Origin of the sequence: Lacunisphaera limnophila (assembly GCF_001746835.1) — a bacterium.
Classification (GTDB): Bacteria; Verrucomicrobiota; Verrucomicrobiia; order Opitutales; family Opitutaceae; genus Lacunisphaera; species Lacunisphaera limnophila.
Window position 1 is genome coordinate 1,890,081 of sequence record NZ_CP016094.1, and the last position, 456,728, is coordinate 2,346,808.

Here is a 456,728-nt window from a genome sequence, read left to right on the forward strand (position 1 = left end):
CGCGAAATCGCGGGCCGAAAACTGGAAGGTGCCGGCCCCCACGGGCTGGTTGACGACGACCTCGGCGCGGTGGGTCGCGAAGGAACCACCCGCGACCGCGAGCCGCCCGGCGGGAATTCCCCTTGATGAGTCACGTGTTGGCGCGGTCTCGGTGAGCAGCTGCACGATGCCACCCAAGGCGGCGTTGCCCCAGGCGGTGGCGCCGCCGCCGCGCACGACCTCGGCGCCGGCGAGGGCCTCGCGGGGCACCTTGCTCCACGCCACCCAGCCACCGAAGGGATCGTTGAGGGGCACGCCGTCGAGCAACACGAGCGAGCGGCTGGCGCCGCTGGGTCCCAGCCCGCGCAGCGACACGCCCTGCGCGGTGGGATTGGCGGAGAGGCTGTCGCTACGGCGGAACAGGCTGAAGCCCGGCACGGCGCGCAGCGCCCCATCGGGGGTGGCGGCCGGGCTGGCGCGCAGCTGGTCGCCGGAAAGGAGCGCGACGGAGAACGGCACCTGATCCGGGGCCTCGGCCGTGCGGGCGGCGCTGATGACCACCGTCGGCAGCACGATCGTCTGGGCGGCCAGCGGGAGCCCGCCGGCGAGGGCGAGCAACAGGAGAACGGGCCGGAGCGGGGCGGAAGGCATGCGTGCCGGCAACCTGCCCGGTATCGCGGCCGTGGCAAGTGCGGGCCGGGCCGGACCGGGATGAATAAATAGGCTCGCCTCGGCCCCGGCGTTGCGGGATGGCTGTCGTCCTATGTCCAACTGGGAATACAAGATCATCAGCAGCGGCAAGGGTGGCTTCGCGAGCCCGGCGCTGATGGAGAAATTTCTGAACGACCTCGGGCAGGAAAACTGGGAGATCATCAGCTTCCACCAACCCGCCGACAACGCACTGGCCTTCCACGGCCTCGCGCGCCGCTCCACGCAAAAGGACTGGACGCTGGAGGACGCCGCCAAGGCGGCCGCCCGCGCCGAGGCCGACAAGCTCCGCGCGGAGTTCGAAGCCAAGTTCAAGGCCGGCGCCGGCCAGGCCGCGCCGGAGGAACCGGGCGAGACCTTCCTCGCCGATGAAAAAACCGTCGCCGGCGGTGATCTCCGCCGCCTCCGCGACACCTCGCGCGACGACGACCTCGACGCCCCCGAGGCCGAGGAGGGCGCCGCGCCGAAGGACGAGTGGGACAAGCTCGCCGAGGAAGACGAGCTGCCGACCTTCTTCGATGCCCTGCGCCCGCACATGCGGCGCAACCAGCGCGGCCCCGGCATGAGCGTGGGCCTCGATATGCTCGCCAAGAAATGGTCGCTCGACGAGTCCGACCTCAAGACCGCGCTCGTGGAGTGCGGCCTGCAGATCCCCGCCGACGAGAACGCCAAGCCCGTCTACGCCGAGTACGAGGGCGAACTCTACTGGGTGAACATCAACCGCCGCGGCGAGATCTGGATCAACCTGCGGGACAAGCCGCAGCCCGTCTTCCGCGTCGTTCAGGCCAAGCGCCTGGAAGGCCAGGACGAGCCCGCCGCGCCAGAAGCGGCCGGGATTGAAAATGGGGGCGGGAATTTGCCTCCCGACGGATCAGGCTCCGATAATTTCTCCGGCCAGCAGGCTTTCGTCCCCCGCGAGCAGCGGCCGCAAAACCAGCCGCGGCACGAGCACCCGCAGGAGCCGCGCGGCCCGAAGACCTTCCTCGACAAGATCCGCGGCATGATGCGGCGCAACCGCCGGGGCCACGGCATGTCGGGCAGTTTCCAATACCTCACCAAGGCCCTGAAGACGGACGAGGCCGGTTTGCTGGCGCAGCTGGGCGAACACGGCTTGGCGCTCGTCGAGGGCGGCCAGCCGGTCGAGACCGTCGCCGGCGACTTCACCTACTGGCTCAACAAGAACCAGCGCGGCGAAATCTGGATCAACGCGGAGCTCAAGCGGAAGGACCGTGGCCCGAGGACGGAAAACCCGGTTTCGCCCGGCCCTGATGCGGCGAGCGGCGAACCGCAACCGGCGGGGGCGGTGGAAGCACCGGCTCCTGGCGCCGAGGGCGCGGCCCCCGGGGCTTCGTCCACGGAGACCCCGGCGCAACCGTCACCGGGCGAGACGAACCCGGCGCCCGTTGCGACGCTCCCGCCCGAGAACACCCTCACCGCGGTCCGCCTCCTCATGGAGCCGAAGAAGCGCGGCGAGGGCGTGACCGCCCTCGTGAGCGAACTCGCGACCAAGCTGGAGAAGACTTCCGAGGTCATGGCCACGGTGCTGGCCGCGGCGGGCCTGACGCCGCCGGACTCCCCGAAGGGCAAACCGACCTTCGCCGAGCACGGCGGCGAGCTCTACTGGCTCAACGTGAGCGCCAAGGGCGAGCTGTGGCTCAACGCCAAGCCGGTGGCCGCCACCAAGAAAGCCCGCGGGAAGAAATCCGCGGAATAAGGGGCGCCGTTCACGCCGGCCCGGCCGGCTAGAACGGCGCGATCGTGCCCTGATAGAAGGGCGCGAGCGCGGCGAGCTGGTCGGCGATGAGCCGGTCGGGGCGGCAACGGGGCAGCTTGCTCGCGCTGGAGACCTTGCCCTGCTCGTGCGCCCAGCGCTCAAACAGGCCGGGCATCACGAGACGGATCAAGGGGAGGCCGAGCGCACCGGACGCCCGCCGCTGCGCATAGTCGGGATGGTGGTGGCAGAGCTCGGCGTCGAGTTCGGGGGCCAGCACATTGGCCATCGGGGTGCGCATCGAGTGCGTGCGCAGCTCGATCCACCACTCGTGGACCTGCGCCTTCTGGCCGGCGCCTAGTCGCTGGGCATAGGGCGCGACATGGAACGAGATCGGCGCCCAGCCATTGCGTTGGCAGACGGCCTGCAACGCCGCCAGCAGGTCGCGCTCCGTGAGGCGTTCGCCCTGGGCATTGAGCCGGAAGCCGGTGCGACCGACCACCTGCAGCCGCGGCGGATTGACGGACACGAAGCGCACGATGTCGTGGGTGACGCAGCGGCAAAGCCCGGCCGGCGTGGTGATCACCGGTACATAATCGACTCCGGTCCGGATCCCCTCGAGGGGGACGCAAGGCGTGCCCGTCAGGTCGGGTCCGACCTCGCCGGAGGCGGGCAGGGGCAAGAATTCGAAGAACACACCGGCATCCGCGATCAGCCGCAAGGCGGCCGGACTGGCCTCGTCTTGCGCGGCGAAAACGCCCTCGGCGGAAAGGTAAACCTCGTGCAGCCGCGGCTTGGGTCCCAGGGCGGCGCGCAGCGCCTCGGTGAACAGGCCGGTGGGGGCGCCCGCATGCAGGCAGCACTCAAGGTTGGGCCAGAGGGTGGCGAGCGGCGCGGTGGGTTCGGTGCCGCCGGCGTCCGCCCGCACCTGGTCGGCCAGGGCGCAGAGTCGGTCCGGGGTGCCGGCGACCAGGGTGACATTGAGGGCGCGCATCGCCGCGACCGTGGCGGCGAGCTTGTCGGGCCCGTCGGGCAGCACGGCCACCTCGCCGGGCGGGGAGCGCAAGTTGGCTTCGGCCCAAGCGGAGACACAGAGCGTTAACAAACCGTCGAGGCTGGTGCGGTACCGGCCTTGGTTCTCGGCGACGGCGATGCTGGCGCCGAGGTGCAGGTGCCGGCCGAGGAACACGCGGGTGTGCCCGGCGCGGCGGGCGTAGTGAAACAGGGCATCGCGCAGGCCCAGGCAGAAATGGTCGAGCACCGCCTCGGGCGCGGGCAGAAGGAGGGGCGACGGGCCGGTCGTCCCGGCGGTCTCGACAAACAAGGGGCAGCGTCCCGGCAGGAGCACGTCGGTCTCGCCGGCGGCCATGCGCGTGATGAAGGGCTGGAACCCGCTAAGCGTCCGGAGCGGGACCTGGGCGCAAAACTGCGCGTAAGTCAGGGTGGCGGCCAGCCCGTGGGCGCGGCCGAATTCCGTGCGGGCGGACTGGGCCACGAGCCGCGCGAAGGCCTGGTGCTGGGCACGGAGGTCGTGGTCGCGCCGCTTGAGCCGGCGGGCGAACCCGGCCACGCGCAGACCAGCCCAAAGGGTGACGAGAAAGCGAGGCGCCAGCGTCATGCGTGGCGTGACCATGGACGGCGGCGGGCGGGAGGTCACTGGGATTCTGGGGGCAGGGTGAATTTTCCCGCCGGACCCGGGTGGGGCCGCGCCCGTGGTATTGGATTGCCGGGCGGGCGGTTCGGGTCGAAAACCCGCCTGTGCCATCGCTGCCCCCCGTCATTTTCGAGGATGAGAGCCTCATCGCGTTCGACAAACCGAGCGGGTTGCTCATCGCCCCGGACCGGTGGGACAAGACGCGGGTCAACCTGATGGGGCTGGTGCACGACCAGCTGGGCCACGGGGTGGCCAACGTGCACCGGATCGACGCCGACACGAGCGGCCTGGTGCTTTGCGCCAAGACCAAGCCGGCCCTGGATTTTCTCAGCGGGCAATTCCAATCGAAGACCGTGGCGAAGGTCTATGAGGCGCTCACCGCCGGGCTGCCGGCGCAGGATGAGTTCGAGGTGGACCTCGTGTTGAAGGAGGATGACGCGAAGCCCGGACGGATGTGCGTGGTGAAGAAGCACGGCAAGGCGAGTGTCACGGCGTTCACGGTCCGCGCGCGGTTTCCGCAGCCGGCGGGGCGGCCGGCCTTTGCCCATCTCGAGTGCCGGCCGCAGACCGGCCGCACCCACCAGATCCGCGTGCACCTGGCGGCGACCGGCACGCCGATCCTCAACGATCCTTTCTACGGCAACGAGACCCGGCTGCTGCTCTCCGATCTCAAGCGCGGGTACAAGGGACGCGCCGACGAGCGTCCCCTCATCGCCCGGCTCGCCCTGCATGCTGCGGCGTTGACCTTCACCCACCCGGTCACGCGCGAGAAAATGACCCTGGCCGCCCCGTTGCCGCAGGATTTCGCCGTGGCGTTGAAATATCTCCAGAAGTTTGCCCGGCGCTGACGGCATATTACAGTTGTCCGGCCCCGTCCGAGGGGGTATCACATTCGCCTTCAGCCCGCGATGAATGCCTATCCCGTCCCTTCGCTCAACCCGTGGTTTCCTCCGGCCGCCACCGATGCGCCCGCGCCCCGGCCGCTGCGGGCCATCGGCGTGATCGGCACGGGGCGCACGGCCACGGGGATCGCCCACTGGTGCGCCGTCCGCGGCTTCGGGGTGATTCTGCAGGACAACGAGCCGGCGGCCCTGACGCGCGCGGTTGAGGTGATCCGCGGCCTGTTCCGCGAGATGGAGGCGCGCAACGAGATCACACACGCGGCCGCGCACAAGGCCATGGGCGGGATCGGCATCACGACCGGCCTGGAGGACATGGAATTTTGCGACATGCTGGTCGACACCCTGCTGGAGGATGCGGAGACCAAGCGCACCCGGTTCACTGAGCTGGCGCGGGTCATGCCCCCCGAGAGCATCCTGGCGGCGGGGGCCTCGGTGGCCGGCCTGGAGGAGCTCGTGGCGGTGACGGCCACACCCGAGCGGCTCATCGGCCTGCAGTTTTTTGATCCGGTCCACGAAAGCACGCAGGTGCAGGTGGTCATCGGCTCGCGGACCGCGCGGGCGACGGCGGAAAGCGTGCTCGGCTTCATCGCCGCGCTGGACAAGCGGGCCATGCTCCAGGGCGCCCCGCGCCCCCCGGCTTGAGGCGTCGAGAAATGCATTGCAGTCCGGGACCGATTCCCGGCTAATTTCGACCACACCCGCCCATGGCCCAGGTCGCGACCCTCAACAAAGAACAGAAGCGCCACCTGCTGGTGACGATGCTCGAGAGCCGTCTCGGCGATCTGCGCGAGGAGAGCCTTAACCGTCAGGGCAAGGGGCACTTCCACGTTTCCGGCCGCGGGCATGAAGGCCTGGCCGCCGTGGGCGTGCAGTTGCGGCAGGGCGACTTTGTCGTGCCGTACTACCGTGATCGCGGCATGTGCATGGGGCGGGGGATGACCACCCGGCACCTCGCCCTCGAGTATTTTGCCAAGCGCGATTCCGCCTCCCGCGGCCGGATGATGCCGTCGCACTATTGCTCCCGCGAACTCAACATCGTGAGCGTGCCCACCCCGACCGGCTCCCAGCTGGTGCCGGCGTGCGGTATCGCCTGGGGCCTGCAGCTGGACCAGAAGGACGGCGTGGTGGTGACCTCGATCGGCGATGCCGCGACCCGGCAGGGTGATTTCTACGAGGCCCTCAGCATCGCCCTGGAGCGGAAGCTGCCGGTGCTGCTCATCGTGGAGGACAACGCCTACGGCATCTCGACCCCCACGCACCACACCAATCCGCTGGTGCTGCAGGCGGTGAACCCGGCCCAGTGGCAGGTGGTGGATGGCGCCGACCCGCTCGCGGTGCACGCGGCGACGCAGGAGGCGCTGGCGCGCATCCGCGGGGGCGGCGGACCGGTCTTCCTGTGGGTCAAGGTGGAGCGGCTCTCGAGCCACACGAGCTCCGACGACCACACGCTCTACCGTTCCAAGGAGGCCATCGCCGCGCTGGAGCAGCGTGATCCGATCCGCGCGCTCAAGGCGCGGATGCTGCAGGATGGCGAGCTGACCGAGAAGGAATTTGAGAAGATTGAGGCCGACCTGAAGGAGAAGGTGCGGCTCGACTACGCCGCGGCCGAGAAGGCCGAGAACCCCCGCGCCGACGAGCTGCTGATCGAGTCGGTCGGGCCGCTGCCCGAGGTGACCGCGGAACTCTTTAAGCCCGGCAAGTACCGCATGGGCGACCTGATCAACCGCACGCTGCGCGCCGGGCTCGACGCCGATCCCGCGCGGATGATCTTCGGCGAGGATGTCGAGGATCCCAAGGGCGGTGTCTTCCGGCTCACCCAGAAACTCTCGACGGATTTCCCGGCGCAGGTGTTCAACTCCCCGCTGGCCGAGTCCACCATCATCGGCCTCGCCGGCGGTCTCGCGCTCTACGGCCGGCGCCCGGTCTTCGAGATCCAGTTCATTGATTTCATCTACCCGGGCTTCAACCAGCTGGTCTCCAACCTGGCCAACCTGCGCTGGCGCACGAACGGCGAGTGGAAGGTGCCGGCGGTCTTCTACGCCCCCTACGGCGCCTACCTGCCGGGCGGCTCGCTCTGGCACTCCCAGGCCAACGAGTCGGTCTTTGCGCATTTCCCCGGCATCAACATCATCATCCCGTCCACGCCCGAGGACGCCGCCGGCCTGCTCTGGACCGCGATGCACGCCGAGGACATCACCCTGTTCCTGCTGCCCAAGCACATGCTCTGGGCCGAGCGGGAAACGGCGGTGCCCGTCGCTGCGATCCCCTTCGGCGTGGCCCGCCATTGCACCGAGGGCTCCGCGCTCACGCTCGTGGCCTGGGGCAACACCGTCGAGAAAGCGCACGAGGCGCTCGCCCTGCTGGGGGAGCCGGGAGCCGTCGAGCTCCTCGACCTGCGTTCTGTCGTGCCGTGGGACAAGGCCGCGGTGGAGGAATCCGTCCGCAAGACCGGCCGCCTGGTCATCGTGCAGGAGGACACGGAAAACTGTTCCGTCGGCCAGATGATCATCAGCCACCTCCTGGCCCAGCCCGGGATCTGGGCGGCGCTGAAGGCCCCGCCCGTACTCGTGTCGAAGGGTAACGTGATGATCGGCTACAATCCCATCTACGAGTACGCCGCGCTGCCCGACGGGCCGCGCATCGTCGAGGCCCTGCGCCGCACGCTCGCGATCGACGTGGCCCGCGGCGAGGAACTGGCCGGGCTGGCCGCTGCCGCGCCCCTGGCCGTCGAACCCACGGGCCACGCGGCGGCACCGGCGGCCGACCCCCACGCCCATGCCCCGCAGAGCACGGTGGTGGCCGGCACGAACGACATCATCGTACGGGTGCCGATCATGGGCGAGGGCCTGCGCTCCGCCCGCGTCGTCGCGCTCAACAAGAAGCCCGGCGACCCGGTGAAACACGACGAGGTGCTGTGCGAGCTCGAGACGGACAAAGCCGTCTACCCCGTGGAGGCGTCGTTTGCCGGCACCTTCAAGGCGTGGTCCATCAAGCTCGAGGAAACCGTGCTGATCGGGCAGGCGATCGCGCAGGTCACCGGTGACGCCGCGAGCGTGGCCGGACTGGCGATCGAGGCGCCCGTGACGAAGGCGGCGGCCGCCCCCTCCGCTCCCACCACCCGCGGCGCGGCCGCCGCGGCCCCGGTCGCGCCGGCTCCGGCGTCCCCCCTTATGCAAGGCCAAGTCCGTCCGCCCGCCCTTTCCCCCGCGATCACCAAGCGGCTCGACACGGTCGTGCCCGCCAATCTGCTGATGGACTGCCGCTGGGAGCCGATCCGCCTCGCGCGCGAGGCGGCCAAGGCCAAACACGGCAAGGCTGCGGCCTCGCCGTCGTCGATGATGGCCTGGTGCGTGACGCGCACGATGGAGCTGCACGCCGGTTTCCGTCGCGTGGTGAACAAGGACGGGGTGATCCACGAGCTGGGCGATTTCGACCTCGGCGTCGCCGTGGCGTTGGACGGTGACCGGCTCGGCACCGCGGCCATCACTGCCGCCAATAAACTAGCTTGGGCCGATTTTGTCACCGCATACAACCGAGCGGTCGAGGAGACCCGCGGGGGCAAATTGGTGGAGGTCCAGGCGCCTCTGAACATCAGCAGCCTCGGGGCCTTCGGCGTCGAGAATGCCACGCCGATCGTGGTGCCGCCGGCCATGAGCACGCTCTTCATCGGTTCCGCCCACGAGAAGATGGTGAAGGACGGCGGCATCGTCTACCCGATGGAAGTCGTGACGCTGTCCCTCACGTTTGACCACCGCGTGGTCAACGGCGCGGGGGCCGCCGCGTTCATGATGGAGTTGAAGCGGCAGTTCGAGACCTTCGCACTGCCCGCCTGAGCGCCGGTCCGGCGGCTTGCGGAAGCCCGGGTTTTTGGCATGGTGACGGCACCCCATGAACTCCACGCCTGCCCCCCGTCCCGTTACCCGTCGTCAGTTTCTCGGCCGCGTCTCGGCCGCCAGCGCGCTCGCCTTGGCGCCGCGCTCCTTGTTCGCCCAGGCCGCCGCCGGCCGGAAACTCGGCGTCGCGCTCGTTGGCCTCGGTGGCTACAGCACCGGCCAGCTCGGGCCGGCGCTCCGGCTCACGTCGCATTGTCAGCTGACCGGCGTGGTGACGGGCTCGGTCGAGAAAGGGAAGAAGTGGGCCGCCGACTACGGTTTTCCGGAAACCAGCATCTATGATTACAGCACGATGGCGCGGCTGGCGGACAACCCGGCGATCGACATCGTCTATGTGGTCACCCCCAACGGCCTGCATGCCGAGCACGCGATCGCGGCGGCGCAGGCGGGCAAGCACGTGATCTGCGAGAAGCCGATGGCCAACACCGTGGCGGACTGCGATGCGATCATCGCGGCCTGCCAGAAGGCGGGGGTGCGGCTGGGCATTGGCTACCGGCTGCACTATGATCCCACCCACGCGGAACTGCGCCGGCTCGCGCGCACGCAGGAGTTCGGGCCGTTCCTGAAGATGGACGGCGGCTTCGGTTTCACCATGGGCCGCTCGCAATGGCGGGCGCAGAAAAAATTGGCGGGCGGCGGTCCGCTGATGGATCTCGGCGTCTATGTTCTCCAGGAGGCGCTGATGGCCAGTGGCGAGGTCCCGCCGGTTGCGCTGACGGCGCGCGAGCTGCCGAAACTGCGGCCGGAGTTCTTCGTGGATGTGGAGGAGACGATCGAGTGGACGCTCGAGTTTGCCAACGGCGCCCGGGCCACGGGCTGGACCAGCTACAACGCCAACCGGAACGATTTCCGGGCCGAGGCGAAGGATGGTTGGTATGAGATCAGCTCCGCCTACGGTTACAAGGGGCAGAAGGCCGTGACGAGCCGCGGCCCGGTCACGGTGACGCCGCCGGCCAGCCAGCAGGCCCTGCAGATGGACGCCTTTGCGCGCGACGTACTCGACGGCACGCCCAGTTTGGTCCCGGGCGAGATGGGCCGACGCGACATGGTGATGGTGGAGGCGATCTACGCCTCGGCCGCCGCGGGTGGGAAGCGCGTGGAACTTAAGTTCTGAGCCGTCCTACCCGGGGAGCGGCCAATAAAAAACCGGGCGGAGGAATCCGCCCGGTTGGATGCCGAGGAGACAGGGCTCCGGCTCAGGCGGCCGCACGCCGCCGGCGCCACACCACAAGCCCCAGGGCACCAAGACCGGCAAACATCGCGTAGGTCGAGGGCTCGGGGACAGCGGAGACACGGGTGAGCGTGAAGCTCTCGATGCTCATGGTGTTGCCGGAAACCGCAACATTGAGAGGGGCACCATGGGAGAAGCCCCATTGGCCGTTGCTGTTGACCAAGGTGGCGGCGGAGAAGGCATCCGTGGTCGGATTCCAGGTATAGGTGCCGCGCTCCATGCCGTTTGTGCCGTTGGCGGCATCGGCTACATTCTCGCTCTCCGCATGAAAATAGATGCCGTTGTCGAGAAACACGAGGACCCCCGTGCCGGCAGCGGTCGGTGTCGCGGTATTGCCAAACGCCCAGGCTCCCACGATGGCCGATGAGGTGGGCTGCACGCGGGTGAGCGTGAAGCTATCGATGGTCATGGTGTTGCCGGAAACCGCCACGTTGGGCGGGACACCATGGGATAGTCCCCATTGCCCATTGCTGTTGACCAGGGTGGTGGCGGTGAAGGCGTCCGTGGTGGAGTTCCAAGTATACGTGCCGCGCTCCATGCCGTTTGTGCCGTTGGCGGCATCGGCGACGTTCTCGCTTTCAATATGAAAATACACGCCGTTGTCGAGAAACACGAGGACGCCCGTGCCGGCGGAGGACGGGGTCACGGTATTGCCAAAGGACCATGCTCCAACGATGGCCTGGGCCGAGGCGGAGCAAACGGTCAGCAGCGCGAAGGCGGCCGCCCGGAATAAGGATGCGTGGAATTTCATTAGGGAGGAGATAGTTAAAAAATGGCGCGGTGGATTTTCCGGTCAAGAATCAGCCCGGCTTTTCACTAGGGAAATCCCTGAAATTTACCCAGGGCTCGGCGCCGGTTCGGACTGCTATCCCAAAAACCGTACGCATGGAGGCGTCCGGCCTTGGACATTGGCATAAGGCTTCCGCTCAGACGACGATCTGGCGGCGGCGCCAGGCCGCGAGGCCGAGGGCGCCGAGGCCGGCGAGCATGGCGTAGGTTGACGGCTCGGGGATGGCCTGAATCTGGAAGCTGACGGCGGTGGCGTACGCGGCGAAGCCGAAGGCGCCGGGGATGGTGATCTCATCATCGGTGTCGGCGCGGTGGATGAAGATCAACTCGGCATTGTAAGTCTGGCCGTTGACGAAGGCGTTGGAGGGAATCAGGAAAGAGTTGGTGTCGGCGCCGGGGTTGGACTGTTGGTCGTAGGTGCCGCCGATGCCGGGGGTGAAATCCACATAGAGCTCGACGTTGTCGTAGGGGAACGCATCCCCAAAGGCATTAAAATTCAGGGTGTACGGGGAGGAGGCGTCGACCTGCAGTTTGCCGCCGGACCAGGTGCCGCCGCTGATCCAAGGCGTGCTCGGGAAGAGATCGCCGGAGAGGCTGAGGCTCGTCACCGTGACCGGGCCACCAGCAGTGGCGATGTTCATTGAGAACGCGCCGGTATAGGCGGCGTTGAGCGCGGTGGTATCGGCATAGCCGATAGACTCGAAATTCCGGAAGATACCCACGGAGGGGAGAGACTGGGGGCTGCTCGCGCTACCGGCGTGCGTGAGGGTGTAGGCGCCGCTCAAGCCGGTGCCCTCGACAAAGGCTGAGAACGTGTAGGGATCCGAGATCAGGCTTGGGGCGGACGAGCTCGTTTGCTCGTAATCTTTGGTGTAGGCGAAGCCGTAGCCGTCAATACTCTGGGCCTGAAGGGCGGGAAAGGCCAGCAGCGCGAAGGCGGCGGTCAGGAGGAGGGATGCGCGGAATTTCATGAGTAGGTTGGGAGCGCAACCAGTCAGGCCCACCGGCGTTTTCCGGTCAAGGCCCACCCCTGTCATCCTGCAGGGGAATATCCTAGGCGCGTCGGGCGCGGATCCCGCTCAGAATTCCGCCGTTCCCGGAGTGCGGGCGAAGGGGATCACGTCGCGGATGTTGCCGACGCCGGTCACGAACATGAGCATGCGCTCGAAGCCGAGACCGAAGCCGGCGTGCGGCACGGTGCCGTAACGCCGCAGGTCGAGATACCACCAGTAGGCCTTCTCATCGAGATGGTGCAGGGCCATGCCGGCGCGGAGCTTGTCGAGGCGCTCCTCGCGCTGGCTGCCGCCGATGATCTCGCCGATGCCCGGCACGAGGAGGTCCATCGCGGCCACGGTCTCGCGGCCCTCGGCGCAGCCGTCGGTCTGGCGCATGTAGAACGCCTTGATCGCGCGCGGGTAGTTGTAGACGGTGACCGGGCACTTAAAATGTTCCTCGGTAAGGTAGCGCTCGTGCTCGGCCTGGAGATTAGCGCCCCACGACACGGGATGCTCCCAGACCTTGCCGGATTTTTCCAGGATCTCGACGGCCTCGGTGTAGCTGCAGCGCACGAAGGGTTTTTCGAGCACGAAGTCGAGGCGGGTGAGCAGTTCCTTGTCCACGAACTTGCTGAAGAATTCGAGGTCGGCGGCGCAGTGTTCGCGCACGTCGCGGATGAGGTATTTCACGAAGGCCTCGGCGAGGTCCATGTCACCGAACAAGTCGCAGAACGCGACCTCCGGCTCGATCATCCAGAATTCGGCGGCATGGCGCGAGGTGTTGGAATTCTCCGCGCGGAAGGTCGGGCCGAAGGTGTAGACGTTGCTCAGCGCGCAGGCGAAGATCTCGGCCTCGAGCTGGCCACTGACGGTGAGGAAGGTCTTCTTGGCGAAGAAATCCTGGGTGGCGTCGACACGCTTGTCCTCGCCGCGCGGCGGGTTTTCCAGGTCGAGGGTCGTGACGCGGAACATCTCGCCCGCGCCCTCGGCGTCGCTGGCGGTGATGATGGGGGCGTGGACGTAATGGAAGCCGCGTTCCTGGAAGAACTGGTGGATGGCGTAGGCGAGGCGGCTGCGCACGCGGAAGACGGCGCCGAAGAGGTTTGAACGCGGGCGGAGGTGGGCGATCTCGCGGAGGAACTCCAGCGTGTGGCCCTTCTTCTGGAGCGGGTAGGTGGCGTCGGCCTCGCCAATCACTTTGAAGGTCGTGGCGACGACCTCCCATTTCTGGCCCTGGCCCTTCGATTCGACGAGGCGGCCGACGACCTCGATCGAGGCGCCGGTGTGGGCCTGCGCGACGTGGGGGTAGTCGGGGAGGGTGGCGTCGACGATGACTTGCATGCCCTTGAGGCAGGAGCCGTCGTTGAGCTCAATGAAGGAGAGGGCCTTGGCGTCGCGGCGGGTGCGGACCCAGCCTTGCAGCAGGATCGCGTCGCTCGGGCCGGCGGCGTTGAGGGCGTCTTTGACGAGGGTGCGTTGCATGGGGCGAATATTTTAAGGGACCATTGGCCACAAAAAGCGCGAAAAACGCAAAGGCAGAATCCGGCGCTAAGACGGTCGGCTGCGGCTGAGCCGCGGCCCAGCAGGAGCTGGGCCCTCCGCCAGCTGCTGGGTCAGCGTCTAGCCTGCAATCACCGCTCGATGCCGACGGGGTAGAGCAGGTAGCGGTCGTCTTGGAATTTCGTCCGCTCGTAGAACCACTGCAGGCGGGCCGCCGGATTTTGGGCAAAGGCCGGTTCCGCCGCCAGCTTGGCTTCGAACTCGGCTTTCAGCGCCGGATCGTCGGCGAGCATCTGTTCGGCCAGCGGGGCGATGACGTAGCCTTCGATGTATTCGGTGCGCTGCAGGATCTCGTTGAAGAAGCCCCACGCGAGCAGCGAGTCATGCGCCGCGGGTTCGAGCAGCACGATGGCGAGATCCCCCAGCGGCTGGTCGGTGGGCACGCGGACGGAGCCGGCCGGAAAGGTTTCCGTGCGGGTCTCTCGCCGGACGTCGGTGCGGAGGGTGTAGCGCGTCTCAAACACGTGAAAGCCGCCGGACGGCTGCGGCTTGGCCCCGGTGAGCCGGCACATTTCCAGGCTGACGGTGCGCGCCTCGGTCAGGGTCTCGAACCCGATGCCGTGGAGTTTCAAGCGGGCGATGACTTCCGGCTTGGTCACGGGAACCCAGTAGGCCCGGGGGCGCGCGAGGAAGAGGCCCGCCTTGCTGCCGCGCACCGGCACGCCCGGGAGGAGCTGCGGACGGCCCAGCCAGCGGATCTCCTTCGCGCCCGACGCCGGGGAGACATACTCTTCATACGCGACCCCGAGCACATCCATCGCGGTGGTCGGGTCGGCGTCGGTCCAGTTGACCGGAACCTGTTCCGGCCGGGTTGCGCGGTCGGCGGCGATCGCGGCTTGCAGTTCGGGGCCGTGCTCGCCGAGCGCGCGGAGCGCAGATTCGAGAAACACATAGGTGCCGAGCACGCGCTGGCGGTAGGGCTTGAGTGAGTGGGTCTCGAGCAGCACCGCCGGCAGGTGGCGCAGGTCGCCATACCCCGTGGAGAAACGCGGGGCGCCGTTGCCAATGCTGATGCCCCCGGACGGTTCGCGACCGTTCACCGGCTCGTAGTAGGGGCCGGGGATGTGGCCGCCCTGCACCAGGGCGGTGTCGGTGGCCGGGCGGAACCGGCGGTTGAGCCACGCGGCGATGCCCGGGGAGTAGGCCGGAGCGCCTTCGCCCCAGCCCTCGAAGGCGTAGGTGATATCGTACTGGTGATCGAGGCCGTCGGTGACGTGCAGGTCGAGGTAGAGCGCGGGGTCGGCCGCGCGCAGCAGCCCGATCATCGCCTGCATCTCGGGCGCGTCGGCCTTCATGTAGTCGCGGTTGAGGTTCAGGTTCTGGGCCGTGGTGCGCCAACCCTGGTGGACGGGGCCGCGCTGGTTGGGCCGGTTCCACGCCGAGCGGTGCTCGTGGCCGTCAGCGTTGAAGACGGGGACGAGGACGAAGTTCGCGTGGGCCAGCAGCGTGGCTTTGCCGCCGAACGCGAGGTCCCGCAGCAGCATCAGGCCGGCGTCCTTGCCATCGATCTCGCCGGAGTGGATGCCGGCCTGGGCGAGCAGGGTGGGCCGGCCGTTGGCCGCGAGGGTGGCCACCGTGCTCGCGCCCTCCTGGCTGGCGAGGACGACGTAGAGCGGCCGGCCCGCGGCGGTCCGCCCGAATTCCTGCAGGTGCAGGAGCGGGGTGGCGGCGCAGAGTTTTTGCAGCCACGCGAGGGTCTCGTCGTAGTCCGGCGAGTCGGTGAGTCCGGTGCGCTCGGACGGCGTGATCCACGGATGGTCCGGCGGAGCGATCAGCGCCTCGCTGGCGCCCTGCCACGGGAGGACGGGAGGCAGAAAAGCCTGCGGATCCTCGGCCCGGGTGAGAGGCAGAAGGAGGCAGAGGAGGAGGGCAGGGGCGTTGAGCCGGCAGGGAGACATCCGGGCAGCTTGGAGGACTCTGGTCCGGTGGCAACCGGACAGCGGCCGCAGTAGTGCACCTATTTTGTCGGGACCTGCCCAGATGCCATTTGCATCGGGGCGCAGACAGGCGACGATGGGGTTACCCCTCCCATGCGTACCCCCCTGCGTTGGTGCCTGATCCTCCTTATGTTGTCCCTGCCCTTGGCTGCCGCCGAACCTGCCCCGCTCGGCTCCACCGTCTTCACCTGGGAGAGCCTGGCCGTGCACGCCACCGGGGTCGGCGAGCGCCGGGATGTCGCCCGGAATCCGACGGCGACGATGCAGGAGTTTGAGTGTCACATCAGCACTCTGAACCCCGCCCTCGCGTCGCACCCCCCGCATACGCACCCGCAGGAAGAGATCATCATCCTGCGCGACGGCGAGCTGGACGTGCACATCAACGGCACCCAGACGCGCGTCGGGCCGGGCGCGCTGTTCTTCTTTGCGGCGAACGACCCGCACGCGGTGCAGAATCGCGGGGATAAGCCCGCGACGTATTTCGTCTTCAATTTCTCCAGCGCGACCACGACCCGGCTGCGCGGCCAGGCCCCGCTGCCCGCGGATCCCGGTCGCCTCGGCTCGCGTATTTTTCAGTGGGATGAACTGGTGGCCGTGCCCACCAAGGCCGGGGAGCGGCGCGACGTGATCGATCTGCCCACCGCCACGCTCGCCAACTACGAGTGTCACGTCACGACCATCGGCCCGGGCCTCGCACCCCATGCGCCGCACCGCCATCCCGACGAGGAGGTGTTGCTGCTCAAGGAGGGCCAGCTCGACGTGACGATCAACGGGGTGACCACCCGGGCCACGCCCGGGTCCATCGTGTTCGTCTCCTCGGGGGACGAGCACGGCTGGAAAAATACCGGGGCCACGCCGGCGACGTACTACGTCATGCGGATCCGGACCGAGGCGACGCCGGCCGCGTTGGCGATGAAATGAGAGAGGGGTTGTTTCGCCGCTGAGCGTCTTTGCTTTTTCCGGGTGGCGGCTTGCAGGGGGCGAAGGGGCGGGTAAGGTGGCGGCACCCCCTTCCGGCCCGCCCGCGGGACCGGTTTCACCCCATCGTTATCCCGTTCTCTCTGCCATGAATTCTTCCCGTGTGCTCCTCGCCGCCGCCCTGGCGGCCGTCTGTTTCATCCCCACCCAGGCCGCCATCGGCCTCGGGGCCAAGCCCCCGGCCGGCGCCGACGTCATCCTCGACGGCACCCGCGCCACGCTCGATGAGAAATGGACCTATTGGGAAGGACCACGTTTCGGGTCGGCGCTGCCGATCAAGTGGCGCATCGTGGAGGATCCGGTGGACGGCGGCACGGCCGTGCAGACCCACGATCCGGCCGCGGCCGGCGGCAAGTACGGCGCCGCGGACATCATCACCCGGCGCGAATACCGCGATTTCCGGCTGCATATCGAGTTCCTCGTCATGGGCCCCGGCGGCAACAGCGGCGTCTACCTGCAGAACCGTTATGAGATCCAGATCTGTGACGGGGACAAAACCAAGCACGGCATGGGCGCGGTGATCAACGAGACGGAGTCGCCCTATCATCTGTACAAGGGGCTCGGCCAATGGAACAGCTACGATCTCGTGTTTCGGGCCGCGCGCTTCGAGGGCGGCCGGCGGGTGGAGCCGGCGCGGGTGACGATGTATTTCAACGGGGTGAAGGTGCACCACGAACAGGCGATCAACCAGGTCTGGGGCGGACCCAACTCCGGCCTCGACGGGGGCAATGACGGCGGCAAGGGCATCACCGACGTGCCCGGCCCGCTGAAGCTCCAGGCGGAGGGCCATGACGTGCGCTACCGCAACGCCTGGATCCAGGAATTGGATCTCGGCGCGGGCGGCACGGATTTCGCGGACTGAGCCGCGCCGCCGGCCGCCGGTCTACAGTCGGACCGAAACCGCCGTTGACCCGGCGGCGGACTGTGCATTCGGTCGGGTACCCCATGCGAGCCCCACGCAGCGTGCCATTGCTGGCCATCCTGGCCTTGTTGCCTTGCGTCCGCGCGGCTGAAACCGGCGGCGGGCTGCCGCCCACCCCGAGCCGCGCCTGGGTGCAGGCGCTCTTCGATTCCTGGCGGGCCCCCGTGCCGCCGCGGCACTTGGGCGGCAACCTCTACTATGTCGGGGCCAGCGGGGTGAGTGCCTGGCTCATCACCACGCCCGCGGGGCACATCCTGCTGGACACGGGATTTGAGGACACGGTGCCGATCATCGTGCGCGGGGTGGAGCAACTCGGATTCAAGGTCACGGACATCCGGCTGATCCTGAGCAGCCATGCGCACATCGACCACACGGGTGGGCACGCGCTGATGAAGCGGACCACCGGGGCCGAGGTTGTGGCCAGCGCGGCCGACGCGCGCGTGCTCGAATCGGGCGGGGCGGATGACTTTTTGGTCTGGCCGAAGGACACGCTCCTCTACGCCCCGGTGCCAGTGGACCGGATCATCGCCGACGGGGACACGGTCACGCTCGGCGGCACGACGCTCACGGCCCACCTCACCCCCGGGCACACGCGGGGGGCGACGACCTGGACGATGGAGCTGGCGGACGGCGGCCGCAGTTACCAGGTGGTCTTCTTCAGCAGCGCGTCGATCAACGCCGGCACGCGTCTGCTCGGCAATGCCGCCTACCCGGGGATCGTAGCCGACCTGGAGCAGACGCTGGCCACGCTGAAGGCGCTGCCTTGCGACCTCTACCTCGCGCCGCACGGCGGCCAGTTCGCCATGGCGGACAAGTTCGCCCGGCTCGACCGGGGCGAGGGCGTCGCTGCCCTCGTGGACCCCGCGGGCTGGCGCGAACTCATCGCCGGGGCGGAACGGAGCTTCCGCGATCAGCTCGCCCGCGAACAAGCCCTCGCCCAACCATGAGCACCGCGCCAACCACCCCCGACCGGGACCAGGGCCTCAAGACCCGCGAATACATCGGCTACGCCCTCGGCGACACGGCCTCGAATTTCTTTTTCCAGACCTTCAACATTTTCCTGACCTACTACTACGTCGACGTGTGGGGGATCCCGGCGGCGGTGCTATTGTGGATGATGCCGATCGTGCGGCTCGTGGGCGCGTTGGACGACCCCATCATCGGGCTGATCGCTGACCGCACGCAGTCGCGGTGGGGGAAGTTCCGGCCCTATCTGCTCTTCGGCGCGATCCCTTATGGCATCTGCGGCTACCTCGTGTTCGCCGGGCCCGACCTGGGGTCGCAGGGCAAGGTGGTCTACGCCTATGTCACCTACGCGCTGATGCTGCTGAGCTACTCGGTGATCAACGTGCCCTACTCATCGCTGCTGGGCGTCATCAGCCCGTCGTCGCGCACGCGCACGGTGGCGTCGAGCTTCCGCTTCGTCGGGGCCTTTGGCGGTGCGTTCCTGATCTCCCTGCTGGTCCGGCCGCTCGTGAAGCACCTGGGCGCCGGCAACGAGATGCAGGGCTTCCAGCTGACGATGGCGATCTTCGCGGTGCTGTCGGTGCTCATGTTCTGGACGACGTTCGCCACGACCAAGGAGCGGGTGACGCCGCCGCCCTCGCAGAAGACGAACGTCCGCGAGGAGCTGCGCGAGCTGTTCCGCAACTGGCCCTGGGTCACGCTGCTCATCGCCTCGGTCTTTTCCACGACCTTTGTCGCCCTGCGCTCGGGCAGCACGCTGTTCTATTTCAAGTATGTCGCCGGCGACGACGGCGCCCCGATCCTGTTCGGGCAGTTCGACCGCAGCACGGTATTTCTCGCCTCAGGCGCACTGGCGCAGGTGGCGGGCACGGCGATGCTGGGCGTCCTCGCCCGCCGCGTGGACAAGAAGTACGCGGCGACCGTCCTGAGTGCGATCACGGGGCTCTGCTTCCTGGCCTTCTTTTTTCTGCCGCCGGACCGTTTTGGCCTGCTGCTGGCCCTCAATGCGCTCGGTTATCTGTGCATGGGGCCGACCTCCGCGCTGACTTGGGCCCTGTACGGGGACGTGGCCGACTACGGGGAGTGGAAGTACGGCCGGCGCTCGACCGGACTGGTCTACTCGGCCTCGCTCTTCTCGATCAAGACCGGGATCATGTTCGGCGGCTACCTGCTGCCGCTCTTCCTCGACCGCTTCGGCTTCGTGCGCAACGCGACCCAGACGGCCACGGCGATCCTCGGCATCACCCTGGCGTTCTCCATCGTGCCGGGTGTCTTCGCCCTCCTGAAGGCCGTAGCGCTGTGGGTCTACCCGCTGGACCAGCGGCGCGTGGACGAGATTGAAAGCGAGCTGGCCGCCCGCCGGGCGGCGCCGGCCGCGCCGGCGGCCTGACCTGCCGCGCGGCGAGGTGTGCCCGGGGTGGGACTCGAACCCACACTCCTTTGCAGGCCACGGATTTTAAGTCCGATGCGTATACCAATTCCGCCACCCGGGCGAGGTTTGGGATTGCCGAAACAGGATTGCGGAATGAAGTGGGCCCCGTGGCAAGAGTCTTCCCCATGCCGTCATCACGGTCGCGCCCGGTCGCGGCGGTCCGTTTGCACGCATGAAGATCGGTTTCCTGGGCGGCAGTTTTGACCCGGTCCATTTCGGCCACCTGATCGCGGCGCAGGATGTCTATGAACAGTTCAAATTCGACCGGCTGTTCCTGGTGCCGGCGGCACAGGCGCCCTTGAAGCCGAATGACGTGCAGTCCTCCGTGGAGGACCGGCTGGCCATGCTGCAGGCCGCCTGCGAGTGGGACCGGCGCTTTGAGATCGCGGACTACGAGCTGCGCAAGGGCGGCGTGAGCTACACCATCGACTCCGTGCGGCATTTCCGGGCCCAGTTTCCCGACGACGAGCTGCATTGGGTCATCGGCGGCGACCAGCTGCCCCTTTTGCACAAGTGGAAGGAGATCGAGGAGCTGGCGCGGGAGGTGAAGTTCATCTTCCTCGAGCGGCCGCGTCATCCGGACAAGCCGCACGTCGACATCCCCGGGCTCCGGCTGCAGCGTTGCGACGGCCACCTGATCGAGATCAGCTCCAGCGAACTGCGCCAGCGCGTCAAAGAGGGGCGCTCCCTGCACTATTTCTGCCCGCAGAAAGTAATCGCCTATATCGAAAGCCGGCAGCTTTATCGCTGAGACCCGATGAAACCCAAATCCACCCGCAAGCCCGCCACCGCCAAGCCGGCCAAGGTCGTCAAGGCCGCCAAACCGGCCAAAACCGTCAAGACCGTCAAGGTCGCCAAACCGGCCAAGGCCAAGGTTGCCCGCAAGACGAGCCCGACGCTCGGCCTGTTGAAACTGATCGTGTCGGCCCTGGACGGCAAGAAGGCGGACCACCTGCGCGTGCTGGATGTGAGCGAGCAATCGAGCATCACCGATTTTCTGGTGTTGGCCAACGGCACCTCCGAGCCCCACCTGCGCGCCCTGCGCGTCGAGTTGGAGAAGGTGCTTGATGCCGAGAAAGCGAGGATACTGGGCATGGATGCCACCCAAGGCAGCGGCTGGATCGTCGTGGACGCCTTCGAGGTCATGGTGCATCTTTTTACCCCCGAAAACCGCGATAAGTACCGGATGGAGACCCTTTGGCGAGATGCCACCGAAGTTCCTGTCAGTCAGCTTATAAGCTAATTTTAGGCGCGGCTTTTCCTGCGGGGAGGGTGGGGCCAAAGTAACCTGATACATCAGGCCATCGCGCGAGGGTGATTACATATTTTACTATCCCTTTAAAGAGTTAACCCTTGTCACTCCCGTCCCGGTTTCGTCTGATGCAAACCTCTCGCACATACTGTGCGGGTCTCGTACATAACCAGAATAAATCCATAATATGAATACTCGTTCCACCAAGGGCTTCACCCTCGTCGAAATCATGATCGTCGTGGTCATCATCGGCCTCCTGGCCGCCATGGCCATTCCGGCCTTCCAGAAGGTCCGTCAGTCCTCCCAGGACAAGGCCGTGTTGAACAACGCGCGCCAGCTGTCCGCCGCTGCCGACCAGTACTACCTGGAGAACGGTGTCTCCACGGTCGCTTCGAGCAACCTCGTTGGCTCCGGTGCCTACGTCAAGGCCATCAACACGGTTGCCGGCGAGACCTATCCGGCCGGTTACTCGCAGGGCATCACCATCACGATCCTGTCGGTCGCTGGTGCTCGCACGATCACCTACGCCCCGTAATTCGGGCTGGGTCCAAAACTTCAAGAGCCGTCCCGCAAGGGGCGGCTTTTTTTTGCCCGGATGACGCGGTCTCCGCCACCCCGGAGGCAGAATCGAGCTTTTGTTTTACGCCGGCCCTGTCCATTTTCACCCCGCCCTATGAAAACCCTTCGAGCGTTGATCGCGGACCGGTGGCTGCAGCTGTTCCTCCTCAGCGCCGTGGCGGCCGTCGTCCTGGGTTTTTTCACGCTGAGCGACGAGCTCGCGATGCGCGTCGTGATTTATGGCGGGTACTGGGTGATGCTCGGGTTGGTGGTGCTCTTCGCGCGTAGCCTCTGGCGGCTCGGTCCGCCGGATCCGGCGGCCTGGGTGGCCGCGCCCCGCTGGCCGATCGCCCTGATTCTGGGCTGCGGGACGCTCCTGCTCGTGCATGAAGCCTATGGGTTCAAGATCCTGATGGATGAGGCCATGCTCCTCGGCACCTCGATGAGCATGCATTTTGACAAGATGGCGCTCGTCCCGATGCGGGGCCACGACATCCAGGGGGCGTTCCAGATCATGGGCGGCGAGTTGGACAAGCGGCCGCTACTTCATCCTTTTCTGCTGTCGGTCCTGCACGACCTGACGGGTTACCGGCCGGAAAATGCCTTCGTGCTCAATACCGGTCTGACCTTTGTCCTGCTGACCCTGGCCTATGACGCCGGGCGCCGGATCGCGGGCCGGGCCGCGGGCGCACTGACGGTACTCCTGCTCACCAGCCTGCCGCTCCTCGCGCAAAACGCGACGGGCGGAGGTTTTGAAATTTTGAATCTCGTGATGATCCTGGCGAGCCTGCTGCTGGGCATGCGGGCGTTGGAACAGCGCGACGGCCGGTCGCTGGAGGCGCTCCTGCTGGCCGGCATCCTGCTGGCCAGCACGCGTTATGAATCCGTGCTGTTTCTGCTGCCAGTCGGCCTGGTGATCCTGCGGGTATGGTGGGTCGAGCAGCGTCCGGTGCTGACCCCCGTGCTGGTACTGGGACCGCTCCTGCTGGTGCCTTATGCCCTGCACAACCGGGTTTTCAGCGCCCGCACCACCGCGTGGGAACTGGCGAGCAAGCCGGGTTTTGAGCGCCCCTTTGACCCGGCCTACCTGCCCGACAACCTGGCGCATGCGCTGAATTTTTTCTTCGACGCCAGCGGCGAGCAATCCAACTCCCTGGTGATCGCCGTCCTCGGCTTTCTGGCGGCGCCGTTTTTCGCCCTGTGGGTGTACAAGACCCTGCGTAGTCTGCGCACCGCGGTCCCCGCCCGCGCGGCCCTGGCCGTCTTTTCCCTGGGCTTCGCCGCCCACACGCTCCTGCTCCTCTGTTATTTCTGGGGCAAGTTCGACGACCCCGTGATCCGGCGGCTGAGCCTGCCGCTCAATCTCGGCCTCGTGCTCGCCGTGGTGGGCGCCGCCGCCGGCTTTGGGGCGGGCCCGCGGATCTGGCGGGGACTGGCCCTGCTGACCGGGGTGGGGACCTTCGTTTTTTCCATCCCGGTGATGGCCCGGCATGATTACTCGCTCGATTATTATGTCGGTCGGGAGATGGAGTGGCGGCGAGACTTCATCGCCGCCCATCCGCTGAAGGATTATCTCTTCATCGATAACAACAGCATCATGTGGATCACCCATCTCGTCTCGGCCACGCCCTTCACGCAGGCCCTGCACCGGAAAGACGTCATTCTCTTCAACCAGCGCAACCGGGTCTTCTCGGCCATCTATGTCTTCCAGCGGCTGAGGGTCGACCCTGTCTCGGGCGGGCTGAGTCTGGAGCCCGACGAGGATCTCGGGCCGGACTACCAACTTGAGCCGGTGATCGAGCAACGGTTCACTCCGTTTACCGTGAGTCGCATCAGCCGGGTGGTGGCGATCGCGGACGGCCCGGCCAGCCCGCCGGTCGTGGCCGGCCCCGGGCCCGTCCTCACGGCCGAGGAACGGGAGAAGGTCCGGCAGCAGTATCTCGAGGAGTTCATCAAACAGCTGCCCTGACCATGGAATTCCGCCGAACTGCCCTTGCGGCCTGGCTGAGCCGGCCGGAGTCGCGCCTCGCCGCGCTGGGCTTGAGCGCGGTCGCCGCGGTCTGGTGGGGGTTTGTCGGCGTGGGCGTGCGGCCGGCGGAGCAGTTCCTCATGCGCGGCGGATACCATGTGATGACGCTGACCTTCGGGCTCTGGTTGTTCGCGCTGGCCCGGCTTTGGCGTGAGCGCGGGCCGGAGGCCCTGGCCTGGCCGGTGCGCGAACGGCTTCCCGCCCTCGCCCTGATCGCCGTGTGCTGCACCGTCGCCCTCGTGCACGAGAACTTCCGGAGCAAGATCCTCTACGACGAGTACGTGCTGCAATCCACCGCCTTCAACATGCACTACTTCCGGGATGTCGGCGTGATGGTGCGCGGTTACGACCTCCTCGGGACCTTTGTCTCGTTGGACAACTACCTCGACAAGCGGCCGTACTTTTATCCCTACCTGATCTCCCTGGTGCACGGGCTGTCGGGGTATCGTCCGGCCAACGCGATTGCCGTCAACGTGCTGTTGCTGCCCGTTTGCCTCGGGCTGGCCTACTGGCTGGGTCGCGGCCTGGCCGGCTGGCGCGGGGGCCTGCTTGCGGCGGGTCTCCTCGGCACGCTGCCGCTGCTGGCCCAGAATGCCACCGGGTCCGGGATGGAGCTCACCAACCTCACCATGCTGCTCGCCTGCGTCGTGCTGGCCGGGGCGTGGCTGGAGCGGCCGGACGAGACGCGGCTCACGGCCTTCGTGCTGGCCGGGGTGCTGCTGACGCAATGCCGATATGAGTCCGCGCTCTACGTCGTGGCCGTGGTGGCGGTGGTGCTGGCTGGCTGGTGGCGGGCGCGGCGCTGCGTGGTCGCCTGGCCCGTCGTGGTGGCCCCGCTGCTGCTGATGCCGGTGGCCTGGCACCAGCGGGTGCTGTCGGCCAGTCCCGTGCTGTGGGAGATGAAGGCGGATCAGGTGAGCCGCTTCGGCCTGGAGTACCTCGAGGGGAACCTGCGGGGCGTGATCGGACATCTGTTTTCGTGGAACACGCAGCAGGCCAATTCCCCGCTGCTCTCCGTGCTGGGAATCGCGGCCCTGCTCTGGGTTGCCGCCTGGCTGGTCTGGCGCGGGCTGCGGGGTCCCCGGGCGGTCGCCGCCCGGCACCTGCCCTGGCTGTTGTTCGGTGCCGTGATCTGCGCCAACACCGCGTTGATCCAGTTCTATTTCTGGGGTTCGTTGTCCGATCCCATGGCAGCCCGCTTCGGCCTGCCGTTGTGCGTGCTGCTGGCCTTCGCGGTCGTGTTTCTGGCGCGTTGGCTTGACCGGCGCCTGCCCGCCACGCCCTGGCTGCTGGCGCTGCTGGCGGTGGCGTTTCTCGGCTTCGCGCTGCCGCGGCAGGCGCGCCACCACTATTCGAACTTGGGCAATGACGAGATCGAGTGGGAGCGTCGCTTTGTGGCGGACCGGGCCCCGGTCAGCCGCCTCATCATCACGAACAAGTCCTCGCTCCCCTGGCTGATGGAGCAGACCCCTTCCATCCTGCTGCCGCGTGCGCGAATCCTGGAGGACCGCCTGCGGCTGCACCTGGCCCGGCGGACCTTCGGGGAGATCCTTGTCATGCAGTCGCTGCGACCGACGAACGCCCGCGGCGGCCACCAGCTCGTGCCCGAGGAGGAGCTGCCGCCGGGCTTTGCCCTCGAGTTCATCACGGAGAAGCGCTTCGGCACCAAGATCGCCCGCATCAGCCGGCTGGTCGCCGTGACGAAAGGAGGCGAGGGATGAGCGAAGCGGAGCAAACCTACGATCTGGCCCATCTCGGGGGCAGCGCCGTCAAGTGGCGTGATTCCGCCGCCTTGCGGGCCGTCTATGGCGACATCCTGCGGGGCATGCAGGCCGCCTGCGGGCCGGGCCCGACGCTGGAAATCGGCTCTGGCATCGGGGTGGCGCGCGAGGTGTGTCCCGACTGGGTGCTGAGCGACGTCGTGGCCACGCCCCATGTCAGCCGCGCGGTGTCGGCCTACGAGATTCCGGCGGAGGCCTGGGGCAACATCGTGGCGTTCGACGTGCTCCATCACCTGCGCGAGCCGCTGCGGTTCTTTGCCAGTGCGGCCGACGCGTTGCGGCCCGGCGGCCGCATCGTGCTGACCGAACCGGCCGGCACGCCGGGCGGCTGCCTGTTCTACCGGTTGTTTCATCCCGAGCCCTGTCTGCCGGCGGAGATCATCCCGCCCTACAGCTTTGCCGCGGATGAGGACGGCTTGTTTGCGAACATGGGCATGGCGCATGCGCTTTTCGGCCGGGAGCGGATCCGGTTTGCGCGGATCCTGCAGGACTTCGGCCTGCGGGTGGTGACGGTGCGTTACCGTGATCTGCTGGCCTATCCGGCCACCGGAGGTTTTTCCCGGCCGGCGCTCCTGCCTGCTCCTGTGCTGCGCGGGATGCTCACGCTCGAGTCGGCCTTGCCGCAGGCGATGCTGCGTCTGCTCGCTCTCCGCATGCTCGTGGTGCTGGAGCGTGCTCCGACTAAGTCCGCGTAACGCGGCGCGGGCTCGCGTTCGGAAGGCGCTTCGAATGTCGCGGGAATTTCCGTCGACCTCCCTCAACAGAGGCGGCTGATCGCGGACGCACGAATGACTGGCTGGTCAGGCCACGAGATGCGATGGCTTCCGGCGCAGCAGCAGGCCGACCACACCGAGGCCGAGGAGCGAGAGCAACAAACCGGGCCACAGTCCGCGCGGGTGAAAATCCAACACCACCTCATGCCGCCCGGCGGGGACCGGCACGGCCCGCATCCACCCATTGGCGGGTACGACCGCCACCGGCATGCCGTCGACCCGGGCCACCCAACCGGGATACCAGGGTTCGGCCAGCACCAGCAGGGCGGGGGCGGAGGATTCGGTCGTGAGGGCGAGGTGCTGGTTGCGATACTGATGGATTTGCGCGGAGCCGACCGGTGTGCCTGAAGCCGGGGTCAGCGCGTGGGCCGCGGACTCGATCAAGGCCTGGCGATGATAGTCGTGCCCCGCCGCGATCTGGCGCAGGGCCGCGCGCCAGTCCGCGACCGTCAAGGTCTGATGGGTGAGGTAGGCCCGGGGTCCGGCGGGGTCCGCGAAACGCACATGTCCGGTGGAGGGATCGACGGTGAGGGAGAGGCTGAAGCAGGCCGCCCAGGGGTGCAGCGCCGGGAGCAGCTCGTCGCGGATCTCCGCCCGGTGAAAGGTGGGGAGCGGCTGGCCGGCCAGCAGGTAAAGCGCGTGCCAGGTGCGGGCCAGGGCCGGGTTGTTGAAACCGGTCAGGGTGGAGACTCCGGCCTGGGCGCCGGCGTTGGCGCGCAGCAAGGAACGGGGGAGCGCGGCGCGGGGCCACGCGCCGTCGCGCGGCATGCCTTCGGCGGCCAGATCCTCGCGGATCCGCTGTTCATGGGCCGGGGGTGGCGGCACGGCGTAGAGCCGTCCCTGCCAGCCGAGTCCGCCCACGAGGATCACGCCTTGGAGCGCGAGCAGGCCGCCCAAGGCCGTGCGGGACAGCTGGTGCGTCTCGCGTTGCCGCTGCAGCCACCAGGCCGCGAGCAGGATCAACGGCAGGGCGCTGCCGAGGAAATAGCGGCTGGGGTAGCGCAGCGCGCCGAAGCCGGGCAGCGCGTCAGTGAGCCAGGGCAGCAGCGGGGTGTGGTTGCCCGCCGCGAGTAACAACCCGAGCGCGGCCCCGGCTGCCAGGCCGCGGACGTTGCGCTCGCGCGGCAGGTAGGCGAGGGCGGCGCCGGCGGCGAGAATCACGACGAGGCCGACATGGAAATTGGCCTCCACGTTGGAGGACGAGAGCAGGCCGGGCGGCAGCAGCAGCGCGAGCCAATCCTCCCCCCGGGCACCGTACAACGTGGCGAACAAGGCGTCGTGCGCGGGCCGGTTGCCTTCCTGCAGCAGCTCGAGAAAAGGCAGCAATTGCACGGCCACGAGGGCCGCGGCGAGCACGCCACCCGCGATGCCTGCGAGCAGCAGGCGGCTCCCCTCGCGCCACGAGGTCACGCGGCCGGCGACCACGGCCGCCAGCGGAATGAGTCCGTGCCAGAGAATCTGGGGACTGCCGGCCACGTAACCCAGGGCCAGCCAGAGGGCGAAGTGGGCCACGCTGCGGGGCCCGGGTTCATCCTGCAGGCGCAGAGCGGCGCGCCAAATCCAGGGCAGCAGGCAGAGCACACAAAAAACCTGCAGCTGTCCGGTTTGGAGCCGAGCGAGCACCGCACCCGAGAGGGCGTAACCGAGACCGACGGCCCAGGCCAGGCCAGGACCGAGGCCGCACTGCGCGGCCAAACGCCGGCCGCCCTCGAGGGCGAGGACCAGGTGCAGCCAGACGGTAGCCAAAATTCCGCCCGTCACCCCCAGGGGCAGGACCAGCCAGGTGGCCGGATAAAGCACCGCGGTCTCGACATCCGCGAAAAAGGGGCGCCCGAGGGCGACGTGGGGATTCCACCACGGCCATTCGCCCTGCAGGACCATGGCGCGGAAATCGTGCCGGTAGCACTCGTGCATCAAGTTCGCATCGTACCCGGTGAGGGGACCCGCGGGCAGCAGGCACAACGTGGCGGTGAGACCCGCGGCCACGACGAGGCTGATCAAGGGCAGCTGTTGCCACCGCGTCGTCATGGGAGGGGGCCGGCCGCCGCTTCAATCGCCCGACCCAGGTCGCGGGCCGACCCGTGCAGAACGCGGTCGAGCTCGGCCTGGTCCAGCCGGAAGATGAGGATCGAATAACCGATCATAGCTTCGGGCCGGCGCACGCGCAGGTAGTGACACAAACGAGCGAAACGCAGTTGCTCATACTGATCCCACGCCTGGTTCCATTCCGCGGCGGTCAGATCGTTGATCGGCGCCGCGGCCGGATCCAGTGGTCCGTTCAGGCTCTCGAACACGCCGGCGAGGGCCCGGAATTTCTGGTAGCGTTCTTCCTGGGCGGGCGTCCAGGGCCCGCGGATGCCCATGTAGACGTGCTGCAGCATGGTGGCGCTGATCGCGTAGAGCCCGGGTTCCAGCCGATGCCACGGACGCCGGATCCGAAAGCCGTGGATCATCGGCATTCTCACCGCCTGGATGCCGTAGTAGTCCGGTTCCGCGGTGCCGAAATAGGAGAGATGCAGTCTTTCCTGCGGCCGATGGTTTTCCTCCAGCCAGCGCTTCAGGCCGGGCAGGTCCTGGCCCCAGTCGAGGGAGCTGTCCACGAGGTGGTGGTAACCCTGGGCCGGCCCGCCGACGATCGGACTGAAATAGGCGAGGTAGTGGGGATGCACGGCGCGCAGGTCCGCGACCTGCCAGCCGGCCAGCAGCGCCGCGAGGCCGGTCATCAGCCAACCGCCCGCGCGGTTGCTCCGCCAGGCGCGGACGATCATCCAGCCGATCACCCCCGTGGCGACATACAGCACCGGATACGTGGGCAGGATGTGCCGGTGGCCGATGTTGAGGTGGCTGGCGAGGGAGATGCCCCAGTACGTGGCGAACAACACCAGCAGGGGCAGGACCCGCCGGAGCTGGAACCCGAGCGCGCGGATCCCGCGTTCCCGGGCCCACAGGGCCAGCCCGGCCGCGGCGGCGGTGACCGCGACGAGCAGCGCCGGGGTGGTCTTGTAGAGAAAGGCCTTGGGGAAAAACGAGACCCAGCCGAAGATGCTGTAGTCGCCATCGAGGAACGCCCCGCGGGCCTCGGCGTGCTTCAGCACGAACATCAGCCCGTAGAGGAATCCCTCCGGGAGCAGGCGCCAGTCCCGGCAGAGTGACACCACCGCCGCCTTCAGGCCGCCGAAGGAGAGGACATAGTCCCAGGCCAGGTTGAACTCACCGGCCGGCAGCGCGGGATTGAAGGCGGAGTACCGGAAACCAAAGGCGGCCCAAATGATGAGGAAAGCCGCGAGGCCATGGGTCAGGAGCGAAAAGCCGAACGGCCGCCACCGCAGGCGCGGGGCGGAGCGGGAAACGAGCAGTGCCGCGACGGTCAGCAGGCCGAACAGCGGGGGCAGCAGCACGGCGGAAAACTTGGCCACGCAGGCCAGGCCGAAGGTGACCGCACTCAGCGCGAGCACGCGGCGCCGCGGATCGTGCAGGTGCCACCACCAGGCGGAGACCGCGGCGAGGAGGAAAAAGGCCATCGCCATGTCCGAGGTGGCGAGTCCGCTGTGGGCCAGCAGGGTCGGGCAGGTGGCGCCGAAGACGAGGGCAACCAAAGCCCCGGCCGGACCGAAAAGGTGCCAGGCCCAGTACGGGACCAACAGCAGCACCGCCGCGCCGAACAACGCGTTCATCGCGCGGGCGCCCGTCAGCATCCGGGCGGGATTGTTGCCGGCCCCGAAGAAAAAACGGTGGCCGGTCTGCCAGACATTGGACTCCCTCCAGTTGGGATCCTGCAGATCCGGGTAGGTGGCGCCCATGATCACGGCGGGCAGCGCCTGCCAGCGCTGCGGCAGATTGCCGTTCTCCGGGTGCATCCGATAATCGTTGTAGCGGTTGAAGGTGTAGCCGCCGGTGAGGTGCGCCAGCTCGTCGGCGGTGTTGGACTTGTCCCGCATGGCCCAGGAGGCGAGGACGGCATGCCCGAGTGCGAACAGCAGGGCCGTGCAGATAAGCCAGCGGGGTGGAAGCGGTGGGCGGGAAGGCGGCAAGGGTGAAACCGGATGGATGGAGTGCAGTATGGACACTTTCCCACCCGGCACACAACCTCCCGCTCACGTCACATGAATGCCGAGGAATATGCCAACATGCAGCGGATGGAGGCGACGCACTGGTATTACGCCGGCAAGCGGGAGATCGTCCGCGCCTGGCTCCGGCGGGCCGGCCCGCCCCGGGCGGAGCAGGTGCTGCTCGACTGCGGCGCGGGCACGGGACGTTTCGCCGAGGAAATGGCGGCGTCGTGCCGCGTCCTGGTGCTGGATGACCACGAGGAGGCGCTGCGGCTGTTGCGGGAAAAATTCCGGCCGGAGCAGATCCTCAGCCTCGCGGGGGACCGGGTGCCGTTGCCGGACGGTTCGCTGGATTACGTCACCGCCCTGGATGTGTTGGAGCACACCCCGGACGACCGGGCGGTCGTGGACGGTTTTCACCGGCTGCTCAAGCCGGGTGGGTCGGCGGTGGTCACGGTCCCGGCCAGCATGGCGCTGTGGAGCGACTGGGACGAGGTGTTGCACCACTTCCGGCGTTATTCCCGGCCGCAGCTGCAGGCGCTCTTTCCGCCGGCGCAGTGGGAGATCCTGCACGTGAATTACACGAACGTGACCGTCTATCCGGTGGTCTGGCTGCTGCGCAAATGGCGGCGGTGGTTTCCCGCCGCGGCCGGCGCCGCGCGCGCGGAGGACCGACTGCCGTCGCCGCTGGTCAACCGGTTGTTGCGCTGGCAATTCGTGACGCTGGCCTCGTGGCGCTGGCCGCTGCCGTTTGGCGTGAGCCTGTTGCTGGTGGCGCGTCGGCGCTGAAGCGCGCCGCGGTCAGAACACGGATTCGCTCAGAACCGTGCCGGCCTGGTCCAGGCCGACGAGCACGAGGGAGTAAGGGTGGGAAAGATCCGGCCGCGTGGAGCAGTAGAGGTGCACGCGGTAGAGACCGGCGAGATCGTGAGTGAGCGGCAGCCCGATCAGCGGCCCCAGTGAGCGGCCCTGGCGATCGATCGGTTCGAGGAAGATCCGCGAGGTGGTGGGCGTGTAGGTGGCCTGGACCAGCCACGGGGCGATGACCTCCTGCAGCTGGAAGGAGGCCGGCCGTCCTTGCAGCGCGAGGTTGGTGCGCAGCAGGGTGGAGAATTCGACGGGGGCGGTGGGGTCGTCCGCCACCAGCATCTCCGCCAGCCCAAACGGGGCGGCGTCCGAATCCTTCGGCACGAGGAATTGGAAATGCCCGTAGCGCAGGAGCGGCCGGTAGGCTTTGTCCAGCTGCGGCCGGAGCGGGCCGCGGGACGGCACGCGTTGTTTCAGCAGGTAGTCGTCGAAACCGTCATTGCTGATGATCGCGTTTCGCGGGGTGGCCTGCAGGCGGTCGATGATCCGTTGCTGCGCGGCATCATCCAGCAACCAGAACCAGTGCGTGGCATTTTGCGCCGTGGGGGTGGCGACCCCGCTCCACAGGTTGTAGCTGTACATCCCGGGATAGGAGAACAGCACATCGGCGTGGATCGCGGCGTTCAGGGTCATCAGCCGCAGGGTGAGGCGGGCGTTGTCGCCCGGCCGGATATCCTCGGCCCCGGGCAGGTCGATCGGCTTCGCGTCATGGTAACGCTGCCAGCCGGTTTGCAGCAGCAGACCGAGCTGGCCCAACCCGACCGCGAGGAGCAGGACCCACGCGGAGACCGGCAGGCGCGCCAGACGGCGCGGGGCATATCCGGCGAGCACTGGCCACGAGTCGTTGAGACCCCAGGCAAAGAGGGGCAGGAGCAGGAACGAGCCCCATCCCATCTGGCTGCCGGCGACCGGAAAGGCGTGCAGCACCTGGGGCAGGGCGAGGGTGGTCGCCAGGAAGAGCGCGGCGGAGGCGTTCGCCGACGCGGGGGCGTCGCGGCGCAGCGGAATCAGAAAAACCGGCAGCAGGGGCAGGCTCCACATCAGGAAACGGCTCACCCCCGTGAGGGTGGACCATTGGCCCGCATGCCAGACAAAGCAGGCGACCGCGAGCAGCCGGCCCGCCAGCGCCAACCGGCGGGTGAGCTCGCTCACCCGGCCCTGGCTGCGCAGCTCCAAACCCGCGCGGAAGACCAGGCCACCACCCAGGGCCGCGGCCAGCCAGCCGGCGGCGGGCCAGGTCAGACCGACGAGAAAACTGGCCGGGTGTTGCAACGGGGCGAGCACCACGGCGTGAAACAGTGCGGCCGGCGGCGTCCCACGCAGCGCCATGACGGCGGTCACCGCGGCCACGGTGAGCAGGAAGGCGGTGATGGTCGCGAACCAGAGGCGGACCGGCAGGAGGCCGAGGGCGGAGGGACGTTGCAACCACAGCACCCCGGCGAGCGCGAGGGTCATGTGCACCGCAAACGTCAGGACCCACGGCTCGCCGAGCCGGGACCCCATCAGGCCCCAGGGGACGGCGAGCAGGCCGGCGGTGGCGGCCAGCCGCGCGAGCCGGCGGATCGGCGCCGGCCACGCCGTTAGGAAGAGCAGGCCGCCCCCGGCGCCGGCCAGGAATAAAAGGCCGATATTGATTTTGGTGAGCAGCAGCAGGGCGCCGGTCAGGCCGAGCACCGCCCCGAGCACATGCCACCGGGCTTGGTGCAGGCTGGTCACGGCGACCAGGGTGGCGAGCGCCAGCATGACGGAGATCAGGCCGCCGGGATGGGAGGGCTCGGCACTCATTTGCCAGAGCAGCCCGAAGGTGATGAGGCCGGTCGCGAGCGCGGCCAGCCGCGAACCGCAGAGCCGGCCGGCGATTAAGCCGCCGGCGAGGGCGCAACCCACCCAGTGCAACGCCGTCAGGCCGCGGCCGAAGTCATGGGACAGCGTACTCGCGCCGATCGTCCCGGCCAGCCAATGGTACAGGTAGGGCCAGGGGCCGTATTGGGAAAAAATCTCGGTGTACAGCCGGCCGCCGGCGATGAACTGCTGGTAGGTGATGAGCACATAGCCTTCATCATCGTAGAGCATGAACGTGGTGTTGAGGAGCAGGTAGGCGGCGACGAGGAGCACCGCCCCGAGGGCCGGCCAGAGCAGGCGCCACCACCCCGGCCGGCTCATGGCCGGCCGGCGGACCGCCGCACGATGAAGAGCGGGCGTTGCTTCGCCTCGTCGTAGATCCGACCAAGGTATTCGCCGAGGATGCCGATGCCGATCAGCTGCACGCCCCCGAGGAAAAGCACCAGCGTCACCAGGGTGGTGAAACCGGTTTGGGCGATCTCGATCCCCAGCAGCCGGCGCACGATGAAAAACACGCCGATGGAGAAACCGAGCCCGCTGATGATCATGCCGGTGTAGGTGAGCAGGCGCAGGGGCAGGCGGGAGAAGCTGAAGACGCCGTCGAGGGCGTAGCGCACGAGTTTCGGAAACGTCTGGCCGGGCTCGCCCGCGGCGCGCTCCTGCCGGTCGTAGGTGACGTCACCCGTGGTGAAGCCGACCCAGGTGCGCAGGCCGGGGAAAAAGCGATGGCGTTCCGGCAGCTGGTTCAGGGCGTCCACCGCATCGCGGCTCATGAGCCCGAAGGTGCCGGTGTTGGCCTCCACGGGAAAATCACTCAGCCGGCCGAAGAGTCCGTGAAAGACATCCATGCCGATCCGGCGCAGGCCGGTTTCCTGCCGGGTGCGGCGGACGGCCCGCACGACCTCGGCCCCTTCGCGCCAGCGGGCGACGAGCGCCGGCAGCAGTTCCGGCGGATCCTGCAGGTCGGCATCCATCGTGATGATCGCATCGCCGGTGGCGTGGGCCAGCCCGGCGGCGAGCGCCGCCTGGAAGCCGAAGTTGCGGGTCAATTCCAGCAATTCGAAACGCGGGTCCTTCCCCGCCTGTTGCCGCACGAGCTCGGCCGTGCGGTCGCGGCTGCCATCGTTCACGAGCACGGTGTGCCAGCGGCAGCCGGCATGGCCGTTGAAGACGGCGGTCAGCCGGTCGAACAGTTCCGGCAGGACGGCCTCTTCATTAAATACCGGGATGATGAGGGTAACGGTGGGGCTGGAGGCGTCCGCGCACATGAAAGGATCGGGAAAATGACAAGGGCGCCGGGGATATGCAAGCGAGGGAAACACCCGGTCAGGGGCGCGCCGCGGCGCGCCCGCGCCAGAGGGCCAGGCTGGCGCTGAGGCCGATCAGGGCTCGACCCCAGCTGATCCCGTGGGGCTGGTCGGCCAGAAAAACGAACCCTAGCTCGAGCTTGTCGTGCCAGTTGACCTGGGCCGCAAGCGGCAGCGTGGTCCACAAGGCCGCCACGTCCGCGGCCTGCCCCAACCAGGCCGATTGGAGGGCAAAGTGCAGGCCGATGCCGAAGGTCAGGTCGATCGTGAGTCCGGTACCATAGAGCAGCTGGAGCCCGCGGGGCAGACCACCCGCCTGCGCCGCCAGCCAGGCCAGGCCGAGGAGGACCAGCGGCTGGAGGCTGATGTGGACGAGGCCGAGCCAGTCGGGGTGGGCGTGGGTGACGATGCCCAGCACGACGACCGTCGGCACGGCGATCACGCTGAAGCGGAAGCCCGGCCCGCGGGGCGTGTGCCAGAGCAGCCAGACCAGCGCTAGGCCTCCGGTCACGCCGAAGGCCCACCACAGCCGCAACTGGTAGAGGATGAACCAGCCGTCGCGCCAGCGGCCGGCCGGGCTGCTTTGTTGCAGCAAGGGATGATCCAGCCCCACGAACGAGACCGGGCTGAGGGTGTTCAGCAGGTTGATGCCGGCGCTCAGGAGCCGTGCCCCGGCGCCCTCCTGCGGGGCGAGGGCCACGGCGGTGTTCTGGGTGAAGGTCGTGCCCAGGCCATACTGGGCGAGGGCCCATCCGACCCAGGGCAGAAACACCAGCGCGGACAACAGCACGGCGGCGAGAACTTCCCGCCGCACGCCGGGCCGGAGCAGTTCGGCCCGCCGGGTGGCCAGCCACGCGGCGAGCAACGCGAGAATCCAGGGTCCGGTCGAGTAGTGCGCGAGCATGCCGCCGGCCAGCGCGAGGGCGGCGGCCACCAGCCGGCCGGGTTCGGCGGCGCCGGGGCGCGGACAGAGTTGCCCCCAGGCCAGCAGCACGAAAAAAGCCGCGGGGAGTTTGGTCCACGGGAAGGTCGCATTCTGCACCAGCAGCGGACTGGCCATCAGCACGAGCAGCAAACGCCATGAGGTGCGCCGGTCGTCGTGCCAGGCCTGGGCCAGCACGGCGAGCGGCAGGAAGACGAGACTGCTCAGCAACGTCAGGAAAACCTGGTGGTGATAAAAGGCCCCGCCGCTGCCGCCCAGGAGCACCGCCGACCACACGTTCACCAGGGGCGGACGGGCGGGCAGCGGGTAGACGTTGAGGAAAAGGAAATCCTGCGGCCAGCGGGCGAGGAAGAAATGCGCGCGGTCATAGTGTTCGAACCAGTCGCGTTGCCAGGCCGCGCCCGAGTAGTTGACGACCAGCATCTGCCAACCCAGGCACCAGACCGCGAGCAGCGCCCACTGGCCGGCGAGCCGGCGCACGGCGGCATCGGCCAGCAAGGCGCGGATGGCCTGGGGCCCGGCGAGGGCCAGCGCGGTGCCGAGGGCCGGCGCGAGCCAGAACCACCGCAGCGGGACGCCGGCCGTGTAGAGACCGAAGCCGACCAGCCAGCCGGTCAGCAGCGCGGCGCCCACGGCCAGCGCGAGCCGCTCGGGGGCCGGCCACCGGCGGAGCAAGGTCAGCCACGGCACACCGAGGCCGGTGATCGCCGCGAGAAAGAGCAGGTGGTCGCGGATCAGGAGTCCAAGCACCGGGTCCTCCTTGATGGGTGGGTGTGAGTGAGCGGTTGAAGGGGGATCGCTCCCGCCGCGCTGATCGGCCCGGGCAGGATGCGGTAGAGCACCAGATCATCACTGATCAGGACAATCCTCAGCTGGGACATGGGTTCCCGGAACAACGCGGCTCCGGCCAGGTAGCGGGTGTTGAGTTCACCGCGATAAGACAGCACGTAGGCGAAGCCGGCGGCGAGAAGGTGCCGGGCCTGATCTTGCGGCCCGATCTGAGGGGAAAATAAATCGCCAACGGCCGGACTCCAGGGAGGGGCGCACCGGACGCCGAGATTCTGCAACTGGGTCTGTGGCCCGAAAACGATGACCCCCTCGGTCCCGACCGTGCGGGCAATCGTGCGCAGCACCTCGGGGTCGGGGAATTCGTGGATGGCATTGCCGGCGCGCAGCCACTGGGACGGGGGCACCCGATATGGATTTGCCGGCAACGTCAGGTTCTTCAGCGCGGCGTCCGCCGCCAACAGGCAGAGGGCCAGGGTGACCCCCGCGAGGTGGGTGCGGCCGGGCACCCAGCGGGCGAGCGCCGCGCCGCCGCCGACGGCACAGAGGGCGAACGCGGGGTTGAGCAGGCGCAAGCCATAGAAGTAGCCGCCGGCGGTGTGGCCCAGGGACAGGAGATACAGGCCGAGCATCACGACACAGATGACCAGGGCGGTCCGCAACCGGCGGAAGGCGACCAGCGCGCCCGTGAAACCGGCGAACAGAGCGGTGAACCCGTAGGTGAGGAACACGCGGGGTGCCTCGGGCGGCAGCTGTCGCCAGGAAAAATATTCCTGATAAAGCGCCATGAGCCGGGCATGGGCCTCGTTCTGGGGAAACCAGCCGGCCAGCGCATGGTTGAAGAGCGGGTGGCCGGTGTGCAGCCAGTTGCGCGCATACCATGGCAACACCAGCAGGGCGGCCGTCGCGAAGAAGAGCAGCCGCGCCGAGGGCGAGAGTCTCCGGTGCACCACCAGCAGGAAGCCCAGCAGTGGGAAGACCAATCCGTATTCCCGGGCCAGCGCCCCCAGGGCGGCGCAGACGGCGGCGGCGCAGACGGCGGCACGGGTTTCCTGGGTCCGGTCGCGCGGCAGGTAGAGCAGGAGACCCAGGACGGAAAGCGCCGTCAGCCCGGTTTCCTGTCCCATGCCCGCGGCCCAGGGCGCGAGGGGCATGGTGGCCAGCAGCAACCCGGCGAAGGTGGCCGCCCGCTCGGAAAACTCCCGCCGCGCCAGCGCCCGCGTGGCGGCGAACAACAGCACCACCTGGCAGATCACGAGGGGAGCGGTGGCCACCGGCCGGATGGCCCCCGCGAGCAAATACACCCCGTGATAAAGCGTGGAGACCAGGGGCGCGATGCCATCCGGCCAGCCATAGATCGCGTAGTCGGCCGCGGTGACGGGCGGATAAAAGGCAAGACTGGCCTGGGTCCACATCTGGCGCGCCAGATGATCCCAGCGGAAGAGGGTGTCAGCGCCATGCAACGGCTGCGCCACGGCCCGGTAGGCGACCACGAGAAGCACGGGCAGCAGCGGCAGCCAGCCCAGCGCGCGGTTGAGGCCGGGGGCCGCGCCCGGCTGGGCCGGCGCGGATCCGGCCGCGGGCAGCCGGCGGGCGAGGAGCACGGCGATGGTCACGACCAGACTCCAGCTGGTGAAAAGCACGGGCCGGTTCAAGCCGAGGGACAAGGCATCAGCGGCCAGGACCAGCCCCAGCATCACCGCGCCGCCCCCCGCGAATCCGGCCAGCAGTGGCAGCGGCAGACCGGCGCGCCGGGCGAGCCACCAGCCCGGTCCCACGAGGAGGGCCAGAGCCAGCAATCCAGTGGCGAGGTCGGTGATCATGGCTGGATACCGGCGCTCACCATTGCGCCCTCCCGACGGGAGAACACGTGATAGACGGCGTCAAACTGCAGGTATCCCCGGCCCGGCAGAACGGGCACGGAGTCAACTGAGGGGCGGACGTCGAACGTGCGCACGAGCCGGTAGGTTCGGCCCAGCAAACCCGGGTCGCTCAGTTGCACCGTGCCAACCTGGTCGGGTCGCAACACCAGCCACTGGGGCTCGAGGTGCCGGATGAGCCGGGCATAGCTGGTGTGGCCATCGCGCCAGGCGGTGACGACCTCGGGTGAGGCGAGCCCCGGAAAATCCAGCATCTTCAGTCCCGAAAAATAGCCGATGTAGCCGAGCGGTTCGAGAAAGACGCGGTCACCGGGGGCGGCCTGGTCCCGCAACCAAAGGCCCAACTCGCGGCGGTGATCGTGCTCGATCAGCCGCTGTTGGGTGCGCATCTGCCAGCCGACGGCGACGAGCATCCCGGCCTGGAACACAAAGAGGCTGGCCGCGGTGATCCGGGTGCAGCGCCCGAGCAGGCGCCACGCCGGGGCGGCGGTCGCCGTGTGGCGCCAGGCCAGGTCGAGGAGCCAGGCCCAGCTCACGCAGGCGAGGGCCTGCCAGACCGGGAAATACCAGGGAGAGCGCGGAATCAGCTCGAGGTAGAAACCGCCGAGGAACAGGGCCGCCGAGGCGACACGGCCGCCGGGACGCACGCCAGGCAGGACCCAGGCGAGCGCGGCGGGCACGGCCAGCAGGCGGGCCAGCCAGGGGACGAACGCCGGCCACCCACCCAGATAGTAATACGAGGGCATGAACAGGTCGTGCAACGCGACCTCACCGAACAGCAACCGCCAGGGATAGAACAGCAGGGCGACGACCGGGCTGGACTGAACCTCCAATCCGCTCTTCGCCAGAATGGTATGCGGTACCGGTGAGCCGAAGTAGGCCCATGATCCGATCAGCCAGGGCAGGTAGAACAGGGCCCCGAGCAAGACCGCGCGGGCAAGATAGGTCAGGTCTTCACGCCAGGTGGCATCCTTGCGTTCACGGCCAAAGGTAAACCACGCGACGGTCAGCGCCAGGCAGACAATAAAGCCGTCCGGCCGGGTCCATTGCAGGCCGGCGTAGCCCCCGGCGAGGGCGAGGACCGAACGGCGCTGCAGCAAGGCGCTCCAGGTCAACACGGCGAACAGCACCATCCAGGCGGATTCCATGCCGTTGCCGGAGAAGTCCACGATCTTCGGGTCCAGCACGAGAAACCCGGCGGCGGCAGCCAGGGCCGGGACGCTCAGGTCGGCCCGCCGGCCTTCCTGCACCAGTCGCGCCACCGCGCCGCCCAGCGCCGCAGCGGAGACGAGCCGGAAAAGCCAGAGCGCCTGCGCGGCGGGATCGGCGCCGCCACCGAGCGCGAACAGGGCCGGCAGCAGCGTGCCCAGGGGTGAGGTGAAACTATGCACCCGTTCCCCGGGCTGGAAGACCAGGCCGTCGCCCTGCGCGAGGTGCAGGCTGCTGCGGAAGGTGATGTAGAAATCCTCCCAGACGTGGCCGGTGCCGGCGGCAAAAAGCAGGACCACCAGCGCGGCGGCCCCGGCGGCCAGCAAGGCAAGGGAGAGGGACGGGCGGACGGACATGCCTCGTGGGCGAACTCAGCGAAACAGATTGTATTTCACGATCGCGTAGAGCGCACGGAAGCCGTCGCGCCAGCCGATCTTTTTTCCCTCGGCGTAGGTGCGGCCGTAGTAGCTGATGCCGACCTCGTAGACGCGGCAGCCCTCGAGGCGCGCGACCTTGGCCGTGATCTCGGGCTCGAAGCCGAAGCGGTTCTCCTCGACGGTGATCCTCTGCAGCACGTCGCGGCGGAAGACCTTGTAGCAGGTTTCCATGTCCGTGAGGTTGATGTTCGTCATCATGTTGGAGAACAGCGTGAGGAAGCGGTTGCCCACCATGTGCCAGAAATAGACCACGCGGTGCGCGTCGGCGCCCATGAAACGCGAGCCGAAGACGACGTCGGCCTTCCCGTCGAGGATCGGCTTGAGCAGCTTGGGGTATTCCTGCGGGTCGTATTCGAGGTCGGCGTCCTGCACGATGACGGCGTCGCCGGTGGCGGCGGCGAAACCCGTGCGCAGGGCCGCGCCCTTGCCGCAGTTCATCGGGTGGTAGATGATCTTGGTCACCAGCGGCTCGATCTCGGATTTCAGGATGTCACGCGTGCCGTCGGTCGAGCAGTCGTCCACCACGATGATCTCCTTATTGGCCACGGGGGCGGCGCGCACGGCGTCCACGATCGCGCGGATGGTGGTGCGCTCGTTGTAGCAGGGGATGACGATGGAGAGTTTCATGCGAGAGGCGGGAGCAGCCTAGGCGACGGGGGCCGCGGGGGAAGGATTTTCCCCGGGAGCGGGGCAGCGGGCCAGGGCCAGCAGGTGGAGCGGTCGCACCGCCTCGGTCCCGGTCACGTTCCAGCCCGTGGCTTCCAGGCTCGCGCGTTGCAGCGGGAGATCGAAGACGTGGTGGTGGAGGCAGCGGTTCTCAGCGTTGCGCCGGGAGCGGGCGGCGAATTCCGCCGGCGAGCCGGCCCAGGGATCGCGCCGCAGGTCGTGCTGGGCGAGGATCTCGTCCAGATGGGTGAGGTCGTCCTCACCCGTGCCGCGCGCGTCGTCGTCTTGCAGGTGCGCCAGCGACGTCACGGGGCGGCGGTGATCGAAGGTGTGGGCGCGGTCGGGGAGCAGGAGGACCAGGTGCCCGCCGGGACGGACCACGCGGCGCCACTCGCGGAGGGCGGCGAGGGGATTGGCGACGTGTTCGAGGCAGTGGGAGGAGAGGACAAAATCGTAGCTGGCGTCGGGGATCCCGTGCAGGGCCGTGGCCTCGCGCAGGAATTGGCGGCCGGGGGCCTTGCGGGGATCGAAACCGAAGGCGCCGTCATCGCGCAGTCCGGCCTCCCAGGCGGTCTGCGAGGCGAAGTTCACGTTGTCTACGCGGGCGGCCACCGGATACACCGGCAAAATTTTACCAGCCATAAACACGCGGCTGGGACCGCCGATCTCGAGCCCGACGCGGTCGCGGGTGGCGGCGAGGATGGCGGAGGCCAGCGCGGCGCGGGCGGGCCAGAGGCGGTTGTACACGGCCGAAGTGAGCGTCCGGGCGTCGGCATGCCGGAGCCGGCGGAGAAAGGTGAGGGCACGGGCGGAGGCAGCCACGCCGGGTTTATCGCCGCACGGCCGGCGGCGGGCGAGGTTTTTGTCCGGGGCTGGCGTCGCGGCAGCCTTGGAATCTACTGGCCAGCGGCGACGGGCTTTGGCCTGCTGGGGCCAGCCACTGCACGCATGAATCCCGAGTCTCCAGAGGGTATGGTCACCCCGCCTGCGACCATGAATCCCTACCGTTTTGCCTGGGCGGTGGCGAAGGACCGGTTGCGCTGGGACCTGAGCCGGGAGTCGTGGCGGTCGCGCTCCCGCCTGCGGGCCCTGAAAAACACCCAAAGCGGCAGGAAAGCCGTGATCGTTTGCAACGGACCCAGCCTGTTGAAATCGGATCTCTCGCTCCTCGCCGGGGTGTACACCTTCGGTCTGAACAAGATCAACCTCCTCTTCGAGCAAAGCGACTTTCGTCCTTCCTGCGTGGTGTCGGTCAATCCTCATGTGATCACGCAGAACGCGGCGTTTTATGCCGGCACCGAGCTGCCGCTCTTTCTCGACAGCCAGGCCCGGTACCTGATCCCGGCGCGACCGAATGTCACCTTTGTCCACAGTTCCTTGGAAGCGCGGGTCGTGGCGGATGTGTCGGTCAGCCTGAATCAGGGCTACACCGTCACCTGCGTGGCTATGCAACTGGCGCTGCATCTCGGGTTCGACTCGGTCGCGCTCATCGGCTGCGATCACAACTTCGCCACCAAGGGACCGGCCAATGCCGAGGTACGGGCCGACGGGGCCGACCGGAGCCACTTTGACCCCCGCTATTTCTCCGGCGGGCAGAAATGGAATCTGCCCGACTTGGCGGCCAGCGAGTATTATTATTCCCAGGCCGCCACGCTGTATGGTCGGTTGGGACGCAAACTGTGGAACTGCACGGAAGGCGGGGCGCTGGAACTGCTCCCCCGGTGCAGGCTCGAAAACTTTGTGCGCGGGGACACCGGCGACGGTTCATGAGTCTGCCCACGCTCAGTCTCGTCACGATCACCAAGGACGACCCCGCGGCGCTCGCGCGGACCCTGGCGAGCACCGCCGGTTGGCGGCAGCGGCCGGGCGTCCAGCAGATCGTGGTCTTCGCCGGGGCGGAGCCGGCGGCCTGGCCGGAGGGCGTGTGCGCACTCCGCCAGACCGGCGACGGGATCGCGTCCGCTTTCAACGAAGGCTTGCAGGTAGCCCAGGGCGAGTGGGTTTGGTTCCTCAATGGCGGCGACGCGATCCACGAGGATCTCGCGCCGGAGTGGCTGGAGACGTTGCTGGCCCGAACCCGCGCCGATCTGGTGATCGGGAGTATCCAGGGTGACGGCGATGCCGCTCCGCGGGAACTGACCCCGCTGCGCGAGCAATGGCCGCTGTTGCATTCCTGGCCGCCGCACCCGGCGACCCTGGTGCGGCGCGAGGTGCTGCGGCGCGCCGGCGGGTTTTCCCCGCGTTACCGGGTGTGCATGGACTTTGATCTTTGGCAGCGGTTGCTCGGAGCCGGCGCGCGGGCGGATGTCATCGCGGTGCCGCTGGCGCGTTTCGACCTCGGCGGGCTGAGCAGCCGGCCGGAAAATGCCGGCCTGGTGTTTCGGGAAAACGGTGACGTGCTCTGGCGGCATCAGGGCGCCGTGTGGCGCACGATTGGGCGGGGCGGATGGGGCTTGATGGTTGGCTGGCTGCGCGCGCTGCGCCATCGCTTCCTGTGAGCATGGCCATGAGCGCGCAACGGCCGGACATCACCGTGATCGTGCGGACCTCGGGTCGGTCGCGCTGCTACCTGGACCGGGCGCTCGCGTCGATCCGCGCCCAGACCTGCCGGCCGGCGCAGGTGATCATCTCGGATGATGCGTCTGCCGGGCCGACACCGGACGTGGGTGACCCGGGCATCGTCTGGGTGACGCGACCGCCGGATGAATCGCCCAACCGGTCGAAAGCCCTGAACCGCGGCATCCAGCACGCCGGCACCGCTTGGCTGGCTTTCTTGGACGATGACGATACCTGGCATCCGGAATTTCTGGCCCGCATGCGCACGGCTGTCACCGGACCCACGACAGCGGTTTGCTGCCGCACCCAGGCCCGTTATGAACACGAGGTGGAGGGACGGTTCCAGCCCCTTGGGGAGGAGCCGTTCAATCCCGGTTTGTACGGGATCACCCTGTCCCGCCTGGCTGCGGCGAATCTTTTCACAAACAACGCCGTGCTCTGGCCGCGGGATTTTTTCACGACCCTGGGGGGATACCGCGAGGATCTCACCATGCTGGAGGATTGGGAATTCAACGTGCGGGCGGCGCAGCGTTTTTCCTTGGCCGTCTTGCCCGAGACACTGGCGTATTATCACCAGCGGCCCCGTCAGGACGGAGGGTTGGCCGCCAATTCGGCCAAGACGCAGCACGACCGTGCCCGGGATCAGCTTCTGCAGGAATGGCGCGCCGCTGGCCTGCTGCCGCCGGACCGGGGCTGGCGATGGGTGGCCAACCGCGGTCGCGAGTTGCGCCACCGCTGGGCCCGCTGGCGCTTTACTACGAGGTGGGGTCCGAACGCATGAACCCCGATCATCAGCTTTGCGCGGTGGTCGTGCTCTATCATCCCGAACCCGACGTCGGGGAGAACCTCCGCGCGCTCGTCCGCGAGTGTGGGCGGGTGGTGGTGGCGGACAACGGCTGTCCGGTCGATCTGCGCGACCGGCTCGAGGCGTTGCCGGGAGTGACGTGGCTGCCGATGGACGGCAATGTCGGCGTCGCGACGGCCCTCAACCGCGGACTCGCTTGGGCGCGGTCCCAGGGGCTGGCGTGGGCGCTCACGTTTGACCAGGACAGCCGGCCCGAGCCGGGCATGGTGGCGGCGTTGTGGCGAACGGCGCAGGCGCAGCCCGCGGCGGCCGTGATCTGTCCGCGGGTGCACGAGGCAGGCTCGGTGCCGGCGAACTACCGGTGGGTGAGGCGGCATCCGGTGCTGCCGGGATTGTTCCAGCGCGTGGCGTGCACGGGGCCGGACCTGCCGGAGGTGACCATGGCGGTCACCTCGGGATCCTTGTTTGACCTGGCGGCGTGGGACCAGCTGGGCCGCTTTGACGACGGATTTTTCATCGACTACATCGATACCGACTACTGCCTGCGGGTGATCCGGGCCGGGCGGACGGTGGCGGTGGCGGGCGGCGCGGTGCTGCAACACCGGCTGGGGGCGCGGCAGGCGCGGGTGGTGCTGGGGCGTGATTTTCGCCCGATGAACCATGCGGCGTTCCGGCACTATTACATGGCGCGCAACCGGGTAGCCGTGTGGCGGCGGCATGCCCTCGCGGTGCCGCACTGGGCGGTCTTTGATTTCTGTTTCACGTGGTACAATCTCGCGCGCGTGCTGTGCTTCGAGTCGCAGCGGGGCGCCAAGGTGCAGGCGATCCTGCGGGGCACGTGGCACGGCCTGCAGGGGAGAAGCGGACCGATCGCATGAGCACCGAGTCCGCACCGATCCTCTCGGTCATCATCGTCGCGTATCAGTCGCGCGACGAACTGCCGGCCTGCCTTGGCTCGCTGCCGCAGATGCTGCTCGGCCGGCCGGTCGAGATTTGCGTGGTGAACAACTCGCCGGGCGACGGGGTCGCGGCGTGGATCGCTGGCGCGTTCCCGCGCGTGCGTTGCCTCGAACCGGGCGCGAACCTCGGATTTGGCCGCGCCAACAACGCCGGGTTCCGCGTCACGACCGGCGAGTGCGTGCTGTTCCTCAATCCCGACACCATCAGCAACGAGGCCGCGCTGGTCCACTGTGTCGGTCGCGTGCTAGGCGAGCCGCGGCTCGGGTTGATCTCACCGCGGTTGGTGCAGGCCGACGGCACGATGGATGCGGCCTGCCGGCGCAGCATCCCGACGCTGTGGGATGGATTTTGCCGGGCGAGCGGGCTGGCGGCGGCGTTTCCAGGCACGGCCTGGTGCGCGGGCTACAACCTCACGCACCTGCCGGTGGACGGGACCTATGCGGTCGGCGCCATCAACGGGGCGTTCATGCTGGGCCGGCGCGAGGTGCTGGCAGCCGTGGCCGGTCCGTCCGGTGCCGTCTTTGACGAGAGTTTCTTCATGTATGGCGACGATCTGGACCTGTGCATCCGCGTTGCCCGGGCCGGATTTCAAGTCGTGTACGACGGGCGGGTGTCACTCACGCACCTCAAGGGCCTGAGCGTCGCGAAGGATTACGACCGCATGGCCGCGGCGATTTTCGATGCGAACCGCGATGTCTACCTGAAGCATTTCGGTCGTTCGGCCTATGCGCGCGGGAAGTGGCGCACCGCCTTCGGCCTTTGGAAGCGGCTCGCACTCTGGCGCGCACGGCGGCGGGGCCACCGGGCGGTGCGTCCGGTGTAGGCATACGATTCGGCCCGCGCTCCTCCAAAAGACAGAAGACTACTCGGGGTTCTTCCAGCGAACGAAAGTCAGGGCGAGGATTTGCAGGTCGAGCCAGGGGGACCAGTTCTCGATGTAATAGATGTCGTACTGGATGCGGCGGACGAGGTCGCTCTCGCCGCGCAGGCCGTTGATCTGGGCCCAGCCGGTCATGCCGGGTTTCACGAGGTGGCGCGGCAGGTAGTGGGGAATCACGGCGGACAACTGCGCGACGTGGTGCGGGCGCTCGGGACGCGGGCCGACGAGGCTCATGTCGCCGCAGAGGACGTTCCAGTATTGCGGGAGCTCGTCGAGGTTCCAGCGGCGCATCCACGCACCGATGCGGAGCAGGCGGGGATCATGGCGCGGGGTGCTGACCGCCGCCCCGTCGGAGGCCGCGGCATCGGGTAACATGCTGCGGAGCTTGTAGAGCGTGAACACACGGTGGCCGGCGCCGACGCGCGGCTGGGCGAAGAACACCGGGCCGCCGGGCGACTCGCGCTTGATCAACACCGCCAGCAGCGCGATCACCGGCGCCGAGGCGAGCAGGCCCACGGTGGCGCCGAGCAGGTCGGCGGCGCGCTTGGCCCCGCGGTGGAAGAGCTGGTTGATCGGGAGGGTCCCGACCCCCAGCACGGGCAGCCGGCCGATGGTCTGGAGCCGCAGGCCGTTGAGCAGGATCTGGAACGAGGTGGGGATGACCTTCCACTCGACGTAGGTCCGCTCGCAGGCCTCCACGGCGCGGACCACGATCTCGCGCGGGAGATCGCTGCGGGCGGCGATCAGCACATCGATCTCATGCCGGCGGAGATGGCCCTCGAGGTCGTCGAAGCCGCCCAGCATGGGCCGGGTGGCCTGGTCATCGGGCAGCGCGATGGCGCCGCAATAACGGTAGGGATGGGCGTCCTGCCCGCCGAGTTCATCGGCCAGGGCGCGAGCCTCGTCGTTCCAGCCCAGCACGGCCACGCGCTGGCGCACGCGGTCGCGCCACGGCGAGCGGACCAGGGTCTGGTAGAATAACGTGCGCCATGCCGCCATGAGCAGGATGACGCAGAAGAAACCGATGATGACGAAGAGGCGGGAGATCGGGGGATCGAATTTCAACACCAGCGAGACGCTGAGGTAGGCGAGCAGCCAGAAAGTCGCCCCCTTCACAATGAGGCTGATGCCCTGGAAATTCCGGAGCAGCAGGTGGGGTTCGTAGAGGTTAAGCCAGGCAAAGGCCGCGATCAGGAAGCCCACGCCGAGCAACAGGAGAGGCAGGTAGGTGGCGAAGGAGGCATTGGGCACGTCGAGGCCGAGCGCGCCGAGGGGCGAGGCGTAGCGCAGCCAGTAGGCTAGGGCCAGGCTCGCGAACGCCACCAGGGTGTCGCCCAGGAGCAGGCCGACGGGGAGGATCACCTTGCGCAGCCGGGTGGAGGAGGTGGTCATGGGGCGGGCGGCAGGCGGGTGAGCAGGTTCGCTGCCGGGATCCAGCCTTTGGGGGGAAACAGGGTGGAGGCAAATTCCGAAACCAGGCGATTTTGCTGACGCACGTAGAGGTCGATGAGGATGGGGCCATCGGGATGCAGCGCGAGCACGCCGTAGCCGGGGCGGTTCGCCCGCTCCGTGGCCAGCAGGGCGGGTTCCTCGTCGATCCCGGAGGTGAGGAAATCATGCACGGCCGGCGGTGGGTGCCGGGCCGCCCGCCGGGCGAGAGCGGCGGCCAAACCGGGTTGGCGCGGCGTGAACGGCAGGAAGGCTGCGCCCGGTTCGGGCGCGTGCCAGGCCCGGAGCAGGCGATCCCATGGATCGGGTGCGGCCGCGGCCGGCAAGGGAGAACCGTCGAGCACGGCCGCGAGGGTGCGGACGAAGCGGTCGGTCTCCGGGTTGTAGCCCGCGGCCGGAGGCCGTCCTCCGTGCAGCCACCAGCGCCAGAGGTCGCGGACGTAGGGCGCGGCGGGTTGCCCAGCCGCCAGCTCGTCCAGCATCCGGTTGGCCTCCGCCTCGACCTGCGGGCGCAGCGGGGCGAAAGCAGGCCAGGCCCAGAGCGGGGCAGTGAGGGCGGCCGGGTCGTTGAGCCACTCCAGGGCGAAGGCCCGGATCGCGTCCGCCTCGCGGCCGGCGGCGCGGAGGGCGAGGCCCAGGCCGAAGTAGGCGCCGCGGCGATGTGGGGATTCCTGCAGCGTGGCGCGGAAATGGCGGTTCGCGGCCGCCGCGTCTGCGCGTTCCAGGGCGATCCAACCCAGATTGAAATGGGCGTATTCGGTGAAGATCCCGGCGGCGAGGGAGGCGGTGAGTTCGGTGGCGGCCTGGTCGAGCAGGACGGCGCGCTCGGCCACCCCGGGCGTGGCCCCGTGTTGGCTCAGCAGGAGCCCGGCTGCTTGGTGCCGGTAGTAAGGATCGTGCGGGGCGAGCCGGGCTGCGGAAGCGAGGCGGTCCAGTGCGGGCGCCAGCCGGCCGTTGGCGAGGAGGATCAGCGTCTGGTGGTAGCGATAGCGCCCGGCCAGATCGCGCAGCGTGGGCCAGAGCGGAATGACTCCGGCCAGCAGGACCGCCCCGGCGGCGACCAACCGGAAGGTCGGCCCGCCGCGCGACGATGAGCCGGCGGAACCGCCCGCCAGCAGCAGTGCGGCGTTGACCACGAGCAGCGCGTTCAAGGCGGGGAGATCCAATTGGTGATCGGTCAGGGCGAAGAGACCGTAACCCGCGAGCGCGGCGGCGGCCGCGAGCGCCGGGCTGTCCGGCACGGTCAGCCGCCACAAGCGCGCCCCGCGACGCGCGGCGGCCCAGAGGAGCAAGGCGAGGGCCGTGAGCCCCGGCAGGCCGAGTGTCGCCCAGAGCTGGGCGGGAGTGCTGTGCAATTGGAGGACATTGTCCACGCCTGCCGCCAGGCGGTGACGGAGAGTGGGGTAGACCAGCGGCACCGTGCCGGGTCCCCAGCCAGTGACCGGCCGATCGACGCCCATCAGGCGTCCGGCCTCCAGCATCGCGGATCGCTGGGTGTTGCTCTCGCGGGCGGTTTCGCTCCAGGTGCCGCGGACCGCCAGTTCGCGGAGACGCGGGTTGGCGAGCACGGTGACGAGGAGCACGGCGAGCGCGGCCAGCACCAGCAGTCCCTGCTGGCGGCGGGACCAACCGGCGCGCAGCACCGCCCAAGCGGTGCCCGTCACTGCCACGATCCCGGCGGCCAGGGCCGCGCTGCGGCTGCTGGTGACGAGCAGCACGAGGGTGCCGGTGGCGGCCGCGGCCAGCCACCCCGCGCGCCGCCAGCCGCGCGTGCCCCACGCGGCGTGCAGCAGCCAGGGCAGCAGCAGGAGCATCGCGCCCGCCAGCTGGATGGAGTGGCCGAAAGGAAAATCATTCCGAACCGACCAGGAAAAGGCACCGGGACGCGCGATCCAACCTACGAGACTGACCCCGGTGAGCACCGCGCCGATGCCGGCGAGGGCACGGGTGATCAGGCCGGTCCGTCCGCTGGTTTGGTTTTCCTGGGTGATCCAGTGGTGGAGCCAGAGATAGGCAGCCACACCACCCAAAGTGGGCCAGACGCGGGGCAGGCTGGCACCGGCGTAGGGGCTAAGGCCGGCGGAGACGAGGGCGGTGACCGCCAGCAGAATCAGCCCGGCCAAAAGCCCGCGCTCGGGCCGGCGCCAGTTCGGTTGCGTGGCGAGACCGAGGCCCAGTGCCGCCAGCGGAGCCAGCCAGATGCCTTGCAGCACCAGAATCCAAGGCCAGCTAAACTGCCGCGTCGAGGAGGGGTGGACCAGCGTGAGCGCCACCGTGCCCACCGCCGCCAGCGACATCAAATATACCGGCCAGGTACGAGGGGGCAAGGTGAGGGGCTGGGTCACAGGAGGCGCAGGCTGCGGTCACCATAACGCGGCTCGGCCGGTCCCGGTGCAAGTGCTTATCTGCCCGTGGGCTGACCTTGGGTTGGGTGTCCACCCTTGACGGCCGGGAAGCGGGACCGGCATCGTCGCAGGCATGGTCGAAACCCGTCCCAAGCCCAACCGGGCCCTGCTCCTCAAGCTGGCCGTGGTCGCAGTCGTGGGCGGAGCCGGCCTGCTCCTGCTGGCGCGCGGTTATGATATCAAGGGCGGGATCCAGGAAGTGCTGGCCCTGATCCGCGGGGCGGGCGCAGTCCCGTTTTTCCTGGCCATGGCCTTCCTGCCGGCGGCGGGCATGCCCATGTCGTTTTTCTCGCTCACGGCGGGATCGGTCTTTGCCCCGCAGATCGGCATGCCGGCGGTGATCGCGCTCTCGCTCGCGGCCATCACCTTCAGCATGGCCTTCAGTTATTTCCTGGCCACGCGGCTGCTCCGGCCGGTGCTCGAGGCGCTGCTCGTGCGGCTGGGCTACAAGCTGCCGCAGGTCGACTCCGGGGATGTCACCGACCTCATCATCCTGCTGCGCGTGACGCCCGGGGTCCCGTTTCCGGTGCAGAATTATCTGCTCGGCCTCGCCCGGGTGCCGTTTGGCAAATACCTCCTGGTGTCCTCCCTGATCCAATGGCCGGCGAACACGGCGTTCATCCTGTTTGGTGACGCATTGCTGTCGGGCAAGGGCAAGGTTGCCCTGATCTCGCTCAGTTTGATCCTAGCGCTGATGGCCGCCACGCAGCTCGTGCGGAAGCACTACGGGGCGAAAAAGAAAGCCGGCGGCGCATGAGACCGGACGACATCACCCCGGACGAAGGCGGGCGGGTGCAGACCGTCACGGAGTTCAACCGCCGGGTGAAGGAGCTGTTGAAGGGCGGCCTGCCGCCCTGCTGGGTGCAGGGCGAGGTGTCGAACCTGCGGGTGCAGGCCAGCGGGCATGTGTATTTTTCCCTGAAGGATGCGGGCGCGCAGCTGGGGTGCGTGCTGTTCCGCGGCGACGCGACGCGCCAGAGCGTGAAGTTGCGGGACGGCCTGCAGGTGCTGGCCTACGGGCAGGTGGATGTCTATGAGGCGCGCGGGCAGTACCAGCTCATCACCCGCGCGCTCATCGAGCATGGCGCCGGCCGGCTGCAGCAGGAACTCGAACAGCTCAAGCAGCGGCTCGCGGCCGAGGGTCTTTTCGCCCCCGAGCGAAAAAAACCGCTGCCGCTCCTCCCGCGCACGGTCGGCTTCATCACCTCGCCGACGGGCGCGGCCGTGCAGGATTTCATCCGCATCCTGCAGCGCCGCGGCTGGACCGGCCGGCTGGTGGTGCTGCCCGCGAAGGTGCAGGGCGAGGGCGCGGCGGCCGAGCTGGTCGCCATGCTGCGCACGGCGGAGGCGCTGGGGATCTTTGACCTCCTCGTGATCGGGCGCGGCGGCGGCAGCATCGAGGATCTCTGGGCCTTCAACGAAGAGCCGCTGGTGCGGGCCATCGCGGCCTGCGGCCTGCCGGTCATCTCGGCCGTTGGCCACGAGATCGATTACACGCTCAGCGATTTCGCCGCGGACGTGCGGGCGGAGACACCCAGCGGGGCGGCGGAGCTGATCTCCAGCCGGTATCTCGACTGCGTGGAGCGACTCAGCCGGGCGGGCGAGCGGCTGGACGAGTTGGCGCGCACCCGTTGCGCGCAGGCGCGGCAGCAGCTGGACCACGCACACAGCCGGCTGCGGCTGCTGTCGCCGACCGCGGCCATCGAGCAGAACCACCTCCGGTTGGACGACCTGCGCAACCGGCTGGGTTCCGCGCTGCGGGCCTCGTTGCAGGAGGGCCGGCAGTCGCTGGCCGCGGCCCGGTCGCGGCTGGCGGCGACCTCGCCGGAGAAGCGCGTGCAGCTCGAGTCGCACCGCCTGCTGGCCTTGTGGAAGCGGCTCGAGTCCGCCAGCCCGCAGTCGGTGCTCAAGCGCGGCTATGCCATCGTGCGGGATGAGGCCGGCCGGCCGGTGGCCCGGGCGCAGGGCCTGGCGCCCGGCCAGCCGCTCGTGAACGAGTTCCTCGACGGCAAAGTGCGCGTGCGGGTGGAATAATGGCCGGTTCTGGCTACTCTCATCGCGGTATGAAGACCCGGTCCCTCCTTTTTCTCCTCGTCCTGCTGGCCGGGGTGTTTGTTTCCGCCGCCATGAAACCCAACTCCACTCCCCCCGCCGCCAAGGATGCCCTCGAGTGCGCCCCCGGCGAAATTTCCGCCTGCGGCCTGCCGTCGAATGTCGTCATCGACCTGAGCAAGGCGAAGGTGCAGCGCACCGAGGCGCAATGGCGCGCCCGCCTGACGGCGATGCAATACCGCGTGGCCCGCGAGCAGGGCACCGAGCCGCCCTTTCGCAACGAGTACTGGGATTCCAAGGCGGACGGCGTCTATTTCTGCGTCGGTTGCGACACGCCGCTCTTTGACTCGCGCCACAAGTTCGACTCCGGCACGGGCTGGCCGAGCTTCTGGCAGCCCCTGGAAAAGGCGTTCCTCGGCGAGGAGCGCGACGTGGGCTTCGGCATGATCCGGATCGAGAGCCACTGTGTGAAGTGCGGCAGCCACCTCGGGCATGTGTTTGAAGACGGTCCGCGCCCGACCGGCCTGCGCTACTGCATCAATTCCGCCTCGCTGAAGTTCAAACTGCGGGCCGACTATGACAAGTGGGTCGCGCAGGGTGGCGCGGCGAATTGAGGGCTCGTTGTCAGGGGGAGCGGATTCCGCCCGGCAACCGCGCGCCGCTCAATCGTAGAGCCAGTATTTTTTGCTGTGCAGCTGGTAGACGGCGGCGCGCTCGGACCAGTTTTTCACGAAGGCCGCCACGTCGACCCGCATGCCTTCCTTGCTCAGGGCCTCGTACCACGCGGTGGAACCGACGTGGATCTGGAAGGTGCGCTGCTGGGCGCCGGTGAGGGAGGCGAAGACCTTCAGCGGCGACCATTTCTCGGCCTGCTTGTGCATGTAGAAGGACAACTCGGTCGGCCGCCAGGCGGTCCAGTCGACGACCTCGACGAAGACCCCGGCGAGCGGTTTGCCCTCGGCGTTGCGGGTTTCGCGCTTCACGAGGCGGATGCCGGGAATTTGGAACGCCTCGAGGGCCGCGATGATCTCCTCGGGGGTCTTCTTGGGGTGGCTGATTCCCCGGGTCGGATAATCGGCGCGGTAGCCCGCCGGGAGCGCGACCTGGCGCCACGCGGTCTGCTCGCAGCCGAGGCCGATCATCGCATAACCGATGACGGCGTCATAGCTGGTGATCATCGGCGAAGTCTGGACCCAGGTCAGCTCGGTCTCGGGCCAGCGCATGGCCCGGTGCCAGCCGCGCATGGGCACCACGGTCAGTTTGCCCTTGGCGCGAACGCTGTCCTTCACGTGCAGCACGCGCGGCGCCTGCTGGGCCATGGTGGCGAGTTCGCCCATGGTCAGGCCGTGCACGTAGGGTACGCGGAAGGCGCCGACATCGCTCATCCACTCGGCGTCGAGCGGCGGGCCGTCGACCTTGAGGCCGCCGAGCGGGTTGGGCCGGTCGAGGATGATGACCTCCACGCCGTTCTCGAAGCAGGCCTCCATCGTGTAGCGCATCCAGCTGATGAAGGTGTAGGAGCGCACCCCGATGTCCTGCAGGTCGATGACCACCGCATGGAGGTCCTTGAGCTGTTCCTTGGTCGGGCGCTTGTTTTTGCCGTAGAGGGAGTAGATGGGGAGGCCGGTGGGCGCGTGGATCGCGTCGTCAAAGCGCGTGGCGGATTTCGTCGTGCCATCGAGCCCGTTTTCCGGCGCGAAGAGGCAGACGAGCTTCGATTGGGGCGCGCGGCGCAGGACGTTGATGGTGCTCTCGCCGCGGCGGTTGACCCCGGCGCGGTGGGTGAGGAGGCCGAGGCGCTTCCCCGCGATGGCCTTGAAGCCCTCGGCCTCGAGGACGTCGATGCCGAGCATGACGCGGGGCAGCTTTTCCGGGGGAGGGGCCGGGGTGGGCGCCGGTTCAGGGCGGGCGACCGGGGCCGCGGGTTTCTTCGGCTCGGGTTTCTTGGCGTCGGACGCGCAGCCGGCCAGCAGGGCCAGGGCGGCCAGGGCGGAGACAAGGGACGAAAGCGCGATTGACCGGCGGGTCATTGCTCGAATTTCTGAAAACGCCGGCGCGGCTTGGCGAGGAGATTCGCGTGACGGCGCGGGTCCGGCCAGTCTTTGTGCGACCTGGGCCGGGCGGAGACCGGCCCTACTTGGCGCGCCGGGTGGCCACGGCGGCGGCGAGTTGCTCGAGCACCGGCACGGTGGCGTCGAACGACAGGCAGGCGTCGGTGATGCTCTGGCCGGGCACGAGGGGCTGGCCGGGCACGTACTTCTGGGCGCCGCCGACGAGGGCACTTTCGAGCATCACGCCCATGATGGCGCGCGAGCCGCCGGCGACCTGCGCGGCGACATCGGCGGCGACGGCGGGCTGGTGGTCGTGTTTCTTGCCGCTGTTGCCGTGGCTGCAGTCCACGAGGACGACGGGCCGGGCCTCGGCCTTGCCGAGGAGATCTACGGCCTGACGGATGTGCGGCGCGGAGAAATTCGGCCCGCTGTGGGTGCCGCCGCGCAGCACCAGGTGGCAGTCGGGGTTGCCGGTGGTGGCCAGAATGGCGGGGGCTCCCTCGCGAGTGAGGGATGGGAAACAGTGGGCGTGCCGGGCGGACACGATGGCGTCGACCGCCACCTGCAGGTCGCCGTCCGTGCGATTCTTGAAACCGACGGGCATGGAGAGGCCGGAGGCGAGCTCGCGGTGGATCTGGCTCTCGGTGGTGCGCGCGCCGATGGCGCCCCAGGCGACGAGGTCGGCGTAGTACTGGCCGAGCGTGGTGTCGAGGAACTCGGTGCCGATGGGAAGCCCGGCGGCATTCACGTCCAGCATCAGCTGCCGGGCGAGGCGCAGCCCGGCATTGACCTGAAAGGTGCCGTCGAGGTGCGGGTCGTTGATCAGGCCCTTCCAGCCGACGGTGGTGCGGGGTTTCTCGAAATACACCCGCATGACGACGAGCAGGTCGCGGCTCAGCCGGTCGGCCACGGGTTTCAGTTTCCGCGCGTAGTCCAGGGCGGCGGCGGGGTCGTGGATGGAGCACGGGCCCACGATGGCCACGAGCCGGTCGTCGCGACCCTGCAGAATCGCGCTGACGGCGCGGCGGGCGTCATGCACCGCGGCGGCACCCGCCTCGCTGAGCGGCAGATCCTCCTCAAGGATGGCCGGCGAGAGGAGGGGCCGGGTGGTGCGGATGCGGAGATCGGAAATGGGCTGGCGCATGACGGTCGGGCAGGAAAGCGGAGTGACCGGGAAAAGGCACGCGGGAATTTCAGGTGAAGCCCGCGCTCCGCGCGGGTTCCACCGGTAGGACGGTCACGGACGGAAGTTCGGGCCGATCAGCTCGCGCAGGGTGGCGGCGGTGGCCCAAGGGGCACGGTCGGTGTACTGCTGGAGGAACTCCTCGCCCGCGCCGATCTTCACGCGGTCCGGGGTCCACTCGGGGGAGAGCACGTTGACCAACAGGACGTAGCCAGCGCCGGGATGCAGGCGCAGCGCCTTCCAGCACCCGCCGGGAATGGCGACCACCCGTTGTTGGCCGGCGGCGACATCCGGGCCGAGCGTGACCCGGTCCACCGTGCCCCCGGGGTGGAAGATGAAGTAATCGACCGGCCCACCCTCGAGCAGGATGTGGGTGTCGTCCGAGGCCAGCCAGTGCAGGTAGTTGACCGGGGCTTCCGCCGTGAGCAGGTAATGGATGCGGCTCTGGGCGGCGAGCTGCCGGCCGGCCTGCTCCACGGTCTGGGCGGAGCGGCCAAGCAGGCCGAAGTAGCCCGATTCGCCGGGCAGGTAGTCCAGTTGCAAGGTGGAGATGAGTTCCCGGGCGCGGGGATCGGCCGGGGTGGGCGGCGCGGCCCGGAGAAGCAGGGCGCCAACGAGGAAGAGCAGCAGGATTTTCATCGCGAGGTGTCCCGGCAGCCTGGGCCGAGGGGGAATTGTTGTCGACCCCGGGCTTGGTCCGGGCACGTTCGGGCGCATGGTGACCCTCTGCCAGCACGGTTATGAAGCCCTCCTTGAGCGCGAGCTCGCGGCGGCGGGCCTGGCCGTGAGCGAGAAGGGCCCGGGCTGGGCGCTGGCCGCGGAAGGCGTCGTCGCCGACCTGGCCTTTCCGCAGGTGACCCTGATGGCGCCGCAGGAATTTACGGGCGAGTCGGTCAACGCGCTGGCCCAACGGCTCGCGGATTTTTTCCTGGAGAGCCTGCGGGGTGAGCGCATCGACGCGGCGTGGCCGTGTGTGTTCGCGACCGTGCCGGAGGTCGTCGGGCTGGGCCGGCGCGCGAGTGGCGTGGAGAAGGCGTTTGGCGAGCTGCTGCGCAAGAAACTCAACCGGATCGCCAAGCTCGCGGTGCCGGACCTGCCGCGCGGGGCCGGGAAGACGCGCGGGCTGTTCGTGTTCTTCGCGGATTTTGGCCGGGTCTTCGCGGCGCGCGAGGCCTGGCTCGGGGGGCAGCGGCGCATGGCGGACGACGACGCGGCGCCCTCGCGGTCCTACCTGAAGGTCGAGGAAGCCTATATCGTGCTCGGGCGCGAGCCGCAGCCTGGCGAGACGGTGGTGGACCTGGGGGCGGCACCGGGGGGCTGGAGCTACAGCGCGGCGAAGCGGGGCGCGCGCGTCATCGCGGTGGACAACGGCCCGTTGAAGGGCGGGGCGCTGAACCATCCGTTGATCGAGCACCGGCTGGAGGACGCGTTCAAGTTCACGCCCCCGGAAGGCGGCGGCTATGACTGGCTGTTCTGCGATCTCGTCGAAGAACCGCACCATGTGATGCAAAACATCGTGGCGCCCTGGCTGCAGCACGGGTGGTGCCGGCGGTTCGTGATCAACCTGAAATTCGGCCATGTGGACGCCCTGGCGCTGCTGCGGGAGATCCGCGCGGCGGACTCGGCGCTGGCGCGCCACGGGGTCAACCTGCACATCAGACACCTTTATCATGACCGCGAGGAATTCACCGTGGTCGGCGAGCGGGGCTGAGGTGGACCCCACCGGTGGTGGCCGGGCCGTCCGGGGCCCACAACCCGTGGGTCCGGGCCGGCGCCCGTCGGCAGAAGCCCCGCATATTTTGTTGCGCATCGATTGAACGGCGCGGGCACGGACATGAGTCGGGGTCATAAGTCGGCGGGGATCCGCCGGTGCGTTTGACGGTGGCGGCGCGAGGAACTTGTAGTGGGGGCACTGCGCACCCGCGCCGCCGGAAAAGGCGGCGCCGTTTCGTGCCTCGCTGCCACCCACCGCCATGTCCCCATCCCTGCATCCCAAAGTGCATGCCGCCAACGGCCTGCAAGACTTCATCGCCATCTCCCGCTACGCCCGTTACCTGCCCGAGAAACGCCGCCGCGAAACCTGGTCCGAGGCCGTGCGGCGCGTGCGTGACATGCACCTCGCGCATTATCCGGACCGGCCGCTGGCCTCCGCCATCGCCGGCGCGGTGGCGGCGGGCGAGGTCGAGCCGGGGCAGGTGGCCGCACTCGGCGGGCTGGGCACCCTGCATGAGGCGATCCGTGCGGCCTTCGCCGCGGTGCAGGCGCGCGAGGTCCTGCCGTCGATGCGCTCCCTGCAGTTCGGCGGCGAGGCCATCCTCAGCAAGCACGCGCGCATCTACAACTGCGCCTTCACCTACCTCGACCGGATCGAGGCCTTCCGCGAGGCGTTCTACCTCTTGCTGTGCGGCTGTGGCGTGGGTTTTTCGGTGCAGTTGCGCCATGTGGACCGCCTGCCGGCGCTGGCGCCGCGGCGCGAGGGCAACGTCCCGGTGCGGCACGTGGTCGCGGATACGATCGAGGGCTGGGCGGACGCGCTGCATGTCCTCATGACCAACGCCGTGGCGGGGCACGCCGTGGATTTCGATTACTCGCGCATCCGCCCGGAGGGCGCGCCGCTGCGCACGACCGGCGGCAAGGCGCCGGGTCCCGAGCCGCTCTTTCACACGCTGACGCGCATCGAGCGCATCCTGCGCCGCGCGGCGGGGCGGCGGCTCAAGACCGTCGAGGCCTACGACATCCTGTGCTGGGCCGCCAAGGCCGTGCTCTCGGGCGGCGTGCGCCGCTCGGCGACGATCTGCCTATTCTCGGTGGATGACGCCGACATGGCCGCGGCCAAGACTGGCAACTGGTTCGCCGACCACCCGCAACGCGTGGCGAGCAACAATTCCGCCGTGATCATCCGCCGGACGGCGACCCGCGAGCAGTTCATGTCGCTCTTCGAGGCGCAGAAGCAGTTCGGGGAGCCGGGCTTCTACTTTGTGGAGGATCCCGACTATGGCGCAAATCCCTGTGTGGAGATCGGCCTGCATCCGCGCCTGAAGCTCGATGCCGCCGCCATCGCGCGGTTGCGCGAGCTCGGCCACACGGGTCCGCTGCAGGAGGGCGAGGTGCTCACGGGCGTGCAGTTCTGCAACCTGGCGACAGTCTCGGCCGCGGCGGCGGACAGCCGGCCGGCGTTTCACCGCTTGTGTGCGCTGGCTGCGCTCATCGGCACGCTGCAGGCGGGCTACACGGATTTCCGGTACCTGTCCCCGGTCTCGCAGGTGATCACGGAGCGGGAGGCGCTGCTGGGAGTCTCGCTTTGCGGCATTCTGGACCGGCCCGAGTTGCTGCTGGATCCCGCGGTGCTGCAGGACGGGGCGGCGGTGGTGAAGGGGATCAACGCGCTCTTCGCCCGCGTGCTGGGCATCCGGCCCGCGGCGCGCACGACCTGCGTGAAGCCGGAGGGCACGGCGAGCCTCCTCCTCGGGACCAGCAGCGGGCTGCACCCGCACCATGCCCGGCGGTATTTCCGGCGCGTGCAGGCCAATGTCTACGATCCGGTCTACCGGCATTTCCGCCGGGCGAACCCGCACATGGTCGAGCCGAGCGTGTATGATGTGAACGGCCGCACCGAGGTGATTACGTTCCCCGTCGAGGGCCCGGTCTTTGGCGTGTACCGCGACGAGCTGTCGGCCACCAAGCACCTGCACTACATCCGGCTCGTGCAGGAAAACTGGGTGCAGGCGGGGCGCCGGCACGAGGAACATTCGCCGGGCCTGCATCACAACGTGTCCTGCACGGTCTCGGTGAAACCCGACGAGTGGGCCGCCGTGGCGGAGTACATCTGGACGCACCGGCACAGTTTCACCGGGGTCGCGCTGCTGCAGGACTGCGGCGACAAGGTCTACCAGCAGGCCCCGCGCGAGGGGCTGGCGACGCATGCCGACATCGAGAAATGGAATTCGCTCGGCTATGTGCCGGTGGATTTCACGACCCTCGAGGAATCGGAGGACATCACCGAGTTGAAGCAGGTGGCCGCCTGCGCCGGCGGGGCCTGCGAGCTGGTGTGAGGGGCGGGGATTCCCTTGAACCGCGCCCGGCGGCCCCCCACGCTGCCGGCCGGTTCATGAAAACTCCCTTCGTCCCCAAGCAAAAGGAAATCAACATCTGCGGCTGGCAGGCGGTCTCGACGCTGTTTGCCCGCCACCCGGCGGAGGTGCGACGGTTGTTTTTTGACGCCCCCACGGGGAAGCGCGCGGGGGATCTCTGCCGCCTGCTGGCGCAGCACAAGAAGGTCTACCGACAGGTGGAGCCAGCCGAGCTGGAGAAAGTCGCCGGCACCGTGCACCACGGCGGCATCGTTGCGGTCATTGGCGAGCGCCCGCTCAAGAAGGTCACCCGCGAAGTGCTGGCGGACTGGGCCCGGACGAAGGCCCCGCTACTGCTGCTCGACCGCGTGAGCAACGCGAACAACGTCGGCGCCATCGTGCGCACAGCGGCGTTCTTCGGCGTGCGGGCGGTGATCGTGCCGGACCACCCGGCGCAGGCCCTGCCGGGCGAGGCCGCCCACCGGGTCGCGGAAGGCGGCATGGAGTTTGTCGATTTCTACCGCGTGCCGGCGCTGCCGGAATTCTGCGCGGAGCTGAAGCGGACGCATTTCCTCCTCGGGACGAGCCTGACCGGCAACCAGCTGTCGCCCGCGCAGGTCAAGGAGCGCGGGCTGCCGCGTCCGCCCGCGATCATCCTCGGCAACGAGGAGAAGGGCATCGCCCCCAACGTGGCGACGCAGTGCGACCGCCTGGTGAAGATTCCGGGAGCCGATACGGTCGAGTCGCTCAATGTCTCGGCGGCCGCGGCGGTGCTGTGCTGGGAGTTTGTCGGGGCCATGGCGACCAAGTAGTTCTAGTTGGTATTTAGGCGTGGGCCGCAAAGCATCCGGTCACGCCGGGCGCGGCGGAGCCAGCGAGGTGCTGGTGATTCAGTCCAAATTACCAGCCACCGACCACCAACTACTTCCCCTCGGTCCCGCCCAGCAATTTCCGCCAGCGATCCAGCACCCCGGCCGAGCGGGGTTTGACGATTTCCGGCTGCACGTTGATCTCCGGCACGCCGAGGATGGGTTCAAAGTGCCCGGCCTTCTTGTAGAGGATGACCACATCCTGCATGCCCCAGGCTTCCTCGAGGTAGGCGCGCATGATGATGTCGGGATACCGCTGGAGGGTGCGCATCACCCACTCGGGCGAGGTGAGGGCCAGGCCGTAGTCCTCCTCGGCGTTGCTTTCGAAATAGCGCTGGTAGGCGAAACCGGTGCGGGCGTACTCCTCCAGCAGGGCGGGCTTGTCGATGTTCTCGGCGACGTTGCGCCGGCCGCGGGCGAGCAGGCTGGAGACGGTGCGACCCTGGGTGGTGAAGACGATCACGCCGCACTCCTTGGTCCACTTCACGAGGCAGTCGAGGGTGGCGAGCCACCGGTCGCGGCGCAGGTGGGTCACCAGCGAGCCGACCCAGATCAGGTCAAACTGGGACTGGAAGGGCAGCTGGTGCAGGTCGGGCAGGGAATAAACCGGCTTCGCCCCGAACTGGTTGGCGCAAAAATCCACGCCATCGCGGTCAAGGTCACAGGCCGTGATATCGGCGTACGGGTAATGGGCGCGCAGCCAGCGCAAGACGCGGCCGTGGCCGCAGGGCAGGTCGAGGATATTGGGATAGTGCGGCTTGTCGCAGAGCTCGGAGGAAAAATGGATCAGTTCGAGCGCGCGGCGGCCGAGGTCGAAATATTGCTCGGTCAGGGTGGCGTCCGCCTCCTTGGCCAGCATGCCGTCGCGCGGGGCGAGGGCGCGGTCGACGGCCAGGCGGGAAAAATCGTAGAGGGTTTTCATGCGAGGGGACCGGCGCATCAAGGCGGGCGGGCGGGCGGGCGTCAATCGCGGGCAACCTTGCATCCGCGCGGCGCCCGGCAAGGATGGGGCCATGAACACCCCGATCTGGGATGATCGCGACTGGCGGCCCCTGCCGACGCTCGTCGGGCCGGTACGGGCGGATGTGTGTGTGGTCGGGTTGGGTGCGTCGGGTCTGGCCGCGATCGAGGAGCTCGTGGACCAGGGCGTCGCCGTGGTGGGGGTGGAGGGGCAGGCCGTCGGGGCGGGCGCGGCGGGTCGCAACGGCGGCTTTGTGCTCGCGGGTCTGGCGAAGTTTTTCAACGAGACCGTGGTGCAATGCGGCGAGGCGGCCGCCGGGGCGATCTACCGGCAGACCGCGAGGGAGATCGCGCGGCAGGCCCAGGACATGCCGGCGATCGTGCGCCAGTCGGGCGCGCTGCGCATCGCGGCGGATGCGGCGGAACTGGCCGACTGTGCGCAGCACCTGGCCGCGCTCCGCTACTGTGGTTTTCCCGCCGCCGCTTACACCGGACCCGAGGGCGAGGGTCTGCTGCTGCCGGAGGACGGGGTGACGCAGCCCCTGCACCGCGTGCGGGCGGTGGCGCAGCGGTTGCGCCAGCGGGAGACCCGGCTCTACGAAAATTCGCCCGCCCGCAAGCTGGTGGCGGGGGCGGTCGTGACGGACCAAGGCACGGTGCATTGCGACAGCGTGATCGTGGCCGTCGACGGCCGGCTGGAGCGGATCTTGCCTGAATTGGCCGGGCGGGTGCGCACCGCGCGGCTGCAGATGCTGGCGACGGCCCCCGCGCCGGAGGTACAATTTTCCCGGCCGGTCTATTATCGCCAGGGCTATGAATATTGGCAGCAGCTGCCAGACCGAAGCATTGCGCTGGGCGGGTTCCGCGACCAGGCCGGGGACGAGGAATGGACAGGGGACGACGCCCCGACAGAGCGGGTCCAGGGCTTGCTTGAGAAATTCCTGCGCCAGCACCTCAAGGTGCGTGCGCCGGTCACGCACCGCTGGGCGGCGTCCGTGGGTTACACACCGGACGGCCTGCCGATCCTGGAGGAGGTACGGCCGAAGACCTGGGCCGTGGGCGGCTACAACGGCACGGGCAACATCGCGGGGGTGCTGGGCGCCCGCGCGGCGGCGCGGCTGGTCTGTGGGCAAGGTTCGGAATGGGCGGCCGCGCTGGCGGGGGCACGGGCGCATGCCGGCCGGCGGTAGGCGGGACGGGGCAGCTCCGCCCTAGAGATTTGACAACCGGCGGCCGGACCGTCAGCACTCTGCGCGATGATCTTCACCGCCGGCTTCTTCAGCTTTACGTTTGCGGGCTATTTTGCCCCGCAGAGCCGAGGCGGCGTTTCCCCAAGCAACCCCTGATCACAGGAAAATATTGCCAAGGAGCCGCCCAAACCCAGGGCGGCTTTTTTATTTTAACCACCAAACCCAAGAATATTTCCCGCGGATGACGCGGATAAACGCGGATAAAGAAACCCAATTCTGATGCCGTAGGTGCCTCATCCACGCGGCGTTGATCGACTCCCTCCCCAACCCCTTCCCCCATGATCCTCCCCAAAAACAACCGCCTGACCGAGACCGAAGTCGCCCAGCTCACCGTGATCGTCGGTGAGTTTGGCTGCCGCATCCAGCCGATCGTCGGCGACCTGCGGACCATCTACGCCATCGTCGGCGACGAGCGGCACGAGCTGATGATCAACCGCATTGAGGGCCTGTCGTTCGTGGACCGCGTGGACACGATCCAGTCGCCGCACAAGCTGATGGACATCAAGTCGGACCTCGCCCGCCACCGGGTGAAGGTCGGCGGGGTCACGCTGGGGGAGGAACTGCTCATCATGGCGGGCCACTGCACGATCGACCCGAAGAACCCGAATCTCTTCTACGAGACGGCCCAGGCGGTGAAGGAGGCCGGCGCGCACGCTATCCGCGGCGGCGTGTGGAAGCCGCGCACGAATCCCTACGCCTTCCAGGGCGACAACAAGTCCCTCGACATCCTGATGGAGGGCTCGCGCCGCACCGGCCTGCCGGTGGACACGGAGGTGATGGATGAGGAGCAGCTAAAGCTCGCCCTCGCCGCCGGCGTGCACGTGCTGCAGATCGGGGCGCGCAACGCCCTCAATTACTCGCTGCTCCGGCAGGTGGGCGCCGCCATCGCGGGCAAACCCGTCGCCGTGCTGCTCAAGCGCGGCATGCACACGGGCACGCTCAACGAGTTCATCTCCGCCGCGGAGTACATCGTGAACTTCGGCAACCCCAATGTCATCCTCTGCCCGCGCGGTACGCAGCCGGGGCTCGACGGCTACCGCAACCAGCCGGATGAGTCCATCACCCCCCTGCTCAAGGAGCGGACCTGGGCCCCGGTCGTGGTGGATCCCTCCCATTCCGTCGGCCGGGCCACCTACGTGCCGGCCTGCGCGCTCGCGGCCGTGGCCTACGGGGCGGACGGCCTGTGCATCGAGGCTCATGTCAGCCCCGCCCACGGGCTGGGTGACGACCCGAAGCAGGCGGTCACCCCCGCCGCGCTTGCGGGGTTGATCCGGGAGGCCAAGGCCCTCCATGCTCTGCGTCGCTCCCCCCGTTCCCCCGCCGCCACGTCATGAAAAAGCAACTCGCCCAGGTCCGTGCCCAAATCGACGCCCTCGACCAGAAGGTCGTGCGGATCCTCAACACCCGCCTGAAGTGCGCGCAGCGCATCGGCGAGCTCAAGCGCGGCGCGAAGACCCGCATCTACGTGGCTGAGCGCGAAGCCGACGTCCTGCGCCGGGTCGCCTCGGCCAACACCGGCCCGCTCAAGCCCGCCGCCCTGCAGGCCATCTACCGCGAGATCATGTCCGCGGCGATCTCCCTCGAGAAGCCGCTGTGCGTGGCCTACCTCGGGCCCGAGGCCACCAACACGCATGCCGCCGCGTTGCGCAAGTTCGGCTCCAGCGTGGACTACCGCCCGATGGCGACCATCGCCGACATCTTCACCGCGGTGGAGAAGGGCGAGGCGGACTACGGGGTCGTCCCGGTGGAGAATTCCACCGAGGGCTCCGTGCGCGACTCGCTCGACCTGTTCGTGGAGACGCCGCTGAAGATCGTCGCCGAGCTGCACCAGGAGATCGAGCACACGCTGCTTTCCCGCGAGCCGCTCGCGAAGATCAAGAAGGTCTACTCGAAGGACCAGGCGCTGGCGCAGTGCCGCCGCTGGCTGCAGCGGCACCTGCCGCACGCGCAGCTGGTGGACGTGGACAGCACGGCCTACGGCGTGCAGATCGCGGCGAAGGAGAAGGGCGCCGCCGCCATCGCGCCGCGGCTGGCCGGTGAGCGTTACGGCGTGCCGGTCGCGGCCACGCATATCCAGGACCTGAAGAACAACACCTCACGCTTCGTCTTCCTCGGCCGCGAGGCCTCGGGCTCGGCCGGCAGCGGGCACGACAAGACCAGCCTGCTGGTGTCGTTGCACCACGAGTCCGGGGCGCTCCTGCGCGCGCTGCAGCCCTTCAACCGCCGCAAGCTGAACCTGACGCGCATCGAGTCGCGGCCGAGCAAGCTCAAGCCGTGGGACTACATCTTCTTCCTCGATGTCACCGGCCACTATGACGATCCGGCCATGCAGGCCGCGCTGAAGGAGCTGAGCCGGAAATGCCCGCTGGTGAAATGGCTGGGGAGTTATCCGGTGGCGAAGCGCTGATTCCCGATTGGGCGGGCGTGGGGACTGTAGGGCGATCTCGCCCTACAACAGATCCGACCAAGCCAATAGCGACGGAACCGTCGGCCGCCTCAGGCGCGCCGGCGGCGCGCGGCCAGCAGGAGCAGGCCGCCGCCGAGGGCCAGCAGCGCGTAGGTCGAGGGCTCCGGGATGGCGACGACAGGGGCCACGGAGAGAAAGGTGCCGCCGCGGGCGGACAGGAGGAAATCGCCGGCGCCGCCGGTGTTGGTGAACGTGGTCAGGGCGTTGGGCCCGCTGTTGAGGAAGGCGCCCTCGGTCATCGATCCGGGCACCTGGTAGTACAGCGGGGTCGTGGCCGCCGCGCCGGTGTGGAAACCGGCGACCGCGTTGCCGTGATCCCAGGTGATGGTCTCGTAGTTCAGGAAAATGTCGAAATTGCCGACGCCCGTGTCGGCACGGCTGACCAGGACGAGCTCGAAGGTGTTCGGGCTGGTGCCGTTGGAAAATTCGCCGACCCCGTTCCATTTGACCGCGAAGGCCGCATGGCTGTCCACCAGGCCGGTGCCCCACGTCACGGTGCCGACGGCGGAGGTGTCCACATCGGAGAAAAACGCCGCGATGATGGGCAGGGTGAGGGACTCGTTGGTGGCGTAGGTCGCATCCAGGGGGACCGGCACGTAAACGCCGCTGCCCTCCCCGAAGCTGATGTAGCCGTTGTTGCTGACAAAAGTCTTGGAGTAGGTCGTGCCGCCGAAGTTGATCGAAAAGCCCAGGTCCTCGCCGAGGGGGTTGCCATTGCTTCCGGCGGTGGCCCCCAGGTTCCCGCTGTGGTTGTCATCGTTGGCGTAGAGGCTGCCCGTCTGGACGTAGGACTGGATCACGACCTGGGCGGGCAGGGCGCCGGCGCTCAAGCCGGCAAGCAGGCAAAGAATAGGATATAAACGATGACGTGAGATGAACATGGGCCCGGTGTTCCGCGAAAGGACTAAGCACTAACTGTGCTATCGCCAGTGCAATTCTTGCGCTGACCTCCCGTATTTTGGCTCGGCACCGGGCGATGGTTGGGGTTTATTTGGGTGTGGCCGCCATGAAAATACTTTTCGTCACTCCTGAGGTTGAACCATTTGTGAAAGTCGGCGGGCTGGCCGATATGACCGGGGCGCTGCCAAAGGACCTGGTGCGGCAAGGGCATGACGTCCGGGTGGTTTGCCCCGCCTATGGGTCCGTGCGACGGGTGGGTGACTGGCAGGCGAGGCCGGAGCCATTGGGCGTGGACGTGGGCGGGGCCAGCCAATGGGCGCGGGTGTGGGAGACGGTGCTGCCGGGATCCCGGGTGCCTGCTTATTTTCTCGAGAATCACGATCACTTCGCGCGTCCGGAGGTCTACACGGGCCCCTGGGGGGCGCATGCGGACAACGACCTGCGGTTCGCTTTTTTCTGCCGCGGCGCGCTCGCGCTCTGCCAGCAGCTCGACTGGGTGCCGGATGTCATCCACTGCCATGATTGGACGACCGGCCTGCTGCCGCTGATGTTGAACACGACGCTGCGCGACACGCCGTTGGCGCGCACGGCGACGGTGTTCACGATCCACAATCTCGAGCACCAGGGGTGGTCGCCGGCGCGCGTGGTGGACTTCGCGCGGCTGCCCTGGGGCGAGTTTCACCGGGACGGGCTTGTGTCGAACGGCATGGTGAACCTGATGAAGGTCGGCCTGCTGCACGCGACGAAGATCACCACGGTCAGCCCGACCTACGCCGGGGAGATTCGCACGCCGGACGGCGGGTTCGGGCTGGATGGCGTGCTCAACTTCCGGGCGGCGGATCTGTTGGGCATCCTCAACGGCATCGATGACGAGTCGTGGGACCCCGCGCGCGACCGGTCGCTGCCGGCCCACTACTCGGCCGCCGATCTGGCGGGCAAGGCCGTGTGCAAGGCGCGGCTGCAGCAGCAGCTGGGCCTGGACGTGAAGCCGGGTGTGCCGCTCTTCGGCGTGGTGTCGCGCCTGGCCGCGCAGAAGGGGCTCGACCTGCTGGCGGAGGCGCTGCCGCGCATCCTGGACCGCATGGACGTGCAGTTCGTGCTGCTCGGCAACGGCGAGGCGAAGCTCGAGAACGATTTCCGGTGGGCGGCCGACGCCTACCGCGGGCGGTTTGGGGCGCACCTCGGATTCGACGGCGGGCTGGCACGCCTGATCCAGGCGGGCAGCGATTTCTTCGTGATGCCCAGCCGCTCCGAGCCGTGCGGACTCACGCAGATGTACGCGATGCGTTACGGCACGCCGCCCGTCGTGCGGGCCACGGGCGGATTGGTCGACACCGTGCAAAATTTCGTGGAGGGGCAGCCGGTGGGCACGGGCTTCGTGTTCGGCGATGCGACGGTGGCCGCGCTGACCGACACGATCGGCTGGGCCTGTGCGACGTACTACGACCGCCCCGCCGAGCTGGCCGCACTGCGGCTGCGTGGCATGGCGCAGGATTTTTCGTGGCGGTCCAGCGCCAAGCACTACGTGGACCTGTATCGCTGGGCGGTGGCGGCGCGGGTGGGCGGGTAGACGGTGCCTTGCAGTTGGCGCCCGGCGACCGGGGAACCCCGGCCCCGGGTTACGTCAGCCATTTTTCCATCACGGCATTGGGCAAGTCGACGCCCCGGGTTGGAACGATCTGGTGCCGGACCACCCGGAATCCCTGGCGCAGGAAAAAGGGCTGGGCGGTGACGCTGGCCTGGGTGTGGACGCGCGTCGCGCCGTGATCGCGGAGGGATTTTTCCGCGGCCTGGTAAAGGGTCGTCGCCACTCCACGCCGCCCGTGGGCCGGATCCACAAAAAGCAGATCCAGGTAGCCCTCGACCGTCCACGAGCAGAATCCCGCGAGGACGCCGGCGGATTCCGCCAGCAGCACTTGCTGCCGGGCCAGCCGCTCCCGCCAGCGGGTCAGATCGGGCGAGGGCGGGGACCAGGCGGCTCGCTGCTCCAGCGTGTAGTGCGCGCCAGCCGTCTGATGTACCGCATCGTGGAAGAGCCGGGCCAGCTGCGGCACGTCCGCGGGTTGGTGGGATCGCAAAACTATCGCCGCGCTCATGTCGCGTAGATCTAGTATTTGTCCATCACCTGCCACATGACCCAGCTCAGGCCGAGGCTGAAGATGATGAGGCCGGCGAGGCCGAAGACCACGGTGATGACGTTGATGCCGCTGAGAAACACGCCGCCGAGAATGGCGACATTGCCACCGACGATCAGCAGCCAGAATTCGCGTTTCCGGCGGGATTTCACCGCCTTGATCTCGATTTCGCCCAGGCCGTGCTGCTGGGCGGCCCGGCGGTTCGCCTGCAGGACGGCGTAGACATCGTTCGGGTCATCAGCCTTCGCCGGGCCTACGGCTGACAGGTCCGCCTTGGGGGCGGCTGGCCGGGCCGCGGGATTCGGCCGGGTGCCGGCGGCGATCGCCAGATCCTTGGTCGTGGGCAGCGGCGCCGCGCCCGGCGTGATCACGTTGTCGCGCTTGAACTCGCGCTCCTTGAAGCCGTAGTGCTTGCGGGGAGGATCGAGTTCGTCGGGCACGGCATCAGAAATGAAAAAAGCGCGCCGGAGTCGACGCGCTTTTGTGTCGGGGGCGGAGACCCCGCCCGACAATTTACGGTCTCCCGCCGTCGGACTTGGAGGGATGGACCTTCTCGTCGTAGGTGCGCGCGAGCCAGGCCGGCGGGACGGGGACGATGCAGATGTTCAGGGAACGGTTATCCTCGGAGAGCATGGCCGATTGGATCTGGATGCGGGTGCCGTCGGGGTGGAAGGTCGGGTGGATGTGGTCGGCTGCGGTTTCCTTGTGGCCGGTGGTGAGGAGCATCATTTCATTCGTGCGGCGGTCGATGAGGTAGAGGCTGCGGGCGAAGTCGTCGCCCACGGCCCAGCGGCCGTCGGGCGAGCCGTGGACGTGCCACAGGCCGCTGCCACTCTTGGTCTGGCCTGCGATATAGAAATGGTCCGTGCGGAGATTGATGATGCCCAGGCCGGTCGGGTGGACACGCGTGCCGCTCGGGCCCCAGGCGTCGTCGGTGCCGGGTGCGCGATGGCCCATGAGGGCGATGGCGACCTCGTCGGGCCCGATCACCGCCTCGTGTGTGACCCAATCATAGGGCGCCTCGGGGTAGAGTTTGCGCAGGCCGGTGCCGTCGGCCCGGACGGTCCAGGTGCGTTGCGGGGATTTGCCACCGGTTTCCCAGCAGAAGACGATCTCGCCGGCTTTCCAGGGGTTGGACTGAATGTGGCCGACCTGGAAGGGGACGGCGACGACGGGGGTGACCTCGCCGGTGGCGAGATTCATCTTGGCGACGCCGGACGGGCCGGCGCCCATGTTGCGTGGGCCGAAGGTGGCTTCGATCTTGGTGTCGGCCGGGAGGAGCTTCGTGGCGCCGTCCTTATGCAGACGGAAGTAGGCGAAGTCCTCGTTGGCATCGATGGCGAGTTCGCCGCCGCCGCCAATGTCCAGGGGGATGGTGCCGAAGACCTGTTCATAGGCCGCGGCCGGCTGCATCGTACCGGCGGCGCTGTCGGCGAACACGCGGGCCAGGTCGATCGCCACCACCTGCAGCGGCACGCGCGGGCGCTCGACGCGCGGCTGGCCGGGTTGCGGGGGGCGGGGATAGGCGTCGGGGCTGGTGTGGTTTTCGGGGCGGGTGAAAAAGAGCCGCATCGATTTCTGCGCGACGCAGAGGGCGCCCTGGTAGCCGGTCTCGGTCACCTGCACGATGTCGCCGGTCGTCTCGTGCACGGCCATGGCCTGGCCGCGCACGCGGTTGGAACGGAAGACCACCCATTGGCCGTCGGCGGTCCATTGCGGGTGGGTCGGGTAGATCTTGGAGTCGCCGGCCGGCGTGCTGGTGAGGAAGGTGAGCGGCGTGCCGGTGATGGGGTCGGTCACAATTTTTCGCTCGGACGGGAAGCGGCGGCCGAGCTGGGCCGCGGCCGGGAGGGCCAGGGTTTGCGCGAAGACCAGGGTGACGACGAGAGTGAGGAGGAAGCGGGGACGCATGGGGTTTCGGGGTGAAGGGCGGGGCGGCCGCCGGGAAGGCGGGAAGGCATGGGAAGGTGACCGGGACGCTTATCCCGGATCAGGGGTGACCGAACATGCACCGAAATACCGCCGGCGCGGACGGGAAGTTGGGTTTACAGTCAGATTTCAGGCCGGGCTGGCCGGACGGGGCTCAGGCCCGGGTGCCGCGCTGCTTCAGCCGGTCGAAGCCGACGGCGGCGAGGAGGATCAGGCCGGAGGCGATGTATTGGTAGAACGTGGGCACGTTGAGCAGGTTCATGGCGTTGCGCACGGTGCCCATGATCAGGACGCCGGCGATGACGTAGCTCATCTTGCCGATGCCGCCATTCAGCGACACGCCGCCGAGCACGCAGGCGGAGATGACGTCGAGTTCCAGTCCTTGGGCGACCATGGGCTGGCCGCTGGTCATGCGGGAGGCGAGGACGATGCCGGCCACGGCCGAGAGGAGGCCCTGCAGGGTGAAGATCGTGATGCGAAGGCGGTCGATGCCGATGCCGGCGAGGCGGGCGGCCTCGGCGTTGCCGCCGAGGGCGAGGGTGTTGCGGCCGAAGGTGGTGCGCTCGATCAGGAAGCCGAACAGCGCGAAACACCCCAGGCAGATCCAGACCGGTGTGGGCAGGCCGGCGAAGGCGGAGTTGCCGAGGGTGAAGAATTCCTCGCGCACGACGCCGACGGCGCGGCCGTCGGAGACAAGGTAGCCGAGGCCGCGGACGATCTGCATGGTCGCGAGCGTGGCGATGAGGGCGTTGATGCCGGCCTTGGCGATGAGCACGCCGTTGACCAGGCCGACGAGGGCGCCGGTGCCGAGGCCGGCGGCGAGACCGAGGGCCACGCTGTCGGTGCGGTTGGTGATGACGGCGGTGACGACGCCCACGCAGGCGACAATGGAGCCGACGGAGAGGTCGAAGGCCCCCGCGGCGAGACAGAACAGCATCGTGCAGGCGATGATGCCGATGGTGGAGACGGAGAGGAGCAGGCCCTCCATGTTGGCGGCGGAGCGGAAGCCGGGCACCGCGACGGAGCAGGTGGCGAAGAGCGCGGCGAAGACGACGAGCATACCGGCGCGATCCCAGAAGATCTTAAAGGGGGAGACTTGGTGACTCATGAAAGGGGAGGGGGTTGGCCACGAATAGGCAGGAAGGACATACCTCGGTCAGGAAGCGGCGGGGAGGGCGGCCTTGAGGACGGATTCCTCGGTGGCGGCAGCGCGGGGGAACTCGCCGGCCAGCGCGCCGCCGCGCATCACGAGGATGCGGTCGGCCAGGCCGAGGACCTCGGGGAGCTCGCTCGAGACGAAGAGCACGCCGACCCCGCGCGCCGCGAGTTGCTGCACGAGGGCATAGATCTCGCTCTTGGCCCCCACGTCGATGCCGCGCGTGGGTTCGTCGAGGAGGATGACCTTCACGTCCTCCGAGAGCCAGCGGGCGAGGATGACCTTCTGCTGGTTGCCGCCGGAAAGGTGGACGATGGCGGTTTCCGCCGAGGCGGTCTTCACGCCCAGGGTGGCGATGTGCGTGGCGGCGTTGGTCCGCTCCCAGGCCTGGTTCAGAATGAAGCCGCCGAACGCATGGTGGCGGCGGGCGCTGAGGTTGATGTTCTCGTGGACCGGGCGCACGGGCAGGATGCCGTCCCGCTTGCGGTCTTCGGGGCAGTAGACGAGGCCGGCGGCAATGGCGTCCGCGGGGCGGGCCAGCGCTACCGTTTCGCCGGCGAGCCGGAGCACGCCGCCGGTGCGGGTGGTGGCGCCGTAAACCAGGCGAAGCAACTCGCTGCGGCCGGCCCCGACTAGCCCGAAGAGGCCGACAATCTCCCCTTGTGTCACGCTGAGGCTCACGGGGGCGCTCAGGCCGGGGCCGGTGAAGTCCTGGATCTCCAGCGCCGGCGCGCCCAGCGGACGCGGCGCGTAGTTGAAGACGTTGCCCAGGTCGCGGCCGACCATGAGGCGGATGATGTCATCCACGGCGAGCCCGGCCAGGGTGTCGCAGGTGCGAATGTGGCGGCCGTCGCGCAGCACGGTGACGGCATCGCAGAGGGCGAAGACCTCATCCATGCGGTGCGTGACGTAAAGGACCACGTGGCCGCGGGCCTTGAGGTCGCGGATGACGGCGAAGAGGCGATCGACCTCGCGGGAGGAAAGGCTGCTCGTGGGTTCGTCAAAGGCGATGACGCGGGCGCCGTGCGTGAGGGCCTTGGCGATCTCCACCAGCTGGCGCTGCGCGATGGGCAGGTGGCCGACCGGGGTGTCGGGGTCGATCTCCTCGCCCACCCAGGCGAGGGCGCGGCGGGCGTCGGCCCGGAGCTGCCGGCGGTCGATGAGGCCGCTGCGGGCGGGGAGGTGGCCGAGGAATAGGTTCTCGGCGACGCTCATCCCGGCCACGAGGTGCAGTTCCTGGTAGATGACGGCGACGCCGGCCGCGAGGGCGGCGGCGGTGTCCGGGAAGCGCTGGCGCACCCCGTCAATCACCAGCGCGCCGGTGGTGGGGGTGTAGGCGCCGCTGAGGATCTTGAGCAGGGTGGATTTGCCCGCGCCGTTTTCACCCATGAGGGCGTGGATGCGGCCGCCTTCCGCGGTGAAGGAAACGCCGTCCAGCGCGCGGACGCCGGGGAAGTCTTTGGCGACGGAATCGAAGGAAAGGCAGGTGGCCATGCGGCGAACAGCGGGGTGGGGCGGAGACGGGGGCAGGCGAGCATCCGCGGGGAAGTCGCGGGTGTGAATCCTAATTGCGCGGCCGGGCGGAAAAGCGACTGGTGGGGGCGGGGATGGATTTCCTGTAACCTCGCGGGGCGGGCCGGGTTCTTGAGGGGACTCATGATCTCGCACCTGCGCCTCGCCCTGCGCTCGCTCGCCCGCTCGCGGGGGTTCGCCCTCATCGCCGTGTTCACGCTCGCGGTGGGCATCGGCAGCACCACCGCCATCTTCAGCACGCTCCAGGCGCTGGTGATCGCGCCCTTTTCCTACCCCGCCTCCGACCGGCTCGTCCATGTCTGGTCGGGCGACGGCTGGCCGCTGTCGCCGGCAGACTCGCACGACCTGCGGACGGAATCGGCGAGTTTCACCGCCTTCGGCATCTACCAGCCCCAAAACTTCAACATCGGCCAGGAGAGCAGCGCGCAGTCGGTCTCCGGCGCCGTCGCCACGGCCGACGTGCTGAAGGCCTTCGGTGTGGCCCCGCTGCTCGGGCGCGGGCTCGAGCCGGCCGACGAGGTCCCCGGGGCGCCCTATGTCGTGATCCTCAGCCACGCCCTCTGGCGGCAGCTCCACGGCGACGACCGCACGGTGATCGGCCGCAAGGTGCGCGTGAACGGCGGCGAGGCCGAGATCATCGGCGTGATGCCCGCCGGCTTCGAGTTTGCCAGCCCGTGGATGCGCACCGAGGACTGCCAGCTGTGGGCGCCGCGGCGGATGGACGAGGACGAGAAGAAACAGCGCGACAGCCATTACCTGCTCGGCGTTGCCCGGCTCAAGGAGGGCGTCACGGTCGAGGCGGCGGACGCAGAGATCAAGACGATCGGCCGGCGCCTGACCCAGCTTTACCCGAATTCCAACACCCATAAGGAATTCCTCGTGCGGACGCTACACGACGAGATGACCCGCGAGGTGGCGAAGCAGGTGTGGCTGCTTTTCGGGGCGGTCGTGCTGGTGCTGCTGGTCGCCTGCGGCAATGTGGCCTCGATGCTGCTCGCGCGCAGCGCCCGCCGGCAGGGTGAGTTCGGCGTGCGCGTGGCCCTGGGCGCCTCCCGCGGCGACCTGCTGAAGCTGGCGCTGACGGAGAGCGCCGTGCTTGCGCTGGCCGGCGCCGCGCTCGGCGTGGCCCTGGCCGCGGGCGGGGTCGAGGTGCTGCGGGCCATCGCGCCCGTGAGCGAGGCGCGGCGGGCGGCGATGGCCCTGAACGGCCCCGCGCTCGGTTTCGGCCTGCTGGCCACGGCCCTGACCGCGCTGCTGGCCGGCCTGCCGCCGGCGCTGGCGGCCATGCGCACCTCCGTCGCCGGCGTGCTGCGCGCCGACGCGCGAGGCGCGGTCGGCTCGGCCTCGCGGCACCGCATGCTGCGCGGGTTGGTCATCGCCCAGGTGGCGGTGGCGTTCGTGCTGGCGAACGGCGCCGTGCTGTTCTCCCAGGCCTACCTGAAGATTGTGGCGGAAAACCGGCTGCTGGCCACCGACGCCGTGGTCACGGCGCGCGTGACGCTGAATGGCGATCGCTATGCGGAGGACGCCGAGCGCGTGCGGTTCTGGCAGGCCCTCGTGGAGCGGGTGCGCGCGTTGCCGGGGGTGACGCATGCCGCCGTCACCTCGAAGCTGCCGCTCCAGGGGGGCAGCAACACCAACGCCCTCGTCAACGACCAGACCTACGACCCGACGATCCAGCGGATGCAGGTCGAGCGCTCGTCGGTCACCGAGGACTACTTCGCCGCCATGGGGCTGCGCCTGTTGCGGGGCCGCCTCCTCCAGGCGGAGGACCGCACGGGTGAGATCCGCGGCGTGGTCGTCAACCAGGCCTGCGTGGATCAGGCCTGGCCGGGCAAGGACCCATTGGGTGAGATCATGCGCGCCAACCAGCCCGAGAATCCGTGGTTTGTGGTGCGGGTGGTGGGCGTGGTGGAAAACGTGAAGCAGTGGAGCGCCACCCAGCGGGAGGTGCGGCCCGAGATGTACACGGCCCCGGAGGGCCATTGGGGCCGCTCCGTCCACCTCGTGCTCCGCTCGCCGCTGCCGGCCGGGCAGCTGGCCCCCCTGCTGCGCCGCGAACTGGCCGCGCTCGACGGCGAACTGGCGCTGCGGGACGTGCGCACGATGCGCCAGGTGGTCGAGCGCGCCACCCAGGGGGAGCGCGCGGTGGCGGTTCTGGTGAACTTTTTCATGGCGACGGCGCTGGGCCTCGTTGCGGTCGGGCTCTACGGCACGCTCTCCTACTCGGTGCAGCAGCGCACCCGGGAGATCGGCGTCCGCGTGGCCGTCGGCGCGCTGAAGGGCGACATCGTGAGGCTGGTTTTCACGCAGGGCGGCCGCTGGGTCGTCGTCGGCCTGGCGCTCGGACTCGCCGGCAGCGTGGCGCTTTCATCCGCCTTGCAATCGCTCGTCTACGGGATGGACGGGCTGACGGTCCTGCCGCTGGCGCTTGCGATGCTCGCCGTCGGCGTGGCCGCGCTCCTGGCCTGCTGGTTGCCCGCGCGCCGCGCGGCCATGCTCGACCCGCTCGAGGCGTTGCGGGCGGACTGAGGCAAGGCAGGGACCGGAAACTTCAGACCGGAAACCGGAAAATTATTTGTGGCCGCATCCTCCGGGGCGGTGGTGATTCATTCCTCAGGTTTGAGGTTTCATCTTTCAGGTCTTGGTTTTTGCAGTAGCCTCCAAGCATGGCCGTACACCAGACCACGCTGACGATCCGCACGAAGGGGGCGGGGACTTACGAGTTCACGGACGAAGTGGCGCGGGCCCTGCGGGCGAGCGGGTTGGCGCAAGGGGTGGCGACCGTCTTTTGCCCGCACACCAGCTGCAGCCTCGTGCTGATGGAGAATGCCGATCCCTCGGCCCGGCGCGACCTGGAGGCGTGGCTCGACCGGCTCGTGCCGCCGACGGACCCGCATTTCACGCACACCCTCGAGGGGCCGGACGACATGCCCAGTCACATCAAGATGGCGCTGACCCGCACCAGCGAGACGATCCCCTTTGCCGACGGCGAGTTGCTGCTCGGCACGTGGCAGGGGATCTTCCTGTGGGAGCACCGGCGCGCCGCGCACACGCGGAACATCGTGCTCAGTTTCCTGGGTTGAGGGGACAAGGGCGGGCTTGTCCGGGTCCGGGCCGGGCGCGAAACCAGACCCGTTGGAGGCGGCTCAGGGCGCCGCGACCGGCAGGATTTCCGCCAATGTCAGCTCGAGGGTGATCACCCTTAACGGCCAGCGTGGTTCCTCCACCCGTTGGAGTTGTCCATACACAGTCACGGTTGCGCCCTTGGCCGGGACGGCGTTCGACGTTTTATCGGCGCGGGCTCCGGGGGTGAGCTGCGCCACGACGCGGTACCGGGACAGTTCGCCCTTGTCGTCCGTGAACTCGATCTCGGCCGTCTTCGCGTCGTAGGATTTGACCGTGCCGGTGTAGCGGTAGCGCTGGTCCAGCCAGTTGTCGTGGAGCTTCTGGCGGTTGAGGTTCTTCACGACGCCGTTTTTCGGGGCGTAGCGGCCGGTCGCATCGAAACTGGAGGTGAGCCGTCCCGGATTGTCGGGCACCCACACGGCGCGCAGGAGGGCCGCGGGATCGAGCAGGGGTAAGCCGGAGGCGAGGGCCAGGTTGATCTTGGCTTCGCCGCGGTCCTCCACGGTGACCGCCGCCACCAGCGTGGGGAAATTCGGGGCCGAGAGCCTGATCTTCTTGGGTCCCACCGGGACCTCCGCGAGGGTAAGGGGCGTTTGTCCGATGGCCTTGCCGTCGAGTTGGACCGCCGCGCCGGCGGGGATGGTCTCGATGATCAGTTTGCCGTGGGGCAGGCGGGCGGTCGCGGTGGCTTCCACGTTCTCGGTGATGGTGATGGGGAAGATGAGCGTGGGCCAGGCGGGGTATTCGAGGGTGAGTTTGCTTTCACCGACCGGCAACTCGAGCAGGAGCAGGGGTGTCTGGCCGAGCACGGCCGGGCCGAGTTTGACGGTGGCCCCGCTGGGTTCGGATTCCAGGTGCAGCGCCCCGCTCTTGAAATTCATGACCACCTCGGTGGTGCGGCCGGCGACCACGTCCACCGCCCCAGCCAGCTGAGGCCAGCCCTCGGAGCGGACAACGACGGCGTAATGGCCCGGGGGCAGGCCGGTGAGCTCGCGGTTGACGGGACCGCTGATCCCGGCGGTGGCGGCATCGCCGGTGGCGGTGAGGTGGGTGGCCTCGACGGACGCGTCGGGGCGGTTGGATTGCACGAGGAGCCGGCCGGTGGCCTGGGCCTGGGCGGCGACGGCGGCGGCGCGTTCCGCCTCGGGCGATTTGCCGCAACCGCCGGCCAGCAAGGTGAGGGCGGCCAGGGCGAGCGGAACCAGTCGCCGCCGGCACTCATGTCCCCGTGACGTCGGCACAGGGCGAACCGAGGCGTGGGTCGCCCGTGGAGGCGTCGGGTTGCATGCAGTGGAATCCATGGAGAGTCGGCCCATCGCATTGACGCCGTTGTGCTGCTCCGGGGCAATGGGTTTCTGGTGAAAAACCTATCAAGCCCGGGTGGGGGCGGCGGTGTCCCGGGTGCGCTCCCGCATTGTCTTCTGCGCCGGGATGGCCAGCAAGGAGGCCATGCCCTTGTCGCTTCCGGAATTGTTTCCCGACCAAGACTATCGCTTCCACCTGACGTTGCGGAAGGGGGATCTGGCCGGGTTTTTCCGCCAGCCGGATCCGGTGGTGCTCGCGGAACGTCAGCGCTGGTTCGGGGAGGATCCGGGCCGCTATGTCGTGGGTGAGGCCGACGCGGAGCCGCTGGTGGCGGAGGCCGAGGCGCTGGCGACCGGCTGGGTGGGTGGGGCGGCGACTCCGGCGGGTGACGTGACCCGGCGCCTGGCCCGGCTGGGCGGGCGGTTGGAACCTGATCTCGTGTTGATGGCCCGGGAAGCCGACGGGGTTTTCCGCCTGCGGGCCGGGGCAGTGTGTTTTCCCTCGGCGTGGGTGCCGGCCGAGAAACACGGCCTGACACTCGATGAAATCCATGGCGTGGTGCCGGGGCTCAATCCGGCGCTCGCACCCGCGATCGGCCAGTTTCTCCAGCGGTTGCGGCCCGGCGCGCCGTACGAGCGCGCCAATTGGGGGCTGGCGGCAACGCCGGAACTCAACCTGCATCCGGCGCTCGGCCGGCCGCGGCTCAGCGCGGGCCTGGGGCCCGCGCAGCTTTGGGTGCGCATCGAGGACCAGATCCTCGCGGCGCTGCCGGTGACGGGAGGCATCCTCTTTGGCATCCGCGTGCGGGTGGTGGAGCTGGCGCAGTTGCTCGCCGAGCCGGCGCTGCGCGCGGGCCTGCACCGTGCGCTGGTGACGATGCCGTCGGAGTTGGCGGCCTACAAAGGGCTCGTATCCGTGCGGGACGAACTGATCCGGATGTCCCGGGGCTGATCGGGCGTGGCGCCGCAGGAACCGCGGGCGTGGCAGCAGGCGGGGCAAAGTATTTCATCGCCGACCGTCACGGCGTCCGGCTGACCGCATTCATGGCACGTGGCCGGAGGATCTGGGGGTGAGAGGTCGGACATAAGGGCGGGCCAAGGACGAGCGACCGGTCAAAGCCCTTCGTATTCTGCCGGCACCGCCTGGAGTGGGGAGAAGCCGATGAAGTCGGCGAGCCCGACAGGCGGCCAGATTTCCGGGGCCTGGATCCGGGCGGTGGAGTCGTAGGCGAGAAAATACGTCACCCGGGTGCCGGCCGGGCCGGGTTCGGCGGGCAGCGAGCCGGCGGGGAAATAGTAGGTGCGGGGCTCATCCTTCGTTTCCCAGCCACCCGCGAAAAGGCGGCCCCGATTCCAGGGTTTGCGATGCTGCAAAATGGGGCGCTGCCGGATGAGGACGGCGTCGAGCACCCGGCCGCGGTCGGCGGCCAGGGCGTCCCGCATCTGTTGTTCCCATCCCGCGCGGGGCGCCGCCCAGGTGACGGTGGCGATGCGCTTCTGCCAGTCGGCCACGACCTCGGCGGTGACGGCCGCGGCCGGCCGGGTGCCGCGGATTTCCAGCTCGAGCACATAGCCCCGGGTCGCCGGCTCGGGTTGCACATACAACAGGGTGGCGAGCGCGACCGCCGTGGCGACGGTGGCGAGCAGGACCCATTGCCCGCGGGCGGGCAGGGGCAGAAAACGGAACACGACATACAGCAGCAGGCCGAGCCCGAGTCCGGCCGGGCCGCTGAAGAGGATGCCGACCACCGGTCCAAGGTTGGACTCGGGGATGAAGACCATCGGCCCGAAGAAGCCGGCGGCAAAGCCGGTCACGCCGAGGATGATGATCCAGAGAAATCCCGGTGGTTTGGGCGCGGCGTGATCCAGGTCCACGGGCTGATGTTTCCGGATCAATCCGTGTGATCAAGGCTGATTGTAATCGTGCGAGCTGCCATGGGGCGCCTCGCACGGGCTGGATCTGGCTGGGCCGGATCCCCTCACACTCTGGCCGGCTTAGGGTGGGGAGAAGCCGCGGCGGCGGCGGCGCGGGGCGTGACCGCATGGATTTTCAGGCGGCGGATGCCACCGGGGGTGGGCCATTCGACAATGTCGCCGGTGCGATAGCCGATGAGTGCGGTGCCGACGGGCGTGAGGATGGAGAGCCGGCCCGCGCCGATGTCGGCCTGCTCGGGCAGGGTGAGCTGATATTCCTCGATCTCGCCCGTGTAGAGATCCTCGATTTTCACGTGGGCCCCCAGGCTAACGATGTCTGCGGGCAGGGCGGCGGGATCGATGACCGTGGCGCGGTCGAGTTCGCCGCGGAGCCGGTCGATCGTGGCGGAGCCACCCGACGGAGAGAGCGCACTCACGAGGAGGCGTAGCTGGGTATGATCATTGCGGGTGATATAGAGGGGGGAGAGGGTGGTGGGCATGGGGGAGGAGGGTGGAGGTGATTCGGGTCTGGTTGTTGGTTGCTCGGCGGGTGAACGCGCGCGGGCCCGGGGGATGCGGGAGCATCCGGCGGGCGGGATCGGGCGGTCTGGCGCTGGTCAGGCGCGCGGCGTGATGATCTGCGGGGTGATGACCTGACGCGGCGGGATCTCCACGCGCAGCACGCGCGACGGCGCGCCCGCGCGGGCGGAGAGCACCGGCGAGGCCACGGGCTTGAGGAGGCAGGCGCCGCCTTGGTTCACGATGGTGGTCAGGCCCTCGGCGTGGATCGCGATGTCACCGGTGATGACAAAGAGCAGCTGGTCGTCGGGCGACGGGCTGGCCGGCAGTCTCGTTTCGGTGTCGGGAGCGAGCGTGAGGAGGCTGCAGGTGAAACCGCGTTGCTTGAGCACGGGGCTGATCTGGAGGAGGTCGGAGGGGAGTTCGAGGGTGGTGAGGGAGGAGTTCATGGTGATGAATGGCTGGAGGGTTGGGACACGGCAAAATCCGGACGCGGCTGCGCCCGGGTGGAAAAAGCGAATGCACGCACTCGCGACGGGTGGACGGGCCCGATGGGGCTCTCGCAGGCGGGACGAAACAGCCGGTGCCGGCGGCTCAGCCTGCGAGGCCGGCCGCGCCAGGGAAGATGGCAGGCATCATGTTACCGCGGAGATGGAGATGACGTTTCATTTTTTCGCGGCAGCAGGTGCTTGAGGCACCATTGGCCACAAACGGCGTTTGTCAAATGTGGCGGACCTCACGCGGGAATGTTGGCCCGCGAGATGCGCAGCATCTGGTTCTAAACACTGTCGCCGGCGTCGCCGATACGGATCCATGCGGTCCGCTATGGGCCAGCGAGCTTGCTCGCGCCCTGGGAAGCGCCCGCCAGCTGGCTGCGTAAACCAAGCATTATTCAGTTTCGTTGGTTCAGCGCAGGCGCGGGGCTTGACTGCATCGCTCCGGCTCAGTTGGCCGTCACGTCGGTGACGGCCGCCGGGAGGTGGGCGCTGGCCGCTCGGAGCGTGATCACGCCCGGTTCGCCGGTTGACTGGACGATGACTTGGGCGAGACCGTTGAACGCGGCGCGCTGCCACGGTGGCGCGGCCTGTTGGATGCGGAGGGACAAGGGATGGAACTGCGCCAGGCCCTCGCGGTCGCGCCATTCCGGGTAGACAGGCGATACCAGCCTGAGCTTGTTTCCGGCGGGCTTGAGCTTGCCCCCGGTGTTGGCCAGCTCGACCCGGGAGTGCGCGGGATCCGCGTCGCGGTAGAGGATTTCGCCATTTAACTCGGCCGTTTGCCGCGGTCCGAGCGTGTTCAGGAGCAGGGAATATGTCTCGCCGTCCGCGGGTGGCGGCAGGTCGAATGTCGTCTCGAAAGTCACCTCGCCGGTATTCACCGCGGGATTGGGGGCGGCCCATTCCCCGAGGGTAACGCTGCGACTGGAGCCCACGAATTGATCGGCCTCGAGCGACGAGGGATCTCCATTGCCGACCCCGATGATCCGTCCCGGTCCGCTGATGGTGAAACCGACCAGGTCTCCTGCGGTCGGCACGAGGCGGCCGGCCGCGTCGCGGATTTCGACCGTGACCACGGCAACGTCCCGCCCGTCGGCCTTGATCGCGGGGCGATCGGGAACCAGGACCACGGCGGCGGCGGGGCCGGTCGTCTCGACCTTGGTTGTGAGCGTTTCCTGGCCGGGGCGATACCCCTGGGCCACAAGCATTCCCGGGGCGTAGCGGACCGGCCAGGCGAGGTGGCCATTCGGCTCCATCTTCTTACGGCCGAGGGTTGCCCCGTTGAGGAAGAGTTCCACCTCCTCGCAATTACTGTGGGCGCGCACCTCGATCTCCTGACCCTCGCGGCCGGACCAGTTCCAGTGCGGGAAGATATGCAGGACAGGTTCGTCCGTCCACCACGCCTTCAGGTAGGAGGTGCCGTCCTTGGGGAAGCCACAGGTGTCGAGGATGCCGAACTGCGACGAGACCGCGGGGAAGCCAAAAGGCGTCGGTTCGCCGCGGTAGTCGAAGCCCGTCCAGAAAAACACACCGGCGGCCCACGGCCGCGCCGCGTAGTGCTTCCAGCCCAGTTCCGCGTTGCCGCCGGAGGTACCATCCTCCTGCGGCGCCAGATGGCCGCGGGCCTGGTCGGTGACGTAGATGCCGCGGGTCTGCTGGTTGGTCGTTTCCTCGGTGCCGAGAATGATCTGCCCGGGAAACCCGGTATGCTGCCGGTCGGTGTCGCCCTGCCGGATGTAGTTCACGCCCAGGGCCTGGACGGTGCGGGAGATGCCGCCCCAGCCGCCGCTGATCGCGGCGCTGACCGGGCGGGTGGGATCGAGGCGGTGCGCGAAGTTCTGCATCGGCAAGGTGATACGCGCGCCCTTGATGTTGCCCTCGATGGCCCATTCCTCGTTGCCGATTGACCACATGATGACGCTCGGATGGTTCCGGTCGCGGCGGATCAGGCGCTCAAGCGGGTGGAGGTGCCAGGCGTTGATGCCCATGAGCCGGTTCTCGTCGATCACGAGCAGGCCGAGTCGGTCGCAGGCGTCGAGCAACTCGGGGGTGGGTGGATTGTGCGAGCAGCGATAGGCGTTGCTGCCGAATTCCTTCAGCTTCCGGAGGCGGAACTCCTGCAGAGCATCGGGGATCGCGGCACCGACGCCGGCGTGGTCCTGGTGGTTGTTGGTGCCCTTGAGCTCCACCCGCCGTCCGTTGAGGAAGAAGCCGGCGTTGGGATCGAAGCGAAGTGTGCGGATGCCGAAGGGCGTCTCGTAACGGTCCACGATCTGGTCTGCCCGGCGCAGGGTCGTGACAAGGGTGTGTCGCACGGGAGTTTCAAGCGACCAGAGTTGGGGCGAAGCGACCGCGATCGCGTCGGTGAGGGTCGTGGTTTCGCCCGCCGCGAGTTGCAGTGGGCGGCGGTTGGTTGCGAGCACGCGGCCGTCGGGCGCGACGACCTCCTGTTCCAACGTGCCGCTGGCGGCCTCGTGACCCTCATTGACGACCTGGGTGTCGACGGTGACGGTCGCCTCCGGGCCTGCGACGTCAGTGCGCACGAAGGTGCCTTCACGGGCCACGTGCCACGGCGCGGTCTTGGTCAGCCAGACGTGGCGGTAGATGCCCGCGCCCTCGTAGAACCAGCCCTCCTCGATGGTGGCGTCCGCGCGCACGGCGATGACGTTGTCGCCACCGTAGTTGAGGTATTCGCTGACATCGTAGCTGGTGCCGAGGTAACCGCTGGGTTCCTCGCCGACGAGGAAACCGTTCACAAACACACGGGCATTGCGGTAGATGCCGTCGAACTCGAGCGAGATCCGGCGACCCAGGTCGGAGGCCGCGATGGGAAACGTGCGGCGATACCAACCCACGCTAGTTTCCGGGAAGGCGGCGCCGATCGGCCGGTAGCCGTGGCTGGCCTTGCCGCGGCGGTCGAAGGGCAGTTCGACCGCCCAGTCGTGCGGGAGGTCGATTTGGCGCCAGCCACGGTCGTCAAAGGCTATGCTCGCCGGGCCGTCGCCAAAACCGGTCTTGGCGAGATAGGAAAAGTAGCCCGTGCCATGGCCGAAATCGCGTGCTGGGTCACTGGCGTGGCCGAGGGCGAAACGCCAGCCGGCGTCGAGCCGGATCTTTTCGCGGGGGGGCGCGGCGGGCTCCGCCTGCATTGAGGCCAAGGCCAGGGCGAACAGGAGGCACGTGGCGATGAACAGGCGGTATGGGGCGGGGGACAGGAAGATCATGCAGATAAGGGGAGAGCTTGCATTGTATACCTGCACGACCGGACCAGCTATCTGAAAGACGGGCGAGGAATGCGCGTATCTTGCTTTTTAGTGGAGCATGCGAAGGTACAGGCAGGTGGAGGCGGATACCGTGACCCTCCCTGACGCCAGCGGGCGAGTATTGCATCATCCCTTGACCGGGCGGGGACCCGCGGTAACTTCTGGGAAAGGAATCCATTTATGAACACGCGCAGAAGGTTTCTGACCCAATTGGCGGTGGGAGCGGCGGGGATGACGATGGCGACGCGCTCGTGGGCGTCGGTCATCGTGCCGAAAAAGAAGGACCGGCTTGGCGTGGCACTCGTGGGGCTCGGCTACTACAGCACGGATCTCCTCGCACCGGCCCTGCAGCTCACGACCCAGTGCCGGCTCGCGGGCGTCGTGTCCGGCACGCCGGCGAAGCTGGCGATGTGGCAGCAGCGGCACGGGCTGCCGGAGGCGAATCTCTACAACTACGACAACTTTGACACGATCGCCAACAACACGGACATCGACGTGGTCTACATCGTGTTGCCGCCGTCGATGCACGCGGAGTACACGATCCGCGCCGCGCGGGCGGGGAAGCACGTGTGGTGTGAGAAGCCGATGGCGCCTTCGGTCAAGGAGTGCGAGGCCATGATCAAGGCGTGCCGGGACCATGGGGTGACGCTCGCGATCGGCTACCGGCTGCACCACGAGCCGAACACCCAGCGGATCATGCAATTTCGCCGCGAGCAGAAATATGGGCCGGCGGTCCGCGCCACGGCCGAGGCCGGTTATGTCGACCCGCGGAAGGATCACTGGAAGCAGAAGAAGGCGATGGGCGGCGGCGTGATGGGCGACATGGGCGTCTATCCGCTCAACGCGATCCGGTACGGGGTTGGGCTCGAGCCCATCGCGGTCACGGCGCAGGCCTCGACCACCCGGCCGGAGATCTACACCGAGGTGGAAGAGACCATGGCATTTCAGCTGGAATTTCCGGGCGGAGCCACGGCCGCCGGCGAGGCGAGCTTCGGCAAACGCATGAACCGGCTGCGGGTGGGGAACACGCAGGGTTGGTATGAGCTGTCGCCGTTCCAGAATTACAGCGGCATCAAGGGCACGACCAGCGACGGCGTCGCGCTCGACGCCGTGGTGCCGAACCAGCAGGCGAAGCAGATGGACGACGATGCCGCCGCCATCATGCACGGCACGCCGCTGCTCGCCCCCGGCGAGGAGGGGTTGAAGGACACGATCGTCGTGGAGGCGATCTATCGCGCCGCCTCCTCGGGACAGAAGGAGAAGGTCGGGTAAGGGGAGGGGCGGCCAGCGGCCTCGGTTACAGCTCCAGACGCCGGTCGGGGGAACATAGTCCCGGTTGACAGACTCCAAGGTCGGCATCGTGCTTACGCCTATGAAGCTCAAAACCAATTTTGCCGCGACGCTGGGTTTGTCCGGCCTTTTGTTCCTGCTGATCGCCGGGGTGGCTCGGGCCCAGAACCTGCCGGGGGACGCGGAGCTCATCGTGTCGCCGACGCCGATGCACCTGACGGCCGAGGGCGAGGGCGTGAGCGGGCAGCTGCCCGTCGCCCCGGAAATCTACAACGCCGAGACGACCGGGGATCTGGTCTACGCGATCACGGTCGAGCCGCTGTTTGGGCGGGTCGGTCTGGCCGGCGGCGACCAGGAGGATTTTTTCCTGAACAAGGGCGGGCGGTCCGGCTATTTCGCCTACCAGCCGCGCGAGGATTTCGTGGGGGAGGATTCCTTCACCTACACCGTGCGCAACGAGAGCACCGGCCTGGTTTTCCAAAACAAGGTGGTGATCGAGGTGAAGCCCGCGGCGCCGCTCGTGCTGGACAAGCTGGTGATCACCGCCCCGCGCGAGCGGGCCAACGCCGAGCATGCCGTGGTCCTGCTGACCCGGCCCAACCAGGCCGTGTCCAAGAAGATTCCCAGCCACGAGGATTTCATGCCGCCGGCGGAGCGGGCCAACCTCGTTGCCCCGCAGGTGGCGTATGCCTTGGATGAGGAGGTCCGGCCGCAGCACGGCACGGCCAAGCTGGACCGGGCCAGCGGCCAGCTTACCTATGCGCCCGACCCCGGGTTCATCGGCGAGGACCGCTTCCACTACTACACCTTTGACGAGAACCATCCCCGGCTGGGCGTGGAGAACATCGTGATCGTGACCGTCGAGCCGATCCGCGACCCGAAGCACCTCGTCGCCGACCGCACCAAGAGCCGCGAGGTGGACCTGGTGTTCGTGATCAACAACTCGCCCTCGATGGCGTCGCACCAGGGACGCATCGCCGACAACCTGCGTCGTTTCCGCAAGCTCTTCGACGAGCGCCAGCTCGACTACCGGATCGCGGTGCTGACGACCGACTTTGTCAACGTGGGCGGCAGCCGTCGGGCCGGCGACAAGGGTCCCTTCAAGAAAGTCCGTTCGGTGGAGCTCGACGCCGCGGGCAACCCGGTGCTCGACCGCAAGCAGCGGCCGAAAGCGCTCACCAAGCAGGTGGCGAGCAACGGCGGCCTCGTGACGCTGCCCGTGCTGCCCCAGCCATGGGTGACGCCCACGACGCCCGACGGCGTATTTGCCGAGCTCGTGAAGGTGGGCACCAACGGCTCCAGCAACCGCACGGCTTTTACGGCGGTCTATAACTTCGTTTCGAACTACCAGCACCAGCAGCACGCGTTGCTGCGGCCGGACGCGACCACGATCGTGGTCTACTTCATGGACGAGGAGGAGACGCGCATGGCGGTGTGGAAGGATCTGAAAAACGGGGAGCGCGAGGCCGAGTGGATCGAGAACGGCAAGCTGCCGGAGCTGCTGACGCAGTTCAACAAGCGCAACTCCGGCAAGCGCCAGACCCTCGACAGCTATATCAACTTCTGGGTGCTGCGTCCCTTCATCATCGTGAAGGGCAACAAGCGCGGAAAGATCGAGATGCACGCCGTCGTGTCACCCGGCAACGTGTCGCATCGCCGCGCCGCCGAACTCACGGGTGGCACGGTTCTGAACATTGACAGCGACTTCTCCGGCCCGCTGGCCGCGCTCGGCGACCGCATCGCCGACACCGTGGCCGTGGCACTCGAACCCGTTGGTCCCGGGGCCACGCTCTACAAGAAGAGCCTTCGCGTGCTGGTGGATGGGGTGGAGGTGAAGGCCGATCCGGTGGACGGTTGGGTCTACGACGAGCTGACGCACAGCATCCGCTTCCAAGGCGCGGCCAAGAAGCTGGCCTTTGCCGCGAAGGTGGACGTTAGCTACGAGGAGCATCGCTGAGGGGGCGGGGGAAGATGTCCGCCGGCACGAGGCTTTCTTCGTGCCGGCGCCGCGGCGAACCTGTTTGCTATGGGCCGGGGTTGACTAAAACATGGCGGCAACCCCGCGTTCAGCCCTCTCTCCCCTGTTTTTGCCATGCCTGCTTGTCGCGCTTTGTTTCGTTTGCTCTCGCTCGTTTCCCTGCTGCCGGCCACCGCCGTCTCCTTGCCCGGGGCCCCGGGTCCGCAGAGGACTTTTGAACCCACGTGGTCCTCGTTGCACGCGTACGAGGCGCCCGCATGGTTTCGTGACGCCAAGTTTGGTATCTTCATGCACTGGGGGGTGCAGAGCCTGCCGGCGGCGGCCAATGACGGTTGGTACGCGCGCCACCTGTATCTGCAGGAGGGTGCTCCCTGGGGTAACGCCTACGCCCACCATCTGAAGACCTACGGGCATCCGTCCCAGTTCGGTTTCAAGGATATGATTCCCCTGTGGAAAGCGGAACGTTGGGATCCGGATGCCCTGGTGAAGTTTTATAAGGAAATCGGGGCCCGCTACATCGTGCCGGTGGCGGTGCATCACGACAACTTCGACCTCTATGACTCGAAGTTCCAGCCGTGGAATTCCGTCAACCTCGGGCCCAAGCGCGACATCCTGCGCGGCTGGAAGGACGCGGCGGACCGCCATGGCCTGCGGTTCGGTGCGTCCTCGCACTCGGACCGCTCGTGGGATTGGTTCCATGTCGCGCATGGCGCCGACACCCACGGACCGCTCAAGGGGGTGCCGTATGATGGCAACCTGACCAAGGCCGATGGCACGGGCCGGTGGTGGGAAGGCTTGGATCCCGCCGATCTGTACGGCCCGCCCCACGCCGGCGGCTTTACCAACCCGCCTCACCCCGACGACGCGAAACCGGATCAAGCCTACAAGGACAAGTGGTTCGCCCGCACGCAGCAGCTCATCGATGACTACCAGCCCGATCTCCTCTACTTCGATTCACCGATGCCGCTGGGGGAGCACGGACTGCGCTTGGCTGCCTCGCTCTACAACCGTACCGCGGCTCCCGTGCTCACCATCAAGTCGTGGGGGCCGGGGACGGTGCCGGATGAAGGCGCCGTCGTATTGGACATCGAGAAAGGCCAGAGCGACCGGTTGCGGTACTTCGCGTGGCAGACCGACACCTCGCTGAACAACAACTGGTTCATCGACGAAAAGCCGATGGAACTCACGGACGAGGTGGTCGTGCACAACCTGGTCGATATCGTGAGCAAGAACGGCAACCTGCTGCTCAACGTGGCGCTGCGGGCCGACGGCACCCTGCCGGATGACCAACGTGCGGCCCTGACCAGCGTGGGCACCTGGCTGGCGCAAAACGGCGAGGCAATCTACGGCACGCGTCCGTGGAAGCTTTTCGGCGAGGGCCCCACGATCGTCGCCGGCGGGCACTTCCAGCAACAGACCCAGCCGTTCACGTCGGCCGACATCCGCTTCACGACCAAGGGCGACACGCTCTATGCCATCCTGCTCGGTTGGCCGGCCGACCAGCGCGTGCGGCTCAAGTCGCTGACCGCGGCCCGGCGCATCACTCTCCTCGGCTCCAGCGCGGCGCTCACGTGGGAGAACTCGACGGAGGGCGTGACCGTGCGGCTGCCGGCGGAAGCACCCGGTCGGTTTGCCTACGTCCTGCGCATTGAAGGGCCGGAGTCGCTCTTCGCTTCGACCAACCTCTTGGCCTGGTGCATCGTGCCATACGACAGCCAGAAACGCACCCCGGCCGAGCGCATCGCCATGCTCCAGCGCCTCGGTTTCACGCAGTATGTGTGGGATTGGCGCCCGGAGCACCTGAAGGATCTGCCGGAGGAGATCAAGCGGTCGCGCGCGGCCGGCGTGAACCTGCGGGCCATCTGGCTCTGGATCGACGGGACGCAGGACCAGGTGGGCGCGCTGGGCGCGAGTAACCGCGCCGTGTTCGACGCGGTCGCGCAGGCGCACCTGCCCGTGGAATTCTGGGTGGGATTCCACGACAATTATTTCGCCGGTCTGGATGACGAGGCCCGCCTGCTCAAGGCGCGGGCCATGGTCGCTCACCTGCGGGACCGCGCGGCCGAGACGGGAGGCACGGTGGCGCTCTACAACCACGGCGGCTGGTTTGGCGAACCGGAGAACCAGCTCAAGATTCTGGCGGCAGTCGGCGACGACTCCGTCGGTCTGGTCTACAATTTTCATCACGCGCACGATCAGCTGGATCGTTATGCCGACATTCTGCACCGGCTCGTGCCGCACCTGCGGGCGGTAAACCTGAACGGCATGCGGCCGGAGGGCCCCAAGATCCTGCCGCTTGGCCAGGGCACCCGGGAAGGGGAAATGTTGCGCCAACTGCAGGCCGCCGGCTATGTCGGCCCGCTGGGCATACTGGGCCACGTGGAGGACGTCGATGTCGAAGGCGTCCTGCGGGCGAATCTGGACGGCCTGCGGACCCTGACGAAGCAGCCATAGACGAAGCCCGGCGGGCGAAATCACGCGCGGTTTGGCAGCGCGCCCGGCGCGCAGGCGGCGGTTAGCGGGAAGGCGTGAGCGGCGGGAAACGTTGTCTCACGCAAAGACGCAGAGGGTGAAGCTAGGCCGAGGAACTTTCTCCCTGAGCCTCGGCCTGAAATTTCGCCTCGTCGGTCGACGCGGAGGGCAGGTAAAGCAAAACGCCCGGCGGTGGGCCGGGCGTGGGGGAGGAGGGGTGGGTGCTGGTTCAGCGTGGGAGCTGGCCGCTTGGGGCGGTGGGGCGGGGGCCGAAGCCGGGGCGACCGCCGGGGCTGGGGCGGCGCGGCGGCGGCGCGGCGACGCGGCGGACCGGCACCGGCTCGGGCTCGCGGGCAATGCTGACGGTGAGGGCGCGCCCGTTCAGGTCGGCACCGCTCATGGCGGCGACGGCGGCGTCGGCTTCCTGCCTTGTGCCATACGTGACAAAGGCAAAGCCCTTCGGCGTCGCGGTGGCGTGGTCCATGGCGATGAAGCAGTTGGCGATGGTCCCGAAAGGTGCAAATGCCGCCTGCAGTTGGGCTTCGGTGATCGTGACGGGAAGGTTGGCGATATAGATGCGAGGGTTCATGGTAGGGCGGACGAGGTTGCGCAGTGTCCAAAACAGTCCGTCCCCGACTGTCGGGGCTCAAATCGTCAGGTGAACCAGGTTCAGCCGTTGATCCTACAGTCACTGTGGCGCGACGTATCCAGCTCTACCATTCACGCCTCGCGGCGATTAGCCAGTCTATCGTTGGGTTAGTGAAATACAGGCCGGAGGAGGAAAATTACCCTAGCCACCCAGCCAGACCTCGTCCAGCTGCCCCGCGCGCCGAGAATCGACCAACAACGGGGCCGCCCCCCTCGGTCGATCCCCGGCCGTTCCTCCTACCAAGCGTAATCCAGCCGCAGGCCGATAAGCGGCTCGGCTTCGCTTTCGTCCTCCACGGGAACGCCTCGGCGGTAGTCAAACTCGGAGCCGTCGCTCGACGATGCGGCCGTTACGTTGATGACATCAATAAAGGTTGTGACGTCGATGGGGCCAAAGGAACGCCGATAATCTACGCGAACGTTCAACAAGCCGTAACCGCTGTTGCGACCCACATTGCGCGCCGTGATCTCCTTCGAGTAACGCAGCGGTTGTCCCGGTCCCAGCACGTCGGAGTGAATCACAAAGTCGTCGTAGGGACGGCCGGAAAGATATTTGTAGCGCGCGCCGACCTTCCAGCGGTCGCTGATTTCCCAGGTAAGGCCGAGAGTACCCACATGCTCGCGGCTGAAGTCGGCAACGACGTCACCGCGACCGTCCTTCCGGTCGATCACGGAATCGTTGTACGAGTAGGTTGCGGTGGCGTAGAGGCCTTCGAGAATCGTGCCGTTGACCACGAGGTCGACGCCGTACGATGTGCCGTCACCGATGTTGGAAAACGTGCCGCGGACGCGATCAAGGTTTACCACCAGGTTGTCGAGGTTTTGATAATAGGCTTCCGCCAAAACCGACCAGCGTTTGTTCGGATAATACTGAAAGCCGATACTACCGTGCGTGATTTCCTCGTTCTTAAGTGAGTTTGCGGCGTTGGCGGCCAGTTGCAAAAACCGGGGCGACTGATGAAAGAGCCCGGCGGTGGCAAAGTACCTGATCGTGTCGCCCGGCCGCCAATTGACGCCGAACCGGGGCGACGCGAGGCTTTCGTTGGCAAAGCCGTCCCGTTCGAACCGCAGCCCGGTGCGAACATCCCAATCGCCGCGCTCGAAAACCTGGTCCACGTAGCCGGCATAGCTGGTCTCTTTCCGATTGAGGGCGGAGTTGGTCCTGGCGGGGGTCAGCACAATATAACGCTGACCGGGGTTGGCGCGGAGGTCGTTGCCGTCGTAGATAAATCGATTCCAATCGCCCGCCAAGACCGTGGAGTAGTCCAGGTCAAGTTGCGTGGCGTGAATCCCGGCGCTGAACACGCCCCAGTGATTCACCGTCTTGAAGTCGCTGCGCCAGCCGAGCTCGGTCTCGCCTTCGCCGATGGTAATGATGTTCTCCCGCACGGGAAAACTGGACGCGGGTGATCCCGGCGGCACGAGATCGGGAAAAGCTTCACCCTCCGAGCTGAGCTTGTCGCTTTTGCGGTAGTAAACCTTGTTGGTCCAAACCGCTTCGTCCCCGACCAATGAGCGCAAGGTCAGGCCGTACAGATCACTGTCTTGCTTGAAATCCAGCAGCGCCGCGTCCTCAAAATTGGGCGACGCAAAAACGTGCGTCACGTCGCGAACATAGTCCTCGTGGGTATCAATCAGCAGGATTTCAAACGTGTGGCGCTGGTTGATGGGGATGACCGACTTGACGAGGACGTCCCTTAAGACCGGATCGCCAATGTCCAGTTCTTCGATCGTTTCAAAAAACGCGCCAAAATCCAGTTGTCGGGCAGAAACGAGCACGGTGGAGCCATCCGTGATCCCGGCCGGGCCTTCGTAACCCACTTCAAAGCCCGCCAGGTCAATGCGCACGCTGGCGGAGGGGCTGGGATCGCCCCCGGCGACTTCCAGCTTGAGGAGCGAGGCCGCCCGGCCGCCATATGCGGGACCCCAGCCACCGGGTGAGAACTCTGCTCCGCTGATCACGTTCGGGGCGAAAATCGAGAAACGGCCGCCGCCACCGATATCTTCGTCTTCGCCCAGGGTCGCGTCGAAGTGCACCGCTTTATCAAAGGGAAATTCATCCACGAAAAACAAATTATCCCTCGGGCCGCGGCCGCGGACGCTGAAGCTCGCAAATTCACCGGTGGAGGCCAGGCCGGGCAAACCGTCCAGCGACAGCAGCGGATCGGCGCCACCGCCCACGGCGCCGGTCAATTCCTCCCGATTGCGATAGGTGCTGGAAGCGGAAGCATAGACATCAGCGGGGCGGGCGCGCACCACGACTTTCTCCAGAATCACCGGTTGGCGCAGCAGCTCGAAATCAATCTGGATGTTTTTGCGCGTGATCACGCGGACGCTTGGCTCAGACGAAGAAGCGAACCCGCTTTTGGCGACGTTCACCGCGTAGAGGCCGGGGTCGAGCGCTTCAACGACGATGCGCCCTTGGGCGTCGGTTTCAACGGATCGCGTGGTGTTAGTCTCCCGTTCCGTGATCGTGATCTGCACGTTTGGGAGCGGCCGGTCGGTGACCTCATCTTTTACCAGAATGGTCATCCCACCGGGCGCCTCGGCTGATTGGGCCAGAATCGGCAAACCCATGAGAAGCACCACCAGGGTAAACCATGATTTATTGAATCTCCTGTCGCAAATTTGGAAGTCCATGAGACCAGAGACTACGCGAGCGCGCGTGAATAGGCCGTGAGGCGAACGTTAAAGAAACGCCAAATCACGCCGTCGTCAGCGTCGCCAGCGACAGAGCGGTGAACGGGGAGACCGAATTCCAGTCTGCGGGCCTCGGGTATCGACGATTGCTCAACAAACAGATTGAAATGGTCGCGGGTTCCGACCAGCAAGTTCGGGCATCGCGCGGACGACGGCCCGGTTCGGCCACGTGCGCTTCCCAGGATGATCGACGCCCCCAACAAACCCGTTCTCCTCGTGGAGGACAATTTCGACCTCGCCGGCAATATTCAGGACTACCTCGAGCAACGGGGGTGGAGTGTCGACTATGTGCCCAACGGAGCCCTCGCCCTGCACCGCGTGAGTGAGCAGTCGCACGCGGCGGTGATTTTGGATCTTCGCCTTCCGGTGATCGACGGGTTGGAGGTCTGCCGTCGGTTGCGGCACAGCATCGCGCCCCGGATTCCCGTGCTGATGTTGACCGCCGCGGATTTGCTCGACGACCGACTGACGGGATTCGCGGCCGGGGCGGACGACTACATGGTCAAGCCCTTTGCGTTACCCGAATTGCTCGCGCGATTGCGGGCGCTGGTGCGGCGCAGTTCAGCGCTGTCTCCTTCCCCGGTGATCCGTCTGCACGACCTGGAATTGAATTCTTCGACGCGGGAGGTCCGCCGGGGCGACCGCCGGCTCGTGCTCACCCGCATGGGCTACTCCATCCTAGAATTCCTGATGGCGCGATCCCCGGCCGTCGTCCTCCGCCAGGAATTGGAACATCATCTGTGGGCGGATCACCCGCCCGGGAGCGACGCGTTGCGCACGCACATCGCGACCCTGCGTGCGGCCGTGGATCGGGCGGAGCGCACCGCGCTGCTGCATACGCAACGCGGAGTCGGTTATCAGCTGGCCGTGATCGAGCCTGGGCGCCGACATGAATGACGCGAAAAAACGGCCGCCGGGCCGCCTGGCCTCGCGGATTCGCTGGCTGCTCGTGGGCCTGGCGGTTTTGCAGGCCGCTTTGACCGCGTGGGTGGGATGGATGCTGTTGCTCACCGCCGAAGAGCGCCTCAAGAACCAGTACTATGCGCACCTGCTCGAATACGCGGCGCAGGCCGGGCCGACGGCACCGCTGCCGGCCGGGGTGATCCGCTATACTTCCCGCGAAGCAATCAGCGAGGCGCTGGGACTCGCGGCTCCGCCCACGGAACGCGGTCTGTATCCTGCATTCCGCGACCCCGCGCAGCATCGGACCGAAGTGATGCACGGATTCCTCGATTACATGTACTGGTCGGACTGGGATGAGGAATATGTGATCTGGGTCGACTCGCCGGGGACGGGAGCAGCGGTGACCTGGCTCGTCAGTCCGGTCGACGAGTACTCCGACGCGATTGTCGGCTCGTTTCAAGTCGCGCTCCTGATCGCGGCGCTCGTCGTCATGGTGGTGTCGCTTACCGGAGCTTCGCTGATCGTCCAGTGGGCCTTGAAGCCGATCGTCGCTCTCGCCGAGCGGGTGCAGCAACGAAATCCCGACATCAAGGTCGCCGCGCTTGCCCCGGGACGGGCGGCGCGCGTCAACCCCGACGAAGTGGGTTTTCTCGAGGGAGCGTTGGAAGCCTACGAGGTGCGCCTGCGCGAGTCGTTCGCCCGGGAGCACGATTTCCTGGCGGATTGCAGTCACGAGTTGCGCACGCCGGTGGCCACCCTGAAAGGAGCGGTCGCGTTGCTGCAGACCAGCACGGATGACACGGCGCGGGAACGCTATTTCGGGCGGATCGAACGTTCCGTGCATCGCATGGAACGTTTGATCGAGATCTTTTTGATGGTCGCCCGGGAAGGCCGCCACCGGACGCCGACCCAGCCGGTAGACGCGGCCGGGGTGGTGGCGGAAGTGGTGGATGAAATTCGCGCGCTCTATCCCACGCACCCGCTGCGGATTCAATTCTGTGCCGACCAAGCGGTGACGATCGAGTGCCACCGCGAAGTACTGGCCGTGTTGTGCCACAACCTGATCGGCAACGCCTTCACCCATCTCCCGGGTGGCGAGTTGGGCGTGCGGGTGGATTCGATTGATGGCGAGGTGCGCTTGCGGGTTGAGGACGACGGTCCGGGACTGCCCGAGTTCAGGGATATCGCCGTGACACCGGCGCCGGGGCATGGGCATGGTTTGACACTCGTGGAACGCCTCTGCCGCACCCATGGCTGGCGGCTGACCAAGGTGCCGCGAGAGCAGGGAGGCACCTGCATCGAAGTGATCTTCCCCCGTGCGCACACCTGAGCGGACGTAGTGCGACAGGATTCGGCTACAAACTACAAAGACTGACCGCGTCCGACTGCCTTCTTCGGCACATCCCGCCAGGCGACTCACTCAGCGGTTGTGCGCGACCGCAAGGCACGGCCCAGCTGGAGCTGGGCCCTCCAAAAGAAAAGCGCCGGTCGGGTGACCGGCGCTGAAAATAGCCCAACAACCAACAACGCTTAACCAAGAACCGAGTATCGCTCAGCGATACTCCTCATTCGTGTTCGCGTTGATGATCTTGAAGTTCTCCACGTGGTAGTTCGGGTCGGCCCGGAAGGCCAACTTCACGCCGAAGAGCTTCTCCATGCGGACCAGGAGGTCGGAGTCCTCGGAGCGGAGGCGCTCGAGGATGCCGGGGTGGACGTGGACGCGGAGGCTGTACTCCTTGCCGTCCTTGCGCGCCTGGAGGCGGCGGGCGACGGAGCTGAGGCGGCGCTGGAGCTCGACGGACATCGTCGTGGCGCTCTTCACCGTGCCGCGGCCGTGGCAGTACGGGCAGGGCGTGTACAAGTTGGCGCTCAGGCTCTCCTGCTGGCGCTGGCGCGTCATCTGCATGATGCCGAGCTGCGAGATGGGGAGGATGTGCGTCTTCGCCTTATCCTCGGCCATGAGCTCGACCATCTTGTCGTACACGGCGTTGCGGTGGCGCCGCTCCTTCATGTCGATGTAATCCATGATCACGAGGCCGCCGATGTTGCGGAGCCGGATCTGGCGCGCGATCTCGACCGCGGCCTCCATGTTGACCTGGAAGATGGTGTTCTTCTCGTCGCCCGAGCGGCTCTTGTGGGAGCCGGTGTTGACGTCAATGGAGATGAGGGCCTCGGTCTCGTCGATCACGATCTGGCCGCCGGAGGGCAGGGTGACCTTGCGCTGGAAGGTCTGCTCGATCTGGCGCTCGATGTTGTAGCGCTCGAAGACCGGGATGCTGTCCTTGTAGTAGGCGATCTTGCCGCGGGAGCGGGAGGAGATCTGGGAGACGAACTCCTGGGTGCGCTTGAAGTCGCTCTCGTCGTCGATCAGCACGCGGTCGATGTCCTCAGTAAGGAAGTCGCGGACGGTGCGCTCGACGATGTCGGGTTCCTGGTAGAGGTTGGACGGGGCGCGGTCGTGCTCCATCTTGTACATGATGGTCTCCCACTTCTTGAGCAGGAGGTGCAGGTCGCGGACGAAGTAGCGGGACTTCTTGCCCTCGCCCGCGGTGCGGACGATGACGCCCATGCCCTCGGGGATGGTGAGCTCGTTGATGAGGGTCTTGAGGCGCTTGCGCTCCTGGGGATCCTCGATCTTGCGGGAAATGCCGCAGCCGTCGGAGAACGGGGTGAGGATGAGGTAGCGGCCGGGGAGAGAGAGGTTCGTCGTGGTGCGCGGGCCCTTGGTGCCGATGGGGCCCTTGGTGACCTGGATGACGATCTCGGAGCCGGGGGGGTAGAGGCCGGGGATGTCCTTGACGGTGGGCTCGGCCTTGCGCTCGACGGCGCCCTTCTTCTTGTTCACGCGCACGACCTCGACGGAGGAGTCGGTGGCGGCGGGGAGCATGTCCCAGTAGTGGAGGAAGGCGTTCTTGGCGTAGCCGATGTCGACGAAGGCGGCCTTGAGGCCGGGGTCGAGGTTCTTGACGCGGCCCTTGTAGATGCCGCCGACCATGCGGTCGTCGGATTCGCGCTCGATCTCGAAGCGGTCGAGCTGGCCGTCAACGAGGAGCGCGACGCGCTTCTCGAGGGGCTCGGAGTTGATGACGAGCTCGCGGAAGATGGCCTTTTCCTTGCGGAAAATGCCGAGGATCTTCTGAAGGATGGGCCGCTGGGCGGCGCGTTCCTTGGATTCGGCCTTCAGCTGGCCGGCCGTGAGGGGGTCGACTTGCTGGGCGCGGGGCGGTTGCGTGAGTTCCTCTTCACGTGAGGCGGCGTCCTGGGGGGCGCCGGAGGGGGCTGACTGATCGTTCATGGTGGGGGTGGTCCCTTTGGGTGTTGTCGGCAGGGCACCAGGTGCGGGCATGCGGCGCGCAGGAGATTCCGGCAGAGCGGTCAATATCGCGGGGTGGGCAGCACATGTCAGGTGTCCCTCCGGAAACGATAGACGCTTTGGACCAGTCCTTGCAGCAAGCAGCAGCTGAGCACGAAGGTGCCGCCGTAGCTGATAAATGGAAGCGGTATACCTTTCACCGGCACCAGCCCGATGGTCATGGCGATGTTCACGAACACGTGCACGGCCAGGAGCGCCGTGACGCCCAGCGCCAGTAAGGCGCCGAAGCGGTCGCGGGCGAGGCCGGCGATCCGCAGTCCGTTCCACAACACCACGCCAAACAGACCGACGACGGTGATGCTTCCCAAAAATCCTTTTTCCTCCGCGATGACGGAGAAAATGAAGTCGTTGTGCGCCACGGCGGGCGGCAGGTAGCCGAGCTTGGCCTGAGTGCCCTCGGTCCAGCCCTTGCCGATGAGGCCGCCGGAGCCGACGGAGATGAGCGACTGGCGGCTGTTCCAGCCGATGCCGGTCGGGTCGATCTTGTCGGGCAGGGCGAAGGCGAGGACCCGGTTGCGCTGGTAGTCCCGGAGGGGCAGCCACGAGTGGGACTCGTAGGCGCCGCGGTCGCGGAAGTAGTGCAACTTGTTTTCGTCCATGTAATTGGCGTAGCGCCACACATCGAGCGCGACGATGCCGACCAGCAGGGCAAACACGCCCAAGGCCCCGGCAAAGAAACGCAGCGAGAGGTTGGAGACGAACAACATGGCAAAGACCATCGGAGCAATCACGAGAGCACTGCCGAGGTCGGGTTCCGCAATGATCAACAGCATGGGCAAACCCACGGCAAGGGCCAATTTGATCAGCACCTGCAGGGAGTCGGCGACGGAGCCGAGTTTGGAGCCGGTGAGGAGGGCGGCGGTGATGAAAAGCACCGAAACCTTCGCAAATTCAGAGGGTTGGAAGGCCACGCCGATATCGATCCAGCGCCGGGCGCCCATGCCGTGGGTGGTGCCGATGCCGGGGATGAGGACGAGGACCAGCAGGACGATGCCGGCGAGGTAAACCCAGTGGGCGTAGCGGAGCCAGATCCGGTAATCCAGGAGGGAGGTCGCGAGGTAGAGGATGGACCCCAGGGCGAGGTAGAGGAGTTGTTGCCGCCACTGGGTGCCGTCGCGGGCGAACTGGGCGCTGTAGATGAAGAACACCCCGAACAGGCTGAGCAGGACGATGCAAACCGGGGTGATCCGGTCGAAACGCTCGCGGGTGGTGAGCTTGAAGAAGCTGGCCAGGTCGAGGTTGCGCAGGAATTTCACGGGTGAGGACGGCACTAAAAGGGCGGAAGCCGCCGGTAACAAGTAACAAGGATCAAGGGGCGGGAGATCAGAGGACAGATGGCGGAGAGGCTTAGGCAGTCGTGAGGGCCTCGACGGGTTCCTGCGTGGGGGTGGTGTCGAGGGACGCGGGGGCGGGTTCGGCGGGCGATGGCGCGGCGACGAGGCCGAGCATGATCCAGAAGGGCACCGCGCCCATCGGCCCCTCCAGCACGACGCCGAACGTGGCGCTGACGAGAATGATCCACAGGCCGCACCACAGGCCCCAGTCGAGGCTGGCGCCGTCGCGGCGCAGGGACCGCCAGGTGCGGACGAGCAGGAGGGCGCAGATGGACAGCCAGACGACCAGACCGGCCACGCCGAGGCGACCGAAGACCGTGAGGAAGACGTTGTGCGGGCTGCGGGCGGTGAATTCCTCGGCCGCGCTTTCCGGGTAATATTCCTGGAGGAAGCCGGCCGCCAGGTCGTGGCCGAAGCCGAGGCCGAAGACGGGTCCCTCGCTCCAGGTTTCCTGGAGCACATTCGTCCACCAGACCTTGCGGAAGCGGTTGTTGGCCCCCTTGAAGCTGCTCTCCTCGCTCTCGTAGCGCTTGGCGCCCTGCAGGTCGACGAGCGAGAGCATGCGGTCCTTGGCGCCGGCCAGCTTGCCCTCGGCCCAGCGGTTGTTGCCCAGCGTGGCCAGCGCGAACAAGGCGAGGCACGCGGCCACGGCCAGGGCCGTGAGCCAGGCGGGCAACCACCAGCGTCCCGCGGCCAACAACAGGCCGGCTGCGACGAGGAGGCCGGCCAGCGAGGAACGGTTGTTGCTATTGAGGACGGTCAGCACCAGCAGCGTGGCGACCACCCAGGCCAGCTGCCGCCAGCGACCGCGCGTGCCCAGGAACAGGGTGACGGCGGTGACCGCGATGAAGGTGTAGGCCAGGTCGCCCTTGAAGAAGATGACCGGCGACCCGTGCAACGTCAGCGTATCGTAGAACAGCGCCGGCAACGCGATGGAGAGCGAGAGGGTGACGGGCAGCAGGAGCAGCCCCGCCACCAAGCAGCCGAGCAGCCAGGCGCGGGCCCGCGGGTCGCGGGCGATGTGCACGGTGAGGAAAAAGAACACCGCGTAGTAGACCAGGGCGAAGTCGCGGGCGGCGAGCATCCCGTAGCCGGGGAAATCGAGCACAAAGCGGGCGGTGCCCAGCACCAGCCAGGCGAAGAGCAGGCCGTGCAGAGTGTCGCGTTCGAACGGCAGCCGGCGGGTGAAGGCGCACACGATGAGCCGCCACGCCGTCGCGACCCCGAGAGCGATTTCCGCCGGGAGGAGCGGCAGGCCCGGCACGGGCATCAGTTGCGCGAAGCCGCGGTTGCCGACGAGGTAACCGAACAGCACGAACCCGAGCAGGATGATGTCGAATGACAGCTGCAGGACCCGCGACAGGATCGCGGCGACCGCGAGCACCGCGATCAACCCCGGCCAGAGGTAGTTACCCCCGGCCAGTTCGATGCCGGTCCACGCCGCCAGCGCGGCGGCGGCCAGCATGACGAGGGTTTGGCGTAACCGGGGATCCACCGCGACACCCAAGGCCGCCGCCTCCGGGTTGGCAACGCTGCAGGTGGCGCTTGCCGAGTTTCCCGGCCCCAACATTCTCGCGCCATGCCCGTCGTATCGGTCCTGCTGCCCTACCATCGCGTGACGCCGTTCCTGCGGCCGGCCGTGGAGAGCATCCTGGGGCAGACCCTGCGCGACCTTGAATTGATCTTGGTGGACAACGGCACAGGGGGCGGACGCGACGTGTTGGGTGAGGCCGGCCGGGATCCGCGGGTCCGGCTCATCGCCTTCGACACGAACCGGGGCGGGGCGGCGGCGCTCAATGCCGCCCGCGCGCAGGCCCGCGGTGAGTACTTCGCCCACATGGATTCCGACGACATCGCCCTGCCCACCCGCCTGGAGCGGCAGGTGGCGGTGCTGCGGGCGGAGCCCGGCCTTGGCCTGCTCTCGACCCATGCCCTGGTCATCGACGAAGCCGGCGCGGTGACCGGGTCGCAGTTCACCCTGGCCTCGGAGCGCGAGGAGCGGATTTTCTCCGCCTACTCCCTGCCCATCACGAACCCGACGGTGATGGGCCCGCGGGCCGTCTTCGAGCGGTTCCCGATGCGCGGGGAGTTCCTGGTGTCCGCCGACTACGATTTCTTTGCCCGGGTGATCGAGTCACACCCCTGCCGCTGCCTGCCGGAGCCGTTGCTGCACTACCGGACGCATCCGGGGCAGGTGACCCTGAGCCGGAGAAACCTGATGATCCTCAACGCCTGCCTCATCCGCTTGCTCACTGCGCGCCGGCGGGCGGGCCGGCCCGAGGACTTCGGGGCATTGCTGGACGCGCATCGCGCGTGGCTCGCGGAGCCGCCGCCGGCGGCGATCTGTTACGGGCACTTTGCCGGGCTGGCCCTCGCCGAGAGGTTCGACGTACTCGCGATCTTCCTCGCGCGGCGCCGGGTGGCGGCGGAGCGCCGTTGGTCGGTGCTCGGGGCGGCGACCGGGATGCTGTGCCGCGCCCTCGCCCGGCCGGCGGCCGACCGCGCACGACTGCTCCGGATGTTTTTCACCGGCCCGGTTCGGGCCCACGGCCTCCGGCCGCTCTGACGCCATGCCCGCCGTTTCCGTCATCCTGGTTTTCCACCGCGACATCCGGCACCTGCGTCCGGCCATCGCGAGCATCCTGAACCAGACCCTGCGCGACTTGGAACTGCTGCTGGTGGACAACGGGTGCGGTCTGCCGGCGGAGTCGCTGGGCCCGCTCGCCGCGGATCCGCGCGTGCGCTGGGTGCGGCTGGCGCGGGACGACGGCATCGGCGTGGCGGCGAACGCCGGCGTGGCCGCGGCCCGGGGCGAATTCGTGGCCATCGCCGACTACGACGATCTCTCCCGGCCCAACCGCTTGGAACGGCAGCTCGCGGCGCTGCGGGCGGATCCCGGGCTGGATCTCGTCTCCGCCTTGGCCGACCGGATCGACGGGGACGACCGCCCGATTTCCGGCCGCTGTTTCACGCTGGCTCAGCCGGAAGGCTTCCGGGCCTACGCGCAATACGCGGCGCCGGTGATCCACCCGGTGGCGATGGGCCGGCGGGCTTTGTTTCAGGCGCTGCCGTTCCGACCCCCGTTCCGCTTCACCAGCGAGCTCGATTTCTACGCGCGAGCCGTCGAGTGCGCGCGTCTGGGAGTGCTGCCCGAGGTGCTGCTCGACTACCGTTGGTATCCGGCGCAGACGACGCAGCACTACCACGCGAACATCGAGCAGGCGCGCGCCATGATCAACCTGCTCACGGCGCGACGCCGGGCGGGCCGGCCGGAGCACCTGGCGGAGCTGGCCGCGATGGCGGACGGGTTGACCCCGGCGGAATTCTGCCGGCGCGTGGCCGCGTGCTGCCTCGTCGAGGGCTACCCCGTGCCGGCGGCCTACCTGGCGCGCCGGTCACTCGCCTTGCAGCGCACGCCGGCCGCCGCCGTGGCCGCGGCGGGCCTCGCGGTGCGGGCCTGGCGGGCGGCCCCGCCGGCGGAGCGGTCGCTCACCCGCCGGATGTTCCTGACCGGTCCGGTGCGGGCGCTGGGGCTGGTGCCGGCCTGAACAGCGCCTGACGGGCGAGGGTGCGGGTGAGCAGCCAGGTCACGACCGGCGCAAAGGTCATCCAGCCGGCGAGGACGCCCCGGCCGAGGACCGCTCCCAGTACGCAGCCACCGACCAAGACAAAGGAGGTCGTCAGGTCGACGCGGGCGCAGGCCGATTCCCGCAGACCGGCGAGGAGCGTGGCGTGGTAAATTACGGCCGTGAAGATCGCGATGGTGAAGGCACCGCCGGGCACGATCCAAAAGAGGGCGGGGGCGTAGGCCGGATTGATCAGCGAGCCGACCAGCCAAGGGGCCGCGCCATGCAGGCCGGCGAGCGCCGTGGCGGCCGCGAGCGCGTAGCCGAGAGCCAGCCGATCCGCCTGTCGCGCCAACGGCGCGCCCTCGCCCGCCGCGCGGTCGCCGCGGGCGTAGAGACCGGGCTGGGCGTACTGCATGATCACGGTGCCGAGCATGGAGGTGACCACGCCGGCGGCGCCGCCCATGAGAGTGAAATAACCGGCTTCCGTCTCGCCGTAGAACGACGCGATCAGCCAGCGGTTGACCGCCCCCGTGGTCCAACCGGCCGCGGCGAGGATGATGAACAACGGGCCCTCGTAGACGGCGGTGAGCCCGGGCGGGCCGGCGGGGACCGGGCCGGGCCGCTGCCACTCGGGACGGAGCATCCAGACGCCCGCCGCGGCGAGCACGAGCGCGTGCAGGGTGAAACCCGTCCACAGCAGGGCGAGGCTGCCCCCGAGGGCGGCGTAAAGCAGGGGCGGCCCGAACGAGCGGGTAAGGGAGCCCGCGACCGTCACGGCACAGTCACGCCAGTGCGCCTGCATGGCCTGCAGCGCGGCCTGCGCCATCTGGCCCAGCGAGAGCAGCGAGGCGGCGGCGAACAGCGCTCCGGCCATCACGAGCGTCTCGCCCACCGAGCCGCCGGGCATGAACCAGGAAGCCGCGGCGGTGAGTACCGCCAGCCACGGCAGGCGCCGGGCCCAGGCGGCGGTGACCTCGCGCGCGAGTTGCGGGCGCCGGGGGGATGCGGCCCAGTGCCGGCCGACGAACTTGGCGAGGCCCGCGTGCACGACCCAGGTCCCGATCGGCACGACGCTGAGAAACAGTCCGTAGAGCCCGAGCGTGGCGGGCGGCAGCAGATGGGAGTTCACCCCGATGCTGGCGACGCCGCAGGCGAAGCCGATGCCCTGGGCCAGCAGGATGGGGACGAGACGGAGACGGGAACTGGGGGCCGGGCCGGGCATCGGGCGTAGTGGACGGGATGTTCGCGAATAACGCGCGCGCTGCAAGCCGGGCTTCCCCGGGCCGGGTTTTGGGGCTTCCCCGGGGACGGGCGTTGCGCTTTGGTGTCGGCGTGACGCCCCCTGCGCCGTTGGAGATCCTGCATTACACCGGCTACGACGATGACCGGGGCGGCATTGTCTCCGTGGTGCACGCGTTGGCGTCCGCCGGGAGGTTCGGGTGCGTGCTCGGCATGAATCCCGGGGCGGTGCAACGGCGGATGCCGCCCCTGCGGGCCGAGTTTTTTCCCGCGCTGGCTGGCGAGCTGATCGGGCCGGGCAACGGCTGGCGGGCGCGGGTCACGGCCCGCGCGGTGCAAGCCTGGCTGAGGGCGGATCCCGCGCGGGTCTTTCACGGGCACTCGCGGGCGGGCCTGCTGGTGGCGTTGTGGCTCGACCAGATGGGAGAGCGGCGGGTGGTGGCGAGCGTGCATTGTTACGGCCGGCAGCGCTGGTTCTACCGCTGGGCGGCCCGGCGGCTGGGTGCGCGCCTGCGCTGGCTGAGCCCCGCCATGAAGGATTATTACGGGGTGGGCGACGGAACCTGGGCCGGTTGCGTGCCCGGTTGTGCGGGACCGACCACCCCCGCGCCGCGGGTCGCGCGGGACGAGACCGCGCCCGTGCGCCTGGTCGGGATCGGCGCGTTGGTGCGGTGGAAAAACTGGCATCTCGTGACGGCGGCGCTGGCGTTGTTGCCGGCGCCGGTGCGAGCGCGCCTGCGCTTCACGCACATCGGCGCCGCGGACGGCACGGCGGATGCGGCGGCCTACGCGGCGCAACTGCGGCGGCGCAGTGAGGCGGCGGACCTGCAGGGGCTGGTGGAGTGGCGTGGCGAGCAGCCGTCGTCCGCCGGGGTCCTGGCCGAGGCGGATGTGGTGGTGGTGGCGTCCGACCACGAGCCGTTTTCGGTGGCCATGCTGGAGGCGCTCGGGGCCGAGGTGCCGGTGCTCGCCGCTGATTCGGGCGGGGCCCGCGACCTCATCCGGACCGGTGAAAACGGCTGGTTGTTCGCGAGCGGGGATGCGGCGGCCCTGGCCGGTTGCCTGAGGGCGCTGGTGGAGACCCCGGCCCTGCGGCAGGTGCACCCCCGGCCGGAGGATCTCCGCCGTTTCACCGCGCCGGTGGTGGCGGCGGAGTGGGAAAAAATCTATCGCGAGGTCAGCGGCGCATGAGCGGTGGCGGGCCGGTCCGGCTCCTGCATGTGGCCCCGTGGATCCGCACCACCGGCGGGGTCGAGACCCTGCTGGCGCGGCACGCGCAGGCGGATGCCGCGCTGGGTTTTGACGCCCGGCAGCTCGCGTTGTTCGACCGGACGAGCGGGGCCACGGACGACGCGTATGCGACGCAGGGTTTTTCGTGGCGCAGCACACCGCGCGGGATGCAGGCGGCCATGGCGCGGGCCTGCGCCGCCCGGGCGGGCAGCGTGATCGCGTGGCACAATGCGTGGGGTCTGCCGTGGTTTGCCCCGGCGGATGGTTCGTCGCGACGCATCGCCTGCCTGCAGGACAGCGTGACTCATTTTGGGCCGCTGCTGCCCGGGCTGGCCGGCTGGGTGGACGGCGTGACCTGCCTGAGCGCAGCGGCCGCGCGGTCGATCCGCGCGGGGTTGCCGGAGTTGCCGCCGGAGCGGGTGGCGGTGATGCCGCTACCGATCGCGGCGCCGCCGGGGTTGAGTGCCACCCGGCCTGCCCGGGACGAATGGGTGATCGGTTGCGCCGGCCGGCTGGTGCGGGCGCAGAAACGGTGGGACCGGCTGGTGCCTTTTGTGGCGGAGCTGCGCCGGCTCGGGGTACGCCACCGGCTGGAGATCATCAGCGACGGGCCGTTGCGGCCGTGGTTGGAAAAAAGACTGGGGGCGGATCCGGCGATCCGGTTTCTCGGTTGGCAAACCCGGGACGATTATTGGAAAAGGATGCAGGACTGGGACGCGGCGGTGTCGTTCACCGACCACGAGGGTGGCCCGATCGTGCTGCTGGAGGCGATGGCGGCGGGAGTGATCCCGTTGTATCCGGCGGTCGGGGGCAGCCTCGGGGACGAGTGTGCGCCGCTGGTTGATCCCCGGTGTCTTTATCCCGCCGGCGACGCAGTGGCCGCCGCGCGGGTGCTGGCGGAACTACGCGCCGCGCCGCCGGCGGAGTTGGAGGCGATGCGGTCGCGCGCGCAGGCCGTGGCCCGCACGCACAGCCCGGAGGAGTATGAGCAGGCGTTCGCCCGCCTGGTGCGAGCGGTGACGGCGGGACCGCGGCTGTCGCGTCCGCCGGGCGGTGTCCGCCCGGGGCGGTTGGCCGACTGGTTGCCGCTGGGTTTGCTGACGCGGGTTTGGCCGGCCGCCTTGGGACGCTAGGCCGGTGGGTGGTCGACGGAGGTGAGGGCGGCGTGCAGGGCCTGGAGATGGATCGCGGTCGTATAGTGGGCGAGAAAATGACGCCGCAACGTCCCGGCCGGCGGAGGAGTTTGGGCGAGGGCGCGCACCGCGGCCGTCAAGGCGTCCGGGTCGTCGGGCGCGATGAGCGTGGACTCCGGCGGGAGGGTGTCGGGGATGGCGCGCCAGCGGGACGCGATGACAGGCAGATCGTGGGCCAGCGCCTCGAGCAGCACGAGCGGCTGGCCCTCGGCCGGGTAGCGCGTGGGCAGGCAGAGGGCGTGGCTGGTGTGGAAAAGGGCGGTCTTTTCCGCGCCCTGCACCGGGCCGACGTAGCGGAGGGCTGCGGGGTGTTGCTGGCAGAGTTCCTCGTAGCGGAGGCCGGTGGCGAAGTCCGGAAACGAGCCGGCGGCAACGAGCGTGAAGCGCGGTTGCGCCGCGGGGCGCGGGCGGCGCGGTTGGCGGCGAGCACGGCGGCGGCGCTGGCGAACAGGCCTTTCTCCTCGCTGCACAGGCCGAGGAAGAGGACCTGAAACGGCGGGCCGGCGGGGCGGGGCGCGGGATTTTCCCCGGGGTCCGTGATGCCGTTAGGCACGACGGCGATCTGGCGCGGGGCCAGCGCGGCGGCATCGGCGCGCAGGCTGTCCGCGAGCACGATCGAGAGATCGGCGCGGCCGAGCAGCAGGCGGGTGAGGCCGCGTTCGAGGGCAGTCGCTTCAGTGGCGAGCCAGGGGTCGAGGCCGGACGCGTGCCAGTGCAGCACGAGGCGCTTGAAGAACGGACGGCAGAGGAGCATGACGACCCAGTCGCGCCAGAGGGCGCCGCGTTTGCCCGGGGCCGGTATATAATAGAGCGTGTCGCAGTTCTCGTGAAAGCGGGCAGTGACGGTGCGGAGGCAGGCCGTCAGCAGGGCGAAAACCTTCCCCGGTCGCGCGCGGCCGATGTCGGCGGCGTCGCGGGACAGCCCGAGATTGATGTGATGCACGGCGAGGCCGTGGGCGGGGAGGCCGGTGACCAGGGTCTGCACCATGAGGCTCTGCCCGTGGAGGGGCGGGGGGATTTGGGCGAGGACCAGGAGCTTCATCTTCGGCTTGGAAACGCGGCGGGACACGGGATGATGCGGCCCGATGGTGAGCAATCCAGCCGCAAAAAGCCCCGCATCCCCGCCGGTCCGATGGATCTTCGCGGCGGCGTGCGCGCTGGCCGGGTTCGGGGTTTTCCAGTTTTTCGGCAATGCGAGTCGCGGCTACATCGACACGACGTCACTGTTTTATTGGTGGGGCTACCAGTGGGCCAACGAGGCCTCGGAAGCGGAGCACGGGTGGCTGATCCTGGCGCTGAGCGGGTGGTTGTTGGTGCGCAATCTGCGCGCATGTGACCAGGAACAGGGGACCAGCAACCCGGGCCGCGGCTGGCTGCCGGCGGCGGCGATGCTCGGTGGGCTGGCGGTGCACCTGCTGGGTTATGCGCTGCAGCAGACGCGAATCTCGATCTTTGGGCTCCTGCTGTTTCTCTGGGGAGTACTCGCGCTGGCGGGCGGGCGGCGGTGGGGGCGGGCGGCGGTTTTTCCGGTCGCCTTCATGGTTTTCGCGATTCCGCTCAGCGTGCTCGACACGGTGGGGTTTCAGATGCGGCTGGGGGTCATCGAGGTGGCCTGGCGGCTCGCGCAATTCATCGGCATCGATGTGATCCGCAACGGCACGCAACTCATGTCGCCGGAGGGCGGCTACCAGTACGACGTGGCCGCGGCGTGCAGCGGCATGCGCTCCCTGATGGCGCTGGCGGCGCTGTCACTCCTGCTCGGCTATCTCAATTTCCGGTCCTGGCCGGTGCGGTTGCTGGTGGGCCTGCTCTGTTTTCCCTTCGCCTTTGTCGGCAACGTGGCCCGGATCCTGGCCATCATCGTGATGGCCGAGTGGCAGGGCCAGGCGGCGGGAGTGAAGACCCACGACGTGATGGGCTTCGGGGTTTTTGTCATCGTGCTCGGTCTGGTGCAGGGGACGGTGTGGCTGTTGGAAAGACGCGGCATCGGATCGCCGGAGGCTGGAGTCGGGAGACGGCAGGCAGTGGGCGTGACGGGCGAAGGCCGGCGGACGGTGACAGGGGACGATGCGCCACCGACTGTTCGCGGAACCGGGCTGGTGGCCGGGGTGGTCATCGCCGCCGCATTGGTCGTTGGGTTGGCGGCACATAAGCTCAACACTATCCCGGTGAGCCCGCGCACGGGGATCCGGCTGGCGGCGGACGGGCTCAACCCGGTGGCGCTGCCCGATGCCATCGGCCTCGACTGGGCCGGACAGACGGCGGAAGTCACGGCCGTCGAGCGCGAGTTGCTGCCGCCGGACACCGGTTACTCGCGGAAGAATTACATCTCCCTCCTCGACCGCCGCGTGCAGGTGTTCCTGTCGATCGTGCTGAGCGGGCGTGACCGTTCCTCCATCCACCGGCCGGAGCTGTGCCTGGTCGGGCAGGGGTGGACGATCACCGGGCGGCTGGAGCATGTGTTCCGCCATCCGGATGCGCCGGACCTCCCCGTGCCGGCCACGGTGTTGCGCATCGAGCGGGAGTTCACCACGGCCCGCGGGGAAAAGGTCAAGGTGCCGGCGCTTTTTGCCTACTGGTTCGTGGGGGCCGACAAGGTGGTGGCCACAAACAGCGGTCGGATGGTGCATGCCTCGCTCGGCCGGTTGCGGCACCTCCAGGCACATCGCTGGGCCTATGTGGTGGCCCAGACCCTGGCTCCGGATGGCGAGCCCGCCGCGCTGGCACGGATCCAGGCGGTGCTCGACGGCACCTTGCCGGCGTTCCAGGACCCGGTGCCGGCCGCGGGATTGTAAAACCTGCGCCGTCTGCGGTGTTGCCAAGCCGGTCCCCGGACCTACCGTGGTCCTTCACGTGATGCTGACCGTCATCGCCGCCGCCAAGCAACTGAGCCAGTCTGCCGAAGCCGAAACCGCCCTGTGGGTTTTCGGCCTGGCGGTGGTGGCCGGCCTGGGCGCGGGGTATGGCGCCGTTTGGCTGCTCCTGCGGCAGACCCGCCGGCTCGCCTGTGAGAAGGCCCAGGCGCACCAGGACATGGCCAAACGTGAGGCGGCCGTCTCCGCGCAGGAAATGATCAGCAAGGCCGAGGAGGAGATCCGCAACCGCGAGGCCGAACTCAACCGGGACCTCGACCGCCGCAAGATCGAGATCGAGATGATGCTGCGCGAGATCCGCTCGCACGAGGAGTCGCTCGGCCTGCTCGACTACCAGCTGGAGCAGCGGCAGGAGCGTCTGGCCCGCGAGGCCGGCGCCATCAAGCAGGCGCGTGACGCCATGCGCGACCTCTCGAAGAGCCTGCGCAAGCGGCTCGAGGGCGTCGCCTCGCTCGACGGCGAGGAGATCCGCAAGCAGCTGCGCGAGGAAATCACCTTTGAGTGCCAGGAGGAGCTGAGGGCGCTGCGGAAGGACCTGCTCGAGCGTTCCGAGCAGGACCTCGTCCAGCAGGGCAAACGCATCCTGGTCGCGACCATGCAGCGGCTGGCGAGCAAGCCGAACAACGACATCACCGCCACGATCGTGCAGCTGCCCACGGAGGAAATGAAGGGCCGCATCATCGGCCGCGAGGGCCGCAACATCAAATCCTTCGAGGCCTCCACCGGCACCACGCTGCTCATCGACGAGTCGCCGCAGATGGTGCTGATCTCCTCCTTTGATCCCGTGCGGCGCGAAGTGGCCAAGCTGGCGCTCGAGGCGCTGGTGAAGGACGGCCGCATCCACCCGGCCAGCATCGAGGAGTCCGTGACCCGCGCCCGCACCGAGCTCGACCTGCACATCGCGCAGATCGGCGAGGAGGCCGTGGACCGGCTCAAGATCTCCGGGCTGCACCCCGAGATCATCAAGCTGCTCGGCAAGCTCCGCTTCCGCTTTTCCTACACGCAGAACGTCCTCGACCACTCCATCGAGGTCGCGCAGCTCTGCTCGATGCTGGCCTCCGAGCTGGGGCTCGAGCCCAACCTGGCCAAGCGGGCCGGGTTGCTGCACGACATCGGCAAGTCGATCGAGGGCGAGTACGAGGGCAGCCATGCGCTGATCGGCGCCGACTTCATCCGCCGCTACGGCGAAACGCCCATCGTGATCAACGCGGTCGCCGCCCACCACGAGGAGGTGAAGCCCGAGACGGTTTACTCCGGCCTCGTCATCCTCGCCGACGCCATCTCGGCCTCGCGCCCCGGGGCGCGCGCGGAGTCCATGACCAACTACCTGGAGCGCCTCGGCCGGCTCGAGCGGCTGGCCATGACGCTGCCGGGCGTGCAGCAGGCCTTCGCCATCCAGGCCGGCCGCGAGGTGCGCGTCGTGGTGCAGCCCAGCGTGGTGACCGACGACCAGGCCCACGCCCTGGCCAAGACCCTCAAGCTCAAGATCGAGCAGGAGCTGGACTACCCGAGCACGATCAAGGTCACGGTGATCCGGGAGCAGCGGTACACCGAAACGGCGACCTGAGGAATTAAGAAGGAAGAAGGAAGAATTAAGAAGGTTCTGATTCTTGCCTCCGGGTCATTTCTTAATTCTTACTTCATCCTTCATCCCTTTTTCTTCCATGGCCGACAAAAGCATCCTCGAAACCTTTCCCAATCCCGCGCCGAAGCGCGACTTTCTCATCGAGCACACGCACCACGAGTTCACCTCGCTGTGCCCGATGACCGGGCACCCGGACTTCGCCGACATCACCGTGCGCTACGTGGCGGACAAGACCTGCGTCGAGCTGAAGTCGTTGAAGCTCTATTTCCACGCCTACCGCAACAAGGGCATCTTCTTCGAGGGCGCGACCAACCAGATTTGTGACGACATCGGTGCTGCCCTGAAGCCGCGCAGCCTCACGATCATCGCGAACTGGAAGGCCCGCGGCGGCTTCAGCTCGCGCGTGACCTGCGAGTGGAAGAAGAAGCGTTGAGGAAAACGGGCCGGTTCTAGGGCGGGGTCGGCGAACCCCGCCTTTATTCGATGGCTAGGCCGCGTACGAGGCGGTGTTGCTGCGCCATCTCCGCCAAGCCTCCGTCGGCGACCCCGCCCTACAATCAAGCTTTCAGCAGCGCCAGCGCGGCCGCGTGCAGTTCCGGCGTGGCCGCCGCGACGGTGGAGGCCGCCGGATAGGCGGGGCCGCCGGACCAGTCGGTGATGACGCCGCCGGCGCCGCGGATGACGGGCACGAGGGCGGCCAGATCCCAGGGATTCATGATCGGATCGACGGCCAGGTCGGCCCAGCCGGTGGCGACCAGCAGGTAGGCGTAGGCGTCGCCCCAAGTGCGGCAAAGCCGGGTGGATTGGGCCAGTCGATCAAAGGCGGGGCCGTCCTGATGCTGGGCGGGCGTGAGCCAGTCGCAGGTCAGCAGGGTGGCCTCGGCCAGGCGGGTGGTCGGACGGCAGCGCACGGGGGCGCCGTTGAGGGTCGTGGTCACGCCATCGCCCACCACGAGTTGGCCGAGGATGGGCTGATGGATGCAGCCGAGGACGGGCTGGCCATGGTGGAGCAACCCGATGAGCGTGCCCCAGAGCGGTACACCGGTGATGAAGGATTTGGTGCCGTCGATCGGGTCGAGGACCCAGACCCACTCAGCGTCCGTGTTTTCCGGTCCGAGTTCCTCGCCGAGGATGCCGTGGGTGGGGAACCTGGTCCGGATCAGGCGGCGCATCAGTTCCTCTGCGCCGCGGTCAGCGAGCGTGACGGGAGAGTCGTCCGACTTGAGGTCGACGGCCAGATCGCGCCGTCCGAAAAGCGGCCGGATGAAGTCGCCGCTGGCCCGGGCGAGCTCGAGGGTGAAGGCGCGGTAGGGGGCGAAGTCCATGGAGGATTTGAAACCATGAAACACCCCAAACACACGAAAATATCCCGGCGCGTTTAGAAGTGATTTCGTGGGTTTCGTGTATTTCGTGGAGACCCATGCACTGGGCCGCCACACCGATTCATTTCATCGATTTCGAGGGAAATGCGACCTCGGGTATCCTGGAATACGGGGTGGTGACGCTGCAGGGCGGGGCGATCGCCGACACGCAGACGCGGTTGTGCCGGGCCACCGGGCGCATCGCGGCGGAGGAAACCCAGGTGCACGGGCTGAGCGCGGACGGGCTGGTGACGGAGGCGTATTTCGCGGCCGAGTGGGAGCGCTTCGCCCGGCTGCGGGAGACCGGGCCACTCGCGGCGCATTTCGCGCCGGTGGAGAATTCGCTGCTGCGCAAGGTGTGGCCCTACCCGCGGGAGGTGCCGGATTTCGCGCGCCCGGGGCAAACGGCCACCGAGTGGGGCCCGTGGATCGATACCGGCCGGCTGTACCCGCAGTGCTTCCCGCAGCTCGGCTCCGTGCGGCTGGAGGATCTGGTCCGCCGCAACGGCTTGCAGGTGGAACTGGAGACCGAGGCCCGGCGGTTTTGCCCGCCGGAACGTCGGCGCTACCATGCGGCGCTCTATGATGCCCTGGCCGGGGCGTTGCTCCTGCTGCATTTGCTGCGCCGGCCGGAACTGTCGGCCGCGACGATCCCGTGGTTGCTGCAGATGAGCACGCTCGACGGCGAGAAGCGCGACGCGCTGCAGCAGGGCGACCTGTTCTAGGTTCAGAAAATCGCGGAGCCGCGGAAGCGCGGAGATCCGGAACACCGCAATCCGTGCTTCAGCTCTTCGGCGTTTCCGCGATCTCCAGGGGATATTTCCTGAGCCCGGTAAGCTGCGCCAAGGTGCGGAGGACAAACAGCGGGTTGTGGACCAGGTAGCGGCGCCAGAGCCGGCGGGGCTCGGTGGCGAGGCGGTGGAGCCACTCGAGGCCGGCGCGCTGCATCCAGCGGGGGGCCTGGGGCACACGGCCGGAGAGGAAATCGAAGGCCGCGCCGACCCCGATGAGCAGGCCGGCATCAAGCGTGGAGCCGTGGGCGGCCATGAACAATTCCTGCTTGGGCGAGCTGAGGCCCACCCAGATCACATCGGGCCGGGTGGCGGCGGCCTGGGCGCGGAGTGCGGCCAGCTCGTCGGCGGTTGGATCGCGGAAAGGCGGCGTGCAGGTGCCCACCACTTGCAGGCCCGGATAGCGGGCGCACAGTTTTTCCTGGAGCTGCGCGGCCACGCCCTCATCACCGCCATAAAAAAAATGCCTCAGGCCGCGGGCGCGGCCCGCGTCGCACACGGCGGCGAGCAGGTCCGGCCCGTACACGCGGGTGATGGACCGATGGCCGTGCCAGCGACCCAGCCAGACCAGCGGCATGCCGTCGGGGGTGGTGAGCCACGCGCGATGATAGGCGGCGCGCAATGCCGGCAGGGTGCGGGCGAGGTTGACGTTGTAGGCGGTGGCGCAGCAAACGTAGCCGAGGCCGCGCTGGTCGCGGGCGGTCAGCACGAGGTCGCACGCCTCCGCCAAGGACAGGGCGGAGACGCCGGTGCCGAGGAGGTTGAAGCGCGGCGGGGAGCCCATGGTTGAGCCGAGCCTGCGGGGCCGGCCGGGGCCCGGCAATACCGGATCAAGCGGCGGGTGGCAGGGCCGAGCGGCTCCGGAGCACGGCGACGAGGCCGACCAGCACGAGGGCGAGCAGCAGGGCGAAGGCGGGGCGGGGCCCGCCGGCGGCGACGATCGCAATGACGGCGGAGGTCAGCACGGTGCGCAGGACGCGGTCATAGGCATGAAAGAAGGAACCGACGCGCCCCATGACCTTGTTGTCCACGAGATGCAGGATGGCCGCGCTGCGGGCGACGCGGCTGCCGGCGTTGCCGTAGCCGAGCAGCAGGGCGGCGACCAAGTAGGCACCGACCTGCGGGAACAGCACGAGCAAGGCGGCGCCGGCGGCGAACACCGCGATGGTGAAGGGGACAGTTTGCCGGGCCGAGTGCGTGGCGATGAGCCGCGGGAGGCTCAAGCCGGCGAGGATGGCGCCGGCGGCGAAAACCACCTCACCCGCGCCGAAGACCCACGCACCCGCGCCAAGGGTCTGGGCGATGTAGATCGGGAAAAGGTAGTTGCCGACCATCACGGCGATGAAGGGCAGGAGCGAGGCGGCGAAGAAGACGGTCAGGCGCGGCCGGTCGCGGAGCCAGGTCCAGCCCTCGCCTATCGCGCGCCAGGCCGAGGTCCGCGGGGCGGCGTCCGCCGTGAGATGGGTGGCTTGATAGGGGATCGTCGACTGGATCGCGAAGCTGAACAGGTAGGTGCCAGCATCGAGCAGCAGGATGGTGGAGAGGCTGACGTGCTCGACCAGCACGGCGCCGAGGCCACCCGAGATCATCATCGCGGTCTGGCCCTGGATTTCCATCAGGCCCATGAGTGACTGATACTGGGACCGGTCGAAGACCTGTTGCAGAAAGGCGAACTTGGCGGGGAAATGCAGCGTGTAGTAGAGCATGCCGCAAAAGTAGATGGCGCAGAGGGAGACGAGGTTGTAACCGCCCGAGAAGGCGCAGACCGCCGCCAGCGTGCCCATGGCGGCAAAGCCGAAGAGTTCGCTGCCGAGCAGCATGGTCTTGCGGGAATGGTGGTCCACCCACACGCCGTAGTAGGGCATGAAGAGGAACAGCACCACGGTGGTGACGAGCGTGACCGTGCCGTAGCTGGCGTTGCCCCCGGGTTGCTGGACGAGCAGCCATGGCACGGCGAACAGCGTGACGCCCGAGCCGATGGAGCCGGTGATATTGGCCAGCAGCAGGCGCCGAATGCGCGGGTCACGGAGGAGTTCTTTCATGGCAGGGCGGCGGGCAGGATTGCCGCAGGGCGACGGCTGGCAAGCGGGCAGTGCGGGGCGGGCGATACAGTGCGGTGGTGAAACCGACAGCGCACCCGCCTACATCCCCCAGGCGGGACTACGGCGCGATGATCCCGCGGCGCGGGATCAGAACCACTTCTTCCGCTTCAGGTAGATGGCGGTGAGCACCGTCGAGAACAGGGTGATGCCGGTGGCGATCTGGTAACCATGGGGGCTTTGCAGCTCCTTCATGTGCTCGAAGTTCATGCCGTACCAGGTGCCGATGACCATGACCGGGAGGGTGATGGCGGTGAGCGCGGTGAGGAACTTGATGCCCTCGTTGGCCTCGCCCGCGGCCTTGTTGAGGTAGATGTCGAAGCCCATCATCAGCCGCTCGTGGTAGCCGGTCACGGTCTCCTCGAGGCGGGTGAGGTTGTCGCGCAGGTCGCGGTAGTAGGGCAGGAGGGTCGTGCGGATGAACTTGCTGTCGCCCCGGGCGAGCCGGTCGATGATGTCGCGCTGCGGGCGGACGATCTGGCGCAGCTTGGTGAAGTCGCCGCGGACCTGGAGCAACTCGCTGACAAACTGCTTGTCGGCGTCGCGGGTGAGCACGATGTCCTCGATCTCCTCCAGCTCGTTGTGCAGCTCGGCGAGCATGGGGGTGTAGTTGTCGACGAGCAGGTCGAGAAGGGTGTGGGCGAGGCGATCGGGGCCGCGCGGGCCGGGGCCGACGTTCTTGGCGAGGCGCTCGGTGAGGGCGCTGACGGAGCGGAGCGCGGTGCGGTGGAAGGTGACGAGGAATTCCTTGCCGAGGAAGAGGTCGAGCTCGGTGGTCGCGAACTTGTCCGTGCGGTTGTAGTCCACGGCGTGCGTGACCATGAAGAGGTAGTCCTCGTAATCCTCGATCTTGGGCAGCGGGCTGGGGGTGACGCAGTCCTCGATGGCCAGCGGGTGAAACTGGAAGAGACCCTCGAGCACGGCCTTGATCTCCTCGTCGGTGGGGTTCTCGAGATCAACCCAGACGATGAGACCCTTGTCGGCCTGCACCAGGCGGAGGGCTTCGAGCTCCAGGTCGCGACCGACCAGCTTGCCTTCGCTGAAGATGAAGGAGTGGATCATGGAAGCGTGATGCTGGGGCGTCGCCGGGCGGTGGCAAGCCCGGCTTCGGCGGGCGGACGCATGGCGAAAGGGTTTGTCAGCCGGGGGCGAAAAGTGAAGCGTAGGGGCAAACAATCATCCGTCCATGACCCTGTCCTTCCCCCGACCCCGTCTCCTCATAGCCGTCCTCCTGCTCGCCACCGTGCTCCGCGCGGATGACGGCATGTGGCTCCTCACCAATCCGCCCTTGCAGGACCTGAAGGCGAAGTACGGCTTCGAGCCGACGCCGGCCTGGCTGGAGCATGTCCAGAAGGCCTCGGTCCGCATGAACAACGGCGGCTCCGGCTCGTTCGCCTCGGCGGACGGCCTGGTAATCACGAACCACCACGTGGCGTCCGATGCGATCTACAAGCTGAGCAGCACCGGTCACAATTACCTTGAGGACGGCTACCATGCGAAGTCCCGGGCCGAGGAGCTGAAGTGCACGGACCTGGAGCTGAACGTGCTGATGTCGATCGAGGATGTCACCGCGCGCGTCAACGCGGCGGTGAAGCCCGACCTGGCGCCGGCCGAGGCCAACGTGGCGCGCCGGTCGATCATGGCGGAGATCGAGAAGGAGTCGCTCGAGCAGAGCGGCCTGCGCAGCGACGTCGTGACGCTCTACCAGGGCGGCCAGTACCACCTCTACCGTTACAAGCGCTACACGGACGTCCGCCTGGTCTGGGCGCCCGAGCAGCAGGCGGCGTTTTTCGGCGGCGACCCGGACAATTTCGAGTTCCCGCGCTACAACCTCGATGTGACGCTCTTTCGCGTCTATGAGAACGACGCACCGGTGAAGGTGGAGCATTACCTGAAGTGGAACCCCGCCGGCACCACGGCCGGCGAGCTGGTGTTCATCACCGGGCATCCCGGCTCGACGCAGCGGCTCATCACCATGGCCGAGCTGGAGTATGCCCGCGACATCCAGGTGCCGAACGTCATGCGCTACCTCAAGAACCGCGAGGTGCTGCTGCTCAGTTACAGCGCGCGCAGCGAGGAGAACGCCCGCCGCGCGAAGGACGAGGTCTTCACCATCGCGAACTCGCGCAAGGTCTATGACGGTCGGATCTCCGGACTGCTGGACCCCGTCCTGATTGCGGCCAAGGAGGCCGAGGAGGCCGCGCTGAAGACCTTCGCCGCCGACCACCCGGAGCTGGGGGCCACGGATGCATGGGACAAGATCACCGCTGCGCAGCTGGTCATCGCCCGGCAGGCACTGCGCCACAACCTGCTGGAGGCCTATGCCTTCAACTCCGACCTTTTCGGCAAGGCGCGCTCGCTCCTGCGGGCCGCGACCGAGCGCGCACTGCCCAACGGCGAGCGCCTGCGGGAATTCCGCGACTCAGCCCGGACCGAATTCGAGCTGGCGCTCTTCTCGGAAGAGCCGGTCTACGAGGATTTCGAAATCCTGAAGATCAAGAATTACCTGGAATACATCGCCATGGAGCTGGGGGCCAAGGACCCGGTGGTGCAGGCCGCGCTGGGCGGCAAGGCGCCGGCGGTGCGGGCGGCCGAGCTGGTCACGGGGTCCAAGATCCATGACCTCGCCTTCCGGAAGAAACTTTACGCCATGTCGCCCGAGGAGCTGGCGCAGGTCGATGATCCGATGCTGGCGCTGGCCCGCGCGGTGGATGCGGAGGCCCGGGCGGGCCGCAAGGTCATCGAGGCGCAGGCCGAGGTGAAGCAACAGGCCCACGCCCGCATCGCCCGGGTGCGGTACGCCAAGGATGGGGACAAGGTCTCACCCGACGCCACCTTCACGCTCCGCCTCGCCTACGGCACGGTCAAGGGGCTGCAGCAGGACGGCGTGGACATCCCCGCATACACGGACATCGCCGGCACCTTCGTCCGGGCCACGGAGCGGAACAACGTGCCGCCCTTCAACCTGCCGGCCACCTGGCTGGCGGCGAAGGACCGGTTCAAGGGCGACACGCCGTTCAACTTCATCCACACGAGCTACTCCATCGGCGGCAATTCGGGCAGCCCGACGCTGAACCGGAACGGCGAGTTCGTGGGCATCCTGTTCGACGGCAACATCCACTCGCTCGTGTGGAACTACGCGTATTCGGACACGGTGGCGCGCTCGGTCTCGGTGGACGTGCGGGGCATCCTTGAGGCGATGCGCACCGTCTACGGGGCGGACGAACTCGTGGCCGAGATCCTCGGGACGAAGTAAGGTTTACGATTCCTGATTGATGAAGGCGGGGTCATTGACCCCGCCTTTTTCATTCTTCAGAGGGTCCGGGTGGGGAGCGGGGCCCGGCAAAAGAAAAAACCCGCGCGGAGCGCGGGTTCCACCCAGTCGGGGCCGGGAGCGGTTACTTGGCCGGGCCGAGAATTTTGCTCTCGAGGTCGAGCACGGTGGCGATGAAGGCCTCGGGGGTCGGGGCGGCGAGCAGGGCGGTGCGGCTGGACTCATCCTTGATCAGGCGGCAGAGCGCGCCGACGAGGATGAGGTAGTCGGTGGGATTGTTCTTCGGCGTGCCGAGGACGAACATGAGCTTCACGTTCTGGTTCGAGTTCTCGAAAAGGACGCCCTGCGTGCTCCGGCCGACGGCCAGGACGATCTTCTTCACGTGCTCGGTGCGGGCATGGGGCAGGGCGACCTCGTTGCCCAGGCAGGTGGTGTCGAGGCGCTCCCGGGCGAGGAGTTCGTTGTAGAAACCCTGGAAATTGGCGACGTTCGGATCGGCTTCGAGGAGCTTGGCGGTTTCCTGGAGGGCCGCGGTGCGCTTGGTGCTTTGCAGCGAAAGAATGATGCGCTCGGGCGAAAGCAGACTGGAAAGACGGGTGGCCATGGTCGACAGACGAAAAAGAGATTCACGGCCCCCGGCGAACGCAAGGACGGAGTGAGACGATCGGGGACGGGAACTCAGGCGGGAGGGCGGGAGGGCAGGGTGAAGTGGAAGCGGGACCCGCGGCCCTCCGTGCTCTCAACCTCCAGTTGGCCGCCCATGCGTTCGACCAGCCGGCGGCTGATGGCGAGACCCAGGCCGGTGCCGCCGAACCGGCGGGTGGTCGAGGAATCCGCCTGCATGAAGGGCTGGAAGAGCTGGCCGAGGCGGTCGGCGGGGATGCCGATGCCGGTGTCGTGCACCGCGAAGGTGAGACCGGCCGGCGCGGGGGTGAGCACGAGGGTCACCTGACCCTTGGCGGTGAACTTGAGGGCATTGCCGACGAGGTTCATCAGGATCTGGCGCAGCCGGGTGGGATCCGCGGTGAATTGCTCCGGGGTGCCGGGCTCGAATGTGCAGACCAACGCCAGCGACTTCTGCTCGGCGCGGGGCCGCAGCAGGGCGAGGGTCTCCTCGACCAGGGGCCGCAGCGGGAAGGTCAGCCGCTCCAAGTCAATGCGTCCGGCCTCGATCTTCGAGTAGTCGAGGATGTCGTCGATGATCCGCAGCAGGGTGTCGCCACTGCTCCGGATGATCTGCAGGAACTCCTTCTGCTGGTCGTCCAGCGGGGTGGATTGCAGGAGATCCGACATCCCGAGGACGCCGTTCATCGGGGTGCGGATCTCGTGGCTCATGACGGCGAGGAAGGCGCTTTTGGCGCGGTCGGCGGCTTCGGCCAGTTCCTTGGCGCGGCGGAGATCCTCGGTGCGACGGGCGTCGCGGTGAGCGGCGGCGGCGGCGGCGCGGCGGAGCCGCCAGACGACGAAGCCCGCAGCAAAGGACAAGGCCGTGACGCAGGCCAGGGCGGCGTAGGCGGCGTGACGGACACGGGCGAGCCGGGCGATGAAATCACTCAGCTCCAGGTCCACGCCAGCCACCCCAACACAGGCGCCCTGGGCGTCGTAGAACGGGGCGAAGCCGCTCATGAAGGTGCCTTGATCGTCGGTCACGGGCTGGGTGTTCGTCAGCACCTGTTGTTCGCGGAGCGCCCGAAGGAAATCCGGGTCATCCCCCGCGTAAGGCGTCATGATCGGGTCCGGCGGGTGCGGGGCGCGCGGGTCGGGCGCGGCTTGGTCGGTGCCCGTGACCACGAATATCCGGTCATCCCGCAGGATGGCGGTGTAGACATAAAAAAGGTCCGGGTTGGCGCGATGGAAGGCGACCATGGGCGCGAGCACCTGGCGATGGGCGGGAGAGCCCTGCTGGGCCGGGGAGGTTAGCGTGCGGTGCAGATCGCCGTCGATCTGGGCGGCGACCGAGCGGGCGAGGGCGGCCAGCTCATCGCGCACGGCGTCGATCAGGGCCTGACGGGAGAAATGATACACGAGGGCCAGGCCGATGCAGGAAACCAGCAGCACCGCCAGGCCGGCGAGAATGGCCTCACGCCAGGGACGGATGGTCGCGATGGTTGAGGGGGACGCGGGCATGGGCTAGACGGGACTATCGCCGGTTTCGGGCCGTTTGCAGGGACAAAATGGGGGCAAAAAAGGCGCGTCCCGGGGAGGGACGCGCCGGGGGGAAACCCGCGCGGTGCGCGGGTTCCACCTTAGGGAGTGGCCGGGGGCTCGATGGGCGGGGTGCTGTGGGCGGCCTGCTCCTCGTCGGTCTCGACGATACGGGCGACGCTGAGGAGCTTGTCGCCCTCGGCGAGGGTGACCAGACGCACGCCCTTGCCGCCGCGGTTGACCTCGCGGATCGTGTTCACCGGGCAGCGCACGCTCTGGCCCTTGGCCGTGAGGAGCATGATCTCATCGGTGTCCTTGATGCTGAGGGCGCCGGCGAGCTTGATCGAGCCGTCCTCGGGGAGGTCGATGGCCCAGACGCCGGAGCCGCCGCGGTTGATGAGGCGGTAGTCCTCAAACCGGGTGCGGACGCCGAGGCCGGCCTCGCTGGCGACGAGGAACTTGGCGGAGTGGTCGACGACCTCGATGACGTCGAGGTGGTCGCTGGCGAGCTTGAATCGCATGCCGGTGACGCCGCCGGTGGCGCGGCCGGTGGCGCGGAAGAGCTCCTCGCCGGTGTCGGCGTCGCGCTCGCGGAAGCGGACGGCGAGGCCCTGGTGGGAGACGAGGATGAGCTCGTTGTCGCCGGTGGTGAGGACGGTGCCGATGACGGTGTCGCCCTCGGCGAGGTTGATGCCGATGAGGCCGCCGTCGCGGGTGCAGTTGGCGTAGTCGGCGAGGGAACTCTTCTTGATGACGCCGCTCTTGGTGGCCATCACGAGGTAGCGGTCGGCGGCGAAGTCCTTCACGCAGATCATGGCGGCGATCTTCTCGCCCTCCGCGAGGCGGAGAAAGGAGGAGACGGACTTGCCCTTGGCGGTGCGGGTGCCCTCGGGGACATCGTAGACCTTCTTCGCATGGCACTGGCCAATGCTGGTGAGGAAGAGGATGTAGTCGTGGGTGCTCGCGGTGAAGAGGTGCTCAGCGAAATCCTCGTCGTAGGTCTCGGCGCCGATGACGCCCTTGCCGCCGCGCTTCTGGGCGCGGTAGGCGGCGACGGGGGTGCGCTTGATGAAGCCGAGGTGGGAGACGGTGATGACGCAGCCCTCGTTGGGGATGACGTCCTCCATGCGGAGCTCGCCCTCGGCGTCGATGATCTCGGTGCGGCGGGGGGAGGCGTATTTGTCCTTCAGCTCGAGGAGCTCCTTCTTGATCAGCGCGAGGAGCTTGGCCTCGGAGTCGAGGATGCCCTGAAGTTCCTCGATGAGCTTCATGAGCTCGAGGTACTCGGCCTCGATCTTGCCGCGCTCGAGGCCGGTGAGCTGGTAGAGGCGCAGCTCGAGGATGGCGTTGGTCTGGATCTCGGACAGCGGGTACTTCGCCATCAGCTTCTGCTTGGCCTCCTCCTTATCCTTGGAGGCGCGGATGATCTTCACGAAGTCATCCAGGTTATCGAGGGCGATGATGTAGCCCTCGAGGATGTGGGCGCGGGCCTTGGCCTGGGCGAGGCGGAACTGGGTGCGCCGGGTGATGACATCGCGCCGGTGGTCGATGTAGCACTCCAGGAGTTCCTTGATGTTCATCTGCTTCGGCCGCTTCTTGTCGAGGGCCAGCAGGATGACGCCAAAGGAGGACTCGAGGGCGGTCTTTTGGTAGAGCTGGTTGATGACGATCTGGGCCTGCTCACCACGCTTGAGCTCGATGACGATGCGGGTGTTCTCGTCGGACTCGTCGCGGAGGTCGCGGATGCCGTCGATCTCCTTCTCGCGGACGAGCTCGGCGATGCGGAGCACGAGCGTCGCGCGGTTCACGTTGTAGGGGATCTCGGTGATGACGATCTGCTCTCCGCCGCCCTTGAGTTCCTCGGTGTGGGCCTTGCCGCGGGTGCGGACGATGCCGCGGCCGGTGGTGAGGTAGGAGCGGATGCCGGCGCGGCCGTTGATGTAGCCGCCGGTGGGGAAGTCCGGGCCGGGGATGTACGTGCAGAGCTCATCGACGCTGATGGAGGGGCGGTCGATGATGGCGCAGGCGGCGGTGATGATCTCGCCGAGGTTGTGCGGCGGGATGTTGGTGGTCATGCCGACGGCGATGCCGGTCGAGCCGTTCATCAGGAGGTTCGGCAGGGCGGACGGGAGGACGGTCGGCTCGGTGGTGGACTCCTTGTAATTGGGCGCGAAGTCGACGGTGTCCTCCTCGATGTCCTTGAGGAGTTCCTCGGCGACGTCCTTGAGGCGGGCTTCGGTGTAGCGGTAGGCGGCCGGCGGATCGCCGTCGACGGAGCCGAAGTTGCCTTGGGGGTCGATAAGCGGGTAGCGCATGACCCAGGACTGGGCGAGGCGGACGAGGGTGTCGTAGACGGAGGAGTCGCCGTGGGGGTGGTAGTTCTTCAGCACCTCGCCGACGACACCGGCGCACTTGTCGAAAGAGCGGTTGTGGAGCAGGCCCTCGCGGAGCATCGCGTAGAGGATGCGGCGCTGGACGGGCTTGAGGCCGTCACGGGCATCGGGCAGGGCGCGCGAGATGATGACCGACATCGAATAGTCGATGTAGGCCGTCTGCATGATGTCGGTGATATTGGCCGACGAGAGTTTTTCGTTCGCAGTGTACACGTGGGGGGCGAAGGGCGGTAAAAGTGAGGGGCGGGCGGGACGGCTCAGACGTCGAGGTATTGGACGTTCAGCGCGTTGTCCTCGATGAACTGGCGGCGGGGCGGGACCTCGTCGCCCATGAGGAGGGTGAAGAGGGCGTCGGCCTTGGCGGCGTCGCTGATGTTGACCTTGAGGAGGCGGCGGTGGTCGGGGTCCATCGTGGTCTCGTAGAGCTGCTTCGGGTTCATTTCGCCGAGACCCTTGTAGCGCTGGATGGAGAGGCCCTTGCGGCCGTTGGCGCGGATCGTGGCGATGATGTCGAGCGGGGAGAAAAGGTTCGTCTTCGTCTCGTGCTTGGTCGCGAGGTTCTCGGTGAAGGTGTAGCGCGGCGTGGCGGACGGGGCGAAGGAACTGATGTCGAGGCCGGCCTTCGCGAGGGCCTTGAGGAGCTTGGTCAGCTCGTTGGCCTCGAAAATCTCGTGGATGGTCACCCGGCGCGTGGCGCCGGGGGTTTGGGATTTGGGATTGGAGGTTTCGGATCCCGCGACGGCGAGCAAGGGGTCGGGGTGGGCCTCCATGAAGGCGGCGCGGGCCTTGTCGTCGGCGAGGAACTGGTGGGACTCCTTGTTGCCCTCGCGAAGGCGGGCGATGTAGCGGGGGAGCTCGTGGGTCTCCTTGTTCTGCTGGTCGAGATACTCGGCGAGCGACGCGCCGTAGCGCGTGATGCCGTGGCCGAGTTTCTCGATCGCGGCGAGCATCTCGACGATCTGGTCGAGGACGGCGGGGGCGAGGGGCGGCGAGCCGGCCCCGGCGGGGGCGACGAGGATGTCCTCGGCGCCGAGCTCGAGGAGGATGCGGTTGAGCTGCTCGTCGTTGTCGACGTACTGCTCGCGCTTCTTACGCTTGATTTTGTAGAGGGGCGGCTGGGCGATGTAGACGTAGCCGTGGTCGATGATGCCCTTCATCTGGCGGTAGAGGAAGGTGAGCAGGAGGGTGCGGATGTGGGAGCCGTCCACATCGGCGTCGGTCATGATGATGATCTTGTGATAGCGGGTCTTCTCGATCTTGAAGGAGGAGTCGTCCTCGCCGGTGCCGATGCCGGTGCCGATGGCGGTGATGAGGGTGCGGATTTCCTCGTTGTTGAGGACCTTGTCGAGCTGGGCCTTCTCGGAGTTGATCAGCTTGCCGCGCAGCGGGAGGATGGCCTGGTAGCGGCGGTCGCGGCCCTGCTTGGCGGAGCCGCCGGCGGAGTCGCCCTCGACAATGTAGAGTTCGCAGATGGCGGGGTCCTTCTCGGAGCAGTCGGCGAGTTTGCCGGGGAGGCCGCCGGCGGAGAGGGCGCCCTTGCGGATGGTCTCGCGGGCCTTGCGGGCGGCCTCGCGGGCGCGGGCGGCGGTGAGGGCTTTCTCGACGATGCGCTTGGCAACGCCGGTGTTGGCCTCGAAATAGAACATAAGGCCCTCGTAGGAGAGGGAGCCGACGATGCTCTCGACCTCGGGGGAGAGGAGCTTGACCTTGGTCTGGGACTCGAACTTCGGATCGCTGTGCTTGATCGAGATGACGGCGGCGAGGCCCTCGCGGACGTCATCGCCGGTGATCTGCGGGTCCTTTTCCTTGAGAAGGTTGTTGGCCTTGGAGAACTGGTTGATGGCGCGGGTGAGCGCGCTGCGGAAGCCGGAGAGGTGGGTGCCGCCATCCGGGTTGTGGATGGTGTTGGTGTAGCAGAGGACGAGATCGTTGTAGCTGTCGTTGTACTGCAGGACGATCTCGACGTGGATCTCCATCGGCTTGTCGTCGAGGGTGGTCTTGAGCTCCTTGGCGATGCGGATGGGGGCGGCGTGCAGGGCGGTCTTGCCGGTGTTGATCTGCTTCACGAACTCGACGACGCCGTCCTTGTAGAAGAACGTCTCGGGTTTAGGCACGGAGGGGCGCTCGTCGAGGAAGTTGATGCGCAGGCCGGAATTGAGGAAGGCGAGCTCGCGGAGGCGCTGGGAGATGCGGTCGGCGACGAAGACGGTGGTCTCGCGGAAGATCTCGGCGTCGGGCTTGAAGCTGATGAGCGTGCCGGTGCCGGTGGCCTTGCCGATGACCTCGAGTTTCTTGGTGGTCTTGCCGCGCTCGAAGGTCATGTGGTGGATCTCGCCGTTGCGGGAGACCTCGACCTCGAACCACTCGGAGACCGCGTTGACGCACTTGGCGCCGACGCCGTGGGTGCCGCCGGAGAACTTGTAGCCGCCCTGGCCGTATTTGCCGCCGGAGTGCAGGGTGGTCATCACCAGCTCGACGCCGGGCAGGCCGGAGTCCTTGTTGATGTCGACGGGGATGCCGCGGCCGTCGTCGCGGATGGAGATGGAGCCGTCGACGTGGATGGTGACGTCGATCTTGTTGCAGTGGCCGGCCAGATGTTCGTCGACGGAGTTGTCGAGGACCTCGGAGACGCAGTGGTGGAGGGCGCGCTCGTCGGTGCCGCCGATATACATGCCGGGCTTCTTGCGCACGGCCTCGAGGCCTTTCAGCTGGCCGAGTTTGTTGGCGTCGTAGGACTCGGCACCGGGGTTGTTTTGAGCGGCGGAAGGGGCTTCGTTTTGGTCAGACATTCAGGTCAAAAAAGGGAGTCAAAAAGTTCTCGGATAACGCGGGTTTCGACAACGTTTTTCTCGATGAAAAACGAGGTATTTTCGGCCCGAAAAACACCTTTGCTAGTGGCTTGCCTGGGCCGACTTACCGGGGTGGAAAAATCGGCCCCAAAAGCGGTGGGTGCGCGGGGCGGCGGGGCAGAGCAAACAAGCGCGCCACGCCACAAAAATCGGCGAGCGGAGGGATTCAATTGACCGCTTCGTGGCGCCACCCACAGTGGCCGGACCATGGCTGCTTTCAGCATCGCGACATTGCTTGTGCTTCAGGAACGCGACAGTCGCCGTCTGGCGCTGGAGCAGCAGCTCAAAAGCGTGCCCCGCGAGGTGGCGGCGGTGGAGGCCCGGATTGCGGCGGAGAAGCAGGCCATTGAGGCGGCCAAGGCCGAGTGGCACGGGCTGGAGTCCAAGAAGAAGCTCCTGGAGATTGAAATCCAAGGAGCGCAGGGCAAGGCCGCCAAGTACCGCACACAACAGCTGGAAGTGCGTAAAAACGACGAATACAAGGCCCTCACGCACGAGATTGAGGCCACGGAGGCCCTGATTGGCGGATTTGAGGAGGAAGAGCTCAAGGTGATGTACCTGATCGATGAGGCGAAGAAGCGCTTTGCGGCGGCCGAGGCCGAGTTGAAGGCCAACATTTCGGGGCATGAGGCCCGGATCCGCACCCTGCGGGAGCGGGAGACCCAGGCGCAGGGTGAGTTGAAGGTCGCGGAGGAGGCGGTGGCGGCGGCCCGGCCCGGGGTGCCGGAGCCGCATTTGAAGATTTACGACCGGCTGGCCGTGAAGCCGGGGCATCCGGTCTGCGTAAACGTTTATGGCGGCAAATGCGGGGGGTGCCACCTGAAGGTGCCCACGCACATCGAGGTGCTGGCCAAGACGGGGCTGGAAATTGCCACTTGCGACCAGTGTGGTCGCATCGCTTACTGGCAACCCTAGTTTCGGAGCCTGATCTTCGCTCCGGGTTCATTGAACAAGGAGAGGAAAGTCCGGACACCACAGGGCAGGATTCCCCGCGAAAGGGGGGAAGCGGCGCGTCAAGGCGCCGCGATGGACAGTGTCACAGAGAATATACCGCCGCGCGGGCAACCGCGTGGTAAGGGTGAAAAGGTGGGGTAAGAGCCCACCGCGCCGAAGGCAACGACGGCGGCACGAAAAACCCAATCCGGTGCAAGACTAAATAGGCGGCTGGACGGCCCGTCCGATAGCCGCGGGTTAGTCGCATCCGGCCGGGTCCCGCGCAAGCGGCCCACGGCCGGGCAGGTCCGCCTCGGCGGATGTTGAGAGAAATGAAGATCGTGGCGCGCAAGCGTCGCACATAATCCGGCTTACCGGCTACGAGACTAGACCACATGCGGGGCGCGTTGCGAAAAGCGGCGCGCCCCGCTCCCGTTTTAGCCCCGCCGCACCGACCGCGGGTCCGGGGACCCTGGGTTCGCCCCGGGCAACCCGGTGGCCGGCCCCCCTCTGGCGTGGCCGCAGGCCGGATGCATTCCGCCCCCCCCCGGCTTCTCCGGGATGGAAATCTCCCTTGACTCACCGCCCTGCGTCTGAGTTCTAAACCGTTCCAAACCTATTTAGCCCATGGCCAACACCAAGTCTGCAATCAAAGCCGCCCGTAAATCCCTGCGCAATGCCGCGCGCAACCAGGCCACCAAGACCCGCCTGAAGTCCCTTGGCAAGGCCGTCGCCAAGGCCGCCGCCGGCACCGATGCGGAAAAGACCCGCGCCGCCGCCATCGCCTTCAGCTCGGCCCTCGACAAGGCCGTCAAGAGCAACGTGATCCACCGCAACGCGGCCTCGAATCACAAGTCCCAGATCTCGAAGTACGTCTTCGCGAAGAAGTAATTCGCGCTCCGCTTTTTTCCTGCCCCGCACGCCCACCGGCGGCGGGGCTTTTTGTTGGTCGGTTCTGCGGGGTTGAATTCACGGGCCCGATCCCTGTTCATAAGGGCTCGTGCCCTTGCCTGTCACTGTCCGCCGTCATTTTCTCCCCTGGGATCGGCCGTTGCCCGTCCAGGCGGCGGCGTGGTTGGCGCGGGATTGGGTGGGAGCGGGTCCGCTGGATCTGAGCGGCGTCGGCGTGATCGTACCCACGCGCCAATCCGGCCGGCGCCTGCGCGAAGCGCTGGCGGAGCATGCGGCCGCGCGCGGCTCGGCGGTGCTGGCACCACGCGTGGTGCTGCCGGAGGACTTGCTGGTGGCGCCGGGCGGGCTCGCGGCGGCGTCGCGGCTGGAAACGCAACTGGCTTGGGCGGAGACCCTGCGGTCGGCTGACCTGGAGGATTACCGGGCGGTGTTTCCGATCGATCCGCCGGCGCGGACATTTGGGTGGGCGGCGCGGCTGGCGGCGCAGTTGCAGCGGCTGCAGGCGACGTTGGGGGAGAATGGCCTGAGGTTGCGCGACGTGGTGCGGCGGGCGGGCGACGGCCTGCCGGAGACGACCCGTTGGACGCAGTTGGCGGAACTCGAACAGCAATGCGACCGGGTGCTGGCGGCGGCGGGTCGCTGCGAGCCGCAGGCGGCGCGCCTGGCGGCGGCGCGGAACGCGGTGTGGCCGGAGGGGTGCACGCGCCTCGTGCTGCTCGCCACACCCGATCCCCTTCCCCTGGTGGTGGGGGTGCTTACCGTGCTGGCCCGGGAGCATCCCGTGGAGGTAGTGGTGTTCGGACCCCCTGGACGGGAGGAAGATTTTGACGAGTGGGGCCGGCCGCGCGAGTCCGCCTGGTCGCACCGGCCGCTGGCGCTGGCGGATTTCGGATCGCAGGTGCATCTGTGTGCCGATGTCGCGGACCAGGCGGCGCGGGTGGTGCAACTGGCGCGCGAGTATGGCGGACCGGAGGGGGCGCTGGCGGTTGGTGTGGCGGACGCCGACGTGGCGCCCGCTCTCGAGAGCGGCCTGCGGGGGGCGGGGCTGGCCGTGTTCAACCCGGGCGGCCGGCCACGGCAGCGGGACGGTTTGCACGCGCTGCTGGCCGCGCTGGTAGCGCTCGTGCGCGAGCCGGCTTTTGAGGCGGTGCAGGCGCTGGCCCGGTGCCCGGATTTCCTTAGCTGGCTGGCGACGCGGGCCGGCGGTGATTTCTCGCCGGCGGCGGCGCTGGGCGAACTCGACGAGCTGCATGCGCGGCACCTGCCCGCCACGATCCTCCACGCGCTCGGGCACACGGGCCGCCGGCCGGCGGCGCGCACCGTGCTCGAGGGCGCGCAGGGGCTGCGCGACCGGCTGCTGAGCGGGGAGTTTCCCGCCAATGCGGCGGCCACCCTGCAGCAGCTGTTCGGGGCGCGGCGCGTGGCCGGCGGTTCGGCGCTGGCGGAATCGGCGGAAGCCTGGATGGAGGTGCTGCGCGAGGCGGCGGCGGCGCGGGAGAATTTTGCCGGACTCACGGCGGCGGAGTGGTGGGAACTGGCGCTGAGCCGGTTCGGGGAAAGCCTGGGGTTCGAGCCACGGCCGGCGGGAGCAGTGGACCTGCTGGGCTGGCTGGAACTGCTGTGGGAGGACGCGCCGCACCTGGTGGTGACGGGTTTGAACGACGGACGCGTGCCTGAGACGGTGGCGGGGGATCCCTTTTTGCCGGAGGCGCTGCGCGCGCGGCTGGGCCTCAAGACGAACGAGGCGCGCTTCGCCCGCGATGCTTACCTGTTGGCCGCGCTGGCGGAGTGCCGCCGGGCCACCGGGCGGCTCGACCTGCTGGTGGGCAAGGTGTCGGCGGCGGGCGACCCGCTGCGGCCGTCGCGCTTGCTGCTGGCGTGCGAGGCGGCGGAGCTGCCCGCGCGCGTGGCCGCGCTGTTCCGGCCGTTGTCGGCCGGCCGCCCGGGCCTGCCGTGGCGGCGGGCCTGGCGATTGCTGCCGGCCGTGGAGCCGGGGCCGACGCGGGTCTCGGTGACGGCGTTCCGCGACTATCTGCGGTGTCCGTTCCGTTTCTACCTGAAGCAGGTGCTGAAGCTGGAGACGGTGGACCCGGCCAAGAGCGAGCTCGACGCGCTGGATTTCGGCACGCTCTGTCATGCCGCGCTCGAGGCGCTGGGCCGGGAGCCGGCGCTGCGCGATTGCACGGAGGCGCCGGTGCTGCGCGAGTACCTGCTGGCGCACGTGGACCGGCGGTCGCGGGAGCGCTACGGCCCGGAACTCACGCTGCCGCTGATCGTGCAGCTCGAGTCCGCCCGGCAGCGGCTGGCGCGTGCGGCGGAAGTGCTGGCGGAGCAGCGGGCGGCGGGCTGGGGGGTCGCCGGCGACAATGACCTGGAGCGGAAATTCGAGCTGCGGCTCGGCGCGATCACGGTGAGCGGGAAGATCGACCGCATCGAGCACCACGCTGACAGCGGCGCCGTGCGGGTGATCGACTACAAGACCTCCGACCAGGCGGTGGCGCCGCCCGCCGCGCACGTGCGGAGCGCGCGGCGCGATGAGACCGCTCCGGACTGGGCGCGTTTTCGGGTGGAGGGCCGCGACCTGGTGTGGACGGACCTGCAGTTGCCGCTGTACCTGGAGGCGCTCGCAGGGGAATTCGGCCCGGCGGCGACGGCGGGGTATTTCAACCTGCCGAAGGCGGTCGGCGAGACCGGGCTGGTCCTGTGGGAGGCGTATGACGACACCTGGCGCGCCGCGGCGCGGCGTTGTGCGGAAGGCGTGGCCGCCGCGGTGACGGCGGGGACCTTCTGGCCGCCGGCCGAGCTGCCGGCGCGGGAGGAGGACGACCGGTTTGCCGGGCTGTTTCACCATGGCACGGCGGACAGCGTGGACTGGAGGGGGGCGCCATGAACCCGATCGGCCATGTGATGATCCTCGCCTCGGCGGGCTCGGGCAAGACCTACGCGCTCACGAACCGGTACGTGCGGCTCCTCGCGCACGGGGCGAAACCGGAGCGGATCGCGGCGCTGACCTTCACGCGCAAAGCGGCGGGGGAATTTTTCGATGAGATCCTGAAGAAACTTGCCGGCGCGGCCGGGAGCGAGGCGGCGGCTGCGGCCCTGGCGGCGGAGATCGGGCGGCCCGGGATGGGGCCGGCCGAGTTTCTGGGGCTGTTGCGGACCGTGACGGAGGCGATGCACCGGCTCAACCTGGGGACGCTCGACAGTTTTTTCGCCCGGGTGGTGCGGGCCTTCCCGCTGGAGCTCGGGCTCGGCGGCGACTTCGAGGTGCTGCAGGCCCACGGGGCGCGGCTGGAGCGGCGGAAGGTGTTGCGGCGGATGTTCGCCCCCGGGGACGGCGGCACTGCGCGGCAGGATTTCATCGAGGCGTTCAAGCGCGCCACCTTCGGGACGGAGGAGAAGCAGCTGGGCGCGCGGCTGGATGCCTTCCTGGACGAGCACGCCGAGGTTTACCTGGCCGCGCCGGACCGGGCGGTGTGGGGGCAGGCGGACCGGATCTGGCCGGCGGGGAGCGCGTGGCTGGTGGCGGCGGACGCGAAAAAACGCGCCGCGGCGGCCGCGGCCCTGCGGGACGCGCTGCCCTGGGCGACCTTCAGCGAGGCGCAGCGGCGGCGCTGGGAGGATTTTTTCACGACGCTGCCCGACTGGGCACCCGGAGCGCCCCTGCCCAAGCCCGTGGCGTATCTGACCGGGAACGCCTTCAAGGGGTGGCCCCAGTTGACGGAGATCACGGTGGAGCGGAAAAAAGTGCCGTTGAACCCGGCGGCCAGCCAGGCCCTGCGGGCGCTGGTCAGCGGGCTGGTCGGGGCGGAACTGGCGCGGCGGCTGGAGACGACGCAGGGCATGTTCGCCGTGCTGCGCGGTTATGAAGAAGTCTATGACGGGGTGGTGCGGCGGGCGGGCCGGCTGACCTTCGCGGACGTGCAGCGGCTGCTGCGTCCGGATACCCCGGACGGGGCGCGCCGGCTCACGCGGGAGGCGGCGGCCGAGGCGCGGCTGTTCATCGACTGGCGGCTGGACGCGCAGATCGATCACTGGCTGCTGGACGAATTCCAGGACACGAGCTTCGGGCAATGGAGCGTGTTACGAAATCTGATCGACGAGGCGGTGCAGGATCCCGCGGCGGCGCGCAGCTTCTTTTATGTGGGGGACGTGAAGCAGGCGATTTTCGCGTGGCGCGAGGGCGACGCGCGGCTGTTCCGGGAGATTTTCGACCATTATAATGAGGTGCAGCCAGGGACGATCCGGGAGGAGCGGCTGGACCGTTCGTGGCGGTCCGGTCCCGCGGTGATCGCGATGGTCAACCGCGTGATGGGCGACGCCGCGGCCCTGGCGCGGCTGTTTCCGGAGGAGGCGGCGGCCCGGTGGACGCGGGAGTGGCGCGATCATGAAAGCGCCCGCCCGCAGCTCGCCGGTTACGCCACGCTGCGGCACGCCGAGGAGCAGGCGGGGCGGTTTGCGGAGACCCTGCGGATCATCGCGGAGACCGGCGCGTTGGAGCGCGGGCTGAGCGTGGCGGTGCTGGTGCAGAAAAACAGCACGGCGGCGGAGCTGGCGGATTACCTGCGGCGCGAGGGTGGGTTGCCGGCGCTGGCGGAGTCGGACCTGCACGTCGGCACGGACAATCCGCTGGCGTGCGCGCTGCTGGCCTTGTTCCGGGTGGCGGCCCATCCGGGGGACCGGGCGGCGTGGGGCATGTCGCGATGACGCCCCTGCATGCCCTGCTGGTGGAGGCGGAATGCGCGACCGGGGATGCCCTGACGTTGCGGCTGCTCGGTGAGATTTACGCCGGAGGGTTTGAGCGCACGGTGGAAGCGTGGGTGCACCGGCTGGAGCCGGTCCTAGCGCCGGACGATCAGTTCAGCCGGGAGCGGGGACGGCAGTTGGCCGAGGCGGCCCGCTTGTATGACGAGACGGGAAGCCGGGATGTGGCGGAGTTCGTGCAGTTCGTCGAACGACACACGGTACGGGAGGCGGAAACGGCGGCGGTGGTGCGCGTGATGACGGTGCACAAGGCGAAGGGGCTTGGTTTTGACCTGGTGGTGTTACCCGATCTGGAGGGCACGCGCCTGGCGGCGCGCCGGCGCGGGCTGGCAGTGCAGCGGGCCACCGACCGGACGGTGGATTGGATCTATGACCTGCCGCCGGAGACCTTTTATGCCCAGGACGAGGTCCTGGCCGGCTATGTGGCGGGGGCGGAGGCCGATGCCTGTTACGAGGCCTTTGCCTTACTGTATGTGGCGATGACGCGCGCGAAACGGGCCATGTATGTCATCACAGAACCAGTTGGCACCTCGCAGTCGCATAATTTCCCGCGCTGGCTGCAGGAGACCTTGGGCGAGGAATGGTCGGCGGGAGACGAGCGGTGGTACGAGGCGGTGGGACCGGCGACGCCAGCGGCTGATTCCGAGGCCCGGCTGGTGGTGGGAGCGGGCGGGCGCGTGACGCGGCGCCCTGCGCTGGCGCCGTCCGAAGCCACGCCCGGTGACGTCGCGGGTGAGCGCCTCTTCGCTTTGGAGGTGGCCGGTGGCGCGGCGGCCTTCGGCCGGGGGGTACACGATTTGCTGGCCCAGGTGGAGTGGGGTGGGGGTGAGGTCACGGCCCGGATGGCCCAATCGTGGGCTGACGCAGGGCCGGCCGGAGCCGAAGCGCTGGCCTGCCTGCAGGAGCCGGCTCTCGCCGAGGTCTGGCGGCCCCCGGTCGCGGCGCGAGCCGAGGTGTGGCGCGAGCGAGCCTTTGAGATGGTGTGGGAGGGGGTGTGGGTCACAGGCGTCTTTGACCGGGTGATCGTGGCTTTTGATGACCAGAACCGGCCGATCCAGGCCGCGCTCTTTGATTTCAAGACCGACCTGGTGGATGAGTCCCGGCTGGGGGCCGCGGCCCGGCCGCATGAGGCCCAAATGGGGCTCTATCGTGAGGCGGTCGCCCGTCTGAGTGGGCTACCGCTGGCCGCGGTCAGTGCCCGGCTCGTGTTTACGCGGGTGCGGCGGACCGTGGCGATCGGGGTAGCCGGGTAAAATTCGGGCTGGACACCGGGTAAGGGCGCTAGCACGTTGCCCGTTTAATCAATCTCACCATGGGTAACCTGAAGAAGAAACGTCGTCTGAAAATGTCGAAGCACAAACGCCGGAAGCGCCTCAAGGCGAACCGCCACAAGAAGCGTACGTGGCAGAAGTAAGCCGGCATCGTCCCATCCTTTGACCTAAACCCGTCCCTTGATGGACGGGTTTTTGTTTGGCCGGCCCTAGCGGCACCCGTTCAGGGGTAAAACATTAGGCAAACTGCTAGGGCCGCCCGTGCTGATAATGGTTTTCGTCTTGTCAGGTGGGTAAGTGCCCCATATCCAGCATCTCCTGCAATGGGCCTGCTTCTTCACCAAGTGGTAGTCGTCCTGCGCTAAATTACTCTCACCAGCTTACCCAAACGGCACCTGCATGTTGTTCGCAAAAAAGTCCAAAGGATTTTGCGTCGAAATCGGCGAGCACCTCACGTTGATGGCGCGTCTCTCCAGTCCTGACGCACCGTTTGTCGTGGAGGAGCTGAAGGAGCTGGCGGCGGGTGACAAAGAGGGTATCGCCGAGTGGACGAAGGCGGCGGAGGGCAAGGGCGGTAGCGGTTATGTGCATGCCACTTGCGGTGTATTTCCGGTCAAGCGCATCGTGCGACGCCACACCTTGGATCTGAAACGGCTGAAGGATCCGGCCTACTTTGGTGAAATTTACACCCAGCAGTTTCGGGTGGAAGCGGACAAATACACCATGCGGGTGTTGAATCCGGATGACGGCAGCGAATATGATCAGGTCAAGGGTACGCAGAAGGAAGCGCTGTTCTGCGGTTTGCCTTCCGATGAAGTCATCGCGGTCCAAGACCAGCTGCTGGAACAGGGGATCTATCCGGAGCGGCTTGAGCTCGGTACCCTGGCGACCCTCGGTGGAGTGGTCAGTTATCTCAAATTCAAGCAAATCAAGACTCCCGTGCTCCTGCTTGAGATCGGATCCGAGGTCACGCACAGCTTCATCGTGAGCGCGGACGGGGTGGATATCTCCCGGCCGATTCCCAGCGGCATCTCCGCCATGATCCCCGTCGTCCAGAAGGAGCTCGGGTTGAAGGATGAAGAATCAGCCAAGAAGCTCTTTTACTCCAACACCTTTGATTTCACGAGCATGGGCGGGACCCTGGTGAAAAAGCTGCTGAAGGAGCTCCAGTCGTCCATCGGTTTCTACGAAGTCCAGACCGGCCAGTCGATTGGCAGCCTGTTCTGCACCCAGCTGCCCTCCAGCCTCGCCTGGCTGGGTACGACGATGGGTGCCGCCTTGGGCGTACCGCTGATCAAGGTTGAGATGGGCCCGTGGATCGAATCGCTCGACATCAAACTGGCGCCGGATGTGACCCTGTCCCAGCCCGAGGAAAAATGGTTTGGCTTGGTCTCCCTGCTAGCTTCCCACCAAAATGCTGCCCCTGAAGAGAAAAAGTGACGCCCAGCCGGCCGCGGCGCCCCGCTGGCACACGAACTTCCGCAACTTTGAACGGTTGCCGGACACGAAAGTCGTGCGCACCGCCTTTTTCATCAACACGGCGGCGGTGGCCATCGCCTTGGGTGCCGCCATGGCCTTGGGGTATCAGGAATACACCAATCTGAACATCCGCGAGCAGATTGCCCTGGCCGAGGCCGAGATCCAAGCGAACCAGCAGCAAAACGCGGAAGCGACCCGTCTTTCCAAGCAGTTTGCCGAGCAGATCAAGAAATTCGACGAGGCCGCGAATTTCCTGACCATCCCGATTTCCCCGTTGGAATATGCGACCATCCTCGGCGAGACGATGCCGCGCGGGGTCGTCATCGATTACCTGGAAACCCGTGCCCGCAGCGCGGCCGCCAACACCCCCACGGTTTACCAACTCCGCGGCCGCGTCGCCGGCAGTCCGGATCAGGCGAGCGGCGTGGCATCTGAATACGTGGATATCCTGCGGGCCCAGCCGCGGCTCAGCGAGATCTTCGGGGCGATCAACCTGAACAAGATCAACCGCGACGCCAGCGGCAGTTTCCTCACCTTCGAAATCTCCCTCACGGTCAAAGCCAAAAAATAACATGACCGCCGCTGATCTACTCGTCTTCGCCAAAAAGCACCTCACGGGTACCATTTGCCTGCTGGTCACCCTCGTTTGCGGCGCCTTGCTCTATTTCCGCTCCGACACGGTCAGTGTGAGCCAGAGCCTGTATGAGGCCAAGTCCGCCGAATCCGCCAAGATGCTCAGCAACGTCAAGGCCGCTCCCGGGCTGGCGGAACAAGTCACCGAGATCCAGCAGCTGGGTAAGGAACTGAACGACCGCCTGGTCAACGCCAACCAGCTAGCCGTCAACCTCCAGTATTTCTACAAGCTCGAGGCGGACAACGACGTCAAGTTGCTTGATGTCCGGCAGGACACCGGGCCGCGCGCGGGCGCCAAGACCCTTTTCACCACCGTGCCCTTCAGCCTCTCGGTGCAGGGCACCTATGCGCAGCTGGTCAAATTTCTGGGTGAACTGCAAAACGGCCGCCACCTCTGTCGGATCAACAGCGCGGTCTTCAACAAGGCGGGCGGGGCCAGTGCGGCCGACCTGTCCGCCGCCCAGGAAATGACGCTCACGCTGAGCGTCGAACTACTCGGACAATCATGAGCTCACCCCTCTCCCGTTCTGCGCTCCGCCTCATCGGCCTCGCCGGCCTGTGCTGGCTCGCCGTCACGCCGCTGGCGGCGCAGGTGGAGGCCATTGTCGCGCCGGCGAAGCGGACCGAGGTCCTCGCCCGCGCGCAGCAGATCTTTGCGGCCAAGCCGGTGCCGAGCAATGCGGCCAATCCGTTCTTCTCCGAATCCTTCAATGAGGTGCGTTTCGGCACCTCCGGTCAGGCGCAGGTTGACACCAACGTGCCGGCGCCGGCTGGTCCCAAGACCGGCGGGGCGCTGCTTCAGGCCATCGCCCTGAGCCTGAAGCCCAGCGGCTACTTTGTTTTCGGGGGCGCGCCCACGCTGGTCTTCGGTCAAAAGCGGGTCAAAGCCGGCGGCCTGCTGACTATTAACTTTGAAGGCACTGAATACACCCTAGAGGTCACCAAACTCGACCGCACCAACTTTACCCTCCGGCTGAACCGTGAGGAATTTACCCGGCCCATCAAATAAGGAAGAACTCTATGAGCACACGCACCATGCTGATCACGCTCCTCGCCACGGCACTGACCCTGCCCGCCCTGGCTCAGGATGCCACCCCGACCCCCGAGCCGGCGGCTCCGGCTGAATCGGCCGTCACCGTCGAGGGCGCCGCCCCGACGGCCGGCACGGTCAGCCGCGAGCATGACACCCTTTCGGTCGATTTCCCCGACGAGGACATCAAGACCATCCTCCGCAACGTCGCCGACCTCTTTGAGCTGAACCTCGTGGTGCCCGACACCCTGACGGGCAAGACCTCGATCAAGCTGCGCGACGTCACCTGGCAGCAGATCTTTCAGGTCGTGCTGTCGCCCGTCGGCTACACGTACATCCCGGAAGGCAACATCATCAAGATCGTGAGCAACGATACGCTCCAGCAGGAGCCGGCCGCGACCGAGGTCTTCATCCTCAACAACGCCGCCGCGGCCTCCATCAAGCCGACCATTGACGGCCTCATCGATGCCGCCGCGGGTGGCAAGATCGTGATCGATAGCCGGAGCAACGCCCTGGTGATCACCGAGCGTCCCTCCCGCATGGGGCGCATCCGCACCATTATTGACCAGCTCGACAAGGCCACCGCGCAGGTGATGATCGAGTCGCAGTTTGTCGAAGTCACGGACCGTGACGTCCGCAACATCGGTGTGAACTGGGCCTCCCTGCAGGGCGTGAGCCTCGGCGCGCGCGGCCTCTCCCAGGAATTCGAGCGCACTCGCGGCCAGGACTATACCAATGGTGGCACGACCAGCACCACCAATGGCGGGACCAACACCAATTCGAGCACCAACGGCAGCACCAATTCGACCACGAATACCTCGAACACACTGGCCAACGGACCCGTCACCACCACGACCACGATCAACACCGGCGGTCTCAACACCTCGACCACGCAGACCAACACCGGCAGCCAGCTGGGCACGAACGCGGTCACCGGCCTGCCGCAGGTCGTCCTGGTCGACTCAATTGGTACCACCACGAGCACGGCGGCGCCCACCTCCCAGGTGAACTCGACCACCATCGCCACTGCGCCCACCACCAACACGACCAACGGCTCGACCGGCAACCTGACCGATTCCGTGACCAACACGCTGTCGACCACCGCCTCCTCGGCGATCAATCAGCTGCTCGGCCTCACGAACACCGGCGGCACCAGCCGCCTGACCTCGGCCGTGTTCTCCGCCTCGGATTTCAACGTCATCGTCTCCGCGCTCAAGACGCAGAACAACACCAAGGTCGTCTCCAACCCGACCGTCGTCACGCTGAACAACACCGAGGCCGTGCTGAACATCGGCTCCGAGTTCCCCATCCCGAGCTACACCTACAACAGCGAGCGCGGCACCTTCGAGGTCTCCGGCTTCCAGTACAAGCCGATCGGCATCATCATGAAGGTCACCCCGCAGGTGAATGCCCAGGGCACCATCCGCCTGGCCCTCGAGCCCGAGGTCAGCCAGCAGAATGGTGAAACCACCTTCGGCGGCGCCGGCGGCGCCACGATCCCGATCATCGCCACCCGCAAGGTGAAGACCCAGATCTCGCTCAAGGACGGTTACACCGCCGGCATCGGCGGCCTGGTGACCTCCAACAAGAACCACGGCGGCACCAAGGTGCCGATCCTCGGCGACATCCCCGGCCTCGGTCGTCTCTTCTCCTCCAAGAGCGTGAACGACTCGACCACCAACCTGCTCATCTTCATCACGGCCAAGACGGTCAATGCCGATGGAGCGGAGCCGGGCGAAGTGTTCACCGCGTCGGCGCTGGAGTCGGTCGGCATGGCCGACAAAAAATAAACGAGGTCGTTACCCTCGCTTCCACTTCACCAAGGCCGGCCCGCAGGGGCCGGTCTTTTTTTTATCCGGTCGCGAGCCGACCCGGGCTGGGGTGCCGCACCGCCCCCGCCCACGATCGATGGACCGCAGTTGGATCTGGCTCACCCCAGCGGACCGCGCGCCGGACGCCGCCTTCACCACCAGCCGCTCACAAAGCCCTGCGCATACTTGATGGCGAACACCCCGAGGTTTTTCGTCACATGGGCGGCGATGCAGGGAGCCAGCGAGGCCCGCGGATTGAGCGGCAGGAAGCGCAGGGCGTAGAACCAGAGCGAGCCGACAAAGATCGCCCCGGTGCTGAACCAGGCCTTGGCCGTGAAATCGAAATGCAGCGCGCCGTCGCGCCAGGCCCACAGGAACGGGTGCAACAGCGCAAACAGGATTGAGGCGAGACCGATGCCGGCGAGCAGGTATGCGCGCCCGCGGTCCATGACCACCAGGTAGCCACGGAAAATGATCTCCTCGAGAAAGGCCGCCGCGAGGGTGTAGAGGCCGAAGAGCACGGTCATCTGGGATTGTTGCCCGGTGAGCCCCAGGGCCAGCTCCCCGCCGGTTTCCAGCCCCAGCAGCAGCAGCGTGCCGACGACCGCCAGAATCATCACCGGCCGGCCCGCCGGCTCGGCCCCGGGAAAGGCGCGGGGATTGGGCCGGCCCGCCCCGGCGGCGCGCAGGTCGTCGCGCCAGAGCTTGCCGAGATAGCCGGCGCCGGCGAGCATCACCAACAACACCAGCGGATTGTCCTGTCCCATGGGAATTACGGAATGTGATCATCGCCAGCAATGGCAAGACTGCCTGCACTATTTGTTAGCCTTGAACCGCATCCTGCCTAGGGTGCCTGACGATGAGTCACCCCGCCGTTCCCGCTATCCGGTCTGATGCCTCCCGCGCCATCGGGGACCCCTTTGGGCGGGTTGCGCCCCATCTGGCCGCCCTTGACCGGTTCATGCACCAGCAGGCTGAGCAATTTGAGCCGGAGATCCGCGACATGGCCGCCTACTGTCTGGATACCTCCGGCAAACGCCTGCGCCCGACGCTGGTCTTCATCAGCGGCTGGAGCGGCGAGGGGGTCGTGGATGAAGCACTGGTGCGTGCCGCCGGCGTGGTGGAAATGGTCCATCTCGCCACCCTGGTCCACGACGACATCATGGACCGCGCGGAACTGCGGCGCAGCCGCCCGACCGCGTCACGCCAGTTCGGGCCGGATGCCGCCGTGTTGCTGGGCGACGCACTTTTTTCCCAGGCCCTGCACATCGCCTCGCAATTTCCCACGACCGAGGTCTGCCGCCTGGTCTCGGCCTCCACGCGGCGCGTCTGCTCGGGCGAGATCATGCAGACCCTCCGCCGCCGCGACCTCAATGTCAGCCTGGCCGAGTACCGCCGGATGATCGACTTGAAGACCGCGGAACTGTTCCGGGTCTCCTGCTACCTCGGGGCCTCGCTCTCCGCGCAGGCGACCGGCTTTGCGGAGGCCGCGGACCGTTTTGGGCACCATCTCGGCATCGCCTACCAGATCTATGATGATCTGGCGGATTTTCTCGGGGAGGAGAAGAAGATCGGGAAAACGCTCGGGACCGACCTGGCCACGGGCAAGCTTACCTTGCCGTTGATGCTGTTGCTGGAGCGGGTGCCGGCAGACGAACGCGCGGCCATCATCAAGTCGTTGCGCGAAGGCGGCACCCCGGGTTTGGCCGCCAGCAAGCAGCGCATGCACGAGCTGGGAATCGCGGCCGCCGTCAAGCAGACGATTGATGACGAGCTGGCCACCGCTCTGGCTGCCCTGGCACCCCATGCGAGCCTTCCGGCGGTGCCTTTGATGAGCCAGCTGGCCGGGATCCTGCAACAACAGGTCGCGGGGCTGCCCTCCGCCCCGATTTCACGATAAATTGCGTTTGCTTGGCTCTTTCCCGGCTCTAACCTGTCCCTCCGCGCGATGAACCTGACCCGCGTCTTCACCAAGACGGCCATCACCACCCCCGAGCGCCAGCTCGAGGCGGATGCGGATCTGGTTGTGATCCGGCAAGTGCAGGCGGGCGATGTCTCGGCCTTCGACAAGCTGATCGTCAAATACCGCGAGCGCGTCTATGGGGTCGTTTACAATATGACCTCCAACCGGGAGGATGCCGCTGATCTTACCCAGGATTCTTTCATCAAGGCCTTTCAGGCGATCAATCGATTCCAGGGTAATTGCTCGTTCTTCACGTGGCTCTACAAGATAGCGGTCAACACCACTTTAAGTCACTTGCGCAAGAACAAGATGCGCAGTTTTTTCAGCCTGGAAAAGCTCAATGAAGAGGGTGGAAATGCCCAAGTTCTTGACCAACTCACGGATAAACGAGGTGCCGATCGCGACACCTACCTGCACGAGCTACAGGAAAAATTGAACGAAGGGATGCAAAAATTGTCTATCCCCCATCGCACTGTGATTACCCTCTACGAAATCGATGGCCTCAGTCATTCCGACATAGCTGAAATCATGGGTTGTTCCGAAGGCACCGTCCGTTCCCGTCTCCACTACGCCAAGCAGTTTCTCCAGGGAGAACTGGGCAAATACATCCGCAGCTAACCCACTCATGTCCGAATCCCGCCAGAATTCAAAACCTACGCTTGAGGAGTTGCTGCGCCTCAAGCGGGCCGAGCGCCCGTCCGCCGAGTTTTGGAACCGTTTTGAAACCGAGCTGCGCCAGAAGCAGCTCACGGCCTTGGTGGAGAAGCGCCGTTGGTGGCACGATCTCCCGGTCCTGCTCAATCGCCGCGTCTATGTTCCCGCCGGCGCCGCCGCCGTGGTGGCTTTTTCCCTGGTGACGGTTCGTTACACCGCTCCCCTGCATGTGGTCGAGATTGAGAACACCGCCCCGCGCATCGAGGCGGCGGATCCGGCGGTAGAGATGCTTCCCGCCACGGTGGTAGCCTCAACCTCCGGTCGTTTTGAGGAGCCGATCGAGGTCGCCCCGTCGGCTTTAACCGCCTCCGCCCGGGTAACGGAACAGGTTCCTGCTCCGACGCCGGTGTCCGAGCGCCGTGACATTTCCCCTTCCGCGCGTTCGATCGCCGCCAATCTGGCCCGCTTGGAGCAGTCTGAACCGGACATGATCAATGCCGTCATCGGCAACCGGCTGAGCACCCCCGCGCGCGAGCCCGTGCTGGTGGCCCAGAGTGATTTCGAGAACACCGGCTCCCGGGAATCCGCCGGCCAATACCGGCTGATCGCCCGCTACGCCGAACGCGCCCTCAGCCCCGAGCCCTCCGCCCCCGCCTTGGTCCGCGAGCGGATCGCCCGTCGGTTGGGCGAAGACCTCGGTGATGACATCAGCCGCATCGGACTGCGGGCCAACCGGGTCTCGCTGAAGTTCTAAGCCATCGCTCCCTTTCACCCACCCAAGCCCGCCGTCCCGGCGGGCTTTTTTGTTTCCGGGCGTGGACCTACCACGGCGAGGTCGCCGTGGCTCCCTGTTGGGTCCGGGGGTGGGGGGCTGCGCCCGCGGGTATGCTTACTTCTCCGCGACGCAGATGCCGCAGTTGTCGAAGAAGAAGTCGTGCCCCTTGTCATCCACCAGGATGAATGCGGGGAAGTCCTCCACCTCGATGCGCCAGACGGCCTCCATCCCGAGTTCAGGGTACTCGAGCACCTCGACCTTCTTGATGTTTTCCTGGGCGAGGATGGCCGCCGGGCCGCCGATGCTGCCCAGGTAGAATCCGCCGTTCGCCTTGCAGGAGTCGGTCACGGCCTTGCTGCGGTTGCCCTTGGCGAGCATGACCATCGAGCCGCCTGCGGCTTGGAAGAGCGGGACGTAGCTGTCCATGCGGCCGGCCGTGGTGGGGCCGAACGAACCCGAGGCATAACCGGTGGGGGTCTTGGCCGGGCCGGCGTAATAGACCGGGTGGTTCTTGAAGTAGTCGGGCAGGCCCAGGCCGGCATCGAGGCGTTCCTTGAGCTTCGCATGGGCGATATCGCGGGCCACAATCAACGGCCCGGTCAACGATACCCGCGTGGTCACCGGATGCTTGGAGAGCTCGGCCAGGATGTCCTTCATCGGGCGGTTGAGGTCGATGCGGACGAAATTGTCGTCCTTGAATTTCCGCAGCTCGGCCGGGATGAAGCGGCCGGGTTCCGTCTCCATCTTCTCGAGGAAGATGCCGTCCCGGGTGATCTTGCCCTTGATGTTGCGGTCGGCGCTGCAGGAGACGCCCATGCCCACCGGGCAACTGGCGCCGTGGCGGGGCAGGCGGATGATGCGGACGTCGAGGGCGAAATATTTGCCACCGAACTGGGCGCCGACCTTGGCCTGCTGGGTGAGCTTGAGCACCTCGGCCTCGAGCGCGGTGTCGCGGAAGGCGCGGCCGTGCTCGTTGCCGCTGGTTGGGAGGGCGTCGAGGTACTTGGTCGTGGCCAGCTTCACCGTCTTCATGCACATCTCGGCGCTGGTGCCACCGATCACGAAGACCAGGTGGTAGGGCGGGCACGCCGAGGTGCCGAGCAGGAGCATCTTGTCGGCGAAGAATTTCGCGAGGCTCTTGGGGTTGAGCAGCGCCTTGGTCTCCTGGAAGAGGAAAAACTTGTTGGCCGAGCCGCCACCCTTGGCGACGAACAGGAACTCGTATTTCGCGCCCTCGGTGGCCGCCAGGTCGATCTGCGCGGGGAGGTTGGTCGCGGTGTTGGTCTCCTTGAACATGTCGAGCGGGGCGACCTGCGAGTAGCGGAGATTCTCCTTGGTGTAGCACTCGTACACGCCCTGGGAGAGCGCGGCGGCGTCGTTGCCACCGGTCCAGACCTGCTGGCCCTTCTTGGCGGTGATGGCGGCGGTGCCGGTGTCCTGGCACATGGGCAGGATGCCGCGGGCGGCGATCTCGGCGTTCTTCAGCAGGGTGAGGGCGACGTACTTGTCGTTGGCCGAAGCCTCCGGGTCCTGCAGGATGGCGGCCACCTGCGCGAGGTGCTTCGGGCGGAGGTAGAAACTCGTGTCGTGAAAGGCCTCGCGGGCCAGGTAGGTCAGCGCCTCGGGGGCGACCTTCAGGATTTCGCGGCCCTCGAAGGTGGCGGTCGAGATGCCGTCCGTGGACAACAGGCGGTATTCGGTTTCGTCCGCGCCGAGGGGCAGGGGGTCTTGATAGACAAACGGCGGCGTAGGCATGCATTGATCGTAGGTCCGGGACGGACCGGCGCAACACCGCCTTGCCTTTAGTTGGCGGTCTGTCGCCGCCTATAAAGCGCGCTACAGGATCTTCAGCTTCGGCAGATCCTGCACATCAATGTAGCCGGTCGGACGGCCCTGGCCGTCGACGGCAAACAGATCGGAAATCTTGAGCTGCTGGAAGATCTTCAGCGCCTCCACCGCGAGCGCCCCCGCCGGCACGGTCTTGCCGCCCTTGGTCATGAACGCGCTGACGGGCGTGGTGAGGAAAGCGGAGCCGCCGGTCAGGGCGCTGCGGCGGAAGTCCCCATCGGTGAAAATACCGGTCAGCCGGCCCTTGGCATCCACCAGGGCCACGGCGCCGGCCTTGGCCTTGGTCATGGCGAAGATGGCGCCCTGTACGGAGGTCTTCTTTTCCGGCAGCACGGGGCAGCCCGCGCCGGTGCGCATGATGTCCTTCACGCGCAGCAGGAGGGTCATGCCGAGGGTGCCGGCCGGGTGATACCGGGCAAAATCCTCGCGGGTGAGTCCGCGGCTTTCCAGCAGGACCATGGCGAGGGCGTCGCCGAGGGCCAGGGCGGCGGTCGTGCTGGCGGTCGGGGCGAGGGCGAGGGGGCAGGCCTCGCGCGGAGCCCGGTAGACCAGCCGATAGTCGGTGCTACGGGCCAGTTCGCTCGCGGGCGCGCCGGTCAGCGCCACGGTCTTGAGGCCGAACCGCTCGAAGAGGGGCAGCAGGCGGAGCATCTCCTGGGTCGCCCCGCTGTTGCTCAACAGGATCGCCAGGTCGCCCGCGGCGCAGAGGCCGAGGTCGCCGTGCAGCGCCTGGGTCGCGTCGAGAAAACACGAGGGCACGCCGATGCTGTTGAGCGTGCCGGCGATCTTCTGGGCGATCGGGGCGTTCTTGCCCACGCCGGACAGGATGAGCTTGCCGCCGGCGTCCACGGTGGCCTCGACGGCCCGAACCACGCTAACAAAGTCCTCATCGAGCCCCCGCGCGGTGGCGGTGAGCGCGGCCCGTTCAAGGGCGAGACAGGTGCGGGCCTTGGCGAGGAGGGTGGCGGCGTCCAGTGGCATCAAAAACTTGTGTTGGGTTGGGGCGGTGACAAACCTAGCCCGCAGCTGTCTGCGTTCAATTCATTTCCCTTTGTGCCACGCCTCCTGAAGACCTTTCGTCACCTGTGGCCCGTTCTGACGGGCCTGCTGGTGCTCGGGCTGGCGGGATGCGGGGACAATGACCGGCTGACTTACGCCAGCGAACTGGATGAGCCGAACTACCGGGAGGGACTTTCCCTGATGAAGGCCGGCCGGCGGCAGGAGGCGCTCACCGCCTTCCTGAAGGTGGTCGACAAGCGGCGCGACGACGCCCCGGAATCGCACCTGGAAGTCGGTTTGCTCTACGCCCAGCACATCAACGATCCGCTCTCCGCGATCTACCATTTCCGCAAATACCTCGCGCTGCGGCCCAACAGCCCGCAGGCCCCGCTGGTGCGCCAGCGCATCGACGCCGCGATCCGCGAGTTCGCCCGCACCATTCCGGCGCAACCGCTCGATCGCCAGGTGCAGCGCGTGGATCTCATCGCCACGCTGGACCGCCTGAAAGAGGAAAACGACGCGCTCAAGCTGCAACTCGCCGAGGCCCGCGCCGGCCGGGGCGTCACGCTGCCAGAGGGTGACAAGGTCCCCAGCCCGGCGGAGCCTGTCGTCGCGCCGGCCGAGGATTTCACGTTCTCGGTGGACACGCTGCGCACGGTGCGGACCCGCCCGGCGCCGCCGGCTCCTGCGCGGGTGACCCCGGCGCCGCCGGCCGCGACCTCCGCGACCCCCGCGCGGTCCGTTGCGAACCCGCCCGCGCCCGCGGCGACGGCGGCACGCCAGCATGTCGTCCGACCTGGCGACACGCTCTCCAAGCTGGCCCAGCAATATTACAACAACCGCGCGAAGTGGCGCGATATCTACGCGGCCAACCGCAACGTCATGCGCAACGAGGGCGACCTCAAGGTGGGCATGCAGCTCAAAATCCCCTGACCCGGGTCGGCGGCCTCAGGCCGAATACTCGGCCCAGCTCGTGGCGGTCTCCGTGACGCGGACGCGCTCGAGGCGCACGCCGGTCGGAATCGGGTACTCGCGCGTCGGATCCTGCGCCTGTTCCTGCAGGGTGCGCTGCAGCGTGTCGAAGATCGTGCGGGCCATGACCTCGGAGGTAGGATCCGTGGCGACGAAGGGAATCACACGTTCGGCGTAGGTCTGCTGGAAAAAGGCAAACTGGGGGTCGGCGGTGTTGAGGCAGAAGGCGTGGTCCCAGCGGTCGAGGAATTCGTTGAGCGCGTGCTTCAGGGCCTTGAAGTCGCAGACCATGTCGTTCGCGTCGAGTTGGTCGGCCGCGATCACGACCTCGACCGTGCGGCTGTGCCCGTGGGGAAAGCGGCAGCGGCCGCGATGTTTGGTCAAAAGGTGTCCGCTCTCAATGGTCAGGGTCTTGGCAATCCGATAGGGCATGACAGGGCGCGAGGTCAGACGGTGCTGGAGAATTTTCGCGGGCCGCGGTCGAGGTAGGCGTCAAACCGCATGGCGATGACGCGCCGGAAGAGTTCGCCCAGGGGGGTGATGTCAAATCCACCGGCGTCGCGCCGCAGCAGGCCGTCGGCCTCCAGGTCGGTGAGCGTGGCCAGTTCCGCAGCGTAGGTCTGGGCGACGTCGAGCCCGAGGCGCTGGCCGAGACCGACGAAGTCAAAGCGGCGGCGGCACATGATGTCCATGACGACGGCCCGGCGGTTGCGATCGTCCTCGCTGAGCAGGAACCCGCGCTCCACCGGGAGTTCGCCGCGGTTAAGCACCGCCTCGTATTCCTCGATGTTCTTGTGATTCTGGCGGAAGGAGCCGTCGGTCTGGGAGATTGAGGACATGCCGAAGCCGTAGAGCGAGGCGCCGGCGCGGGTCGTGTAGCCCTGGAAGTTGCGATACAGGGAGCCCTCCTCGTGGGCGACGGCGAGCTCGTCATCGGGGCGGGCAAAATGGTCCATGCCGATGTGCACGTAGCCGGCGGCGGTGAGCGCGCGGGTGGCGGTGGTGAGCATGGCGAGCTTGGCCTCGGTGGTCGGCAGCTGCCCGCGGTCGTCAAAGATCTTCTGGGCGGGCTTGATCCACGGGACGTGGGCGTAGCTGAAGACGGCGAGGCGGTCGGGATTCAGCGCGATGATCTCCGTGAGGGTTTGCGCGAAGGTCTCGGGGGTCTGCAGCGGCAGGCCGTAGATGAGGTCCACGCTGACGGACTGGTAACCGGCTTCCCGCAGCCAGGTGATGGCCTGCGCGGTCTGGTCGAGCGGCTGCCAGCGGTGGATGGCGAGCTGGACCTCCGGGTTGGTGTCCTGCACGCCGAGTGAGGCCCGGTTGCAGCCGAGGCGGCGGTAGGCCTCGACGTGTTCCTTGGTCAGGCGGCGCGGGTCGATCTCGACGGAGATCTCGGCGTCGGGCGCGAAGGTGAACACCGAGTGGATGGCGCGACCCATCCGGTCGATCTCGGCCGGAGGCAGGAAGGTCGGCGTGCCGCCCCCGAAGTGGAGTTGCGTGACGGGCCGCCGGGCATTCAGCAGCGGCTGCGTGATCGCAAGCTCCCGGGTGAGCAGGTCGACGTAGTCACCGGCCGACGAGCGGCGCCGCGTGATCACGGTGTTGCAACCGCAATACCAGCAGAGCGACTCGCAGAACGGCAGGTGGAAATAAAGGGACAGCGGCCGGGCGGGATCCGCGTTGTCGCGGGCGATCTCGGCGCGCAGGGCGGCACGGTCAACGTCGGCGGAAAACTGCGGGGCCGTCGGGTAGGACGTGTAGCGCGGTCCGGGTACGTTATATTTGCGAACCAGCTCGAGGGCGGGTTCGACGGTGGGCGGGACGGTGTAGCGTGGAGACACCATAAGGTCCAAAGGGTACCCGACCCGGCCCGGTCCGGCTGCGCATATCTTGCTCACCGCGGGCCACCCCTTGCCGGATCGGCGGTTTCAGCGTCACGGCGGGCCTTGCCCCCGGGGTGCTTCCGGTGTGTGTTGGGCGCGTGTCGAGCCCGCCCCCCGTCCCTTCCGCCCCCCGCGCCTGGTCGCTGGATATGCTCCGGGGCGCCTGTGCGCTGGCGGTTTTCCTGAATCACTGGGCTGTCTGGTCTGACTTCCAGCCGGTGGGTAGTGCGGGTACCTTGGTCCATGGCGGGCTGGAGCTGGTTTATCAGGCGTTCATCCAGCTGGCGTGGCCGACCGGGGGGCAGCACCCGGCGGTGATCTGTTTTTTCGTGCTCAGCGGCTTTTGTGTCCATGGTCCCTTCGAGCGGCGGCTGGGCCAACCGGTGGACTGGCGGGGGTATTTCCACCGGCGCACCCGGCGGATCATGCCCGTTTATTGGGCCGGCGCGCTGCTCGGTTTGGTCTACGTGCTGGCCTACCTGTGGCGGCCGGCCGCGGATCCGCTGCTCCAACTGCATGCGACGGCGACGCCGGCGGGGGTGGCAGCGCGTCTCGGCGGCTGGGCCGGCCTGTGGCCGGAGGAGATCTTCGCCGGCAACTACACGCTGGGGACGGTGGCGGTCGAGATCCTGATCTACCTGATGTATCCCTTGTTTTTCCTGGCGGCGGCCGCGGGCCGCTGGTGGCTGCTGGCCCTGATCGCGGTCGGGCTGCAATTCCTCGCGCTGGCCCTCCGGCATGTCGTGGATCCCTTCGTGCTGTTTTCCGGGGTGCTGGTCATGGCCCTGTTCTGGTATCTCGGGGCGTTGGCGGCGCATCTGCGGCGAAAACTAGACTGGCGGGTGCCCGGCTGGTGGCTGGGTGCGGGGTGGGCGCTTTTTCTGCTCCTTCAGCAAACGCCGCATTTTTTCGGCCTGAACATGCTGAAGCAACTCGTCTGGGGTCTCCTATGCATGGGCGGGATTGTCTGGCTGATCAGCTGGGAGGAGCGGCATCAGGCCAAGCGCGGGCACGCGCTCGTGCGTCTGCTGCGCGGGGCGGGCGACATCAGCTATCCCCTTTATGCGATGCACACCCCCGTGATCCTGCTGGTCAACTGGGGCCTGCTGACCGCGTTCGCCAGCCGCAGCTACGCCTGGCAGTTGTCGCTCAACCTGGTCCTGCCCGTCCTGGTTGCGATCCTGGTGCACCGGGAGATCGAGCGGCGCTTCTACCGGCCGCAACACCCCGGCTGAAGCCCGGCGAGCACTCAGCCGGCGAAGAACTTCTGGATGCGGGCGAGCGAGGCGACGAGCCGGTCGATCTCCGCCTCGGTGTTATAGAGATAGAAACTCGCGCGGGTCGTGCTGGTCAGTCCAAGCTTGCGCATGAGGGGCTGGTTGCAGTGGTGGCCGCCGCGCAGGGCGATGCCGTCCTCGTCGGCGAAGGTCACGACGTCATGCGCGTGCACCCCCTCGAAGGCGAAGCTGACGAGCCCGCTGCGCTCGGCGCCGGCGCGGGGGCCGATGATGCGGATGCCGGGCAGGGCGGAGAGTTTTTCCATCGCGACGCGGACCAGCCGGTCGTCGTGCGCGGCGATCTGCTCGCGGCCGAGGGCGTCGAGGTAGTCGCAGGCGGCGCCCAGGGCGATGGCGTCGGCGACGTTGGGGGTGCCGGCTTCGAAGCGTTCGGGGGCGGGTTTCCAGGTGGCGCCCTCGTAGGTGACCTGCACGACCATGCCGCCGCCGGTCTCGTCGGGGGCGAGCTTGTCCAGCAGCGCGCGACGGCCGTAGAGGACGCCGATGCCGGTCGGGCCGCACATTTTGTGCCCGGAGAAGGCGAGGAAATCGCAGCCGATCTGCTGTACGTCGAGAGGGACGTGGCCGATGGACTGGGCCGCATCGATCACGGTCACGGCACCGACGGCCCGGGCCCGGCGGCAGAGCTCGGCGACCGGGTTGATGGTGCCGAGCGTGTTCGAGATATGGGTGAACGCGAACAGCTTCACTTGCGGCGTGAGCAAGGTGTCGAGCGCGGCGAGGTCCAGTCCGCCCTCGCCATCGGCGCCGAGCAAGGGCACGTATTTGAGCGTCGCACCCGCGGCTTTGGCGGCCTGCTGCCAGGGCACGAGGTTGGAGTGGTGCTCGAACTCGGTGGTGAGCACGACATCGCCGGGTTTCAGGTGCGCGTGGCCCCAGCTACGCGCGACGAGGTTGATGCTCTCGGTGGTGCCGCGGGTGAAGAGAATTTCAGCGGGATCGGCGGCGTTGATGAACCGGGCGAGGCGGGTGCGGGCGCCCTCGTAGGCGTCGGTCGCCCGCATGGAAAGCGTGTGCAGGCCACGGTGGACGTTGCTGTTGTCGCGCTCGTAATAGCGGACCAGGGCGTCGATCACCGCGCGCGGTTTCTGCGAGGTGGCGCCGTTGTCGAGGTAGACGAGAGGCTTGCCGTTGACCTGTTGGTGGAGGACGGGGAAGTCGGCGCGGACGTTGCGCCAAGCCGCAGCCTGGAGATCGGAGTTCGAAGGGGGGAGATCGGACATCGTGCTCGTCAGTCCTTGTGCGTCTCGGTCGTGGCGGTGATCGGGTCGCCCTTCAGGGCGTTGAGGGCGGCGTGCCAGCCGAGGGTGGCGCACTTGATCCGCGCGGGGAACTGGTGGACGCCGGCGAGGGCCGCCAGGTCGGAAAGGTTGTTTTCGTCCACCTTGCCGGTGGTGACGAGGTGATGCACGTCGGCGTAAATGGCCTCGGCCTCCGGGGCGGTCTTGCCCTTGAGGTTGAGGGTCATGAGCGACGCGCTGGCCTGGGAGATGGCGCAGCCGGAGCCATCAAAGGAGATGTCGCCGATCCGGTCGCCGTCGAGCCGCAGGTAAACGGTGCATTGGTCTCCGCAGGAAGGGTTTTCGCCATGCGCGACGCGATTGGCCGTGGGCAGTTTGCCGCGGTTCCGCGGGCGGCGGTTGTGGTCCAGAATGACGGACTGGTAGAGGTCGGTGAGGTCTTGCATCAGCCGGAGGCGTGAACGGCGGAGGTTACGGCGGTGTGAGCTTTTGGCAACCCGTGAGTGCAGTACAGTGCCGGGCATGCCTTTCAGGCAGTTCCACGTGTGGGGCTGATGATTCCATGTGTTCCCGGTCTGGCGGCGGATCTGGGCCTGGCACGGGCCCGGCGGCAGCCGGGCGCAGACTGGCGGAGAGGGAGGGATTCGAACCCCCGGTACCTTGCGGTACACGCGCTTTCCAAGCGCGCGCATTCGACCACTCTGCCACCTCTCCGTTGTCTGTCGAAGGGGTCGAATAAAGGGAAAAGCCTCCGCCCCGGTCAACGGAAATTACTCAGTGAAAAATTTCACCTCATAATGGGGGGGCGGTAAACAAATCCTCCTTGCCGGGGTGGGGTGGGGCGGTAGCGTGGGTTGAATTTTTCCTCCATGGTCACCGCCAATCCGGAACTCACTTATAACAGCAAGATCGAGGGCGACATTGTGGTCACCCGGGTCGATGCGGCGATCAATTGGGTGCGCACCAACTCCATGTGGCCCATGCCGATGGGTCTGGCCTGCTGCGCCATCGAGCTGATGGCCGTCGCCGCCAGCCGGTTCGACATCGCCCGCTTCGGGGCCGAGGTCATGCGTTTCTCCCCCCGCCAGGCCGACTGCATGATCGTGGCCGGGACGGTCACCTACAAGATGGCCCCGGTGGTGCGTCGCATTTACGACCAGATGGCCTCCCCCAAGTGGGTGATCGCGATGGGCGCTTGCGCCAGCTCGGGCGGCATGTACCGCAGCTACGCCACCCTGCAGGGCGTGGACCGCATCATCCCGGTGGACGTCTACGTCAGCGGCTGCCCGCCCCGCCCGGAGGCGCTGCTCGACGCGCTCATGAAGCTCCAGGGCAAGGTCAAGAAAGAGCGTTCCTTCTCGAAGCTCCTGAGTGCATGACCACCGACGTCGCCATCACGACCGCCGTTGCCCAGCAGTTTCCCTCGACCACGCCCCGGGCGAGCCTGGATTGCCCGGCATTCAATGTCCCGGCCGCCGAGGCGCTCGCGCTGCTCCAGTACCTGCGCGACGCCCAGGGCTACGATTTCCTGATGGACCTGACCGCCGTCGACTGGAGCGCGGAGCAATCCCCCCGCTTCACCGTCGTCTGGCACCTCTACTCGAGCACCAAGCACTGCTATGTCCGCGTCGCCGCCGCTTGTCCGGCCGACGCCGACCCCGCAATGCCGACCGCCACGGGCCTGTGGGCCGGGGCCGACTGGCATGAGCGTGAGACCTACGACATGCTGGGCATCAAGTTTACCGGGCATCCCGACCTGCGCCGCATCCTGATGTGGGACGGCTACCCGTATTTCCCACTGCGCAAGGAGTTCCCCCTCGCCGGCCTGCCCACCGAGATGTCCGACGCCGAGATCAACGAGGAGATCAAGGTCGGCGTGATCTCCGCCCCGATGGCCGGCGGCCCCTTCGTCGCCACCCCGGGCGAGCCCATGAGCGAGGCCGAACCCCGCGCCAAGGATGAGGCGTGGAACGAAAAGAAAGAGAAACCCGAATAACCGTGGCCACCGACTTTTCCTTTCCCGATGCGGCCGCCAAGGCCGCCCAAGCGAACCTCCCGAAGGAGTTCGAGCCCGAGAAGATGTCCCTCTCGATGGGCCCCTCGCACCCGTCCACCCACGGCGTGCTGCGGATCCAGTTCGAGCTCGATGGCGAGACGGTGACCAAGGCCGACCCGGTCGTCGGCTACCTGCACCGCGGCGACGAGAAGATCGCCGAAAACATGACTTATAACCAGTTCGTGCCCTACACGGACCGGTTGGACTACCTCGCACCCCTGGCCAACAACATGGCCTACGCCATCGCGGTCGAGCGCCTCGCCGGCCTCGAGGTCCCGGCCCGCTGCCAGGCGATCCGCGTGATCACCGCCGAGATGGCCCGCGTCTCCGCCCACCTGATGGGCCTGGGCGCGTACGGCATCGATGTCGGCGCCTGGTCGGTGTTCATGTACTGCTTCGAGGAGCGCGAAAAACTCTACCGGCTCTTCGAGGAGCTGACGGGCGCGCGCTTCACCACTAGCTACACCCGTATCGGCGGCCTCTCCCGCGACGTCCCGGAGGGCTGGACCGGCCGCGTGGACCAGTTCTGCGACCAGTTCATGCCGATCCTCGACGAGATCCTCGGCCTGCTGACCCGCAACAAGATCTTTATCGACCGCACGGTGGGCGTGGGTGTGATTTCCCGCGCGGACGCCATCAGCTACGGCCTCACCGGCCCGAACCTGCGCGGCTCCGGCGTCGGCACGGACCTGCGCAAGGACCGGCCCTATTCCGGCTACGAGCAGTATGAGTTCGAGGTGCCGGTCGGCGCCAAGGGCGACTGTTACGACCGCTACCTCTGCCGCGGCGAGGAGATGAAGCAGTCCATCCGCATCATCAAGCAGGCTGTCGCGAAGTTCCCGTCCGGCGACTGGTACGCGAAGGATGCGCGCCGGATCTTCGCCCCGCCGAAGGACAAGGTTCTCACGTCGATGGAGGAGCTGATCAACAACTTCATGATCGTGACCGAGGGCCCGCAGATGCCGGCCGGCGAGGTCTACTTCGAGGCCGAGAATCCCAAGGGCGTGCTCGGCTTCTACATCGTGAGCAAGGGCGGCGGCGTGCCGTGGCGTATGAAGATCCGCAGCCCCTCGTTCTGCAACCTCTCCATCCTTCCCAAGCTCTGCGTCGGCAACATGGTGTCCGACGTCGTCTCCATCCTCGGCTCGCTCGACTTCGTCATGGGCGAGTGCGACCGCTGATCCCTGTCGTCGATGAATCTCAAACCTGAAACGCTTAAGCAGATCGACGAAGTGATCACCCATTACCCGGTGAAGCGCAGCGCCACGCTCCCGCTCCTGCACCTGGTGCAGGAGGACGCCGGCTGGATCTCGCCGGCGGCCATCGAGTGGATCGCCGCCAAGCTCGAGCTGCAGCCGATCAACGTGTACGAGGTCGTGACGTTCTACCCGATGTTCCGGCAGAAGCCGATCGGCCGCCGGCACATCAAGGTCTGTCGTACGCTCTCCTGCGCGCTCGTCGGCGGCTACAAGGTATGCGAGCAGTTCGAGCAGGAGTTCGGCTGCCACCGTGGCGAGATTTCCGCCGACGGCGAGGTGACCATCGAGTTTGTCGAGTGCCTCGCCAGTTGCGGCACCGGTCCGGTCGTGATGATCGACGACGACCTGCACGAGAAGGTCGACGCCGCCAAGGTCAAGGCGCTCAGCGCGCAGATCCGTACGGAGGCGAAAAAGAAGTGATGAAGAAGCTCCGCATCATGCAGGTTCCCCCCGTCCGCTTCGGCCTCGTGCTGGGGCTGATCAACGGGTTTGTCGGCATGATCGTGGCGCCCGTCCTGCTGCTCACGCTCGGCGCCGCCGCCACCGCGGCCGACCTGAACTACGCCCCCAAGCTGCTCGGCATCCCCTGGCTCTTCGCCGGGGCGGGCGCCCTGTTCATGCCCTTCATCCACGCCGTCGGCGGCTTCGTGTTCGGCGTGCTTCTCGCCATGGTCTACAACTTCGCCGCCCGCTGGACCGGCGGCATCGAGTTCGTCATTGACGACAAATCCTGATTTTCCGCCCATGTCCGTCCCTCAACAACGCCGCCTGATCTTCGCTCACATCGACGAGCCCGGCTACACCAACGATCTCGCCTGCTACCTCAAGCATGGCGGCTACGAGGTCATGAAGAAGGCGTTCGCCCGGCCCCCGGCGGAGCTGATCGACGAGGTCAAGAAGTCCGGCCTGCGTGGGCGCGGCGGCGCGGGTTTTCCGTGCGGTGTCAAATGGACCCTCGTGGACCGCAAGAGCGGCAAACCGATCTATCTCATCGTCAACGCCGACGAGTCCGAGCCCGGCACCTTCAAGGACCGGTACATCATGCACCAGGATCCGCACCAGCTGATCGAGGGCACGATGATCTCCTGTTTCGCGAACAACGTGAAGCAGGCCTACATCTACATCCGTGGCGAGATGCCGCACGGCGCCCGCATCCTCGAGAAGGCCATCGCCGAGGCCCGCGCGGCGAATTTTGTCGGCCAGAACATCCTCGGGACGAACTACAGCTGCGACATCTTCGTGCATCGCGGCGCCGGCGCCTACATCTGCGGCGAGGAGACCGGCCTGATCGAGTCCCTCGAGGGCAAGCGCGCCAACCCGCGCATCAAGCCCCCGTATTTCCCGGCCGTGCTCGGCCTCTACCAGTGCCCGACGATCGTGAACAACGTCGAGACGCTCTGCCATGTGAAGCACATCGCCGACATGGGCGGCGAGGCCTATACGCGGATCGGCACGCCCAACAACAGCGGCACGCGCATCTTCTGCGTCTCCGGCCATGTGCAGCGGCCCGGTTATTACGAGTTCGAGGCCGGCAAGATCACGATGGGCCAGCTCCTTAACGATGTCTGCGGCGGCCCACTGCCCGGGCGGACCTTCAAGGCCGTGATCCCCGGCGGCTCGTCCGCCAAGGTCATGCGCTTCGGCGAACGTTACAAGGGCAAGCGCAAGGTCGGCGCGGAGATGGTCGACTACGACTGGGGCGTCGAGGATGTCCCGATGGACTTCGATTCGCTCGGCATGATCGGCACGATGGGCGGCTCCGGCGGCGTCATCGTGATGGACGACACCGTCAACATGGTCGAGGCGCTCGCCAACATCAACGCCTTCTACCAACACGAGAGCTGCGGCCAGTGCACGCCCTGCCGCGAGGGCTCGCTCTGGATGAAGAAAATCACGTCGCGCATGGTGCACGGCGACGCCCGCGCCGAGGACGCCGCGCTGCTCAAGGCCGTGGCCGACCAGATCCCGGGCCGCACCATCTGCGCCTTCGGCGAGGCCTGCTCCTGGCCGACCCAGAGCTTCCTCGCCAAGTTCGGCGACGAGTTCAAGGGCTACCCCGAGGCCAAGAAAACCAAGGCGGCGCCCGCCGCGCCCCTGATCTGATTTCCGCAATGTCCACCGCTCCCGCCAAACCCGCCGACCTCGTGACCGTCAACATTGACGGCAAGGACATCGCCGTGCCGAAGGGCACGAACGTGATCGAGGCCGCCAAGCTCGTCGGGGTCGAGATCCCGCACTACTGCTACCATCCGAAGCTTTCCATCGTCGGCAATTGCCGCATGTGCCTCATCGAAATGGGTATGCCGGCCGTCGATCCCGCGACCAAGGCCCCGATCATGGATCCGGCCACCGGCAAGCAGAAGGTGAACTGGATCCCCCGCCCGCAGATCGGCTGCGGCACGAACGCTTCGCCCGGCCTGCACATCCGCACGAACACCCCGCTGGTGAAGGACTGCCGCGAGGGCGTGACGGAGATGCTGCTCATCAACCACCCGCTCGACTGCCCGATCTGCGATCAGGCCGGCGAGTGCAAGCTGCAGGAACACTCCACCGCCTACGGCCGTGGCTACTCCCGCTTTGTCGAGCAGAAGAACGTGAAGCCCAAGCGCACCGTGCTCGGCCCGCGCGTCACGCTCGATGACGAGCGCTGCATCCTCTGCTCCCGCTGCATCCGCTTCTCCAAGGAGATCGCGAAGGATGACGTCCTCGGTTTCGTCGACCGCGGCAGCTACAGCACGCTCACCTGCTACCCGGGCCGGGAGCTCGCGAACAACTACTCGCTCAACACGGTGGACATCTGCCCCGTCGGCGCGCTCACATCGACGGATTTCCGCTTCAAGATGCGCGTCTGGTTCCTCAAGCAGACGCCGTCCATCGACCCCGAGTCCTCCGTCGGCGCCAACACCGAGGTCTGGAGCCGTGAGGGTGTGATCTATCGCATCACTCCACGCCGCAACGATGCGGTGAACGACACGTGGATGACCGACTCCGGCCGCGCCCTCTACAAGCAGGTCAAGGCCGCCGACCGCCTGCTCGCGCCGGCCATCGCCGGCCAGCCCGCCCCGGCCGACCGGGCGCTGCAAGCCGCCGCCACTCTCCTCAAGGCCGGTGCCGTCGCTGTCGTCGGCTCGGGCCGCAGCAGCGTCGAGGAACAGTTTCTCACGAAGAAGCTCGCCGACGCGCTCCAGGTTTCCGCCTCATTGGTCAGCCGGGTGGGGGCAGGGGATGGCCTCCTCCTCTCCTCCGACCGCAACCCGAATGTCCGCGGTGCGCTCGTCACCGGGCTCATCACCGCCCTGCCGGCGCAAAAGCTCACGGCCCTCGCCGCCGACATCGATGCCGGCAAGGTGAAGACCGTGGTTTCCGTCGGCGAGGACCTGACCGCCGCCGGCCTCACCGCCGCGCAGCTCGCCAAGGTTGCCGTCATCTATCTCGGCACGCACCAGAACCCGACGAGCACGGCCGCGCAGGTGGTCATTCCGACTCTCACGGTGTTTGAAAAGTCCGGCAGCTTCGTGAACCAGCAGTTCCGCCTGCAGAAGTTCGCCCGCGCCGTGCCCGGTCCGGCCGGGGTTTCCGACGATCTCATCACCCTGGCCGAGCTCGTGGCCGCCGCCGGGGGCGGTATCCTGCCCTTCGAACTCGGGCTCCTGTGGGACGCCCTGGCCGCCACGGTGAAGCCGCTGGCCGGCCTCACCTACGCCAAGTTGCCGGCTCTGGGCCAGCCACTCGACGCCACCGCCTGGACCGGCCTGCCCTTCTGCGAGGGCGAGACCCTCCACTTCAAACCCGCCGCCGTGCCCACGGCCGCCAACGCCTGATGCGCACCATGGCTCCAGTCAGCGCCACGATTTTCCTGCTCCTCGGCGGGCTTTGCCTGGGCTTGGCTGCCCGGGAAAGACGGCGCCTGCAGGCCCAGGATCCGCTTGGCCGGACCACGGACTCCACCAACCGGCGCCAGCTGGACCTCGTCGGCCGGATGCTGGTACTGCTCGGCGGCGCCAACCTGATCTACGCCTTTTTGGCCTGACCACCCATGACCGCCATCGTCGAATTCTGGAATAATCTCCACCCCCTCCTGCAAGGCGTCATCAAGGGCCTCGCGGTGATCGGCGTCATGTTCCCGATCGGCGGGGCCTGCTCGCTGGTCGAGCGCAAGGTCTCCGCCGCGATCCAGGGCCGCCCCGGTCCGAACCGCGCGATGCCGTTCTGGTTCGCGTGGGTCCCGGTCATCGGCCCGTTCCTGCAGCGCCTCGGTGTGTTCCACCTCATGGCCGACGGCGCGAAGATGTTCTTCAAGGAGGACTCGCTGCCCGGCCACGTGAACAAGTTCTATTTCCTGCTCGCGCCGGTCGTGGCGATGATTCCCGCCCTCACCACCGTCACCGTCGTGCCCTTTGGCGCGTACTTCGACGAGGCCGGCCGGATGATCCCGCTGGTGCTCGCCAACCTTGATGTCGGCATACTCGCCGTCTTCGCCATCGGTTCGCTGGGGGTTTACTCTCTTATCCTCGCCGGCTGGGCCTCGAATTCCAAGTACCCCTTCCTCGGCGGCATCCGCGCCTCGGCCCAGCTCATCTCCTACGAGCTGTCCATGACGCTCGCCGTCGTCCCGGTGTTCCTGATGATCAATGTCCCCGGCGGCAGCGGCACGCTGAGCCTGACCGACGTCGTCGGGTTCCAGAGCGGCACCTGGCAGGGGCTGACGATGGCGAGCCTGCACGGCACGTGGTTCATCATGACGATGCCCTTGGCCGCGATCATCTTCCTCGTGGCGCTCTTCGCCGAGACGAACCGCCTGCCCTTCGACATGGCCGAGGGCGAGGCCGACCTCGTCGGCGGCTTCCACACGGAATATGGCGCGATGAAGTGGGGCCTGTTCTTCGTGGCCGAGTACTCGCACATGCTCATCGGCTCCGGCGTGTTCACCCTCCTGTTCCTCGGCGGCTGGAATCCGCTGCCCTTCGTGCCGCTCGCCAGCGTCGTGGGCTGGCTCGCCCACCTGTCGCCGCTCTTCCAGCATCCGCTCGCCGTCGGCCTGCTCTCGATCGGCATCTTCCTGGCGAAGGTGCTGTTCTTCATGTTCCTCTTCATGTGGGTGCGCTGGACGGTTCCGCGCTTCCGCTACGACCAGGTGATGAAGCTCGGCTGGCAGAAGCTCCTGCCCCTCGCCATCGGCAACCTCATCTTCTACGCGGTCCTCATCGCGCTGCTGCAGCCCAAGCTCTGACCACTGATTTCGTCCATGCCCTACGTCGTCGAACGCAAACCCCTCACGCTCCTCGAGCGCGTCTACATCCCGCAGATCCTCGCGGGTCTGAGGGTGACGTTGAAGCACCTCTTCGCCCCGAACGTCACGATGGAGTACCCGGAGCAGCGCCCGCCGATCCCGGCCGGCTACCGCGGGGTGCCGACGCTGGTCAAGGATCCGAACGGCCGCGAGAAATGCGTCTCCTGCCAGCTCTGCGAGTTTGTCTGCCCGCCGAAGGCCATCCGCATCACGCCGGGCGAGGTGCCCGCCGACCAGCCGGACCGCGCCCACGTCGAGAAGGCCCCGCAGGCCTTCGACATCGACATGCTGCGCTGCATCTACTGCGGCCTGTGCCAGGAAGTCTGCCCCGAGGAGGCTATCTTCCTGCAGAACCAGTTTTCCATGACCGGCTACACCCGCGCCGAGATGGTCAACGACAAGGCCCGCCTCTACGAGCTCGGGGGCACGCTGCCCGACCAGCATTTCAAGTGGGACAAGAAGAAGGACGCCGCCGAGCACGGCAACGCACACTGAGCTATGGATAACTTCCTCTTCCTCGTTTTCTCGCTGCTGACCCTCGTCAGCGCCCTGCTCGTCGTGCTGAACAAGAACGCCGTCAACGCGGCCATGTTCCTGCTCGTCTCGCTGGTGGGCCTGGCCGGGCTCTTCGTGCTGCTGGACGCCGCGCTGCTGGCCTTCGTGCTGTTGCTGGTGTACGCGGGCGCGGTCGTCGCGCTGTTTCTTTTCATCATCATGCTGCTCGACACCACCCCGGGCACGCAGAAGCCCTTCGGCAAGTTCTCGATCGCCGGCGCGGTCCTCGGCGGCGCGCTGCTCTTCGTGGGGGCGCACATGGTGGGCAGAAATGCGCCCAAGGCCGAGGCGGTCGCCCCGGCGGTCCCGACCATGAAGAACTACGCCGAGCTGCTCTTCACCACCTACCTCCTGCCGGTGCAGGTCGTGGGCTTCATGCTCCTCATCGCCATGCTCGGCGTCATCGTGCTCAGCAAAAAACTCGCTTCACCGACGGAGGCCGCCTCGTGAACCCCGCCGGACTCGACACCTACCTGGCCGTCAGCGCCCTGCTGTTTGCCCTCGGCTTTCTCGGCGTGCTGCTGCGCCGCAACACGCTGGTGATCTACATGTGCCTCGAGCTCATGCTGCTCGCCTCGACGCTCGCCCTCGTGGCCTTCTCGAAGTTCCAGGGCACGCTGGACGGGGCTGTCTTCGTCTTCTTCATCCTCACCATTGCGGCGGCCGAGGTCGCCGTGGGCCTCGCCATCATCGTCGCGCTCTTCCGCCGGCGCCACACGGTTTCCGTCGAGGAACTGAACCATTTGAAGCACTGATCCGATGAGCCTGCTCCAACACGCCATTCTCATGCTGCTCCTGCCGCTCGCCTCGGCGGTGGTGATCGCGCTGTTCCTGCGCCGGCGGGGCGCCATCGCGGCCTACCTCTCGACGGTCACGGCCGGCGCGATTGCGGTCATCGCCCTCATCCTGCTCCAGCACGGCGAACGCTTCGAGGATTCCGTCGAGTGGTTGCGCTTCGGCAGCTTCGCCCTCTCGCTCGGCATCAAGTTCGACGACCTCGCGGCCCTGATGATGTTTGTGGTCGGTTTCGTCGGCTTCCTTATCCACGTCTTCTCGCTCGGCTACATGCACGACGATGCGGCCCGGGCCCGCTTCTTCGGCGGTCTGTCGATCTTCATGTTCTCGATGATCGGCATCGTCCTCGCCGACAACCTGTTCATGATTTTTATCTTCTGGGAGCTGGTCGGATTCAGTTCCTGGCTGCTGATCAACCACTATCTCCACAAGCAGTCCGCGGCCGACGCCTCGAAGAAGGCCTTTATCGTGAATCGCGTCGGTGACTTCGGTTTCCTGCTCGGCATCATCATGTGCTACTGGGCGAACGGCACGGTGAACTTCACCGAGCTGGGTGCACTGGGCGCGGCCCAGAAGCTGGTCTTCAGCACCGCCATCCCCTTGCTCCTGTTCTGCGGCGCCATGGGCAAGTCGGCCCAGATGCCCCTGCAGGTGTGGCTGCCCGACGCGATGGAGGGCCCGACGCCCGTCTCCGCCCTCATCCACGCCGCCACCATGGTGGCCGCCGGTATCTTCATGCTTTGCCGCATCAATGTCCTGATGGTGCCCGATGCGCTGACGGTCATCATGTGGATCGGCACGGTCACGGCGCTCTACGCCGCGCTCTGCGCGATTGTGCAAAGCGACATCAAGAAGGTGCTGGCCTACTCGACGCTCTCGCAGCTCGGTTACATGGTCGCGGCCTTCGGTCTCGGTTCTTTGACCACGCGCCACGAGATGGGGGGCATGGTGCACGAGGTGGTCCTCGCCGCCGGTGTCGGCGCCGCGATGTTCCACCTCACGACCCACGCCTTCTTCAAGGCCCTGATGTTCCTCGGCTCGGGCTCCGTGATCCACGGCTGCCATCATGAGCAGGACATCTTCAAGATGGGCGGGCTCGCGAAGAAGATGCCGGTCACCTTCATCACCTTCACGATCGGTGTCTTCGCCATCATCGGCATGCCCGGCTTGGCCGGCTTCTTTTCGAAGGATTCCATTCTCTATCTCGCCATGGAGAAGAACAGCGCGGTCTTCGCCGTGCTGGCCCTCACCGCCGTGCTCACCTCGTTCTACATGATCCGTCTGTGGAAGCTCACCTTCTTCGGCGCGACCCGCTCCAAGGATGCCGGCCACGCTCATGAGAGCGGTTTAACCATGACCCTGCCGTTGATCGTGCTCGCCCTGCTTTCCCTGGCCGGCGGTTACGGCGCGGTGTTCGGCAAGCTGGGCGGCGACATCGCGGACCTCATCCCGCACGCCCACGGCTCGGCTCACACCACGATCCTGCTCGTTTCGCTGGCCGTGATGACCCTCGGTGGCGGCGCCGCGTGGTTCTTCTACAAACCCTCCGACCACGACACGCTGGAGGAGAAGTCCCGTCCGATCTTCGCCCTGCTCACCGGCGTGAAGGAATCCTTCGACCGGGTCTACGACTACTACGTGGCCAAGGTGCAGCAGCGTTTCGCGATGCTGCTCAACTTCCTCGAGCAAATCTTCCTCGCGGGCCTCATCATCCGCGGGCTCGCCGGGGTGGCGGGCCTGGTCGGGCTCGGCGCCCGGTCGCTCTACACCGGCAGCCTCCACGCCTACGTTTACTGGTTCCTGCTCGGCGCCGTGGTCCTCTGGGCCTTCGCCGCCGGGGTTTTCTAAGATGCGTCCCTTTAACTTCATTTCCGCTGCCGTGGTGGAGCCTGTGCTCCGCACGGGCTTAACCTGCGCGGAGCGCAGGTTCTCCCTCTCGTCGTGATGCCCTCCAACGCCCAACTTCTGCAGCTCGCCATCGCCACGCCGCTCGGGGCCGCGCTCATCATTGCGCTCGGGCTGCCCAAGCGGTTCGCGATCAAGCTCGCCGCCGCCGCCTTCGCCCTGCCGCTGGCCCTCGCCCTGTGGCTGTGGGCGCAGTTCCCCGCCGAGGGGGCGCAGCACTACCACTTTCTCAGCTCCTTTGACACCGGTCTCGCCCGCTTCGGCATCACGCTGAAGCTCGGCCTCAACGGCATCGCGCTGCCGATGTTCCTGCTCGCCGCCATCGTCGGGTTTGCCGCCGGCCTCTACGCGCTGCGCTCGCAGGCGGAGCGGCTCAAGCTCTACCTCACGCTGCTGCTGATCATGCACGGCGGCCTGCTCGGGGTCTTCGCCTCGGTGGACATCTTCTTCTTCTATTTCTTCCACGAGCTGGCCCTCATCCCGACCTTCATCATGGTCGGCATCTGGGGCGGCCGCGACCGCAACTACGCGGCGATGAAAATGACGATCTACCTCACGGTTGGCGCCATGCTCTCGCTGATCGGCCTGATCGCCCTCTACGTGAAGAGCGGTGCCAACACCTTCGACCTGATCGAGCTCAAGCGCGCCATCGCCGAGGAAGGCATCCGCGGCACGACGCAGAACTACATCTTCGGCCTGCTGATGTTCGGCTTCGGCATCCTCGTTTCGCTCTGGCCCCTGCACACGTGGGCCCCGCTGGGCTACGGCGCCGCGCCGAGTTCCGCCGCCATGCTGCACGCCGGCGTGCTCAAGAAGTTCGGCCTCTACGGCCTGATCCAGATCGCCCTGCCGCTGCTGCCCGAGGGCGCCGCGCACTGGGCCTGGAAGCTCGCCCTGCTGGCCGCCGTCGGCAACGTCCTGATCATCGGCTTGGTCACGATGGCCCAGCGCGACCTGAAGCAGATGCTCGGTTACAGCTCCGTCATGCACATGGGCTACTGTTTTCTCGGCATCGCGGCCCTCTCGACCATCGGCATCGGCGGGGTGGTCCTCCTGATGGTGGCGCACGGCCTGTCCGTGGCGCTGCTCTTCCTCCTCGCGACCTGCATCCATCACCGGACCCACACGTTCGATATGTCCGAGATGGGCGGCCTCGCGCAAAAGACCCCGGTGCTCGCGGCGTTTTTCGTCGCGGCCACCATGGCCAGCATCGGCCTGCCGGGCTTCGCCAACTTCTGGGGTGAACTCACCGTCTTCGTCGCCCTGTGGCAATTCTCCCCGGCCCTGACCGCCGTGGCTGTCGCTGGCGTGGTTATCTCCGCCATCTACGGCCTGCGCGCCGCCGCCCGGGTGTTCTTCGGCCCACCGACGGAGGCGTTGCAGCGGGTCACCGCCCAGCACCCGCCCGCCGACCTCGGCTGGGGTGAGCGCGTACCCGCGCTGGTGCTCCTCGCCGCGCTGTTGTTCTTCGGTTTCTACCCCAAGGCCCTCTCGCTTCCCGTGGACCAGGCACTGAATCCCCCGGCCCCGCTCGCGGCCACCGCCCCGGTCACCTTCCAACGCTGATTTCCCGCCGCCATGTCCACGGAACTTCTCAAGGCAGTCGCTGATTCGAACCAATGGTGGGCCCTCGGGCCGGAAATGATCCTGGCCTGCGCCGCCCTCGGCCTGCTGGTGCTGGAACTCATCACCCCGAAAGAACACCACGGGGTCATCCCGCGCTTTGCCATCCTGTCGCTGGCCATGGTCCTGGTGACCGTGCTCTTCAATTTTGACCACACTTGGGGCGGGAACCTGCTCTTCGGCGGTTTGATCCAGCTCAGCCTGCCGGGCCAGATTGCCCGCGTGTTCTTCCTCCTCTCGTCCCTGCTCGTGTGTTTCCTTGGCACGATCTGCCTGCCGCGCACCCGGATGCCGCGCGTCGAGTTCTACCACATCGTGCTGGTGGTCACCGCCGCGCTCATGCTCCTCGCGCAGAGCAACCACTTCGCGATGTTCTTTGTCGCGCTGGAGACGGTCACGATTGGGTTCTACATCCTCGTCAGCTATTTCCGCGACAACGCCCTCACCCTGGAGGCCGGCCTCAAGTACCTCGTCCTCGGCGCCCTCAGCTCGGCGATCATGCTCTTCGGCATTGTGCTGCTGTACGGCGCGGTGGGCCGCGTGGAGATCGATGGGATCGTGCACACCGGCTTTGAATTTCCGATTGTGGCGGAGTTCCTGCGCAACAATCCCGACAACTTCCTGGCCATCGCCGGCACGCTGCTCGTGCTGAGCGGCGTGGCGTTCAAGATTGGCGCATTCCCCTTCCAGATCTGGATCCCCGACGTCTACCAGGGTGCCCCGACGCCTGTGACCGCTTTCCTGGCCGTCTCGTCCAAGGCCGCCGGTTTCGCGGTGCTGATGACGCTGGTGCTGACCGTGTTTCATCCGCTGATCGACGTGCTCGTGCCGGTGCTCTCGCTGCTGGCCGCCGCCACGATCCTGTTCGGCAACCTCTCGGCCCTTTCCCAGCGCAACACCAAGCGCCTGATGGGCCTGTCGGGCGTGTCGCACGCCGGCTACCTGCTCATCGGCGTGGTGGCGGCGCTGACCGTGCCGTGGGCGGCCTCGGCCGTCTGGTTCTACCTCTTCACCTACCTCTTCGCCTCGATGGCGGTGTTTGGCGTGATGGCGCATCTGGCTGGCGCGGACGACACCGTGCAGGAACTTGACCACTACGAGAAGCTGGCCAAGGAGCGTCCCTTCCTTGGCGCCGTGCTCGCCGTGGGCGTCGGCTCGCTGGCTGGCATCCCGCCGCTGGCCGGCTTCATGGGCAAGCTGCTGATCTTCGTCGCCGCCTTCCAGGCGCACCTGTACGGCCTGCTGGCTGTGGCGGTGGTGGGCGTGGTGCTCTCGATCTTCTACTACTTCGGTTGGATCAAGGCGGCCTACTTCGAGACCTGGTCGCCCAATCCCGCGGCGGCCGATGCCCCCAAGGCGACGGTCACGACCCCCACCTTCATCGGCCATGCGGTGCTCACCGCCTTGGCGCTCGCGACCGTCCTTCTCGGCTTCTACCAGGAACCGCTGACCCGCTGGCTGATGCCGTAAAGTCGGGCCCCGCCCGAAATTTTCTTCGCCAGCCCGCGCGAAACCGTTTCGAGTCTCGCGTACATGAAGGTCACCGGTCTCGCCCTCGTTCCGCCCCCCTCCGCCGCCGACCTGCCTAAGGTCACACCCGAGTTGCTGGCTTCCGTCCTGGCCCGTTATTCGCGCAGCAACGAAGGCATCCACAAGATCCTCGAGAAGGTGGACCTGGCGAATCCCGACGAGTCCATCGACCGCATCCTGAAGTTTGTGGATTACGGCCACGCCTCGATCGGCGGCCTGACGGGCGGTCTGGCGATCGCCCTGGACGACGTCTCGATGTGGCTCGCTTACAAGGTATTTGAAATCGCGCAGATGGCGGACGGGCAGGAGTCGAGCACGCGCTACATCACGATGGCGGCGACGAACCTGCCGGCCCCGGAGGAGATCGGCATTCCCGCCGACCTCGCCCCGCGCTGGACCGCGCTGATGGCCCGGTCTTTCGCCGCCTACAACGCCGAGTATGCACGCCTCGACCAGGCGGCGCAGGCGGAGCCCGGCCTCGTGCGCCTGCCGCCCAACGCCAAACCCGCGGTGGTCACGCGGCTGCGCAAAAACTACGCGCTGGACCGCGCGCGCTATTTCATCCCGCTGGCCACCCGCACCAACGTGGGCCTCGTCCAGAGCTCGCGCATGTGGGCCACGACCGTGAAGCATCTGGATTCCCTTCCGATGCCCGAGGCGCAGGCGGCGGCGAAACTCATCCGCGAAGAGCTGATCAAGATCTCACCGCGCCTTATGCGACACAGCAGCGCCGAAAAATCCTATCAGGCGCAGGCGGAACAGGAGCTGGCGGAGAGCCTGAAACTGGGCCTCGCGCGCCTTTCCACCCAGCCGCTCGCCGACGAGGTGTGGGTGAAGGTGGATCGTGACACCCCGCCGTGGTTGCGGGAGGAGCAGTCGCTGGCCGAGGCGCTCAAGCATCGCGCCAACCGTTATGGCTACCAGGGCAAGGCCACCCGGCGCATGCGCGTGACCTTTGCCTGGAACAACATGGCGATCGCGGAGCTCCGCGATCTGAACCGCCACCGCACCGGGCACCGTTGCACGCCCTTGATCCAAGCCGGTTTTTACCTGCCGCCGGAAATCGCCCATGCGGGACATGCGGCGCTGCTGGACGAACAGGCGGCGCTGACGCGCGAGCTCATGCAGCGCGGCTCGCCGGCCTACGTCTATTCCCTGCTCCTCGGGGCCCAGACGCCGTTCGAGCACAGCACGCAGGCCGACAAGTTTATTTACGAAGCCGAGCTGCGCACCGGTATGGGTGCGCACTACCGCTACGCCGAGCACCTGAGTGCGGCGCTCCGCGAGTTCAACCGCCAGGTGCCCGAGGCCAGGGATTGGGTCATAGAGGGCACCGCGGAGCCAGAATAGGCTTGCCGCACATTTTGGGCGAAACGACCATCGGACGGTGCTGCTGCCTATGCCCCGTCGAGCCATTTTCAGCCTTCTGATCGCACTGGTCGGCGCGCTCCCGGCATCGGCCGCATCCTTGAGCCACCTGTCCAAGCACCGGGAGTTGCAGCCGCGTCGCACGGTTTCGCCACTGGTGCTTTCCCCGGGCCAGGGCAACGTCATCCGCCCGGCCACGTCCGGCCGCTGGCGCCCCGTGATCCTACAACCGGCCGCCCAAGCCCTTCGCCCGGCCCGCTGGGGTCGTCAGCCATGAATCCCGGGACTTTCAAGATCCTGCAGTTCAACATGCAGTATGGCCAGCCGTGGGATGATATCTATCCCGACACGGCTCCGATCCGGCTGCAAAACACCATTGATGAAATCCGCGCGCACGATGCGGACATCGTGATGTTGCAGGAGGTCGAGCAGACGCTCCCCGGCGGTTCCCAGGCGCAGCCGCCCCCGCACTACACGCGGTTGCGCGCCGAGTTTCCCGGCTACGACAGTTATTTTTCGTACCCGCGGCCTGACTCCCGCGAGCTACCCTTCGGCATCGGGCTGGCGATCTTCTCCAAGACGCCCCTGCGCGAGCATGTCTGCCTGAACCTGCCCTCGCCGCCGGTGGAGTTTGATTTCTTCGGCGAGAAGAAAACCCCGACCGACCGCCTCCTGATCGGCGCGACCACCGTGATCGGCGGCCGGCCGCTGCGCTTGTTCAACACGCACCTGCTCGCCTTCTTCATGCTCAATTCGAGCAGCGAAGTGCACCTCGAACAGCGGAAACTGGTGGAAGACCAGCTGCGCAGCTCGGCGGAGATGCCGACGCTGCTCACCGGGGACTTCAACGTCAGCAAGCACCAGTCGCTGATTCAGCAGTTTGCCGACGCCGGCTACCTGACGGTGCAATCCACCCAGATCACCTGGCGCCGCCGGCCCTTCGTGCTCGACCACATCTTCTACAACCGCTGGCTCCAGCCCACGGCCTGGGCGGTCAAGCCCACGCCGGCTTCGGACCATCACACCCTGACGGCCGAGTTTCAGTTCGCCGGATAGGGCCGGTCTTTGTCCCTCCTCGCAACGAGACGGGACCGGTCAGAGACCGGGGCTATTTCCCCCGCCGTACGCGCTCCTTCTCTTCCTCCCGTTCCTCCTCCAGCCGGGCGCGCTCGCTCACCATCTGCTTCCGGATCTGGTCGGCCTCGTCAAACTTCTGGGCGCCGAGCGCGGTCCCGAGCTGTTGCTTCAGGAAAATTTCCCGTTCGGCGAGCTTGCCTTGATAGACCCGGTCGATCTCGCCCAATCGCGCCTTTTTCTCCGCGCTGATTGGGGCGGCGGCGGGGTCGGACTTCGCGAGACGTTCCATGGCGAGCTCATAGGCGCTTTTCATGGGGCAGGGCATAGCCGCGGAAAACCGGGAAGACACGGAAAAACCGCCGGCGGGCCCGGATGGGTTCAGCCGAACCGTACACCCAGCACGAGCAGGAGAAACAGCAGCACCACGGGCGGCCAGAAACCACCGTAGCGTTTCCGCCAGCGGCCGGCCGCGCCGGCCAGCAGCACGGCCGTCATGCCCGCCATGCCGGCCGGGGCCAGCCACCCGGCCCGGAAGCTGGCGGGGTAATACACCCCGGGCAACTCGGTCCCGTGCCGCAGCAGCCAGTCGGAAGCGATGATGATCAGCGCGGCCGCCGCGTTGAACAGCGCGCTGAGCGGGGCCAGCCCGATCAGGCCCGTCAGCAAGGAGAGGAACCCCGCCACGATCGCTAGCGAAGACAACGGAAGGATGATGAGGTTGGCCAGCAGCGACCCCGGCGAGAACACCCCGAAGAAACCGATGCCCGAGGCGGCGCTGGCGAGAAAGGCCGCCCAGCACCCGGCGACCCCGGCGATGACCTTCCGTCCCCCGGAGGCGATGGTGTCGTGCCACCAGCGCCACTCCGGCCGCGGTTTCAGGGCAAACGGCTGCCAGCGGGTCTGCCAGTGATCCGCCAGGGGGCCGGCGAGCAGGATCAGTCCGGCCACGACCGAATAGGACATCTGGAAGCCCGTGCTGAAGAGTTCCAGCGGCTCGCGCAGCAGCGTGACCAAAGCCGACGCCGCCAGCGCGGCCAGGGCGTTGCCGGGCAGGCGGAACACCTGGGAGGACAGCAGGAACGCGATCATGATGTAGGCGCGGACCGCCGGCGTGCCCGTGCCGGTGACCTGCACGTAAAGCCACAGCACCACCAGCGTGACGACCACCTCCAGCCGCCGCGGCAGCCGCAAGGTGCGGCCCAAGAGGCCGAGTGCGCCCGCGATGACCCCCACGTGGAGACCGCTTACGGAAAATACATGAAAGGTACCGCTGCGCATGAAGGCGTTCTCCTGGGCGGGGCTGAGCTCGGCCTTTTCTCCCAGCAACATGGCGAGGTAGAGCGAAGCCGTTGACGGATGCCGGGCCAAACCGTGGGAGAGGATGCGATCGAGCCGGGCCCGGCCGGCCGCGGTGAATTGCGCCCACCGGCCCGGCGGCGACGTCTCGCGGATGAACTGGGCCCGCGTGAGCCGGAGCCGCACGCCGCGGTTGGCGAGGTAGTCGTTGAATCCATCCTGGGCGCCGTCGCGGGCCAGGGGCTCCAGCACGCCCCGCACCTCATAGCCGCCTTCCCGACGGGGCCCGACGCTGATGCGCCGGATGGCGGAAAAATACACCCGTTGCCCGACCAGCTCGCGGTCCAGATCACCCGCGACCACGACTTCGCCGAGACCGCCCAGGCTGCGGGCCCCGGCCGCGGACCCGAAGATGTCGGTCACCAGCAGGGTGACGGTGATTTCGCGGGGTGGCCGGGTTTCCCCGGTGTGCAGTCGCGGTTCCCGCAGGTGCAGCAGGGCGAATCCGGCCAGCGCGGCGGCGCCCACAAGCGCCGGCATCGCCGCCCGCGGCCGGTCAAACCAGGCCGCACCCAACGCCACTCCCGCCAGGCCCAAAGCCCCCAGCAGGACCAGAGTCAGGCCGGCGGCCGGCGGTGGCCAGACCTTGGCGGCGGCGAGGCCCGCCATCATTGGCAGTAACAGCCACAGGAGCGGTGCGCGGATTTGCTGGGCGGGCGAGGGCATGGCAGCGACTGCGCCCTGGCCCGGATCGGTACAGCCGCGGGCAGTCAAACGATTCCGGGCCCGCCTTCAAACTTGTTTCTCCCCCGGCGGGGCGCACACTCCGCGCAACATGGCCCGCCCGGCAGCAGACACCGGTTCACTCTTTGGCGAGGATCAGCCGCAGCCGGCCGGTCCGACATCCGCGCGCCCGGCCGCCGGCCAGCCCCTGGCCGCGCGGATGCGGCCCCGCCGCCTGGCCGAGATCGTCGGGCAGACCCACATCGTCGGGCCGGGCAACCTCCTGCCGCGCCTGATCGCCAGCAACCGTTTTGGCAGCCTGCTCTTCTACGGCCCGCCGGGGTGCGGCAAGACAAGCATCGCCGAGGTCATCGCCCGGGAGACCGGCAGCCGCTTCGTGCGGCTCAACGCCGTCCTGTCCAACGTGGCCGAGCTGCGCGAGATCCTGGCCGCCGCGCGCCGCCAGCCGGAGGCGGCCACGATTCTCTTCATCGACGAGCTCCACCGCTTCAACAAGTCGCAGCAGGACCTGCTGCTGCCCGACGTGGAGGAGGGCAACGTGCGGCTGATCGGCGCGACGACGCACAACCCGGGTTTCTACGTGAACCCGCCGCTGCTGAGCCGCAGCCATCTCTTTCGGCTGGAACCGCTGGCGGCGGCCGAGGTCGCCACGGTGCTGCGACAGGCGCTGGGCGACACCGAGCGCGGCCTGGGTGCCCGCGGGCATCCGGCGACCGACAAGGTGCTGCACGATCTCGCGGTGTTGTGCGACGGCGACCTGCGCCGCGCCCTCAACGCGCTGGAAGTCATTGCGCTGAGCCTGCCCGAGGCCGCGGAGATCGGCGAGCCGGAGCTGGAGCTGTTCGCCCGCGAGCGCCGCATCCGCTACGACGCCGACGAGGACGAGCACTACGACACGATCTCGGCCTTCATCAAGAGCTGCCGGGGCAGTGATCCCGACGCAGCGATGTATTGGCTCGCGAAGATGCTGGCCGGCGGTGAAGACCCGCGCTTCATCGCGCGGCGGCTCGTGATCCTGGCGAGCGAGGATGTCGGCCTGGCGGACCCGCAGGCCCTGCCGCTGACGGTGGCGGCCCACCACGCCTGCGATTTCATCGGGCTGCCCGAGGCGGAGCTGACCCTGGCCCACGCCACGCTTTACATCGCCACCGCGCCCAAGAGCAACTCGGCCACGCTGGCGCTGGCCGCGGCCCACCAGGTGCTCAAGCAGCAGCCCGTGCAGCCCGTGCCCTTGCCGTTGCGCGACAAGGGCGGGGCGGCCAGCAAGCGAGTCGGCCATGGTCAGGGTTATCTTTACGCGCACGACTATCCGGAGAACATCACCGGCCAGGCCCACCTCGCGCAGCCGCTTTCGCTCTACACGCCCAAGACCGCCGGGTGGGAGGCCAAGATAGCCGACCGGCTGGCCCGTTGGGCGCAGCTGCGCTCCGCCGGGCCGGGGCCCCGGGACCCGGCGGCACGGGCGTGAATTGCCTGCGAAATCCGGTCCCCTCGGATCGCGCGGGCTTGCGCGGGGGAGGCGGCGGGGCTAGCTTCCGGCCATGAAAATGCTCGCCGCCTGCCTCGTCCTGTTGGTTGCCACCTCCTTTGGACAGGCCCAGGCCGTCAAGCCCAGCCTGCCCGGCAAGGCCGCCCCCGCGGGGAAGAAGGCCGCGACGGAAGAAAAAGTGGAGGAGATCAAGGGGCTGGTCCTGACCCGGCCCAACGGACATTTTCTCGGCCTCACCCTGCAGGACGGGAAATTCAAGCTGAGCTTTTACAACGAAAAGAAAAAGCCCGAGAAGGTGGATGTGACCCGCGCCACCGCCCGCTGGCCGAACATGCACGGCCCCGGCGACAATCGCACCATCCTCAATCCAGCCGGCGACGGCACCTACCTGATGGGGACGCAGTTCGTGCGCGCCCCGTATACTTTCAAGCTCTTCCTCACCCTCCTCCAGGGGGAGGGTGAAGAGGTGAAGAGCGTGGAAAGCCACACGGTAGATTTCCGGGGCTGAGCGCGGATTTGACAGTGCCCCGTACGCCGGGGATGCTGCGCGCTCCTCCGCATGTCCAGTACCTCTCCCTTTGATTCTGTCGACCGCGCGATCCAGGCGATCGCCGCCGGCGGGCTTGTGATTGTCACCGACGACGAGGGTCGGGAGAACGAGGGCGACCTCGTCATGGCCGCCGAGAAGGCCACCCCCGAGCTGGTCAACATGATGATCCGCCACGCCCGCGGCCTGATCTGCGTGCCGATGACGGAGCCCCAGTTGAAGCGGCTCGGCATCAACCCCATGGTGCAGCAGAACCGCGAGGCCATGCGTACCGCCTTCACCGTGTCGGTGGATGCCACCGAGGGTATCACCACCGGCATCAGCGCCTTTGACCGGGCGCGCACCATCCAGCTGCTGGCCAATCCCGCCACCGCCCCCGACGAGCTGGTGCAGCCGGGACACATCTTCCCCCTTTGCGCCCGACCGGGCGGCGTGTTGGAACGCGCGGGCCACACCGAGGCCGGGGTGGATCTGGCGGCGCTCGCCGGGCTCCGGCCGGTCAGCGTGATCTGCGAGGTGCTAAACGAGGACGGCACGATGGCCCGTCTGCCGGAACTGTTGGAATTCAAGCGCCAGCACGGCCTGCCGATCATCTCGATTTCCTCCCTGATCGAATACCGCCACCGCCGCGAGCAGCTCGTGGAGCGGGTGTCGCAGCGGCCCTTTTCCTCGGAGTACGGGGAATTCATGCTGCAGGTGTTCCGCAGCAAGGTGGACGGGCGCCATCACCTGGCCTTCACCATGGGCCAGCTGGACGGCTCGCCGACGCTCGTGCGGGTCCACACGGAGAACCTCCTGAGCGATGTTTTCCTCGGCAAGGAGCTGGGCAGCCACCGCTCGCTGGTGGCCTCGCTGCAGATCGTGGCCGCGGCCGGGCACGGGGCGATCATCTACATGGAGCAGACGGGCCGGATGCAGGAAACCCTGCTCAACCCCGGCAAACCCTCCAGCCTGCGGGATTACGGCACCGGCGCCCAGATCCTGACCGCCCTCGGCCTCCGCAAGATCCGCCTCCTCCAGCACGCCCCCCGCCGCGTGGTCGGCCTGGAGGGATATGGCCTGGAGATTGTCGAGCAGATCCCGGTTTGACCTGATTTCTGGTTGCGGAATGCCCGCAACCGCCCGCCAATAGTCCCTCCATGAGCCTGTCCCCGCCCACCCGCCAAACCATTAACGGTGCGAAATTCCGCATCGGGATCGTCGCGGCGTGCTTCAATGAGGCGCTGGTCGGGGCCCTGCTGGAGCGGGTGGAAGCCACGCTGGCCGCCGCCGGCGTGAAGGACAAAAATCTGACCTGCCTGCGGGTGCCCGGCTCGCACGAGGTGCCGTGGGCGGCCGACCGCCTGGCCGGTTCGGGTCGCTTTGATTGTGTGGTCGCCCTCGGCGTCCTGATCGGTGGTGACACCAACCACCACGAGATGGTGGGGCAGAGCGTGTCGCACGCCCTGCAGCGCGTGGCGCTGGCCACCGGCGTGCCGGTGATCAACGGTGTGCTGGTGACCGACACCCTCGCGCAGGCCCGCGCCCGCTGCACGGGCCGGATCAACCGTGGGGCCGAGTTCGCCCACGCCGCCCTCGAGATGGCGGCCCTGCAACGCCAGACCTCCTCCCACTCATGAGCAGCCAGTTCACCCAACGACGCGAGTGCCGGGCCGCGGCGTTCCAGTACCTCTACGCGTGGAGCGTCAACCAGCCGGACAACGTGGCCAACGACCTCCAGCTCTTCTTCGAGCACCTGGAGAAACCGCGCGACCATTACGCCTTCGCCGAGGAGCTGATCCACGGCGCCATCGAGCACGCCACCGAGATCGACGAGCACATCAAGGGCCTGGCCCACAACTGGGAGTTCGAGCGCGTGGCCAAGATCGACCTCGCGATCCTCCGCCTCGCCATGTTCGAGATGCTCTACCGCAAGGACATCCCGCCGGTCGTCTCGATCAACGAGGCCATCGACCTGAGCAAGCAGTATTCCACGGCGGACTCGAAGCGCTTCATCAACGGCATCCTCGACCGCATGAAGGACAAGCTCGGCCGCGACGCGCGAAAACCTAGTAGCGAGTAGCGGGTAGTGAGTAGCGAGTATGTTCAAACCTAGCCGGTCTTTTCTCTGCGATAGCGGGATGCTCGCTACTCGCTAGTCACTCCTCACTACTTTCTCCGGTGTTTTCGCTCTTCAAGAAATTCAAAGAAGGCCTGACCAAGACGGTCTCGGCCATTGCCGCGAAGACGCAGGGGCTGTTTGGCGGGCGCAAGATCGACGCGGCCTCGCTCGATGAGCTGGAGGAGGCGCTGTACACGGCGGACTTCGGCGTGGAGACCACGACCGAGATTCTGGCGGAGATCAAGCAGGCCTACAAAAAGGACCCGGCGCTGCAGGGGCGGCAGGCGGCGGAGATCGGTGTGGCGGTCTTGCGGCGCGTGCTGGAAGGGAGCGAGGGCCGGCTGGACGTTGTCGCCGGCACCGGCAAGCCCCAGGTCATCGCCATGATCGGCGTGAACGGCTCGGGCAAGACCACCACCACCGCCAAGCTGGCGCACAAATTCAAGATCGACGGGCAGTCCGTGCTGGTGGCGGCCTGTGACACCTTTCGCGCGGCGGCGGTCGAGCAGTTGAAGAGCTGGGCGACACGGCTGGAGCTCGACATCGTGGCCAGCCACACGGGGGCGGACTCCGCCGCGGTGGCCTTCGATGCTTGGCAGGCGGCCAAATCGCGCGGCAAGGACTGGCTGATCGTCGATACGGCCGGCCGCCTGCACACCAAGGCCAACCTGATGGAGGAGCTGGCGAAGATCCGCCGCGTGTTGCAGAAGAACGATCCCGCGGCCCCACAACACCGGTGGCTGGTGGTGGACGGCAGCCTGGGCGCCAACTCGATCGAGCAGGCAAAGGTCTTTCACCAGAGCTTCGGCCTCACCGGCCTGATCGTGACCAAGCTCGACGGCACCAGCCGGGGTGGGGCGGTGGTGGGCATCTGGCGGCAATTGAAGATCCCGATCTACTTCATCGGCCTCGGGGAGCAGCCGGAGGACCTGCAGCCTTTTTCGGCCGAGAATTACGCCCGCGCGATCTTTGGTTTGGAGTAGCCCGCGAGCGCGCGCCGAGGGACCACTGACGGTCCAAGCTCCTCTTCGCCTGACTCCGGGCGCTGGCCAACCGGGGATGCTATTCTTCGACCACCTGAATTTAGGTGTTATTCCTAGGACCTGATCCACAGGATTTTATGATTATCTCGACGGTGTTAGTTCCGCATCCTGCAAAGGGTGCGGGAGGTGACCAAAGGGGCTCGCGTGCGCTTGACTGGCCCGTTGTGCGCGCGCGAGCCCTCATCCTTTTTCCAACCCAGACGCGTATCCGGTCCGCGTCGTTTAGTTTTCGGTCCGCGGCTTCGGGCGCCGCAGCGTGGCGAGAGTTCCGGATGGGGCGCGGGTGACCGGCTTGTAGGCCGCGATCACCACGCCGACCAGATTGTCGGACTGCACCGGCTCCATATCGTGGATGCCATTGTTTAGCCCGCGGGCGCGCCAGCCGTCACGGGCCTTTGCCACGAGGACGTGGGCGACGATCTTGTTCTGTTGGTTGCGGTAGAGGACGGTTTGTCCGCGCTTGAGCTGGCCGTAAGGGAGCTGCCGGAGAACCATGATGGTCCCGGAGGCGTAGAGGGGTTGCATGGAGCGGCCGGTACCCACCAACACGAAGGCACCGGGGGTGTGATCCGCGATCCGGCTCGCCTGCTGCCAGGCCTCGGGCTCGGTGGCCAGCACGGGTCGGGGGGATTCGCCGGTGTACACGCCTCGGATCCAAGAGTCTGCCTCGTCGCGGGCGGCGGCGCTGACGAGGAGCACCGAGACCAGTCCGAGGTACTGCCACACACGCCGCTGCATGACCGGAGCAAATGCACAAGCCGGGCCAACGGCCAGTGCGGGCTGCTAGTGTTCATTCCTCAGCGCAGGCTAAGGTCAAAAGGACCGGGTGGTGTTGGCATCCCGGAAAGTGGATTCATCCGCCGCCGGCCTGGGGCCTGCCTCCCGAGACGGTACACTTTTTACCACACGAGGGGCTCCAGGGAACGAGACGGCGGCGGACGAAAGGGGTTCAGATCCGGAGGCGGAGACTGAGGATGAAGGCGATCAGCACGGCCACCGCGAGCAACGCGCGCAGCACGAAGGCCAGCTCACAGTGGCGACGCGAATTCATGCCGGGCGAGTTCCGGGGACGGGCGCTGGCGGCGAAACCAGATCAGGAAGCCGGTGATGCCGAGCAGGCCGGGCGTGAGTCCGCCCAGGCACCAGAGAATTTTCACGGGCAGTCCGCCGAAGGTGCCGTAGTGGAGCGGGGTGAAGGTGTCCGCGATGCGCGCCCACCGTCCCTGGGTACGCAGGTCGCTGGTGGCGGTGTGGGCGCCGGTCTGCGGATCGTAGCTCACGGTGCTGCCGTAGGGGCCCGTGAAAGCGCCGCGCGGCTCGATCGTGCCCCAGAAAATGACGCTCGGCGCGGCGGGATCGCTGGGCAGCGAGATGAAATTGCCGCGGAACCCGGGCAGACGCTGCGCGGCGTCGCGGGTAAGGGCGTCGAGCGAAAGCGTGTCGGGGTACAGTCGCTGCCCGATCTGCGGCTGCGGCGGGTCACCGTTGATCCAGTGGCCGACCAGATGGGTGAGGTTCCAGTAGGCGCCGGTGAAGCCGACGATCAGGTTGAAAACGACGAAGGTGATGCCGGTGAACTTGTGGAGATCAGAGAAGAGGATGCGCGCCCCGCGGTGCCAGCGCAGGGTGAAGACGTTCTTCCAGAATTCGCGGTACAGCCACACGCCGCTCACGCCGAGCAGGCAGAGCATGAGGGCGAACAAGCCGGCGAGCCCGAGGCCGAAGTGGTCGGCAAGAAACATGTAATGCAGCTCAAGCAGCCAGCCGGTGATCGTCGTGGTGCCGAGGCGCGGGGAAGCCAGCAGTTTTCCCGTGTAAGGGTCGAGCGTCGCGACGAGCCACACATTGTTCCCGCGCTCGATCACGTACAACATATCGGCGAGGTGCGGCGCCTCGTATTGCGGAAGCCAACCGGTGACTTCGTGGCCGGGGAGCTGGCGCTGCGCGTGGCGCAGCAGGGTGTCGAGGGGCAGGCGATCAGACCGCCTTACGTCGGGCCGGCCCGCGGGCGTCGGCTCGACGCGGACCATCCCGGGGTTGAAGATCAGCTCAAGCTCTTCGTGGAAGATCAGGAGGCTGCCCGTCAGGCCGATGACGAGCAAGCCGAGGCCGGCGGCGAGGCCGAGCCAGGAGTGAAGTTGCCAGAGACGTTTGCGCATGGGGAGGAGCGAAGGGAAGCGGCCGGCGGCGCGATGCCGTCCCAAAACTTGTAGTCGCCTGGGACGGCACGGTGGGGCGGCGAGTTAGAGTTTGTAATCGAGGGCGAGGGAGAACTGGCGCGGCGCGCCGTAAATGGCGCCGAATTGCACGGTGCGCAGGTATTTCTCGTCGCTGAGGTTGTCGACGTTGAGGCGCACCGTGGCGGCATTGGTCAACTCGTAGGCGGCGAAGCTGTTGACGAGCAGGTAGGAATCCTGCCGCACGGCGCCGGTCTTGAAGATGTCGGATTGCCAGCGCAGGCCCGTACCAAGTTTGAGCTTGGGCAGCCCCGGCAGGCGGGTGTCGGCCCGCAGGTTGACGATGGTGCGGGGAATCCATTCGTAGATGTCGTTGCCGTCGGGACCGGTGAGTTCCATGCGCGTGAAACCGGCGGTCAGAGTGGTGTGGGCGCCCACGCGGCCGGTGGCTTCGAACTCGAAGCCGCGCGACTTCACGTCCTTGGGCTCGTAGTAGGATTGCTGGGCAACCGGATCGAAGCCGGCTTCGGTGGCCAGGCCCTTTTGCCGGGCGTCGAATACGGCGACGGTCGTCAACAGGCGGCGTTGCAGCCATTCGGCCTTGAGGCCGATCTCGGCGTTGACGCCTTTCATCGGGGCAAGGAAGCGGCCGTTGAGGTCGCGCTGGTCCTGCGCCTGAAAGATGTCGGAGGTGGAGGCGTAAGCGAGAAGGTTGTCGGTCAGGTCGTAGGTGAGGCCCGCGTACGGGCTGACTTTTTCGGTGGTTTCGTTGTCGAGGTTGACGCCGCCGCCGTAGATTGAGGTGCCGTCGCGCTTGAGGTTGATGGTGTTGAGGCCGGCGATGGCCTTCAGCCGGTCCGTCAGGGCGAGGCGGGTGGCGGCGTAGAAGCGGACCAGCTTTTGATCGCCGTCGTTGCCGACGCTGGTCGCACCCCAAACGGGTTCGGCATAGACGTCGCCGGCATAGGGGAAGGCCGGCAGGACGGCGCCGGGGGAGCTGAGGATGGAGTAGAATTCGGAATAGGTTTTTTGCTGGGAGAGGCTGAGGCCGCTGATCACCTCGTGGCGGCGTCCGAAGGCGTGGAAGTGGCCGGTGAGGCTGGCATCGACGATGTCGCTGCGGGATTCGGAGTCGCTGCGGTAGGGCCAGCCGAGCAGCCCGGTGTGGTCGGCATTGAGCGTGCCGGTGAGCGAGTAGGCGTAGAAGAGTTTGACGGCTTCGTCGCCGGTGCGGTGGTTGTAGGTGAGTTTGGCTTCCCAGTCGGGGGAGAGGGTGTGCGCATACTCGATGAAGGCGTTGGCGGAGCGCAGAGCCCACCGGGTCCAGTCCTGCGAGGGGGAGGCGGCGGCGTCGAACGCGGCCTGGGTGCCGTCGGCCCGCATGAGGGTCAGCGAGCCCCACATGGGCGAGCGCTGCAGCGAGTCGGTGAAGGTGAAGCCGGCGGTGAGCGCGCCGGCCGAGCCGATCTGGCCTTCGACCACGCCATAGAGGGTGGTGCGGCGGTCCTGTAGCGCCCGCAGGTAGGAATCCTTGTCCTCGTGCGCGACGACCACGCGTGCGGCCCAGGAGCCGGACGCGGTGAGGACCTGGTTGTAGTCGAGGGCGGCACGCCGCAGATCGTGCGAGCCGGTGCGGACGACGAGCTCGCCACCGTCGTGGTTTTTCGGGCGCTTGCGCACATAGTTGATCGTGCCCGAGGCGTTGCCCACGCCGGTGAGGAGTCCGTTGGCGCCGCGGATCAGCTCGATGCGGTCGAACAGGGTGGTGTCTTCCTGGCCGACGACCAGGCCCCAGTCGTTGGTCATGCCCAGGCCGTCGACCTGGGTCAGCATGATGTCGAAGCCGCGTGAACTGTAGGAGGTTCGGTTGGTTTCCCACGCATCGACGGTGAGGCCGGTGCCCAGGCGCAGCGCGTCGTTGGTGCCGGTGGTGGCGAAGTCGCGCAGGGCGTCCTGGTCGATGAGGCTGATCGATTGGGGCGTGTCCTTGAGGCTCAGCGGCAGATTGGTCGCGCCCTTGGACGTGCGGTGTTCGCGCCGGGCGGTGACCACCACCTTGTCGAGGATGAGCGTGTCAGCCGTGGGCGGGGTGGCGGTCTGCGCGGCCAGGGTGGATGCGGCGGTGAGTACCAGGCTGCCCAGCCGCGGGCCCGTCCGCGCCAGCCACCGGCGTTGTCGTAGTTTTCCGAGCCACGACATGCGCGTTGCGGTGGCGTGACACGGACGGGCAAGGGATGACGCCGCGGGGGACATCGCGGGCGCGAACGCCCCGGGCGCGCGAGCCAGGAGGCCGAGCGACGAAGCGGGCGAGGCGGCTGCGCCGGGGGCGCGAGCCGGGAGTTCAGGTGAAGGCAGGATGGCTTGGACGTCTTGGAGGGCGTCGAAGCGGATGGTTTGATTCATGGCGTGCAGCGGTCTGCACAGGCCGTGGCTCGGAAAAGGGGAGGGAGTGCGGGCCCCGTCCGGGCGCCGCGGTTTCGGGCCCGCAGGCCGACAGCGGTTTCAGGCTCGACGAGAGGCTGAGGAAATCGAGGGATGGTCGGGACATGCGGCGGTTCAATTTGCGTTGCGCGCCGCTGCGCCCGCCTTGCGGCCGAGGAGCCGGCGGAAGGCGAGGGCGAGGCCGGTCCAAACGAGGATCACGCCGGCGAACGAGGCGACGGCGGCGATGAACTGGGCCCAGGGGCCGAGGGCTTCGCCGGTGTGCAGGAAGCGGGTCCAGGCGCGGAGTTGGCGGGCGGGTGAGAGGTCGGCGTAGCCGTCGCGTTGCAGGAGCGTGCCGGTGAAGGGATCGAATTGGAGAGTGGTCGTCGCGGTACGCGGCCAGGTGCCGGCTTCACGCACGGTGAAAGTCACGGCCTGCGGCTTCGCGGGGTCGGGTTGGTGGGCGAAACGGAAGGTGACGGTCTGCCACGCCGGCAGTTCACGTTGCACGGTGGCGAGCAGGGCGTCACGGGAAACGGTCTGCGCCGCCGCGGCCGGGGCGGGCACGGTGGCCGCCGGCGGCGGGGCGCCGCTGCTCTGTGGGCCGCTGGCGGGCAGGGGGGTGCCCGTGAGGGTGTAGGTGAGATCGGCGGCCCAACGGAACGAGATCGGCATGGCCGTGAGCGTGAGCGTGATCAGCACGGGAGCGGACCAGAAGCCGAGGACGTTGTGCCAGTTCCAGTCGCGGCCGCGGGCGGAGGCGTTTTGGGTGAACCAGACCGCCGGCCGGAATGCGCGCCACGAGAGCGAGCGCGGCCACCACAGGACGAGGCCGGAGAGGGCGAGGAAGCAGAACGCGAGATTGGCGATGCCGGTGACGAGCTTGCCATGCGGGCGGGATTTCTCCCCGGAGAAGCCCAGATAACGGTGCCAGGCGAGCATCGTCTGCATGAACCGCCCCATCGCGTAAGAGGCCGGCTGGCGGACCTCGCCGGTGTAGGGGTTGGCGTGGTAGCCCTCGGTGCGGCTGACCGGGAAGGCGACGGCGGTGTGCGGGTCCCGCGCGAGGACGATGTTGCCGGGCTTGGCGTCGGGGAACGCCTGGCGCACGCGGGCGGCGAGTTCGTCCACGCCGAGGCGCGCGGCTCCGGCACCGGGCGCCTCGATGCGCCGGGCATCGCGTTCGGCCCACGCGACCAGCTCCTTCTCGAAGGCGAGGGCGGTGCCCGTGAAGCAGAGCATGGCGATCACAAGACCACCGATGACCCCGGCGGCGAGGTGGAGCCAGAAGAGCGTGGAGCGAAGCACGGACATGCGGGGATGACGGGGAGCGCGGACGGGGGTTTCGTCAGAACGTCGTGGTCAGGCTCACGCGGAACGCGCGCGGGGAACCCGGCGTGATGTTGTTGTTGCTGTGGGCCGAGGCGTAGTAGGCGCGGTCGAGGATGTTCTCCACGTTCAGCTGGGCGCGCAGGTTTTCGCTGAGGCGGCAGAATACCGCGGCGTCGAGGCGCACGAAGGAAGGCAGCGTCACGGTGTTGTCGGTCGAGGCAAAGATCTCATCACGATAGATCGCGCCAAGGCCGACACCCCAGGTGCGGTTGAAGTCGTAGCGGTTCCACAGCGAGAGCGTGTGGCGGGGCAGCTGGGCGAGGCGGCGGCCGGCGACGACCGTGGCCGACTGCGTGCTGAGGATGCGGCCGTCCTGGTAGGCGTAGCCGCCGGCGAGGCTCCAGTTGCGGGTCACGCGGCCGGTGAGGCCGAGTTCGGCGCCCTCGGCGCGCTGGCCGTCCACGAGCAGGGACTTGGTCGGGTCGGCGGGGTCGGTGATGACGACGTTGGTGCGGTCGAGGCGGTAGAGGGCGGCGGTGAGGAACAGGTCGGGACGCAGGTCCCACTTCACGCCGATCTCCTGGTTGTTGAATTCCTCGGGATCGAAGGCGCGGTTGGTGGCGGTGAGCGAGGCGAGTTGTTCGCCGGCCCGGGGGACGAAAGACATCGTGTAGCTGGCGTAGAGGGAAACGTTGGCGGCGGGCTTGTAGAGGAGGCCGGCGCGGGGGGATAGCATCTCATCGGTGCTGTCGAGCGCTGCGCCGGTGCGGTTGTTCAGGAAATCGACCGTGAAGCGCTCGTAGCGGAGGCCGGCGATGGCCTGCAGCTGCGGGAGCAGGGTGACCTGGTCCTGCGCGTAGACGGCGAAGGTCTCGGCGACGCCGTGGTTGTTGGCGTCGGTGGCGCTCGGGCGGAACGTGACGGGCAGGGTGGTGCGCGGGTTGGTGAGCGGGACGCTGACCGAGGTGGTGGTCGGGGTGATGGTCGCGAAATAACCCGTGAGGCGGACGTTGTCGGTCTCCTGGCGGGCGACTTCCAGGCCGGTGAGGAAGTGATGCTTCACGGCGCCGGTTTCGGCGAAGAATTCGAGGTCGGTCTGGTTGAAGAGATTCTCGCGGTCGGTGCCCTGGTTGTACGCGGAGAGGGCGACGGAGGTGCCGGCCGCGTTCACGGCACCCGGGAAGACGTTCTGGTAGAACTTGTCGTACACGCTGTAACGGGTGTGGCTGCGCAGGCTGACGCCGTGGCCGAAGCGGTGCTCGAGCAGGGCGAAGGCGGAGTTGACGGTGGCTTCCACCGGGCTCTGCGCGGGGTCGCCGAAGAAGGTGGCGGCGTCGGCGCGGACGGGACGGCCCTGGTAGGACGAGACGCCACGGTCGGCGACGCGCTCGTCATGGAAATACTCGTAGCCGAAACGCAGCGAGGTGGCGGGGGCGATGGCCCAAGCGAAGGTCGGATTGAGGCCGTGGCGCTGGAGGGTGACGCCATCCCGGTAACTCTCGCTGTCCTCATAAACCCCGGTGAGGCGGTAGGCGAAGGTGCCGGAGGCGGCGGCGCCGTAGTCGAGCGTGGCGCGGAACTGCTCGTCGGAGCCGGCTTGGAGCGTGAGCTCGCGGTGGTCACGGCCGAGGGCCTGCTTGGAAACGCGGTTGATGAGCCCGCCGGAACCGCCGCGGCCGAAGATCATGGCATTCGGTCCCTTCAGGACCTCGACGCGGTCCACGTTGTAGAGGTCGCGGAAGTATTGGACGTCGTCGCGCACGCCATCCACGAAGAAGTCGGCGGTGGTGCTGTTGCCGCGCATCACGGGCGTGTCGCGGTTGCCCTCCCCCTGGGCGATGCCGACGCCCGGCACATAGCGGGTGACGTCCCCGATGCTACGCATGGCCTGGTCGTCGATGAGTTCGCGCGTGATGACCGAGATGGCCTGGGGCACGTCCACGAGGGCGGTGTCGGTCTTGGTCGCGGTCACGCTGCGCTGGATGGCATAGGTGGCCTCGTCCAGGCCGCCGGTGACCTGCAATTTGTCGAGGTGGAGGACCTCGCTCGCGGGCGGGAGGTAGCTGGGAGTGATTTCCGCCTTGGCGAAACCGGCGACGCCGGCGAGCAGGGTGCACGCGGTCGCAGCGGTGATTTTGAATGACTTGGCAGGTTGAGAGAGCGAGGGCATGGAAGATGTGAGATTCGTTCTCGTTAAGATTGAGACGCAGTCTCTAGTCAATAGCTTTTCTGAGAATATGTCTCAAGATCCACCCATAGCTCGGCATTGACTTTTGCAAGTAGCTGGTCCTAAACACATCTATGACAAACGACCTCGCCGTCGAATTGGGCGAAAAAAGTTACCCCATCACTTTTCCGGCCGACGCCACAGTTGCGATCCGCGAGCGATTGGCGGCCACGGTGGCCGGGGGGCGATCGAGCGTTTTGCTCACGGATGATGGCGTGGCTCGGGCGCAGTCGAAATTTCTGGCGGATGCCTTCGGCGCGACGCCGCGGTTGATCCTGTCGGCGGGCGAGCGGACCAAGTCGCTCGAGTCCCTGGGCAAGGTGCTCGATTTCCTCGCCGCGAACCGCGTCAACCGCCAGGGGGTGCTCTGGGTGGTGGGTGGCGGGGTGATGGGCGACCTGGGTGGATTTTCCGCGGCCAGCTACCTGCGCGGGATCCAGTATGTGCAGATCCCCACCACGTTGTTGGCCATGGTGGACAGCTCGGTCGGCGGCAAGACGGGGATCAACCTGACGGCAGGCAAGAACCTCGTCGGCGCGTTTCACCACCCGGGTGCGGTGTTCATCGGACGCGAGTTCCTGCAGACGCTCCCGCCACGGGAATTTGCCGCCGGGATGGCGGAGATCATCAAATACGGACTGTTGGGCGACCAGGAGCTGTTCGGCCAGCTGGAAGCCCGCCCCGTGGATGTCCGCAGCGCGGAGCTCCCGGCGGTGATCCGCCGCTGCTGCCAGCTCAAGGCGGAGATCGTGAAGGCCGATGAATTTGAGCGCGCCGCCGAGGGGGGGAGGGCGTTGCTGAACCTCGGGCACACCTTCGGCCATGCCATCGAGCAGGTCACCGGCTACACCACCTACCTGCACGGCGAGGGGGTGGCGATCGGCCTCGTGGCCGCGGCCCGGCTCTCACACAAACTCGGTCTGCTCGCCCCCGCCGACATCGAGCGGGTTGAGCGCACCGTGGCAGCCCACAACCTGCCCATCCGCCTGCGCGGCCCGCTACCGCTCGCAGAACTCCAGAACGCCACGACCCGCGACAAGAAAAACCGCGCCGGGGGCGTTCGTTTCGTGGTCATGAATTCACTGGGTCAGGCCGCCACCCGCTCAGGGGTCGCCCCGTCCACGGTCGAGGCCGTCTGGCGCGAGGTCGGGGCTGTCTAGATTTTGGGTGCCTTTCCCGGGCGAACCCGTAACCTGATCCTCCCATGTCAGCCATCGACGAAGGCATTGTCCGCGAGTATTTCGAGCAGAACGGATTCCTGGTCCGTCAGCCGCGCAAATACCAGGTGGCCGCGCGCCGGAAGACCGGGGACGAGGAGGTGGATCTCGTGGTGTTCAACCCGGCCTGGCAGCGGAGCGCGCGTAAACCCGGTTTCTTCCTTTTCTCCAACGAGCTGCCTTTCGTCCGCCAGGCCATCGTGGCCGTCAAGGGCTGGCACACCGGGGTCTTCACCCCGACCATGCTCAAGAGCAGTCCGGAGATCTTTGGTTTTCTCGAGGACAAGGTGCTGAAGGACGTTACCCGGCTGTTTCCCCCGGCGGGGGATGACGACCCGGCCGGCGGTTTTACCAAGATCCTGGTGCTCCCCAGCCTGCCGACCGCCGAGCCGTTCCGCACGCAGAGCGTCGAGCTCCTCAAGGAGCACGGCGTTGATGCGATCATCTCCTTCCGGGCCATGTTGCTCGACCTCCTCGACAAGGTGGAAGTGAACCAGAATTACACCAAGAGCGACACCCTGCAGGTGATGCGCATTCTCAAGAACTACGACCTGCTCAAGGACACGCAGATGGATTTCCTGCCGGACCGCCCGGTGACCCGGCGCGGCCGCGGCGCGAACGAATGAGCGTCCACCCGACCGCGATCATCGAGGAGGGCGTGCAGCTCGGCGCGGGCTGCACGATCCATCCGCATGCCATCATCAAGCGCGGCACGGTGCTCGGCGACGGTGTGGCGGTGCATCCGTTCGCGGTCGTCGGCGGCGATCCCAATTTCCTGAAGTTCGACGCCGCCACCGTGAGTGGCGTACGCATCGGCGCGGGTACGGTCATCCGCGAGCATGCCTCGATCAACCGCTCGATCTACGCGGGCAAGGACACCGTCGTCGGCGCCCGCTGCTACCTGATGGCCAACGCGCATGTCGGCCACGATTGCACGGTGGGGGATGACGTGGTGCTCGCCACCAACATCATGCTCGGCGGCCACACCGACGTCGGGAGCTTCACGTTTTTCGGCGGCGGGGCCGGCGCCCACCAGTTCTGCCGCATCGGCGAGGGCGTCATGATCGCCGGGCTCGCGCGCATCACGCAGGATCTGGCGCCCTTCCTCCTCGTCGCCGAGCGCAACGAGGTGTCCGGCCTGAACCTCGTCGGCCTCAAGCGCCGCGGGGTGGCGCGCGAGGCGATCGGTGAACTCAAGGATTGCTACCGCGCGGTCTTCGCCGGCGGGGATCCGCGCAAGCTCGCGGCCGCCCGGCTGGCCGCCGGCGTGCGCAGCGCCGAGGCCCGGCGTTTCCTGGAGTTTTTCGCCGGCGGCAAACGCGGCTTTGCCCGGCCGGATGCCGCCCTGGCGGGGCCGGCGGACGATTCCGCATGAAACCGCTGGCGTTCACCTGCGGGGACCCGGCCGGCGTCGGCCCCGAGATCATCGCGGCGTGGCTTTTGGCCCACCCGGCCGAGGCGGCGGGCATCGCGGTGATCGGTCCGGCCCGTTGGCTCGAGACCTTGCCGGCGGGCCCGCAGAAGGTCGCGGTCGGCCTCGAGGATTATATCGCGGCACCCGGCCAACCCGACGGCGACGGTGCCCTGGTCGCCTGGGCTGCCATGGAACGCGCCGCGCAGGGCGTGCTGGCCGGGGAGTTTTCCGGCGTTGTCACCGCGCCGGTGAGCAAGGAGCGGCTCGCAGCCATCGGTTATCCCTTTCCGGGCCAGACGGAGTTCTTCGCCGCGCACTGGCAGGGTGACCCGGTCATGTGTTTCTGCGGGGGACGGCTACGGGTGGCCCTGGCCACCTGGCACATCCCCCTGCATCAGGTGGGCCGCGCGCTCGGCCCGCACCTGCTGCACCGCACGGTGGCCGCCGCGGCGGAGCTGGCCCGGGCCGAGGGCATCGCCGTCCCGCGCATCGGGGTCTGCGGGTTGAATCCCCACGCGGGGGAGGGCGGGCTGCTCGGCTACGAGGAGAAGGATTTCATCAATCCGGCGCTGGAGCACCTGCGTCCGGAGTTTCCGGGGCTCTCGCTGTGCCAGCCGGGGGACACGCTGTTCGCGCGCGCGTTGCGCGGGGAGTTCGACGTCATCGTCGCGCTCTATCACGACCAGGGGCTGGCGCCGCTGAAGACGGTGGATTTTGATGAGGCGGTGAATGTCACCCTCGGCCTGCCCTTCGTGCGCACCAGCCCGGATCACGGCACGGCGTTCGGGATTGCCGGACGCGGTCAGGCCCGGGCCACCAGCTTCACCAACGCGGTCACCGTCGCCCGCCGACTCATCGCCACGCGACCGTCGCCCTCCCTTTAACCATGAAAACCCTGCTCCCCCTGTTAGTTGCCAGCCTCGTGACCGTCACCCTGTTCGGCGCGGACAAGCCGCGCATCACCTCCCAGGACCAGCTGCCGCGGTACAGTTATCCCCTGACCGGTCCGGTGACCGACGTCGTCACGGGTGACGCCGGCTATGACCGCCTGGCCCCGGCCGTGCGGGCCAACCTGGAAAAGCTCCTCGCCGACTATGACATCGCGGATCGCGCGACCCTGCAGGACGTGCTCCTGACCCTCATGGCCATGGACGTGCACGAGGGGAAATACGCCGCCGCCCGCGAGCGGCTGGCGACCGTCCGGGCCCTGGAGGAAAAACCCGCGGCGAAGCTGACCACCGGCCTGCTGGCGGAAAGTTACATGGACGCGCGGGCGAGCGGTGACTTTGCCAGCGAGGAAGCGTTCCGGGCCGCGTTTGCCAAGCTTTACGCGCAGCGGCTCGGCCAGCTCCCCTGGGACACGGTCGCGGACAACCTCAAGTCCGCGAAGGCCTCGGCGGAGATCGCCTCCGCGGCGCTGATCGTCGGCAATCTCGGCAGCCAGCTGCAGCCAGGCGTGGACAAGACCGGCACGGTGAGCGGCGAGGTCGCCGCGACCCTGATTGCCCAGCGCACCAACGTGGCGCATTACCTGCCGCTCAAGGCGGAGCGCGTCGCGGCCCTGACCACCATCGTGAACGCCAACAAGAAGGAGAAGGCGAACATCTGGCCGGCCCGGGATATCAGCCTCACGGCCGACTCCGGCCTGCAGCCGGTGGTCGTGGCGATCTGGGACAGCGGCGTGGACACGGCGGTGCTCCCGCAGCAGGTCTGGACCAACACCGCGGAAACCGCGAACGGCGCGGACGATGACGGCAACGGCTATGTCGATGACCTCCACGGCATCGCCTACAATCTCAAGTCGGACGCGGTGCCGGAGATCCTCGTGCCGTTGACCCCGGAGCAGCTGGCCATCTATCCCCAGGCCCGGAACTGGACCAAGGGTTATCTCGATCTCCAGGCCAGCGTGGACAGTCCCGAGGCCAGCGCCCTCAAGGGTCATCTCTCCACCCTCCAACCGGCCGATGTGAAGCCGTTCATCGAGGGGCTGAATCTCTTCGGCAACTACACGCACGGCACGCATGTCGCCGGCATCGCGGCGGCCGGTAACCCGGCGATCCGCCTCATGGCCGCGCGGATCACGTTTGATCACCGGATGATTCCCGACGTCCCGACTCGCGAGCAGGCGGAGAAGGACGCCGCGGCGATCCGGGCGGTGGTCGCCTACCTCAAGGCCCACCAGGTGCGCGTGGTAAACATGAGCTGGGGCGGGTCCCCCCGCGCCATTGAGGCGGACTTCGAGGCCAACGGCGCCGGCGGCACGCCCGAGGAGCGCAAGGCCACGGCGCGCGAGTATTTCGGCCTGTTCAAGACGGCGATGACGGAGGCGATGGCCGCGGCGCCGGAGATCCTCTTCGTGGCCGCGGCCGGCAACAGCGACAGCGACGCGGCCTTCGACGAGTTTGCGCCCTCCGGCATCGACCTGCCGAACATTCTCACCGTCGGGGCGGTGGACCAGGCGGGCGAGGAGACCTCGTTCTCGAGCTTCGGCAAGAATGTTGACGTGCACGCCAACGGCTTCGAGGTGGAGAGCTACCTGCCGGGCGGCGAGCGGATGAAATACTCCGGCACCTCCATGGCATCGCCGAACGTGGCCAACCTCGCGGCCAAGCTCATTGCCCTCGATCCCGCCCTCACGGTCGAGCAGGTGACCGGCCTGATCCAGCTCGGGGCCGAGCGCAGCGCCGACGGCCGCATCAACCTCATCAACCCCAAACGCAGCTTCGCCCTCCTGCAGGCGTTGCGGCAGAAATGAGCGGCCCGCGCTTGCGCCCCCGCCTTTCCCTCGCACCGTACGCCGCATGAGTCCGCCCGTCCTCCCCCCGACCGCCCCGTCCCCCGGCCCCACGCCGGGGGTTGCCGGCGTGGAAGGGGTCCGCGAGGGCAATGAGAACCTGGTCCGCCTGACCCCGCCGGCCGGGGAGAAGGTCGGCGCCCTCATTGCCCGGGACCGGGCGGGGGACTACCTGCGGATCGCCATCACCGGCGGCGGGTGTAACGGCCTGAGCTACAAGCTCCGCTTCGCCCCCGCGCCCAAGCGCGGCGACATCCTTGTGCGCAGCGCCGGCACCACCGTGCTGGTCGATGCCAAGACCGCCCTCTACCTCAAGGGCACCGTGCTGGACTATTCCGACAAGATGATCGGCGGCGGTTTCAAGTTCACCAACCCCAACGCCAAGGCCTCCTGCTCCTGCGGGGAGAGCTTCAGCGTCTGAGCCGGCCCCCGCCCCGAAATAGTGTTGTCATTGGCACCCTTCGGGCCAAAAACCCCTCTACTGACCTCCCTCGCAAAGCAAACCACCTGAATGGCACTTCCTTCCTCTTCGTCCGGCGGACGCCCCCCTTATAACCGCGATCCGCGTCGCAACAACGACCCCTACGCGGCCATCCGCCGCAACCATCGCATCAAGTCGCCGCAGGTGCGCGTGATCAGCCCCGAGGGCCGCCAGCTCGGCATCATGGACACGCCGAAGGCCATCGCACTCGCGCTCCAGTTCAACCTGGACCTCGTCGAGGTCGCCGCCGCCGCCACGCCGCCTGTGTGCCGCATCATGGATTTCGGCAAGTACGTCTACGAGGAGCAGAAGAAGCACGCCCACAGCAAGCCCGCCGGCACGAAGCTCAAGGAAATCGAGTTCACCGTCCGCATCGAGGGCCACGATTTCGAGACCAAGCTCCGCCACGCCGAGGAATTCCTCGACCACGGCAACAAGGTGAAGCTCCGCCTGAAGTTCCGCGGCCGCGAGATGGCCCATCCGGAAGTGGGTTTCAACCTCATGACCAAGGCGCTGGGCGAGCTCGCCACCATGGGCCACCCCGATTCCCCGCCCAAGCAGAGCGGCAAGCAGATCAACGTGATGGTCTCCCCGCTGCCCGCCAACAAGCGCAAGCCCAAGTTCCACACCCGGGCCGAGGGCCACGTGCCCGATCATCCCACCCCCGCGTCCGCGGCGGAGTGAACCGGAGAACCGACCGCGTGGCGTGGCTTACTGCACGCGGGTTGCTGCTGATCGCGCTCTCCTTTCTGGCGGCCTGCGCCGCGCCGGCGCAACCGGCTGCGCCGGCCAAGGCGCCGGCCGCCGCCCCCGTCAAGCCCCGCCGGCCCCGGCCCGCGTGGCGCCGACCCGGCCGGTTCATGTCTGGGCCTTCACCAAGCTCCAAGGTATCGATTATGTGAGCCTGGCCGAGGTCGCGAAGCGCCACGGCCTGAAGTCCTCCTGGGTCAAACCGGAGATTGAGCGCACGCTCGCCGACGCCAAGGGAGGGCGCCTCCTGCGGTTCGAGGCCCGCCAGCGCGACTGCTACATCGACGGCATCCGGGTGTTCCTCGGTGCACCCGTGCTGCTGCATCAGGGTGAGCTTTGGGTCACCAAGCTCGATGTGATCAAGACGCTCTCGCCCCTGCTCGGCCCGGAGGACCACCTGCCGCTCCTGCCCGCGGCGCCGCCGAAGATCATCGTGCTCGACGCGGGTCATGGTGGCAACGACCCGGGCAAGCAGAACCTCAAGCTCAAGCTGAACGAGAAGGACATGGCGCTCGATGTCGTGCTGCGCCTGCAGAAGATCCTCGAGCTGCGCGGCTACACCGTGCGGCTCACGCGGAGCGAGGACAAGCGTCTCGCCGAGGGCCAGACGGCGGACCTGCAGGCGCGCGCCGCCTATGCCATCGCCGCGAAGGCCGACCTGTTCCTTTGCGTCCACTTCAACGCGGTGGAACCCGCGGCCGCCGCGCGGGTGATGGGCACCGAGACGTATGTGCTGACGCCGCAATACCAGCTTTCCACCGCGGCCAGCGCCCCCGACCCCCTGACCACCATTGCCCTGCCGGGCAACCGGTACGATGCCGCCAACGCGCTGCTCGGCTTCCACCTGCACCGCCGTTTGCTCGCCGGCCTCAAGACCTCCGATCGCGGCTACAAGCGTGCGCGCTGGGCCGTGCTGCGCTTCGTGGAGTGTCCGGCCGGCTACATCGAGGCCGCGTTCCTGTCCAACGACACCGAGGCCGCGCGCATCGGCACCCCGGCCTTCCGGCAGCAGATCGCCGAGTCCATCGCCGAGGGCGTGCAGGATTATGTCGCCACACTCGCGGCATTGCGTCCGGCCCCGGACGCCGTCAAGTAAGGGCATGCGCCACCTCCGCCTGTTATTCGCCCTGCTGCCGGCCGCGGTCCTGCAGGGTTGGGATTATCACGGTCACCGGACCATCAACCAGCTCGCCCTGGCGGCCCTGCCGGCGGATTTCCCCGCCTTTGTGCAGGAGCCGGCCCACGCCGAGCGCATTGCCTATCTCTCCGGCGGCCCGGATCGCTGGCGCAACGTGGACCCGTGGCTGCGGCAGACCGGCCCGAGCTGGAACGACCATTTCCTCGATGTCGAGCAGCTGCCGGCCGCGGGGCTCGACCCGCTCACCGTGCCCTCGCTACGTTACGACTTCATCCTCGCCTTTGCCGCGGGGCGCGCGGCGCATGCCGACCGGTTCCCCGCCATTGACCCGGCGCGCAACGCCGACGGCACGGCCCTGTGGCCGGGCTTCGCGCCCTGGGCCATCACGGAGTGGACGCACAAGCTTCGCTCCGCCTTCGCCGCGTTGAAGGCGTTCATGGAGATGGGCGGCACGCCGGAGGAAATCGCCAACGCCCGGGCCGACGCCGTGCAGGCGATGGGCCTGCTCGGCCACTACGTGGGCGACTGTGCGCAGCCGCTGCACACGACCGATCATTACAACGGCTGGGCCGGGCCCAACCCCGAGGGTTACACGACGTGGCGCGGGATGCACAGCTGGGCCGATGGCGGACTGGTGGCCAAGGCCGGCATCACCCTGGACACGCTCAAGCCGCGGGTGAAGGCGCCCACGCCGCTGGTGCTGGGGCCGCGCCCCGACGGGCGTGATCCGCTTTTTGTGGCCGTGATGGACTGGTTCCTCCGGCAGCACGCGCAGGTCGAGCCGCTCTATCAGCTGGAAAAGGCCGGGAAACTCAGCAACGCGCAGGAGAAGGCGGACCGCACGCGCCAGTTTCCCGGGCCCGTGGATCCGGCCGGCCGCGCCTTCTTCGAGGACCGGCTGCTGAGCGGCGGTGACATGCTCGCCACCGTCTGGGTCACCGCGTGGCAGTCCGCGCCGGTGGACACCTACCTGCGCAGCCAGCTCGCGCGCCGGTCGGGGGCCAAAACCACGGACACCCCGTGAACACCCTGAGCGCCCTCCTTTGGATTGCCCTCGGGGGTGCGGCCGGCTCGGTGGGCCGCGCGCTGATCGGCCTCGCGTTTCAGGCCCGTTTTCCGTGGGCCACCCTCCTCGTCAACGTCGCCGGCTCGCTCTTCATCGGCTGGCTCATGTCCCGGTTCGGGGCCACGGAACCGGCGCACTCGGCGCGCCTGCTGAACCTGCTGGCGGTCGGTTTCTGCGGCGGCTTCACCACCTTTTCCACGTTCAGCTGGCAGACGCTGGACCAGTTGCTCAAGGGGCAGTGGCTGGCCGCGTTCGCCAACGTCCTGCTCTCGGTCACGTTGTGCCTCGCCGCGGTCTGGCTGGGTTTCCGGCTCGGTCGGCTCTGAGGAAAACGTGAAGGTGAGCATGAAGGTGAACTCCGAAAAAACGCCCGCGACGGACAGGAGGTCAGCGCTGAGGGGTATTTTATTCGCCCTCACTCTCATCTGCACGCTTACCCTCCGGGCCGACGACCGGTCGGCCCACCTCGTCATCCTGGCCAACGCCCGGCAGCCCGAGTCGGTGACGCTGGCGAGATTTTATGCGGAGCAGCGCGGCGTGCCGGCGGCCAACATCATCGCGCTGCCCCTGCCCGAGACGGAGAGCATCACGTGGCGGCAGTTCATCGACGAGGTCTGGCAGCCGCTGCAGGACGAGCTTTACCGCCGCGGCTGGATCGAGGGCACGGCGAGCGACCTGCTGGACCGCCTCGGGCGCCGGCGCTTTGCCCTGACCGGGCACCGGATGTCGTACCTGGTGGCGTGCCGCGGCGTGCCGTTGCGGGTCTTCAACGACCCCACGTTGCTCGAGCTGTCGGCCGGGCGGAAAATTGCGCCGCAGTTCAACAAGAACGAGGCGGCCGTGGACTCGGAGCTCAGCCTGATCGCCCTGGGCAACCATGAGACGGCGGCACTGGTGGCGAACCCGCTCTTTGCGCAGGACGGGCCGCCCACGCTGGATGCCGCGCAGATCGTGAAGGTCTCCCGCCTCGATGGCCCCACGTGGGAGAGTGCCCGCGCGCTGGTGACCTCCGCGCTGGCGGCCGAGCGCACCGGATTGCTGGGACGTTATTATGTCGACCTGAAGGGTCCGCACACCGACGGCGACGTTTGGCTCGAATCGGTGCGGAGCCAGCTGGAGGCGATGGGCTACGACGGCGACACCGACCGCGAACCGGCCACCTTTTCCCCCGCCGCCCGCTTTGATGCGCCGGCACTTTATTTCGGCTGGTATGCGGGCAATCTCGACGGACCGTTCACGCGGGAGGGATTCCGCTTTCCTCCGGGGGCCGTGGCGGTGCACATCCACAGCTATTCCGCCCAGACCCTGCAGTCCGAGCAGGCCGCCTGGTGCGGTCCGCTGGTGGCGCGCGGCGTGACCGCCACGGTGGGCAACGTGTTCGAGCCCTATCTGCAACTCACCCACCGGCCGAACCTGCTGTTGCGGGCGCTCGGCCAGGGAAAAACCTTCGGCGACGCCGCCTACTATGCACTCCCGGCCCTGAGCTGGCAGGCCCTGGCCATCGGGGATCCGCTGTATCGTCCATTCCAGGTGGTACCCGCCGCCCCGCGGAGTGCGTCAGCCGGTCAGGCCGCGGCGCTGGCTCCGTATGCCGTGATGCGCGAGGCCCATCTGCTCGCCCGCCGCGGCCAGAAAACCGAGGCCCTGGCCTTGCTGCGCACGACCCTGCGGGAGAGCCCATCGCTGCCGTTGGCGCTCACCCTGGCCCGTTGGCTGGTTGCGGATGCCGATGTCAGCGGGGCGGCCGCAGCCTTGGAGTTTGTCGGCCATCTCAAGGATATCCGTCCCGTCGACTGGCCGCTGGTGCGCGAGGCGGCCGGACTGCTCGCGTCCGGTGGGGCCGCGCCGACGGCCCTGAAGGTCTATGCCACCCTGGCCCGGGTCCCGGCGCCCACCCCCGAGGCCCGGCGTGACCTGCTGCTCGAGGCGCGTCAGGCCGCTGATGCGGCCGGCAATCTGGCGGTGTCCCTCGAATTTTCCCGACAGCTGGCTGACTTGGCGGTGCCCGGGGAGGAGAAGCCGACCGTGGTTCCGAAGGCCGGGGTCAAAAAATAAAAGTCACGGACGGCCTGACGCGCGTGCCGGGCCCGAAACCCCACCGCCCATAAAAAAGGCGCCGGGTGAAACCGGCGCCGAAGCGGGCAGGGGGATTGGTCCTCAGAGCTTGTCCACAATGTGGTCGGCGAGACCGTAGGCGATGGACTCCTCGGCATTGAGGTAGAAGTCGCGGTCGGAATCCTTGGCGACCTTCTCGTAGGACTGGCCGGAGGCGGTGGCGAGGATCTGGTTGAGCTCCTTGCGAAGCTTTTCCATTTCGATCGCCTGGATGTTGATGTCCGAGGCCGGGCCGACCATGCGCCCGGTGATGAGCGGCTGGTGGATGAGCACCCGGGCGTGCGGGTAGATGTAGCGGTTGCCCTTCTTGGCGGCGGAGAGGAGGATCGAGCCCATCGAGGCGGCCATGCCGGTGACGACGACGGTCACGGGCGAGGAGATCAGCTTGATGGTGTCGTACACGGCCATGCCGGCGGTGACGGAGCCGCCGGGGCTGTTGATGTAGAAGGTGATCGGTTTGCCCGGGGCGTCGCTCTCGAGGTAAAGCAGCTTCTCGGTGAGATCCTTCGCGGTCTCGTCGGTCACGGCGCCCCAGAGGAAGATCTTCCGCTGTTCCAGGAACTTCTTCTGGATCAGGGCGCCGACGGGCGCGGCGGAGGGCTTCGGGGTGGCATCCTCGCGGTCGTCGTCGTCATCATCGCAGCGGGGCACAACCGGGCTCGGGTAATCGCGGAAAAGAGTGTGGGCGGACATGGGATACGAGGGAATACCGGCGGGCGGGTTTTGCGAGTAGTTTTTGTGCACAGGGGTTGCCATCACCCATCGTCCCAACCACCTTGGGCTTAAGTGAAAGCACAGGCGCACAGACTGGCCGGGCGAATCGTGGACCTGCATCGGCGGAGGATTTTCCCCGGCGTGGTGGAGTGGGCTGGTGGGCGCATCACCCGGATCACCGAGGACCCGGGGGTGAAGGCCGGCGGGTACATCGCGCCCGGTTTTGTGGACGCGCATATCCACATCGAGAGCTCGCTGCTCCCGCCGGCGGAGTTTGCCCGCTGGGCGGTGGTGCATGGCACGGTCGCCACGGTGTCGGATCCGCACGAGATCGCCAACGTGCTCGGCGGGGCCGGCGTGGATTACATGATCCGCGACGGGCGGCGCACGCCCTTCAAGTTCAACTTCGGCGCGCCTTCATGCGTGCCGGCGACGACCTTCGAGACCGCCGGGGCCGCGCTCGACGCCGCCGCGGTGGCCAAGCTGCTGGCCCGGCCGGAGATCAAGTACCTCAGCGAGGTGATGAATTTCCCCGGCGTGCTGGCGCGCGACCCGGCGCTCATGGCGATGATCGCCGCGGCGCAAAAGCACGGCAAGGCCGTGGACGGTCATGCACCGGGGTTGCGGGGCGAGGTGGCGGCGCAATACGCCGCCGCGGGTATCACGACCGATCATGAGTGTTTCACGCTACCGGAGGCGTTGGACAAGCTGGCGTGCGGCATGAAGATTCTCATCCGCGAAGGATCGGCCGCGCGCAACTTCGCGGCGCTGGCGCCGCTGGTGAAGACGCATCCCGGGGCCGTGATGTTCTGCTGCGACGACCTGCACCCCGACCTGCTCATGCGGCGGCACCTGGATGAGCACGTGCGGCGGGCGCTGCGGGGCGGGGCCGATCGCCTCGATGTGCTGCGCTGCGCCTCGGTCAACCCGGTAGAGCATTACCGGTTGGACGTCGGTTTGCTCCGCGTGGGGGATCCTGCGGATTTCATTGTGTTCGAGGGTTGGCGCGATCTACGGGTGCGCCGCACCTACCTCCGGGGCGAACTGGTGGCGCGCGACGGACGCAGCCTGCTGCCGCGGCAACCGTCGCAGCAGCCGAACAAGTTCAAGGCGCAGGTGCGGACCGCGGGGGAGTTTATTTGCAGGGCGCCATCGCCGAATGCCGCCAAGGCGGGGTTGCTTCGCCCTCTCCGCCAAGCCTCCGTCGGAGACGCCGCCCTACACATCAATGTCATCGAGGCCCTCAACGGACAGCTCGTCACGCGGCAGAGGCGGGAGCGGTTGCGGGTGATGGACGGGGCCGTGGCGGCCGATGCCCGGCGCGATCTGCTGAAGATTGCGGTCGTGAACCGCTATGCGCCACGCGCGCCGATCGCGGTGGGCTTCATCTGCGGATTTGGCCTCCGGGCGGGGGCGCTGGCCTCGTCGGTGGCGCATGATTCGCACAACATCGTGGCGGTCGGCGTGGACGACGCCTCGCTCTGTGCGGCGGTCAATCTCGTGATTCGGGCGCGGGGCGGGCTGAGTGTCGTGGGTCCGCGCGGACGCGCCGTCTTACCGCTGCCGATTGCGGGCCTGATGGCGGAGGGCGACGGCCGGGTGGTCGCGCGTCGCTACACGGCGCTCGACGCGGCGGCGAAGCGGCTGGGTTCGCGGCTGGATGCGCCGTTCATGACCCTCTCGTTCATGGCGCTGCTGGTGATCCCGGATCTAAAACTCAGCGACCGCGGCCTGTTCTCGGCGACGAAGTGGAATTTCGTGCCGGTGGCGGAGTAGCGAGGCCACGGCGGGGACTGTCCGCCGTCGCCCATCTTTGGCCGGTGTCTGCTCAGTCCTGAAACGACGTGCGCCGGCGGTGCTGCCAGCGTTCGCGTCCGGCAAAGAGGGGGAGGGAGTCGTTCACCGGTTCGTCCTTCACGAGCAGGAAGTAGCGGGAAAAAAGCTCATCCGCCGTGCCCCAGGCAAAGCCGTAGGGCGGCCCCTCGAGCAACGAGGGTTTGTTGTAGTAGTAATAGCCGATGAGCAGGCCGCGGTACTTGAGCAGTTGGGCCATGCGGTCGCGGTAGGCCGGCCGGCGATCCGGGGGCAGCGAGCAGACAAAGGAGCGCTCGTAGATCACGTCGAAAGAATCCCCCGGCAAATCGTGCTGGAAGAAATCCCCCAGGATCACGCGGTCCGCCAGGGCCGGGCCGACCAGACGCCGCGCCCGTTCCACGGCAAAAGGGGCAAAGTCGATGGCCGTGACTTCATAACCCGCCTCGGCGAAAGCCTTGATCTCGTATCCCGTGCCACATCCCGGGATGAGGACTTTGGCTCCTTTACCCTTTTTTTTGAGGAAAGCCCGCAGGTCAGTCGGGATCGCGCCAAGGTCCCAGGGGGTGTCATCACTCAGGTAACGTTTGTTCCAAAACTCAGGCTGGCTGGGGGTTGGCATGTCTGAGGCGAACTACGATTAAAAATCAGGAGGGTGTAAACCTGATTGAACTCTGTGATTTTTTTTAACCGCTTTTGACACAAGACTTACGACAGCGTGGAGGCTATTGCAGTTTGATGTCGCTAACTCATCTGGCTTTAGGGGAATTCCCTAGGCGTGCCGCCTCAGTGGCCAAACCCAGATTCAGGAGCTCGGTGATCCTCGCGGCATCATAGACGCAACCGCCCCAGCTGCCGCCGCTCGCGTTTTGCAAGGCCGACCACAGGTGCGTGTCGGCCGGCACGAGGGGATTGGGCTTCAGTCCGGGATGGAGCGGGCGCATGGCGAGTTCGTCGGCAGAAACCGAGACCACGTCCACCGTGCCCTCGAGGCTGCGCGTGTTCACGTGCAAACGAATCGTGTCGCCGTCGCGGAGTTTCCCGATCGGTCCGCCCGCCCATGCCTCCGGGCTGATGTGGCCGATGCAGGCGCCGGTCGAGACGCCGGAGAAACGCCCGTCGGTGATGAGCGCGATGCGCTGGCCGTCCTTGATGTGCTTGAGGGCCGACGTGACCTGGTAAGTCTCGGGCATGCCGCAGCCGGGGCCGATGCCGGCGAGAACGAGGACGTCGCCGGGTTTGACGCTGCCGGCCTTGATCGCGGCGATGGCGTGGGCCTCGCTGGTGAAGACGCGGGCCGGGCCCTCGTGCTCGAAAAGGCCGTCGGCGTCGATGAGCTGCGGCGCGATGGCGGTGCTCTTCACCAAGGCGCCCTCGGGGGCGAGGTTGCCACGCAGGAAGGTGACGGTGCTGGCGAGGCCGCGCGCGCGCGCCTGGGCGGCGGGCATGATGACATCGCCGGGGTCGATGCCGTCGAGCGTGCGTAGTTTTTCGCGGAGACGCGTGCGGCGTTCGCTCTTTTCCCACCAGGTGAGATTGTCGCCCAGCGTGCGGCCGGTGACGGTGCGGGCGTCGAGTTTGAGCAGGCCGAGGTCCCGCAGGTGCAGCATCGCCTCGGGCACGCCGCCGGCGAGGTAGACCTGCACGGTGGCAAAATGGCGCGGCCCGTTGGGCAGGGAGTCCACCAGCCGGGGCACGACCCGGTTGATCCGCGCCCAGTCGTCCACCGTCGGCCGGCGCAGCCCGGCGGCGTGTGCAATGGCGGGAATGTGGAGCACGAGGTTGGTCGAGCCGCCGAACGCGGCATGGCAAACCATGGCGTTGTGGAGGGAATCGTCGGTCAGGAGGTCCCGCGTGGTGGTGCCGGCGAGATCGAGTGCGAGCAGGGCGCGCGCGGAACGGCGCGCGACATCGCGCCAGATGGGGGAACCGGAAGGGGCCAGCGCGGCGTGGGGCAGTGCGAGGCCGAGGGCCTCGGCGACGACTTGGCTGGTGGCCGCGGTGCCCATGAACTGGCAGCCGCCGCCCGGCGAACCGCAGGCGCGGCAACCCATTTCCGCGGCGTGTTCGAGGCTGATCTCATCTCGGGCGAAGCGCGTGGCGAGGGTCTGCACCTTGCCCGTGTCCTCGGCCTCCTCGGCCAGCAGCGTCACGCCGCCGGGGACGAGAATCGTCGGCAGGTCGGGACAACCGGCGAGGGCCATGAGCATGGCGGGCAGGCCCTTGTCGCAGGTGGCGACGCCGAGCACGCCGCGGCGCGTGGGCAACGAGCGGACCAGGCGGCGCAGGACGATGGCGGCATCGTTGCGATAGGCCAGGCTGTCGAGCATGCCGGGCGTGCCGTTGGTGCGGCCGTCACAGGGATCGCTGACGTAGCCGGCGAAGGGAATCGCCTTGGCCGCGGTAAACTCCCGGGCTGCTTCCTCCATGAGGAGGCCGACTTCCCAGTGGCCGGTGTGGTAGCCGAGGGCGATCGGGGTGCCGTCGGGCGCGCGGATGCCGCCCTGGGTGCTGAGGATGAGAAACTGTTTGCCGAGCATCGCGGCGGGGGACCAGCCCATGCCGGCGTTCTGCGTCCAGCCGAAGAGATCCCCGCTCGACATGCGGCGCAGGCGATCGGCGTCGAGCGGCAGGCTGCCCGCCGGACCGGGGGCGGTGGTGCGCAGCGCGTAGATCGCGTCGTCGCCGGAATCGAGGATGGGGTCGCGGCTCATTGAAGAGATCCAATCATTGGCCACGAAAAACACAAAAACCATTCGGCCTGCTGCGGCAATGGGCCCGAGCCCCTATCGGCGCAGGTGAGACGCGACCAACGGCCGGGCTTTTTGTGTTCTTTGTGGCCACCAATGCCTTGGTTCAGGCCACGGTGTTTACCAGGGTGCCGATCGGCTCGATGGTGATGCGGATCTCGTCGCCGGCGCGCAGGGTGAAGGCGTCGGGCGGGACGATGCCGGTGCCGGTCATCAGGTAGGCACCGCGGGGGAAGGAATTGTCGCGGAAGAGAAACTCCGCGAGTTCCGGAAAGGCGCGCTTGATCTGGCTGATCTGGGTCGAGCCGGAGAAGGCCGCGGCACCGTCGCGGCGGATCTCGATGGCGATGGTCGTGGTGGGCGGGAGCGGCGCGTCGGTCACCAGCAGGCAGGGGCCGAGACCGGTGGAGCGGTCATAGACCTTGGCCTGCGGGAGGTAGAGCGGGTTCTCGCCCTCGATGTCGCGCGAGCTCATGTCGTTGCCGACGGTGTAGCCGAAGATGCGGCCGTCTTTGTTGATCGCGAGGGTCAGCTCGGGCTCGGGGACATTCCACTGGGAATCGCCGCGGATGCGCACGGCGGTGCCGGGGCCGGCGACGCGGTGCGGCGTGCCCTTGAAGAACAGCTCGGGGCGCACGGCGTGATAGACCTTGTCGTAGAAGGTGCCGCCGCCGGCATCCTTCGATTCCTCCATGCGGGCGGTGCGGCTGCGGAGATAGGTGACACCGGCGGCCCACACTTCCTGGGTGCCGATGGGCGCGCCGGGTTGGGCGGGAAGGGTGGAGGGCAGGCCGGATTCCCAGGCCGAGCGGACCAGGGCGCCGGGGTCGGCGGCGGCGAAGACCGCGTCGAGGGTGAGCGAAGCCGCGAGGCGGGCCTGGCCGGCGTGTTCCAAAACGAGGCCGGTGGAAGCGGAGTAGAGTCGGATCATGGGGTGAGCCTAGAACACCGAGCACACCGCCATTGTCGAGCCGGGGCTGGGGGTGCGCCGGTATTTCGCGTTATAATAATTGACGGCCCGCCCGTCGACCGGGGTCTGAATCGGGCTCAGCCAGGTGGAAATTGTGCCGATGATGGTCGTAGCCCAAAACCCCGACCCCGTCCTGCCATGAATACCCTCCGCCGCACCGGTGTGCTTGCCCTCGCCTTGATGCTTATCGCCAGCTCCGGCTTCGCCGACGACAGCGCCAGCCTGAAGGTGGCCGCGAGTCGCGCGCTGTCCCTCGCCGTCGTGGACCTCGACCGCAAGAACCCGGCGAGCGATGCGTTGCACGACGCCTTCAAGGAAAGCCTCAGCTATGAAATGAGCCAGCTCTGCCAGATGCCCACGCCGATCAAACCGGTGAAGCTCGACGCAGCGCGCGCTGGCTGGGGCCTCGGCACCGGCACCTATGACGCGGCCGTCGTGATCGGCGGCACGGTGCCCAAGGCCATGATCAGCTCCGGCTTCACGGTCACCAAGGCCACGCCGGCGTCGGGCGATCCGAAGCGCATGATCTGTCTGGTGACCCGCAACGAGGATCCCGGCCTGGCCAAGCTGCTGGCGCAGTCCTTCCCCGAGGCGCTCAAGGGTCCGTTTTTCCAAAAGGCGTTGCTGCGCTACAGCGGCGCGCCCGAGACCGAGGCCACCGACTGGAAGATTGCCGGCCTGGCCAACTGAGCCGGCTTGCCTCCGGCCGGAGATCGGGCGACGTTCCGTCGCCCACATGCCCGTCCCAGCCACCGCCCCCAGTCCCGGCCGCGTCGTGCGCACGCTGCAGGATGGCTTCTGGGACCGCACCGAGGTGATCGAATTGCCCGACGGTTCGCAGCGCGTGCGCAAGCAGAGCAAGGGCGCGACGGCGGAGCGGCCGTGGGGCCCGGAGTCGCTGCGTCGGGAGATCCGCTACCTGTCTACGGCCACGCCCGAAGCTGCGGCGGCGTTGCCGACCCTGCTCGCCTGGTGGGACCGGGGAGAAGGGGCCGGGCTGGAAGTTGGCTATGAGATGCCTTTCTACGCCCGGCATCGCGATGCCGGGACGCTGGCGCGGAGCCGCAGTCTGGGGCAGGAGGAGATCGACGTCTTTCAGGGCGAACTGGCCGATGCGGTGTTCGCGCGCCTGCATGCGACGGGCGGCCGGGATGCGGTGCCCTTGTCGCAACACATGACCGGGGCGGTGCGGCAGTCGTTCGACGGGCTGGTCGGGGATCCGCTCTTCGCCGCTCTGATCGAGGCGGACCAGATCGAGTTGAACGGCCGGATCATGCGCGGGCCGCGGGCGGTGTTTGAGCGGATCGCAGGGGAAAAGACTCTGCTGGATTTGATGGATCGCACCCCGGCGGTGCGCCTGCACGGGGACCTGCACCTGGAAAACATCCTGTGGCGGCCGTTGGCGGAAACGGGGGATGAGCCGCGCCTCGTGTTGATCGATGTCGTCTCGGTGGCGGGCGTGACCTTCGGCCCGCCCCTGTGGGACCTGGTAAAATACGAATCCTACGCGACGGGCGAACTGATGGCGTTGCGGGCGGAACAGATCGAGGTGGCGGGTTTTGGCGGCGGCCCGGCGGGCTACCACTGCCGCATCCGGACTGAGAGCGCCGCGCTGGCGCCGTTTCTCGACCGGAACTGGCATGCGCTCGTGCGCGCGGCCTTTATCAGCCAGTATGGTCGCGTGGATGAGCGGCTCTACCGTTTCATCCACGGTTATTTCAACGCGACGATGGCCCTCAACACCTCGGGGCTGCAACGGCAGGGACGGCTGCTGCGGGCGACGGAGGATTTCAACGCCGTCCTGGCATCGTAACCGAGGGAATGATCCGGCGCGCCGGGGGCGGGTTTAGCCGGCCTTCGGTTTGGCAATCTGGATGGTCAGCGAGACGCTGGCCTCGCGCGTGCCGTCTATCACCAGGTTCACGGAGTGGTCGCCGGCCTGGCTGAGGGGCAGGCCGTTGATGCGGAGCACGACCTGCATGGCGGCGGTGTAGTCTTCCTCACGCAGTTTCACGGGGACCTTCATCTCAGGCAGCGCGGCGATCTGTTTGCCGTCGGGATCGGTGAACGTGAACTGCAGGCGCTTTTCGCCGGCCTCGGTGATGTCGAAGCGGACCTTGGCCACGAGGTAGAACGAGGGCTGCTGGTGCGGCAGCTTGGGCAGGGCAAGGCGGTCGAAGGTGCCCACGATGGTCAGTTTGCCACCGGGCACCGCGACCGCGTAGTCACACAGGGTGAGAACCTCGACTTTCACGTGTGCGGCTCAGATCAAACCCAGCTTCATCTTTCCTTCCTCGGAGATCATGGACTGGTTCCAGGCCGGTTCCCAGGTGATGCGGACCTCGGCGTTCGCCACGCCGGGGACGAGGAGGATCTTGGACTTGGCATCCTCGGCGATGACCGGGCCCATGCCGCAGCCGGGGGCGGTGAGTGTCATGGCGACGTCAACCTTGTGGCCGCCGTCATCAGCCTTGGAGATATCCATCGAGTAGACGAGGCCGAGGTCCACGATGTTGACCGGGATCTCGGGGTCGAACACCTGGCGGAGCTGGCCCCACACGGCGTCAGGGTCGGGGGCGCCGTCGGCCAACGTAGCGGCCTGGACGGTCAGGTCCTTGACCGTCTCGCCGATGGCGTCGGCATCCTTGCCGTCGAGGCGGTAGAGCCCGGTGTCGGTCTGCACGGTGTAGCTGCCGCCCAGCACCTGGTGGATGAACACCTTGGAGGAGGCGAAGAGCGTGTGCTTGTCGCCGGAGGGAATCTGGGACGCGGTGACGTCGCGGGAGAGGGTGCGTTCGCGGTTGTCGCTCATACGTTTTCAGTGTGCATGACCGGGGCGCCGGTGCAACCGTGGAGCGCGGGATTCCGGGTCATTATTGGAGTTGTCAGTCCATGGTGGCTTCGGAAAGCATCCCCGGGCCATGACACAGCCAACCAGTCCCTCGCCGGTAAAGCGGGAGCGCACTCCTTGGAAGCTCATGACCTTGGCCTTGGTCCTGATGGCGGTGGACTTCGTGCTAGGACCGTACATCCAGTTCCCGGTCTTCTTCGTGGTGCCGGTGATGCTCGCCGCCTGGCATTACAACGTGGCTTGGGCGGTGTTGATTGCGCTGGCGATGGCCGGAGTGCGTTTCCTGTACCATTGGTACTGGAATTTCCCGCTCGAGGTGATGCCCGCGACGCTGAACACGGTTATGCGTGCACTTGTGCTGATCCTGGTCGCCTGGGCGACCGCCCGGACCGCCTTGCTGGTGCGCCGGTTGCGCAAGCGCGTCGAGGAATTGGAGGCCCAACTGCCGGTCTGCAAGGGGTGCGGGGTGATCCGCGGCGAGGATGGAGCCTGGGTCGAGGTTGGATCCCTGCCCGCCAAGGCCAGCCTGCACTGTCCGACCTGCGAGGAAAAGCAGTACGGTCTCTACCACCAGTCCGGTTGACTGGCCCGGCCAGCGGATCAGCTGGTGAATTTCTGGCGGATGATCGCGGTGAGGCTGTCGTGGAGGGCTTCGTTTTCGATCTTGCCGAGGACCTCCTCGAAGAAGCCGAAGACGAGGAGTTCCTGGGCTTGGGCGGGCTTGATGCCGCGGGCCTCGAGGTAGAATTCCTGCTCGCGGTCGATGCGGGCGCTGGTGGCCCCGTGGGTGCAGCGGACGTCGTTGGCCTGGATCTCGAGGCCGGGGAGTGAGTGGGCCTCGGCCTCGTCGGAGAGCATGAGGTTGCGGTTACTCTGGTAGGCGTCGGTCTTCTGGGCGTCCGGATCGACGACGATCAGGCCGGAGAAGATGGTCTTCGCCTGGTCGAGGAGCGCATTCTTGTAGAGGAGGTTCGACCCGGTGTTGGGCGCCTGGTGGATCTGCAGCGTGCGCTGGTCGAATTCCTGGGTGCCGTGGGCGACAGTGAGGGCGAGCATCTCCGAATGCGCACCGGGCGCGGACAGCTGAGAGAAACTCTCGTGTCGCGCCTGGCGCGCACCGGCGTGGAGATTGAGGGAAAGGACCTTGGCGTCGCGCTTGGCGACGGTGGCGTTGAACTGGAAGGACAGCGTGTCGCGGCTCCAGTCCTGCATGGCGACGTAGGTGACCGCGGCGCCGTGGCCGGCGTAGAGGTCGTTGCCGCCGCAGGCGAACTGGGTCTTCGCGTCGGACTTGAAGAAGTCCGCGACGGTGACCTTGGCGTTGTCCTCCGCCACGACCAGCGTGTGCGGGAAAACCGCGGCGCCGTCGCCGTCGGCCTGGTGATGGACGGCGAGGACCTCGCTGAGTTCGACGCCCTTGGGCACGTGGACGAAGGCCCCGTCCTCGAGGAAGGCCTCGTGGAGCGCGGCGAACTTGTCGGAGCCGAGCTTCGAGGGCTGGGCGAGCAGGTGGGTCTTCACCAGGTCGCCGTGCTTGAGCAGGGCGTTCTGCAGGGTGTCGAAGATCACGCCGCGCTGCGCCAGGGCGGCGGGCAGCGGGTCCTGATGGACGATGCGATTGTTGACGAAGGCGAGGGAGGCGGCGGCCGGCAGGGCGAGGGCGGCGGGCTTGACCGACGAGGCGGGGAAGCTAAAGCCGTCGAGCGTGAGCGTGGCGAAGCTGGAGAAGCGCCAGCCCTCGTCGGTGCGCTTGGGCATCGGTGCGGCGGCGAAGCGCGCGTAGGCGGCCTGCTTGCGCGCGAGCCACCAGGCGGGCAGGTGGGCGACGCGGGCGAGGTGCGCCTGAAATGCTTCTCGGGTGAAGGAACCGACGACGGAAGGGGGGGCGGAAACGGCGGACATCAGGAAAATATGAATTAAGAATTAAGAAGTATGAATGGGCGGAGGATCGGATTTCTGCCTTCCTCCTTCTTCCTTCATAATTGGTGGGCGTCAGCCCACCGACCCCTCCATTTCGAGGTCGATGAGTCGTTTCAATTCCACGGAGTATTCCATCGGGAACTGGCGAGCGAGGTCGTTGATGAAGCCGTTGACGGCGAGGCTCATGGCCTGGGCCTCGGTGAGGCCGCGCTGCTGCATGTAGAAGATCATGTCCTCGGAAACCTTGGACACGCTCGCCTCGTGCTGGGTGGCGTTCTTGTCGCCGCGCACGGAGATGGCGGGGTAGGTGTCGGTGCGGCTGTTGGTGTTGATCAGCAGCGCGTCGCACTCGGTGTTGTTCTTGCAGCCCTTGAGGTGCTTCGGGATGTGGACCTGGCCGCGGTAAGTGGAGCGGCCCTGGCCGACGGAGATGGACTTGGAGACGACGACGGAGGTGGTGTCGTCGGCCGCATGGATCATCTTGGCGCCGGTGTCCTGGTGCTGGCCGTCATTGGCCAGGGCGATGGAGATGACCTCGCCGCGGGCGCGTTTGCCCTTCAGGACGACGCCGGGGTATTTCATCGTGAGGCGGCTGCCGATGTTGCAGTCGATCCACTTGACCTCGGCGTCCTCGTGGGCGACGGCGCGCTTGGTCACGAGGTTGAACACGTTGTTGGCCCAGTTCTGGACGGTGATGTACTGGATCTTGGCGCCCTTGAGGGCGACGAGCTCGACCACGGCGCTGTGGAGCGTCGAGGTGCTGAACTTCGGGGCGGTGCAGCCCTCCATGTAGACGACCTCGGAGCCCTCGTCGGCGATGATGAGGGTGCGCTCGAACTGGCCGAAGTTCTCGGCGTTGATGCGGAAGTAGGCCTGCAGCGGCTGGGCGACCTTCACGCCCGGGGGCACGTAGATGAACGAGCCGCCGGAGAACACGGCGCTGTTGAGCGCGGAGAACTTGTTGTCGCCGGTCGGGATGACCTTGCCGAAGAACTTGCGGAAGATCTCGGGATGCTCGCGGAGGCCCTCGGTCGAGTTGCAGAAGATGACGCCCTGCTTGGCGACGATGTCCTTGATGTTGGAGTAGGCGGCCTCGGAGTCGAACTGGGCCTCGACGCCGGCGAGGAATTTGCGCTCCTGCTCGGGGATGCCGAGGCGCTCGAAGGTCTTCTTGATGTCGTCGGGAACCTCGTCCCAGGTGCGCTTGGGTTTCTGGCCCTGCGAGAGGTAGTACCGGATCTTGTCGAAATTGATGTTCTCGAGGTCCTTGGTCGCCCAGTGCGTGGGCATGGGTTTGGCGAGGAAGGTCTGCAGCGCCTTCAGGCGGAAATCGAGGATCCAGGGCTCCTCCTTCTTGACGGAGCTGATGTAGCGGACGGTGTCCTCGTTCAGGCCCGTGCCCGCGTCGAAGGCGTAGTCGACGTTGTACTGGAAGTCACCTTTGGTCTGGTCGATGCCAACGACGGGATTCTCCGTCGCGGCGGCCTCGATTTCGGTGGGAGGTTTCATGAAAGGATGGGGGTCTGGGCTCCTGGTCGGGATGAGCCTGGTTGAGGGCGGGTCAGGCTTGGCTGGTGGCGTATTCCTGCTTCACCCAGTCGTAGCCCTTGGCCTCGAGTTCGAGCGCGAGGGACTTGTCGCCGCTCTTCACGATGCGGCCGTCGTACATGACGTGGACGAAGTCGGGGACGATGTAGTCGAGCAGGCGCTGGTAGTGGGTGATGAGGAGGATGCCGGGCGCGGCGGCGCCGGCGCGCTGGGCGTTGACGCCCTCGGCGACGATGCGCAGCGCGTCGATGTCGAGGCCGGAGTCGGTCTCGTCCATCAGGGCGACCTTGGGCTCGAGCATGGCCATCTGGAGGATCTCGCAGCGCTTCTTCTCGCCGCCGGAGAAACCCTCGTTGACCGAGCGGGAGGTGAACTTCCGGTCGATCTTGAGGAGGTCCATCTTGGCGTAGAGGCGCTTGTAGTAGCCGGTGGCGTCGAGTTCCTCGCCCTCGGCCATGCGGGCCTGGACGGCGGCGCGGAGGAAGTTGGCGATCGACACGCCGGGGATTTCGCTCGGGTACTGGAAGGCGAGGAAGAGGCCGGCGCGGGCGCGCTCATCGGGTTCCATGGCGAGGACGGACACGCCGTCGAGCAGCACGTCACCGCCGGTGATGGCGTAGTCCGGGTGGCCGGCGATCGCCTTGGCGAGGGTGCTCTTGCCGGTGCCGTTGGGCCCCATGATGGCGTGCACTTCGCCCTGGTTGATCGTCAGGCTGAAGCCCTTGACGATCGGTTTGTCACCGATGCTGATGTGGAGGTCTTTGATCTCGAGTTTGCTCATGGCGAAAGGGGGAAAGGAGGGTGAAAGGGGGAGCTCAGTTGCGGGTGCTGGGGGTGGCCTTGCCGCGGAAGACGATTTCGACCGAGTCGGCAGCATAGCCCGGGGGCAGGATGGACTTGATCTTGCCGATCAGGCCCTCGGGCAGGTCGATGTCATGGGTGGTGCCGCTCTGCTCGTCGTAAAAATGGGCGTGCGGGTGGAGATTCGGGCAGTAGCGCGTCGGGCCGCGCTCGAAATTCACGGAGCGGACGAGCCCGCAGGAGACCAGGGTTTCGAGGCAGTTGTAGACCGTGGCGAGGGAGATGCTGGGCATCGTGGATTTCACCCGGGCGAAAACCTCGTCGGCCGTGGGATGATCGCGCTTCTCCAGGATGCTTTTAAGCACCACTTCGCGCTGGGGGGTGGGGCGGACATCGCAGGCCTTAAGCTGCTCGGAGAGGACGGCGTGCTGGTCGGATTGGGCGGACATAGGGAGTGGAGTTGTCCAACCCAATGCAATCGCGACCCAGTTTCAAGTAGTAATTAGAATAATTCTAATAATAAACATAAAAATCAGAAGACCAGCATATAGCGATATTTAGCTCTGCATGTATACTGTAAGATTTTAGAAGGAAGTGCCTCCAGGTCTGCTCCAGGCGTTGGGTGCCTGGGTGTGTTCCTGGGGTCAGGGAGATGGGCACTTGGGTGAAACCCATCGGTAGAGCTGACCCGACAGTCGGCGACACAATCTCCGAAAAATTGGGCGCTGCGACTGGCATCCCGGAGGTGCGCTGCGCCTGAGTCGGGCGAAGCGCACGGGTGACGGCCCGGGTCGGGTGATCCGTTGGTCAGCACACCGGGAAAGAGTCCGGCCGGGAAGATTCATCAGGACCGGTGCCATCGGCGCCGCGACCCTCGAGCGGGGTCCGCCGGAAGCTGACCTCGGTCCGGATGTTGGGTTCGCGCGGGGATCAGGCGGAAAGGGTGACCGCCTGCTCCGATGCGGAGCGGGCGAAGGGAGCCTGGGTAGGCCGGGCCGGTTGGGGGCGGCTCCGCGGGTGGTTCCCGAGCTCTTGGGTCAGTTCCTCGACGCACTTGCGCATGGCATCCGATTGGGTGGTCAGTTCCTGGGCCACGCCGGCCCCTTCCTCCGCCTTGGCGGCGCTTTCCTGGACCAGGCGGTCCATCTGGCCGACGGCGGCGTTGATTTGTTGCAGGCCGGCGGTCTGCTCGCCGGTGGCTTGGGCAATCGCCCCGATCAACTGGTCCACCTCGCGGGACTTGGTGGCGATGTCCTGCAGGCGGGAGGCGACATTGATGCAAACCGTCGCGCCGTGCTGGCTCTTGGTGACAGAGTCCTCGATTTTCTCGGCGGTTTCGCGGGCGGCGGTGGCGCTGCGTTGGGCGAGGGCACGCACTTCCTCGGCCACCACGGCGAACCCGGCGCCGGCCTCTCCCGCCCGGGCGGCCTCGACGGCGGCATTGAGGGCGAGGATGTTGGTCTGGAACGCGATCTCGTCGATGGTCTTGATGATCTTCGCGATGCCGTTGCTGGAGCTCTTGATTGCCTCCATCGCGTCATTCATCGCGGCGACCTCGGTGGCGCCGGCGTCGGCCGCCGCCCGGGTGGCGCTGGCGATGCCCTTGGCCTTCTGCGCGCCCTCGGAATTGCGCTTGGCCATGCTGGAGATCTCCTCGAGTGAGGCACTGGTTTCCTCGAGTGAGGCGGCCTGCGAGCTGGCGCTGTCGGCCAGGCCCTGGCTGGAGGCCGAGACCTGGCCCGAGGCGCTGGCCACGGCGGCCGAACTGCCCGTCAGCTCCTGCACGATGGCGGTGATCCGTCGGGTGATCTTCGTGGCCATGAAGTAGGCCAACACCAGCCCGAGCCCGATGGTGGCCAGCGACAGCCAGAGGCTGAGCTGCATCGTCTTGGTGGTTTCGGCGGTGAGACCCGTCTGGCCGGAATCAAATTCCTGCTCGGCGAAGCGCCGCAGCTGCTGCACCTCATCCTGGATCTCCAGGGCCTTCTGGGAAAAGAACACAAAATCCGCTTTGTTGGCCGAGGCCGAGAAGGCATGCAGATAGGTCTTCTCGAACTGGGCCTTCAGCCGGTCAAAGAGGGCCTGCTGGTCGGCATCGAGGCTCGCTTTCCCCATGGCGGTGACGCCTTCGTTGAACTTGGCCCGGCCCACAAAATTGAGGTCGCGCCCCGAGTTGGAATAAAGAACGCAGAGGGTGGCGCGACTGAGGTTGGCGTAGGCCTTTTCATTCACCTTCGCGAGGGGCAGGGCGGCGCGGAAAACCTTCGAGAGTTCCTCCCGGTCGCGGTCGAGTTCCTTGCGCTGATTGATCTGCTGCTCGGCCAGCGCGATGGTCTGGTCGGCAGCCTTGCCCAGACCGGCCACGTTCTCGGCCATAACCTTGAGCAGGTTTTGGATCGTGAGGACCTCCGATGCTTTGGCTTTGGCCGCCGGAGTGTTTCTGGCCTCATCAATTTCGGCCGGAGGCGGCAGGGGTTTCTCGTGCAGCGAGCTGAACTGCGGGCCCGTCAGGCTCTGGATGTCGGCCTGCAGCCGCCCGATGGCCTGCTGGGTGAGGCCCCGGATTTCCTCGAGGTCGCCGACCTGCTGGACCAGGAAGGCGCCGGCGACCGCCTTTTCCAAGGCCCGCGTGTTTTCGCTGACATTCACCGCCGTCCGGAAAAGGGGGATGCTCACATCCTTGGCGGCCTGCACCGTGCGGGCGACGGACATCAGCTGCCAGATCACCACGGCGACGACGATGACGAAGCCGAGGATAACCACGCCGACCGTGGAAAGGATGCGTTTCAGCATGGGAGTGGAGGCCAGGGATGGGACGGGCGGCAGGGGGCACGCGACCGCTCAGGCCTTCGTGAGCGCGATCAGCTGTTTCTCCGCCTGCTCCAGGCCTTCTTCCATCTCGGCCTTCATGGCCTTCAGGTCCTCTTCCTTGTGTCCGGTGTTGTAGGATTGAGCGGCCTTCAGGACGAGAAGGGGATGGACGATCGTATGGATCGGATCGGTGAAGTGCTCGTTGTCCTCCTCCTTAATATTCAGGCCGATATCATGGTCGCCGGACTCGAAGTAGCCGAGGTCATGCCATTCGTGCTCCAGGTCATGGAAGGAGAGTTTGCGCATGGCGTCGACATGGTCGGTCACGGTCTTCAGAAGCTTGGCGCCCTCGGGGTGGGCCTTGGCGTATTCGGTGGCCAGCCAGACGGCGTCGGCGAGCATCACGTTGACCTGCTGCTCCACCGCGACGGCATCGACGTTCTTGGAAATGGCCATCTCGACGACTGCCTTGCCGGCCGCATGGTAGCTGCGGTAGTGGGATTCAACCTGGGGCTTGTCCACGGCAAGAGCCGGGATGGCGAAAGCGGCGAGGACCGCGACGAGCTTGATGAATGAATATTTCATGGGGGATTCAGAGGGGAAACGGGAGGGCGGGATGGGGTTGATCAGTAGCTGGCATTAAGGCGCAGGAGAAAGACGCAGGCATCTTTCTGGGCGATGCTGCCGCCGGGATGCCGGATGAACTGGAAGTCGGGTTGGACGCTGAGGTGCTCGTTCACGATGAACGTGTAGCTGGCTTCGATGACCTGCTCGAAGTCGGGAGCCGGGCTGGCGGGATCGGTCAGGCGGGCGTGGTCGGCGAAAGCCCCGCTGAAGCGGCCATGGGCGAGGCCCAGGGCGATGACGTCATCGGGCCGCCCGGGGATTGGCCCGGTCCAGCCGAGGCCGGCGTCAACGGCCCAGCCGAGGGCGTTGCGGTTGGCGGGCGATAAGCCGCCGCGGGCAAAGATCTCCACATTGCCTGCCGCGCCGGCCTCGCCGGCGAGGGTGTGCTCGATCGCGGCGTAGGCGCCGTGGTTGGAAGTGTATTCCCGCGGGTCATTGCCGGAGGTGGCGTAAGGCTGGCCCGTGGCGTCGTCGCGGACATCCGCAAAGGTGGCGGTGTGGAACCAGGCCCCGGCCTTGTATCGGGTGGACCCGCCAGCCGGGGCGAAGGTGCCCTCCGTGATCAGGAACCAGCCCTGAGCGCCACCCACTTGGTAGTGGAGTCCGTGGCGGGTTACGGCCGGGTCGCCGGTGGGGGAATCAAAGGAGTCGCCGTCGTAGAGGCCGACGCGCCAGGCGGCGGTCTCGCCCCAGGTGTGCTCGTAGCGGATGCCGGGGGTGGCGACAAAAAAGGCCGGACCGGTGTTGACCGTGTTGGCGGAAAGGAACGGCGGCCAACCGAAGGCGCTGTTGAAGAAATTTCCGCCGCCCTCGGTGCCGGCGAACTCCTCATCGGCCAGCAGGGCGCCGCCGCGCAGCGACCAGCTCTGGCCCTTGGCCTCCAGCCACCAGGAGTAGAGACGTACGCTCCGGTAGCCCTCCATGTTGCTGGCGGCAAAAAAATCCCCGAGGAAGCGCTCGGTCGGGCCTTTGCCGCTGAGGGCGAGGGCGCTGACGTACCCGCCCCACTGGATATCCTCGGGCGAGTTCCTCGGTGACTCCCACCCGGAATAAACCAGGGCGAGGGCCTGGAGGGATTCGCCGCGCTGGGCCCCGCCGCGGATGCCCGCGGCAGCTTCCAGCGTGAGATCGATCCCGCTACCGGCGTAGCCCGGGGTGGTCGGCCCAAGCAGCGACAGCGCAAGCGCCGCCAGCAAAAGCGTGAATTTTGCGGTCATAAGATTTGGCAATCTTGATGACGGCACCGCCTTCTAGGCGCTTTAGCTGTTTTACTTTGGCGCCAGCGCTTGCACCGGGCGCCAGCACCAGTGCCAGGGTTCGTAATTGATGCCCTGGCGGTTGTTGCGAGGGTAGGTGAGGTGAAAACCGAAATTTGCTCCATTTCGCCTCATCCAGCGAAATTCCTTGGTGCGGGCGAAAGAGACCACCAGTCCGAGGTGGCCAGGCGCGCCGAGATCGAGGGCGCGACCGGTGTGATGCTCGCTGCACCCGGGGATCGCGCTCACGCGCAGGATGGCGTCGATCGACTGTCCGGCCGCGAGCTTGTGGCGGATAATCAGGGTCTGTCGCGCCACGCTGCGGTAGGCGGAAAGGGGAATCAGGGTGACGCCGTCGTCGGTGGCCGCCGTCTGCATCCGGCGCCAGGCGTGGGCCGCCGCCGGGGTGAGCCGCAGGATCCGTCCGTCGTCGGCCGCGCGGCCGATGCAGACGAGGCGTCTGGCCTCGGGGTGAAGTCGTGACAAAGCGCGCGTCGCCACGTCGGCCGGAATGCCGAGCCGGGCCCAGCGCACGCGCCAGGTCGCGGCGCCCCGGGCCGATTCAGGCCTTGAGGGCATGGGGACAGGGCCGGCCGGCGGCGAAGTCGTCGAGATTGCCCAGCGTCGTGGCGGCGATGGCGGTGACGGCCTCGCGAGTGAAGAACGCCTGATGGCTGGTCACAAGCACGTTGGGGAAGGAGAGCAGGCGCGCGAGCTGGTCGTCGGCAAGGATGTCACCGGAGAGGTCCTCATAGAACACGCCCTCCTCCTCCTCGTACACATCGAGGGCGAGGGCCCCGAGCCGGCCGGATTTCAGGGCGTCGATCACCGCGCCGGTATCGATCAGCGGGCCGCGGCTGGTGTTCACGATGTAGACCCCGTCGCGCATCTGCGCGAGCGCCCCGGCCCCGATGAGGTGCTGCGTCTGCGGCGTCAGCGGGCAATGGAGGCTGATGAGGTCGCTCTCGGCGTAGAGCCGTTCCAGCGTGGTGTATTCGACCCCCAGCGCCTCGGCCGCGGGCTGGCGGGTGACGTCGAACGCCAGCACCCGGCAGCCGAAGCCGCGCATGATCTGGGCGAAGCAGAGGCCGATCTTGCCGGTGCCGATGACGCCGACGGTTTTGCCGTGCACGTCGAACCCCAGCAGGCCGTCGAGGGAAAAGTTGCCGTCCCGGACCCGGTTGTAGGCCCGGTGAATCCGGCGGTTCAGCGTCAGGAACAAGGCGACGGCGTGTTCGGCCACTCCATGGGGCGAGTAGGCCGGCACACGGGCGACCGTGATGCCCAGGCGGGCGGCGGCGGCGAGGTCGACGTTGTTGAACCCGGCGCAGCGCAGCGCGAGGTGTTTCACACCGAGGCCGGCAAAGGTGGCGAGCACGGCCGCGTCGGCATGGTCGTGGACGAAAAGGCAGGCGGCCTGGGCCCCGGCGGCGAGGGTGGCGGTTTCCGGCAGCAGGCGGGCTTCCAGATAGACCAGGTCATGGCGGCCGGCGTTGGCGGCATCCAGAAACTGGCGGTCGTGCGGCTTGGTGCTGAAAACGACGACGCGCATGCCGCAAGGTGCGCTCAACCGCCCTTTTCCGCAAGCCAGCGCTCGGCCTCGATGGCGGCCTGGCAACCCATGCCCGCGGCGGTGATCGCCTGACGGTAGTGGTGGTCGGCGCAATCGCCGGCGACGTAGACGCCGGGCGTCTTGGTCTTCACCTGGCTGTGGCCCACTGGCACGAAATAACCCTGGTCGTCGGTGTCCACCGCGTCCTTGAACGGCGCGGTGTTGGGCACGTGGCCGATGGCGACGAAGATGCCCTTCACCGGCAGCACGCTCTCGGCGCCGGTCTTGACGTTCTTGATCTTCAGGCCGCTCACGGCGCCCTGCTCGACGCCCTCGACGGCGACCGGCACGCTGTCCCAGACGCACTGGATCTTCTCATGCGAGGTGGCGCGATCGGCCATGATCTTGGAGGCGCGGAGCGAGTCGCGGCGGTGGACGAGGTAAACCTTGCTGGCGAAGCGGGTGAGAAACAGGGCCTCCTCGGCCGCGCTGTCACCGCCGCCGATGACGGCGACCTCCATCTTGCGGTAGAACGCGCCGTCGCAGGTCGCGCAGGTGGTCACGCCCTTGCCGCCGTAGAGTTCCTTCTCGCCGGGGACGCCGGTCAGGCGCGGGGAGGCGCCGGTGGCGACGATCACGATCTTCGCCTTGATCTCACGGTCGGCGAGCTTGAGCGTGTAGGGCCAGGCCGAGGTGTCGAGGCCGGTGACGGTGCCGCTCTCGTAGCGGGTGCCGAACTTCGCCGCCTGCTGGCGCAGGTTCTGCATGAGCTGGTAACCGTCGATGCCCTCGGGGAAGCCGGGGAAATTCTCGACCTCGGAGGTCGTGGTCAGCTGCCCGCCGGGCAGCACGCCCTCGAGCACGAGGGGCTGCAGGTTGGCGCGACCAGTGTAGATGGCGGCGGTGAGACCGGCGCAGCCGGTGCCGACGATGACGACGTTTTCAACTTGGGCGGACATGGGGGGACGAGAAACTGAGTCCAACATTCCGGCCGGTGCAACCCCGGAGATGCCCCGATGGGGGGCCGGACGCCGGCCGCCAGCGGGGGGCGGGGCGGGTTTTCGCCCTTGCCCCCAAGGCGGCGGTTTCCGGATATTTCCGCATGCCGGATTACCTTTTTCGGGCCACGGATGCGTCGGGTAACGTGGTGGAGGATCGCTTGGAGGCCGCGACGCTGGGCCAGGCCCGTTACATGCTCGAGTTGCGCGGGTTCAGCGCCATCGAGTTCTACAGCCCGGAAAACGTCGACGACATCCAACGGGCCTCGCTCTCGGGCACCGGCATCGATCCGGCGTTGCCCGGTGACGGGACCGCGGGGATCGAGATCGCGGCGCACCAGCGCAAGGGCGTCGCGGCGCAGTTGCTCTGGGCGTTGGGGCAGCATGCCTTCATCTTCGGGCCCTTGCTGCTTTGGAACTGGTTATCCTGGCGCGGGGACCGGCCCTTCGGCTGGGGCGACTGGCTGGGGTTTGTCGCCACGCCCCTCTACGCGGTGGTCTTTGGGCTGATGGTGCTGCCGCTGACGATCTTCACCATCATGTTGGAGGCCGCGGTGTGGTCGGACTGGCCGAAACAGCGGCGCTGCATCCGGCTGGCGCGACTGCTGCGGACGGTGATGCGCACGGGCATTCCGGAGAACGAACTGCTGTTCCGCGAGGCCAACGCGCGGGCGGCCGAGGGCGACCTGGCCGGCGCGCTGGCGCATGTGGCCCCCTTGCGCGGCCACCCGGACCTGGCCGAATACCTCTATCTCGGCCGGCTCTCGTCGGTTTACGAATACGCCGGCGACTTCACGGGCCAGCTGCGCTGTGTCGAGGAGGCGGTGGCGTTGAACCCGGACGGCACGGACGGCTGGATCGACCTCGCCGCCGTGCGTATCCGGCAGTTTCGCGACGTGGCCGGGGCCCGGGCCGCGCTGGAAAGGATCGCCGACCGGGAGTTCCCCGAAATGGTCCGCGCCGTGTACCTGCTCACGCAGGGGGCCGTGGCCGTCGAGGCGGCCGAGCCGGCCGCGGCGGAAAAGGCGCTGGTCGAGTCCCAGCAGCTCCTGGCCAAGTTCGGCCTCGCGCTGATCCAGGCCTTCGAGGCCGAGTTGCAGGCCTATCTGGCGCTGGCCCGGGCCGCGCAAGGGCGGGGGGCGGAGTCGCGGGCCGACTACGCCCGGGTGCGCCCGATGCTGCTGGCCGGCAAGCGGCACACCCTGGTCGCCCGCGCGGACGCCGCCCTGGCCGCGGCCTGAACGAAGGTCCGGACCGGGCTTGCGCTGGACCGGCAGTTGGCTGAGGGTGCCCCCGCCTTGTCCACGCCCACGCCCGCCTCCACGAAAGTCTATTCCCACGAACCGGTCTGGGACGCGAAGCGCTGGCTACCCACCACGGCCGACGAGGTCGCCGCGCGCGGCTGGGATTACATCGACGTCATCATCATCTCGGGTGACGCCTACGTGGACCACCCGGCCTTCGGCACCGCCGTCATCGGCCGCCTGCTCGAGTCCGAGGGCCTGCGCGTGGCGATCATCCCGCAGCCCAACTGGCGGGACGACCTGCGCGACTTCAAGAAGCTCGGCGCGCCGCGACTGTTCTTCGGTGTCACGGCCGGCTGCATGGACTCGATGGTCAACCGCTACACCGCGGCCAAGAAACTGCGCAGCGAGGACGCCTACACCCCCGGTGGCGAGCACGGTTACCGTCCGGACTACGCGACCACCGTCTACACGCAGTGCCTGAAAAAGCTTTTCCCGGAGGTGCCGGTGATGATCGGCGGCATCGAGGCGAGCCTGCGGCGGGTGACGCATTACGATTACTGGTCCGACACGTTGAAGCCTTCGATCCTGGCGGAGAGCGGCGCCGACCTGCTGGTGTACGGCATGGGCGAGCTGCCGCTGCGCGAGGCCGTGCGCCTGTTGAAGCGCGGCGTGCCCTTCGCCTCGCTGCGCACGATCCCGCAGACGGCGGTGCTCCTGCCGCCCGGGGCCAAGGCGCCGAAGAACGAGAACTGGGATGACTTCACGCTCCACTCGCACGAGGAGTGCGGCCGCGACCGCACGCTCTACGCGAAGAATTTCAAGGACATCGAGACCGAGTCGAACCGAGTGAAGGCCCGCCGCCTGATGCAGCCCACGGGCGAGCGCCTGCTCGTGGTCAATCCGCCGTTCCCCACCATGAGCGAGGCGCAGATCGACACCAGTTTCGACCTGCCCTACACGCGACTCCCACACCCGAAGTACCGGAAGCGCGGGCCGATCCCGGCCTACGAGATGATCAAGCACTCGATCAACATGCACCGCGGGTGCTTCGGCGGCTGCAGCTTCTGCACGATCTCGGCGCACCAGGGCAAGTTCGTCGCCAGCCGCAGCAAGGAATCCATCCTGCGCGAGGTCGAGACGATCAAGCAGATGCCTGATTTTCGCGGCACCATCAGCGACCTCGGCGGGCCTTCGGCCAACATGTACAAGATGAAGGGCAAGGAGCAGTGGATCTGCGACGAGTGCGTCCGTCCCAGCTGCATCTGGCCCGACGTGTGCCGCAACCTCGACACCGACCACACCGCGCTCCTCGACATCTACAAGAGCGTGCGCGAGACCGAGGGCGTGAACCACGCGTTCGTCACCAGCGGCATCCGCTACGACCTGTTCCTGCACGACAAGGGTGTGTCGCCCGAGGCCCAGGCCAGCCATGAGCGCTACGTGGACGAACTCGCGCAGCACCACGTCTCCGGCCGGCTGAAGGTCGCGCCCGAGCACACGAGCGACCATGTGCTGCGCATCATGCGCAAGCCGACCTTCGATCTCTTCTACAAGTTCAAGGAGAAGTTCGATCGCGCGGCGAAGAAGGCCGGCAAGGAGAAGACGCAGATCATCCCGTATTTCATCAGCTCCCATCCCGGCTCGCGGCCGGAGGACATGGCCGAGCTGGCGCTCAAGACCAAGGATCTCGGGTTCCGCCTGGAGCAGGTGCAGGATTTCACCCCGACGCCGATGACAGTGGCCACCGAGATCTATGCCACCGGCGTGCACCCCTACAATGCCGAGGAGGTCTGTGTTGCCCGCACGCCCGAGGAAAAGCAGGAGCAGCGGAGTTTCTTTTTCTGGTACAAACCCGAGATGAAGTCGGCCCTGCGGAAATCCATGGCGCGGCTCGGTCTGGGCGCGATGGCCGCGCGCCTGCTCGATGGCAAACAGCAGACCGTCGACGTCACGCCCCCGCCGCACATCACGCCGTGCGGCATGCAGGCGCCCGGCGCCCGGCTGGCCGCCGCCACCGCGCGGCCGCCCCGCCCGAAAAAGCCTTCGCACCTGGACGCCATGCTGCGCGAGGCCGGCGTGAAGGTGGCCGCGCCCGCGAAGGACCGCGCCCCGCGCCCCTAGGGACGGGAACACGACGGTAGACGCCGGCGGCACCGGAATTCTTCCCGGTTCCGGCCGATGCTCGGGCCTTGCTGCCGCCCCAACATCATGCATGGATCACCCCACCCACCGGGCGGTCCCGATCCGACTTTCTGGGCTCAAGCCGGACCGGCCCTGCGCCGATAACGGGAAGGACCATTCATTCGATGCTGTTTTTCAAAAAGATCCTGGAATCCAAAAAACCCGAGGCGCCGACCGACCGTCGGGTCGCCGCGCGTTACGCGGTGTTGCCCGGATTCCCGCTGAAGACGGTGCTCAACATCGCCGGCCGCGATGACCTCGGCGAGCTGCTCAAGGGCGAAGGCATGGACTGGACGGGCAAGCTGATCAACCTTTCCGCGACCGGAGCGCGCGTGCAGATGCCGCGCACGATGCTGGCGCAGCGCGGGGATCCCTGCCGGCTGAAACTCGACATGCAGGGCTACGAACTGGTCGTGCCCGGCACCATCGCGCACGTGACCGAGCGCCGGGATTCCCTCGTGTTCGGCCTGACCCTCAATCTCGCGGCCTCCGGCACGGCCGCCGCCTTCCGTCAATTGGTGGAGCTGGTCGCGCTCGGTTCCACGCTCAAGCAGGTCAAGCCGCTCCAGCCCGACGAGTCCGGCTACATGGCCGAGCAGTATGCCGGCGAGCCCGAGTCGCGCCTCATCGTGTGGCGCCAGCTGGCCGGCCGCGAGGTGGCCGCCTTTGAATTCCAGCTCAAGGACTGCGTGGTGCGCGGACTGGCCGGTCGCGCCGGCCTGGAGTGTTTCACCGGCACGGAGGGCGCCACCCGGCGGCCCGCCTCGGGCGTGCGGGGCGAGGAGATCCTCCGGCTCTACCAATGGGTCGTGCTCAATCTCGCCCCGGAGCTGCCGACCGACGTGCGCACCTTTCTCCTCCAGCACGCCGCCTGAGGGGCGGCGGGACCGGCTCAGGCCGGCGGCTTGGCCGGCGTCACGCGCACGGCGGTCCGGTGGGCGGCGATCTGTTTTTCGGCGCACACGGGGCAGATGCCGTGCGAAGTCTCGGTGGCGAGGTGGGAGCCGAAGTACTCCTCCATCGTCAGCCACCCGCCATCCTTGCCGACCTTGCGGCACCAGCTGCAGACGAGGAGGAAGCCCTCGAGCTCATGCAGGCGGCGCAGCAGCCGCCGGGTGGCGAAATGCACCCACAGCCAGATGGCGAGCACCACGGCGGTGCGCACCAGTACGCGGGACCAGAGAAATTCCTTCGGCTCGTGGTAGAGCAGGTGGGGCAGGGCGACGATCTCGGCCAGCCACGTGAGCAGGATGATGCACGTGAAGCCGATGGCCTCGTTGCGCAGGATCGTTGCGCCAATTTTGGTGAGACGGGGCATGGTGGGCAGGACCACTGAGCTGTGCGGATCGTTGGGCTGTCAATGCTGGTCTCGAACCCCGGGGGCGAATTGTGTCCGTCCCTTCGTTCCGTCGCCGGATTTTCCCACGCGTGGGATGCGTGGATCGCACGGGCGGGAAAGCGCCCGGCGTCCGGCGCGGCAAAAGATGGTCCCGCCGAAAAAATCTGAAACTCTCCGCCTCCTGCGGAGTTCTTGAGCGCATGAACCTCCCGAAAAAAATCCTCCTCGCCGCCACCGTCACCGCTGGCCTGCTCGCCCCCGCCGCCGTCTCGCACGCGGGTGTCATCGTCTCTGAAATCGCCACCGACAGCACCGCCTTCTCGGCGCCCGCGCCGACCAAGGTCGTGTCGCCCACCGATGTCCCGCGCCGCTACCAGAACGCGATCATCCGCCTCAGCCTCACGGTCGATGCGCAGGGCCGCCCGCACAACATCGCGGTGTTGTCCGACCGCGACCAGAAGCTGACGCAGTGCCTGCGCTCCGCCGTCTCGCAATGGGAATTCACGCCCGCGATCAAGGATGGCCGCGCCGTGGCCGTCGATGTCGTGCTGCCGCTCCAGGTGGTGGACGGGCCCCTTTCCTGAGTCTTTCGCCCTGGCGGCCAACCGACCCGGACCGGCCCTGCGCCCGTCCGGGTTCGGGCGTTGCCCCGGAGCCCGGACGATCGTGGCCACCACACCGCGGGGAAGTCATTGACCGCGCCGATGCCGCCGGCTGAACAAAACCAGCGCACCGGTCGCGACGGGGGGTCACCGTCGGTCCCGGGGATGGCCACGAGCGTCAGGGAAAAAAGGAAGACACGGTCGCCGCGGCCCCGGCATGATGTCATCGGCAAACATCCTACCCGGTTGGCCGCCCGCTGGCTCCGCAGGGCTTGTGAAAACCTGCGGGGCGGTTGCCGCCAAGAAATGCCCAGCGGGCCGGATCAGGCGAGGGCGAGCTCGCGCTGGCGTTTCTTGGGCAGGCCGGCGACCACCAGCTCATAGCTGCGGCGGATGCGCGCGTTCAGTTCCGGCTCCGGGAGCGCCGCGAGGTCCTCCACCTTCGCCCACATCCGCTTCGCGCAGTAGGGCGCCTGGATGATGCCGTCGATGGCCGTCAGTTCCGCGAACTCGTCCGGGGTGCACTTGAAAATCACCCCGGCCACCGTGCCGGCGTCCAGCACGAGGATGAGAAACATCTTCCCCGCGACCTTGCCCACGAGGCACTCGCCCCACTGTTTCACGAACGTGGTGTGCGGGAGCGAGAGCGCATAGGACTGGAGCCGGGCCAGGCGCATGGGTCACTCCGGGATCAGCTTCATCTCGTAGCAGCGGCTGTGCGGATCCGCGAAATACGGCGGAAAGGGCGAGATCGCCCGGAAACCCACCCGCTCATACAGGGCGATGGCGGCGTGCTGTTGCGTACCGGTCTCGAGGCGCAAGGTGGTGAGGCCGTGCCCGACGGCGTGCTCCGCGAGGCGCGCGATGAGGCGTTCGCCGAATTTGCGGCCCCGGAACTCGGGGCGCACGTACATGCGCTTGAGCTCACCGTATTCCCGGCCGACCAGCAGGATGCCGCCGCAGCCGGCGGGCCGGCCATCGGCGCGCAGGACGAAGAAGGCGACGCCCTGGTCGATCAGCTTCTGCACGCTGAAACCGTGCCGGCTCTCCGCGGGATAGAGCGAGGCGAGGTGGTCCTCGAGCTCGTTGATCAGGGCGGTGGCGTCCGCGGTGTCGGGCCGCTCGGCGGTGATGCTCACGGTCATGCCGGATTTGTGGCGGATTCCCGGCCGGCGGGCAAATCCGCAATGCGGGGGCGGGCGATTCCGGGCTCAAGCGGAGGGCCGGTGTGTCGATCAGCCCCATTATCTTCCTGACCTATTTGCCACCGGTCGCCGATCCGCTGGGGCTGAGCCGCCGCGGACGGCGGTTGGTTGTCCTGCTCCTGATCCTCGGCCTGCTCGCGGCGGTCCGGCTGCGCGCCGCCGAGTCGCTCACCGAGACATTTGCCGGGCCCGCGTTGGGGACCGGCTGGGAGCTTTCGCTGGCGGACAGCTTCACCCTCGCCGACGGGCTCGCGACCAACACCGCGGGCGACGGCCAGTATATCCGGACCACGGCCACGGATTTCCGGGACTTCAATTTCACACTGGAGCTCACGTACTCCAACCAAGACGGCTTTGGCGGCGCCGGCATCGTGTTTTTCGGGCTCGGCGCCGGGTTGCCTGATGAGAATTTCTACACCGAGCCACTGCAGGCGCTTTACCTGCGGCATGCGCCCGGGGATTTCGGCGACGGATTTCTCCAGCCCAGCTTGAACTCGGGCCCGGGAACCGTGGATGAGATGACCGTGTTGGGCCTGCCGGGCTCCGGCACGCACCGGGCGCTGGTCACGAAGACCGAGGCCATGCTCGTGTTCAGCGTGGACGCCGCTTCCAGCGGTGGGAGCTTTGTCGCGGACTACACCACGACTTTCGACCTGGGAGAGGTCCGCTTCAGTTTCCTCGACGCCACCTACTCCCGATTGTTTTTCGGCAGTCAGGGCGGGGGCGTGAGCTTTGATGCCGCCACCCTCACCGTGACCGGCGCGGCCATCCCGGAGCCCGGCGCGTATGCGGTCGTTCTTGGGCTCGCGGCCCTCGGGTTGGTGGCCGGCCGGCGGTGGCGTTGACGAGCCCGGACGCCTGCTCGACAGCGGGGGCGTGAATGGTTTTGCTCGGGCCATGCTTGGATTGTGCCGTCCCTCCCCTTGGTGCCGCCTGACTGCCCTGCTCCTGCTGGTGGTGGGCGGACTTGGCGCCGCGCCGCGTTATGCGACCATTGACGAGGCCATCGCGCGCGGCGACCTCATCGATGTGCGTGTGCATGTCGCCTATGACGCGGCGGTCGTGAACCGGGCGGGCCCGCGGGGGCTGCCGCTGCACCAAGCGATCCTGCGCAACCGCACCGAGATCGCCGTCTACCTGCTGGAGGCCGGGGCCAGCGTCAACGCGGCGGACGGGACGCAGCGCACGCCGCTGCACCTCGCCGTGGAGCGGGCGAGTGTTTCGTTGGTGACCGCCCTGCTGGCGCGAAAGGCCGCGCCGGATGAGCGCGATGCCATGGGGTGGACCCCGCTGCATCATGCCGCCGCAAAGGACCTCGTGGAGGTGGCCCGCGCTTTGCTGGCGGGCGGGGCCGACATCAAGGTGCTGAGCGAGAATGGCGGCACGCCCTTGCACGAGGCGGCGGCGAGCGGGGGGGCGGAGATGATCCGGTTGCTCCTCGACGCCGGCGCGGACCCGCAGGTGGTATCCAAGCTGGGCGTGACGGCGCTGGACATTGCCCGTGAATACAAGAACGAGGCGGCGATCGCCGCGCTGGCACCGGCGTCCGGGACCAAGCCCTGAGCGGAGCTCAGCGCGGAAAGATCGGCCGCACGCTCCGTTGCGCGCGCAGGGTGAACTGCTCCGTGCGCCGGGTGATGACCTCGAGCTTGAGCGGTTCGCCCGCGTCGCGGTCGAGCAGGATCCGGCCGAGCGGGCTCTCGATCGAGACCACGGCGTCGAATTCCGTGACGGCCACGCCGTCGAGCTGCACGATCTCGTCCCCGGGCTTCAGGCCGGCCTTCTCGGCGTCGGTGCCGGGCAACACCTTGGCGATGAAGATCCGGTTCACCTTCTTCGTCTCCGGGTGGGCGTATACCGTGATGTCGATGGCGAAGGAAATGATCGGGCTGCCGTGAATCCTGAGGGGCTCGAGGACCAGGACCTTGTCGCCGGCCGGGACGGCGGGGCTGCTTTCCTTGGCCGGGAGCTGGACGAAACAAACCAAGGCGATCAGCAGGGGCACAGCTTTCATCACGGAGAGAATAGGTCGCCACCGGCGGACGTTCGAGGAGAATATCCGCGGACCGGGCGGGGCTTCGGCTTGTCGGACGGGCCGGGGGCGGCCAGGCTGCGGGCATGAAAGTCACCGGTCTGCGGAGTCCCCACGCTAAGGTCGGCGGCTTGGTCTACTTCGGTCGCATGCTCGACAAGATCAGATTGCGCGACGCCGGGCGCCTGCCGGAGGGATTCAACGTCGGGGTCGCGGACTGGTATTTCTTCGACGCGCGCTGTGTGCGCTTTCTCGACGTGCGCTGGCCGGCGCTGGTGAAGCGGGTGCGGGAGGGCGGCACCGACGCGCAGGTTCTGCGGTGGTGCTTTCGTCAGGGGGGCAAGCGCACCCCGGAACAAGTCGCGATCTGGAACACCTTCATCGCCAAGCGCGGCTGGCGCGACGAGGCGAGCGGCGGGGTGGCGGAGGAGAAGGCGGCCGCCGGACTCGGCCACCAGAAGGACATTGTCACGTGGTTCGACCTGATCGACGCGGAGGAAGGGCGGAAACCGGCTGGCGTGATCGGCTGAACGGGGCTTGAAGCCCCGCTAGGTCGCATCACGGGTGGTGGTGGCGCAAGGTCTCCAGCCTTGACCCCAGAGGGTATTCCCGGTCTGCTCCGTCATGCAAATCCGCTGCCACGCGTATCGCCTGCTGCTTTCGGTATTCGGTGGATTGGTGGTCCTCGCGGCCGTGGCGCGCGCGCAGACGACCGTCAGCATCAATTTTCAAAACCCCGGCGGAGCGATCGCACCGGGCAGCGCGACCGGGGTGGTGTCTGCGATGAACTGGAACAATGTCACCGCGGTGTTTCCTGATCCGGCGCCCGATAGCGGCATCACCGGCGCGATCACCGGCCTGGTGGATGGCACGGGGGCGACGACCGGCGTCAACATCAGCTATGTCGGCTGGGGTTACCAGAGCGCGGCGGTCTCGGGCGGCACGACCGCCGACCACCAACTGCTCAACAATTTCAGTTACGGCAATGCCGGTCACCCGTTGAGCGCCACGGTCACCGGGCTCAGCAGCGCGTTCACGGGCAGCTATGACGTCTATGTGTATTTCGCCAACCCGAACGATTTTCACGTGATCAGCTACGCCCTCGGCGGCACGACTTACTACACCCGCACACTGGGGAATTTTAATTTTGGCACGACAGGCTGGGTCGAGGGGAAGACCACGACCCTGCCGGCCAGCTATGAGGTGGCGCCGCAGGGCAACTATGTGCGTTTCGCCGGCGTCAGCGGGAATGCCTTCACGCTCGACGTGGCGGGTCCTGCGGTCTCTGGCAGTGGCAGCAACTACAACGCGATTTCCGGCCTGCAGATTGTGGCCGCGACCCCGATTCCGGAGCCGGCGACCGTGACTCTCCTGCTGGGCTTTGCGGCCATGGCCGGGGTGGTCGGTTGGCGCCGCCGCCGCCGGACCGGTGCCTGATCTCCGCCGGCATCGACCGGCTCCCGGAGCCGGCGGATGGTTGAGCGGGTTGTGTTTGCCTGCGCGCTACCCCGAGAGGGATTAGGCTATGGCGGGTTGATCGGGTTCTCCGCAACGACGGCGAGGGGCGAGAGATCCTCCACCTGCAGGGCCGGGCCGGCGCATTGGGTGAGGGTGTTGCGGCGGATAATGCCGGAAAATCCACGGGAGGCGTAGATGCCGGCGGAACGGCTGTCGCGGATCGTGTTGCCTTCGACGGTGAAGTTGCCGCCGATGAGGCGGATGCTCGGGTGCTCGGCAAAGGGTAGGGCTGGCGGCTGCTGGGCACCGGCCAGGGAGCCGCAGCGCTCGATGACGTTGCCGCGGACGACGAAGCGCTCGACGGTGCCGGTGTTCGGCAGGTCAGCACCAACGCCGTTGGGGTGGTGGCGCATCAAGCGGATGGCGCCCCAGACATTCTGCAGGTTGCGCGCCCAGTTGTCGCCGGAGTCGGTGATGGTGTTGTCCTCGTACAGCACGTCGCGGACATTGGCGGGCCCCGTGGCCCAGTGCTCGAGGCCGCACTTGGTATGGCTGATGCGGTTCCGGCGGAACACGATGTTCGCCTGGTCGCCTGCGTCGCCCTGATTGGTGATGGCGGTGTCGTAGATCCAGGAGATGTCGCAGTCCTCGACGGTGACGTCCTGCCCGTCGCACCACAACTCGACCCCGTTGCCGTAGCGCGTGTGGTCGGTCCAGATCCAGGCGCCGCCGCCGTGGGAGATGCGGCAAGCGCGGATGGTGACATCCTTCACCGCGGTCATCTGGATGCCGTGGGTGTTGGAATATTTGATGGTGAGGCCCTCAATGACGACGTGGGCGAGGTTGCGCAGCTGGACCGTGTGCTGCATCCACGCGCCGACGGGAATCTCGATTTGCCGGGCGAGGGTCGCCGGGTTGGCCGGGGCGCGGAGCACGACGCGGTGCTGGTCGGCGTCGAACCAGAAATCCCACGGCTCGCGCAACTCGTCCCGCCTCCATTTCTTTTCGGAAGGCAGGTCGTCGTGCCAGACGCAGCCGACATCGTAGCCGGAGGCGCTGCCCGGCGCCGTGGTCCAGAGTCCCTCACCGGCGGGCTGCCAGTCGTCGGGCCGACTGAAGGACCGCGACAGGAAGAAAGCCGCCTCCTCGCCCGGCGCGGGGCGGATGGTGATCGGGTTGCCGGGAGCGCCGGAGATGCCGCCGGCTTTGCCATCCCAGAGGATTTGCTGCCGGTAGACCCCGGCCCGGATCAACACGACGTCGCCCGGGGCGACCCGGGTGAGTGCGTGTGAGACGGTGGCCCAGGGTTTGGCCCGCGAGCCGGGCGCGGTGTCGTGGCCGTCCATGGCTACATAGTACTCGGCCGCGTTGGCCATGGCGCCGAGGACGGCGAGGAGACTGCCGGCAACCGACGCGCGGAGGACGGCAGGAAAACGAAAGGGCCGGAGGGGATCGTGGGGGTGCACGGGGAGCGTTCCGGGTAGATAAGGACTGGCCGGCTCCGCGCACAAGCGTGCATCTCGGCCGGACCGCGAGGGCGGGGCGGCAGCCGGGGAGGGCGGTTGGCGGCGGCCTCGAGCCGGTTGGTGCGGCCGGGGGTCGCGGCACACCGCATATCTTGCGCACGGAATGACCAAAATTACTGCCTGGGGACTTATCCGGCTAATGACTGGGGGCGGCGACGCCGCCGATGCAAGGTTGGGCTTCAGGTGGGGCTGATTCCCTCCGATCATCAGGTATGAACGATGTCAGGTATTCGCCGGTCAACCTGATGCGCGTCGCGCAGTCGCTGCCCGCCACGCCGCGGATCATGGCGCGGCTCGGGCAGTTGCTGCGCGATCCGACCACTGGGCTGGGGGAGATCGCCGACCAGCTCAAGCATGACAGCGCCCTCGCGGCGCGGCTCCTGCGCATCGCCAACAGCGCGGCCTTCGCCCAGAGCGAGCCCGTCGCCTCGATTGAGGACGCGGCGGCGCTGATCGGGATGCGCGACATCCACCGGCTCATCGGCGCGGTGGCGGTGGACCACTTTTCCCTCCGCGCCAATCCTCTCTACGGCTTCACCGGCCCGCGCCTGCGCGACAATGCCATCATGACCGCGCTGCTGATGGAGGAACTGGCCGCGCCCGCGCAGGAGGATCCGGCCGCGGCCTATGCGGCGGGTCTGTTCCGCTCCCTCGGCAAGGTGGTGCTCACGAAACTGGCGGAGGAACACGGCGTCGTGGCGCCGTTTCAGCCGGCGGGACCGGGCAACCTGATTGAGTGGGAAAAGGCCACGTTCGACCTGACCAGCAACCAGGCCACCGCCGTCATTCTCACGGAATGGCATTTCCCGGCGGCCGTGACCGAGGCGGTGACCGAGCATTACGAGCCCGCCCTGACCAGCCCCCCGCTGGCCGGGCTGCTGAACCTGGCCGCCCGGCTGGCGGACCAACTCGGCCATGGGCTGCCCGGTGAATCCGCCTACTGGCGCGAGCCCGCCGGCCTGGCGCCGTTGCCGGGGGTCGGCCCGCGGGCCATCCAGCACGCGTCGGAGCGCGCCGTCGCCGCCTTCGACCTGATCAACCGCGCACTGGGCTGACCGGCGATTCTGCTCCGGCGACGAGTTCGCGCAACGTTCGCCGGCCCGCCTCAGGGCGCGGGCGTCGGCGCGGATTGCATCGAGGCGATGAAGGCGTCGGCCTCGCGGATGGATTTTTCCATGTCGGCGATGAGGCGGGCGATGTCCTGCTGCAGTTCGCGGGTGGAGCCGCCGAGCGCGGAGATGGCCTGGGCGTTAAGGTTGTGCTTCAGGAAGAGCACCTGGTCACGGAAGGCGTCGACCACCGGGGTCATGCGGGCGGAGGCCTGCTCCATGGTGCGCATGAGGGCGGCGTAGCGGTTCCGCGTGGTGGCGAGTTGGCGCTCACTCTGGCTGCGCAGCGCGGGGCTCTTGTAGAGGGCGAGCTCGTCGCTCCATTCCTGGAAGAGAGCCTGGGCCACGTTGTCGATGGCGGCGATGCGGTCGCGGACCTCGGTGGCGCGGGTCTCGCTGCGCTTGAATTCCCGGTCGAGGTTCTCGTAGGTCGCCTGCAGTTCCGAGGCGGGCACCTTCGTCACCGCGAGGAATTCGGCGAGGGCGCTGGAGAACTGGGCCTTGGCTTCCTGCTGGGCCTCGCGGGCCTCGCCGACGCGGTCGACGAGGATCTTCCGCTTGGGGATGCCGACTTTCTCCATCGCGCCGTAGTAGACGCTGGAACAGCCGGTGAACAGGAGGGCGGAGCCCAGGAACAGGAGGGAAAATCGCATGGGAGAGGAACGTGGGGAAACGATGGCCAAAAGACAATCGCCGCCGGGGTGGGTTCCTCCCTACCGGTTCAGGTCTCCGGCTGCGGCACGAAACGCAGTGTGTCGGTGGCCAGGCCGCGGGTGCGGAGGTCGGCGAGGATGGCGTCGTAGGTGGCGGGGGCGAGGCGCCGTTCGCGGGCGAGGACCCAGAGGAGCCCTGCATCCTTGGTCCCGACGACCGCCCACTGGTAGTCGGCGTCGAGGGCGAAGATCTTGTAAGTGACGAAAATCGGCCAGACGAAGCTGACCTTCCACGTGGCGTTGCTCACGGGATCGATGACATCGGCCACGCCTTCCCAGGTTTTTTCGGGTCCGTCGACGGCCTTCTCCCGAAAGGTGAAATTGTTGGTCAACCGGCCGTCGGGCCGCCGCGCGTAGGTGTCGTAGCTGGCGACCTTGCCGCGCTCGAGGAAGTAGGGGACGTGGCTGATGACATACCAGCGGCCCATGTAACGGTCGAGGTCGACCGAGGTGACGGCCGCGGGCAGGGGCTTCTTGGCGGTGGCGCAGCCGGCCAGAAGGACGAGGGCGAGGGAAGGCAGAACGAGACGGGCGAAAAGGGAGGGCATGCGGCAAGGGACGCCGGCCGCCGCCAAATGCAACCCGCATCAGGTCAGCGGCGCCGGGCGCAGGGCCCGGGCGAGCAGCGCCCGGCCCGCCGGCCACTCGCCAAGGCCGGAGGCGGCGTTGAGGTGGCCGCGGGGACCGATGTCCTCCCGGGCGCAACCCCAGGCCGCGGCGAAGGCCGCGCTGCGGGCCGGGGTGATGTAGGGATCGTCACTGCTCGTGACCATGAGAGCCGGAAAACGCAGCGGACCGGGTGCGGGTGCGGTGAAACCGCGGATGGCCGGCGGAAAATCCGGCTGGGCGGGATCGGGCACGGCGACCAGCAGCGCCCCGGCCACGGGCCGGGCGGAGGTCCGGCTCCACGCGGCCACGGCCAGGCCGCCGAGACTGTGGGTGATGAAAAACACCGGGCCGGTCACCGTCGCGACCGTATGTTCGATGGCCGCGATCCAGGCGCTGCGCTCGGGGTTTTCCCAGTCGGTCTGCTCGACCCAGCGACTGCCGGGCAGGGCGTCGTGCCAGCGCCGCTGCCAATGGGCGGGGCCGGAGTTGCCGTAGCCGGCGACAAAGAGGAGGGTGGGCAAGGGGGCGGCCATGGCGCTGAAGGGAAACCGTCGCGCCCACCGGCTTCAAGTCTGCGCCGCGTCCCGCCCCGCACAGGGCGCGGTCTCGGCGGCGCACAGTCGCGCGGTGAGCCGATGTGATCGGTGATCAACACGGGTGCAGGGTTGCGGTTGCGCGCGGGCTCCTGCATTTTTCACGGAACCCCAACCCCACCTCGACGATGACTATTCCCTCGCGCTGTCTCCGCCCCTTGCTTGGCGCCCTGTTGCTGTCCCTCGTTTTGAATTCTGCCGTCGACGGAAGCGAGATAGCGCTGCCGCGGGCCCATCGCCTGCTGGTGCTGACCGATGTCGAAAACGAACCTGACGACACGCAGAGCCTCGTCCGGCTCATGCTGTATTCCAATGTCATCGATCTGCAGGGTCTGGTGGCGACGACCTCCGTGCACATGAAGGATAGGCCCTCGCCGCAATCGATCCGGCGCGTGATCGATGCCTATGACCGGGTGCGGGACAACCTGCTGCTGCATGAGACGGGATTTCCGGAGGCCGCCGCGTTGCAGGCCTTGGTCAAGGTGGGAGCCGGGAGTTATGGGATGCAGGCGGTGGGACCGGATCAGGTCAGCGAGGGCGCGGCCTGGATCATCCGGTTGCTGGACGAGCCGGACGACCGGCCGTTGTGGGTGACGGCGTGGGGCGGGCCGAACACGCTGGCGCAGGCGCTGTATCAGTTGCGCGCCACCCGCAGTGAGGCGGAGCTTAAGCGCCTGGTGGCCAAGCTCCGCGTGTACACGATTTCCGACCAGGACGATTCCGGCCCCTGGATCCGGCAGAACTTCCCCGACCTTTTCTACATCGTCAGTCCCGGCGGCTACGGCGCGGCGACCTGGACCGGCATCATGCACGTGGAGCCCGGATTCGACAACACGAACATCAGCAACCGCTGGCTCGCGGAGCACATCCAGCAGGGGCATGGCCCGCTCGGGGCGATTTATCCGGATGTCGCGTACGGCATGGAGGGCGACACGCCCTCGTTCCTGGCGCTGATCCCGAACGGCCTGAGCGTGCCCGAGCATCCCGAGTGGGGCGGCTGGGGCGGGCGCTATGAGCTCGCGATCCCCGCCTTGGCGACGATGGATCCCACGGGCTTCACCGGCGGTGTGCCGGTCGATCCGGAGACGCGGCCGATCTGGACCAACGCGGTCGACGAGGTGGTGCCGCCGGTGGCGGGTGAATACGGCCGTGCGCGGCGCGCGGGGGAGAAAGCGGTGACGTCCTTTCGCGCCACGATCTGGCGCTGGCGCGAGGATTTCCAGGCGGATTTTGCGGCCCGCCTCGATTGGACGATCCGGCCCCGGGCCGAGGCCAACCACCCGCCCGTGCCGGTGCTCGCGCACCCGGAAGCGGTGACCGTGAAATCCGGCCAACGCTTCGTGCTCGATGCCGCTGGCTCGACGGACCCGGACGGCGACAACCTGAGCTTTTGGTGGTTTCACTATCCCGAGGCCGGCACGTACCGGGGCAAGATCGCGTTGCAGGGGGCGGAGAACATCTGGCGCATCGGTTTCGTCGCGCCGAAGGTGGCCCAGCCCGAGACGGCGCACTTCATCCTCCGCCTGACCGACAAAGGCACGCCGGCGCTGACCCGCTACAAACGGGTCATCGTCACGATTGTGCCGGAGTAGTCATCGCGTGGTTCGACCCAGCCTGGCCGGCGGCGTGGCGGAAGAGCAGGCCGGAGGCCGTGAACAGCAGGACGAAGCCGCCGTTCAGCAGAAAAACCTTGGCCACCCCGGGGCTGAAGTCCGCGGGCCAGAAGAGCAAGGCGACCACCGGGATCAGGAAAGTGACACCGGCGGTGGCGAAGGCGGCCCGGGCCATGCCGGCGGGCTGGAAGCGGGCCACGCCGGTACCAATCAGACCGGTCAAGATGACGGCGAGATAGAGGACGTTGGCGGGGTTTTCGTCGCCGATTATCTGGACGGCGGCGCTGATCCAGAAGACGAGGAAACCGGTCAGGACCGCCAGAGCCGCGGCGGCCTTATAGGCGAGGTTCGCCACCCGGCGCGTCGCCAAGAGGCGGTAGAAGAATGTCGTGGTGGCAAAGACGACCCAGGCGAAGACGAAGTCGTGCCAGGTCCAGTTCCAGCCGTCCACGGTGAGTTGACCGGTAAGCGGGATGAGCAGCAGGGCCAGCGGCACGAGGGCGATAAGGAGATAATCCTTGGGTTTCATGGGTGCTCAGGGTCACGCCGAGGGTTTGCAGCGAGCGAGGCGTATACCGAGGGCGATCAGGCCTAGCATCAGCAGGAGGCCGAGGAACGCCGCGCCGGGCGCATCGTCGGTTTCGCCGACATAAATGCCCGCGGCGCCGAGGGCCACGCCGGCGGCCCCGAGGCCCAGGGCAGTGATCAAGTGGGTGGGAGGAGTCTTCATGGGGGCCCAGTCTGCCGCAGCCGGGTGAAGGGATGATGAAGGGAGTGTGAAATCGAGAGGCAAAGAGCCGCAGGGTTTAACGCGACGGACGCAAGGGGCGCGAAGGCCGGATCAGGGCGGAAACTCCGCGTGCTGCGGCAGCCCGTCGCTGATGGTATGCCACGGCGCCTTGTCGCTCACCCAGATGTGGGCGGTGGGGTGGAGGGTGGGGCTGTCGTGGAGGGAGCCGTAGACCACGTGGATCCAGTCGCGGGGCGGGAAGACCGAGAACAGCAGGGAGCCGCAGTGGCGGCAGTGGAGGTCGTGGGCCTGGTCGCCGCCGTGGCGCAGGATGTCCGCCTCGCCGCGCGTTACGCGGAGCGCCGTGCGGGCGATGCCGCCGAAGGGCTTGAAGGCCGAGCCGGTCACCCGCCGACAATCCGAGCAGTGGCAGTTCTGGGCGTAGGTGAAGGCGTCGGCCACTTCGTAGCCGACTGCGCCGCAGTAGCAGCCGCCGGTCAGGATGCGCGGGGTGGACATGGGGGCAGGAAAGAAGGAAGTCGCGGTGGGGGCAAGGCCATCACCATGGACGCGGGGCTGGCGGCTTCAGGCGGAGCCATTCGTTTTTCGGCAGATCGCGCGGATGAACGTGGAGGGGAACGATGCCGTTTAACCGCGGATAATCAGGAATTCCCCTAAACATCACCGGCCGCAGCCTGCCCGTCCGGCCGCTTTGGGCCAAAGTCGGGGGATCTTTGAACGATTTCCGGTTTGGGCCGTCTGTATTTCCATACCCCGTATGATCCCGAGTTATTTGTTCCCCGTCCTGTGTGTCGCCCTCGTCTTGCTGGTCGTGGTGGACTGCCGGGCTTGCCGGCGAGACTGAGCGATTTACTTGATCCGGGCTTCGCCCTTGGGGGTGAGGGCGTAGAGTTTTTCAGCGCGGCGGTGGGCGATGAGGCCCTCCTTGATCCAGGCGGCCAGCTGCTTCTTGTCCACGGTCCGGGCGTAGCTCTCCGGGATCGTGCCGTCGGAGCCCATGAACAGCGTCTTCAGCTGGAAGGCCAGTTGGGATTTTTGAGGAGTCATGGGCGGGGTGGTAGTAGGTCAGTCTTGGCTGAAGCCGGACCGCTTAGCGCAGCTGATCAGGCGTTTTGCGCTCGCGGCGGATCTGGACAACGACGATCGCCGCAATGGCAGCCTCGATCACCGCTCCCCCGAAAGTGCTCGCGGCCACCGGAAGTTCCTGCAGCGCGGCGAGCAGGCCCAAGGAGGCCAAAGCCGTGCCGCAAAGCCAGTAGACCCGCCGCCCGTAGAGCGTGTGAAACGTGAGATAGCGTCCGCCGATGACGATCAGCATCGCCGGGAAAAACAGCTCCACCCGATAACGCGACAACCCGAACGCCAGAATCATGCCGAGCAGCAATATCACCGTGCTCTCCAGAGCCAACGGGCCGAGAGGATTGTTCCGGGCGTGCGCCCCGGGTCGGCCGAGGGCCTTGGATCCTAGAACCGCGAGGGGATGAATCAGCATGCCGCCGAAAAACAAGGCGAGGACCCCGGCCTGCGGCGTACGGAACAAGGCGATAGAGCCGGCGAGCAGCCACACCAGGGCGGAGGCCGCCAAGCCGGTCGCTCCGCCGAAATAGGCGTGCCGCATATCCGTTTGGGCTTCGTCGATGGTCAGCATCTTTGCTTGGCGGGAAGCCAGTCAGTTTTCGGGGGCGTAATGGAGCGGGCGGACACAGGTGGTTCACCAACCATAGCTGCGCTTGATGCGAAGCTCGTCGTAGAGGTCGCTGGGGAGCTCTTGGAGGAAGCGTGACGGCGAGAGCATCATCCCTCCGGGGCCGGGTCGGGAGGCGACTCTTGGGTAGCTGATGTAGAGCTCGTTCTTGGCTCTCGTGACGGCGACGTAGAAGAGGCGGCGCTCTTCCTCGAAGTCGCCGCTTTCGATCGTGCGGTATCCGGGGAACTGGCCTTCAGCGGCCCCGATCAGGAAGACGACGTCGTACTCCAGGCCCTTGGCTTGGTGGATCGTCGTGAGCTTGATGCACTCGGTGTCGGGCTGAATCTCGCGCTCGCTGGTCTCGCCGTTGAGGAGCATGATCTGGGCGAGGAAGTCCGTCATCTGCGTGAACTGGCCGGCGAAGCCGACGAGGCCTTTCAATTCCTCGAGGCGGTCGGTGTAGTCGGCGTATTCGCCCTTCATGTAGTCGCCGTACCAGCCCTCGATGGCCACGGAGACGGCGTCGGCCGGGGTGTCCTCGTTCATCGCCTCATAGACCTGGCGGAGCGAGGCGCAGAAGTTGGGCCAGTCGGCCTTGGCGTCCTTCGGGACCTTGCTGAGCACGTCGTCGGTGGCGAGGGCGTCGATGAAGTTCTGCTGCATCAGCTTCGCGTGGTCGAGGGCGGCGCTGTAGATCTTGCTCGCACCCTTCTCGCCGACCTTGGGCAGGAGGATGGCGATGCGGTTCCACGCCGAGGTGTTCGCCGGGTTGTAGACGAAGTTGATGACGGCGATCAGGTCGCGCACGTGCTGGCGCTCGAAGAACTTCACGCCGCTGGTGATGGTGTAGGGCATGCCGGCGCGGGTGAGCGCGAGCTGCATCTCGAGGGCGAGGAAGTGCGAGCGGTAGAGGATCGCGATCTCGTTGGGCGACACGCCTTCCTCCTCGACGAGGGCGGAGATGCGCTTGAGCACGAAGGCGGCCTGCTCGCGGTCATCCATGGCCTGGATCACGGCGGGCTTCGTGCCGTGCTTGCGGGCGGCGCGGAGTTCCTTGTCGAAGTGGCGGCCCTTGGGCTGGCAGTTGAGCACGCCGTTGGCGAAGGCCAGAATCTCGGGCGTGGAGCGGTAGTTAGTCTCGATGCGGTGGATGACCGTGCCGGTGTGCCGTTCGGGGAACGACATGATGTTCTCGAAGTCGGCCCCGCGCCACGAGTAGATGCACTGCGCGTCGTCACCCACGGCCATCACTCGGTGGTGTCCGGCCAGCTTGTCCACGAGCTGGGCCTGGATCGTGTTGGTGTCCTGGTACTCGTCGACGAGGACGTGGCGGAAGCGGTTGTTGAAGTACGCGGCGACGTCGGGGGCGTCGGTGAGGAGTTTGAGCCAGAGCTCGAGCAGGTCGTCGTAGTCCACCACCTTGTCGTCGCGCTTCTTCGAGGTGTAGGCGGCGGCGAAGGCGGGGAAGCGGTGCGCGATCTCGGCGTACTGGGGGAAGTTGCGCGCGACCGTGTCGGCAAGGGACAGCTGGGTGTTGCGGGCGAGGGAGAGGACGCTGAACAGCGGACCGGGGCGGGGGTTGGTCTTCTCCTTGAAGAACGTCGCGTCCAGGGCGGTGACGGCCTGCTTGAGGAGGGTCTCGGACTCGTCGGCGTCGAGGATGGTGAAGTTCTTCGGCAGGCCGATGGCCTCGCCGTACATGCGGAGGGCGCGGTTGCCGAGGGAGTGGAAGGTGCCGCCCCAGAAGCGACCGGGCTCGATGCCGGTGAGGTCGTGGACGCGGTGGAGCATCTCCTTGGCGGCCTTGTTGGTGAAGGTGAGCAGGAGGATCTCGCCGGGGCGCACGCCCTGGGAAAGGAGGTAGGCGACGCGGTAGGTGAGGGTGCGGGTCTTGCCCGAGCCGGCGCCGGCGAGGACGAGGAGCGGGCCGGGCTCAGCGGTCACGGCGGCGAACTGCTCGTCGTTCAGGAGGGCCCGGAAGTCGATGGGGGGGACCGAGGGTTGGCCGTAATTGGGTTTATCGAGCTCGAAATCCATGAAGGCGGAAGAAGCTCACGCAAAGCCGCCAAGACGCAAAGGGGAAAATCTCCCCAAATCAGTCCAGTATACTTGGGCAGGGTCGAACCACCTATTTTAACCACGAATGGCCCGGCTACCCACTGATGCGAGGCCCGTTAGGGTTTAGCCCGCTTTTCTAAGAAACTCCCGGCTGGTCCGTGGGTCACACCGCAACCCTCCTATGCGCATCATGAACGTCCTCCGTCTCCTTTCCGTCCTGGCCGCCGGTGTCCTCACCGCCTCGGCTTCCGGGCCTGCCCTCACGATCTACAACCAGAACTTTGCCGTCGTCCGCGAGCGCGTGCCGCTCGACCTGAAGGCGGGGGTCAACGCGGTGACCTTCTCCGATGCCACCGTCCACCTCGAGCCGGACTCGGTGGTCCTCCGCGACCCGGCGGGCAAGGTGGCGCTGCGGGTGCTGGAGCAGAACTACCGCGCCGACACGATTTCCCAGGGACTGTTGCTCTCCCTTTATGAGGGCAAGGAACTGGACTTCCTGAACCGCGACCAGAACGGCAAGGAGTACATCGTGAAGGGCCGGGTCATCCGCAGCGGGTACACGCCGAATGTCTTCGCGATGAACCGCTACGGCCATGAATTCATGCAGCGCCAGCAGCAGCTGGGCAATTTCGGCGGCGGCATGGGCCAGCCGATCATCGAGGTCGAAGGCAAGCTGCGTTTCTCCCTGCCCGGCGAACCGCAGTTCCCGGCGCTGACGGACGACTCCATTTTGAAACCGCAGCTGGCGTGGGCGCTGGCGACCGACAAGCCGGTGAAGTTTGACGCCGAGTTGAGCTACGTCACGGGCGGCATGAGCTGGGAGGCCTCCTACAACCTGATCGCGCCCGAGCAGGGTGACACGCTCGACCTGACCGGTTGGGTCACGATCGACAACCAGAGCGGCAAGCAGTTCGACGCGGCGGTCATCAAGCTCATGGCCGGCGACGTCAGCAAGCTGCAGCCCGGCCAGGAGGTGATGAATCTGGGTTACGTCATGCGCGCCGATAAGGCCATGGATGCGGACGGCGGGCAGGTCACCGAGAAGGCCTTCGACGAGTTTCACCTTTATTCGCTGCCCCGGCCGGCGACGCTGCGGAACCGCGAGACCAAGCAGGTGGAGTTCCTGCGCGCGACCGGCGTGAAGGCGAAGACCTTCTACGTCTACAACGGCGCGGACATCGGGCCGCAGTTCCGCGGCTGGAACGAGCAGATGATCCGCCAGCAGCCCGAGTACGGCACGCAGTCGAATCCCAAGGTCTGGGTGATGCGCGAGTTCAAGAACAGCGAGGAGAACGGCCTGGGGATCCCGTTGCCGAAGGGGCGCACGCGCTTCTACCGGCAGGACGACGCCGACGGCCGGCTCGAGTTCACCGGCGAGAACACGATCGACCACACGGCCAAGAACGAGCTGGTGCGGCTCTACACGGGTGAGGCCTTTGACATCGTCGGCGAGCGCAAGCGCATGGACTTCCAGCTGAGCAACCGGCAGGACCAGATGGACGAGGAATTTGAGATCAAGGTGCGTAACCGTAAGACGACGCCCGTCGAGGTGCGGGTGACCGAGCGCCTTTACCGCTGGTCCAACTGGACGATGGTGAGCCAGACGCACGACTTCGAGAAGCAGGACGCGCAGGATATCGAGTTCCGCGTGACGGTGCCCGCCGACGGCGAGGTCGTGGTGCGGTATCGGGTGCGGTATGATTGGCGGTGACGGCGATTGATGTAGGGCGGGGTCGCCGAACCCCGCCTCGAGCGTGATATGGCTTTCGTAGCAGGCGGGGTTGCTTCGCCATCTCCGCCCAGCCTCCGTCGGCGACCCCGCCCTACAAGTTAGAAACGCAGGGCTTCGCACTCGCCTGCGAATGGCCACTCGTCAGCCCGGGTAACCAACCCAGCCCGTACCGGGTTCTCGCGAACGTAATGCCACTTCTGATCGTAACTGGAGGCCGAGCGCAGCACGTGGTCGAAGAACTCGCGTTGCCAGATGGGTTGGGAAACGTGGCCTGGGCGTTGGATAAGTCCGGAGGTCCACCGCTTCCAGTCCCTCATGAAGATATCGAGCGTCTTTTGCCCAGTGGCGCGCTGAGCAAAGAAATGAACATGGTCAGGCATCACGACATAGCGGCCGGTGGCCCACCCATGGATTTGGGCCGAGGCTCGCCATGATTCGACGAGCGCCTCCGATACGGCCGGCGCTGTCAGGATCGGCCTCCTGCGGTCTGTGCAGGTGGTGAGGAAATAGATTGGGTTACTCACCCAGACCTTTGATAGGCGGATCAAATGCTCACGTTCCTGCATTCACCGGAACTGTAGGGCGGCATCGCCGAATGCCGCCGGTTTGGAAACGACCTAAGAAAAGGCGGCATTTGGCGATGCCGGGATCCAGACAAGGCAAGGCCGGGTTCGGCGACCCCGCCCTACAACCAAGCCCTAGGTCTTATAACCAAAATCCTTTCGACTCCGCGGGGCGCTTCGGGCTTGTTCGGGCGCATGGCCAAGCGCGTGAAACTGAGCATGGGGTGCGGGTATGCCGTGTTTTTCATCCTCCTGCTGGGCGGTCTGGGCCTGCTCGTCGTGGGCCTGAACCATTACGAAGAAGCCGGCGGCATCTGGGCGAAGGAGGCGGTGATTCCCGCGCTGTTCGGGGCGACCTTGCTGGCCGGGTCGCTGGGTTACCTGAAACTGGCGCGACGGCTCGTGCGCGAGGGGGCGGAAGAGACGGCGCGGCAGGCGCAGTTTCCCGGTCAGCCCTGGAAATGGAAAAAAGCATGGCTGGGACCGGCCATCGCGTCGGACAACCAGGGTGGGGCGGCGGCGATGTGGTTCTTCGCGCTGTTCTGGAACGCCATCAGCACGCCGGTGGCTTGGGCGATTTTCACGGGCAAGATCAACGACAAGGCGGCCTACATCGCCCTGATTTTCCCGGTGGTGGGCGTCGGTCTGGTGGCGGCGGCGGTCTACCAGACGGTCCGCGCGCGCAAGTACGGCCGGGCGCGCTTCGTGCCGTCCTCGCTGCCGGGCGTGATCGGCGGCTACCTGGGCGGCGTGATCGAGGTGCCGGCGCGCGTGGTGCCCGAGGGCCAGGCGCAGCTGACCCTGCGGTGCGTGCGGCGCGAGACGCGCGGCAGCGGCAAGAACCGGAGCACGACCGACCGCGTGCTGTGGGAACGCGAGGAAGCCATCGCGGCCGAGAAGTGGGTGACCGGACCCGGCGGCACGCGCATCCCGGTGCTGTTCTACATACCGCCGGGCAACTTCGCGACCGATGACAGCGACAGCGACAACGAGATCGTCTGGCGTCTGACGGCCGGGGCGGCCACGCCGGGCGTGGATTTCTCGACCCGCTTTGTGGTGCCGGTCTTCCCCACCGGTGAGACGGCCGCGCCGCCTGATCCGGGTTCCCCGCTGCTCGAGGAATACTCGCCCCAGGTGCTCGACACCGCCGCGCTGCAGGCCTGCGGCGTGCGGCGGGAGGGGGACACCTTTCATTTCAGCGCCAGCCACCTGCCGGGCATGCGGTTGACGACGGCGGCGTTGCAGCTCGGCCTGTTGGCGTTGCTCATCTGGTACTGGGGTCGCGATGTCCACGGGGTGGTCTGGGGCATAACGCTCTTCTTCGGACTCATCGTGAGCCTCTTCACCGCCAACGTGTGGTTCGCCCACTTCGAGCTGCGGGTGGAGGCCGGCGACGTGGTGGTGACCAAGCCGCGGCCGTGGGGCACGAAGGTCACGCGGGTGCCGCGGGCCGAGGTGGAGGCGATCAAGCCCGAGCGGGCCATGGCGTCGGGTGAGAGCCAGTATTACAGCCTGAGCCTCGCCGGGGCCCCGGGGGCCGATCTGGGCGCGGCGGCGGCGGCCGGGGAACCGTTTGCGCTCCGCAAGCTGCGGTTCCAACTCGAGCAGCTGAAGAAGCAGGGCAACCTGACGCCGGACCGGGAGAAACAACTGGCGGAGGAGATCGAGGCCCAGCGGCGGGCGACCCCCAAATTCCTGGTGCCCTTTGCGCGGCACATCCCCGGTCAGACCCGCGCCGAGGCGATCGGGGCGATGGTGCTGGCGGCGATCAAGGGGAAGTAGGAAGTAGGAAGGAGGAATTAAGAAGGAAGAAGGGATGAATCGAAAGGCGGGTCCCCGTGCTCCAGAAAACGATGGAGTCGCGGCGACCTCGCCGCGGAAGGGTTGGGCTCGCTCGTAGAAATACGCAGGACCCGGGCAAGATCCGGGTTGCGGCGGCGGGGTCGGCCGCGAGGATCGGCGCCCATGCAATTCCTGCGCGGACTGGGGGCTTTTCTCGGGCTGGTGGTGATGCTGGCCGCGGCCGATTTCAAAGTGGGCGACCCGATCGAGGCCCTGTCCTACGGCATTTGGTCGAAGGGCAAGGTGATCGAGGTGGGTGACGGCAAGTGGAAGGTGACCTACGACGGCTACAGCGCCTCGTGGGACGAGTGGGTGGGGCCGGACAAGATCCGCGCGGTGGGCGAGGTGGTGGCGGCCGCGGTGCCGAAGCCGGTCGGGCCGGCGGTGCCGGGCCAATGGCGGGCGGGCGATCGCGTCGAAGGGTTGTCGTATGGCGCGTGGTACCCGGCCACCGTGCTCGAGGTGGGCGGCGGAAAATGGAAGGTGCACTATGATGGATATGGCAGCAGTTCCGACGAATGGCTGCCGGCGGAGAAGCTCCGCCCGATCCGCACGGCGTCGTGGAAGGTCGGGGACCGCGTGGAGGCCCTCTCCTATGGCAAGTGGTATGGGGCCAAGATCATCGAGGCCGAGTCGGCCCGTTGGAAGGTGACCTATGATGGGTACGGCAGCTCGTCGGACGAGTGGTTGAACATCGACCGCCTCCGCGCGCCCGGGGCGAAGACCGTGGGCGGCAGCGACCAAGCGGGCCAGGCGGTCGAGAGCTACAAGTTGCCGGTGCGGCCGGCGGGGGCGCAGGCGGGGCTCGAGGGCGCCTACCTGCGCGTGGAAACCTACTATTTCGGATCCAGCCTGAGCCTCAACAACCAGGGCTGGTTTTTCACCAAGGACGGGCGGTTCAGCAAGTCGCCCGCGGGCGGGTTTGATTTGGCGGCGTTCGCGCAGACCGCAGACCTGCGCCAGACGGACGGCACGTACTGGATTGCCGACGGCAAGATCACCTTCGCGTGGGCCGACGGCTCCGCGCCAACCGTCACCGATTTCAAGCGCGAGAAGGACGATCTCTTCTGGGGCGGGCTCGGCTCGACGCGCGTCGAGGGCTTCACGAAAGGCTGGCGGTTCGACGGCGAATACGAGGGCGGGGCCTCGATCGGCGGCGGGGCGCTGATGTCATCCACGACGCTGACCTTCGCACGGGACGGCACGTTCCGGCGCGGGTCGGTTTCGTCGTTCAAGGCGGTGAGCGACCACAGCGTGGTGTCAGGCGGTGCCACGGATGAGGCGGATGGCAGCTATGAATTCAACGGGCACACGCTCACACTGGTGACCAAGGGAGGGGAAACGCAGGCGTTCACGGTGTTTGCGTTCGGCGACAGGGATGAGGCGGGACGGCCGGACTATATTTACCGGGATGGGACGATGATGCGCCGGCAGTGAGTGAGTGTTCAGAAACTGTAGGGCGGGGTCGCCGAACCCCGCCTTTGTTCGAGCGCGATATCACGCTCGAGGCCGGCTTCGGCGACCCCGCCCTACAATGAAAAAGCCCGCCGAGGGGCGGGCTTGTGGCTCGGCGGGATGACTCGCCCTACCTCAGACCGTGAGGAGGTCCTTCTCCTTGTTGGCGAGGTGGCCGTCGATGTCCTTGATCGCCTTGTCGGTCGCGGCCTGGACGTCCTTCTCGAGACGCTTCTCGTCGTCCTCGGAGATCTTGCCGTCCTTCTTGAGTTTCTTGGTGGCCTCCATCGCGTCGCGGCGGACGTGGCGGACAGCGACGCGGCCTTCCTCGGCGAGGCGCTGGGCGGTCTTGACGAATTCCTGACGACGCTCGCGGGAGAGCTCGGGGAAGGGGAGGCGGATCAGGGTGCCGTCGACGACGGGGTTCACGCCGATGTTGGCCATCTGGAGGGCCTTCTCGATGGCGCGGAGCACGCCCTTGTCCCAGGGCTGGATCTGGATCATGCGCGGATCGGGCGTGGTGATGGCGGCGCAGCCCTTGAGCGGCATCATGGAGCCGTAGGCCTCGACCATGACGGACTCGACCATGGCCGGGGAGGCCTTGCCGGTGTGGATGGTGGAGAACTCGTGGAGCGTGTGATCCACGGCTTTCTTCATGCGGGCCTGGGCGTCGGTGAGGGTGGCGTTGCTCATGTCGGGAATAGGTTTGGGATCTAGGGTCGGGAGGGCTTAAACTTCAACGGACCACGGGTCACCCGTGGACCAGCGTGCCGATCTTGTCGCCGGCGACGGCCTTGCGGATGGCGTGCTCGTCGTCGAGGTTGAAGACGAGGATGGGGACGTTGTTGTCCAGGCAGAGGGAGAACGCCGTGGAGTCCATGACGTTGAGGCGCTGCTTGAGGGCGTCGATGAAGGTGAGCTCGTCGTACTTGACGGCGTCGGCGTGCTTCTTCGGGTCCTTGTCGTAGATGCCGTCGACCTTGGTGGCCTTCATGATGATGTCGGCGTGGAGCTCGGAGGCGCGGAGGGCGGCGGTGGTGTCGGTCGAGAAATACGGGTTGCCCGTGCCGGCGACGAAGATGACGACGCGGCCCTTCTCGAGGTGGCGCATGGCGCGACGCATGATGAACGGCTCGGCGATCTGGTTCATGGGGATGGCCGACTGGACGCGGGTCTTCACGCCCATCTTCTCGAGGCAGTCCATGATCGCGAGGCCGTTGATGACGGTGGCGAGCATGCCCATATAGTCGCCGGTGGTGCGGTCGACGCCGCGCTTGGCGCCCTGGAGGCCGCGGAAGATGTTGCCGCCGCCGATCACGACGCAGACCTGCACGCCGAGGTCGTGGATTTCCTTCACCTGTTCGCACATCCGCTCAAGGATGGCGGCATCGATGGTCTCGGAACCCTTGCCGCGCAGGACCTCGCCGCTGAGTTTCAGGACGACGCGCTTGTATTTGAGGGAAGGGGCGGTTTTGGCGCACATGCGTCTGGGATGAAACGATTGCGCCAAACCCGCGTCAAGGGGGGAGATGGGGGCCGGCAAACGTAAACCGGGGGTCAAGAGCCCGTTCCGACCGGGGCCGCAGTGCGCTCGGCCTGGTCCTCGCGCCGGACCGCCCAAATAATTCCCCCGAGCCCGATGAGGAGGAACACCGCCACGGCGATGGCCATGCTGATGTTCACCTTGGTGGTGCGTTTGTGGACGTTGACGAGCGGCTGGCCGGAGGTTTGTGGTTCGAAGCCTATGGTTAAAAGCGGGTCTGGTAAGGACAGGGGGAAAGGGGCGTGGTGCGGGCTATTTTTTCCCGGCGGCCCGCGGTCGTGCAACCGCGGGTCGGAACCGTACAATCGCGCATCCCGGGGCTTGCACGGATGCGCGGCGGGCGACAACTTGGCCGCTCCCATGAGGCGACGCCTGTTACCCCTGATCGCGCTCCTGCTGGCGGCCACCGGTCTGCTGCGGGCGGAGGTGTACCTGCGCTGGAACCAGGCCGGATATGCCGCCGCGCAGCCCAAGGTGCTGGTGGCGTTGAGCACGACCGATCTGGCCGGCCAGGCCTGGACCGTGACCCGGGGCGGTGAGACCGTGGCGCGCGGGACCTTCGGGGCCCGGGTGACCGGGGCGGGGGATCATACGCCCTTTGCCTTCAACCATGCGGCGGATTTCAGCGAGTTGCGGGCGACCGGTGACTATGTATTCGCCTCCCCGGGCTTGCCGGAGGCGCGGTTCACGGTGGCGCCAAGCCCTTATGAGCGGTTCCTGCCGTTGCCGCTCCGGCATCTCCGCGTGATGCGCTCGGGATCCCCTGACACCCTGCTGCGGAAATTCTCGCATGCCGGCGACGCGCGCGCCCCGCTGTTCGTGCCTGACGGCGACCCGGCCAACGGCAAATGGAAACCCGCCGTGCCGGCCCGCACGGTGGACGTTAGCGGTGGCTGGTATGATGCCGGCGACCAGATCAAGTTCACGCTCAACCAGGCCGCCACGTCCTATCACCTGTTGCTCGCCTACCGGCTCAAGCCCGCCCTCTTCGGCCGCGTCCACAGCCGCAGCGATCTGCCGGATGTGCTCGACGAGGCGAAGCACGGGCTGGAGTTCCTGATGCGGGTGCATCCGGACCCTGACACCTTCATCATCCAGGTGGCCGACGCCGACGACCACAACCAGGGCATGCGCCTGCCTGAGCATGACGAACTCGATGGCCGGCGTCCCGCGCTGGCCGCCCTCTCGCGGGTGCACATGGGCGCCGCGGCCGCCGCGCTCGCGCTGGGGGCCCGGACCTTCCGCGACCTGGGCCGGGTGGAGGACGCGACCCGCTACGGCACGATGGCGCAGACGATCTACACCCGGGCCCGCGCCGCCGACACCCTCGCCACCGCCTTCGAGCGGGACGAGGTGAATGATTTTTATCACGACCCGGATCCGACCGACCAGATGGCCCTCGCCGCGCTGGAGCTGCACGCGCTCACCGGAGATGACACCTGGCGCGCCCAGGCCCGGGCTTACGCGCCGCCCGCCGCCACCGAGGTGGGCTGGAAGGATTGGAACTGGCTGGCCAACGCCGGGCTGGCGCCGGACGACTCCGCGGCGAAATCGCGTCTGCTGGATGAGACGGCGGGCTACGTGGCCCACGCCCGCGAGCGCGGCGCGCCCTGGGGCATTCCGAGCAAATACGTCTGGGGCAGCCTCGCCCGCTGGGTCGGCATCGCCAACGCCAGCCGCGAGACCGCGCGCCGGTACGGGCCTTCGTCGGAGCGCGATGCGCTGTTCTGGGGCGTCACGGATTATGTCTTCGGCCGCAACAACTGGGGCGTGTCGTTCCTCCTGGCCGAGGAACTGCCCAACACGCTGCGTCATCTCTACAGCCCGGTCTACAAGCTGCTGCGGGAGTTTCCCACCGGCGCGCTGTCCGAGGGGCCCGGGGAGCGCGCGCTGCACGACTCGCTGAGCAAGTGGTTCCAGATACCGGCGGATGATCCGTTCCACCGCTTCAATACGCCGGCGGGAGTCTTCTTCGACAACGACACCGATTTCATGTGCCAGGAAGCGACGATCACCGCGCAGGCGGACATCGTGCTGCTGCTCACGCTGGCCTCGCTGCCGGAGACCGCCCCATGAAAATCCTCGGCAACCACATCGGCTACACGCCGGGAGACCAGAAGGTGCTGCTGCTCGAGGCACCGGAAGCCACCGCCTGGACGGAGCTCGCGCTCGTCTCGCTGCCGGACGGGGCCGTGGTGTGGCGGGGCGCGGCGACCTTCGCCGGCCCGGTCGCGGGCTGGACGGTGGGCCCGTGGTGGCGGGTGGACGTCAGCGCCGTGCGCGTCCCCGGCCGCTACGCGTTGCGCTGGGCGACGGCGACGGCCGCGGGACAGGGTGAGGGTTTTGAGATCGCGGAGAACCTGCTCGGGCACCCCGTCGTCTCGGACCTGTTGTTCTATTTCAAGAGCCAGCGGTGTGCCGGCATCTATGACCGCGCGGACCGGCGGGCGAAGCGCGTCGGGGACGGCGCGGTGCGCGAGGTGCACGGCGGCTGGTTCGATGCGTCGGGGGACACGAGCAAGTACCTGAGCCATCTCTCGTATGCGAACTACCTGAACCCGCAGCAGACCCCGTTGGTGGTATGGGTGCTGGCGCGGGCCTGGCACCTCTACCGGGCGGCCGGCGCGGCCCCGTATTTCCTCGAGCGCCTCCAGGCGGAGGTGCTGCATGGCGCCGACTGGCTGGTGCGCATGCAGGATCCGGTGGGGTTCTGGCATGTGACGGTTTTCGACCGCTGGACGAAGGATCCCGCGCAGCGCGAGCTCTGCTCCTACCGCACGCAGAAGGGCGACAAGTATGCCGACTACCAGGCCGGCTGGCGCCAGGGCGGGGGCATGGCCGCGGCCGCGCTGGCCTTGGCCTCGACGCTGGGCGAGGGCGGCGATTTTCGTCCGGCGGACTATCTCGCCGCGGCGCGCAAGGGCTTCGCCCACCTGCAGGCGCACGGCACGGAGTACCTGGATGACGGGAAGGAGAATATCATCGATGACACTTGCGCGCTGCTCGCGGCGGTGGAGTTGCAGGCCGTCGCGCCCGGTCCGTCGATCGCCGCCGAGCTGGACCAGCGCCTCGCCGCGCTCGCCGCCCGACGACGCGCGAGTGACGGCACCGTTTGGCTTGCGGCCGATGGGGCGGGGGAGCGGTCGTGGTTTCACGCCAGTGACGCCGGCCTGCCGCTGGTGACGCTGTTGCGGCTGGCTGATGCCCACCCCGCGCACCCGCAGGCCGCGGCCGCCCGCGCGCTCGCGGCGGAACTCATGCAGGCGCAGCTCGCGCTCGGCGAGGGTCGCAACAATCCCTTCGGTTATCCGCCCCACTGGGTGAAGACCCCGGGCACGCCCGGCCGCGTCCAGTGGTTTTACCCGCACGACAATCCCTCGGGATACTGGTGGCAGGGTGAGAACGCCCGGTTGGCCTCACTCGCGGCCGCCGCGCAGGGCGTGGGCGCGGTCACGGGCGATCCGGTGGCCGCCCGGGCGGGCCGCCGTTGGGTGGACTGGATTCTCGGCGCCAATCCCTTCGACCGGTGCATGCTGCACGGGCGCGGGCGGAACAACCCGGTCTACGAGGAGCACTATCACAACGCCCCCGGCGGCGTGGCCAACGGCATCACCAGCGGTTTCACGGACGAGAACGACATCGCCTTCGCGCCGCTGCCGGCGGCCGCCGACTCCGCGGAGAAATGGCGCTGGGGCGAGCAGTGGCTGCCGCATGGCGCCTGGCTGCTTTACGCCCTCGTGCTGCGCGAGACCGGCCACAGCTCCTGACCTTTACGTCTCAACCCAACCCACGCCTTCCATGGAAGTCATCATCCAGAAAAACACCGACGCCGGCTGCCTGCTGGGCGCCCGCATCATCGCCAAGCTTGTGCGCGAGAAGCCCGACGCCGTGCTCGGTCTCGCCACCGGGCGCACTCCGCTCCAGCTGTACCAGGAACTCATCCGCCTGCACCGGACCGAGGGCCTCGACTTCAGCCGCATCACGACCTTCAACCTCGATGAGTACGTGGGCCTGCCGGCGACGCACGACCAGTCGTACCGCTGGTTCATGCGCGAGAATTTTTTTCGGCACATCAACATCGACCAGCGACGCACGCACGTGCCCGACGGCACGGCGGCGGACGTCCACGCCGAGTGCCGCGACTATGAGAAGCGCATTGAGGCGGCGGGCGGCATCGACCTGCAGTTGCTCGGCCTCGGCCGCAACGGCCACATCGGCTTCAACGAGCCGACGGGTTCGCTCCGCTCGCGCACCTGGATCAAGATCCTGTCCGAGCAGACGCTGCGCGACAACAGCGCGGTGTTCGGGGACTTCGCGCAGATGCCGCGTCATGCGATCACGATGGGCGTGGGCACGATCCTCGACGCCCGCCGCGTGCTCCTGCTGGCTTTCGGGCCGGCGAAGTGCCGGGCCGTGACCGCCATGGTCGAGGGCCCGCTGGCGGCGATCTGTCCGGCGTCCGCCTTGCAGTTGCATCCGCGCGCCACCATTCTCCTGGACGACACCTCGGCGGCCGGCCTGCAATACGCCGACCACTACCGCTGGATCGACCAGCACAAACTGGACTGGCAGAAGCACGACTGAGGTCCGGGGCGGGTGGCGTCGCGCGGGTGGGCCCCGGAACGTGCCCATCTGGTTCAGTTGGTAAAAAAGCCGCCGGCGGGCGGGGTGGTTTTCCACCCTTGACCGGACCGGCCCGGGTAGCACATTGCCCCTTCCGCACTTCACTGCCTGATGGTGTAATGGTAGCACAGGTGACTTTGACTCACCTAGTCATGGTTCGAATCCATGTCGGGCAGCCATTCGACGCGGCCCTCGCGCTGCTCGGGCCTTGCTCATGGCAGGCCAGTTTGCCGCGAGGGCTGCGTCGAATGCCCTGAGCAAGCGAAGCGCGTCGAATGGGCTTTCGACCCAGCGACTAACGCTGGTTATCGTTCCAGAACATCGGGCCACCAAAATCCATGCCCGAATTGTTTCCAGTCATTCCGATACCCGCCGCTATCGCTGATTTGGCCTGGGTGTACATTCTCCAAACGGCCGACGGCGCGCTCTATATCGGTCAAACCCGCGATATCGGCGAGCGCCTGCGCAAGCACCGCCATGGTCTCGGCAGCAAATTTACAACTGATCATTCCGGGCCTCGTTTGGTTTTTTGCGAAGGCACCATGTCGCTGGACGAGGCCGTAGTCCGGGAGCACCAGCTCAAGCGCTGGTCCCGCCCCAAGAAGGAAGCCCTGATCCGCGGGGACCTCCCCCGCCTGCGCGAACTCAGCCGATCGCGGGAGCGACCCGGCAATGGCGCGCGGGCGTGATCAAGGGGGCGAGCGGGGGCCACCCCAGGTCAAAAGCCTCCCCCGGGCAGGGACAATCGGCACGTTGTCTTGTGCAATTGGTGCGACGCCGTCTGTCGCGATGTGGCGCACACTGGGCTGGGCGGGAATCAAGGCCCGCCGCCCGGGGGCGGGACTGCGCCCTCACTCACCCCACGCCCCCCCGTGTTCACCCCCAGCCCAGCCGCCCGGCCGGACCAACGCGCCGACCACGCGGAAATCCAGCGTCTGTTCGAGGAATACATCACGCTCTACGCCGGCCGCGACGACCGGCTCACCACGTGTTTCAGCGAGGATTTTTCCGGCTTCACCGGCGGCGGGGATTTTCTGGTGGATGACCGGGCGGAGTGGGTCGCGATCACCCGGCAGGATTTCGCCCAGGTCAAGGAGCCGCTCCGGATCGAGCACAAGGATCTGCGGATCCAGCCCCTGTCGGCCACGATCGCGGTGGTGACCGCGTTTTTTGCCATTCACCTGCCGATCAAGGATCACGTCCTCTCGCGCGAGACCGCCCGCCTCGTGCTGGTTTTCCACCGGGAAGCGGGGAACTGGAAAATCGCGCACAGCAGCATCTCCATTCCCTACCACCTGGTGCGCGCAGGTGAGGTCTACCCGATGCAGGCGCTCACGGAGCGAAACCAGGAACTGGAAAACCTCGTGGCCGAGCGGACGGTCCAGTTGCAAACCAGCGAAGGCCGTTACCGCTCGATTTTGGCGGCCAGCCCGGATGACATCACGATCACGGACAAGGACGGGCGGATCCTCATGGTTTCACCGTCCGCTTACACGTTGTTCGGCTATGAGCGGACCACGGCCTTTGACCAGCGCACGGTCTTGGACTTCATCGTGCCCGAGGAACGGCCGCTGGCCCGCCAGCACTGGGTCGACCGGCTGGAAGGCCGGCGCAAAGGACCGGCCGAGTACCGCGGGCTCCGGGCGGATGGCAGCACGATCGCCATCGAGGTGAATGCAGAATTCATCCGCGACGCGGCGGGCGCGCCCACGGGCATGGTCATCATCATCCGCGATCTCACGGAGCGGAAGAAAGCCGACGCGGAGAGGGAGCGGCTGGAGGCCCTGAACCAGCAGCTCCAAAAGGCGGAAAGCCTGGGGCGGATGGCTGGCGCCATCGCGCACACTTTCAACAACCAGCTCCATACGGTGATGATGAGCCTTGATCTGGCCTTGGGCGACCTCCGGCGGGAGGACGGGCCCGGCCCGGCCCAGAAGATCAACCTGGCGTTGAGCGCGGCCCGCAAGGCGGCGGAAGTGAGCAGCCAGATGCTCACGTACCTGGGTCAGTCGGCCGCCACCCGGCAATCCTTGGATCTGGCGGAGACCTGTCGGCGCGGCCTGGGCCTCGTGCAGGCCGCGATGCCACCCGAGGTGAAACTGGCCACGGCGTTTCCCTGCCCCGGGCCGTTGGTGCACGCCGACGCGCGCCAGTTGCAGCATGTAGTGACCAACCTGGTGACCAACGCGTGGGAGGCGTCGGGCGCGGCGCCATGCGTCGTGAACCTGGCCATCAAGACCGTGGATGCGGCCGCCCTGCCCACGGAGAACCGGGTGCCGCTCGAATTCCAGCCGCAGGGCACCACGTATGCCTGCCTGGAGGTGGCGGACGAGGGCTGCGGCATCCCGGCCCCGGACATCGGAAAAGTCTTTGATCCGTTTTTCACGACCAAGTTCACCGGGCGCGGGCTTGGCCTGGCCATGGTTCTGGGCATGGTGCGGGCGAACAAGGGCGCGATCGCCGTGGAAAGCGCCCCGCAGCGGGGCACGGTCTTCCGCGTTTACCTGCCGGTGGTGGCGCGCTGAGGGATTCCCGGCCGTCGTGCGGGATTGCCGGATCTCGCGTGTCCCGCGTTTGAAACGGCGACTTGGGCGCAGGCTCCCAACTATAACTGGTCGAAGCAGCTGGCCTGCTCAGGGGTTGCAGGTTCCGGTCTCCCGCCGGGACGATAGCTGTCGTGGTGGCGGAAGCGCGCGCGCAGCCTCGGGCTTTCTCCTGCCAGCGTGGCCGCAAGTCCGGCGGGTTATTCCACCTCCCTTATGCTCCCGACCCTGCTTCTCCGCCTTGGCCTGCTCCTTGCCCTCCCCGTCGTCATGGCCGGGTCGCTGGTGAATGATCGTCAGATCGAAACCGCCGCCCGCCGCAGTTTTGTGCTCGGCACCGTGCTCGAGGGCCGGGTCAAGGTGTCGGCCGACTTCGGCGTGCTCACGCTTACCGGCACGGTGGAGGATGCCGCCGACCAAGCCGTGGCCGCGGACACGGTGAGCCGCATCGCCGGGGTGTCCGGCGTGGAGAACAAGCTCACGATCCTGGCCACCCACCGCGAACAATCCGATCGGTGGATCGCCCGGATCATCCATCGCCACCTGCTGGTGACCAAGGGGCTCAGCGCCGTGCCACCTACCATCACCGTCCAGGACGCCATGGTCACGCTCTCCGGTACGGTGGCGACGACCGAACTCAAGGCGCTCGCCGGCCGCGTGGCGGGCGAAATCAGCAGCGTGAAATATGTACGGAACAGCCTCACGGTCGCGGACGTACCCGCGACAGGTGACAGCGGCGCGGACCCCGTGGACGATGCCTCCGTGAGCGGGCTCGTCCAGGCCATGCTGCGCCGGCACGAGCCGTCGCTGGGATTGGGGTCCGTCATCACGACGGTGGCCGGCGTGGTGCGGATCACGGGCCCCGCCGTTACGGTCGCCGAAAAGGCCCTGATCACGCGGCTGGCGCGCGAGGTGTCGGGCACCCGGGTGGTCAACAACGAGCTGAAGGCCAACAACTGAGCCCTTGCAGTCGGTCGGTCTCCTCCGGCGCTGACGGATGCGATAAATCTCGCTAGGGTCGCGCGCGTGGGCGAGCTGGCGGAATGAAGGCCGTAAGGAGGACGTCATAGGATCAGCCGGTGTTTGTATAGCCCGCTTTCCTGGCTAAGGTCGGGTCACCCCTACCCCCGATGAAACACCTGCTTGCCTGCCTCACCCTCGTGGTCACCGCCAGCGGCGCCACCGCGCCCCAGCCCTTACTGCTTTGGGAAACCGACGGTTTCGTCGGTCCCGAATCCGTGGTCTTCGATCCGGCCCGCCAGGAATTCTACGTTTCCAACATGGGCACGCACGGCGGCGGGCAGACCCCCGGCGACGGTTTCATCAGTCGCGTCAGTGCCGAGGGCAAAATCCTCGAACTGAAGTGGGTCACCGGTTTCGACAACCCCAAGGGCCTGGCGCTTACCAACGGCCGGCTCTACGTTGGTGACGACAAGGACCTGACCGAAATCGACGTGGCGGCCGGCAAAATCTCCCTCCGTTACGCGCCGGCGGACGGTCCCGGCTCGTTCAACGACTGCACGGCTGATGCCGCCGGCAACATCTACGTATGCAGCGGCCGTCTCGACACGGTTTTCCGGCTCAGCGCGGGCAAGTTCGAGCCTTGGTTCAAACTCGACAAGGCCAAGACGGGAGGCCTCAACGGCCTGAAGGCGGAGAAGGATCGCCTGCTGCTCGGTGGCTGGTCGCTCCGCGGTGCGGATGGCAAGGAGCAGATCGGACACATTTCAACGGTGGCATATGCGGACAAGGCTTTCGGCCGGATCGGCGACCAGCCGGTGTGTCACGTGGACGGCCTCGAGCCGGACGGGCAGGGCGGCTACACCGTCACCGACTGGCTCACGGGCGACGTGCTGCACGTCACGGCCGACGGCAAGACGACCCCGCTCCTCGCGCTCGGGCGGGGCACGGCGGACCACGCCTACCTCATCGGCGAGAAGCAGCTCATCATCCCGCAGATGCTGGAACACAAGCTCCGCGCCTTCCGCTGGGCGCCGGCGGGCGAATGACTCGGGGTCGGCTTGAGTTTTCCGTGGGGCGTTCCCAGATTCGCCGCACGATGAGCCTACCCCGCCTGTTGCTGTCCTGCGTCGTGATCACGGTCGCCCTGCGCGGAGCGACCGAGCCCCCGCGACTCTGCGTGCCTGGCGCCTCGTCCGAGGCGGTGGCGCTCTACGATTTCCTGCTCGAGGTGTCCGGCAAGCACACGCTATCGGGTCAGCACTGCGTGCCGCTGGTCGGCGACACCCGCCTGCCCACGGTGCAGAAGGCCTTCGGTCATTACCCGGCGGTGTTCAGTCAGGACTTCGGGTTCAGCGAACCCGGCACCTGGGACGGCATCAATTACCGCCAGCGCATCGTGGACGACGCCATCCGCCGCCACGCGGAAGGTTTCATCATCAACCTTATGTGGCATGCGGTGCGGCCGACCGACGACGAACCCGTGGCCTTTGAGAAATCCATCCAGGGCAAGCTGACCGACGCTGAGTGGCGGGAGCTGCTCACCCCGGGCACCGCGTTGAACGAGCGCTGGCAGTCGCAGGTCGACGTGATCGCCTTTTTCCTGCGGCAGCTGCGGGATGCGCGCGTGCCCGTGCTCTGGCGGCCTTATCATGAGATGAACGGCAGCTGGTTCTGGTGGGGCGGCCGGCCGGGGGCGGACAACTTCACCAAGCTCTACCGGATGCTCTTCGACCGTCTCACGCATTTTCACCGGCTGAACAACCTCATCTGGGTCTACGGACCCAACGAGGTCCGCACCAACGTCGCGCCGTACGCGGATTTTTTCCCGGGGCACGACGTCGTCGACGCGCTGGCCACGGACGTCTATTCCAACGGTTTCGCCCGGCACGATTACGATTCGCTCCTGGCGCTGGCCGCCGGCAAGCCGATCGGGCTGGGCGAGGTCGGACCGATCCCGACGGCGGAGATTTTGCAGGACCAGCCGCGGTGGGCGTGGTTCGTGGCGTGGTATGACCTGCAGGGGATTCCCCGCGAGACCCGCGCCGCCGTGAAGGCGACCTTCGACAGCCCGGTGACGATGAACTGGGACGAACTGCCTTGGGTGAACATCAAGCATCCCACGGTCCATTACCCGGTCATCAAGTGACCCGGGGTCGGGCGGCGGCGCGGCGCGCGGCCAGGGCGATGGGCAGGCCGATCAGGAAAAGGTGCGCCGCGGCGGGCCAGGAGAGGAGCGGCGGCAGCCGGAGCGGCACGGCCAGGGCGGATAGCGGCAGGACCACGCAGTTCATGCCGAGATAGACGACCAGCCCGTAGACCAGGCCGGCGGGCACCGGGTGGCGGAGCCATACCGGCCAGCGCCGGGCCAGGCCCCAAAACAAGGCCGCCCAGAGTCCCGCGATCAGGAAGTGGAGGCCGGTGCCGAGGGCGAAGGTGGACCCGCCGCCGGTGCGGGCCGCCTTAAGGCCGATCAGGCCGCCGGCGACATTTTGAAACACGCCCAGCGACCAGCCGTAGTACGTCAGCGCGAAAAGCCAGTCGAGGCCCCCGGCCAGCAGGCCGCCCCAGAGGATGGCCTTGAATGCAGGGGACCGGGGGGTGGGGGACATGGCGGGAGGCCAGCAGAACACCGTCCCTGGGCCAATCCCTTCCGGCGGCGGGGATCCCGGCCTGGGAACGTCGATTCCTGATTTAAAAAATGAGATTCCGCGTTGGGGATTTGCCAAGCCCCCCGGCAGCCTGCTCAATGGTATTTTCCCACGATGACCGTCGTTACCCCGACCGATCTGCTCGCCGCCATTGAGGCTGACCTGCGCGGCAACATCCTGCCGTTCTGGATCAAGCAGGTGGCCAACCGGCCTGCCCGCACGTTTCACGGCGCGCTCAGCAATGATCTGACCGTCGACCCGGCCGTCGAGCGCGGCGCGTTGTTGACGTCCCGCATCCTCTGGACCTACGCCGCCGCGCTGCGCCAGTATGGCGACGCGGCGTATCGCGCCATGGCCGACCTCGCGCACGAGGATCTCATGGCGCACTATCACGACGCCGGGCAGGGCGGGTTCTATTGGTCGATCGCTGCCGACGGTGCGGTCCTGCGTGACCGCAAGCAGGTCTACGGGCAGGCCTTCGCCATTTACGCCCTGAGCGAATACCATGCGGCGACCGGCCTGCGGGCCCCGCTTGACCAGGCCATCACGGTCTTCCAGCTGCTGGAGCGTCACGCGCGCGAGCCGGCCCACGGGGGCTACCTCGAGGCCTTCGCCCGCGACTGGTCGCCGATCACCGACATGCGGCTCAGTGCGGTGGACCAGAACGATCCCAAGTCCCAGAACACGATGCTCCATGTGATGGAGGCCTACACGCGGCTCCTCAACGTGTGGCCCGATCCCGGCCTGCGCCGCGCGCTGCGCGAGATCGTGGAACTGATGCTCACGCGCATCGTGGACGCCCGGACCGCCCATCTCGGGCTCTTCTTCACCGTGGACTGGCGGCGGACCTCGGACCGCATCTCCTATGGCCACGACATCGAGGCGGCCTGGCTGCTCACGCGCGCCGCCGCGGCCCTGGGCGAGCCGGCAGTGACCGCCCGGACCGAGGCCCTCGCGCTCCGGATCGCCGAGGTGACGCTGGCCGAGGGAACCGACACGGACGGCGCGATCTTCAACCTCGGCGACCCCACCGGCATCATCGACCCCAGCAAAGAGTGGTGGCCGCAGGCCGAGGCCGTGGTCGGCTTCCTCGAGGCTTTCCGGATTTCCGGGGAGGCCCGCTACCTCGCGGCCGCGGCCAAGACCTGGGGCTTCATCGCCACGCGCCTGATCGACCGGCAGCAGGGCGAGTGGTTTCGCGGCGTGACCCGCGAGGGGGTGGTGAACCCGGCGTTCGAGAAGGTCAGCTTCTGGAAATGTCCCTACCACAACGGCCGCCTGGGCCTCGAGGCCGTCGCCCGCCTGGGGATGGCCGCCACCGCCGGGTAATCCGGTTTCATGCCCTTGGCCGGATCGCCCCTGCGCAAAGAATCTTAATTTAGAACGGCCCCTCCTCCTGTTCAGTCCGGGTCGCACCCGCTAATCTTCTCCTTCCCCTGATGAAAAAGAAATCCCTCCTCCCCAAGATCAAGGCCCCGGCCGCGTGGACCAAGCGGCTGAAGCAGCTCACGGCCAAGCACGAGAAATTCCTCGCGCGCAAAAACCCGGTCGACCCCGAGTGGGACAATGGCGTGTTCGAGCGTTTCACCTTTCCCGCGATCACCTACCGCCACGCCCCGATTGAATGGCGCTATGACCTCAACCCGAAGACGAACCCGTTTCTGATGGAGCGCCTCGGCGTCAACGCCACGCTCAACCCCGGCGCGTTCTTCTGGAAGGGCAAGGTGCACATGGTCGTTCGCTTCGAGGGTTATGATCGCAAGAGCCTCTTCGCCATCGCCGAGAGCGCCAACGGCATCGACGGCTGGCGTTTCTGGGACGAGCCCGTGGACCTGCCCGAGCTGAAGCCCGAGACCAACGTCTACGACATGCGGATCACGTTCCACGAGGACGGGCACATCTACGGCGTGTTCTGCGCGGAGGCGAAGGACCCGAACGCCAAACCCGGCGACCTCTCCAGCGCGGTCGCGGTGGCCGGCATGGTTCGCACCAAGGATTTCAAAAAGTGGGAGCGCCTCCCGAACCTCAAGACCCCGGCCTCGCAGCAGCGCAATGTCGTGCTCCACCCGGAATTCGTGGACGGCCAGTACGCGTTCTACACGCGCCCGATGGACGGCTTCATCGACGTCGGCTCGGGCGGCGGCATCGGCTGGACGCTTTGCCGGGACATCACCACCGGGATCACCGGCCCGGAAAAGATCATCGACGGCCGCGCCTACCACACGATCAAGGAAGTGAAGAACGGCCAGGGCCCGGCGCCGATCAAGACGCCGCAGGGCTGGCTGCATCTTGCCCACGGCGTGCGCGGCTGCGCCGCCGGCCTGCGCTACGTCCTCTACATGTTCATGACCTCCCTCGAGGATCCGACGAAGGTCATCGCCCGGCCGGGCGGCCACTTCCTCGCGCCTTATGGCGGCGAAGGTTTTGGCGACGTGTCGAACGTCACCTTCACCAACGGCTGGGTCGAGTTGCCGGGCAAGGAACGCACCGTGATGATTTATTACGGCGGCTCCGACACCCGCTGCTACGTCGCCCGGACCAACGTCGCGAAGCTCGTCGACTGGTGCCTCAACACGCCTGAGGATGCCCTGACGACCCGCAAGGCCGTCGACCAGCGCCTCGCGCTCATCCGCGCGAACAAGCAGCTGCTCGGGAGGTAAGCCAAAAGCCTGGAGCTTCCGGACTGTAGGGCGGGGGTCGCCGAACCCCGCCTGCGTTCGAATACGCTAACACGTTCTAGGCGGGGTTCAGCGACCCCGCCCTACATCAGGACCTCAGGCGGCGACGCCGCAGCACTTCTTGTATTTCTTGCCGCTGCCGCAGGGGCAGGGATCGTTGCGGCCGACCTTGGGGGTCTCGCGGCGCACCGTCCGGCCGGGCTCGTTCAACTGGCCGGTGTAGACCCAGCGGCCTTCCTCACGGCCGAAAAGGGCGACCTCGAGGTGCTCGCGTTCCTCGCCCTCGGTCTTGAACTTGGCGGAAAAATGCACGGCGCCCAGCTTATCGTCGGGGCCGCCCTCCTGGGTCTCGATGATCTTGAGGCCGAGCCACTCGGAGCTCTCGGCCCACTTCTTGGCCTCGTCGGCGGCGAAGTCCTTGCGCTGGTCGGCGCTGAGCGAGCGCTCGAGGTGGGCAATGTCGCGCTTCACGTAGGCGGTGTAGCGCGAACGCATCAGCGCCTCCGCCGTCGGGGCGGGCGCGCCGCCGAGGATCGGACCGCAGCAGGTATCAAAGGTGGAACCGGAACCACAGGGACAGTTGCTCATGGAGCCGAGGCTCCATGAGACGGGACAAGTTTCAAGTAACAAGTATCCGGCATGTCCCTCGCGCCGGCGGTCGGTCAGCTGGGTTACGTGCCACCGGATCCTGGTCTCTGGGCCGCACCCCGCGACGCCCCTACGGTTCCCGGATGGCCAGGGTCTGGTTGAGGCCGGTGGGCCGGAGTTCCTGGACCTGGCCGGAGGGCCACTGGATCACGAGTTTGCGCACGCGGGCGTCATCGCCGAGGCCGAAGGTGAGGGTGGATTCCGACTGGGTCATGAAGCCGAGGGCCGGGCCGGCGGTCTGCGTGAGGACGCGGCGCGGCGTGTGCACCTCGACGCGGGCGCCGCCGGCGCCGGGCTCGCTGCGGGTGGCCGTGAGTTGCAGCCGCAGCCAGGGCGAGCCGGTGCGCTGGTCGTTGCGGAGCAGCACGGCGGGGCCGTTGTGCTGCGCGATCACCAGGTCCGGGTCGCCGTCGCCGTCAAAGTCGGCGGCCGCGACGCCGCGCGCCGTCAGGGCGGGCAGGGCGGTCTCCTCGTCGGCCAGCGGCTGCCAAGTCTCGCCCCGGGACCACAGCACCCGTGGCACGGCGGCGAAAGCGCGGCCGCCTTCAAATTTGTTGGTGCCGGGTTCGGCGCGGCCCTGGCCGGAGAACAGCTCGGGCCGGCCGTCCAGATCGAGATCGAGCACGACCACCCCGAGCTTGCTCGCGAGGGCGAGGCCGGCGGCGGTGTCTTCCGCCAGGCCCGCGGCGAGCAGGGCCTGCAGGCGGTCGCGGTCGCCCGGGCTTTGGGCGAAGGGCAGGGCGCTGGCCGAGGCCAGGCCGGCGGCGGCCCCTTCCTGGCGAGGGCCCTGCACCCCGGCCTGCCGCGCGAAGGTGCCGTCACCCTGCGCGAGGAACAGCGCCGGGCCGTGGTTGTGATAGGCGATCAGCAGGTCGGAGCGCCGGTCGCCGTTCACGTCGAGGACCGTGAGGGCCAGCGGCCAGGCCACGGGCCGGCCGGTCTCGGGGTCGATGTCCCGCAAACCGGCCGAGTCGGCGGCCGCGGCGAAGCGCCCGTCGCCGCGGTTGTGCCAGACGGTGGGCGGGGAGCTGAAAAAGCCGGTCGGGTTGCCGTAGGAGCGGCCCATCTCGGCGACGGCAAAGGCGGAGCCGAGCCCCACCTCCTGGGGCCAGCGGGCGTAGTGCAACACCACCAAGTCGAGGCGGCCGTCGGCATCCGTGTCGAGCCAGGCGGCACCGGTGCTCCAGGTGTTCTCGTCGCCGCCGAGGCCGGCAAATTCGGTGACATCCTCGAACCGGCCGCCCCCGAGGTTGCGGAAGAGCCGGTTGGTGCCCACGGCCGAGACAAACAGGTCGGGGTGGCCGTCGGCATCGTAGTCCCCGGCGGCGGCGGCCATGCCCTGCATCTCGGTGTTAAGGCCGGCGGCGGCGGTCACATCGGTGAAGCGACCGTTGCCGTCGTTGCGATAAAGCGCGCTGCTGCGGACCAGGCGCTTCTCGAGGGTTTCCTCCCAGGGCCACGGCGCCCCATTGACGAAAAACAGGTCGGGCCGGCCGTCCGCGTTGTAGTCCAGCACGGTGACCGCCCCGCCGAGCGTGGTCGGGGCCTCGTCGGCTCCCGGCCGGTGGCTGAAGCGCAGACCAGCCGCCGCCGTGACGTCGGTGAACCGCACCACCGGCGCACCGGTGCCGGCCGCCGGGGGAAAGAGCCACGCAAACAGCGCGCCGAGCAGGATGGCCGCGACCACGAGCGGCAGCAGCACCGGCAGCAGGGGCGGGACCACGGAGCGAACCGGCGGGTTCGCCGGCAGGGCGGGGTGGGGGCGGGCGGCAGGGGTGGTCACGGACGGATGCGAATGGGCGTGGACACGAAATGCTCCGGCGTCCTACATAGACGGCAACCCCTTTCACGCAATGACCGACCATCCCCTGTCCGGCCGATCGCTGCTCCGCTTCGCGGGCATCGGGACGTTCTGGACCCTGGTGGGCCTGGCCTTTGCGAGCCAGTTTTACCTGTCCAGCACCCTGCTGGGGCGCTCGGTGACCTGGGGCCAGGCCATCGGCTACTCGCTCGGGGACTGGTACGTGTGGGCGGTGCTCTCCCTCCCGGTGCTTTGGCTGGCGCGGCGTTACCCGCCGGAAGGCGCGCAGCCCTGGCGCACCGCGGCCATCCACCTGGCGTCCGCGCTGGTGTGCTCGCTCGTCTATGTGTTGCTGCGCTCGCTGGTCGGCGTGGCCCACAGCCGCCTGCTCGACGAGCCCGTGACCTTTGCCGAGGTCTTCCGGCCGCTGTTGGTGCGCACCTTCCCGTTCAACCTGCTGGTGTATGGCGTCATCGTGACCATCAGCCACGCCATCGATTATTACCGCAAGTATCACGAGCGCACGGTGCACTCGCTCGAGCTGGAGAAGCACCTCACCGAGGCGCGGCTCCAGTCGCTGCTCCGCCAGCTCAAGCCCCACTTCCTTTTCAACACGCTCAACGGCATCGCCTCGCTGATGCACAGCGACGTGCACGCCGCCGACAAGATGCTGGTGCGCCTCGGCGAGCTGTTGCGCCTGACGATGCACCACCCGGGCCAGCCGCTGACGAAGCTGCGCGAGGAGATCGCCTTCATCGAGAAATACCTCGAGATCGAGCGCATCCGTTTCCGGGACCGGCTCACGGTCGAGATCACGGCGGCGCCCGACACGCTCGACGCCGACGTGCCGAGCCTGATCATCCAGCCGTTGGTGGAGAATGCCATCCGCCACGGGCTCGAGCCGCACGCCCGCCCGGGCCGGATCACGGTGATGACGCGGCGCGAGGGCGGCGGCCTGTTGCTCGTCGTGCGCGACAATGGCGGTGGGATGCCCGCCGGCGGCTTCACCCGCGAGGGCATCGGCCTCGCCAACACGCGCGAGCGGCTCCGCGAGCTGTATGGCGAGCGGCACCGCTTCGAGCTGGCCAACCACCCGGAGGGCGGATTGGAAGTGCGGCTGTTGATCCCCCTCTAGGCCCTATAAGCCTTATATGCCCCATAGGCCCTATCCTCCGATAAAATGAAAATCCGCACCCTCATCGTGGATGACGAACCCCTGGCGCGGGACCGCTTGCGCGGATTCCTGCGCGCCGAGCCCGACGTCGATCTCATCGGCGAATGCGGCAGCGGCCCGGAAGCGGTGGCGCTGATCAAGGCGGCCACCCCCGACCTGGTCTTCCTCGACATGCAGATGCCGGGGTGCGACGGGCTGCAGGTCATCGCCCAGCTGCCGGAGGACCGGCGGCCCGCGATCATCTTCGCCACGGCGCACGAGAAGTTTGCCGTGGATGCCTTCGACCTGGCGGCGGCGGATTACCTGCTGAAGCCCTTTGACCGGGATCGTTTCCAGCAGGCCCTGCGGCGGGCGCAGGACCAGTTGCAACGCCTGCGCACCCCCGAGAGCCCGGCGGCCCCGGCCCCCCGGGCGGACCGGATCACGGTGAAGGCCGACGGCCGGCTGGTCTTCCTCAAGCCCGAGGAGATCGTCCGGGTCGAGGCGGCCGACAACTACGTGATGCTGCACCTGGTGGCCGGCCGCCTGATGCTGCGCGAGACCATGGCGGCGATCGAGACTCGGCTCGGCACGCTCAACTTCGCCCGGGTCAATCGCTCGGCCATCGTACACCTGGGCCAGATCCGCGAGATCCAGCCGGCGCTCCACGGTGATTACACGGTGGTGTTGCGCGACGGCACGAAACTCCCCCTCAGCCGCAGCCTGCGGGGCCGGCTGGACCGGTTCGCCGGCGGCTGAATGCGGCGGTGCACCCGTCGCGGGCGTGTTATTTTTTTGTGGCGCAGCCATTAGCCCATTGACCCCCGGGTCAGGTGTCATAACGCTTTAAGCTCAATGGCCCCGCCGTTGACCCACGCCCCGAAGCCGTCCGCCTTGAGCTGGATGGCGATTTCGCTCGCGAGCCTGGTCAAGGCGCAAGCGGCCGAGGAGGTGGGCCCGGCCGGGGCCCCGGCCATTCTCCGGGATCTTTCCTTCGAGGAGCTGGCCACGATCACGGTGACCACGGTGTCGAAGCGGCAGGAACAATATTTCAATGCGGCGGCGGCGGTGCATGTGATCACGGGCGAGGAAATCCGCCGTTCCGGCGCCCTGATGCTGCCCGAGGTGCTGCGCCTGGCTCCCGGCGTCGAGGTGGGGGCCATCAACAGCCGGTCCTACGCGGTGGCCATCCGCGGCTTCAACGGCACCGCGTCCAACAAACTCCTGCCGCTGATCGACGGGCGGTCGCTGTATTCGCAGCGGTTTGCCTCGACGATCTGGGACATCCGCGACCTGCCGCTCGAAGACGTGGAACAGATCGAGGTGATCGGCGGGCCGGGCGGCACCACGTGGGGGGCCAACGCCGTGAACGGCGTCATCAATATCATCACCAAATCGGCCCGCGACACCCAGGGCAGCCTGTGGGCGGCCACGGCGGGCAGCTTCGAAGAGGCACAGCTGTACGCGCGGCAAGGTTTCGCCGCCGGCCGCGATGGCTGGGCGCGGGTTTATGTGAAGGCGTTCCAGCGGGGCGAATCCGAATCCGTCAACGTGGCGGACAACAACGACGGTTGGTCCCAGGTGCGCGCGGGCTTTCGCTATGACCGCGAGCGCACGGCCGGGGACACCTTCACGGTCACCGGCGACCTGTTCACCAGTGATGCGGATCAACTCATTGCCGGCCGGGCCGACCGCGCCCACTCGAGCGGCGGGCACCTGCTGGCCCGGCACCAGCGTGCGCTCGAGGGCGGCGGGCAACTGCGGCTGCAGAGCTATCTGGATGTCATCCGCCGGGATTCCGGCGGCAACGTGTCCAAGGCGGACCTGTTTGACGTGGATGGTCTCGTGACCACGCCCGCCGAGGCGGCGGTCACGTATTCCGCGGGGGTGAACTACCGTCTCAGCCGGTTGACCGACTCGGTTGACGGCAGTTCGGGCACCGTGTCCGATTTCATGCCGTTGGAGCGGTACTTCAACCAGGGCGGATTTTTTCTGGAAGCGGCGCACCGGCCCCCGACCGCCAGCTGGCACCTCGCCGCCGGCGCCAAGATGGAATACAACGATTTCACTTCCTGGGAATTCATGCCGTCCGTCCGCGGCACCTGGATGCCCAACGATGACGTCACGTGGTGGGCCTCCTGGTCCCGGGCCTCCCGCATCCCCTCGCGTTTTGAAAACGACCAGCTGCTGGTCGTGAGTGCGCCCGGTTTCCAGAGCCGCACGTTCCCCAGCCCCGCGCTCAAGTCGGAAATCCTCGATGCCACCGAGCTGGGCTGGCGCTGGCGCGGTCGCGAGTCGCTGCATGTGGACGCGAGCCTGTTTTATCATCACTACTCGCGGTTGGTCACGGCCCGCACGCTGCCGGCGCCCGGTCCTTCCATGTTCAGCCAGGACCTGGACAATCAGGGCACCGGCACCTCGCGCGGCGCGGAGGTGCGCGTGGTTTGGCGCCCACGGTCTTGGTGGCAGCTGCAGGCCGCCTACACGTATCTCCACCTGGAGGTGGGCGTGGCCCCGGGCAGCAGCGACACGAACCTCGAGCAGGTCGAGTCGCTCAGTCCGCGGCAGCAGCTGTCCTTGCGCTCCTCCTGGAACATCGGGCCCCGCTGGGAGCTGGATGCCTGGTTCCGGTCGATCGCGCGCCTGCCCCAGCCCGGCCGGGTGATCCCCGGCTATGAGACGCTGGATTTCCGCGTGGGTCATCAGCTCGGAGACGGCTGGGAGGTGGTGCTGGCGGGCCAAAACCTGCTCGAGCCCGCCCACCGCGAATTTCGTTTTTTCACCGTGCAGGCCGCCGTGGCCCGGGGCTTTTACCTGCGGATTGAACGCCGCCACTAGCCCCCCGTGTCACCGATGCCCCTCCCACGCCCTGATCCTCACCGGTCCCCCCGCCGATCTGTCCGGCCGTGGTGCGTCCTGATGTTGCTCCTGGCCCCGGGGCTGGCGGCGGCCCCGCTGCCCGTGCCCCCGGTGGCGGCGATCGCGCCAGCCGTGATGCCGGAGTACAGCGTCAAGGCCGCCTACCTCGTGCGTTTCACCCGGTACATCGAGTGGCCGGCGGGCACCTTCGCTGACGCCTCGGCTCCGATCGTCATCGGCGTGCTGGGGCGCAATCCGTTTGGCGACCTGCTGGTGAAGTCGGTCGCCGGGGTCCGCAGCCAGGGGCGGGAGGTCCAGGTGCGGGTGGTGGCCAACCTGGAGGAAACGGCCGGCTGCCACGTGATCTTCATCGGTCGCGGCCAGGAGCGCGACGAGGCGTTGTGGCTGGAGGCGCTGCGGCAGCGCCCGGTCGTCACGGTGACGGATTCCCCGGAAGGACTGGCCCGCGGGGCGATCCTGAGCCTGTACGTCGAGGAAAAGGCCGCCGGTTCGCGCGTGGTCTTTGGCGCCAGCCTGCCGGCGGCGCGGCGCGCCGGCCTGCAGCTCAGTGCCGCGATGCTCCCCTCGGCGCGCCAGCTGATCCGTGGTGAAGAGGCCGATCCCGGGGAGGGCGTATGAGACGCATTGCGGTCGATACCCTGCGGGCCCGGCTCGCCCAGCTGATCGTGGTGGCCGTGCTGCTGGCCATCTTTGTCACGGTCTCGGTCCTCGCCGTCTACGAGGTCACCACCTTCCGGCCCCGGGTCCTGAGCAACGCCAAGGCGCAGGCCGACCTCATCGCGGAGATCATCGTGCCGGCCTTGGAATTCAATGACGCCGGGACGGCGCGGAAGCAGCTTTCCGTGCTCCGCCATGAGTCGATTGTGGTGGCGGCGGGGGTGTACCTGGCGGACGGCAGCCTGCTGGCGGATTACCAAAAGGACGGCACCGCGGTCGTGGTCCCTGTCGCCGCGCCGCCCCAGCAGGACCGCATCGATGGCCAGAAGGTCCTCGTCTCGGTGAAAGTGAAGTCCGAGGGAGTGGAAATTGGCCGGGTGTGGCTGCAGGCCAGCTTGCCGGGTTGGGCTTACCGGGTGCGGCAGTATGGGCCCCTGTTCGTGGTGGTGGCGGTCATTGTCCTGGGGTTGTCGCTGTTTATCGTCTGGGCCACGCGCCGCCAGATCACCGATCCGATCCAGTCCCTGGTCGAGACGGTGCGGCGCATCAGCGTGAGCCAGGACCTCGCGCTCCGGGTGCCCGAGAAGGACCAGGGTGAACTCGGGGCCCTGGCGCGGTCGTTCAACGAGATGCTCGGGGCGATCGGCCAGCGCGACCAGTTGCTGCGGCACCGCGACGCCCGGCTGGTGCGCCATAACGCCGGTCTCGCCCAGCTCAGCCGGGCGGACCTCGTGGATGAGTCCGGCTTCACCCAGGCCCTGCGCGGCATCACCTCGCTGGCGGCCGACATTCAGGAAGCGGAGCGGGTCAGCGTCTGGTTTCTGGATGAATCCATGGAGGCGATCCAGTGCATCGATCTTTTCGTGCGGGCCAGCCGGAGTCACACCGCGGGCGGGCGGCTCACCCGCGCCGACTATCCCTTTTACTTTGGTTTCCTCGACAAGGGCCGGGTGCTGGAAGTCTGCGATGCCAGCCAGGACGAGCGCACCCGCGAATTCGCCCCGCGCTACCTCGAGCAACACCGGGTGGGGGCCATGCTGGACGTGCCCATCCTCTGGCGCGGCGAGATTGTCGGGGTGCTGTGCCATGAGCACGTCGGGGCCGCCCGGTCCTGGCATGCGGACGAGACCGCGCTGGCGGTCGCCTTCGCCGAGCGCATCGCCCACCTGCTGGAGCGGCGCTCGACCCTGCGCGCGGATGCCGCGCTGCGCGAGAGCGAGGCGCGTTACCGGGATTTCATCGCCCAGGCCCAGGACGCCATCTTCACCCTGTCGCTCGACGGCCGGATCCAGTCGGTCAACGACGCCGCGCGCCGGGTCACCGGCTGGGAACTCAACACCTGGGTGGGGCATCGCTTCCAGCGGGTCCTGTTGCCGGAGGACCTGGCGGTGGCGGAGCAGCGTTTCGCCGCGGTCATCGCCGGCGAGAGTCCGCCGTCGTTCGAGCTCCGGATCCGCGCGCGCGACGGCGGCCTGGTCACGCTGGAATTCGCCGTCTCCCCCCAGCTCAAGGAAGGCCGCGTCATCGGCCTGCTCGGCATCGGCCGCGACGTGACCGAGCGCAACCGCGCGGAGGAGACCCAGACGCGCCTCGAGGCCCAGCTCCGGCAGGCCCAGAAAATGGAGGCGATCGGCAACCTCGCCGGGGGCATCGCGCATGATTTCAACAACATCCTGACCGCGATCATCGGGCACACGCAGCTGGCGGAGATGGATCTGCCGCTGCGGCACCCGGCCCGCGATGCGCTCGTCAACACCCTGGCGGCTTCGCATCGCGCGAAGGAGCTCGTCAACCAGATCCTGGCGTTCAGCCGCAAGCAGGAGCCGAAACGCGTGCTGCTCCATCTCGGCCTGGTGGTGCAGGAGTCCCTCAAGCTGCTGCGTCCCGTGTTGCCGTCCTCGATCGAGATTGTGACCCGGCTGCCCGAGGGTCTGCCCGGCATCATGGGGGATGCGACGCAGATGCACCAGGTGCTCGTCAATCTGGCGACGAACGCGGCCCAGGTCATGGCGGGGCAGGGCGGCCGGCTGGAGCTGGCGGTCGAGTTCGTGGTGGTGGACCAGGCGATGGTGCAGCAGCGGCCCCAACTCCGGCCCGGCTCGTTCCTGCGCCTGCTGGTGAGCGACACCGGGTCGGGCATGGACGAACAGACCTTGCAGCGCATCTTCGAACCCTTCTTCACGACCAAGGCGCCGGGCCAGGGCACGGGCCTCGGCCTCGCGGTGGTGCACGGCATCGTGCAGGCGCACGAGGGGGCCATCGTGGTCTACAGCCAGCCGGGGCAGGGCACCGCGTTCCACCTCTACTTTCCCGCGGTCGCGGTCACGGACACCGCAGCCCGGACCCCGCCGGCCCTCCCCGTCGCCGCGGCGGTGGCGGGTGAAGGCCGGAGCATCATGCTGGTGGATGACGACAGCCTGGTCCTGCTCGCCGCCGAGAAGGTGCTCCGCCGGGCCGGCTACCGGGTGATGCCTTTTGGTGATCCGGAGGCGGCGCTGCGGGCGTTCCAGACGTCGCCGACGGAATGCGATCTGATCGTCACCGACCTGACCATGCCGCGGATGCTGGGCACGAAGCTGGCTGCGGAGTGCCGCGCCCTGCGGTCGGACCTGCCGGTGCTGTTGACGACGGGCTTCGGCGGAGCGCTCGACCGGGCGGCCCTGGATCGGGCGGGCGTCGTGGCCATGGTGCAGAAACCCTTCACCAGCGAGTCCCTCCTGCGCGCGGTGGCGGAGGCGATGGTCCGCCCGGGTTAAGCCGGGGCACCCAGGCTTGATGGCTCTGGCTTGGGTCTGACCGGGGGCCGGCGGCCGCGGGGCGAAAATACGGGAATACTTTCGCCCAGCCCAACTCTCATCCGGGTGACATCGGGTCGATACATTTTGCTGGGTCTCCTCCTGGGCGGGGCGCTGGGGTTGCCCGCATGGGCGCAGGTGCCGTCTTGGGCCGTGGTCACGGGGATGGTCTGGCAGGACAATGTGACCAACGCCGAGCGTCCTTCGGACCTGATCGGTGCCTGGCAATGGCACACGGCGTTGAGCACCGAGATCGCGCACGCCGGGGCCGGCGGGCACCGCTGGCGCTCCTCCGCCGGCGTGCGGACGGAAGTCTGGCCGCGCTTTGAGGGGCTCAACCTGGTTGCGCCGGGGGTGGCGGGTGCCTGGGAATACAAACCGGGGGTGGGGCCGTACCGGCCGGTGTTCTCGGCGGACGGTGAGACCGAATGGATTGCCGCGCAGGAAGCGGCTCGGGCCGGGTGGGCCGGCGCGCTGCGCCTCCGGATGCGCCAGCGGCTGGGGGCCGCGTGGGAATTCTCCGCCGGGCATGAGTGGCGGCGCCTGGATGCACACGGCATGGCTTTCGATCGGACGGGACGCGAGTGGTTCGGCCGGTTGGAATATGTCCCGGTCCGGGACTGGATTCTGGCGTTGGAAGCGGCCGAGCGGGTGGGGGATGTGGTATCCTATTCCCAGCCGCCCCGCCCTGACCTCGTGGCGATCGGCAAACCGATCACCTTCGTGGACACGTTCGAGCAAAGCAGCCCCTGGATCGCGTATTATTTCCGGGCGCGCACCCGGAGCGGGGCCGTGGAGGTGATGCGCCGGTTCGGTCGCGCGACCCTCACGCTGCGGTACGAATTTCGCGATACCGTGCATGCGGGGCCGGGCTATCGGAACCGTCTCACCGCCGTCCGCTATGCGGTCCCGTTCTGAAGTCCCGGCCCGGCAAAACAAAAACGGCGGCGAAAAAATCGCCGCCGTCGAGAGTTGGTCCGTGTTCCTGCTTAGAGACGGAAGGAAAAGCTCGTGTTGATCGAGAAGTCCGCGAAGGCCGCGTCACCCAGACGGGTCGCGCCGTAGGTCATCGTCCGGCGGCGCTCCAGCGCGACGGGGACCGTCAGGGTGCCGGTGAAGCGGCCCTTGCTGAAGGTGAAGCCGGGTTCGACCGAGATGGCATACCCGGGGCGCCGAAAGCCGATGCTGCTACCGAACACGTCGCGGCCGGGCACGCCCTCGACGCGGCCGCCGAGGCTGAGGGTCACGCCGGGGACCTGGGCCAGGCGATAGTCCAGCCCGGTCCGGACCATGTAGGCATCCGGGATCGAGAAACCCGTGGCCTCGACGCGGCCCTCGGGGTTGAAGAGGTAGAAGGCGTTGCCGTAAGCGGAGAGGTTGCCCTTCAGGTGGTAGAAGCCCTGCAACTCGAGGTTGTAGCCCCACGCCCCGTCGCCGGGTTGGATGGACGAATCCACAAAGCGCTCGGTGGGCCCGGCGGGCCGGATGAACGTGTCCCGGGCCCGGTAGTCTCCGGTCGGGGCCTTGATGCCGAAGCCCAGGGCGACGTTGCCGCGGTGGTGATCGGCGTTGGGGTCAACCGCCCACCAGGCCGCGCTCACGCGCATGTCGCCGAGACCGGCGGCCTGGGTCCGGAAGCGCTGGCCGGAGGTGTTGCCCAGGTGTTCGTAGAGGGAGGTGCGGTCATGATCCACGAAGGGCAGGGTGAGCGTGGTGGTCAGGCGCTTCGACCAGGCGTAGGTCGCGCTGACATCGTAGAAGTACGATTCGTTGATCACCTGGGTCTGCTGTTCCTGGCGGTGTTTCTGCTCGGCGCCGCCGGCGTAGTGGCGGTCGGAGCGGAACCAGCGGATCGCGGTGCTGAGCGTCCAGTCGCCCGGCTCCATGTACCCGGAGCTGTCGGAGATCATGGCGCCGCCGCCGCCGCGGGCGATGACGCAGCCCTGGCCGAAAAGGGCGGAGGGCAGGAGGAAGAGGCCGAGCAGGCTGGTCAAGGCCGCCAGCGGAAGGGTGGGGTGACGGGGGGTAGGCGTGGAGTTCATGCGGGGACGGTGGGTGTTAGGCGCTGAGAAACTGATGGGGTTTATCAGCGGGGCTATCGGTGGCGGGGTCAGGGCGGGGTGAAAAGCCTGCCGGGACCGATTGCCGCGAAGCGGGGGTAGACTGCCAAATTCCGGGTCGGCGCGGTTTTCGTCCCCCACTCAAGGCGATTGGTCCCACCCGGCTTTTCTTTTTCCGGCGGCCCGGTCACGGTGAGGGCGTTCAGTTCATACTTGGGTAGCAGATTATGACCTCGCCGGGATTAGGGCCCCGACGGGGTCTTTTCTTTTCGCCCCCCGGTGGCGGCGATTCGCCCCTGAAGGGTTTGCAGACCCCGCAGGAATCACCCAACCTGCCGCACCTTTCCGTTTCCCTCCGCCGGCCATTTTTCCGGTCATTCCTACCCTCCCGCATGAAACTCCCCCGTCTTGTCGTTTTGGCGTTCCTCGCCCTCCCGTGTTATTGCCTGCCGGCCTTGGCCGCAGACAACGCCGTGCTCGTCTGGAACGAGCAGGTGCTCAATGCCACCCGCCTGGGGCGCAATCCGCCGCCGATTGCCTCCCTGCACCTCGCGACCTATCACGCCGCGATCTACGATGCGGTCAACGGCATCGTGCGCACCCACCAGCCGTGGCGGGTGAGCGAGCCGGCGCCAGCCGGCGTGAATATCGATGCCGCCATCGCGGGCGCGGCGCACACTGTGCTCCATGCGCTGTGGGGCCAGTCGTCCAACCCGCGCAACTTTGACATCGCCCTGGAGAAGGCGCTGGCGGAAATCCCTGACGGTCCCGCCGAGACCGAGGGGGTCGCTTACGGACGCAAGGTCGCCGCGGCGGTGCTCGCGATCCGCGCACAAAGCGGCTGGAACAAGCTGCCCGAGGGTTCCTTCAGCAGCAACGAGCCCGGCATCTGGCGCGAGACGCCCCCGGGCTTCCGGCCGCCCGTTACCCCGCAGGTTGCCACGACCACGCCCTACGTGATGAAGGCCCCGGATCAGTTTCGCGCCCCGCCGCCGCAGCGGATCGACTCGAAGGAATACGCCGAGGAAATCGCCTTCGTGAACAAGGTCGGCCCGCGCGACAACGCCGAGCGGACCGAATACCAGACCCTGTCCACTCCCTTCTGGATGGATGACCTCGGTTCCTCCACGCCGGCCGGTCACTGGAACACCATCGCCCAGGACCTTTCGCGGCGGAACAAGCTCGACACCGTCACCTGCGCCCGGCTTTTCGCGCTGCTCAACTTCGCCTGCGCGGACGCCGGCATCTCCTGCTGGGACAGCAAGTACTTCTACCGGACCTGGCGGCCCGAGTCCGCGATCCGCGAGGAGGACCGGAAATTCAATCCGCTGGTCGTCCATAATCCCGATTTCATCCCGAACATGGCGGCCCCGGCCCATCCCGATTACACCTCCGGCCACAGCACCTTCACCGGCGCCGGCACCCGCCTGCTTGAGCGCTGGTTTGGCACCGACGAGATCGAGTTCACCACCACCTCCGACGGTCTGCCCGGTGCCGTGCGCACCTTCAAGAATCTGTCCGACGCCCGCCGGGAGGTCGGCATGAGCCGCGTCTATGGCGGCATTCACACCATGTCGGCCAATATCGAGGGCCAGAAGGCCGGCATCAGCATCGCCGACTACGTCTTCGAGAACGCGCTGCAGCCGGTCGTGAAGTAGGTGTTGTGGCCGGGCAGGGTTCGGAGACCCCGCCCTACAATTTTAATCCTGCTCCCTTTGTCTGCATCCACGCCCGCTTCTTTCCGTCCATCCGGCTTGCCCGACGCTGGTGCGGCGCTGTCCCTTTTCTTCCGCAGCGGGGTAGCCCTCTGTTTCATCGGCCACGGCGCCTACGGCATCATCACCAAGGCCGGCTGGCTCCCGTATTTCGCGGTGGCCGGCATCGGCGAGCCGCTCGCGTGGCAACTCATGCCCTGGGTCGGAGCAATGGATATCGCGATCGGTTTCCTCGCCTTCGTCTGGCCGTGTCGCGCGCTCTTCGCCTGGGCGGCGGCCTGGGCGGTCTGGACAGCGTTACTCCGGCCGCTGGCCGGGCAGGGTTGGTCGGAGTTTTTCGAGCGCGCCGGCAACTACGGCGTACCGCTCGCCGCGCTCGTCGCCCTTGGTCTCGCCGGCGGCTGGTTCGCCCGGCTGCCCGAGGGGTGGCCGGCCCCCGCCGGGGACACCCGCCACCGCCTGGCCTGGACCCTGCGCCTCACCACCGTCGTGCTGCTGCTCGGCCATGCCGGCTGCGCCCTCCTCCTGGAGAAGGCCGCGCTGGCGAAGCATTACGCCGTGCTTGGCCCCGGCGACCCCGGCGCCGTCATGCTCGCGGTCGGCTGGTTCGAGGTGGCGCTCGCCACTCTGGTCCTGGTGCGCCCTGTTCCGGCCTTGCTCGTGTTTGTCGCCGTCTGGAAACTTGGTACCGAATCCCTTTTTCTCACCAGCGGCGCCCCGGCGCCGTTCTTCGAGGTGGTCGAGCGCGGTGGCAGCTACCTCGCGCCCCTCGCCCTGGCGTGGCTCGCCATCCGTTTCCCTGCTCCGTCGTCCGTCTCCCTTGCTGCTCATCCTGCCTGATCCCCGCTGTCACCCCACGCCATGCTGAAGAAACTGCTCCCCTGTCTCCTTGCCTCGTTGGCCGTCCTCGCCGCCGCCGACACCTCGAGCGTGCCGCTCCGCCCGCGCTTGGCGGCAGCCCCCGGCGCCAAGCCCTTCACGCGGCTCGATCCCGCGGCGGCCGGCCTCACCGTGACGAATGTTTTCAACGATCCGCGCATGTGGGGCAACCGCTTCCGCGAGCTCACCCTCGGCGCCGTCGAGACTGGCGTGGCCGTGGCCGATTTCAACCGGGACGGCCGGCCCGACCTCTTTGCCATCTCCAAGAACGGCCCCTGCGCGCTCTATCTCCAGTCGGTGGATTGGAAGTTCCAGGAGGTCGCCCAGCCGGCCGGCGTGGCCGTCGCCGACGGTTTCTCCAGCAACACCGGCGCCACCGTGGTGGACATCAATCAGGACGGCTGGCCGGATCTCTATGTCTGCCGCTATGAGCTGCCCAACCTCCTGTTCGTGAATGAGGGCGATGGCACCTTCAGCGAGCGCGCCAAGGCATACGGCCTCGATATCAAGGACGCCTCCGTCCACGCCACCTTCGCCGACTATGATCGCGATGGGTACCTCGACTGCTACCTCGTCACCAACATCCTTGATTTCACGAAATCCCCGCAGGGCCGCCGCGACTACCTTTTCCGCAACAACGGCAATGGCACCTTCGCCGATGTGACCGTGAAGGCCGGCATCTGGGGTCTCACGCAGGGCCACACCGCGCTCTGGCTCGACGCCAACCACGATGGCTGGCCCGATCTGTATGTCGCCAACGACTTCGAGACGCCCGACCGCTTCTACCTCAACCGGGGTGATGGCACCTTCACTGACGTGGTCGACGAGCGCCTGCCGCATGTCACGTATTTCTCGATGGGCGCCGATGCCGGCGACCTCAACAACGACGGGCTGGTGGATTTCCTCATCACCGACATGCGGGACCGCAACCATGCCGAGTATATGACCGGGATGGAGGAGATCGGTCGCGGCCTCTGGGAAATGGAGCGCGTCAGCGAACTCGTGCCCCAGTACATGTGGAACGCCGTCTACCTGAACAGCGGCACCGACCGCTTCGCCGAGGCCGCCCACCTCCTCGGCTTGGAAGCCACGGGCTGGACCTGGTCCGCCCGCCTCGGTGACCTCGACAACGACGGCCGGATCGACGCCTTCGTCACCGCCGGCATGATCCGCAACTTCATCGACGCCGACCTGGTGGACAAGCAGAACGTCGCCCCCACGCTCGCCGCCCGCGCCAAGGTCTGGCAGAACTCGGCTCCGCGTCGGGAAAAGACGCTGGCCTACCGCAACCTTGGCGGCCTCGCCTTCGCCGACATGTCCGCCGCCTGGGGTCTGGACGAGACCACGGTCGCCTTCGGCTCCGCCGTGGCCGACCTTGATGGCGACGGCGATCTTGATCTCGTCTACGCCAATCACGAAGGTCCGCCCACCGTCATCCGCAACGATACCACCGACGGCCACGCCGTGGTCATCCGCCTCGACGGCCGGGCCCCAAATCGCGAGGGTATTGGCGCGGAACTCAGGCTGGAGACCGCCGCTGGAGTGCAGGTGCGCCAGCTGTTCAACGAGCGCGGCATCGCCTCGAGCGAGCCGGCGCTGGTTCACTTTGGCCTCGGCGCCGATCCCGTCATCCGGAAACTCACCATCCGCTGGCCGCGCGGACAGGTGCAGGTGTTGGAGGACCTACGCGCCGACCGGCTCATCACCGTCAAGGAACCGGCGCTCGCCGAAGGGGCCAATCTCGCCCCTGCCGTCTTCAAGCAGGCGCCGCGGGCGGACGCCCTCTTCGTGGAGGTGGCCGCGGCCCGTGGTCTGAAGCACACGACCCAGCTCCGCCCTTACGACGAGTTCATCGGCCAGCGGCTGCTGCCGCGCCGCCTCAACGGCCAGGGGCCGGCGCTGGCCACAGCCGACGTCAACGCCGACGGCCATGCCGATCTGTTTGTCAGCGGTGCCGCCGGGCAAGCCGGTCGCCTCTTTTTCGCGCAGGCCGACGGGTCTTACACCCCGGCCGCCGACCAGCCGTGGAACGCGGCCGCCGAGGCCGACGACACCGGCGCGATCTTCCTCGATGCCAACGGCGACGGCGCCCCGGACCTGTATGTCGCCGCCGGCGGCGTCCAGTCACCCAAGGGGGATGCCCTGTACCACGACCGACTCTACCTCAACGACGGCAAGGGTCGTTTCACCGCCGCTCCGGCCGGCGCCTTGCCCGCAGACGGGGAGTGCACGCAGGTCGTGGCCGCAGCGGATTTTGATGGGGATGGCAGGACCGACCTCTTTGTCGGCGGTCGCACGGTGCCGGGGAAATACCCGGAGACGCCCCGTAGCTTCCTCTACCGCAATGAGGGCGGGAAATTCACCGACGTGACCGACCGGGTGGCCCCTGGCCTGAGCGGCCTCGGCCTCGTCACAGCCGCGCTCTGGGCCGATCTCGATGGCGACGGCAAGTCCGACCTGATCGTCGCCACCGAATGGGGCCAGGTCAGCGTGTTCAACAACACGGGCTGGTCACTCGTGAAGACGCCGCTGGCCGCCGCCACGGGTTGGTGGAGCGCGCTGGCCGTGGCCGACGTGAATGGCGACGGCCGGCCGGACATCGTCGCCGGCAACAACGGCCTCAACACCAAATATCACGCCTCGACCGCCGAACCGACCGAGCTCTACGCCGGGGATTTCGACGGCAGCGGTCGCTCGCACCTCGTCGAGGCGCAATATCAGGACGGCAAGCTCGTCCCCGTGCGCGGGCGCAGCAAGCTGGCCTACGCGTTCCCCTGGCTCGCGAAGAAATTCCCGACCTACAAGGCCTTTGCCGCGGCCTCACTCGCCGACCTCTTCGGCGCCGACCGGCTCGCCGGCGTGCAGCGCCTCAGCGCCACGGAACTCGCCAGCGGGGTCTTCGTGCAGCAGGCCGACGGGTCGTTCCGGTTTGCCCCGCTGCCGCGTGAGGCCCAGCTGGCCCCGGTCAATGCCATCGTCGCGCGCGACCTCGATGGTGACGCCAAGCTCGACCTCCTGCTGGTCGGCAACCACTTCGGCCCCGAGCCATCGACCGGCCGTTTCGACGGCAGTCTCGGTCTCGTCCTCAAGGGTGACGGCCAGGGTGCGTTCACCGCGCTTCTGCCCGCCGCCGCCGGCGTGCTCGTGCCGGGTGAAGCGCGCGCCGCGGTGGTGCTCCCGGGTGGGAAGGGCCCGCGCATCGTCGTGGCCTGCAACCAAGGCCCGCTGCTGCTCTTCGAGCGGAAGTGAGGAATTGGTTTTGCTGTAGGGTGGGATCTCTGAATCCCGCCTTTGTTCGATGACGACATCTCGTTCGAGGCGGGGTTCGGAGACCCCGCCCTACAGCGGTGCGCTGCATCCTAGGCTCGCCTCCCGGGCTGGAGTGGCTCTGAATTCCCGCATGATTCCCCGTGTTCTGCCCCTCTGTGTGATCATGGTGCTTGCTGGCGTGATGCGCGCGGCCGAACCGTCGCCCCTCGCGGCCGGCCCGACCGAATTCATCCGCGCCCAGGCCGGCAGCGCGGTGCACTGGCAGCCGTGGACCGAGGCCTCGCTCGCGCAGGCCCGGGCATCGGGCAAGAGTGTCTATGTCTTCGTCGGCTCGCCGCTCAGTGAGCTCACGCGGGCCACGATCAGCCAGACCTTCACCAGCGAGAAGACGGTAGCCTGGCTCAACGAGAATTTCTTCTGCCTCTTCGTGGACGCCGACGCCCAGCCCGATGTCGCCGCCTTCAGCCAGTATTTCATCCGCACGGTGAAGCAGCTCCAGGGTTCACCTGTCCACTTGTGGCTCACCCCCGATACGCTCCAGCCCTACGACGGGGCCAACTACCTGCCGCCCTCCGAGGAGTGGGGAAAGCCGGGATTCCTCAAGGCCGCCCGCGCGGCGCTCGACACCTGGGCGCTGGATCCGGCCCGGGCCCGGGCGCTGGCGACCGAGGCGGCGGAGATGATGCGTCCCGTGCCGTTGGATCCGGCGGCGACGCTGGCCATCGGGGCCAAGCTGGATGCCGCCGCCGCGGCCTGGGCGGGCACGATCGATCCCGTCCACGGTGGTTTCGGCAGTGCGCCCAAACTGCCCGAGCCCGAGTTGATCCGTTTTCTGCTGACCAGGGAAGGTCCCGCCCGCGAGGCCGCGCTCAACGCCGCGCGGGCCCTGGTGAAAGGGGCGCTGCGCGATCCGGTGGACGGCGGTTTCTACCGGCGCTGTATCGACGACCAGTGGAAGGAGCCCTACCACCAGAAGCTCCTCGCCGACCAGGCCCGCATCGCGCTCGCGCTGTTCGAGGCGGCTGAGGTGGGGAAGGACGAGGCCCTCCGCACCGCGGGCATTGGCGCCCTGGATTTTGTGCTCAAGGAACTGCGCAATCCCGACGGCAGCTTCGCGGCCGCGCTGGACGGGACGCTAGACGAAAACCGTGACGCGGCCCAGCGGCCGACGTTCGCCAAGGTCGGCTCCGGCCGGCTCATGGCCCAAGCCCTGCTGGCGGGGGCGCTGCATCGCTCCGGGGAAAAGCGGCTCCGGGCGGAGGCAACGCGCCTGGTGGAGAAACTGAACCGTGATGTGTACCGCCCGGCCGGCACGGCGCGGGTGATCCCGGGTGACACCGCGGTGGACCACGCGGCCTTGCTGCTGGCGATGCGGCAGCTCAATGGGGGCACGGCGGCCAGTGCCCCGCTGAAGGAACTGGACCGGCGTTATTTCGACGAAGCGTCCGGCTCTTACCAAGCCGCGCCGTTCCCGCTGCCGGCCGGCATCACGGCGCGCGTGCCCTTGCTGGGTGAAACGCCCTCCGCCGAAGTGTTGGCCCTGCTGGCCGGGGCCGAGGCGAAGACCGCCGACCTGATCCAACGAAACCTGATGATGCAGATCGAATATGATGAACTGCCCCCGGGTGACATCCTCCTCGGCCTGAGCCAGGCGCAGAAGTGAGCGTGGATCTCCCACACACCCCGCCCGGTCGGGCACCCCTCTTCATGGAGGGGAATCAAATCCACGCGGGCGAGAATCCCCTCTATCATGAGGGGTGGTGCGAAGCGCCGGGGTGTGTTTGTTCGATGCCTTGGTAACCGATGCCTTCGCCCCGGGCCCATGTTTATATTGTCCGCTGCCGTGACGGCACGCTCTACATCGGCACGGCACGTGATGTCGCCAAGCGCCTCGCCCAGCATGATGCCGGGAAAGGCGCGAAATACACCCGCGCCCGCGGGCCGGTTACGCTGCTCTGGTCGGAAGGCCCGATGACCGTGAGTCGCGCCCTGCGCCGAGAATACCAGCTGAAGCAGCTCACGCGTCCGCGGAAGGAAGCGTTGATCGCCGGCCGGCTTGTGCTCCCCTTGCCGCGGCGCCGCTGACATGCTGATCCTTAACAAAGTCCTGCCCTTGCTGGTCCTGCCCTTCGGTCTGGTGTGCGGCCTGGTGCTGCTGGCGTTGTGGCGAAAAAAATGGTGGCCAGGGATCGTGGCGTTGGGGGTGCTCTACGTGTGCAGCCTGCCGGTGGTGGCCGGTTTCCTGATCGGCCGCCTCGAATCCCGCTATCCGCGGCTGGAGCCGGCGGCCGCGGGGCCGGCCGACGCCGTGGTGGTGCTGGGCGGGGTGCTGGGCTATTTGCCACCCGACGAACAGCTCGGCTCCTGGCTGGTGCGGTATGAACGCTTTGATGCCGGGTTGGCGTTGCTCGAGGCCGGCCGCGTGCCGCAGGTCGTCTTCACCGGCGCCCTCATGCCCTGGGACCACCGCACCGTCAGCGAGGGCGAGGAGCTGCGCCGGCTGGCGCGGTTCCGTGGGGTGGCGGCGGACCGGATCGTCGTCACGCGCCGGATCGCCAACACCGCGGACGAGGCGCGGGCCGTCGCCGAGTTGGTGCGCGAGCGCGGCTGGCGCCGCGTGATCCTGGTCACGACCGGCTGGCACATGCCGCGGTCCGTGCTGCTCTTCCGCCGGGCGGGGGTGGACTGCTTGCCTTTCCCGGTGGAGGTGCGGTTCAACCCGGGCCGCCCTCTGCTGATCACGGACTTCCTGCCCTCCGCCGCCGCGTGGAAGGAGACCGAGACCGCCCTGCGCGAGTGCTACGGCTACCTGTTCTATCGGCTCTTTCGCTGAGCGGATACGGTCGCTCAACTGGTGTAGCGGGCGTAGTCCTCGGGGGTGTCGAGGTCGGTGTTGGATTCGAGCGGCAAGGTGGCGACGTCCGCCGGGTGTTCGCGCAAGAGGGCGCGCGCCCCGAGGTCGCCCTTGATCGCGCAGAGTTGGGGGAACCACGCGGGGCCGAATAGCAGCGGGGGCACCAGGTCGGGACCGGTTTGCGAGGCCACGGCCGTGCAACCGCCGTCGCGGAACCGGGTGATCAGGCGCTCCAGATGACGCGGAGGCAGGCCGGGTTGGTCGGCGAGCGCGACGATCACGGCCGACACGTCCGGCGAGTGTTCCAGCACCGTTTCCACCCCGGTCTGCAGGGAGGAGCCCAGCCCTTCCGTCCAGGCGGGGTTCACTGCGATGACAATCCCGAGGCCGGCGAGGGTGGGTTGGATTTTTTTCGCCTCGGCGCCGAGCACGACCACCACGGGGTGAACGGGCGCGCGCAGCACGAGCTCGGTGACATGGCGGATCAGCGTCTGGCCCTTGATGGGCAGCAGTTGTTTCGGCCGACCCATCCGCCGCGAACCGCCGGCGGCGAGGAGGACGAGACCGCATTGAAAGTCAGGTTGCAGAGACACGATGCAATTTAACCACGGATTACACGGATACCACGGATGGAAACCAATACTTCATTCAGGAGTGCGACTGCAGGTTGGCTGAGGTTGCGAGGGTCGTGGTGGCCTGGGATTTTTCTGATCCGTGTCCTTCCGAGCAATCCGTGGTGAAAGACCTCAGCCGTGGATCGGGCCGGGGCGGTCGCGGAGGTGGGCGGGGGTGCGGCCGGTGAGACGGGCCTGCAACTCGGCGAGGATGGCGAGGGCGACGGTCTCGGGCGTGCTGCCACCGAGGTCGAGGCCGACGGGGGCGTGGAGCTTGGCGAGGTGGGCGTCAGTCAGCGCGAGGCCATCAGTTTTCAATTCCTGCAGCAGCCGGTCGGTGCGGGCGCGCGGGCCCAGCTGGCCGAGGTAAGCGAAGTCGCGCGGCAGGAGGGCCCGGAGAAACTCCCGGTCGTCGACATAGCGGTGGGTCATCACGACCGCGAAGGTGCGCGCGTCGAGGGGGAGTTGGCGGGTGATCTCGGAGAGTGGCGCGGTGATGATCCGGTCGGCGTGGGGAAACCGCGCCGGGGTGGCGTAGGCGGCCCGGGAGTCGACCACGGTCACATGCCAGCCCGTTTCGCGGGCCAGCTGGGCGAGCGGGATCGCGTCATCGCCGGCGCCGCAGAGGATCAGCGCGGGCGGGGCGGGAATGATCTCGTGAAAGACGTCCTGTCCGGCGGCGGTGGCTCCGGCGAGAGCCGTGCCGGACTGGTTCACGGTGAGCGCCGTGGTGCGGCGCGCGTGCAGGTTGTCCCGCAGGGTGGCGATCCAGTCGGGCCGCGCCGCCGGAACGCGTTCGAGCAGGACCCGGACGACACCCTGGCAGCCGAGGCCGACGCCCCAGACGAGATCGTTCTCGGCAGTGGTATCGTAGACCGCTGTGTCGGGCTGACCGGTAGCGAGCACGCGGCGGGCCCGTTCGATCACATCTTCTTCCAGACAGCCGCCGCTGATCGAGCCGAGCCGGGTGCCGTCGGGCAGCAGGAGCAGGCGCGCCCCGGGCCGGCGGTAGGAGGACCCCTCCACCTTCACCAAGGTCGCCAAGGCCGCGGGTTGGCCGGCGGCGGAGTCGAGGGCGGTAAGAATGCGGGAAATTTCAGGCATGATCACGCAAAGGCAGGAATGGCCACAAGAAGCGCAAAAAAGAGGTTTAAGCGGTGGTGAGGGCGAAGACTTGGGTGTTGCCCTCGGTGCGGAGGAGGCGGGCGAGGGCGGCGCTGCGGACGCCGTAGCGGCAGGTGAGGACGAGCGGACCGGCGGTGGCGAGTTCGCGCAGGCGGGCGAGGTCGAGCGCAGGCACGGACGTCATGCCGGCCGGGGCGGTCTCGCCGGGTTCGGTCAGGTAGACGGTTTGGGCGGTGGGGCCCACGGAGGCGATCCGGGCGGGATCAAGGAAGAGAGTCGTGTCCGTGACGGCGACCGGGGGCACGGCCTTGAGCGTATCTAGGCGCGAACAAACCGGGCAGTCCGGGCGGGGCTCGCGGGCGATGCTGAGTTGCGAGCCGTCGAGCAGGTTGACGAGGCGGCTCTGGCGAGGAGCGTCGCCGGCGAGACCGAGGATGAGCTTGATCGCTTCCGCTGCCTGCATCACGCCGAGCACGCCGACGGCGGGGCCGAAGACCGGGCCGCCGGCGCAGTTGCCCGCGCTGTCGAGCTCGCCGGGATTGCGGCCGGTCCATTGGCAATGGAGACAGCCGCCGACGCCGGGTGTAAACACGTCAAGCGTGCCCTCGAAGCGGTGCACGGCGGCCGACACCAGCGGCACGCCGAGGGCGAGGCAGGTGTCGTGGAGCAGGAAGCGGGAGGTGAAATTGTCCGTGCAGTCGAGCACGACGTCGTGGCCGGCGACGAGCGCCCGAGCATTGGCCGAGGTGAGATCGCCCTCGTGGCTGGTGATCTGGACCGAGGGGTTGTGCAGACGCAGCCGGGCGGCGGCGGCGAGCGCCTTGGGCGCGCCGAGCTCGGCAGTGGTGAACAGAATCTGCCGCGGCAGGTTGGAGCGCTCGACCTTCCCGCCGTCGACGAGGGTGAGCCGGCCGAGACCGGCGCCGGCGAGATAGAGGGCGGCGGGACAACCCAGTCCCCCGACGCCAACGACCAGCACGCGGGCGGCGGACAGCTTGGCCTGGCCGGCGGTCCCGACCTCGGGCAGTGCGGCCTGACGGGCGTACATCTCGTCGGTGGCGGGCCTGGCCGCGGCCTCGGCGGTGCAGTTGACCCATTCCGCGGCGCCACCGGGATGATGTTCTTTCTTCCAGACGGGCAGGCGCAGCTTCAACTCCTCAATCACGTGGCGGCAGGCGGCGAAGCCGGCCTGCCGGTGGGCGGAGGCGATGCCGATCCAGACGGCGGCCTCGCCGATGGCGAGGGAGCCGGTGCGATGGACGCAGAGCACTTTGGTGCCGGGATAAATGCGTTCGGTCTCGGCGGTGATGGCCTCGCCCTCGAGGCGGGCCAGGTCGTCGAAGGCCTCGTATTCGAGGTGAGTGACCGGCTGGCCGAGGTGGTGGTTGCGCACGCGGCCCTCGAAGATCGTCAGCGCGCCCGCCTCCGGCGCGTTCAGCCGGGCCGACAGGGCGGCGGGGTCGATCGGGGTGGCAGTGAGCTCAAACATGGGTGGCGGCTCCCACAGGTCGGATGAATTTCAACGAATCGATAACCATTTTCAGCCGCCGGCGACGGGCGGGATGAAGACCACGCGATCGCCGGCGGCGAGCGGGGTGGTGAGGTCCACGTAGGCCTCATTGCGCGAGACCTTCAGCAAGGCGACGGGGAAGGTCAGGCCGGGGCAACGGCCTTGGAGTTCAGCATACAAGGTGGCGGCGTCGGGCGAGACGGTGTCGAGGGTCAGCGTGGAGACGCCGGCCTGCTCGCGGAGGATGGCGAAGAAGCGGACGTGAATCGGGCGGGACATGGGCATCGGGAAAACCTCAGCCGCCGATCTGGGACATGCCGCGGGCGGCGGGGATGAGGTGCTGGGCGAGGCCGTGGCCCCAAGGCTTCTCGTGGACCGCGCCGCGGATGCAGTCGGCGATGACGGCGTCGCTGGCACCGCCGCGGAGGTGGTTGAGCAGGTTGATCTCGTTGTCGCGGAGGAGGCAGAGGCGCAGCACGCCGTCGGCGGTGAGGCGCATGCGGTTGCAGGCGGCGCAGAAGGGGGCGGAAACGGGACTGATGAAACCGATCGCACCGGCGCCGCCGGGGAGGCGGTAGAGCCGGGCCTCGCCGTCGAGTTTGCCCCCGTTGACGAGTTCGAGGGGGCCGAAGGTCTTTTCCAGCAGGGCGAGCAGTTCGGCCTCGCTGACCATGCCCTTGGTCTGGAAGTCGGAATTGTTTCCAAAGGGCATCTGCTCGATGAAGCGGACCTGCCAGGGATTGGCGAGGGTGAGGCGGGCGAGCTCGATCACGTCGTCGCCGTCGTTCACGCCGCGGCAGACCACGGCGTTGAGCTTCACGCGCAGGCCGGCGCGGGCGGCGGCGTCGAGACCGGCGCGGACGTCGCGCAGGTTGCCCCAGCGGGTGAGTTTCCGGAATTTGTCCTCGTCGAGGCTGTCGATCGAGATGTTGACGGTCTGGAGCCCGGCGTCACGGAGAGGCTGGGCCAGCTTGTCGAGGAGCACGCCGTTGGTCGTGAGGCCGACGGTGGTGATGCCGGGGGTGTGCGTGGCGTGGCGCACCAGGTCCACGAGGGCCGGGCGCAGCGTCGGTTCGCCGCCGGTGAAGCGGATTTTCCGGAAACCCAGTGAACCGAAAAGCGTGATGAGCCGGCGCAGTTCGTCGTCGCTCAACAGCTCGTCGCGGGGCCGGAAGGTCATGTGCTCCGGCATGCAGTAGACGCAGCGGAGGTTGCAGGCATCGGTGAGCGAGATGCGCAGGTAGTCGATGTCGCGGTTGTATTGGTCGAGCGGCATGGTCAGCCCGGGGCGCGGGCGGGCGGGGGGAGCCAGCGACGCAGGGAATAGAAGAGGATGCAACCCACGATCATCCCGCTGAGGTACCCTTGCGGGGCGAAAACGCAAACGAGGGCCACCACCCCGGCGATCGCCAGGGCCAGGGGCGTGCGCGGGACCTCGCGCAGCAACAGCAGGAGCACGCCGGCCTCGACGAGGAGGACCGCCCCGAGCACGGGCGCGGGGAAAGCCCGGAGTACTTCCTGAAAGGCGCCGCTGAAGAGCGCGCCGACCACCAGGTAGAGCGTGCCGTAGAGGATGACGGATCCGCCGGTACGGGCGCCGAGGGCGTAGTAGCCGGCCAGACCGCCGCAGCCGTGGCACATGGGGATGCCGCCCAGCCAGGGGGAGAGCAGGTTGATCACGCCGTAGGTGCGGCCGATGCCGCGGAGGGTCACGGGCCGGTCGGGGAACAGGTCGGTGACGGTTCGCTGGGTGGCGATCACGGAGTTGGAGAGCGAGAGCGGCACCTGCGGGAGCACGAGCAGGGTGAGGGCGGCGAGCCATTGGTCCCACGGCAGGGCGGCGGGCGTGGGGGCGACCCAGCCGAAGCCCGCGGCGAGGCTGGGCCAGTCGATGCGGTAAAACGCCGCCCAGAGCGCTCCCGCGCCGACGACGAGCAGGGCCCCCGGCAGGTGGTGGTGGCGGCGCAACCAGATGAGCAGGGCGACGGCCACGGCGGCGGCGATCCAGCCCCAGTGGCCTTCGCGTCCGGTCAGGCCGAGGGCGGTGCGGGCGAGGGCGATGCCGAGCCCGGCCTGGATGCCGCGCACGACGAGCACGGGGATGATTTTTTGCAGCCGGTCGAGCAGGCCGGAGTAGGCCAACAGGAGCATGAGCGCGCCGATCATCAGGCCGGCGAGTTGCAGCTGTCCGCCGGTGGCCTGGCCGGCGATGACGACCACGGCCATGGCCTTGAGGGGCTGCACGGGCATGGGGAGGCCGTAGAGCAGGCCGGAGGCAATCTGGGCGAGGCCAAAGGCGAGGAACACGCCGGAGGGTTCCAGTCCGGTGGCGAGCAGGATGCCGGCGATCAGCGGCAGGTCGGTGCCGATGTCGCCGAAGGCGCCGGCCAGTTCCTGCCGGTCGAAGCGCGGCTTGGTCAGGGCCGGCATGGCGCCTTGAAAACCTCGTGCACCAGGCCCGGGCGGAAGCCGGCGATGTGGTCGAGGGCCTCGGCGATGGCCGGCACGATGAGCGGCAGGCACTCGCCGATGGCGCGCGGGCGGCCGGGGAGATTGATGATGAGTGAACGGCCGCGCACCCCGGCGGTGGCGCGGGAGAGGATGGCGGTCTTCACCTTCTCGTAGCTGTGCAGCCGCATGACCTCGCCAAAACCGGGCAGCTCCTTCTCGAGGACGGCGCGCGTGGCCTCGGGGGTGATGTCGCGGGCGGAAGGACCGGTGCCGCCGGTGGTGATGATGAGCGGGCAGTGCTCGACGTCGGCAAGGCGGATGAAGGCGGCCTCGAGCTGGGCGCGATCGTCGGGCAGCAGCACGCGGATCCACTCGAGCGGCTCGGTGAAGTGGCTGGCGGTGACGCGCTCGATCTCCGGGCCGCTTTCGTCCGCGTAGGTACCGTTTGCGGCGCGGTCGCTGAGGGTGATGCGGGCGACTTTCATCGAAGTAAGAAGTAAGAATTAAGAATTAAGAAGTAAGAAGTAAGAATTAGGAAAGGCAGCCGGGGCAAAAGGGTGGAGCTGGAATCGAGCCACTGCTAGCTGAGGTCAGGTTCTGGTTCTTCCTTCTTAATTCTTACTTCTTAATTTTCTCCACGACGCGGATGCCGCCGATGGACATGGATTTGTCGACGGCCTTGCACATGTCGTAGAGGGTCAGGGCGGCGACGGAGACGGCGGTAAGGGCTTCCATCTCCACACCGGTTTTGCCGGTGAGGCGGGTGGTGGCGCGGATGCCGATGCCGTCGTCCGCGACCGTGAATTCGACGTCCACGTGGCTGAGGGTGAGCGGGTGGCAGAGAGGGATCAGCTGGGCCGTGTTTTTCGCGGCCTGGATGCCGGCGATCTTGGCGACGGTGAGGACGTCGCCCTTGGGCAGGGCCTGGGCGCGGAGCAGCGCGATGGTCTGGGGAGCGCAGGTCAGTCGGCCCTCGGCGACAGCGACGCGCTGCTGGTCGGGCTTGGCGCCGACATCCACCATGCGGGCGCCGCCGGCGGGATCGAGATGGGAGAAGTCGGTCATCAGCAGGGAATGAACTCCACAGGCCGGGTGGCGTCCAGACCGTTTGCCGGGAGCGGGACGAGGGCGTTGGCGCCGACGAGGCCGCTGCTGTCGCCGGAGCTGGCGAGCGTCAGCAGGGTGAGGACAGGCTCGCCGTCCACCCAGTCGGCGCGCGCGGGCCAGATGGTCTGGCGCGCGTCGGGTGGCGGCAAGGGACCGGCGGGCGCGAGGCGGCCCATCCGGCGCGGGGGGGCGGCGTCGAGACCAGTGGTGAGTTTTTGCAGCAACGGGGCGACGAAGAGCTGGAAGGTCACCCAGTGGGAAACCGGGTTGCCCGGGAGGGCGAAGGCGAGGCGCTCGCCGCGGCTGGCGAAGACGAGCGGTTTGCCGGGGCGAAGGTTGATCTGCTGGAAGTGCAGGGCGTAGCCGAGGGCGGTCAGGACCGGGCGGGCGAAATCGTGGTCGCCTACGCTGGCGCCGCCGGAGATGAGCAGGACATCGTGGTCGGGCAGGGCGGCGAGCAGGGTTTGGGCGGCGGCGAGGTCGTCGGGCAAGTGGGCGTGGTGCACGAGGTCAGTACCCTGCTGGGCCAGCAACGCGGCGATGAGCGAGGAGTTGCTGTCCCGGATTTGGGCGCCAGCCGGGGTTTGGTGGGGCGGGACAAGTTCGTTACCGGTGACGATGTGGACGGCCCGGGGTCGGCGGGTCACGAGCGGCTGGGTGACGCCGGCGGACGCCAGTGCGGCGAGTTCGGGCGGACCGAGGCGGGCGCCGGCCGCGACCACGACGTCGCCAGCGCGGCGGTTTTCGCCGCGGCGCCGGATGAATCTGCCCGCCGGGCCCAGGTTCGTCATCCGAACATGGGCTCCCTCGCGGGTGGTGTCCTCCTGCTTCACGACGCGATCGGCGCCGGCGGGGACGGGGGCGCCGGTGAAGATGCGGACGCATTCGCCGGGGGCGAGGGTGCCGGTGAAGGCGGCGCCGGCGGCGGATTCACCGAGGAGGCGGAACGTGACCACGGCGGGGTCGCCCTGGCTCCACGAGGAAGCGTTGACTGCGTAGCCGTCCATGGCGGAGGCGTCGAAGGGCGGCGAGTCGAGGTCGGCGCGGGCCGGCTCGCGCAGCACGCGGCTGAGGGCGGCGGCCAGCGGGACGCGCTCGGTCCCAAGCCGCGGAGCACGGGCGAGGACTTCGTGCAGGGCGGCGGGGACCGGAATCAGCTCCATGCCAGGTCGGTGCGGAGGATCGGCAGGCGACGGATGCGTTTGCCGGTGGCGGCGAAGAGCGCGTTGCAGACCGCCGGGGGCAGCGGGGGCAGGGCGGGCTCGCCGAGGCCGGTGGGCGGATTGTCACTCTGGTGGAAGTGGATCTCGATCTTGGGCGTGGCGTTGATGCGGAGCATCGGGTAGTCGTGGAAGTTGCTCTGCACGACGGCGCCGCTGTCGAGGGTGAGTTCCTGCAGCCACGCGCCGCTGAGGCCGTCGATGATCGAGCCCTGGACCTGGTTCTCGGCCCCGCTCGGGTTGATGATCGGACCGACGTCGACGGCGACGACCACGCGGTCGACGGTGAGCGCACCATCGGGGGTGACGGTGACTTCGGCGACCTCGGCGACGTAGCCGGCGTGGCTGAAGTGGAAGGCGATGCCCTGGCCGGAGCCCTTGGGCAGGGTCTTGCCCCAGCGGGCCTTCTCGGCGACGAGCCGGAGGACGCCCTTCATGCGGGCGATGTCGTAGGGGGGTTCCCACATACCGTTGCCGGGGAGCACCTGGTCCGCGCCGAGCAGGTCGAGGCGGAAGGCCAGGGGATCCCGGCCGGCGGCATGGGCGAGCTCGTCGATGAAACTCTGGAACACGAAGGCCAGGCCGTTGCTGCCAGGCGCGCGGAGCCAGCTCGTGGGGACGTTGGTGTTGATGATGGAGCGGGCGAGCCGGTAGTTCGTCAGGAAGCGAGCGGGCAGTTCGTTGTTGCTCAGCTCGGCGGCGCGGGATGGCTCGGTGTCGCTGTTGAGGCCGACAGTGACGAAGTGGTTTTGCCAGGCGCTGATGTGGCCCGCGTCGTCGACCGCGCCCTTGAGGAAGTGCCAGCCGGGCGGGCGGTACTGGCCGTGCCGGGTGTCGTCCTCGCGGGTCCAGGTGAGTTTCACGGGCTTGCCGACGCGCATGGCGATGACGGCGACCTCGGCGACGAAGTCGTTGGTCAGGCGCCGGCCGAAGCCGCCGCCGATGCGGGTGAAGCGAAGTTTGACCTTCTCCTTGGCCAGGCCGGCGGCCTTGGCGGCGACGCCCTGGGCGTCGTCCGGCGTCTGCGTGGGCGCGAGGACCTCGAGACCGCCGTCGGCGGTCGGGATGGCCAGGGCGTTCATCGGCTCCAGCGTGGCGTGGTGGAGGTAGGGATAATGATAGACGGCCTCGACAGTTTTGCCGGCGGCGGCGAAAACCGCGGCGGGGTCGCCGTCCTTGCGCATTTCCTGCCCGGCGGTGGCGCCGAGGCGGGCGGCGGTCTCCTCGTAGGCGGCGGAGCTCTGGGTGGCGCCGGGACCCTCGTCCCATTCAACATCGAGCAGCTGGCGCGCCTTGAACGTGGTCCAGGTCGAGTTGCCGACGATGGCGACGCCGGGCAGGAGGCCGTAATAATCGTTGGTGCCCTCGACGATGAAGGCGTCGAGCACGCCGGGGAGGCGCTTCAGGCGGTCGAGGTTGGCGGAGACGGGTTTGCCGCCGAAGACGGGGCATTTCACGTAGACGGCGTAGACCATGCCCGGGACCTGCTGGTCGATGCCGAAGAGCGGCTGGCCGGTGACGATGGCGGGGTTATCGACGCCGCCGACGCGGTTGCCGATCAGCTTGTTTTCCTTCGGGCGCTTGAGGATGACGGATTTCTCGTCGGGCAGGGGCATCGACGCGGCCTTGGTGGCGAGGTCGCCGAAGCCGAGGACACGGCCGGTGGGGCGGTGGACGATGGTGCTGTTTTCGGCCTCGCACTCGGCGGCGGGCACGCCCCAGGTGTCGGCGGCGGCCTGGACGAGCACGGTGCGCGCGACGGCACCGGCGCGGCGGAGGGTCTGGTAATTCATCGGCACCGACATGCTGCCGCCGGCGAACTGCGCGCCGAGCTGCGGGTCGAGGCCGCCGTACTCGATGGTCACCTTCTTGAAGTCGGCGCCGAGTTCCTCCGCGAGGATCATGGGCAGGGCGGTCTTCACGCCCTGGCCGGCGTCGGGGTTTTTGGCGACGAGGATCACGATGCCGTCGGGCGTGATCTTGATGAAAGGGTTGGGCGTGAAGGCGCGCGCCGTGTTGTCGAGCCCGGGGGCCTGGGCGAGGAGGGTGCCGGGCAGGGCCCAGCTGAGGGCGAAGCCGCCGCCGGCGAGGGCGGAGAGGCGGAAAAAGTCGCGCCGGTTGAGATCCTGCGGAATCGTTTGGGGCGCGAGGTCGGGGTGCGCGGCCGCGTTCTGGCGGTCATAGGCCGCGGTGAGCGGGTGGATTTGCGGCTTCATGACACACCTCCTTTGGCCGCCATGAGGGCGGCGTCCTTGATGGCGGCGCGGATGCGGACGTAGGTACCGCAGCGGCAGAGGTTGCCGGCCATGGCGGCGTCGATTTCGGGGTCGGTGGGCGCGGGCGTCTGCTTGAGGAGAGCGGCGGCGCTCATGATCTGGCCGGACTGGCAATAGCCGCACTGGGGGACGTCGTGGTCGCACCAGGCTTTTTGCAAGGGGTGCGCCCCGGCGGGGTCGAGCCCCTCGATCGTGGTGACGGGGGTGTTGCCGATGGCGGAGACGGGGAGCTGGCAGGAGCGGACCGGCGCGCCGTTGAGGTGGACGGTGCACGCGCCGCACAGGCCCATGCCGCAGCCGTACTTGGTGCCGAGGAGGTTGAGCGTGTCGCGCAGGACCCACAGCAGGGGGGTGTCGGCCGCTACATCGACCGAACGGGACTGGCCGTTGATTTTGAGATGGTAGAGTGGCATGGCGTGGAAGAAACCTGTTAACGGGGTTGGAGGGAGCAGCGGGCAAACCAGTATTCCTGACCGATGGCGGTGCCCAGATTGGTGAAGCTGATGCGGGCGTCAGTATCATCCCAGGCGCCGGTGAAGGGAAACTCAAATTGGCGCCACTCCGGGGTGAGCTCGAATTTGGCCTGAGTGGCGTGGTCCCACGGGGCGTGGTTTTGCATGCAAGTCACGTTGATCGCGCCGGCATTTTTAGCCCGGGCCCAGAAGGTCAGCACGTAGGGACGGCCCTGCGTGATCGAGATACGTTTTTGCGACCACTGCAGGCGCCAGGACTGGTCGCTGACGGACAAGACCTCGAATCTCAGGGCCGGGTGGCCAGCCGGCCCGTCCGGGACGACATCGATCCGGGCGGTGGCGCCGTTGGCCTGTTCGGATTCCCAGTGCGTCAGGCCGGCGGAGAAGTCACCGTTGTGCAGCATCTCGGCAACCGCCGTGACAGGGTCAGCGGCCCGGGCCGGGCAGAAGAATCCACCGAGCAAGGCGGTGGCCATCAACAGGGTGATCACGCCCCGTGAGCGAAAGGGCTGGTTTGGGCGTTGTTGCGAGTTCGCGGCGAGGGAGGGAGACAGGGAGCGCATGGAGGATCGGCCTTATTGCCTGGGCAGGTTGATGGGTGGGGCAGGGACGCGATTCTCAGGTCCCGATAACGATCGGGATGATAATCGCAAATTCTGGATTGTGACAGTTGTGCCAGCACATTTTCGGGGGCGGATTACCGGCGCCCGGCCTTGGTCAGGGCCGCTTCGATCGTCAGGCCGGCGTAGTCCTGGGCACAGAAGAAGCGACCGCTGATCCCATCATCGAGCAAGGCGGGGACCAGCGCACCGGGCAGGCAGGTGGCCGGGTCGTTCGGCGCGCGCGGGCCACCCAGGTCGGTGCGGAGCCAGCCCGGGTCGAGCAGGTTCATCTGGACGCCGGTGCCGGCCAGCTTGGGGACGAAGTCGCGGACGAACTTGTCGACGGCGGCCTTGGAGATCGAGTAGGCGCAGAGTTCCGGCTGCTCCTTGATGCCCGAGGTCAGGTTGACCACGCGTCCCCAACGGCGGGAGAGCATCGGCGGCATAAGGCGGTAGCAGATCCGGGCGAGGCTGATGACGTTCACCTCGAAGCTGGTGCGGAAGTCCTCGGCCGTGACTTCCCAGGTGTTTTCCCGGTAGGGCGTCATGATGGCGGCGTTGTTGTAGACGATGTCGATGGCGCCGGCCTGTTCCAACGCGGCGTCGAGCAGGTCGTCCACCGCGCGCTGGTCGGAGAGTTCGCCGGCGACGGTCACCACCTTGACACCGGTCTGCGCGAGGCGGGCGGCGAGATCGCGGGTGTGGTCGAGCCGGCGGCTATGCAGGACGACGTTGGAGCCGAGCTGGGCGAGGGCGGTGCTGAGGTGGGCGCCCACGCCCCGGCTGGCGCCGGTGACGAGGGACCATTTTCCGTGGAGGGAGGGCATGGCTGGGATGGGTTGGGATTGGGTGGCCGGTCAAGTTGGGTCGGCGAGAGTCAAGGGGTCGAAGGTGGCGCGGACAGTCTGCTCCGGGTGGTGCGAGGTGACCGCGAGACCAAGGTAGGCCTGCGTCGGCAGCTCCTGCTGGTGAACGCAAAAGGTCCGCCAGGCCCGGCCGTCGGAGCTGGCCAGGGCGGTGAAGGTCGCGCCCGCGCGGACCAGCTTGAGCCACACGTGGGGGAAGTGCACCGGGAAATCGGGCTGCGGGGGCAGGGGCTGCGGGGGGTAGATCCCGGCGCAGGGGCCGTCGGTCTCGGCGCGGGACTGGAACTCGAGGCCACCATTATTGCGGTTGCGCGGCTGGTTGTCGCCGAAGCTGAGCAGCATCACGTGAGCGGAGCCCTCCGCGAGCGAGGCGCGCAGCATGAGGCCGGCCTTCGTGTAGACGTCGGCCATGGAGAGGGCGTGGATCCGGACGCTGGCCTCGAAGTTGCCGTCGACCGGGGTGAACGCGAAGTGGCACTCGTCGCGGTGACCCCAGATATCCGCGCCGCCGGCCTCGAGCTCGAGGCCCGTGGCGGTGCGGGTGGTGCGGCCGCCGCGAAGCGGGGAGCCCAGGTCGATGCCGTGCAGGAGGGGTTGGCGCATAGAGGGGGAGTGGGTCTTGGAGAAGATCAGGCGGGCGCCTCATAGCCGGCCTGGCCGCCGAGCCGGTGCCAGCGGTAGAGGACGGCGCCGCCGATGCCGAGGGCCGCCAGGGCGATACCGCTGCCCACGAGGAAGACATAACGGTAGTCGTTGCCCAGGCCGTCGAGGAGCCCGCCGAGAGCCGGCCCGAGCGTCATGTTGCACAATGCGGCGACCAGCCCGCCGGCACCCGCGTACTGGGCGAACTTGAGCTTCGGGTAGAGCATCTGCGCGACGGCGGCCGCGCCGGTGAAGAAGCACCCGGACAGGACGCCGTGGGCGAGGAACATGTGGCCGAAGGAGTCGGCGTCGTGAATGTAGAAGAATGCCACCAGCATGAACACGGCGTAGAGGAGCAGCGCCGCGAGCCCGACCCGCAGCGCGTGGAAGCGGTCCGCCAGCCAGCCCAAGGGAAAGGCGAGGGTGAAGGAGCAGATGTAGGTCACCACGAGGTAGCGCCCGTAGGTTTCCATCGAGAGCTGGTAGCCCTTGGCGGCGTAGAGCCCGAAGGTGTTCACCGGCATGAACGCGAGGTTGGCCAGGGCAAGGAAGACGAAGACGAGCAGGTAGTACGGCTTGGTGAAGCAATCGCGGAAGTACTCGCGGACGGCATTGAGCGCGGGCGACGAGGAGTGCGCCGGGACCGGGGCCGGCGGCGGGTAGGAGCCTTCCTTCACACCGAGGCACATCACGACAAAGCCGATGCCGTAGAGCACGCCGATGGAGGCCAGGATGAGCGTGTAGTTTTCCTCGGCGTGGCCGATGATCTTGTAGTTGAACAGCACGCCGGCGATGAGGCCCGCGGCGCGGAACATCGCGAAGAAGCGGCCCAGCAACTCGCGCGGCACCACGTCGTTCATCAGGGCATTGAACACCGCGTTCATCACGATCACGCCGATCTCGAAGATCGTCCAGCAGAGGCCCATCACCACCAGCACCGCCCAGCGGCTGCCGGCGGGGTCCCCGCCAAACCAGCCGTGCAGGGTCGCGCCGATCGTGGGACTGAAGGCCAGGCCGATCATCGCCAGCGCGACGAACGGCGCCGGCACGACCAGGAACGGGATGCGGCGGCCCCAGCGCGAGCGGTGGTTGTCGCTCCAGTAGCTGACCACGGGACCCACCACCAGGAGCACCGCCCCCGGGATGGTGAGCAGGAACAGCCCGGTGATCATGTCCGATGCCCCGAATTTTTTCAGCATCAGCTGCGTGACGGGGGCGGCGGAGCGTTCGCGCATCCAGTAGGCGAAGTCGCCGAGCAGGAGGTAAAGCGCCAGCACCACCAGCGCGGATGAGGTGTAGGTCAATGTCCCGGCGGTCCAGACCCGTCCGGCAGGGCGGGCGGGGGCCGGGATCGGTTTGGCCGGGAGCGGTTGATCGGGCATGGGAGGTGGTGGGTCAGGCCATGCGGGCCGCGGCGGCTTGGTCGACGGCCCAGGCCAGCGGCTGGCCGGCCAGGTAGCGCGACAATTCCTCAAGCACCACCCGGCCCAGCAGGGCGAGCTCACGGTGGCGGGCACCGGCGAGATGAGGCGTGAGCACCACATTGGGCAGCCGCCGCAACGGCGAGTCCGCGGGCGTGGGTTCGGTTTCGGTGACATCCAGCACCGCGGTCAGGTCGGGACGGGCTTGCAGGATGGCGATCATCTCGGCCTCGTTTACGAGGGCGCCGCGGGCCGTGTTGACGAAGGTCGCATGCGGTTTCATGACCCGCAGGTGTTTGCCGCCGATCATGCCCGTCGTCTGGGGCAGCAGGGGCGCATGCAGGGAAACGACATCGCTGGTGGCAAACAGCGTCCGCAGATCGCACAGCGTCACCCCGACGTGGTCCGCCTCCTGGGCGGTGACGGTCGGATCATACAGCAGGATATTCAGCTCATGCCGCTGCAGGGCCTTGATCACATGCCGGCCGACCCGGCTGAGGCCAATGATGCCCACGGTCGAGGCATGCACCCCGGAGGACGCCGTGTCGGCCAGCTGGGGCCAGACCGTGATTTTTTCCCGGAGGTAGAACCAGGTGTGCTTGAGGGCGAGGAGGATCATCGCCTCGGCAAAAATCGCGGTGGGCCCGGCATTGGCCGTAGCCGCCGTGGAAAGCTGGATCCCGCGCCGCCAGAACTCGTCGGTGACAAAGCCGCGCACTGTGCCGGCCGCGTAGAGCACGACACGCAGATTGGGCATGGCGTCGAGCCACCCGCGGTCCAACACCGGGATTCCCCAGCTGCCCACCAGCACCTCAACCTGCTGCAAGGCCTCCACCGGCGGCGGGGAGGCGCCGGCAGGCGAGATCGGTCCGAACAGGGCCACCATGTGCTCCAGCTGCGCCTGGGCTGACGGCGGGAAAAGCCATGGCTGCAGTTCCGGCCGGAGGGCCAGGACCGCGCTGGGCCGAGGCCGGAGGGGCGGGGTGAGGGGGTGAGGCATGGGGCGGCTGGTCCGGTGGGCGGGTGCCCGACCATCTTCCTGGACCAGCTGCTGCCAACTGATCTTGTGAGGCCCCTCTTTCGAGGGGTGGCCGGCTGTGCAGTTTACTTTGGCGGGGTTCGCGCCAGCCTGCGGGGGAACTCTGCATGTTGTTCCCGTCCCAAACCCTGTGCTGGGGGCCCCGATTGCTCGCCCTGACCCTGTTGGCCGGCTGGCCGTCGGTGGGGATCACGACGGAGGTCGAGCCGATCACCCAGATCGGGGTCATTCGCGCAATGGCGAAGGAGGCGGCCGCCGCGGCGGTTCCGGTCCGGGTTCGCGGCGCGGTGATCGCCGCGGAGGTCAACTCGTTGGTCATCCATGATGGCACCGCCGGGTTGTTTGTGCATGGCGTGCCGGGGCCCGTGCCCGCCTTCGGGCGGGAGGTGATCGTGGAGGGCGTCACCGACCCTGGGGAGTTTGCGCCGGTGATCCGGGCGGAACGCATCACGGATATCGGGGCGCGCGAGGTGGAGCCGCTGGTGATTGCGCGGCTGGAAGACCTGGAAACCGGGCGGCTGGATTGCCAATGGGTCGAGGTCGAGGGTTGGGTGCGCAGCGCCCAGGCGGTACCGCCCACCGAGCATTGCTACACCGCCTACGCCGTGCTCTCAGCCGGCGACACGCGGCTGAACCTGATGTTCACCCAAACCAGCATCGCCGAGGTCCAAGCCTGGGTCGGATCCCGGGTGCGGCTGCGGGCCCGCTGCGGACATTTTTTCAATTCGCATGGGCAGCACTATGGCACGCGCCTGGTCGTGCCGCACAGCGGCACGGTCGTTGTGTTGGAACCGGCCTTGCCCCGGGAATCCGTCCCGCTCACGCGGATCGACTCCTTGATGCGGTATGCACCCGAGGAGCCAACCCATGGGAGGGTGCACATCCGGGGGATCGTGACCTATCTCCGGGGCGAGGCGGAACTCTATGTGCAGCAGGAGCAGCGGGGCGTCTTCGTGCAGCGCGTCGACCGTACGCCGCTGGCGATTGGCGACTCCGTTGATGTCGTGGGTTTTGTGCGCCGGGGACTCTACTCGCCGGAAGTGGAGGATGCGACGACCGGGCGGCTTGGTGCCGGGGAGGGCATGCGCCCCCGGGCGGTCTCCGTCGAGGAGGCCCGGGCGGCCGATGGCGAACTCCTGCAGTTGGAGGGCATGGTCCTCGACAATTTTCGCAGCCCCGAGGCTGTTGTGCTGACGCTCAAGGGGCCGGGCGCGCCCTTCACCGCAACGCTCGCACGCGATGAATTACTGGCACCCTTGCCGGCCACCGGCAGCCGCGTGCAACTCACCGGGGTGGTCCGGGTCATCTCCACGCCTGCGATCGGTGCGGCGTATCCTTGGCGGCCGAATTCCTTTGAGCTCCGACTGCGGACGGCGGCCGACCTGGTTGTGCTCGAGGTGCCGCCGATCGGCTTGGCGGTATGGGTTTTTGGCGCGGCGACGGCGCTGACCACCGCCGCCCTGCTGGTCTCGGGGGTTTTGTGGTGGAAGTCCAAGGCCAGGTTGCGCGAGCAAAACCGGCAGCGGATCGCCCGCGAGGCCGAGTTTGCGGCCATGATGAAAGAACGCATGCGGCTGGCGCGGGAGATCCACGACAGTCTGGCGCAGGGCTACACCGCCATCTCGATCCAGTTGGAGATGGCCAAGCACAAGCTGCCGCCCGGGGCGGCCGGAGCCCAGGATCACCTCGAGACGGCGCGCGGCCTCGTCCGCGAGAGTCTGGTCGAGGCGCGCCGGTCGATCGCCGGATGGCGGCAGGGCCTGCTCTCAAACGCGGATTTCCACGCGGAGCTGCGGCGAGTGAGCGAATCGCTCCTGCGCGACACCGGGATAGAATTCCACTGCGTGCTCGACGGCAATGTTGCTCGGCTCGGGGCCGACGCGGAGGTTGAGCTGCTGCGCATCGCCACGGAGGCGATGACCAACGCCGTGAAGCACGCCCGCGCGCGCCACGTGCATGTGACCTACCGCGAGCAGGCGGACTTCGGCGAAATGCAGGTGAGGGACGACGGCGTGGGCCTGCCGGCCGGTGCCCCGGCCGCCGCCGGCTTCGGCCTCCGGGGCATGCACGAGCGCGCGCAACGGCTCAACGGGCACCTCGTGGTGACCGGCGAACCCGGCCTGGGCACGCGGGTCGTCATCCGCCTGCCTCTCCTTGCCTAGCCATGCCAAGCCCCCTCCAACTCCTCGTGGTCGACGATCACCCCGCGTTTCGCGCCGGCCTGCGGGCCCTGTTGAACGACGACCCGCGGTTCAGCGTGGTCGGCGAAGCCGGCACCGTCGCCGAGGCGGTGGCGCGGCACGCGGAACTGCACCCGGATGTCACCCTGATGGATCTCAACCTCCAGCAGGAGAGCGGTCTGGCCGCCATCCGGCAGCTGGTAGCGCAGCGGGCGGACGTGCGGGTCGTCGTGCTCTCCACCTTTGACATGAGCGAGGACATCCACCTCGCCTTCGAGGCGGGGGCCCGCGCCTACCTGCTGAAGGATTCCAGCCGCGAGGAGATCATCGCGGCCATCCTGGCCGTGTCCGCCGGCGAGCGCGTGGTGCCGCCGAAAATCCAGCAGCGGCTGGGCGAGCGGCGGTCCCGGCCGGCCCTGTCCGCCAAGGAGCTGGAAATCCTCCAGCTCATCGTGCAGGGCCGGAGCAACAAGGAGATCGGGGCGCAGCTGAACATCACGGAATTCACCGTCAAGGGGCACCTGAAAAACATCTTCCTCAAGCTCCAGGTCGCCGACCGCACCGAGGCCGCGATCAAGGCGGTTTGGGAGGGCATCGTGCACCTCCGCCCGGAGACGTTTCAGTCTTAACAAACCGGCTTGCGCCGATCGTCGCCGACCAGCGGGTGATGCAGGTTCCGGACCATGTCTACTGACCGGCTGGGTCGACTCGCGTATCACCGCGCACGAGGTCAACCGCCTCGTGCGGGAGCCGATGGCGCTCCTTGACCGCTTCCCGGCGAACCCCGCTCCCTCGCGTTCTGTCGCTGCCGGCCGCACGCCGCGGAACCGGCGAACGGCCCGCACCTCGGGTCCACGGGGCTCGCCTCGGGCTTACGGCAGCTTGACCGTGATGCGTTTCAGCAAGATCGGCTCGGTCACGACTGAGCCGTGCGGAACCAGCTGAAGGGCCACGAACTCGATCTTGTTGCGCTTTTTGCCGTGCCCGCCGTGCCCGGGGAGAAAATCGTCCTGCGTCAGCGTCAGCACGACGTCCTGTCCGGCCTTGTCGGCAAAGGTAGACAGCTTGCGCGGTGCTCCGCTCCAGACGCCGTGGCCGGCCTCACCCGCTTGGATGCACAGGTAGACGTCGAGCTTGCCCTCGTCGAAATAGGCGCGAGGAATGTTCACCAGATACTGGACCTCGAAGCGGGCGAAATTGTGCGGGGCGCCCAAGGACTGCTTCAGGTAGGCCACGCCTGATTGACCCTGCCGCAGCTGATCCGGGCTCCACTGCGGGAGCAAAACCATGCCCTGCGCGTCGGTCCCCAGCTGGCGCTTGATTTCGCGGGCCTCGGCGGAATTTTCCACTTGGATCCGGTCGATGGCCGCCTGGTTGGTATAGGCGAACTCATAGAACGAGGCCGGGTTCACGATTTCTGCCTCCGGCGGAAGCGGAATGATTTTCGCGCGGTTCAAGGTGACGGAAACCTGCCGGATCCTGATCGGGGCCGAAACCATCGAGCCGTGGCGATGCAGGGTGAATCCCACCCGCTCGATGCCGCGTCGCTTGACCTCGGGTTCGCTGAAGTCGGATGACTTCAGGGTCACGCTCTTGTAGCCGCCCTTGGCCTCGGCAAAATCCTTCATCAGGAAAGTCCGGCCATTGAACAGGTAGTCGTCAGCCTCGCCTCCTTGCAGGGTGAATTGGATGTCAAGGCGCCCCTCATCGACATAGGCGGATGGCACGCTGATCTCGAAGTAACTCACGGACTGGGTGCAGTCGCTGCGCGGCACGAGCTGATAGAGATGCAGGTTGCTGTCCTGGATGTTGCGGGAGTTTAGATCCGCGGAGGTGGCGTCGTGCGCGGACCAGGTCGGAGTCAGCACGGCGACCTTCTCTGCGGCATCATAGGTGATCGCCACTTGGTCCGTACCCAAATGACTCGTGTCGATCACCCACCGGGCCGGATTCACCAGGGGCAGGGTGATGACATCCGCGGGGAGGTTCGAGTCGCCTTCGGCGTGGCAATATCCCGCCAAGCAGATCAGGAGAGCCAGGAAGATAGCCGAAGCACGGCTGGGATGCTCACAGCATAGGAACCGGGGCAGCAAGGCAGGGGTAGGGGTGGTCATGGGGGGCGTCCAGTCGGGGTAGTTCGAAAACTTGCGCCTATCGGGCAACGCCCCGACCGGCGGAGTGCTGGTTCCAATGGATGACGTTCCGAGCTGTGTCCTGATCTGGATACTGGCAAATCGGGAGTCAATTGCCCTCACCCACTCTTTCGAGGGGGCGGGGTGCTCCGCGGTTTACTTTGCCGACGTGCCGGTACGAAATCGGGCATGCCCCTCCGTGCCCTCAGCCGGTTCATGAAATCCGTTTTGCTGGCTGTTCTGTTCCTTGGCTCGTTGGGTCTGGCCGGTGCGGCGATGACTTTCGTTCATCCCGGGGCGCTTAATTCCCGGGAGGAATTGAACTTTGTGAAGGCGCAGATCCAAGCCGGCGCTGAGCCGTGGAAAGGCGAGTTCGAACGGATCAAGGCAGGGCGCTATGCCCACATGGGTCCGCATGCGTTGACCCACATCGACTCCAAGAGCGAGGACGCCAACGTTTCCCGCTACGACGCGGCCGCTGCGTACAGCCAGGCCCTCCTCTGGTACTTCACGGGGGACGAGGCCTATGCCCGGAGCGCGGTGGCCATTCTCAATGCCTGGAGCAACCTCCAGGGGTTTACCGCCGGCACGCAGCAGGATCGCTTGCAGGCCGGCTGGATCGGCGCGGTCTTCGCGCCGGCGGCGGAGATCATGCGGCTTTACTCCGGCTGGAGCGTCGGCGAGATCGCAGCCTTTCAGGCCATGTTCCGCCGCGCCTTTTATCCGCAGCTGACGACCGCCAGCACCTGGAACGGCAACATCGACCTGACGCAGATCGACGCGATGCTCGCGATCGCGGTGTTCAACGAGGATGAGGTGTTGTTTCGGCAGGGCCTTGAGCGGTTGCGCGTGCGCAGCGCGGCTTACTTTTATCTCACCAGTGACGGGCCCCGGCCCCGGCCGATCGCCGGCGATCACGGGGACCCGGAAAAATTCTGGAGCCACCCCCGCCGCTGGGTCGACGGGTTGACGCAAGAGACCTGTCGCGACAACGGCCACCACACGCAGTTTGCCCTGGGCTCGGCGTTGCACGCCGCCGAGACCGCATGGCATCAGGGAGTCGACGTCTACACCGAGCACCAGCAGCGTTATGTCGCCGCGATGGAGTTGCTCGCGGGGCAGTTTCTCAGCGGCTCCCTCGACGGGCTGGCCGCCAACGACGTTGCCAGCCGCGAGCGTTTCAACACGTGGGAGGTGGGCTACCATCACTACCATGGCCGGATGGGCCTCGATCTGCCCAACACCCGCCGGCTGATCGTGGAGCAGATCCGGACCGACTCGATCCGCGCCATCTGGAACCTGAACTATGAGACGCTGACCCACGCGGAACTGCCGGGCGATCTTTGAGCGGGTCGGGTAGGACTCGACGCGAGGCGGCGTTCAGGGCGCGGGCGGGCGTCGAACGTCGGGGCATAAAGCCCCGCCTGCTCTCCGAGCCAGGCCGCGGGCGGACCGGCTATGCCTTGGGCACGCGTTTGCCGGCGGGCTTACGCTGGGGGGGCGGGGCGACGAAGCGGAAGGGATCGTAGAGGGGCTTCAGCTTCTGGGGGAAGCGGCCGGTGAGGCGCACGCCCTCGGCGAGGGACTCCTGCTTGCGCACCTGGCCGGCGCCGTGGAGGCGGGCGACGACATCGTAGCGGTTGTGCGGGATGAGCAGGTCAACGGCCTCATGGTTGTCCTCGGTGAGCTCCTCGCAACGGGCCAGCAGCCGGTCGAGGCCCTCGCCGGTGTGGACACTGATGAAGAGCGAGTCCGGGTGCTGCGCGCGGATCAGGGCGAGGGTCTGGCGGTCGGCGGCGTCGACCTTGTTGAAGACGGTGATGATGGGTTTCCCGGCGGCGCCGAGCTCGCCCAGCACCTCCATGGTGGTGGCGAAGTGGTGGGCGACGTTCGGGTTGGCGACGTCGAGCACGTGGATGATGAAGTCGGCGACGACGACCTCCTCGAGGGTGGCCTTGAAGGCCTCGACGAGGCGGTGGGGCAGGCGGCGGATGAAGCCGACGGTGTCGGTGGCGAGGAGCATGCGGCCGTCCGGCAGCTCGAGCTGGCGCGTGGTCGGGTCGAGGGTGGCGAAGAGCTTGTCGGCCGCCAGCACCTGCGCGCCGGTCAGCTTGTTGAGGAGGGAGGATTTGCCGGCGTTGGTGTAGCCGACGATGGCGACGCCGGGGACGGGCGTGCGCTGGCGCTTGCGGCGCTGGGTGGCGCGCTGGGAGATGACGGTGGCGATCTCCTCTTTCAGGTGCGCGATGCGGTCGCGCACAATGCGGCGGTCCTGCTCGAGCTGGGTCTCGCCCTCGCCGCCCATGGCGCCCTTGCCGCGCTGGCGGGAAAGGTGGGTCCAGGCGCGGGTGAGGCGGGGCAGGGAATACTCCATGCGCGCGAGCGCGACCTGCAGCACCGCCTCGCGCGTCTGGGCGCGGTCGGCGAAGATCTCGAGGATGACCTCCTGGCGGTCGATGACGGCGAGGCCGGATTCCTCCTCCCAGTTGCGCTGCTGCGCGGGGGAGAGTTCCTCGTCGATGACGATGACGTCGGCGCCGTCCTCCTTGGCCTGGGCGATGAGCTCGGCGGCCTTGCCGGAGCCAATGAGGAACTTGGGCTGCTGGCGATCGCGCAGGGTGACGAGGGTGGTGCGGGTGACGGTGAGCCGGAGGTTCTCCACGAGTTCCTTCAGTTCGCCCAGGAGCTCGGTGCCTTCGCCGGCCTCCATGCCGGGGGTTTGCACGCCAACCAGGAAGGCGCGGGAGACTACTTTTTCGTCGGTCAGGAAATCAGCCATGAGGGTTTATGGCTACCCGCTGGGGGCGGGGAGTCAACCGGGGTGTGGGGGAGGTGGAACCCGCGCTTCGCGCGGGCTGGCTCGAAAACCTGCGCGGAGCGCAGGTTCCACCGGATGAGCCGTGACGCAGAATTCCGTTGCGCCGGCCGCCGGGGTGGCAACCTTGGGGGTGTCTGGCGCGAACTCGTGCGCGACCGGACCGCCCAGTTCAACCACCGTCCCCGGACAACCTCAGGCCTGATCGCCATGCGACAAGCACTCCAGTCCCACTCCCTCTGCCGCCCGCAGGTTATCCGCATACGGACAACTGCCGGAGCGGAATGAAGAGCATCCTCGACTTTAACCGGGCGCGCCAGGCAGGGCGGCCCATTGTCATGGTCACGGCCTATGATGCCGCGATGGCGCGGCTCGTGGCCGTGTCGGAAGCCGACGTGATCCTCGTCGGCGACAGCGCGGCCATGGTCGTGCACGGGCTGCCGTCGACGGTGCATGCCACGCTGGACATGATGGTGATGCACACGGCCGCCGTGCGCCGGGGCGCGCCGGAGCACGTGATCGTGGCGGATCTGCCGTTCCTGAGTTTTCGCCAGGGGCGGGAGGTGGCCGTGCGGGCCGCCGGCGCCTTGTTGCAGGCGGGGGCCACGGCCGTGAAACTGGAAGGGGTGACTGGTCATGAGGACGTGATCGCCCACCTGGTCGGCAGCGGCATCCCGGTCATGGGCCACCTCGGGCTCACCCCGCAGTCGGTCAACCAACTCGGCGGCTACCGGCTGCAGGGGCGCTCGGAAGCCGAGGCCGCGCGGCTGCGGGCCGAGGCAGGGCGGCTGGAGGAGCTCGGGGCTTTCTCGCTGGTGCTGGAATGTGTGCCGGCGGCGCTCGCGGCGGAGATCACGGCCAGTCTGGCCATTACCACGATCGGGATCGGGGCCGGGAATGGCACCTCGGGGCAAGTGCTGGTCTTAAATGATCTGCTCGGGCTGGATGCCGGGTTCCGCCCGCGGTTTGCCCGCCGTTACCTGGATGGACACGCGGCCATATTGACGGCCCTCAACGACTACGCCCGCGACGTGCGCGGGGCGCGCTTCCCGGCCCGGGAGGAGGTGCTGGCATGAGGGTGCATCACCAACTTCCGGAGTGGCAGGCCGTGCGTGCGGGCGCGGCGTATGCGGGGAAATCGGTTGGTTTCGTGCCGACGATGGGCGCGCTGCATGCCGGGCACCGGGCGCTGCTGGCGCGCGCGCGGGCGGACAGCGACCGGGTGGTGCTGAGTATTTTCGTCAATCCGACGCAGTTCAACGACCCCGCCGACCTGGAGAAGTATCCGCGCACGCTGGAGGCGGATCTCCGTCTGGCCGAGGGGTTGGTGGACGACGTGATCGTGCCGCCAGCGGCTGCGCTCTACCCGGACAGCTACGCCTACCGGGTGACCGAGGACAAATTCAGCCGTGAGTTGGAGGGCGCGCACCGGCCCGGGCATTTTGATGGCGTGCTGACCGTCGTGCTCAAGCTGCTCAACGTGGTCCGGCCGCGCCGCGCGTACTTCGGGGAGAAGGACTGGCAGCAATTGCAGCTGGTCGACGGCATGGTGCGGGCGCTGCTGCTGCCGGTGGAGATCGTGCCCTGTCCGACGGAGCGGGACCCCGACGGGCTGGCCCTCAGCTCGCGCAACCGCCGGCTTTCTCCCCGGGCCCGGGCGCACGCCGCCCAATTTCCGGCTATCCTCCGCTCCGCCCGGAGCGCGGCCGACTCATCCGCTGCTTTGGAGGCGGCCGGTTTTGGCGTGGATTATGTGGCCGACCGCGACGGTCGCCGCCTCGGCGCCGTCCGGCTGGAAAACGTCCGGCTCATCGACAATGTCCCCCTCTAACCTCCTCGTCATTTTCACCGGCTCCATCGCGGCCTACAAGGGTTGCGAGGTGGTGTCGCGCCTCGTGCAATGCGGCCACCGGGTGCGTTGCGTGGCGACGGCGTCGGCCTTGAAATTCATCGGGCCGGCCACGCTGGAGGGCCTGACGGGCGCGCCGGTGTTGAGCGATGCCTTCGCCCCGGGGGTGGCGCTGGAGCACATCGCGCTGACGCGGTGGGCTGATGCGGTGCTGGTGTGTCCGGCCACCGCGAACACCCTGAACCGGTTCGCCGCCGGACTGGCGGACGATCTGGCGGGCGCGTTGTTTTTGGCGCACGACCGGGCCAAGCCCTGGCTGGTGGCGCCGGCGATGAATCCGGCGATGTGGGCGCACCCGGCGACCGTCGCGGGCGTCGCCCGGCTGCGCGGCTGGGGCGTGCGTTTCATCGACCCGGAGGCCGGGCGCACGGCGTGCGGGGAAAACGGCGAGGGGCGGCTGGCCGAGCCGGAGACAATCGTCGCGGCCGTGGAGGGCGCGCTCGCGAAGCCCGCGCGAAAGCTGCGGGTACTGGTCACGGCGGGGGGCACCGTGGAACCGGTGGATGGCGTCCGCGTGTTGACCAACACGAGCACCGGGGCGACGGGGGCGATGATCGCCACGCAGCTCGCGCGGGCCGGGCATGAGGTGGTGCTGCTGCGGGCGCAGGGCGCGGTGGCCGCCGACGGGCCGTGCCGCGAGGAGACCTTTGTCACCTTCACGCAGCTGCAGACCTGGCTCCACCGGTTGCTCGCGGCCGAGGCCTTTGACGCGGTGATTCATGCCGCGGCGGTCAGCGACTATGGGGTGGACATGGTCGTAATGGCCGAGGGGAGTGCGCCGGTCGCCGCCGCCGCGGGCGGCAAACTCGCCTCGGGCGGTGCGCCGGTGCTCAAGCTACGGTCCAATCCGCGGCTGGTGGACGGGTTGCGCGGCCTGAGCCGGGCCCCGTTCACGCTGGTGGCCTTCAAGCTCACGCACGGGGCGGAATGCAGCCAGGTGAGCGAGGCGGTCCGCCGTCTCTTCGCCCACTCCGGCGCCGACTATGTGGTGCACAACGACCTGGCGGCCCGCGGGGCCGACGGCCGGTTTCCCGCCGACATCCTGCGGCCGGACGGCACGGTCGCGGTCCATTGTCCCGATCGCGGCGCGCTGGCCGCGGAACTCGTCCGCCTCCTCGAAGACGGCCCGATCCCGCCTCCCCTTTCCTAAACCACCACCAGCCCACCCATGCTCCTCACCCTTGATGTTGGCAATTCCCAGATCCACGGCGGCGTGTTCGCCGGCGACACGCTGCGGGCCCAGTTCCGCAAGACCACGCACCCCATCGGCTCGTCCGACGAACTCGGGGTGTTCCTGCGCGCCGTGTTGCGGGAAAATCAGATCGACCCCGCGGCCGTCGCGCGCGTGGCGATCTGTTCCGTCGTGCCGCCGGTGGCGTACCCGCTGCGCGCCGCCTGCGTGAAGTATTTCCGCTGCGAGCCCTTCCTGCTGCAGGCCGGGGTGAAGACCGGGTTGAAGATCAAGTACCGCAACCCGGCCGAGGTGGGGGCGGACCGGGTGGCCAACGCGATCGCCGCCACGCAGCGGTGTCCGGGGCGGAACTGCATCGTGGTGGATTGTGGCACGGCGACGACCTTCGACGTCGTGACCGCGGGTGGCGACTACCTCGGTGGCGCGATCCTGCCGGGGCTCGGGATTTCCGCCGAGATGCTGTCGAGCCGCACGGCCCGGCTGCCGGCGGTGGAGATTTTCAAGCCCGAGTCGGCCCTCGGCCGCAGCACGGTCGAGAGCATCCAGGCGGGCCTGTATCACGGGCATGTCGGCGCCATCCGGCAACTCGTCGCCCAGCTGACCCAGGAGGCCTTTGCCGCGGAAAAACCGGCACTGATCGGCACGGGGGGCTTCTCCCGGATGTTCGAGGCCGAGCAACTCTTCGACGAGCTCGTGCCCGAGCTGGTGCTGTTTGGGTTGAAGCGGGCCGAGGAACTCAACCGCGAGCCCGCCCGCTGACCCGCCATGCGCCTGACGTTGCTCAAGTCCAAGCTCCACCGGGCGACCGTGACGGCCGCCGACCTCAACTACGAGGGCTCGATCGCCATCGCGCCCGAGCTCCGGCGCGCCGCCGGCCTGCTCCTGCATGAGCGGGTTGAGATCTACAACGTGAACAACGGCGAGCGCTTCGCCACCTACGTCATCGGCGGCCGGCGGCGGGGGGAGATCATGGTCAACGGGGCGGCCGCCCGCCTGGTGCAGCCCGGGGACGAGGTGATCATTGCCGCGTACGCCGAGTTCGAGCCGGCGGAAGCCGAGGCGCATCAGCCGGTGGTGGTGCTGCTGGACAAGCGGAACCGGCCGAAGCGGAAGTGACCTGAAATCCGTCGATGCAGGTTCGTCGCCTGCGCCGACCCTGCAGGAATCAACCGGGCAGACTGGCACAAGGGCTGGCACACCAGCCTGACGCGTTGTCGCAGCGGTGGTGGGGTGCGGGCGGATCCCCGAGGGAAGCAGGTCTTCACCCGCTGGCGCGGCTCCTGCAAAGCGTCTATAATCCCTTTATGAATCCCGAGAAAATGACCGTCATGTCGCGCCAAGCCGTCCAGGAGGCGCAGAACGAGGCCCGCCGCCGCTCGCACAATGAAGTGGAGACGTGGCACCTGCTCGTCGCGCTGCTGGCCCAGGAGGGTGGCATCGTCCCGTCACTCGTCGAGAAGCTCGGCGTGACGGTCAGCGCCCTGCAGCTGGCCGCGGAGCGCGAGCTGGGCCGGCTGCCCAAGGTCTCGGGCAGCGTGGACGTCTCCAAGGTTTACGTGACGCAGTCGCTGAACGAGGTCCTGACCAAGGCCGAGGTGGAGGCCGAGGCGCTCAAGGACGATTTCATGAGCGTCGAGCACCTCTTTCTCGCGCTGCTCGCCGTGGGCAAGCCGGAGGCGCTCAGGAAGTATTTCGGCAGCTTTGGCCTCGACCGGGGCAAGGTGCTGCAGGAACTGCAGAAGATGCGCGGCAACCAGCGCGTCACCTCCGACAATCCCGAGACCACTTACAACGCGCTGGAGAAGTACGGCGTGGACCTCGTGGCCCAGGCGCGGAAAGGGAAGATCGACCCGGTCATTGGGCGCGATGCCGAGATCCGGCGGGCGATCCGCATTCTCTCGCGCAAGACCAAGAACAACCCCGTGCTCATCGGCGAGCCCGGGGTGGGCAAGACTGCGATCGTCGAGGGCCTGGCCCAGCGCATCCTGCGGGGCGACGTGCCCGAGGGGCTGAAGGACAAGACCGTCTTCGCCCTTGATCTCGGTGCGCTGGTCGCTGGCGCCAAATACCGCGGCGAGTTCGAGGAGCGCCTCAAGGCCGTGCTGAACGAGGTCAAGCAGGCCGACGGGCGCATCATCCTCTTTATCGATGAGCTGCATAATATCGTCGGTGCCGGCAAGACCGAGGGCGCGATGGATGCGGGCAACCTGCTCAAGCCCATGCTGGCGCGCGGCGAGCTGCACTGCATCGGCGCCACCACGTTGGACGAGTACCGCAAGTACATCGAGAAGGACCCGGCGCTGGAGCGCCGCTTCCAGACCGTGCTGGTCGAGGAGCCGACGGTGGAGGATGCCATCTCGATCCTGCGCGGCCTGCGGGAGCGCTACGAGCTGCACCATGGGGTCCGCATCCAGGACAACGCGCTGGTCTCGGCCGCCGTGCTCTCGCACCGCTACATCGCGGACCGGTTCCTGCCGGACAAGGCCATCGACTTGGTGGACGAAGCCTGTGCCATGATCCGGACGGAGATCGACTCGCTGCCCACGGAGCTCGACGAGTTGCAGCGGCGCGTCATGCAGCTCGAGATCGAGGAGACCGCCCTGCAGAAGGAAAAGGACGACGCCTCGAAGCGCCGCCTGACGGATCTGCGCAAGGAACTGGCCAACGCCAAGGAGCAGGCCACCGCGTTGCGGGCCGTCTGGACGAAGGAAAAGGAAGCCCTGGGCCGCGTGCAGAAGGTGCGCGAGGCGCTGGAAGCGGCCCGCCTCGAGATGGCGCAGGCCGAGCGCGCGTACGACCTGAACAAGATCGCCGAGCTCCGGCACGGGCGGATCCCGCAGCTGGAGAGCGAGCTGGCCAAGGCCGAGAAGGCCGGCACCGCGAAGACCACGCTGGTGAAGGAGGAGGTGTCCGCCGAGGAAATCGCCGAGATCATCTCGAAGTGGACGCACATCCCGCTGTCCAAGCTGCTGCAGGGCGACAAGGAGAAGCTGCTCGGGCTCGAGCGCGAGCTGCACCAGCGCGTGATCGGGCAGGACGAGGGCGTCCGTCTCGTGAGCGAGGCGATCCTGCGGGCGCGGGCCGGCATCAAGGATCCGCGCCGGCCGATCGGGAGTTTTCTGTTCCTCGGGCCCACGGGCGTGGGCAAGACCGAGCTGGCGAAGACGCTGGCCGCGCAGCTCTTCGACTCCGAGGCCAACCTCATCCGGCTCGACATGTCCGAGTACATGGAGAAGCACAGCGTGGCGCGCATGATTGGCGCGCCCCCGGGCTATGTCGGCTATGACGAGGGCGGCCAGCTGACGGAGGCCGTGCGGCGCAAGCCGTATGCGGTCGTGCTTTTCGACGAGATCGAGAAGGCGCACCCCGATGTGTTCAACGTGTTGCTGCAGGTGCTCGACGACGGCCGCATCACGGACGCCCAGGGGCGCACGGTGGACTTCAAGAACACCGTGATCATCATGACCTCGAACCTCGGCAGCCGGCACCTGTTGGAAGGGGTGAAGGGCGACGAGATCCCGGAGAGTGTGCGGGAGGCGGTGATGGCCGACCTGCGCGCGGCGTTCCGGCCGGAGTTCCTGAACCGGGTGGACGAGACGGTGCTGTTCAAGCCGCTGACGCTGGAGGAGATCGAGCAGATCGTGGACCTGCTGATCGCCGATGTGAACCGCCGGTTGGCGGACCGTCGGATCAAGGTGGTGCTGGCGGCCCCGGCGAAAGTCTGGGTGGCGGAGAAGGGTTACGACCCGGTCTTCGGCGCCCGGCCGCTGAAGCGTTTCCTGCAGCGGCACCTTGAGACCCGGCTGGCCCGGGCGTTGATTGCCGGTGAAGTGGGGGAGGACTCGACCGTGACCTTCACGGTCTTGGATGGCGCCTTGGTGATGGGCTAGGCGGACGTCGCGAGCGTGAGCTTGCGCTGTCGGGGTGGACGTGGAAAATCGGGTCGTGCCTTCCTTCCGGCAGTCGACGCGTGCGGTATCCCGAATCATCTTGGCCGCCCTGTTTTTGACCGGCGCGCGGGCGGGTGTGGCGGCCGAAACGGACACGAGGACGGTGGGCGTGCTGACCGACAATTATCCCTTTTCCTACACGGATGAGAAGGGCCAGATCACAGGGTTCGCGTTCGACCTGGTGAACGAAATCGAGGGGGTGATGGGGCTCAAGTGGGAGCGGGTCATCGGAGACACCAAAGACGTCAATGCGGCTTTCCGCGAAGGGCGGCTGGGCATCCTGCAGAGTTACGCGCGCTTTCCCGAGCGCGAAGGCGAGGCGGATTTCTCGGTGCCCTACCTGACCCTGAATGGTGCCATTATTGTCCGGAAGGGAGATGATCGCATCAAAACCCTCGCCGACCTCCGCGGCCGGCGGGTGCTGGTCCACCGGGCCAGCATGGGGGAGACGATCCTACGCAAGGCCGGGTTGGGCGAGTCGGTCGTTTACGCCGAGTCGGTGGAGGATGCCTTGCGGAAGATCGACCGGGGGGAGGCGGATGCCACGCTGGCCACCCGCCTGACCGCGCTCACCCGGGTGCATTATTTCGGCCTGAAGAACATCCGGGCGCTGGACGTGCCGGTCGAGGGCTACGACGTGCGCTATTGCATCGCCGTCCAAGAGGGCGATGGGGAAATGCTGGCCCGGATCAACGAGGGTCTGGCCGTGCTGGTGCGCACGGGGCGCTACGATGCCCTTTATCGGAAATGGTTTTCGCATGTTGAGCCCGTGGGCTACTCGCTGGAACAGGTACTGCTGGCGGTGGCCGTGGGCTTGTCGCTGGCACTGCTGGTCGCCCTGTGGGCGGCCGGGCGGCAGCGTCGCTTGCGGCGGCAAATCGCCCGCCAGGCGGTGGAGTTGCAGGCGAGCGAGGAGCGCTACCGCGGGGTGTTTGAAGGCGCGCCCGACGGTCTGCTGGTGCTGGAAGCACAGGACCGGCCCGGTGACCCCGTGATCCTGCAGGTCAATCCCGCCGCCCGGCGCCTGCTGCAGACGGGCAGCGGCCCGGCGCCCCGGTCGCGCCTGCGCAGCGTGCTGGCCGGCGATCCGGTGCTTCTGGAGCGTTTGACGGCCGCCACCGCCGCGGAACAGGCCGAGGAATTTGAGCACGAGAAGCCGGGAGCCACCGCGTGGTGGCGCGTGTCGTCCAGTCCGCTGGGCGGGCGGTTGCTGGTTTCGTTGCGCGACATCACGGAGCAGACCCAGGCCCGGCAACGCCTGCAGCAGCAGGACGAACACATGCGCCAGACGCAGAAGATCGAGGCCATCGGCACGCTGGCCGGGGGCATCGCGCACGATTTCAACAACCTGCTGACGGCCATCATGGGCAACACCCAACTCACGCTGATGAACCTGCCGCCCGGGCACCCGGAGACCGGTTCACTGGAGCAGGTCCTGAAGGCCGCCCGGCGGGCGCAGCAGCTGGCGAAGCAGATCCTGACCTTCTCGCGGCGGACGACCCCCAGCCGACAGCCGGTGAAGGTGACGCCGCTCGTGGATGAGGTCTTGGACTTTCTGCGCGCGGTCGCGCGCGGCACGGTCGAATTTGACCACCAAGCCCTGCCGGAGGGCGCGGAAATCATGGCCGATCCGGGGCAGGTTCACCAGGTGTTGATGAATATCGGGACCAACGCGCTGCAGGCGATGCGCGGCGCGCCTGGACGGCTCGTCTTCGTGGAAGAGTGGGTGACGATTGAGCCCGGGGAGCCGCCGCCGGGAATCCAACCCGGGCGTTGCCTGCGCATCGCGGTGCGGGATTCCGGCCCGGGCATGAGCCGGGAGATCATGAATCGCATTTTTGAGCCCTTCTTCACGACCAAGCCGATGGGCGAGGGCACGGGGCTCGGTCTGGCCGTGGTGCACGGCATCATGCGCCAGCACGATGGCGCCGTGACGGTCACCAGCGAACCGGGGCGCGGGACCTGCTTTCACCTTTATTTCCCGATGCAGGCCGCGACCAGGGCCTCGCCGGTGGAGGAAGCCACCGCGGCGGTGCCGACCGGCCGCGGCCAGATGATCCTGCTGGTGGACGATGACCCTGCGATCGTGGAAACCGTGCGCAAGCTCCTGCAACGTTTGGGTTATGCCGTGAGTGCGCACCTCCGGGCCGACGAGGCCCTCGCCGAGTTCGAGGCATCGCCCGACCGCTTTGCGCTCGTGCTCAGCGACCTGACGATGCCGGGCCTCAACGGCCTGCAGTTTGCCACCCGCGTGCGAGCGGTGCGCCCCGGTCTGCCGTTGGTGCTGGCGAGCGGATACTGGGGCGAGGCCGACCTGGCCGAGGCCCGGCGACTGGGATTATCGGCCCTGCTGCACAAGCCGCTCGCCTACGAGATGCTGGGGCGGGCGGTCGCCGCGCAGCTGCCGGCGGTCTGAGGCGGCGTCTCAGACGGAGGCAACCGCAGGCGACGGAATAGTGTGGCGGGCTCCGCCGGCTGCCCCAATAAAGTCCGCAATGCCGCCCGAGCCCATCCGCTATTTTCATCGCGCCAAGCGCACCGTCGAGACCGAGCAGGTTTACGGCGAGGAGTGGTTGCGCTGGACCTACGGGACGACACTCGGCCGGTTTGCGCTCAATGCGCTGGTGAAGCGGGCGGTCGCCTCACGCTACTACGGCTGGCGGATGAGCCTGCGCGACAGCGCCAATCGGATCCTGCCGTTCATCGTGGATTACGACCTGAACGTGGATGAGTTCGCGAAAAAGCCGCTCACCTTCAAAACCTTCAACGAGTTTTTCTACCGTGCACTCAAACCCGGGGCCCGGCCCGTGGCCGAAGGGGAACGCGTCGCCGTCTTGCCGGCGGATGGGCGCCACCTGGCGTTCCAGAACGTGGATGCGGCGGCGGGCTTTTACGCCAAGGGGCAGCAATTCGACCTGAAGGCGTTCCTGGGTGATGAGGCGCTGGCGGCAAAGTTTTCCGGCGGGGCGATGCTGATCTCGCGGTTGTGTCCGGTGGACTACCACCGGTTTCATTTCCCGGTGGCGGGCATGCCCAGCGAGCCGCGGTTGATCAACGGCTGGCTGTATTCGGTGTCGCCGATCGCGCTGCGGCAGAACCTCGCCTACCTCTGGCAGAACAAGCGGATGGTCACGCTGGTTGAGTCGCCGGAGTTTGGCACCGTGGCCGTGTGTGAGATCGGGGCGACCATGGTCGGAAGTATCTTCCAGTCCTTCGTGCTCGGCCGGGCCGTGACCAAGGGCGAGGAGAAGGGGTTGTTTAAATTCGGTGGCTCCTGCGTCGTGACGCTCTTCCCGCCGGGCAAGATCAGGCTCGATGCCGACCTGGTGCAACAAAGCGCGGCCGGCCTCGAGGTCTACGCCCGCATGGGCGAGCGGCTGGGCGAGGCGGTCTGAAATCCCGTAGCTTCCCGCGGATATCGCGGATAAGATTGGGCCAATCCGGTGGTTTTATCCGTGATCATCCGTGTGATCCGTGGTTAAACCGATCGCATGAAATCACGTCTGTGGCTGGTGTTCTGTTGCGTCGTCTCGTTCGTTTGGGCGGATTTTCCCCATGCGGAGGCGACGATCGGCGGTCTGCAGGCGCAGATGGCGTCGGGGCAGCTGACTTCGGTGTCTCTGACGACCGCCTATCTCGAGCGCATTGCGGCGGTGGACCGGGCCGGGCCGACTTTGCATGCCATCATCGAGCTCAATCCCGAGGCGCTGGCCATCGCGCAGCAGCTCGATGCGGAGCGGCAGGCGGGCAAAGTGCGCGGGCCACTCCATGGGATCCCGGTGCTGATCAAGGACAACATCGCCACGGCGGACCAGATGCAGACGACCGCCGGCTCGCTGGCGCTGGTCGGGGCGAAACCGCCGCACGACGCGGCCATCGTCGCCCAGCTGCGCGCGGCGGGCGCGGTGATCCTCGGGAAGACGAACCTGAGCGAGTGGGCCAATTTTCGCGGGGAAAAATCCATCAGCGGCTGGAGCGGCCGCGGCGGCCAGACCCGCAATCCGTACGCGCTCGACCGCAACACCTCGGGCTCGAGCTCCGGTTCCGCGGCCGCGGCGGCGGCCAACCTGTGCGTGGTGGCCGTCGGCACGGAGACCGACGGCTCGATCGTGTCCCCGGCCTCGGTGTGCGGACTGGTCGGCGTGAAGCCGACGGTCGGTCTGGTGAGCCGCACCGGCATCATCCCGATCTCGGCCTCGCAGGACACGGCCGGGCCGATGACGCGGACGGTGCGAGATGCCGCGCTGCTGCTGGAGGCCATGGCGGCGGTGGATCCCAAGGACGCGGTGACCGCGACGAGGCCGGCCGGGTTGGCGCTGGATTTTGCCACGCAGCTCAAGCCGGGGGCGCTGAAAGGGGCCCGCCTGGGCGTGGTACGCGGGCCATTCGGACTCGATGCGCGGTTGCAACCGCTGCTGGAGGCTGCGATCGAACGCTTGAAGGCGGCGGGGGCGGAGGTCGTCGACCTCGGCGACCAGCCGGATTTCAACCGCGCGGGGGAGCCGGAGATGGAGGTGCTGCTCTATGAGTACAAGGACGGGCTGAACGCCTATTTTGCCACACTCGGGCCGGATTCGCCCATCAAGACGCTGGCGGATGTGATTGCCTTCAACGAGGCGCAGGCCGCGCAGGAGCTGGCGCATTTCGGGCAGGAACTGATGGTGCGCGCGCAGGCCAAGGGGCCGCTGACCGAGGCGGCGTACCTCGAGGCCCGGGCCGCATGTTTGAAATTCACGCGGACGGAGGGCATCGATGCCCTAGTGGCGAAACACCAGCTCGACGCACTGGTCAGCATCACTAACGGCCCGGCTTGGCTGATCGACCCGGCGAATGGGGATGCCTACACGGGCGGCAGCTCGTCCCCGGCGGCGGTGGCGGGTTACCCGAGTGTGACGGTGCCGACGGGCGACTGGCGCGGTCTGCCGGTGGGAATTTCCTTTTACGGGGCAGCCTGGACCGAGGGTAAGCTCCTGAGCCTGGCAGCGGATTACGAGGCGGCGACCCAGGCGCGGCGGGAGCCGGGGTTGGCCGCCACGGCCGGCCTGAAGTAGCGCTTGCGGGCCCGGTTAAAATCGGGAATCTGCAGGCGAAGTCCTCCTCGCTCGGGTGATGGAATGGCAGACATGAGGGTCTTAGAAGCCCTTGCCGTAAGGCGTGCAGGTTCGAGTCCTGTCCCGAGCATTCTTCCGGGTTCATACCGGTCGTTCCTTCGTTTACTCACCGGGGAAGCCCCCAACCGGCAGAGGGCTATTGCCAAGAATTGCATAGCCGCGGCCGGTGGGGTGTGGGATGATGGGGGCAGACCGGTTCAGCTGATTTTTTCACCCCCGCGCCCATGCCTTCCACGCCCCCGGCTTCCCGCCCCCCTGCGAGCCCGGCCCCCGGGCGTGCCAACCCCCGGAGCCCCGCCCCATGAACCTCGCGACGAACTACCTTGGCCTGAAACTCAAGAATCCGCTCATCGTCGGCGCGTCGCCGTTTTGCGACGAGGTGGACGGCGCCAGCCGGCTCGAGGATGCCGGGGCGGCGGCCATCGTGATGCGCTCGCTGTTCGAGGAGCAGATCGACCACCAGCAGCGCTCGATGTCGTACCTGCTGGACACCAACCCGGGCGAGGCCTTTTCCGGCGCGCGGGAGTTTTTTCCGGCCTACACGGATTATCCGCTCACGCCGAACACCTACCTGGAGCAGATCGGGCACCTGAAGAGCACGCTGAAGATCCCGGTCATCGCCTCGTTGAACGGCCACCGGCCGGGGGCTTGGACGGATTACGCACACAAGCTGGAATCGGCCGGCGCGGATGCCATCGAGCTGAACCTGTATCACCTGATCACCGACCCGCTGATGAGCGGCAAGCAGGTGGAGGACGACATGATCGAGACCGTGCACAACATCAGCAGCGTGGTGAAGATCCCGGTGGCGGCGAAGATTTCGCCCTACCACGCCGCGCCGGCGCAGTTCGCTTTGGCGCTGGAGAAGGCCGGCGCGAAGGGCGTCGTGTTGTTCAATCGCTTTTATCAGCCGGATTTCGACCTGCAGGAACTGGACGTGCATCCGCACCTGACGCTCTCGGACTCGTCGGAACTGCTCCTGCGGCTGCGCTGGCTGGCGGTGCTGTCACCGCACCTGAAAGGCTCGTTGTCGTGCAGCGGCGGCGTGCACCGGGCCGAAGACATCATCAAGGCGCTGTTGGCCGGTGCGCACACGGTGCAGCTAGTTTCGCAGCTGATCAAGGAAGGGCCGCGGGTTCTGACCCAGCTGCTCCTCGGCATGCGCCGCTGGATGGAGGAACGCGATTTTGAGGATATCGACGTCCTGCGCGGCCGCCTGAACCTGAAGCGGTGCCCGAACCCCGCCGCGCACGAGCGCGCGAATTACATCAAGGTGCTGCAGAGCCGGTCGCGGTAAGGCGAGGGCGGCGACGTCCAACGGGTCACGGCATTCTGGATCTCTTGTAGGGTCGCTGCTTGCGGCGACCTCGCGGGTTAGGTCGGCGTAGGCGCCGACCCTACAGCTGAAGCTGGAAGGCTTGGGATTTGTCTCCCACCCTGCAGTTAAAACAGCCCGAGCCGCAGCGATGCCGCATTGCTCGTTGGATCTGCCTCAAGACCTTTGCAGCAGCTCCAGCATCGTTCGGTCAAGCTTGTGGCCGTACCAGTCCTCATACGCGACGTCGTTGCGCTCGGAATCGAGGATGCCGAATTTGCTCTGGCCGAGGAAATCCCAGAGCGCCCAGCCGATGCCGAGGTCGCGGCACACGCCGAGCACGTCGCCCAGCCAAGCCCGGGAGATTGACGCGGGCACGCGGTGGGAGCCGCCGGTTTCGCCCATATGGACACCCACGCCCTGCGCGAGCAGGTCCTGCCACGACGAATAATACAGCTCCAGGCGTTCGCGGTCCCAGCGGTAGTCACCATCGCCCAACGCGCCTGGCCACTGCGGCACGGGCCAGTCGGTGCGGTCTTTCATCCAGTCGACCTGATAGTGGCTGAGTGAACCCGGAATGTAGCAATGCACGCTCTGGTGCACACCCAGCGGGATGAGTTCCGGCACGGGTAGGTTGCCGGCGCCGGCACCGTCGGCGATGATCATGCGGTCGGGGCGGTGTTTCCGGATGGCGGCCACAGCGGGAGTGACGGCGTGGCGGTAGATCGCGCCGTTGAAGTTGTCGTTGGGCCACGGAGCTTCGTTGAACAGGTTGAAGCTAAGCCGGTCGGCCGGGATGTCGCGGTAGCGCCGCGCGAACAGGTTCCAATGAAACGTGAAGGCTTCGACCGCCGCGGGATCGCGCCAGAGCACGAAGGGTTCGCTCACATTCTTGCCGACGCGGTAGCCGGGCGCATGGTGGAAGCACAGGCACACGTGCACACCGTGCCGGCCGCCGAGCTCAACCGCCTGGTCCACCAGGGCGAGGGTGCTCTCATCCAGGTCGTAGACATCCTCGGGTTTGATCAGCTCGTTGGCCGGCGCCTTGTTTTTCAGCCAGGTGCGGTAGTTAAGCGGCAGGCGCACGAAGTCGAAGCCCCAGCCGGCGATCCAGCGAAAATGGTCCTCGTCGGGCTTCAGCATGGCGGGGCCGGGCCGGTAGAGATATTGGAGATTGAAGCCGCGCCAGCGCGGGAGCGGATTTGTGGTGGAGCGCGGCGGGGTGGCGGTGGCGGTGACGCCACCGGGCAAGGCAGCGGCCAGTCCGGCACCCCCGGCGAGTTTGAGGAAATCGCGACGGGAGGAGTTCATGGGGTGGGGATCCAGGAAAGTTCAACGCGGCCGAGGGCCAGCATGGGCGCAGCGCCGGCGGGAAGTTCGATCTCGAGGAGCGCGGCGTGGTTGGCAGGAAGGTCGGTCGAGTAACGCGCGCGCTTGCCCTGCTGGTAAGCGGTCACCTGTGGTGTCACCTCGGTTCGCGCGCCCTGGGGGTCGGTCAGGAAAAAGCGCGGGGGAGTCTCGCTGTCGAAGGCGGTCAGGGTGAAGCTGCGCACCGGCCCGGGCAGGCGGTAGACCAGGCGGCCGGATTGCGCGGGATCGCGCCGATGGATGATCGCGATGTCTTCCAAGTAGGCGTCGTGGGCGTAGGCCTTCGTGATCTGCAGATTGGTTGAGGATGCATCCCAGGCGGTTTCATCGAACAGATCGTCCACCAGCCAGTGGCGGTCCGGCTGCAGGGGGCCGATGAGGTTGGAGGGCGCGGAGACGCCGCCGTTGTTGCGTGCGAGCACGCGATAGTAGTAGGTGCCACCGGGCGCGGCGGTGGTATCACAGAAGAGAGGCGTGTAGGGGGCGAGGTGGTCACCGAAGTCGCGGGTGAGGCTGGTCCACGGTCCGCCGACGGCGGGGGCACGTTGGATCTCGTAGGCGCTGGCGCCGGCTGAGCCCTGCCAGGAGAGATGACCGGGGTCGGAGGCGGGGAGGAGGACCGGGGCCTCGGGCGCAGCCGGGGCCGGGGCGGTCGTGCCGGTGATGCGGGCGGCGTAGTCGCGCAGGATGCCGAGCAGCTCGCGTTCGCGGGAGACCTCGGGCAGGCCGCCGGGCGGCTCGGCAAAGCCGGGCCAGTTGAGGTCCTCGTATTTCGAACCGCGGTCACTGTGCTTGTAGAAACCGCCGTCGCGGTTGTGGAAACGGATGCCCCACCACTGCACCCCGACGGTGCCGCCGGCGATGATCTCTTCGAGCAATTCTCGAAGGGCCTTGGGCGGGGTATACATGGCAACCTCGGTCACGATCACAGGCATCCGGCCGCGCAGCTGGTTGCGGATGAGGCGCAGCGTGCCGGCGGGCGAGTCGGCCTGGGGGAGGTTCACGTAGGTATGGTAGGAAACAGCGTCGATGTGCGGGCTGTCGGCGAACTCATCGTAGAGATCGTAGACGTCGTTGGGTTTGTTGCGTCCGTCGATGTGCAGGTGGTTGGGCGCGAGTTTTTTGATATAGGCGGCGATATCGTGCAGCCAGCGGCGACGGACGGGGTCGGTGCCGATCACGAGCTCGTTGCCGGTCTGCCAGCCGAAGATGGTCGGGTCGTCGCGGTAGGGGATGCCGGTGAGCGGGTTGGTGCGTCCGAGAACCTGCGCGATCATGTTCTTGAACTTCAGGTTGGCCTCGCTGCCGGTGACCCAAAAGTCAGGACCGTAGGTATCGGGGTCGCCGCGGAGGGCGCTGCGGTAGGCGATGAGCGGGATGAGCAGGCGTACCCCCTCCTCGCGGCTGATCTGCAGCAGTCGGTCGAGGGCGAGGAGAGCGGACTCGTTGGCGACGACGGGGTTTTGCGCGACATCGAACATCACGGCCGGGTGCGGGCCCTGGCGGGCCGTGATCATGAAGGTGCGGAGCGTGCGCCCGCCCATCTGGCGGACGGTGCGGATGGCATCGCGCTGCTCGAATTCGTCGGGCACGCGCAGGCGCAGCTCGGGGGTCTCGCCGTCGAAGCGGTAGTTCGTGATGATCTGCAGCACGTCAGGCATGTTGACCGACACGAAGCGGTATTCGCGGTCGCCGTCATAGAGCCGGTCGCCCTTGCGGGTGATGAAATGATCGAGCGGTTCCGGCGGCGGCAGTGCGGGGGCTGCGGTCAGGGCGGTGAGGCAAAGAGTGAGCGCCAGCAGTACGAGCCGACTGGTGGTGGTGGGGGGGCTCATGGGGTGGGAGGATTGGCCCGCCGGGTGGTGCGACGGATGGCGAGGCCGACGCCGATCATGAAGAGGGCGCAGAAGAAGAGCCACAGGCGGCCCGACCAGCTCGGGGAGATCACGGCCAGCAGGGCGATGAAGGCACCGTAGACGAGGCACATGAGCGCGATGCCGAGGTGACGCTTGTCATCGGGTTGCTCAAGCTCGGCCGGGGAGATGTCGGTGTCGACATTGCGGAAGAACTGCGCGACCTGCGTCGTGCGCTCGGGGGTGAGCCGACGCTGGCCGGCCAGGACGGAGGCACCCAAAAACCAGAGGGAGCCCAAGACGACGTTGGCGAGGGTGATCGCGACGTAGCTTTGGGTTTTCGCCCACGCAAGCGCGGTGGCCACGGGGCCGGGAGCGAGGGCCGCCGCCCAGTCGGATTGGGGTACGAGGCTGACGGCGCCGCCGACGGCACAGCAGACCAGAATGGTGGACCAAGCGGCCCAGTCGGGGGAGCGTCGCACCAAGAGGCACCAGAAGAGCGGCACGGCGTAGGGCGTGGCGACCAGGGCGCTGAAGTTCATCATCAGCTGGAAGACGCCGATGTCACGCCAGGTGCTGTAGAAGAGGGCCATGACGATGGCCAGGAAGCCGAAGGCCCAGGTGGTGAGGCGGCCGGCGAGCACGAGTTCCTTTTCGCCGGCGGCGGGGCGGAGCACGGGGAGGTAGAAACTGCGCACGAAGATGCCGGCATTGCGGTTGAGGCCGGAGTCCATCGAGGAGAGGGTGGAGGAGATGATGCCGGTGACCAACAAGCCGAGCAGGCCGACAGGGAGACATTGCGCGGCGATCATGATGTAGGACATCTCGGCGGGGTTGGCGACGCCCGCGTGCGTGCCCAGCGCGAGGCCGCCGGCGCGGGCGGCCAGCGGCGGGATGAACCAGAACACGGAGCCCACGAGGAAGAGGAGGGCGGCGAACAGGGCGGCCTTGCGCGCGGTCGCGCCGTCGCTGACGCAGAGGTAGCGGGAGGCGTAGTTGAGGCCGTTGATGTTGGTGACCTTCTCCAGGAGGACCGCGATGATCCACCACGGGCCGAAGTCGGCGGCGGCGGCGGTCAGGTCCCAGTGGGTGGCGGGCAGGGCCTCCAGAAAGCGGGAGGGGCCGCCGATATATTGCACGGCGGTGAACGCCGCGACGAGGGTGATCGGCACCAGCACGAGCGCCTGGATGAAATCGCCGGCCACGACGGCCCAGGAGCCGCCGGCCGCGGCGACGAAGACCACGACTACGCCGCAGACTACGATCGTGACGCGCAGGTCGAGGCCGAAGACCGGGGTGCAGAAGATGGCGAGACCATAGAGCCAGATGCCGGCCTGCAGGACCTGGAACGGCACCTGGAGCCAGGTGAACACCTGTTCGTTCACCGGGCCCAGGCGGGCGCGCACGGCCTCGAGTGCCGTGATGGCGCGACTATTGCGGCTCATCCGGGCAAAGTAGGACCAGTTGAAGAAGAAGCCGAGGGCGTTGGCCCAGTACAGGATGATCACGACGAAACCATGGTCATAAGCCAGGCCTGCGGCGCCGGTGAAGGTCCAGGCGCTGAACGCTCCCATGAAGCCGGAGGCGCCGACCATCCACCAAGCCATCTTGCCGCCGCCGCGAAAATACTCGCTCGTGTCCTTGCCGGTGTGGCGGAAGAACCAGCCGATACTGGTGAGGAACAGCAGATAGAACAGGACCACGACGTAGTCGAACGGGGAAAGCATGGCGGGGGTGGAAGGGGTGGGTGCGACCGGACGGAAACCATCTCAGGTCGCGCGGTCGTAGCTGGCGAGCGTGATCAGACCCTCCGGCGGGGTGCCGGCGAGCACCCGGGCGATGTTGGCGAGGGCATGGCCGCCGCAATCGGCGTAGCGGTCGGCGGTCGGACCTCCGATGTGGGGCGAGAGCACTAGGCCCGGTACGCTAAAAAACGGCGAGGTCGGAGTCACCGGCTCGGCGGTGACCACGTCGAGAGCCAGGCGGATGCGCCCGGCCCGGCCCTCACGCACGAGGGCTTCGTCGTCAACGACGGCGCCGCGGCCGATGTTGACGAAGACAGCGTCGTCCCGGAGGGCGGCGAGCACGCTGGCCGTGACGGTGCCTTCGGTCAGGGGGGTCAGGGATTCACACTCGAAGAGCACGTCCGAATCCGTGAAGAGCGCGGAAAGCGAAGCCGCGGGGCGCACCCCGTGGGCCGCGAAGATCGCCTCCGGCACGCCGGCGGAGTAGGCGGCCAAGGTAACGCCAAAGGGGCGGAGCAGCGGGAGGAGGGCGCGGGCCACGCTGCCAAAACCGTGGAGGCCCACGCGCAGGCCGAAGAGGGTGCGGGTGCGCAATTCGGTAAGCCGGCGGGTGGTGGCGGGCCGGGCGAGAAAGGCCGTCCAGGCGCCCTGATTGCGCAGGGCGGCCAAGGCGAGGAGCAGGCCATGCTCGGCCACCTGCGCGCTGATGCGCTCGCCCCAGTTGGTGACCAGGCCACCGCGTTCGATGAAGGAACGCGGCACCAGGTTGCGCACGGAGCCGGTGACGTGGCACACGTAGCGCAAGGGGCAGTCGGGTTGAGCCAGCCAGGCCGCGGGCAACGGTGGCGTGGTCCAGCCGGTGATAAGGATGGCCGGCCGCCGGCTCTCCAACAGCCGGGCCCAACGTCCGGGGGTCAGATCGGATTCGTCGGTGAACTCGAGGGAGGCGGCCGGCGGCTGACTCGGCAGGACCGGTTCCAGAAACAGGGCGCGTTCGCGCCCAGTCAGGGCGGCGAGGATGCGGACGGGTGACGGATCGGAAGGCGGCATGAAAGGGAAGCGCAGGGAACGAACGCGGGCTTTAGCTCCGGGGTGAGACAGGCCCCAAGGCGGGCAAGAAGGAGTGTTTGATGGCCCAGCGGCCCAGGGTGGGATGCGTGAGCTGCCAGTTGCCGGCCGCGGTGTGCCCGACGACCCACGGCTGGGCGGCCGCCTGGTCCCCGCCGGTCCAGACGAGTGCGGCGATCCAGCCGTTGCCGGTGAGCGGGGGGCTGACCGCCACGGGGGTGGCATGGTAGGGGGCGGAGAGGTGGGCGCGCGGCGTGCGGTCATCCAGCCGTTCATCCCATTCCCGCGCGGTGCATCCGGTGAGCGGCTGCACCACGCTGCCGCCGGTGGCGGGATGCCAGGTGCCAAACGATGGCCCGGTGTTGACGCGCGTGATGGCATTGTCGGGCCCCGGCAGGGCATAGCCGCCGAGGCGGAAAACGGCGGGCTGGTGCGCCTCGTAGCGATGGAGCTGGAGCAACCAGCCGGCGTTCCACCACAAGCCGGTCTCGAGGCCGACATTGATTTGCTCCGGCGGGCCATCGGTGCGCCACGCGAAGCCGAGGGCCCAGCGGTAGAGCACATGGGCCGCGCTCATTTCCAGCGCCACGGTGGCATGCCGGCCGAAGGTGCGACCGTCGGCCAGCCGAAGGGTGAGCGCGGAGTCGGAGGACCAATGGGTCGGCGCCGGAAAAGCGCAGGTAAAGGCGCGGCCGGTGCGGTAGGCGGTTTTGCTCCATTTCCAGGCGCCGTAACGCAGGTTGGTGTGGGACACCTGGGACCCGGCGTTGATGATCTCCACCTCGCCGCCGGTGTGGCGCACGACCAGCCCGGCGGGCCGGATCACGCACGCGCCGTCGGCGGATTCGCTGGGCAGCGGTTCCTCGGGGACCTGCCAGAACGCGTGGTCCGGCGGCAGCAACAGCGGGGCGAAGCCCTTGGCCGCCCAGTAAGGTGAGCCGGCGCCAGTGTAGAGTTCGGCCGAGGGTTCGAAGCGGTCGGTCCAGCCGATGGCGAGGCAGCCCTGTTCCTGATAGATGGGTTGCGCGAGAAAGAAATCCAGGTTGCGGGTGCAGAGCCGGCGGAGGCGGCCGAGCGGCAGGTCGGTGCAGGCCCCGAGCACGGTGAGGCCGAATGGGGCGGTGCTGTTGAAGCGGTAGGTGATGGACCGCCCGAAGGCCGGATGTTCGCCGCTGGCGGCGAAGAAGTGCTGGTAGTCCTGCGTGAAGCGCCGGGCCCAGTCGCGCCAGCGTTGGGCACGCTCCGGGTTTTCCGCGCCGTGCAGCTGGGCCCACCACAGGCCGTAGAAGTTGAAGGCGTAGGCGTTGTAGTAATCGAAGGCCTGGTTGATGCCGTCCTGAAACCAGCCATCGCCGCGATGCATCGCTTCCAGGCGAGAGAAATATTCGTCCACCACCGCACGATCCCCGGCCCGGCCGTAGCCCTGACGGCGCAGGAATTCCAGCACGTGGATGCCCATGAAATAATGGTTGTTGTCCACGTAGCCGGTGGAGCGTGCGGTCGCGAGCCACGCGGCCACCTGGTCCTTTTCCGCCGGGCTGAGCGGATGCCAGAGCTGGTCGGGGGCGAGCTGCAGGGTGATGGCGAACAGGCCCATCTCGACGTGCAGCTGGTGGTAATTGGCGTCGGGGCCCCAGGCCTGCGGGCCCCCGAGGGTGGTGCCGGCGACGATCCCCTCGCGGAACCAGCGTGCGACCGCCGCCCGGAAGTCCGCGGAGCCGGCTTCCGGCACCGACTGCAGGTAGTGGGCGGCGAGGAGCATCGGACGCGCAAAGGACTCGAGGCGATCGGCGGGTACGCCGTTGGCGGAGGCGGGGCCCGCGATGGCCAGGGAGGCCTGGCCGGGCACAAAGAGGCGCTGCAGGGGTTCCAGCAGCCGGCGGGCCTGGGTCTGCCAGTGCCGGTAGGCCGCGGCGCCGCGCAGGCCGGCTGAAGGGGCGGGCGCGGCCAGGGCGGCCAGTCCGCGCGGCAGGGCCAGCCCGACGCCGGTCAGGGCGGCGAGCTGAAGGAATTCACGGCGGGGTAGGGACGGCATGCGGAGGGCTCACCTGAGTCGCGGGGATCGACTCCGAAGGGGATCTGCACGGTGGGGGTTGGTGTGGGGGGCGCCAATCCCACGGCCCGTCACACAGGTGACAGGGGACAACCGCTCAGTGCAGCTGGGGGCGCAGCGTTTTCCCGGGCAGCCAGCGGCCTTCGACATGCACGCGCTGGGGATTGACGGGCACGCCGCGTTCCTGCCGGTGGATCATGCCGATGAGGAAATCCACGGCGACGCTGCCGATCTCGACGGAGTTCTCGATCACGCCGGCCAGTTCGGTGTCGGGCGAAGGCAGGAGCGGGCACGCGACCCCGATCTGCTCGGGGACCTTCCGGCCGAGGGCGCGCAGCACATCGAGGAAGTGGTAGTTGCCCGTCACGATCGCATCCGGCCGGTGGGCCTTCAGCCAGCGGGCGATGGCCCCCTGGTCGGGGTAGGGGGTGGCGAGTTTCGGCACGGCGGGGTTGCCGCCGGTGCCGGCGAGGTGTTCTTCCACGAGATATCCGGCGAGGTAGTTGTGATCGGTGCGGAGATCATGATCGCCATCCAACGCCAGGCCGATGCGGCGGTAGCCGAGGCGCCGGAGCTCGTGCACCGTGAGGCGCATGGCGCGGTATTGGGTGGCGCTGACGGTGTGCAGGCGCGGCGAAGCCAGGCTGTAGCCGAAGGTGACCGCGGAGAAATTCTGCCAGGGGAACTCCAGGTTGGTTTCCGGCCGCGGCTGGGGGCAGAGCAGGATGCCGAGGACGCCCCGGGCGGCGAGGATCGCGGCCAGGCGGGTGGGGGTCATGCCGGGCGCGTTGAAGTCGAAGATCTCGACCTGGAACCCGTAGCGCTTGGCCTGGGCGGTGGCGCCCTCGTGGTAGTCGCTGAAGTGCGGCCGCAGGGTGCGGTCGCGCCAGTCGAAACCGTAGGCGGAGTTGATCAACCAGGCCAGCGTGCCGTGGTAGATGGCCGGCCGCCGCCGGTTGCGGTAGGCGGCGAGGGCGGAAAGCATGGGATCGGGCGTGTAGCCCAGGCTGGCGGCAATGCCGAGGATGCGGTCACGCGTTGCCGGCGGGATGTTGGGGTGACCCTGCAAGGCCATCGAAACCGTGGCGCGGTGCACGCCGGCTTTCCGCGCGATATCCTGCTGCGTGACACGCTTCGCATCCATGGGGCTTCCATACCTGCGGGGCCCCGCCCGACGCGAGTTCTTTTGTTTTCCCGGGAAAAACCACTTTCTGTCACCTGTGCTACAAGCGGCGGGGTTGTCGGGTCGGCCCGGGCGCGGTCAGATGCGCGGGTCAACCCCCTGAGGCGGCGCACACCTGCTTTCACCCCGTGCCCCGCTGATGCGGATTGACCCGAGCGGCCCACCCCGAAATTGCTCCCAGTCAGTGACAGTGACGGGAATGAATCCGGGGCCCGGCCCAACACCCCACGAACCCCATGAAGAACCACCCCTCGTTCCCCCTTGCCGAGACGCTGCCGCGTTTCGTTGTGCCCGTTGTCCTCTTGTGGGCGGCGGCGATCCCCGCCCGCGCGCAAACGACTGCCCCGTTGACGCCCGTCGCCGAGGAGGAAATCCTCCAGCTCTCCCCCTTTGAGGTGACGACCAGCACGAACGAGGGCTACCTGGCGACCTCGTCGCTGGCGGGCAGCCGCCTCAAGACCGACCTCAAGGATATCGCCTCGCCGATCTCGGTGATCACGCCGCAGTTCATGCAGGACACCGGCGCCCGAAACCTGAACGACCTGCTGGTCTACACGACCAACACGGAGGTCAACGGCATGGATGGCAACTACACGGGCGTGGACCTGGGCAAGGATGGCGCCGGCAGCCAGAATGGCAACCTGCGCAATCCGCAATCCGGCAACCGGGTGCGCGGCCTGGGCAGCGCCGACATCACGCGCAACTATTTCGCCACCGACATCCCGCTCGACGCCTACAACACGGAGAACATCGAGATCCAGCGCGGGCCCAATGCGATCCTCTTCGGCCTGGGCAGCCCGGCCGGCATCATCAACGGTTCGCTCAAGGCGCCCGTGCTAAGCAAGCGGAAGTTTGTGACCGAGTTTCGCGTAAACAGCTACGCCGGCACCCGGCAGTCGCTCGACGCGAACGTGCCGCTGGTCGCCGACCGCCTCGGGTTGCGGGTGAACCTGCTGAACGAAAACGAAAAATTCCGGCAGAAGAACACCTATGCGGACACGGCCCGCGCCACCGGCTCGCTCCGGTGGGAGCCGCGGATGGGTCCGTCCGTGTTCACCCAAGTCACGGTCAACGCCGAGGTGGGCAAGACCGATTCGAGCCGGCCGCGGTTCGCGCTGCCGAATGACATGTTCAGCAGCTGGTTTGACCCGAACCGCCTCAACAAGCTGACGACCGCGGTGCCGGTCAACCGGGCCACCGTCGCGCCGGGCGGGGCGTGGTATCAATACGGTCCCTACCTCAACCGCGACATCGGCGGCGTGGGCGAGTGGTTCGATCAGGAGGGCATGGTCTGGTTCAATCCTGGAAGCAGCGAGACGGGTGATCCGGCCAACGCGGCGTTTCCCGACACCTACCACCAGCGAGGCGGCGCGCACCTGAGCACCTCGCGCATCGGCAACTGGGGCATGATCGCCCCGGTGAATTACTACGACAATTTCCACATGGTGCTGAACCCCGGGGTGCATCCGCTGACGCAGAAGGCCACCTTCGCGGGTGACCCCGACCTGCTGGCGCGCATCAACCAGATGGAAGCGATCTCCGGGCAGTCGTTCACCGCCAAGCCGTGGAACACCTGGCAGGCCGGGCAGATCACGGATCCCACGGTGTTTGATTTCTGGAACCGCGATCTCGTCGGCTCGAACAACTCGCAGTACGCCAAATACCGCTCGCTCAACCTTAATGCCGTGCAGACCTACTTTGACGGCAAGCTCGGCATCGAGATCGCGTACGACGAACAAAATCACCGCAACGGGCACATCAACTGGATCAACAACCCGAACAACATCAATATCGACATCAACCAGAACATCCGGCGCGCCACCGAGTATGCCAACCCGGCGCTCTACGGGCCGGAGGTGCCGAATCCCGGCTTCCAGCGGCTGGTGATCGCCAGCGGTACCGACGGCCTGCGCAACGAGTCGGACCGCTCGGCGAGCCGCCTCACCGCCTTCTACAAGCTTGATGCGGCCAGCCATTTCAAGCGGCCGCTGGTAAAGGCTCTCCTGGGCAACCATGTCTTCACGGGCAACCTCTCCCGGCAGTCCTACAAGAGCCAGTCGCGCAGCTTCAGCCTGCAGACCCTCGGGACCGGGACGGAGCTGTCGCGCTACATCGCCCCCAATGAGGACTTCATCGGCCTGCACTACCTGGACACGCTGGCGAATGTCGCGACCAATCCCGGCATCGCCGGGCTCGGGATCCAGCCGATCACCGCCATCCAGGCCGCGCAACCGGGCGAGGGCACCGTCAACTCGCTTTATCTCGACACGCAGTCCGTCCCGCGGGTGCCGGGCTATTCGCGGCAGCAGGCGACTGGGATCAACGACTACCGCACTGACGAGGCCAACATGTACCGCAACGGCCCCTCCTCGCAGGCCACGCGGGTCAGCAACCGCACCTTCATTGCCCAGAGCAAGTTCTTCAACGACAAGCTGGTCGGCCTGTGGTCCGTGCGGCGCGACAGTTTCTTCCAGCAGAGCAAGGGGGCCACGAGCCGCTTCACCACGCTCACGAATCCCAACGGCACACCCACCGGGGCCACGCCGTACAACCTGGGGACGCAGGTGCAGGGGCCGAACGGCAGCTATCACTCGCTGCCCGATTCACCCAACTGGCAGTTTGACCCGGCGAATGACAAGCGGGCCATCCAGACCACCCGCGCGTGGGGCCTGGTGGTACACTCCCCAGACTTCATCAACCGCCGGCTGCCCTGGGGCACCAACTTCAGCTACAGCCTCAACAGCTCGAGCAATTTTCGGCCGGAGAGCCTGAGCTTCGACATGTATCACCAGCCCAACGGCACGCCCTCCGGTGTCTCCCGGGATCACTCGTTCCGCATCAACACGCTGGACGGCCGGCTGGACATGCGCGTGACCTGGTTCAAGACCGTGCAGAAGAACGCCTCCTACGGTGGCGGACCCTCGGGCCAGCAGATCAAGCAGCAGTTGGCCCGCACGATGAACGGCCTGATGATCGACGCGACCTCCAGCACGGGCATTCAGAACACGACGCCCGAGTGGCTCGTGAACAAGTGGTTCTTCGGCGACAGCTACGACAAGGCCATCGCCGCGCAGCCGATCCCGGACAACTGGACCAAGGAGAACGGCGCCGCGCTCCTGAGCCAGCCCCTGCGCATCCGCAGCCGGGCCGTCCCGGGCCAGCCTGGCTACATCGCGCAGGGGACGCCCCGGCCGACCGGTGGCGGCGTCTATTCCGAACCCCCCATTACCGAGGCCGAACTGCGTTATCGCCGCGAATGGTTCGCCGCCCGCACCGATACGGAGTGGTTCCGGCCCTGGAACGTCTACGCCGACGAAGGTCTCAACCTGAATGACGGTTTCCAGCTGGTGCGCACCCCGGTCGGCAGCGCGACGGCGGCGCCCGCCTTCCTGTGGAATGCTGATGGCGGCCCGTCCGGCTACGGCAACACCTCCGACAAGACCTCGAAGGGCGTCGAGATCGAGCTTGCGGCCAACATCACCCCGAACTGGCGCGTGATGCTCAACGCCTCGCGCACCGTGGCGAGTGACACCAACATCCTGAACGTATCCGGGGGCGGCAACATCCTGAAGTATTACACCGCGGTCAAAGCAGTGGCGCAGGATGGCTATACCCCGGCCGATGCGACCGCGACGTACAATTATTGGCAGAAGCAGGGCTTCGCCCATATCGCGCCCTTCGGGGACAACAGTCGCGAGTACCTCGGCTACATCTGGACGGACGGTTTTGAGCGCGCCTATCTCCAAGCGCTCGCGGCCGAGGGCAAGAACGTGGGCGAACTGCGCAAATACCACGTGAACCTGGTCACTTCTTACGATTTCCGCGAAGGCAACTTCAAGGGTTTCGGCGTCGGCGGCGCCGCCCGCTGGCAGGACAAGCCGCTGCTCGGCTTCAAGAAGACGTTCCTCGATGCGCCCGTGCTGAACTGGGTCGATGACCTGTCCTCACCCATCTACGGCGACTACGACGTGAAGTTTGACACCTGGGTCTCCTACCGCCGGCCGCTGACTCCGAAGGTCCGGCTGGTGGTGCAGCTGAACGTCCGGAATCTGCTCGGCGACAAGGAGCTTGTCGCCGTGACCGCCAACCCGGATGGCAGCTTCGGTTCCTACCGCATGGCGGATGGCACCACCTGGCAGCTGACGACCCGGTTCGAGTTCTGAGTATTCAACGAAGGTAAGAGGCGCAGGGTAGGCGCTTCAGCGAAAGGGAGCCGTGCGCTGCGCGGCTCCCTTTTTCGTCCAGGCAGGAGCCAGTTTACCGCCGACTCGAAAGTGGATCCGCAGCCAAGCTCCTCATTGCCGCTAGACCGGGTCCTCCAGGCCGGAATAAATCCGGGAGCAATCAGAACAACCCCAGCAGCAGCGAGGGCATCAGGCCGAGCAGCACGATCAGGCTGGCGGCGACCAGCAGGGCGAGGCGCGCGGGGAGCGGAGCGCGCACCGGGGCGACCTCGGGGGCGCCGGTGGCGACGAGGGCCTGTTTCAGGATCAGCACGTAATAATAGAGGGCCACGGCGCTCAGGGCGATGGCGAGGATCGTCAGCCAGCCGGCGGGCCCCTGCAGGCCGCCGAGCTGGAGCACGGAGGCGAAGACCGCGAACTTGCCGAAGAAGCCGGCGAGCGGCGGGATGCCGGCGAGCGAGAGGATGAAGATTGCGAGGCAGCCGGCGAGGAAGGGGGAGCGGCGGTACAGGCCGGCGAGGTCGCTGAGCTGCTGGACGCGGCCGCCGGATTCCAGGGCGGCGATGACGCCGAACGCGCCGACCGTGGCCAGACCGTAGGTGGCGGCGTAATAGAAGAGCGGCCCGAGGCCGGTGCGGCCGGCGGCGATCACGCCGAGGAGCATGACGCCCGCGTGGGCGATGGCGGAGTAGGCGAGCAGGCGGCGGACATTGGACTGGGCCAGGGCGCCGATGTTGCCGAGGAGGAGGGAGGCGCCGGCCAGGAGGGCGACGACGGGAGCCCAGCCCACGGTGAGGGGCAGGTGGGCGATCGTGCCCGCGGTGCCACCGAGGCCGGGCCAGAGCAGGCGGGTGAAGAGCACGAGCCCGGCGAGCTTCGAGGCCGAGGCGATGAGCGCGGCGGCGGGGGCCGGGGCGCCCTGGTAGACATCGGGGGCCCAAAGGTGGAACGGCGCGGCGGCGGCCTTGAAGCCAAAGGCGACGAGGACCATGACGAGCGCGACGATCAGGAGCGGGGGCTGGCCGCGCACCGCGAGGTGGGTGGCGATCAGGTCGAGGTTGATCGAGCCGGTGAGGCCGTAGAGCAGGCTGAAGCCGAAGAGGAGAAACGCGGCGGACATGGCGCCGAAGAGGTAATACTTCAGGGCGGCCTCGGCGGAGGCCGGGTCGGTCTTGTTGAAGCCGGCGAGGATGTAGAGCGACAGGCTGGCGAGCTCGAGGGCGAGGAAGGCGAGCAGGAGGTTGTTGGCCACCGCCATCAGCGTGAAGCCGGTCGTGGCGAAGAGCAGGATCGCGGTGAACTCCGCCGGGTGGCGCAGGCGCACGGCATCGGGCAGCAGGGCGAGCGAGAGGAGGGCCAGGCCGATGACGCCGGTGCGGGTCACGATCGCGAGCTGGTCGACCATGAAGGCACCGCCGTAGACCGGGCCGGTTGCGCCCATGGTGGCGGCCTCATAGCCGGCCATCAGCAGGGAGATCGTGCCCAAGGCGAGGGCCACGTGATGCCGGTTGGCCGGGCGGTGCTTGGCCCAGACCATATCGAAAAAGAGCACGAGCACGGCGCCGACCACCAGCTGGGTTTCAGGGCGGAGGACGTGGAGCAGGCCGGCGTAGTCAGCGGTCATGAGGCACCTCCGGTCAGGATGGCGTGGAAGGCGGGGGATTGGAGGGCCGGCCGGATCCAGTCCAGCAGGGTGTCGGGGCTAAGCCCGAGATAGATCGTGGCGCCGAGGAGGAGCAGGGCCCCAGCCTTCTCCGGCCAAGTGATCGGAGGCAGGGGATCCACGGGGGTGACGCAGAGGTCCGGCCCGGTGCGGCCGAAGAACGAGACCTGGATGGCGCGGAGGGTGAACGCGGCGGCGATCAGCACCCCGCTGGCGGCGGCGACAGCCCAGATGGGGTTGGTCTGCCAGGTGCCGATGAGGATGGTGAGCTCCGCCGGGAAACCGCTGAAGCCCGGCAGGCCCATGGAGGCGAGGCCGGCGAGGACGAAGACCACGGCGGCAAAGGGCATGAGGCGGTGGAGCGGCAGGGCGCGCAGGGCGGCGAGCTGGCGGGTGTGGGTGCGCTCATAGACCATGCGGCCGACAACGGCGAAGAGCAGGCCGGCAATGACGCCATGGGAGAACATCTGGAAGACCGCGCCGCTGAGGGCGGCGGGGTTGGCGGCCGCGAGCCCGAGCATCACGAAGCCCATGTGGCTGACGCTGGAGTAACCGATGACGAACTTGAAATCGTCCTGCACGAGGGCCACGAGGCCGGCGTAGAGGATGCCGATAATGGCGAGCCAGGCGATGGCGGGCTGGAGCAGCAGGAAGGCATCGGGGGAGAGGGGGAGCGCGACGCGGAGGCAACCGTAGGCGCCGAGCTTCATCACGACACCGGCGAGCAGCATGGAGGCCCCGGTGGGCGCGGCGACGTGGCCGGTGGGCGCCCAGGTGTGGAGCGGGAACATACCGGCGAGGGTGGCGAAGCCGAGGAAGACGAGGGCGAAGATGCCCGTCTGCGAGGCCAGGTCGAGGTGGCCCGTGGCGGCGATGAGCTCCGGGAAGCCGAAGCCGGTGGCGCGGCCGGCGGCGTAGGCCCAGAGCATACCGGCGAGGACGAGCGCGCTGCCGGCGAAGGAGTAGAGCACGAGCTTCATCGCGCCGTATTCGCGGTTGGTGGAGCCCCAGTTCGCGATGAGGAAATACTTCGGGACGATGGCGATCTCGTAGAAGACGAAGAGGACAAAGGCGTCGGCGCTCAGGAACACGCCGTAGACGCCGCCGATGAGGGCGAGGTAGAGGGCGAAGAACTCACCCGTGCGGTGGTTGATGTTCCAGGAGAAGAGCACGCCGGCGGTGGTGGCGAGGCCGGTGAGGACGAGGAGGGTCAGGCTGATGCCGTCGGCCGCGAGGTGGTAGTTGATGCCGAACTCGGGGATCCAGGGGACGTTCACCAGGGTCTGCAGCGCGGTGACCGGCACGAAGCGGGCGGCGGCGACCAGGGTGATGCCCCAGGCGGTGAGGGCAGTGAGCAGGGCCACGATCCGGGCCGCCCCCGCCGAGCGCGTCCCGGCCACGAGCGCGAGGGCCGCGCCGGCGAAGGAGACGTAGATGGTGCAGGGCAGGGCGTTCATGGCAGGGTGGCCGCCCAGGAGGTGACGAGCGGGTTGATCAGGCCGGTAAGGAGCTGCGGGAAGAGACCGAGGGCGAACATGAGGACGAGGAGCGGCAGGAGGGTGACGATCTCGCCGGCGTCGAGGTCGCGGAAGCCGATGCCGGCCCCGGCGGCGGGGCCGTGGAAGACGCGCTGCCAGAAAGTCAGCAGGAAAAGGGCGGTGGCGAGGAGGCCGAGGGTGGCGATCGCCGCGGCCCACGGGGCGAGGCCGAAGACGCCGCGGAAGATGAGGAACTCGCCGACGAACCCATTGAGGCCGGGCAGGCCCAGGGAGGAGAACAACGCGACGCCACAGAAGCCCGCGAACACCGGTGCGGCGGAGCGGACACCGCCGAAGTCATGCAGGCCCCGCGAACCGCTGGAGCGCGACTCGAGCACGCCGACGCAGAAGAAGAGCGCGGCGGCGGAGAGGCCGTGGTTGAAAACCTGCAGGATGGTGCCGCTGAGCGCGGCGGTCGCGGCCGCGGGATTGGCCGGGCCGGCGGCGGCGACGGCGAAGAGGGCGAGCAGGCAGTAGCTGAGGTGGTTGATGGAGGAGTAGGCGACCAGGCGCTTCAGGTCGGTCTGCTTCATCGCGGCGAAGGCCGAGAGCACCACGCCGGCGAGGGCGAGCCAGAGGAGCGGGGTGGCCGCGGCGTGCAGGGGCGCGGGGAAGAGCGGCCAGAGGATGCGCAGGAAACCGTAGACGCCCATCTTCGACATGACGCCCGTGAGGAACATGGAGGTGCCGGTCGGCGCCTCGGCGTACGTCGGGGGCAGCCATGCATGGAACGGGAAGAGCGGGACCTTGACGGCGAGGCCGAGGAGGACGCCGAGGAACACGGCCTGCGGCCAGATGCCGCCGACCAGGGCCAGTTTCTCCGCTATCAGCCCGGCGCGGGCGAGGGCGGCCAGTTCGATGAAGTCGAAGGTGCCGGTGGCCGCGTAGAGGGCGGCGAAGCCCAGCAGCATGAAGGCGCTGCCGCCGATGGTGTAGACCACGAACTGGTAGGCCGCGCGCGAGGCGCCGGGGCCGCCCCAGAGCTTGATGAGGAAGAAGGCCGGCACGAGGCTCAGTTCCCAGAAGACGAACCACGGAAAGAAATCGAGGGCGAGGAAGACGCCGAGCGCGCTGCCCTGGAGCAGGAGGAAGAGGGCGCCGTGGATGGCGGGGCAGCGCAGGGAGCGCGTGGTGCCGAAGAGGGCGAGCGGCGAGAGGATGCCGGTGAGCAGGACCAGCACGAGGCTGAGGCCGTCGAGCCCGACGTGGTAGTGGACGTTGAGCGCGCGGATCCAGTCGCATTTCTCGACGAACTGCAGGCCGGTGACCGTAGGGTCAAAACGGGCGAGCGCGATCCCGCCGAGGATGAGCGTCGAAAGGCTGAATAGGGCCGGGAGGAGCCGGGCGAGCTGCGGCGACAGGGCGCGGCGAAACACGAAGACGAGGAAGGCCCCGATCCACGGGGTGAAGATGATCCAGGACAGGAGGGCAGGCTGGTTCACCGGGCACCTCCCAGGATCACGAGGATGAGGAGGAACACGAAGCCGAGGGCGAGGGTGCGGAGGTAGCCGTGGGCTTCGCCGGTCTGGGCCTTCGAGTAGGCGACGCCGGTGCCGCGGAGCTTGGCGCTGGTGGCGTCGAAGCCGGCATTCAGGCCGGCCTCGTCATTTTCGCGGCTGACCACGCCCGTGTAGACCCCGAGCTGGGCGAGGAAGCGGACGGCGCCGTCCCACGCGTAGGTTTCCAGGAAAGTGCAGAAGCTGGCGAAACCGGAACTGAGGCGGCCGAACGTGGCGGCGTAGAGTTCGTCGAAGCCGAGGCGGTTGGCCAGGGCGGCGATCACGCCGGGGGCGCGGGTGGCGAGCGGATCGGGTGATTCGGCGCGAGCACGCGGGCGGCGGCCGTAGAGGGCCCAGCCGGCGCCGATGCCGATCGCGACCAGCAGCACCGAGAGGCCCATGAGGCCGGCGCCTTCCAGCAGGGAGTGGCCGTGGACCTCAGTTTGGCCGAGGAGGGTGGCGTCGAGCCACGGCCAGGCGGGGGTGTTGATGAAGGCGAGGAGGATGGTGCAGACCGCGAGCACGACGAGCGGCAGGGTCATGGCCGGTTTGTTCTCGTGGGCGTGCTCCGAGGCGTGGGACCGGGGTTTCCCGAAGAAGGTCTCGGCCATCAGGCGGGTGTTGTAGAAGGCGGTGAGGACCACGCCGACGACGGCGGCGTAGAAGGGGATATGGGAGACCTGCCAGCCGTGGGCGGCGTGGAGGATGGCTTCCTTGGACCAGAAACCGGAGAAGAACAGCGGCGCGCCGACGAGAGCCAGGGTGCCGATCGTGAACGTGAGGAAGGTGATCTTCATCTTGTCGGACAGGCCGCCGAGCGAGCGGATGTCCTGCTCGTGGTGGGCGGCGTGGATGACAGAGCCGGCGCCGAGGAAGAGGAGGGCCTTGAAGAAGGCGTGGGTCAGCAGGTGGAAGATGGCCGCAACCCAGGAACCGACGCCGAGGGCGAGCATCATGTAGCCGAGTTGGGAGACGGTGGAGAAGGCGAGGATGCGTTTGATGTCGTTCTGCGCGACGGCGATCAGCGCGCCGAGCAGGGCGGTGATGGCGCCGATGAAGGCGACGACGGTGAGGGCGTGGATCGGCACCTCGGTGAGGCCCTGGTCGGCGGCCATGAGGGGGAAGACGCGGGCGATGAGGAAGACACCCGCCGCGACCATGGTGGCGGCGTGGATGAGGGCGGAGACGGGGGTCGGGCCCTCCATGGCGTCGGGCAGCCAGACGTGGAGCGGGAACTGGCCGGATTTGCCGACGGCACCGCAGAAGAGCAGGAGACCGATGGCGGTGGAGGCGGCGAGACCGCAGGGCAGGAGCTGGGCCAGCTGGGCGAGGGAGGCGGACTCGAGGAAACCCGCGCCACCGTCATAGAAGAGGAGCGTGCCCTGGGAGTCCTGCAGCCAGAGCAGGCCAAGGAGAAAGCCGAGGTCGCCGATGCGCGTCGTGATGAAAGCCTTCTTGGCGGCGGCCGCGGCGGAAGGTTTGTGGAACCAGAAACCGATCAGCAGGTAGGAGGCGAGGCCGACGAGTTCCCAGCAGACGAAGAGGAGGAGGAGGCTGTTGGCGACGAGCAGGCCGAGCATCGCGGCGGCGAAGAGGCTGAGGAAGCAGAAGAACTGCTTGAAGTTCGCGTCTTCCTGCATGTAGCCGGTGCTGAAGACGAAGATCAGGAAGCTGACGAAGGTGACCATCACGCACATGAAGGCGGTGAGCGGGTCGAGCAGGAAGCCGAGGCGGAGGGTGGTCGCGCCGAGGTCGAACCAGGAGAAATTGAAGACCTGGTGGGCGGCGGGATCGGCGAGCGCGCCGGCGAGGGCGAGGCAGGAGAGGAGGAAGGCGCCCGCCATGGCCGCGAGGGCGGCGCCGGCAGCGATCGTCCGACCGGAGCGGGGCACCAGTGCTCCGACGGCCGCCGCGGCGAGAGGCAGAGCGGGAATGAGCCAGAGGTGTTGGGCGGCCAAAGTCATGAAGGATTCTCCGCGGAGGTTCAGCCTTTCAGGCTGTTGGCTTCCTGTAGCCGGATGGTTTTACGGTGGCGGTGGATCGCGATGACGAGGGCGAGGCCCACGGCGGCCTCGGCGGCGGCGACGGCGATGGCGAAGAGAACGAACATCAGGCCGGTCCCGGCGTCGGGGTGCGGGCCGTAGCGCCAGAAGGCGATGAAGTTGAGGTTGGCTGCGTTGAGCATCAGCTCGATGCCGAGCAGCACGAGGATGGTGTTGCTCCGGGCCAGGGCGCCGATCAGGCCGACGCAGAAGAGCAGGCTGGAGAGGAGGAGGCAGAGCTGCAGGGGGCTCATGGGGTGTCCTCCGGTTGGTCGACGGCCGCGAGGACGACGGCGCCGAGCAGGGCGACGGTGAGCAGGACGCCCACGATTAGGAGGGCGGGGGCATAGGGGCCCATGAGGAGGGCGCCGATCTGCTGGACGGAAAGCGTGGGGGTGGCCGCGGGGAGATGAACATCGAGCGGGCTGCCGAGAATCGCGCCCACCAGCAGGCCGCCGACGCCGCCGGCGACGATGAAGGCGAGGACGGCGCGCTTGAGGGAGTCATAGCCGACCGGGGCGCTGGTTTCGCCCTGCCGGGTCAGGAGGACGGCGAAGAGCACGACCATCGAGACGGCGCCGACGTAGACCAGAATCTGGGCGAAGGCCACGAACTCGGCCCCGGCCCAGAGATAAAAAGCCGCGATGCCGGCCCAGGCGCCGACAAGCAGGAGGGCGCTGTGGATGAGGTTGCGCGACAGCATCGCCGCCGCGGCGGCGCCGAGGATGACGAGGGCGATGATAAGGAGCGCGAGCATCATGACGCGTAGCGGTAGGTGCGCGGGGCGCGGTCACCGCTGAGGCGGCGGCCGAGGATGAGGAAGGGAACGACCACGATCGCCGCGGAAACGGCCCAGCGCACGAAGACCAGGGGACCGGACCAGCCGGCGGTCAGCGCCCAGAAGGCGGCGTTGGCGAGGTTGAGCAGCGCGAGCGGCACGAGGAACTGCCAGGAAAGACGGGTGAGCTGGTCGATGCGGAGGCGGAGGAGGGTGCCGCGGATCCAGATAAAGAAGACGATCATGCCCGCGAGCTTCATCATAAACCAGAGGTAGGACGGGATGAACTCGAGGAAGGCAAAGGGCGCCTGCCAGCCCCCGAGGAAGATCGTCACGCCGAGCCCGCTGAGGGCGGTGAGGCCGAAGTACTCGGCCATGAAGAAGAGGGCGTATTTGAAACCGGAGTATTCCGTGAGGTGGCCGGCGATGAGCTCGCTCTCGGCCTCCGGGAGATCGAAGGGCGAGCGGTTGCTCTCGGCCAGGGCGGCCACGAGGAAGATCAGAAAACCGGCGAAGCCCCACGGGGTGAACACGTGCCAGTGGGGCAGGACGCCGAAGGTCCAGCCGGACTGGGCGACGGCGATGTCCGGGAGAGACAGGGTGCCGACGACGAGGACGACGGGAACGACGGAGAGGATCAGCGGCAGCTCGTAGCTGATGAGCTGGGCGAGGGCGCGCATGGCGGCGAGCAGCGAGTATTTATTCCGGCTGCCCCAGCCGGCCATGAAGATGGCGAGCTCGGTGGCCGTGCCGGCGGCGAAGAAGTAGAGGAGCCCGGCGTCGAGCTCGACGGGGATGAGGTGGCGGCCGAAGGGCAGGACGGCGAAGCCGAGGAGGGAGAAGGCGACGATGACGACAGGGGCGAGGAAGTGCAGGACCTTGTCAGCGGCGTCAGGGACGACGTCCTCCTTGGTCAGGGCCTTGACGGCGTCGGCGAAAGGCTGGCTGAGGCCCCAGAGCTTGTGCTTCAGGTGGAAGGGCAGGATCGAGAGTTTCGGCAGGCCGGCGCGGTTGGGGCCGAGGCGGTTTTGCAGGCGGCCGAGGAGCTTGCGCTCGGCGATGGTGGTGAAGGCGAAGAAGAGGCCGAACACGGTCAGGATTACCGCGATGGAGAGCAGGTGATGGACGAGCCACTGGAGGACGTCGGGGAAGAGGGCGACGATCCAGTCGCGCACGATGAGCGGGAGGGTTTCGAGGCTCATGGGGTGGGCCCGCCTTCGCCCTGCGGGCTACGGCGCGGTTCGTCCAGTGGCTTCGCCACAGGCGAAGCGGGTTGGGATGCAGCCGGCTTCGGTGCGGCCGATCCGGGGTCAGCGACCCCGGCTACAGGGGTGGGGGCTGCCGGTTTGGGTGCAGCCGCGGCGGCGGCTTTCGCTGCGGCTGCCGCTTTCGCTTTTTCCTCGGCGGCCACGCGCTCGGCGGTGAGGCGGGCGTCGACCTCGGCGGCTTCGTCGGGGCGGATCGAGTGGAAGTAGGTGTTGGGCTTGGCGAGCTGCTCGCGGTTGAGCAGGAGGCCCTCGAAGCGGTTGGTGGCGGCGACCTCGAAGACGTGGTCCATCTTGATGGCGTCGAACGGGCAGACCTCGACGCAGAGCTGGCAGCTCATGCAGACGGCGGTATCGATGGCGAAGACGGCAGGGTAGATCTGGGGCTTGCCGGTGGCGTCGGGCTTCTTGTCCTTGCTCTTCTCGATGTAGATGCACTGCGGCGGGCATTCCTTCTCGCAGATCTGGCAGGCGACGCAGCGGAGCGTGCCCATCGGGTCGGTGGCGTTCTCGGTGACGAGGAAGGGGAAATTGCGGTAGGCCGCCGGCAGTTGGGCCGGGACGTCGGGGTATTCCTGGGTGACCAGCCGGGCCGGGTCATGGTAGCTCCCCACGAAATTTTTCGCGGTGATGGCCAAACCTTTGAGGATACCGGTGCCGAGCATGGGAGGAAAAAGGAAGAAGGAAGAAGTAAGAGGGAAGAAAGCGGAGGGAAGGAAGGGGTGGGGTGTTTCTTAATTCATCCTTCTTAATTCTTAATTGGTTTTCAGCGGTCGACCTCGCCGAGGACGATGTCGATGGAGCCGAGGATGACGACGGCGTCGGCGATGGTGTGGCCGAGAGACATTTCCTCGAGGAGGGTGAGGTTGATGAGGGACGGCGGGCGGACGCGGTAGCGGTAGGGATTCGGGCTGCCGTCGCTGATGAGGTGGAAGCCGAGTTCGCCCTTGGGGCCCTCGAGACGGCCGTAGGCCTCGCCGATTTTCGGGCGGAAGCCGCGGAGCTTGGCCTTGGGATCCATGATCGGGCCGGCGGGGAGGTCGCGGAAGGCCTGCTGGAGGATCTTCACGGACTCGCGCATCTCGAGCACGCGCATCATGTACCGGTCGTAGGTGTCGCCGTGGGCGCCGAGAGGCACGCGGAAGTCGAAGCGCGGGTAAAAGCCGTAGCCGTCGACCTTGCGGATATCGTAGTCCACGCCGCTGGCGCGGAGGCCGGGGCCGGTGATGCCGGCGTTGATGGCCTGCTGGGCGTTGAGGCGGCCGATGCCCTGGGTGCGGGCGAGCATGATCTCGTTGCCGGTGAGCATCGTCTCGTACTCGTCGAGGAAGCGGGGGAAGTTGTTGACCAGGGCCGAGGCGGCGGCGAGCCACTCGGGGGTGGGATCGACGCGGCAGCCGCCGAAGCGCTGGTAGTTGCACATCATGCGGGAGCCGCTGAGGGACTCGAAAAGGTCGAGGATCTTCTCGCGCTCGCGGAACGCGTAGAGGAGCGGGGTGAACGAGGTGCCGAGGTCGTTGAAGAGGAAACCGACGAGGCACATGTGGTTCACCAGGCGGGTGAGCTCGGCCATGATGACGCGGAGGTACTGCGCGCGGTCGGGGACGGGCTGGCCGGCGAGCTTCTCGACCGCGAGGGCATAGGCCCAGTTGTTCGACATCGAGCAGAGGTAGTCGAGGCGGTCGGTGTAGGGCATCGACCCGAGATAGCTGGTGCCCTCGGCGATCTTCTCGTGGTTGCGGTGGAGGTAGCCGAAGACGGGCTTGAGCTTGACGATGCGCTCGCCGTCGAGGGTGACGACCATGCGGAACACGCCGTGGGTGGACGGGTGCTGGGGTCCCATGGAGACCTCGAGGAGGTCGCCGTGGAACTCGTCGTGCACGGCGCGGACGAGGGGGCCGGCGGCGGCGCCCATGGCGGGGAAGAGGCTCATGGCTTCGGGGCCTCCTTGGTGGGCGCGGCGGGCTGCGGCGGGGCCCCGCCTTCGCTCTGCGAGCTACGGCGCGGTTCGTCCAGTGGCTGCGCCACAGGCGAAGGGTAATGTCCCTTGGCGCGGTCGAGGACGGCGCCGTGGGGGGTGGGCTCCCATTCGTAGTCGTCGGGAGAGACGTAGTCCCGGCGCATGGGGTGATCCTTGAAGCCGTCCCACATCAGGATGCGGCGGAGATCGGGGTGGCCGGCGAAGACGATGCCGAAGAGGTCGTAGATCTCGCGTTCCTGGAAATCGGCGGCACGCCAGACCGGGGTGAGGGACGGCAGGGTGACCTGGTCGGAGCGGTTGGCCGTGCGGAGGCGGAGAATGACGGGCGTGGCACTCTTGAGCGCCATGGAGTAGAGGTGGTAGACGGCCTCGAGGCAGCCGGGCTGGAGGGTCTTGGCCTTGGTGGCGGGGTCGACGACCTCCTTGTCGGGCCAGTCCACGCCGGTGACGTTCGAGCAATAATCGAGCTTGAGGAAGGGGTCGTCGCGGAGGAAGAGGGCGATCTCGCGGGCGGTGGCGGCGTCGAGCAGCAGGGCGTGCTCGGCGGCGGGACCGGGGTTGAGCACGAGCTCGATCTTCGCCGCGGGGAAGCGGGTCAGGAGGCGTTCGTGGATCTGGGCGAGGGTTTCCAAAGAAGGGAAGGTGAGAGAGTGAGGGGGAAGGTGATCCGAGCTCAGGCCTTGCGGGGGAGGGAGGGGGGTGAGAAGCGCGCGGGGTTGTGCGGGGGCTCGAGGTCGTGCGCGCCGTAGTCGGGGATGGGGAGTTCGCCGGGGTTGGCGGGTCGCAGGTGTTGCGCCTGATCGGGGCCGGCGAGGTGTTCGCCGCGGATCTTGGCCTGCAGCTGGGTAAGCCCGTGGAGGAGGGCCTCAGGGCGGGGCGGGCAGCCGGGAATGTAGATGTCGACCGGGATATAGCGGTCGATGCCCTTGAGGACGTTGTAGCCCTGCTTGAAGGGACCGCCGGAGATGGCGCAGGCGCCCATGGCGATGCAGTATTTGGGCTCGGGCATCTGGTTCCAGAGGCGGACGACGAGCGGGGCCATCTTCTTGGTCACGGTGCCGGAGACGATCATGAGATCGGCCTGACGGGGGGAGGGGCGGAAGATCTCGGCGCCGAAGCGGGCGATGTCGAAGCGGGCGGTGGCGGCGGCGATCATCTCGATGGCGCAGCAGGCCAGGCCGAATTGGAGCGGCCAGATGGAGTTGGAGCGGCCCCAGTTGTAGAGTTCCTCGAGGCTGGTGAGCAAAATGCCGTGGCGGCGGAGCTCCTCGCGCTCGGCGTCGGTCATGGTGCCGGCGGCGGGAAACGGTTCACCCGGCGCGGGCATGTGGGCTGGGTCGCTCATTTTATTTCCACTCCAAGTGACCGCGGGCCCAGGCCCAGACGAGGCCCTCGGCCAGTAGGAGGATGAATACCAGCATGGTGATGAGCGCGCCTGATGACAGGCCGGTGAAGGCGACGGCGAAGGGCAGGAGAAAGAGAATTTCGACGTCGAAGATCAGAAAGAGAATCGCGTAGAGGTAATAGTGGGCCTTGAACTGGATCCAGGAGTCGCCGGTGGGAGCCAGGCCGCATTCGTAGGTGGCGTTCTTGATCGGACCGGGACGGGCAGACTGGAAGAACCTTACCCAGAGCCACGTGACCGACAGCAGTAGCAGGGGAAAAGCGAGGGCGACGCCAAGGAAGAGCGCGAGGAACGCGTGGGGATGATCGCTCACAGGAGAGGGAGCATTGTAAATTGTTTCACGGATTCAATGGCTAAGCACTTTCGTTCGTTGCCAGAAACTGGTCATCCCTTGTGGTGAGGGGGCGGCGTCAGGTCGGTGGGGCGCCCGTGGGACCACCCGGACGAGGTCAATATATGCGCGGCTCTGGTCAAACCCTGAGGGGAAAGCGGGCGGATTCCGTGGCACACTGGGCGAAATCCCAACCTCAAAACCCTGACACCCATGGCCACCCTCACCGATCGTCTTTCCCTCAACGTTGCCGGACGTTTCTACGTCGATTCCTCCTGCATTGACTGCGACCAATGCCGCACCGAAGCCCCCGAGTTCTTCGGCCGCGACGGCGACACCGGGACTTCTTTTGTGATCCGTCAGCCGGTGACGACGGAGGAGATCGAGTTGGTGCAGCAGACGGCGAACAATTGCGCCACGAGCTCGATCGGCGACGAAGTCGCGGGTTGAGGCAGGGCGGTCCGGCTCTGACCGGCTCAAGTCGGGGTGTATCATGGGGGCTGGTCGATGACCGGCCCTGCTCCGTTTTGAGGGTCGACGCGATCGATCAGCCCATCCGGAGGCCGGGCTCAACCTCGGGATTCAGCCAGGGGAGCTGGTCGAGGTCGGCATTGCCGCCGGTGACGAGCAGGCCGATGCGCCGGCCGGCGACGGGGATTTTCTGCTCCATCAGCGCGGCGTAGGGCACGGCGGCGGAGGGCTCGATGACCATGTGCAGGGCCTCCCAGACGGCGCGCATGGCGGCGACGATTCCGGCCTCAGTCACGGTGACGATGTCATCCACATACTGCTGGATGAGGGGGAAATTCTTTTCGCCGGTGCAATTGGTGCGGAGGCCGTCGGCGATGGTGGCCGGCGTGGGGATGGCGATGCGGCGGCCGGCGCGGAAGGACTGCTGGACGTCGTTGGCGAGTTCCGGCTCGACCCCGATGATCTGGATTTTCGGGTAGAGGGCCTTGGCCGCCACGGCGGTGCCGCAGAGCAGGCCGCCCCCGCCGACCGGACAGAGGATGACGTCGAGGTCGGCCGCGTCCTCCAGCAGTTCGAGGGCGGCCGTGCCTTGGCCAGCGGCGACGCGGAGGTCGTCGAAGGGATGGACGATAGTGGCGCCAGTCTGGCGCGAGACGCGGGCGCAGGCTTCCTCGCGGGCGGTGAGGTTGGGTTCGCAGAACGTGATCCAGCCGCCGTAGTGGCCCACGTTGCGAACCTTGGACCGGGCGGCGCCGACCGGCATGACGATGTGGGCGGTGATGCCGCGGAGCTGGGCGGCGCGGGCGAGGGCGGCGGCGTGGTTGCCGGAAGAGTGGGTGACCACGCCGGTGGCGGCCTCGGCGTCGGTGAGGGAGAAGACGGCGTTGCAGGCGCCGCGGGACTTGAAGGCGCCGGCTTCCTGGAAGTTTTCGCACTTGAGGAACAGGGCGGCGCCGGTGGCGGTGTCGAGTCGCTCGCCGGTGAGCACGGGGGTGCGCTTGATGAACGGGCGGATGCGTTCATGGGCGGCGCGGATGGCGGCGAGGTCGAGGGAGGACAAGCGGCGGAGTCTGGCCACAAAGAGGCACAAAAAGACACAAAAAAGAGGCGGGATTTTGGCCACGGATTGCACCGATGGGCACGGATGCAGACCACGCGGCCCAGCGGGCGTGCACCCGCGGGGGACACGGTTAGAGGGGGGAGGTGGTTGGGCCAGGAGGAGGTAATCCCCCAGCCAGGATTATTGATCCCTGGTCATCCGGGGCAAAAACGGCCCGGGGTTGATCCGCGGGAATTCGCGTGATTCGCGGGGGAAGGTGGCTAGGGTGGGGGCATGACCGTCACCAAGCTGCTCCACACCCGCATGCGGGTAAACGATATCGAACGTTCCGTTAAGTTCTACACCGAGGCGCTCGGCCTGACGGCCTCCCGCCGGCATACCTCGCCGCGCGGCGCGCAGCTGGTTTTTCTCAGCACGCCGAACAGCGAGGAAGAGATCGAGCTGTGTCAGATGCCGCCGGGCGCGGCCCCGGTGCAGGTGCAGTCCGACCTGATGCACCTGGCGTTCGCGGTGGACGACCTGGAGGCCTTTGCGGCGGCCGCGGCGGCCAAGGGTTATGCCCTGAGCGACGGCCCGACCAAGACGGGCAGCGGCTCGGTGATCGCCTTCATCGACGCGCCCGAGGGGTACGAGGTCGAGCTGATCCAAAAGGCGAAGTGATCCGCCTTCGTCCCGCGGACGCGGGACTACGGCGCGACAAGCCTCGCGGGAGGCTCGTCGGCGCCGGGGTCAGCGGCCGCCGAATTTTCGTTCCCAGCTGAAGAGGTATTGCTGGGCGAGGCCGGCGATGGGACCGAAGTGGGTGCGACCAAAATGGGCGACCTGGGCGGGTTTCCAGCCGTCGAGGCCGTAGCGGCGGGCGAGCGATTTTAGCATCCACGTGTCGACGGGGAAGGCCTCGAGTTTGCCCGCGCCGAAGAGAAGAACGCAGTCGGCGACCTTTTCGCCGACCCCGGGCAACTGGATCAGGCGGGTCTTGGCGGCGGCGTAGGGCAGGCGTTCGGTCTCGTCGAGCCAGCCGGGGTGGGCGGCGAGGAATTGCGCCGTCTCCGCAATGTAGCGGGCGCGGAAGCCGAGCTGGCAGGCGCGAAGATCCTTTTCGGGTATGCTGGCGAGGTGGGACCAGGTGGGGAGCTGGTGACACTGTAGGGCGGCATCGCCGAAGGCCGCCTTGGCGGGGTTCGGCGACCCCGCCCTACAAACGAGCGGACCGTGGCGTTCAGCGAGGAGGGCGAGCATCTGCTTGATCTGGACGATCTGCTTGGTGGCGCTGCAGAGAAAGCCGAGGAGGGTTTCGCCGAAGGGCTGGCGGAGGAGGCGGAGGCCGGGGAAGGCGGCGAGGCAGCGGGCGAGGTGCGGATCGCTGCGCCAGGGCAGGGCGTCGGTGTGGGCGGACCAGTCAGTGTCGAGGCCGAGGTAACGATGGAGGGCGGGGGCGGCAGCGGGAAGGGGGCTGCGCCAGGCAAGGCCATCGGGCTGCGGGCGAACTTGGACGAGATGGGTGGACCAGGTGCCGGTCCAGATTTCTCGCGCCGGGTTTGCCGTGGTGCCTGCGTCAGGGGTCCAGCGGAAGCTCTGGCCGCCGTCGAGGGTTTCGCGGAGGACATCGGAGGAGGGATTCCAGCCGGGGAGCGGCTGCCAGTCGGACCAGTGGTTTTTTTGCGCCACGAAGAATCGCCTGCAAGCAGGTTCCTGCCGTTAAGGCGTCGCCGGTTTTTCCCAGAGGTAGCTCTGCTCGGTGGCGAGGACGCGGCCGGTGTCGTCGGTGAGGTCGAGCTTCCACGCGACGGGACCGGCCTTGGCGTCGGGCCAGTCCGGGCCGGTGAGTCCCAGGTGGAAGACGGTGTCGCCGGCCTTCAGCGGGGTGGTGAAGGTGTGGGTCACAGGTTGCGCCGTCGCGGCGGAGATGAGTCCGAGCCGGGCGGTGACGGTGCGGGCGGCGGCGGGGTTCGTGACGCGGACGAGGAAGTAGAAACCGGCGCGCTGGTCGGCGTGGGTGCGGAGGACGGCCTCGCCGCCGGTGTTTTCCCGGCCGGTAAAGTATTCGGAGATGCGCTTGAAGGAGGCGGCGTCGCGCCAGCCGGTGTAGACGCGGACGAAGGTCAGCTCGGCCGCGGTGGCGGCGGAGAGGCCAAGCAGCAGGAAGAGGAGACCGCCACGGATGAAACGGGTGAGCACGGGGGAGTTTTTCACGGGGCGGAGGGGGGCAGGCAAGGGTGGAGTGGGTGGCGGCGCAGGGCCGGGAGGAGACAGGACCTACTGGAGAAACACTTTCTTATATTGGTGCAGGCCGAGAAGGGAAGGTTCCCAGCCGCGGACGGCGGGGGCGATGAGGTAGGCGCGGGTGCCGAAAAAGACCGGGGCGATGGGGGCTTGGTCCAGCAGCCGTGCCTCGGCCTGCTGGAAGAGTTCGTGACGGGCGGCCGGGTCGGGCGTGGCGGCCGCCTGGCGAATGAGGGCGTCGTAGGCGGGGTCGGCCCAGCCAGTCCAGTTGTTGCCGCCGGTGGAGACGAAGAGGTCGAGGAAGGTGACGGGATCAACGAAGTCACCGATCCAGCCGGCGCCGGAGAGCGTGTAGGCGAGGGTCTGCTGGTTTTGCACCCAGGTCTTCTGCTCGAGCGGCGTGAGGGTGAGGGTCACGCCCAGTTCCTTCTGCCACTGGGCTTGGAGGACCTCGGCGACGCGGGGTTGGTGCTCGTCGTTGCGGACCTGGAGGTCGAGGGTGGGCAGGCCCTGTCCGCCGGGAAAACCGGCGGCGGCGAGCAGGGCGCGGGCGGCGGCGAAATCGGTCGGCACGGTGGCGCGGGCGGTGTAGCCGGCGCTGGCGGGCGGCGTGAAGTGGCGGGCGGGCGTGCCGGCGCCGCGCAACACGGTGGCCGCGATGGCGTCGCGGTCGATCGCGAGGGAGAGGGCGCGGCGAACGCGCGGATCGGTGAAGGGCGGCCGGGTGGTGTTGAAACGGAGGAAGATGGCCTGGAGGAACGGGTCGAGTCGGAGGGCAGCGGGTTGGTCGCGACGGTAGGTCTCGAGCTTGGCGGTGGGCAGGCCGTAGGTGACATGGACCTGGCCGGCGCGGAAGTTGCGTTCTTCGACCTCGGGGCTGTCGGTGGGGAAGAAGATAATGCGCTCGAGGCGCACGCTCGCGGCGTCCCAGTAGGACGGGTTTTTCGTGACGACGAGGCGGGACTGGGGGGACCACTCGGCGAGGGTGAACGGGCCGTTACCGACGAGGTTGCCGGGGCGGGTCCAGGCGGGGAGTCGCTGGCGCAGGTCGCCGAATTGGGCCAGCACGCGGGGATTGATGGGGAACCAGGCGGGTTGGGCCGTGAGCGCCGGGAGGTAGGGAATGGGCTGTTCGAGGGTGACGCGGAGGGTGTGGTCATCGAGGGCATCGGCGCCGAGGGCGGTGAAATCGGTGAGCTGGCCGGCGTTGAGGGCGGCGGCGTTTTTAAGCGGGTGGAGGAGGTAGGCGTACTCGGCGGCGAGGGACGGCGAGAGGATCCGGCGCCAGGCGGCGACGAAATCGTGGGCGGTCAGGGGATCGCCGTTGGACCACCGGGCGGCCGGGCGCAGGTGGAAGGTGTAGGTGAGGCCGTCCGGGCTGACGGTCCATTTTTCGGCCGCGGCGGGGACGGGTTGCGAGGTGCGTTCATCCAGGGCGCAGAGACCCTCGAATAGGGCGACCGCGATGTTCTGGTCGGTGTAGGCCGAGATGAGCTGGGGATCGAGTTCCTGGGGTTCGGCCAAGTTGCCAAGGAGGAGGGTGCCGCTGCGGGTGCCGGCGTCGGCGGGGGACTCGCGCCGGGTGCAGCCGGCAAGGAGAGCGAGCAGGCCGGACAGCAGGAGAAAGACAACCGGGAGCGGGCGGGACATGGCAGGGTGAAAGTGCGGCTTTCGGGGACCGGCGCAAGTGACGAGATGAGGGCGGGGTGGGCAAGTTTCCGGGGTTTGTGTCGATAAGGGGGGAACAGTGAGTTCCCCATCCCCTTCCGCCGCCGACCGGGTTGCGGTCGCTCCGGCATTGCTGGAACGGCATGGGGCGGCGCTGCGCACATACCTGGCCCAGTTGCCGGGGGCGGATCGGACCGCCGTGGAAGCGGTGACACAGGCCGTGCTGAGGGAGATCCAGGAACAGAAGGATCTGGAGGAGGATCCGCTGGTGTGGCTTTTCGCCCGGGGCCGGCAGCAGCTGACCGGGACGGGTCATCGCGGTGACGGCATGCTGGCGCAGACAGACGAGGCGGCGGAAGCGGATGATCCGGCGGAGGACGGGCGGGTGGCGGTGCACCGGGTGTTTGCGCGGCTGACGAGCAAGCAGCAGGAGGCGTTGCGGTTGAAATTCCAATTTGGGTTCAACGCCGAGGAGACGGCCCGCATCACGGGACTGTCTCCGGCCGGGGCGAGTGGTTTGTTGCATCATGCGATCGAGCGGGTGGTGGCGGCGACGGCGGCGGGGCGGTCCAAGGCGTCGTCGGTGATCCGCGATCCCCGGATCACCGCTTATGCGTTGGAGGAGATGGGGCCCGACGAGAAGCAGGCCTTTGTGGCGAGCGTGGCCGACGGCAAGGCGCTGCTGACCGGCACCGAGGCGATCCGGCAGGCCGGGCGGCAGCTGAGGCAGATTTTGGAATCCGGCGAGCCGCTGCCGAAGCGGCGCCGCCGGCGCAAAGGCGGAGCGGGCTTTCGCTTGGGCCTCACCGCGCTCGTTGTCGTGGGGTTGGCCGCGCTCGGGTGGTATTTTATCGCGCGCTCGCGGGCTCCCGGACGGGGAGAAGCGACCGAGGGTACCGGGCCGGGGTCGGCCGGGCTCCAAGCGTCGGCAGGGAAGGAGCGGGCAGCCGGTGGCGGGCCGGTCGGAGCCGGCGGTCAAGGAGTGGTGGCGCGGACCGCGCCGGGTCGAAACCTGCGACCGGGGGAGGCGGAGTGGGAAAGGAAAGCCTTTGGTCACGGCAACGGGCAGGCGGCGGGTGCAACGGGCGGAGCCAGTGCGGCGTTGCCCGGAGGCGGCATGGGCGGGGCGGAGGCGGGCGGGGGGGGAGGTCTCCGGAGTCCCGGTGCCCCGACGGGGGCACTCGGCACCGACGAGGCCGCCTTGGCGCAGGGAGAATATAGCGATGATGAAACGGCACCGACGAACGGCCGCGCGGAGGCCACGTTAAAGGCGGACCCGGCGGCACTGGCCGCAGAAGCAATGGACGAGCCGGCGGATGCCGGGCCGGTCCAGGCGGCGAAGGTAGCGCGGTCCGCGCCGCCTCGAACCGCTGCGCGGCAACCGGGGGAGACGCCGGCGGCACCGGCCGAACCGGGAGAGGGGAAGGAGGAGGCGATGCGATCCCAGGCGAAGGCCGCGCCTGGGCCCGGGATCGGGGGTATGCGAAAGCGGCTCGCGGACAAAGAATGGCCGAAGACGGAAGAGATCCACCTCGCCGAGATGGTGCGGCAGGGACCGCCGGAGCCGCCGCGGCCGGAGGTGGCCGCGGCGGAGGAACCGTTGACGGCCCAGGTGGAAGTGGCGCCCTCGCCTTGGACGCCCGGGCGATCGATCGTGCGGGTCTCAGTCCGGGCGAAGCCGGTCACGCCGCCGGCGCGCACGCCGGTAAACCTGGTGCTGGCGATCGATGTGTCGGAATCGATGCGCGGGCCGAACCGGCTGCCGCTGCTGCAGGAAGGCATGCGGCTGCTGGCGGAGCGGCTGCGTCCGGATGATCGCGTCGCGGTCGTGACTTATGCGGGGCAAGCGATCGAGGTGTTGCCGAGCCAGCCGTTGGGCGCGCAGGCGCGCGAACTGCGCGGCAGCTTGAACGGGCTGACGGCGGCGGGGCGCACGAACGGTTATGCCGGGCTCGAACTCGCCTACGACGTGGCCCGGCGGGCGCAAGCGGTGGGGGGGAAGAGTGTCGTGCTGCTTTGCACGGACGGAAATTTCAACCTGGGGGAAACGGACGAGCGCGTGCTGGCGGCGCGGGCGGCGCGGGAGGCCGCGGGTGGGGTCACGCTGAGTGTGTTTGGCTTCGGGCGCAGCGATCGGAACGACCTGCGGCTGGAACTGTTGGCGCGCGAGGGCGGCGGGCGGAGTTGTTACGTGAACACGCGGGAGGAGGCGGAGCGCCTGCTCGCGGGGCAGGTGGACGGACTCCTGGAGCCGACGGCGACGGAGGTCGGCCTGCAAATCGACTTCAAATCGGAGATGGTGGGGCAGGCGAGGTCGCTCACGGAGGGCAATGCCGTCGAAGTGGCCGAGTTGCTGCCCGGCAGGCAGCTGGTCGCGCTGTATGAGGTCGATTTCAAGGGGGGGGCCGTTCCGGGGGCGGAGGCCTGGGCGGGGCTGCAGGTGGAGTATCGGGAGGCTGGCACCGGCCGGACACGACGGTTGGTCCGGGCGCTGGCAGAGGAGGTGCGGGAGTGGAGCCAGGCCGATGCCGGTTTCAAGCATGCCGTGGCGATGGCGGAGCTGGGACGCATCCTGCAGGATGGGGCGGCGGGGGCGGGGCCGGGGTTGGACCGCCTGGAATCCTGGGTGCGGGTCGAGTTGCCGGATGACGCCGGGGGTTATCGGCAGGAGTTGCTGGAGTTGGTGGCGGCGGCGCGAGAAGCGGCGGCGAGGAGGTAGGGCGGGCGTTGGAGAGGGGAGGCGCTGATCCAACCTGCGCGGCGCGCAGGTTCCACCCAGCGGTCCAGGGCAATCGCGGCAAGGCCGGAGGGAGAATCGAGGGGGCGGGCAAATAATTGTGTCCATGGGCTAATAAACCGGGCATCCCTGCGTGACAGGAGCAGGTCGCGTGAACAACGAACCCCAACAGTCCGATGAAAGTCTTGATGCCAGCTCCCTCGTGCAGACGGCCGTGTCCCAACACCGGGCACCGCTGCTGCGCTACGCTACGCGCCTGCTCCGCGGCGACGCCGACCGGGCGCAGGATGTGGTGCAGGACACGTTTGTGCGTCTCATGGCGCAGCCGCCGGAACAGGTGGACGGGCATGTGGCGGAGTGGTTGTTCACGGTTTGCCGCAACCGGGTCACGGATGTCCTCCGCAAGGAGGGTCGCATGAGCCTCTTTGCCGAAGGGCAGGTTGATCGCCTGATTGCGGCGGAGCCCCGGCCGGGCGCCGGCCTCGAGCGCGCCGAACAACACGCGGCGGTGCTAAAACTCATCGAGCAACTGCCCCACAACCAACAGGAAGTCGTCCGGCTGAAATTCCAGAACGGCTTCAGTTACCAGGAAATCAGCCGCATCACGTCGCTCTCGGTGACGAACGTCGGCTTCATCCTGCACACCGCCATCAAGCGCCTGCGCCAGGAGATGATCGCGCAGCCGGAATAATCCGCCTTCGCCAAGCCTACGGCGCGACAAGCCCCACGAAACCAGAAGCCCATGAATACAGATCCAATTTTGCCGGATGATCCGCGGCTCACCGCCTACGCCCTCGACGAGATGGCGGCGGATGAGCGGGTTGAATTTGAAAAACTGCTCAGTGCCGATCCGGCGGCCCGCCAGGCCGTGGAGGAGATCCGGGCGGCGGGCACGATGTTCGCGGCCGCGTTGGAGTCTGAGGCGGCGGGCCAGCCCGGTGCGGAAGCAAAGGCGGCCATCGTCGCCGGGGGAGATCCGCGGATGCTCGATGGCGGCGGGACGACGGCGGAACGGGTCAAGCGGGCGAAAGACCGTCTCAACCGGCCGATCCGGTTCCCGCAGTTTTATTATGCGGTGAGCGGGCTCGCGGCGGCCTGCTTTGCGGTATTTTTTGTGATCTGGCAGCAGAAACAGCCGGAGCCCGTGCGGGCGAAGCAATACGTTGCGGTGGATTTGCCGGCGTTCAAGGCGACGGAGTTGGATGCCGCGGCGGCTGCGCCGGTGGCCGAGGCGCCGCCGGTTGTGACGATGGGTCGGGAGGTTCCGGCCTTCAAGGATGAGGCGCAGGTGGGTGGGGCGGTGGCCGACCTCTCCCTTGTGGCCCAGAGCGGGGTGCCGGTCGCCTTGGCCGAGACGCGGGAAGGGTCGCAGGCATTGGCCGCGACCACGGCAGGCTATGCCGCTCCGGCGCCTGCTCCGGTCGATAGTTACAACCAGTCCGCCGCGTTGTCGGGGTCCCGGTTTGTCGCCCGCCAACAGGAGATGGAGTCGGCGCGGCAGCCGGCCCTGGCGATGAAGCGTGCTATGGCGGTGGCACCGGCGCCGGCGTTCAACACCGAGGCATACGGTCACCGGCAGGACAATGGGTATCAGCGGGTGGGGGATCATCCCTTGTCGACCTTCGCGGTGGACGTGGACACGGCGGCGTACGCCAATGTGCGCCGGTTCCTGGTCGGTGGGCAGCGTCCGCCGGCGGATGCGGTGCGGATCGAGGAGCTGATCAATTATTTCCCCTACGGTTATGCCCAGCCGACGGGCCGGGTGCCGTTCGCGGCGAACCTGGAAGTGGCGGCGGCGCCGTGGGCTCCGGCGCACCGGTTGGTGCGGATCGGGCTCAAGGGCCGTGAAGTCAGCGACGCCACGCGACCGGCGGCCAACCTCGTGTTCCTGCTGGATGTGTCCGGCTCAATGCAGCAACCGAACAAGCTGCCGCTGGTGAAGCAGTCGCTGCGGCTGCTGGTGGGCAAGCTGCGGGCGGACGACCGCGTGGCCATCGCCGTTTATGCGGGTTCCTCGGGGTTGGCCCTACCCTCCACGCCGGTGTCGCGCCCGGCCGAGATCCTGGAGGCGATCGACCGATTGGAGGCGGGAGGCTCGACCAACGGCGCGCTCGGGATCCAGCTGGCCTACGACATCGCGAAGGCGAACTTCATCGCCGGCGGGGTGAACCGCGTGATCCTGGCGACGGACGGGGATTTCAATGTCGGGACGACGAGCGAAGGCGACCTCGTGCGGCTGGTGGAGGAGAAGGCGAAGAGCGGCGTGTTTCTCAGCGTGCTCGGCTTCGGCATGGGCAACCTGAAGGACGGCACGCTGGAGCAGATCGCGGACAAGGGGAACGGGAACTATGCGTACATCGACTCGCTGGCCGAGGCGAAGAAGGCGCTGGTCGAGCAGGCCGGTGGCACGCTGGTGACAATCGCGCAGGACGTGAAGATCCAGGTGGAGTTCAACCCGGCGCAGGTGGCGGCCTACCGGCTGATCGGTTATGAGAACCGGCTGCTGGCCAAGGAGGATTTCAACAACGACGCCGTGGATGCGGGCGAGATCGGCGCCGGGCACACGGTGACGGCCTTGTACGAGGTCGTGCCGGCGGGCGCGGAGCTGCCGGGCGTGGCGCCGGCCGTGGATGACCTCAAATATCAGCAGACGGAGAGCGGAGCACGGAAGGCGGGGGAGAGCGGCGAGTTGCTGACCGTGAAGTTGCGCTACAAGGAGCCGGCGGGGGCGGTGAGCAGCAAGGTGGAGTTCGTGCTCCGGGACACGGGGGCGCGCTTCGAGGATGCCAGTCAGGATTTCAAGTTCGCGGCGGCGGTGGCGGCCTTCGGGATGGTGCTGCGGGATTCACCGCACAAGGGGTCGCTGACGCTGGCGGAAGTCGCGGCCTGGGGGCGGGCCGGCACGGGCAGTGACGCCGGCGGGTATCGCAGCGAGTTCCTCGGGCTGGTGGAGAGGGCGCAGGCGGTGGTGCAGTGAATGTAGGGCGGGATTTCCAAATCCCGCCACGAACAGGGACTGGCCTGCGCGCGCAGGCGGGGTTGCTTCGCCATCTCCGCCGAGCCTCCGTCGGCGACCCCGCCCTACAAAAGTCAGGCGCGGCGTTTCCGCCAGACGGTCAGGCCGATGAAGCCGAGACCCAAGGCCAGCAGCGCGTAGGTGGAGGGCTCGGGCACGGGCTGGAAGGTGAGCTGAAGGAGATTGCCGTTCTGCTGCAAAACGAGGGTGTGGATGGGCAGGTCGGTGAAGAAGAGCGACGCATCGATGATGAACTTGCTGGGATCGAATCCGACGATGCTGGAGGAAGTCGCATCGAAGAGAGTCCACGTATAGGAGCGGTTGCCGGACAGCCCGGTCAGGATACCGGCGGTGCCGTTCGCCTGCAGGGAGACGAGCTTGAGGGTGAAGCGGTTGTCCTCGTTGACGTTGGTGGTGAGCGGATCGTCGGCGGTGGTGCCGGCCGTGATGTGGAGGGTGGAGGGATTGGAGATAGTGACCAGATCGTAGTCCTGGGCGAGCGGGTCGGCGGTGTGAACATTCCACTCGAGCGTGCCGCCCGCGGCCAAGGTGAGGTCGGAGAAGTTGAGACGGCCGATGGGGTTGCCGGGGAGCCCGGGGGAAAGGGTGGTGCTGGTGCCGATGGTGGCGGTGTTGAAGTAGCCGCTGCCGGCCAGTTTGCCACTGGTGATAACGAGCGGGTTGCCGACGTAACCGCCGTCACTCACGGCGAGCGTGCCGCCATTGACCCAGATGGCGGGAGTGGAGTCCTCAATGTAGAAATCATCATTGATCACCACGGTGCCGTTGTTCACCTGGAGGCTCACTTCCATTTCGCCCACGGGCGTCGTGACATTCACGCCGTTGTGCACGAACAGGCCGCCGTCAAGCAGATGGAGGGTGCCGGCGCCTTCCTTCACCAGACGGAGGCTGTCGGCGGGGGCATCGGAGCGGAACTCGCCATTGAACGAGCCGTTGTTGACTTGGTTGATCGTGAGGACGGTGTCCGCCTGGGTTGCCAGGAGCGCGGCGTAGTCACTGCTCTCATACTCATAATCTTCGCCGTTGCTGTACAGGCCACCGAGCACGGGGGCCGCCGTTTCGAAGATGATCTCGAGGTCGTTGCTGTAGCCGAAGCCAATGGGGCCGGTGCCCGCAGCCGTGTTGTTGGCGAGCGTCAGGATTGTGTAATCACTGAGATAGATGCCACCGGAGAAACCGGTGTTATTGCCCGCCAGGGTGAGGGCGAGGGCGCCCTCGGTGTAGATTTCGCCCGTGCCGGTGAGGTTGCCGGTGAAGGTGAGGGCGGTCTCGTAACCAGCAATGTTCACATCGGCATTAAGCTGGAGGGCATTCGGGATGATGAGATTGCTGTAACCAGTGATTTGCGGACGGACATCATCGTCGCCGGCGGGCAGGGTGAGCTGGTGCGGCTGGACAATCAGCGCGCCGGTGCCGAGGGCGGTGGTCGGGTCGGTCCCCGGCGTGCCGTTGGACTGGCCGATGACCAATTCGCCGGCGTAGAGGGTGGTGGTGCCGCCGTACGTGTTGTTGCCCTTGAGCACGACGCGGGAGTATTCCTCTTTCGTGATATCCCCCATGGTGCCGAGGCTGGTCGGGTCGCCGATGTGGACGGAGTTGCCTGTTCCGGTGAGCGTGGTGTTGACCGTCAATTCGCCGCCCTTGTAGGCGCCGAAGCGGTAGATGCTGCCTTGGGGCGTGATCGGGCCATCGAGGTGGGCCCGGGTGTGCGTGCCCAGATAGATGCCCGGAGAGGCATCGGTGAAGCCGGAGAGGTTGAGCGGAGAAGAGATCGTCACGTGCTCACTGGTGGCATCAAAGCCGATCATGCCGCGATCGGTGGTCGTCGCGAAGCGGTTGATGAAGTCTTGGGCGGGATTCGCGGATTCAAAGAGGCCGATGTAACCGCCATCGCCGAGGGTGAGGGCGCCGGTACCGGGGAGGGCATCGGCCGTGAACAGGGCGGCCGAGTGAGTGGCGGAGACGCCGCCGGTGAACGTGTTGCCCGCGCTGCTGAAACGGACGGACAGGGGGAGTTGTGCCGGCGAATCGAGGACGACGTTGCGTACGACCGGTCCGGCCGCATCGGTCAACGCGGACTGGACTTCGAGGAAGCCGCCGCCGCCGCCGAAGCGGTAGGTGTTGCCGAAGGGAGTGATCGTGGCGGCGGCATCAAGAACGGCGGCGGTGGCCGAGCCAATCCGCACGGTGCCATTGAGGCCGGCGAGGTTGATCGGGGTGCTGAACGTGGTCGCGAAGGAGGCGTTGGGATCGGAGTCGAAGCCGATGGACCCGGTCGAGGTCGGGTCGAGCTTGCCGAAGAAGGCCGCGACTTCGGTGTTGCTCGTGATGCCGGCGTAGCCGAGCGAGCCGACCTTGATGGCGCCGGTGGCGGGGAGGGTGGTGCCATACATCGGGGAGTCGAAAATCAGGACGCCCTTGGTGACGTCGGTGCCCCCAGTCCAAGCGGTCGGGCCGTCGATGATGACGGCGCCGTCGGAATCGATGGTGAGTTTGCGGGCCCCGCCGCTTTCCCCGATGGCGCCGCTCAGGAATAGCGGCTCGCCGACGGAACGGATCGTCACATCCGTGGCCAGCGTGATCTCGGAATTGCCCTCGCCGTGGTACCCGAGACGCAGCTCCTCCTTGTTCTCGGTGGTGAGGGTGCCGTTGATGACGATGTCGTTATCGATCTGGATTTGGTCCGGGTCGTAGGAGTAGTAGTACGGGTCTGTGCCCACGAGGGTGCCGCCGTTCAGCGTCAGGGGGCCTTCGCCAAGGCCCCCGGCATAGGCCGCGTATCCGGTCACGACCAAGCGTCCTTGGTTGAGGGTCAGCCCGCCGGTCCAATTGGAATAGCTGGTATCGAGCACCAGCGTGCCGGCCCCGGTCTTGGTGAGGGCATAGGCGCCGTTGGAGTAGTTCTCGCCGTTGAATCTCCAGTCGCTGATCGTGCCTTCCACCACGAACGTGCCGCCTTGGATATTCCAGGTCTGGCTCGCGTGCAACTGGACCGCGTCCATCAGGTACGAGGGCACGTTGCCGGTCGGGGCGTAGACGATGCCGCCGGAGCCGAGATGGGTCGTGTCGTAGCTGCCGTGCAGTTCGAGGGAGCGCGTGATGCCCTCGATCTTCAGTTGATTCGCATAGAGTTCGTAGTAGCCGATGAACGCGCCCGAGCTCGAGGGACCGAAGACCAGCCGCGAATTGACGACATCCTCGACGGGGGGCACTGCGCCGTTGGCCCAGTTGTTCGGGGAGAGGAAATCGTAATAGTAATCATCATTCCGACCAATCCAAGTGTAGGTGATAAGTTGCGCGTGGAGGCTCCCCATCAGGGATAGGAGCAGCACCACCGCAAAGGCGGAGGGTTGGAAGCGTCGGCTCATGGCACAGGGCTAGACCTGGTAGAGCCTGCACACAAACCCCAATTGCCAATCCTTGGCGCCGGCGCGGTGGGGTGCCTCACGGACTTGCCGGCACCCCTGGGGGCCGGCGAAACCATCAGGCTGCGGATTACCCGATCAGGTGCGGCGGTGAGACCGGATCGACCTACGGCGATAACCCAATCCGACCAAGGACAAACCACACAGCATCAAGAGATAAGTGGAGGGCTCGGGGACGGGGGTGAAGCCGAGCATGATCTGGTTGCTTTGCCGGAAGACGGAGAAGGTGCCGGCATCGTTGCCGGTGAAGCCGTTGGCGGTGAAGAGGGAGGTATCCAGGGTGAAGGCGCTCGGGTCGAAGACGTCGGCGTTACCTGGGATGCTGAGGGAGTCGAAGCTGAAGAGCGTCCAGGCGTAGAGGCCGTGGTTGGGATCGATGCCGGTGAGCGCACCGCCGTTCACGCCAGCGAGGTTGAGCGAGATGATCTTGAGCGTGAACTTGGTGGACGGGGTTGCGTTGGTGGCATTGACGACCAGGGTGGTCGGGGTGCTGACATGGATCAGGTCATGGCCGCCGCTGGTGGCGGTGGGATCCTGGATCTGCCACTCATAGGCGCCGCCACTGTTGAGTTCCAGGTGCTCGAAATTGAGCAGGCCGACCTGGCTGGCGTTGGCCAGACCGGGGGACAGGATGGCGCCGGTGCCGATGGAGATGTTTGAGGAGAAAGCGCCGAAGCCGGCGAGCCGGCCTGAGACGACATCGATCGGATTATATACCATGCTGTTGCCCTCGAAGGCGAGGGTGCCGCCGTTGATCTTCAGCGATACCGTGCTGGTCTCAAAGCCGACATTGTCCAGAACGAGAGTGCCTTCCTTGGCTTCGAGGACGTTGAAATTGGCGCCCTGGCCGTAGGAGTAGACGGTCGTGTCCTGGAGCCGGAGGGTACCCGTGCCTTCCTTCACGAAGACGCCGTTGACCCCGGGGGCACCGCTGTCGGCGCGGAGGTCGCCCGCGTAGGTGGAGTCAAAGTTCTGGATGATGCGCAGACGCGGGCTGTTGCTGCTGGTCAGCTCGATCTCGGCGTCGTTGGATTCGCTTGCGATGCCGTAGACGATGGGCGCGTCCGTACTGAATTTCACTGTGCCCGCTCCGCCGCCGGAGTTGTCGAAGTTGAGCCGGCCCGTGCCCAGGGCGGAGTTGCTGTCGGCCATGAGGGTGACGGCGTGGCTCAGGCGGGTGCCGCCGCTGTAGGTATTGTTGCCGGTGAGACGGAGGACGAAGTATTGGTCGCTTTCCTCGCCGACATCGAGCCCCCCGGGGCCGGTAATGGCACCGGTGAGGGCGAAGCTATGATCGCCGCCCAGCTCCGTTTCCGGGGCGTTGAGGACGATGGCATTGCTGATGATGAGATTCGGGGCGACGGCGCTGACGAAGGGGGCGGGGGTCTCGTTCCCATCGATTTCCTCCAGGGAATAAGTGACGGGTGCGATTGTCAGAGCGCCCTCGCCGAGGGCGTGCGTATGGTCGATGCCGATGGTGCCGTCGCCCGCGGCCTGGCCGACGATCAGTTGCCCGCCGTAGAAGGTGGTGCCGCCGGCGAGGCCGCCGGCGTTGTTGCCCGAGACGAGCACAGTGGAAAATTCGCCGCGGGTGCGGTCCCCGAAGGCGCCGAGGGAGTCGGGGTGGCCGATGATCAACGCGTTGCCGGTGAGCGTGCCGGCCACCTCGAGGGCGCCGCCCTTGTAGGCGGCGAAGCGGTGCTTGCCATCGGCGTTGGCGGCAATCGTGCCGGTGAAGCGGACGCCCGGGCCGGAGATGTCGCCATTGAGGTCGTAGATCGCCGAGGCGGTGCCGAGGTAGCCACCGCCGGTGAGACTGCCGAGGTTCACGCCCGTAAGACTGATGGCGCGGATGCTTTCGGCGCCCGTCGCGCCGTCGAAGCCGATGATGCCGGGTGTGGCGGAGCCGAAGCGGGCGAGATGGGTGTTGATGGCGGTGGCATCGGTGATGACATCCGGATCCTCGCTGCCGAGGTAGGCACCGGAATTGACCGTGAGGATGGCGGAGCCGGGCAGGGCGTCGTCGGCGAAGATCGCGCCAGAGTTGCCGACCGTGATGCCGGTGAAGGCGTTGCCGGTATTTGTGAAACGGACGGTGAGAGGCAGCAGGGCCGGGGAATCCAGGGTCACGGTGCTGCCGGAACTGGCGAGCGCCGAGTCCACCTGCAGCCAGCCGCCGCCGCCGCCGAAGAGGTAGTTGTTGTTTTTGGGCGTGATCGTGATGTTGCTCCCCAGGATGGCGGCAGTGGCCGAACCGATCCGGAGACCGGTGCCCAGACCGCTGACATCGATGGTTGAATTGTCGAAGGTATCGACGCTTGCCTGGACATCGGAATCAAAGCCGATGGTGCCGGTGGAGGAGGGGGTGATCAGGCTGACAAAGGCGGCGCTGCTGGCGACAGCATCAACGCCGACGCCGACGTAGCCATCGGGGCCAACCGTGACCGAGCCCGGGGAGCCGGGGGCATTGCCCATGCCGCCGAAGATGAGGACGCCCTTGGTCACCTCGGTGCCGCCGGTCCAGTTGCTGCCGCCGAAGAGGACGAGGCCGTTGGTGGAGTTGACGGTGAGCTTGTGGGCGCCGCTGATCGCTCCTTCGACATAGGTGTTTTCGCCCGCGGTGCGGAAGGTGGTGTCGGCGTTGAGCGTGATGTCGCCGGTGAGCACGAGCTCGGCCTTGTTCTTCGCGGCGAAGACGCCGTTGAGGGTGAAGTCATTCGCGATGGTGACGACATCGTCGCTGTCGCTGTTGTAGGCCCAGTCCAGCACCTCAAAGGTGGGGCGGGCGGCATTGTCGGGTCCGACGGTCACCGTGCCGCTGCCCAAGGAGCCTGAAACGTAAGTATTCAAGCCCTCGCGATGCGGCCGCAGCACGATGGTGCCTTGGTTGAACTGCACGTTGCCCGACCAGGTGGCGTAGGTATTGTCGGGGGTGGGATCCAGGCGGCCGGCGCCGGTCTTGGTCAGGTTGCCGGTGCCGCCGAAGTAAGTGTTTTCCCGGAACTCGACGCTGACATCGGGTCCGATGTTCCAGGTCTGGTCCGCGTAGAGGTAGACATTTAGCCAGCCATCGAAGGCCAGATGGTCGCCCGACGACCCCGTGTAGGTCAGGCCGCCGCCGCCGATCTTGAAAGTGGATTCGCCGCCAGTGAAGTGATAATGGCCCGTGAAGGTGAGGCCGTAGGCCTGGCCGGAGGCATAGACCCACTGGCGGCTGCCCAGCGGGAAGATCAGCGATTCATTGGTGTTGGGATCACTATCAAGCAGGGAATTCAGCGAAGGGGCGACGGCCCCGACCCAGTTGCCCGGGGTGCTGAGGCTGCCGGGATTGAACACGTCGAATGTGGTGGAGCTCCACGTGAAAGTCTGGGTGACGGGAGGGGCCGGAAGTGAGATGACCAACGACACGAAGCTAATGATTCCCAGAAGGCGCGCTTTCATCCCGATGTGCTATTGCAATATTTCTGCCGGAGCAAGGTCAGATCGGAGGGGATCGTCTTGGGCGCGAGGCCGGGGATTGAGGTCAACAAATACGGCAAGTCATTCTCAGTTGTGGGCTTGCCTTGGGTTGCGGGAGGTCCTGTGCTGTGGGCATGGCTTTATTTGGACCCTTTGCCCAGGTACGAGACCAGATCAGGGACGTTCGTTTCACGGCGGCGATGGCCTATGCAGCTGAGATGCTGCGGCCGGGATCCGCCGCGCAATCGCGTATCGGCCTAGTGGGGCTGGGGCAGACCGAGCGGATCGAGCTGGCGGCCGGGGCGTTTGCCTTGGACCAAGCCTATGAGCCCAAACAACGGCCGGATGGTTTCTTTGAATCACATCGCCGCTATATCGACGTGCAGGTGATCGTGGCCGGAGAGGAGCTCATGGAGGTGGAGGATATTTCGCGCCTGACGGTGGCGCTGCCATACAATCCCGAGCGTGACTTCATCAAGTATGCGGACACGGCGGTGGCCTCGGTGCTGCGGATGCGGACGGGGGATGTGGCGATCTTTTATCCGGAGGACGGGCACATGCCCTCGCTTTATTGGCGCGGGTCCGGGCTGGTGCGGAAGACAGTGGTAAAGGTGCCGGTGGCGTGATTTTTTTGAACCAAGGCAGATTGGCCGCAAAAAGCACAAAAAGCGCAAAAAACCTGAAGACCGAAAGCAGGGGTGCGGTTGCAGCGCGGGTGCGAAGTTCGTGCCTGTCGGCGTTTGATCGATCTTTTGTGCATTCTGTGCCTTTTGTGGCCAACCTGTTTAGGTAATCAGACATGAACTACCGCCATCATTACCACGCCGGGAACTATGCCGACGTGTTCAAGCATGTGCTGCTGCTGCAACTCATCCGCGCGATGCAGCGGAAGGAGAAGGGGTTTCTCTATCTCGACACGCATGCGGGGCGGGGCGGGTATGACCTGGCGGTGCCCTCGGTGCTGCCGGACGGGCGGGAGCGGGAGCCGGAGCATCCGGCGGGGATCGGGCGGCTGTGGGGGGCGCCGGCGGGATTGCCGGCGGCGATCGGCGACTACCTGGGGCTGGTGCGGCGTTTCAATGAGCGAAAAGGCGCGAGCGAGCTCGCTGGCCCACAACTCTCGTTCTATCCGGGGTCACCGTGGATCGCGCGGCTGCTGCTGCGGCCGCAGGACCGGATGACGCTGTGCGAGCTGCGGGCGGATGATGCCGAGGCGCTGGATTTCGATTTTGCCCGCGAGCCGGGCGTTAAGGTGCTGACGCTGGATGGTTACACCGGGCTGAAAGCCCAGCTGCCGCCGCCGGAAAAGCGCGCGTTGGTGCTCATCGACCCGCCGTTTGAGAGCAAACGGGAGTTTGCCGACATCCAGCGCGGCGTGGGGGAGGCCTTGCGGCGGCTGCCGGGGGCCGTGGTGGCGATCTGGTATCCGATCACGGAACGGGCGCGCACGGACGAGTTTCAGTATGCGCTCCGGGACCTGGCCGTGCCCGCGGTTTTCGCGGAGCTCACCATCGCGGGTGACGGTTCGGAGCTGCGCATGAAGGGCTGCGGCCTGCTCGTGCTCAATCCGCCGTGGCAGATCGAGACGGAATTCCGGGCGGTGCTGCCGGCGCTCGTGGAGCGGCTGCGCGTGGATGCCGGCGCGGGTGGGATTGTCCGCTGGCTGGTGCCGGAGAAGTGAGTGGGGAAGGCGGGGTTTGGAAACCCCGCCCTACAGCCAAGACTCAGTCGCGGCGGGCGGAGAGCTGCGTGAGGCGGGTGGCGGTAAACGGCAGGGGATCGAAGGCGATCCTCGGGTTGGCCAGCGCCGGCGCCTTGAAGACGGGGCGGTTCCAGAGGATGTCGCGGTTGAGGGCCTGCCGCACGGACGCCAGCGCGCGGACCGCCGGGCGGGCGGAGGGCTGCAGGTGTTGGTGAGGGAAGTAGTTCATGGGTTTGGTCGGTTGGTCAGAGCCGACTGAATTGAGAACCCGGCAGCGGGCAAAAAGTTCCGGGTTAAATCCCGGTGACGGAAAAATCCCGTGCGCCGGGTCGCGGCGCACGGGTGGGATTCACCGGGGGTCAGGCCACCTGGCGCTGGCGGGCGGGCGGAGCGGCGAGGGCCGTCCGCCGCTTCGGCAGCACGATGGTGAGCACGCCCTTGGCGATGAAAGCGCGGAGGGAATCGAAGTCGTAGCCCGAGCCGAGGCGCAGGGTGAGCTGGTAGTCACGCTGGGCCGACTCAAGGTGGAGGGCCTGCCAGTTGACGCGGACGTGCTGCGCCTTGCGGGCAGTGACGATCAGGTCGGTGCCCTGGGTGGTCAGCTCCACGCCGTTGGCGTCCACGCCGGGGACGTAGACGGCGAGCTTGAGCGACTGGGGCAGGTCCAGGCACTCGTAGTGAGGCGAGCGAAAGTCCGTCGCGGGTTTCGCGACAGGATATCTCTGGTGCTGGTTGCGATGGATGATCGTATGCATGGGACGGAAAAATTGGGAATGCGGGTGCGGGCTCGTCGGTTTTCACCGGCGGGCTCCTGGAGGGTGGGCGATTTACCTTGGGTGGGTTTCGCGTCAGGCCAGGCAGCCCGGAACGGTATGTTTACGGCCCCAGATGGACACGCGGGCACACTGCTGCTGCGACTGGCGCAGGCCAAAGCACATGACGGCCTTCGTGAGCGAAGTGCCGGCATCGGTGCGTTTGACTGGAGTGGCGTTGGCCATGGAGATGAGAAGGATGATGCATGGAGACATCGGATCCTCAAGTGACTTTTTAAGCGGGAAGCGTGCCAACCGTGTCATTCAGGGGAATCTTGCACCGGCACAGTTGGGGCGGCAGGGTGCCGGAATGAAATCGATGACCGATGAAACCGCCACAGTCAGTGAGTTGCGCGAGCGGGTGCTGGCTTTTGCCCGGGAGCGCGAGTGGGTGCAGTTCCACACGCCCAAGAACCTGAGTATGGCGCTCGCCGCCGAGGCCGGGGAGCTGATGGAGCATTTTCTCTGGGCGGAGTCGCGGGACTCCGGGGCGGTCCTGGCGGACCCGAAGAAACGCAGTCAGATCGAGGACGAGCTGGCCGACGTGGTGATCTATGCCCTGGAGTTTGCCAACATCGGGGGCATCGACCTGGCGAAGGCGATCGAAACCAAGCTCGCGCAGAACGCCGCGAAATACCCGGTGGAAAAAGCGCGGGGTCGGGCGGTGAAGTATACGGAGCTGTGAGGCGGACCGGCCCGTGGGCATTGCCCGTCGGGGCGTAAAGCCCCTCCCGCACTCAAGCCAGAGCCTACGATTTCCCGCCGAAGGTCACGAAGTCCTCGAGGTCGAGGAGGTCGACCCAGGAGCCGATGTCCTCGCGGCGCGGGCCGATGGCGGTGTGGATCTGGTTGAAGTAGGCGCGGCCTTCCGCGGCGAGGGGCGGGCGGTTTTCCAGCCAAACGGACCACGCGGCGATCTCGCTCGGGGCGCGGCGGGGTTGGAGGTTGGCCAGGACGTAGGTCAGGAGGTCGTAGTCGCACTTGCCGGTCTTGACCTCGGCCAGGAAGGCCGCGGCCTCGAGGCCGGTGAAGGACCAGAAATGGGCGTCCATGGCGCAGTCGTAGTGGTAGTCGCCATTCGTGCCGGCGAGCGTGGCGCGGGCCTTGTCGATGAGGCGGGGCAGGTGGGCGAAGCCGCCGAGGCGCACGCGCGGGCTGCGGGGCGGATGTTGGGTGAGGTCGGGGGCGTGGTAGTTGATCATAAATCGGGCCGGTCAGGAGGCCGGCAGGCGGGGGGAGCTGTGGCAGGCGCAGCCGGGGGAGCAGCCGGCGGGGGCGGCGGCCGCGGGTTTGAAGGAGGAGGCGCGGGGTTTGCTCAGGATGCCGTAGCCGCCGCTGATGACGCGGCGCACGGGTTCGCCCGTGTCGGGGTGGCGCGTCAGCGGGGCGTCTTTCATGCTCTGGACCACCTCAAACTGGCGCGGGGTATCCGCGGGCTGGCGGGGGACGGTCTCGTAGAGGTAGGTGGCCATGGCGGGGAGAAGTAACAAGTGCCAAGGATCAAGTATCAAGACTCTCGTTTCGCAAGCGAGAGGCTCGTCTCTTGATCCTTGGAACCTGTTCCTTGTCACTTCCCTCGCTTCAGAACGTATCACCCTTCCAGCCCCACATGCCCTTGGGGACGGTGATGAACTTCACGTAGACGCGGCTGGGCGGGATGCCGAGGTGCTCCTCGACGAGATTGCAGAGCGCCTCGCTGAGGCGGCGGGTTTTTCGGACGGGCAGGCCGATGGCCTTGAGTTCGAGGAAGGCGACCGGTTCGTCGCTCCCGGCGAACAGCATCGGGGTGTTGGGCTGGAGGGCGACCATCACGAGATCCTCGGGTTTATCGAGTTCCTCGGCGACGAGGGTCGAGGCGGTCCGCAGGACGGTGCGCTCGGCTTTTTTAGACAGGGGCAGGTTGGTTTGGATTTTGAGGAAAGGCATGACAGCCTCCTTTTCGAGGACGAGTTTGCCAGCGGAGGTGAGGGGTGTCACTACCCGAATCCGATGAAAGCCTCCGTCTCGCTCGAGCGTCACTACGTGCTGCCCTGCTGCCTGCTGCTGCTGAACCTGTGTAATGAGATCATCGCCTACAAGGCGCGGCTGATTGGGGACGACCTGCTGCGCACGCTGTTCATCATGGGCATGGTGCTGTTCGGGGCCTCGCTGGTGGCGTTCGCGGTGGCGCCGGGGATCATCTGGCTGGTGCAATCGCTGCGGCGGACCAGCCGCACGGCGGCCGGCGGGTTGGGCGACGTGGCGTTTCTCACGGGGTTGGGGGCGGTGATCTTCTGGCTGTATTACCGCAACTACATCCACGGGACGGAGGCGATTCTGCTGCCGGGGTGGCGGAATCCGATCATTCACTGAAGTGGAGCCCGGCCTCTGGACGGGTTTAAAAATTCACGCCCAAACACCCCGTCCGGAGGCCGGGGCCCACCTGCTACCAGGCACCACGAATTTCGTGCGGATCGCGGCCTTGTTCGCGCAGCGTGCGCAGCGCCAAGGCGTCGTGGCGCTTGGCGAGGCGGCGGCCCTCGGCGTCGTTGACCAGCGGGCAGTGATAAAAGGCCGGCGCCGGGTGGCCGAGGGCGCGGAAGAGCAGCAGCTGGCGGAAGGTGGATTTGATGAGGTCGGCGCCGCGCACGACCTCGGTGATGGCCATCGCCGCATCGTCGACGACGCTGGCGAGCTGGTAGCTGGGGGTGTCGTCCTTGCGCCAGACGAGGAAGTCGCCGAAGTCGCGGCCGGCGGTGGCGTGTTGCGCGCCGCCGCGGCCGTCAAGGAAGGTGAGGGTTTCGCCGTCGGGGACGCGGAAGCGCCAGTTGACGGTGATCGGGTCGGTGAGCGGAGGCAACGGGGTGCCGGGGGCGGGGCGGAATTCGGGCGGGTAGAGAGGCTCGTCGTTTTCGTCGCCGTCATGCGGGGCACTGGCCGCGGCGAGCACGTCACGCCGTGACCGGGTGCAGGGAAAGATGAGGCCGGCGGCGTGCAGGCGGGCGAGGGCGGCGCGGTAGCGGGGGAGGTGTTGGCTCTGGGTGACCATCGGCTCCGTCCAGGTGAGGCCGAACCAGCGCAGGTCTTCGACCATCGCGGACACGAACTCCGGCCGGCAGCGGGCGGTGTCGAGGTCGTCGTTGCGGAGAAGAAGCGTGCCGCGGGCGGCCTGGGCGCGTTGCTGGGCGGTCCAGAAGGTGCGGGCATGGCCGAGGTGCAGGAGGCCCGTGGGGGAGGGGGCCAGGCGGCCGCGATAGTTGTATGCAGAATTTTCCACCGCTAATTTTCGCTAATCTGCGCTAATTTAAGCCGAGGCCAAATAATTAGCGTGAATTAGCGCAGATTAGCGGTTGAAAGAAGGTATGTCCAAGTTGCTCTGCGTTTATTGTTCTTCCAGCGACCGGATTGACCCGAAATATGCCGCGGCGGCGGAGGAGCTGGGGCGCGAGCTGGTGGCGCGCGGGTGGGGACTTGTCTATGGGGGCGGGAAGACCGGCCTCATGGGGGCCGTGGCGCGAGGGACCAAGGCGGCGGGCGGGCGCGTGGTCGGCGTGATCCCGGAATTCATGAAGGCGCGGGAGCTGGCGTTCGACGCGGCGGACGAGCTGGTGACGGTCGTGACGATGCGGGAGCGCAAGCTGCTGATGGAGGCGCGGGCCGATGCGTTTGTGACGCTGCCCGGCGGCTGGGGCACACTGGAGGAGATTATGGAGATCCTCACGCTGCGGCAGCTCGACGTGGTGAAGAAGCCCTGCGTGTTCTACAACCAGGACGGGTTCTACGACGACCTCATCCGGTTTTTCGAGCGGATGCTGGCGGAGAATTTCTTCAAGCCGTCGAACATGGACCTGTTCCGCGTGGCGTCGTCGGTGCCGGACATCTTTGCGCAGATCGAGGCCGGGCGGGAGGCGAAAGCGGAGGCGAAGTGGTTTCAGACGACGTGAGCCCTTAGTCCCCCGGAAGGAATGGCCGCAAAAAGCACAATAAGCGCAAAAAACGGATGGGGATCCGCCAAGCGGCGCGCGCGAGCGCGCTGGCCCACATGACAACTGCGGATATAATTGATTTACTGCGTCGGCATGAGGCGCGGGCCGAGGCGGGTGGGGAGGCGGCGATGCTGGCGGAGTTTGGGTCATTCATCGCGGCGCATCCGGATTGTTTGTGGCGGACGTGCCGGGACGGTCATCTGACGGCGTCGGCGTGGATCGTGGATGCGGGGCGGACGCGGACGCTGCTCACGCATCACCGGAAGCTGGACCGCTGGCTGCAGCTCGGCGGGCATGTGGACGGCGAGGCGGATCTGGCGGCGGCCGCGATGCGGGAGGCGCGGGAGGAGTCGGGGCTGACGCGGCTGCGGCTGGTGTCGCCGGAGATCTTTGATGTGGACCGTCACCGGATCCCGGCGCGCGGGACGGAACCGGAGCACTGGCATTTTGACGTGCGTTTCCTGATCGAGGCGGACCCGGCGGAGCCGCTGGGGATCAGCGAGGAGTCGAAGGATTTGGCGTGGGTGCGGTTGGAGGAGGTGACGGCGCGGAATCCGGGGGAGTCGCTGGCGCGGATGGTGAGGAAGATGCTGCCCGGGTGATCGGCGAGGCGATAGGTGGGAGGGGGCTCGCCCCGACCCTACCGGTACAGCGCGATCAGGACCTCGTTGCGGACCCAACCGGATTGGCCGCCGGGAAAGGTGAGCTGGGTCCAGCCGAGGAAGGTCCGGCCGGCGACGGCGATGGAGCCGGCGGAGAGGGGGGAGGTTTTCTGCGTCGTGTCGACCTCGGTCGGGATGCTGCGCAGGGTGGTGGCCTGCCAGACAAAGACGGCGCCCGGTTGGGCGAGCGGGCCATAGGTATGGAGGCTGAAGGTGGCGGTGCCCGCGAGGACGATGGCCAGCAGGGTGGCGGTCAGGGCGGAGGGTTTGCCCCAGGCGCCGATCATTTTGTAGCCTTGCAGCAACAGCACAATGAGCGCGAGGGCCAGCAGGAGCGAGGCGCCGGCGAGCGCGAGCTGCCATTCGCCGGGGGTGGCGGCGCGCGTCAGTTTGTAGCGACCTTCGCCGCGGGAAAGCTCGACCAGCTGGGGGTTGGCGAGGCCGGAGCGTTGCACGCCGAGATTCAAGTTCCAGCGCGTGGCATCGGAGCGTGAATTGAGGAGGAAGGCGCTGGTCGAATGCGCGGCCGCCTCGGCCCAGCGATCCTGCTGGGCGAGGGCGAGGGCGAGGTTGTGGCGGGCGGCCCAGTCGGTGGGGGCGGTGCTCACCGTGGCTTGCCAGGCTTGGGCGGCGGCGGGGAAGTCGCCGCGTTTGTAGGCTTCGGTGGCGGTTTCCGCTTTAGCCGAGGATGGGGCGAATAGGGCGGATAGGACGAATAGGGAAAAGAGGAAAGGAAGCAGGTTGCGGCCGGCGAATAGGCTGAAGGGGTTCCAGCCGGGGACCTGGACGGCTTGGAGGGCGGCGTCGGCGCGCATGGGCCAGTCGGTGGGGAGGGTGGCGTCGCGACCGTGGAGCGTGCGGTCGGCCTCGGACCAGAGGCGGACCCAGGCGTTGGCGGCGTCGGGCTTGGCGCGGGTGACGGCGGCCAGGAGCAGCGGGGTGCCGGGGGCGGCGTGGGGGATGGCGAAGAGCTGGGCCGTCTCTGCCTGCCAAACTCGGAGTAGCGAGTAGCGGGCAGCGGGTAGCGAGGAGGAATTTATTTCCTTCAGCGCGATGACCAGGGCGGCGCGGGCCTCGCGGCGTTGGCGCTGGGGGTCGAGGCGGCGGGAGCGCAGGGCAGCGAGCGTGAGCCAGAGTATCAGAGGACAGAGAACGGCGGACAGAAGACAGAGCCAGACCAGGGGACGGAGGGCGAGCGGGGCGAAGCCGGTGGCGGTTTGGTTGAGCGGATCGCGCGGGAGATTTTCGGGCGGCACGGGCGCGACCGCGGGAGGGAGATTGGGTGACGCGGTGGCCGGGGTGGTGGGCGTGAGGGAGAACTGGACCGGGGCGCCGGAGGAGGCGGGCGGGGTCACGGGGGCGGAGCCGGCGGTGATCGTCACGGTGACCGGTTCGCTGGCGATGGTTTGGTAGGTGCCGCTGCGGGGATCGAAGTAACTGAAGCGCACGGGCGGCAGCACGTAGTTGCCGGGGCGGGTGGGGACGAGCACAACGTCCTCGGTGAGCGAGCCCTCGAAGAGCGTGCCGTCCTTCATCACGCGCTTGGACTTGGGTTGGACGACCTGGAATTCGTTGGAGACCTCGCGCGAAGGCAGGCCGGTGAGGTCGGGCCAGTTGCCGGTGCCGGCCAGTTCGAGGGTCCAGGTGACGGGTTCGCCGACGGCGGCATTGAGCGGGACGACCTTGGAGGTGAAGGTGAAGGCGCCGACGGCGCCGGTGAAGCCGGCGGGGGCGAGGGGCAGGGCCTTGACGGTGAGGTCGAGGGATTTGGAATCAAGCTGGCGTTGCTCGACGTTGGGTTGGGTGAAAAGGCCGAAGCCGGTGGTGCCGACCATGAGGTTCACCATCTGGCTGACGGGATTGAGCGTGTAGGTGCCGGGCTGCTTGATCACGGCGCGGGTGGTCTGGGTGGCGACGACGTGGCGTTCGCCGCGGATGAGGGCCTCGGCGGGCTCGGGCTTGGTCCAGTCGTCGGCGAGGGCGGGGGTGCTGTCCCAGGTCACGTTGCTGCCGAGGGAATGGAAGTAGCGGCGCACCACATCGAGGTTGTAGGTGAGCGGGAAAACCTCGCCGGCCCAGACGGAGGGCTTCGGAGTCTCGAGGGAGGCGGAGGCGACGTCGGTGATGGACAGGCCGGAGTTGCCGACGGGGGCGTCGCCGACGGTGTAGCGGGCGGCGGCCACGCGCAAAGTGCCCTTGTCGGTCTTTACATCGAAGGCGGGGATGATGACCGGCGCGCGCTTGCCGGGGCGGACCGGGTACACGTAGGTGAAGGTCCGGGACATCTTGAAATTGACGATGCTGGTCTCGCTGCGCTGGGAGGGCCGGGCGAATTGCAGGCCGTCGACAGTGGGCAGGACGGGTTCGTCCTCGGGTTCGCAATCCTCGAAGATGAGGGAGAGCTGGCTAACCTGGTTGAAGCCGAGCTGGCCGCCGGGCGGGTCCCAGCGGACGGCTTGGGCGAAGAAACTTCCCGGGAGGACGAGAAAGAGAACGAGAAGGATAAAGTGGTGGGACTGACGCATGGAAAATTACCAGTTCTTGCCCGGGGGCTTGGGCTTCGTGGGCTGCTGGCCCTGCATGAGTTGCTGGAGCTTGGCGGGAGAATCCTGGTTGCGGACCTGCTCGAGTTTTTGGAGCGGCATGGCGAGCTCGGGGTCGGCCTCCTCGGCCGACTTTTCTTCCTTCTGGCCGCCGACCTTCTGGGTACCGGGCTTGGGCGGGGGCGGCGGTGACGCCTTCTGTTCCTCGGCCTTCTGCTCTTGCTGGTCCTTCATGTCGCCGAAGGCATCCTGGTTCTGTTTCTGCTGCTCGTTTTTCTGGTCCTGTTGCTGCTTTTGCTCGTCCTGCTTTTGTTGATCGCTCTTCTGCTGATCTTGGGAGGACTGATCCTGTTTTTGCTCCTGATCCTTTTGCTGGTCCTGCTTCTGCTGCTCCTCGTTTTTTTCGTCCTGCTTCGGCTCGTCCTTTTTCTGCTCCTCGCGTTTGAGGAGGTCGGTGAGTTCCTGGCGCAGCTTGGGCCAGTCGGCGGCCTGGGCGTCGGTCTGCTCGCCGAGATCGACGGCCTGCAGGGCGTCGCGGATGACGCTTTCCTGCGGTGCTTGCTGGGCGGACTTCGCGCGCTGGCCGTAGGTGACGGTGGTCGTGGCGAGCTCCGCACAGTCCTTGGCGCTGAGGGTGGGTTGCGCGGCGAGGCGGGTGACGAGGGTGCTGAGGGGCTTGGCCAAGGTGTCGCCCGGGCTGGCGTCCTCGGCGGCACGCACGGAGGACGGAGGACTGAGGACGGAGGATAGAAGACAAAGGGCAGCCAGGGAGGCGGCGGCCGGTTTCTGGGCTTTGATGGTTGTTGATGGACCTTTGGTTTTGCCTAGCGGCAAGGCGCGTTCGCGCGGGCGGACGGGGAACTCGGCCCAGAAGCTGCAGAGGAGGAAGAGCAGGCCGGGGGCGAGGAACCACTGGAAGCGTTCGACGAGGCGGGCGGTGTTTTTCTCGGAGAATTCGCCCTTTTTTCCGGCCTCGATCGTGGAGCTGAGGAGACCGGGAAGGTCCACCCAGGCGCTGGCGTCGGTGTAGGTACCGCCGGTGGACTGGGCGAGTTCCTGAAGCGTGGCGTTGTTGAGGCGGGACATGACGACGGCGCCGCGTTCGTCCTTCACAAGGCCACCGGCCTCGTCCGGGATGAAGGAACCCTGGGCGGTGCCGACGCCGAGGCCGATGACGCGGACGCCCTTGGCCTTGAGCGCGGGGGTGAGGCTTTTCCAGTCGTCGACGGTGCTCTCGCCGTCGCTGAGGATGATAAGGTAGCGGTCGGCGGTGGAGGTGCCGAAGGCGGCCATGGAGGCCTCGAGCATGGCTTGGTAGTTGGAGCCGCCCTCCGGGAGATAAGCGGGGTCGAGGGCGGGGAGGAACTCGCGCAGCACCTCGTAGTCGGAGCTGAGCGGGCTTTGGAGGAAGGCGGTGCCGGCGAAGAGCACGAGGCCGACACGCTCGCCCTTGAGCCCGTCGAGGAGGGACTGGATGAGGAGCTTGCTGCGGTCGAGGCGCGAAGGTTTCACGTCCTGCGCGAGCATGGAGCGCGAGAGGTCGACGGCGATGAGGACCTCGCGGGACTGGTCGAAGACTTGTTCCTCGATGACGCCCCACTGGGGGCGGGCGAGGGCGATGAGGCAGAGGGCGAGCCCGAACCAGAGCCAGAGGCGCGGGCGGTCCTCCGCCGTGGAGTGCTGGGCGCCGAGGGACACGGCGGTGGCGCCGGCCCACGCGCGGGCGATCTTGGGCCAGGAGGTCACGGCGCGGGTGACGTGGCGGGCCAGCTCCCAGGAAAACAGGAGGACGAGCGGCACGAGCAGCCAGAGGAGGTGGGGGGAGTGGAAGCTCATGGGGCGGCGGGGGCGCCGGCGGGCCGTGCGGGCGGAACGGGCGCGGGGCGGCGCTTCAAGCGCGGCAGCTGGGGCGGCAGGGCGAAGAGGGCGCCGAGGAAGAGGAGGGCGGCGCCGGGGATGGCGCACCAGTGGAAGAGCTCGGTGGTAAGCAGGTAGGATTTGGCCTGGAACTCGATCTTCTGGGCGGCGTCGATGGCGGCGAAGGCCTTCTCGGTGGTGTCGACGTCGAAGGCGCGGAAGAACTTGCCGCCGGTGGATTCGGCCATGGTGCGGAGCTGGCCCTCGTCGAGGTCGGAGATGGCGCGGCGGTAGCCGATCTTGTTGCCGTTGTCGTCGAAGACCGGCATCGGCACGAGGCCGTCCCGGCCGGCGCCGATGGTGTAGACGGGGATGCCCCGGGCCTGGGCGATGGCGGTGGCCTGTTCGGGGGTGAGCACGCCGCGGTTGTTGGCGCCGTCGGTCATGAGGACAATGAAGGCGCCCTTGCGCTTGGTGTCGTCGGTGCGTTTGGCCTGCTCGAGACGGGTGAGGGCGACGCCGAGGCCGTCGCCGATGGCGGTGCCGTCCTCGATCATGCCGAGCTTGAGGCGCTCGACCTGGCGCTCAAGCCAGGCGTGGTCAAAGGTGAGGGGCGCGAGGGTGTAGGCGCGGCCGGAAAAGACGATCATGCCGATGCGGTCGGAGGTGCGCTGCTTGATGAAGGCCTGGATGATGGGCTTGATGGCCTGGAGGCGGTTGATGCGGTCGCCGTCGCGCTCATAATCCTCGGCGAGCATCGAGCCGGACAGGTCGATCGCGAGCATGAGGTCGTAGCCCTGTTGTTTCACCTCGCGCTTGTCCTCGACGATCTGCGGGCGGGCCAGGGCGACGATGAGCAGGATGAGGCCGGTGGTGGCGAGGGTGGCGGGCCAGCGGGAGGTGGGGATGAGCGACGGCCGGTGCCACGCGGCGGCGTACGGCACCACGAGGACCGGCGCACCGCGCCGGCCGCGCACCCACATCAGGAACGGGAGGACGAGGAGGGCGAGGAGCCACCACGGGGAGTGGAGCGTGTAGTTCGTGAGGTTCATGCCACGGCGAGGTGGAGCGGCTTGCGCTCAAGATGCTTGCAGGACACGCGACGAGGCCAGCGCGTTGAGGGCAACGCGCTCCACCTTGGGACTTGAGGTGTTCTCGACATCGTCATCACCGGCGGTGGCCCGCGGCCATGCGGGCGTGGAAGAAGCGGACGAGGGCCTCGAGGCGTTCCTGGTCAGGGCGGACGGTGAGGCGGCTCAGCGGGTTGGGAAAGAGGCTGCGAAAGGCGGCGTCGCGCTGGGCGACCCAATCCGCGTGGGCGGCCTGTTGGGCGGAGGAGGCGCCGTTGAGGTTGACGAGGCGGCCGGCGACGGGGTCGTAGGTGGTCAGGATGCGGCCGGCGGGCAGCTCGCGGTCCCAGGGATCCTCGACGCGGAAGCCCATGGTCTGGTAGCGGCGGGAGAGGACGGTCCAGCCCTCGGGCTCGATGCGCGGCGGGAAATCACCGAGCCAGATCAGGATGCTGTGGCGGGGGGCGGCCTTGGCTAAAAGTCTCCAGGGGACAAAGCCGGAAGGAGGAGGGCTGACGGCGGAGGACAGCGCGGGGGCGGGCTGGCCGAGGAGTTGGGCGGCGGCGTGCAGGATCTGGCCGCGGCCCCGGACGGGTTCCTTGATCGTGTAGCCGGCGGGGGAGGCGTGGAGGAAGCCCACGCGGTCCCGGTTGACGGCACCGAGCATCATGACCAGGCCGGCGAGTTCGAGCAGGGCCTCGCGCTTGGACTGGGCGCCGGAGCCGAACTGGAGGCTGACGCTGTCCTCGAAGAGCAGGAGGAGGGAGACCTCGCGTTCCTCGATGAACTTCTTGCGGTAGGGTTCGCCGAGGCGGGCGGTGACGTTCCAGTCGATGTCGCGGATGTCGTCGCCGAAGGTGTATTTGACGACCTGGTCGAACTCCATGCCGCGACCGCGGAAGGCGGAGCGGTATTCGCCGCTGAGCACGTTCTCGACCGCATGGCGCACGCGCCACTCGAGCTGCTTCAACAGCGCGAGCTGGGAAGTGACGAGATTGGTGTGCTCTGAGACGGGAGAGGGCATTTTTAAATCGTTCTCTTAATCATAATCTTTCTCGTTCGCTCGGGCCCCGATTGGTTCGTTGCGGAAAAGCTGGGGAGAACGATTGCGATTAAGAGAATGAGAACGATCAAACCTTCGCCGGTACGGGCGTGCGGATGAGGACCTGGTCGAGGACCTTGTCGGTGGAGAGGCCCTCGGCCTCGGCCTCGTAGGTGAGGCCGACGCGGTGGCGGAGGGCGTCGTGGAAGATTTCCTGGACGAGGGCGGGGGAGAGGTAGTCGGCGCCGCGGAGCCAGGCGAGGGCGCGGCCGGCCTGGAAGAGGGCGAGGGAGGCACGGGGGGAGGCGCCGAAGTTGAGCAGGCGGCGGGCGTTGCCGGTGCCCTCGGCCTGGGCGGCGAGGTCGCGGGAACTGCGGACGAGCGCGAGGATGTAGGCCTGCACGGCGGGGGCGACGTGGATCTGGTCGACCTGGCTGCGGAGCTCGAGGAGTTCCTCGCCGCTGGTGACGGCCTTGAGGACAGGGGACTTGGTGACCTGGCCCCAGCGCTCCATCATGAGGGATTCCTCGGCGGCCGAGGGATAATCGACGAGGAGCTTGAAGAGGAAGCGGTCGGTCTGGGCCTCGGGGAGCGGGTAGGTGCCCTCCTGCTCGACCGGATTCTGGGTGGCCATTACGAAGAAAGGCTTCGGGAGGATGTGGGAGTTGCCCCCGATGGTGACCTGGCGTTCCTGCATGGCCTCGAGGAGGGCGGACTGGACCTTGGCAGGGGCGCGGTTGATTTCGTCGGCGAGGACGAGGTTGGCGAAGATCGGGCCCTTGTGCGTGGCGAAGCCGCCGTCCTTGGGGGAGAAGATCATGGTGCCCACGACATCGCTGGGGAGGAGGTCGGGGGTGAACTGGATGCGCTCGAACTGGACGCCCAGGGCGGTGCCGAGGGACTTGATGAGCAGGGTCTTGGCGAGACCGGGCATGCCCTCGAGGAGGACGTGGCCGTTGGCCAGGAGGGCGACGAGCATGCGTTCGATGACGGCATCCTGGCCGATGACGGCCTGACCGATTTCATCGCGGAGTTTTTGGGACCAGGTGGGACCGGTGATCATAGGGGGAGGGTGAAGGTGGGAGTAAAAGTGAGGGGGAGGGGGACCCGGTTAAAGAGCAAGTTTGGGCGCAACCCGGAGGGAAAGTGAAGGGGGTGGGTCTGAGAGTGACAAGAGCTGATCCTAGGCGGGAAGCGGGCGGGGGACAGGCGGACGTTTGACTCCATGGACGGACGGGGGTTTCGTGCGGGCTCTGACTTATGGCTGATTTTCCGGATATCGTGGAAGCGTCGCTGCGGGCGCGATTTGTCTCCTTGCGGGTAAAGCCTGACGAGGTCGAGGAGTGTTTCATCCGCGGGGCGGGGGCCGGCGGGCAGAAGATCAACAAGACCTCGTCGACGGTGCGGTTGCGGCACCTGCCCACCGGGGTCGAGGTGCGCTGTCAGCGAGAACGCAACCAGTCGGTCAACCGGCTGCTGGCGTGGACGGATCTGGCGGAAAAGCTGGAATGGCGCAAAGCCGAGACGGTCAACCACCAGCAGGCGGCGCGCGAGCTGGTGCGGCGGCAGAAGCGGCAGAAATCCCGCGGGCAGAAGGCGCGCATGATCGAGGGCAAGAAGCACCGGGCGAAGATCAAGGCGACGCGCGGGCGGGGGAGGGAGGAGTAAGGCGGCCGGCCGGCTCAGCGGAAAAAGCCGGTGGTCGCCAGCAGCAGGCCCAGCCAGATCGTCGCGCTAGCGTAGCGGGGGAGGAATTTTTCCAGGTGGCGGTCGATGGCGTCGGGTTGGCCGGGGGCGGATGGGTCGGCGGGGGTGGCGTCGAGGAGCTCGTGGTGCCGGCGGTTGGCCTGGGAGCGGGCGCTGCTGCGGGCGATGCCGCGCATGACGAAGCCGGCGATGATCAGGCACACGCCGAGGGGGAGGAGGACCGCGCGGCGGGTGAGGAGATCGAGAAAATCCATGGGGCAGGCAGGGGCGAGGGCGGGGCTTGCGGGGTGGGGGCACCCCGCCTCCATGGGATCAGAGGGGCATGACGGCGTCGCCGAGGCGGATGGTGCCGAGCTTGGTCTCGTGGATCAGGTTCACGCCGAAGTTCACGTCGGAGGGATCGGTCGCGTCGCGCCGGAAGGTAGCGAGGGTTTTCAGCGGTTCCTTGCCCAGGCGTTCGCCGGTGAGCTGGTCGGTGGTCGTCATGATACAGCGGGCGCACGGGCCGCCGTTGCGCAAGACAGTGTCGCCGATGCGCACGCGGGTCCAGGTGTCCTCTGCGAAGGCGGCGCAGCCGTCGATCACGAGGTTGGGGCGGAAGCGGTCCATCGTGACGGGTTCGCCGTGGTTTTCCTGGATGCGGTCGTTGAGGTGGGCGAGGGAGCCCTCGCTGAGGGCGAGCAGGGGGTAGGCGTCGGCGAAGGAGACGACGTCGCCGGGCCGCGCGGTGGCCTTGATGATCGGACGGGAGAAGGCCGGGCCGATGCGGACGAGGTGGCAGGTTTGGCCGAGCGCGGTGCTGAGCCAGGCGGCGGCGACGGGACCGCAATCCTCGGCCTGGAGGCCCTCGCTTTTCCAGATGCTGACGAGGCGTACGGGGGCGTGCGGGTCGGGGGCGGTAGGCACGACGATCTGGCCGGCTCCGTCGGCGGAGAGGGTCATCGTGCCGGCGGAGAGCCGGGCGGTGATCAGCGCCATGCGGGGGACGGTGCGCTGGGTGAGGAATTTGCCAGTGGGGTCGACGACGAGGAAGCGGCGGTCACCCACGAAGCCGAGGGCGTCGAGCTCGACTGCCGGCACGGCGCAGCCGCGCAGGGATTTCACGGGGTAGAGGAAGAGGCCGGCGACGTGCATGGGCGAACTGAGTAGCGAGTAGCGGGTAGGGCGGAGCGAGTAGAAAGGCAGGAGCGGTGGCTTGGTCTTGGAAAGCTCGCTACCCGCTACTCACTACCCGCTACTTTCCTGGTGTAGTTCACCAAGTAGAGCTCGGGGTCTTCGCCGGTGTGGAATTTCTCGGGGCGGGCGCCGCCGAGGCCGTAGCAGATGGAGAGGGCTTCGCCGGCAAATTTGAAAATCCCGGGGATGGTCTTGCCGGCGTTTGGGCCGTCGACGCCATGCAGGCTGAGGTGGCCGTCGGCGTCGATCGTGTAGGTGCCGCGGTCGGCGGTGTGGCCGCCGAAGCGGACGGCGTACTGTCCGGCCGTCAGCTCGATCTCCATTTTTTCGAGCATCATTTTCGGCGCCTCCTCGCCGCCGAGTTCGGCGTAGAGGGGCTGCCAGATGCCTTCGAGGGAGTGGTTCATGGGGAAGATTGGCCACGAAAAGGCACGAGAAGTCACGAAAAGAAAAACCACGGCGGGTTGCCGCGGTTCCACCCAAGGCGGGAGAGTGAGGCGGTCCGCAGGGACGCGGACCCTCCAGGATTAAGTCTGGGATGAAGCCAACCGGCGCGGAGCGCGGGTTCCACCGGTTTAGGCGCGCTTGAGGACGTCGCGGGGGGTGGTCTCGACGGGGGCGGGTTCGGTGAGTTCCTTGGCGCCCTTGGCGCCGAGCTCGTTGAACTTGCGGGCGCCGGGGAGGACGGTGGACTCGAAGGAGCCGACGGCGGAGTTGTAGGCCTTGCTGGCGGTCTCGAGGCCGCGGCCGACCTTGTCGAGGTTGTCGGCGAAGCCGGCGATGCGGTCGTAGAGCGTGCGGCCGAGGTCGGCGATGACCTGGGCGTTCTTCGAGATATCCTCCTGGCGCCAGCCGTAGGCGGCGGCCTTGAGGAGGGCGATGAGGGTGGCGGGGGTGGCGAGCAGGACCTTCTTCGCGATGGCGCGGTCGATGAGGGAGGGGTCGCCCTGGAGGGCGCCGGAGAGGAACTGGTCGCCGGGGAGGAAGAGGACGACGAACTCGGGGGAGGGTTGGAACTGTTCCCAGTAGTTCTTCGCGCCGAGGGCGTCGATGTGGTTGCGGACCTTGGTGGCGTGCTCGGCGAGCTTGGCGGTGCGGACGGTGTCGTCGGAAGCGTTCACGGCCTCGCGGTAGGCGTCGTTGGGGGCCTTGGCGTCGACGACGATCTGCTGGCCGCCCGGGAGACGGACGATAAGGTCGGGGCGGAAGCCGCCCGTGGACTGCTGCTCCGTGAAGTCGCAGTAGCTGGACATGCCGGAGAGCTCGACGACGCGGCGGAGCTGGAGTTCGCCCCAGGTGCCGGCGGTGGTGGTGGAGCGGAGGGCGGTGGTGAGCTTGGCGGCCTCGGCCTGGAGGGAGACCTGGGCGGTGCCGAGGGATTTCAACTGCTCGGAGAGCTGGCCGTAGGCGGAGGCGCGGGCCTTCTCGATCTCGCCGATCTTGGCGTCGACCTTCTCGAGCGATTCCTTGAGGGGCTTGACCAGCGAGTCGATGGCCTGCTGGCGCTTGCCGAGCTCGTCGGCGGACTGCTGGTGGAGCTTGCCGAAGGACTCGCGGGCGAGCTTGAGGAACTCGTCGGTGTTCTTGCTCAGGGCGTCGGCGGACAGGGCCTTGAACGACGTGGTGAGGCGCTCGTGGGCGTCGGTGAGGGCGGCGATCTTCTCGGCGGCGGCGGCGCGCTCGCCGGCGAGGGCGGACTCGATTTGAGATTTGAGGGCTGAGATTTCAGCGAGGCTGGCGCGGGTGGTGGCGAGGTCGGCCTCGAGGAGCCGGGCGCGCTCGGCGGTGGCGGCGGCGCGGGACTGGGCGATGAACCAGCCGAGGGCGGCGCCGACGAGGAGGGTGAGGACAATAAAAAGGATATCCATCCAGCCGGCACGTTAGCCGCAGGTCCGCAGGTGTCGAGCATCGGCCGGACTTGCCTCATCCCCCTCAACCCGGCACGGTGCAGGCATGACCGGCGAGGAGACGATCGTGGCATTTTCGGCGGCGGCAGCCCTGATTCCCTTGGGCTTGGGCTTATTTTTCGCCGGGCGGCTGCGCTCGGCGAGTTATGGCTGGCTGCTCGTTCTATGTGCCGTGCTTTGCGGAATCAGCATTCACAGTTTCTACGAAATGCTGGTGCTAAACGTCTATCCGGTGGTGATGCCGCTGGTGCTTTATTCCTTCGGGTGGCTCGGAGCGTCCATCATCACGGGCAAGGGCTACCTCCGCTGGCGACGGCAGCAAAGGGAGAAAGGGGCGTAGCAGGAAGCCGCCGCCGGGTCGATGGCTCAGGCCCGGAGGGAGCCGAGGGAGATCTGGATGTCGGTGCCCTTGAGACCGGGGCCGGCCTGGAGGGTGCCGCCGTGGAGGCGGAGGATCTCGCGGGCGAGGAACACGGAGAGGCGGCCCTGGTTGGGGGTGGAGCCGGCGGCGGGGAGGGGGAGGGTGCCGTCGAGTTCGAGGCGCTTGCCCTCGATGGTGATGACGGCCTGGCGCTGGGCGCCGGTGCCGACGGCGCGCAGGGTGAGGATGAGGTGCGAGAGGCCCTCGTCGGGGCGGTTGGCGGAGATGGCGTCGAGCAGGGCGCCGAAGGCGAACTTGACGAGGCCGGCGTCGAGTTGGAGGACGAGTTGTTCCTCGACGAAGCGGGTGGTGAGGGAGCGCTCGGTGGCGAGCTCGCTGAGCAGCAGGTTGAGGTTGACGGCCTTGGCGGTGGGGGCGGCGAGTTCGCTGAGCAGTGTGGCGTGTTCGTTGAGGAGCTTGAGCTTGGCGATCTCGGAGGTGAGGGCGACGTCGCGGGCGAGGGAAACGCCGCTGATGGCCGGCGTGCTCTCGTTGCCGGCCGGCGGGGAACCCATAGGCGGGTTGCTGCCGCGGCCGAGGAGCTGGACGAAGGTGACGAGGGAGACGAGCGGGTTGGAGAGCTCGTGGCTGAGGGTGAGGCCGAGGTTGCGGAAGAGCTCGCGGCGGTGCTGCTCGAGGAGGGCGGCGATGCGCTCGATCTCGGGGGCGGATTCCTCCCAAACGGTCCACACGCCGTCGATCTCGGGGACGGGGCCGGCGGTGATGCGGAAGCGGTAGGGGAGACGGGGGGGCTGGGTGACGGTCTTCTGCGTGTGCAGGGCCTCGCTGGCGACGGCGCGGACCTCGACGGGCAACTCGGTGGTGGAGAGCTCGGCGCGGGTGAGGAGGCGGGAGCCGGAGAGGTACTTGGCGCGGAGCGTGGCCGTGGTGAGGGACTGGTTGTAGTCCTCGAGCGAGGCGCAGCGCTCGAGGCAGCGCTCCAGGAGGCGGCCGTGCAGCACGGCGCGGAACTTGTCGGTCTCGCGGTAGGGCGCGCCGTCGGCGCGCGGGCCGAGGGCCATCCAGCCGAGGAGCTGGCCGTGGGTGTGGAGCGGGATGATGAAGCGGGCGCCCCAGCCGACCATCTGCTGGCGGATGGGGGCGTCGAGAGCGGGGTCATCGATGCCGGCCCACTGGTTGAGGTCGAGGGCGGCGGGGTGTTCCTCGAGCCAGAGGACGAGGGGGTGGGCGGCCTCGCAGCGGTGGGATTCGTCGTCGGAGACAAAGCCGTCGAACTGACGGAAGAAATAAAGGACCTTGCCGGAGCGGAGATTATAGCGGGCGGCGCGGCGGAACTCGTCGAGCAGGCGGGGCCGGTCGTCGAGGTGGGCGAGGGCGCTCTCGAGGAATTCCCAGGACTCGACGGCGTCGGCGGCGGGGGCGGTGACCTCGCGCGGGAAGGGGGTTTCGCTGCGGCGCGTGCGCTCGAGCGCGGACTGCAGCTGGGAGTTCTTGTCGGCGATTTCCTCGAGGAGGCTCACGCATTCACCGAGGCGGGTGCGGCTTTCCTCGTAGCTGAGGAAGAGGCGGGCGGCGCGGTTCTGCCGGGCCTGTTCAAAGGGGTGGCTGTGGGGTTCGCCGACGAGGATGACGAGGGTGCCGTGGCCGGTGCTGAGGCGGGCGCGCGGGTCGTTGAGGTCGGAGACCCAGACGCGGGCGCCGGGGCGGAGCAGTTCGCGCTGGAGGTCGGAGGGGCGGGCGAAGACGGCGGGTTCGCGGGGGGCGAGAAGCTTTTTCCATGCGGCCTCGAGGCCGGGATCTGAGGTGGTCAGGATAAGGGTGGCGGGCATGGAAAAGTGATGCGGAAAGTGGCTCCGGGCTTGCCGACGTCGGGGACGATGATGGTTGCGCGGTGCTCGTGCAAGATATCTGCGCACACAGCAAGTCCCAGGCCCATGCCCTTGGTCTTGGTGGAGACGAAGGGGTGGAAAAGGCGCGAGCGTTGTTCGGGCGGGATGCCGGGACCGTTGTCGCTCACCTCGAGAATGACGCTGCCATTGGGGGAATTGCGGGAGCGGAGCAGGACGCGGCGGGGGTCGTCCTGGGTCTCGAGCGCCTGAAAAGCATTGATTAAAAGATTTATCAAAACCTGCCGGATGGCGGCGCCGTCGGCCCAGATGGTGTCGGCGGCGGCGTTCAGCTCGGAGCCCATGGTCACGCGGGCCTCGGTGGCGCGGGTGAGCATGAGGTCGGTGGTTTCCTGCATGATGCCATGCAGGGAGACGCGTTCCAGCTGGTGGCGGCGGGGGTTGGAGAGATCGAGGAGTTGCTGGGTGAGGTTGTCGATGCGGTCGACCTCGGCGGGGATGAGGAGGCTGAAGCGGCGGCGGAACTCGGGGTCGTCGAAGCGGGATGGCAGGAGGTGGGAGAACGTCTTGATCGAGACGAGCGGGTTGCGGATCTCGTGGGCGAGGCTGGCACCGATGAGGCCGATGGTGGCGAGCTGTTCGGACTGGCGGGCCTGGAGGGAGAGGCGGGAGCGAGCGAGGATGTTGTCGAGGAACTCGGCGATTTCCTGAACCTGCTGGACCTCGGGGTAGGTGAAGGGGCGCTGGTTGGTCTTCACGCCGAGGGCGAGGAGGAGGGAGGGGTTGGCGCTGCCGCGGGGGGCGGAGACGATGACGCCGAGGTTGAACTCGGTGAGGAAGTGGCGGAGGTCCACGAGGCCGGGCTCCGGGCGCAGGCGCTGGAGGCTCTCGGGCGTGCTCCAGCCCTTCTGGCAGAGGGCGGTGTAGGCGGTGCGGTCCTTGCCGAACTCGATGTCGCCGGAGACGAAGACCTCGCCGCTGTCGAAGAGCAGGACGGCGTAGTCGGATTGACAGGAGGTGCGGAGGAGGCCCTCGAACGACGCGACGAGGCGGTTCGGGTCGGGTTCGCGGCGGGCGAGGTCGAGGGCGGTTTGCCGCACGGCCGCGGTGTTCTGCCAGGGGCTGAGGCTGAGCCAGTCGCGGGTGCGGTGGTCGAGCCAGAAAACAAAGGTGCCGCAGAGAGCGACGCTCAGCATGAGACTTGCGGTGACGGGGAGGGAGTCGCCCAGCAGGCGCCACACGGCATACGTGCTGACCGTGAGCGCGACAAGCAGAGCGAAGCGCTGTCCGATCGAAAGGAAGACCTGACGGGCATCGAACACGCGGTGGATGGTAACGCCCCAGGCGGTGAGGCCATAGAAGGCCAGGATGATCAACGGAGTGCTCCGGGATAGGGCCCGTAGATCGAATAAGTTGCCGGCAGCGGTTACCAGAACAGCAACCAGACCCGCGACGCCTGCATTAAGGATCAGGAATTGAATTTCCAAGCGGCAGATGCCCGTCTGGACCTGCCACTGCCGGTAGGTTTGGTAGATGAGCAAAAGATAGAGGGCGAGACTCGTGATGCTATAGACCAAATAGGCCGTACCCCGGGAGCGATTCTCGGCCTCCGCCGCCTGCACGACGAAGGAGTCGGCATAACATAGCATGGCCAATATGCAGCAGACGACCAGCCACCCCAGCACGCCTTTGCTGAACCGGCGTTCATGAAAGGGGGAGGACAGAATCGACTCCTTCATAAGCCAGATGCTGGCTGGGAAAAACGCGCCCACGGCGGAGGCCGCGCGGATCCAAGGAACCGGACTGATGGCGGCACCGGCTTCCGCCTGGAGGCCGGCGCGCATGGCCATGTAGACACAGCAGAGCCAACCGGTGTTGATCAGGGAAAACGCAAAGAAGGCCTTGTTCGTATTGCGCGGGGGATTCGCCCAGAGGACGGTGCTCCCGATCACCAGCGTCAGGATGGCGGCGGTGAGGATCAGCGGGGGCATAGCCTTTCAATGACGATCACGGCGTTGCTGCCGGCCATGCCGTGGGCGTTGACGATGGCCACATTGGCGCCGAGGTAGCGCGGGCGGGACGAAAGATTCAAGGGGCAGTGCGGATCGGGCGTTTCCCAATTTACCGTGGGGGGCAGGAGACTATGGCGGAGGCTGAGCGCGGTGCTGGCAGCTTGGATGGGGCCTGAAGCAGCGAGGGCGGTGCCAATCATGCCTTTGATCGACGTCACCGGAATCTCCGGGAGCTTGTCCTGGAAAACCCGGCGCATGGCGGTCGCCTCGTTGTTGTCGATCACCCGGTGGCCGGGGCCCCACGCGCAGATGTAGTCTACCTCGTCGGGGCGGCGGCCGGCATTCGCCAACGCGATGCGCGCCGCCTCGCCTATGCCTTCTCCGGCGAGGCCGTTGGCGTCGTTGGCGTACCCGTAACCCGTGATCCATGCATAGGCCGGGCGCGGGCTGTCCTCCGGTTCCAAGATGAGCATGGCGGCGCCTTCGCCGATGACACCGGTGGAGCGCCAGAGATCAAAGGGCCGGCAGGCTTTTTCGGGGTTTTCCAAACCCACGGGACTCAGTTCCGCGGCGTTGAACTCGACCATCGGGTGGTAGGTGAGGGGGCATTCCGTGCCGCCGGTGATCGCGAGGTTGGATTGGCCCGTGGCCACGAGTTCGGCGGCCTGCCCCACGGCGTCCAGGCCGGAGCAGCAGGAGCTTTGGAGGGAAAACATGCGGGCGGCCGGGCCGATAAACTCGGAGATGGTGCCGGGGATCTTGACCAGGGAGGTTTCGTACAGGTTTCGCGCCATGGCATAGCGCGGGCCCTTCTTCTGGACGATGTGGATTTCGCGGCTGATCCGGTCGAAATCCATCAGGGAGGTTCCGGTCACCACGACCGGGTTCAGCTCGTTGGCCTCGGCCGGGGTGAGGCCGGCATCGGCGGTCGCCAGGATGGCGGCGGCCAGGCCGAACTGCGTATGGCGGGCGAGGCGGCGCGGGTCGAGTTCGGGCGCGTAGTTTTTGAGGTCAAAGTCGAGGATCTCCGCGCCGATGAAGGGCCCCGCCGTCTGGTCCAGCTGGCTCAGCAAGCGCACCCGGCTGACCGGATCGTTGATGCCGCGGAAAAACGCCTCGCGGCCGATGCCCGCGGGGGTGACCGGGCCGATGCCGGTGATCTTAACGCGGCGGCGCATGGACGGAGTCGGTCGCGGGAGGCGGGATCACGGCGGATGAAGGAGAGGCGGGGGCGGGCGGAACAGGTTGGTGCGAGTCGGCGTGGCTGCGACCCTCGAAAAGTAGGCGGACATCCCCCGCGACGGCAAGCCCGGCGATGCAAAAGAGATTTGCGCCATGACGCGCCGCCCGTCCCAATCCCGCGGCATGACCGCTGATGATTTTCAGGATCGCATCGTGGCCTGGGCGCGGCGCCAGCCCGACGTGGAGGCGCTGGTGCTGGCGGGCTCGCGGGCGGTGGCGGGGGCGGCGGATGGCTATTCGGATTGGGATTTTCATCTCATCACCACCGCGCCGGCGCGGTTTGCGCACACGCGCTGGCTGGGCGAGATTGCGCCATGCTGGTGCGCGCATGCCGCCCGCACGCCGCGTGGGGTGATCAAGGTCAGCGCCGTGTTCGAGCAGGGCTGGGAGGCGGATTTTGTCCCGCTGGCCGCGTGGCAGATGAAACTGGTTTATTGGGCCATGCGTTTTCCGGACAAGGCGGACCTGATGCCCGGCCGGTTGCGGCGCGGCATCCGGGAGACACGCGCCTTCATGCTGGGCACCGGCCACCGGCTGTTGGTGGGGTCGCCGGCGTGGGAGCGGCGGTTCGCGGCGCTGCAGCAGCCTTGGACTGATCCGGGGTTCACGCGGGAGGAGTTTGCCGGCCACGTCGGGGCCTTCTGGCAGAAATCCGTCTGGGTCTGCAAAAAAATCGCCCGGCCCGAACCGCGGTCCGCCATGCACTGGTTGCACGGCTTGGTAACCGAGCACGTCTACGCGCTGCTGGCGGAAGAGGCGCGGCTGGCGGGCCGCGTGGCGCGGCCGGAGGCGCGCAAGGCCGAGCAGTGGCTGGACGCGCGGCGGCAGGCGCAGACGGCGTTCGAGACCGGGGCGGATGCGCGCACGCTGGCGCGCGCCTTGCTTGCCGCGATCACGCTTTTCGAGGAAGTCTCCCAGAGTGTGGCCACGACCCGCGGGTTCGCCCGACCGGACGATGCGGCGGTGGCGGCGTGGCTGCGGACGGAGCTGGGCAAGCTCACGGGCTGAGCTGGGGGCGCTCAGGTGGCCGCGGGGGGGAAGGTCAGGGTGAAGACGGTGCCGCCGCCGGGGCGGGCGGCGACGCGGATCTCGCCGCGGTGGGCGGCGACAATGTGTCGGCAGATGGTCATGCCGAGGCCGGTGCCGTGCGCCTTGGTGGACTCGACCGGCTTCTTGAGGATGCTCTCCATGATCTCGGGGGGGAGGCCGGTGCCGTTGTCGGCGATGGTGAGGACGACGCGGCCGTCGGCCCGCGTCACGGCGACGTTGACCTGGGAGGCGCCGGCCTCGAGGGCGTTCTTCACGAGGTTCTGCAGCAGGCGGACGATCTCGAAGCGGATGCCGTTGATGTTGGTCTCCGGGGTGCCGCTGACCTCGACGCGGTTGGTGCCGAAGAAGAGCACGCCCTTGGTGTCCGTGGCGGTGGCGAACAGGTCCACGACATCGACCTCGCCGGCGTGGCGGGTGGTCTGCCGCCAGGACTCGGCGAGGTGGAGGCAGAAGGAAGAGCACTTCTCGAGGGTCTCGGCGTAATGCACGATGCGGCCGATGGCGGGGCCGCCCGGCGGCAGCTGGCGGACTTCGTCGAGCAGCATGTTGGTGTAGCCGATGGCGACGACGAGGGGGTTGCAGATGTCGTGGACCATCTCCGCGGCGGCCTGGTTGAAGCCGGTGTTCATCTGCTGTTTCTTCTGCTCGGTCTTCACCGACTCGTACATGCCCTCGAGCTGGCGGAGCATGCCGGCGCGCTTCTTGCGCTCGATGCCCTCGGCGACGTGGCGACGCACGGACTGCTGGAGCACGTCCACGTCGAAGGGCTTCTTGAGATATTCGTTGGCGCCGAGGCTGATGGCGGCCTGGGCGGTGGCGAGGGCGCCGTAGCCCGTCATCATGATGATGGAGACCTCGGGATCGATCTTGCGCATGGCCTCGAGGCCCTGGATGCCGTTCTTCTGGGGCATGCGGATGTCCATGATCACGCAGGCGAACGAGGCGGCGCCGAGCTGGGTGAGGCCGTGGTCCACGCGGTCGACGGCCACGACATCAAACTCGTCCTGCAGGAGGTAGCTGATGCTCTCGCGCGGTCCGAGCTCGTCATCGACCACCAGGACTTTCGGGCGCTTGGAGACCGGGGTCGGCAGGACGGAGGGGGCGGCTTCGGACATGGGAGGAGTTGCAACGGACGCTGGATGGCGCAAACCGATTTGGCAATCCGAAGCTGATTGCCGGGGTCCGCCCCGCCGGCGCCGCGCAAAAAAACCGGTGCGGGCTTGGTTCCGGGTGCGGTCTTCGCAACGTTTGCAGAGGCCGGAGGTAGCGCCGCGGGCCCCGGGCGCTATCACTCGCCCCGTTGGCCCCTTCTGAAACCCCTAACGTGCAGCCAAGCGTCTGCGTCTCCCCTCCCCATGAATCCGATTGAATCGCTCCGGACCGTCGCCGGTCACCCCATCGCGCTGCCGCGAACCCGCCAGGGTTCGTCGCGCCGCTTGCTTCCCTCCTTCCTGTTCGCCGCGGCTTTCGCGGCCTCGTCCGTCCACGGGCAGACCGCGGCCGCGGACGCCGCACCCGCCAAGGAGGAGGAAGAGATTCTCGTCCTCACCCCGTTTGAAGTCACCTCCGGTGGCGAGAACGAGGGCTACACCGCCGCCACCACGCTGGCGGGCAACCGCCTCAACACCGAGTTGCGGGACATCGGCAGCGCAGTCACCGTCGTCACCAAGGAGTTTCTCCAGGACGTCGGCGCCACCGACAACGCCTCCCTGCTGCAATACACCACCGGCACCGAGGTCGGCGGCCTGCGCGGCAACTTCGCAGGCGCCGGCGACGCCGCCCAGCTCAACGAGGACACCGTCCGCCCGAACGACAACACCCGCGTGCGCGGCCTCGCGGCGGCGGACAACACCCGCGACTTCTTCCGCTCCGACGTGCCGTGGGATTCCTACAACGTTGACCGCGTGGACCTGCAGCGCGGCGCCAACTCCATCCTGTTCGGCCAGGGCAGCCCGGCCGGCATCATCAACACCGGCCTGAAGACCGCCCAGTTCCGCAATTTCGGGACTGCCGAGGTCCGCGTCGACAACTACGGCAGCACGCGCGGCACGCTCGATATCAACCGGGTGCTCCTGCCCCGCGAGCTCGCCCTCCGCGTCGCGGTGCTGGCCGAGGATGAGAAATACCGGCAGAAGCCCGCGTTCTCCGATGACCGCCGCCTGTATGCCGCCCTGCGCTACGAGCCGAAGTCCCTCAACCGCGACGGCCTGCTCACATCGCTCAAGGCCAACTTCGAGGCCGGCACGATTGACAGCAATAACCCGCGCATGCTGCCGCCGTCCGATGCCATCACGCCGTGGTTCACCAACCTGAACCAGGCGACCTACAACCAGTATGCGGCCTTCGACCACCTTTCCGGCCGGCCCAACCACGGCCAGTTCCGCGTGAACCTCGCCTCCACCGGCGCACGCAATCCCGCCTATCAGCACAACATCGGCACATTCGGCTTCCCGTCCGGCCGCGCCGGCCCGACGGTGTTCATGTCCGGCGGCAACCAAAGCATGATGGTGACCGACGTCATCGGCGCCTTCGTGAGCGGCGGCCTCGGCTCGGATGGCAGCGTCGATGGCGGCATCGCGGCCCTGCCCGACAACGGCTGGGTCTCCCTCCAGGGCACCGCCCAGTCGGCGATCAACAACGGCGAGGCCTACTCCAAGGCGGGTCTGTGGAAGAACAACCTGCTGACCGACGCCTCGGTCTTCGATTTCTACAACCGCCTCATCGATGGTGATTCCAAACGGGAATGGCAGGATTTCAACGTCCTCAACCTGAGTGCCTCGCAGACCTACTTTCACAACCGGGCCGGCATCTCGCTGGACTACTCCCGCGAGGGCTATGAGAACGGCCAGAAGGCCGTGCTTCCGGGCGATGTGCGCCTGCAGGTCGATCCGATGGCGGTCTATGGCGATGGCTCACCCGACGCCGGCCTCGCGGTTGGCGGCGAGCCGTTCTCGAACGGCACCAAGAACCCGAACGTCGGCCGCGCCTTCGTCTCGTCCAATAACGCCTGGGGCAACCGCTCCCTCGACACGGATCGCGAGGCCCTGCGCGCCACCGCCTTCGTGCAGCACGACTTCAAGGACAAGGACAACGGCTGGTTCCGCCGCGTCCTCGGCCTCCACACCCTCACGGCCCTCGCCGGCCGCGAGACCGCCAAGAGCGACTCCCGCTCCTGGCAGCGTTACGGCATCTTCGATAATGCCTACTACAACCTCTCAGGCCGCCCGGACCAGCGTTTCAACGGTGCCCTGGTTCCGGCCCAGGTCATTTACCTCGGCGATTCGCTCCTTGGCCGCTCCCTCTCGGGCGCGAACCTGCCGTCAATCAGCGGCAGCACCACCATCACCAGCGGTTCGGTCCGCTACTTCAATCCCACCTGGAACTCCAGCGTCAGCCCCGGGGCGGCGTGGCAGAACGGCTTCTATCTGCCCGGTGATCCCAACCGCAACTCGACCCAGGCGGAGAACCCGGCGAACTACGTCGGTTGGACCACCACCCAGCTTAACATCGTGGATGCCGAGGCCTCGGCCGCGAACCGCGACCGCCTGACCACGCATGCCGCGCTCGACAAGGCGCAGACCGAGTCGCAGGCCTTCGTCTGGCAAGGCAAGTGGCTGGACAACGCCCTCGTGAGCACCATCGGCTGGCGCAAGGATATCGCCGAGTCCTGGGCGTTTGACATGTCGCCCAACGATTTCCCGGTGAGCCAGGACCGGGGCGCGGTGAATCTCAGCCCCACTTACTACAAGCTGCCGACCGTCGGCCAGCGCGTCGAGGTGCAGTCCCGGTCCTACAGCCTCGTGGCGCACCTCACCGACCTGCCGTTCCTGCGCGGGGTGACCGAGAAGCTGCCGGTGAATGTGAGCGTGTATTACAACCGCTCGACCAACTTCAAGCCCGACGCCAGTCGCGTCGACATCTACGGCGAGCCGCTCGCGGCCCCTGCCGGCAAGACCATCGACCAGGGCATCCGCGTCGAGACCAAGGACGGCCGCTACGCGCTCCGCGTGAACCGCTACGAGACGAGCAACTCCAACGCGAACAGCACGCAGATCAACGCCGCCTCCATCGGCAATTGGATGCAGCTTACGCAGAACTTCGCCAACGTCTTCCAGTATAACATCCGCCCCTGGGGCTACGACGCCACCGCGCCGGGCCAGACCGCCAACGCCACCGACGTCTTCGACGGCGCCGCCGGAATCTGGGAGCCGATGCGCTACAACTTCCACCTGTTTGCCAACCGTCCGCTGCAGCCGGGTGAGATTCTCTCGCCTGACGGGAGCTGGATCGTGTCGCCGCCCCTCGAAGGCCGGGTGCTCGACGCCGTGCGCACATTCCAGCGCGCCGTCGATCCGCGTTTCTGGACGGCTTGGCGCATCAATACCTTCGGCAACTTCGGTCCGTCCACCAGCGAGGTGACCTATAGCGTGCCGACCGGCTTCGCCGTCACGGAGGACAACGTCTCCAAGGGTTGGGAAATCGAGCTGAGCGCCCAACCGACCCAGAACTGGCGTCTCCTCCTCAACGCCAGCAAGACCGACGCCCGCCGCACCAACATCGGCAACGAGAACATGCGTGAGTTCATGGACCTCGTCGCCGCGTCGCTGGTCGCCCCCGAGGGCGTCCGTCGCCTCCACCACTACTGGGGCACGCAGGACGTCGTCACCGCCGGCAAGAACTGGTTCGACGGCGAGGGTCTCGTCGGCGCGCCGGGCAGCGAGTGGCGCCTGGCCCAGCTCGTCGAGAACACCACAGTGCCCGAGATGCGCGAGTGGCGCGTCAACCTGATCTCGAACTACGAGTTCACCGAAGGCCTCCTTAAGGGCCTCAACGTCGGTGGCGGCCTGCGCTACCAGAGCAGCGTCATCCTAGGCTACCCGCCGATGGGCAACCCGAACGACCCGACCACGGTCGAGTATGACTTCGCGAAGCCCTACCGCGGCCCCGTCGAGACCAACATCGACCTGTGGGTGGGCTACACTCGCCGGCTGTCCGAGAAATTGAACTGGCGCATCCAGCTCAACGTCCGGGATGCCTTCCAGAACAAGGGCCTCATCCCGATCACCTACCAGCCCAACGGCACGGTGGCAGCCTACCGCATCGTCTCGGGCCAGTCGTTCAGCCTCAGCAACACGTTCGAATTCTGATCCCGCCCCGCGGTCCGCGCTTAGGACCGCGGGGCGCGGCCCGGTCGGATTCCGGCCGGGGTGGGCGGCCGGCTTGCTGGCGCCACACGAACGCCAAGGCGTTCGTGGCGTAAGCAAGCTTACCGCCCACTCCGAGGCCGCGGAATTTACTTCAACGTCCGACATGACCCTTCTCGTGAATTCTCCCTCCTCTGTTCGCTCGTCCGAGACTGCCGCTGCGCCAGCGGGGTGGGCCTTCGACGCCGTCATCTTCGACATGGATGGCGTCATCACGGACACGGCGTCGGTGCACTCGCGGGCGTGGAAACACATGTTTGATGAGCATCTCGCCCGGCGCGCGCAGCAGCACGGGACGCCCTTCCGGGCATTCTCCCACGAGCGCGACTACCGCACCTACGTCGACGGCAAACCCCGCTACCAGGGCGTGGCGGCGTTCCTCGCCGCGCGCGGCATTGCGCTGCCCTGGGGCCACCCGGCGGACCCGGCCGGCGCCGAGACCGTCTGCGGGCTGGGCAACCGGAAGAATGTCCTGTTCAACGAAATCATCGGGAATGACGGCGTGCGGGTCTATGATTCCTCCCTGCGGCTGATCCGCGCCCTGCTCGGCCGGGGCCTGCAGGTTGGCCTCGCCACCTCGAGCCGGAACTCCGCCCTCATCCTGGGGCGGACGCCGGCCGCCGCGTTTTTCGGCACGATTGTCGACGGGCTCGTCTCGGAGCGGCTCGGCCTGAAGGGCAAGCCCGCCCCGGATATTTTCACGACCGCCAGCGCCAACCTCGGTGTGCCCTGCGCCCGCGCCGTCGTGGTGGAGGATGCGGTTTCCGGCGTGCAGGCCGGCGCCGCGGGTGGCTTCGGCCTGGTCGTGGGGATCGCGCGCGAGGGCAACGCGGAAGAATTGCGCGAAAACGGTGCGGACATGGTTGTCCACGACCTCGCGGAGGTCAGTATGGAGGAGATCAACCGGCGCATCCGCCTCAAAGGCGCCGCCGCGTGATCGCCCCAAATACCCCCCCGATGACATCCCTGCAAAAACCCCGCCTGAATTTCTGGCAGCTCTGGAACATGAGCTTCGGCTATGTCGGCATCCAGTTCGGCTTCGCGCTCCAGAACGCGAACGTGAGCCGCATCTTCGAGACGCTCGGCGCGAGCGTGGACGCGATCCCGATCCTGTGGATCGCGGGCCCCGTCACCGGCCTCGTGGTCCAGCCCATCGTGGGCTACCTGAGCGACAAGACCTGGAACCGGCTCGGCCGGCGCAAACCCTACTTCCTCATCGGTGCCATCAGCGCCTCGCTCGCGCTGCTGGTGATGCCCAATTCCCCCGCGCTGTGGTTCGCGGCCGGCATGCTCTGGATCATGGACGCGGCGATCAACCTGACAATGGAGCCGATGCGCGCCTTCGTCGGCGACATGCTGCCCGACGATCAGCGCACGACCGGCTTCGCGGTCCAGACCTTCTTCATAGGCGCCAGCTCGGTCATCGGGTCGCTCCTGCCGTGGCTCCTGACCAACGTGTTCAACGTGGCCAACACCGCGCCGGCCGGGCAGGTGCCCGACTCGGTCAAGTGGTCGTTCTATCTCGGCGGCATCGTTTACCTCGGCGCCGTGCTGTGGACCATCATCCGGACGAAGGAATACTCGCCGGAGCAGCAGCGTGCCTTCCACGGCGAGGCGGAGAGCGCGGAGCCCGAGGGCGAGCCGGCGTTCACGCTCAACCCCGGCCGCTATTACGGCCTCGGCACGGGCTTCGTGCTCGCCGGCCTGGTAGGCAGCCTGGTCGTGCACCAGTTCGCCTGGGACAAGGGCCTCTACATTCTCTCCTTCGGCCTGAGCGGCTACGGCCTGCTGCAGATCGTCGCCGCCTGGCGCTACAACGCCGGCCGCAAGCGCGGGCTGGTGGAACTCATGCACGACCTGAACAACATGCCCGGCCCGATGAAGCAGCTGTCGCTGGCCCAGATGTTCACGTGGTTCGCGCTGTTTGCGTTCTTCATCTACGCCACCACCGCCGTCACGAGCCACCACTTCGGCAGCACCGATCCGCGCAGCGACGCCTACAACCAGGGCGCCAACTGGGTGGGCGTGCTGATGGCGGTCTGGAACGGCGTGGCCGCGCTCGCGGCGTTTGCGCTGCCCGTGCTGGCGCGGCGCACCAGCCGCGTGCTGACCCACGTCGTCTGTCTCGTGGTCGGCGGGCTGGGCCTGGGCTCCATGTATTTCGTGCGGGATCCCCTGTGGCTCATCGCCTCGATGACCGCCTTCGGCCTCGCCTGGGCAAGCCTGCTCACGATGCCCTACGCGATCCTGAGCAGCGTGGTGCCCTACCGGAAGATGGGCGTCTACATGGGCATGTTCAATTTCTTCATCGTCATCCCCCAGATCATCGCCGCCGCCCTGCTGGGCCTGCTGGTCCGCACCGTGTTCGACGGCCACGCCGTGAACGCGCTCCTGCTCGGCGGCGTCTCCATGATCATCGCCGCCGGGCTCATGCTCCGCGTGCGGGACGAGCGGGGGGCCGGCTGACTTTAAAATGCAACACCTCTGGGAAATCAGCACCACGGAATGTGCCGGCGGCAAGGAAAGCATCCTGCGCCGGGGCAACGTCTATCAGATCGCGAACGGCTACATGGGCTATCGCGGCACGCTGGACGAGTCCGGTCCCGAGGAAGCGGTGGGCATCACGCTGGCGGGCCTCTTCGACCAGGTGGGCGCGGCGTGGCGCGAGCCCGTCAACGCGCCGAACGGCGGGTTCACCCGCGTGGCGGTCGACGGCGCGGAGCTGGCCGCGCCCGGCCCCGCGGTGGCGTCGCACCGCCAGACCCTGAAGTTCGCCGACGCGCTGTTCGAGCGCGAGACGGTCTTCATGGCCGGGGGCAAGCAAGTCACGCTCGCCTCGTCGCGGTTCCTGAGCGCCGCCCGGCCCAACCTCGGGGTCATCCGGTTCACGGTGACCTGCGACCAGGACGCCGACCTCACGATCCGGACCGGCATCGATGCCAACATCTGGGACCTGAACGGCCCGCACCTGCGCGGCCTCGCGGCCGGCCGGCGGGGCGACGTGCTCACGGTCGAGGGCCGGACGCACGAGGCGGGCAAGCCGGTGGCCGTGGCGGAGGTCGTGACCGCGGACCTCGGGGCCGAGGACCATCTGAACGAGCAGAATCGCAGCCTGCGCGTGTTCCGGCTGCGCGCCCGGGCCGGCCAGCCCTGCACCCTGGTGAAGTATTTCGCGGTGTTCACCGGCCATGACCGCGTGACCGCCCCGATCGCTGCGGCGGTCGAGGCCGTGCAGGCCGCGCGCCGGCTGGGTTACGCGGGCTGCCTCGCGCAGCACGACGCCGAGTGGCAGCGCCGCTGGGCGCGGGGCGACGTGGTCATCGCGGGCGACGAGGCGGCGCAGCTGGCGCTGCGCTACAGCATCCTGCAGCTGCTCATGGTCGCGCCGGTGGATGGCAGCGCCAACTCCATCCCGGCCCGCGCGCTCTCGGGGCAGGTCTACAAGGGCGCGGTCTTCTGGGACACGGAGATGTTCATGTTCCCGTTCTTCCTCCATGCGTACCCGGAGAAGGCGATGGAGCTGCTGCGCTACCGCATCCGCACGCTCGACGGTGCGCGCCGCAAGGCCGCCACGGAGGGCCCGGGCTACCGCGGGGCCTTCTACGCGTGGGAGAGCCAGGACAGCGGCGACGACGCCTGCACGTATTTCAACATCGGCGACCCGATCACGGGCCGGGAGCTCCGCACGCATTTCCGCGACAAGCAGGTGCACATCAGCGGCGACGTGGCCATCGCGCTGTGGGAGTATTTCAAGGTCACGGGGGACGACACCCTGCTGGTCCAGGGCGGGGCGGAGGTCATCCTCGAGTGCGCCCGGTTCTACTACTCGTATGCGCACTTCAAGAAGGACCGCGGCCGCTTCGAGATCCTGGATGTGATCGGGCCCGACGAATACCACGAGCGCGTCAACAACAACGCCTTCACGAACATGGTGGTGCGCGAGACCTTCGCGATCGCCAGCGCCACGGTCGAGCACCTCCGCCAGCGGCACCCCGCGGTGCTCGCGGCCCTGCTGGAGAAAATCGGGATCGCGGGCGAGCTGGCGGGCTTCGCCGACGCCGCCGCCCGGCTCTATGTCCCGGCCCCCGACGGCGCGACCGGCGTGATCGAGCAGTTCGACGGCTATTTCAAGCTGCGCGACGCCACCGTCGAGGAACTGAGGACCAAGATGGTCCACCCCAACGAATACCTCGGGGCGGGGCAGGGCCTCGCCGTGCCGACCAAGATCATCAAGCAGGCCGACGTGGTGATGATGCTCAACCTCTTCAAGGCCCGCTTCCCGGCCGCGATCAAGCAGGCGAACTGGCAGTATTACGAGCCGCGCACGGAGCACGGTTCCAGCCTCAGCGCCTGCGCCTACGCGCTCGTGGCCACGGAATTCGGCGACCTGGATTTCGCCTACCAGTATTTTCTTAAGACCGCGCAGATCGACCTCCTGGCCAGCTACAAGGTCTACGTGGGTACGATCTTCATGGGCGGTTCACACCCGGCCGCCAACGGCGGGGCCTGGATGACGGCCGTGCTCGGCTTCGGCGGCGTGCAGGTGGAGAGCGACCGCGTCACCATCAACCCGCGCCTCTACCGGAAATGGCAGGCCCTGGAATTCGGCCTCGAATTCAAGGGCGACCGTTTCCGGATCCGCATCACGCCGGCCGCCGTCACCCTCACGCCCGACCGGCTCAACCGTGGCCACCCGGTCTTCGTGATCGCCGGCGAGACCGTGACCTGCGCTCCCGGCGAGCCGGTGACGGTTGACGTCGCCGAGGTCGCCAATTCCAAAGCATCATGAAACCGATTCCGTATGTTGGAGCCTGCTTGCAGGCGATGGTGGAATGTGCGGCCCCCAGCGCGTTGGGGGCAACGCGCTCCACCGCGAGTTTGATTCTCCTACTGCTGTGCGCCGTTGGACTCACCGCCACCGTCACCGCCAGCCCGATCGGCGCGGATCTGCCGTGGACCACGGTGGAGGCCGAGGCCATGAGCGGCACCGGCACGCTCGTTGGGCCGGTCTATGCGCCGCATCGCGTGGAGACGGAGGCGTCCGGCCAGCAGGCCGTGCAAGTCGCCCGCGCCGGGGGCCATGTCGAGTTCGCGGCTCCCCTCGCGGCCAATGCCCTCGTGCTCCGTTACCACCTGCCCGACGCCCCCGCGGGTGGCGGCACTGACACAGCGCTCCGCCTGCTGGTCAACGGCCGCTTCATCCGGGAGCTGGCGCTGACCTCGCGGAACATGTGGCTCTACGGAAACTACCCGTTTTCCAACGACCCGGCGCAGGGCAAGCCGCGGAATTTCTACGACGAGCTGCGCGTGAAGAACCTGGAGATTGGCCGGGGTGATGTCGTGCGCCTCGAGAAGGCGGCCGACGACGGCATCGCCTGTGTCCTCGACCTCGTGGACCTCGAACTCGTGCCGGCCCCGCTGGCCCGGCCCGCCGGCTCGCAGTCGTTGCTCGATTTCGGCGCGCGGGGCGACGGCGTGGCCGACGACACCGCGGCCCTGCTCCAGGGTGTCGCCGCCGTGGCGAAGGACGGCGGCACGTTGTGGGTGCCGCCCGGCGACTACAAGATCACCGGCGACATCATCGTGCCGTCCGCGGTCACGATCCAGGGTGCGGGCATGTGGCACACGACCTTCGCGGGGGACGAGGCGCTCTACGCGCAGGCGGGCCGGCGCGTGCGGTTCAAGCTGACCGGCACCGGCATGCGGCTCGCGGATTTCGCGATCTTCGGCCACCTCAACTACCGCAATGACCAGGAGCCCAACGACGGCATCGTCGGCGCCGGTTGCACCGACGCCGTGGTGTCCCGGATCTGGATCGAGCACACCAAGGCGGGCGTGTGGGTCTACAATGGCGTGAACCTCCTCATCGAGGGCTGCCGCTTCCGCAACCTGCTCGCCGACGGCGTCAACTTCTGCGTCGGGACGAGCCGCGCCGTGGTGGACAACTGCACCGCGCGCGGCACGGGCGACGATTGTTTCGCCGTGTGGCCCGCACCGTCGGACCAGGGCTTTGACGAGCGGGCGGGAAAGCCCGGCCACAATGTGATCCGGCGCTCGACCGGCCAGCTCACGTTCCTGGCCAACGGCGCCTCGCTCTACGGCGGCGCCGACAACCGCATCGAGGACTGCCTGTTCACCGACATCGCCACCGGTTGCGGCATTTTGGTCAGCACGACCTTCCCGACCGCCGACGAGGCGGGGAAGGTGGACAACAACTTCAGCGGCACGACGGTGGTGCGGAACAACCGGCTGGTGCGCTGCGGCGGTTACGACCACTCATGGGCTTGGCGCGGGTCGCTCCAGATCTGCATGGACCGCCGCAGCATCGCGGGGCTGCAGGTCAGCGGGCTAGAGATCCGCGACAGCATTTCCGACGGCATCACGGTCGTCGGCCCCGGCCGCGCGAAAGGACAGGGGACCTTGTCCGCCGCGGTGCTGGAGGATGTGAAGGTGAGCGGCTCCGGCCTCGGCGCCCCCGGCCGCCCCGACCTGTTCATCCGCGAGGACGCCGGCGGCAGCCTGAGCCTGATCCGGGCGCAGGTGCCGTCCGTGCGCAACGAGTCCAAGGATTTCGAGATCAAGATGACGGATTGAACCGGAGGGCGGGATCTCCGAACCCCGCCTTCGCCTGATACCGGCGGGATTTGGAAATCCCGCCCTACATCCGATCCGCGGGGATAGCCGCGCTTTAACCAGCCAATAACACCTACTGCAAACGTTGCAGGAAGGGGTCCCCGGGCTTGACCGGGTCGCGGGCCGGGCGCACTAGTATTCCATGCTTTCCATTACCCCCCACGGGAAAGTGACCCTGCAGGACGTCGCGGCCAAAGCCGGCGTTTCCATTTCCACGGCCTCGCGTTGCCTGACGCGGGCCGTGGGTGTTTCCAAGTCGAGCGAGACACGCGTGCTGTCCGCCGTCGAGTCGCTCGGTTATCGCTACAATCCCCTGCTCGGCGAGGTGATGCGCTCGACGCGCCGCGGCGCGCCCAACCACCACCTCGGCACGCTGGCGTACATCACGCCCTACGACGACGTGCAGGAATGGCGGGACACGCCCACGCTCTGCCGCCATTGGTCGGCCGCGCGGGACCAGGCCGCGCTGTTCGGGTTCGGGGTGACGGAGTTTGCCATGACCTCGCGCGGCATGACGGGCCGCCGCCTCGGCGAGATTCTGAAGGCCCGGGGCATCACGGGCATCCTGCTGGCCGCCTTCCCAAAGGATCCCTTCGAGCTGGTGCTGCCGTGGGAGCATTTTGCGACGGTGCCGGTGGGACACATGGTGCAGGACCCGCAGCTCGACTGCGTGGTGAGCGACCACACGCAGGCGGTGTTGCTGGCGGGCCGGGTGCTCGCCACGCAAGGCTACCGCCGCATCGGCCTCGCGATCGAGAGCTACCAGAATTCCATTACGAACCACGGGTGGGCGAACGGCTACGCGGCCCTGCCCGCCGAGAACAGCGCCGTGGCCGCGATCCCGCCCTTCCTGCCGGAGAAGCTCGCCCCCGGCGCCTTCGTGGCGTGGGTGCGCGCGCACCGGGTGGACTGCGTGCTGACGCTCTCGACCTTCCGCAACCAGCCCAACCGCATGCGGGAATGGCTGGCGGAGGCTGGCATGAATTGTCCGCGGGACATCGGCCTGGTGTCGCTGGACGTCACGCCCGCGACCGGCACCTGGGCCGGCATCGACCAGAATTCCGACGAGATCGGCAAGGCCGCCGTGGACCTGGTCCTGTCGAAGGTCCGGGCCGGCGAGCGCGGGATCCCGAAGGTCCGCCGCAGCCTGCTGGTCCACTGCCAGTGGCGTGAGGGGAACACGGTCCGCGCGGTCGCAGGAGAGAAGGCCTGCGCCTGAGGCGGGCTTGGCTCATGGCGCGGGGCTGCAGGCGATCCAACCTGCCCGACCTGTCGTCCGTGGTCTCGGCGTAGGATGAAGGTCAGGTTCCACCTTGATCCGGGGCCGGTGTTTGCGCGGCGGCGCGAGACCATCCTGGCCTACGGGGTGCTCGGGACGGGCACGGCGGTCACGCCGCGGGTGAAGAGTTCGCTGATGATATCCTCGAGGGGGACGTCCTGAATCGTGATATCGTCGACCGGGCCCTGGGCGAGGATCTGGGAGCAGACCTCGGTGACGTGGGCGCTGGGGACGTGGAGGAGGATCTCGCCGTCCTCGCCGACCTTGGCCTCGCCGTGGGCGGGTTTCCAGCCGGGGCCGAAGGGGGCGGGGGTCCCTTCGACGATGCTCAAGGCGGCCCTGGGCCGGAATTTGATGATGCGCTGGCCGGCGCCGGCGCCGGCGATGCGGTCGAGGTCGCCGTCGTAGATCTTCTTGCCGTGGTCGATGACGATCACGCGCTCACAGAGCGAGGTGATGTCGGCCATGTAGTGGCTCGTGAGCAGGATCGTCGTCTTGTGGCGGCGGTTGTAGCTGCGCAGGAACTCGCGCACGGCCTTCTGCGAGATGACGTCGAGGCCGATGGTGGGCTCGTCGAGGAAGAGCACGCGCGGGCGGTGGAGCAGGGCGGCGATCAGCTCCATCTTCATGCGCTCGCCGAGGGAGAGTTCGCGGACCTGCACGTTGAGCTTGGGGCCGACGCCGAGCAGGGTGACGAGCTCGTCGAGCGTCTCCTTGAACGGGCCGGGCGGCAGGCCGTAGATGGCGCGGATGAGGGTGAAGGATTCCTGGGCAGGCAGGTCCCACCAGAGCTGGTTTTTCTGGCCGAGCACGAGGGCGAAGAGGCGGCGGTAGGCGTTTTCGCGCTTGGAGGGATCGAAGCCGGCGACCCGGGCCGAGCCGGAGGTCGGGTAGATGAGGCCCGAAAGCATCTTGAGCGTGGTGGTCTTGCCCGCGCCGTTGGGGCCGAGGAAGCCGACGAACTCACCCTCCTTGATCGAGAAGCTGATATTGTCGGCCGCGCGGGTCTCCTCAAACTCCCGGTGGAAGAGGCCCTTCACGCCGCCCCAGAAGCCGGGCTGCTTCTTGTAGGTGCGGAAGACGCGGGTCAGATTTTCGACTTCGATCATGGAAGGGCGGAGGATGCACAAAGGCACGGCGGTGGCAAAGATTTGCTGCGGTCGGCCAGGGCCTGAGGATGTAGCCTGACCTTCCTCCTGCGCCGGAGGCGTCGGACGCCAGGCCGCGCAGGTTGGATTCGCCGAAGCCTGCAGGGTGCAGGCCGAAGCCCGATCGGAGGTCGGGCTCCACCTTGACGCCCCGGCATTTTTGGTGCGTGCTCGCCGTCGGCCCCGCCCGGGGATCCGGCCTCCGACTCCCCCTCACCCATGTCCCAAACGCCCGCGCCCGCCCGCGTCTCCCGCCTGGATTTTATCCGGGAGAATTACTACCGGGTGGCGGCGAGCGGACTCATCCCGGCGGGTTTCTACCAGCCGGAATTGCCGCGGCCGGACCAGTTGCCGGGGCGGACCGGTAGGCTGACCTTGGAAGTGGTGAGCCATTGCTGGAACTACGCGCATTTGCAGGCCTACCAGCTCAGTTCGCTGGTGCTGCACCCGCCGACGGCGATCGACGTGCGGATGACGGTCTATCACTGCCCGGAGGACCGGAAGACGGTGCGGCTGCTGGAGCATTTCGCCGGACGGCAGGTGCCGGGTGTGACCTGGGACTGGCGGCCGCTGGAGCGGAACCGGCTCCTGCGCCGGGCCATCGGGCGCAACGCGGCGGCGAAGGCGACGCGGGCCGACTGGATCTGGTTCACGGATTGCGATCTGTTGTTCCTCGACGGTTGCCTCGACACGCTGGCGGCGCGCCTGCAGGGCCGGCGGGACCGGCTGCTTTATCCCCAGGTGGAGCATTGCACGCGCATGCTCCGGGAGGACGACCCGGTGCTGCTGGCGGCGGCGGACGAGCCGGGGTTGGTGCAGATCGATCCGGCGCAGTTCGAGCCGTTTGGGATCAAAAAGGCCGTGGGGCCGCTGCAGATCGTGCATGGCGACATCGCCCGGCTCGCCGGCTATTGCGATGCCATCGCCTACTACCGGGAGCCGGTGGAGCACTGGCGGAAGACTTATGAGGACCGGACCTTCCGGTGGCTGCTGCGCACCCAAGGTGTGCCGATCGAGGTGCCCGGCGTTTACCGGATCAAGCACCTCCACAAGGGGCGCTACCAGGAGGGTGGCATGAAGCGCATCCGGCGCAGCCTGCGGCAGCTGCAGGCGGCGGTTTTTGGTCGTGCCAAGGGGCGGTGACCGAGACAGTGAGAGACCTGAAACCAAAGACCTGAGACCTTAAATCCAGACCCGGACCTTTTCTTCATTCTTCATGACATCCGACCCTACCACACCTTCCCGTCCCGCTGCGCCTGGCTTGGGCGCGAGGCTCACCGTCGAGGCGGGCTTCCTCTGGAGCCGTCTGTTGGGTCGGCCCTACCAGCTGACGACGGTGTTGTTCGGCTGTCCGGTGGTGCTGGGGATCGAGGCGCGGCGCGAGATCACCCGGGCCTATGGCTTCGAGCTCGAGGCGGCGCTCATGCAGCGGCTGCTCGACCACGTGCGGCCGGGTGACACGGTCTATGACGTCGGCGCCAACATCGGCCTGATCAGCATGATCCTGGCGCTGCATCCGGCCGGTCGCGGCTGCCGCGTGCACAGCTTCGAGCCGGAGCCGCGCAATTTTGGCGAGCTGGCCCGCAACATCGGCCTGAACGGCGTGCAGGACCGCGTGACCCCGCACCAGGTGGCGCTAGGCCGCTCCGAGGGTGAGGCCGCGCTGTTCGTGCGCGGCAGCACGGGGGACGGCCGTCACTCCATCGCCGAGACCAAGGGCGCGGAGGGCAGCATCAGCGTGAAGCTCTCGACCGCGACGACCTTTGCGCAGACCACCGGCCAGCCGCCCGACGTCATCAAGATCGACATCGAGGGCGCGGAGGGCGAGATGCTCGCCGGCGCCGAAGGCCTGATCGCCACGGGCCGGCCGCGGGAGATCATCATGGAGGTCCACAACAAGGGCGGCCGCGACCTCATGCCCGACGGCACGACCATCGACGCCTGGCTGAAGGCGCGGGGCTATGTACTCGCGTGGGAGCAGCACCGCCGCTCCGGCGTGCACCGGCATTACCAGCGCGCGGGCCGCTGATCCGCGGGCGCACGGACCAACCACCCCGAGCATGCCGCGCGACGTCCAACTGCTCTTTGACCGCGCGGCGACGCCAGGGATCACGGCGGATCATTTCGAGCCGGAATGGCTGCAGCGTCAGCAACTCGTCGTCGACACCGCGAAAGGGCGGGGAACGGTTTATTTTTTCCGCGCCGGCCCGGCGGTGTGGGTGCTGCGCCGCTACCGGCGCGGCGGGTGGATGGGGCGCGTCAATCGCGACGCCTATTGGTGGCAGGGGCTCGAGCAGACGAGGCCGTGGCGGGAGTGGCGGTTGCTGGCCGAGCTGCGCGCGAAGGGCCTGCCGGTGCCGCGGCCGATCGCGGCGCGAGTGACGCGCAGCGGGCTGGTTTACCACGGCGATTTGATCACGGAGCGCATCGAGGGGGCGACGCCGCTTGGCGCGTTGCTGGCGGCCGGGGCCTTGCCCCGGGAGGAGTGGGGCAAGGTCGGGGCATTGCTGGCGCGTTTCCAGGCGGAGGGCGTGCGGCACGACGACATCAATGTGAGCAACGTCCTGCGCGACGGGCGCGGCGCGTATCACCTGATCGATTTCGACAAGGCGCTGATCGCGCCGCCGGGCGCGTGGCAGGAGCGGAACCTCGCGCGTTTCCGACGCTCGATCGAGAAGCTGCAGCGGCGCCAACCGGCGGTCGGGTTCACGGCGGCCGACTGGGCGGCGGTGCGCGCCGGCTACCAGACGGGCGCGGCGGCGGGAGGCCGGTGAAAGGGGCGGGGAATATCCCTGCATTTGGTAAGGGTCTTGCTTAGGATCGCACCATGCCCGCCTCCACGCCTGCTCCCACGCTGATCCTGAGTGCCATGCCGTCGGAGATCCGGCTGATCCAGGCCCACATCAAGCGACCCAAAACCGGCCGGCTGGCCTGTTTCCCGTATGTCACCGGCGTGCTCCGGGGCCGGCGGGTCGTGACTACCGTCACGGGGGTCGGCGTGACCAACGCGGCCATGGTGACCGCGCTCTTCATCCGGGAATTTAAGCCGGCGGAGGTGCTCGTGTCGGGCACGGGCTCGCGCTTCAACCCGCGCATCGAGACCGGCGACACCATCATCTCGACCAAGACGATCCATCACGCGGCCGGCAGCCTGACCCAGGAAGGCATGGTCTACCGCAAGGTCCGGGGACCGCTGCCCGGGCAGATGACGCACTGGTACTACAAGCCCGACCCGCGCCTGTTGAAATTGGCGAAGGCGTCGATCAAAGGCTACACGGCGGAGCCGGTCACGGCCAACGGCCGCACCTACGTGCCGCGCGTGCTGACAGGTGTGGTGACGGCCAGCGATCTGTTTGGCGTGTCGGACGAGAAGATCGCCGACATGAAAAAGAAACTGAACCCGGACATCATGGAAATGGAGAGCGCGGCCATCGCGCAGGTGTGCACGCAGCTGGGTGTGCCGCACCTCGTCTTCCGCGCCGGCAGCAATCGCACGCAGTCGAATCCCGGCAACGACTACCGGTTGCTCGGGCAGAAAGCGGCGCACGCCGCGGCGCGGTGGACGGTTTATTTCACGGGGTGTTTGGCGGAGGCCCGCGCATGAAGTGGTTCTCCCGCGGGGACGGCGAGGGATTCGTCGTCGCGTTCATCAACAACCTGGTGCAGTTGCTCATCCTCGCGCCGCTGTGCACCGGGGTGCTCGGATTCTCGCCGGAGCTGATCTACGGGCGCATCCTGCCGGGCGTCGCGATCTCGTTCCTTGTCGGCAATATCTTCTATGCGTGGCAGGCGATGCAGCTGGCGAAGCGCGAAGGCCGCACCGACGTCACCGCGCTGCCCTACGGTATCAGCACGCCGGGGCTGTTCGCGCATGTGTTTCTCGTGATGCTCCCAGCGAAACAGCTGGCCCTCGCGCAGGGCATGGCGGACCCCGAGCGCTTCGCCTGGCACGCCGGGCTCGTGGCCTGTTTCCTTGGGGGCCTCCTGGAATTCGGCTGCTCGTTCTTCGCGGAAAAGATCCGCAAGCACACGCCGCCAGCGGCGATGCTGGCGACCCTCGGTGGGGTGGGGCTGGGCTTCCTCGGGCTGTCCTTCCTCTTCCAGGCCTTTGCCGCGCCGGTGGTCGGGCTGGTGATGCTGGTGCTCGTCTTCATCGTTTTCTTTGGCCGGATGAAATTCCGCGGGGGGCTGCCGGCGACGGTCGTGATCCTCGCGGTGGGCACGGCGCTGGCGTGGGCCACAGGGCTGGCCCCGGTGGGCGGTCCGGACGCGCGGCCGCTGGCGCACCTGCAGGTCTATTGGCCGGTGCCGGTGCTGGGCGAACTCTGGGCGGCGTTCTCCGGGGGGCATATCCTGGCCTACCTCTCGGTCGTGATCCCGATCGGGCTGCTGGGCGTGCTCGCCTCGCTGCAGAACATCGAGTCGGCCGCCGCGGCCGGGGACAATTATCCGGCGACACCCAGCCTGGTGGTCAGCGGCCTGGGCACGCTGGCAGCGGCATGCTTCGGGTCGCCCTTCCCGACCTCAATCTACATCGGGCACCCGGCGTGGAAAAAGCTCGGGGCCCGGGCGGGTTATTCGGCGTTGAACGGCATCTTCATCACGCTCGTCTGCCTGACCGGCTCAATGGCGGCGCTGACCTGGCTGATCCCGGCCGAGGCGGGCATCGCGATCATCTTCTGGATCGGGACGATCATCGCGGCCCAGGCCTTTGAGGTGACGGAGCAGAAATATTACCCGGCCGTCATCATCGGCCTGTTTCCCGCCCTGGCGGCCTGGGTGATGCTGATCGTGAAGACCACGGTCGGGGCCGGCGGGGCGACGCTGGACGCGGCGCTGGTGGCAAATGCGCATGCGGCGGGCGCCTACCTCGGGGGCGGCTTCGCCCTGGAACAGGGTTTTCTGTATTCGGCCATGATCTGGGCGGCCGTGGTGGTGGCCATCGTGGACCGGGCGTGGCTGCGGGCGGCCGGTTGGTGCGCCATCGGCGCGGGGCTGGCGCTGGCGGGGCTGATGCATTCCTACGCCCTGACCGGACGCGACACGGTCATCGACCTGCCGCTCCTGTCCTGGCTGACCGGACAATGGACGCCCGGCCGGTCCCTGTTCCCGGCCGGCGCGGCCGCAGCCGGTTATGCGCTGGCGGCGGTGATTTTTCTGCTGGCCAAGTTCATCCTGGTGCCGCGGGCTGAGGACGAAGTCGCCTGAATCCCATGCCTACGCTGCTCGTCAAGAACATCGGTTATCTCGTCACCCTGGATGCGGCCCGCACCGTGTTGCGGGATGCATGGTTGCTCGCGGAGGACGGGTTTGTCACGGCCACCGGCACGGGGCTTCCGCCCGCAGTGGCTGGGGCCGAGGTGCTGGATGCGCGGGGCGGCATCGCGACGCCGGGGCTGGTGAACACGCACCACCATTTCTACCAGACGATGGCCCGCGCCTACACGCCGGGCAACAACCTGCCGCTGCTGCCCTGGCTGGCGCACATGAACAAGCTCTGGCGGCCGTTCACGGCCGACGACCTGCACCTCGCCTCGAAGCTGGCGATGGCGGAGATGATGCTCACGGGCTGCACGACCACCTCGGACCACCACTATGTCGTGCCCGCGGGCAGCGGGGACAATTTTGCCGCGCAGTTTCGGGCGGCGGAGGAACTGGGTGTGCGGTTTCACTGTGCGCGCGGCAGCATGGACGTGCCGTCGAAGCTGATCGGCGACTGGGCGATCCAGACGGCGGAGGAGATCATGGCGGATGTCGTCCGCTTGCACCGGGATTTCCACGATCCGAAACCGGGCAGCTTCCGGCAGGTCTTCCTCGCGCCCTGTGCGGCGACCTCGTGCAGTGGCGAACTGTTGAAGCTCTCGGCCGCTTACGCGCGCGAGCACGGACTCGGGCTGCACAGCCATTGCGGCGAGACGGTGGACGAGGATGTGTTCTCGCGGGAGAAGTTCGGGCGCCGGCCGGTTGAGTATTTCGCCGACTGCGGCTGGGATTTCGAGGGCGTGTGGTATGCGCACGGAATCCATTTCACGGATGAGGAGGTGGCGTGGCTCGGGGCACGGAAGATCGGCGTCAGTCACTGCCCGTACGCCAACATGCGCCTCGGGTCCGGCATCTGCCGGGTTACCGACCTGCAGCGGGCCGGCGCCAAGGTGGGGATCGGGGTGGATGGCAGCGCCTCGAACGATTCCGGCCACGTGTTGGGCGAGCTGCGTCAGGCGCTCATGCTGTGCCGCGTGAAGTACGGCGCGGAGGCGATGTCGGTGATGGATGCGCTGGCGATCGGCACCTCCGGCGGCGCCGCGATTCTGCGGCGGCCGGACCTTGGTTCGCTGGCACCGGGCAAATGCGCCGATCTGGCGATCTGGCCGGCCGTCGATCTGTTTTCCAGCGGCTGCGAGAATCCGGTGGACGCGCTGTTGCTGTGTTATGCGCGCCAGGTGGACAGCCTGGTGGTCGGCGGCCGGGTGCGGATAACGCAGGGGCGATTCACGGATCTCGACCTCGACGGCCTGATCGCCCGGCACCATGCGCGGGCGCGGCAGATCCACGCCGCGCTCGGCTGAACGACTCATGGACCCCACGCTCCCCTTCATCGACCTGCACCGCCACCTGGACGGCAACGTGCGCCTGCAGACCATCCTCGACCTCGGCCGGCAGCACAACATCCGCCTGCCCGGCGACACGCTTGAGACCCTGCGCCCGCACGTGCAGGTGGAAGGGGTGATGCCCGATTTGGTGACGTGGCTCAACAAGCTGCACTGGATGATCGCCGTCCTCGGCGATTATGACGCCTGCCGCCGCATCGCGCGGGAGAACGTCGAGGACGCGCACGCCGAGGGGATCGATTACCTCGAGCTGCGGTTCAGCCCGTATTTCATGGCCGGCCCGAACGGGTTGGACCCGGTCAAGGTGGTCGAGGCGGTGGTGGCCGGCATCGCGGAGGGGCGGGCGCAGACGGGCCTGCCGGTGAAGCTGATCGGCATCCTGAGCCGCACCTTCGGAGCGGAGGCCTGCCGGATCGAACTGGAGGCACTGCTGACCCAGCGGGAGCACCTGGTCGCGCTCGACCTCGCAGGTGATGAGAAAAATTTCCCGGCGGAGCTGTTCATCGAACACTTCAAACGCGGCCGGGATGCGGGCTGGGCAATCACGGTGCATGCGGGCGAGGCCGGAGGTGCGGCGAGCGTGTGGGCGGCCGTGCAGCAGCTCGGGGCCACGCGCATCGGGCACGGCATCCGGGCGATTGACGATCCCCGCCTGCTGGAGCACCTGCGGGCGCAGCGGATCGGGCTGGAGATCAACCTCACGAGCAACGTGCAGACCAACACGGTACCGAGCTTCGGGGCACACCCGATGAAGCCGTTCCTTGCCCACGGGCTGCTGGCCACGATCAACACCGACGACCCGGTGATCAGCGGGATTGATCTCCGGCATGAATACCGGGTCGCCGCGCCGGCGGCCGGGCTCACCGCCGCGGAGATTGCGCAGGCGCAGCGGAACGCGCTGGAGATTTCGTACCTGACGTCGGAGGAGAGGGCGGTGCTACGGGCGAAGAAGACCGCCTGAGATCCCCCCGCCGGGTTAAGATCCGTCAGCTGTGACCCAGTTTCCGGTAGTCGAGGACGGTGTGGCTGATCGCGCCGGCCTCGAGGCACTTCAAATCAGTGAGGGGCTCCGGGGGAGAAACGTCTTCGCCTTCCGTCCAGATCAGCTGATGGCGGCCCTGGTCATCCGCGGGCGTGAACAGGCCGGGTACGAAGAAATGCGCAGGCACCGTCCGCCGGAGCTCGCTGTCGGGCCGGCACGGGTGGGGGAAGTTGACGTTGTGGACGGTGAAGCTGCGGGGCGGGGTGGTGGCGAGCAGCTCCGTCGCCAGGCGGGCGGCGTGGGTGGCCGAGATCCGGAGGGTGGCCAGCAGTTCCCCCTCCGGCACGCTGCCGTGCTCCTTGAGCCGGTAGTAGGTTTCCTCGGAGACGTCTTGGGAGAGCGCCATCGCCGGCAGGCCGTGCAGGGCGCCCTCCCAGGCGCCCGCGACCGTGCCGCTGGCGATGATGAAGGCGAGGGTGCAGTTGAAGCCGACGTTGATGCCGCTGACGACCCCTTCGACGCACGTGGTTTGCTCAGGGCCCGTGGCGTCCTGTTTCGGCAGGAGGTGGGCGAGCGCGATGTTGACGCAGTCGGAGGGGGTGCCGTCGACGATCCAGGTCGGGCAGCCGAAGCCGCGGTCGACGGCGGCGGATTTGACCGGGCGGCCGCGGGTCTTGGAGGCGCCGGTCCAGCTTTGCTCGCTGGCCGGGGCGACAACGAAGAGCTCATGGCCGGCGGCTTTCAGGGCGAAGATGAGTTCGTGGAGGAAGACGGAGTTGATGCCGTCATCGTTGGTGACCAGGAGGCGCATGCGGAAGGCGAGGAAAACCCCGAAGCCGGGGAAATGAAAGCGGGAATTATGTGCAATAGGATGACCGGGATCGTGTTTGCGAAATCCAGGGAACGACACAGGATGCGCGACCCATGCGAACCCCTGCCTGTTGGAAACCCCTGACCCTGTTGCTGGCCAGCTGGCTGGTCCTTGCCCCGGCCCACGCGGCTGATGAAAGCGGCGTGCTCACGTCCGTTTACGGCAAAACCGACAGTGGCTACAAACGCAAGAAGGGCCCGGACGGCAAATGGGTGCGGGAGTATTACGCCCTGACCAACGGCGGGCCCGCCGAGGGCACGATCCAGGACAACGCGCAGGAAAAGGTGCGGTTCGTCGCGCTGGCCACCGTGCTGGCCGAACACCTGGCGCGGCAGGGCTACTTTCCGGCCACCGATAAGGACAAGGTCGACCTGCTGGTCGTCGTGAACTGGGGGCGCACCACGCCCCTCACGGACGGCGCGGCCCGGAGCGGCACCGACAACGTGCTCGCGGCCATGAACAATTTGAGCAACCTGGGTCCGGCGGTACCGCCGACGATCGTGAGCCCCACCGATGCCGCCTCGGCGCCCGAGGCGGAGGTGAATCTCACCGGCAGCGCCGAGGACATGCAGCGGCAGGCGGCGCAGAGCCAGTTGGAGTCGGCGTTGATGACTCAGGGCATGTTCAACCGTTCCCGCGACCAGGCGAACGACAAGAACGCCTTCCTGCTGGGCTATGCCGGCGATCTCAACAAAACCGATGGAATCCAGCGCATGATCGGTGGCGGCGGCAAGTTCGACGAGCTGATGGCGGACATCGAGGAACCCCGGTATTACGTCATCCTCACGGCCTACGACTTCAAGCGGACCGTGCGCGAGAAGAAGCCCAAGGTGCAGTGGGTGACCCGCATGAGCATGCGGGCCCCCGGCAACAGTTTCGCCGAGCAGGCCGCCGCCATGGTGGCTTATGCATCCTCGCGCTTCGGGCAGAACACCGACGGCCTCGACCGTCGGGTCACGCCGGAGTACAAGGTGAACCTGGAGGATATCCGCTTCCTCGGGGTGGCGGATCCGGCGGCCGCCAAGTCGGCGGGGCCGGCGGAAAAAAAGTGAGGCAGCCGGGCCCGCGCGGTGCGCTGGCCGGCGGTCTCACAAGCGGTGCGTAGTGCTGGGCAAGATGCACGGAGTGCAGCCGGGCCGGGGCGGGTATCCTCGGCTCATGGCACGCGACGTCCCGTCATTCTCCATCAAATTCGCACCCCGCCAGGTGGTCGTCAGGGTATGGTCCGGGTGTGTTTGGGTGATTGGAGCGCCGGGCGCGCGTGCCGCCACTTCGACCCGCCCATGAAACCTATCCTGTTCAACAACACCGTCCTGCGCGACGGCCACCAATCGCTGGCCGCGACCCGCATGACGACGGCGCAGATGCTGCCGGCCGCCAAAATCCTCGACGGCATGGGCTTTGCCGGGCTCGAGACCTGGGGGGGCGCCACCATTGATGCCTGCCTGCGTTTCCTGGGGGAAAATCCCTTCGACCGGCTCCGGGCGCTGAAGCAGGCCGCCCCGCGCACCCCGCAGATCATGCTGCTGCGCGGGCAGAACATCGTGCAATACACCTCGTTTCCCGACGACGTGGTCGAGGCCTTCGTGCGCGCCAACGCGGCGGCGGGCCAGGACATCTTCCGCATCTTCGACGCGCTGAACGACACGCGCAACCTCGTGACCGCCATCAAAACGGTGAAGGCCTGCGGCAAGCATGCGCGGGGCGAGATCTGCTACACCACCAGCCCGGTGCACACGATCGACGCCTTCGTGCGCATGGGCCGGGAGCTGCGCGAGCTCGGCTGCGATTCGATCGGCATCAAGGACATGTCGGGCGTCATCGCGCCCCGCGTGGCCGCCGAGATGGTGACGCAGCTGCGGGCGAAAGTGGGGCTGCCCATCACGCTGCACACGCATGACACGGCCGGGCTCGGCGCGGCCGCTTACATGGCGGCGATCGATGCCGGGGTTGATGCCGTGGAGACTTCCATCACGCCATTCGCCAACGGCACGGCGCAGCCCGACACGGTGCGCATGATCGCCCTGCTGGAGAACCACCCGCGCCGGCCCGATTTTGACACGGCCAAGCTGCACCAGCTGCGCCAGTACTTCACCGGCGTGTACCAGGAACTGGGCAAGTTCACCTCGACGGACAACGAGCGCGTCGACAGCGACACGCTCTGCTACCAGGTGCCGGGCGGCATGCTCTCGAATTTCCGCAACCAGCTCAAGGAGCAGGGCATGAGCGACAAGTTCGACCAGGTGATGCTGGAGATCCCCTTTGTGCGCGCCAGCCTTGGCTGGATCCCGCTGGTCACGCCGACGTCCCAGATCGTCGGCACCCAGGCGATGATGAACGTGAAGTTCGGCCGCTGGAAGACCATCGTGCCCGCCGCGGCCGACATTGCATTGAACAAGTATGGGCGGCCGCCGGGCCGCGTTTCGCCGGAGCTGCTCAAACTGATCGCCGAGCGGACCGGCCAGCAGCCGATCGAGGGCCGGCCGGCCGATGCGCTGGCTCCGCGCATGGCCAAGCTCCGGGCCGAGTTGGCGGAGAAGAAGCTGCCGACCAACGACGAGGCCTGCGTGTTGCACGCCATGTTCCCGCAGGAATTCGCCAAGCTGCACGCCCCCGCGCCCGCGCCGACGCCGGCGCCCGCCGCGCCGGTCACGCTCTCGGCCCCGGCCGCCACCCCCGCGGCCCCGGCCGCCTCCCCGCGTCCCGGCGCCCTGGCGGCGGGTCCCAATCATTTCTTCATCACGATCGGATCCGACCGCCATGAGGTCCGCGTCGAGGATGTCTCTGTCTGACCATGAAAAACACCACCACGACCCCCTTGTTTGCCGAATTTCCGCCGCCTGCGCCCACCGATTGGCGCCGGCTCGCCGAAGAATCGCTCGAGGGCGCGCCCTTTGACAAGAAACTCGTCACGCGCACGCCCGAGGGCATCGATCTGCAACCCATCTACACCCGAGCCGATGCAGGTTATGCCGCCGGGGAGTGGCCGGGTCTGCCGCCGTTCGGCCGCGGGGCCGACGCGCTCGGGGCGCGGGCGCAGAGCTGGCGGGTCTGCCAGGAACTGCCCTACGGCGTGCCGGAGGAGTTCAATGCCGCCCTGCTGATGGATCTCAACCGCGGCCAGAACGCGGTGAACCTGATTTTCGACATCGCCACGCGCCTCGGGTTGGACCCGCAGGAGGCGCGGCCGGGTGAGGTCGGGGGCTGCGGGCTCTCGCTGGCCACGCTCGATGATCTGGTGCGCGCCCTGCGCGGCGTGGATCTCGCGGCGGTGCCGGTCTATGCCCCCGCCGGGGTCTCGGCCTTGCCGATCACCGCGATGTTCGTCGCCGCCCTCGCCGAACAGGGCAAGCCGGCCTCCGTGTTGCACGGCGGCATCCTGTCTGACCCCTATTCGGAATGGCTCGGCGGCGGCGTGCTGCCCTGCCAGCTGGCGTCCGCGTTTGATGACATGGCGGCGGTCACGGACTGGGCGGCGCGCTCGGGCTCGGCCCTGCGTACCGTCGGCGTGGCAGCGAACCACTGGGCGGATGCCGGCGGGTCCGCCGTGCACGAGCTGGCCTTCGGGCTGGCGACGGGGGTGGACTACCTGCGGGCGCTCGGGGACCGCCACATCACGGCGGGTCGCGCGGCGCCGCGCTTCCTCTTCACCTTCTCGAGCGGCTCCCATTTCTTCATGGAGGTCGCGAAGTTCCGGGCCGCGCGCCTGCTCTGGGCGCGGGCGGTCACCGCGGCCGGGGCCCCGGCCGAGTCGGCCCGGATGGTCTGCCATGCCCGCACCTCGCTGTGGAACAAGACCGCGCTGGATCCGCACGTAAACCTGCTGCGCACGACGACCGAGGCCTTTGCGGCCGTGATCGGCGGCTGTGCGAGCCTGCACGTGGCGCCCTTCGACGAGTGTCACAAGGTGCCCGATGATTTTTCGCGACGCCTGGCGCGCAACATCCAGCTCATCCTGGCGGAGGAGTGCCAGCTCGGCCGGGTCGTCGATCCGGCGGGCGGCTCCTGGTATGTCGAATCCCTGACGCGCCAGCTGGCGGCAAAGGCCTGGGCCCAGTTCCAGGAAGTCGAAAAGCGTGGCGGCATGGCCGCGGCGATCCGGGCTGGTTATCCGCAGGAGACGGTGGACCGGCTGGCGGCCGAGCGGCTCACTGCCGTCGAGTCGCGCCGGGACGGCATCATCGGCACGAACCTGCACCCGAACCTCAAGGAACGCGCGCCGGAGTCCAATCTCCCGGATTACGACGAGCTGGCCGCCCGGCGGATCCGCCAGGTGGCGGCCTACCGCCAGGCGACCCCGTGCGAACGGGATGTCGAGGTGATGTCGCGCCTGGATCAACTGCTGACCGCGACCCCGGCCACCAAGATGAAGTTGCTCACCGACGCCTTCGCGCACGGCGCGACCCTCGGCGAGGTGGGCAAGGTGTTGGGCATCGGCCGGACGGCCGAGACCATGGTGCCGCGGCTGCGCAGTCGCCGCCGCAGCGAGCCCTTCGAGGCGTTGCGCCGTCGCGCCGACGCCTTTGCGACCAACACCGGCGCCCGGCCCTCCGTGTTCCTGGCGAATTTCGGCCCGCGCAAGCAGCATGCGGCGCGGGCGGATTTCACCGCCGGCTTCTTTGCCGCCGGCGGTTTCGAGGCCAAGAGCAACCCCGGCTTCGACACCCCGCAGGCCGCTGCGGCCGCCGCCCAGGCCGCCGGGGCGCGCCTGGTGGTCATCTGCTCAACCGACGAGACCTACCCGGCGTTGGTGCCGGTGCTGGCCGGCCTCCTGAAAGCCGGGCCCAACCCGCCGCAGGTAGTTCTGGCCGGCCTCCCGGCCACGCCGGAATTGCAGCAGCAATACCGGCAGGCGGGCGTGGATGAGTTCATCCACATCCGGGCCAACTGCGCCCAGCTGCTGTCCCGTTTCCAGGAAAAACTCGGTTTTTGATCTCCACGCGCCATGAAATTTCCCGACTACACCCAGATTGCCTTTGAAACCGCGCCCGAGACCGGCACCGCCGCCGCGTGGCGCCGGGCCGCACGACTCGAGGCGCCCGGCCCCGATGCGCTCGCCGACTGGCAGACCTTGGAGCAGATCCCGGTCAAACCGGTCTACACCCCTGAGGACCTCGCCGACGTGGAACACCTCGAGTACACGGCGGGCATCGCGCCCTTCCTGCGCGGCCCCTACGCCACGATGTACGTGCTGAAGCCATGGACGATCCGCCAGTACGCCGGTTTCTCGACGGCGACGGAATCCAATGCGTTCTACCGGCGCAACCTCGCGGCTGGCCAGACGGGCCTGTCGGTGGCCTTCGACCTGGCGACGCACCGGGGATACGACAGCGATCACCCCCGCGTGATGGGCGACGTCGGCAAGGCCGGGGTGGCCGTGGACAGCGTGCTCGACATGCAGGCGCTGTTCAAAGGCATCCCGCTCGACCGCATCAGCGTCTCGATGACGATGAACGGGGCGGTGCTGCCGGTGCTGGCGTTCTACATCGCGGCTGCAATCGAGCAGGGCGTGAAGCCCGCGCAGCTGGCGGGGACGATCCAGAACGACATCCTGAAGGAGTATATGGTGCGCAACACGTACATCTACCCGCCCGGCCCCTCGATGAAGATCATCGCCGACATCTTCTCGTACACGTCGCAGCACATGCCGAAGTTCAACTCGATCTCGATTTCCGGCTACCACATGCAGGAAGCCGGGGCCACGGCCGACCTGGAGCTGGCGTACACGCTGGCCGACGGCCTCGAGTACCTGCGGACCGGCCTCAAGACCGGTATGGACATCGACGCCTTCGCGCCGCGGCTCTCGTTCTTCTGGGCGCAGGGCAAGGATCTGTTCATGGAAGTCGCCAAGATGCGTGCCGGCCGCCTGCTGTGGGCGAAGCTGGTGAAGCAGTTCAACCCGAAGAACCCGAAGTCGATGGCGCTGCGCACGCACTCGCAGACCTCGGGCTGGTCGCTGACCGAGCAGGATCCCTTCAACAACGTCGCGCGGACCTGCGTCGAGGCCATGGCCGCGACGCTGGGCCACACCCAGAGCCTGCACACGAACTCGCTCGACGAGGCCATCGCGCTGCCGACCGATTTCTCGGCCCGCATCGCGCGCAACACGCAGCTTTTCCTGCAGGCCGAGAGCGGCATCTGCAACGTGGTCGATCCCTGGGGTGGCTCGTATTACGTCGAGCGGCTGACGCACGAACTCGTGCAGAAGGCCTGGGCCCACATCGAGGAAGTCGAGAAGCTCGGCGGCATGGCCAAGGCGATCGAGACCGGCGTGCCGAAGCTGCGCATCGAGGAGGCTGCCGCCCGCCGGCAGGCCCGCATCGATTCGGGCCGCGAGACCATCGTCGGCGTGAACAAGTACCAACTCGAGAAGGAGGCCCCCATGGACATTCTGGAAGTGGACAACACGGCGGTACGCGAGGCGCAGATCAAGCAGCTGCAGCAGCTCAAGGCAGAGCGCGACGGCGCCCGCGTGAAGGCCGCGCTGGACGCGCTGAGCGAAAGCGCCCGCACGGGCGAGGGCAACCTGCTCGCGCTGAGCATCGAGGCGGCGCAGGCACGCGCCACGCTCGGGGAGATCTCCGACGCGCTCGAGAAGCATTACGGCCGCTACGCCGCGCAGATCCGCACGGTCGCCGGCGTCTACCGGGCCGCCTACGCGGGCCGCGAGGATGTGACCCAGGTCCGGGCGTCGACCGACGCCTTCGCCACGCGCGAAGGCCGCCGGCCGCGCATCCTGATCGCCAAGCTCGGGCAGGACGGGCACGACCGTGGCGCCAAGGTCGTGGCCACGGCCATGGCCGACATGGGCTTTGATGTGGACATCGGGCCGCTGTTCCAGACCCCCGCGGAAGCCGCGCGCATGGCGGTGGAGAACGATGTGCACGTGGTCGCGATGAGCTCGCTCGCCGCCGGCCACAAGACCCTGCTCCCGCAGCTGGTCGGTGAGCTGAAAAAGCTCGGCCGCCCGGAGATCCTGGTGGTCTGCGGCGGGGTGATCCCGGCGCAGGATTACGCCTACCTGTACGAGCAGGGCGCGGTGGCGATCTTCGGCCCCGGCACACCGGTGCCGCAGTCCGCGGCCATCGTCCTGGAAAAACTGGGCGCCGTCCCGGCGGCCTGACGCGGTTTCGCCATGGGATTCCACGCCCAGCGAGCCAACGAAAGAACCTGCGCGGCGCGCAGGTTCCTCCTCACGCACTCCGCATGACCCCGCCTGGAACCAGCCAGCCGGACTGGGTGCCGCCGGAGGGGGGCGATGGCTTTGCCACGAAGATTGTGGCCGGGGTGCCGGGGGCCGCGGCTGACGCGCGCCCGGCCGGACCGGGCGGGGGCGCGCCGGATCTCACGGCCTTGGTGCCGCAATTGCTGGCCGGGGAACGGGCCGCGCTGGCCCGGGCCATCACATTGGTGGAGAGCCGGGCGCCGCGGCACCGGCCGGCGGCGGAAACTTTATTGGAGGCGGTCGCGGGTCGGGCGGGTCGGTCGCTGCGCGTCGGCATCACCGGCGTGCCGGGGGCCGGGAAGAGCACCTTCATCGAGGCCCTGGGCATGCAATTGTGCGAGGCCGGCCGACGGGTGGCGGTGCTCAGCGTGGATCCCAGCAGCCCGGTCACCGGCGGCAGCATCCTCGGGGACAAGACGAGGATGGAGCGACTGGCCCGGCATCCGGCCGCCTATATCCGGCCCTCGCCGAGCGGTTGCGAGCTGGGTGGCGTGGCGCGACGCACACGGGAAACGATCTCCCTTTGCGAGGCGGCGGGCTTTGACACCGTGCTGGTCGAGACCGTCGGGGTGGGGCAGAGTGAGGTGGTCGTGCGGGGGATGGTGGATTGCTTTGTGGTGCTGATGATCGCCGGGGCCGGCGATGAGCTGCAGGGGATGAAGAAAGGCATCCTGGAGCTGGCCGACGTGCTGGTGGTGAACAAGGCGGACGGGGAGAACAAGCTGCGCGCCGAGGCGGCGCGGATGGAATTCGCGCAGGCGCTGCATTATCTCACCGGGGAGCAGGGCGCGTGGCAAACGCCCGTGCTGACCTGTTCCGCCCAAACCGGCGAGGGAGTGGGGGCCGTGTGGGCCGCGGTGGAAGGATATGCTACGGCGGCGACGGGGCGCGGCGAGTTTGCCGCCCGGCGGCGCGCCCAGGAACTGGCGTGGCTGGAGACCCTCGTGGAGGAGGGGCTGCGCGCGCGGTTGCTGGCGAGTCCGGCGGTGCAAGCCGTGCAGGCGGAGGTCATCGCGCAAGTGTCAGCGGGTACGCTTTCCCCGGCGGCCGGCGCGCGTCGTTTATGGGAGAAAATCGCCGCGGTGCACCTGCATAAGCAGGGCGAATGAGCGGAATATTTCGTGCGCACGATTAGCAGTGCGCATGAGTTGGCAAGATGTGCGGAGAGAGGTCGGACCGCTTCGGGTAGACTGGCGTCGTTCGACCAATCCTTTCGCCATGATCCAAGCCATTGACCACCTCGGCATCGCCGTCCGCTCGCTGGACGAAGCGGTGCCCCTCTACGAAAAAGCCCTGGGGCTGCGTTGCCTCGGCCGGGAGGAAGTCGTGTCACAGAAAGTGCGCACGGCCTTCTTCGATGCCGGCGGCGTGCACCTGGAACTGCTGGAGCCGACGGCACCCGAAAGCCCGATCGCCAAGTTTCTCGCCGAGCGCGGCGAGGGCATCCACCACGTGGCGTTTCGGACCGACGATATCACGGCCCAGCTGAAGCAGGCGGCGGACGCCGGCGTGCGGCTGATCCACGAGAAACCCTTTGAGGGCGCGGCCGGCAAGCTGGTCGCGTTCCTGCATCCGAAATCCACGCGCGGGGTGCTCACTGAGCTCTGCGCGGTCCAACCCGGCGCCCCGGCGGCGCACTGAGGAATCCACCATGGCCATCGAAGCCCGTTTTTTAAAGGAACTGGAAACCCGGCGGAAGACCGCCCGCGCCGCCGGCGGCGAGGACAAGCTGGAGGCGCGTCGCGCCAAAGGCCTGATGAACGCGCGCGAGCGCGTCGAGGCCCTCTTCCAGCCCGGCACCTTCATGGAGTGGGGGCTGCATGCCGACCACGATTGCCATGATTTCGGCATGGAGGGCAAACCGATGCCCGGCGACGGCGTCATCACCGGCGTCGGTTATGTCGACGGCCGCCCGGTGGCGGTTTTCAGCCAGGATTTCACCGTGGGCGGCGGCGCGCTCGGCCGGATCCATTCCAAGAAGATTTGTGACCTGATGGATTACGCCATGCGGGCGGGCATCCCGGTGGTGGGTATCAACGACTCGGGCGGCGCCCGCATCCAGGAAGGCGACGACTCGCTCTCCGGCTACGGCCAGGTCTTTTACCGCAATGTGCTCGCGTCGGGTGTGATGCCCCAGATCTCGATCATCGCCGGTCCTTGCGCCGGCGGCGCGGCCTACAGCCCCGCGCTGACGGACTTCATCATCATGACCCGGAAGAACGCCAACATGTTCATCTGCGGCCCGGAGGTCATCAAGGCGGCGACCGGTCAGACGGTTACCATGGACGAGATCGGCAGTGCCTCCGTCAACGCCAGTGTCAGCGGCAATGTGCATTTCACGGCCGAGGACGACGCCGAGGCGCTGGCCCTCGCGCGGCGCCTGCTGGCCTTCCTGCCGGCGAACAACGTGATGGATCCGCCACACGCGCCGACGCCGAGTCTGAACATGGCGCCGGACCCGGTCATGAACGAGCTGGTGCCGTCCGATGCGAAGATGCCGCTCGACATCAACAAGATCATCAGCCGGCTGGTGGACAACGGCGATTTCCTCGAGGTGCATCGCGAGTGGGCGAAGAACCTGGTCGTCGGCTTCGGCCGCGTGCAGGGAATCGTGTGCGGCATCGTGGCCAACCAGCCAATCGTGAAGGCCGGCACGCTCGACATCGACTCGTCGGACAAGGGTGCGCGGTTCATCCGCTTCTGCAACGCCTTCAACATCCCGATCGTCACGCTCGTGGACATCCCCGGTTTCATGCCGGGCGTGGCCCAGGAGCGCGGGGGCATCATCCGCCACGGCGCGAAGATGCTCTTCGCCTATGCGGCGGCCTCCGTGCCGAAGATCACCTTCATTCTCCGCAAGGCCTACGGTGGCGCTTACCTCGCGATGTGCAGCTCCGACATGGGAGCCGACCTCGTCTACGCGTGGCCGACGGCCGAGATCGCGGTGATGGGCGCCGAGGGCGCCGTGAAAATCCTCTACAAGCGTGAGATTGCTGCCGCGAAGGATCCGAAGGCCAAGGAGGCCGAACTCGCCGCGGAATACCGCGACAAGTTCGCCTCGCCCTACCAGGCGGCCCGCAAGGGCCTGATCACCGACGTCATCGAGCCGGCGCAGACCCGCGGCACCCTGGCGATGGCGCTGCGCAACACGCTCTCGAAACGCGAAACCCGTCCGCCCAAGAAACACGGCAACATGCCGCTCTGATCATGTCTGGCTTCCTGCATCTTCCCCTGGCCGAGACGGCCGGTTTTCCCTGGCTGAACCTGATCTGGGTTCTCGTCAGCATCACGGTCCTGATGTTCGCCGTCGCCGGCCTCGGTCGCTGGCTGGCGGCGACGCATCCCGATCCGGTGCCGCGCGTGCGCCCCAAACCCGTCGTGGTGGCCGAGCCGGAACTCACGCCGGAGATCCAGGCGGCGATCGCCGCGGCCGTTTACGTCACCTTGGGCGCTTCGGCCCGGGTCACCTCCGTGGTCCTCCAGCCCGCGAGCGGGGACAATGTCATGCTCCCGTGGTCGCTCGAGGGCCGCCGCCAGATCTATACCTCGCACAAGGTGCGCTGAACCACTCTTCCCATTCCCATCATGAAAAACCTCCGCGTCACGGTTGACGGCAAAATCTTCAATGTGTCGGTCGAAATCCTCGGCGAGCCGACGGCCGCATCGGCGGCTCCGGCTACACCGCGCGCTGCGGCTCCCGCCGCCCCTGCGAGTGCGCCGGCCCCGGCCCCGGCCGCCGCGCCGGCCCCCGTGGCCGCTCGTCCGGCCGCCGGCGTTCCCGGCGAAGTGCTGAGCCCCCTGTCGGGCAAGGTCGTCTCGATTGACGTCACCCTTGGCCAGGCCGTCGCGGAAGGCGCGCAACTCGCCACCGTCGAGGCGATGAAGATGAACACCTACGTATTCGCGCCGCAGGCCGGCAAGGTGACCGCGATCCTTGCCACGCCGGGTTCGGCCATCGAGGAAGGCCGGCCCCTGCTGGTTCTCGGCTGATCCTGCCGGCCCTCACTGGCGTCCCACTTCCCTCCCATGTTCACCACCGCTGTCACCTCGGCCCTCGTCATGTTCGCCCTGGCCGGGGCCATCTCCCTGCTCGTCGCCGGGCTGATCAAACTCCTCTTCGTGCTCGTCCGCCGTTTTGGCGGCGGCCAGTGACCTTCCGCCGATGAACCTCTCCGACATCGCCAACATTTTCCAAGGCCTCACCTCGTTTGGCCACGGCCCCTGGCCGATGATCGCCGCGCGGCTCGGGCTCATCGTGCTCGGCGGCGTGCTCGTGTACTACGGGCGCAAGGGCGTGCTGGAACCGTTGCTGATGATCCCGATGGGTCTGGGCATGGCGATGGTGAACGCCGGCGTGCTGTTTCTCGATCCCACCACGGCGGCGGTCATTGCGCGCAGCACGGGACAGCCCGTCCTGGCGGATGGCACCATCCCGGGCACGTTGATGCTGGCGCCGTTTGTGGAGCGCACCGACGACCTGATGTACATGCTGCAGATCGATTTTCTGCAGCCGATCTACACTTTCGCGTTCAGCAACGGCCTCATCGCGTGCCTGGTATTCATGGGCATCGGCGTACTGCTCGACGTGGGTTTCCTGCTGGCGCGGCCGTTCCAGAGCATGTTTCTCGCACTCTGCGCCGAGCTCGGCACGGTGGCGACCTTTCCGATCGCCGTGGCCCTGGGCCTGAATTTCAACGAGGCCGCGTCCATCGCCATGGTGGGCGGGGCGGACGGCCCGATGGTGCTCTTTACGTCGCTGAAGCTGGCCAAGCACCTGTTCGTACCGATCACGGTGGTGGCCTACCTTTATCTCGGCCTGACCTACGGCGGTTATCCCTACCTGATCCGTTTTCTGGTCCCGGCCAAGCTGCGGGCGATCCGCCCGGCCCCGACCAAGGCGGTCCGGATTTCCTCCGGCGAGAAGCTGGCCTTCGCCTTCGTGGCGGGCACGTTCCTCTGCCTCCTTTTCCCGTCGGCCTCGCCGCTGCTGCTGTCGCTGTTTGTCGGCGTGGCGGTCCGCGAGGCGGGGCTGCAGTATTTCACCAGCATGATCGAGAACACGCTGCTCTACGGGGCCACGTTCTTCCTCGGGCTGCTGTTGGGGGTGCTGTGCGAGGCGAGCACGATCTTCAATCCCAAGGTGCTCCTGCTGCTCGTCCTTGGCATCATCGCGTTGCTGCTCTCGGGCATCGGCGGCATCATCGGCGGCTACATCCTGTACATCGCCACCGGGCGGAAGTTCAACCCGGTGATCGGTATCGCCGGGGTAAGTTGCGTGCCTTCCACCGCCAAGGTGGCGCAGAAAGAAGTCAGTGCCGTGGCGCCGGATGTCATCATCCTGCCGGAGGCGCTGGGGGTGAACATCAGCGGGGTGATCACGACCGCGATCCTCACCGGCATCTACGTTTCCCTCGTGCCGCTGCTCAAGTAACGCCATGAACGCTCCCGCCCATCCGATCCTGCGTTGGCTGTCCGGCCCGGCGGTCGCGCTGGTGGGGGTGGTCGGCGTGCGGGTCATCGCGCCGCTGTGCGAAGGGCGGACCCAGGCGGTGGTGCTGGTGGCCGGGTACCTGCTGGTGCCGGCCGGTTTGTTCTGGTTTGCGTCGCGCCTCGGTCAGCGGGCCGCCCAACGCGCCGCGGAGGCCCCGGAGACGCGGGGCTGAACCCTTTTCCGCCATGCCCTCTGCCCATGAAATGACCGCGGGATCCGGCCCGGCCGGCGAGCCGATGACGGCCGGCGGCTGGAAAGTGGCGCACCATGCGGTCGTGGAGTCGACACAGGCACTGGCGCGGCCGCTCCCGGCGTGGTCGGCGGTCGTGGCAGACGCGCAGAGCGCCGGACGCGGGCAGCGGGATCGCAGCTTCACGTCCGATGCCGGCGGGCTTTACGTTTCGGCGGTCGTGCCCTTTGACGGCGATGCCCTGGCCTGGCGGGGGTTCGCCCTGGCGATCGGGCGCGGGGTGCTGAACGCGCTCACGGAGCTGGGGATCGAGGACCTGCGGCTGCGCTGGCCCAACGACCTGATGATCGGCCCGCGCAAGGTGGGCGGCATCCTGGTGGAGCAGGGCGGGCCGCGGACGCTGCTGGTCGGCCTGGGCATCAACATCACGAACCGGCCATGGCTGACGGACCATGCGTTGCGTTACGTGGCGGGGCGGTTGCTGGATCACACGGACCGGGCGCTGACCGGTCCGGCGCAATTGCTCGAGCCGGTGCTGGCAGGGATGCGCCGGGCCCACCAGGAATTCGAGTCGAGGCGGTTGGCCGGTATGGCGGCTGTCCTGAACGAATGCTGGGGGGTGCCCCGGCATGTGTGGCTGGAGGCGGCCGGTGAGGTGGAATTGGCGGAGTCGCAGGGGGCCTTTGCCGGCATCGAGCAGGACGGCCGGGTGCGGCTGGCCCGGCCGGACGGGTCGGTCGTGAGCATCCCGGAGCACCATATCCAGCGGCTGATCGAGGTGGAGTAGCCCCCGTTCAGTCTATTGGGAGAGCAAAGGGCGGGGAACAGGTTTGCGCCGGCCGGGTCCGGGCGTTGAAGTTGCGTTACCCCCGCGACCGCCCGCCGAGAGGGCCATCTTGGCAGGCTGCGACCAACCCCAATCCCTGTCCGTATGTCCCCGTCCCCGCATGGCCTCTTGTCTGGTTTGCTCCTGCTCGCCCTGACGGTCGGTGTTTTGACGGCTGCCGACGGGACCGTCGCGACCGCGGTGTACGCGAATGTGGGCCACGGCTACCGGCGGGAGAAGGGCAAGGACGGGGCGTTCAAGCCGGAGTATTACGCCCTGAGTAACGGCGGGCGGATTTATGGTACGACGCGGGATCTCACGGTGGACCGGGTCACCTATCCCGAGGTGGCCGAGATCGCGGTCCGGCTGCTGGCACAGGAGAATTACCATTATGCCCAGAGCAAAGATCAGGCGACTCTGTTGTTGGTGCTGCAGTGGGGCAACACCATCGGCTTCGATCGCACGACCTACGGCCTCAGCGTCGATGCCGCGGCCTCGGCCTACGCCGAACTGGTCGCGGCCATGGGTCCGCAGGGTCCCGGTCGTGGTTTCGCTGGCTCACAAACGACGAATCCGGACGGTTCGCCCCTTAATGTTGGCGCGGGCGATCCTGGTGCTGACGACGGTTTTGAAACCGCTATGCTGCGACTGCTCATGGACAACCGGGTGCGGGATCAACTCAACGAGCGGAACGCCAAGGTGCTCGGCTACATGGATGATCTGGCCGATGCAAACGACATCCGGCGCTGGGCCGGTGGGGGCGATCGTTACACCGACCTGATCGGCGATGTCGAGGAGTCGCGTTACTACATTGTCGTTTCGGCTTACGATTTTCCGGAACTGCTGAAGCACGACAACAAGAAGCTGCTCTGGCAGACGCGGGTGAGCGTGCGCACGCCCGGCAACCGGTTCGACGACAGCTTCGCCGCGATGCTCAAGGGTGCGGCCAGGTATTTTGGGCAGGACAGCGGCCGGCTCATCCGGGGCGAGGAGAGCAAGGGAGTGGTCGAGCTGGGAGATTTGAAATTTCTGGGGGAGGCGAAAGAACCGGGTAAGAAACCCGCGGAGGAGAAGAAATGAACCGGATTTCCGCCACGATCCTGACGGGTTTGGTGCTGGCTTTCGCAGGCCCCGTGACCGGCGGGGCGGCGGACGAGACCGTCGCGACCGCGGTGTACGCCAATGTGGGCCACGGCTACCAGCGGGAGAAAGGCAAGGACGGGGCGTTCAAGCCGGAGTATTACGCGCTGAGTAACGGGGGGCGCATCTATGGCACGACGAGTGACCTCACAGTGGACCGGGTGACCTATCCGCAGGTGGCGGAGATCGCGGCCCGGCTGCTGGCGCAGCAAAATTACCATTATGCGCAGAGCAAGGAACAGGCGAAGCTCCTGCTGGTGCTGCAGTGGGGTTCGACCATCGCTTTCAACCGGGTCAACAGCGACCAAGCGATTACTCTGGCTGGAACGGCTTTTGCCGATTTGCAGAATGCCCTCCGCGCCGCAGGCGTGGAGGATGCAAATGCCATCCGGGGGAGTGGCGACATTTCTCTTAATGGGCAACCCAATGTCGACCCCCAGGAGGCCATAGCCCGGTTTGAGGCTGCCATGATCCAGATCTTCGCAGACAATCGGGCGCGGGACCAATTCAACGAACACAATGCGCGGGTGCTGGGTTACATGGACGACCTCGCCGACACGAACGACATCCGCCGCTGGGCAGGCGGGGGCGACCGCTTCAACGACCTGCTGGCCGACGTGGAGGAGTCGCGCTACTACATCGTGATCTCAGCCTACGATTTCCCGGAGCTCACGAAACACAACAAGAAGAAGCTGCTCTGGCAGACGCGGGTGAGCGTGCGCTCCCCGGGCAACGCGTTCGACGACAGCGTGGCGGCGATGCTGAAGAGCGCGTCGAAGTACTTCGGGCAGGACAGCGGCCGGCTGGTCCGGGGCGAGGAGAGCAAGGGCACGGTCGAGCTGGGGGATTTGAAATTCCTGGGTGAGGCGAAGGAAGCGATCGAGACACCAACGAAGGAGAAAAAATGAGAACCATGCGTTACGGCATTCTGGCGGTCACGGTCCTGACCTGGGCGGCTCCCCTCGTCAGCGAGGAAAAGGACGGGACGGTGGCCACGGCGGTCTACGCCAACATTGGCAACGGCTACCAGCGGGTGAAGGCCAAGGACGGGAGCTACAAGCCCGAGTACTACGCACTCAGCAATGGTGGCCGCATCTACGGCACGATCAGCGACATCACGGTGGACCGGGTCACCTACCCCGAGGTGACCAAGATCGCCATGGAGCTGCTGGCCCAGCAGAACTACCATTACGCCAAGTCCAAGGAGCAGGCGAAGCTTCTCCTGGTGCTGAATTGGGGCGGCACGCTCGCACCCAATGGCATGCACCAGCAGTTGAATATCGCGAGCGCCCGGATTGCGATGAGAACGCTCCAGATTCTGGAGGACGACGCCCGGACGGTCGTGGCGCCCACCTATGTCGGGGAGGATGTCGGCAAGAACACGACTGAGGGGCGCGGGCGGAGCATCCAATGGGCCACCAACGAGGAGGTGGCGGTGACCTATGGCGCCGCGACGGTGGAGAGCGGGTTCCTGCGCGGACTGGTCGACGACCGGGTCAGGGACCAATTGAATGAGCAGAATGCCCGGGTGCTGGGCTACCTCGACGATCTCGCTGACTCGAATGACATCCGGCGCTGGGCGGGCGGCGGCGACCGGTACAATGACCTGATCACTGACGTGGAGGAGTGCCGTTATTACATCGTGGTGTCGGCCTACGACTTCCCGGAACTATTGAAGACCCAGAAAAAGAAACTGCTCTGGCAGACGCGAGTGAGCGTGCGTTCGCCCGGCAACGCCTTTGACGAAAGCGTGGCGGCGATGTTGAAAAGCGCCTCCGCGTACTTTGGCCAGAACAGTGGCAAACTGGTCCGCGGCGAGGAGACCAAGGGCACCGTCGAGCTGGGGGAATTGAAATACCTGGGTGAGGCCAAGGCACCGGAGAAAACCCCCGCCAAAGAGAAGAAATGAAACCAGCAACCGGCAAGATCCTGATCGGGGTTGTCCTCCTCTTCGCGGTCTCCGCGGATGCCGGGGCGGCCCCGGAGACCGTGGCCACCGTCGTGTATGGCAAGGTCGGCCACGGTTACCAGCGGGTCCAGGGGCCGGACGGGAGCTTTCAGCCGGAATATTACGCGTTGAGCAATGGCGGGCTGATCGCGGGGACTACGAGTGACAATACCATTGCCCGGGTGACCTATCCCGTGGTGGCGGAGATAACGGCGCGGCTGCTGCAAACGCAAAATTACCATTACGCGCAGAGCAAGGAGCAGGCGAAGCTGCTGCTCGTGCTGAACTGGGGGGCGACGCTCAGTCACAACACCGTGAACTACGGGCAAGCGGTCAATACGCTCGCCAAGGCGGTGAATCTGCAGGCGGAAGAGAAAATGTTTGCCCCGACCGGATCGGCGGTGAATGGCGGCGTGTCGATGGAAGCCCTGTTCCAGATTCAGGAGGAAAACCGGGCGCGCGACGCCATCAACCTGCCCAACGCCAAGATCCTCGGCTACCTGGATGCGATCAACGACGCCAACGGAATCCAACGCTGGGCCGGCGGGGGAGACCGCTACACCGACCTGCTCACCGACATCGAGGAACCCCGCTATTACATCGTGATCTCGGCGTACGATTTCCCCGCTTTGGAGAAAAAGGGGGAGAGGAAGATGCTCTGGCAGACCCGGGTAAGCGTGCGCTCGGCGGGCAACAGCTTCGACCAGAGTTTCGGTTCGATGCTGAAGAGCGCCTCACTTTATTTCGGCCGGGACAGCGGCAAGCTGGTGCGCCGTGATGAGGCCTTGCCCCGGGTCGAGTTGGGGGATTTGAAATACCTGGGGGAGGCGAAGGAACCAAACCAATCACCCACCAAGGAGAAAAAATGAAATCCACGAGATACGGAATGCTGGCGGTCATAATCCTCGCCCTGGCGGCGGCGGCCTCTGGCGGGGCGGCGGATACCGTCGCGACGGCGGTTTATGCGAAAATCGGCAACGGCTACAAGCGGGCGATGGCCAAGGACGGGAGCTTCAAGCCCGAGTACTATGCGCTGAGCAACGGCGGGCTGATCCGCGGGACGATGAACGATATCACGGTGGACCGGGTCAGCTATCGCGACGTGGCGATGCTCGTGATTCCGTTGCTGGACCAGCAGAGCTACTATTACGCCAAGACGAAGGAGCAGGCGACCCTCCTGCTGGTCCTGAACTGGGGCACCACGCTCGCGCCCAACGGCGTCCACAAGGAGATGAATGTCGCGGCCGCCCGGGCCATCATGGACACGCTCACGGTGGCGGAAGGGGATGCCAACGCGGCCCGGGTGGCCACCTACGAGAGCGAGGATATCGGCAAGAACTCGGCCGCCGGGCTCGGCCGGAGCCCGCAATGGGCCAACAATGAGGAGATGGCGGCCCACCACACCGCGGTGGCGGTCGAGAGCCAGTTCCTGCAGCTGTTCAACGACGACCGGGTCCGGGACGAGCTGAACCAGCACAACGCCCGGGTGCTCGGTTACCTGGATGAACTGGCCGACTCGAACGATATCCGGCGCTGGGCGGGCGGGGGCGACCGGTACAACGACCTGCTGGCCGATGTGGAAGAGTCGCGGTACTACATCGTGATCTCGGCCTACGATTTCAAGGAGCTGGCGAAGACCAACAAGAAGAAACTGCTCTGGCAGACCCGGGTGAGTGTGCGTTCACCGGGCAACACCTTCGACGACAGCGTGGCGGCGATGATGCGGAGCGCCGCCAAGTACTTCGGGCAGAACAGCGGCAAGCTGGTCCGGGGCGAGGAGACCAAGGGCACGGTCGAGCTGGGCGAGCTGAAGTATCTGGGTGAAGCCAAGGAAGTGAATACACCGGCCCCCAAGGAGGAAAAATGAAAGCCCGCCGGTACGCCGTGCTGACGGCGACGATCCTGGTCCTGGCAGCGGCCGAGGTGGCGGCGGCCGCGGAAACGGTCGCAACCGCCGTGTATGCCAAGGTCGACCCCGGCTACAAGCGCGTGAAGGCCAAGGACGGAAGCTACAAGCCCGAGTATTATGCGCTGAGCAACGGCGGGCTCATCGAAGGCACAACGAGCGACGCCACGGTGGACCGGGTCAGCTATCGCGACGTGGCCAAGATCGTGATCCCGTTGCTGGACCAGCAGAATTATTATTACGCCAAGACGAAGGAGCAGGCGAAGCTCCTCTTGGTGTTGAACTGGGGCAGCACGCTCGCGATCAACGGGGCGCACCGGGATGCCGCGCTTGCGTCGGCCCAGGAGGCGGCGCAGGACTTTCAAAGGACCCAGCGAGACCTGGCGGAGGCGATGGCAACGAGGCAAAAGGCGGGGGAACCCCCCTCGTACCCGGGTGAGGATCGGGTTGCCACCACCTCGACCGGCATGGGACGGAGCATCCAGTTCGGGTCGAATGAAGAGGTGGCGGTGACCCAGGCCGCGGTGTCGGTGGAGAACAGCTTCCTGAATTCGCAGGTCAACGACCGGGTCCGGGACGAGCTCAACACCAAGAACGCGCAGGTCCTAGGTTATATGGACGAACTGGCCGACTCGAATGACATTCGCCGATTTGCCGGCGGCGGCGATCGTTACAACGACCTGATCACCGAGGTGGAGGAGTCGCGGTATTACATTGTGATCTCGGCCTATGATTTCCCGGAACTGGTGAAGACCCAGAAAAAGAAACTGCTCTGGCAGACCCGGGTGAGCGTGCGTTCACCGGGCAATACCTTCGACGACAGCGTGGCGGCGATGATGCGGAGCGCCGCGAAATACTTCGGCCGGGACAGCGGCAAGCTGGTTCGCGGTGAGGAGACCAAGGGCACGGTCGAGCTGGGGGAATTGAAATACCTGGGCGAGGCCAAGGAAGTGAACCAACCTCCTGCCAAGGAGGAAAAATGAAAACCCGCCGGTACGCCGTCCTGGCGGTCACGATCCTGGCCGTGGCGGCGGCCGCCGTGGGCGCGGACGCGGGAAAGGTCGCAACCGCAGTGTATGCCAAGATCGACCCCGGCTACAAGCGCGTGAAGGCCAAGGACGGGAGCTACAAGCCCGAGTATTACGCGCTGAGCAACGGCGGTCTCATCGAAGGCACGACGAGCGACAGCACCGTGGACCGGGTCAGCTATCGCGACGTGGCCAAGATCGTGATCCCGCTGCTGGACCAGCAGTATTATTATTATGCCAAGACGAAGGAGCAGGCGAAACTGCTGCTGGTGCTGAACTGGGGCGGCACGCTCGCACCCAACGGGGCGCACCGGGATGCCGCGATTGCGGCGGCCCAAGTCGCGGCGCAGGATTTTCAGCGGACGCAGCGGGACTTGGCGGCGGAGATGAAAAGGCAGGAAGCGGCGGGGGTGCCCCCTTCGTACCCGGGCGAGGATCGGGTGGCCACCACGACCAACGGCATGGGTCGGAGCATCCAGTTCGGGACGAATGAGGAGGTCGCGGTGACCCAGTCCGCGGCTTCGGTGGAGAACAGCTTTCTGACTTCGCAGGTCAACGACCGGGTCCGGGACGAGTTGAACACCAAAAACGCGCAGATCCTCGGTTACATGGACGAGCTGGCCGACTCGAATGACATCCGCCGATTTGCCGGCGGAGGCGATCGTTACAGTGACCTGATCACCGAGGTGGAGGAGTCCCGCTACTACATTGTGGTCTCGGCTTATGATTTCCCGGAACTGCTGAAGACGCAGAAAAAGAAGTTGCTGTGGCAGACGCGGGTGAGCGTGCGGTCGCCCGGCAACGCCTTCGATGAAAGTGTGGCGGCGATGATGAGGAGCGCCGCGAAGTACTTCGGGCAAAACAGCGGCAAGCTGGTCCGGGGCGAGGAGAGCAAGGGCACGGTCGAGCTGGGCGACCTGAAATTCCTTGGCGAAGCGAAGGAAACCCCTCCCACTAAACAGAAATGAAGATCCCCTCCGTCATGGCCCGAACCGGCCGGTATGCCGCCGTCTTGCTGCTGTTGTCCGGACTGGGCACGTCCGCGTTCGCCGAGGAGCTGATCGCCACGGCGATCTCGGGTCGCGTGGGGTCCGGTTACCAGCGCACGAAGCTGCCGGACGGTTCCTTCAAGCCCGAGTATTATGCGCTGGCCAACGGCGGGCGGATCGAAGGCACGGGCAGTGACGTGACGGTCGACCGCATCCAGTATCCGGAGATCGCCGAGGTCGCCAGCCGCCTGCTGGCCCGGCAGAACTACCGCTACGCGCAGACGGCGGACCAGGCGACGCTGATGATCGTGCTGCACTGGGGCGTGACGCTCACCTTCAACAGCGGCAACTACGCCACGAGCGTGGGCAACGCCGCCTCGGCCATGGCGAACCTGAAATCCCTGGGGGGCGGTCCCGGCACGGCCCCGAGTGCCGACGCCGCCGTGGTGGCCGCCGGGGAGGTTTTCGAGAACGAGATGATGAAGCTCGCGATGGAGAATCGGGTCCGCGACCAGATCAACCTGCCCAATGCGCGCTTGCTCGGCTATCTCGACGATCTCAATGAATCCAACGACATCCGCCGCTGGGCCGGCGGCGGTGACCGCTACAACGACCTGATCGCCGACGTCGAGGAGTCGCGGTACTACATCATCGTGTCCGCCTATGCCTTTGAGCCGTTGGTGAAGCGGCAGGAGAAGAAACTGCTATGGCAGACGCGCGTGAGCGTGCGGGCCCCGGGCAACCGGTTTGATGACAGTGTGGCGGCCATGATGAAGGGCGCCTCGAAATATTTCGGTCAGGACAGCGGCAAGCTGGTTCGCGGCGAGGAAAGCAAGGGCGTGGTCGAGCTCGGCGACCTGAAGTTCCTCGGCGAGGCCAAGGAGCCGGCGCCGGCGGTCCGGCCGGCGGCGAAGGACGGGGGCAAGTAGCTGAATTTAAGGGGATTGTCCGATGGCGTGTGGGGCGGGCGCGGCGGATCCGAGCCAACCTGCCCGGAGGTCAGGTTCCACCTTGAGGCAGGTCCCGTCACGAGCAGGCAATGGCCGGGAAGTTGAAGGGGAAAGGCACGGACCGGGGTTGATTCTGCTGATGGCTTTCTTTTCAACCCCGTTTCACTAGACTCCTCTCTGTCATGAAAACCACGTTCCTTCCCTCGCGGCTGATCGGTGTTTTGACCAGCCTGTTGGTGCTCGCGACGCTCGGGCGCGCGAACGACGATTACTCGGTGCTGACCTCGGTCATGGCCAAGACAGCCAAGGACTACAAACGGGTGAAAGGGCCCGACGGCAAGTGGGAGCGGGAATACTACACGCTGGTCAACGGCGGGCCGGCCGAGGGCACGATCCGCGACAGCGCGCAGGGCCGGGTGCCGTTTGTCGCGCTGGCCACGGTGCTGGCGCAGCATCTGGCGCGGCAGGGTTATTATCCGGCGGCCAGTGCCGACCAGGTGGATCACCTGCTGGTGGTGAATTGGGGCCAGACGCGGCCCTTTGCCGACGCGGTGTACCGCGATGGCCTGGACAACGTGGTGGACGCGATGAACATGATGTCGCTGAAGAATCAGGCGTCCCTGGCGGCCAATGCCAACGCCGGCACCCAGACCCAGTCCGAGATGACGCTCACGGGCAGCGTCGAGGACATGGAGGCGGAGGCCGCCGACAGCTACCTGCAAAATGCGATGATCATCCAGGACATGAACAACCGGGCCCGCAACCAATCGAACGCGCGGACGGCGCACCTCCTGGGCTACATGGGCAACATCAACCAGGCCGACGGACCGCAGCGCTATGCCGGCGGCGGCGACCTGTACAACGAGCTCATCGCCGACATCGAGGAGGCCCGTTATTACATCATTCTCTCGGCCTACGATTTCGACCGGACCGTGCGCCAGCAGCGCCCGAAGCTGCAGTGGGTGACGCGCATGAGCATGCGGGCGCCCGGCAACAGCTTTGCGGAGAAGGCCGCCGCGATGATCGCGTATTCCTCGTCCCGGTTCGGCCAGAACACCAGCGGTCTGGAACGGAAGCTCTACCCGCAGTACAAGGTGAACCTGGAGGACACCCGGTTTCTCGGCATGGCGTCCACGTGGCGGAATCCGGCGGACGCGGCGCCGGAGTCGAAGCAGTAGGGTTGGGGGCGCCAGAATGAGTCGGTTGTAGGGCGGGGTCGCCGAACCCCGCCTTTTTTCGGGCATGATATCGCGTTCGAGGCGGGGTTCGGCGACCCCGCCCTACAGTTAAGGCAGGGGGCATAAAAAAGCCGCGACTGGCGTCGCGGCTTGAGGGGGAGGGAGAAAAGCGCGTTGGGGGCAACGCGCTTCACCTTATTGGGCGGCGGGGGCTTCGGGGGCCGGGGCGGCCTCGGCGGGGGCGCCGCCGGCCTGCTTCTGGGCCTCGAGCTCGGCCATCGCGGCCTTGCGGCTGAGACGGACCTTGCCGGAGCGCTCGTCGATGCCGACGCACTTCACCGTGATGGAGTCGCCGACCTTGACGACGTCCTCGGTGCGGCGCACGCGGAAGTCGGCCAGCTCGGAGATGTGGACGAGGCCTTCCTTGCCCGGCATGCACTCGACGAAGGCGCCGAACTCCTTGGTGCCGGTGACGCGGCCGGTGTAGATCTTGCCGATCTCGATCTGGGAACCGCCGCCGCAGAGGGCGTCGATTTCCTGCACGGCGCGGTTCATGGCGTCGGCATTGTTCGAGTAGATGAAGACCTTGCCCGAGTCGTCGTCGGCGATGTCGATCTGCGCGCCGGTCGTCTCGGTGATGCGGCGGATCGTCTTGCCGCCGGGCCCGATGAGCAGGCCGATCTTCTCGGGATCGATCTGGATCGTCTGGATGCGGGGGGCGTAGGGGCTGAGGTCCTTGCGGGGGGCCGGCAGGGAGGCGAGCATCGTCTTGAGGATCTCGATGCGGGCCTCGCGGCACTGGTGGACGGCGGCCTTCACGATCTCAAACGGCAGGCCGTTGATCTTGAGGTCGAGTTGGAAGCCGGTGATGCCCTTGGTGGTGCCGGCGATCTTGAAGTCCATGTCGCCGAAGTGATCTTCCTCACCGAGGATGTCGGTGATGGTGGTCCACTTGGTGATGGCGCCGCTGGCGTCCATCTCGGTCATGAGGCCGCAGGAGATGCCGGCGACGGGGGCGATGATCGGCACGCCGGCGTCCATGAGGGCCAGACAGCCGCCGCAGATCGAGGCCATGGAGGTCGAGCCGTTGGAGGCCATGATCTCGGAGACGACGCGGATGGAGTAGGGGAAGACGTCCTCGGGGGGCAGGATCGGCACGAGGGAGCGCTCGGCGAGCGCGCCGTGGCCGATTTCGCGGCGGCCGGGGCCGATGAAGCGGCCGGCCTCGCCGACGGAGAACGGCGGGAAGTTGTAGTGGAGGATGAACGACTTGGAGGTCGCGCCGCCGGTGAGGCCGTCCATGTCCTGGGCTTCCTTGGTCGGCCCGAGGGTGACGAGGGCGATGTTCTGGGTGTCACCGCGCTGGAACATGGCGGAACCATGGACGCGGGGGAGGACGCCGACCTGGGCCTTGAGGGGGCGCAGGGACTTGGCGTCCCGCTTGTCGGAGCGGAGGCCCTGGGCGAGGACGGTGGCGCGGTAGGCCTTGTACTGGAGGTCCTCGAACACGACGTTGAGGTCGACATCGGTGAACTTGTCGGCGCCGAGCTCGGCGGTGAGGGCGGCCTTGGCCTCTTCCTTGAGGGCCTTCACGTTGGCGGAGCGGACGTTCTTCTCGTAGCCGAAGATGGCGGCGGAGACGCGCTCGGCGGGGACGACGCGCTCGATGATGGCGCGGGCCTCGGGGGTGGCGCCCACGAGCTTGAAGGTGGCCTTCGGCTTGCCGGCGAGCTTCTGCAGCTCGCGGATGGCGGCGATGATGGGCTGGATGGAGGCGTGGCCGAACGCGAGGGCCTCGATGAACTTGTCCTCGGCGATCTGGTCGGCGGAACCCTCGATCATCAGCATGTCCTTCTCGTTGCCGACGTAGATGAGGTCGAGCGCGGACGAGTACATCTGCTCGATGGTGGGATTGGCGACGAAGACGTCGTCGATGAGGGCGACGCGGACGCAGCCGATGGGCCCGTTCCAGGGGATGTCGGAGATCGCGAGGGCGGCGCTGGCGCCGTTGACCATGGCGATGTCGGAGTCGTGGATGAGATCGGCGGAGAGGAGGGTGCCGATGATCTGGACCTCATTGAGGAAGCCCTCGGGGAAGAGGGGGCGGCAGGGGCGGTCGCAGAGGCGGGAGATGAGGATCTCGCGCTCGGAGGGACGGCCCTCGCGCTTGAAGTAGCCGCCGGGGAAGCGGCCGGCCGCGGCGTACTTGTCGCGGTAGTCGCAGGTGAGCGGGAAGAAGTCCTGGCCGGGGCGCATGGTCTGCGCGGCGCAGGCGGTGACGAGGACGTTGGTCTCGCCGACGTTGACGTTGACGGCGCCGCCCGCGAGCTGGGCGATGGAGCCGGTGGAGAACGTGAGGTTCATCCCGGCGACGGTGACATTGTGTTTCTGATTCATGGTATGACTAGGGTGGGCCGCTCAGGGCCCGGGGTGCGACGACGCCAAAGCGGCGGCGGCGCGGGGTGGGGGTTGCCGGTTTCGTGGCGCCCTCTGAATCAGTGCCGAGAAATTTCGGATTACGGCTCTCTCGGGATGGAGGTCGGGGTTGGTCCCCGACGTTTCGGGCGTGAAGCCCGACCTACCAAATGAGGGAGAAGTAAGCTGAAATGTCCCGGGCGCTGGTCCGTGTGAGGGGAGCTAAAACGAAGGGCGACCCGTCGGTGGGTCGCCCTTCGTGAAATCGGTTACTTGCGCAGGCTGAGCTTCTGCAGCAGGTCGTTGTATTTGGCGAGGTCCTCGGCCTTGACGTAATCAAGGAGCTTGCGACGACGGCTCGCCATCTGGAGAAGGCCGCGGCGGCTGTGGAAGTCCTTGCGATGCGTGCGCAGGTGCTCGGTCAAGTGATTGATGCGAGCCGTGAGCAGCGCGATCTGGACGTCGCTGGAGCCGGTGTCCTTCTCGTGGATTTTGTACTGGGCGATGACTTCGGATTTAACGGGTTGTGACATGGTTTATGTTGTTGATGACGCGGTCGTTTAGGGGGATTTCTCCCGTGCCGCCCGCTTTTGGAGGGCCGGCGGCACCGTTAGCGCCCGGTTGCCCGGACTGACCGTGGTGGGAGTCTGCGACCAGCAGACCCTCACTAACGCAAGTGGGCATTAACCAAGCCGGAGGCGTGCCGCGCAAGCGTAATTTTGCTGCCGTTGGACCGGGACACGTTGTCTCAAATCGAACGCTGGCGACGTGGCGGACGAGGCTGCGGACGGCACTCCGCGGGTACTTCAGCTGACGTAGATGACGAAGCCTTGGCGGGCGAGGGCCGCCGCCTGCAGGAAATTCCTGAGCGTGTCGAAATTGTCCGCGACATAGAGTTCGTTCTGTTCACCGGCCCGGGAAGGTTCCCACAAGGCATCGGGATAGACCTTGGCCGCGAGCATCGCCGGGGCATTGAACCGGGCGAGGAACTCGTCCCGGGTTAGGGGGCTGAGCGCTGCGGCCAGGGTTTGGGTCTCCTGGGAGGAAAAGGCCCGGGCGGGTCCGTATCCCACCTCCTCGCGCCCGACCGTTTTGCCTCCGCTGCAGATGAAGCCAAGCGGATGGGGGGTCTCGTCGGCCGCACCGGTGAGCATGAAGTGGATCGCGTTCCAGGCCTTGTCCAGGTCGACCTCATCACCGGTTACCCGCTCTAGGGTGATCGGGGGCAAGGCGGGCTGGGGCCGTCCGAACAGGCGGGCGAGAAATCCCGGGGGCTGGGCGGGTTCGTCCTCATCGTCCTCCTCCCCGAGCACCTGATGGATGAGCTTGGGGTGGACGAGGAGTTTGGCGATCGTGTCGTCATCAAGACGACGTAGGACGGTGATCATGCCCATAAGGAATCCTCAGGTTGGGTCGGGGTTCAGTTGGCGCGCAAAGCCAGGCCCTTGATGTGGTCGCAGCCGGGGAGTTTGCGGAGTTTTTCGACGATGGCCTCGCGGTGCATGAAGAGCTCGTTGCGGACCACGCTATGCGAAACGAGGACGACGAGGAGGTTGCGTTCGACGGCGAGGGGGTGGGAGTAGCCGGCGTTGCCCGTGCCAACGAGCTCGGCCCATTTGTCGCGGATGCTGTGTTCGATCGAGTCGTGGCTGATGCGGTATTTGATGAGGAGCTCGTCCACGAGGGAGGCCAGGTCCACGGTCGGCCGGCGGCGGGACCGGCCGGGGTCCTCGGGCAGCGCGCGGAAGCCGGCGATCATGTTCTCGATCGCGCGGGAGAATTCCTTGGGCTCGGGCTCAGGCATGACTGAGCAAGTAACAAGGATCAGGTATCAAGTGACAAGGGATGAATCACGTTTGTAGGAGCCTGCTTGCAGGCGAATCGGGACTTCCTCAGTCGATGTGAGTTCCTGTCGCCTGTAAACAGGCTCCTACAGCCAAGCATTATTGGGCGCCATGGGCGCTTTGCCTATCATAGAGCGATTTGTACAGGGCGTTGCCGGCGTAGAGGGCGGTGTGGTCGCCGGAGGCGGCGATGCGGCCGCGGTCGAAGACGAGGATCTGCGAGGCGTCGCGGATCGTGCTGAAGCGGTGGGCGATGATCAGGACGGTCTTGCCCTGGACGAGCTTGCGCAGGGCGTCCTGCACGGCGGCCTCGCTGTCGGAGTCGAGCGCGCTGGTGGCCTCGTCGAGGATGAGAATGGGCGCGTGGCGCAGGAAGGCGCGGGCGATGGCAACGCGTTGCTTCTGGCCGCCGGAGAGCAGGGCACCGCGTTCGCCGACGATGGTCTCGTAGCCGAGGGGCAGCTGGCGGATGAACTCGTCGGCGTGGGCGTCGACGGCCGCGGCCATGATCTCGTCGCGCGTGGCGCCCTCGCGGCCGAGGCGGAGATTTTCGTAGATCGTGTCGTTGAAGAGGACGGGTTCCTGGGAAACGAGGGCGATGTGGCGGCGGAGGTCGGCGAGTTTCATCTGGCGCACGTCGATCCCGTCGATGGTGACCGCGCCGGCGCCGACCTCGTAGAAGCGGGGCACGAGGTTGGCGAAGGTGCTCTTGCCCGCGCCGCTGGGGCCGACGAGGGCGCAGACGGTGCCGGCGGGGATGGTGACGGTGACATCCGACAGGGCCGGGGAGTCGCCGTAGGCGAAGGTGACGCCGGAAAAGGCGATCTCGCCGCGCAGGCGGGAGACGGGGACGGGCTGCGGAGGGTCCTTGATAGTGACGGGCTCGTTGAGGATCGCCTCGAGCCTATCCAGGGCGCCTAGGCCGCGTTTGGTTTCATTGTTCAACGCACCGAGGCGCTTGACCGGTTCGTAGCTGGCGTAGAGCGCGGTGATGAGCGCCATGAACGTCGGCAGGTCGAGGTGGATGCGATAGGCGTAAAGCAAGGTGCCGGCGATGCCCAGGGTGGAGATGATCTCGATCATGGGCGCGAGCGCCTTCTCGTATTTCACGAACTTCATCTGCGCGGTGATGAGGGCGCGGGTGACCAGGCTGAATCGCGCGGTTTCGCGGTCCTCCAAGCCGAAGGCGCGGATTTCACGGGCGGCGGCGAGGTTTTCGTTGAAGCGACTACTGACGGCACCCAGCTCCCGCTGGATGCTACCGGAGCGACGGGCGAGTTTCTTGCCGATATGCCTGATGGGCAAAACCGTCAGCGGCACGGCAGCGAGGCAGACCAATACCAGCGAGAGTCCGTCGATCTGATAGGCCTTATAGGCAATGACGCCGATGGCGCCGACCAGTGTGGCCGGGCTCTTCACGATCTCGTTCGCAACGGTGGTCAGCGTGAACTGGAGCTGGTTGGCATCGGCCAGTCCGCGGGAGATCAGGTCGCCCGACGAGTGGCGGCCGAAGAACGAGAGGGGCAATACCTGGAGTTTGCGAAAGAAGTCGCGCCGGATGGATTCTAGCACGCGTGTTCCGGCCAGCTGAATGAGGTAGGCATTGAGATAACCGAAGACACCTCGGAGGGTGAACACGAGCGGCAGCCAGAGCACAACCACGGCCAGCTGCCAGTTGGAGAGGGGGGCAGCGTTCGCGCCGAATACTACGGGGAAGACCCTGTCCACCATGAGGGGCAAGCCGGCCCCTGTGGCGATGCCCGAAATCACGCCGCACAGGATGCCCAATAGCAGCAGCGACCGGTGCTCACGCAGGTAGTGAAAATAGGGACGGAAACGGCGGAGCATGGGCGACGGAGGACAGATGACAGAGGACGGAGGACGGAGGCCAGACGGAAAAAGGGCCAGAGGGCGTATCCGCTGCAGGAGCCTGCTTGCAGGCGATTCAAGACCTTGGTGGTAGGCGTGCGTTCCTCATCGCCTGCAAGCAGGCTCCTACAATAAGGGCCTCAATCCTTCGCGGCGCGGACATCCAGGGCGTCGCGGAGGCCGTCGCCGAGGAAGTTGAGGGAGAAGAGCGTCAGCGAGAAAAGGGTGCCGGGGAAGACGAGGAGCCACCAGTATTCCTCCATCTTCTCGGCGCCGTCCTTGATGAGGGTGCCCCAGGAACTCATGGGGGGCTGGACGCCGAGGCCGAGGAAGCTGAGGAAGGCCTCGAGGAGCATGACAGCCGGGATGGTGAGCGTGGTGTAGACGATGATCGGGCCGAGGGCGTTGGGCAGGAGGTGGCGGAAGATGATGCGGCGGTTGCCGTAGCCGAGGGAGCGGGCGGCCTCGATGAACTCCATTTTCTTCAGCGTCATGATCTGGCCGCGCACGATGCGCGCCATGGTCAGCCACTCCACGGCGCCGATGGCGACGAACAGCAGGATGATGTTCCGGCCGAGGAAAACCATGAGGAGGATGACGAAGATCGTGAAGGGCAGGGCGTACATGATGTCGACCAGGCGCATCATGATGGCGTCGGTGCGGCCGCCGACCCAGCCGGCGACGGCGCCGTAGACGACGCCGATAGTGAGGGCGACGAAGGTGGCGCAGAGGCCGACGCCGAGGGAGATGCGGCCGCCGTAGAGCACGCGCACGAGGAGGTCGCGGCCGAGCTGGTCGGTGCCGAGCCAGTGGGCGCCGCCGGGCGGGGCGAAGGTGTTGTCGAGGTTCTGGTCGGCGTAGTCGTAGGGGCTGAGCAGCGGGCCGAGGAGGCAGGCGGCCGCGAGCACGAGGAGGGTGATCCCGCCGACCACGGCGAGGCGGTTGCGGCGGAGGCGGTGCCAGGCATCGCGCCACGGGGAGGAGCCGGATTCGCTGACCGGGAGTGGGGCGGATGCGCTCATTCGAATTTGAGGCGCGGGTTGAGCCAGACCTGGACGACGTCGACGACCAGGTTGCAGATGACGATGAGGCTCGCGTAGAGGATGACGGTGCCGAGGACGAGGGTGTAGTCGCGGTTGAAGGCGCTGTTGACGAACTCGCGGCCGAGGCCGGGGATCTGGAAGATGGTCTCGATGACGAAGGAGCCGGTGAGGATGCCGGCGACGCCGGGCCCGAGGAAGGCGACGACGGGGAGGAGGCCGCCGCGGAGGGCGTGGCGGAAGACGATGCGGCCCTCGGTGGCGCCCTTGGCCCGGGCGGTGCGGATGAAATCCTGGTTGAGCACCTCGAGCATGCCGCCGCGGGTGAGCCGCATGATGTAGGCGGCGTACACAAAACCGAGGGTCAGCGAAGGCAGCACACGGTCGGCCGGGGTAAACCAGCCAGAAGCGTTGAACCAGCCGAGGTGGATGGCGAAGAAGAGGACGAGAAGCGGCCCCAGCACAAAGGTGGGCACGCAGATGCCGAGGAGACCGGTCGTGCTGGCTACGTAATCGAGCCAGGTGTTGCGACGGACGGCGGCCAGCACGCCGAGGCTCAGGCCGACGACCAGCGCCACGGCGAGGGCGAGACCGCCGAGCTCAAGGGAGACGGGCAGCTTGTCGGCGATGATCTCGTTGACGGTGCGGTTGGAGTATTTGAAGGAAGGGCCGAGGTCGCCCTGCAGCACCTGCCCGAGGTAGGAGAGGTATTGGCGCCAGAGCGGCTGATCGAGGCCGTAGTGGGCCTCGATGTTGCGGAGGATCTCGGGCGGGATCGCCTTTTCCGCCGTGAACGGACCGCCGGGCACGAAGCGGACCATGAAGAACGTCGCCGTGACGATGATGAACAGGACCGGGATGGTCTGGAGCAGGCGGCGGAGGACGAAGCGGAGCATCGGGTATCAGCAGACGGAGGTCAGAGGACGGAGGCCAGACGGAAAAAGGGGGCGAAACGGTGGGAGCGAGCTTGCTCGCGACGGTCTCGAGTCACGAGCAAGCTCGCTCCCACCGGGGAAAGGCGCGGCAGCGGATTATTCCTTAAAGTGGACGAATTTCCAGTTCTGGTTGTCGAGGGGGTTGGCGGGCCAGTGGACCAGGGGGGAGAGGGCGTAGACCTTGCGGTAGAAATAGACCGGCATGATCGGCAGCTCCTGGACGATGATCTCCTCCATCTGCTGGTAGAGTTCCATGCGGGCGGTCTCGTCGGGGGCGCGGCCGGTGTCGCGGAGGAGTTGGTCGTAGCGGGCGTTGGACCAGCCGGTGCGGTTGTTGCCGCCGCCGGTGACGAAGGTGTCGTAGAAGGAATTGGGGTCGTTGTAGTCGCCGATCCAGCCGCCGCGGGCCATGTCGTAGTCGAGGGTGTCCATGCTGCGGAGGTAAACCTTCCATTCCTGGTTGATGAGGCCGACTTCGATGCCGAGGTTCTGGCGCCACATTTCCTGCAGGGCCTCGCAGACGCGGCGATGGTTGTCCTGGGTGTTGTAAAGGAGTTCGATGCGGGGGAACCCGCGGCCCTCGGGGAAACCGGCCTCGGCGAGGAGGCGGCGGGCCTCGGTCAGGTCGCCGGTGAGCCGGGCGCGGGCGGTGTATTTTTCCGTGGGCGGGGTCATGCCGTAAGCCGGCTGCTGGCCGCCGCGGACGACGTTGCGGGCGAGGCTCTCGCGGTCGATGGCGAGGGAAAGTGCGCGGCGGACGCGGACGTCGTCGAGGGGTTTCCGCGTGACGTTGAAGCGGAAGTAGTAAGAGCCGTAGTAGACGTCCGAGCGATACGAGTCGGGGAAGTCGCGTTGGTAGACATCGATCTTGGCGGCGGGGAGTTCGTAGGTCTTGTGCAGCTGGCCGGTGCGGAACATGCGTTCCTCCGTGTCGAGGTTCTCAGTGGGGAAGAAGTGGATGGCGTCGAGCTTCACGGCGGCGCGGTCCCAGTAGGTGGAGGAGCGCTCGGCCACGATGACCTGGTTGGGGCGCCAGCTCTTGAGGACGAACGGGCCGTTGCCGACGAAGTTTTCCACGCGGGTCCAGGCCTTGCCGCGGGAGGTGAGGCCGCCGTGTTGCTCGACGGAGGCGATATGCACGGGAAACCACGCGTAGTGTTTCATGGCCTCGAGGAGGTAGGGGACCGGGTGCTTGAGGCGGATCTCGAGGGTGCGGGCGTCGAGGGCCTTGATGCCGACCTGGCTGAAATCCGTCAGGGTGCCGCGCTGGTAGTCCTCGGCGCCGATCACGGGGGCGAACTTGTAGGCGTACTCGGCGCCCAGCGACGGGGTGAGGATCCGCTGGTAGGAGCGGGCGAAGTCCTGGGCGGTGACGGGGTCGCCGTTGGACCACTTGGCCTCGGCGCGGAGGTGGAAGTTGTAGACGGTGCCGTCTGCGGAGATGTCCCAGCGCTCGGCGACGCCGCCGACGGTGTCATTGGCGGTGGGGCCGTAGGAGACGAGACCTTCGAAAAAGGCGTTGAGCAGTTTGTTTTCCGGCACGCCGGTCACGGTCTGGGGGTCGAGGTCCTGCGGCTCGGCGCCGTTGCCGAAGAGGAGGATCTTCGGGGCCGGACCGCCGGTGGGGGCGGGTTCCTTGCGGCCGCAGGCGGTGGCGGTGAACAACACGAGCGCGGCGGTGAACGCCGGGAGTAGAGCGCGGGGAAGCATGGGCCCAACAGAAAGCACGGGTCGAGCCAGCGCAAGGCGCGCGGGCGGACTTTCTGCCGGCGGGGGGCTTACCGCGGGGCCAGCATCGCGTCGCGGCGGGCCTTGAACTCGTTGCCGGGCTGCCAGGCCGGCCAGGTGTCGTCGTTGGCGACGCGGCGCCCGACTTCGAAGAGGAACGCCGCGTCCTGCTCGGCGCCGGTGAAGGTCCAGTCGGGCTGCACCTCGTCCGTGACCTTGTGGTAGCGGTTGGCGATGTAGTCGGTGACCAGTTTCTCGGCGAAATCCGGGGGCAGGCCGATGAACCGGCGGCCGGCGCGGCCGTAGAAGGCGGGCACGCCGACCTTGGCGAACTCGAAGTGGTCGCTGCGGTAGTAGCTGCCGACCTCGGGCCGCGGGTCGGGGGAGAGGCTGCGGCCCTGCTCCGCCGCGACGGTGGCGGCGACGGCCTCGATGGTGGTGGCGCCGCTGCCGACGACCACGACATCCTCGGTGGGGCCGAACTGGTTGGCGCCGTCCATGTTGATGTTCGCGACGGTCCGCTCGAGCGGGTAGAGCGGGTGGGTGGCGTAATAGCGAGAGCCGAGCAGGCCCTTTTCCTCGGCGGTGACGGAGAGGAAGAGGAGGCTGCGCCGGGGGCGTTCCGCCGGCGGCAGGGCGGCGAAGGCGCGGGCGAGCTCGAGCAGGACGGCGGTGCCGGCGGCATTGTCGGCGGCGCCGTTGTAGATCTGGTCGCCCGGGAGACGTTCGTCCCGGCCGAGGTGGTCCCAGTGCGCGGTGTACACGACGTACTCGTCCTTCAGTTGGGGGTCGGAGCCGGGCAGGAGGCCGACGACGTTGCGCGAGGCGACATTGCGCAGCTGGGCGGCGATGGTGAAGGCGGCCTTGGCGGGCAGGGTGACGGGGCGGAAGTCGGCGCGCGCGGCGGCGGCCTTGGCGATGTCGTAGTCCCGGCCGGCCGCGGTGAAGAGCTTGCGGGCGCCGTCGATCGTGAGCCAGCCGGAGAAGGCGACATCGCCCGCGTTGCCGTCGGGCGAGGCGATGGTGAAATTCTCGCGGGTGTTGCTGCCGACGAGCACGGCGAAGGGGTAACCGGCGGGACCGGTCTCGTGGACGATGAGGCAGCCCGCGGCGCCCTTGGCGGCGGCGATCTCATACTTGTAGGTCCAGCGGCCGTAGTAGGTCATGGCCTTGCCCTTGAAGAAGGTGTCGTCGAGGGAACCGTCGGCCTTGGTCACCGGCGGATCGTTGACGAGCATGACGACCGTCTTGCCGCGCACGTCCACGCCCTTGTAGTCGTCCCAGCCGTACTCGGGGGCGACGACGCCGTAGCCGACGAACACGACCTCGGACTGCCGGGTGGCGAGCTGTTCGGCAACGCGCGTGGTGTAGCCGATGTAGTCGTTGATGGGTTCCATCGCGAGGGTCCGGCCGTCGAGTTCGAAGGCCAGGCTGGGCAGCGAGGTGATGCCGACGAGGGGTACGTTCTGCACCCAAGAGCCGTCGGGGTTGCCGGGGGTGAGGCCGAGTTTTTCGAATTCGCCTACCAGATAGGCGACGGTCTTTTCCTCGCCGGGCGTGCCCGGGGCGCGGCCCTCGAACGCGTCGGAGGCGAGCACGCGGGTGTGGTCGAGGATGCGGGCCGCGGAGAAGTCGGGGGCCGCGGCCGGAAGCAGGGTGGTGGCGGCGAGGCAGAGGAGCACCAGGGCGCGGGGCGGGTTATTCATCGGCGAGGGAGACATGCTTGTAGTAGCGGGTCCAGAGAGCGTCCTCCTGCCAGCCGCGGACCGTGGGGCGACGGAGGAAATTCTTGGTGTTGAAGTAGAGCGGGACCAGCGGCAGGTCGTCCAGCAGGACTTTTTCCGCCGCCGGCAGCTCGTCGCGGGCGAAAAGGGCGTCGTAGGCGGGGTGGTGCCACTGGGGGTAGTTGCCGGCATCGCCGCTGGTGAGGTGTTGGAGCAGGTCGGCGGGGCGTCGTAGTCGGGGATGGCGGTGGCGTAGGCGAGGTCGTAGTCGCCGGCGGCCATCGCGACGAGGTGGGTATGGGCCTCGCGCTGAACCAGGGGGATGGTGATGCCCAGTTCGCTGCGCCAGCGCTGCTGGATCGCCTCGAGCACCAGGTTGCCCGCGCCCCAGGTGGTCAGCTCGAGCCGGGGAAAGCCCCGCCCGCCCGGGTAGCCGGCGGCGGCGAGGAGGCGCCGGGCTTCCGCGGCGTCCTCGGTGAGTGCGGCCTCCGGCACATAGCCCCCGAGCCCCGGCGGCACGAAATTGAGCGCGACCAGCTGGCCGCCTTTGAGGACCTTGTGGACGAGTTCGGCCCGATCGAGGGCGAGGCTGAGCGCGCGGCGCACCCGGAGGTCGTTGAGCGGGGGGCGGGTGGTGTTGAGCGCAATATAGCGGGTCTCATGCAGGGGCACGGTCTGGAGCAGCTCCGGCGCGGTGCGGCGGTAGCTGTCGAGCTTGGCAAACGGCACGGTCATGGAGACATCGAGCTGGCCGGCGCGGAAGGTGCGTTCCTCGGTGTCGCTGCTGGTGAAGGCGAGCATTTGGATTTCATCGAGGTGGATGGCGGCCGTGTCCCAATAGTGGGGATTCCGGCGCAGGGTGATCCGTTGGTTGGGCTTCCATTCCGCGAGGACGAAGGGGCCGTTGCCCAGGTAGAGCCCCGGCCGGGTCCAGCGGTCGCCGTGGGCCGCGAGGGTGGCGGCGTGGACGGGAATCCACGGCCCGCTGGCCACGAGGGAGGGAAAGTCGGCGGCGGGCCGGGCGAGGGTCAGGACCAGGGTGTGTTCGTCGGGGGCGGCCACGCCGACCGACGTGAAATCCGGGACGCGGCCAGCGAGGAAATCGCGGGCGTTTTTGAGGGCGAAGTAGAGCGGGGCCTTGGGGGCGGCGGTGGCCGCGGTGAGGGCGCGCCGGATGGAGAACACAAAATCCCCGGCGGTCACCGGCGTGCCGTCGGCCCACCGGGCATCGGGGCGGAGGTGGAACGTGTAGACGAGGCCGTCGGGGGAGGCGTTCCAGCGGGCGGCCACGCCGGGCAGGGGCGGCCCGCCGGCCGGGTTTGGGGTGAGGAGGCCCTCGCTCAGGGCGCGGATGACGAAGAACTCGTCGGGCAGGGTGGCGAGGTGCGGGTCGAGCGTGGCGGGCTCGTTGCGCTGGGCGAGGCGGAGGACCTGCCGGGAATCGGCGGCGGGCTCAGTTTTGGTGCAGCCCGCACCCAGGCCACAGAGGACCCCGAGGGCGCAGAGGGCCCATGAGCGCCGACTAATGCTCCAGCCAGACATGCTTGTAGGGGTGGCGGTCGAGAGGCAGCGGGTGCCAGCCGCGGACGGAGGGGTGCACGAGGCGGACGGTGGTGAAATGGTAAATCGGGATCACGGGCAGTTCCTCGAGGAGGATGGTTTCGGCCTGACGCAGCAGCTGTTCGCGTGCCACGGGATCGGCGGACCGGTCGGCGGCGTGGAGGGCGGCGTCGTAGGCGAGGTTGTTCCAGCCGGTGTGGTTGTTGTTGGAACCGCCGCGGAAGACATCGAGGAAGGACTTGGGGTCGGCGAAGTCGGCGACCCACTCGGAGCGGAGGACGGAGTAGTCGAGGGCGCGGCGTTTCGCGAAGAGGGAGGATTGCTCCATGTTATTGACCGCGACCGTCACGCCCAGCTGGCGCCACATCTGTTGCACGGCCTCGGCGATGATGCGGTGGTTGCCCGAGCTGTTGATCATGATCTCCACCGGGGGCAGGCCCGCGCCGCCGGGGTAGCCGGCCTCCGCGAGCAGGCGGGCGGCTTCCGCCGGATCGTGGCGGAGAGTGGCCGGCGGGGTGTAGCCGGTGATGCCGGCCGGGGTGAACGAAGCGGCGGGCTGCTGGCCGCCGCGGGTGATTTTTTCCGTGAGGGCGCGCCGATCGATGGCCAGAGAGAGGGCGCGGCGGACGAGGGTTTTGTCCAGGCCCGGGCGCGTCGTGTTGAGGCGGTAGAAATAGGTATCGAGAAAGGGGCTGATGCGCAGGACGTCGGGATGGTCGCGGCGGTAGCTGTCCACCTTGGCGACAGGGAGCGCCTCGGTTAGGTGGAGTTGACCGGCGCGGAAGGCGCGTTCCTCGCCGTCCACGTCGGCGGCGGGGTGGAAGTGGATGGCGGCGAGGCGCACGGTGGCGGCGTCCCAGTAGGTCGGGGATTTATCGACGATGATCACCTCGCCGCGGCGGTTGGCCTTCAGCACGAAGGGACCGTTGCCGACGAGGTGGGCGGGGTCGGTCCAGCGGTTGTCGCGCTGCGTGACGCCGCCGTGCTGCTCGATCACCGGCAGGGGCACCGGATACCAGACGGGATGGGAGAGCAAGCTGAGCAGAAACGGCGCCGGATGCGCGAGGGTGAGGCGGAGCGTGTGGTCATCCACGGCCAGGGCGCCAACGTGGGTGAAGTCGGTTAGCCCGCCCTGGTACCAGGACTCGGCGTTCGCGAGGACGAACAGCATGGCCGCGTTGTCGGCGCCAAGGGGCCGGCTGAGGACGCGCTGGATGGAGCCGACGAAGTCGCGAGCGGTGACGGGAGCCCCATTGGACCATTTGGCATTGGCCCGAAGATGGAAGGTCCAGATGAGGCCATCGGCGGAGGTTTCCCAGCGCTCGGCGACGCCGGGGACGGGGGCGCCGGTCTCGGGGTGTTCACCGACCAGGCCTTCGAAGAGGGCGGAGATGACGTTGATCTCGGGCAGGCCGGTTTCCCGGTGCGGATCGAGGCCCGCGAGGTCGGCGGAGAGACCGCGGTGCAGGACCTGTTCGCGGATGCCCCGCTCGACATCGGTCTCGCGCTTCTTGCAGCCGGAGGGGATGGCCACAAAAAGGCACAGGCAGACACAAATAATACGATTCAGGGCAGATGCTGGCGTAGCCTGCTTATCGGACATTTTCGGGGCTCTTGGTGGCTAAATTTTCCGGATCAGCGCGACGGCGTGGGCGGCGATGGCGAGGCCGCGGCCGATGTCGTCGCTGCCCTCGTTGGTCGTGGCCTTGAGGCCGATGGCGTCCACGGGGAGGCCGGTGGATTTCGCGAGGGCGGCTTTCATCTCGGCGAGGCGGGGGGCGATCTTGGGTTTCTCGGCGATCAGGGTGGCGTCGACGTTGACCGGGGCCCAGCCGCGCTCGCGCAGGGCGGCGATGACGCGCTGGAGCAGGATCTGGGAGTCGGCGTTCTTGTAAGCCGGGTCGGTGTTGGGGAAGAAGTGGCCGATGTCGGGCAGGCCGGCGGCGCCGAGCAGGGCATCGCAGAGGGCGTGGGTAAGAGCGTCGGCATCGGAGTGGCCGTCGAGGCCGAAGTCGGCGACGAAGGTCACGCCGCCGAGCACGAGCGGCCGGCCCGGGCAGGTGCGGTGGATGTCGTAGCCGTGGCCGATGCGGAGATTCATGGCGGAAGGATCACCACGAAAGGCACGAAACACACGAAAAAATCAGACCTCGGCGCGGGCGAGCAGGAACTCCAGGTAGGGGAGGTCGGCCGGGGAGGTGAGCTTCGGGTTCGGGTGGGGATTCTCGAGGAGGGCGACGGGGCGGCCGAGGGCCTCGACGGCGGCGGCGTCGTCGGTGATCGCAATCTTCCGGGCAGCGACCTTGGCGTAGGCGCGGGCGATCAGGGCGCGGTCAAAGACCTGGGGGGTTTCCATGGCCCAGAGGTGCCGGCGGTCGAGGTTGCGCAGGCGGCCCTCGCCGCGGTGTTCCTTGATGGTGTCGGTCACGCGGTGGGCGAGCACGACGGCGTGTTCGCGGCGGACAATCTTGTAGAGCGCGGCCAGTTGCTCGGGGCGCACCAGCGGACGGGCGCAGTCGTGGATGAAGACATGGCTGATGTCGTCGGGCAGCTCGGCAAGGGCGGCGGCCACGGAATCCTGCCGTTCGGCGCCGCCGCGGACAAAGATGCTGGGGGTGGGGGCGTAGGCGGAGAGGCCGACGAGCTGGGCCTGGTCGCGGTAGGTGACGACGTAGAAGTCGGCCACGCCGCTGCGGACGAACGCGGCGGCGGAGTGGGCGAAGACCGGTTTGCCCGCGAGGGGGGCGAGGATCTTGTCGGCCACGGCGCCGACCATGCGGCGACTGCTGCCGGCGGCGAGGAGGATGGCGGCGGTGCGGCTCATGCGTGGAAGCTTAAGTTGGAAGTTGCAGTTGAAGCCGAGGCAGCCGGGCGTGGATTACGCCCCGTTGAGCTCGGCGAGGATGGCGCGGGTGGCGGCGGCGGGGTCGGGGGCCTGGAGGATGGGGCGGCCGACGACGATGAAGCTGGAGCCGGCGCGGGCGGCGTCGGCGGGGGAGAGGACGCGTTTCTGGTCGTCGCCCCCGGCCTCGCCGGCGGGGCGGATGCCCGGCGTGATGAGCTGGGTGGAGAGTGGCAGGGTGCGGCGCAGCAGCTGGACCTCGAGCGGCGAGCAGACAAGACCGCGGAGGCCGGAGCTCACGGCGAGCCGGCCGAGGCGCGCGACCTGGTCGGCGGGGGAGGCGGTGACGCCGATCTCGTCGAGGCCGGCGGCATCAGTCGAGGTGAGGACGGTGACGCCGAGCAGGAGGAGGTCGGGGTTGGTCTTTTGCTGGGCGGCGACGGCGGCGCGCATCATCTCACCGCCGCCGGACGTGTGCAGCGTGAGCATCTTGATCGGCAGCGGACCGAGGGATTCGACGGCCTTGGCGACGGTGTTGGGAATGTCGTGGAGCTTGAGGTCGAGGAAAACATCAAAGCCGAGGTCGGCGACCTCGCGCACGTAGCTCGGCCCGTAGGCCGTGAACATCTGGAGACCGAGCTTCACCCAGCGGAGCTGGCCGCGGAGCTGGCGGAGGATCGGTGCGGCGGCTTCGCGGGTGGGGACGTCGAGGGCGAGGATCAGGTCACAGGGCATGGCGAGAAACCACTAATGGACAGGAATGGATAGTATTCAAAGAGAGAAATCAGTGGGGCTTTTGGCTAGGATTAGCGCGCGGGAGGGTGCATTAAGGGGGGACCATGGGCGTCACCGTATTCAGTCCCGCCAAGTTGAATCTGTTTCTGGCCGTCACCGGCCGGCGGCCCGATGGTTTTCACGACTTGGTGTCGGTGGCGGCGCCGCTGGATTTTGGGGACGAACTGGAGGCGGAGACGGGCGGGCGGGGGTACGCGCTGGCCTGTGATGATCCGGCGGTACCGGTGGACGGGAGCAACCTCGTGTTGCGGGCGGCCGGGGCCTATGCGGTGGCGACCGGCTGGGACGAGCCGGTGCGTTTCCGCCTCACGAAGCGGATCCCGGTGGGGGCGGGCCTGGGGGGTGGCAGCAGCAATGCCGTGGCCGCCCTGCGGGCGTTGAACCAACTGGCCGGTGGCCGGCTGGGCGAGGCGCAGCTGGCCGGGCTGGCGGCGGCGCTGGGTTCGGACTGCGCCTTGTTTCTGGCGCAGGCCCCGGTGGTGATGCGGGGCCGGGGCGAACGCGTGGAACCGTTGGCGCCGGGGGCGGCCGCGCGGCTGCGGGGCCGGCGCGTGCTGGTGTTCAAACCGGCCTTTGGCATCAGCACACCGTGGGCATATGGCCGGATGGTGGCGCGCGGGACGGACTATCTGCCGGCCGATCAGGCGGAGGCCCGCCTCGCCCGCTGGCTCGGCGGCGAGGCCGCGGCCGAGGAACTTTTGTACAACAACATGGAGCCGGCGGCGTTCGAGAAATACGTGCCGCTGCCGCTGCTGCTCGCGAAGCTGCGGGCGGAGTTCGGGGTGGCCGTGGCGATGAGCGGCAGCGGGAGCGCGTGTTATGCGCTGCTGCACGAACCGGACACCCGCGGGGACGCGGAGGTGACGGCGATGTCACGGCGCCTGCGGGAGTGGGCCGGCGCGGAAATCTTCATGCAGGAAGCGCGCCTCGCCTAGTTCCGCATTGACCGGGTGGGAAGGCGGTTCGTTAATCATGGAGCGCCGCTGCATGCCGACCCCCGCCAAAAGCGAAATCATCATCCAGGGCCTTGCCGCTTCCAAGGGCATCGCCTACGGACGGGTGTTTCTCTACCTGCAGAGCGAGCTGGAAATCCCGCGCTACGCGGTGGACCCGGACAAGCGCGTGGCCGAGATCGCACGCTTCGAGCAGGCACTCGTCACCACCCGGCAGCAGATTGCGAAGATCCAGGAAGAGGTGAGCAAGAACCTCAGCGAGGAGGAGGCGCTGATCTTTGACGCGCACCAGATGGTGCTCGAAGACCAGGCGCTCATCGGCGAGACGATCCGTGATTTCCAGAAGAGCGGGCTGAACATCGAGACGTGTTTCAACGCCGTCGCGCAGCGCTACATCCAGGCCTTCGCGGAGATCGACGACGAATACCTGCGCGAGCGCGCGGCCGACATCAAGGACGTGGCCAAGCGCGTGCTGCATGTGCTGCTGGGCCAGACCGCCGGCAGCCTGACCGAGCTGGTGGACAAGCGGATCATCGTGGCGAAGGACATCTCGCCCTCCGAGGCCGCCGGCATCGACCGCAGCGCCGCGCTGGGGATCGTGACCGACGCCGGCAGCCGCACGAGCCATGCGGTGATCGTGGCCCGCTCGATGAAAATCCCGGCGGTCGTCGGCGCCGTGGACCTGACCGGGCGGCTCAAGGACGGCGACTGGCTGCTGGTGGACGGTTACGACGGCGTGATTGTCATCAACCCGAACGAGCAAACCCTGTTCCGGTACGGCAAGATCCAGAAGGCCAAGCAGACCTTCGAATCGCGGCTGATGACCGTGAACGACATGGCGGCGGAGACGCTGGATGGCGTGCGGGTGACCTTGCGGGCCAACATCGAGAAGCCGGACGAGATCGCGCTAGTGAAGCAGTACCGCGCCGCGGGGGTCGGGCTGTACCGCACCGAGTTCCTTTTTCTGTCGTCGACCAAGGTCCCGACCGAGGAGCAGCAGTATGTGGCGTATCGGGAAATCGTGGCCGGGCTGGCGCCCGATCCCGTGACGATCCGCACGCTCGATGTGGGCGGCGACAAGCCCCTGCCGGGCGACCCGGGGCTGATCGGGCCCGAGGCGAACCCTTTCCTGGGCTTCCGGGCGATCCGGATGTGCCTGGAGAACCCGGTGATGTTCAAGGACCAGCTCCGCGCGATCCTGCGCGCCAGCGCGCACGGCAAGGTGGAGATCATGTATCCGATGATCAGCGGGCCCGAGGAACTCGATCGCGCCAATGCGCTACTGGACGAGGCCAAGGCCGAGCTCAAGCAACGCGGCCAGGCCTTTGACGCGAAGGTGCGGGTCGGCACCATGATCGAGATCCCGAGTGCGGCCATCGCCGGCGACGTGCTGGCCGAACACAGCGACTTCTTCAGCATCGGCACCAACGATCTCATCCAATACCTGCTGGCGATCGACCGGGGCAACAGCCGCATCGCCCATCTTTACGACCCCACGCATCCCGCCGTCGTGCGCACCCTCAAGCAGATCGTGGACACGGGCCACGCCCGGGGGTTGAAGGTCAGCGTGTGCGGCGAGATGGCCGGCGACGCCCTGTACGCCCCGTTGCTGCTGGGTCTGGGCGTGGACGAGCTGAGTCTCACGCCGACCCTGGTGCCGTCCGTTCGCTATCTCATTCGCGCCATGAAGATGAGCGACGCCAAGAAGCTGGCGGCGGAGGCGCTGAAGCAGAAGGATGCCAAAAAGACCTACGCGATGGTCGAGGCCTTCTACAACGACCGGATGGGCGGGGAGTAGGCGGCGGGTTGTCGGGCACCGGTAGGTAAACGCCCCAGGGCGATAGGGGTTGCGTTGGCCGGGTTTGTGCAACCGTGTGGGCCAAATGGCGAATCCTGTGCCCGTCCCTAAGCTCGATGTCACGGTCCGCGTGGGCTGCAACCTGACCTATGAGGTGACCGGTTCGGCGATGCTCCTGTTGAACCTGCGCCCGAGCCCGAACCGGAACCATGAAATCGTCTTCGAGGCGCTGACGCTGGGCAACAACCTGCCGGTCGAACAGTTCACCGACAGCCACGGTAACGCGGTCCAGCGCGTCGTGCTCGCGCCGGGGAGCAATTATTTCCGGCACGATGCCATCGTACGGGTCTCGTCGCGACCGGACAACCACGACCTGGTCGATCGCGCGCCGCAGACCGCCGCCAGCCTGCCGCCGGCGGTGCTGCGTTACACGCTGCCCAGCCGGTATTGCGACTCGGACAAGCTGGTGAACTTCGCGTGGGAAAAGTTCGGCACGGTCGAGCACGGCTGGACGCGCGTGCAGGCGATCAGCCGGTGGATCCACGACAACTTTGAGTATCGCTACATGTCGGGGCGGTCCGACCTCTCCGCGTGGGATGTGCTGCAGCGGGGCTACGGGGTGTGCCGGGACTTCGCGCACCTGGCGATTGCGTTGAACCGGTGCTTCAACGTCCCGGCGCGCTATGTGACCGGGCACCTGCCGGACATCGGCTGGCCCGATCCGGAGAACCACATGGATTTCCACGCCTATGCCGAGGTGTACCTGGGCGGCGAGTGGCTCACGACGGACGCACGGTTCCACGCACCGCGCATCGGCCGGATCAAGGTGGCCTGCGGGCAGGATGCGGTGGACGGGGCCTTCTCGACGATCTACGGCGGGGCGACGCTGTCGTTTTTCCAAGTGTGGGCCTACCAGGTGGAGCGGGGCACGGTGGGCGTGGGGGACGACCTGGATTTCAGCCGGCGGCTCGACAACCAGTGGGCGGTGCGGACGGATCCGGATCTATAATCGGTCCAAGCGGCTGGCCCGCGAACCAGTTGGCCGCACGGCGGCGCGCCGCGGGCGATAGACGTCGTGTTTGCCCCAGGGCGTTTATAGACTTCGGATCCATGAGAGACGAATACCTGTACGCCGCCGCCAAAGTCATCACCGATCCCTACATTCTGGTGAATGTGGTGTCCCGTCGCGTGAAGCAGCTGCGTCGGGCAGCCGGCCGCTGGTGGAGTCGCTCGAGAAGCTGGCCCCCGAGGACATCGCGTTGCGCGAGATCTCGGAAGGTCGCATCAGCTACGAGTTGGGCACCGACACCCGCTGAGGCGGGCGGAGGATCGCCGCGAGGCGGTCATAGTCCCAGCAGAGCAGGAACACGCTGCCGAGCAGCATGAGCCCGGTGATCACGGGCGTACCTTGGAAATGCATCGAGAGCGTGATCAGAAAAATGTTTACGATGATCGGGAAGTAGACCACCGCGCCGAGGGTGACCGTGCGGGGGATGAGCAGCAGCCCGGCGGCGAGCCACTGGGCGGCACCGAGGAAATTCCAATACCAGCCGGTCTGGTACAGCGCCTCGAAGAAGAAGCCAACCGGGTTGGAGACGGGCAGGTTCGTGAACCGGTGGCCGATGATCTTGGTCCAACCGGACGGGAGGAAACCGATCGCGAGCAGCACGCGCGTCACCACGGCGAGCCGGCCCAGCCAGCGTTGGCGGCGGGCGGAGGCGTGAAGCCGGTCGAGGGCGGACCAGAAGGAAGGCATGCGCGGATCTTGGCGGTCCGGGCGAAGGTCGTCCGCAAGAATCAGGACGAACGGCCGGAAACCCGGGACGGTTGCAGGGCGGATGGAATCGGTGGTGGCTGGGTGGCACGCCATCCGAAACCGCGCGAGCGAGCTCACACCCGCAAAAATACCCGGGGCCCGGAGGCCCGTTACTTGCCGCCCTTCACGCCGCTGGCGAGGAGGGTTTCGAAGTGGGGTTCCTTGGCCTCGCGGGAGACCAGGGTGACGTCCACTTTCTGGAAGCCGGCGGACTTGAGGAAGCTGTGGAGGGTGCTCTCCTTGAACCCGAGCCAGAGGTCGCCGTAGACGTCGCGGGCCTTTTCGAAATCATGTTCCTTCAGGTCCAGGACGAGCAGCTGGCCGCCGGGCCGGAGAATGCGGTGGGCCTCGTTGACGGCGGTCTGCGGGTGGGTGGCGTGGTGGAGGGCCTGGGAGAGGATGGCGAGGTCGACGGAGCGGTCGGGCAGGGGGACCTGCTCGATGTCGCCGAGCTTGTAGGTAAGATTCGCGAGGCCGTTCTTTTTGGCCAGCTCGGTGCCGACCTCGACCATCTTGGGGGAGTTGTCGATGCACCAGACGCGCTCGGCGCGGCGGGCGAGGAGTTGCGACACCAGGCCCTCGCCGGCGCCGAGGTCGGCCACGGTGATGGCGGGCACGAGCCGGAGGGCGAGGTGGCCGAGGGCTTCCCAGGAACGGCCGGGGCAGTAGTTTTTCCCGAGCTTGCCGGCGATGAGGTTGAAATACTGCTCGGAGTGCTGGCGGCGCTTGAGGAGGGTGCGGTCGAGGCTGAGACGGTCCTCGGTGGATTCCGGCCGGTCGGCGACGGCGTCGCAGGCGGCGCGGAGGAGGGCGAGTTGCTTGGGGTCCAGGGTGGCGCGGAGCGAGTAAAACGCCTTCTTGCCGTCGCGCCGGTCGGTCACGAAGCCGGCCTGGCGGAGCAGGCCGAGCTGGGAGGAGATGCGGGACTGGCCCATGCCGAGGATTTCCTGCAGTTCGGCGACGGCGAGTTCCTCGCGGAGGAGGAGGGCAAGCAGGCGCAGCCGGGTGGGGTCGGAGAGAACCTTGAGACTGTCCCAGGAGTCGGTCATGCGGTGCCAGAGCTATGGGGAGAAAAGCCGGCCATGACAAGAACGGCCCGCAGGGACGCGGGCCCTCCAGGATTGGGCACAAAAAAGGCCGCGCTGAGGGCGCGGCCTGAAGGGGAAAGAAGCCCGCCCGGAGGTCGGGCTCCACCTTGTTACTTGGCGTCGATGAAGCGGGTGATGCCGGCGATCTGGTATTCCTGATGGGCCGTGCCGATCTTGAGCTTCACGTGTTCGCCGACCTTCTTGCCCATGAGGGCCTGGCCGAGCGGGGTCTTGTAGGCGATGCGGTGGCTGTCCGGATCGCTGTCCCAGGCGCCGAGCACGGAGTAGCGGACGGCCTTGCCGCTCGCGACGTCGCGGAGGTCGACGATGGTGCCGACGCTGATGGAGTCGGTGCTGGCCTCGCTGAAGTCGGTGATGCGGGCGCGGGCGAGATCGCGCTCGAGCTGGGCCTTCTGGCCCATGAGCACGCCCTGGTCCTGCTTGGCCATCTTGAACTCGGAGTTTTCCTTGAGATCGCCGTGCTCGCGGGCGACGGAGATGGCCTTGGAGTTCTCGGGGATGCGCTTGGCGACGATTTCCTCGTACTCGATGCGCTTCTTCTCGTAGCTCTCGCGGGACACGAGGAACTGCTCGTCCTTGGTCTCGGCCTCGCCGGAGACGAGGGACTGGAGGGAGGGGAACAGCTTGATGAAGCGGGCGAGGAGGGACTTCTTGGTCAGTTCCTCGAAGCCCTGGTTGAGCAGGAGGCTGTTGCCGAGGTCGCGGGCCGTCTCGGTGTCGGCGGCGGCGAGCAGGTCGGAGATGAGGTCGGTGTCGTCGCTCAGGGCCTCGGCCAGCGGGATGCGGCGGGTGCCGGCGGACTGGAGGGCCTCGTAGTCGATCGCGAAGAAGATGGCGCCGAGCAGGCGGGGGTTGATCAGGTCGTGCAGGAGCTTCGAGAACTTCTTGGAGTGGCGGTTCTTGATGACCCAGAGGAGGACGGGGGCACGGAGGTTCTGCTCGGTCTTCCAGCGCTTGAGGACGGTGGCGAGCTCCTCGGCCTGGCCGTTCTCCATGAGGAAATTGATGCACTCGGTGGTGAACTTGCCCTGGGAGGTCTTGAGGAGGGCGAAGACGATCTCGCGCCACTCGAGGGGGTGGGTCTCCTTGACGAGGTCGAGGAAGCGGGACTGGAAGTGGACGGGGATCTTCTCGGCGATGGCGGTGAGGCCGCGGACCTCCTTGATGAGCTCAGCTTGGGTCGGGGCGGAGGCGGAGGCGTCGTGGCCGAGGATCTTGGCGAGTTCGTCGCGGACGAAGGCGCCGTAGAGGCGCTCGGAGGCGTCGAGCTGGTTGCTGTCGCGCACGGCCTCGGTGATGCCGTTGAGTACGGTGCCGAGGGAGGCCTTGGACTCTTCCTTGATGGAGGCGGCGAGGAGGTCCTCAGCGAGGGAGATGCGGCGGCGGGCGGAGCGGGTGTTGGAGAACTCCTCCATGATCTCGGACTCGGCGGAGACGGGCTCGTCGCGGACGATATAGAGCTCGGTCTTCTTGGCCGGGACGCCGACGCGCGGATCCTTGATGAGCTGCTTCTTGACGTTGGAGAACCACTTTTTGAATTTTTCCTCGCCGATGACCTGGGCGAGCACGATCTCGAGCTCGATGGCGCTGGCGGCCTGGTTCGGGTAGGCGGAAAGGGTGTCGATCACGAGCTGAACGGGATCGTCCTCGACGAGCTGCTTAACCTTGGCGGGTTCGGTCTCCTTGCGGGCGAGGATGTGCTTGGGGGAGAGGACGTCCATGCTCCCGACGCAGAAGGCGGGGTCCATGCGGTGGGCCTTCTTGCCCTTGAAGTCGATGACGAGCTTCTGGTCGGCCTCATCGTACTCCTTGATCTGGCCGAAACCCCAGCTGCGGTGCACCACATAGGAGCCGGGTTCCATCGCCTCCAGCTTGGCTTTGGACGCCTTGAGGGCGGGGTGCTTGCTGAGGGTCGCGGAGATGGCTTCAGAATTCATAATTGCGTATCGAGTCGGTGAACCGATTAGTTCAGGCGACAATGATGCATGATGTCAAACAGGGTTTAGAAAAAGGCCCGGAGGCCGCCAAACCCGCCTTTAGCGGCTGGGTGGCCGCCACCGGACTGGTCGAGCGCTGGCTGGCGCGGGCCGAACGCGTGGATACGCTGTTGGAAGGACTTGCAACAAACCTAAGCGGGCAGGAGCGGGCGCGGGCCCAGCACCTGTTCTATGGCGTGGTTCGCTGGGCGAGCCGGCTGGAGGCGGCGCAGGCGGGCCTGATGGCCCATCCGCCCCGGACGAAGGTGAAGGCGGTCCTGATGATCGCCGGCTTCGAACTTTTGGAGGGCGGGCCGGCTTTGACGGCCAAGGTCATCCACCATGCGGTGGAGCAGGCCAAGTCGGTGGCCAGCCCCAAGGAGGCCCGGCTGGTCAACGCCGTGGCCCGGAAAATCGCCGACCGGCTGGTGGCCGCGCCGACGGATCTGGCGACGGAATTTGCCCACCCGGAATGGCTGGTGGCGCGCTGGACGCGGCAGCTGGGGGCGGAGACGACCCGGAAGCTGCTGGCGTGGAACCAGCAGCCTGCACCGGTTTATGCCCGGTGGCGGATCGAGGCCCCGGTGCCGGCGTTCCTGGCCCCGACGAAGTGGGCGGGATTTTACGAGGTGAAGGCCGGCCATTGGGAAGACATCCGCCGGTTGGCGAACGAAGGGGCGATTTACCTGCAGGATCCGTCGACGCGGCTGTGCATCGACCTGCTGGCGCCGCAGGCGGGCGAGGTCATCCTCGATGCGTGTGCGGCTCCGGGCGGCAAGAGCCTGTTCATGGCCGACACAATGAAGACCGGCAAGATCGTCGCCCTGGACGAGCCGGTGGCGCCGGGCAAGTCGGACATCCGGCTGGTGCGGCTGAAGGAAAACCTCGCGCGGGCCCCGGCCGGGGTCGAGGTGGCGCTGATCCAGGCGGACCTGACGAAGGTGAACACGGTTTTCTACCGCAACCTGAACCTGCCCGAGTCGTACGATGCCGTGTTGCTGGACGCCCCGTGCTCGAACACGGGCGTGATGCGGCACCGGATCGACGTGAAGTGGCGGTTGCAGGACGGCGACTTTGCCCGACACGGGCAGACGCAGCTGGAGTTGCTGCACGCCGCGGCGCGGCTGGTGCATCCGGGCGGTCGGCTGGTGTACAGCACGTGCAGCATCGATGCGGATGAGAACGAGAGCGTCATCAAGGCCTTCTTCGACAGCCGGGCGGGCGGGCCGTTCAAGCTGGAGAAGCAGGTCCTGGCCACGCCGTGGGCCGACGGGCACGACGGCGCGGGGGCGTTCTTGCTGGTGAAGAACGGCTAATTGTAGGGCGGGGTCGCCGAACCCCGCCTCGGACGCGATAACGCCCTCGAACAAAGGCGGGGTTCCGGCGGCCCCGCCCTACAACAATCACGGCACCAGCTCGAAGACCGGGACCTCGTGGTCGGTTTCCTTGGGGCCGGACAGGAAGGTGAAGGTGATCTTGGGGGCGGTGTTCACGAGCTGGGTGTAGCGCTCGAGGGTCCAGTGCTCGACGAGCTCGCCGTTGATGCGGACGCAGAGGTCGCCGGGCTGGACGGGCAGACTGCTGTTGGGGGTGTCGGGCACCACGGCGAGCAGCCGCCAGTAATTGGGAAAGCGGCGGAACGAGAGGCCGGTGCTGCGGCGGCCGGGCAGTTCGACCGGACCGTCGGTGGTGCGCACGAGGGTGACGGTGTGCCGCTGCTGGTCGAAGGTGAGGCGGAAGTGGCGCAGCAGCTCGCCGCCGAGGGAGGAGAGGTTTTCGGTCAGGTCGACCACGGGCTGGTGCACGAGCTGGGTGCCGATGGTGATGTTCTGTTCGAGCCGGCCGACGAGCTGCCGCTGGTTGCCGTCGAGTGACCCCACGATGAGGCCGACGCGCGGCCCGTGGGTGAAACGCGGGTGGAGGCCGGCGGGGTTGAGGGAGAGGCCAAGGTCGCTGCCGGTGTCCACGAGGGCGAAGAAGGACTCGTTGCCCATCTGCACGGGGATGAACGGCGTCGGCTGCTCGCGGTTGTAGGGGACGACGCTGGTGCGGGGTGGGCGGGGGGCGGCCGGCGCGAGGGCGGGGTTGGGAGCGATCTCGAGCTGGGCGGCCGGATAATCGAGCGTCAGCAGGGTGTCGCGGAAGAGGGAGAAACCCACGATGCCGTCGATCGGCTGGCCGACGTGGGCAGAAAACTCGGTGAAGTCGTAGACGATGGCGGGCACCCGCTCGAAGTAAGCCTCGCCGAGCTGGAGCTGGCGGAGGGTGATGGCGGGCAGGGCGACCTCGCGGCCGTTGGCCCCGCGTACGGGCAGGGTGCGGGGCAGGGTGCCGCGGCGTTCCTTCTGCCGGAGGACGTCGGCGAGGGCGGGGGACACCAGGGTGACGGACGAACCGGTGTCGACCATGAAGCGGTAGGTCTTGCCGTCCGGCTGCCGGGATTCGACGAGGAAGAAGTTGGAGAGGATCTTGGCCGGGAGGCGGACCGGCTGGGGCTCGACGCGGGTGGACCCGGGGGAGCGGCCGCGGCTGAGGCAGCCGGAAGCGAAGAGCAGGATGAAGGCGGAAGTAAGCAGGAAGAAAAGCCGCCGACTTCCCGCGGCGGCCGGGCGATTTGAAATTTGAAATTTCAAATTTGAGATCACTTCGCGGGGCGGGGGAGACCGGTGCCGAGGGCGGCGGCGGTGAGGAGGACGAGGCTGGCGATGACGAAGGTGACGGTGCCGCCGGAGTTGAAGAAGAGCCAGCCGGCGACGGCGGGGCTGAGGGCGCGGGCGAGGAAGCCGAGGGAGCGGTAGATGCCGAGGACCTTGCCCTGTTCCTCGGGCCCGGCGTAGAGGGAGACGAGGGAGGAGAGGGCGATGTTGGCGAAGCCGGAGCCGATGGTGCTGATGGTGAGCATCAGGTACATGAGCGGGACAGAGCGGGCGATGCCGATGGCGTAGCCGAGGCCGGCAAAGCCGACGCCGATGAGCGCCATGCCGAGGACGGCGGAGGGCTTTTCGCCCAGACGGGGGACGAGGCGGCGGGCGAGGACGCCCTGGGTGAGGATGGAGACGACGCCGATGTTGACGAAGATGAGCGTGAGGTCGCGCGGGGAGTAATGCAGGGCGTCGGCGGTGAAGAAACTGATGACCGACTCGAAGAAGCTGAAGCCGAAGGTGACGACAAAGCCGACGAGGTTCACGCGGCGGATCGCGCCATCGGGCTGGCGAAACAGCGAGTGAAGCGGGTTGCGGTCACGCAGGGTGGTGGTGCCGGTGCCGCGGGCCGCGGGCGGCAGGGTCTCGCGAAAACGGGCCTTGATCCAAACCAGGTTGATCAGGCAGAGCGTGAAGGCGATGGCGGCCGGCACGCTGAACGGGTGCACGCCGAGGGCGGCGAGCCCGGGCCAGCGCTCGAGCAGGTTGAACGGGGCGGTGAGCCCGCCGATGACGGGGCCGGTGAGGAAGCCCAGGCCGAAGGCGACGCCGACGATGCCCATGCCCTTGGCGCGGTTTTCGCGGGTGGTGACATCGGAGACGGCGGCGATGGCGACGGCGATGTTGCCGCCCATGATGCCGCCGAGGATGCGGCCGGCGAAGAAGAGCAGGAAGGAGCCGCTGAAGAAGAGCAGGAGGTAGCTGAGGGCGTTGCCCGCGATAGTGAGCAGCAGGATGGGCCGGCGGCCATGCCGGTCAGAGCGGGCGCCCCAAACAGGGGAAAAGAGAAACTGCATCAGCGAATAGACCGAGCCGAGGGCCCCGGCGAAGAGCGCCCCGGTGGCGAGGTCCGAGGCGTGGGCGGCGGAGGCGAGAGCCTGGAGGTGCCGGACCAAGGCGGAGAGCAGGCCGCCCTCGCTTTCCTTGTTCACGTACCATTCCAGCATGGCCGGACCGACCGGGAAGAAGATCGAGAAGCCGATCAGGTCAATGTAGAGCGTCAGGAAGATGACGCCCAACGACAGCGGCTTGGGGGCGGGGGCGGAGGAAGGGGAGGTGGGCGTGGACACGAAAGGACCACGTTGAGGGAAACCCGCCGGTGCGCAAAGCCTGTTTCTGGGCGTGACCGCCGGTCAGCCCAGCAGCTGGCGCAGTTTTTCCCCCAGCTCGGCGATGGCGAACGGCTTGGGCAGGTAGCCGGAAACCCCGGAGGCGGCGCAGCGCTGCATGGTCTCGCCCTCGCTATAGCCGCTCATGATGATGACTTTCAGGTCGGGCCGGATCTGGCGCAGCCGGCGCAGGACCTCGTCGCCGGCGAGGCCCGGCATGGTCAGATCCAGCAGCACCAGGTCGATGGTGTCCGGTGCGGCCTGCACGAGGGCGAGGGCGGCGGGACCGTCGGCGGCCTCATGCACGGTGAGGCCCAGCAGGGTGAGCGCGTCGCGGGCGACCTGGCGCACGGGATCCTCGTCATCGACCACGAGCACGGTGCCGTGGAGCGGGCTGGTACCGGGGATGAAGGGCGGGGCGGAGCCGGTGGCCACGGCGTTGGTGGCCGGCAAAAAGAGCCGGAAGACCGTCCCCCGGTCCGGGGCGGACTCGACAAAAAGGGCGCCGTTGTGGCTCTGGACGATGCCGCGCACGGCGGCGAGACCGAGGCCGCGGCCGGAGAACTTGGTCGTGAAGAAGGGCTCGAAGATGCGGTCCATGACCGCGGGGGGCATGCCGCTGCCGTTGTCGCTGACCTCGATCCCGACATAGCGGCCGGCGGGCAGGGTGGGAGACTGCACGGCCTGCTGGAAAAATTCGGCCGACAGGTCGCGGGTGAAGGTGCGCACGATGACGTGGCCGTCGGTGCGGTCCGCCATGGCGTCGGCCGCGTTGATCACGAGATTCATCACAATCTGCCGCAGCTGGGTGGCGTCACCGAGGACGGCGGGGACGGTGGTGTCGGTCAGGAGTTCCAATCGGACGCGCCGGCCCACGGTGGCCTCGAGGAGGGCGGCGGTGTCGGTCACGAGGGCGGCGAGGTTCACGGGAGCGGTGACGAAGGCGGCGCGCCCGGCGTAGGCGAGCATCTGGGCGCACAGGTCGCCGGCCCGCTGGGCGGCGTGCTCGATGTGACTGAGCTGCTGCCGGGCGCGGTGGGTGTCGGGCAGGTCCATGGCCACGAGGGTGGCGTTGCCGAGGATGGCGGTGAGGATGTTGTTGAAGTCGTGGGCGACGCCGCCGGCGAGGACGCCGAGGCTTTCGAATTTCTGGCTTTCGAGGAGCTTGCGCTCGAAGGCGAGCTTCTGCTGCTCGGCGGCCTTGCGGTCGGTGATGTCGGTGGAGATGCCGCAGAGGGCGTAGATGCGGCCCTGTTCATCGAGCAGCGGAAACTTGTGCGCGAGGTAGAGGCGGGGCGGGGTGTCGGTGGAGGCTTCCTCGAACTCCATCGGCCGGCCGGCCGCCTGCACCTGCAGATCGTGCTCGCGGGCGCGCGCGGCCGGCGCGGCGGGGAAAAGATCCTCGTCGCGGCAGCCGAGGATGGCGGACCGGGGGCGGGCGCAGAAGAGCTCGAAGGCGTGGTTGCACAGCTGGTAGCGGCCGTCGAGATCCTTGAGGAAGATGATGGCCGGGCTGTGATCCATGATGTCCTGGAGACGGGCCTCGCTCTCGCGGAGCTGGCGGGTGCGCACGCGCACCTCGTCCTCGATGCGGGCGGTGCGTTGCAGGAGGCTGTGGATGAGAAATGCGAGCAGGGCGGTGATCGCCAGGCCGAAGCCGAGGATGAGGGCGGGCTGGCGGGAGCCGGCGCGCCGGCTCCAGTCGGCGTTCTGGCGGATCAGCATCAGCCAGCGGCGATCGCCGATCTGGAGGGTCTCGCGGTAATCACCCGGCGCCGGCAGGGGCAGGTCCAGCCGGTCCGTGGGCGGGCCCAAGGAATCCAGCCCGCCGCGGTTGGCGTAGAGGAAGGTGCCGGGCTCGCTGTCGGTCACATCGAAGTAGTAAGTGTCGAGGGCCTCGTTGGTGGTGAGCTGGTGGGACTGGGCCAGCATGGTCTGGAGGCGGAAGACACCCTGGACAAAACCCTCGACCGGCTGCCCCGGGACATCGTCGCGCCATAAGGGCAGGATGAAGATCACGCCGGGCTGGGCGGCCGCCGCGGTGGACTGGGCGAGACGCATGCTCGGGCTGACCTTGAATTTGCGGTCCTGGCGCGCGGCCCGGAGGAGGGGGGCGGAAGGGGCGCTGGTGACGTCGTAGCCGAGCACGGGCTCGTTGCCGGCGAGCGGTTCGACGTAGGAGATGACGAAGTATTCGTCGGCCGAGGGCGCGGGCCGGAGGGTTTCATCCGGGAAGCGCCGGGTGATGACGACGGGCCGGCCGAGCTCGTGGGAGGTGGTCTTCTCGAACGGGCCGCGTTCGGCATGGTTCAGGATCTGCACCCATTGCAGCGCCTGCACCCCGTGGTGCCGCTGGAAGATGGACTGGGCGACGCGGGTGAATTCACCGCGCGTGACGGTGTTCTGGCCGAGGAAGGAATCGCGGAGGCTATGGACCATTTCCTCGTAGCTGCGCAGCTGCTGGGCGGCGACGGCGGCCTGGGTCTGGGCGCGGCTCAGGAACCCGGTGCGGATGCGGGCCGTCTCACTGCGCGAGGCATAGAGCCAGATAAACAGGGAGAGGGCGACACCGACCACCGCCACCACCCAGACCAGGCCACGGCGGTGGAGGGAGGCGCGGGTGAGGGTGGCCATTCGGGGGACGCTGACAGCACGGGGGCTGGCTGGCAAATACCGATTGGCCCGGCGCTTCGGGCAGGGCGGCCGTCCCGGGATCAGGCCCGGTAAGGGAGCGGGAAACGCGAGGTGAGAGCGACGACCTGCAGCTTGGTGGCGGCGATGACGGCGGCCTGATCGGGTCCGCCGATGGCGGTGAGCACGCCGTCGATGAGGCCGGCGATCACGGTCATGTCGGCTTCCTTGAGGCCGCGGGTGGTCATGGCCGGCGTGCCGAGGCGGATGCCGGAGGCCTGGAAGGGCGAGCGGGTCTCGAAGGGCACGGTGTTCTTGTTGCAGGTGATGTTGGCCTGATCGAGGGTCTCCTGGGCGACCTTGCCGGTGAGCTCCGGAAATTTCGAGCGGAGGTCGACGAGCATGAGGTGGTTGTCGGTGCCGCCGGAATTGATCTTGTAGCCGCGCGCGACCATGGCGGCGGCGAGGGCGCGGGCGTTGGCGATGACCTGGCCGCTGTAGGCCTTGAACTCGGGCTTGAGGCACTCACCGAAGCACACGGCCTTGCCGGCGATGACGTGCATGAGCGGACCGCCCTGGCCGCCGGGGAAGACGGCGGAGTCGATGGCCTTGGCGTG

The 456,728-nt window shown here is 67.4% G+C and carries 385 protein-coding genes, 4 tRNA genes, 1 other RNA gene and 1 pseudogene (2 of these 391 cut by a window edge); 207 read left to right on the forward strand and 184 right to left on the reverse strand.

The features are described 5' to 3' along the window. Positions 1–630, reverse strand: the beginning of a protein-coding gene (locus Verru16B_RS07835) for a TonB-dependent receptor (protein ID WP_069961758.1). Its footprint begins 1,470 nt before the window's first position; the window shows 630 of its 2,100 coding nt (coding positions 1–630); its start codon is at positions 628–630; its stop codon lies off the left edge, out of view. Positions 631–742: 112 nt separating this feature from the next. On the opposite strand from Verru16B_RS07835, the gene Verru16B_RS07840 reads away from it, so the two are divergent. Further along, positions 743–2,401 carry a hypothetical protein gene (locus Verru16B_RS07840; RefSeq protein WP_069961759.1) on the forward strand — a complete coding sequence of 553 codons (1,659 nt, stop codon included), beginning with the start codon at positions 743–745 and terminating at the stop codon, positions 2,399–2,401. 28 nt (positions 2,402–2,429) lie between these two features. Here the strand turns inward: Verru16B_RS07840 and Verru16B_RS07845 are convergent, their stop codons facing one another. Continuing rightward, on the reverse strand, positions 2,430–4,016 hold the full coding sequence (locus Verru16B_RS07845) for a GH3 family acyl-acid amido synthetase (RefSeq protein WP_169829283.1): 1,587 nt from the start codon (positions 4,014–4,016) through the stop codon (positions 2,430–2,432). A gap of 140 nt (positions 4,017–4,156) precedes the next feature. On the opposite strand from Verru16B_RS07845, the gene Verru16B_RS07850 reads away from it, so the two are divergent. From Verru16B_RS07850 to Verru16B_RS07865, 4 genes are all read left to right on the forward strand, one after another. Next, positions 4,157–4,900 carry an RluA family pseudouridine synthase gene (locus Verru16B_RS07850; protein ID WP_069961761.1) on the forward strand — a complete coding sequence of 248 codons (744 nt, stop codon included), beginning with the start codon at positions 4,157–4,159 and terminating at the stop codon, positions 4,898–4,900. 60 nt (positions 4,901–4,960) lie between these two features. Further along, the gene (locus Verru16B_RS07855) at positions 4,961–5,596 is read left to right on the forward strand and encodes a 3-hydroxyacyl-CoA dehydrogenase family protein (RefSeq protein WP_069961762.1); all 636 of its coding nucleotides are present in this window, start codon (positions 4,961–4,963) and stop codon (positions 5,594–5,596) included. 62 nt (positions 5,597–5,658) lie between these two features. Next, positions 5,659–8,787 (forward strand): thiamine pyrophosphate-dependent enzyme, encoded by a 3,129-nt coding sequence (locus Verru16B_RS07860; RefSeq protein ID WP_069961763.1) that lies wholly within the window; start codon positions 5,659–5,661, stop codon positions 8,785–8,787. A gap of 55 nt (positions 8,788–8,842) precedes the next feature. Beyond that, on the forward strand, positions 8,843–9,961 hold the full coding sequence (locus tag Verru16B_RS07865) for a Gfo/Idh/MocA family protein (RefSeq protein ID WP_069961764.1): 1,119 nt from the start codon (positions 8,843–8,845) through the stop codon (positions 9,959–9,961). 82 nt (positions 9,962–10,043) lie between these two features. Here Verru16B_RS07865 and Verru16B_RS07870 read toward each other — a convergent pair whose 3' ends face one another. The 4 genes from Verru16B_RS07870 to Verru16B_RS07885 form a co-directional block, all read right to left on the reverse strand. Beyond that, positions 10,044–10,829, reverse strand: coding sequence for a PEP-CTERM sorting domain-containing protein (locus Verru16B_RS07870; protein WP_069961765.1), 786 nt, complete (start codon positions 10,827–10,829; stop codon positions 10,044–10,046). Between the two features lie 175 nt (positions 10,830–11,004). Beyond that, positions 11,005–11,838 carry a PEP-CTERM sorting domain-containing protein gene (locus Verru16B_RS07875; protein WP_069961766.1) on the reverse strand — a complete coding sequence of 278 codons (834 nt, stop codon included), beginning with the start codon at positions 11,836–11,838 and terminating at the stop codon, positions 11,005–11,007. A 108-nt stretch (positions 11,839–11,946) separates the two neighbouring features. Next, the gene (gene asnS, locus Verru16B_RS07880) at positions 11,947–13,344 is read right to left on the reverse strand and encodes an asparagine--tRNA ligase (RefSeq protein ID WP_069961767.1); all 1,398 of its coding nucleotides are present in this window, start codon (positions 13,342–13,344) and stop codon (positions 11,947–11,949) included. Between the two features lie 149 nt (positions 13,345–13,493). After that, positions 13,494–15,320, reverse strand: a complete 1,827-nt coding sequence (locus Verru16B_RS07885; RefSeq protein WP_069961768.1) for a M14 family metallopeptidase — start codon at positions 15,318–15,320, stop codon at positions 13,494–13,496. A 132-nt stretch (positions 15,321–15,452) separates the two neighbouring features. Between Verru16B_RS07885 and Verru16B_RS07890 the strand changes: the two genes are divergently transcribed. The 4 genes from Verru16B_RS07890 to Verru16B_RS07905 all read left to right on the forward strand — a co-directional run bounded on the left by Verru16B_RS07890 (position 15,453) and on the right by Verru16B_RS07905 (position 19,615). Continuing rightward, entirely contained in the window at positions 15,453–16,280 is an 828-nt protein-coding gene (locus Verru16B_RS07890; RefSeq protein ID WP_069961769.1) for a cupin domain-containing protein, read from the forward strand. 145 nt (positions 16,281–16,425) lie between these two features. Further along, positions 16,426–17,199, forward strand: a complete 774-nt coding sequence (locus tag Verru16B_RS07895; protein ID WP_069961770.1) for a 3-keto-disaccharide hydrolase — start codon at positions 16,426–16,428, stop codon at positions 17,197–17,199. Between the two features lie 83 nt (positions 17,200–17,282). Continuing rightward, positions 17,283–18,206, forward strand: coding sequence for a subclass B3 metallo-beta-lactamase (bla, locus tag Verru16B_RS07900; RefSeq protein ID WP_083270198.1), 924 nt, complete (start codon positions 17,283–17,285; stop codon positions 18,204–18,206). Beyond that, entirely contained in the window at positions 18,203–19,615 is a 1,413-nt protein-coding gene (locus Verru16B_RS07905; RefSeq protein WP_069961772.1) for an MFS transporter, read from the forward strand. Before bla ends, Verru16B_RS07905 begins: the two co-directional genes overlap by 4 nt. Before the next feature lie 19 nt (positions 19,616–19,634). Here Verru16B_RS07905 and Verru16B_RS07910 read toward each other — a convergent pair. Beyond that, positions 19,635–19,718 (reverse strand) — tRNA-Leu (locus Verru16B_RS07910). A 111-nt stretch (positions 19,719–19,829) separates the two neighbouring features. On the opposite strand from Verru16B_RS07910, the gene nadD reads away from it, so the two are divergent. The 6 genes from nadD to Verru16B_RS07940 all read left to right on the forward strand — a co-directional run bounded on the left by nadD (position 19,830) and on the right by Verru16B_RS07940 (position 25,972). After that, positions 19,830–20,408 carry a nicotinate-nucleotide adenylyltransferase gene (gene nadD / locus Verru16B_RS07915; protein ID WP_069961773.1) on the forward strand — a complete coding sequence of 193 codons (579 nt, stop codon included), beginning with the start codon at positions 19,830–19,832 and terminating at the stop codon, positions 20,406–20,408. 6 nt (positions 20,409–20,414) lie between these two features. Further along, complete coding sequence (rsfS, locus tag Verru16B_RS07920; RefSeq protein WP_083270199.1) at positions 20,415–20,900, forward strand: ribosome silencing factor; 486 nt, start codon at positions 20,415–20,417, stop codon at positions 20,898–20,900. Between the two features lie 196 nt (positions 20,901–21,096). After that, positions 21,097–21,444, forward strand: a complete 348-nt coding sequence (locus Verru16B_RS19110; protein WP_069961774.1) for a prepilin-type N-terminal cleavage/methylation domain-containing protein — start codon at positions 21,097–21,099, stop codon at positions 21,442–21,444. A gap of 138 nt (positions 21,445–21,582) precedes the next feature. After that, positions 21,583–23,436, forward strand: a complete 1,854-nt coding sequence (locus Verru16B_RS07930) for a glycosyltransferase family 39 protein (protein ID WP_157772338.1) — start codon at positions 21,583–21,585, stop codon at positions 23,434–23,436. 2 nt (positions 23,437–23,438) lie between these two features. After that, positions 23,439–25,217 carry a glycosyltransferase family 39 protein gene (locus tag Verru16B_RS07935; protein WP_069961776.1) on the forward strand — a complete coding sequence of 593 codons (1,779 nt, stop codon included), beginning with the start codon at positions 23,439–23,441 and terminating at the stop codon, positions 25,215–25,217. Beyond that, on the forward strand, positions 25,214–25,972 hold the full coding sequence (locus Verru16B_RS07940; RefSeq protein WP_069961777.1) for a methyltransferase domain-containing protein: 759 nt from the start codon (positions 25,214–25,216) through the stop codon (positions 25,970–25,972). The genes Verru16B_RS07935 and Verru16B_RS07940 overlap by 4 nt, the downstream gene beginning before the upstream one ends. A 105-nt stretch (positions 25,973–26,077) precedes the next feature. Here Verru16B_RS07940 and Verru16B_RS07945 read toward each other — a convergent pair whose 3' ends face one another. Together Verru16B_RS07945 and Verru16B_RS07950 are read right to left on the reverse strand one after the other, a co-directional pair. Next, positions 26,078–28,078, reverse strand: coding sequence for a YfhO family protein (locus tag Verru16B_RS07945; RefSeq protein WP_069961778.1), 2,001 nt, complete (start codon positions 28,076–28,078; stop codon positions 26,078–26,080). Continuing rightward, on the reverse strand, positions 28,075–30,081 hold the full coding sequence (locus tag Verru16B_RS07950; RefSeq protein WP_157772340.1) for an ArnT family glycosyltransferase: 2,007 nt from the start codon (positions 30,079–30,081) through the stop codon (positions 28,075–28,077). Before Verru16B_RS07950 ends, Verru16B_RS07945 begins: the two co-directional genes overlap by 4 nt. Positions 30,082–30,153: 72 nt before the next feature. Between Verru16B_RS07950 and Verru16B_RS07955 the strand changes: the two genes are divergently transcribed. Continuing rightward, positions 30,154–30,888, forward strand: a complete 735-nt coding sequence (locus tag Verru16B_RS07955) for a class I SAM-dependent methyltransferase (protein WP_069961780.1) — start codon at positions 30,154–30,156, stop codon at positions 30,886–30,888. A 12-nt stretch (positions 30,889–30,900) separates the two neighbouring features. Here the strand turns inward: Verru16B_RS07955 and Verru16B_RS07960 are convergent, their stop codons facing one another. The 7 genes from Verru16B_RS07960 to Verru16B_RS07990 are packed head-to-tail and all read right to left on the reverse strand — an operon-like array spanning position 30,901 to position 40,858. Next, entirely contained in the window at positions 30,901–33,129 is a 2,229-nt protein-coding gene (locus tag Verru16B_RS07960) for a hypothetical protein (RefSeq protein ID WP_069961781.1), read from the reverse strand. Next, positions 33,126–34,076, reverse strand: a complete 951-nt coding sequence (locus Verru16B_RS07965) for a glycosyltransferase family 2 protein (RefSeq protein WP_069961782.1) — start codon at positions 34,074–34,076, stop codon at positions 33,126–33,128. Before Verru16B_RS07965 ends, Verru16B_RS07960 begins: the two co-directional genes overlap by 4 nt. A gap of 58 nt (positions 34,077–34,134) precedes the next feature. After that, positions 34,135–35,808, reverse strand: a complete 1,674-nt coding sequence (locus tag Verru16B_RS07970; protein ID WP_069961783.1) for a hypothetical protein — start codon at positions 35,806–35,808, stop codon at positions 34,135–34,137. Further along, positions 35,793–37,667: a glycosyltransferase family 39 protein gene (locus tag Verru16B_RS07975; protein WP_069961784.1), complete on the reverse strand. Its 1,875-nt coding sequence runs from the start codon at positions 37,665–37,667 to the stop codon at positions 35,793–35,795. Before Verru16B_RS07975 ends, Verru16B_RS07970 begins: the two co-directional genes overlap by 16 nt. Beyond that, entirely contained in the window at positions 37,664–39,289 is a 1,626-nt protein-coding gene (locus Verru16B_RS07980; RefSeq protein ID WP_069961785.1) for a hypothetical protein, read from the reverse strand. Before Verru16B_RS07980 ends, Verru16B_RS07975 begins: the two co-directional genes overlap by 4 nt. A 15-nt stretch (positions 39,290–39,304) precedes the next feature. Next, the gene (locus Verru16B_RS07985; RefSeq protein ID WP_069961786.1) at positions 39,305–39,997 is read right to left on the reverse strand and encodes a glycosyltransferase family 2 protein; all 693 of its coding nucleotides are present in this window, start codon (positions 39,995–39,997) and stop codon (positions 39,305–39,307) included. Positions 39,998–40,015: 18 nt separating this feature from the next. Further along, the gene (locus tag Verru16B_RS07990; protein WP_069961787.1) at positions 40,016–40,858 is read right to left on the reverse strand and encodes a methyltransferase domain-containing protein; all 843 of its coding nucleotides are present in this window, start codon (positions 40,856–40,858) and stop codon (positions 40,016–40,018) included. A gap of 171 nt (positions 40,859–41,029) precedes the next feature. Between Verru16B_RS07990 and Verru16B_RS07995 the strand changes: the two genes are divergently transcribed. The 5 genes from Verru16B_RS07995 to Verru16B_RS08015 are packed head-to-tail and all read left to right on the forward strand — an operon-like array spanning position 41,030 to position 45,180. Continuing rightward, positions 41,030–41,806 (forward strand): 6-hydroxymethylpterin diphosphokinase MptE-like protein, encoded by a 777-nt coding sequence (locus tag Verru16B_RS07995; RefSeq protein WP_218918823.1) that lies wholly within the window; start codon positions 41,030–41,032, stop codon positions 41,804–41,806. Beyond that, complete coding sequence (locus Verru16B_RS08000; RefSeq protein WP_069961789.1) at positions 41,803–42,534, forward strand: glycosyltransferase family 2 protein; 732 nt, start codon at positions 41,803–41,805, stop codon at positions 42,532–42,534. The genes Verru16B_RS07995 and Verru16B_RS08000 overlap by 4 nt, the downstream gene beginning before the upstream one ends. A 2-nt stretch (positions 42,535–42,536) precedes the next feature. Beyond that, positions 42,537–43,373 carry a glycosyltransferase family 2 protein gene (locus tag Verru16B_RS08005; protein WP_069961790.1) on the forward strand — a complete coding sequence of 279 codons (837 nt, stop codon included), beginning with the start codon at positions 42,537–42,539 and terminating at the stop codon, positions 43,371–43,373. Beyond that, complete coding sequence (locus tag Verru16B_RS08010; RefSeq protein ID WP_069961791.1) at positions 43,370–44,275, forward strand: glycosyltransferase family 2 protein; 906 nt, start codon at positions 43,370–43,372, stop codon at positions 44,273–44,275. Before Verru16B_RS08005 ends, Verru16B_RS08010 begins: the two co-directional genes overlap by 4 nt. Then, a complete protein-coding gene (locus Verru16B_RS08015; RefSeq protein ID WP_069961792.1) occupies positions 44,272–45,180 on the forward strand; it encodes a glycosyltransferase family 2 protein in 909 nt (302 codons plus the stop codon). The genes Verru16B_RS08010 and Verru16B_RS08015 overlap by 4 nt, the downstream gene beginning before the upstream one ends. Before the next feature lie 39 nt (positions 45,181–45,219). Here Verru16B_RS08015 and Verru16B_RS08020 read toward each other — a convergent pair whose 3' ends face one another. After that, positions 45,220–46,629: a sugar transferase gene (locus Verru16B_RS08020; protein ID WP_069961793.1), complete on the reverse strand. Its 1,410-nt coding sequence runs from the start codon at positions 46,627–46,629 to the stop codon at positions 45,220–45,222. Continuing rightward, the gene (locus Verru16B_RS08025; protein WP_069961794.1) at positions 46,626–48,983 is read right to left on the reverse strand and encodes an O-antigen ligase family protein; all 2,358 of its coding nucleotides are present in this window, start codon (positions 48,981–48,983) and stop codon (positions 46,626–46,628) included. Before Verru16B_RS08025 ends, Verru16B_RS08020 begins: the two co-directional genes overlap by 4 nt. Positions 48,984–49,164: 181 nt before the next feature. On the opposite strand from Verru16B_RS08025, the gene Verru16B_RS08030 reads away from it, so the two are divergent. The 3 genes from Verru16B_RS08030 to msrB are packed head-to-tail and all read left to right on the forward strand — an operon-like array spanning position 49,165 to position 51,757. After that, positions 49,165–49,848, forward strand: coding sequence for a TVP38/TMEM64 family protein (locus tag Verru16B_RS08030; protein WP_069961795.1), 684 nt, complete (start codon positions 49,165–49,167; stop codon positions 49,846–49,848). Beyond that, entirely contained in the window at positions 49,845–51,125 is a 1,281-nt protein-coding gene (gene xseA, locus Verru16B_RS08035; RefSeq protein ID WP_069961796.1) for an exodeoxyribonuclease VII large subunit, read from the forward strand. The genes Verru16B_RS08030 and xseA overlap by 4 nt, the downstream gene beginning before the upstream one ends. Positions 51,126–51,154: 29 nt before the next feature. Then, positions 51,155–51,757, forward strand: coding sequence for a peptide-methionine (R)-S-oxide reductase MsrB (gene msrB, locus Verru16B_RS08040; protein WP_218918824.1), 603 nt, complete (start codon positions 51,155–51,157; stop codon positions 51,755–51,757). A gap of 48 nt (positions 51,758–51,805) precedes the next feature. On the opposite strand, the gene Verru16B_RS08045 is transcribed toward msrB, so the two are convergent. The 3 genes from Verru16B_RS08045 to Verru16B_RS08055 form a co-directional block, all read right to left on the reverse strand. Further along, complete coding sequence (locus Verru16B_RS08045; protein WP_069961797.1) at positions 51,806–53,173, reverse strand: DUF1343 domain-containing protein; 1,368 nt, start codon at positions 53,171–53,173, stop codon at positions 51,806–51,808. A gap of 103 nt (positions 53,174–53,276) precedes the next feature. Continuing rightward, positions 53,277–54,338, reverse strand: coding sequence for a 3-deoxy-7-phosphoheptulonate synthase (locus tag Verru16B_RS08050; protein ID WP_069961798.1), 1,062 nt, complete (start codon positions 54,336–54,338; stop codon positions 53,277–53,279). Positions 54,339–54,431: 93 nt separating this feature from the next. Further along, positions 54,432–55,016, reverse strand: coding sequence for a cupin domain-containing protein (locus Verru16B_RS08055; RefSeq protein ID WP_069961799.1), 585 nt, complete (start codon positions 55,014–55,016; stop codon positions 54,432–54,434). A gap of 76 nt (positions 55,017–55,092) precedes the next feature. Between Verru16B_RS08055 and Verru16B_RS08060 the strand changes: the two genes are divergently transcribed. The 3 genes from Verru16B_RS08060 to Verru16B_RS08070 all read left to right on the forward strand — a co-directional run bounded on the left by Verru16B_RS08060 (position 55,093) and on the right by Verru16B_RS08070 (position 59,259). After that, positions 55,093–56,088 carry an SAM-dependent methyltransferase gene (locus Verru16B_RS08060; RefSeq protein WP_069961800.1) on the forward strand — a complete coding sequence of 332 codons (996 nt, stop codon included), beginning with the start codon at positions 55,093–55,095 and terminating at the stop codon, positions 56,086–56,088. Between the two features lie 262 nt (positions 56,089–56,350). Then, complete coding sequence (locus Verru16B_RS08065) at positions 56,351–58,429, forward strand: recombinase (RefSeq protein WP_069961801.1); 2,079 nt, start codon at positions 56,351–56,353, stop codon at positions 58,427–58,429. A 56-nt stretch (positions 58,430–58,485) separates the two neighbouring features. Then, positions 58,486–59,259 (forward strand): TrmH family RNA methyltransferase, encoded by a 774-nt coding sequence (locus tag Verru16B_RS08070; protein ID WP_069961802.1) that lies wholly within the window; start codon positions 58,486–58,488, stop codon positions 59,257–59,259. A gap of 109 nt (positions 59,260–59,368) precedes the next feature. Here Verru16B_RS08070 and Verru16B_RS08075 read toward each other — a convergent pair whose 3' ends face one another. Then, positions 59,369–60,238 (reverse strand): class I SAM-dependent methyltransferase, encoded by an 870-nt coding sequence (locus tag Verru16B_RS08075; protein ID WP_069961803.1) that lies wholly within the window; start codon positions 60,236–60,238, stop codon positions 59,369–59,371. 91 nt (positions 60,239–60,329) lie between these two features. Between Verru16B_RS08075 and Verru16B_RS08080 the strand changes: the two genes are divergently transcribed. From Verru16B_RS08080 to pheA, 3 genes are all read left to right on the forward strand, one after another. After that, positions 60,330–61,466: an NAD(P)/FAD-dependent oxidoreductase gene (locus Verru16B_RS08080; RefSeq protein WP_069961804.1), complete on the forward strand. Its 1,137-nt coding sequence runs from the start codon at positions 60,330–60,332 to the stop codon at positions 61,464–61,466. A 338-nt stretch (positions 61,467–61,804) separates the two neighbouring features. Next, positions 61,805–62,860: a 3-deoxy-D-arabino-heptulosonate 7-phosphate synthase gene (locus tag Verru16B_RS08085; protein WP_069961805.1), complete on the forward strand. Its 1,056-nt coding sequence runs from the start codon at positions 61,805–61,807 to the stop codon at positions 62,858–62,860. Beyond that, positions 62,857–63,933: a prephenate dehydratase gene (gene pheA, locus Verru16B_RS08090; RefSeq protein WP_069961806.1), complete on the forward strand. Its 1,077-nt coding sequence runs from the start codon at positions 62,857–62,859 to the stop codon at positions 63,931–63,933. Before Verru16B_RS08085 ends, pheA begins: the two co-directional genes overlap by 4 nt. A gap of 89 nt (positions 63,934–64,022) precedes the next feature. Here the strand turns inward: pheA and Verru16B_RS08095 are convergent, their stop codons facing one another. Next, positions 64,023–64,823, reverse strand: coding sequence for a nidogen-like domain-containing protein (locus Verru16B_RS08095; protein WP_069961807.1), 801 nt, complete (start codon positions 64,821–64,823; stop codon positions 64,023–64,025). A gap of 176 nt (positions 64,824–64,999) precedes the next feature. On the opposite strand from Verru16B_RS08095, the gene glgA reads away from it, so the two are divergent. Next, positions 65,000–66,463, forward strand: a complete 1,464-nt coding sequence (gene glgA / locus Verru16B_RS08100; protein ID WP_069961808.1) for a glycogen synthase GlgA — start codon at positions 65,000–65,002, stop codon at positions 66,461–66,463. Between the two features lie 49 nt (positions 66,464–66,512). Here glgA and Verru16B_RS08105 read toward each other — a convergent pair whose 3' ends face one another. From Verru16B_RS08105 to araG, 5 genes are all read right to left on the reverse strand, one after another. Beyond that, positions 66,513–66,989 (reverse strand): GNAT family N-acetyltransferase, encoded by a 477-nt coding sequence (locus tag Verru16B_RS08105; RefSeq protein ID WP_069961809.1) that lies wholly within the window; start codon positions 66,987–66,989, stop codon positions 66,513–66,515. Between the two features lie 11 nt (positions 66,990–67,000). After that, positions 67,001–67,468, reverse strand: coding sequence for a hypothetical protein (locus tag Verru16B_RS08110; RefSeq protein WP_069961810.1), 468 nt, complete (start codon positions 67,466–67,468; stop codon positions 67,001–67,003). Positions 67,469–67,541: 73 nt separating this feature from the next. Continuing rightward, entirely contained in the window at positions 67,542–68,939 is a 1,398-nt protein-coding gene (locus Verru16B_RS08115; RefSeq protein ID WP_069961811.1) for a hypothetical protein, read from the reverse strand. 172 nt (positions 68,940–69,111) lie between these two features. Then, positions 69,112–70,065: an L-arabinose ABC transporter permease AraH gene (gene araH, locus Verru16B_RS08120; protein ID WP_069961812.1), complete on the reverse strand. Its 954-nt coding sequence runs from the start codon at positions 70,063–70,065 to the stop codon at positions 69,112–69,114. 48 nt (positions 70,066–70,113) lie between these two features. Beyond that, complete coding sequence (gene araG, locus Verru16B_RS08125; RefSeq protein WP_069961813.1) at positions 70,114–71,607, reverse strand: L-arabinose ABC transporter ATP-binding protein AraG; 1,494 nt, start codon at positions 71,605–71,607, stop codon at positions 70,114–70,116. Positions 71,608–71,769: 162 nt separating this feature from the next. On the opposite strand from araG, the gene Verru16B_RS08130 reads away from it, so the two are divergent. After that, positions 71,770–74,178, forward strand: a complete 2,409-nt coding sequence (locus Verru16B_RS08130; RefSeq protein ID WP_069961814.1) for an ABC transporter permease — start codon at positions 71,770–71,772, stop codon at positions 74,176–74,178. Between the two features lie 137 nt (positions 74,179–74,315). After that, positions 74,316–74,732: a secondary thiamine-phosphate synthase enzyme YjbQ gene (locus Verru16B_RS08135; protein WP_069961815.1), complete on the forward strand. Its 417-nt coding sequence runs from the start codon at positions 74,316–74,318 to the stop codon at positions 74,730–74,732. 63 nt (positions 74,733–74,795) lie between these two features. On the opposite strand, the gene Verru16B_RS08140 is transcribed toward Verru16B_RS08135, so the two are convergent. Continuing rightward, positions 74,796–76,076, reverse strand: a complete 1,281-nt coding sequence (locus tag Verru16B_RS08140; RefSeq protein ID WP_169829284.1) for a PEGA domain-containing protein — start codon at positions 76,074–76,076, stop codon at positions 74,796–74,798. A gap of 130 nt (positions 76,077–76,206) precedes the next feature. Here Verru16B_RS08140 and Verru16B_RS08145 point away from each other — a divergent pair, with 130 nt between their 5' ends. Beyond that, positions 76,207–77,031 carry a heme-dependent oxidative N-demethylase subunit alpha family protein gene (locus Verru16B_RS08145; protein WP_069961817.1) on the forward strand — a complete coding sequence of 275 codons (825 nt, stop codon included), beginning with the start codon at positions 76,207–76,209 and terminating at the stop codon, positions 77,029–77,031. A gap of 161 nt (positions 77,032–77,192) precedes the next feature. On the opposite strand, the gene Verru16B_RS08150 is transcribed toward Verru16B_RS08145, so the two are convergent. The 4 genes from Verru16B_RS08150 to galA all read right to left on the reverse strand — a co-directional run bounded on the left by Verru16B_RS08150 (position 77,193) and on the right by galA (position 82,233). Further along, positions 77,193–77,954, reverse strand: a complete 762-nt coding sequence (locus tag Verru16B_RS08150; protein ID WP_157772342.1) for a hypothetical protein — start codon at positions 77,952–77,954, stop codon at positions 77,193–77,195. Between the two features lie 104 nt (positions 77,955–78,058). Then, positions 78,059–78,493 carry a GreA/GreB family elongation factor gene (locus Verru16B_RS08155; protein ID WP_069961819.1) on the reverse strand — a complete coding sequence of 145 codons (435 nt, stop codon included), beginning with the start codon at positions 78,491–78,493 and terminating at the stop codon, positions 78,059–78,061. Positions 78,494–78,610: 117 nt separating this feature from the next. Next, positions 78,611–78,961 carry a hypothetical protein gene (locus Verru16B_RS08160; protein WP_069961820.1) on the reverse strand — a complete coding sequence of 117 codons (351 nt, stop codon included), beginning with the start codon at positions 78,959–78,961 and terminating at the stop codon, positions 78,611–78,613. A 494-nt stretch (positions 78,962–79,455) separates the two neighbouring features. Continuing rightward, the gene (gene galA, locus Verru16B_RS08165) at positions 79,456–82,233 is read right to left on the reverse strand and encodes a beta-galactosidase GalA (protein WP_069961821.1); all 2,778 of its coding nucleotides are present in this window, start codon (positions 82,231–82,233) and stop codon (positions 79,456–79,458) included. Positions 82,234–82,452: 219 nt separating this feature from the next. On the opposite strand from galA, the gene Verru16B_RS08170 reads away from it, so the two are divergent. From Verru16B_RS08170 to Verru16B_RS08180, 3 genes are all read left to right on the forward strand, one after another. Beyond that, the gene (locus Verru16B_RS08170) at positions 82,453–83,544 is read left to right on the forward strand and encodes a Gfo/Idh/MocA family protein (protein WP_069961822.1); all 1,092 of its coding nucleotides are present in this window, start codon (positions 82,453–82,455) and stop codon (positions 83,542–83,544) included. Positions 83,545–83,644: 100 nt separating this feature from the next. Continuing rightward, positions 83,645–85,519, forward strand: coding sequence for an Ig-like domain-containing protein (locus Verru16B_RS08175; protein WP_069961823.1), 1,875 nt, complete (start codon positions 83,645–83,647; stop codon positions 85,517–85,519). A 135-nt stretch (positions 85,520–85,654) separates the two neighbouring features. Beyond that, positions 85,655–87,994 (forward strand): alpha-L-fucosidase, encoded by a 2,340-nt coding sequence (locus Verru16B_RS08180; protein ID WP_083270206.1) that lies wholly within the window; start codon positions 85,655–85,657, stop codon positions 87,992–87,994. A gap of 247 nt (positions 87,995–88,241) precedes the next feature. Here the strand turns inward: Verru16B_RS08180 and Verru16B_RS08185 are convergent, their stop codons facing one another. Together Verru16B_RS08185 and Verru16B_RS08190 are read right to left on the reverse strand one after the other, a co-directional pair. Beyond that, on the reverse strand, positions 88,242–88,601 hold the full coding sequence (locus Verru16B_RS08185) for an RNA recognition motif domain-containing protein (RefSeq protein ID WP_069961825.1): 360 nt from the start codon (positions 88,599–88,601) through the stop codon (positions 88,242–88,244). A gap of 296 nt (positions 88,602–88,897) precedes the next feature. Next, the gene (locus tag Verru16B_RS08190) at positions 88,898–91,300 is read right to left on the reverse strand and encodes a TonB-dependent receptor (RefSeq protein ID WP_069961826.1); all 2,403 of its coding nucleotides are present in this window, start codon (positions 91,298–91,300) and stop codon (positions 88,898–88,900) included. A 243-nt stretch (positions 91,301–91,543) separates the two neighbouring features. Between Verru16B_RS08190 and Verru16B_RS08195 the strand changes: the two genes are divergently transcribed. Beyond that, positions 91,544–92,257, forward strand: a complete 714-nt coding sequence (locus Verru16B_RS08195) for a response regulator transcription factor (protein WP_069961827.1) — start codon at positions 91,544–91,546, stop codon at positions 92,255–92,257. Next, positions 92,250–93,593 (forward strand): sensor histidine kinase, encoded by a 1,344-nt coding sequence (locus Verru16B_RS08200; protein WP_069961828.1) that lies wholly within the window; start codon positions 92,250–92,252, stop codon positions 93,591–93,593. Before Verru16B_RS08195 ends, Verru16B_RS08200 begins: the two co-directional genes overlap by 8 nt. Before the next feature lie 222 nt (positions 93,594–93,815). Here the strand turns inward: Verru16B_RS08200 and Verru16B_RS08205 are convergent, their stop codons facing one another. The 3 genes from Verru16B_RS08205 to Verru16B_RS08215 all read right to left on the reverse strand — a co-directional run bounded on the left by Verru16B_RS08205 (position 93,816) and on the right by Verru16B_RS08215 (position 98,435). Further along, positions 93,816–95,558, reverse strand: a complete 1,743-nt coding sequence (locus Verru16B_RS08205; protein ID WP_179947406.1) for an Rne/Rng family ribonuclease — start codon at positions 95,556–95,558, stop codon at positions 93,816–93,818. A 107-nt stretch (positions 95,559–95,665) separates the two neighbouring features. Next, on the reverse strand, positions 95,666–96,892 hold the full coding sequence (gene rodA, locus Verru16B_RS08210) for a rod shape-determining protein RodA (protein WP_237023488.1): 1,227 nt from the start codon (positions 96,890–96,892) through the stop codon (positions 95,666–95,668). Between the two features lie 91 nt (positions 96,893–96,983). Then, positions 96,984–98,435: an O-antigen ligase family protein gene (locus Verru16B_RS08215; RefSeq protein WP_069961829.1), complete on the reverse strand. Its 1,452-nt coding sequence runs from the start codon at positions 98,433–98,435 to the stop codon at positions 96,984–96,986. A gap of 114 nt (positions 98,436–98,549) precedes the next feature. On the opposite strand from Verru16B_RS08215, the gene Verru16B_RS08220 reads away from it, so the two are divergent. Continuing rightward, complete coding sequence (locus Verru16B_RS08220) at positions 98,550–99,536, forward strand: glycosyltransferase family 2 protein (protein WP_069961830.1); 987 nt, start codon at positions 98,550–98,552, stop codon at positions 99,534–99,536. Positions 99,537–99,540: 4 nt separating this feature from the next. Continuing rightward, positions 99,541–100,518 carry a glycosyltransferase family 2 protein gene (locus tag Verru16B_RS08225; RefSeq protein ID WP_069961831.1) on the forward strand — a complete coding sequence of 326 codons (978 nt, stop codon included), beginning with the start codon at positions 99,541–99,543 and terminating at the stop codon, positions 100,516–100,518. Here Verru16B_RS08225 and Verru16B_RS08230 read toward each other — a convergent pair. Next, positions 100,460–101,761 (reverse strand): polysaccharide biosynthesis protein, encoded by a 1,302-nt coding sequence (locus tag Verru16B_RS08230; protein ID WP_069961832.1) that lies wholly within the window; start codon positions 101,759–101,761, stop codon positions 100,460–100,462. The two genes, Verru16B_RS08225 and Verru16B_RS08230, sit on opposite strands and share 59 nt — an antisense overlap. Before the next feature lie 110 nt (positions 101,762–101,871). Here Verru16B_RS08230 and Verru16B_RS08235 point away from each other — a divergent pair, with 110 nt between their 5' ends. Next, the gene (locus tag Verru16B_RS08235) at positions 101,872–102,969 is read left to right on the forward strand and encodes a glycosyltransferase family 4 protein (protein ID WP_157772344.1); all 1,098 of its coding nucleotides are present in this window, start codon (positions 101,872–101,874) and stop codon (positions 102,967–102,969) included. Continuing rightward, positions 102,966–104,141 carry a glycosyltransferase family 4 protein gene (locus Verru16B_RS18120; RefSeq protein WP_069961834.1) on the forward strand — a complete coding sequence of 392 codons (1,176 nt, stop codon included), beginning with the start codon at positions 102,966–102,968 and terminating at the stop codon, positions 104,139–104,141. The genes Verru16B_RS08235 and Verru16B_RS18120 overlap by 4 nt, the downstream gene beginning before the upstream one ends. On the opposite strand, the gene Verru16B_RS19220 is transcribed toward Verru16B_RS18120, so the two are convergent. Continuing rightward, complete coding sequence (locus tag Verru16B_RS19220; protein WP_083270210.1) at positions 104,138–104,671, reverse strand: glycosyltransferase; 534 nt, start codon at positions 104,669–104,671, stop codon at positions 104,138–104,140. The two genes, Verru16B_RS18120 and Verru16B_RS19220, sit on opposite strands and share 4 nt — an antisense overlap. Before the next feature lie 615 nt (positions 104,672–105,286). Here Verru16B_RS19220 and Verru16B_RS08250 point away from each other — a divergent pair. The 3 genes from Verru16B_RS08250 (at position 105,287) to queF (ending at position 109,092) form a co-directional block, all read left to right on the forward strand. Then, positions 105,287–106,996 (forward strand): exosortase/archaeosortase family protein, encoded by a 1,710-nt coding sequence (locus Verru16B_RS08250; protein ID WP_069961836.1) that lies wholly within the window; start codon positions 105,287–105,289, stop codon positions 106,994–106,996. A 61-nt stretch (positions 106,997–107,057) separates the two neighbouring features. Then, positions 107,058–108,641: a ribonuclease Y gene (gene rny, locus Verru16B_RS08255; RefSeq protein ID WP_069961837.1), complete on the forward strand. Its 1,584-nt coding sequence runs from the start codon at positions 107,058–107,060 to the stop codon at positions 108,639–108,641. A gap of 97 nt (positions 108,642–108,738) precedes the next feature. Continuing rightward, positions 108,739–109,092, forward strand: a complete 354-nt coding sequence (gene queF / locus Verru16B_RS08260; RefSeq protein WP_069961838.1) for a preQ(1) synthase — start codon at positions 108,739–108,741, stop codon at positions 109,090–109,092. A gap of 124 nt (positions 109,093–109,216) precedes the next feature. Here queF and hisN read toward each other — a convergent pair whose 3' ends face one another. After that, positions 109,217–109,984, reverse strand: coding sequence for a histidinol-phosphatase (gene hisN / locus Verru16B_RS08265; protein WP_069961839.1), 768 nt, complete (start codon positions 109,982–109,984; stop codon positions 109,217–109,219). 95 nt (positions 109,985–110,079) lie between these two features. Here hisN and Verru16B_RS08270 point away from each other — a divergent pair, with 95 nt between their 5' ends. After that, the gene (locus tag Verru16B_RS08270) at positions 110,080–110,745 is read left to right on the forward strand and encodes a 3'-5' exonuclease (RefSeq protein WP_069961840.1); all 666 of its coding nucleotides are present in this window, start codon (positions 110,080–110,082) and stop codon (positions 110,743–110,745) included. Between the two features lie 58 nt (positions 110,746–110,803). Here Verru16B_RS08270 and Verru16B_RS08275 read toward each other — a convergent pair whose 3' ends face one another. The 3 genes from Verru16B_RS08275 to corA form a co-directional block, all read right to left on the reverse strand. Then, positions 110,804–111,595, reverse strand: coding sequence for a WecB/TagA/CpsF family glycosyltransferase (locus tag Verru16B_RS08275; protein ID WP_069961841.1), 792 nt, complete (start codon positions 111,593–111,595; stop codon positions 110,804–110,806). Between the two features lie 46 nt (positions 111,596–111,641). After that, positions 111,642–112,853 (reverse strand): MFS transporter, encoded by a 1,212-nt coding sequence (locus Verru16B_RS08280; RefSeq protein ID WP_069961842.1) that lies wholly within the window; start codon positions 112,851–112,853, stop codon positions 111,642–111,644. A 147-nt stretch (positions 112,854–113,000) separates the two neighbouring features. Next, positions 113,001–113,972, reverse strand: coding sequence for a magnesium/cobalt transporter CorA (corA, locus tag Verru16B_RS08285; protein ID WP_069961843.1), 972 nt, complete (start codon positions 113,970–113,972; stop codon positions 113,001–113,003). 124 nt (positions 113,973–114,096) lie between these two features. On the opposite strand from corA, the gene Verru16B_RS08290 reads away from it, so the two are divergent. Further along, positions 114,097–116,166, forward strand: coding sequence for a S46 family peptidase (locus Verru16B_RS08290; protein ID WP_069961844.1), 2,070 nt, complete (start codon positions 114,097–114,099; stop codon positions 116,164–116,166). A gap of 142 nt (positions 116,167–116,308) precedes the next feature. Here the strand turns inward: Verru16B_RS08290 and Verru16B_RS08295 are convergent, their stop codons facing one another. The 4 genes from Verru16B_RS08295 to gyrB all read right to left on the reverse strand — a co-directional run bounded on the left by Verru16B_RS08295 (position 116,309) and on the right by gyrB (position 123,511). Continuing rightward, positions 116,309–116,788 (reverse strand): PTS sugar transporter subunit IIA, encoded by a 480-nt coding sequence (locus tag Verru16B_RS08295; RefSeq protein ID WP_069961845.1) that lies wholly within the window; start codon positions 116,786–116,788, stop codon positions 116,309–116,311. Between the two features lie 74 nt (positions 116,789–116,862). Further along, complete coding sequence (locus tag Verru16B_RS08300; RefSeq protein ID WP_069961846.1) at positions 116,863–118,311, reverse strand: hybrid sensor histidine kinase/response regulator; 1,449 nt, start codon at positions 118,309–118,311, stop codon at positions 116,863–116,865. 119 nt (positions 118,312–118,430) lie between these two features. Continuing rightward, positions 118,431–120,935: a DNA gyrase subunit A gene (gene gyrA / locus Verru16B_RS08305; RefSeq protein ID WP_069961847.1), complete on the reverse strand. Its 2,505-nt coding sequence runs from the start codon at positions 120,933–120,935 to the stop codon at positions 118,431–118,433. 44 nt (positions 120,936–120,979) lie between these two features. Then, positions 120,980–123,511, reverse strand: coding sequence for a DNA topoisomerase (ATP-hydrolyzing) subunit B (gene gyrB / locus Verru16B_RS08310; RefSeq protein ID WP_069961848.1), 2,532 nt, complete (start codon positions 123,509–123,511; stop codon positions 120,980–120,982). A 267-nt stretch (positions 123,512–123,778) separates the two neighbouring features. On the opposite strand from gyrB, the gene Verru16B_RS08315 reads away from it, so the two are divergent. The 12 genes from Verru16B_RS08315 (at position 123,779) to Verru16B_RS08365 (ending at position 136,383) form a co-directional block, all read left to right on the forward strand. After that, a complete protein-coding gene (locus tag Verru16B_RS08315) occupies positions 123,779–124,486 on the forward strand; it encodes a zinc ribbon domain-containing protein (protein WP_069961849.1) in 708 nt (235 codons plus the stop codon). Then, positions 124,487–124,894, forward strand: an RNA gene (gene rnpB / locus Verru16B_RS08320) — RNase P RNA component class A. 237 nt (positions 124,895–125,131) lie between these two features. Continuing rightward, positions 125,132–125,395, forward strand: a complete 264-nt coding sequence (rpsT, locus tag Verru16B_RS08325; RefSeq protein WP_069961850.1) for a 30S ribosomal protein S20 — start codon at positions 125,132–125,134, stop codon at positions 125,393–125,395. Between the two features lie 109 nt (positions 125,396–125,504). Beyond that, positions 125,505–128,306, forward strand: coding sequence for a PD-(D/E)XK nuclease family protein (locus Verru16B_RS08330; RefSeq protein WP_237023490.1), 2,802 nt, complete (start codon positions 125,505–125,507; stop codon positions 128,304–128,306). Continuing rightward, positions 128,303–130,123: a UvrD-helicase domain-containing protein gene (locus Verru16B_RS18790; protein ID WP_069961851.1), complete on the forward strand. Its 1,821-nt coding sequence runs from the start codon at positions 128,303–128,305 to the stop codon at positions 130,121–130,123. The genes Verru16B_RS08330 and Verru16B_RS18790 overlap by 4 nt, the downstream gene beginning before the upstream one ends. Further along, entirely contained in the window at positions 130,120–131,433 is a 1,314-nt protein-coding gene (locus Verru16B_RS18795; protein WP_069961852.1) for a 3'-5' exonuclease, read from the forward strand. Before Verru16B_RS18790 ends, Verru16B_RS18795 begins: the two co-directional genes overlap by 4 nt. Positions 131,434–131,492: 59 nt before the next feature. Beyond that, entirely contained in the window at positions 131,493–131,594 is a 102-nt protein-coding gene (locus Verru16B_RS17820) for an AURKAIP1/COX24 domain-containing protein (protein WP_083270211.1), read from the forward strand. Between the two features lie 256 nt (positions 131,595–131,850). After that, complete coding sequence (locus Verru16B_RS08345; protein ID WP_069961853.1) at positions 131,851–132,891, forward strand: hypothetical protein; 1,041 nt, start codon at positions 131,851–131,853, stop codon at positions 132,889–132,891. Beyond that, positions 132,866–133,501 (forward strand): hypothetical protein, encoded by a 636-nt coding sequence (locus tag Verru16B_RS08350; RefSeq protein WP_157772346.1) that lies wholly within the window; start codon positions 132,866–132,868, stop codon positions 133,499–133,501. The genes Verru16B_RS08345 and Verru16B_RS08350 overlap by 26 nt, the downstream gene beginning before the upstream one ends. A gap of 1 nt (position 133,502) precedes the next feature. Continuing rightward, entirely contained in the window at positions 133,503–134,072 is a 570-nt protein-coding gene (locus Verru16B_RS08355) for a hypothetical protein (protein ID WP_069961855.1), read from the forward strand. Then, positions 134,069–134,572 (forward strand): hypothetical protein, encoded by a 504-nt coding sequence (locus Verru16B_RS08360; RefSeq protein WP_069961856.1) that lies wholly within the window; start codon positions 134,069–134,071, stop codon positions 134,570–134,572. Before Verru16B_RS08355 ends, Verru16B_RS08360 begins: the two co-directional genes overlap by 4 nt. Before the next feature lie 11 nt (positions 134,573–134,583). Then, positions 134,584–136,383: a type II secretion system protein GspD gene (locus Verru16B_RS08365; RefSeq protein WP_069961857.1), complete on the forward strand. Its 1,800-nt coding sequence runs from the start codon at positions 134,584–134,586 to the stop codon at positions 136,381–136,383. A 173-nt stretch (positions 136,384–136,556) separates the two neighbouring features. Here Verru16B_RS08365 and Verru16B_RS08370 read toward each other — a convergent pair whose 3' ends face one another. Beyond that, positions 136,557–137,171, reverse strand: coding sequence for a CPBP family intramembrane glutamic endopeptidase (locus tag Verru16B_RS08370; protein WP_069961858.1), 615 nt, complete (start codon positions 137,169–137,171; stop codon positions 136,557–136,559). Between the two features lie 194 nt (positions 137,172–137,365). Between Verru16B_RS08370 and Verru16B_RS08375 the strand changes: the two genes are divergently transcribed. Genes Verru16B_RS08375 through Verru16B_RS08385 form a run of 3 tightly spaced genes read left to right on the forward strand, consistent with a single transcriptional unit; the run spans position 137,366 to position 139,775 of the window. After that, positions 137,366–138,304, forward strand: coding sequence for a polyprenyl synthetase family protein (locus tag Verru16B_RS08375; RefSeq protein WP_237023491.1), 939 nt, complete (start codon positions 137,366–137,368; stop codon positions 138,302–138,304). Between the two features lie 48 nt (positions 138,305–138,352). Next, positions 138,353–138,985, forward strand: coding sequence for a sigma-70 family RNA polymerase sigma factor (locus Verru16B_RS08380; protein ID WP_069961860.1), 633 nt, complete (start codon positions 138,353–138,355; stop codon positions 138,983–138,985). 7 nt (positions 138,986–138,992) lie between these two features. Then, complete coding sequence (locus Verru16B_RS08385; protein WP_069961861.1) at positions 138,993–139,775, forward strand: hypothetical protein; 783 nt, start codon at positions 138,993–138,995, stop codon at positions 139,773–139,775. A gap of 135 nt (positions 139,776–139,910) precedes the next feature. Here Verru16B_RS08385 and Verru16B_RS08390 read toward each other — a convergent pair whose 3' ends face one another. Both Verru16B_RS08390 and Verru16B_RS08395 read right to left on the reverse strand, forming a co-directional pair. Further along, a complete protein-coding gene (locus tag Verru16B_RS08390; protein WP_069961862.1) occupies positions 139,911–141,551 on the reverse strand; it encodes a fumarate hydratase in 1,641 nt (546 codons plus the stop codon). 81 nt (positions 141,552–141,632) lie between these two features. After that, positions 141,633–142,625: a KpsF/GutQ family sugar-phosphate isomerase gene (locus Verru16B_RS08395; RefSeq protein WP_069961863.1), complete on the reverse strand. Its 993-nt coding sequence runs from the start codon at positions 142,623–142,625 to the stop codon at positions 141,633–141,635. A gap of 72 nt (positions 142,626–142,697) precedes the next feature. Here Verru16B_RS08395 and Verru16B_RS08400 point away from each other — a divergent pair, with 72 nt between their 5' ends. Beyond that, positions 142,698–143,576 (forward strand): Cell division protein CpoB, encoded by an 879-nt coding sequence (locus Verru16B_RS08400; protein WP_083270212.1) that lies wholly within the window; start codon positions 142,698–142,700, stop codon positions 143,574–143,576. Positions 143,577–143,591: 15 nt separating this feature from the next. Here Verru16B_RS08400 and Verru16B_RS08405 read toward each other — a convergent pair whose 3' ends face one another. Next, positions 143,592–144,047 carry a 6-pyruvoyl trahydropterin synthase family protein gene (locus tag Verru16B_RS08405; protein ID WP_069961864.1) on the reverse strand — a complete coding sequence of 152 codons (456 nt, stop codon included), beginning with the start codon at positions 144,045–144,047 and terminating at the stop codon, positions 143,592–143,594. Positions 144,048–144,061: 14 nt separating this feature from the next. Further along, positions 144,062–145,462, reverse strand: coding sequence for an oxygen-independent coproporphyrinogen III oxidase (gene hemN, locus Verru16B_RS08410; RefSeq protein ID WP_069961865.1), 1,401 nt, complete (start codon positions 145,460–145,462; stop codon positions 144,062–144,064). 137 nt (positions 145,463–145,599) lie between these two features. Here hemN and Verru16B_RS08415 point away from each other — a divergent pair, with 137 nt between their 5' ends. Beyond that, positions 145,600–146,736, forward strand: coding sequence for an acyltransferase family protein (locus Verru16B_RS08415; RefSeq protein ID WP_157772348.1), 1,137 nt, complete (start codon positions 145,600–145,602; stop codon positions 146,734–146,736). A gap of 14 nt (positions 146,737–146,750) precedes the next feature. Here Verru16B_RS08415 and Verru16B_RS08420 read toward each other — a convergent pair whose 3' ends face one another. The 3 genes from Verru16B_RS08420 to Verru16B_RS08430 form a co-directional block, all read right to left on the reverse strand. Continuing rightward, positions 146,751–148,022 carry an aminotransferase class V-fold PLP-dependent enzyme gene (locus tag Verru16B_RS08420; RefSeq protein ID WP_069961867.1) on the reverse strand — a complete coding sequence of 424 codons (1,272 nt, stop codon included), beginning with the start codon at positions 148,020–148,022 and terminating at the stop codon, positions 146,751–146,753. An 8-nt stretch (positions 148,023–148,030) separates the two neighbouring features. Then, entirely contained in the window at positions 148,031–148,486 is a 456-nt protein-coding gene (gene sufU, locus Verru16B_RS08425; protein ID WP_069961868.1) for a Fe-S cluster assembly sulfur transfer protein SufU, read from the reverse strand. Between the two features lie 180 nt (positions 148,487–148,666). After that, a tRNA-Ser gene (locus Verru16B_RS08430) sits at positions 148,667–148,754 on the reverse strand. Between the two features lie 155 nt (positions 148,755–148,909). On the opposite strand from Verru16B_RS08430, the gene nuoB reads away from it, so the two are divergent. The 17 genes from nuoB (at position 148,910) to Verru16B_RS08515 (ending at position 165,477) form a co-directional block, all read left to right on the forward strand. Next, the gene (gene nuoB, locus Verru16B_RS08435; RefSeq protein ID WP_069961869.1) at positions 148,910–149,419 is read left to right on the forward strand and encodes an NADH-quinone oxidoreductase subunit NuoB; all 510 of its coding nucleotides are present in this window, start codon (positions 148,910–148,912) and stop codon (positions 149,417–149,419) included. Then, entirely contained in the window at positions 149,416–150,036 is a 621-nt protein-coding gene (locus tag Verru16B_RS08440) for an NADH-quinone oxidoreductase subunit C (RefSeq protein WP_069961870.1), read from the forward strand. Before nuoB ends, Verru16B_RS08440 begins: the two co-directional genes overlap by 4 nt. A gap of 2 nt (positions 150,037–150,038) precedes the next feature. Next, positions 150,039–151,277, forward strand: a complete 1,239-nt coding sequence (gene nuoD, locus Verru16B_RS08445) for an NADH dehydrogenase (quinone) subunit D (protein WP_069961871.1) — start codon at positions 150,039–150,041, stop codon at positions 151,275–151,277. 12 nt (positions 151,278–151,289) lie between these two features. Then, on the forward strand, positions 151,290–151,775 hold the full coding sequence (locus Verru16B_RS08450) for an NADH-quinone oxidoreductase subunit NuoE family protein (protein ID WP_069961872.1): 486 nt from the start codon (positions 151,290–151,292) through the stop codon (positions 151,773–151,775). Next, positions 151,775–152,089 (forward strand): hypothetical protein, encoded by a 315-nt coding sequence (locus tag Verru16B_RS08455; protein ID WP_069961873.1) that lies wholly within the window; start codon positions 151,775–151,777, stop codon positions 152,087–152,089. Before Verru16B_RS08450 ends, Verru16B_RS08455 begins: the two co-directional genes overlap by 1 nt. 10 nt (positions 152,090–152,099) lie before the next feature. Further along, positions 152,100–153,458, forward strand: coding sequence for an NADH-quinone oxidoreductase subunit NuoF (gene nuoF / locus Verru16B_RS08460; protein WP_069961874.1), 1,359 nt, complete (start codon positions 152,100–152,102; stop codon positions 153,456–153,458). An 8-nt stretch (positions 153,459–153,466) separates the two neighbouring features. Further along, positions 153,467–155,176, forward strand: a complete 1,710-nt coding sequence (locus Verru16B_RS08465) for an NADH-quinone oxidoreductase subunit G (RefSeq protein WP_069961875.1) — start codon at positions 153,467–153,469, stop codon at positions 155,174–155,176. A gap of 8 nt (positions 155,177–155,184) precedes the next feature. Then, positions 155,185–155,385 (forward strand): hypothetical protein, encoded by a 201-nt coding sequence (locus Verru16B_RS08470; RefSeq protein ID WP_157772350.1) that lies wholly within the window; start codon positions 155,185–155,187, stop codon positions 155,383–155,385. Between the two features lie 6 nt (positions 155,386–155,391). Beyond that, a complete protein-coding gene (locus Verru16B_RS08475) occupies positions 155,392–156,585 on the forward strand; it encodes a complex I subunit 1/NuoH family protein (protein WP_069961877.1) in 1,194 nt (397 codons plus the stop codon). Positions 156,586–156,600: 15 nt separating this feature from the next. After that, a complete protein-coding gene (locus tag Verru16B_RS08480) occupies positions 156,601–157,140 on the forward strand; it encodes a NuoI/complex I 23 kDa subunit family protein (protein WP_069961878.1) in 540 nt (179 codons plus the stop codon). Positions 157,141–157,143: 3 nt separating this feature from the next. Beyond that, positions 157,144–157,650: an NADH-quinone oxidoreductase subunit J family protein gene (locus Verru16B_RS08485; RefSeq protein ID WP_069961879.1), complete on the forward strand. Its 507-nt coding sequence runs from the start codon at positions 157,144–157,146 to the stop codon at positions 157,648–157,650. Continuing rightward, positions 157,647–157,955, forward strand: a complete 309-nt coding sequence (nuoK, locus tag Verru16B_RS08490; RefSeq protein WP_069961880.1) for an NADH-quinone oxidoreductase subunit NuoK — start codon at positions 157,647–157,649, stop codon at positions 157,953–157,955. The genes Verru16B_RS08485 and nuoK (Verru16B_RS08490) overlap by 4 nt, the downstream gene beginning before the upstream one ends. 4 nt (positions 157,956–157,959) lie before the next feature. Further along, complete coding sequence (nuoL, locus tag Verru16B_RS08495; protein ID WP_069961881.1) at positions 157,960–159,843, forward strand: NADH-quinone oxidoreductase subunit L; 1,884 nt, start codon at positions 157,960–157,962, stop codon at positions 159,841–159,843. Positions 159,844–159,939: 96 nt separating this feature from the next. After that, the gene (locus Verru16B_RS08500; protein ID WP_069961882.1) at positions 159,940–161,466 is read left to right on the forward strand and encodes a complex I subunit 4 family protein; all 1,527 of its coding nucleotides are present in this window, start codon (positions 159,940–159,942) and stop codon (positions 161,464–161,466) included. Between the two features lie 12 nt (positions 161,467–161,478). Next, entirely contained in the window at positions 161,479–162,993 is a 1,515-nt protein-coding gene (locus Verru16B_RS08505; RefSeq protein WP_069961883.1) for an NADH-quinone oxidoreductase subunit N, read from the forward strand. A 63-nt stretch (positions 162,994–163,056) separates the two neighbouring features. Beyond that, positions 163,057–164,403, forward strand: coding sequence for an FAD-dependent thymidylate synthase (locus tag Verru16B_RS08510; RefSeq protein ID WP_069961884.1), 1,347 nt, complete (start codon positions 163,057–163,059; stop codon positions 164,401–164,403). 291 nt (positions 164,404–164,694) lie between these two features. Further along, positions 164,695–165,477 carry an endonuclease/exonuclease/phosphatase family protein gene (locus Verru16B_RS08515; protein ID WP_069961885.1) on the forward strand — a complete coding sequence of 261 codons (783 nt, stop codon included), beginning with the start codon at positions 164,695–164,697 and terminating at the stop codon, positions 165,475–165,477. 52 nt (positions 165,478–165,529) lie between these two features. Here the strand turns inward: Verru16B_RS08515 and Verru16B_RS08520 are convergent, their stop codons facing one another. Together Verru16B_RS08520 and Verru16B_RS08525 are read right to left on the reverse strand one after the other, a co-directional pair. Further along, positions 165,530–165,811, reverse strand: a complete 282-nt coding sequence (locus Verru16B_RS08520; protein WP_069961886.1) for a hypothetical protein — start codon at positions 165,809–165,811, stop codon at positions 165,530–165,532. A gap of 65 nt (positions 165,812–165,876) precedes the next feature. Continuing rightward, positions 165,877–167,520, reverse strand: a complete 1,644-nt coding sequence (locus Verru16B_RS08525) for a ComEC/Rec2 family competence protein (RefSeq protein ID WP_083270214.1) — start codon at positions 167,518–167,520, stop codon at positions 165,877–165,879. A gap of 109 nt (positions 167,521–167,629) precedes the next feature. Between Verru16B_RS08525 and Verru16B_RS08530 the strand changes: the two genes are divergently transcribed. The 6 genes from Verru16B_RS08530 (at position 167,630) to ftsY (ending at position 172,658) form a co-directional block, all read left to right on the forward strand. Beyond that, positions 167,630–169,006, forward strand: coding sequence for a replication-associated recombination protein A (locus tag Verru16B_RS08530; RefSeq protein WP_069961888.1), 1,377 nt, complete (start codon positions 167,630–167,632; stop codon positions 169,004–169,006). A gap of 73 nt (positions 169,007–169,079) precedes the next feature. Next, positions 169,080–169,535 (forward strand): hypothetical protein, encoded by a 456-nt coding sequence (locus Verru16B_RS08535; RefSeq protein WP_069961889.1) that lies wholly within the window; start codon positions 169,080–169,082, stop codon positions 169,533–169,535. 51 nt (positions 169,536–169,586) lie between these two features. Further along, positions 169,587–170,663, forward strand: coding sequence for a 3,4-dihydroxy-2-butanone-4-phosphate synthase (ribB, locus tag Verru16B_RS08540; RefSeq protein WP_069961890.1), 1,077 nt, complete (start codon positions 169,587–169,589; stop codon positions 170,661–170,663). Positions 170,664–170,713: 50 nt separating this feature from the next. Beyond that, positions 170,714–171,193 carry a 6,7-dimethyl-8-ribityllumazine synthase gene (ribH, locus tag Verru16B_RS08545; protein WP_069961891.1) on the forward strand — a complete coding sequence of 160 codons (480 nt, stop codon included), beginning with the start codon at positions 170,714–170,716 and terminating at the stop codon, positions 171,191–171,193. Next, a complete protein-coding gene (gene nusB / locus Verru16B_RS08550; RefSeq protein WP_069961892.1) occupies positions 171,190–171,636 on the forward strand; it encodes a transcription antitermination factor NusB in 447 nt (148 codons plus the stop codon). The genes ribH and nusB overlap by 4 nt, the downstream gene beginning before the upstream one ends. 98 nt (positions 171,637–171,734) lie before the next feature. Beyond that, positions 171,735–172,658, forward strand: coding sequence for a signal recognition particle-docking protein FtsY (gene ftsY / locus Verru16B_RS08555; RefSeq protein WP_069961893.1), 924 nt, complete (start codon positions 171,735–171,737; stop codon positions 172,656–172,658). A 282-nt stretch (positions 172,659–172,940) separates the two neighbouring features. Here the strand turns inward: ftsY and Verru16B_RS08560 are convergent, their stop codons facing one another. The 5 genes from Verru16B_RS08560 to Verru16B_RS08580 form a co-directional block, all read right to left on the reverse strand. Continuing rightward, a complete protein-coding gene (locus Verru16B_RS08560) occupies positions 172,941–173,456 on the reverse strand; it encodes a S24/S26 family peptidase (protein WP_069961894.1) in 516 nt (171 codons plus the stop codon). 290 nt (positions 173,457–173,746) lie between these two features. Continuing rightward, on the reverse strand, positions 173,747–174,877 hold the full coding sequence (locus Verru16B_RS08565; protein WP_069961895.1) for a PepSY-associated TM helix domain-containing protein: 1,131 nt from the start codon (positions 174,875–174,877) through the stop codon (positions 173,747–173,749). Between the two features lie 84 nt (positions 174,878–174,961). Next, entirely contained in the window at positions 174,962–177,298 is a 2,337-nt protein-coding gene (locus tag Verru16B_RS08570; protein ID WP_218918825.1) for a TonB-dependent siderophore receptor, read from the reverse strand. A gap of 153 nt (positions 177,299–177,451) precedes the next feature. Continuing rightward, entirely contained in the window at positions 177,452–178,633 is a 1,182-nt protein-coding gene (locus Verru16B_RS08575) for a PepSY-associated TM helix domain-containing protein (protein ID WP_069961896.1), read from the reverse strand. 34 nt (positions 178,634–178,667) lie between these two features. Further along, positions 178,668–180,821: a TonB-dependent receptor gene (locus tag Verru16B_RS08580; protein ID WP_083270216.1), complete on the reverse strand. Its 2,154-nt coding sequence runs from the start codon at positions 180,819–180,821 to the stop codon at positions 178,668–178,670. Positions 180,822–180,952: 131 nt separating this feature from the next. Between Verru16B_RS08580 and aroB the strand changes: the two genes are divergently transcribed. The 11 genes from aroB to Verru16B_RS08635 all read left to right on the forward strand — a co-directional run bounded on the left by aroB (position 180,953) and on the right by Verru16B_RS08635 (position 191,793). Then, complete coding sequence (aroB, locus tag Verru16B_RS08585) at positions 180,953–182,038, forward strand: 3-dehydroquinate synthase (protein ID WP_069961897.1); 1,086 nt, start codon at positions 180,953–180,955, stop codon at positions 182,036–182,038. A 44-nt stretch (positions 182,039–182,082) separates the two neighbouring features. After that, positions 182,083–182,721: a hypothetical protein gene (locus tag Verru16B_RS08590; protein WP_069961898.1), complete on the forward strand. Its 639-nt coding sequence runs from the start codon at positions 182,083–182,085 to the stop codon at positions 182,719–182,721. After that, positions 182,718–183,470 carry an acyl-ACP--UDP-N-acetylglucosamine O-acyltransferase gene (lpxA, locus tag Verru16B_RS08595; protein ID WP_069961899.1) on the forward strand — a complete coding sequence of 251 codons (753 nt, stop codon included), beginning with the start codon at positions 182,718–182,720 and terminating at the stop codon, positions 183,468–183,470. The genes Verru16B_RS08590 and lpxA overlap by 4 nt, the downstream gene beginning before the upstream one ends. Then, on the forward strand, positions 183,467–184,393 hold the full coding sequence (gene pdxA / locus Verru16B_RS08600; RefSeq protein WP_069961900.1) for a 4-hydroxythreonine-4-phosphate dehydrogenase PdxA: 927 nt from the start codon (positions 183,467–183,469) through the stop codon (positions 184,391–184,393). The genes lpxA and pdxA overlap by 4 nt, the downstream gene beginning before the upstream one ends. A gap of 2 nt (positions 184,394–184,395) precedes the next feature. Continuing rightward, positions 184,396–186,264, forward strand: a complete 1,869-nt coding sequence (locus Verru16B_RS08605; RefSeq protein ID WP_069961901.1) for a S8 family serine peptidase — start codon at positions 184,396–184,398, stop codon at positions 186,262–186,264. 46 nt (positions 186,265–186,310) lie between these two features. Beyond that, complete coding sequence (locus Verru16B_RS08610; RefSeq protein ID WP_069961902.1) at positions 186,311–186,724, forward strand: HesB/IscA family protein; 414 nt, start codon at positions 186,311–186,313, stop codon at positions 186,722–186,724. Positions 186,725–186,814: 90 nt separating this feature from the next. Then, positions 186,815–187,468: a translation initiation factor IF-3 gene (gene infC, locus Verru16B_RS08615; protein ID WP_069961903.1), complete on the forward strand. Its 654-nt coding sequence runs from the start codon at positions 186,815–186,817 to the stop codon at positions 187,466–187,468. A gap of 154 nt (positions 187,469–187,622) precedes the next feature. Continuing rightward, complete coding sequence (locus tag Verru16B_RS08620; protein ID WP_069961904.1) at positions 187,623–188,630, forward strand: N-acetylmuramoyl-L-alanine amidase family protein; 1,008 nt, start codon at positions 187,623–187,625, stop codon at positions 188,628–188,630. A 4-nt stretch (positions 188,631–188,634) separates the two neighbouring features. After that, complete coding sequence (locus Verru16B_RS08625) at positions 188,635–189,696, forward strand: phospholipase C/P1 nuclease family protein (RefSeq protein WP_069961905.1); 1,062 nt, start codon at positions 188,635–188,637, stop codon at positions 189,694–189,696. Next, positions 189,693–190,064, forward strand: a complete 372-nt coding sequence (crcB, locus tag Verru16B_RS08630; protein WP_237023492.1) for a fluoride efflux transporter CrcB — start codon at positions 189,693–189,695, stop codon at positions 190,062–190,064. Before Verru16B_RS08625 ends, crcB begins: the two co-directional genes overlap by 4 nt. 19 nt (positions 190,065–190,083) lie before the next feature. Beyond that, a complete protein-coding gene (locus Verru16B_RS08635; protein ID WP_069961906.1) occupies positions 190,084–191,793 on the forward strand; it encodes a TIGR03790 family protein in 1,710 nt (569 codons plus the stop codon). Positions 191,794–191,895: 102 nt separating this feature from the next. Here Verru16B_RS08635 and Verru16B_RS08640 read toward each other — a convergent pair whose 3' ends face one another. After that, positions 191,896–192,546 (reverse strand): ClpP family protease, encoded by a 651-nt coding sequence (locus Verru16B_RS08640; protein ID WP_083270218.1) that lies wholly within the window; start codon positions 192,544–192,546, stop codon positions 191,896–191,898. Between the two features lie 93 nt (positions 192,547–192,639). On the opposite strand from Verru16B_RS08640, the gene ade reads away from it, so the two are divergent. Continuing rightward, on the forward strand, positions 192,640–194,343 hold the full coding sequence (gene ade, locus Verru16B_RS08645; RefSeq protein WP_069961907.1) for an adenine deaminase: 1,704 nt from the start codon (positions 192,640–192,642) through the stop codon (positions 194,341–194,343). Between the two features lie 52 nt (positions 194,344–194,395). Here the strand turns inward: ade and Verru16B_RS08650 are convergent, their stop codons facing one another. From Verru16B_RS08650 to Verru16B_RS08660, 3 genes are all read right to left on the reverse strand, one after another. Then, a complete protein-coding gene (locus tag Verru16B_RS08650; protein WP_069961908.1) occupies positions 194,396–195,001 on the reverse strand; it encodes a methyltransferase domain-containing protein in 606 nt (201 codons plus the stop codon). 127 nt (positions 195,002–195,128) lie between these two features. Beyond that, entirely contained in the window at positions 195,129–197,093 is a 1,965-nt protein-coding gene (locus Verru16B_RS08655; protein ID WP_069963676.1) for a YjhG/YagF family D-xylonate dehydratase, read from the reverse strand. Between the two features lie 142 nt (positions 197,094–197,235). Continuing rightward, positions 197,236–198,057 carry a fumarylacetoacetate hydrolase family protein gene (locus tag Verru16B_RS08660; protein ID WP_069963677.1) on the reverse strand — a complete coding sequence of 274 codons (822 nt, stop codon included), beginning with the start codon at positions 198,055–198,057 and terminating at the stop codon, positions 197,236–197,238. 180 nt (positions 198,058–198,237) lie between these two features. Between Verru16B_RS08660 and Verru16B_RS08665 the strand changes: the two genes are divergently transcribed. Beyond that, complete coding sequence (locus Verru16B_RS08665) at positions 198,238–198,789, forward strand: hypothetical protein (protein WP_069961909.1); 552 nt, start codon at positions 198,238–198,240, stop codon at positions 198,787–198,789. A 46-nt stretch (positions 198,790–198,835) separates the two neighbouring features. Then, on the forward strand, positions 198,836–199,912 hold the full coding sequence (locus Verru16B_RS08670) for a phosphotransferase (RefSeq protein ID WP_069961910.1): 1,077 nt from the start codon (positions 198,836–198,838) through the stop codon (positions 199,910–199,912). Positions 199,913–199,945: 33 nt separating this feature from the next. Here Verru16B_RS08670 and Verru16B_RS08675 read toward each other — a convergent pair whose 3' ends face one another. After that, the gene (locus Verru16B_RS08675) at positions 199,946–200,353 is read right to left on the reverse strand and encodes a DUF6941 family protein (RefSeq protein ID WP_069961911.1); all 408 of its coding nucleotides are present in this window, start codon (positions 200,351–200,353) and stop codon (positions 199,946–199,948) included. A gap of 9 nt (positions 200,354–200,362) precedes the next feature. After that, a complete protein-coding gene (gene sufT / locus Verru16B_RS08680; RefSeq protein WP_069961912.1) occupies positions 200,363–200,911 on the reverse strand; it encodes a putative Fe-S cluster assembly protein SufT in 549 nt (182 codons plus the stop codon). Positions 200,912–201,077: 166 nt separating this feature from the next. Between sufT and Verru16B_RS08685 the strand changes: the two genes are divergently transcribed. Next, complete coding sequence (locus tag Verru16B_RS08685) at positions 201,078–201,533, forward strand: hypothetical protein (RefSeq protein ID WP_069961913.1); 456 nt, start codon at positions 201,078–201,080, stop codon at positions 201,531–201,533. A gap of 17 nt (positions 201,534–201,550) precedes the next feature. Here Verru16B_RS08685 and sufD read toward each other — a convergent pair whose 3' ends face one another. The 10 genes and pseudogenes from sufD to trxB all read right to left on the reverse strand — a co-directional run bounded on the left by sufD (position 201,551) and on the right by trxB (position 212,424). Then, positions 201,551–202,852 carry a Fe-S cluster assembly protein SufD gene (sufD, locus tag Verru16B_RS08690; protein WP_069961914.1) on the reverse strand — a complete coding sequence of 434 codons (1,302 nt, stop codon included), beginning with the start codon at positions 202,850–202,852 and terminating at the stop codon, positions 201,551–201,553. Between the two features lie 90 nt (positions 202,853–202,942). Beyond that, positions 202,943–204,379, reverse strand: a complete 1,437-nt coding sequence (gene sufB, locus Verru16B_RS08695; protein WP_069961915.1) for a Fe-S cluster assembly protein SufB — start codon at positions 204,377–204,379, stop codon at positions 202,943–202,945. A gap of 52 nt (positions 204,380–204,431) precedes the next feature. After that, positions 204,432–205,199, reverse strand: coding sequence for a Fe-S cluster assembly ATPase SufC (gene sufC, locus Verru16B_RS08700; protein WP_069961916.1), 768 nt, complete (start codon positions 205,197–205,199; stop codon positions 204,432–204,434). A 34-nt stretch (positions 205,200–205,233) separates the two neighbouring features. Further along, complete coding sequence (locus Verru16B_RS08705) at positions 205,234–205,668, reverse strand: Fur family transcriptional regulator (RefSeq protein WP_069961917.1); 435 nt, start codon at positions 205,666–205,668, stop codon at positions 205,234–205,236. A 481-nt stretch (positions 205,669–206,149) separates the two neighbouring features. Further along, a pseudogene (locus Verru16B_RS19280) lies at positions 206,150–206,758 on the reverse strand (methyl-accepting chemotaxis protein); the annotation flags it as partial. A 1,302-nt stretch (positions 206,759–208,060) separates the two neighbouring features. After that, entirely contained in the window at positions 208,061–208,615 is a 555-nt protein-coding gene (locus Verru16B_RS08715; RefSeq protein WP_069961919.1) for a hypothetical protein, read from the reverse strand. A 41-nt stretch (positions 208,616–208,656) separates the two neighbouring features. Beyond that, positions 208,657–209,874 (reverse strand): carbohydrate porin, encoded by a 1,218-nt coding sequence (locus Verru16B_RS08720; protein WP_069961920.1) that lies wholly within the window; start codon positions 209,872–209,874, stop codon positions 208,657–208,659. A gap of 51 nt (positions 209,875–209,925) precedes the next feature. Next, the gene (locus Verru16B_RS08725) at positions 209,926–210,492 is read right to left on the reverse strand and encodes a M15 family metallopeptidase (RefSeq protein WP_069961921.1); all 567 of its coding nucleotides are present in this window, start codon (positions 210,490–210,492) and stop codon (positions 209,926–209,928) included. Continuing rightward, positions 210,476–211,465 carry a 2-hydroxyacid dehydrogenase gene (locus Verru16B_RS08730; protein ID WP_069961922.1) on the reverse strand — a complete coding sequence of 330 codons (990 nt, stop codon included), beginning with the start codon at positions 211,463–211,465 and terminating at the stop codon, positions 210,476–210,478. Before Verru16B_RS08730 ends, Verru16B_RS08725 begins: the two co-directional genes overlap by 17 nt. 14 nt (positions 211,466–211,479) lie before the next feature. Further along, a complete protein-coding gene (gene trxB, locus Verru16B_RS08735; RefSeq protein WP_069961923.1) occupies positions 211,480–212,424 on the reverse strand; it encodes a thioredoxin-disulfide reductase in 945 nt (314 codons plus the stop codon). Positions 212,425–212,567: 143 nt separating this feature from the next. Between trxB and Verru16B_RS08740 the strand changes: the two genes are divergently transcribed. The 3 genes from Verru16B_RS08740 (at position 212,568) to Verru16B_RS08750 (ending at position 216,766) form a co-directional block, all read left to right on the forward strand. Then, positions 212,568–213,704 (forward strand): tetratricopeptide repeat protein, encoded by a 1,137-nt coding sequence (locus Verru16B_RS08740; RefSeq protein WP_069961924.1) that lies wholly within the window; start codon positions 212,568–212,570, stop codon positions 213,702–213,704. A gap of 57 nt (positions 213,705–213,761) precedes the next feature. Further along, positions 213,762–215,831: a YgiQ family radical SAM protein gene (locus Verru16B_RS08745; RefSeq protein WP_069963678.1), complete on the forward strand. Its 2,070-nt coding sequence runs from the start codon at positions 213,762–213,764 to the stop codon at positions 215,829–215,831. Between the two features lie 185 nt (positions 215,832–216,016). Further along, positions 216,017–216,766, forward strand: a complete 750-nt coding sequence (locus tag Verru16B_RS08750) for a PilZ domain-containing protein (RefSeq protein ID WP_069961925.1) — start codon at positions 216,017–216,019, stop codon at positions 216,764–216,766. Between the two features lie 17 nt (positions 216,767–216,783). Here the strand turns inward: Verru16B_RS08750 and Verru16B_RS08755 are convergent, their stop codons facing one another. Continuing rightward, positions 216,784–217,209: a hypothetical protein gene (locus tag Verru16B_RS08755; protein ID WP_157772352.1), complete on the reverse strand. Its 426-nt coding sequence runs from the start codon at positions 217,207–217,209 to the stop codon at positions 216,784–216,786. A gap of 221 nt (positions 217,210–217,430) precedes the next feature. Between Verru16B_RS08755 and Verru16B_RS08760 the strand changes: the two genes are divergently transcribed. Next, entirely contained in the window at positions 217,431–217,814 is a 384-nt protein-coding gene (locus Verru16B_RS08760; RefSeq protein WP_069961927.1) for an energy transducer TonB, read from the forward strand. A gap of 341 nt (positions 217,815–218,155) precedes the next feature. Here Verru16B_RS08760 and Verru16B_RS08765 read toward each other — a convergent pair whose 3' ends face one another. Together Verru16B_RS08765 and Verru16B_RS08770 are read right to left on the reverse strand one after the other, a co-directional pair. Then, positions 218,156–218,509 (reverse strand): MmcQ/YjbR family DNA-binding protein, encoded by a 354-nt coding sequence (locus Verru16B_RS08765; RefSeq protein WP_069961928.1) that lies wholly within the window; start codon positions 218,507–218,509, stop codon positions 218,156–218,158. 3 nt (positions 218,510–218,512) lie between these two features. Continuing rightward, a complete protein-coding gene (locus Verru16B_RS08770; protein WP_069961929.1) occupies positions 218,513–218,977 on the reverse strand; it encodes a GNAT family N-acetyltransferase in 465 nt (154 codons plus the stop codon). Between the two features lie 116 nt (positions 218,978–219,093). On the opposite strand from Verru16B_RS08770, the gene Verru16B_RS08775 reads away from it, so the two are divergent. Together Verru16B_RS08775 and Verru16B_RS08780 are read left to right on the forward strand one after the other, a co-directional pair. After that, the gene (locus Verru16B_RS08775) at positions 219,094–219,882 is read left to right on the forward strand and encodes a hypothetical protein (RefSeq protein WP_157772354.1); all 789 of its coding nucleotides are present in this window, start codon (positions 219,094–219,096) and stop codon (positions 219,880–219,882) included. A gap of 52 nt (positions 219,883–219,934) precedes the next feature. Next, complete coding sequence (locus Verru16B_RS08780; protein WP_157772356.1) at positions 219,935–220,600, forward strand: ankyrin repeat domain-containing protein; 666 nt, start codon at positions 219,935–219,937, stop codon at positions 220,598–220,600. Positions 220,601–220,607: 7 nt separating this feature from the next. Here the strand turns inward: Verru16B_RS08780 and Verru16B_RS08785 are convergent, their stop codons facing one another. Beyond that, complete coding sequence (locus Verru16B_RS08785; protein ID WP_069961932.1) at positions 220,608–221,051, reverse strand: PDZ domain-containing protein; 444 nt, start codon at positions 221,049–221,051, stop codon at positions 220,608–220,610. 104 nt (positions 221,052–221,155) lie between these two features. Here Verru16B_RS08785 and Verru16B_RS08790 point away from each other — a divergent pair, with 104 nt between their 5' ends. Together Verru16B_RS08790 and Verru16B_RS08795 are read left to right on the forward strand one after the other, a co-directional pair. Further along, positions 221,156–221,599: a DUF5069 domain-containing protein gene (locus tag Verru16B_RS08790; RefSeq protein WP_069961933.1), complete on the forward strand. Its 444-nt coding sequence runs from the start codon at positions 221,156–221,158 to the stop codon at positions 221,597–221,599. 94 nt (positions 221,600–221,693) lie between these two features. Beyond that, the gene (locus Verru16B_RS08795; RefSeq protein ID WP_069961934.1) at positions 221,694–222,506 is read left to right on the forward strand and encodes a PEP-CTERM sorting domain-containing protein; all 813 of its coding nucleotides are present in this window, start codon (positions 221,694–221,696) and stop codon (positions 222,504–222,506) included. An 86-nt stretch (positions 222,507–222,592) separates the two neighbouring features. Here Verru16B_RS08795 and Verru16B_RS08800 read toward each other — a convergent pair whose 3' ends face one another. Then, positions 222,593–223,993 carry a right-handed parallel beta-helix repeat-containing protein gene (locus Verru16B_RS08800; RefSeq protein WP_069961935.1) on the reverse strand — a complete coding sequence of 467 codons (1,401 nt, stop codon included), beginning with the start codon at positions 223,991–223,993 and terminating at the stop codon, positions 222,593–222,595. Positions 223,994–224,265: 272 nt separating this feature from the next. On the opposite strand from Verru16B_RS08800, the gene Verru16B_RS08805 reads away from it, so the two are divergent. After that, complete coding sequence (locus Verru16B_RS08805) at positions 224,266–225,108, forward strand: HDOD domain-containing protein (RefSeq protein ID WP_069961936.1); 843 nt, start codon at positions 224,266–224,268, stop codon at positions 225,106–225,108. A gap of 50 nt (positions 225,109–225,158) precedes the next feature. On the opposite strand, the gene Verru16B_RS08810 is transcribed toward Verru16B_RS08805, so the two are convergent. From Verru16B_RS08810 to Verru16B_RS08820, 3 genes are all read right to left on the reverse strand, one after another. After that, positions 225,159–225,815 (reverse strand): DUF2959 domain-containing protein, encoded by a 657-nt coding sequence (locus Verru16B_RS08810; protein WP_069961937.1) that lies wholly within the window; start codon positions 225,813–225,815, stop codon positions 225,159–225,161. Between the two features lie 68 nt (positions 225,816–225,883). Beyond that, positions 225,884–226,423 (reverse strand): lipocalin family protein, encoded by a 540-nt coding sequence (locus Verru16B_RS08815; RefSeq protein WP_069961938.1) that lies wholly within the window; start codon positions 226,421–226,423, stop codon positions 225,884–225,886. Positions 226,424–226,462: 39 nt separating this feature from the next. Then, the gene (locus Verru16B_RS08820; protein WP_069961939.1) at positions 226,463–227,017 is read right to left on the reverse strand and encodes an RBBP9/YdeN family alpha/beta hydrolase; all 555 of its coding nucleotides are present in this window, start codon (positions 227,015–227,017) and stop codon (positions 226,463–226,465) included. 188 nt (positions 227,018–227,205) lie between these two features. Here Verru16B_RS08820 and Verru16B_RS08825 point away from each other — a divergent pair, with 188 nt between their 5' ends. Further along, complete coding sequence (locus tag Verru16B_RS08825) at positions 227,206–228,669, forward strand: DUF1593 domain-containing protein (RefSeq protein WP_069961940.1); 1,464 nt, start codon at positions 227,206–227,208, stop codon at positions 228,667–228,669. Here the strand turns inward: Verru16B_RS08825 and Verru16B_RS08830 are convergent. The 6 genes from Verru16B_RS08830 to Verru16B_RS08855 all read right to left on the reverse strand — a co-directional run bounded on the left by Verru16B_RS08830 (position 228,650) and on the right by Verru16B_RS08855 (position 233,165). After that, a complete protein-coding gene (locus tag Verru16B_RS08830; protein WP_069961941.1) occupies positions 228,650–229,219 on the reverse strand; it encodes a hypothetical protein in 570 nt (189 codons plus the stop codon). The genes Verru16B_RS08825 and Verru16B_RS08830 overlap by 20 nt on opposite strands. 12 nt (positions 229,220–229,231) lie before the next feature. Beyond that, positions 229,232–229,420 carry a hypothetical protein gene (locus Verru16B_RS08835; RefSeq protein ID WP_069961942.1) on the reverse strand — a complete coding sequence of 63 codons (189 nt, stop codon included), beginning with the start codon at positions 229,418–229,420 and terminating at the stop codon, positions 229,232–229,234. A gap of 111 nt (positions 229,421–229,531) precedes the next feature. Then, a complete protein-coding gene (locus Verru16B_RS08840) occupies positions 229,532–229,939 on the reverse strand; it encodes a GFA family protein (RefSeq protein ID WP_069961943.1) in 408 nt (135 codons plus the stop codon). A gap of 351 nt (positions 229,940–230,290) precedes the next feature. Continuing rightward, positions 230,291–230,488, reverse strand: a complete 198-nt coding sequence (locus Verru16B_RS08845; RefSeq protein WP_069961944.1) for a hypothetical protein — start codon at positions 230,486–230,488, stop codon at positions 230,291–230,293. A gap of 43 nt (positions 230,489–230,531) precedes the next feature. Next, positions 230,532–231,089 carry a DUF7010 family protein gene (locus Verru16B_RS08850; protein WP_069961945.1) on the reverse strand — a complete coding sequence of 186 codons (558 nt, stop codon included), beginning with the start codon at positions 231,087–231,089 and terminating at the stop codon, positions 230,532–230,534. 63 nt (positions 231,090–231,152) lie between these two features. Then, complete coding sequence (locus Verru16B_RS08855) at positions 231,153–233,165, reverse strand: ATP-dependent helicase (RefSeq protein WP_069961946.1); 2,013 nt, start codon at positions 233,163–233,165, stop codon at positions 231,153–231,155. Between the two features lie 211 nt (positions 233,166–233,376). On the opposite strand from Verru16B_RS08855, the gene Verru16B_RS08860 reads away from it, so the two are divergent. Further along, on the forward strand, positions 233,377–234,897 hold the full coding sequence (locus tag Verru16B_RS08860; protein ID WP_237023376.1) for a DUF4139 domain-containing protein: 1,521 nt from the start codon (positions 233,377–233,379) through the stop codon (positions 234,895–234,897). 119 nt (positions 234,898–235,016) lie between these two features. Here the strand turns inward: Verru16B_RS08860 and Verru16B_RS08865 are convergent, their stop codons facing one another. Continuing rightward, the gene (locus Verru16B_RS08865; RefSeq protein WP_069961948.1) at positions 235,017–235,484 is read right to left on the reverse strand and encodes an REP-associated tyrosine transposase; all 468 of its coding nucleotides are present in this window, start codon (positions 235,482–235,484) and stop codon (positions 235,017–235,019) included. A gap of 192 nt (positions 235,485–235,676) precedes the next feature. Here Verru16B_RS08865 and Verru16B_RS08870 point away from each other — a divergent pair, with 192 nt between their 5' ends. Both Verru16B_RS08870 and Verru16B_RS08875 read left to right on the forward strand, forming a co-directional pair. Further along, entirely contained in the window at positions 235,677–237,263 is a 1,587-nt protein-coding gene (locus tag Verru16B_RS08870) for a hypothetical protein (protein ID WP_069961949.1), read from the forward strand. Between the two features lie 183 nt (positions 237,264–237,446). Beyond that, positions 237,447–238,760, forward strand: a complete 1,314-nt coding sequence (locus Verru16B_RS08875) for an agenet domain-containing protein (RefSeq protein WP_069961950.1) — start codon at positions 237,447–237,449, stop codon at positions 238,758–238,760. 153 nt (positions 238,761–238,913) lie between these two features. Here Verru16B_RS08875 and frr read toward each other — a convergent pair whose 3' ends face one another. Both frr and pyrH read right to left on the reverse strand, forming a co-directional pair. Beyond that, positions 238,914–239,471 (reverse strand): ribosome recycling factor, encoded by a 558-nt coding sequence (gene frr / locus Verru16B_RS08880; protein WP_069961951.1) that lies wholly within the window; start codon positions 239,469–239,471, stop codon positions 238,914–238,916. A gap of 58 nt (positions 239,472–239,529) precedes the next feature. Further along, positions 239,530–240,261, reverse strand: coding sequence for a UMP kinase (gene pyrH / locus Verru16B_RS08885; protein ID WP_069961952.1), 732 nt, complete (start codon positions 240,259–240,261; stop codon positions 239,530–239,532). 420 nt (positions 240,262–240,681) lie between these two features. On the opposite strand from pyrH, the gene Verru16B_RS08895 reads away from it, so the two are divergent. From Verru16B_RS08895 to Verru16B_RS08935, 9 genes are all read left to right on the forward strand, one after another. Then, a complete protein-coding gene (locus Verru16B_RS08895; protein ID WP_069961954.1) occupies positions 240,682–242,397 on the forward strand; it encodes a glycoside hydrolase family 9 protein in 1,716 nt (571 codons plus the stop codon). After that, positions 242,394–244,088 (forward strand): glycoside hydrolase family 9 protein, encoded by a 1,695-nt coding sequence (locus Verru16B_RS08900; protein ID WP_069961955.1) that lies wholly within the window; start codon positions 242,394–242,396, stop codon positions 244,086–244,088. The genes Verru16B_RS08895 and Verru16B_RS08900 overlap by 4 nt, the downstream gene beginning before the upstream one ends. A gap of 31 nt (positions 244,089–244,119) precedes the next feature. Further along, entirely contained in the window at positions 244,120–244,905 is a 786-nt protein-coding gene (gene nagB / locus Verru16B_RS08905; protein WP_069961956.1) for a glucosamine-6-phosphate deaminase, read from the forward strand. Positions 244,906–245,049: 144 nt separating this feature from the next. Beyond that, positions 245,050–245,123, forward strand: a tRNA-Gln gene (locus Verru16B_RS08910). Between the two features lie 159 nt (positions 245,124–245,282). Then, positions 245,283–245,633, forward strand: coding sequence for a GIY-YIG nuclease family protein (locus Verru16B_RS08915; RefSeq protein WP_069961957.1), 351 nt, complete (start codon positions 245,283–245,285; stop codon positions 245,631–245,633). 183 nt (positions 245,634–245,816) lie between these two features. Next, entirely contained in the window at positions 245,817–247,469 is a 1,653-nt protein-coding gene (locus tag Verru16B_RS17825; protein WP_083270223.1) for a PAS domain S-box protein, read from the forward strand. A 234-nt stretch (positions 247,470–247,703) separates the two neighbouring features. Next, the gene (locus Verru16B_RS08925; protein ID WP_069961958.1) at positions 247,704–248,447 is read left to right on the forward strand and encodes a BON domain-containing protein; all 744 of its coding nucleotides are present in this window, start codon (positions 247,704–247,706) and stop codon (positions 248,445–248,447) included. A gap of 170 nt (positions 248,448–248,617) precedes the next feature. After that, the gene (locus Verru16B_RS08930; RefSeq protein ID WP_069961959.1) at positions 248,618–249,496 is read left to right on the forward strand and encodes an SMP-30/gluconolactonase/LRE family protein; all 879 of its coding nucleotides are present in this window, start codon (positions 248,618–248,620) and stop codon (positions 249,494–249,496) included. Between the two features lie 50 nt (positions 249,497–249,546). Then, positions 249,547–250,596 carry a glycoside hydrolase family 26 protein gene (locus Verru16B_RS08935; protein WP_083270224.1) on the forward strand — a complete coding sequence of 350 codons (1,050 nt, stop codon included), beginning with the start codon at positions 249,547–249,549 and terminating at the stop codon, positions 250,594–250,596. Here the strand turns inward: Verru16B_RS08935 and Verru16B_RS08940 are convergent. Beyond that, on the reverse strand, positions 250,589–251,059 hold the full coding sequence (locus Verru16B_RS08940) for a hypothetical protein (protein WP_069961960.1): 471 nt from the start codon (positions 251,057–251,059) through the stop codon (positions 250,589–250,591). The genes Verru16B_RS08935 and Verru16B_RS08940 overlap by 8 nt on opposite strands. A gap of 153 nt (positions 251,060–251,212) precedes the next feature. On the opposite strand from Verru16B_RS08940, the gene Verru16B_RS08945 reads away from it, so the two are divergent. Together Verru16B_RS08945 and Verru16B_RS08950 are read left to right on the forward strand one after the other, a co-directional pair. Continuing rightward, on the forward strand, positions 251,213–252,427 hold the full coding sequence (locus Verru16B_RS08945) for an AGE family epimerase/isomerase (RefSeq protein WP_069961961.1): 1,215 nt from the start codon (positions 251,213–251,215) through the stop codon (positions 252,425–252,427). Between the two features lie 110 nt (positions 252,428–252,537). After that, positions 252,538–253,758, forward strand: coding sequence for a glycoside hydrolase family 130 protein (locus Verru16B_RS08950; protein WP_069961962.1), 1,221 nt, complete (start codon positions 252,538–252,540; stop codon positions 253,756–253,758). A 114-nt stretch (positions 253,759–253,872) separates the two neighbouring features. Here the strand turns inward: Verru16B_RS08950 and Verru16B_RS08955 are convergent, their stop codons facing one another. After that, positions 253,873–254,364, reverse strand: a complete 492-nt coding sequence (locus Verru16B_RS08955) for a YchJ family protein (RefSeq protein WP_069961963.1) — start codon at positions 254,362–254,364, stop codon at positions 253,873–253,875. A 130-nt stretch (positions 254,365–254,494) separates the two neighbouring features. After that, on the reverse strand, positions 254,495–256,207 hold the full coding sequence (locus Verru16B_RS08960; protein ID WP_069961964.1) for a CRTAC1 family protein: 1,713 nt from the start codon (positions 256,205–256,207) through the stop codon (positions 254,495–254,497). A gap of 70 nt (positions 256,208–256,277) precedes the next feature. On the opposite strand from Verru16B_RS08960, the gene Verru16B_RS08965 reads away from it, so the two are divergent. The 6 genes from Verru16B_RS08965 (at position 256,278) to Verru16B_RS08990 (ending at position 264,628) form a co-directional block, all read left to right on the forward strand. After that, positions 256,278–257,360: a sensor histidine kinase gene (locus Verru16B_RS08965; RefSeq protein WP_069961965.1), complete on the forward strand. Its 1,083-nt coding sequence runs from the start codon at positions 256,278–256,280 to the stop codon at positions 257,358–257,360. A gap of 45 nt (positions 257,361–257,405) precedes the next feature. After that, positions 257,406–258,137 carry a LytR/AlgR family response regulator transcription factor gene (locus Verru16B_RS08970; RefSeq protein ID WP_069961966.1) on the forward strand — a complete coding sequence of 244 codons (732 nt, stop codon included), beginning with the start codon at positions 257,406–257,408 and terminating at the stop codon, positions 258,135–258,137. Between the two features lie 96 nt (positions 258,138–258,233). Further along, positions 258,234–260,216, forward strand: coding sequence for a TonB-dependent receptor plug domain-containing protein (locus Verru16B_RS08975; RefSeq protein ID WP_069961967.1), 1,983 nt, complete (start codon positions 258,234–258,236; stop codon positions 260,214–260,216). A gap of 81 nt (positions 260,217–260,297) precedes the next feature. Further along, the gene (locus Verru16B_RS08980) at positions 260,298–260,876 is read left to right on the forward strand and encodes a TOL_0243 family YfiR-like periplasmic protein (RefSeq protein WP_069961968.1); all 579 of its coding nucleotides are present in this window, start codon (positions 260,298–260,300) and stop codon (positions 260,874–260,876) included. Next, positions 260,873–263,671 carry a PAS domain S-box protein gene (locus Verru16B_RS08985; RefSeq protein ID WP_069961969.1) on the forward strand — a complete coding sequence of 933 codons (2,799 nt, stop codon included), beginning with the start codon at positions 260,873–260,875 and terminating at the stop codon, positions 263,669–263,671. The genes Verru16B_RS08980 and Verru16B_RS08985 overlap by 4 nt, the downstream gene beginning before the upstream one ends. A gap of 126 nt (positions 263,672–263,797) precedes the next feature. Further along, on the forward strand, positions 263,798–264,628 hold the full coding sequence (locus Verru16B_RS08990) for a hypothetical protein (protein WP_157772357.1): 831 nt from the start codon (positions 263,798–263,800) through the stop codon (positions 264,626–264,628). A 71-nt stretch (positions 264,629–264,699) separates the two neighbouring features. On the opposite strand, the gene Verru16B_RS08995 is transcribed toward Verru16B_RS08990, so the two are convergent. After that, positions 264,700–265,752, reverse strand: coding sequence for a transporter (locus tag Verru16B_RS08995; protein WP_083270226.1), 1,053 nt, complete (start codon positions 265,750–265,752; stop codon positions 264,700–264,702). A gap of 410 nt (positions 265,753–266,162) precedes the next feature. Here Verru16B_RS08995 and Verru16B_RS09000 point away from each other — a divergent pair, with 410 nt between their 5' ends. The 6 genes from Verru16B_RS09000 (at position 266,163) to Verru16B_RS09025 (ending at position 274,467) form a co-directional block, all read left to right on the forward strand. After that, positions 266,163–267,428: a vanadium-dependent haloperoxidase gene (locus Verru16B_RS09000; protein WP_069961971.1), complete on the forward strand. Its 1,266-nt coding sequence runs from the start codon at positions 266,163–266,165 to the stop codon at positions 267,426–267,428. Between the two features lie 96 nt (positions 267,429–267,524). Next, a complete protein-coding gene (locus Verru16B_RS09005) occupies positions 267,525–268,325 on the forward strand; it encodes a hypothetical protein (protein WP_069961972.1) in 801 nt (266 codons plus the stop codon). 21 nt (positions 268,326–268,346) lie between these two features. After that, entirely contained in the window at positions 268,347–271,613 is a 3,267-nt protein-coding gene (locus Verru16B_RS09010) for a VCBS repeat-containing protein (RefSeq protein WP_069961973.1), read from the forward strand. A 151-nt stretch (positions 271,614–271,764) separates the two neighbouring features. Next, on the forward strand, positions 271,765–273,297 hold the full coding sequence (locus tag Verru16B_RS09015) for a DUF255 domain-containing protein (RefSeq protein WP_069961974.1): 1,533 nt from the start codon (positions 271,765–271,767) through the stop codon (positions 273,295–273,297). A gap of 140 nt (positions 273,298–273,437) precedes the next feature. Continuing rightward, on the forward strand, positions 273,438–273,719 hold the full coding sequence (locus tag Verru16B_RS09020) for a GIY-YIG nuclease family protein (RefSeq protein WP_069961975.1): 282 nt from the start codon (positions 273,438–273,440) through the stop codon (positions 273,717–273,719). Position 273,720: 1 nt separating this feature from the next. Further along, entirely contained in the window at positions 273,721–274,467 is a 747-nt protein-coding gene (locus tag Verru16B_RS09025; RefSeq protein ID WP_069961976.1) for a YdcF family protein, read from the forward strand. Between the two features lie 14 nt (positions 274,468–274,481). On the opposite strand, the gene Verru16B_RS09030 is transcribed toward Verru16B_RS09025, so the two are convergent. The 16 genes from Verru16B_RS09030 to Verru16B_RS09105 form a co-directional block, all read right to left on the reverse strand. Beyond that, positions 274,482–275,081 carry a nucleotidyltransferase family protein gene (locus Verru16B_RS09030; RefSeq protein ID WP_083270229.1) on the reverse strand — a complete coding sequence of 200 codons (600 nt, stop codon included), beginning with the start codon at positions 275,079–275,081 and terminating at the stop codon, positions 274,482–274,484. Between the two features lie 153 nt (positions 275,082–275,234). Next, complete coding sequence (locus tag Verru16B_RS09035) at positions 275,235–276,206, reverse strand: XdhC family protein (RefSeq protein WP_069961977.1); 972 nt, start codon at positions 276,204–276,206, stop codon at positions 275,235–275,237. A 46-nt stretch (positions 276,207–276,252) separates the two neighbouring features. Then, positions 276,253–277,716 carry a ThiF family adenylyltransferase gene (locus Verru16B_RS09040; protein WP_069961978.1) on the reverse strand — a complete coding sequence of 488 codons (1,464 nt, stop codon included), beginning with the start codon at positions 277,714–277,716 and terminating at the stop codon, positions 276,253–276,255. A gap of 51 nt (positions 277,717–277,767) precedes the next feature. Then, entirely contained in the window at positions 277,768–278,016 is a 249-nt protein-coding gene (locus tag Verru16B_RS09045; RefSeq protein WP_069961979.1) for a MoaD/ThiS family protein, read from the reverse strand. 16 nt (positions 278,017–278,032) lie between these two features. Then, a complete protein-coding gene (moaA, locus tag Verru16B_RS09050; RefSeq protein WP_069961980.1) occupies positions 278,033–279,013 on the reverse strand; it encodes a GTP 3',8-cyclase MoaA in 981 nt (326 codons plus the stop codon). A gap of 2 nt (positions 279,014–279,015) precedes the next feature. Further along, positions 279,016–280,167, reverse strand: a complete 1,152-nt coding sequence (locus tag Verru16B_RS09055) for a putative sulfate/molybdate transporter (RefSeq protein WP_069961981.1) — start codon at positions 280,165–280,167, stop codon at positions 279,016–279,018. Next, positions 280,155–280,673 carry a molybdopterin adenylyltransferase gene (gene mog, locus Verru16B_RS09060; protein WP_069961982.1) on the reverse strand — a complete coding sequence of 173 codons (519 nt, stop codon included), beginning with the start codon at positions 280,671–280,673 and terminating at the stop codon, positions 280,155–280,157. The genes Verru16B_RS09055 and mog overlap by 13 nt, the downstream gene beginning before the upstream one ends. Positions 280,674–280,806: 133 nt before the next feature. Continuing rightward, positions 280,807–281,253, reverse strand: a complete 447-nt coding sequence (gene moaC / locus Verru16B_RS09065; protein ID WP_069961983.1) for a cyclic pyranopterin monophosphate synthase MoaC — start codon at positions 281,251–281,253, stop codon at positions 280,807–280,809. After that, positions 281,253–282,458 (reverse strand): molybdopterin molybdotransferase MoeA, encoded by a 1,206-nt coding sequence (locus Verru16B_RS09070; protein WP_069961984.1) that lies wholly within the window; start codon positions 282,456–282,458, stop codon positions 281,253–281,255. The genes moaC and Verru16B_RS09070 overlap by 1 nt, the downstream gene beginning before the upstream one ends. Next, positions 282,449–284,731, reverse strand: a complete 2,283-nt coding sequence (locus Verru16B_RS09075; protein ID WP_083270231.1) for a xanthine dehydrogenase family protein molybdopterin-binding subunit — start codon at positions 284,729–284,731, stop codon at positions 282,449–282,451. Before Verru16B_RS09075 ends, Verru16B_RS09070 begins: the two co-directional genes overlap by 10 nt. Continuing rightward, positions 284,728–285,204, reverse strand: a complete 477-nt coding sequence (locus tag Verru16B_RS09080) for a (2Fe-2S)-binding protein (RefSeq protein ID WP_069961985.1) — start codon at positions 285,202–285,204, stop codon at positions 284,728–284,730. Before Verru16B_RS09080 ends, Verru16B_RS09075 begins: the two co-directional genes overlap by 4 nt. A gap of 17 nt (positions 285,205–285,221) precedes the next feature. Then, positions 285,222–285,755 (reverse strand): carbohydrate binding domain-containing protein, encoded by a 534-nt coding sequence (locus tag Verru16B_RS09085; RefSeq protein ID WP_069961986.1) that lies wholly within the window; start codon positions 285,753–285,755, stop codon positions 285,222–285,224. 206 nt (positions 285,756–285,961) lie between these two features. Further along, entirely contained in the window at positions 285,962–286,693 is a 732-nt protein-coding gene (locus tag Verru16B_RS09090) for an SDR family NAD(P)-dependent oxidoreductase (RefSeq protein WP_069961987.1), read from the reverse strand. Between the two features lie 30 nt (positions 286,694–286,723). After that, the gene (locus tag Verru16B_RS09095; RefSeq protein ID WP_069961988.1) at positions 286,724–287,335 is read right to left on the reverse strand and encodes a DUF1349 domain-containing protein; all 612 of its coding nucleotides are present in this window, start codon (positions 287,333–287,335) and stop codon (positions 286,724–286,726) included. A 26-nt stretch (positions 287,336–287,361) separates the two neighbouring features. Further along, positions 287,362–288,756, reverse strand: a complete 1,395-nt coding sequence (locus Verru16B_RS09100; protein ID WP_069961989.1) for an MFS transporter — start codon at positions 288,754–288,756, stop codon at positions 287,362–287,364. Positions 288,757–288,769: 13 nt separating this feature from the next. Further along, positions 288,770–289,795: a hydroxyacid dehydrogenase gene (locus Verru16B_RS09105; protein WP_069961990.1), complete on the reverse strand. Its 1,026-nt coding sequence runs from the start codon at positions 289,793–289,795 to the stop codon at positions 288,770–288,772. Positions 289,796–289,941: 146 nt separating this feature from the next. On the opposite strand from Verru16B_RS09105, the gene Verru16B_RS09110 reads away from it, so the two are divergent. Together Verru16B_RS09110 and Verru16B_RS09115 are read left to right on the forward strand one after the other, a co-directional pair. Next, complete coding sequence (locus tag Verru16B_RS09110) at positions 289,942–291,996, forward strand: histidine kinase (RefSeq protein ID WP_099093276.1); 2,055 nt, start codon at positions 289,942–289,944, stop codon at positions 291,994–291,996. 2 nt (positions 291,997–291,998) lie between these two features. Then, positions 291,999–292,643: a response regulator gene (locus Verru16B_RS09115; RefSeq protein WP_069961992.1), complete on the forward strand. Its 645-nt coding sequence runs from the start codon at positions 291,999–292,001 to the stop codon at positions 292,641–292,643. A gap of 243 nt (positions 292,644–292,886) precedes the next feature. Here Verru16B_RS09115 and Verru16B_RS09120 read toward each other — a convergent pair whose 3' ends face one another. Continuing rightward, positions 292,887–294,128 carry a hypothetical protein gene (locus Verru16B_RS09120; RefSeq protein ID WP_157772358.1) on the reverse strand — a complete coding sequence of 414 codons (1,242 nt, stop codon included), beginning with the start codon at positions 294,126–294,128 and terminating at the stop codon, positions 292,887–292,889. A 207-nt stretch (positions 294,129–294,335) separates the two neighbouring features. On the opposite strand from Verru16B_RS09120, the gene Verru16B_RS09125 reads away from it, so the two are divergent. Continuing rightward, entirely contained in the window at positions 294,336–295,493 is a 1,158-nt protein-coding gene (locus tag Verru16B_RS09125) for an alginate lyase family protein (protein ID WP_069961994.1), read from the forward strand. 109 nt (positions 295,494–295,602) lie between these two features. Here Verru16B_RS09125 and hflX read toward each other — a convergent pair whose 3' ends face one another. Continuing rightward, positions 295,603–296,925: a GTPase HflX gene (gene hflX, locus Verru16B_RS09130; RefSeq protein ID WP_069961995.1), complete on the reverse strand. Its 1,323-nt coding sequence runs from the start codon at positions 296,923–296,925 to the stop codon at positions 295,603–295,605. 320 nt (positions 296,926–297,245) lie between these two features. Here hflX and panB point away from each other — a divergent pair, with 320 nt between their 5' ends. The 11 genes from panB (at position 297,246) to Verru16B_RS09185 (ending at position 310,420) form a co-directional block, all read left to right on the forward strand. Beyond that, the gene (panB, locus tag Verru16B_RS09135) at positions 297,246–298,037 is read left to right on the forward strand and encodes a 3-methyl-2-oxobutanoate hydroxymethyltransferase (RefSeq protein ID WP_069961996.1); all 792 of its coding nucleotides are present in this window, start codon (positions 297,246–297,248) and stop codon (positions 298,035–298,037) included. Next, positions 298,034–298,792, forward strand: coding sequence for a pantoate--beta-alanine ligase (gene panC, locus Verru16B_RS09140; RefSeq protein WP_069961997.1), 759 nt, complete (start codon positions 298,034–298,036; stop codon positions 298,790–298,792). Before panB ends, panC begins: the two co-directional genes overlap by 4 nt. Continuing rightward, the gene (coaBC, locus tag Verru16B_RS09145; protein ID WP_069961998.1) at positions 298,779–300,020 is read left to right on the forward strand and encodes a bifunctional phosphopantothenoylcysteine decarboxylase/phosphopantothenate--cysteine ligase CoaBC; all 1,242 of its coding nucleotides are present in this window, start codon (positions 298,779–298,781) and stop codon (positions 300,018–300,020) included. The genes panC and coaBC overlap by 14 nt, the downstream gene beginning before the upstream one ends. 18 nt (positions 300,021–300,038) lie before the next feature. Next, positions 300,039–300,821: a type III pantothenate kinase gene (locus Verru16B_RS09150; protein ID WP_069961999.1), complete on the forward strand. Its 783-nt coding sequence runs from the start codon at positions 300,039–300,041 to the stop codon at positions 300,819–300,821. Positions 300,822–300,827: 6 nt separating this feature from the next. Continuing rightward, positions 300,828–301,178: an aspartate 1-decarboxylase gene (gene panD, locus Verru16B_RS09155; RefSeq protein WP_069962000.1), complete on the forward strand. Its 351-nt coding sequence runs from the start codon at positions 300,828–300,830 to the stop codon at positions 301,176–301,178. 188 nt (positions 301,179–301,366) lie between these two features. Beyond that, the gene (gene clpB, locus Verru16B_RS09160) at positions 301,367–303,952 is read left to right on the forward strand and encodes an ATP-dependent chaperone ClpB (RefSeq protein WP_099093277.1); all 2,586 of its coding nucleotides are present in this window, start codon (positions 301,367–301,369) and stop codon (positions 303,950–303,952) included. A gap of 100 nt (positions 303,953–304,052) precedes the next feature. After that, on the forward strand, positions 304,053–306,428 hold the full coding sequence (locus tag Verru16B_RS09165) for a transporter substrate-binding domain-containing protein (RefSeq protein WP_069962002.1): 2,376 nt from the start codon (positions 304,053–304,055) through the stop codon (positions 306,426–306,428). A 79-nt stretch (positions 306,429–306,507) separates the two neighbouring features. Continuing rightward, on the forward strand, positions 306,508–307,407 hold the full coding sequence (locus tag Verru16B_RS09170) for a phosphatidylserine decarboxylase (RefSeq protein WP_069962003.1): 900 nt from the start codon (positions 306,508–306,510) through the stop codon (positions 307,405–307,407). A 96-nt stretch (positions 307,408–307,503) separates the two neighbouring features. Next, positions 307,504–309,063, forward strand: a complete 1,560-nt coding sequence (locus Verru16B_RS09175; protein WP_083270237.1) for an amidase — start codon at positions 307,504–307,506, stop codon at positions 309,061–309,063. Positions 309,064–309,112: 49 nt separating this feature from the next. Beyond that, a tRNA-Leu gene (locus Verru16B_RS09180) sits at positions 309,113–309,193 on the forward strand. 231 nt (positions 309,194–309,424) lie between these two features. Further along, positions 309,425–310,420 carry a dihydroorotate dehydrogenase-like protein gene (locus Verru16B_RS09185; protein WP_069962004.1) on the forward strand — a complete coding sequence of 332 codons (996 nt, stop codon included), beginning with the start codon at positions 309,425–309,427 and terminating at the stop codon, positions 310,418–310,420. A gap of 195 nt (positions 310,421–310,615) precedes the next feature. Here Verru16B_RS09185 and Verru16B_RS09190 read toward each other — a convergent pair whose 3' ends face one another. From Verru16B_RS09190 to Verru16B_RS09215, 6 genes are all read right to left on the reverse strand, one after another. After that, positions 310,616–311,749, reverse strand: coding sequence for a glycoside hydrolase family 5 protein (locus Verru16B_RS09190; RefSeq protein ID WP_069962005.1), 1,134 nt, complete (start codon positions 311,747–311,749; stop codon positions 310,616–310,618). Then, entirely contained in the window at positions 311,746–313,641 is a 1,896-nt protein-coding gene (locus Verru16B_RS09195) for a glycoside hydrolase 5 family protein (protein ID WP_069962006.1), read from the reverse strand. The genes Verru16B_RS09190 and Verru16B_RS09195 overlap by 4 nt, the downstream gene beginning before the upstream one ends. Continuing rightward, positions 313,638–315,386 carry a sodium:solute symporter family transporter gene (locus tag Verru16B_RS09200; protein WP_069962007.1) on the reverse strand — a complete coding sequence of 583 codons (1,749 nt, stop codon included), beginning with the start codon at positions 315,384–315,386 and terminating at the stop codon, positions 313,638–313,640. Before Verru16B_RS09200 ends, Verru16B_RS09195 begins: the two co-directional genes overlap by 4 nt. Positions 315,387–315,428: 42 nt before the next feature. Beyond that, positions 315,429–316,454: a hydroxyacid dehydrogenase gene (locus tag Verru16B_RS09205; RefSeq protein WP_069962008.1), complete on the reverse strand. Its 1,026-nt coding sequence runs from the start codon at positions 316,452–316,454 to the stop codon at positions 315,429–315,431. 31 nt (positions 316,455–316,485) lie between these two features. Further along, positions 316,486–318,507 (reverse strand): DUF2264 domain-containing protein, encoded by a 2,022-nt coding sequence (locus Verru16B_RS09210; protein ID WP_069962009.1) that lies wholly within the window; start codon positions 318,505–318,507, stop codon positions 316,486–316,488. Positions 318,508–318,622: 115 nt separating this feature from the next. Beyond that, the gene (locus Verru16B_RS09215) at positions 318,623–319,669 is read right to left on the reverse strand and encodes a LacI family DNA-binding transcriptional regulator (protein ID WP_069962010.1); all 1,047 of its coding nucleotides are present in this window, start codon (positions 319,667–319,669) and stop codon (positions 318,623–318,625) included. A gap of 275 nt (positions 319,670–319,944) precedes the next feature. On the opposite strand from Verru16B_RS09215, the gene Verru16B_RS09220 reads away from it, so the two are divergent. Beyond that, a complete protein-coding gene (locus Verru16B_RS09220; protein WP_069962011.1) occupies positions 319,945–323,871 on the forward strand; it encodes a TonB-dependent receptor plug domain-containing protein in 3,927 nt (1,308 codons plus the stop codon). 181 nt (positions 323,872–324,052) lie between these two features. Here the strand turns inward: Verru16B_RS09220 and Verru16B_RS09225 are convergent, their stop codons facing one another. From Verru16B_RS09225 to Verru16B_RS09280, 12 genes are all read right to left on the reverse strand, one after another. Then, entirely contained in the window at positions 324,053–325,516 is a 1,464-nt protein-coding gene (locus Verru16B_RS09225) for an NADH-quinone oxidoreductase subunit N (RefSeq protein ID WP_069962012.1), read from the reverse strand. Beyond that, a complete protein-coding gene (locus Verru16B_RS09230) occupies positions 325,513–327,012 on the reverse strand; it encodes a complex I subunit 4 family protein (RefSeq protein WP_069962013.1) in 1,500 nt (499 codons plus the stop codon). Before Verru16B_RS09230 ends, Verru16B_RS09225 begins: the two co-directional genes overlap by 4 nt. After that, a complete protein-coding gene (locus tag Verru16B_RS09235; protein ID WP_069962014.1) occupies positions 327,009–328,535 on the reverse strand; it encodes a complex I subunit 4 family protein in 1,527 nt (508 codons plus the stop codon). The genes Verru16B_RS09230 and Verru16B_RS09235 overlap by 4 nt, the downstream gene beginning before the upstream one ends. Further along, positions 328,532–330,556, reverse strand: a complete 2,025-nt coding sequence (gene nuoL, locus Verru16B_RS09240) for an NADH-quinone oxidoreductase subunit L (RefSeq protein ID WP_069962015.1) — start codon at positions 330,554–330,556, stop codon at positions 328,532–328,534. The genes Verru16B_RS09235 and nuoL (Verru16B_RS09240) overlap by 4 nt, the downstream gene beginning before the upstream one ends. A 20-nt stretch (positions 330,557–330,576) precedes the next feature. Further along, complete coding sequence (gene nuoK / locus Verru16B_RS09245; protein ID WP_069962016.1) at positions 330,577–330,888, reverse strand: NADH-quinone oxidoreductase subunit NuoK; 312 nt, start codon at positions 330,886–330,888, stop codon at positions 330,577–330,579. After that, on the reverse strand, positions 330,885–331,394 hold the full coding sequence (locus tag Verru16B_RS09250) for an NADH-quinone oxidoreductase subunit J family protein (RefSeq protein WP_237023377.1): 510 nt from the start codon (positions 331,392–331,394) through the stop codon (positions 330,885–330,887). The genes nuoK (Verru16B_RS09245) and Verru16B_RS09250 overlap by 4 nt, the downstream gene beginning before the upstream one ends. Then, positions 331,391–332,614: a complex I subunit 1/NuoH family protein gene (locus Verru16B_RS09255; protein WP_069962017.1), complete on the reverse strand. Its 1,224-nt coding sequence runs from the start codon at positions 332,612–332,614 to the stop codon at positions 331,391–331,393. The genes Verru16B_RS09250 and Verru16B_RS09255 overlap by 4 nt, the downstream gene beginning before the upstream one ends. After that, on the reverse strand, positions 332,611–333,342 hold the full coding sequence (locus Verru16B_RS09260; protein ID WP_069962018.1) for a 4Fe-4S dicluster domain-containing protein: 732 nt from the start codon (positions 333,340–333,342) through the stop codon (positions 332,611–332,613). The genes Verru16B_RS09255 and Verru16B_RS09260 overlap by 4 nt, the downstream gene beginning before the upstream one ends. Positions 333,343–333,443: 101 nt before the next feature. Beyond that, complete coding sequence (locus Verru16B_RS09265) at positions 333,444–334,592, reverse strand: NADH-quinone oxidoreductase subunit D (protein ID WP_069963685.1); 1,149 nt, start codon at positions 334,590–334,592, stop codon at positions 333,444–333,446. A 14-nt stretch (positions 334,593–334,606) separates the two neighbouring features. Then, a complete protein-coding gene (locus Verru16B_RS09270) occupies positions 334,607–335,290 on the reverse strand; it encodes an NADH-quinone oxidoreductase subunit C (RefSeq protein ID WP_069962019.1) in 684 nt (227 codons plus the stop codon). A 41-nt stretch (positions 335,291–335,331) separates the two neighbouring features. Beyond that, the gene (locus tag Verru16B_RS09275) at positions 335,332–335,946 is read right to left on the reverse strand and encodes an NADH-quinone oxidoreductase subunit B (RefSeq protein WP_099093308.1); all 615 of its coding nucleotides are present in this window, start codon (positions 335,944–335,946) and stop codon (positions 335,332–335,334) included. A 58-nt stretch (positions 335,947–336,004) separates the two neighbouring features. Continuing rightward, positions 336,005–336,376, reverse strand: coding sequence for an NADH-quinone oxidoreductase subunit A (locus Verru16B_RS09280; protein WP_069962021.1), 372 nt, complete (start codon positions 336,374–336,376; stop codon positions 336,005–336,007). Between the two features lie 231 nt (positions 336,377–336,607). Here Verru16B_RS09280 and Verru16B_RS09285 point away from each other — a divergent pair, with 231 nt between their 5' ends. Further along, positions 336,608–336,844, forward strand: a complete 237-nt coding sequence (locus tag Verru16B_RS09285; RefSeq protein WP_069962022.1) for a ferredoxin — start codon at positions 336,608–336,610, stop codon at positions 336,842–336,844. A gap of 97 nt (positions 336,845–336,941) precedes the next feature. On the opposite strand, the gene Verru16B_RS09290 is transcribed toward Verru16B_RS09285, so the two are convergent. After that, complete coding sequence (locus Verru16B_RS09290) at positions 336,942–337,925, reverse strand: pyridoxal-phosphate dependent enzyme (protein WP_069963686.1); 984 nt, start codon at positions 337,923–337,925, stop codon at positions 336,942–336,944. Between the two features lie 273 nt (positions 337,926–338,198). Here Verru16B_RS09290 and Verru16B_RS09295 point away from each other — a divergent pair, with 273 nt between their 5' ends. Beyond that, complete coding sequence (locus tag Verru16B_RS09295) at positions 338,199–338,585, forward strand: VOC family protein (RefSeq protein ID WP_069962023.1); 387 nt, start codon at positions 338,199–338,201, stop codon at positions 338,583–338,585. A 69-nt stretch (positions 338,586–338,654) separates the two neighbouring features. On the opposite strand, the gene Verru16B_RS09300 is transcribed toward Verru16B_RS09295, so the two are convergent. The 3 genes from Verru16B_RS09300 to Verru16B_RS09310 all read right to left on the reverse strand — a co-directional run bounded on the left by Verru16B_RS09300 (position 338,655) and on the right by Verru16B_RS09310 (position 341,798). After that, positions 338,655–339,593, reverse strand: coding sequence for a DNA-3-methyladenine glycosylase family protein (locus tag Verru16B_RS09300; RefSeq protein ID WP_069962024.1), 939 nt, complete (start codon positions 339,591–339,593; stop codon positions 338,655–338,657). A 30-nt stretch (positions 339,594–339,623) separates the two neighbouring features. Then, entirely contained in the window at positions 339,624–340,118 is a 495-nt protein-coding gene (locus Verru16B_RS09305) for a hypothetical protein (protein ID WP_157772359.1), read from the reverse strand. Between the two features lie 63 nt (positions 340,119–340,181). After that, the gene (locus Verru16B_RS09310; RefSeq protein WP_069962025.1) at positions 340,182–341,798 is read right to left on the reverse strand and encodes a peptide ABC transporter substrate-binding protein; all 1,617 of its coding nucleotides are present in this window, start codon (positions 341,796–341,798) and stop codon (positions 340,182–340,184) included. A 97-nt stretch (positions 341,799–341,895) separates the two neighbouring features. Between Verru16B_RS09310 and Verru16B_RS19165 the strand changes: the two genes are divergently transcribed. The 3 genes from Verru16B_RS19165 (at position 341,896) to Verru16B_RS09325 (ending at position 347,530) form a co-directional block, all read left to right on the forward strand. After that, positions 341,896–344,535 carry a YfbK domain-containing protein gene (locus tag Verru16B_RS19165; protein ID WP_157772360.1) on the forward strand — a complete coding sequence of 880 codons (2,640 nt, stop codon included), beginning with the start codon at positions 341,896–341,898 and terminating at the stop codon, positions 344,533–344,535. Between the two features lie 169 nt (positions 344,536–344,704). Continuing rightward, entirely contained in the window at positions 344,705–345,244 is a 540-nt protein-coding gene (locus tag Verru16B_RS09320) for an RNA polymerase sigma factor (RefSeq protein WP_069962027.1), read from the forward strand. Between the two features lie 51 nt (positions 345,245–345,295). Continuing rightward, on the forward strand, positions 345,296–347,530 hold the full coding sequence (locus Verru16B_RS09325; protein WP_218918773.1) for a YfbK domain-containing protein: 2,235 nt from the start codon (positions 345,296–345,298) through the stop codon (positions 347,528–347,530). A 113-nt stretch (positions 347,531–347,643) separates the two neighbouring features. On the opposite strand, the gene Verru16B_RS09330 is transcribed toward Verru16B_RS09325, so the two are convergent. Continuing rightward, positions 347,644–350,958 (reverse strand): autotransporter-associated beta strand repeat-containing protein, encoded by a 3,315-nt coding sequence (locus Verru16B_RS09330; RefSeq protein ID WP_069962029.1) that lies wholly within the window; start codon positions 350,956–350,958, stop codon positions 347,644–347,646. Positions 350,959–351,093: 135 nt separating this feature from the next. Then, the gene (locus Verru16B_RS09335; protein ID WP_157772361.1) at positions 351,094–354,456 is read right to left on the reverse strand and encodes a beta strand repeat-containing protein; all 3,363 of its coding nucleotides are present in this window, start codon (positions 354,454–354,456) and stop codon (positions 351,094–351,096) included. A gap of 152 nt (positions 354,457–354,608) precedes the next feature. On the opposite strand from Verru16B_RS09335, the gene Verru16B_RS09340 reads away from it, so the two are divergent. Together Verru16B_RS09340 and Verru16B_RS09345 are read left to right on the forward strand one after the other, a co-directional pair. Beyond that, positions 354,609–355,100 (forward strand): NanQ anomerase/TabA/YiaL family protein, encoded by a 492-nt coding sequence (locus tag Verru16B_RS09340; protein ID WP_069962031.1) that lies wholly within the window; start codon positions 354,609–354,611, stop codon positions 355,098–355,100. Between the two features lie 173 nt (positions 355,101–355,273). Further along, positions 355,274–356,155 (forward strand): 23S rRNA (adenine(2030)-N(6))-methyltransferase RlmJ, encoded by an 882-nt coding sequence (locus tag Verru16B_RS09345; protein WP_069962032.1) that lies wholly within the window; start codon positions 355,274–355,276, stop codon positions 356,153–356,155. Between the two features lie 43 nt (positions 356,156–356,198). On the opposite strand, the gene Verru16B_RS09350 is transcribed toward Verru16B_RS09345, so the two are convergent. From Verru16B_RS09350 to Verru16B_RS18325, 3 genes are all read right to left on the reverse strand, one after another. Further along, a complete protein-coding gene (locus tag Verru16B_RS09350; RefSeq protein WP_069962033.1) occupies positions 356,199–356,405 on the reverse strand; it encodes a hypothetical protein in 207 nt (68 codons plus the stop codon). A 130-nt stretch (positions 356,406–356,535) separates the two neighbouring features. Further along, positions 356,536–356,931: an Hsp20/alpha crystallin family protein gene (locus Verru16B_RS09355; RefSeq protein WP_069962034.1), complete on the reverse strand. Its 396-nt coding sequence runs from the start codon at positions 356,929–356,931 to the stop codon at positions 356,536–356,538. A gap of 93 nt (positions 356,932–357,024) precedes the next feature. Then, a complete protein-coding gene (locus Verru16B_RS18325) occupies positions 357,025–357,204 on the reverse strand; it encodes a hypothetical protein (protein ID WP_157772362.1) in 180 nt (59 codons plus the stop codon). Between the two features lie 103 nt (positions 357,205–357,307). On the opposite strand from Verru16B_RS18325, the gene Verru16B_RS09360 reads away from it, so the two are divergent. Beyond that, positions 357,308–357,673, forward strand: a complete 366-nt coding sequence (locus Verru16B_RS09360) for a nucleotide pyrophosphohydrolase (protein ID WP_237023378.1) — start codon at positions 357,308–357,310, stop codon at positions 357,671–357,673. Between the two features lie 64 nt (positions 357,674–357,737). On the opposite strand, the gene Verru16B_RS09365 is transcribed toward Verru16B_RS09360, so the two are convergent. From Verru16B_RS09365 to Verru16B_RS09375, 3 genes are all read right to left on the reverse strand, one after another. Beyond that, positions 357,738–358,190, reverse strand: a complete 453-nt coding sequence (locus Verru16B_RS09365) for a DUF5069 domain-containing protein (RefSeq protein WP_069962036.1) — start codon at positions 358,188–358,190, stop codon at positions 357,738–357,740. Positions 358,191–358,202: 12 nt separating this feature from the next. After that, positions 358,203–358,460: an FmdB family zinc ribbon protein gene (locus tag Verru16B_RS09370; protein WP_069962037.1), complete on the reverse strand. Its 258-nt coding sequence runs from the start codon at positions 358,458–358,460 to the stop codon at positions 358,203–358,205. Between the two features lie 109 nt (positions 358,461–358,569). Beyond that, positions 358,570–358,914 carry a phenylpyruvate tautomerase MIF-related protein gene (locus tag Verru16B_RS09375; RefSeq protein ID WP_069963688.1) on the reverse strand — a complete coding sequence of 115 codons (345 nt, stop codon included), beginning with the start codon at positions 358,912–358,914 and terminating at the stop codon, positions 358,570–358,572. A gap of 63 nt (positions 358,915–358,977) precedes the next feature. On the opposite strand from Verru16B_RS09375, the gene Verru16B_RS09380 reads away from it, so the two are divergent. Further along, positions 358,978–359,340 carry a hypothetical protein gene (locus Verru16B_RS09380; protein WP_069962038.1) on the forward strand — a complete coding sequence of 121 codons (363 nt, stop codon included), beginning with the start codon at positions 358,978–358,980 and terminating at the stop codon, positions 359,338–359,340. 73 nt (positions 359,341–359,413) lie between these two features. Here the strand turns inward: Verru16B_RS09380 and gluQRS are convergent, their stop codons facing one another. Continuing rightward, positions 359,414–360,244: a tRNA glutamyl-Q(34) synthetase GluQRS gene (gluQRS, locus tag Verru16B_RS09385; RefSeq protein WP_069962039.1), complete on the reverse strand. Its 831-nt coding sequence runs from the start codon at positions 360,242–360,244 to the stop codon at positions 359,414–359,416. An 85-nt stretch (positions 360,245–360,329) separates the two neighbouring features. Here gluQRS and Verru16B_RS09390 point away from each other — a divergent pair, with 85 nt between their 5' ends. Then, positions 360,330–360,911, forward strand: a complete 582-nt coding sequence (locus tag Verru16B_RS09390) for an LOG family protein (protein WP_069962040.1) — start codon at positions 360,330–360,332, stop codon at positions 360,909–360,911. Between the two features lie 56 nt (positions 360,912–360,967). Further along, positions 360,968–361,555: an NUDIX hydrolase gene (locus Verru16B_RS09395; RefSeq protein WP_237023379.1), complete on the forward strand. Its 588-nt coding sequence runs from the start codon at positions 360,968–360,970 to the stop codon at positions 361,553–361,555. A 38-nt stretch (positions 361,556–361,593) separates the two neighbouring features. Here the strand turns inward: Verru16B_RS09395 and Verru16B_RS19120 are convergent, their stop codons facing one another. The 5 genes from Verru16B_RS19120 to Verru16B_RS09420 form a co-directional block, all read right to left on the reverse strand. Beyond that, positions 361,594–364,140, reverse strand: coding sequence for a BatD family protein (locus tag Verru16B_RS19120; protein WP_069962041.1), 2,547 nt, complete (start codon positions 364,138–364,140; stop codon positions 361,594–361,596). 6 nt (positions 364,141–364,146) lie between these two features. Beyond that, positions 364,147–365,994: a VWA domain-containing protein gene (locus tag Verru16B_RS09405; protein ID WP_069962042.1), complete on the reverse strand. Its 1,848-nt coding sequence runs from the start codon at positions 365,992–365,994 to the stop codon at positions 364,147–364,149. Further along, complete coding sequence (locus Verru16B_RS09410) at positions 365,991–367,067, reverse strand: VWA domain-containing protein (RefSeq protein WP_069962043.1); 1,077 nt, start codon at positions 367,065–367,067, stop codon at positions 365,991–365,993. The genes Verru16B_RS09405 and Verru16B_RS09410 overlap by 4 nt, the downstream gene beginning before the upstream one ends. Before the next feature lie 115 nt (positions 367,068–367,182). Beyond that, complete coding sequence (locus tag Verru16B_RS09415) at positions 367,183–368,109, reverse strand: DUF58 domain-containing protein (protein ID WP_069962044.1); 927 nt, start codon at positions 368,107–368,109, stop codon at positions 367,183–367,185. 106 nt (positions 368,110–368,215) lie between these two features. Further along, on the reverse strand, positions 368,216–369,190 hold the full coding sequence (locus Verru16B_RS09420; RefSeq protein WP_069962045.1) for an AAA family ATPase: 975 nt from the start codon (positions 369,188–369,190) through the stop codon (positions 368,216–368,218). Between the two features lie 197 nt (positions 369,191–369,387). Between Verru16B_RS09420 and Verru16B_RS09425 the strand changes: the two genes are divergently transcribed. Further along, positions 369,388–369,795 (forward strand): peptide chain release factor family protein, encoded by a 408-nt coding sequence (locus Verru16B_RS09425; RefSeq protein WP_069962046.1) that lies wholly within the window; start codon positions 369,388–369,390, stop codon positions 369,793–369,795. Between the two features lie 14 nt (positions 369,796–369,809). Here the strand turns inward: Verru16B_RS09425 and Verru16B_RS09430 are convergent, their stop codons facing one another. From Verru16B_RS09430 to Verru16B_RS09445, 4 genes are all read right to left on the reverse strand, one after another. Further along, a complete protein-coding gene (locus Verru16B_RS09430; protein ID WP_069962047.1) occupies positions 369,810–370,088 on the reverse strand; it encodes a hypothetical protein in 279 nt (92 codons plus the stop codon). A 58-nt stretch (positions 370,089–370,146) separates the two neighbouring features. Next, positions 370,147–370,968: an MOSC domain-containing protein gene (locus Verru16B_RS09435; RefSeq protein ID WP_069962048.1), complete on the reverse strand. Its 822-nt coding sequence runs from the start codon at positions 370,966–370,968 to the stop codon at positions 370,147–370,149. 86 nt (positions 370,969–371,054) lie between these two features. Further along, a complete protein-coding gene (locus Verru16B_RS09440; RefSeq protein WP_069962049.1) occupies positions 371,055–371,417 on the reverse strand; it encodes a TIGR03067 domain-containing protein in 363 nt (120 codons plus the stop codon). Between the two features lie 168 nt (positions 371,418–371,585). Continuing rightward, entirely contained in the window at positions 371,586–372,878 is a 1,293-nt protein-coding gene (locus Verru16B_RS09445; RefSeq protein ID WP_069962050.1) for a DNA recombination protein RmuC, read from the reverse strand. Between the two features lie 85 nt (positions 372,879–372,963). Here Verru16B_RS09445 and Verru16B_RS09450 point away from each other — a divergent pair, with 85 nt between their 5' ends. Next, positions 372,964–373,257 carry a hypothetical protein gene (locus Verru16B_RS09450; RefSeq protein ID WP_069962051.1) on the forward strand — a complete coding sequence of 98 codons (294 nt, stop codon included), beginning with the start codon at positions 372,964–372,966 and terminating at the stop codon, positions 373,255–373,257. A gap of 26 nt (positions 373,258–373,283) precedes the next feature. Here Verru16B_RS09450 and Verru16B_RS09455 read toward each other — a convergent pair whose 3' ends face one another. Genes Verru16B_RS09455 through Verru16B_RS09465 form a run of 3 tightly spaced genes read right to left on the reverse strand, consistent with a single transcriptional unit; the run spans position 373,284 to position 378,336 of the window. Continuing rightward, complete coding sequence (locus tag Verru16B_RS09455) at positions 373,284–375,128, reverse strand: histidine kinase (RefSeq protein WP_069962052.1); 1,845 nt, start codon at positions 375,126–375,128, stop codon at positions 373,284–373,286. Beyond that, positions 375,107–377,137, reverse strand: a complete 2,031-nt coding sequence (locus Verru16B_RS09460; protein ID WP_069962053.1) for a sensor histidine kinase — start codon at positions 377,135–377,137, stop codon at positions 375,107–375,109. The genes Verru16B_RS09455 and Verru16B_RS09460 overlap by 22 nt, the downstream gene beginning before the upstream one ends. Further along, positions 377,125–378,336: a beta-ketoacyl-[acyl-carrier-protein] synthase family protein gene (locus Verru16B_RS09465; protein ID WP_069962054.1), complete on the reverse strand. Its 1,212-nt coding sequence runs from the start codon at positions 378,334–378,336 to the stop codon at positions 377,125–377,127. The genes Verru16B_RS09460 and Verru16B_RS09465 overlap by 13 nt, the downstream gene beginning before the upstream one ends. A gap of 157 nt (positions 378,337–378,493) precedes the next feature. On the opposite strand from Verru16B_RS09465, the gene Verru16B_RS09470 reads away from it, so the two are divergent. Next, positions 378,494–379,408 carry an aminoglycoside 6-adenylyltransferase gene (locus Verru16B_RS09470; RefSeq protein ID WP_069962055.1) on the forward strand — a complete coding sequence of 305 codons (915 nt, stop codon included), beginning with the start codon at positions 378,494–378,496 and terminating at the stop codon, positions 379,406–379,408. A gap of 11 nt (positions 379,409–379,419) precedes the next feature. On the opposite strand, the gene Verru16B_RS09475 is transcribed toward Verru16B_RS09470, so the two are convergent. Then, complete coding sequence (locus Verru16B_RS09475; protein ID WP_069962056.1) at positions 379,420–380,565, reverse strand: ATP-binding response regulator; 1,146 nt, start codon at positions 380,563–380,565, stop codon at positions 379,420–379,422. Between the two features lie 240 nt (positions 380,566–380,805). Here Verru16B_RS09475 and Verru16B_RS09480 point away from each other — a divergent pair, with 240 nt between their 5' ends. The 6 genes from Verru16B_RS09480 (at position 380,806) to Verru16B_RS09505 (ending at position 392,506) form a co-directional block, all read left to right on the forward strand. Then, a complete protein-coding gene (locus tag Verru16B_RS09480) occupies positions 380,806–384,597 on the forward strand; it encodes a TonB-dependent receptor plug domain-containing protein (RefSeq protein ID WP_069962057.1) in 3,792 nt (1,263 codons plus the stop codon). Between the two features lie 175 nt (positions 384,598–384,772). Further along, a complete protein-coding gene (locus tag Verru16B_RS09485; RefSeq protein WP_237023380.1) occupies positions 384,773–385,591 on the forward strand; it encodes an HAD family hydrolase in 819 nt (272 codons plus the stop codon). A gap of 20 nt (positions 385,592–385,611) precedes the next feature. Next, positions 385,612–387,120 carry an MFS transporter gene (locus tag Verru16B_RS09490; protein WP_069962059.1) on the forward strand — a complete coding sequence of 503 codons (1,509 nt, stop codon included), beginning with the start codon at positions 385,612–385,614 and terminating at the stop codon, positions 387,118–387,120. Positions 387,121–387,127: 7 nt separating this feature from the next. Then, complete coding sequence (locus Verru16B_RS09495) at positions 387,128–389,443, forward strand: glycosyl hydrolase family 65 domain-containing protein (RefSeq protein WP_069962060.1); 2,316 nt, start codon at positions 387,128–387,130, stop codon at positions 389,441–389,443. Beyond that, positions 389,440–391,248: a glycosyl hydrolase family 28-related protein gene (locus Verru16B_RS09500; protein ID WP_237023381.1), complete on the forward strand. Its 1,809-nt coding sequence runs from the start codon at positions 389,440–389,442 to the stop codon at positions 391,246–391,248. Before Verru16B_RS09495 ends, Verru16B_RS09500 begins: the two co-directional genes overlap by 4 nt. Before the next feature lie 181 nt (positions 391,249–391,429). Continuing rightward, positions 391,430–392,506, forward strand: a complete 1,077-nt coding sequence (locus tag Verru16B_RS09505) for a LacI family DNA-binding transcriptional regulator (protein ID WP_083270242.1) — start codon at positions 391,430–391,432, stop codon at positions 392,504–392,506. Between the two features lie 140 nt (positions 392,507–392,646). Here the strand turns inward: Verru16B_RS09505 and Verru16B_RS09510 are convergent, their stop codons facing one another. Beyond that, entirely contained in the window at positions 392,647–393,675 is a 1,029-nt protein-coding gene (locus Verru16B_RS09510) for an ABC transporter ATP-binding protein (RefSeq protein ID WP_069962062.1), read from the reverse strand. Between the two features lie 258 nt (positions 393,676–393,933). Here Verru16B_RS09510 and Verru16B_RS09515 point away from each other — a divergent pair, with 258 nt between their 5' ends. From Verru16B_RS09515 to add, 7 genes are all read left to right on the forward strand, one after another. After that, positions 393,934–394,857 carry a glycosyltransferase gene (locus tag Verru16B_RS09515; protein WP_069962063.1) on the forward strand — a complete coding sequence of 308 codons (924 nt, stop codon included), beginning with the start codon at positions 393,934–393,936 and terminating at the stop codon, positions 394,855–394,857. 73 nt (positions 394,858–394,930) lie between these two features. Next, positions 394,931–395,743 (forward strand): FkbM family methyltransferase, encoded by an 813-nt coding sequence (locus Verru16B_RS09520; protein ID WP_083270243.1) that lies wholly within the window; start codon positions 394,931–394,933, stop codon positions 395,741–395,743. A gap of 31 nt (positions 395,744–395,774) precedes the next feature. After that, positions 395,775–396,488, forward strand: coding sequence for a 3-deoxy-D-manno-octulosonic acid kinase (locus tag Verru16B_RS09525; RefSeq protein ID WP_069962065.1), 714 nt, complete (start codon positions 395,775–395,777; stop codon positions 396,486–396,488). 53 nt (positions 396,489–396,541) lie between these two features. Beyond that, entirely contained in the window at positions 396,542–397,318 is a 777-nt protein-coding gene (gene mtnN, locus Verru16B_RS09530) for a 5'-methylthioadenosine/S-adenosylhomocysteine nucleosidase (protein ID WP_069962066.1), read from the forward strand. Further along, positions 397,315–398,922 (forward strand): permease, encoded by a 1,608-nt coding sequence (locus tag Verru16B_RS09535; protein ID WP_069962067.1) that lies wholly within the window; start codon positions 397,315–397,317, stop codon positions 398,920–398,922. Before mtnN ends, Verru16B_RS09535 begins: the two co-directional genes overlap by 4 nt. Positions 398,923–398,927: 5 nt before the next feature. Continuing rightward, complete coding sequence (locus Verru16B_RS09540) at positions 398,928–400,280, forward strand: amidohydrolase family protein (RefSeq protein WP_069962068.1); 1,353 nt, start codon at positions 398,928–398,930, stop codon at positions 400,278–400,280. A 7-nt stretch (positions 400,281–400,287) separates the two neighbouring features. Then, a complete protein-coding gene (add, locus tag Verru16B_RS09545; RefSeq protein ID WP_218918774.1) occupies positions 400,288–401,283 on the forward strand; it encodes an adenosine deaminase in 996 nt (331 codons plus the stop codon). Between the two features lie 25 nt (positions 401,284–401,308). Here add and surE read toward each other — a convergent pair whose 3' ends face one another. Beyond that, positions 401,309–402,115, reverse strand: a complete 807-nt coding sequence (gene surE, locus Verru16B_RS09550; protein ID WP_069962070.1) for a 5'/3'-nucleotidase SurE — start codon at positions 402,113–402,115, stop codon at positions 401,309–401,311. A gap of 113 nt (positions 402,116–402,228) precedes the next feature. On the opposite strand from surE, the gene Verru16B_RS09555 reads away from it, so the two are divergent. The 22 genes from Verru16B_RS09555 (at position 402,229) to Verru16B_RS09655 (ending at position 425,046) form a co-directional block, all read left to right on the forward strand. Then, positions 402,229–403,227, forward strand: a complete 999-nt coding sequence (locus tag Verru16B_RS09555) for a hypothetical protein (RefSeq protein ID WP_157772363.1) — start codon at positions 402,229–402,231, stop codon at positions 403,225–403,227. Positions 403,228–403,458: 231 nt separating this feature from the next. Beyond that, the gene (locus Verru16B_RS09560) at positions 403,459–404,967 is read left to right on the forward strand and encodes a pyruvate carboxylase subunit B (RefSeq protein ID WP_069962072.1); all 1,509 of its coding nucleotides are present in this window, start codon (positions 403,459–403,461) and stop codon (positions 404,965–404,967) included. Positions 404,968–404,969: 2 nt separating this feature from the next. After that, a complete protein-coding gene (locus Verru16B_RS09565) occupies positions 404,970–407,108 on the forward strand; it encodes a methylmalonyl-CoA mutase family protein (protein WP_069962073.1) in 2,139 nt (712 codons plus the stop codon). Between the two features lie 12 nt (positions 407,109–407,120). After that, positions 407,121–409,298 carry a methylmalonyl-CoA mutase gene (gene scpA, locus Verru16B_RS09570; RefSeq protein WP_069962074.1) on the forward strand — a complete coding sequence of 726 codons (2,178 nt, stop codon included), beginning with the start codon at positions 407,121–407,123 and terminating at the stop codon, positions 409,296–409,298. Between the two features lie 83 nt (positions 409,299–409,381). Then, entirely contained in the window at positions 409,382–410,509 is a 1,128-nt protein-coding gene (gene meaB, locus Verru16B_RS09575) for a methylmalonyl Co-A mutase-associated GTPase MeaB (RefSeq protein ID WP_069962075.1), read from the forward strand. Between the two features lie 109 nt (positions 410,510–410,618). Continuing rightward, positions 410,619–411,041 carry a methylmalonyl-CoA epimerase gene (gene mce, locus Verru16B_RS09580; protein WP_069962076.1) on the forward strand — a complete coding sequence of 141 codons (423 nt, stop codon included), beginning with the start codon at positions 410,619–410,621 and terminating at the stop codon, positions 411,039–411,041. A gap of 10 nt (positions 411,042–411,051) precedes the next feature. Next, the gene (locus Verru16B_RS09585; protein WP_069962077.1) at positions 411,052–412,605 is read left to right on the forward strand and encodes an acyl-CoA carboxylase subunit beta; all 1,554 of its coding nucleotides are present in this window, start codon (positions 411,052–411,054) and stop codon (positions 412,603–412,605) included. Between the two features lie 2 nt (positions 412,606–412,607). Beyond that, complete coding sequence (locus tag Verru16B_RS09590) at positions 412,608–412,964, forward strand: hypothetical protein (RefSeq protein WP_069962078.1); 357 nt, start codon at positions 412,608–412,610, stop codon at positions 412,962–412,964. Positions 412,965–412,985: 21 nt separating this feature from the next. Then, positions 412,986–413,390, forward strand: a complete 405-nt coding sequence (locus Verru16B_RS09595) for a biotin/lipoyl-containing protein (RefSeq protein WP_179947395.1) — start codon at positions 412,986–412,988, stop codon at positions 413,388–413,390. 36 nt (positions 413,391–413,426) lie between these two features. Continuing rightward, positions 413,427–413,552: a hypothetical protein gene (locus tag Verru16B_RS19050; protein WP_257785125.1), complete on the forward strand. Its 126-nt coding sequence runs from the start codon at positions 413,427–413,429 to the stop codon at positions 413,550–413,552. A gap of 10 nt (positions 413,553–413,562) precedes the next feature. After that, entirely contained in the window at positions 413,563–414,831 is a 1,269-nt protein-coding gene (locus Verru16B_RS09600) for a sodium ion-translocating decarboxylase subunit beta (protein ID WP_069963691.1), read from the forward strand. Positions 414,832–414,835: 4 nt separating this feature from the next. Further along, on the forward strand, positions 414,836–415,063 hold the full coding sequence (locus Verru16B_RS09605) for a hypothetical protein (protein ID WP_069962080.1): 228 nt from the start codon (positions 414,836–414,838) through the stop codon (positions 415,061–415,063). Between the two features lie 13 nt (positions 415,064–415,076). After that, entirely contained in the window at positions 415,077–415,868 is a 792-nt protein-coding gene (locus Verru16B_RS09610; protein WP_083270245.1) for a biotin--[acetyl-CoA-carboxylase] ligase, read from the forward strand. A gap of 144 nt (positions 415,869–416,012) precedes the next feature. Next, the gene (locus Verru16B_RS09615; RefSeq protein WP_069962082.1) at positions 416,013–416,987 is read left to right on the forward strand and encodes a hypothetical protein; all 975 of its coding nucleotides are present in this window, start codon (positions 416,013–416,015) and stop codon (positions 416,985–416,987) included. Continuing rightward, a complete protein-coding gene (locus tag Verru16B_RS09620) occupies positions 416,984–417,955 on the forward strand; it encodes a hypothetical protein (protein WP_069962083.1) in 972 nt (323 codons plus the stop codon). Before Verru16B_RS09615 ends, Verru16B_RS09620 begins: the two co-directional genes overlap by 4 nt. A gap of 5 nt (positions 417,956–417,960) precedes the next feature. Beyond that, complete coding sequence (locus Verru16B_RS09625; RefSeq protein ID WP_069962084.1) at positions 417,961–418,956, forward strand: hypothetical protein; 996 nt, start codon at positions 417,961–417,963, stop codon at positions 418,954–418,956. Next, entirely contained in the window at positions 418,953–419,864 is a 912-nt protein-coding gene (locus Verru16B_RS09630) for a hypothetical protein (RefSeq protein WP_069962085.1), read from the forward strand. The genes Verru16B_RS09625 and Verru16B_RS09630 overlap by 4 nt, the downstream gene beginning before the upstream one ends. After that, entirely contained in the window at positions 419,861–420,862 is a 1,002-nt protein-coding gene (locus Verru16B_RS09635; protein ID WP_157772364.1) for a hypothetical protein, read from the forward strand. The genes Verru16B_RS09630 and Verru16B_RS09635 overlap by 4 nt, the downstream gene beginning before the upstream one ends. Then, positions 420,859–421,884: a hypothetical protein gene (locus tag Verru16B_RS09640; RefSeq protein WP_069962087.1), complete on the forward strand. Its 1,026-nt coding sequence runs from the start codon at positions 420,859–420,861 to the stop codon at positions 421,882–421,884. Before Verru16B_RS09635 ends, Verru16B_RS09640 begins: the two co-directional genes overlap by 4 nt. After that, positions 421,881–422,897, forward strand: a complete 1,017-nt coding sequence (locus tag Verru16B_RS09645; RefSeq protein WP_069962088.1) for a hypothetical protein — start codon at positions 421,881–421,883, stop codon at positions 422,895–422,897. Before Verru16B_RS09640 ends, Verru16B_RS09645 begins: the two co-directional genes overlap by 4 nt. Then, positions 422,894–423,847 carry a hypothetical protein gene (locus Verru16B_RS09650; RefSeq protein WP_069962089.1) on the forward strand — a complete coding sequence of 318 codons (954 nt, stop codon included), beginning with the start codon at positions 422,894–422,896 and terminating at the stop codon, positions 423,845–423,847. Before Verru16B_RS09645 ends, Verru16B_RS09650 begins: the two co-directional genes overlap by 4 nt. Positions 423,848–424,050: 203 nt before the next feature. Continuing rightward, positions 424,051–425,046 (forward strand): hypothetical protein, encoded by a 996-nt coding sequence (locus Verru16B_RS09655; RefSeq protein WP_069962090.1) that lies wholly within the window; start codon positions 424,051–424,053, stop codon positions 425,044–425,046. Between the two features lie 195 nt (positions 425,047–425,241). Here Verru16B_RS09655 and pnp read toward each other — a convergent pair whose 3' ends face one another. The 13 genes from pnp to pyrF form a co-directional block, all read right to left on the reverse strand. Next, entirely contained in the window at positions 425,242–427,443 is a 2,202-nt protein-coding gene (pnp, locus tag Verru16B_RS09660; RefSeq protein WP_069962091.1) for a polyribonucleotide nucleotidyltransferase, read from the reverse strand. 287 nt (positions 427,444–427,730) lie between these two features. Beyond that, positions 427,731–427,994 carry a 30S ribosomal protein S15 gene (rpsO, locus tag Verru16B_RS09665; RefSeq protein ID WP_069962092.1) on the reverse strand — a complete coding sequence of 88 codons (264 nt, stop codon included), beginning with the start codon at positions 427,992–427,994 and terminating at the stop codon, positions 427,731–427,733. 273 nt (positions 427,995–428,267) lie between these two features. Further along, entirely contained in the window at positions 428,268–428,849 is a 582-nt protein-coding gene (locus Verru16B_RS09670; RefSeq protein ID WP_157772365.1) for a YfbM family protein, read from the reverse strand. Between the two features lie 32 nt (positions 428,850–428,881). Beyond that, positions 428,882–429,265 carry a DciA family protein gene (locus Verru16B_RS09675; RefSeq protein ID WP_069962094.1) on the reverse strand — a complete coding sequence of 128 codons (384 nt, stop codon included), beginning with the start codon at positions 429,263–429,265 and terminating at the stop codon, positions 428,882–428,884. Positions 429,266–429,404: 139 nt separating this feature from the next. After that, complete coding sequence (locus Verru16B_RS09680; RefSeq protein WP_069962095.1) at positions 429,405–431,153, reverse strand: ABC transporter ATP-binding protein; 1,749 nt, start codon at positions 431,151–431,153, stop codon at positions 429,405–429,407. A 161-nt stretch (positions 431,154–431,314) separates the two neighbouring features. Next, the gene (locus Verru16B_RS09685) at positions 431,315–432,196 is read right to left on the reverse strand and encodes an ABC transporter permease (RefSeq protein WP_069962096.1); all 882 of its coding nucleotides are present in this window, start codon (positions 432,194–432,196) and stop codon (positions 431,315–431,317) included. Further along, the gene (locus Verru16B_RS09690) at positions 432,193–433,110 is read right to left on the reverse strand and encodes an ABC transporter permease (RefSeq protein WP_069962097.1); all 918 of its coding nucleotides are present in this window, start codon (positions 433,108–433,110) and stop codon (positions 432,193–432,195) included. Before Verru16B_RS09690 ends, Verru16B_RS09685 begins: the two co-directional genes overlap by 4 nt. A gap of 135 nt (positions 433,111–433,245) precedes the next feature. After that, entirely contained in the window at positions 433,246–434,859 is a 1,614-nt protein-coding gene (locus tag Verru16B_RS09695) for a peptide ABC transporter substrate-binding protein (RefSeq protein WP_069962098.1), read from the reverse strand. Between the two features lie 68 nt (positions 434,860–434,927). Continuing rightward, a complete protein-coding gene (locus Verru16B_RS17830; protein WP_083270246.1) occupies positions 434,928–438,143 on the reverse strand; it encodes an ABC transporter substrate-binding protein in 3,216 nt (1,071 codons plus the stop codon). Beyond that, positions 438,124–439,695, reverse strand: coding sequence for a peptide ABC transporter substrate-binding protein (locus Verru16B_RS09705; RefSeq protein WP_099093279.1), 1,572 nt, complete (start codon positions 439,693–439,695; stop codon positions 438,124–438,126). The genes Verru16B_RS17830 and Verru16B_RS09705 overlap by 20 nt, the downstream gene beginning before the upstream one ends. Before the next feature lie 87 nt (positions 439,696–439,782). Beyond that, entirely contained in the window at positions 439,783–440,262 is a 480-nt protein-coding gene (ispF, locus tag Verru16B_RS09710) for a 2-C-methyl-D-erythritol 2,4-cyclodiphosphate synthase (RefSeq protein ID WP_069962099.1), read from the reverse strand. A gap of 42 nt (positions 440,263–440,304) precedes the next feature. Next, positions 440,305–440,985 carry an IspD/TarI family cytidylyltransferase gene (locus tag Verru16B_RS09715; protein WP_069962100.1) on the reverse strand — a complete coding sequence of 227 codons (681 nt, stop codon included), beginning with the start codon at positions 440,983–440,985 and terminating at the stop codon, positions 440,305–440,307. A gap of 54 nt (positions 440,986–441,039) precedes the next feature. Then, positions 441,040–441,738, reverse strand: coding sequence for an orotidine-5'-phosphate decarboxylase (gene pyrF / locus Verru16B_RS09720; protein ID WP_069962101.1), 699 nt, complete (start codon positions 441,736–441,738; stop codon positions 441,040–441,042). A 104-nt stretch (positions 441,739–441,842) separates the two neighbouring features. On the opposite strand from pyrF, the gene ispE reads away from it, so the two are divergent. The 3 genes from ispE (at position 441,843) to Verru16B_RS09735 (ending at position 445,558) form a co-directional block, all read left to right on the forward strand. Continuing rightward, positions 441,843–442,733, forward strand: coding sequence for a 4-(cytidine 5'-diphospho)-2-C-methyl-D-erythritol kinase (gene ispE / locus Verru16B_RS09725; protein ID WP_069962102.1), 891 nt, complete (start codon positions 441,843–441,845; stop codon positions 442,731–442,733). A gap of 52 nt (positions 442,734–442,785) precedes the next feature. After that, positions 442,786–444,549, forward strand: a complete 1,764-nt coding sequence (gene ptsP / locus Verru16B_RS09730; protein WP_083270513.1) for a phosphoenolpyruvate--protein phosphotransferase — start codon at positions 442,786–442,788, stop codon at positions 444,547–444,549. A gap of 97 nt (positions 444,550–444,646) precedes the next feature. Continuing rightward, positions 444,647–445,558, forward strand: coding sequence for a transglutaminase-like domain-containing protein (locus Verru16B_RS09735; protein WP_157772366.1), 912 nt, complete (start codon positions 444,647–444,649; stop codon positions 445,556–445,558). Positions 445,559–445,837: 279 nt separating this feature from the next. On the opposite strand, the gene Verru16B_RS09740 is transcribed toward Verru16B_RS09735, so the two are convergent. From Verru16B_RS09740 to Verru16B_RS09750, 3 genes are all read right to left on the reverse strand, one after another. Next, positions 445,838–446,305, reverse strand: coding sequence for a hypothetical protein (locus tag Verru16B_RS09740; protein ID WP_069963695.1), 468 nt, complete (start codon positions 446,303–446,305; stop codon positions 445,838–445,840). A 170-nt stretch (positions 446,306–446,475) separates the two neighbouring features. Further along, complete coding sequence (locus Verru16B_RS09745) at positions 446,476–447,414, reverse strand: ArsR/SmtB family transcription factor (RefSeq protein ID WP_069962104.1); 939 nt, start codon at positions 447,412–447,414, stop codon at positions 446,476–446,478. A gap of 149 nt (positions 447,415–447,563) precedes the next feature. Further along, positions 447,564–449,411, reverse strand: coding sequence for a GreA/GreB family elongation factor (locus Verru16B_RS09750; RefSeq protein WP_069962105.1), 1,848 nt, complete (start codon positions 449,409–449,411; stop codon positions 447,564–447,566). Positions 449,412–449,521: 110 nt separating this feature from the next. Between Verru16B_RS09750 and Verru16B_RS09755 the strand changes: the two genes are divergently transcribed. Beyond that, a complete protein-coding gene (locus tag Verru16B_RS09755) occupies positions 449,522–450,766 on the forward strand; it encodes an RsmB/NOP family class I SAM-dependent RNA methyltransferase (protein ID WP_069963696.1) in 1,245 nt (414 codons plus the stop codon). A gap of 87 nt (positions 450,767–450,853) precedes the next feature. On the opposite strand, the gene Verru16B_RS09760 is transcribed toward Verru16B_RS09755, so the two are convergent. The 4 genes from Verru16B_RS09760 to Verru16B_RS09775 all read right to left on the reverse strand — a co-directional run. After that, positions 450,854–452,083, reverse strand: a complete 1,230-nt coding sequence (locus Verru16B_RS09760; protein WP_157772367.1) for an aspartyl protease family protein — start codon at positions 452,081–452,083, stop codon at positions 450,854–450,856. An 8-nt stretch (positions 452,084–452,091) separates the two neighbouring features. Beyond that, entirely contained in the window at positions 452,092–453,441 is a 1,350-nt protein-coding gene (locus Verru16B_RS09765) for an MFS transporter (RefSeq protein WP_069962107.1), read from the reverse strand. 63 nt (positions 453,442–453,504) lie between these two features. Beyond that, positions 453,505–456,114, reverse strand: coding sequence for a CHASE domain-containing protein (locus Verru16B_RS09770; RefSeq protein ID WP_069962108.1), 2,610 nt, complete (start codon positions 456,112–456,114; stop codon positions 453,505–453,507). Positions 456,115–456,194: 80 nt separating this feature from the next. Continuing rightward, a protein-coding gene (locus Verru16B_RS09775; protein WP_069962109.1) for a serine hydroxymethyltransferase crosses the window boundary here: on the reverse strand, positions 456,195–456,728 show its 3' end. The gene runs 756 nt beyond the window's last position; 534 of the gene's 1,290 nt are visible here — the last part of the coding sequence; its start codon lies off the right edge, out of view; the stop codon is at positions 456,195–456,197.

What these genes read in the sequence shown, in the direction of transcription:
- Verru16B_RS17820 (WP_083270211.1), top strand. Translation starts at nt 131,493, where the DNA reads ATGGGTAACCTGAAGAAGAAACGTCGTCTGAAAATGTCGAAGCACAAA.
- Verru16B_RS09750 (WP_069962105.1), bottom strand. Translation starts at nt 449,411, where the DNA reads ATGAATTCTGAAGCCATCTCCGCGACCCTCAGCAAGCACCCCGCCCTC.
- Verru16B_RS09295 (WP_069962023.1), top strand. Translation starts at nt 338,199, where the DNA reads ATGACCGTCACCAAGCTGCTCCACACCCGCATGCGGGTAAACGATATC.
- Verru16B_RS08395 (WP_069961863.1), bottom strand. Translation starts at nt 142,625, where the DNA reads ATGCCACTGGACGCCGCCACCCTCCTCGCCAAGGCCCGCACCTGTCTC.
- Verru16B_RS09330 (WP_069962029.1), bottom strand. Translation starts at nt 350,958, where the DNA reads ATGAGCCGACGCTTCCAACCCTCCGCCTTTGCGGTGGTGCTGCTCCTA.
- Verru16B_RS09325 (WP_218918773.1), top strand. Translation starts at nt 345,296, where the DNA reads ATGAATACAGATCCAATTTTGCCGGATGATCCGCGGCTCACCGCCTAC.
- Verru16B_RS08935 (WP_083270224.1), top strand. Translation starts at nt 249,547, where the DNA reads ATGAGCCTACCCCGCCTGTTGCTGTCCTGCGTCGTGATCACGGTCGCC.
- Verru16B_RS08705 (WP_069961917.1), bottom strand. Translation starts at nt 205,668, where the DNA reads ATGTCCGCCCAATCCGACCAGCACGCCGTCCTCTCCGAGCAGCTTAAG.
- Verru16B_RS09585 (WP_069962077.1), top strand. Translation starts at nt 411,052, where the DNA reads ATGGCCATCGAAGCCCGTTTTTTAAAGGAACTGGAAACCCGGCGGAAG.
- nagB (WP_069961956.1), top strand. Translation starts at nt 244,120, where the DNA reads ATGGAAGTCATCATCCAGAAAAACACCGACGCCGGCTGCCTGCTGGGC.
- Verru16B_RS08810 (WP_069961937.1), bottom strand. Translation starts at nt 225,815, where the DNA reads ATGCGATTTTCCCTCCTGTTCCTGGGCTCCGCCCTCCTGTTCACCGGC.
- Verru16B_RS09650 (WP_069962089.1), top strand. Translation starts at nt 422,894, where the DNA reads ATGAAGATCCCCTCCGTCATGGCCCGAACCGGCCGGTATGCCGCCGTC.
- Verru16B_RS08050 (WP_069961798.1), bottom strand. Translation starts at nt 54,338, where the DNA reads ATGCGCCAGCCCATTTCCGATCTCCGCATCCGCACCACCCGGCCCCTC.
- Verru16B_RS09015 (WP_069961974.1), top strand. Translation starts at nt 271,765, where the DNA reads ATGATTCCCCGTGTTCTGCCCCTCTGTGTGATCATGGTGCTTGCTGGC.
- sufU (WP_069961868.1), bottom strand. Translation starts at nt 148,486, where the DNA reads ATGCAAGACCTCACCGACCTCTACCAGTCCGTCATTCTGGACCACAAC.
- Verru16B_RS09055 (WP_069961981.1), bottom strand. Translation starts at nt 280,167, where the DNA reads ATGCCGGCCCTGACCAAGCCGCGCTTCGACCGGCAGGAACTGGCCGGC.
- Verru16B_RS08750 (WP_069961925.1), top strand. Translation starts at nt 216,017, where the DNA reads ATGCTGTTTTTCAAAAAGATCCTGGAATCCAAAAAACCCGAGGCGCCG.
- Verru16B_RS08955 (WP_069961963.1), bottom strand. Translation starts at nt 254,364, where the DNA reads ATGAGCAACTGTCCCTGTGGTTCCGGTTCCACCTTTGATACCTGCTGC.
- Verru16B_RS08530 (WP_069961888.1), top strand. Translation starts at nt 167,630, where the DNA reads ATGGCCCGCCCGGCAGCAGACACCGGTTCACTCTTTGGCGAGGATCAG.
- Verru16B_RS09125 (WP_069961994.1), top strand. Translation starts at nt 294,336, where the DNA reads ATGCCCCTCCGTGCCCTCAGCCGGTTCATGAAATCCGTTTTGCTGGCT.
- Verru16B_RS08650 (WP_069961908.1), bottom strand. Translation starts at nt 195,001, where the DNA reads ATGCCAACCCCCAGCCAGCCTGAGTTTTGGAACAAACGTTACCTGAGT.
- Verru16B_RS08450 (WP_069961872.1), top strand. Translation starts at nt 151,290, where the DNA reads ATGAATCTCAAACCTGAAACGCTTAAGCAGATCGACGAAGTGATCACC.
- Verru16B_RS08670 (WP_069961910.1), top strand. Translation starts at nt 198,836, where the DNA reads ATGCCCGTCCCAGCCACCGCCCCCAGTCCCGGCCGCGTCGTGCGCACG.
- Verru16B_RS08020 (WP_069961793.1), bottom strand. Translation starts at nt 46,629, where the DNA reads ATGACCACCTCCTCCACCCGGCTGCGCAAGGTGATCCTCCCCGTCGGC.
- Verru16B_RS07865 (WP_069961764.1), top strand. Translation starts at nt 8,843, where the DNA reads ATGAACTCCACGCCTGCCCCCCGTCCCGTTACCCGTCGTCAGTTTCTC.
- Verru16B_RS08865 (WP_069961948.1), bottom strand. Translation starts at nt 235,484, where the DNA reads ATGCAGGAACGTGAGCATTTGATCCGCCTATCAAAGGTCTGGGTGAGT.
- nusB (WP_069961892.1), top strand. Translation starts at nt 171,190, where the DNA reads ATGAGCAGCCAGTTCACCCAACGACGCGAGTGCCGGGCCGCGGCGTTC.
- ispE (WP_069962102.1), top strand. Translation starts at nt 441,843, where the DNA reads ATGGGCGTCACCGTATTCAGTCCCGCCAAGTTGAATCTGTTTCTGGCC.
- Verru16B_RS08215 (WP_069961829.1), bottom strand. Translation starts at nt 98,435, where the DNA reads ATGCTGGCCGCCGCCGCGCTGGCGGCGTGGACCGGCATCGAACTGGCC.
- Verru16B_RS09010 (WP_069961973.1), top strand. Translation starts at nt 268,347, where the DNA reads ATGCTGAAGAAACTGCTCCCCTGTCTCCTTGCCTCGTTGGCCGTCCTC.
- Verru16B_RS08015 (WP_069961792.1), top strand. Translation starts at nt 44,272, where the DNA reads ATGAGCACCGAGTCCGCACCGATCCTCTCGGTCATCATCGTCGCGTAT.
- Verru16B_RS09505 (WP_083270242.1), top strand. Translation starts at nt 391,430, where the DNA reads ATGCTTTCCATTACCCCCCACGGGAAAGTGACCCTGCAGGACGTCGCG.
- Verru16B_RS08765 (WP_069961928.1), bottom strand. Translation starts at nt 218,509, where the DNA reads ATGCGCCTGGCCCGGCTCCAGTCCTATGCGCTCTCGCTCCCGCACACC.
- Verru16B_RS08825 (WP_069961940.1), top strand. Translation starts at nt 227,206, where the DNA reads ATGACTATTCCCTCGCGCTGTCTCCGCCCCTTGCTTGGCGCCCTGTTG.
- Verru16B_RS09615 (WP_069962082.1), top strand. Translation starts at nt 416,013, where the DNA reads ATGTCCCCGTCCCCGCATGGCCTCTTGTCTGGTTTGCTCCTGCTCGCC.
- Verru16B_RS09205 (WP_069962008.1), bottom strand. Translation starts at nt 316,454, where the DNA reads ATGCCGCCTTCCGATCCGTCACCCGTCCGCATCCTCGCCGCCCTGACT.
- Verru16B_RS08570 (WP_218918825.1), bottom strand. Translation starts at nt 177,298, where the DNA reads ATGAATCAAACCATCCGCTTCGACGCCCTCCAAGACGTCCAAGCCATC.
- Verru16B_RS09090 (WP_069961987.1), bottom strand. Translation starts at nt 286,693, where the DNA reads ATGCCCTCCCTCCACGGAAAATGGTCCCTCGTCACCGGCGCCAGCCGG.
- Verru16B_RS09675 (WP_069962094.1), bottom strand. Translation starts at nt 429,265, where the DNA reads ATGCCTGAGCCCGAGCCCAAGGAATTCTCCCGCGCGATCGAGAACATG.
- mce (WP_069962076.1), top strand. Translation starts at nt 410,619, where the DNA reads ATGATCCAAGCCATTGACCACCTCGGCATCGCCGTCCGCTCGCTGGAC.
- Verru16B_RS09715 (WP_069962100.1), bottom strand. Translation starts at nt 440,985, where the DNA reads ATGAGCCGCACCGCCGCCATCCTCCTCGCCGCCGGCAGCAGTCGCCGC.
- Verru16B_RS08665 (WP_069961909.1), top strand. Translation starts at nt 198,238, where the DNA reads ATGAATACCCTCCGCCGCACCGGTGTGCTTGCCCTCGCCTTGATGCTT.
- Verru16B_RS08720 (WP_069961920.1), bottom strand. Translation starts at nt 209,874, where the DNA reads ATGACCGCAAAATTCACGCTTTTGCTGGCGGCGCTTGCGCTGTCGCTG.
- Verru16B_RS09190 (WP_069962005.1), bottom strand. Translation starts at nt 311,749, where the DNA reads ATGAACTCCTCCCGTCGCGATTTCCTCAAACTCGCCGGGGGTGCCGGA.
- Verru16B_RS09260 (WP_069962018.1), bottom strand. Translation starts at nt 333,342, where the DNA reads ATGCTCGGCACCGGTATCCTCAAAGGTTTGGCCATCACCGCGAAAAAT.
- Verru16B_RS08380 (WP_069961860.1), top strand. Translation starts at nt 138,353, where the DNA reads ATGAACCTGACCCGCGTCTTCACCAAGACGGCCATCACCACCCCCGAG.
- gyrB (WP_069961848.1), bottom strand. Translation starts at nt 123,511, where the DNA reads ATGTCTGACCAAAACGAAGCCCCTTCCGCCGCTCAAAACAACCCCGGT.
- Verru16B_RS08685 (WP_069961913.1), top strand. Translation starts at nt 201,078, where the DNA reads ATGACCTTGGCCTTGGTCCTGATGGCGGTGGACTTCGTGCTAGGACCG.
- Verru16B_RS09375 (WP_069963688.1), bottom strand. Translation starts at nt 358,914, where the DNA reads ATGCCTTTCCTCAAAATCCAAACCAACCTGCCCCTGTCTAAAAAAGCC.
- xseA (WP_069961796.1), top strand. Translation starts at nt 49,845, where the DNA reads ATGAGACCGGACGACATCACCCCGGACGAAGGCGGGCGGGTGCAGACC.
- sufC (WP_069961916.1), bottom strand. Translation starts at nt 205,199, where the DNA reads ATGAGCAAACTCGAGATCAAAGACCTCCACATCAGCATCGGTGACAAA.
- Verru16B_RS09080 (WP_069961985.1), bottom strand. Translation starts at nt 285,204, where the DNA reads ATGCCACTCTACCATCTCAAAATCAACGGCCAGTCCCGTTCGGTCGAT.
- Verru16B_RS07840 (WP_069961759.1), top strand. Translation starts at nt 743, where the DNA reads ATGTCCAACTGGGAATACAAGATCATCAGCAGCGGCAAGGGTGGCTTC.
- Verru16B_RS08455 (WP_069961873.1), top strand. Translation starts at nt 151,775, where the DNA reads ATGAAGAAGCTCCGCATCATGCAGGTTCCCCCCGTCCGCTTCGGCCTC.
- Verru16B_RS08940 (WP_069961960.1), bottom strand. Translation starts at nt 251,059, where the DNA reads ATGTCCCCCACCCCCCGGTCCCCTGCATTCAAGGCCATCCTCTGGGGC.
- Verru16B_RS08725 (WP_069961921.1), bottom strand. Translation starts at nt 210,492, where the DNA reads ATGCCCTCAAGGCCTGAATCGGCCCGGGGCGCCGCGACCTGGCGCGTG.
- Verru16B_RS07845 (WP_169829283.1), bottom strand. Translation starts at nt 4,016, where the DNA reads ATGACGCTGGCGCCTCGCTTTCTCGTCACCCTTTGGGCTGGTCTGCGC.
- Verru16B_RS08420 (WP_069961867.1), bottom strand. Translation starts at nt 148,022, where the DNA reads ATGTCCGATCTCCCCCCTTCGAACTCCGATCTCCAGGCTGCGGCTTGG.
- surE (WP_069962070.1), bottom strand. Translation starts at nt 402,115, where the DNA reads ATGCGCCTCCTGGTCACCAACGATGACGGCATCAACTCCGTCTTCCTC.
- Verru16B_RS08820 (WP_069961939.1), bottom strand. Translation starts at nt 227,017, where the DNA reads ATGGCCGCCCCCTTGCCCACCCTCCTCTTTGTCGCCGGCTACGGCAAC.
- Verru16B_RS08175 (WP_069961823.1), top strand. Translation starts at nt 83,645, where the DNA reads ATGAAGCTCAAAACCAATTTTGCCGCGACGCTGGGTTTGTCCGGCCTT.
- Verru16B_RS08225 (WP_069961831.1), top strand. Translation starts at nt 99,541, where the DNA reads ATGCCCGCCGTTTCCGTCATCCTGGTTTTCCACCGCGACATCCGGCAC.
- Verru16B_RS09630 (WP_069962085.1), top strand. Translation starts at nt 418,953, where the DNA reads ATGAAACCAGCAACCGGCAAGATCCTGATCGGGGTTGTCCTCCTCTTC.
- Verru16B_RS08385 (WP_069961861.1), top strand. Translation starts at nt 138,993, where the DNA reads ATGTCCGAATCCCGCCAGAATTCAAAACCTACGCTTGAGGAGTTGCTG.
- asnS (WP_069961767.1), bottom strand. Translation starts at nt 13,344, where the DNA reads ATGCAACGCACCCTCGTCAAAGACGCCCTCAACGCCGCCGGCCCGAGC.
- Verru16B_RS08355 (WP_069961855.1), top strand. Translation starts at nt 133,503, where the DNA reads ATGACCGCCGCTGATCTACTCGTCTTCGCCAAAAAGCACCTCACGGGT.
- Verru16B_RS07930 (WP_157772338.1), top strand. Translation starts at nt 21,583, where the DNA reads ATGAAAACCCTTCGAGCGTTGATCGCGGACCGGTGGCTGCAGCTGTTC.
- Verru16B_RS09335 (WP_157772361.1), bottom strand. Translation starts at nt 354,456, where the DNA reads ATGAAAGCGCGCCTTCTGGGAATCATTAGCTTCGTGTCGTTGGTCATC.
- ispF (WP_069962099.1), bottom strand. Translation starts at nt 440,262, where the DNA reads ATGAATCTCCGCATCGGCCACGGCTACGACATCCACCGCACCTGCCCG.
- Verru16B_RS09075 (WP_083270231.1), bottom strand. Translation starts at nt 284,731, where the DNA reads ATGAAGCCGCAAATCCACCCGCTCACCGCGGCCTATGACCGCCAGAAC.
- Verru16B_RS09430 (WP_069962047.1), bottom strand. Translation starts at nt 370,088, where the DNA reads ATGGATTTTCTCGATCTCCTCACCCGCCGCGCGGTCCTCCTCCCCCTC.
- Verru16B_RS08975 (WP_069961967.1), top strand. Translation starts at nt 258,234, where the DNA reads ATGGCCCCGCCGTTGACCCACGCCCCGAAGCCGTCCGCCTTGAGCTGG.
- Verru16B_RS09740 (WP_069963695.1), bottom strand. Translation starts at nt 446,305, where the DNA reads ATGCCTTCCTTCTGGTCCGCCCTCGACCGGCTTCACGCCTCCGCCCGC.
- Verru16B_RS09635 (WP_157772364.1), top strand. Translation starts at nt 419,861, where the DNA reads ATGAAATCCACGAGATACGGAATGCTGGCGGTCATAATCCTCGCCCTG.
- Verru16B_RS08740 (WP_069961924.1), top strand. Translation starts at nt 212,568, where the DNA reads ATGCCGGATTACCTTTTTCGGGCCACGGATGCGTCGGGTAACGTGGTG.
- Verru16B_RS08510 (WP_069961884.1), top strand. Translation starts at nt 163,057, where the DNA reads ATGAAGGTCACCGGTCTCGCCCTCGTTCCGCCCCCCTCCGCCGCCGAC.
- Verru16B_RS08230 (WP_069961832.1), bottom strand. Translation starts at nt 101,761, where the DNA reads ATGCCCGGCCCGGCCCCCAGTTCCCGTCTCCGTCTCGTCCCCATCCTG.
- Verru16B_RS09185 (WP_069962004.1), top strand. Translation starts at nt 309,425, where the DNA reads ATGAACCTCGCGACGAACTACCTTGGCCTGAAACTCAAGAATCCGCTC.
- Verru16B_RS08840 (WP_069961943.1), bottom strand. Translation starts at nt 229,939, where the DNA reads ATGTCCACCCCGCGCATCCTGACCGGCGGCTGCTACTGCGGCGCAGTC.
- Verru16B_RS09210 (WP_069962009.1), bottom strand. Translation starts at nt 318,507, where the DNA reads ATGCCGTCCCTACCCCGCCGTGAATTCCTTCAGCTCGCCGCCCTGACC.
- Verru16B_RS07895 (WP_069961770.1), top strand. Translation starts at nt 16,426, where the DNA reads ATGAATTCTTCCCGTGTGCTCCTCGCCGCCGCCCTGGCGGCCGTCTGT.
- queF (WP_069961838.1), top strand. Translation starts at nt 108,739, where the DNA reads ATGGCCGACAAAAGCATCCTCGAAACCTTTCCCAATCCCGCGCCGAAG.
- Verru16B_RS09360 (WP_237023378.1), top strand. Translation starts at nt 357,308, where the DNA reads ATGACCGATGAAACCGCCACAGTCAGTGAGTTGCGCGAGCGGGTGCTG.
- Verru16B_RS08080 (WP_069961804.1), top strand. Translation starts at nt 60,330, where the DNA reads ATGAACACCCCGATCTGGGATGATCGCGACTGGCGGCCCCTGCCGACG.
- Verru16B_RS07980 (WP_069961785.1), bottom strand. Translation starts at nt 39,289, where the DNA reads ATGTCCGTCCGCCCGTCCCTCTCCCTTGCCTTGCTGGCCGCCGGGGCC.
- moaA (WP_069961980.1), bottom strand. Translation starts at nt 279,013, where the DNA reads ATGCCGCTCGACCAATACAACCGCGACATCGACTACCTGCGCATCTCG.
- Verru16B_RS18120 (WP_069961834.1), top strand. Translation starts at nt 102,966, where the DNA reads ATGAGCGGTGGCGGGCCGGTCCGGCTCCTGCATGTGGCCCCGTGGATC.
- Verru16B_RS08575 (WP_069961896.1), bottom strand. Translation starts at nt 178,633, where the DNA reads ATGTCCGTGCTTCGCTCCACGCTCTTCTGGCTCCACCTCGCCGCCGGG.
- Verru16B_RS08115 (WP_069961811.1), bottom strand. Translation starts at nt 68,939, where the DNA reads ATGCGTCCCCGCTTCCTCCTCACTCTCGTCGTCACCCTGGTCTTCGCG.
- Verru16B_RS09225 (WP_069962012.1), bottom strand. Translation starts at nt 325,516, where the DNA reads ATGACCGCTGACTACGCCGGCCTGCTCCACGTCCTCCGCCCTGAAACC.
- Verru16B_RS09040 (WP_069961978.1), bottom strand. Translation starts at nt 277,716, where the DNA reads ATGTTTGAGCTCACTGCCACCCCGATCGACCCCGCCGCCCTGTCGGCC.
- Verru16B_RS08085 (WP_069961805.1), top strand. Translation starts at nt 61,805, where the DNA reads ATGATCCTCCCCAAAAACAACCGCCTGACCGAGACCGAAGTCGCCCAG.
- Verru16B_RS07870 (WP_069961765.1), bottom strand. Translation starts at nt 10,829, where the DNA reads ATGAAATTCCACGCATCCTTATTCCGGGCGGCCGCCTTCGCGCTGCTG.
- Verru16B_RS09115 (WP_069961992.1), top strand. Translation starts at nt 291,999, where the DNA reads ATGCCAAGCCCCCTCCAACTCCTCGTGGTCGACGATCACCCCGCGTTT.
- Verru16B_RS08995 (WP_083270226.1), bottom strand. Translation starts at nt 265,752, where the DNA reads ATGAACTCCACGCCTACCCCCCGTCACCCCACCCTTCCGCTGGCGGCC.
- Verru16B_RS09620 (WP_069962083.1), top strand. Translation starts at nt 416,984, where the DNA reads ATGAACCGGATTTCCGCCACGATCCTGACGGGTTTGGTGCTGGCTTTC.
- Verru16B_RS08950 (WP_069961962.1), top strand. Translation starts at nt 252,538, where the DNA reads ATGAAAAAGAAATCCCTCCTCCCCAAGATCAAGGCCCCGGCCGCGTGG.
- Verru16B_RS08520 (WP_069961886.1), bottom strand. Translation starts at nt 165,811, where the DNA reads ATGAAAAGCGCCTATGAGCTCGCCATGGAACGTCTCGCGAAGTCCGAC.
- Verru16B_RS09640 (WP_069962087.1), top strand. Translation starts at nt 420,859, where the DNA reads ATGAAAGCCCGCCGGTACGCCGTGCTGACGGCGACGATCCTGGTCCTG.
- rpsO (WP_069962092.1), bottom strand. Translation starts at nt 427,994, where the DNA reads ATGTCACAACCCGTTAAATCCGAAGTCATCGCCCAGTACAAAATCCAC.
- Verru16B_RS09420 (WP_069962045.1), bottom strand. Translation starts at nt 369,190, where the DNA reads ATGATCACCGGTCCCACCTGGTCCCAAAAACTCCGCGATGAAATCGGT.
- Verru16B_RS09095 (WP_069961988.1), bottom strand. Translation starts at nt 287,335, where the DNA reads ATGCGCCAACCCCTCCTGCACGGCATCGACCTGGGCTCCCCGCTTCGC.
- Verru16B_RS09175 (WP_083270237.1), top strand. Translation starts at nt 307,504, where the DNA reads ATGAAATCACGTCTGTGGCTGGTGTTCTGTTGCGTCGTCTCGTTCGTT.
- Verru16B_RS09525 (WP_069962065.1), top strand. Translation starts at nt 395,775, where the DNA reads ATGCCGCGCGACGTCCAACTGCTCTTTGACCGCGCGGCGACGCCAGGG.
- nuoL (WP_069961881.1), top strand. Translation starts at nt 157,960, where the DNA reads ATGAGCCTGCTCCAACACGCCATTCTCATGCTGCTCCTGCCGCTCGCC.
- Verru16B_RS08835 (WP_069961942.1), bottom strand. Translation starts at nt 229,420, where the DNA reads ATGAAGACTCCTCCCACCCACTTGATCACTGCCCTGGGCCTCGGGGCC.
- Verru16B_RS08795 (WP_069961934.1), top strand. Translation starts at nt 221,694, where the DNA reads ATGCAAATCCGCTGCCACGCGTATCGCCTGCTGCTTTCGGTATTCGGT.
- Verru16B_RS09555 (WP_157772363.1), top strand. Translation starts at nt 402,229, where the DNA reads ATGCGAACCCCTGCCTGTTGGAAACCCCTGACCCTGTTGCTGGCCAGC.
- clpB (WP_099093277.1), top strand. Translation starts at nt 301,367, where the DNA reads ATGAATCCCGAGAAAATGACCGTCATGTCGCGCCAAGCCGTCCAGGAG.
- Verru16B_RS08970 (WP_069961966.1), top strand. Translation starts at nt 257,406, where the DNA reads ATGAAAATCCGCACCCTCATCGTGGATGACGAACCCCTGGCGCGGGAC.
- Verru16B_RS09460 (WP_069962053.1), bottom strand. Translation starts at nt 377,137, where the DNA reads ATGCCCCCGCTGATCCTCACCGCCGCCATCCTGACGCTGGTGATCGGG.
- Verru16B_RS08525 (WP_083270214.1), bottom strand. Translation starts at nt 167,520, where the DNA reads ATGCCCTCGCCCGCCCAGCAAATCCGCGCACCGCTCCTGTGGCTGTTA.
- pnp (WP_069962091.1), bottom strand. Translation starts at nt 427,443, where the DNA reads ATGAATCAGAAACACAATGTCACCGTCGCCGGGATGAACCTCACGTTC.
- Verru16B_RS09455 (WP_069962052.1), bottom strand. Translation starts at nt 375,128, where the DNA reads ATGCCCGCCACCCTTATCCTGACCACCTCAGATCCCGGCCTCGAGGCC.
- mog (WP_069961982.1), bottom strand. Translation starts at nt 280,673, where the DNA reads ATGAAAGTCGCCCGCATCACCCTCAGCGACCGCGCCGCAAACGGTACC.
- Verru16B_RS08030 (WP_069961795.1), top strand. Translation starts at nt 49,165, where the DNA reads ATGGTCGAAACCCGTCCCAAGCCCAACCGGGCCCTGCTCCTCAAGCTG.
- bla (WP_083270198.1), top strand. Translation starts at nt 17,283, where the DNA reads ATGCGAGCCCCACGCAGCGTGCCATTGCTGGCCATCCTGGCCTTGTTG.
- Verru16B_RS08045 (WP_069961797.1), bottom strand. Translation starts at nt 53,173, where the DNA reads ATGACCCGCCGGTCAATCGCGCTTTCGTCCCTTGTCTCCGCCCTGGCC.
- Verru16B_RS08915 (WP_069961957.1), top strand. Translation starts at nt 245,283, where the DNA reads ATGCCCGAATTGTTTCCAGTCATTCCGATACCCGCCGCTATCGCTGAT.
- Verru16B_RS07875 (WP_069961766.1), bottom strand. Translation starts at nt 11,838, where the DNA reads ATGAAATTCCGCGCATCCCTCCTCCTGACCGCCGCCTTCGCGCTGCTG.
- Verru16B_RS09695 (WP_069962098.1), bottom strand. Translation starts at nt 434,859, where the DNA reads ATGCTTCCCCGCGCTCTACTCCCGGCGTTCACCGCCGCGCTCGTGTTG.
- Verru16B_RS07860 (WP_069961763.1), top strand. Translation starts at nt 5,659, where the DNA reads ATGGCCCAGGTCGCGACCCTCAACAAAGAACAGAAGCGCCACCTGCTG.
- Verru16B_RS07945 (WP_069961778.1), bottom strand. Translation starts at nt 28,078, where the DNA reads ATGACGACGCGGTGGCAACAGCTGCCCTTGATCAGCCTCGTCGTGGCC.
- Verru16B_RS09565 (WP_069962073.1), top strand. Translation starts at nt 404,970, where the DNA reads ATGAAAAACACCACCACGACCCCCTTGTTTGCCGAATTTCCGCCGCCT.
- nuoL (WP_069962015.1), bottom strand. Translation starts at nt 330,556, where the DNA reads ATGACTTTGGCCGCCCAACACCTCTGGCTCATTCCCGCTCTGCCTCTC.
- Verru16B_RS18790 (WP_069961851.1), top strand. Translation starts at nt 128,303, where the DNA reads ATGAACCCGATCGGCCATGTGATGATCCTCGCCTCGGCGGGCTCGGGC.
- Verru16B_RS09195 (WP_069962006.1), bottom strand. Translation starts at nt 313,641, where the DNA reads ATGAGCCCCCCCACCACCACCAGTCGGCTCGTACTGCTGGCGCTCACT.
- Verru16B_RS08185 (WP_069961825.1), bottom strand. Translation starts at nt 88,601, where the DNA reads ATGAACCCTCGCATCTATATCGCCAACCTTCCCGTCACGATCACCGAA.
- araH (WP_069961812.1), bottom strand. Translation starts at nt 70,065, where the DNA reads ATGAGTCACCAAGTCTCCCCCTTTAAGATCTTCTGGGATCGCGCCGGT.
- Verru16B_RS09510 (WP_069962062.1), bottom strand. Translation starts at nt 393,675, where the DNA reads ATGATCGAAGTCGAAAATCTGACCCGCGTCTTCCGCACCTACAAGAAG.
- Verru16B_RS09000 (WP_069961971.1), top strand. Translation starts at nt 266,163, where the DNA reads ATGAAACTCCCCCGTCTTGTCGTTTTGGCGTTCCTCGCCCTCCCGTGT.
- Verru16B_RS08470 (WP_157772350.1), top strand. Translation starts at nt 155,185, where the DNA reads ATGGCTCCAGTCAGCGCCACGATTTTCCTGCTCCTCGGCGGGCTTTGC.
- Verru16B_RS09250 (WP_237023377.1), bottom strand. Translation starts at nt 331,394, where the DNA reads ATGATGCTCGCGCTCCTTATCATCGCCCTCGTCATCCTCGGCGCCGCC.
- Verru16B_RS08205 (WP_179947406.1), bottom strand. Translation starts at nt 95,558, where the DNA reads ATGAACGATCAGTCAGCCCCCTCCGGCGCCCCCCAGGACGCCGCCTCA.
- Verru16B_RS08290 (WP_069961844.1), top strand. Translation starts at nt 114,097, where the DNA reads ATGACCCTGTCCTTCCCCCGACCCCGTCTCCTCATAGCCGTCCTCCTG.
- mtnN (WP_069962066.1), top strand. Translation starts at nt 396,542, where the DNA reads ATGCCCGCCTCCACGCCTGCTCCCACGCTGATCCTGAGTGCCATGCCG.
- Verru16B_RS09405 (WP_069962042.1), bottom strand. Translation starts at nt 365,994, where the DNA reads ATGAGCTTCCACTCCCCCCACCTCCTCTGGCTGCTCGTGCCGCTCGTC.
- Verru16B_RS09435 (WP_069962048.1), bottom strand. Translation starts at nt 370,968, where the DNA reads ATGCACGTCGCCGGCCTCTTCCTCTACCCCGTGAAATCCCTGCGCGGC.
- Verru16B_RS09600 (WP_069963691.1), top strand. Translation starts at nt 413,563, where the DNA reads ATGAACCTCTCCGACATCGCCAACATTTTCCAAGGCCTCACCTCGTTT.
- Verru16B_RS08405 (WP_069961864.1), bottom strand. Translation starts at nt 144,047, where the DNA reads ATGCCCTATCGGATTGCCAAGACCCTGACCATTGAGAGCGGACACCTT.
- Verru16B_RS07965 (WP_069961782.1), bottom strand. Translation starts at nt 34,076, where the DNA reads ATGTGCGCGGACGCCTCCAGCCCCACCGTTACCCTCATCATCCCGGTA.
- panC (WP_069961997.1), top strand. Translation starts at nt 298,034, where the DNA reads ATGAGGGTGCATCACCAACTTCCGGAGTGGCAGGCCGTGCGTGCGGGC.
- Verru16B_RS08465 (WP_069961875.1), top strand. Translation starts at nt 153,467, where the DNA reads ATGTCCACCGCTCCCGCCAAACCCGCCGACCTCGTGACCGTCAACATT.
- Verru16B_RS08060 (WP_069961800.1), top strand. Translation starts at nt 55,093, where the DNA reads ATGGTGACCCTCTGCCAGCACGGTTATGAAGCCCTCCTTGAGCGCGAG.
- Verru16B_RS08930 (WP_069961959.1), top strand. Translation starts at nt 248,618, where the DNA reads ATGAAACACCTGCTTGCCTGCCTCACCCTCGTGGTCACCGCCAGCGGC.
- Verru16B_RS09285 (WP_069962022.1), top strand. Translation starts at nt 336,608, where the DNA reads ATGGCCACCCTCACCGATCGTCTTTCCCTCAACGTTGCCGGACGTTTC.
- rsfS (WP_083270199.1), top strand. Translation starts at nt 20,415, where the DNA reads ATGAAACCCAAATCCACCCGCAAGCCCGCCACCGCCAAGCCGGCCAAG.
- Verru16B_RS09105 (WP_069961990.1), bottom strand. Translation starts at nt 289,795, where the DNA reads ATGCCTCACCCCCTCACCCCGCCCCTCCGGCCTCGGCCCAGCGCGGTC.
- Verru16B_RS08830 (WP_069961941.1), bottom strand. Translation starts at nt 229,219, where the DNA reads ATGAAACCCAAGGATTATCTCCTTATCGCCCTCGTGCCGCTGGCCCTG.
- Verru16B_RS08790 (WP_069961933.1), top strand. Translation starts at nt 221,156, where the DNA reads ATGAAAGTCACCGGTCTGCGGAGTCCCCACGCTAAGGTCGGCGGCTTG.
- Verru16B_RS08195 (WP_069961827.1), top strand. Translation starts at nt 91,544, where the DNA reads ATGATCGACGCCCCCAACAAACCCGTTCTCCTCGTGGAGGACAATTTC.
- Verru16B_RS09450 (WP_069962051.1), top strand. Translation starts at nt 372,964, where the DNA reads ATGACCGGCGAGGAGACGATCGTGGCATTTTCGGCGGCGGCAGCCCTG.
- Verru16B_RS08025 (WP_069961794.1), bottom strand. Translation starts at nt 48,983, where the DNA reads ATGTCGCTGGCGGCGGTGGGCACGGTGGCGCTCACGCTGGTCCACCCC.
- Verru16B_RS08655 (WP_069963676.1), bottom strand. Translation starts at nt 197,093, where the DNA reads ATGAGCCGCGACCCCATCCTCGATTCCGGCGACGACGCGATCTACGCG.
- Verru16B_RS09415 (WP_069962044.1), bottom strand. Translation starts at nt 368,109, where the DNA reads ATGCCCTCTCCCGTCTCAGAGCACACCAATCTCGTCACTTCCCAGCTC.
- Verru16B_RS09215 (WP_069962010.1), bottom strand. Translation starts at nt 319,669, where the DNA reads ATGGATGCGAAGCGTGTCACGCAGCAGGATATCGCGCGGAAAGCCGGC.
- Verru16B_RS18325 (WP_157772362.1), bottom strand. Translation starts at nt 357,204, where the DNA reads ATGTCTCCATGCATCATCCTTCTCATCTCCATGGCCAACGCCACTCCA.
- Verru16B_RS09680 (WP_069962095.1), bottom strand. Translation starts at nt 431,153, where the DNA reads ATGCTCCGCCGTTTCCGTCCCTATTTTCACTACCTGCGTGAGCACCGG.
- Verru16B_RS08805 (WP_069961936.1), top strand. Translation starts at nt 224,266, where the DNA reads ATGAACGATGTCAGGTATTCGCCGGTCAACCTGATGCGCGTCGCGCAG.
- Verru16B_RS09685 (WP_069962096.1), bottom strand. Translation starts at nt 432,196, where the DNA reads ATGAGCGCATCCGCCCCACTCCCGGTCAGCGAATCCGGCTCCTCCCCG.
- Verru16B_RS08625 (WP_069961905.1), top strand. Translation starts at nt 188,635, where the DNA reads ATGCGCCACCTCCGCCTGTTATTCGCCCTGCTGCCGGCCGCGGTCCTG.
- Verru16B_RS08275 (WP_069961841.1), bottom strand. Translation starts at nt 111,595, where the DNA reads ATGGGCTCCCCGCCGCGCTTCAACCTCCTCGGCACCGGCGTCTCCGCC.
- Verru16B_RS08130 (WP_069961814.1), top strand. Translation starts at nt 71,770, where the DNA reads ATGATCTCGCACCTGCGCCTCGCCCTGCGCTCGCTCGCCCGCTCGCGG.
- Verru16B_RS08065 (WP_069961801.1), top strand. Translation starts at nt 56,351, where the DNA reads ATGTCCCCATCCCTGCATCCCAAAGTGCATGCCGCCAACGGCCTGCAA.
- Verru16B_RS09590 (WP_069962078.1), top strand. Translation starts at nt 412,608, where the DNA reads ATGTCTGGCTTCCTGCATCTTCCCCTGGCCGAGACGGCCGGTTTTCCC.
- Verru16B_RS08005 (WP_069961790.1), top strand. Translation starts at nt 42,537, where the DNA reads ATGGCCATGAGCGCGCAACGGCCGGACATCACCGTGATCGTGCGGACC.
- hisN (WP_069961839.1), bottom strand. Translation starts at nt 109,984, where the DNA reads ATGGACTTCGCCCCCTACCGCGCCTTCACCCTCGAGCTCGCCCGGGCC.
- lpxA (WP_069961899.1), top strand. Translation starts at nt 182,718, where the DNA reads ATGAGCGTCCACCCGACCGCGATCATCGAGGAGGGCGTGCAGCTCGGC.
- infC (WP_069961903.1), top strand. Translation starts at nt 186,815, where the DNA reads ATGGCACTTCCTTCCTCTTCGTCCGGCGGACGCCCCCCTTATAACCGC.
- Verru16B_RS09380 (WP_069962038.1), top strand. Translation starts at nt 358,978, where the DNA reads ATGAAAGCCTCCGTCTCGCTCGAGCGTCACTACGTGCTGCCCTGCTGC.
- Verru16B_RS09150 (WP_069961999.1), top strand. Translation starts at nt 300,039, where the DNA reads ATGCTCCTCACCCTTGATGTTGGCAATTCCCAGATCCACGGCGGCGTG.
- msrB (WP_218918824.1), top strand. Translation starts at nt 51,155, where the DNA reads ATGAAGACCCGGTCCCTCCTTTTTCTCCTCGTCCTGCTGGCCGGGGTG.
- Verru16B_RS09495 (WP_069962060.1), top strand. Translation starts at nt 387,128, where the DNA reads ATGCAACACCTCTGGGAAATCAGCACCACGGAATGTGCCGGCGGCAAG.
- Verru16B_RS09445 (WP_069962050.1), bottom strand. Translation starts at nt 372,878, where the DNA reads ATGGATATCCTTTTTATTGTCCTCACCCTCCTCGTCGGCGCCGCCCTC.
- Verru16B_RS08640 (WP_083270218.1), bottom strand. Translation starts at nt 192,546, where the DNA reads ATGTCCGCCCACACTCTTTTCCGCGATTACCCGAGCCCGGTTGTGCCC.
- Verru16B_RS09690 (WP_069962097.1), bottom strand. Translation starts at nt 433,110, where the DNA reads ATGCTCCGCTTCGTCCTCCGCCGCCTGCTCCAGACCATCCCGGTCCTG.
- Verru16B_RS08535 (WP_069961889.1), top strand. Translation starts at nt 169,080, where the DNA reads ATGAAAATGCTCGCCGCCTGCCTCGTCCTGTTGGTTGCCACCTCCTTT.
- panB (WP_069961996.1), top strand. Translation starts at nt 297,246, where the DNA reads ATGAAGAGCATCCTCGACTTTAACCGGGCGCGCCAGGCAGGGCGGCCC.
- pdxA (WP_069961900.1), top strand. Translation starts at nt 183,467, where the DNA reads ATGAAACCGCTGGCGTTCACCTGCGGGGACCCGGCCGGCGTCGGCCCC.
- Verru16B_RS08200 (WP_069961828.1), top strand. Translation starts at nt 92,250, where the DNA reads ATGAATGACGCGAAAAAACGGCCGCCGGGCCGCCTGGCCTCGCGGATT.
- Verru16B_RS08075 (WP_069961803.1), bottom strand. Translation starts at nt 60,238, where the DNA reads ATGAAAACCCTCTACGATTTTTCCCGCCTGGCCGTCGACCGCGCCCTC.
- Verru16B_RS08170 (WP_069961822.1), top strand. Translation starts at nt 82,453, where the DNA reads ATGAACACGCGCAGAAGGTTTCTGACCCAATTGGCGGTGGGAGCGGCG.
- ptsP (WP_083270513.1), top strand. Translation starts at nt 442,786, where the DNA reads ATGCCGACCCCCGCCAAAAGCGAAATCATCATCCAGGGCCTTGCCGCT.
- Verru16B_RS07960 (WP_069961781.1), bottom strand. Translation starts at nt 33,129, where the DNA reads ATGAGCCGGCCGGGGTGGTGGCGCCTGCTCTGGCCGGCCCTCGGGGCG.
- Verru16B_RS08565 (WP_069961895.1), bottom strand. Translation starts at nt 174,877, where the DNA reads ATGCGCAAACGTCTCTGGCAACTTCACTCCTGGCTCGGCCTCGCCGCC.
- nadD (WP_069961773.1), top strand. Translation starts at nt 19,830, where the DNA reads ATGAAGATCGGTTTCCTGGGCGGCAGTTTTGACCCGGTCCATTTCGGC.
- nuoF (WP_069961874.1), top strand. Translation starts at nt 152,100, where the DNA reads ATGTCCGTCCCTCAACAACGCCGCCTGATCTTCGCTCACATCGACGAG.
- Verru16B_RS08135 (WP_069961815.1), top strand. Translation starts at nt 74,316, where the DNA reads ATGGCCGTACACCAGACCACGCTGACGATCCGCACGAAGGGGGCGGGG.
- Verru16B_RS08485 (WP_069961879.1), top strand. Translation starts at nt 157,144, where the DNA reads ATGGATAACTTCCTCTTCCTCGTTTTCTCGCTGCTGACCCTCGTCAGC.
- trxB (WP_069961923.1), bottom strand. Translation starts at nt 212,424, where the DNA reads ATGTCCGCCCAAGTTGAAAACGTCGTCATCGTCGGCACCGGCTGCGCC.
- Verru16B_RS09645 (WP_069962088.1), top strand. Translation starts at nt 421,881, where the DNA reads ATGAAAACCCGCCGGTACGCCGTCCTGGCGGTCACGATCCTGGCCGTG.
- Verru16B_RS09100 (WP_069961989.1), bottom strand. Translation starts at nt 288,756, where the DNA reads ATGCCCGATCAACCGCTCCCGGCCAAACCGATCCCGGCCCCCGCCCGC.
- Verru16B_RS08145 (WP_069961817.1), top strand. Translation starts at nt 76,207, where the DNA reads ATGGCCAGCAAGGAGGCCATGCCCTTGTCGCTTCCGGAATTGTTTCCC.
- sufB (WP_069961915.1), bottom strand. Translation starts at nt 204,379, where the DNA reads ATGAAACCTCCCACCGAAATCGAGGCCGCCGCGACGGAGAATCCCGTC.
- Verru16B_RS09475 (WP_069962056.1), bottom strand. Translation starts at nt 380,565, where the DNA reads ATGTCCGAAGCCGCCCCCTCCGTCCTGCCGACCCCGGTCTCCAAGCGC.
- Verru16B_RS09500 (WP_237023381.1), top strand. Translation starts at nt 389,440, where the DNA reads ATGAAACCGATTCCGTATGTTGGAGCCTGCTTGCAGGCGATGGTGGAA.
- Verru16B_RS08715 (WP_069961919.1), bottom strand. Translation starts at nt 208,615, where the DNA reads ATGAAATATTCATTCATCAAGCTCGTCGCGGTCCTCGCCGCTTTCGCC.
- Verru16B_RS08370 (WP_069961858.1), bottom strand. Translation starts at nt 137,171, where the DNA reads ATGGGACAGGACAATCCGCTGGTGTTGTTGGTGATGCTCGCCGGCGCC.
- Verru16B_RS08180 (WP_083270206.1), top strand. Translation starts at nt 85,655, where the DNA reads ATGCCTGCTTGTCGCGCTTTGTTTCGTTTGCTCTCGCTCGTTTCCCTG.
- Verru16B_RS09070 (WP_069961984.1), bottom strand. Translation starts at nt 282,458, where the DNA reads ATGGAGCTGATTCCGGTCCCCGCCGCCCTGCACGAAGTCCTCGCCCGT.
- araG (WP_069961813.1), bottom strand. Translation starts at nt 71,607, where the DNA reads ATGGCCACCTGCCTTTCCTTCGATTCCGTCGCCAAAGACTTCCCCGGC.
- Verru16B_RS09770 (WP_069962108.1), bottom strand. Translation starts at nt 456,114, where the DNA reads ATGGCCACCCTCACCCGCGCCTCCCTCCACCGCCGTGGCCTGGTCTGG.
- Verru16B_RS08140 (WP_169829284.1), bottom strand. Translation starts at nt 76,076, where the DNA reads ATGGATTCCACTGCATGCAACCCGACGCCTCCACGGGCGACCCACGCC.
- sufD (WP_069961914.1), bottom strand. Translation starts at nt 202,852, where the DNA reads ATGTCCGCCGTTTCCGCCCCCCCTTCCGTCGTCGGTTCCTTCACCCGA.
- Verru16B_RS08375 (WP_237023491.1), top strand. Translation starts at nt 137,366, where the DNA reads ATGCACCAGCAGGCTGAGCAATTTGAGCCGGAGATCCGCGACATGGCC.
- add (WP_218918774.1), top strand. Translation starts at nt 400,288, where the DNA reads ATGGACCCCACGCTCCCCTTCATCGACCTGCACCGCCACCTGGACGGC.
- Verru16B_RS08875 (WP_069961950.1), top strand. Translation starts at nt 237,447, where the DNA reads ATGCAATTCCTGCGCGGACTGGGGGCTTTTCTCGGGCTGGTGGTGATG.
- corA (WP_069961843.1), bottom strand. Translation starts at nt 113,972, where the DNA reads ATGATCCACTCCTTCATCTTCAGCGAAGGCAAGCTGGTCGGTCGCGAC.
- Verru16B_RS08220 (WP_069961830.1), top strand. Translation starts at nt 98,550, where the DNA reads ATGCCCGTCGTATCGGTCCTGCTGCCCTACCATCGCGTGACGCCGTTC.
- Verru16B_RS08505 (WP_069961883.1), top strand. Translation starts at nt 161,479, where the DNA reads ATGTCCACGGAACTTCTCAAGGCAGTCGCTGATTCGAACCAATGGTGG.
- sufT (WP_069961912.1), bottom strand. Translation starts at nt 200,911, where the DNA reads ATGAGCGACAACCGCGAACGCACCCTCTCCCGCGACGTCACCGCGTCC.
- pyrF (WP_069962101.1), bottom strand. Translation starts at nt 441,738, where the DNA reads ATGCCCTGTGACCTGATCCTCGCCCTCGACGTCCCCACCCGCGAAGCC.
- Verru16B_RS09625 (WP_069962084.1), top strand. Translation starts at nt 417,961, where the DNA reads ATGCGTTACGGCATTCTGGCGGTCACGGTCCTGACCTGGGCGGCTCCC.
- Verru16B_RS09470 (WP_069962055.1), top strand. Translation starts at nt 378,494, where the DNA reads ATGACGCGCCGCCCGTCCCAATCCCGCGGCATGACCGCTGATGATTTT.
- Verru16B_RS08895 (WP_069961954.1), top strand. Translation starts at nt 240,682, where the DNA reads ATGAGGCGACGCCTGTTACCCCTGATCGCGCTCCTGCTGGCGGCCACC.
- rpsT (WP_069961850.1), top strand. Translation starts at nt 125,132, where the DNA reads ATGGCCAACACCAAGTCTGCAATCAAAGCCGCCCGTAAATCCCTGCGC.
- Verru16B_RS07890 (WP_069961769.1), top strand. Translation starts at nt 15,453, where the DNA reads ATGCGTACCCCCCTGCGTTGGTGCCTGATCCTCCTTATGTTGTCCCTG.
- Verru16B_RS08860 (WP_237023376.1), top strand. Translation starts at nt 233,377, where the DNA reads ATGAACGTCCTCCGTCTCCTTTCCGTCCTGGCCGCCGGTGTCCTCACC.
- Verru16B_RS08315 (WP_069961849.1), top strand. Translation starts at nt 123,779, where the DNA reads ATGGCTGCTTTCAGCATCGCGACATTGCTTGTGCTTCAGGAACGCGAC.
- Verru16B_RS09745 (WP_069962104.1), bottom strand. Translation starts at nt 447,414, where the DNA reads ATGACCGACTCCTGGGACAGTCTCAAGGTTCTCTCCGACCCCACCCGG.
- Verru16B_RS08965 (WP_069961965.1), top strand. Translation starts at nt 256,278, where the DNA reads ATGACCGACCATCCCCTGTCCGGCCGATCGCTGCTCCGCTTCGCGGGC.
- Verru16B_RS09410 (WP_069962043.1), bottom strand. Translation starts at nt 367,067, where the DNA reads ATGAACCTCACGAACTACACGCTCCACTCCCCGTGGTGGCTCCTCGCC.
- Verru16B_RS08280 (WP_069961842.1), bottom strand. Translation starts at nt 112,853, where the DNA reads ATGAAAGAACTCCTCCGTGACCCGCGCATTCGGCGCCTGCTGCTGGCC.
- Verru16B_RS09515 (WP_069962063.1), top strand. Translation starts at nt 393,934, where the DNA reads ATGTCCCAAACGCCCGCGCCCGCCCGCGTCTCCCGCCTGGATTTTATC.
- Verru16B_RS08900 (WP_069961955.1), top strand. Translation starts at nt 242,394, where the DNA reads ATGAAAATCCTCGGCAACCACATCGGCTACACGCCGGGAGACCAGAAG.
- Verru16B_RS07975 (WP_069961784.1), bottom strand. Translation starts at nt 37,667, where the DNA reads ATGATCACCGACCTCGCCACTGGATTGCTGGCTCTGGCCCTCCTCGTG.
- panD (WP_069962000.1), top strand. Translation starts at nt 300,828, where the DNA reads ATGCGCCTGACGTTGCTCAAGTCCAAGCTCCACCGGGCGACCGTGACG.
- Verru16B_RS19110 (WP_069961774.1), top strand. Translation starts at nt 21,097, where the DNA reads ATGAATACTCGTTCCACCAAGGGCTTCACCCTCGTCGAAATCATGATC.
- Verru16B_RS08190 (WP_069961826.1), bottom strand. Translation starts at nt 91,300, where the DNA reads ATGGACTTCCAAATTTGCGACAGGAGATTCAATAAATCATGGTTTACC.
- Verru16B_RS08440 (WP_069961870.1), top strand. Translation starts at nt 149,416, where the DNA reads ATGACCACCGACGTCGCCATCACGACCGCCGTTGCCCAGCAGTTTCCC.
- Verru16B_RS09350 (WP_069962033.1), bottom strand. Translation starts at nt 356,405, where the DNA reads ATGAACTACTTCCCTCACCAACACCTGCAGCCCTCCGCCCGCCCGGCG.
- Verru16B_RS08295 (WP_069961845.1), bottom strand. Translation starts at nt 116,788, where the DNA reads ATGGCCACCCGTCTTTCCAGTCTGCTTTCGCCCGAGCGCATCATTCTT.
- galA (WP_069961821.1), bottom strand. Translation starts at nt 82,233, where the DNA reads ATGATCTTCCTGTCCCCCGCCCCATACCGCCTGTTCATCGCCACGTGC.
- Verru16B_RS09605 (WP_069962080.1), top strand. Translation starts at nt 414,836, where the DNA reads ATGAACGCTCCCGCCCATCCGATCCTGCGTTGGCTGTCCGGCCCGGCG.
- Verru16B_RS08480 (WP_069961878.1), top strand. Translation starts at nt 156,601, where the DNA reads ATGCCCTACGTCGTCGAACGCAAACCCCTCACGCTCCTCGAGCGCGTC.
- Verru16B_RS07955 (WP_069961780.1), top strand. Translation starts at nt 30,154, where the DNA reads ATGAATGCCGAGGAATATGCCAACATGCAGCGGATGGAGGCGACGCAC.
- Verru16B_RS09610 (WP_083270245.1), top strand. Translation starts at nt 415,077, where the DNA reads ATGCCCTCTGCCCATGAAATGACCGCGGGATCCGGCCCGGCCGGCGAG.
- Verru16B_RS08070 (WP_069961802.1), top strand. Translation starts at nt 58,486, where the DNA reads ATGAAAACTCCCTTCGTCCCCAAGCAAAAGGAAATCAACATCTGCGGC.
- Verru16B_RS08515 (WP_069961885.1), top strand. Translation starts at nt 164,695, where the DNA reads ATGAATCCCGGGACTTTCAAGATCCTGCAGTTCAACATGCAGTATGGC.
- Verru16B_RS18795 (WP_069961852.1), top strand. Translation starts at nt 130,120, where the DNA reads ATGACGCCCCTGCATGCCCTGCTGGTGGAGGCGGAATGCGCGACCGGG.
- Verru16B_RS08610 (WP_069961902.1), top strand. Translation starts at nt 186,311, where the DNA reads ATGAGTCCGCCCGTCCTCCCCCCGACCGCCCCGTCCCCCGGCCCCACG.
- glgA (WP_069961808.1), top strand. Translation starts at nt 65,000, where the DNA reads ATGAAAATACTTTTCGTCACTCCTGAGGTTGAACCATTTGTGAAAGTC.
- Verru16B_RS09395 (WP_237023379.1), top strand. Translation starts at nt 360,968, where the DNA reads ATGGGGATCCGCCAAGCGGCGCGCGCGAGCGCGCTGGCCCACATGACA.
- Verru16B_RS08350 (WP_157772346.1), top strand. Translation starts at nt 132,866, where the DNA reads ATGCTGCCCCTGAAGAGAAAAAGTGACGCCCAGCCGGCCGCGGCGCCC.
- Verru16B_RS19120 (WP_069962041.1), bottom strand. Translation starts at nt 364,140, where the DNA reads ATGCGTCAGTCCCACCACTTTATCCTTCTCGTTCTCTTTCTCGTCCTC.
- Verru16B_RS09220 (WP_069962011.1), top strand. Translation starts at nt 319,945, where the DNA reads ATGAAGAACCACCCCTCGTTCCCCCTTGCCGAGACGCTGCCGCGTTTC.
- Verru16B_RS09265 (WP_069963685.1), bottom strand. Translation starts at nt 334,592, where the DNA reads ATGGGCGCCGCCGCCGGCCCCCTCGTCCGCGCCGTGCACGACGAGTTC.
- meaB (WP_069962075.1), top strand. Translation starts at nt 409,382, where the DNA reads ATGACCCCGCCTGGAACCAGCCAGCCGGACTGGGTGCCGCCGGAGGGG.
- Verru16B_RS07885 (WP_069961768.1), bottom strand. Translation starts at nt 15,320, where the DNA reads ATGTCTCCCTGCCGGCTCAACGCCCCTGCCCTCCTCCTCTGCCTCCTT.
- Verru16B_RS09255 (WP_069962017.1), bottom strand. Translation starts at nt 332,614, where the DNA reads ATGAGCCTCGAAACCCTCCCGCTCATCGTGCGCGACTGGATCGTCGCC.
- Verru16B_RS08945 (WP_069961961.1), top strand. Translation starts at nt 251,213, where the DNA reads ATGACCGTCGTTACCCCGACCGATCTGCTCGCCGCCATTGAGGCTGAC.
- Verru16B_RS08855 (WP_069961946.1), bottom strand. Translation starts at nt 233,165, where the DNA reads ATGGATTTCGAGCTCGATAAACCCAATTACGGCCAACCCTCGGTCCCC.
- rny (WP_069961837.1), top strand. Translation starts at nt 107,058, where the DNA reads ATGCTGACCGTCATCGCCGCCGCCAAGCAACTGAGCCAGTCTGCCGAA.
- Verru16B_RS07905 (WP_069961772.1), top strand. Translation starts at nt 18,203, where the DNA reads ATGAGCACCGCGCCAACCACCCCCGACCGGGACCAGGGCCTCAAGACC.
- nuoK (WP_069962016.1), bottom strand. Translation starts at nt 330,888, where the DNA reads ATGAGCCCCCTGCAGCTCTGCCTCCTCCTCTCCAGCCTGCTCTTCTGC.
- Verru16B_RS08580 (WP_083270216.1), bottom strand. Translation starts at nt 180,821, where the DNA reads ATGCCCTCGCTCTCTCAACCTGCCAAGTCATTCAAAATCACCGCTGCG.
- Verru16B_RS07985 (WP_069961786.1), bottom strand. Translation starts at nt 39,997, where the DNA reads ATGAAACTCTCCATCGTCATCCCCTGCTACAACGAGCGCACCACCATC.
- Verru16B_RS08785 (WP_069961932.1), bottom strand. Translation starts at nt 221,051, where the DNA reads ATGAAAGCTGTGCCCCTGCTGATCGCCTTGGTTTGTTTCGTCCAGCTC.
- Verru16B_RS08105 (WP_069961809.1), bottom strand. Translation starts at nt 66,989, where the DNA reads ATGAGCGCGGCGATAGTTTTGCGATCCCACCAACCCGCGGACGTGCCG.
- Verru16B_RS08845 (WP_069961944.1), bottom strand. Translation starts at nt 230,488, where the DNA reads ATGACTCCTCAAAAATCCCAACTGGCCTTCCAGCTGAAGACGCTGTTC.
- nuoB (WP_069961869.1), top strand. Translation starts at nt 148,910, where the DNA reads ATGGTCACCGCCAATCCGGAACTCACTTATAACAGCAAGATCGAGGGC.
- Verru16B_RS08635 (WP_069961906.1), top strand. Translation starts at nt 190,084, where the DNA reads ATGAAGGTGAACTCCGAAAAAACGCCCGCGACGGACAGGAGGTCAGCG.
- Verru16B_RS08160 (WP_069961820.1), bottom strand. Translation starts at nt 78,961, where the DNA reads ATGAACTCCTCCCTCACCACCCTCGAACTCCCCTCCGACCTCCTCCAG.
- Verru16B_RS08155 (WP_069961819.1), bottom strand. Translation starts at nt 78,493, where the DNA reads ATGCCCACCACCCTCTCCCCCCTCTATATCACCCGCAATGATCATACC.
- Verru16B_RS09540 (WP_069962068.1), top strand. Translation starts at nt 398,928, where the DNA reads ATGCCTACGCTGCTCGTCAAGAACATCGGTTATCTCGTCACCCTGGAT.
- Verru16B_RS08055 (WP_069961799.1), bottom strand. Translation starts at nt 55,016, where the DNA reads ATGAAAATCCTGCTGCTCTTCCTCGTTGGCGCCCTGCTTCTCCGGGCC.
- Verru16B_RS09275 (WP_099093308.1), bottom strand. Translation starts at nt 335,946, where the DNA reads ATGACCGACGCCGAGCGCGAGGAGCTCCGCCGCCACGGCATTTTGCTC.
- Verru16B_RS09020 (WP_069961975.1), top strand. Translation starts at nt 273,438, where the DNA reads ATGCCTTCGCCCCGGGCCCATGTTTATATTGTCCGCTGCCGTGACGGC.
- Verru16B_RS08390 (WP_069961862.1), bottom strand. Translation starts at nt 141,551, where the DNA reads ATGCCTACGCCGCCGTTTGTCTATCAAGACCCCCTGCCCCTCGGCGCG.
- Verru16B_RS08870 (WP_069961949.1), top strand. Translation starts at nt 235,677, where the DNA reads ATGGCCAAGCGCGTGAAACTGAGCATGGGGTGCGGGTATGCCGTGTTT.
- Verru16B_RS19050 (WP_257785125.1), top strand. Translation starts at nt 413,427, where the DNA reads ATGTTCACCACCGCTGTCACCTCGGCCCTCGTCATGTTCGCCCTGGCC.
- coaBC (WP_069961998.1), top strand. Translation starts at nt 298,779, where the DNA reads ATGTCCCCCTCTAACCTCCTCGTCATTTTCACCGGCTCCATCGCGGCC.
- scpA (WP_069962074.1), top strand. Translation starts at nt 407,121, where the DNA reads ATGAAATTTCCCGACTACACCCAGATTGCCTTTGAAACCGCGCCCGAG.
- Verru16B_RS07935 (WP_069961776.1), top strand. Translation starts at nt 23,439, where the DNA reads ATGGAATTCCGCCGAACTGCCCTTGCGGCCTGGCTGAGCCGGCCGGAG.
- Verru16B_RS08500 (WP_069961882.1), top strand. Translation starts at nt 159,940, where the DNA reads ATGCCCTCCAACGCCCAACTTCTGCAGCTCGCCATCGCCACGCCGCTC.
- Verru16B_RS08755 (WP_157772352.1), bottom strand. Translation starts at nt 217,209, where the DNA reads ATGCCCCGTCTCACCAAAATTGGCGCAACGATCCTGCGCAACGAGGCC.
- Verru16B_RS08560 (WP_069961894.1), bottom strand. Translation starts at nt 173,456, where the DNA reads ATGCAGCGGCGTGTGTGGCAGTACCTCGGACTGGTCTCGGTGCTCCTC.
- Verru16B_RS09655 (WP_069962090.1), top strand. Translation starts at nt 424,051, where the DNA reads ATGAAAACCACGTTCCTTCCCTCGCGGCTGATCGGTGTTTTGACCAGC.
- Verru16B_RS09310 (WP_069962025.1), bottom strand. Translation starts at nt 341,798, where the DNA reads ATGTCCCGCCCGCTCCCGGTTGTCTTTCTCCTGCTGTCCGGCCTGCTC.
- Verru16B_RS08605 (WP_069961901.1), top strand. Translation starts at nt 184,396, where the DNA reads ATGAAAACCCTGCTCCCCCTGTTAGTTGCCAGCCTCGTGACCGTCACC.
- Verru16B_RS09560 (WP_069962072.1), top strand. Translation starts at nt 403,459, where the DNA reads ATGAAACCTATCCTGTTCAACAACACCGTCCTGCGCGACGGCCACCAA.
- Verru16B_RS09490 (WP_069962059.1), top strand. Translation starts at nt 385,612, where the DNA reads ATGACATCCCTGCAAAAACCCCGCCTGAATTTCTGGCAGCTCTGGAAC.
- Verru16B_RS08000 (WP_069961789.1), top strand. Translation starts at nt 41,803, where the DNA reads ATGAGTCTGCCCACGCTCAGTCTCGTCACGATCACCAAGGACGACCCC.
- Verru16B_RS08760 (WP_069961927.1), top strand. Translation starts at nt 217,431, where the DNA reads ATGAACCTCCCGAAAAAAATCCTCCTCGCCGCCACCGTCACCGCTGGC.
- Verru16B_RS08730 (WP_069961922.1), bottom strand. Translation starts at nt 211,465, where the DNA reads ATGCGCGTCGTCGTTTTCAGCACCAAGCCGCACGACCGCCAGTTTCTG.
- Verru16B_RS08010 (WP_069961791.1), top strand. Translation starts at nt 43,370, where the DNA reads ATGAACCCCGATCATCAGCTTTGCGCGGTGGTCGTGCTCTATCATCCC.
- frr (WP_069961951.1), bottom strand. Translation starts at nt 239,471, where the DNA reads ATGAGCAACGCCACCCTCACCGACGCCCAGGCCCGCATGAAGAAAGCC.
- Verru16B_RS08985 (WP_069961969.1), top strand. Translation starts at nt 260,873, where the DNA reads ATGAGACGCATTGCGGTCGATACCCTGCGGGCCCGGCTCGCCCAGCTG.
- Verru16B_RS09170 (WP_069962003.1), top strand. Translation starts at nt 306,508, where the DNA reads ATGCCGCCCGAGCCCATCCGCTATTTTCATCGCGCCAAGCGCACCGTC.
- Verru16B_RS08365 (WP_069961857.1), top strand. Translation starts at nt 134,584, where the DNA reads ATGAGCACACGCACCATGCTGATCACGCTCCTCGCCACGGCACTGACC.
- Verru16B_RS09595 (WP_179947395.1), top strand. Translation starts at nt 412,986, where the DNA reads ATGAAAAACCTCCGCGTCACGGTTGACGGCAAAATCTTCAATGTGTCG.
- Verru16B_RS08300 (WP_069961846.1), bottom strand. Translation starts at nt 118,311, where the DNA reads ATGCCCGCGTCCCCCTCAACCATCGCGACCATCCGTCCCTGGCGTGAG.
- Verru16B_RS09425 (WP_069962046.1), top strand. Translation starts at nt 369,388, where the DNA reads ATGGCTGATTTTCCGGATATCGTGGAAGCGTCGCTGCGGGCGCGATTT.
- pheA (WP_069961806.1), top strand. Translation starts at nt 62,857, where the DNA reads ATGAAAAAGCAACTCGCCCAGGTCCGTGCCCAAATCGACGCCCTCGAC.
- Verru16B_RS09345 (WP_069962032.1), top strand. Translation starts at nt 355,274, where the DNA reads ATGAACTACCGCCATCATTACCACGCCGGGAACTATGCCGACGTGTTC.
- Verru16B_RS09110 (WP_099093276.1), top strand. Translation starts at nt 289,942, where the DNA reads ATGTTGTTCCCGTCCCAAACCCTGTGCTGGGGGCCCCGATTGCTCGCC.
- hflX (WP_069961995.1), bottom strand. Translation starts at nt 296,925, where the DNA reads ATGGCTGATTTCCTGACCGACGAAAAAGTAGTCTCCCGCGCCTTCCTG.
- Verru16B_RS09340 (WP_069962031.1), top strand. Translation starts at nt 354,609, where the DNA reads ATGGCTTTATTTGGACCCTTTGCCCAGGTACGAGACCAGATCAGGGAC.
- pyrH (WP_069961952.1), bottom strand. Translation starts at nt 240,261, where the DNA reads ATGTGCGCCAAAACCGCCCCTTCCCTCAAATACAAGCGCGTCGTCCTG.
- Verru16B_RS08250 (WP_069961836.1), top strand. Translation starts at nt 105,287, where the DNA reads ATGGTGAGCAATCCAGCCGCAAAAAGCCCCGCATCCCCGCCGGTCCGA.
- Verru16B_RS08360 (WP_069961856.1), top strand. Translation starts at nt 134,069, where the DNA reads ATGAGCTCACCCCTCTCCCGTTCTGCGCTCCGCCTCATCGGCCTCGCC.
- Verru16B_RS08780 (WP_157772356.1), top strand. Translation starts at nt 219,935, where the DNA reads ATGCTTGGATTGTGCCGTCCCTCCCCTTGGTGCCGCCTGACTGCCCTG.
- Verru16B_RS08475 (WP_069961877.1), top strand. Translation starts at nt 155,392, where the DNA reads ATGACCGCCATCGTCGAATTCTGGAATAATCTCCACCCCCTCCTGCAA.
- Verru16B_RS09355 (WP_069962034.1), bottom strand. Translation starts at nt 356,931, where the DNA reads ATGCATACGATCATCCATCGCAACCAGCACCAGAGATATCCTGTCGCG.
- aroB (WP_069961897.1), top strand. Translation starts at nt 180,953, where the DNA reads ATGACAAACGACCTCGCCGTCGAATTGGGCGAAAAAAGTTACCCCATC.
- ribB (WP_069961890.1), top strand. Translation starts at nt 169,587, where the DNA reads ATGTCCAGTACCTCTCCCTTTGATTCTGTCGACCGCGCGATCCAGGCG.
- Verru16B_RS09200 (WP_069962007.1), bottom strand. Translation starts at nt 315,386, where the DNA reads ATGCTTTCCCCGTTCGACTACGTCGTGGTCCTGTTCTATCTGCTGTTC.
- Verru16B_RS09365 (WP_069962036.1), bottom strand. Translation starts at nt 358,190, where the DNA reads ATGATCAACTACCACGCCCCCGACCTCACCCAACATCCGCCCCGCAGC.
- hemN (WP_069961865.1), bottom strand. Translation starts at nt 145,462, where the DNA reads ATGGTGTCTCCACGCTACACCGTCCCGCCCACCGTCGAACCCGCCCTC.
- Verru16B_RS09045 (WP_069961979.1), bottom strand. Translation starts at nt 278,016, where the DNA reads ATGTCCCGCCCGATTCACGTCCGCTTCTTCGCCATCCTCCGCGAGCAG.
- Verru16B_RS09035 (WP_069961977.1), bottom strand. Translation starts at nt 276,206, where the DNA reads ATGCCTGAAATTTCCCGCATTCTTACCGCCCTCGACTCCGCCGCCGGC.
- Verru16B_RS09480 (WP_069962057.1), top strand. Translation starts at nt 380,806, where the DNA reads ATGAATCCGATTGAATCGCTCCGGACCGTCGCCGGTCACCCCATCGCG.
- Verru16B_RS09025 (WP_069961976.1), top strand. Translation starts at nt 273,721, where the DNA reads ATGCTGATCCTTAACAAAGTCCTGCCCTTGCTGGTCCTGCCCTTCGGT.
- Verru16B_RS09370 (WP_069962037.1), bottom strand. Translation starts at nt 358,460, where the DNA reads ATGGCCACCTACCTCTACGAGACCGTCCCCCGCCAGCCCGCGGATACC.
- Verru16B_RS09440 (WP_069962049.1), bottom strand. Translation starts at nt 371,417, where the DNA reads ATGAACCACTCCCTCGAAGGCATCTGGCAGCCCCTCTACGCCGAACTC.
- Verru16B_RS09465 (WP_069962054.1), bottom strand. Translation starts at nt 378,336, where the DNA reads ATGCGCCGCCGCGTTAAGATCACCGGCATCGGCCCGGTCACCCCCGCG.
- Verru16B_RS08980 (WP_069961968.1), top strand. Translation starts at nt 260,298, where the DNA reads ATGTTGCTCCTGGCCCCGGGGCTGGCGGCGGCCCCGCTGCCCGTGCCC.
- Verru16B_RS09230 (WP_069962013.1), bottom strand. Translation starts at nt 327,012, where the DNA reads ATGAACGCCCTGCCCTGCACCATCTACGTCTCCTTCGCCGGCGCGGCC.
- Verru16B_RS08590 (WP_069961898.1), top strand. Translation starts at nt 182,083, where the DNA reads ATGTCAGCCATCGACGAAGGCATTGTCCGCGAGTATTTCGAGCAGAAC.
- Verru16B_RS09390 (WP_069962040.1), top strand. Translation starts at nt 360,330, where the DNA reads ATGTCCAAGTTGCTCTGCGTTTATTGTTCTTCCAGCGACCGGATTGAC.
- moaC (WP_069961983.1), bottom strand. Translation starts at nt 281,253, where the DNA reads ATGACCGACTTCTCCCATCTCGATCCCGCCGGCGGCGCCCGCATGGTG.
- Verru16B_RS08345 (WP_069961853.1), top strand. Translation starts at nt 131,851, where the DNA reads ATGTTGTTCGCAAAAAAGTCCAAAGGATTTTGCGTCGAAATCGGCGAG.
- Verru16B_RS17830 (WP_083270246.1), bottom strand. Translation starts at nt 438,143, where the DNA reads ATGTCTGGCTGGAGCATTAGTCGGCGCTCATGGGCCCTCTGCGCCCTC.
- Verru16B_RS08815 (WP_069961938.1), bottom strand. Translation starts at nt 226,423, where the DNA reads ATGCCCTCCCTTTTCGCCCGTCTCGTTCTGCCTTCCCTCGCCCTCGTC.
- Verru16B_RS08850 (WP_069961945.1), bottom strand. Translation starts at nt 231,089, where the DNA reads ATGCTGACCATCGACGAAGCCCAAACGGATATGCGGCACGCCTATTTC.
- Verru16B_RS08925 (WP_069961958.1), top strand. Translation starts at nt 247,704, where the DNA reads ATGCTCCCGACCCTGCTTCTCCGCCTTGGCCTGCTCCTTGCCCTCCCC.
- Verru16B_RS07995 (WP_218918823.1), top strand. Translation starts at nt 41,030, where the DNA reads ATGAATCCCTACCGTTTTGCCTGGGCGGTGGCGAAGGACCGGTTGCGC.
- ribH (WP_069961891.1), top strand. Translation starts at nt 170,714, where the DNA reads ATGAGCCTGTCCCCGCCCACCCGCCAAACCATTAACGGTGCGAAATTC.
- Verru16B_RS09520 (WP_083270243.1), top strand. Translation starts at nt 394,931, where the DNA reads ATGACATCCGACCCTACCACACCTTCCCGTCCCGCTGCGCCTGGCTTG.
- Verru16B_RS08770 (WP_069961929.1), bottom strand. Translation starts at nt 218,977, where the DNA reads ATGACCGTGAGCATCACCGCCGAGCGGCCCGACACCGCGGACGCCACC.
- Verru16B_RS09120 (WP_157772358.1), bottom strand. Translation starts at nt 294,128, where the DNA reads ATGACCACCCCTACCCCTGCCTTGCTGCCCCGGTTCCTATGCTGTGAG.
- Verru16B_RS08270 (WP_069961840.1), top strand. Translation starts at nt 110,080, where the DNA reads ATGCACTGGGCCGCCACACCGATTCATTTCATCGATTTCGAGGGAAAT.
- Verru16B_RS07855 (WP_069961762.1), top strand. Translation starts at nt 4,961, where the DNA reads ATGAATGCCTATCCCGTCCCTTCGCTCAACCCGTGGTTTCCTCCGGCC.
- Verru16B_RS09535 (WP_069962067.1), top strand. Translation starts at nt 397,315, where the DNA reads ATGAAGTGGTTCTCCCGCGGGGACGGCGAGGGATTCGTCGTCGCGTTC.
- Verru16B_RS09670 (WP_157772365.1), bottom strand. Translation starts at nt 428,849, where the DNA reads ATGATCACCGTCCTACGTCGTCTTGATGACGACACGATCGCCAAACTC.
- Verru16B_RS07940 (WP_069961777.1), top strand. Translation starts at nt 25,214, where the DNA reads ATGAGCGAAGCGGAGCAAACCTACGATCTGGCCCATCTCGGGGGCAGC.